The 448,611-nt window shown below is 67.6% G+C and carries 432 protein-coding genes, 2 tRNA genes and 1 riboswitch (1 of these 435 only partly in view); of the genes, 196 read left to right on the forward strand and 238 right to left on the reverse strand.

Going from position 1 to position 448,611, the window contains the following annotated elements:
- The 4 genes from ACKTT0_RS05320 to ACKTT0_RS05335 form a co-directional block, all read left to right on the forward strand.
- Window positions 1–519, forward strand: partial view of an ABC transporter permease gene (locus tag ACKTT0_RS05320; protein WP_407848740.1) — the 3' portion only. It extends 312 nt beyond the left edge of the window; the window shows 519 of its 831 coding nt (coding positions 313–831); the start codon falls outside the window, past its left edge; it ends in the stop codon at window positions 517–519.
- A complete protein-coding gene (locus ACKTT0_RS05325; RefSeq protein WP_407848741.1) occupies window positions 516–1,088 on the forward strand; it encodes a nitrous oxide reductase accessory protein NosL in 573 nt (190 codons plus the stop codon). The genes ACKTT0_RS05320 and ACKTT0_RS05325 overlap by 4 nt, the downstream gene beginning before the upstream one ends.
- Complete coding sequence (locus tag ACKTT0_RS05330) at window positions 1,085–2,131, forward strand: FAD:protein FMN transferase (protein ID WP_407848743.1); 1,047 nt, start codon at window positions 1,085–1,087, stop codon at window positions 2,129–2,131. The genes ACKTT0_RS05325 and ACKTT0_RS05330 overlap by 4 nt, the downstream gene beginning before the upstream one ends.
- 52 nt (window positions 2,132–2,183) lie before the next feature.
- Window positions 2,184–2,268, forward strand: a tRNA-Leu gene (locus ACKTT0_RS05335).
- A 221-nt stretch (window positions 2,269–2,489) separates the two neighbouring features.
- On the opposite strand, the gene ACKTT0_RS05340 is transcribed toward ACKTT0_RS05335, so the two are convergent.
- Window positions 2,490–3,089 (reverse strand): hypothetical protein, encoded by a 600-nt coding sequence (locus tag ACKTT0_RS05340; RefSeq protein WP_407848744.1) that lies wholly within the window; start codon window positions 3,087–3,089, stop codon window positions 2,490–2,492.
- A 395-nt stretch (window positions 3,090–3,484) separates the two neighbouring features.
- Here ACKTT0_RS05340 and ACKTT0_RS05345 point away from each other — a divergent pair, with 395 nt between their 5' ends.
- From ACKTT0_RS05345 to ACKTT0_RS05370, 6 genes are all read left to right on the forward strand, one after another.
- Window positions 3,485–4,198, forward strand: coding sequence for a hypothetical protein (locus ACKTT0_RS05345; protein ID WP_407848746.1), 714 nt, complete (start codon window positions 3,485–3,487; stop codon window positions 4,196–4,198).
- 25 nt (window positions 4,199–4,223) lie between these two features.
- Window positions 4,224–4,721 (forward strand): type IV secretion system protein, encoded by a 498-nt coding sequence (locus ACKTT0_RS05350; RefSeq protein WP_407848748.1) that lies wholly within the window; start codon window positions 4,224–4,226, stop codon window positions 4,719–4,721.
- 657 nt (window positions 4,722–5,378) lie between these two features.
- Window positions 5,379–5,612: an antitoxin VbhA family protein gene (locus ACKTT0_RS05355; RefSeq protein ID WP_407848750.1), complete on the forward strand. Its 234-nt coding sequence runs from the start codon at window positions 5,379–5,381 to the stop codon at window positions 5,610–5,612.
- 209 nt (window positions 5,613–5,821) lie between these two features.
- Window positions 5,822–7,084, forward strand: a complete 1,263-nt coding sequence (locus tag ACKTT0_RS05360) for an SIR2 family NAD-dependent protein deacylase (RefSeq protein WP_241059161.1) — start codon at window positions 5,822–5,824, stop codon at window positions 7,082–7,084.
- Window positions 7,081–8,910 (forward strand): ATP-binding protein, encoded by a 1,830-nt coding sequence (locus ACKTT0_RS05365; protein ID WP_407848752.1) that lies wholly within the window; start codon window positions 7,081–7,083, stop codon window positions 8,908–8,910. The genes ACKTT0_RS05360 and ACKTT0_RS05365 overlap by 4 nt, the downstream gene beginning before the upstream one ends.
- Window positions 8,910–9,122, forward strand: coding sequence for a KTSC domain-containing protein (locus ACKTT0_RS05370; RefSeq protein WP_238920136.1), 213 nt, complete (start codon window positions 8,910–8,912; stop codon window positions 9,120–9,122). Before ACKTT0_RS05365 ends, ACKTT0_RS05370 begins: the two co-directional genes overlap by 1 nt.
- A gap of 434 nt (window positions 9,123–9,556) precedes the next feature.
- Here ACKTT0_RS05370 and ACKTT0_RS05375 read toward each other — a convergent pair whose 3' ends face one another.
- Both ACKTT0_RS05375 and ACKTT0_RS05380 read right to left on the reverse strand, forming a co-directional pair.
- Window positions 9,557–9,949, reverse strand: a complete 393-nt coding sequence (locus ACKTT0_RS05375) for a Zn-ribbon domain-containing OB-fold protein (RefSeq protein ID WP_407848754.1) — start codon at window positions 9,947–9,949, stop codon at window positions 9,557–9,559.
- A 20-nt stretch (window positions 9,950–9,969) separates the two neighbouring features.
- Window positions 9,970–11,151: a thiolase family protein gene (locus ACKTT0_RS05380; protein WP_407848756.1), complete on the reverse strand. Its 1,182-nt coding sequence runs from the start codon at window positions 11,149–11,151 to the stop codon at window positions 9,970–9,972.
- A 98-nt stretch (window positions 11,152–11,249) separates the two neighbouring features.
- Between ACKTT0_RS05380 and ACKTT0_RS05385 the strand changes: the two genes are divergently transcribed.
- A complete protein-coding gene (locus ACKTT0_RS05385) occupies window positions 11,250–12,056 on the forward strand; it encodes an IclR family transcriptional regulator (protein WP_028352879.1) in 807 nt (268 codons plus the stop codon).
- A 38-nt stretch (window positions 12,057–12,094) separates the two neighbouring features.
- Here ACKTT0_RS05385 and ACKTT0_RS05390 read toward each other — a convergent pair whose 3' ends face one another.
- The 8 genes from ACKTT0_RS05390 to ACKTT0_RS05425 form a co-directional block, all read right to left on the reverse strand.
- Window positions 12,095–13,240: a 2-methylaconitate cis-trans isomerase PrpF family protein gene (locus ACKTT0_RS05390; RefSeq protein ID WP_407848758.1), complete on the reverse strand. Its 1,146-nt coding sequence runs from the start codon at window positions 13,238–13,240 to the stop codon at window positions 12,095–12,097.
- A 54-nt stretch (window positions 13,241–13,294) separates the two neighbouring features.
- Entirely contained in the window at window positions 13,295–14,686 is a 1,392-nt protein-coding gene (locus tag ACKTT0_RS05395; RefSeq protein ID WP_407848760.1) for an MmgE/PrpD family protein, read from the reverse strand.
- Window positions 14,687–14,716: 30 nt separating this feature from the next.
- Window positions 14,717–15,916 carry an iron-containing alcohol dehydrogenase family protein gene (locus ACKTT0_RS05400; protein ID WP_407848761.1) on the reverse strand — a complete coding sequence of 400 codons (1,200 nt, stop codon included), beginning with the start codon at window positions 15,914–15,916 and terminating at the stop codon, window positions 14,717–14,719.
- Window positions 15,917–15,933: 17 nt separating this feature from the next.
- Window positions 15,934–17,121, reverse strand: a complete 1,188-nt coding sequence (locus tag ACKTT0_RS05405) for an acyl-CoA dehydrogenase family protein (protein ID WP_289785520.1) — start codon at window positions 17,119–17,121, stop codon at window positions 15,934–15,936.
- 56 nt (window positions 17,122–17,177) lie between these two features.
- A complete protein-coding gene (locus tag ACKTT0_RS05410) occupies window positions 17,178–17,954 on the reverse strand; it encodes an enoyl-CoA hydratase/isomerase family protein (RefSeq protein WP_028352883.1) in 777 nt (258 codons plus the stop codon).
- Window positions 17,955–17,983: 29 nt separating this feature from the next.
- Window positions 17,984–20,434 (reverse strand): CaiB/BaiF CoA transferase family protein, encoded by a 2,451-nt coding sequence (locus ACKTT0_RS05415; protein WP_407848762.1) that lies wholly within the window; start codon window positions 20,432–20,434, stop codon window positions 17,984–17,986.
- 54 nt (window positions 20,435–20,488) lie between these two features.
- Window positions 20,489–21,466: a Bug family tripartite tricarboxylate transporter substrate binding protein gene (locus ACKTT0_RS05420; protein WP_407848763.1), complete on the reverse strand. Its 978-nt coding sequence runs from the start codon at window positions 21,464–21,466 to the stop codon at window positions 20,489–20,491.
- Between the two features lie 210 nt (window positions 21,467–21,676).
- Window positions 21,677–22,498 carry an AraC family transcriptional regulator gene (locus ACKTT0_RS05425; protein ID WP_407848764.1) on the reverse strand — a complete coding sequence of 274 codons (822 nt, stop codon included), beginning with the start codon at window positions 22,496–22,498 and terminating at the stop codon, window positions 21,677–21,679.
- 150 nt (window positions 22,499–22,648) lie between these two features.
- On the opposite strand from ACKTT0_RS05425, the gene ACKTT0_RS05430 reads away from it, so the two are divergent.
- Window positions 22,649–23,602, forward strand: a complete 954-nt coding sequence (locus ACKTT0_RS05430; RefSeq protein ID WP_028352886.1) for an alpha/beta fold hydrolase — start codon at window positions 22,649–22,651, stop codon at window positions 23,600–23,602.
- A gap of 108 nt (window positions 23,603–23,710) precedes the next feature.
- Here ACKTT0_RS05430 and ACKTT0_RS05435 read toward each other — a convergent pair whose 3' ends face one another.
- On the reverse strand, window positions 23,711–24,733 hold the full coding sequence (locus ACKTT0_RS05435; RefSeq protein WP_407848765.1) for a zinc-binding alcohol dehydrogenase family protein: 1,023 nt from the start codon (window positions 24,731–24,733) through the stop codon (window positions 23,711–23,713).
- 102 nt (window positions 24,734–24,835) lie between these two features.
- On the opposite strand from ACKTT0_RS05435, the gene ACKTT0_RS05440 reads away from it, so the two are divergent.
- Window positions 24,836–25,231: a winged helix-turn-helix transcriptional regulator gene (locus ACKTT0_RS05440; protein WP_407848766.1), complete on the forward strand. Its 396-nt coding sequence runs from the start codon at window positions 24,836–24,838 to the stop codon at window positions 25,229–25,231.
- Here the strand turns inward: ACKTT0_RS05440 and ACKTT0_RS05445 are convergent.
- Genes ACKTT0_RS05445 through ACKTT0_RS05465 form a run of 5 tightly spaced genes read right to left on the reverse strand, consistent with a single transcriptional unit; the run spans window position 25,209 to window position 29,920 of the window.
- Entirely contained in the window at window positions 25,209–26,300 is a 1,092-nt protein-coding gene (locus ACKTT0_RS05445; protein ID WP_407848768.1) for an SDR family oxidoreductase, read from the reverse strand. The genes ACKTT0_RS05440 and ACKTT0_RS05445 overlap by 23 nt on opposite strands.
- Before the next feature lie 7 nt (window positions 26,301–26,307).
- A complete protein-coding gene (locus ACKTT0_RS05450; RefSeq protein ID WP_407848769.1) occupies window positions 26,308–27,279 on the reverse strand; it encodes a tripartite tricarboxylate transporter substrate binding protein in 972 nt (323 codons plus the stop codon).
- Complete coding sequence (locus ACKTT0_RS05455) at window positions 27,276–28,223, reverse strand: SMP-30/gluconolactonase/LRE family protein (RefSeq protein WP_094807780.1); 948 nt, start codon at window positions 28,221–28,223, stop codon at window positions 27,276–27,278. Before ACKTT0_RS05455 ends, ACKTT0_RS05450 begins: the two co-directional genes overlap by 4 nt.
- Window positions 28,224–28,232: 9 nt before the next feature.
- Window positions 28,233–28,559, reverse strand: coding sequence for an AtuA-related protein (locus ACKTT0_RS05460; protein ID WP_028352890.1), 327 nt, complete (start codon window positions 28,557–28,559; stop codon window positions 28,233–28,235).
- A gap of 2 nt (window positions 28,560–28,561) precedes the next feature.
- The gene (locus tag ACKTT0_RS05465) at window positions 28,562–29,920 is read right to left on the reverse strand and encodes an acyclic terpene utilization AtuA family protein (protein WP_407848770.1); all 1,359 of its coding nucleotides are present in this window, start codon (window positions 29,918–29,920) and stop codon (window positions 28,562–28,564) included.
- A 123-nt stretch (window positions 29,921–30,043) separates the two neighbouring features.
- Here ACKTT0_RS05465 and ACKTT0_RS05470 point away from each other — a divergent pair, with 123 nt between their 5' ends.
- Window positions 30,044–30,967: a LysR substrate-binding domain-containing protein gene (locus ACKTT0_RS05470; protein WP_407848771.1), complete on the forward strand. Its 924-nt coding sequence runs from the start codon at window positions 30,044–30,046 to the stop codon at window positions 30,965–30,967.
- A 34-nt stretch (window positions 30,968–31,001) separates the two neighbouring features.
- Here the strand turns inward: ACKTT0_RS05470 and ACKTT0_RS05475 are convergent, their stop codons facing one another.
- The gene (locus ACKTT0_RS05475) at window positions 31,002–31,970 is read right to left on the reverse strand and encodes a Bug family tripartite tricarboxylate transporter substrate binding protein (RefSeq protein WP_407848772.1); all 969 of its coding nucleotides are present in this window, start codon (window positions 31,968–31,970) and stop codon (window positions 31,002–31,004) included.
- 43 nt (window positions 31,971–32,013) lie between these two features.
- Window positions 32,014–33,516, reverse strand: coding sequence for an argininosuccinate lyase (gene argH / locus ACKTT0_RS05480; protein WP_407848773.1), 1,503 nt, complete (start codon window positions 33,514–33,516; stop codon window positions 32,014–32,016).
- A 168-nt stretch (window positions 33,517–33,684) separates the two neighbouring features.
- Between argH and ACKTT0_RS05485 the strand changes: the two genes are divergently transcribed.
- From ACKTT0_RS05485 to ACKTT0_RS05535, 11 genes are all read left to right on the forward strand, one after another.
- Window positions 33,685–34,596, forward strand: a complete 912-nt coding sequence (locus ACKTT0_RS05485; RefSeq protein ID WP_407848775.1) for a LysR family transcriptional regulator — start codon at window positions 33,685–33,687, stop codon at window positions 34,594–34,596.
- A gap of 118 nt (window positions 34,597–34,714) precedes the next feature.
- The gene (locus ACKTT0_RS05490; RefSeq protein WP_407848776.1) at window positions 34,715–35,617 is read left to right on the forward strand and encodes an amidohydrolase family protein; all 903 of its coding nucleotides are present in this window, start codon (window positions 34,715–34,717) and stop codon (window positions 35,615–35,617) included.
- Between the two features lie 18 nt (window positions 35,618–35,635).
- On the forward strand, window positions 35,636–36,616 hold the full coding sequence (locus ACKTT0_RS05495) for an alpha/beta hydrolase family protein (RefSeq protein ID WP_407848777.1): 981 nt from the start codon (window positions 35,636–35,638) through the stop codon (window positions 36,614–36,616).
- Between the two features lie 120 nt (window positions 36,617–36,736).
- Window positions 36,737–37,744, forward strand: a complete 1,008-nt coding sequence (locus ACKTT0_RS05500) for a GlxA family transcriptional regulator (RefSeq protein ID WP_081760312.1) — start codon at window positions 36,737–36,739, stop codon at window positions 37,742–37,744.
- Window positions 37,745–37,907: 163 nt separating this feature from the next.
- Entirely contained in the window at window positions 37,908–38,591 is a 684-nt protein-coding gene (locus ACKTT0_RS05505) for an ABC transporter permease (protein ID WP_028352898.1), read from the forward strand.
- Window positions 38,588–39,592 carry an ABC transporter ATP-binding protein gene (locus tag ACKTT0_RS05510; protein ID WP_407848780.1) on the forward strand — a complete coding sequence of 335 codons (1,005 nt, stop codon included), beginning with the start codon at window positions 38,588–38,590 and terminating at the stop codon, window positions 39,590–39,592. The genes ACKTT0_RS05505 and ACKTT0_RS05510 overlap by 4 nt, the downstream gene beginning before the upstream one ends.
- Entirely contained in the window at window positions 39,589–40,302 is a 714-nt protein-coding gene (locus ACKTT0_RS05515; RefSeq protein WP_407848781.1) for an ABC transporter permease, read from the forward strand. Before ACKTT0_RS05510 ends, ACKTT0_RS05515 begins: the two co-directional genes overlap by 4 nt.
- A gap of 37 nt (window positions 40,303–40,339) precedes the next feature.
- Entirely contained in the window at window positions 40,340–41,221 is an 882-nt protein-coding gene (locus ACKTT0_RS05520; protein ID WP_407848783.1) for a glycine betaine ABC transporter substrate-binding protein, read from the forward strand.
- Between the two features lie 14 nt (window positions 41,222–41,235).
- The gene (locus tag ACKTT0_RS05525; protein WP_407848785.1) at window positions 41,236–42,090 is read left to right on the forward strand and encodes a nitrilase-related carbon-nitrogen hydrolase; all 855 of its coding nucleotides are present in this window, start codon (window positions 41,236–41,238) and stop codon (window positions 42,088–42,090) included.
- 116 nt (window positions 42,091–42,206) lie between these two features.
- The gene (locus ACKTT0_RS05530) at window positions 42,207–42,530 is read left to right on the forward strand and encodes an ArsR/SmtB family transcription factor (protein WP_407848786.1); all 324 of its coding nucleotides are present in this window, start codon (window positions 42,207–42,209) and stop codon (window positions 42,528–42,530) included.
- Window positions 42,527–42,958, forward strand: a complete 432-nt coding sequence (locus tag ACKTT0_RS05535) for an SRPBCC family protein (RefSeq protein WP_407848788.1) — start codon at window positions 42,527–42,529, stop codon at window positions 42,956–42,958. Before ACKTT0_RS05530 ends, ACKTT0_RS05535 begins: the two co-directional genes overlap by 4 nt.
- 54 nt (window positions 42,959–43,012) lie before the next feature.
- On the opposite strand, the gene ACKTT0_RS05540 is transcribed toward ACKTT0_RS05535, so the two are convergent.
- Window positions 43,013–43,795, reverse strand: a complete 783-nt coding sequence (locus ACKTT0_RS05540) for an NAD(P)H-dependent oxidoreductase (protein ID WP_407848790.1) — start codon at window positions 43,793–43,795, stop codon at window positions 43,013–43,015.
- 97 nt (window positions 43,796–43,892) lie between these two features.
- Here ACKTT0_RS05540 and ACKTT0_RS05545 point away from each other — a divergent pair, with 97 nt between their 5' ends.
- Complete coding sequence (locus tag ACKTT0_RS05545) at window positions 43,893–44,825, forward strand: LysR family transcriptional regulator (RefSeq protein WP_407848792.1); 933 nt, start codon at window positions 43,893–43,895, stop codon at window positions 44,823–44,825.
- Here the strand turns inward: ACKTT0_RS05545 and ACKTT0_RS05550 are convergent.
- The 5 genes from ACKTT0_RS05550 to ACKTT0_RS05570 all read right to left on the reverse strand — a co-directional run bounded on the left by ACKTT0_RS05550 (window position 44,822) and on the right by ACKTT0_RS05570 (window position 48,361).
- Window positions 44,822–45,142: a putative signal transducing protein gene (locus ACKTT0_RS05550; RefSeq protein WP_407848794.1), complete on the reverse strand. Its 321-nt coding sequence runs from the start codon at window positions 45,140–45,142 to the stop codon at window positions 44,822–44,824. The two genes, ACKTT0_RS05545 and ACKTT0_RS05550, sit on opposite strands and share 4 nt — an antisense overlap.
- A gap of 90 nt (window positions 45,143–45,232) precedes the next feature.
- The gene (locus ACKTT0_RS05555) at window positions 45,233–46,228 is read right to left on the reverse strand and encodes a Bug family tripartite tricarboxylate transporter substrate binding protein (RefSeq protein WP_407848795.1); all 996 of its coding nucleotides are present in this window, start codon (window positions 46,226–46,228) and stop codon (window positions 45,233–45,235) included.
- Between the two features lie 45 nt (window positions 46,229–46,273).
- On the reverse strand, window positions 46,274–47,185 hold the full coding sequence (locus ACKTT0_RS05560) for an allantoinase PuuE (RefSeq protein WP_407848797.1): 912 nt from the start codon (window positions 47,183–47,185) through the stop codon (window positions 46,274–46,276).
- A 1-nt stretch (window position 47,186) separates the two neighbouring features.
- The gene (locus tag ACKTT0_RS05565) at window positions 47,187–47,699 is read right to left on the reverse strand and encodes an ureidoglycolate lyase (RefSeq protein WP_407848799.1); all 513 of its coding nucleotides are present in this window, start codon (window positions 47,697–47,699) and stop codon (window positions 47,187–47,189) included.
- A 5-nt stretch (window positions 47,700–47,704) separates the two neighbouring features.
- Window positions 47,705–48,361 carry a GntR family transcriptional regulator gene (locus tag ACKTT0_RS05570; RefSeq protein ID WP_407848800.1) on the reverse strand — a complete coding sequence of 219 codons (657 nt, stop codon included), beginning with the start codon at window positions 48,359–48,361 and terminating at the stop codon, window positions 47,705–47,707.
- A 324-nt stretch (window positions 48,362–48,685) separates the two neighbouring features.
- Between ACKTT0_RS05570 and ACKTT0_RS05575 the strand changes: the two genes are divergently transcribed.
- The 3 genes from ACKTT0_RS05575 to ACKTT0_RS05585 all read left to right on the forward strand — a co-directional run bounded on the left by ACKTT0_RS05575 (window position 48,686) and on the right by ACKTT0_RS05585 (window position 51,315).
- The gene (locus ACKTT0_RS05575) at window positions 48,686–49,657 is read left to right on the forward strand and encodes a Bug family tripartite tricarboxylate transporter substrate binding protein (RefSeq protein WP_407848801.1); all 972 of its coding nucleotides are present in this window, start codon (window positions 48,686–48,688) and stop codon (window positions 49,655–49,657) included.
- Window positions 49,658–49,690: 33 nt separating this feature from the next.
- Complete coding sequence (locus tag ACKTT0_RS05580) at window positions 49,691–50,599, forward strand: LysR family transcriptional regulator (RefSeq protein WP_407848802.1); 909 nt, start codon at window positions 49,691–49,693, stop codon at window positions 50,597–50,599.
- 134 nt (window positions 50,600–50,733) lie between these two features.
- Window positions 50,734–51,315 (forward strand): hypothetical protein, encoded by a 582-nt coding sequence (locus ACKTT0_RS05585; RefSeq protein ID WP_407848804.1) that lies wholly within the window; start codon window positions 50,734–50,736, stop codon window positions 51,313–51,315.
- Window positions 51,316–51,350: 35 nt separating this feature from the next.
- Here the strand turns inward: ACKTT0_RS05585 and ACKTT0_RS05590 are convergent, their stop codons facing one another.
- From ACKTT0_RS05590 to ACKTT0_RS05615, 6 genes are read right to left on the reverse strand one after another with little or no spacing between them, the layout of a single operon-like run.
- Complete coding sequence (locus tag ACKTT0_RS05590; protein WP_407848806.1) at window positions 51,351–52,073, reverse strand: amino acid ABC transporter ATP-binding protein; 723 nt, start codon at window positions 52,071–52,073, stop codon at window positions 51,351–51,353.
- Window positions 52,074–52,096: 23 nt separating this feature from the next.
- Window positions 52,097–52,789 carry an amino acid ABC transporter permease gene (locus ACKTT0_RS05595; RefSeq protein ID WP_028352917.1) on the reverse strand — a complete coding sequence of 231 codons (693 nt, stop codon included), beginning with the start codon at window positions 52,787–52,789 and terminating at the stop codon, window positions 52,097–52,099.
- Between the two features lie 6 nt (window positions 52,790–52,795).
- Window positions 52,796–53,500: an amino acid ABC transporter permease gene (locus tag ACKTT0_RS05600; RefSeq protein ID WP_028352918.1), complete on the reverse strand. Its 705-nt coding sequence runs from the start codon at window positions 53,498–53,500 to the stop codon at window positions 52,796–52,798.
- 25 nt (window positions 53,501–53,525) lie between these two features.
- Window positions 53,526–54,356 carry an ABC transporter substrate-binding protein gene (locus ACKTT0_RS05605; protein ID WP_028352919.1) on the reverse strand — a complete coding sequence of 277 codons (831 nt, stop codon included), beginning with the start codon at window positions 54,354–54,356 and terminating at the stop codon, window positions 53,526–53,528.
- 19 nt (window positions 54,357–54,375) lie between these two features.
- On the reverse strand, window positions 54,376–55,608 hold the full coding sequence (locus tag ACKTT0_RS05610; RefSeq protein WP_407848809.1) for an aminotransferase class I/II-fold pyridoxal phosphate-dependent enzyme: 1,233 nt from the start codon (window positions 55,606–55,608) through the stop codon (window positions 54,376–54,378).
- Between the two features lie 8 nt (window positions 55,609–55,616).
- Window positions 55,617–56,285 (reverse strand): RraA family protein, encoded by a 669-nt coding sequence (locus ACKTT0_RS05615; RefSeq protein WP_407848811.1) that lies wholly within the window; start codon window positions 56,283–56,285, stop codon window positions 55,617–55,619.
- Window positions 56,286–56,638: 353 nt separating this feature from the next.
- Between ACKTT0_RS05615 and ACKTT0_RS05620 the strand changes: the two genes are divergently transcribed.
- The 4 genes from ACKTT0_RS05620 (at window position 56,639) to serB (ending at window position 61,840) form a co-directional block, all read left to right on the forward strand.
- Window positions 56,639–57,199, forward strand: a complete 561-nt coding sequence (locus ACKTT0_RS05620) for a sigma-70 family RNA polymerase sigma factor (protein WP_407848813.1) — start codon at window positions 56,639–56,641, stop codon at window positions 57,197–57,199.
- 14 nt (window positions 57,200–57,213) lie between these two features.
- On the forward strand, window positions 57,214–58,269 hold the full coding sequence (locus ACKTT0_RS05625) for a FecR family protein (protein WP_407848815.1): 1,056 nt from the start codon (window positions 57,214–57,216) through the stop codon (window positions 58,267–58,269).
- 174 nt (window positions 58,270–58,443) lie between these two features.
- Entirely contained in the window at window positions 58,444–60,837 is a 2,394-nt protein-coding gene (locus tag ACKTT0_RS05630; protein WP_407848817.1) for a TonB-dependent siderophore receptor, read from the forward strand.
- A 118-nt stretch (window positions 60,838–60,955) separates the two neighbouring features.
- The gene (gene serB, locus ACKTT0_RS05635; RefSeq protein ID WP_407848818.1) at window positions 60,956–61,840 is read left to right on the forward strand and encodes a phosphoserine phosphatase SerB; all 885 of its coding nucleotides are present in this window, start codon (window positions 60,956–60,958) and stop codon (window positions 61,838–61,840) included.
- Here the strand turns inward: serB and ACKTT0_RS05640 are convergent.
- The 8 genes from ACKTT0_RS05640 to ACKTT0_RS05675 are packed head-to-tail and all read right to left on the reverse strand — an operon-like array spanning window position 61,798 to window position 70,917.
- Window positions 61,798–62,805, reverse strand: a complete 1,008-nt coding sequence (locus ACKTT0_RS05640; RefSeq protein ID WP_407848820.1) for a LacI family DNA-binding transcriptional regulator — start codon at window positions 62,803–62,805, stop codon at window positions 61,798–61,800. The genes serB and ACKTT0_RS05640 overlap by 43 nt on opposite strands.
- Window positions 62,802–64,988: a N,N-dimethylformamidase beta subunit family domain-containing protein gene (locus tag ACKTT0_RS05645; protein WP_407848822.1), complete on the reverse strand. Its 2,187-nt coding sequence runs from the start codon at window positions 64,986–64,988 to the stop codon at window positions 62,802–62,804. The genes ACKTT0_RS05640 and ACKTT0_RS05645 overlap by 4 nt, the downstream gene beginning before the upstream one ends.
- A 31-nt stretch (window positions 64,989–65,019) precedes the next feature.
- On the reverse strand, window positions 65,020–65,715 hold the full coding sequence (locus ACKTT0_RS05650; RefSeq protein ID WP_407848824.1) for an ABC transporter ATP-binding protein: 696 nt from the start codon (window positions 65,713–65,715) through the stop codon (window positions 65,020–65,022).
- 2 nt (window positions 65,716–65,717) lie between these two features.
- Window positions 65,718–66,464 (reverse strand): ABC transporter ATP-binding protein, encoded by a 747-nt coding sequence (locus ACKTT0_RS05655; RefSeq protein WP_407848826.1) that lies wholly within the window; start codon window positions 66,462–66,464, stop codon window positions 65,718–65,720.
- Window positions 66,461–67,441 (reverse strand): branched-chain amino acid ABC transporter permease, encoded by a 981-nt coding sequence (locus ACKTT0_RS05660; protein ID WP_407848827.1) that lies wholly within the window; start codon window positions 67,439–67,441, stop codon window positions 66,461–66,463. The genes ACKTT0_RS05655 and ACKTT0_RS05660 overlap by 4 nt, the downstream gene beginning before the upstream one ends.
- Entirely contained in the window at window positions 67,441–68,301 is an 861-nt protein-coding gene (locus ACKTT0_RS05665; protein ID WP_407848829.1) for a branched-chain amino acid ABC transporter permease, read from the reverse strand. The genes ACKTT0_RS05660 and ACKTT0_RS05665 overlap by 1 nt, the downstream gene beginning before the upstream one ends.
- Before the next feature lie 24 nt (window positions 68,302–68,325).
- Complete coding sequence (locus tag ACKTT0_RS05670) at window positions 68,326–69,546, reverse strand: ABC transporter substrate-binding protein (protein WP_407848831.1); 1,221 nt, start codon at window positions 69,544–69,546, stop codon at window positions 68,326–68,328.
- 45 nt (window positions 69,547–69,591) lie between these two features.
- Window positions 69,592–70,917: an aminotransferase family protein gene (locus ACKTT0_RS05675; protein WP_407848833.1), complete on the reverse strand. Its 1,326-nt coding sequence runs from the start codon at window positions 70,915–70,917 to the stop codon at window positions 69,592–69,594.
- 361 nt (window positions 70,918–71,278) lie between these two features.
- On the opposite strand from ACKTT0_RS05675, the gene ACKTT0_RS05680 reads away from it, so the two are divergent.
- The 4 genes from ACKTT0_RS05680 (at window position 71,279) to ACKTT0_RS05695 (ending at window position 73,732) form a co-directional block, all read left to right on the forward strand.
- A complete protein-coding gene (locus ACKTT0_RS05680) occupies window positions 71,279–71,560 on the forward strand; it encodes a peptidylprolyl isomerase (RefSeq protein ID WP_407848835.1) in 282 nt (93 codons plus the stop codon).
- A gap of 242 nt (window positions 71,561–71,802) precedes the next feature.
- The gene (locus ACKTT0_RS05685) at window positions 71,803–72,171 is read left to right on the forward strand and encodes an EF-hand domain-containing protein (protein ID WP_407848836.1); all 369 of its coding nucleotides are present in this window, start codon (window positions 71,803–71,805) and stop codon (window positions 72,169–72,171) included.
- Between the two features lie 22 nt (window positions 72,172–72,193).
- The gene (locus tag ACKTT0_RS05690) at window positions 72,194–72,565 is read left to right on the forward strand and encodes a DUF4087 domain-containing protein (RefSeq protein ID WP_407848838.1); all 372 of its coding nucleotides are present in this window, start codon (window positions 72,194–72,196) and stop codon (window positions 72,563–72,565) included.
- Window positions 72,566–72,673: 108 nt separating this feature from the next.
- Window positions 72,674–73,732 (forward strand): LacI family DNA-binding transcriptional regulator, encoded by a 1,059-nt coding sequence (locus ACKTT0_RS05695; protein WP_407848840.1) that lies wholly within the window; start codon window positions 72,674–72,676, stop codon window positions 73,730–73,732.
- On the opposite strand, the gene ACKTT0_RS05700 is transcribed toward ACKTT0_RS05695, so the two are convergent.
- Both ACKTT0_RS05700 and ACKTT0_RS05705 read right to left on the reverse strand, forming a co-directional pair.
- Window positions 73,699–75,045: an Nramp family divalent metal transporter gene (locus ACKTT0_RS05700; RefSeq protein ID WP_407848841.1), complete on the reverse strand. Its 1,347-nt coding sequence runs from the start codon at window positions 75,043–75,045 to the stop codon at window positions 73,699–73,701. The two genes, ACKTT0_RS05695 and ACKTT0_RS05700, sit on opposite strands and share 34 nt — an antisense overlap.
- A 120-nt stretch (window positions 75,046–75,165) precedes the next feature.
- Entirely contained in the window at window positions 75,166–76,035 is an 870-nt protein-coding gene (locus ACKTT0_RS05705; protein ID WP_407848843.1) for a TauD/TfdA dioxygenase family protein, read from the reverse strand.
- Between the two features lie 172 nt (window positions 76,036–76,207).
- Between ACKTT0_RS05705 and ACKTT0_RS05710 the strand changes: the two genes are divergently transcribed.
- The 4 genes from ACKTT0_RS05710 to ACKTT0_RS05725 all read left to right on the forward strand — a co-directional run bounded on the left by ACKTT0_RS05710 (window position 76,208) and on the right by ACKTT0_RS05725 (window position 78,796).
- Window positions 76,208–76,807, forward strand: a complete 600-nt coding sequence (locus ACKTT0_RS05710) for a hypothetical protein (protein ID WP_407848845.1) — start codon at window positions 76,208–76,210, stop codon at window positions 76,805–76,807.
- A gap of 62 nt (window positions 76,808–76,869) precedes the next feature.
- Window positions 76,870–77,637, forward strand: coding sequence for a GntR family transcriptional regulator (locus tag ACKTT0_RS05715; protein WP_407848847.1), 768 nt, complete (start codon window positions 76,870–76,872; stop codon window positions 77,635–77,637).
- 5 nt (window positions 77,638–77,642) lie between these two features.
- Window positions 77,643–78,500, forward strand: a complete 858-nt coding sequence (locus ACKTT0_RS05720; protein ID WP_407848849.1) for a sulfite exporter TauE/SafE family protein — start codon at window positions 77,643–77,645, stop codon at window positions 78,498–78,500.
- A complete protein-coding gene (locus ACKTT0_RS05725) occupies window positions 78,497–78,796 on the forward strand; it encodes a DUF1634 domain-containing protein (protein ID WP_407848851.1) in 300 nt (99 codons plus the stop codon). Before ACKTT0_RS05720 ends, ACKTT0_RS05725 begins: the two co-directional genes overlap by 4 nt.
- An 18-nt stretch (window positions 78,797–78,814) precedes the next feature.
- On the opposite strand, the gene ACKTT0_RS05730 is transcribed toward ACKTT0_RS05725, so the two are convergent.
- On the reverse strand, window positions 78,815–79,288 hold the full coding sequence (locus ACKTT0_RS05730) for an Lrp/AsnC family transcriptional regulator (protein ID WP_407848852.1): 474 nt from the start codon (window positions 79,286–79,288) through the stop codon (window positions 78,815–78,817).
- Window positions 79,289–79,417: 129 nt separating this feature from the next.
- Here ACKTT0_RS05730 and kynU point away from each other — a divergent pair, with 129 nt between their 5' ends.
- Complete coding sequence (gene kynU / locus ACKTT0_RS05735; RefSeq protein WP_407848854.1) at window positions 79,418–80,668, forward strand: kynureninase; 1,251 nt, start codon at window positions 79,418–79,420, stop codon at window positions 80,666–80,668.
- 57 nt (window positions 80,669–80,725) lie between these two features.
- A complete protein-coding gene (locus ACKTT0_RS05740; RefSeq protein ID WP_407848856.1) occupies window positions 80,726–82,141 on the forward strand; it encodes an amino acid permease in 1,416 nt (471 codons plus the stop codon).
- A 617-nt stretch (window positions 82,142–82,758) separates the two neighbouring features.
- Here ACKTT0_RS05740 and ACKTT0_RS05745 read toward each other — a convergent pair.
- Genes ACKTT0_RS05745 through ACKTT0_RS05760 form a run of 4 tightly spaced genes read right to left on the reverse strand, consistent with a single transcriptional unit; the run spans window position 82,759 to window position 87,077 of the window.
- Window positions 82,759–84,372 (reverse strand): GMC family oxidoreductase, encoded by a 1,614-nt coding sequence (locus ACKTT0_RS05745; RefSeq protein WP_472977674.1) that lies wholly within the window; start codon window positions 84,370–84,372, stop codon window positions 82,759–82,761.
- 19 nt (window positions 84,373–84,391) lie between these two features.
- Window positions 84,392–85,207, reverse strand: coding sequence for a shikimate dehydrogenase family protein (locus ACKTT0_RS05750; RefSeq protein ID WP_407848859.1), 816 nt, complete (start codon window positions 85,205–85,207; stop codon window positions 84,392–84,394).
- 23 nt (window positions 85,208–85,230) lie between these two features.
- Window positions 85,231–86,211: a transketolase family protein gene (locus ACKTT0_RS05755; RefSeq protein WP_407848860.1), complete on the reverse strand. Its 981-nt coding sequence runs from the start codon at window positions 86,209–86,211 to the stop codon at window positions 85,231–85,233.
- 11 nt (window positions 86,212–86,222) lie between these two features.
- Window positions 86,223–87,077 carry a transketolase gene (locus ACKTT0_RS05760; RefSeq protein WP_407848862.1) on the reverse strand — a complete coding sequence of 285 codons (855 nt, stop codon included), beginning with the start codon at window positions 87,075–87,077 and terminating at the stop codon, window positions 86,223–86,225.
- A 114-nt stretch (window positions 87,078–87,191) separates the two neighbouring features.
- Here ACKTT0_RS05760 and ACKTT0_RS05765 point away from each other — a divergent pair, with 114 nt between their 5' ends.
- The 8 genes from ACKTT0_RS05765 to ACKTT0_RS05800 all read left to right on the forward strand — a co-directional run bounded on the left by ACKTT0_RS05765 (window position 87,192) and on the right by ACKTT0_RS05800 (window position 95,840).
- Window positions 87,192–87,923 carry a GntR family transcriptional regulator gene (locus tag ACKTT0_RS05765; protein WP_407848864.1) on the forward strand — a complete coding sequence of 244 codons (732 nt, stop codon included), beginning with the start codon at window positions 87,192–87,194 and terminating at the stop codon, window positions 87,921–87,923.
- Between the two features lie 11 nt (window positions 87,924–87,934).
- Window positions 87,935–89,002 (forward strand): glycerol dehydrogenase, encoded by a 1,068-nt coding sequence (locus ACKTT0_RS05770; RefSeq protein ID WP_407848865.1) that lies wholly within the window; start codon window positions 87,935–87,937, stop codon window positions 89,000–89,002.
- A 438-nt stretch (window positions 89,003–89,440) separates the two neighbouring features.
- Complete coding sequence (locus tag ACKTT0_RS05775) at window positions 89,441–90,640, forward strand: ABC transporter substrate-binding protein (RefSeq protein ID WP_407848867.1); 1,200 nt, start codon at window positions 89,441–89,443, stop codon at window positions 90,638–90,640.
- 70 nt (window positions 90,641–90,710) lie between these two features.
- On the forward strand, window positions 90,711–91,577 hold the full coding sequence (locus ACKTT0_RS05780) for a branched-chain amino acid ABC transporter permease (protein ID WP_028354948.1): 867 nt from the start codon (window positions 90,711–90,713) through the stop codon (window positions 91,575–91,577).
- A 10-nt stretch (window positions 91,578–91,587) separates the two neighbouring features.
- Window positions 91,588–93,369, forward strand: a complete 1,782-nt coding sequence (locus tag ACKTT0_RS05785; RefSeq protein WP_407848868.1) for a branched-chain amino acid ABC transporter ATP-binding protein/permease — start codon at window positions 91,588–91,590, stop codon at window positions 93,367–93,369.
- The gene (locus ACKTT0_RS05790; RefSeq protein ID WP_407848870.1) at window positions 93,362–94,066 is read left to right on the forward strand and encodes an ABC transporter ATP-binding protein; all 705 of its coding nucleotides are present in this window, start codon (window positions 93,362–93,364) and stop codon (window positions 94,064–94,066) included. The genes ACKTT0_RS05785 and ACKTT0_RS05790 overlap by 8 nt, the downstream gene beginning before the upstream one ends.
- A gap of 14 nt (window positions 94,067–94,080) precedes the next feature.
- Window positions 94,081–95,076: an NAD(P)H-quinone oxidoreductase gene (locus tag ACKTT0_RS05795; protein ID WP_407848872.1), complete on the forward strand. Its 996-nt coding sequence runs from the start codon at window positions 94,081–94,083 to the stop codon at window positions 95,074–95,076.
- The gene (locus ACKTT0_RS05800; protein ID WP_407848874.1) at window positions 95,073–95,840 is read left to right on the forward strand and encodes an SDR family oxidoreductase; all 768 of its coding nucleotides are present in this window, start codon (window positions 95,073–95,075) and stop codon (window positions 95,838–95,840) included. Before ACKTT0_RS05795 ends, ACKTT0_RS05800 begins: the two co-directional genes overlap by 4 nt.
- Window positions 95,841–95,870: 30 nt before the next feature.
- On the opposite strand, the gene ACKTT0_RS05805 is transcribed toward ACKTT0_RS05800, so the two are convergent.
- The 7 genes from ACKTT0_RS05805 to ACKTT0_RS05835 all read right to left on the reverse strand — a co-directional run bounded on the left by ACKTT0_RS05805 (window position 95,871) and on the right by ACKTT0_RS05835 (window position 103,015).
- Window positions 95,871–97,088: a beta-ketoacyl-[acyl-carrier-protein] synthase family protein gene (locus ACKTT0_RS05805; RefSeq protein WP_407848875.1), complete on the reverse strand. Its 1,218-nt coding sequence runs from the start codon at window positions 97,086–97,088 to the stop codon at window positions 95,871–95,873.
- Window positions 97,085–97,519 carry an acyl carrier protein gene (locus ACKTT0_RS05810; protein ID WP_407848876.1) on the reverse strand — a complete coding sequence of 145 codons (435 nt, stop codon included), beginning with the start codon at window positions 97,517–97,519 and terminating at the stop codon, window positions 97,085–97,087. The genes ACKTT0_RS05805 and ACKTT0_RS05810 overlap by 4 nt, the downstream gene beginning before the upstream one ends.
- 1 nt (window position 97,520) lies before the next feature.
- Window positions 97,521–98,675 carry a fimbrial protein gene (locus ACKTT0_RS05815; RefSeq protein WP_407848877.1) on the reverse strand — a complete coding sequence of 385 codons (1,155 nt, stop codon included), beginning with the start codon at window positions 98,673–98,675 and terminating at the stop codon, window positions 97,521–97,523.
- Window positions 98,660–101,071 carry a fimbria/pilus outer membrane usher protein gene (locus tag ACKTT0_RS05820; protein ID WP_407848879.1) on the reverse strand — a complete coding sequence of 804 codons (2,412 nt, stop codon included), beginning with the start codon at window positions 101,069–101,071 and terminating at the stop codon, window positions 98,660–98,662. The genes ACKTT0_RS05815 and ACKTT0_RS05820 overlap by 16 nt, the downstream gene beginning before the upstream one ends.
- A 101-nt stretch (window positions 101,072–101,172) precedes the next feature.
- Window positions 101,173–101,925: a fimbrial biogenesis chaperone gene (locus ACKTT0_RS05825; RefSeq protein ID WP_407848880.1), complete on the reverse strand. Its 753-nt coding sequence runs from the start codon at window positions 101,923–101,925 to the stop codon at window positions 101,173–101,175.
- Window positions 101,926–102,035: 110 nt separating this feature from the next.
- Window positions 102,036–102,563 (reverse strand): fimbrial protein, encoded by a 528-nt coding sequence (locus ACKTT0_RS05830; RefSeq protein ID WP_407848882.1) that lies wholly within the window; start codon window positions 102,561–102,563, stop codon window positions 102,036–102,038.
- Window positions 102,560–103,015: a hypothetical protein gene (locus ACKTT0_RS05835; protein WP_407848883.1), complete on the reverse strand. Its 456-nt coding sequence runs from the start codon at window positions 103,013–103,015 to the stop codon at window positions 102,560–102,562. The genes ACKTT0_RS05830 and ACKTT0_RS05835 overlap by 4 nt, the downstream gene beginning before the upstream one ends.
- 435 nt (window positions 103,016–103,450) lie before the next feature.
- On the opposite strand from ACKTT0_RS05835, the gene ACKTT0_RS05840 reads away from it, so the two are divergent.
- Window positions 103,451–105,289 carry an ATP-binding protein gene (locus ACKTT0_RS05840; RefSeq protein ID WP_407848885.1) on the forward strand — a complete coding sequence of 613 codons (1,839 nt, stop codon included), beginning with the start codon at window positions 103,451–103,453 and terminating at the stop codon, window positions 105,287–105,289.
- Between the two features lie 13 nt (window positions 105,290–105,302).
- On the opposite strand, the gene ACKTT0_RS05845 is transcribed toward ACKTT0_RS05840, so the two are convergent.
- The 4 genes from ACKTT0_RS05845 to ACKTT0_RS05860 form a co-directional block, all read right to left on the reverse strand.
- The gene (locus ACKTT0_RS05845) at window positions 105,303–105,983 is read right to left on the reverse strand and encodes an Hpt domain-containing protein (RefSeq protein WP_407848887.1); all 681 of its coding nucleotides are present in this window, start codon (window positions 105,981–105,983) and stop codon (window positions 105,303–105,305) included.
- A gap of 62 nt (window positions 105,984–106,045) precedes the next feature.
- Window positions 106,046–106,672 carry a response regulator gene (locus ACKTT0_RS05850; protein WP_407848888.1) on the reverse strand — a complete coding sequence of 209 codons (627 nt, stop codon included), beginning with the start codon at window positions 106,670–106,672 and terminating at the stop codon, window positions 106,046–106,048.
- A gap of 4 nt (window positions 106,673–106,676) precedes the next feature.
- Window positions 106,677–108,389 carry a PAS domain-containing hybrid sensor histidine kinase/response regulator gene (locus tag ACKTT0_RS05855; protein WP_407848890.1) on the reverse strand — a complete coding sequence of 571 codons (1,713 nt, stop codon included), beginning with the start codon at window positions 108,387–108,389 and terminating at the stop codon, window positions 106,677–106,679.
- Window positions 108,390–108,451: 62 nt separating this feature from the next.
- Window positions 108,452–109,354: a LysR family transcriptional regulator gene (locus ACKTT0_RS05860; protein WP_407848892.1), complete on the reverse strand. Its 903-nt coding sequence runs from the start codon at window positions 109,352–109,354 to the stop codon at window positions 108,452–108,454.
- Window positions 109,355–109,543: 189 nt separating this feature from the next.
- Here ACKTT0_RS05860 and ACKTT0_RS05865 point away from each other — a divergent pair, with 189 nt between their 5' ends.
- From ACKTT0_RS05865 to ACKTT0_RS05880, 4 genes are all read left to right on the forward strand, one after another.
- Window positions 109,544–110,161, forward strand: a complete 618-nt coding sequence (locus tag ACKTT0_RS05865) for a nitroreductase family protein (protein ID WP_407848894.1) — start codon at window positions 109,544–109,546, stop codon at window positions 110,159–110,161.
- 12 nt (window positions 110,162–110,173) lie between these two features.
- Window positions 110,174–111,067: an EamA family transporter gene (locus tag ACKTT0_RS05870; RefSeq protein ID WP_407848896.1), complete on the forward strand. Its 894-nt coding sequence runs from the start codon at window positions 110,174–110,176 to the stop codon at window positions 111,065–111,067.
- Window positions 111,068–111,150: 83 nt separating this feature from the next.
- Window positions 111,151–112,236, forward strand: coding sequence for a tartrate dehydrogenase (locus ACKTT0_RS05875; protein WP_407848898.1), 1,086 nt, complete (start codon window positions 111,151–111,153; stop codon window positions 112,234–112,236).
- Between the two features lie 167 nt (window positions 112,237–112,403).
- Window positions 112,404–113,393 (forward strand): tripartite tricarboxylate transporter substrate binding protein, encoded by a 990-nt coding sequence (locus ACKTT0_RS05880; RefSeq protein WP_407848900.1) that lies wholly within the window; start codon window positions 112,404–112,406, stop codon window positions 113,391–113,393.
- Window positions 113,394–113,411: 18 nt separating this feature from the next.
- Here ACKTT0_RS05880 and ACKTT0_RS05885 read toward each other — a convergent pair whose 3' ends face one another.
- Entirely contained in the window at window positions 113,412–114,329 is a 918-nt protein-coding gene (locus tag ACKTT0_RS05885; protein ID WP_407848901.1) for a LysR family transcriptional regulator, read from the reverse strand.
- Window positions 114,330–114,456: 127 nt separating this feature from the next.
- Here ACKTT0_RS05885 and ACKTT0_RS05890 point away from each other — a divergent pair, with 127 nt between their 5' ends.
- The 7 genes from ACKTT0_RS05890 (at window position 114,457) to ACKTT0_RS05920 (ending at window position 122,434) form a co-directional block, all read left to right on the forward strand.
- Window positions 114,457–114,966 (forward strand): sigma-70 family RNA polymerase sigma factor, encoded by a 510-nt coding sequence (locus ACKTT0_RS05890; RefSeq protein WP_407848903.1) that lies wholly within the window; start codon window positions 114,457–114,459, stop codon window positions 114,964–114,966.
- Window positions 114,945–115,922, forward strand: coding sequence for a FecR domain-containing protein (locus ACKTT0_RS05895; RefSeq protein ID WP_407848905.1), 978 nt, complete (start codon window positions 114,945–114,947; stop codon window positions 115,920–115,922). Before ACKTT0_RS05890 ends, ACKTT0_RS05895 begins: the two co-directional genes overlap by 22 nt.
- Before the next feature lie 134 nt (window positions 115,923–116,056).
- Window positions 116,057–118,648, forward strand: coding sequence for a TonB-dependent receptor (locus ACKTT0_RS05900; protein WP_407848907.1), 2,592 nt, complete (start codon window positions 116,057–116,059; stop codon window positions 118,646–118,648).
- Window positions 118,649–118,718: 70 nt separating this feature from the next.
- Entirely contained in the window at window positions 118,719–119,771 is a 1,053-nt protein-coding gene (locus ACKTT0_RS05905) for a hemin-degrading factor (RefSeq protein ID WP_407848908.1), read from the forward strand.
- Window positions 119,772–119,788: 17 nt separating this feature from the next.
- On the forward strand, window positions 119,789–120,658 hold the full coding sequence (locus ACKTT0_RS05910; RefSeq protein WP_407848910.1) for a heme/hemin ABC transporter substrate-binding protein: 870 nt from the start codon (window positions 119,789–119,791) through the stop codon (window positions 120,656–120,658).
- A 16-nt stretch (window positions 120,659–120,674) separates the two neighbouring features.
- Window positions 120,675–121,646, forward strand: a complete 972-nt coding sequence (locus ACKTT0_RS05915; RefSeq protein WP_407852382.1) for a FecCD family ABC transporter permease — start codon at window positions 120,675–120,677, stop codon at window positions 121,644–121,646.
- A complete protein-coding gene (locus ACKTT0_RS05920) occupies window positions 121,646–122,434 on the forward strand; it encodes a heme ABC transporter ATP-binding protein (RefSeq protein WP_407848912.1) in 789 nt (262 codons plus the stop codon). Before ACKTT0_RS05915 ends, ACKTT0_RS05920 begins: the two co-directional genes overlap by 1 nt.
- 10 nt (window positions 122,435–122,444) lie before the next feature.
- Here ACKTT0_RS05920 and ACKTT0_RS05925 read toward each other — a convergent pair whose 3' ends face one another.
- From ACKTT0_RS05925 to ACKTT0_RS05945, 5 genes are read right to left on the reverse strand one after another with little or no spacing between them, the layout of a single operon-like run.
- A complete protein-coding gene (locus tag ACKTT0_RS05925; protein WP_407848913.1) occupies window positions 122,445–123,434 on the reverse strand; it encodes a Bug family tripartite tricarboxylate transporter substrate binding protein in 990 nt (329 codons plus the stop codon).
- A gap of 53 nt (window positions 123,435–123,487) precedes the next feature.
- On the reverse strand, window positions 123,488–124,153 hold the full coding sequence (locus ACKTT0_RS05930) for an RraA family protein (protein WP_407848914.1): 666 nt from the start codon (window positions 124,151–124,153) through the stop codon (window positions 123,488–123,490).
- Window positions 124,154–124,969: a carbon-nitrogen hydrolase family protein gene (locus ACKTT0_RS05935; protein ID WP_407848916.1), complete on the reverse strand. Its 816-nt coding sequence runs from the start codon at window positions 124,967–124,969 to the stop codon at window positions 124,154–124,156.
- A complete protein-coding gene (locus ACKTT0_RS05940) occupies window positions 124,966–125,919 on the reverse strand; it encodes a LysR family transcriptional regulator (protein ID WP_407848918.1) in 954 nt (317 codons plus the stop codon). The genes ACKTT0_RS05935 and ACKTT0_RS05940 overlap by 4 nt, the downstream gene beginning before the upstream one ends.
- Entirely contained in the window at window positions 125,916–126,836 is a 921-nt protein-coding gene (locus ACKTT0_RS05945; protein WP_407848919.1) for a TauD/TfdA dioxygenase family protein, read from the reverse strand. The genes ACKTT0_RS05940 and ACKTT0_RS05945 overlap by 4 nt, the downstream gene beginning before the upstream one ends.
- Window positions 126,837–127,037: 201 nt before the next feature.
- Between ACKTT0_RS05945 and ACKTT0_RS05950 the strand changes: the two genes are divergently transcribed.
- A complete protein-coding gene (locus tag ACKTT0_RS05950) occupies window positions 127,038–127,898 on the forward strand; it encodes a GNAT family N-acetyltransferase (RefSeq protein WP_407848920.1) in 861 nt (286 codons plus the stop codon).
- A gap of 7 nt (window positions 127,899–127,905) precedes the next feature.
- Here ACKTT0_RS05950 and ACKTT0_RS05955 read toward each other — a convergent pair whose 3' ends face one another.
- Both ACKTT0_RS05955 and ACKTT0_RS05960 read right to left on the reverse strand, forming a co-directional pair.
- Window positions 127,906–131,865 carry a DUF3683 domain-containing protein gene (locus ACKTT0_RS05955; RefSeq protein ID WP_407848922.1) on the reverse strand — a complete coding sequence of 1,320 codons (3,960 nt, stop codon included), beginning with the start codon at window positions 131,863–131,865 and terminating at the stop codon, window positions 127,906–127,908.
- Window positions 131,866–131,944: 79 nt separating this feature from the next.
- A complete protein-coding gene (locus ACKTT0_RS05960) occupies window positions 131,945–132,502 on the reverse strand; it encodes a YqaA family protein (RefSeq protein ID WP_407848924.1) in 558 nt (185 codons plus the stop codon).
- A gap of 236 nt (window positions 132,503–132,738) precedes the next feature.
- Between ACKTT0_RS05960 and ilvA the strand changes: the two genes are divergently transcribed.
- Window positions 132,739–134,247, forward strand: coding sequence for a threonine ammonia-lyase, biosynthetic (gene ilvA, locus ACKTT0_RS05965; protein WP_407848925.1), 1,509 nt, complete (start codon window positions 132,739–132,741; stop codon window positions 134,245–134,247).
- 170 nt (window positions 134,248–134,417) lie between these two features.
- On the opposite strand, the gene ACKTT0_RS05970 is transcribed toward ilvA, so the two are convergent.
- Together ACKTT0_RS05970 and ACKTT0_RS05975 are read right to left on the reverse strand one after the other, a co-directional pair.
- A complete protein-coding gene (locus ACKTT0_RS05970; protein WP_407848926.1) occupies window positions 134,418–135,485 on the reverse strand; it encodes a porin in 1,068 nt (355 codons plus the stop codon).
- Between the two features lie 317 nt (window positions 135,486–135,802).
- On the reverse strand, window positions 135,803–136,129 hold the full coding sequence (locus ACKTT0_RS05975) for a DUF4148 domain-containing protein (protein ID WP_407848928.1): 327 nt from the start codon (window positions 136,127–136,129) through the stop codon (window positions 135,803–135,805).
- Window positions 136,130–136,365: 236 nt separating this feature from the next.
- Here ACKTT0_RS05975 and ACKTT0_RS05980 point away from each other — a divergent pair, with 236 nt between their 5' ends.
- Window positions 136,366–137,283, forward strand: a complete 918-nt coding sequence (locus tag ACKTT0_RS05980; protein WP_407848929.1) for a LysR family transcriptional regulator — start codon at window positions 136,366–136,368, stop codon at window positions 137,281–137,283.
- Between the two features lie 9 nt (window positions 137,284–137,292).
- Here the strand turns inward: ACKTT0_RS05980 and ACKTT0_RS05985 are convergent, their stop codons facing one another.
- The 8 genes from ACKTT0_RS05985 to purT form a co-directional block, all read right to left on the reverse strand.
- Window positions 137,293–137,841, reverse strand: coding sequence for an adenine phosphoribosyltransferase (locus tag ACKTT0_RS05985; protein ID WP_028354981.1), 549 nt, complete (start codon window positions 137,839–137,841; stop codon window positions 137,293–137,295).
- Between the two features lie 52 nt (window positions 137,842–137,893).
- Complete coding sequence (gene cydC, locus ACKTT0_RS05990) at window positions 137,894–139,576, reverse strand: thiol reductant ABC exporter subunit CydC (protein WP_407848930.1); 1,683 nt, start codon at window positions 139,574–139,576, stop codon at window positions 137,894–137,896.
- A complete protein-coding gene (gene cydD / locus ACKTT0_RS05995) occupies window positions 139,573–141,312 on the reverse strand; it encodes a thiol reductant ABC exporter subunit CydD (protein WP_407848932.1) in 1,740 nt (579 codons plus the stop codon). Before cydD ends, cydC begins: the two co-directional genes overlap by 4 nt.
- A complete protein-coding gene (gene cydX / locus ACKTT0_RS06000; RefSeq protein ID WP_407848934.1) occupies window positions 141,309–141,434 on the reverse strand; it encodes a cytochrome bd-I oxidase subunit CydX in 126 nt (41 codons plus the stop codon). The genes cydD and cydX overlap by 4 nt, the downstream gene beginning before the upstream one ends.
- A 10-nt stretch (window positions 141,435–141,444) precedes the next feature.
- Window positions 141,445–142,599: a cytochrome d ubiquinol oxidase subunit II gene (gene cydB, locus ACKTT0_RS06005; RefSeq protein ID WP_407848935.1), complete on the reverse strand. Its 1,155-nt coding sequence runs from the start codon at window positions 142,597–142,599 to the stop codon at window positions 141,445–141,447.
- A 15-nt stretch (window positions 142,600–142,614) separates the two neighbouring features.
- A complete protein-coding gene (locus ACKTT0_RS06010; RefSeq protein ID WP_407848937.1) occupies window positions 142,615–144,192 on the reverse strand; it encodes a cytochrome ubiquinol oxidase subunit I in 1,578 nt (525 codons plus the stop codon).
- A 126-nt stretch (window positions 144,193–144,318) separates the two neighbouring features.
- Complete coding sequence (locus ACKTT0_RS06015; RefSeq protein ID WP_407848939.1) at window positions 144,319–144,864, reverse strand: GbsR/MarR family transcriptional regulator; 546 nt, start codon at window positions 144,862–144,864, stop codon at window positions 144,319–144,321.
- Between the two features lie 133 nt (window positions 144,865–144,997).
- Complete coding sequence (gene purT, locus ACKTT0_RS06020; protein WP_407848941.1) at window positions 144,998–146,203, reverse strand: formate-dependent phosphoribosylglycinamide formyltransferase; 1,206 nt, start codon at window positions 146,201–146,203, stop codon at window positions 144,998–145,000.
- Between the two features lie 105 nt (window positions 146,204–146,308).
- On the opposite strand from purT, the gene ACKTT0_RS06025 reads away from it, so the two are divergent.
- The 8 genes from ACKTT0_RS06025 to hprK all read left to right on the forward strand — a co-directional run bounded on the left by ACKTT0_RS06025 (window position 146,309) and on the right by hprK (window position 152,193).
- Window positions 146,309–147,298 (forward strand): KpsF/GutQ family sugar-phosphate isomerase, encoded by a 990-nt coding sequence (locus ACKTT0_RS06025; protein WP_407848943.1) that lies wholly within the window; start codon window positions 146,309–146,311, stop codon window positions 147,296–147,298.
- A complete protein-coding gene (locus ACKTT0_RS06030; RefSeq protein WP_407848945.1) occupies window positions 147,295–147,903 on the forward strand; it encodes a KdsC family phosphatase in 609 nt (202 codons plus the stop codon). Before ACKTT0_RS06025 ends, ACKTT0_RS06030 begins: the two co-directional genes overlap by 4 nt.
- Before the next feature lie 13 nt (window positions 147,904–147,916).
- Window positions 147,917–148,534 (forward strand): LPS export ABC transporter periplasmic protein LptC, encoded by a 618-nt coding sequence (gene lptC, locus ACKTT0_RS06035; protein ID WP_407848947.1) that lies wholly within the window; start codon window positions 147,917–147,919, stop codon window positions 148,532–148,534.
- Entirely contained in the window at window positions 148,531–149,145 is a 615-nt protein-coding gene (gene lptA / locus ACKTT0_RS06040) for a lipopolysaccharide transport periplasmic protein LptA (protein WP_407848949.1), read from the forward strand. The genes lptC and lptA overlap by 4 nt, the downstream gene beginning before the upstream one ends.
- 32 nt (window positions 149,146–149,177) lie before the next feature.
- Window positions 149,178–149,963, forward strand: coding sequence for an LPS export ABC transporter ATP-binding protein (lptB, locus tag ACKTT0_RS06045; protein WP_407848951.1), 786 nt, complete (start codon window positions 149,178–149,180; stop codon window positions 149,961–149,963).
- A 253-nt stretch (window positions 149,964–150,216) separates the two neighbouring features.
- Window positions 150,217–150,555, forward strand: coding sequence for a ribosome hibernation-promoting factor, HPF/YfiA family (gene hpf, locus ACKTT0_RS06050; RefSeq protein ID WP_028354994.1), 339 nt, complete (start codon window positions 150,217–150,219; stop codon window positions 150,553–150,555).
- A gap of 236 nt (window positions 150,556–150,791) precedes the next feature.
- On the forward strand, window positions 150,792–151,247 hold the full coding sequence (locus ACKTT0_RS06055) for a PTS sugar transporter subunit IIA (protein ID WP_407848952.1): 456 nt from the start codon (window positions 150,792–150,794) through the stop codon (window positions 151,245–151,247).
- A 19-nt stretch (window positions 151,248–151,266) separates the two neighbouring features.
- Window positions 151,267–152,193, forward strand: a complete 927-nt coding sequence (hprK, locus tag ACKTT0_RS06060; protein WP_407848954.1) for an HPr(Ser) kinase/phosphatase — start codon at window positions 151,267–151,269, stop codon at window positions 152,191–152,193.
- A gap of 46 nt (window positions 152,194–152,239) precedes the next feature.
- Here hprK and ACKTT0_RS06065 read toward each other — a convergent pair whose 3' ends face one another.
- Together ACKTT0_RS06065 and ACKTT0_RS06070 are read right to left on the reverse strand one after the other, a co-directional pair.
- Window positions 152,240–153,520: a c-type cytochrome gene (locus tag ACKTT0_RS06065; protein WP_407848956.1), complete on the reverse strand. Its 1,281-nt coding sequence runs from the start codon at window positions 153,518–153,520 to the stop codon at window positions 152,240–152,242.
- 10 nt (window positions 153,521–153,530) lie between these two features.
- Window positions 153,531–154,271 (reverse strand): c-type cytochrome, encoded by a 741-nt coding sequence (locus ACKTT0_RS06070; protein WP_407848958.1) that lies wholly within the window; start codon window positions 154,269–154,271, stop codon window positions 153,531–153,533.
- Window positions 154,272–154,421: 150 nt separating this feature from the next.
- Here ACKTT0_RS06070 and rapZ point away from each other — a divergent pair, with 150 nt between their 5' ends.
- Window positions 154,422–155,294: an RNase adapter RapZ gene (gene rapZ / locus ACKTT0_RS06075; RefSeq protein ID WP_407848959.1), complete on the forward strand. Its 873-nt coding sequence runs from the start codon at window positions 154,422–154,424 to the stop codon at window positions 155,292–155,294.
- Complete coding sequence (locus ACKTT0_RS06080) at window positions 155,291–156,244, forward strand: septal ring lytic transglycosylase RlpA family protein (protein ID WP_407848961.1); 954 nt, start codon at window positions 155,291–155,293, stop codon at window positions 156,242–156,244. Before rapZ ends, ACKTT0_RS06080 begins: the two co-directional genes overlap by 4 nt.
- A 1-nt stretch (window position 156,245) precedes the next feature.
- On the opposite strand, the gene ACKTT0_RS06085 is transcribed toward ACKTT0_RS06080, so the two are convergent.
- Window positions 156,246–156,809, reverse strand: a complete 564-nt coding sequence (locus ACKTT0_RS06085) for a methylated-DNA--[protein]-cysteine S-methyltransferase (RefSeq protein WP_407848962.1) — start codon at window positions 156,807–156,809, stop codon at window positions 156,246–156,248.
- Entirely contained in the window at window positions 156,806–157,744 is a 939-nt protein-coding gene (rsmI, locus tag ACKTT0_RS06090; protein ID WP_407848964.1) for a 16S rRNA (cytidine(1402)-2'-O)-methyltransferase, read from the reverse strand. Before rsmI ends, ACKTT0_RS06085 begins: the two co-directional genes overlap by 4 nt.
- 66 nt (window positions 157,745–157,810) lie before the next feature.
- On the opposite strand from rsmI, the gene ACKTT0_RS06095 reads away from it, so the two are divergent.
- The 6 genes from ACKTT0_RS06095 (at window position 157,811) to ACKTT0_RS06120 (ending at window position 162,050) form a co-directional block, all read left to right on the forward strand.
- Window positions 157,811–158,299 carry a YraN family protein gene (locus ACKTT0_RS06095; RefSeq protein ID WP_407848965.1) on the forward strand — a complete coding sequence of 163 codons (489 nt, stop codon included), beginning with the start codon at window positions 157,811–157,813 and terminating at the stop codon, window positions 158,297–158,299.
- Between the two features lie 29 nt (window positions 158,300–158,328).
- Complete coding sequence (locus tag ACKTT0_RS06100) at window positions 158,329–158,922, forward strand: phosphoheptose isomerase (protein WP_407848966.1); 594 nt, start codon at window positions 158,329–158,331, stop codon at window positions 158,920–158,922.
- Complete coding sequence (locus ACKTT0_RS06105; RefSeq protein ID WP_407848968.1) at window positions 158,919–159,656, forward strand: BON domain-containing protein; 738 nt, start codon at window positions 158,919–158,921, stop codon at window positions 159,654–159,656. The genes ACKTT0_RS06100 and ACKTT0_RS06105 overlap by 4 nt, the downstream gene beginning before the upstream one ends.
- On the forward strand, window positions 159,657–160,151 hold the full coding sequence (locus tag ACKTT0_RS06110; protein ID WP_407848969.1) for a peroxiredoxin family protein: 495 nt from the start codon (window positions 159,657–159,659) through the stop codon (window positions 160,149–160,151).
- 59 nt (window positions 160,152–160,210) lie between these two features.
- Window positions 160,211–161,095: a LysR family transcriptional regulator gene (locus tag ACKTT0_RS06115; RefSeq protein ID WP_407848971.1), complete on the forward strand. Its 885-nt coding sequence runs from the start codon at window positions 160,211–160,213 to the stop codon at window positions 161,093–161,095.
- A 130-nt stretch (window positions 161,096–161,225) separates the two neighbouring features.
- Entirely contained in the window at window positions 161,226–162,050 is an 825-nt protein-coding gene (locus ACKTT0_RS06120; RefSeq protein WP_407848973.1) for a TauD/TfdA dioxygenase family protein, read from the forward strand.
- Between the two features lie 16 nt (window positions 162,051–162,066).
- Here ACKTT0_RS06120 and ACKTT0_RS06125 read toward each other — a convergent pair whose 3' ends face one another.
- Window positions 162,067–162,852 carry a MetQ/NlpA family ABC transporter substrate-binding protein gene (locus ACKTT0_RS06125; protein WP_407848975.1) on the reverse strand — a complete coding sequence of 262 codons (786 nt, stop codon included), beginning with the start codon at window positions 162,850–162,852 and terminating at the stop codon, window positions 162,067–162,069.
- A gap of 224 nt (window positions 162,853–163,076) precedes the next feature.
- Here ACKTT0_RS06125 and argB point away from each other — a divergent pair, with 224 nt between their 5' ends.
- Genes argB through slmA form a run of 3 tightly spaced genes read left to right on the forward strand, consistent with a single transcriptional unit; the run spans window position 163,077 to window position 165,335 of the window.
- Entirely contained in the window at window positions 163,077–163,979 is a 903-nt protein-coding gene (gene argB, locus ACKTT0_RS06130; protein WP_407848977.1) for an acetylglutamate kinase, read from the forward strand.
- Window positions 163,979–164,725, forward strand: coding sequence for a pyrimidine 5'-nucleotidase (locus ACKTT0_RS06135; RefSeq protein WP_407848978.1), 747 nt, complete (start codon window positions 163,979–163,981; stop codon window positions 164,723–164,725). Before argB ends, ACKTT0_RS06135 begins: the two co-directional genes overlap by 1 nt.
- Before the next feature lie 37 nt (window positions 164,726–164,762).
- Window positions 164,763–165,335, forward strand: coding sequence for a nucleoid occlusion factor SlmA (slmA, locus tag ACKTT0_RS06140; RefSeq protein ID WP_407848980.1), 573 nt, complete (start codon window positions 164,763–164,765; stop codon window positions 165,333–165,335).
- 5 nt (window positions 165,336–165,340) lie between these two features.
- On the opposite strand, the gene rodA is transcribed toward slmA, so the two are convergent.
- From rodA to ACKTT0_RS06165, 5 genes are all read right to left on the reverse strand, one after another.
- Entirely contained in the window at window positions 165,341–166,477 is a 1,137-nt protein-coding gene (gene rodA, locus ACKTT0_RS06145; RefSeq protein WP_407848982.1) for a rod shape-determining protein RodA, read from the reverse strand.
- Window positions 166,474–168,585, reverse strand: coding sequence for a penicillin-binding protein 2 (gene mrdA / locus ACKTT0_RS06150; RefSeq protein WP_407848983.1), 2,112 nt, complete (start codon window positions 168,583–168,585; stop codon window positions 166,474–166,476). The genes rodA and mrdA overlap by 4 nt, the downstream gene beginning before the upstream one ends.
- An 8-nt stretch (window positions 168,586–168,593) precedes the next feature.
- Window positions 168,594–169,112, reverse strand: a complete 519-nt coding sequence (gene mreD, locus ACKTT0_RS06155) for a rod shape-determining protein MreD (protein ID WP_407848984.1) — start codon at window positions 169,110–169,112, stop codon at window positions 168,594–168,596.
- A 31-nt stretch (window positions 169,113–169,143) separates the two neighbouring features.
- The gene (gene mreC, locus ACKTT0_RS06160; protein ID WP_407848986.1) at window positions 169,144–170,028 is read right to left on the reverse strand and encodes a rod shape-determining protein MreC; all 885 of its coding nucleotides are present in this window, start codon (window positions 170,026–170,028) and stop codon (window positions 169,144–169,146) included.
- Between the two features lie 79 nt (window positions 170,029–170,107).
- Window positions 170,108–171,151: a rod shape-determining protein gene (locus ACKTT0_RS06165; protein ID WP_012247450.1), complete on the reverse strand. Its 1,044-nt coding sequence runs from the start codon at window positions 171,149–171,151 to the stop codon at window positions 170,108–170,110.
- A gap of 223 nt (window positions 171,152–171,374) precedes the next feature.
- Between ACKTT0_RS06165 and gatC the strand changes: the two genes are divergently transcribed.
- The 5 genes from gatC (at window position 171,375) to ACKTT0_RS06190 (ending at window position 178,500) form a co-directional block, all read left to right on the forward strand.
- Complete coding sequence (gene gatC, locus ACKTT0_RS06170; RefSeq protein WP_407848988.1) at window positions 171,375–171,683, forward strand: Asp-tRNA(Asn)/Glu-tRNA(Gln) amidotransferase subunit GatC; 309 nt, start codon at window positions 171,375–171,377, stop codon at window positions 171,681–171,683.
- A gap of 3 nt (window positions 171,684–171,686) precedes the next feature.
- On the forward strand, window positions 171,687–173,243 hold the full coding sequence (gene gatA / locus ACKTT0_RS06175) for an Asp-tRNA(Asn)/Glu-tRNA(Gln) amidotransferase subunit GatA (RefSeq protein WP_407848989.1): 1,557 nt from the start codon (window positions 171,687–171,689) through the stop codon (window positions 173,241–173,243).
- Entirely contained in the window at window positions 173,240–174,697 is a 1,458-nt protein-coding gene (gene gatB, locus ACKTT0_RS06180; protein ID WP_407848991.1) for an Asp-tRNA(Asn)/Glu-tRNA(Gln) amidotransferase subunit GatB, read from the forward strand. Before gatA ends, gatB begins: the two co-directional genes overlap by 4 nt.
- Before the next feature lie 385 nt (window positions 174,698–175,082).
- On the forward strand, window positions 175,083–177,209 hold the full coding sequence (locus ACKTT0_RS06185) for a LamG-like jellyroll fold domain-containing protein (protein WP_407848993.1): 2,127 nt from the start codon (window positions 175,083–175,085) through the stop codon (window positions 177,207–177,209).
- A gap of 307 nt (window positions 177,210–177,516) precedes the next feature.
- Window positions 177,517–178,500, forward strand: a complete 984-nt coding sequence (locus ACKTT0_RS06190) for an IS110 family RNA-guided transposase (protein ID WP_407847750.1) — start codon at window positions 177,517–177,519, stop codon at window positions 178,498–178,500.
- A gap of 57 nt (window positions 178,501–178,557) precedes the next feature.
- On the opposite strand, the gene pyrE is transcribed toward ACKTT0_RS06190, so the two are convergent.
- Window positions 178,558–179,235, reverse strand: coding sequence for an orotate phosphoribosyltransferase (pyrE, locus tag ACKTT0_RS06195; protein ID WP_407848995.1), 678 nt, complete (start codon window positions 179,233–179,235; stop codon window positions 178,558–178,560).
- Window positions 179,236–179,384: 149 nt separating this feature from the next.
- On the opposite strand from pyrE, the gene ACKTT0_RS06200 reads away from it, so the two are divergent.
- Both ACKTT0_RS06200 and gdhA read left to right on the forward strand, forming a co-directional pair.
- The gene (locus ACKTT0_RS06200) at window positions 179,385–180,173 is read left to right on the forward strand and encodes an exodeoxyribonuclease III (RefSeq protein ID WP_407848996.1); all 789 of its coding nucleotides are present in this window, start codon (window positions 179,385–179,387) and stop codon (window positions 180,171–180,173) included.
- A 419-nt stretch (window positions 180,174–180,592) separates the two neighbouring features.
- Window positions 180,593–181,936, forward strand: a complete 1,344-nt coding sequence (gene gdhA / locus ACKTT0_RS06205) for an NADP-specific glutamate dehydrogenase (RefSeq protein ID WP_289786857.1) — start codon at window positions 180,593–180,595, stop codon at window positions 181,934–181,936.
- Window positions 181,937–182,106: 170 nt separating this feature from the next.
- Here the strand turns inward: gdhA and ACKTT0_RS06210 are convergent, their stop codons facing one another.
- The 5 genes from ACKTT0_RS06210 to ACKTT0_RS06230 all read right to left on the reverse strand — a co-directional run bounded on the left by ACKTT0_RS06210 (window position 182,107) and on the right by ACKTT0_RS06230 (window position 187,412).
- Window positions 182,107–182,679 (reverse strand): trimeric intracellular cation channel family protein, encoded by a 573-nt coding sequence (locus tag ACKTT0_RS06210; RefSeq protein ID WP_407852383.1) that lies wholly within the window; start codon window positions 182,677–182,679, stop codon window positions 182,107–182,109.
- A gap of 103 nt (window positions 182,680–182,782) precedes the next feature.
- Complete coding sequence (locus ACKTT0_RS06215) at window positions 182,783–184,024, reverse strand: muropeptide transporter (protein WP_407852384.1); 1,242 nt, start codon at window positions 184,022–184,024, stop codon at window positions 182,783–182,785.
- A gap of 597 nt (window positions 184,025–184,621) precedes the next feature.
- Complete coding sequence (gene metW, locus ACKTT0_RS06220; RefSeq protein WP_407848997.1) at window positions 184,622–185,239, reverse strand: methionine biosynthesis protein MetW; 618 nt, start codon at window positions 185,237–185,239, stop codon at window positions 184,622–184,624.
- Window positions 185,236–186,537, reverse strand: a complete 1,302-nt coding sequence (metX, locus tag ACKTT0_RS06225) for a homoserine O-succinyltransferase MetX (protein WP_407848998.1) — start codon at window positions 186,535–186,537, stop codon at window positions 185,236–185,238. Before metX ends, metW begins: the two co-directional genes overlap by 4 nt.
- A riboswitch (SAM riboswitch) is annotated at window positions 186,527–186,606 on the reverse strand. It overlaps the preceding gene by 11 nt.
- A gap of 47 nt (window positions 186,607–186,653) precedes the next feature.
- On the reverse strand, window positions 186,654–187,412 hold the full coding sequence (locus ACKTT0_RS06230; RefSeq protein ID WP_407849000.1) for a GntR family transcriptional regulator: 759 nt from the start codon (window positions 187,410–187,412) through the stop codon (window positions 186,654–186,656).
- Between the two features lie 170 nt (window positions 187,413–187,582).
- On the opposite strand from ACKTT0_RS06230, the gene ACKTT0_RS06235 reads away from it, so the two are divergent.
- The 8 genes from ACKTT0_RS06235 (at window position 187,583) to ACKTT0_RS06270 (ending at window position 195,079) form a co-directional block, all read left to right on the forward strand.
- The gene (locus tag ACKTT0_RS06235; RefSeq protein ID WP_407849001.1) at window positions 187,583–187,864 is read left to right on the forward strand and encodes a UxaA family hydrolase; all 282 of its coding nucleotides are present in this window, start codon (window positions 187,583–187,585) and stop codon (window positions 187,862–187,864) included.
- Between the two features lie 44 nt (window positions 187,865–187,908).
- Window positions 187,909–189,084: a UxaA family hydrolase gene (locus tag ACKTT0_RS06240; RefSeq protein ID WP_407849003.1), complete on the forward strand. Its 1,176-nt coding sequence runs from the start codon at window positions 187,909–187,911 to the stop codon at window positions 189,082–189,084.
- Between the two features lie 161 nt (window positions 189,085–189,245).
- The gene (locus tag ACKTT0_RS06245) at window positions 189,246–190,259 is read left to right on the forward strand and encodes an ABC transporter substrate-binding protein (protein ID WP_407849004.1); all 1,014 of its coding nucleotides are present in this window, start codon (window positions 189,246–189,248) and stop codon (window positions 190,257–190,259) included.
- 55 nt (window positions 190,260–190,314) lie between these two features.
- Window positions 190,315–191,112 carry an ABC transporter ATP-binding protein gene (locus tag ACKTT0_RS06250; protein WP_407849006.1) on the forward strand — a complete coding sequence of 266 codons (798 nt, stop codon included), beginning with the start codon at window positions 190,315–190,317 and terminating at the stop codon, window positions 191,110–191,112.
- Window positions 191,105–191,986 carry an ABC transporter permease gene (locus tag ACKTT0_RS06255; RefSeq protein WP_407849007.1) on the forward strand — a complete coding sequence of 294 codons (882 nt, stop codon included), beginning with the start codon at window positions 191,105–191,107 and terminating at the stop codon, window positions 191,984–191,986. Before ACKTT0_RS06250 ends, ACKTT0_RS06255 begins: the two co-directional genes overlap by 8 nt.
- A gap of 45 nt (window positions 191,987–192,031) precedes the next feature.
- Window positions 192,032–193,039: a Bug family tripartite tricarboxylate transporter substrate binding protein gene (locus ACKTT0_RS06260; RefSeq protein ID WP_407849009.1), complete on the forward strand. Its 1,008-nt coding sequence runs from the start codon at window positions 192,032–192,034 to the stop codon at window positions 193,037–193,039.
- A gap of 59 nt (window positions 193,040–193,098) precedes the next feature.
- Entirely contained in the window at window positions 193,099–194,028 is a 930-nt protein-coding gene (locus ACKTT0_RS06265; protein WP_407849010.1) for a hydroxyacid dehydrogenase, read from the forward strand.
- A 28-nt stretch (window positions 194,029–194,056) separates the two neighbouring features.
- The gene (locus ACKTT0_RS06270; protein ID WP_407849012.1) at window positions 194,057–195,079 is read left to right on the forward strand and encodes an Ldh family oxidoreductase; all 1,023 of its coding nucleotides are present in this window, start codon (window positions 194,057–194,059) and stop codon (window positions 195,077–195,079) included.
- A gap of 13 nt (window positions 195,080–195,092) precedes the next feature.
- Here the strand turns inward: ACKTT0_RS06270 and ACKTT0_RS06275 are convergent, their stop codons facing one another.
- The 9 genes from ACKTT0_RS06275 to ACKTT0_RS06315 form a co-directional block, all read right to left on the reverse strand.
- A complete protein-coding gene (locus ACKTT0_RS06275) occupies window positions 195,093–195,833 on the reverse strand; it encodes a sulfite exporter TauE/SafE family protein (protein ID WP_407849013.1) in 741 nt (246 codons plus the stop codon).
- Window positions 195,834–195,844: 11 nt separating this feature from the next.
- Entirely contained in the window at window positions 195,845–197,458 is a 1,614-nt protein-coding gene (locus ACKTT0_RS06280; protein ID WP_407849015.1) for a thiamine pyrophosphate-binding protein, read from the reverse strand.
- Between the two features lie 44 nt (window positions 197,459–197,502).
- Window positions 197,503–198,495 (reverse strand): Bug family tripartite tricarboxylate transporter substrate binding protein, encoded by a 993-nt coding sequence (locus ACKTT0_RS06285; protein ID WP_407849017.1) that lies wholly within the window; start codon window positions 198,493–198,495, stop codon window positions 197,503–197,505.
- A gap of 150 nt (window positions 198,496–198,645) precedes the next feature.
- Window positions 198,646–200,376 (reverse strand): L-aspartate oxidase, encoded by a 1,731-nt coding sequence (locus ACKTT0_RS06290; protein ID WP_407849019.1) that lies wholly within the window; start codon window positions 200,374–200,376, stop codon window positions 198,646–198,648.
- Window positions 200,373–200,984, reverse strand: a complete 612-nt coding sequence (locus ACKTT0_RS06295) for a fumarate hydratase C-terminal domain-containing protein (protein WP_407849021.1) — start codon at window positions 200,982–200,984, stop codon at window positions 200,373–200,375. The genes ACKTT0_RS06290 and ACKTT0_RS06295 overlap by 4 nt, the downstream gene beginning before the upstream one ends.
- A gap of 24 nt (window positions 200,985–201,008) precedes the next feature.
- Window positions 201,009–201,887 carry a fumarate hydratase gene (locus ACKTT0_RS06300; RefSeq protein ID WP_407849023.1) on the reverse strand — a complete coding sequence of 293 codons (879 nt, stop codon included), beginning with the start codon at window positions 201,885–201,887 and terminating at the stop codon, window positions 201,009–201,011.
- A gap of 3 nt (window positions 201,888–201,890) precedes the next feature.
- On the reverse strand, window positions 201,891–202,244 hold the full coding sequence (locus ACKTT0_RS06305) for a succinate dehydrogenase/fumarate reductase transmembrane subunit (RefSeq protein ID WP_407849025.1): 354 nt from the start codon (window positions 202,242–202,244) through the stop codon (window positions 201,891–201,893).
- 1 nt (window position 202,245) lies between these two features.
- Window positions 202,246–202,587, reverse strand: coding sequence for a succinate dehydrogenase (locus tag ACKTT0_RS06310; RefSeq protein WP_407849027.1), 342 nt, complete (start codon window positions 202,585–202,587; stop codon window positions 202,246–202,248).
- Window positions 202,584–203,384: a succinate dehydrogenase/fumarate reductase iron-sulfur subunit gene (locus ACKTT0_RS06315; RefSeq protein ID WP_407849029.1), complete on the reverse strand. Its 801-nt coding sequence runs from the start codon at window positions 203,382–203,384 to the stop codon at window positions 202,584–202,586. Before ACKTT0_RS06315 ends, ACKTT0_RS06310 begins: the two co-directional genes overlap by 4 nt.
- Before the next feature lie 113 nt (window positions 203,385–203,497).
- Between ACKTT0_RS06315 and ACKTT0_RS06320 the strand changes: the two genes are divergently transcribed.
- Together ACKTT0_RS06320 and ACKTT0_RS06325 are read left to right on the forward strand one after the other, a co-directional pair.
- Complete coding sequence (locus ACKTT0_RS06320; RefSeq protein ID WP_407849031.1) at window positions 203,498–204,370, forward strand: LysR family transcriptional regulator; 873 nt, start codon at window positions 203,498–203,500, stop codon at window positions 204,368–204,370.
- Between the two features lie 130 nt (window positions 204,371–204,500).
- The gene (locus tag ACKTT0_RS06325) at window positions 204,501–204,716 is read left to right on the forward strand and encodes a helix-turn-helix domain-containing protein (RefSeq protein WP_028355045.1); all 216 of its coding nucleotides are present in this window, start codon (window positions 204,501–204,503) and stop codon (window positions 204,714–204,716) included.
- On the opposite strand, the gene ACKTT0_RS06330 is transcribed toward ACKTT0_RS06325, so the two are convergent.
- Entirely contained in the window at window positions 204,706–205,242 is a 537-nt protein-coding gene (locus tag ACKTT0_RS06330; protein ID WP_407849034.1) for a hypothetical protein, read from the reverse strand. The two genes, ACKTT0_RS06325 and ACKTT0_RS06330, sit on opposite strands and share 11 nt — an antisense overlap.
- 161 nt (window positions 205,243–205,403) lie before the next feature.
- Between ACKTT0_RS06330 and gshA the strand changes: the two genes are divergently transcribed.
- Both gshA and ACKTT0_RS06340 read left to right on the forward strand, forming a co-directional pair.
- On the forward strand, window positions 205,404–206,978 hold the full coding sequence (gene gshA, locus ACKTT0_RS06335) for a glutamate--cysteine ligase (protein WP_407852385.1): 1,575 nt from the start codon (window positions 205,404–205,406) through the stop codon (window positions 206,976–206,978).
- Window positions 206,979–207,082: 104 nt separating this feature from the next.
- Entirely contained in the window at window positions 207,083–207,601 is a 519-nt protein-coding gene (locus ACKTT0_RS06340) for a lipocalin family protein (protein ID WP_407849036.1), read from the forward strand.
- Window positions 207,602–207,610: 9 nt separating this feature from the next.
- Here ACKTT0_RS06340 and ACKTT0_RS06345 read toward each other — a convergent pair whose 3' ends face one another.
- Window positions 207,611–208,558: a LysR family transcriptional regulator gene (locus ACKTT0_RS06345; RefSeq protein ID WP_407849038.1), complete on the reverse strand. Its 948-nt coding sequence runs from the start codon at window positions 208,556–208,558 to the stop codon at window positions 207,611–207,613.
- A gap of 98 nt (window positions 208,559–208,656) precedes the next feature.
- Here ACKTT0_RS06345 and ACKTT0_RS06350 point away from each other — a divergent pair, with 98 nt between their 5' ends.
- The 3 genes from ACKTT0_RS06350 to ACKTT0_RS06360 are packed head-to-tail and all read left to right on the forward strand — an operon-like array spanning window position 208,657 to window position 211,863.
- Entirely contained in the window at window positions 208,657–209,865 is a 1,209-nt protein-coding gene (locus ACKTT0_RS06350) for a CaiB/BaiF CoA transferase family protein (RefSeq protein WP_407849039.1), read from the forward strand.
- Window positions 209,865–210,866, forward strand: coding sequence for an NADPH:quinone oxidoreductase family protein (locus ACKTT0_RS06355; protein WP_407849041.1), 1,002 nt, complete (start codon window positions 209,865–209,867; stop codon window positions 210,864–210,866). The genes ACKTT0_RS06350 and ACKTT0_RS06355 overlap by 1 nt, the downstream gene beginning before the upstream one ends.
- A gap of 10 nt (window positions 210,867–210,876) precedes the next feature.
- Window positions 210,877–211,863 carry a Bug family tripartite tricarboxylate transporter substrate binding protein gene (locus ACKTT0_RS06360; protein ID WP_407849043.1) on the forward strand — a complete coding sequence of 329 codons (987 nt, stop codon included), beginning with the start codon at window positions 210,877–210,879 and terminating at the stop codon, window positions 211,861–211,863.
- Between the two features lie 18 nt (window positions 211,864–211,881).
- Here the strand turns inward: ACKTT0_RS06360 and ACKTT0_RS06365 are convergent, their stop codons facing one another.
- Window positions 211,882–213,702, reverse strand: a complete 1,821-nt coding sequence (locus ACKTT0_RS06365; RefSeq protein WP_407849045.1) for a glycoside hydrolase family 15 protein — start codon at window positions 213,700–213,702, stop codon at window positions 211,882–211,884.
- Window positions 213,703–213,707: 5 nt separating this feature from the next.
- Window positions 213,708–214,526, reverse strand: coding sequence for a glucose 1-dehydrogenase (locus ACKTT0_RS06370; protein ID WP_407849047.1), 819 nt, complete (start codon window positions 214,524–214,526; stop codon window positions 213,708–213,710).
- A 1,123-nt stretch (window positions 214,527–215,649) separates the two neighbouring features.
- Between ACKTT0_RS06370 and ACKTT0_RS06375 the strand changes: the two genes are divergently transcribed.
- The 5 genes from ACKTT0_RS06375 to ACKTT0_RS06395 all read left to right on the forward strand — a co-directional run bounded on the left by ACKTT0_RS06375 (window position 215,650) and on the right by ACKTT0_RS06395 (window position 220,541).
- Entirely contained in the window at window positions 215,650–216,399 is a 750-nt protein-coding gene (locus tag ACKTT0_RS06375; RefSeq protein ID WP_407849049.1) for a GntR family transcriptional regulator, read from the forward strand.
- Window positions 216,396–217,610 carry a CaiB/BaiF CoA transferase family protein gene (locus ACKTT0_RS06380; RefSeq protein ID WP_407849051.1) on the forward strand — a complete coding sequence of 405 codons (1,215 nt, stop codon included), beginning with the start codon at window positions 216,396–216,398 and terminating at the stop codon, window positions 217,608–217,610. Before ACKTT0_RS06375 ends, ACKTT0_RS06380 begins: the two co-directional genes overlap by 4 nt.
- A 40-nt stretch (window positions 217,611–217,650) precedes the next feature.
- Window positions 217,651–219,204: an acyl-CoA carboxylase subunit beta gene (locus ACKTT0_RS06385; protein WP_407849052.1), complete on the forward strand. Its 1,554-nt coding sequence runs from the start codon at window positions 217,651–217,653 to the stop codon at window positions 219,202–219,204.
- 88 nt (window positions 219,205–219,292) lie between these two features.
- On the forward strand, window positions 219,293–220,282 hold the full coding sequence (locus tag ACKTT0_RS06390; protein ID WP_407849054.1) for a Bug family tripartite tricarboxylate transporter substrate binding protein: 990 nt from the start codon (window positions 219,293–219,295) through the stop codon (window positions 220,280–220,282).
- A 37-nt stretch (window positions 220,283–220,319) separates the two neighbouring features.
- Window positions 220,320–220,541, forward strand: coding sequence for a biotin/lipoyl-binding carrier protein (locus tag ACKTT0_RS06395; protein WP_094805571.1), 222 nt, complete (start codon window positions 220,320–220,322; stop codon window positions 220,539–220,541).
- 18 nt (window positions 220,542–220,559) lie between these two features.
- On the opposite strand, the gene ACKTT0_RS06400 is transcribed toward ACKTT0_RS06395, so the two are convergent.
- Complete coding sequence (locus tag ACKTT0_RS06400) at window positions 220,560–220,859, reverse strand: hypothetical protein (protein WP_407849055.1); 300 nt, start codon at window positions 220,857–220,859, stop codon at window positions 220,560–220,562.
- Window positions 220,860–221,003: 144 nt separating this feature from the next.
- On the opposite strand from ACKTT0_RS06400, the gene ACKTT0_RS06405 reads away from it, so the two are divergent.
- The 7 genes from ACKTT0_RS06405 (at window position 221,004) to ACKTT0_RS06435 (ending at window position 228,527) form a co-directional block, all read left to right on the forward strand.
- Window positions 221,004–221,804: an alpha/beta fold hydrolase gene (locus ACKTT0_RS06405; protein WP_407849057.1), complete on the forward strand. Its 801-nt coding sequence runs from the start codon at window positions 221,004–221,006 to the stop codon at window positions 221,802–221,804.
- A 64-nt stretch (window positions 221,805–221,868) separates the two neighbouring features.
- Complete coding sequence (locus ACKTT0_RS06410) at window positions 221,869–223,311, forward strand: sensor histidine kinase (RefSeq protein WP_407849059.1); 1,443 nt, start codon at window positions 221,869–221,871, stop codon at window positions 223,309–223,311.
- Window positions 223,308–223,925, forward strand: coding sequence for a response regulator transcription factor (locus ACKTT0_RS06415; RefSeq protein ID WP_407849061.1), 618 nt, complete (start codon window positions 223,308–223,310; stop codon window positions 223,923–223,925). The genes ACKTT0_RS06410 and ACKTT0_RS06415 overlap by 4 nt, the downstream gene beginning before the upstream one ends.
- 109 nt (window positions 223,926–224,034) lie before the next feature.
- Window positions 224,035–224,517 carry a GlcG/HbpS family heme-binding protein gene (locus ACKTT0_RS06420; RefSeq protein WP_289784627.1) on the forward strand — a complete coding sequence of 161 codons (483 nt, stop codon included), beginning with the start codon at window positions 224,035–224,037 and terminating at the stop codon, window positions 224,515–224,517.
- 78 nt (window positions 224,518–224,595) lie between these two features.
- Window positions 224,596–225,102, forward strand: a complete 507-nt coding sequence (locus ACKTT0_RS06425) for a sigma-70 family RNA polymerase sigma factor (RefSeq protein ID WP_407849063.1) — start codon at window positions 224,596–224,598, stop codon at window positions 225,100–225,102.
- The gene (locus tag ACKTT0_RS06430; protein ID WP_407849065.1) at window positions 225,099–226,073 is read left to right on the forward strand and encodes a FecR family protein; all 975 of its coding nucleotides are present in this window, start codon (window positions 225,099–225,101) and stop codon (window positions 226,071–226,073) included. Before ACKTT0_RS06425 ends, ACKTT0_RS06430 begins: the two co-directional genes overlap by 4 nt.
- Before the next feature lie 96 nt (window positions 226,074–226,169).
- Complete coding sequence (locus ACKTT0_RS06435) at window positions 226,170–228,527, forward strand: TonB-dependent siderophore receptor (protein WP_407849067.1); 2,358 nt, start codon at window positions 226,170–226,172, stop codon at window positions 228,525–228,527.
- 2 nt (window positions 228,528–228,529) lie between these two features.
- On the opposite strand, the gene ACKTT0_RS06440 is transcribed toward ACKTT0_RS06435, so the two are convergent.
- From ACKTT0_RS06440 to ACKTT0_RS06450, 3 genes are read right to left on the reverse strand one after another with little or no spacing between them, the layout of a single operon-like run.
- Window positions 228,530–229,303 (reverse strand): enoyl-CoA hydratase/isomerase family protein, encoded by a 774-nt coding sequence (locus ACKTT0_RS06440; protein WP_407849069.1) that lies wholly within the window; start codon window positions 229,301–229,303, stop codon window positions 228,530–228,532.
- Window positions 229,300–230,523 (reverse strand): CaiB/BaiF CoA transferase family protein, encoded by a 1,224-nt coding sequence (locus ACKTT0_RS06445; protein ID WP_407849071.1) that lies wholly within the window; start codon window positions 230,521–230,523, stop codon window positions 229,300–229,302. The genes ACKTT0_RS06440 and ACKTT0_RS06445 overlap by 4 nt, the downstream gene beginning before the upstream one ends.
- A gap of 31 nt (window positions 230,524–230,554) precedes the next feature.
- Window positions 230,555–231,541, reverse strand: a complete 987-nt coding sequence (locus ACKTT0_RS06450; RefSeq protein ID WP_407849072.1) for a Bug family tripartite tricarboxylate transporter substrate binding protein — start codon at window positions 231,539–231,541, stop codon at window positions 230,555–230,557.
- Window positions 231,542–231,704: 163 nt separating this feature from the next.
- Here ACKTT0_RS06450 and ACKTT0_RS06455 point away from each other — a divergent pair, with 163 nt between their 5' ends.
- The 10 genes from ACKTT0_RS06455 to ACKTT0_RS06500 all read left to right on the forward strand — a co-directional run bounded on the left by ACKTT0_RS06455 (window position 231,705) and on the right by ACKTT0_RS06500 (window position 246,607).
- Window positions 231,705–232,658 carry a LysR family transcriptional regulator gene (locus tag ACKTT0_RS06455; RefSeq protein WP_407849074.1) on the forward strand — a complete coding sequence of 318 codons (954 nt, stop codon included), beginning with the start codon at window positions 231,705–231,707 and terminating at the stop codon, window positions 232,656–232,658.
- 546 nt (window positions 232,659–233,204) lie between these two features.
- Entirely contained in the window at window positions 233,205–234,482 is a 1,278-nt protein-coding gene (locus ACKTT0_RS06460; protein WP_407849076.1) for a nucleotide sugar dehydrogenase, read from the forward strand.
- A 39-nt stretch (window positions 234,483–234,521) separates the two neighbouring features.
- The gene (locus ACKTT0_RS06465; RefSeq protein WP_407849077.1) at window positions 234,522–237,002 is read left to right on the forward strand and encodes a tetratricopeptide repeat protein; all 2,481 of its coding nucleotides are present in this window, start codon (window positions 234,522–234,524) and stop codon (window positions 237,000–237,002) included.
- On the forward strand, window positions 236,999–239,059 hold the full coding sequence (locus ACKTT0_RS06470) for a glycosyltransferase (protein ID WP_407849079.1): 2,061 nt from the start codon (window positions 236,999–237,001) through the stop codon (window positions 239,057–239,059). Before ACKTT0_RS06465 ends, ACKTT0_RS06470 begins: the two co-directional genes overlap by 4 nt.
- 42 nt (window positions 239,060–239,101) lie before the next feature.
- Window positions 239,102–240,256, forward strand: a complete 1,155-nt coding sequence (locus tag ACKTT0_RS06475) for a polysaccharide biosynthesis/export family protein (RefSeq protein ID WP_407849081.1) — start codon at window positions 239,102–239,104, stop codon at window positions 240,254–240,256.
- Between the two features lie 7 nt (window positions 240,257–240,263).
- On the forward strand, window positions 240,264–241,604 hold the full coding sequence (locus ACKTT0_RS06480) for an ABC transporter permease (protein ID WP_407849083.1): 1,341 nt from the start codon (window positions 240,264–240,266) through the stop codon (window positions 241,602–241,604).
- Window positions 241,605–241,614: 10 nt separating this feature from the next.
- Window positions 241,615–242,334: a P-loop NTPase family protein gene (locus ACKTT0_RS06485; RefSeq protein WP_407849085.1), complete on the forward strand. Its 720-nt coding sequence runs from the start codon at window positions 241,615–241,617 to the stop codon at window positions 242,332–242,334.
- Window positions 242,291–243,487, forward strand: coding sequence for a KpsE/RkpR family capsule polysaccharide export protein (locus ACKTT0_RS06490; RefSeq protein WP_407849087.1), 1,197 nt, complete (start codon window positions 242,291–242,293; stop codon window positions 243,485–243,487). Before ACKTT0_RS06485 ends, ACKTT0_RS06490 begins: the two co-directional genes overlap by 44 nt.
- Entirely contained in the window at window positions 243,480–245,384 is a 1,905-nt protein-coding gene (locus tag ACKTT0_RS06495; RefSeq protein WP_407849089.1) for a tetratricopeptide repeat protein, read from the forward strand. Before ACKTT0_RS06490 ends, ACKTT0_RS06495 begins: the two co-directional genes overlap by 8 nt.
- 14 nt (window positions 245,385–245,398) lie before the next feature.
- A complete protein-coding gene (locus ACKTT0_RS06500) occupies window positions 245,399–246,607 on the forward strand; it encodes a pectate lyase family protein (protein WP_407849091.1) in 1,209 nt (402 codons plus the stop codon).
- Window positions 246,608–246,619: 12 nt separating this feature from the next.
- On the opposite strand, the gene ACKTT0_RS06505 is transcribed toward ACKTT0_RS06500, so the two are convergent.
- The 8 genes from ACKTT0_RS06505 to pcaH form a co-directional block, all read right to left on the reverse strand.
- Window positions 246,620–247,165, reverse strand: a complete 546-nt coding sequence (locus tag ACKTT0_RS06505) for a MarR family winged helix-turn-helix transcriptional regulator (protein WP_407849093.1) — start codon at window positions 247,163–247,165, stop codon at window positions 246,620–246,622.
- Between the two features lie 93 nt (window positions 247,166–247,258).
- Window positions 247,259–248,461, reverse strand: coding sequence for a Gfo/Idh/MocA family protein (locus tag ACKTT0_RS06510; protein WP_407849095.1), 1,203 nt, complete (start codon window positions 248,459–248,461; stop codon window positions 247,259–247,261).
- 3 nt (window positions 248,462–248,464) lie between these two features.
- Window positions 248,465–249,436: a PDR/VanB family oxidoreductase gene (locus tag ACKTT0_RS06515; RefSeq protein ID WP_407849097.1), complete on the reverse strand. Its 972-nt coding sequence runs from the start codon at window positions 249,434–249,436 to the stop codon at window positions 248,465–248,467.
- A gap of 58 nt (window positions 249,437–249,494) precedes the next feature.
- The gene (locus ACKTT0_RS06520) at window positions 249,495–250,484 is read right to left on the reverse strand and encodes an ABC transporter substrate-binding protein (protein WP_407849099.1); all 990 of its coding nucleotides are present in this window, start codon (window positions 250,482–250,484) and stop codon (window positions 249,495–249,497) included.
- Between the two features lie 11 nt (window positions 250,485–250,495).
- Window positions 250,496–251,815 (reverse strand): Rieske 2Fe-2S domain-containing protein, encoded by a 1,320-nt coding sequence (locus ACKTT0_RS06525; protein WP_407849100.1) that lies wholly within the window; start codon window positions 251,813–251,815, stop codon window positions 250,496–250,498.
- Between the two features lie 116 nt (window positions 251,816–251,931).
- Window positions 251,932–252,951, reverse strand: a complete 1,020-nt coding sequence (locus tag ACKTT0_RS06530) for a Bug family tripartite tricarboxylate transporter substrate binding protein (protein ID WP_407849101.1) — start codon at window positions 252,949–252,951, stop codon at window positions 251,932–251,934.
- A gap of 344 nt (window positions 252,952–253,295) precedes the next feature.
- The gene (gene pcaG, locus ACKTT0_RS06535; RefSeq protein WP_407849103.1) at window positions 253,296–253,886 is read right to left on the reverse strand and encodes a protocatechuate 3,4-dioxygenase subunit alpha; all 591 of its coding nucleotides are present in this window, start codon (window positions 253,884–253,886) and stop codon (window positions 253,296–253,298) included.
- Window positions 253,887–253,889: 3 nt separating this feature from the next.
- On the reverse strand, window positions 253,890–254,606 hold the full coding sequence (gene pcaH / locus ACKTT0_RS06540) for a protocatechuate 3,4-dioxygenase subunit beta (RefSeq protein WP_407849105.1): 717 nt from the start codon (window positions 254,604–254,606) through the stop codon (window positions 253,890–253,892).
- Between the two features lie 96 nt (window positions 254,607–254,702).
- Between pcaH and pcaQ the strand changes: the two genes are divergently transcribed.
- The gene (gene pcaQ, locus ACKTT0_RS06545; RefSeq protein ID WP_407849106.1) at window positions 254,703–255,653 is read left to right on the forward strand and encodes a pca operon transcription factor PcaQ; all 951 of its coding nucleotides are present in this window, start codon (window positions 254,703–254,705) and stop codon (window positions 255,651–255,653) included.
- 195 nt (window positions 255,654–255,848) lie between these two features.
- Here the strand turns inward: pcaQ and ACKTT0_RS06550 are convergent, their stop codons facing one another.
- A complete protein-coding gene (locus ACKTT0_RS06550; protein ID WP_407849107.1) occupies window positions 255,849–256,736 on the reverse strand; it encodes a LysR family transcriptional regulator in 888 nt (295 codons plus the stop codon).
- 102 nt (window positions 256,737–256,838) lie between these two features.
- Between ACKTT0_RS06550 and ACKTT0_RS06555 the strand changes: the two genes are divergently transcribed.
- The 3 genes from ACKTT0_RS06555 to ACKTT0_RS06565 are packed head-to-tail and all read left to right on the forward strand — an operon-like array spanning window position 256,839 to window position 259,706.
- The gene (locus ACKTT0_RS06555; protein ID WP_407849109.1) at window positions 256,839–257,834 is read left to right on the forward strand and encodes a Bug family tripartite tricarboxylate transporter substrate binding protein; all 996 of its coding nucleotides are present in this window, start codon (window positions 256,839–256,841) and stop codon (window positions 257,832–257,834) included.
- Complete coding sequence (locus ACKTT0_RS06560) at window positions 257,831–259,234, forward strand: lyase family protein (protein WP_407849110.1); 1,404 nt, start codon at window positions 257,831–257,833, stop codon at window positions 259,232–259,234. The genes ACKTT0_RS06555 and ACKTT0_RS06560 overlap by 4 nt, the downstream gene beginning before the upstream one ends.
- A complete protein-coding gene (locus ACKTT0_RS06565) occupies window positions 259,227–259,706 on the forward strand; it encodes a carboxymuconolactone decarboxylase family protein (RefSeq protein WP_407849112.1) in 480 nt (159 codons plus the stop codon). The genes ACKTT0_RS06560 and ACKTT0_RS06565 overlap by 8 nt, the downstream gene beginning before the upstream one ends.
- A 228-nt stretch (window positions 259,707–259,934) precedes the next feature.
- Here the strand turns inward: ACKTT0_RS06565 and ACKTT0_RS06570 are convergent.
- A tRNA-Arg gene (locus tag ACKTT0_RS06570) sits at window positions 259,935–260,009 on the reverse strand.
- Between the two features lie 212 nt (window positions 260,010–260,221).
- Here ACKTT0_RS06570 and ACKTT0_RS06575 point away from each other — a divergent pair.
- A complete protein-coding gene (locus ACKTT0_RS06575; RefSeq protein ID WP_407849114.1) occupies window positions 260,222–261,133 on the forward strand; it encodes a c-type cytochrome in 912 nt (303 codons plus the stop codon).
- Between the two features lie 89 nt (window positions 261,134–261,222).
- Here ACKTT0_RS06575 and ACKTT0_RS06580 read toward each other — a convergent pair whose 3' ends face one another.
- On the reverse strand, window positions 261,223–261,675 hold the full coding sequence (locus tag ACKTT0_RS06580) for an SEL1-like repeat protein (RefSeq protein ID WP_407849116.1): 453 nt from the start codon (window positions 261,673–261,675) through the stop codon (window positions 261,223–261,225).
- A gap of 54 nt (window positions 261,676–261,729) precedes the next feature.
- Complete coding sequence (locus ACKTT0_RS06585) at window positions 261,730–262,479, reverse strand: sulfite exporter TauE/SafE family protein (RefSeq protein ID WP_407849118.1); 750 nt, start codon at window positions 262,477–262,479, stop codon at window positions 261,730–261,732.
- 90 nt (window positions 262,480–262,569) lie between these two features.
- Here ACKTT0_RS06585 and ACKTT0_RS06590 point away from each other — a divergent pair, with 90 nt between their 5' ends.
- Window positions 262,570–263,493 (forward strand): LysR substrate-binding domain-containing protein, encoded by a 924-nt coding sequence (locus ACKTT0_RS06590; RefSeq protein ID WP_407849120.1) that lies wholly within the window; start codon window positions 262,570–262,572, stop codon window positions 263,491–263,493.
- Between the two features lie 25 nt (window positions 263,494–263,518).
- Here ACKTT0_RS06590 and ACKTT0_RS06595 read toward each other — a convergent pair whose 3' ends face one another.
- The 4 genes from ACKTT0_RS06595 to ACKTT0_RS06610 all read right to left on the reverse strand — a co-directional run bounded on the left by ACKTT0_RS06595 (window position 263,519) and on the right by ACKTT0_RS06610 (window position 268,372).
- Window positions 263,519–265,042, reverse strand: coding sequence for a 3-hydroxyacyl-CoA dehydrogenase (locus tag ACKTT0_RS06595; protein ID WP_407849122.1), 1,524 nt, complete (start codon window positions 265,040–265,042; stop codon window positions 263,519–263,521).
- A 175-nt stretch (window positions 265,043–265,217) separates the two neighbouring features.
- On the reverse strand, window positions 265,218–266,447 hold the full coding sequence (locus ACKTT0_RS06600) for a CaiB/BaiF CoA transferase family protein (RefSeq protein WP_407849124.1): 1,230 nt from the start codon (window positions 266,445–266,447) through the stop codon (window positions 265,218–265,220).
- A gap of 108 nt (window positions 266,448–266,555) precedes the next feature.
- Window positions 266,556–267,704 carry an acyl-CoA dehydrogenase family protein gene (locus ACKTT0_RS06605; protein ID WP_407849126.1) on the reverse strand — a complete coding sequence of 383 codons (1,149 nt, stop codon included), beginning with the start codon at window positions 267,702–267,704 and terminating at the stop codon, window positions 266,556–266,558.
- 41 nt (window positions 267,705–267,745) lie between these two features.
- Window positions 267,746–268,372, reverse strand: a complete 627-nt coding sequence (locus ACKTT0_RS06610) for a TetR/AcrR family transcriptional regulator (RefSeq protein ID WP_407849128.1) — start codon at window positions 268,370–268,372, stop codon at window positions 267,746–267,748.
- A gap of 148 nt (window positions 268,373–268,520) precedes the next feature.
- On the opposite strand from ACKTT0_RS06610, the gene ACKTT0_RS06615 reads away from it, so the two are divergent.
- Together ACKTT0_RS06615 and ACKTT0_RS06620 are read left to right on the forward strand one after the other, a co-directional pair.
- Window positions 268,521–269,513, forward strand: a complete 993-nt coding sequence (locus tag ACKTT0_RS06615) for an NAD(P)H-dependent flavin oxidoreductase (RefSeq protein ID WP_407849130.1) — start codon at window positions 268,521–268,523, stop codon at window positions 269,511–269,513.
- Entirely contained in the window at window positions 269,510–270,265 is a 756-nt protein-coding gene (locus ACKTT0_RS06620; protein WP_407849132.1) for an enoyl-CoA hydratase-related protein, read from the forward strand. Before ACKTT0_RS06615 ends, ACKTT0_RS06620 begins: the two co-directional genes overlap by 4 nt.
- Window positions 270,266–270,458: 193 nt before the next feature.
- Here the strand turns inward: ACKTT0_RS06620 and ACKTT0_RS06625 are convergent, their stop codons facing one another.
- Window positions 270,459–271,292: an enoyl-CoA hydratase/isomerase family protein gene (locus ACKTT0_RS06625; RefSeq protein ID WP_407849134.1), complete on the reverse strand. Its 834-nt coding sequence runs from the start codon at window positions 271,290–271,292 to the stop codon at window positions 270,459–270,461.
- 79 nt (window positions 271,293–271,371) lie between these two features.
- Between ACKTT0_RS06625 and ACKTT0_RS06630 the strand changes: the two genes are divergently transcribed.
- The 3 genes from ACKTT0_RS06630 (at window position 271,372) to ACKTT0_RS06640 (ending at window position 274,444) form a co-directional block, all read left to right on the forward strand.
- Window positions 271,372–272,226 (forward strand): NAD(P)H-hydrate dehydratase, encoded by an 855-nt coding sequence (locus ACKTT0_RS06630; protein WP_407849136.1) that lies wholly within the window; start codon window positions 271,372–271,374, stop codon window positions 272,224–272,226.
- A 96-nt stretch (window positions 272,227–272,322) separates the two neighbouring features.
- Window positions 272,323–272,556 carry a hypothetical protein gene (locus ACKTT0_RS06635; RefSeq protein WP_028354559.1) on the forward strand — a complete coding sequence of 78 codons (234 nt, stop codon included), beginning with the start codon at window positions 272,323–272,325 and terminating at the stop codon, window positions 272,554–272,556.
- A 271-nt stretch (window positions 272,557–272,827) separates the two neighbouring features.
- Complete coding sequence (locus ACKTT0_RS06640; RefSeq protein WP_407849137.1) at window positions 272,828–274,444, forward strand: ABC transporter substrate-binding protein; 1,617 nt, start codon at window positions 272,828–272,830, stop codon at window positions 274,442–274,444.
- A 179-nt stretch (window positions 274,445–274,623) separates the two neighbouring features.
- Here the strand turns inward: ACKTT0_RS06640 and ACKTT0_RS06645 are convergent, their stop codons facing one another.
- The gene (locus ACKTT0_RS06645; RefSeq protein WP_407849138.1) at window positions 274,624–275,532 is read right to left on the reverse strand and encodes a LysR family transcriptional regulator; all 909 of its coding nucleotides are present in this window, start codon (window positions 275,530–275,532) and stop codon (window positions 274,624–274,626) included.
- A gap of 296 nt (window positions 275,533–275,828) precedes the next feature.
- Between ACKTT0_RS06645 and ACKTT0_RS06650 the strand changes: the two genes are divergently transcribed.
- The 8 genes from ACKTT0_RS06650 to ACKTT0_RS06685 are packed head-to-tail and all read left to right on the forward strand — an operon-like array spanning window position 275,829 to window position 284,465.
- Window positions 275,829–276,800 carry a M14 family metallopeptidase gene (locus ACKTT0_RS06650; RefSeq protein ID WP_407849140.1) on the forward strand — a complete coding sequence of 324 codons (972 nt, stop codon included), beginning with the start codon at window positions 275,829–275,831 and terminating at the stop codon, window positions 276,798–276,800.
- A gap of 44 nt (window positions 276,801–276,844) precedes the next feature.
- Window positions 276,845–278,458: an ABC transporter substrate-binding protein gene (locus ACKTT0_RS06655; protein ID WP_407849142.1), complete on the forward strand. Its 1,614-nt coding sequence runs from the start codon at window positions 276,845–276,847 to the stop codon at window positions 278,456–278,458.
- Window positions 278,459–278,509: 51 nt separating this feature from the next.
- Window positions 278,510–279,487 (forward strand): ABC transporter permease, encoded by a 978-nt coding sequence (locus tag ACKTT0_RS06660; protein ID WP_407849144.1) that lies wholly within the window; start codon window positions 278,510–278,512, stop codon window positions 279,485–279,487.
- A 1-nt stretch (window position 279,488) separates the two neighbouring features.
- Window positions 279,489–280,409 (forward strand): ABC transporter permease, encoded by a 921-nt coding sequence (locus tag ACKTT0_RS06665; protein WP_407849145.1) that lies wholly within the window; start codon window positions 279,489–279,491, stop codon window positions 280,407–280,409.
- Window positions 280,406–281,389, forward strand: coding sequence for an ABC transporter ATP-binding protein (locus ACKTT0_RS06670; RefSeq protein WP_407849147.1), 984 nt, complete (start codon window positions 280,406–280,408; stop codon window positions 281,387–281,389). The genes ACKTT0_RS06665 and ACKTT0_RS06670 overlap by 4 nt, the downstream gene beginning before the upstream one ends.
- Window positions 281,386–282,387, forward strand: coding sequence for an ABC transporter ATP-binding protein (locus tag ACKTT0_RS06675; RefSeq protein WP_407849148.1), 1,002 nt, complete (start codon window positions 281,386–281,388; stop codon window positions 282,385–282,387). The genes ACKTT0_RS06670 and ACKTT0_RS06675 overlap by 4 nt, the downstream gene beginning before the upstream one ends.
- Before the next feature lie 9 nt (window positions 282,388–282,396).
- Window positions 282,397–283,299, forward strand: a complete 903-nt coding sequence (locus ACKTT0_RS06680; RefSeq protein ID WP_407849150.1) for an alpha/beta hydrolase family protein — start codon at window positions 282,397–282,399, stop codon at window positions 283,297–283,299.
- Between the two features lie 35 nt (window positions 283,300–283,334).
- A complete protein-coding gene (locus tag ACKTT0_RS06685) occupies window positions 283,335–284,465 on the forward strand; it encodes a M20 family metallopeptidase (RefSeq protein WP_407849151.1) in 1,131 nt (376 codons plus the stop codon).
- Window positions 284,466–284,663: 198 nt separating this feature from the next.
- On the opposite strand, the gene ACKTT0_RS06690 is transcribed toward ACKTT0_RS06685, so the two are convergent.
- The 15 genes from ACKTT0_RS06690 to ACKTT0_RS06760 all read right to left on the reverse strand — a co-directional run bounded on the left by ACKTT0_RS06690 (window position 284,664) and on the right by ACKTT0_RS06760 (window position 301,456).
- On the reverse strand, window positions 284,664–286,721 hold the full coding sequence (locus ACKTT0_RS06690; protein ID WP_407849153.1) for a UvrD-helicase domain-containing protein: 2,058 nt from the start codon (window positions 286,719–286,721) through the stop codon (window positions 284,664–284,666).
- A gap of 20 nt (window positions 286,722–286,741) precedes the next feature.
- Window positions 286,742–288,823 (reverse strand): primosomal protein N', encoded by a 2,082-nt coding sequence (locus tag ACKTT0_RS06695; protein ID WP_407849154.1) that lies wholly within the window; start codon window positions 288,821–288,823, stop codon window positions 286,742–286,744.
- Between the two features lie 349 nt (window positions 288,824–289,172).
- The gene (gene hemE, locus ACKTT0_RS06700) at window positions 289,173–290,246 is read right to left on the reverse strand and encodes a uroporphyrinogen decarboxylase (RefSeq protein WP_407849156.1); all 1,074 of its coding nucleotides are present in this window, start codon (window positions 290,244–290,246) and stop codon (window positions 289,173–289,175) included.
- Between the two features lie 115 nt (window positions 290,247–290,361).
- Complete coding sequence (locus tag ACKTT0_RS06705) at window positions 290,362–291,153, reverse strand: hypothetical protein (protein ID WP_407849158.1); 792 nt, start codon at window positions 291,151–291,153, stop codon at window positions 290,362–290,364.
- A gap of 209 nt (window positions 291,154–291,362) precedes the next feature.
- Window positions 291,363–291,788, reverse strand: coding sequence for a F0F1 ATP synthase subunit epsilon (locus ACKTT0_RS06710; protein WP_407849159.1), 426 nt, complete (start codon window positions 291,786–291,788; stop codon window positions 291,363–291,365).
- Between the two features lie 9 nt (window positions 291,789–291,797).
- Window positions 291,798–293,198, reverse strand: coding sequence for a F0F1 ATP synthase subunit beta (atpD, locus tag ACKTT0_RS06715; protein WP_407849161.1), 1,401 nt, complete (start codon window positions 293,196–293,198; stop codon window positions 291,798–291,800).
- A gap of 43 nt (window positions 293,199–293,241) precedes the next feature.
- Entirely contained in the window at window positions 293,242–294,147 is a 906-nt protein-coding gene (gene atpG / locus ACKTT0_RS06720) for a F0F1 ATP synthase subunit gamma (RefSeq protein ID WP_407849163.1), read from the reverse strand.
- Window positions 294,148–294,246: 99 nt separating this feature from the next.
- Window positions 294,247–295,788: a F0F1 ATP synthase subunit alpha gene (atpA, locus tag ACKTT0_RS06725; protein ID WP_407849165.1), complete on the reverse strand. Its 1,542-nt coding sequence runs from the start codon at window positions 295,786–295,788 to the stop codon at window positions 294,247–294,249.
- Window positions 295,789–295,831: 43 nt separating this feature from the next.
- Window positions 295,832–296,371 carry a F0F1 ATP synthase subunit delta gene (locus tag ACKTT0_RS06730; RefSeq protein WP_407849167.1) on the reverse strand — a complete coding sequence of 180 codons (540 nt, stop codon included), beginning with the start codon at window positions 296,369–296,371 and terminating at the stop codon, window positions 295,832–295,834.
- Window positions 296,372–296,383: 12 nt separating this feature from the next.
- A complete protein-coding gene (locus ACKTT0_RS06735) occupies window positions 296,384–296,854 on the reverse strand; it encodes a F0F1 ATP synthase subunit B (protein WP_407849169.1) in 471 nt (156 codons plus the stop codon).
- A 148-nt stretch (window positions 296,855–297,002) separates the two neighbouring features.
- The gene (gene atpE, locus ACKTT0_RS06740) at window positions 297,003–297,245 is read right to left on the reverse strand and encodes a F0F1 ATP synthase subunit C (protein ID WP_003815363.1); all 243 of its coding nucleotides are present in this window, start codon (window positions 297,243–297,245) and stop codon (window positions 297,003–297,005) included.
- 114 nt (window positions 297,246–297,359) lie between these two features.
- Window positions 297,360–298,241 (reverse strand): F0F1 ATP synthase subunit A, encoded by an 882-nt coding sequence (gene atpB / locus ACKTT0_RS06745; protein WP_407849171.1) that lies wholly within the window; start codon window positions 298,239–298,241, stop codon window positions 297,360–297,362.
- A 68-nt stretch (window positions 298,242–298,309) separates the two neighbouring features.
- A complete protein-coding gene (locus ACKTT0_RS06750; protein WP_231501725.1) occupies window positions 298,310–298,738 on the reverse strand; it encodes an ATP synthase subunit I in 429 nt (142 codons plus the stop codon).
- A gap of 175 nt (window positions 298,739–298,913) precedes the next feature.
- Window positions 298,914–300,482, reverse strand: coding sequence for a DUF1254 domain-containing protein (locus ACKTT0_RS06755; RefSeq protein ID WP_407849173.1), 1,569 nt, complete (start codon window positions 300,480–300,482; stop codon window positions 298,914–298,916).
- A gap of 197 nt (window positions 300,483–300,679) precedes the next feature.
- Window positions 300,680–301,456 (reverse strand): enoyl-CoA hydratase, encoded by a 777-nt coding sequence (locus tag ACKTT0_RS06760; protein WP_407849175.1) that lies wholly within the window; start codon window positions 301,454–301,456, stop codon window positions 300,680–300,682.
- Window positions 301,457–301,500: 44 nt separating this feature from the next.
- Here ACKTT0_RS06760 and ACKTT0_RS06765 point away from each other — a divergent pair, with 44 nt between their 5' ends.
- Complete coding sequence (locus ACKTT0_RS06765) at window positions 301,501–303,264, forward strand: M61 family metallopeptidase (RefSeq protein WP_407849177.1); 1,764 nt, start codon at window positions 301,501–301,503, stop codon at window positions 303,262–303,264.
- A gap of 178 nt (window positions 303,265–303,442) precedes the next feature.
- Here the strand turns inward: ACKTT0_RS06765 and ACKTT0_RS06770 are convergent, their stop codons facing one another.
- Window positions 303,443–304,345 (reverse strand): NAD(P)/FAD-dependent oxidoreductase, encoded by a 903-nt coding sequence (locus ACKTT0_RS06770; protein ID WP_407849179.1) that lies wholly within the window; start codon window positions 304,343–304,345, stop codon window positions 303,443–303,445.
- A 113-nt stretch (window positions 304,346–304,458) separates the two neighbouring features.
- On the opposite strand from ACKTT0_RS06770, the gene folB reads away from it, so the two are divergent.
- Window positions 304,459–304,818: a dihydroneopterin aldolase gene (folB, locus tag ACKTT0_RS06775; protein WP_028354533.1), complete on the forward strand. Its 360-nt coding sequence runs from the start codon at window positions 304,459–304,461 to the stop codon at window positions 304,816–304,818.
- 11 nt (window positions 304,819–304,829) lie between these two features.
- A complete protein-coding gene (gene ttcA, locus ACKTT0_RS06780; protein ID WP_407849181.1) occupies window positions 304,830–305,807 on the forward strand; it encodes a tRNA 2-thiocytidine(32) synthetase TtcA in 978 nt (325 codons plus the stop codon).
- A 124-nt stretch (window positions 305,808–305,931) separates the two neighbouring features.
- On the opposite strand, the gene ACKTT0_RS06785 is transcribed toward ttcA, so the two are convergent.
- The 5 genes from ACKTT0_RS06785 to apaG are packed head-to-tail and all read right to left on the reverse strand — an operon-like array spanning window position 305,932 to window position 310,606.
- The gene (locus tag ACKTT0_RS06785; protein WP_407852386.1) at window positions 305,932–306,888 is read right to left on the reverse strand and encodes a D-2-hydroxyacid dehydrogenase family protein; all 957 of its coding nucleotides are present in this window, start codon (window positions 306,886–306,888) and stop codon (window positions 305,932–305,934) included.
- A gap of 28 nt (window positions 306,889–306,916) precedes the next feature.
- Window positions 306,917–307,723, reverse strand: coding sequence for a DsbC family protein (locus ACKTT0_RS06790; protein WP_407849183.1), 807 nt, complete (start codon window positions 307,721–307,723; stop codon window positions 306,917–306,919).
- 19 nt (window positions 307,724–307,742) lie between these two features.
- Window positions 307,743–308,912, reverse strand: coding sequence for a UbiH/UbiF family hydroxylase (locus ACKTT0_RS06795; protein ID WP_407849185.1), 1,170 nt, complete (start codon window positions 308,910–308,912; stop codon window positions 307,743–307,745).
- Entirely contained in the window at window positions 308,909–310,195 is a 1,287-nt protein-coding gene (gene mltA, locus ACKTT0_RS06800; RefSeq protein ID WP_407849186.1) for a murein transglycosylase A, read from the reverse strand. Before mltA ends, ACKTT0_RS06795 begins: the two co-directional genes overlap by 4 nt.
- A gap of 36 nt (window positions 310,196–310,231) precedes the next feature.
- Complete coding sequence (apaG, locus tag ACKTT0_RS06805) at window positions 310,232–310,606, reverse strand: Co2+/Mg2+ efflux protein ApaG (RefSeq protein ID WP_028354527.1); 375 nt, start codon at window positions 310,604–310,606, stop codon at window positions 310,232–310,234.
- A 103-nt stretch (window positions 310,607–310,709) separates the two neighbouring features.
- On the opposite strand from apaG, the gene rpe reads away from it, so the two are divergent.
- The 7 genes from rpe to ACKTT0_RS06840 all read left to right on the forward strand — a co-directional run bounded on the left by rpe (window position 310,710) and on the right by ACKTT0_RS06840 (window position 316,566).
- On the forward strand, window positions 310,710–311,441 hold the full coding sequence (gene rpe / locus ACKTT0_RS06810) for a ribulose-phosphate 3-epimerase (RefSeq protein ID WP_407849188.1): 732 nt from the start codon (window positions 310,710–310,712) through the stop codon (window positions 311,439–311,441).
- Window positions 311,442–311,461: 20 nt separating this feature from the next.
- Window positions 311,462–312,175 carry a phosphoglycolate phosphatase gene (locus tag ACKTT0_RS06815; RefSeq protein ID WP_407849189.1) on the forward strand — a complete coding sequence of 238 codons (714 nt, stop codon included), beginning with the start codon at window positions 311,462–311,464 and terminating at the stop codon, window positions 312,173–312,175.
- Between the two features lie 215 nt (window positions 312,176–312,390).
- On the forward strand, window positions 312,391–313,911 hold the full coding sequence (gene trpE / locus ACKTT0_RS06820; protein ID WP_407849191.1) for an anthranilate synthase component I: 1,521 nt from the start codon (window positions 312,391–312,393) through the stop codon (window positions 313,909–313,911).
- Between the two features lie 70 nt (window positions 313,912–313,981).
- Window positions 313,982–314,548, forward strand: coding sequence for an aminodeoxychorismate/anthranilate synthase component II (locus ACKTT0_RS06825; protein WP_407849193.1), 567 nt, complete (start codon window positions 313,982–313,984; stop codon window positions 314,546–314,548).
- A gap of 15 nt (window positions 314,549–314,563) precedes the next feature.
- A complete protein-coding gene (gene trpD / locus ACKTT0_RS06830; protein ID WP_407849195.1) occupies window positions 314,564–315,595 on the forward strand; it encodes an anthranilate phosphoribosyltransferase in 1,032 nt (343 codons plus the stop codon).
- A complete protein-coding gene (gene trpC / locus ACKTT0_RS06835; protein WP_407849197.1) occupies window positions 315,592–316,380 on the forward strand; it encodes an indole-3-glycerol phosphate synthase TrpC in 789 nt (262 codons plus the stop codon). Before trpD ends, trpC begins: the two co-directional genes overlap by 4 nt.
- A 27-nt stretch (window positions 316,381–316,407) precedes the next feature.
- Window positions 316,408–316,566, forward strand: a complete 159-nt coding sequence (locus ACKTT0_RS06840; RefSeq protein ID WP_407849199.1) for a hypothetical protein — start codon at window positions 316,408–316,410, stop codon at window positions 316,564–316,566.
- A 2-nt stretch (window positions 316,567–316,568) separates the two neighbouring features.
- On the opposite strand, the gene ACKTT0_RS06845 is transcribed toward ACKTT0_RS06840, so the two are convergent.
- The 3 genes from ACKTT0_RS06845 to ACKTT0_RS06855 are packed head-to-tail and all read right to left on the reverse strand — an operon-like array spanning window position 316,569 to window position 318,227.
- Window positions 316,569–317,324, reverse strand: a complete 756-nt coding sequence (locus ACKTT0_RS06845; protein ID WP_407849201.1) for an SDR family oxidoreductase — start codon at window positions 317,322–317,324, stop codon at window positions 316,569–316,571.
- 22 nt (window positions 317,325–317,346) lie between these two features.
- Window positions 317,347–317,970 (reverse strand): 2-hydroxychromene-2-carboxylate isomerase, encoded by a 624-nt coding sequence (locus ACKTT0_RS06850; RefSeq protein ID WP_407849203.1) that lies wholly within the window; start codon window positions 317,968–317,970, stop codon window positions 317,347–317,349.
- A complete protein-coding gene (locus tag ACKTT0_RS06855) occupies window positions 317,967–318,227 on the reverse strand; it encodes a DUF2917 domain-containing protein (protein ID WP_407849205.1) in 261 nt (86 codons plus the stop codon). Before ACKTT0_RS06855 ends, ACKTT0_RS06850 begins: the two co-directional genes overlap by 4 nt.
- A gap of 127 nt (window positions 318,228–318,354) precedes the next feature.
- On the opposite strand from ACKTT0_RS06855, the gene ACKTT0_RS06860 reads away from it, so the two are divergent.
- On the forward strand, window positions 318,355–319,269 hold the full coding sequence (locus ACKTT0_RS06860; protein WP_407849207.1) for a LysR substrate-binding domain-containing protein: 915 nt from the start codon (window positions 318,355–318,357) through the stop codon (window positions 319,267–319,269).
- Window positions 319,270–319,314: 45 nt separating this feature from the next.
- Window positions 319,315–320,319 (forward strand): MBL fold metallo-hydrolase, encoded by a 1,005-nt coding sequence (locus ACKTT0_RS06865; protein ID WP_407849208.1) that lies wholly within the window; start codon window positions 319,315–319,317, stop codon window positions 320,317–320,319.
- 39 nt (window positions 320,320–320,358) lie between these two features.
- On the opposite strand, the gene ACKTT0_RS06870 is transcribed toward ACKTT0_RS06865, so the two are convergent.
- Window positions 320,359–321,234, reverse strand: a complete 876-nt coding sequence (locus ACKTT0_RS06870; protein ID WP_407849209.1) for a dienelactone hydrolase family protein — start codon at window positions 321,232–321,234, stop codon at window positions 320,359–320,361.
- 183 nt (window positions 321,235–321,417) lie between these two features.
- Between ACKTT0_RS06870 and ACKTT0_RS06875 the strand changes: the two genes are divergently transcribed.
- Window positions 321,418–321,831, forward strand: a complete 414-nt coding sequence (locus ACKTT0_RS06875; protein WP_407849210.1) for a DsrE family protein — start codon at window positions 321,418–321,420, stop codon at window positions 321,829–321,831.
- On the opposite strand, the gene soxB is transcribed toward ACKTT0_RS06875, so the two are convergent.
- From soxB to aqpZ, 11 genes are all read right to left on the reverse strand, one after another.
- Window positions 321,816–323,525, reverse strand: coding sequence for a thiosulfohydrolase SoxB (soxB, locus tag ACKTT0_RS06880; protein WP_407852387.1), 1,710 nt, complete (start codon window positions 323,523–323,525; stop codon window positions 321,816–321,818). The two genes, ACKTT0_RS06875 and soxB, sit on opposite strands and share 16 nt — an antisense overlap.
- A 32-nt stretch (window positions 323,526–323,557) precedes the next feature.
- Window positions 323,558–324,052, reverse strand: coding sequence for a TlpA family protein disulfide reductase (locus tag ACKTT0_RS06885; protein WP_407849211.1), 495 nt, complete (start codon window positions 324,050–324,052; stop codon window positions 323,558–323,560).
- Window positions 324,053–324,098: 46 nt separating this feature from the next.
- Window positions 324,099–324,758, reverse strand: a complete 660-nt coding sequence (gene soxX / locus ACKTT0_RS06890) for a sulfur oxidation c-type cytochrome SoxX (protein ID WP_407849212.1) — start codon at window positions 324,756–324,758, stop codon at window positions 324,099–324,101.
- A 14-nt stretch (window positions 324,759–324,772) separates the two neighbouring features.
- A complete protein-coding gene (soxA, locus tag ACKTT0_RS06895) occupies window positions 324,773–325,594 on the reverse strand; it encodes a sulfur oxidation c-type cytochrome SoxA (RefSeq protein ID WP_407849213.1) in 822 nt (273 codons plus the stop codon).
- A gap of 100 nt (window positions 325,595–325,694) precedes the next feature.
- Window positions 325,695–325,994, reverse strand: coding sequence for a thiosulfate oxidation carrier complex protein SoxZ (gene soxZ / locus ACKTT0_RS06900; RefSeq protein ID WP_407849214.1), 300 nt, complete (start codon window positions 325,992–325,994; stop codon window positions 325,695–325,697).
- Window positions 325,995–326,043: 49 nt separating this feature from the next.
- Entirely contained in the window at window positions 326,044–326,511 is a 468-nt protein-coding gene (soxY, locus tag ACKTT0_RS06905) for a thiosulfate oxidation carrier protein SoxY (protein ID WP_407849215.1), read from the reverse strand.
- A 26-nt stretch (window positions 326,512–326,537) separates the two neighbouring features.
- Entirely contained in the window at window positions 326,538–327,689 is a 1,152-nt protein-coding gene (locus tag ACKTT0_RS06910; protein ID WP_407849216.1) for a c-type cytochrome, read from the reverse strand.
- Window positions 327,673–329,034 (reverse strand): sulfite dehydrogenase, encoded by a 1,362-nt coding sequence (gene soxC, locus ACKTT0_RS06915; protein ID WP_407849217.1) that lies wholly within the window; start codon window positions 329,032–329,034, stop codon window positions 327,673–327,675. The genes ACKTT0_RS06910 and soxC overlap by 17 nt, the downstream gene beginning before the upstream one ends.
- A gap of 89 nt (window positions 329,035–329,123) precedes the next feature.
- The gene (locus ACKTT0_RS06920; protein ID WP_407849218.1) at window positions 329,124–330,398 is read right to left on the reverse strand and encodes an FCSD flavin-binding domain-containing protein; all 1,275 of its coding nucleotides are present in this window, start codon (window positions 330,396–330,398) and stop codon (window positions 329,124–329,126) included.
- Window positions 330,395–330,724 carry a c-type cytochrome gene (locus ACKTT0_RS06925; protein WP_407849219.1) on the reverse strand — a complete coding sequence of 110 codons (330 nt, stop codon included), beginning with the start codon at window positions 330,722–330,724 and terminating at the stop codon, window positions 330,395–330,397. The genes ACKTT0_RS06920 and ACKTT0_RS06925 overlap by 4 nt, the downstream gene beginning before the upstream one ends.
- A gap of 3 nt (window positions 330,725–330,727) precedes the next feature.
- Entirely contained in the window at window positions 330,728–331,432 is a 705-nt protein-coding gene (gene aqpZ, locus ACKTT0_RS06930; RefSeq protein ID WP_407849220.1) for an aquaporin Z, read from the reverse strand.
- Window positions 331,433–331,562: 130 nt separating this feature from the next.
- Here aqpZ and ACKTT0_RS06935 point away from each other — a divergent pair, with 130 nt between their 5' ends.
- Entirely contained in the window at window positions 331,563–332,069 is a 507-nt protein-coding gene (locus ACKTT0_RS06935; RefSeq protein ID WP_407849221.1) for an acyl-CoA thioesterase, read from the forward strand.
- Between the two features lie 209 nt (window positions 332,070–332,278).
- Here the strand turns inward: ACKTT0_RS06935 and ACKTT0_RS06940 are convergent, their stop codons facing one another.
- Window positions 332,279–332,710 carry a MarR family winged helix-turn-helix transcriptional regulator gene (locus ACKTT0_RS06940; RefSeq protein WP_407849222.1) on the reverse strand — a complete coding sequence of 144 codons (432 nt, stop codon included), beginning with the start codon at window positions 332,708–332,710 and terminating at the stop codon, window positions 332,279–332,281.
- 269 nt (window positions 332,711–332,979) lie between these two features.
- Here ACKTT0_RS06940 and ACKTT0_RS06945 point away from each other — a divergent pair, with 269 nt between their 5' ends.
- The 6 genes from ACKTT0_RS06945 (at window position 332,980) to ACKTT0_RS06970 (ending at window position 338,556) form a co-directional block, all read left to right on the forward strand.
- Entirely contained in the window at window positions 332,980–333,444 is a 465-nt protein-coding gene (locus ACKTT0_RS06945; protein ID WP_407849223.1) for a tripartite tricarboxylate transporter TctB family protein, read from the forward strand.
- A gap of 22 nt (window positions 333,445–333,466) precedes the next feature.
- Window positions 333,467–334,972, forward strand: coding sequence for a tripartite tricarboxylate transporter permease (locus ACKTT0_RS06950; RefSeq protein ID WP_407849224.1), 1,506 nt, complete (start codon window positions 333,467–333,469; stop codon window positions 334,970–334,972).
- Window positions 334,973–335,231: 259 nt separating this feature from the next.
- Window positions 335,232–336,857 carry an FAD-dependent oxidoreductase gene (locus ACKTT0_RS06955; protein ID WP_407849225.1) on the forward strand — a complete coding sequence of 542 codons (1,626 nt, stop codon included), beginning with the start codon at window positions 335,232–335,234 and terminating at the stop codon, window positions 336,855–336,857.
- Window positions 336,850–337,029, forward strand: coding sequence for a hypothetical protein (locus ACKTT0_RS06960; RefSeq protein ID WP_028353623.1), 180 nt, complete (start codon window positions 336,850–336,852; stop codon window positions 337,027–337,029). The genes ACKTT0_RS06955 and ACKTT0_RS06960 overlap by 8 nt, the downstream gene beginning before the upstream one ends.
- Before the next feature lie 66 nt (window positions 337,030–337,095).
- Window positions 337,096–338,067 (forward strand): Bug family tripartite tricarboxylate transporter substrate binding protein, encoded by a 972-nt coding sequence (locus ACKTT0_RS06965; protein WP_407849226.1) that lies wholly within the window; start codon window positions 337,096–337,098, stop codon window positions 338,065–338,067.
- A gap of 33 nt (window positions 338,068–338,100) precedes the next feature.
- Window positions 338,101–338,556 (forward strand): MarR family winged helix-turn-helix transcriptional regulator, encoded by a 456-nt coding sequence (locus ACKTT0_RS06970; protein WP_407849227.1) that lies wholly within the window; start codon window positions 338,101–338,103, stop codon window positions 338,554–338,556.
- 73 nt (window positions 338,557–338,629) lie between these two features.
- On the opposite strand, the gene ACKTT0_RS06975 is transcribed toward ACKTT0_RS06970, so the two are convergent.
- Window positions 338,630–339,889, reverse strand: coding sequence for an SGNH/GDSL hydrolase family protein (locus ACKTT0_RS06975; protein WP_407849228.1), 1,260 nt, complete (start codon window positions 339,887–339,889; stop codon window positions 338,630–338,632).
- Between the two features lie 114 nt (window positions 339,890–340,003).
- Between ACKTT0_RS06975 and ACKTT0_RS06980 the strand changes: the two genes are divergently transcribed.
- Window positions 340,004–340,915 carry a LysR family transcriptional regulator gene (locus ACKTT0_RS06980; RefSeq protein WP_407849229.1) on the forward strand — a complete coding sequence of 304 codons (912 nt, stop codon included), beginning with the start codon at window positions 340,004–340,006 and terminating at the stop codon, window positions 340,913–340,915.
- Window positions 340,916–340,921: 6 nt separating this feature from the next.
- On the opposite strand, the gene ACKTT0_RS06985 is transcribed toward ACKTT0_RS06980, so the two are convergent.
- From ACKTT0_RS06985 to urtA, 6 genes are all read right to left on the reverse strand, one after another.
- Window positions 340,922–341,557, reverse strand: coding sequence for a peptidoglycan DD-metalloendopeptidase family protein (locus ACKTT0_RS06985; RefSeq protein ID WP_407852388.1), 636 nt, complete (start codon window positions 341,555–341,557; stop codon window positions 340,922–340,924).
- A gap of 205 nt (window positions 341,558–341,762) precedes the next feature.
- Window positions 341,763–342,461, reverse strand: coding sequence for an urea ABC transporter ATP-binding subunit UrtE (urtE, locus tag ACKTT0_RS06990; RefSeq protein WP_407849230.1), 699 nt, complete (start codon window positions 342,459–342,461; stop codon window positions 341,763–341,765).
- 1 nt (window position 342,462) lies between these two features.
- Window positions 342,463–343,311 carry an urea ABC transporter ATP-binding protein UrtD gene (gene urtD / locus ACKTT0_RS06995; RefSeq protein WP_407849231.1) on the reverse strand — a complete coding sequence of 283 codons (849 nt, stop codon included), beginning with the start codon at window positions 343,309–343,311 and terminating at the stop codon, window positions 342,463–342,465.
- Window positions 343,308–344,429, reverse strand: a complete 1,122-nt coding sequence (urtC, locus tag ACKTT0_RS07000) for an urea ABC transporter permease subunit UrtC (RefSeq protein ID WP_407849232.1) — start codon at window positions 344,427–344,429, stop codon at window positions 343,308–343,310. The genes urtD and urtC overlap by 4 nt, the downstream gene beginning before the upstream one ends.
- Entirely contained in the window at window positions 344,426–346,051 is a 1,626-nt protein-coding gene (urtB, locus tag ACKTT0_RS07005) for an urea ABC transporter permease subunit UrtB (protein ID WP_407849233.1), read from the reverse strand. Before urtB ends, urtC begins: the two co-directional genes overlap by 4 nt.
- Window positions 346,052–346,067: 16 nt before the next feature.
- Window positions 346,068–347,318, reverse strand: a complete 1,251-nt coding sequence (gene urtA, locus ACKTT0_RS07010) for an urea ABC transporter substrate-binding protein (RefSeq protein ID WP_407849234.1) — start codon at window positions 347,316–347,318, stop codon at window positions 346,068–346,070.
- Window positions 347,319–347,769: 451 nt separating this feature from the next.
- Here urtA and atzF point away from each other — a divergent pair, with 451 nt between their 5' ends.
- The 7 genes from atzF (at window position 347,770) to ACKTT0_RS07045 (ending at window position 358,395) form a co-directional block, all read left to right on the forward strand.
- Window positions 347,770–349,614: an allophanate hydrolase gene (gene atzF, locus ACKTT0_RS07015; protein ID WP_407849235.1), complete on the forward strand. Its 1,845-nt coding sequence runs from the start codon at window positions 347,770–347,772 to the stop codon at window positions 349,612–349,614.
- A gap of 5 nt (window positions 349,615–349,619) precedes the next feature.
- Window positions 349,620–353,255 (forward strand): urea carboxylase, encoded by a 3,636-nt coding sequence (gene uca, locus ACKTT0_RS07020; RefSeq protein ID WP_407849236.1) that lies wholly within the window; start codon window positions 349,620–349,622, stop codon window positions 353,253–353,255.
- Window position 353,256: 1 nt separating this feature from the next.
- Window positions 353,257–353,979: a GntR family transcriptional regulator gene (locus ACKTT0_RS07025; RefSeq protein ID WP_407849237.1), complete on the forward strand. Its 723-nt coding sequence runs from the start codon at window positions 353,257–353,259 to the stop codon at window positions 353,977–353,979.
- A gap of 335 nt (window positions 353,980–354,314) precedes the next feature.
- Entirely contained in the window at window positions 354,315–355,439 is a 1,125-nt protein-coding gene (locus ACKTT0_RS07030) for a COG1470 family protein (protein ID WP_407849238.1), read from the forward strand.
- Complete coding sequence (locus ACKTT0_RS07035; protein WP_407849239.1) at window positions 355,436–356,392, forward strand: ABC transporter ATP-binding protein; 957 nt, start codon at window positions 355,436–355,438, stop codon at window positions 356,390–356,392. Before ACKTT0_RS07030 ends, ACKTT0_RS07035 begins: the two co-directional genes overlap by 4 nt.
- Window positions 356,379–357,344 (forward strand): ABC transporter permease, encoded by a 966-nt coding sequence (locus tag ACKTT0_RS07040; protein WP_407849240.1) that lies wholly within the window; start codon window positions 356,379–356,381, stop codon window positions 357,342–357,344. Before ACKTT0_RS07035 ends, ACKTT0_RS07040 begins: the two co-directional genes overlap by 14 nt.
- A gap of 127 nt (window positions 357,345–357,471) precedes the next feature.
- The gene (locus tag ACKTT0_RS07045) at window positions 357,472–358,395 is read left to right on the forward strand and encodes a phosphoribosyltransferase family protein (protein ID WP_407849241.1); all 924 of its coding nucleotides are present in this window, start codon (window positions 357,472–357,474) and stop codon (window positions 358,393–358,395) included.
- Window positions 358,396–359,045: 650 nt separating this feature from the next.
- Here ACKTT0_RS07045 and ACKTT0_RS07050 read toward each other — a convergent pair.
- Together ACKTT0_RS07050 and ACKTT0_RS07055 are read right to left on the reverse strand one after the other, a co-directional pair.
- Window positions 359,046–359,945, reverse strand: coding sequence for an NAD(P)-dependent oxidoreductase (locus tag ACKTT0_RS07050; RefSeq protein WP_407849242.1), 900 nt, complete (start codon window positions 359,943–359,945; stop codon window positions 359,046–359,048).
- 69 nt (window positions 359,946–360,014) lie between these two features.
- Window positions 360,015–360,983: a Bug family tripartite tricarboxylate transporter substrate binding protein gene (locus ACKTT0_RS07055; RefSeq protein ID WP_407849243.1), complete on the reverse strand. Its 969-nt coding sequence runs from the start codon at window positions 360,981–360,983 to the stop codon at window positions 360,015–360,017.
- Between the two features lie 156 nt (window positions 360,984–361,139).
- Between ACKTT0_RS07055 and ACKTT0_RS07060 the strand changes: the two genes are divergently transcribed.
- Window positions 361,140–362,039, forward strand: a complete 900-nt coding sequence (locus ACKTT0_RS07060; RefSeq protein ID WP_407849244.1) for a LysR family transcriptional regulator — start codon at window positions 361,140–361,142, stop codon at window positions 362,037–362,039.
- 7 nt (window positions 362,040–362,046) lie between these two features.
- Here the strand turns inward: ACKTT0_RS07060 and ACKTT0_RS07065 are convergent, their stop codons facing one another.
- Window positions 362,047–362,946, reverse strand: coding sequence for a LysR family transcriptional regulator (locus ACKTT0_RS07065; RefSeq protein WP_407849245.1), 900 nt, complete (start codon window positions 362,944–362,946; stop codon window positions 362,047–362,049).
- A gap of 112 nt (window positions 362,947–363,058) precedes the next feature.
- Between ACKTT0_RS07065 and ACKTT0_RS07070 the strand changes: the two genes are divergently transcribed.
- Window positions 363,059–364,273, forward strand: coding sequence for an alpha-hydroxy acid oxidase (locus ACKTT0_RS07070; protein WP_407849246.1), 1,215 nt, complete (start codon window positions 363,059–363,061; stop codon window positions 364,271–364,273).
- Window positions 364,274–364,286: 13 nt separating this feature from the next.
- Here ACKTT0_RS07070 and ACKTT0_RS07075 read toward each other — a convergent pair whose 3' ends face one another.
- From ACKTT0_RS07075 to ACKTT0_RS07085, 3 genes are all read right to left on the reverse strand, one after another.
- Complete coding sequence (locus tag ACKTT0_RS07075; RefSeq protein ID WP_407849247.1) at window positions 364,287–365,258, reverse strand: alpha/beta hydrolase; 972 nt, start codon at window positions 365,256–365,258, stop codon at window positions 364,287–364,289.
- On the reverse strand, window positions 365,237–366,457 hold the full coding sequence (locus tag ACKTT0_RS07080) for an ABC transporter substrate-binding protein (RefSeq protein ID WP_407849248.1): 1,221 nt from the start codon (window positions 366,455–366,457) through the stop codon (window positions 365,237–365,239). The genes ACKTT0_RS07075 and ACKTT0_RS07080 overlap by 22 nt, the downstream gene beginning before the upstream one ends.
- Before the next feature lie 124 nt (window positions 366,458–366,581).
- Window positions 366,582–367,136, reverse strand: a complete 555-nt coding sequence (locus ACKTT0_RS07085) for an Hsp20/alpha crystallin family protein (protein WP_407849249.1) — start codon at window positions 367,134–367,136, stop codon at window positions 366,582–366,584.
- A 230-nt stretch (window positions 367,137–367,366) separates the two neighbouring features.
- Between ACKTT0_RS07085 and ACKTT0_RS07090 the strand changes: the two genes are divergently transcribed.
- Genes ACKTT0_RS07090 through ACKTT0_RS07105 form a run of 4 tightly spaced genes read left to right on the forward strand, consistent with a single transcriptional unit; the run spans window position 367,367 to window position 371,946 of the window.
- The gene (locus ACKTT0_RS07090) at window positions 367,367–368,920 is read left to right on the forward strand and encodes an alpha-amylase family glycosyl hydrolase (RefSeq protein WP_407849250.1); all 1,554 of its coding nucleotides are present in this window, start codon (window positions 367,367–367,369) and stop codon (window positions 368,918–368,920) included.
- Window positions 368,921–368,922: 2 nt separating this feature from the next.
- Window positions 368,923–370,554 (forward strand): alpha-amylase family protein, encoded by a 1,632-nt coding sequence (locus tag ACKTT0_RS07095; RefSeq protein ID WP_407849251.1) that lies wholly within the window; start codon window positions 368,923–368,925, stop codon window positions 370,552–370,554.
- An 18-nt stretch (window positions 370,555–370,572) separates the two neighbouring features.
- Entirely contained in the window at window positions 370,573–370,947 is a 375-nt protein-coding gene (locus tag ACKTT0_RS07100) for a sensory rhodopsin transducer (protein WP_407849252.1), read from the forward strand.
- A gap of 24 nt (window positions 370,948–370,971) precedes the next feature.
- Complete coding sequence (locus ACKTT0_RS07105; protein ID WP_407849253.1) at window positions 370,972–371,946, forward strand: TIGR03885 family FMN-dependent LLM class oxidoreductase; 975 nt, start codon at window positions 370,972–370,974, stop codon at window positions 371,944–371,946.
- A gap of 6 nt (window positions 371,947–371,952) precedes the next feature.
- Here the strand turns inward: ACKTT0_RS07105 and otsA are convergent, their stop codons facing one another.
- Both otsA and otsB read right to left on the reverse strand, forming a co-directional pair.
- Window positions 371,953–373,365, reverse strand: a complete 1,413-nt coding sequence (otsA, locus tag ACKTT0_RS07110; protein WP_407849254.1) for an alpha,alpha-trehalose-phosphate synthase (UDP-forming) — start codon at window positions 373,363–373,365, stop codon at window positions 371,953–371,955.
- Window positions 373,362–374,186, reverse strand: a complete 825-nt coding sequence (gene otsB, locus ACKTT0_RS07115) for a trehalose-phosphatase (protein ID WP_407849255.1) — start codon at window positions 374,184–374,186, stop codon at window positions 373,362–373,364. Before otsB ends, otsA begins: the two co-directional genes overlap by 4 nt.
- Before the next feature lie 89 nt (window positions 374,187–374,275).
- Here otsB and ACKTT0_RS07120 point away from each other — a divergent pair, with 89 nt between their 5' ends.
- A complete protein-coding gene (locus ACKTT0_RS07120; RefSeq protein WP_407849256.1) occupies window positions 374,276–374,659 on the forward strand; it encodes a hypothetical protein in 384 nt (127 codons plus the stop codon).
- 39 nt (window positions 374,660–374,698) lie between these two features.
- Here the strand turns inward: ACKTT0_RS07120 and ACKTT0_RS07125 are convergent, their stop codons facing one another.
- Both ACKTT0_RS07125 and ACKTT0_RS07130 read right to left on the reverse strand, forming a co-directional pair.
- Entirely contained in the window at window positions 374,699–375,592 is an 894-nt protein-coding gene (locus ACKTT0_RS07125; RefSeq protein ID WP_407849257.1) for an arginase family protein, read from the reverse strand.
- A 132-nt stretch (window positions 375,593–375,724) separates the two neighbouring features.
- Window positions 375,725–376,585, reverse strand: coding sequence for a LysR substrate-binding domain-containing protein (locus ACKTT0_RS07130; RefSeq protein ID WP_407849258.1), 861 nt, complete (start codon window positions 376,583–376,585; stop codon window positions 375,725–375,727).
- Window positions 376,586–376,694: 109 nt separating this feature from the next.
- On the opposite strand from ACKTT0_RS07130, the gene ACKTT0_RS07135 reads away from it, so the two are divergent.
- Complete coding sequence (locus tag ACKTT0_RS07135; RefSeq protein WP_407849259.1) at window positions 376,695–377,741, forward strand: alpha/beta hydrolase; 1,047 nt, start codon at window positions 376,695–376,697, stop codon at window positions 377,739–377,741.
- A gap of 78 nt (window positions 377,742–377,819) precedes the next feature.
- Entirely contained in the window at window positions 377,820–378,731 is a 912-nt protein-coding gene (locus ACKTT0_RS07140; protein WP_407849260.1) for a LysR family transcriptional regulator, read from the forward strand.
- Between the two features lie 23 nt (window positions 378,732–378,754).
- Here the strand turns inward: ACKTT0_RS07140 and ACKTT0_RS07145 are convergent, their stop codons facing one another.
- The 9 genes from ACKTT0_RS07145 to ACKTT0_RS07185 form a co-directional block, all read right to left on the reverse strand.
- A complete protein-coding gene (locus tag ACKTT0_RS07145; protein WP_407849261.1) occupies window positions 378,755–379,546 on the reverse strand; it encodes an enoyl-CoA hydratase in 792 nt (263 codons plus the stop codon).
- 14 nt (window positions 379,547–379,560) lie between these two features.
- Window positions 379,561–380,529: a Bug family tripartite tricarboxylate transporter substrate binding protein gene (locus ACKTT0_RS07150; protein WP_407849262.1), complete on the reverse strand. Its 969-nt coding sequence runs from the start codon at window positions 380,527–380,529 to the stop codon at window positions 379,561–379,563.
- A gap of 21 nt (window positions 380,530–380,550) precedes the next feature.
- A complete protein-coding gene (locus ACKTT0_RS07155; RefSeq protein WP_407849263.1) occupies window positions 380,551–381,732 on the reverse strand; it encodes a CaiB/BaiF CoA transferase family protein in 1,182 nt (393 codons plus the stop codon).
- Window positions 381,733–381,830: 98 nt separating this feature from the next.
- Complete coding sequence (locus ACKTT0_RS07160) at window positions 381,831–382,976, reverse strand: DUF1615 domain-containing protein (protein WP_407849264.1); 1,146 nt, start codon at window positions 382,974–382,976, stop codon at window positions 381,831–381,833.
- A gap of 29 nt (window positions 382,977–383,005) precedes the next feature.
- Window positions 383,006–384,406, reverse strand: a complete 1,401-nt coding sequence (locus ACKTT0_RS07165) for an amidase (protein WP_407852389.1) — start codon at window positions 384,404–384,406, stop codon at window positions 383,006–383,008.
- 16 nt (window positions 384,407–384,422) lie between these two features.
- Window positions 384,423–385,421, reverse strand: coding sequence for a Bug family tripartite tricarboxylate transporter substrate binding protein (locus ACKTT0_RS07170; protein ID WP_407849265.1), 999 nt, complete (start codon window positions 385,419–385,421; stop codon window positions 384,423–384,425).
- A gap of 106 nt (window positions 385,422–385,527) precedes the next feature.
- Entirely contained in the window at window positions 385,528–386,181 is a 654-nt protein-coding gene (locus tag ACKTT0_RS07175) for a DUF799 domain-containing protein (protein WP_407849266.1), read from the reverse strand.
- A gap of 8 nt (window positions 386,182–386,189) precedes the next feature.
- Window positions 386,190–386,528 carry a DUF4810 domain-containing protein gene (locus ACKTT0_RS07180; RefSeq protein WP_407849267.1) on the reverse strand — a complete coding sequence of 113 codons (339 nt, stop codon included), beginning with the start codon at window positions 386,526–386,528 and terminating at the stop codon, window positions 386,190–386,192.
- 139 nt (window positions 386,529–386,667) lie between these two features.
- Complete coding sequence (locus ACKTT0_RS07185) at window positions 386,668–387,345, reverse strand: CsgG/HfaB family protein (protein ID WP_407849268.1); 678 nt, start codon at window positions 387,343–387,345, stop codon at window positions 386,668–386,670.
- 402 nt (window positions 387,346–387,747) lie between these two features.
- On the opposite strand from ACKTT0_RS07185, the gene ACKTT0_RS07190 reads away from it, so the two are divergent.
- The 5 genes from ACKTT0_RS07190 to ACKTT0_RS07210 all read left to right on the forward strand — a co-directional run bounded on the left by ACKTT0_RS07190 (window position 387,748) and on the right by ACKTT0_RS07210 (window position 394,247).
- Complete coding sequence (locus tag ACKTT0_RS07190; protein ID WP_407849269.1) at window positions 387,748–388,467, forward strand: gluconate 2-dehydrogenase subunit 3 family protein; 720 nt, start codon at window positions 387,748–387,750, stop codon at window positions 388,465–388,467.
- Window positions 388,468–388,470: 3 nt separating this feature from the next.
- Window positions 388,471–390,246, forward strand: a complete 1,776-nt coding sequence (locus ACKTT0_RS07195; protein WP_407849270.1) for a GMC family oxidoreductase — start codon at window positions 388,471–388,473, stop codon at window positions 390,244–390,246.
- 13 nt (window positions 390,247–390,259) lie between these two features.
- Window positions 390,260–391,573 (forward strand): c-type cytochrome, encoded by a 1,314-nt coding sequence (locus tag ACKTT0_RS07200; RefSeq protein ID WP_407849271.1) that lies wholly within the window; start codon window positions 390,260–390,262, stop codon window positions 391,571–391,573.
- 427 nt (window positions 391,574–392,000) lie between these two features.
- Window positions 392,001–392,984: an IS110 family RNA-guided transposase gene (locus ACKTT0_RS07205; protein WP_407849272.1), complete on the forward strand. Its 984-nt coding sequence runs from the start codon at window positions 392,001–392,003 to the stop codon at window positions 392,982–392,984.
- Window positions 392,985–393,116: 132 nt separating this feature from the next.
- Window positions 393,117–394,247 carry an FUSC family protein gene (locus ACKTT0_RS07210; protein ID WP_407849273.1) on the forward strand — a complete coding sequence of 377 codons (1,131 nt, stop codon included), beginning with the start codon at window positions 393,117–393,119 and terminating at the stop codon, window positions 394,245–394,247.
- Window positions 394,248–394,270: 23 nt separating this feature from the next.
- Here the strand turns inward: ACKTT0_RS07210 and ACKTT0_RS07215 are convergent, their stop codons facing one another.
- From ACKTT0_RS07215 to ACKTT0_RS07275, 13 genes are all read right to left on the reverse strand, one after another.
- The gene (locus tag ACKTT0_RS07215; protein WP_407849274.1) at window positions 394,271–395,620 is read right to left on the reverse strand and encodes an alanine/glycine:cation symporter family protein; all 1,350 of its coding nucleotides are present in this window, start codon (window positions 395,618–395,620) and stop codon (window positions 394,271–394,273) included.
- Window positions 395,621–395,672: 52 nt separating this feature from the next.
- A complete protein-coding gene (locus ACKTT0_RS07220) occupies window positions 395,673–396,092 on the reverse strand; it encodes a secondary thiamine-phosphate synthase enzyme YjbQ (protein WP_407849275.1) in 420 nt (139 codons plus the stop codon).
- A gap of 6 nt (window positions 396,093–396,098) precedes the next feature.
- Window positions 396,099–396,527 carry a PaaI family thioesterase gene (locus tag ACKTT0_RS07225; RefSeq protein WP_407849276.1) on the reverse strand — a complete coding sequence of 143 codons (429 nt, stop codon included), beginning with the start codon at window positions 396,525–396,527 and terminating at the stop codon, window positions 396,099–396,101.
- An 85-nt stretch (window positions 396,528–396,612) separates the two neighbouring features.
- Window positions 396,613–397,530: an SMP-30/gluconolactonase/LRE family protein gene (locus ACKTT0_RS07230; RefSeq protein ID WP_407849277.1), complete on the reverse strand. Its 918-nt coding sequence runs from the start codon at window positions 397,528–397,530 to the stop codon at window positions 396,613–396,615.
- A 12-nt stretch (window positions 397,531–397,542) separates the two neighbouring features.
- Entirely contained in the window at window positions 397,543–398,523 is a 981-nt protein-coding gene (locus ACKTT0_RS07235; protein WP_407849278.1) for a Bug family tripartite tricarboxylate transporter substrate binding protein, read from the reverse strand.
- 36 nt (window positions 398,524–398,559) lie between these two features.
- A complete protein-coding gene (locus tag ACKTT0_RS07240; RefSeq protein WP_407849279.1) occupies window positions 398,560–399,522 on the reverse strand; it encodes a Bug family tripartite tricarboxylate transporter substrate binding protein in 963 nt (320 codons plus the stop codon).
- A 52-nt stretch (window positions 399,523–399,574) separates the two neighbouring features.
- Window positions 399,575–400,534 (reverse strand): tripartite tricarboxylate transporter substrate binding protein, encoded by a 960-nt coding sequence (locus ACKTT0_RS07245; RefSeq protein ID WP_407849280.1) that lies wholly within the window; start codon window positions 400,532–400,534, stop codon window positions 399,575–399,577.
- A 35-nt stretch (window positions 400,535–400,569) separates the two neighbouring features.
- Entirely contained in the window at window positions 400,570–401,640 is a 1,071-nt protein-coding gene (locus ACKTT0_RS07250; RefSeq protein ID WP_407849281.1) for a cyclase family protein, read from the reverse strand.
- Window positions 401,641–401,658: 18 nt separating this feature from the next.
- Window positions 401,659–402,612 carry an NAD(P)-dependent oxidoreductase gene (locus ACKTT0_RS07255; RefSeq protein WP_407849282.1) on the reverse strand — a complete coding sequence of 318 codons (954 nt, stop codon included), beginning with the start codon at window positions 402,610–402,612 and terminating at the stop codon, window positions 401,659–401,661.
- Window positions 402,609–403,289, reverse strand: coding sequence for an RraA family protein (locus tag ACKTT0_RS07260; RefSeq protein ID WP_407849283.1), 681 nt, complete (start codon window positions 403,287–403,289; stop codon window positions 402,609–402,611). The genes ACKTT0_RS07255 and ACKTT0_RS07260 overlap by 4 nt, the downstream gene beginning before the upstream one ends.
- 75 nt (window positions 403,290–403,364) lie before the next feature.
- Complete coding sequence (locus ACKTT0_RS07265; protein WP_407849284.1) at window positions 403,365–404,357, reverse strand: Bug family tripartite tricarboxylate transporter substrate binding protein; 993 nt, start codon at window positions 404,355–404,357, stop codon at window positions 403,365–403,367.
- On the reverse strand, window positions 404,354–405,250 hold the full coding sequence (locus ACKTT0_RS07270; RefSeq protein WP_407849285.1) for an amidohydrolase family protein: 897 nt from the start codon (window positions 405,248–405,250) through the stop codon (window positions 404,354–404,356). Before ACKTT0_RS07270 ends, ACKTT0_RS07265 begins: the two co-directional genes overlap by 4 nt.
- A gap of 19 nt (window positions 405,251–405,269) precedes the next feature.
- Complete coding sequence (locus ACKTT0_RS07275; protein WP_407849286.1) at window positions 405,270–406,235, reverse strand: Bug family tripartite tricarboxylate transporter substrate binding protein; 966 nt, start codon at window positions 406,233–406,235, stop codon at window positions 405,270–405,272.
- A 94-nt stretch (window positions 406,236–406,329) separates the two neighbouring features.
- Between ACKTT0_RS07275 and ACKTT0_RS07280 the strand changes: the two genes are divergently transcribed.
- Complete coding sequence (locus ACKTT0_RS07280) at window positions 406,330–407,070, forward strand: IclR family transcriptional regulator (RefSeq protein ID WP_407849287.1); 741 nt, start codon at window positions 406,330–406,332, stop codon at window positions 407,068–407,070.
- Between the two features lie 40 nt (window positions 407,071–407,110).
- Here the strand turns inward: ACKTT0_RS07280 and ACKTT0_RS07285 are convergent, their stop codons facing one another.
- The 27 genes from ACKTT0_RS07285 to ACKTT0_RS07415 all read right to left on the reverse strand — a co-directional run bounded on the left by ACKTT0_RS07285 (window position 407,111) and on the right by ACKTT0_RS07415 (window position 434,346).
- A complete protein-coding gene (locus ACKTT0_RS07285) occupies window positions 407,111–407,533 on the reverse strand; it encodes a YgiW/YdeI family stress tolerance OB fold protein (RefSeq protein WP_407849288.1) in 423 nt (140 codons plus the stop codon).
- 95 nt (window positions 407,534–407,628) lie between these two features.
- Window positions 407,629–409,017 carry an ATP-binding protein gene (locus ACKTT0_RS07290; RefSeq protein WP_407849289.1) on the reverse strand — a complete coding sequence of 463 codons (1,389 nt, stop codon included), beginning with the start codon at window positions 409,015–409,017 and terminating at the stop codon, window positions 407,629–407,631.
- A gap of 1 nt (window position 409,018) precedes the next feature.
- On the reverse strand, window positions 409,019–409,675 hold the full coding sequence (locus ACKTT0_RS07295) for a response regulator (protein ID WP_407849290.1): 657 nt from the start codon (window positions 409,673–409,675) through the stop codon (window positions 409,019–409,021).
- A 105-nt stretch (window positions 409,676–409,780) separates the two neighbouring features.
- Window positions 409,781–410,101 (reverse strand): chaperone modulator CbpM, encoded by a 321-nt coding sequence (locus tag ACKTT0_RS07300; protein ID WP_407849291.1) that lies wholly within the window; start codon window positions 410,099–410,101, stop codon window positions 409,781–409,783.
- Window positions 410,102–410,103: 2 nt separating this feature from the next.
- The gene (locus tag ACKTT0_RS07305; RefSeq protein ID WP_407849292.1) at window positions 410,104–411,039 is read right to left on the reverse strand and encodes a DnaJ C-terminal domain-containing protein; all 936 of its coding nucleotides are present in this window, start codon (window positions 411,037–411,039) and stop codon (window positions 410,104–410,106) included.
- A 215-nt stretch (window positions 411,040–411,254) separates the two neighbouring features.
- Window positions 411,255–412,130, reverse strand: coding sequence for an isocitrate lyase/PEP mutase family protein (locus ACKTT0_RS07310; protein WP_407849293.1), 876 nt, complete (start codon window positions 412,128–412,130; stop codon window positions 411,255–411,257).
- 33 nt (window positions 412,131–412,163) lie between these two features.
- Window positions 412,164–413,135 carry a tripartite tricarboxylate transporter substrate-binding protein gene (locus ACKTT0_RS07315; RefSeq protein WP_407849294.1) on the reverse strand — a complete coding sequence of 324 codons (972 nt, stop codon included), beginning with the start codon at window positions 413,133–413,135 and terminating at the stop codon, window positions 412,164–412,166.
- A complete protein-coding gene (locus ACKTT0_RS07320; protein ID WP_407849295.1) occupies window positions 413,132–415,162 on the reverse strand; it encodes an oxidoreductase in 2,031 nt (676 codons plus the stop codon). The genes ACKTT0_RS07315 and ACKTT0_RS07320 overlap by 4 nt, the downstream gene beginning before the upstream one ends.
- 16 nt (window positions 415,163–415,178) lie before the next feature.
- Window positions 415,179–416,177: a Bug family tripartite tricarboxylate transporter substrate binding protein gene (locus tag ACKTT0_RS07325; protein ID WP_407849296.1), complete on the reverse strand. Its 999-nt coding sequence runs from the start codon at window positions 416,175–416,177 to the stop codon at window positions 415,179–415,181.
- A 173-nt stretch (window positions 416,178–416,350) separates the two neighbouring features.
- Window positions 416,351–417,157: an N-acyl homoserine lactonase family protein gene (locus tag ACKTT0_RS07330; protein WP_407849297.1), complete on the reverse strand. Its 807-nt coding sequence runs from the start codon at window positions 417,155–417,157 to the stop codon at window positions 416,351–416,353.
- Entirely contained in the window at window positions 417,154–418,050 is an 897-nt protein-coding gene (locus tag ACKTT0_RS07335; protein WP_407849298.1) for an NAD(P)-dependent oxidoreductase, read from the reverse strand. The genes ACKTT0_RS07330 and ACKTT0_RS07335 overlap by 4 nt, the downstream gene beginning before the upstream one ends.
- A 4-nt stretch (window positions 418,051–418,054) precedes the next feature.
- A complete protein-coding gene (locus ACKTT0_RS07340) occupies window positions 418,055–418,768 on the reverse strand; it encodes an ABC transporter ATP-binding protein (RefSeq protein WP_407849299.1) in 714 nt (237 codons plus the stop codon).
- Window positions 418,755–419,534, reverse strand: a complete 780-nt coding sequence (locus ACKTT0_RS07345) for an ABC transporter ATP-binding protein (RefSeq protein ID WP_407849300.1) — start codon at window positions 419,532–419,534, stop codon at window positions 418,755–418,757. Before ACKTT0_RS07345 ends, ACKTT0_RS07340 begins: the two co-directional genes overlap by 14 nt.
- Window positions 419,531–420,526, reverse strand: coding sequence for a branched-chain amino acid ABC transporter permease (locus ACKTT0_RS07350; RefSeq protein ID WP_407849301.1), 996 nt, complete (start codon window positions 420,524–420,526; stop codon window positions 419,531–419,533). The genes ACKTT0_RS07345 and ACKTT0_RS07350 overlap by 4 nt, the downstream gene beginning before the upstream one ends.
- Before the next feature lie 3 nt (window positions 420,527–420,529).
- Window positions 420,530–421,399: a branched-chain amino acid ABC transporter permease gene (locus ACKTT0_RS07355; protein ID WP_407849302.1), complete on the reverse strand. Its 870-nt coding sequence runs from the start codon at window positions 421,397–421,399 to the stop codon at window positions 420,530–420,532.
- A gap of 9 nt (window positions 421,400–421,408) precedes the next feature.
- Window positions 421,409–422,551 carry an ABC transporter substrate-binding protein gene (locus tag ACKTT0_RS07360; RefSeq protein WP_407849303.1) on the reverse strand — a complete coding sequence of 381 codons (1,143 nt, stop codon included), beginning with the start codon at window positions 422,549–422,551 and terminating at the stop codon, window positions 421,409–421,411.
- Window positions 422,552–422,593: 42 nt separating this feature from the next.
- On the reverse strand, window positions 422,594–423,751 hold the full coding sequence (locus tag ACKTT0_RS07365) for an ABC transporter substrate-binding protein (protein WP_407849304.1): 1,158 nt from the start codon (window positions 423,749–423,751) through the stop codon (window positions 422,594–422,596).
- Window positions 423,752–423,771: 20 nt separating this feature from the next.
- A complete protein-coding gene (locus tag ACKTT0_RS07370; RefSeq protein ID WP_407849305.1) occupies window positions 423,772–424,539 on the reverse strand; it encodes an SDR family NAD(P)-dependent oxidoreductase in 768 nt (255 codons plus the stop codon).
- Between the two features lie 25 nt (window positions 424,540–424,564).
- Complete coding sequence (locus ACKTT0_RS07375; protein ID WP_407849306.1) at window positions 424,565–425,458, reverse strand: NAD(P)-dependent oxidoreductase; 894 nt, start codon at window positions 425,456–425,458, stop codon at window positions 424,565–424,567.
- Window positions 425,458–426,456, reverse strand: a complete 999-nt coding sequence (locus ACKTT0_RS07380) for an NAD-dependent epimerase/dehydratase family protein (RefSeq protein WP_407849307.1) — start codon at window positions 426,454–426,456, stop codon at window positions 425,458–425,460. The genes ACKTT0_RS07375 and ACKTT0_RS07380 overlap by 1 nt, the downstream gene beginning before the upstream one ends.
- A gap of 37 nt (window positions 426,457–426,493) precedes the next feature.
- Window positions 426,494–427,456: a Bug family tripartite tricarboxylate transporter substrate binding protein gene (locus ACKTT0_RS07385; protein WP_407849308.1), complete on the reverse strand. Its 963-nt coding sequence runs from the start codon at window positions 427,454–427,456 to the stop codon at window positions 426,494–426,496.
- A 50-nt stretch (window positions 427,457–427,506) separates the two neighbouring features.
- Window positions 427,507–428,325, reverse strand: coding sequence for an N-acyl homoserine lactonase family protein (locus ACKTT0_RS07390; RefSeq protein ID WP_407849309.1), 819 nt, complete (start codon window positions 428,323–428,325; stop codon window positions 427,507–427,509).
- A 1-nt stretch (window position 428,326) separates the two neighbouring features.
- Window positions 428,327–429,679, reverse strand: a complete 1,353-nt coding sequence (locus ACKTT0_RS07395) for an MmgE/PrpD family protein (protein WP_407849310.1) — start codon at window positions 429,677–429,679, stop codon at window positions 428,327–428,329.
- Window positions 429,680–429,727: 48 nt separating this feature from the next.
- The gene (locus tag ACKTT0_RS07400; protein WP_407849311.1) at window positions 429,728–431,128 is read right to left on the reverse strand and encodes an MmgE/PrpD family protein; all 1,401 of its coding nucleotides are present in this window, start codon (window positions 431,126–431,128) and stop codon (window positions 429,728–429,730) included.
- A gap of 16 nt (window positions 431,129–431,144) precedes the next feature.
- Window positions 431,145–431,951 carry an N-acyl homoserine lactonase family protein gene (locus tag ACKTT0_RS07405; protein WP_407849312.1) on the reverse strand — a complete coding sequence of 269 codons (807 nt, stop codon included), beginning with the start codon at window positions 431,949–431,951 and terminating at the stop codon, window positions 431,145–431,147.
- Between the two features lie 11 nt (window positions 431,952–431,962).
- Window positions 431,963–433,342, reverse strand: a complete 1,380-nt coding sequence (locus tag ACKTT0_RS07410; protein ID WP_407849313.1) for an MmgE/PrpD family protein — start codon at window positions 433,340–433,342, stop codon at window positions 431,963–431,965.
- 2 nt (window positions 433,343–433,344) lie between these two features.
- Window positions 433,345–434,346 (reverse strand): tripartite tricarboxylate transporter substrate binding protein, encoded by a 1,002-nt coding sequence (locus ACKTT0_RS07415; protein ID WP_407849314.1) that lies wholly within the window; start codon window positions 434,344–434,346, stop codon window positions 433,345–433,347.
- Between the two features lie 179 nt (window positions 434,347–434,525).
- On the opposite strand from ACKTT0_RS07415, the gene ACKTT0_RS07420 reads away from it, so the two are divergent.
- Window positions 434,526–435,443 carry a LysR family transcriptional regulator gene (locus ACKTT0_RS07420; protein WP_407849315.1) on the forward strand — a complete coding sequence of 306 codons (918 nt, stop codon included), beginning with the start codon at window positions 434,526–434,528 and terminating at the stop codon, window positions 435,441–435,443.
- Here the strand turns inward: ACKTT0_RS07420 and ACKTT0_RS07425 are convergent.
- Window positions 435,433–436,875, reverse strand: coding sequence for an MmgE/PrpD family protein (locus ACKTT0_RS07425; protein ID WP_407849316.1), 1,443 nt, complete (start codon window positions 436,873–436,875; stop codon window positions 435,433–435,435). The genes ACKTT0_RS07420 and ACKTT0_RS07425 overlap by 11 nt on opposite strands.
- 178 nt (window positions 436,876–437,053) lie before the next feature.
- Between ACKTT0_RS07425 and ACKTT0_RS07430 the strand changes: the two genes are divergently transcribed.
- Entirely contained in the window at window positions 437,054–437,800 is a 747-nt protein-coding gene (locus ACKTT0_RS07430) for a sulfite exporter TauE/SafE family protein (protein WP_407849317.1), read from the forward strand.
- 116 nt (window positions 437,801–437,916) lie between these two features.
- Entirely contained in the window at window positions 437,917–439,158 is a 1,242-nt protein-coding gene (locus ACKTT0_RS07435) for an MFS transporter (RefSeq protein ID WP_407849318.1), read from the forward strand.
- Between the two features lie 24 nt (window positions 439,159–439,182).
- Here the strand turns inward: ACKTT0_RS07435 and ACKTT0_RS07440 are convergent, their stop codons facing one another.
- From ACKTT0_RS07440 to ACKTT0_RS07465, 6 genes are all read right to left on the reverse strand, one after another.
- Complete coding sequence (locus tag ACKTT0_RS07440) at window positions 439,183–440,811, reverse strand: MFS transporter (protein WP_407849319.1); 1,629 nt, start codon at window positions 440,809–440,811, stop codon at window positions 439,183–439,185.
- Complete coding sequence (locus ACKTT0_RS07445) at window positions 440,808–441,251, reverse strand: DoxX family protein (RefSeq protein ID WP_407849320.1); 444 nt, start codon at window positions 441,249–441,251, stop codon at window positions 440,808–440,810. Before ACKTT0_RS07445 ends, ACKTT0_RS07440 begins: the two co-directional genes overlap by 4 nt.
- A gap of 21 nt (window positions 441,252–441,272) precedes the next feature.
- A complete protein-coding gene (locus ACKTT0_RS07450) occupies window positions 441,273–443,165 on the reverse strand; it encodes an amidohydrolase (protein WP_407852390.1) in 1,893 nt (630 codons plus the stop codon).
- A gap of 113 nt (window positions 443,166–443,278) precedes the next feature.
- Window positions 443,279–443,566: a XapX domain-containing protein gene (locus ACKTT0_RS07455; protein WP_407849321.1), complete on the reverse strand. Its 288-nt coding sequence runs from the start codon at window positions 443,564–443,566 to the stop codon at window positions 443,279–443,281.
- 50 nt (window positions 443,567–443,616) lie between these two features.
- Complete coding sequence (locus ACKTT0_RS07460) at window positions 443,617–444,297, reverse strand: hydrolase (protein WP_407849322.1); 681 nt, start codon at window positions 444,295–444,297, stop codon at window positions 443,617–443,619.
- 153 nt (window positions 444,298–444,450) lie between these two features.
- Window positions 444,451–445,155, reverse strand: a complete 705-nt coding sequence (locus tag ACKTT0_RS07465; protein ID WP_407849323.1) for a pirin family protein — start codon at window positions 445,153–445,155, stop codon at window positions 444,451–444,453.
- Between the two features lie 243 nt (window positions 445,156–445,398).
- On the opposite strand from ACKTT0_RS07465, the gene ACKTT0_RS07470 reads away from it, so the two are divergent.
- A complete protein-coding gene (locus ACKTT0_RS07470; RefSeq protein WP_407849324.1) occupies window positions 445,399–446,319 on the forward strand; it encodes a LysR family transcriptional regulator in 921 nt (306 codons plus the stop codon).
- 21 nt (window positions 446,320–446,340) lie between these two features.
- Here the strand turns inward: ACKTT0_RS07470 and ACKTT0_RS07475 are convergent, their stop codons facing one another.
- Window positions 446,341–447,321 (reverse strand): GlxA family transcriptional regulator, encoded by a 981-nt coding sequence (locus tag ACKTT0_RS07475; RefSeq protein WP_407849325.1) that lies wholly within the window; start codon window positions 447,319–447,321, stop codon window positions 446,341–446,343.
- 103 nt (window positions 447,322–447,424) lie between these two features.
- Here ACKTT0_RS07475 and ACKTT0_RS07480 point away from each other — a divergent pair, with 103 nt between their 5' ends.
- On the forward strand, window positions 447,425–448,066 hold the full coding sequence (locus ACKTT0_RS07480; protein ID WP_407849326.1) for an HD domain-containing protein: 642 nt from the start codon (window positions 447,425–447,427) through the stop codon (window positions 448,064–448,066).
- A gap of 45 nt (window positions 448,067–448,111) precedes the next feature.
- Here ACKTT0_RS07480 and ACKTT0_RS07485 read toward each other — a convergent pair whose 3' ends face one another.
- Complete coding sequence (locus tag ACKTT0_RS07485; protein WP_407849327.1) at window positions 448,112–448,600, reverse strand: GNAT family N-acetyltransferase; 489 nt, start codon at window positions 448,598–448,600, stop codon at window positions 448,112–448,114.
- Between the last annotated feature and the right edge of the window lie 11 nt (window positions 448,601–448,611).

Consider the following 448,611-nt stretch of genomic DNA (forward strand, 5'->3'; position numbering starts at 1 on the left):
TTCGTCGGGCACCTGGCCATCCTGGCGCTGGCCACCACCGCCGGCTACGGCTTTGCCGGCCTGGCCCTGCAGCTTGCCCATGGCGGCGCCGATGCCGCCGCCTGGCGCCCCTTCGCCTTCCTGATCGCCGCCAGCGTGCTGCTGGGCGCCAGCTTCCTGGCCATGGGCTACCTGGTCAGCACCCTGGTGCGCGAGCGCGCCACCGCCGCCGGCATCGCCATCGGCGTATGGCTGTTCTTCGTGGTCATCTACGACATGGCCCTGCTCGGCCTGCTGGCCGCCGACCAGGGCCGCACCGTCACCGCCGACCTGCTCAACGTGCTGCTGCTGCTCAACCCCTCCGACGTCTACCGCCTGATGAACTTGACCGGCTTCGAGAACATCTCCATGTACGCCGGCATGGCCGGCGTCAGCGGCCAGGCCAGCCTGGGCACCGCCACCCTGGCCATCGCGCAACTGCTGTGGATCGCCATCCCGTTCCTGCTGGCCGCCATCGCCTTCCAGAGAAAATCCCTATGAGCGCGCCGCGCAACCTGCTCGCCCGCCTCCGGCCGGCCGCCTGCGCCGTCCTGCTGGCCCTGCTGGCCGCGTGCGGCGGCGACGACCGGCAAGCCGCCTCGGCCCCGCCGCCGGCGGCCATCACCGTGGACGCCGTCGGCCACTACTGCGGCATGGCCCTCAATGAACACGTCGGCCCCAAAGGCCAGATCTTCCTCGACGGCCGCGACACCCCGGTGTGGTTCTCGACCGTGAAACAGGTCTTCGCCTACACCGTGCTGCCCGAGGAACCCAAGACCATCCGCGCCATCTACGTCAACGACATGGCCGGCGCCGAACGCGGCGTCGCGCCCGACCCCGCCGCCTGGATCGACGCGCGCCGCGCCTACTACGTCATCGAAGGCGGCTACATCGGCGGCATGGGCGCCGAAGACGCCCTGCCCTTCGGCCGGCGCGACCAAGCCGAGGCCTTCGCCCAGGCCCATGGCGGGCGCGTCGTCGCTTTCCACGACATGCCCGAAAGCTACATCTTCTCTTACGACGCGCCGCCGCCCGCGCCGGCCCCTGACTCGTCCGGATCCACGCCATGAACCCACCCGTCCGCGCCCGCCGCCGCTTCCTCGGCATCACCGCCGCCGTCTCCGCCTGGGCCCTGGTCCCCGCCAGCCTGCGCCCGGCCCGCGCCGCCAGCGCCACGCCCACCGCGCAATGGCGCGGCGTCGCGCTCGGCGCCGACGCTGAACTGCGGCTCTACCACCCCGACCCGCGCGCCGCCCGGCGCCTGCTCGACCAGGCCCTGGCCGAAGTCCAGCGCCTGGAAAAGCTCTTCAGCCTGTATCGCCCAGACAGCGCGCTGGTCGCCCTGAACCGCCAGGGCCATCTGGACCAGCCGCCCGCCGACCTGCTGCGCCTCTTGAGCGAAAGCGCGCACTACAGCCACCTGACCGACGGCGCCTTCGACCCCAGCGTGCAAGCCCTATGGCAAGCCTATGCCGACCACTTCGCGCGCGCGGGCGCCGCCCCGGACGGCCCCGACGCCGCCACCCTGCAAGCCGCGCTGGCCCGCGTCGACCACCGCGCCATCCAGGCCGGCCCCGCGCGCATCGCCTTGCTGCGTCCCGGCATGGCCCTGACCCTGAACGGCATCGCCCAGGGCTACATCACCGACCGCGTCACCGAACTGCTGCGCGCCGGCGGCCTGGACCGCGCCCTGGTGGACCTGGGCGAAATCCGCGGCCTGGACCGGTCCGCCCCCGGCCAGGCCGCCCCATGGCGCGTCGGCCTGGCCCAGCCCCAGGACGCCGAGCGCATCCACACCACCGTGGAAATCCGCAACCAGGCCGTGGCCACCTCGGGCGGCTACGGCACCCCGCTGGACCCGGCCGGCCGCCACAGCCACCTGTTCGACCCCCGCACCGGCCGCGCCCAGCCGCGCTACCGCAGCGTCTCGGTGGCCGCCCCCAGCGCCACCACCGCCGACGCCCTGTCCACCGCGTTCTCGCACATGCCGCTGGACGCCACGGCGCCATTGGTGCGCCAGATGGGGCTGCGGGCCTGGTTCGTGCTGGCCGACGGCAGCGTCACCGCGCAAGGCGAGGACACCCCGAGCGCGAAGTCCAAAGACCGCATATAATCGCGAGTTCCTCTCCACGCCAACCTGTTTGTCAAGGTTGCGCGCCCCCCGTGCCCGGGTGGTGAAATTGGTAGACGCAGGGGACTCAAAATCCCCCGCCGCAAGGCGTGCCGGTTCGATTCCGGCCCCGGGCACCAGAATTTGAAAAGCCGCTACTGCAATGCAGAGCGGCTTTTTGTTTAGGGCCCTAGGCTCTACCCCATGGCTCTACCCCATAAACGGAGGATGGGCAGCATCAGACCCGGTTAATCACACCGTTCCTACCGCACTGAGCCAAGACTCTCATCCGGTAATTCTCAAAATTTCTGAACTCAAACGCATGGCGCGAGAGCAGTTTCGGTACAGTGGCGAGGATGGCCTAATCACGACGAGACGCCAAGGGATCCACTGAGCGGATTTTTTTTGTATTGCTGTCGTAAGCAACCAGAACAGTTGAGCCCACTCTATGCGGGGCTTCAATCGACGATAGATCGTCACCATCTAGACTGCTTACATGTAGACCCTCTGCAAAATCAAGGAATGCGTCAATGGCAGCTCTATACTCGACTTCATCGATAGGGCGGGGAATGAGAAGCTTAATTCGCTCCCCGTCGAGTCCTTCGACAACTACGGAAAAAAATAATGAGTAAGGCTGGTATTTGTTTACCTTCCCCCCAGTAGCTATGAGGGTAACCTCGGGAGATTCTGGGCCGGCCACGCGCTTGTAGAGTTTCTTGAGACCCGCTTTCACCAGCTCGTAATGATCCTTTCCCATCTCGGTCAGAAAGGACTCGAAGTACGGTTTGGCCAAGTACGCGAGGATTACAGTTGGCATGAGCCATTCAACCCCAGCCATGGGAGCAGACGGTCGCGCAACCACTTGAAGATCCAGATTGTCAGCACGTACTGTGTCAATAAAATCTTGGAAGTACTCCGCAGGGACTGAGTCGACATGGAGAAAGACGATATGGGGGGGCATGATGAGTATCCTCAGAGCTGCTGTTCAAAATTCGGCATAACATTTCCTGCGTTTAGCGACGCTTCGAACGTAGCTTGGCAACCTTGCTCGAACTACAACACATAATCCAAATCAACTTCGCGGTAACCGCTGCCCCACGATTAACACCAGGCCACTTAATCCCGCGCCCGACCCTGTACGGAACGAGCTGTCGCTTGAGGAGATAGTAAGCGTACGGTGAACATACAGGGAATCACATCCGCAGCGAGCATTCTGCCCGCCATTTCGAGAAGGCTCAGATAATGAACAGTAAGCCGCTACATCTATTTTCCCTCGGCACATGGTAATACCTTAAACACTTCGCGCGGCGTATCGAATCAAACCAGCGAGCGGAATAAGGAACTAGGAGCATAACAATGGCGTCTCAATTTGAACCTGGCTTAGGGAACGCACTGCTAAGCCAACTTGGCTCATGGTTTTACGCTATCGACTGGGCGGCTACAGGCGCCATGATAGGTGGACTATCTACGCTAGTAGTCGCATTCCTGACCTTTACATTGGTTAGGGAAAATAAACTGCTTCGCAAGGCTGGAAACTCACCGCGAGTTGTCGCTCATTTCGAGTTCCACCCTGATGGAAATGGTGGATTAAATTTAGCGCTCTCTAATGTTGGTACTGGTCCAGCATTCGATGTGTCATTTTCATTCGAAAAAGATGACAGAGATTTCAAAAACTACAGTATTGTCGTCAACTACGCTCAGGAACGCCCTCCCATGACTATGGTAGAACAAGGGGGAAAGGTTAGCTTTCTGTTCGCGGTCGGTTACCAACTTTTTAAACCTAACGATCCCAGTATCAGCAAGCGACTCAAGCCTTTCGTGGTCAAAGTTAATTGGCGCGCCGCGGACACTACGCCCTTCTCAGCGACGTACCAGCTAGATGTGGCTGCGTACTCGGGGCTACCGGGTTTGATGAACAAACCTCCTCTGCTGAAGATCGTAGATGAGTTGGCATCGATCAAGAAGCAACTTGCGTCACGCTCGAGCATCTGCACACCTCTTCTTGATGCCACAAAGCTCGAACAGGAAATGAGAAACGTTGTGAAAGGTGCGCGCAAGGAGGGTGAATAATGTCTTTTCTGTCGGGAACCTAACCATGCTGATGTTCCCCGTCACCGCGAAATGGTTTGATAGCTGGTTTGGCCAAGTGATGACCTACATCATGCAAATCGCCTTGGTGACAACGGTTCTCGGCATGGGCATGAAGTTTTTCAGTGCGCTTACGGCCAAAGTATTGGCCGTCACCACTGACCATCCTATTGCCACAATGCTTGAAATCCTGATCGTCACGGGCGTCACCCTGTTCTTGCTGCAACGCGCATATGAGGCAGCATCGCACCTGGCCGGAGGCGTGTCCTCGGCGGGTATCACGCTTAGGCAAGTCAGCCAGGCCGCCGCATCCCCCGTAACTCAGGTTCTCAACCGTCAAACAACTCGCCGCGACATGCAAAGCGGCATGATGGTCACGGGGGGCCGGCTCAATCATCTCGCAGCAGGCAACGCAATGTGGAACCCAGCGTACCGGCAACACGTCTTGCAGAACATGGGCGAAAACTGGGGTCCGGCTACAGGCGGCTCCGTCAAAGGCGAATAGCCTGCCATCTGCCCCTGCATTGGCCTCGCTTTTGGCGAGGCCTTTTCATTTCTAGCGGCAAATCTCCGCGCTTCGCTTGGGCAACCTCTTCGGTTGCATCCCGCGTCCGATCTTGCCGGACTGGCTGCGAGGGCAGGCCCGGCGGCTTCGCCTTGTTCCTACCCCTTGCCGCAGGCTGCATGGCCTCCAGATGGGTCAAGGGTAAAGGCTACGCCCGGTATCCTCACCCGTTCCCTACGCTCCGCTTCGGGCTGCGGCCTCCGGTCCCGCCCTTGACGCCTCTTCCGGCCAAACGGCGTCAGTAGCGGTGCTGTCAAGAGCGGATGACGGGTCAAGGGGTTGGTGCGGCCCGCAGCCCACAGGGCGAGGACACGGCCCCTTGACGCGGCAGGAGCGCCCCACGCTATGCCCGGGGGCAGGAGTTCCGGGCCAAAGGCCCGCAACCCCTGGTCCCGAGGCTCCCGCCGGCGAGGGTGGAGAGTCCAGAGAGGCAACGCCTCTTTGGAACTACGGTGCAGGCTAGTACGCGGCCAATACAGGCGATCCATAGCAAGTAAAACAAGACAATTTCAGCGCACCACTCTGGAGGTTGCGTGTACCTAAACCAAAATACTCGTACCTCTTGTAAAATCGAGTTACCTACAGCAAGGGGACACCATGGCTGGCGAAGATAAATGCGGGTTACAGCCCCACAAAACCATATCAGATGCCGAACGCGGTCGACGCCAATCGGCTGTTAACTACGCGCGGGCCTCCGTCGGTCTAGAAGGTTTCTCGCTCAGTGAAGCAGATGAGGCCCACGCCCAGCGTTTCATAGATGGTCAGATCAGCCTGCAAGAGTTTGTGCAGCCGCGCGCTGATGCGTTAACGCTCCCAAAGTCTTCGTCATGACGAAGGAATTTAGGATTTGGGGACTAGTGCAGGATAGGCTGTCGCCGGGTCTTGTATTACATCCGCAGCTGTTCCACGAAAATGGCTCACTAGTGGCGCCGGACAGTTTTCACCCTAACGGTAGGTCCTCAACGGTCGGTGGACTTAACGCGCTAGCCACCCACCTCACTCAAGAACCGAATTGCTAATAAACACAGAGGGAGATCCGCTTGAACACTCTTCACAATCCTGATCGGTTCATGTCGGACCTTCGACAGATTCTGTCTCAAGGGCGAAAGCGCATCGGTTTTCTAGTTGGCGCTGGAGCACCAATGTCGATTCGAGTGGACGGGGCTGGCAAGTTGGTCTCCGATGGGGGACGCTCACTAATGCCTGGTGTTGAAGCATTGACGGCCCAAGCAATCGAAGCACTGAGCGGACAGCAAAAAGTTGCTGCTGAAGCGATTCGTGCGGAACTGGGGCCGGTGGCGAACATTGAGTCGATCCTCACCCGTATCCGACTTCTGCAACAAGCACTTGGCCCTGCACAGGTTCATGGACTTAACTCCGAAGGCTACAAGGCGCTGGGAGCGGAAGTGTGCAAGAAGATAGGCGAAGTAGTCGGAGCCCCGTTGCCCCAGGAGCGAAACCCATACACTGAGCTCGTCTCTTGGGTCAGTGGGACGCTTCGGACGCATGCCGTCGAGATCTTCACAACTAACTACGACCTCTTGTTCGAAGAGGCTTTCGAACGATCCAGGGCTTCCTATTTCGATGGGTTCACCGGGGGGCACCTACCCTTCTTTGATCCCGTTAGTGTTGCCGGCGACGATCTCCCCCCACGGTGGTCGCGACTCTGGAAGTTGCATGGTTCTTTGGGCTGGGCTTTGGAAGGCGATTCAGTCGTACGCGGACGAGGGCGGGCAGCCTCCCAACTCGTTTATCCGGACCACTTGAAGTACGAGTTGACCCAGAAGCAACCTTATTCCGCCTTATTCGAACGCCTGCGCCAGTTTCTTCTCACGCCGGACAGTATCCTGCTCACCACTGGGTTCTCATTCCGTGACGCACATATTTGCGCCGTACTGGACGAAGCACTTGCTATGAACGCGAATGCTTCAGTGATGGCTTTCCAGTACATGCCACTAGCGTCAGAGGAGCCCGCGTGCAAGTTGGCCTACGAACGTCCCAACCTTTCGGTGTATGCGTCCGACGGCGCTGTAATTGGAGGCGTCAAGGGCATGTGGCGCCCTGGAGATCCCCCCAAGAACTGGGAAGACATCCGAGCGACCTTTTGGGGGCCAAGGTGGCCTGGAGAACAAAGCCGCTTTCTGCTTGGTGACTTTGCTTTTCTCACCCGTTTCTGCGCGCTGGCCCAGGCAACTGACATGAGCACCCAAGCAACACCTGAGATCGCTGCCACAGCGTTGAACGAAGGCGCTGCATCGGCCGTTGCGGTCGCCGTAGTGAATGCCGGGGAGACGACAGCGTGAGCGCTAAAGATCCAACCTTCCTAGGACTGGTCACATCCATTTCCGGCCCAACGGTCACCGTGTCGCTTGCTGAATCCCTAGCATCAGGCATTGCCATAATTGAAGGACACATGTACCGCGTTGCTCAGGTCGGAAGTTTCGTAAGAATTCCCCAGGGATACCAAGACCTGTTTGGGATCGTGAGTGAAGTAGGAGCGTCGGCTGATTTGACCACGGGCAGCGGGGGCCGTTGGATGAGAGTGGAACTTGCCGGAGAGGCTCTCGGGCGCAGTTTCGAGCGCGGGCTCAGTCAGTTGCCATCTATCAACGACGCCGTGCACATCGTTACTGAAACGGACCTCAAACGCATATACGGAAGTGAAGGCAGTAATCAGATAAAAATAGGAACTCTTTCCAGTTCCGACAGCATTGCCGTCAAGCTCTCGCTGGATGCGCTGGTCACTAGGCATTCTGCTGTTCTCGGCTCAACTGGCTCGGGCAAATCGACAACCATAGCGAGCTTATTGCGTTCCATCGTCAGGCCAGATCAAGAAAGCGGAGCACCAGCATCTCGAATCCTCCTCCTGGACCTGCACGGCGAATATACCCATGCGCTGGCGGACTTCTCCCGCGTGTACAGTGCCACACCTCAGCCGGGCGAACGACCGCTGTTCGTGCCCTACTGGGCACTTCAAGCAAAAGACCTTTTAGAGTTCATTGCTGGAAGTTTGACCGAGAATCAAGAAATCGCATTCTCGGACAAGATCCAGGACATGAAGGCTGCGGTACTGGCGGCTGCCGACTTTCCGGGATTGAGCCCTGAGTCACTTACGGTCGATAGTCCGATACCCTTCAGTCTTAAGCAATGCTGGTACGACCTCATCGACTTTGAGACGCGGACGTTCAACGGACCACAGCGGGATCAACCTGCCCTCGAACGGGCGGGTGACGCGGCGACTCTGATACCCCCACGATATACGCCTGCGGCAATGGGTGCGGCGGGGCCGTTTCTGAATCAGCAGGCAAAGGGCATTCGTCGGCAGTTGAATCTTATGCGATCACGATTGCTAGACCATAGATTTGACTTCATCTTGCATCCTGGCCCGTGGGAACCGGCACTGGACGGAACCGTTCAGTCAGACCTAGACAGGCTCTTGGAAGACTGGTTGGGACACGAACACCCTGTCACCATTCTGGACCTATCGGGCGTGCCGAGCTCAGTGTTGACAACTCTTGTCGGTTCCATATTGCGAATCGTTTACGAGGCGCTCTATTGGAGCCGCGAAAAAACCGAAGGGGGGATTCACCGTCCGCTCCTGGTCGTCATGGAAGAAGCTCATCGCTACCTATCCGGCACCAAGGCTGACAACCCGGCTGCCGACATAGTGAAAAGAATCGCCAAAGAAGGACGAAAGTACGGCATCGGCGCGATGGTAGTCTCCCAACGCCCTGCCGAAGTCGATGAAACAATCCTGTCGCAATGCGGCACGATCTTTGCCTTGCGACTGACTAATCCCGAGGACCGTGCCCGTGTGAAAGGGGCCCTTCCCGATAATTTGGGCGGCCTAGTGGATTTACTACCTGTCCTCAGAACAGGAGAAGCAATCGTGGCAGGAGAAGGGGCCAGCTTGCCAGTGAGATGCCGAGTTACGCTGCCCAATCCTGAACAGCGCCCCAAGAGTTCTGATCCAAAGGTGTCCGAGGCCTGGGGAGTTAAACGAATCGCAGAGGGATACGATCGGGTTGTGGTTTCTTGGCGAGCACAGAGAACGTTCGCCGTGACCCGCAACCTTGACATCGTCCGACGCCCAGTCGAAGACATACCACAACCACAGGGAGGGGAATAATGGATCGAGATCCTGTAGCATCATCCACCATCATTGCCATCGGCTACGACGAGCCATCGCAGACATTGGAAGTGGAATTTAAGACGGGCGCCGTTTACCAGTACTACAACGTAACGCAAGCGCTTTTTGAGCAACTGATGCAAGCGGGGTCAAAGGGGCAGTTTTTGGCCTATCAGATCAAAAATGCCTACCCATACTCCCGCGTCGGATAGGCGCGCCCTTCGACCATGACGGGCATGGTACTGTACCGAAGTTTCGGTACAGTACCGGTACGCTCCTTAGTTTCTGCCCACTCATGTTAACTGCGCTAAGCTACTGAACTGAAATTACTTTCTCTCATTTCAACCTGCGCCAACGTTCGCTCGGTTTCTCTATACAGATACTGTAAATCACCGACTCAAAATCCCCCACCGCAAGACGTACCAGTTCGAGGCTGGCGACCAAACGCCAATCGATTTTCGTTCCTGGCCACCCAGCGCAAAAATACGCCCGAATCACCGGCCCGCAGCAATAAAAAAAGTCGCCACAACGCGAACCAGACACGTGCCACTCGGAACGCCCCCTCGACGCCGTCTTACCCCTAACCAGAATCGGCACCCAAACACCGCATTACCCGCCAAGCCCCGCCCCCCCAGCAGCTACCACCTCACTCCAACACAAACTTCGGCACCCGATACCCATCAGGATGCTCCACATACCGCATCGCAACCCCCCTATCCAGCTTCAACCCAGGCAGGCTGTCATGATCCATATACCCGATCATGATGGGCCCTTCTTCTAGCGCGACGGCCACGACCAGGTGTGGGGCGGGATAGGCCGGCAAGTATTGGCGGTGGAAAACCGTCCAGGACAGGATTTTTCCCTTGCCCGATATCGGCGCCCATTCCACGTCGAAGCTGAGCGATTCGGGGCAGGCGGGCCCGGGCGGGTAGTAGAAGGTGCCGGTCTGGCGGCACCGCTGGAGTTTCATCTGGCCCTCTTCGATGCTTTGCCACATGGGCACGTCGTAGGGCGAATAATGGCGTGGTGTCTTGCTCATGATGAAGTCCGTTCCCCGGGTCATTGTCCGTAGATGATCGACATGGCTTTGCCCGCCACGTCGGATACGTACTGCACGTGGCGGCAGCCGGGTACCTGCCGCTCGCCCTGCCCGCCGCGCAATTGGCGCACGGCTTCGAGCTGGTGGTTCCAGCCTTGCATGTAGGACTCGGACAAATGCCCGCCGTGTGTATTGACGGGCAGGCGGCCGCCGACGCCGATGCCGTTTTCGGCGATGAAGCGTGCGCCTTCGCCCTGGCCGCAGAAGCCGAAGCCTTCCAGCGCGAAGAAAATGTGCGGGCTGAAGCTGTCGTAGACCAGCAGCGCGTCCACGTCCTTGGGGCCGATGCCGGCGGCGGCATATACCTGTTCCGCCGCGCGCAGTTGCGCCGGGCGGTAGAAGTCGATCAGGCGCGGGCCCAGGCTGGTGGCGTGGCGGTTGAGGTCGGACCTGCCCAGGCCTTTGATGTACACCGGGTTGCGGCAGGTTTTGCGGGCGCGCTCGGCTTCCATGATGATCAGCGCGACGCCGCCGTCATTGATCAGGCAGTAGTCGTTCAGGCGCAGCGGCTCGGCGATGTAGTTGGCCGCCAGGTAGTCGTCGATCGACAACGGTTTGCGCATGATCGCTTGCGGGTTCAGGCTGGCCCACTGGCGCTGGCCGACGGCGACCTGGCCGAGGTCGGCGTCGGTGACGCCCCATAGTTCCTTGTAGCGCTGGAACATCAGGGCGTAGAGCGCGCCCTGCGATGTCAGCCCCCAGGGGCTGTGATAGACGTACGACAGGAAGGCGCCGCCGCCCATGGCTTCGGGGCCGCCGTATTGCACGGCGGCGGAGCGCTGGTCGTTGCCGTAGACCAGCGCCACCACTTCGGCCATGCCGGAATGGATGGCCATCACAGCCTGGAATACGGCCTGCACCGCGTCGGCCTGGCCGCCCCAGCGCGGGTCGATGTTGAGGATTTCGCCCATGCGCTCGTAGGCTGTGGTGGGGCCGACGATCAGGCCGTCGACTTCGGAACGGTGGATGCCGGCGTCTTCGAGCGCGCGGCTGAAGGCCAGCGCCCCGTAGCCGTAGGAGTCGAACGGTTTTTCGCCGTTGCGCACGCGGCGGTAGTCTTCGGCCCAATCGGTGTGGCCGATTCCCGTTACGGCGGAGATCCCCGCCGTGCGCCGGTAGCGCTCTCCTGTAGATCCGCTCACTTCAAGCTCCCTCATAGTGGACTCATTTTCCTGGTATGCGGTATTTTAGTGGGCGGAAACCGCTAGAATAGCCATCAAACGACCACATTGTGATATTCATGGCTACACCCGATACCCGCAAGGACAGGACCGGAACCCAGGCGATCCAGCGCTGTGCCGCGTTGCTGCGGCTGATCACCACGTTCAATCGCAATGGCATGCGCCTGGTGGATCTCTATTCGAATGCCGGGCTGACCCGGCCGACGGCGCACCGGCTGTTGCAGGCCTTGGTCGCCGAGGGGTTTGTGCGGCAGGACGACCGCAGCAAGCGCTATTTCCTGGGGTCGCTCACGTACGAGATGGGCGTGGCCGCCGCGGCGCCGTATACGTACGATCTGCGCGATACCTGTGTCCCGTATCTTCGGCAGGTGGCGGATGCGACTGGCGATACGGTCTTCCTGACGGTGCGGTCCGGCCTGGATGGCGTGTGTATCGCCCGCGCCGAAGGCGCGTTCCCGATCAAGGTGTTCGTGCTGGATGTGGGCAGGCGGCGTCCGTTGAATATCGGCGGCGGGGCCACTGCGATCCTGTCGGCGCTGCCGGACGACGAGATCCGGCGCATCTGCCTGGCGAACAAGGAACGGACCGAGCGCGACTATCCGCGCTACGACTGGGACGAGCTGCAGCGCCGCATTACCCGCGCCCGTGAGCAGGGCTACCTGGAGAACGAGGTGCTGGAAGTGGAGTCGGTGCGCTCGATCGCCGTCCCGATTCTCGACCCGCATGGGCGCCCCTTGGGCGCGGTCAGTATTTCCGCGCTCAGCAGCCGCCTGCGGGGCCAGGCGCTGGCCGACAAGGTGGGCGAGCTGCAGCGGGCGGTGCGGGCGATCGAGGCCAAGCTGCGCGAGCATGTCGCCGAGGACTAGCGCAGCAACCTGGCCGCGTGCCGGCGCGTGCCGTGGCGCTAGCAAGCGGGGCGCATGAACACTTCCCCCCGCGCGATGATCCGGGCGGTGCGCTGTATGGCCGCTTGTTCGATTGTCGTCCCGGCGTCGGTGCGCACGCTGGCGCGCACCATGATGCGGCCGGCGGGGTGGCCGATGCGTATCGGGTCCGCCGCCGCGCCGCCGGGGCGCAGGAAGCGGGCCGCGACGGAACCGGGGATCCGGCAGGCCATGCCGATGGTCGCGGTGACGGTGGCGGCCAGCGCCTTGCTGGTGGCGCCGGTGGAGTATTGGCGGCAAAGCAGGTCGATGGAGTCCGTCTGGATGGTGTCGCGGCCGTTCAAGGCCAGGTAGGACCGCGGCGACTGCACGGCGACCAGCATGGGGTTGGAAGGCGCGGCGCGGCTTTGCCAGTATTCGCCCATGCCCAGGCGGTGCGCCACCTCGCCGCGGATGGCCTGTATTCTGGCCACCAGGGGCGCGTGGCCGTCGATCTCGCGGGGCGATTCGCTGCCCTGCATGCCCAGGTCTTCGGCCGCGACCAGTACCACGAGGTTGGCGCCGTCGATCACGCTCACGTGGGTCGGGCCCAGCCCGGCCACGTCCAGCCGGGTGCGGGCCTCGCCCAGCGGCAGCAGGGCCCCCGTCAGCGAGCCCGTGGCTTCCCTGAAATCGAGTTCGATCGGCGCACCGGCGCCGGGCACGCCGTCGATCGCCAGGTCCCCCGTGTAGACCACCCGGCCGTGGCTGACGGGCACGCGCGCGTGGATGATGCGGCCGGTGTTCAGGTTGTTGATGCGTACCGTCGTGTGGCCGTCCGTGATCGGCACGTAGCCCTGTTCGATCGCGTGGGTGGCCACGGCCGCCGACAGGTTGCCGCAGTTGAGTTTGAAATCGACTTCGGCATGGTTGATGCCGACCTGGGCGAACAGATAGTCGACGTCGGCGTCGGGGCTTGAGGATGGGCCCAGAATGGCGGCCTTGCTGGTCAGTTTGTCGCCGCCGCCCAGCCCGTCGATCTGGCGCGGGTCGGGGCTGCCGAACACGTTGAGCAGGAAGGCAGCCAGTTCGTCGCGATCCGCCGGCACGACGGCGCGGTCGAAGAATACGCCTTTGCTGGTGCCGCCGCGCCACAGATGAAAGGGAATGCCGGATTGTGCGTGCATGATGGTCGCCCCTGGAGGTTCAACGGTCGCGCGGCCTGGCGTCGGGCACGGTAGTTAATCGATCCCGCCGGCGGCCCGGCGCGGTAGCAGCGCCATCAATGCCGCCGTGGAACCGGACGCGACTTGCATGGCGCTGTCGAAGAACTGGTTCTGCGGGTCGCGATAGCCGCCGAAATCCAGGCAGTCGGCCCATTTGTCGGCCAGTTCGGTATCGGATAGCGGGCTCTGGTGCGAGCCGCGCAGCACGCGCACCTCCTTCTGCACCGTCGTGCCGTCGCGCAGCGCGACCCGGACGATGTTCCAGCGCGGCGCGGCCGGGCCCTGCGCTTCGTGCGTGGTGACGTGTTCCATCAGGGCGCGCACTGCCGGGCGCTGCACGGCCGCGTCGGTGAAGCTGGCGAGCCGCACCTGGCCGTCCAGGGCGGCGGCGGCCATGGCGTACGGCATGCTGAACTTGGCTTCCAGGCCGGTCTGCGGCCGGGGGTGGATCAGCGGCACCATGGCGCGATAGTTCGATTCGACGTGGATGGCTTCGATCTGGCCGGGCTGCAGCGCATGTTCGCGGCGCAGGTCGAGCATGCCGTCGATGGCCCGGTGTGCGGCGTAGCACATCGGGTATTTCTTGATCTCGAGGCCGCTGGCCAGCAGTTCCAGGGGTTCCTGGCCCAGCGTGGCGAGTTCGCCAGCCAGCGATTCGCCGTTGCCGTACAGCGTGGTGAAGCCCTGCGGGCCGTCGAGGGCGTCCGGCGCGGCGTCCATGCCGGCCTCGGCCAGCAGGGCGGCGCGCAGGGCCGAGGCGTTGCAATGGCCGGTCTGGAACGACTTGGCCATGGTGCCGAAGCTGGCGCGGCTGCCCGAGCTCTGCGCGAAGGCCAGGCCGATGGCATGCGCGGTCTGGGCGGCCGACAGCCCCAGCAGGTGGCTGCAGGCGGCGGCGGCGCCCAGCACGCCGATGGTGGTGGTGGCGTGCCAGCCTCGCGCGTAATGGTCGGACACCATGGCGCGGGCGATTTTCACCATGACTTCCAGGCCGACCGCATAGGCGGCCACCAGCCGCCGCCCGGGCAGGTCGCGGGCCTGGCCCAGGGCGAGCAGGGCCGGCAGCATGACGACGCTGGGATGGCCGCGCAGCGGCGAACTCACGTCGTCGAAGTCGAGCACGTGCGCCGCCACGCCGTTGTAGAAGGCCGCGCCGGCCAGCGACGCCGATTCCGGGTGGGTCCAGGCCCGGGCCGCGGGCGCGGCGGCCTCGGCCCGCACGTAGCGCCATGCCGTGGCGCTGGTGGGGTCGCCCGCCGCGGCCAACGCGATGCCGACGGTGTCGATGATGGCGCGCCCGACGCTGCGCTGGGCGGCCGTGGACAGTTGCGCGGAATCGAACGCGGCGCTGAAGCGCGCGATCTGCATCGAAGCCGTGTCGCAAGCAGGTGCCGATTGAGTGGTCATGATTTGCCCGGTAGGTGATGGCGCCCCGTGTCAGTAAGCGTCGTTCAGTACGGCGACAAGGCGCGGCCGGTGCCGCGACAGTTCGCGATGGCGGTCGGCGTTGAAGTTCTGCAGCGCATGGTCGACGACGGCGGGGAACAGGTCCGGCGATACGCCGAAGTCGCGCAGGCGCATGGGGATGCCGAGGCGGGTGAACCACTGCCCGACTGCCTCGCCGATGCGGTCCATGCCGTCCGGCGCGTCTTCGACGCCGATCGAGAGCGCCTGGGCGATGTCCGTGACGGCCTGCGGGCAGAGGCCGCCGAAGTGCCGCACGGCCGGTCCGGTCAGCAAGGCATGGGTGGTGCCCTGGTCGAGCTGGCCGGCCTGGTTGAACAAGGCGGCGCCCAGCGCGTACACGACGCGCGCGATCCAGTGCGCGTCCATCGGGCGTCCGCCGTCGTCCTCGTCGCGGTTCTGCAGCAGCGCCGCGGCGCACATGTCGATGCGCGCCCGGGCGTCCCGCGCGTCGGCCATCCTGGGCAGGGCCGCGCGCGCCAGCGACAGCGCGTGCAGGCGCGAGGCCTGCACCAGCGGGTTGGCCTCGCGCACCGCCCCGGCGTTCATCAAGGCGCGCCAGAAGACCCCCAGCCCGGTGGACCGGGCCAGCGCGGGCGGCGCCGTCAGCAGCGCATCGGCGTCCCAGAATATCGCCGCCGGCCGGGTCTTGGGGTCGAAGAACTCCAGGCGCGGCCCGCCCGCCGTGTCCTTCAGCGCCGCCCCGCCCCGGTGCTGCGCGGAGGTGGCGGCGGTCAGGATGTTGATGATCGGCACCTTGGGCGCGCGCAGCCTGGGGCTGACGGGCGGCTGGCCGGGCGGGTATTGGGTGGCCAGGCTGGCCGGGCTGCCGGACTCGGCCAGCAGGATGGCGACCACGCGCCCGGCCTTCAGCACGCTGCCGGCGCCGATGGCGACCAGGCAGTCGGCGCCGGCGGCGCGCGCCTGCTCGGTGGCCGCGACCACGTCGTCGAGCGGCGCGTCCTTGCCCAGGGCCGTGTAGGCGCCGGCATGGCGCGCCCCGGCCAGGGCCGCGACCCGGTCGAGCAGCGGCGTGCGGGTGGCCACGCTGCGGCCGCATAGCGCGAAGGCGCGGCGCACGCCCAGGCGTTCCAGTTCGCGGGGCAACCGTTCCAATGCGCCCGTCCCGGCATGGATGCGCACTGCCGGCGTGATGGAGCTGAAGGTGTCCATGCTGGCGGCGGCGCGCGTCAGGCGGCCGGCAGGCCGTTCTTGAGCAGGTCGCGCGCGATGACCCAGCGATGGATCTCGCTCGGGCCTTCGACGATGCGCATGACGCGGCACATGCGGGAGATGTATTCCAGCGGCATTTCTTTCGATACGCCCATGCCGCCGAACAACTGGATGGCGCGGTCGGCCACGCGGGCGATCATCTCGGTGCCCTGCAGCTTGACCATCGAGCCGTCCAGGCGCACGTCGCCGCGGCCGTTGTCCATTTTCCAGGCCATCTGGTAGACCACCCAGCGCAGCATCTCGATTTCCTGGTAGCTGTCGGCGATCCACCATTGCACGGCCTGGCGGTCGGCCAGCGGCGCCCCGAAGGTCTTGCGGGTGTTGGCCTGCTCGATCATCATGGTCAGGCAGCGGGTGGCCAGGCCCAGGCAGCGCGAGGCGATCTCCAGCCGGCGCACGCCCAGCCGCTTGGAAATGGGCGCGAATCCGCCGCCCACCTCGCCCAGGACTTGCTCGTCGTCCAGTTCGACGTTGTCGAGCACCACTTCATAGGGGTGGTATTCGCCGATCATGGGGAACGAGGTCGGGATGCTCAGGCCCGGCGTGCCCTTGTCCACCAGGAAGGCGGTATAGGCCGACCGCTTGTCGGCGGACGGGTCGGTGACCGCCATCACGATCATGAAATCCGAACGGCGCGCGTTGCTGATCCAGAGCTTGGTGCCGTTGAGCACCCACTTGCCGTTCTTGCGCTCGGCGCGCGTCTTGATCGCGGCGGCGTCTGAACCGGCGCCGGGCTCCGACAGCGCCAGGCAGCTTTTCTTCTCGCCGCGCGAATAAGGCAGCAAGTAGCGGTCGACCTGGCTGCCCTTGCAGAGCTCCTTCAACAGGAACAGGTTGGGGCTTTCCGGCGGCAGCACGAACGGCACGATGCTGTGCTTGAGCTGCTCGATGACCAGGCACTTGTTCAGCAGGCCGAGGTCCTGGCCGCCGAATTCTTCCGGCACATCGATGCCCCACAACCCGATGTCGCGGGCCTTCTGCTGCAGGCGGGCCTCGACGTCGGGCGGGATGAGCGGCGTATCTTCGTAGCCCCGCTCGGCCTCGCGCCGGATGATGAGCGGCTCGAGCGCGATGAGTTCTTCCTGGACAAAGCGCGCGACGGTGTCGCGCACCATCCGCGACGATTCGGGGAGTTCGAAATCCATTTGACTTCCTGTACGGCCCGCGCCGGCGCGCGGGAAGTTGCGATGAATGGGATGGCTCAGCGGCCGCGATAGACCGGGCTGCGTTTTTCCTGGAATGCCTTGCGGCCCTCGATGCGGTCTTCGGTGTCGCGCAGCAGGCCGAACACGTAGCGCTCGGTGTCGATGGCCGCGGGCAGCGGCATGTCCAGGCCGCTGTGCACCAGCCGCTTGATGGCGCGCACCGACAGCGGCGCGTTGCCGGCGATGCGCTCGGCGATCTGGCGGGCCGCCCCCGGCAAGGCATCGGCGCTGACCACCTGGCTGACCAGGCCCATGCGCAGGGCTTCGCGGGCATCGACCCGGTCGCCGGTCAGCAGCATCAGCAGCGCATTGGACGCGCCGATGGCGCGAGGCAGGCGCTGCGTGCCGCCCGCCCCCGGGATGCTGCCGATACGGACCTCGGACAAGGCGAAGACGGCGTTCTCGGCGGCGATGCGTATGTCGCAAGCCAGCGCGAGCTCCATGCCGCCGCCCATGGCATAGCCGTTCACCGCGCAGATCAAGGGCTTGTCGGTATCCAGGCCGGCCAGCAGGTGGTCGGATTCCGCACGCCCGAAGGTCAGTTCCGCGAAGCTCTCCTGCGGCGGCATGGTTTTTTTCAGGTCTGAACCCGTGCAGAAGGCCTTGTCGCCGGCGCCGGTCAGGATGGCCACGCGGATGGCGTCATCGTGCTTGATGCGCTTCCAGGCCTCGTGCAGTTCGCCGCGCGTTGCGGGATCGATGCTGTTCATCGCCTCGGGACGGTTCAGCGTGATGGTGGCGATGTGGTCTTGTACTTCGAACAGAATGGGCATGATGGGCTCCTGGCAGGGTGGAGGGCGCGTCACGACAGGACGCCGTCCTGCTCCAGCTGGTCGATCTGGTCGTCGCCCAGGCGCAGCAGCTCGCGGCAGATCTGCCGCGTGTGCTGGCCCAGCAAGGGCGCCGGCGACGACGGCGCGGATTGCGCGTGCGAATAGCGATAGGGCGCGCTGTTGTAGGTGCTGGCGCCCACCTCCGGATGGTCCAGGGTGACCCAATGGCGCCGCGCGGCCAGTTGGGGGTCGTGTTCCAGTACGTCGCGCGCGTCCTGGACCGGGCCGCATGGCACCTGGGCGGCCTGCAGCGCGCGGGCCAGTTCCAGGGCGTCGCGCTGCGCCGTGGCGCGGCCGATGGCCGCGTCGATCGACGCTTGGTCGGCCAGCCGCCCGGCCATGGTCGCCCACTGCGACCGGGCCGGCAGGCCCAGCAGGCCGGCCAGCGCCAGCCATTGGGCGTCCGTGCACACGGCGATGGCGATCCAGCGGTCCGCGCCGGCGCAGGGGTACACGCCGTGCGGCGCCCGTTCGGGGTGCGTGTTGCCGGCCCGCTGCTCGACCACGCCGTTGACGAAGTAGTTCATCAGGGACGGCCCCAGCATGGCCAGGGTGGGCTCCATCTGGGCCAGGTCTATCATCTGCCCCGCGCCGGCGCGCCGCTGGTGGCGCAGGGCCGCGAGAATCGCAAACGCGGCATGGCCGGGGTTGGGGATGTGGTCCGGGTAGTTGGTGCCGGTGCCGGCGGGCTCGCGGTCGGGCAAGCCGGTCAGGTGCATGAACCCGGTCAGCGCGGCGATGGTCAGGCCGTATCCCAGGTCCTTGGCCGCCGGCCCGCTGGCGCCCTGCATCGACATGGAAGCGAACACCAGGTCCGGGCGCACGGCGCGCAGGCTCTCATAGCCCAAGCCGAGCTTGTCCATGACGCCCGGCGTGAAGTTGTTGGACACCAGTTGCGCGTCGGCGATCAGTTGCTTCACCAGTTGCAGGCCGCGGTCTTCCTTGACGTTGACGGTGACGCTGCGCTTGCTGGAGTTCCGGTCGGCGAAGTAGCCGCTGCGGTTGACGCCCGCGATGCCGTCCTTGAACGGCTTGGTGATGCGCAGGGTGTCCAGGCGCTGGGAGCTCTCGATCTTGATGACGTCCGCGCCCAGGTCGGCCAGGATCTTGGTGGTGTACGAGCCGGCCCCGATCCAGGAAAAGTCGATGACCCGCAGGCCCGCCAGGAGGCGCCGCTGCGTTGCCGCGCCCGCGCCGTCCGCCCGCGCGGGCGCGCGCTCGCCGGCCGCGAGCCAGGCCCGGATTTCCGCGTTGTGCTGGCCCAGCCCGGGCGCCGCGCGCTCCAGGCGCCATGGGGTGGCGCCCAGTTGGTACGGCGCGCCGGGCATGCGCAGGCGCTTGCCCTGCCGGCCGACCGTCTCGACGAAGTAGTTGCGGTACTCGCGCTGCGGGTCGCGCGCGATATCGCTGGCGTCGCAGATCGGCGCGATCGGTATACGCTGGGCGCGGCCCTTGGCTTGCAGCTCGGCCTTGGTATGCGCCAGCGCGAACGGCGCGAACACCTCCTGGAACAGCTGCTTGGCGGCATCGGTCGCCAGGTAGGCCTGGTCGCTCCAGCATGCGTCGCGAAAGCGCGTGGCGCCTTGCAGGCCTTCGCTGATCAGCCATTCGGTGGTGATGCCCCAAAAGCGGTTGCTGCCGATGCCGCCGGCCATCAGGTACACATAGCCGTCCTTGCAGCGGAAGGCGCCGGTCCCCGCCAGCCGCTGGGTGCCCGCATTGCGCTTGCGTATGGTGCCTTCCAGGTCGTAGAACTGCACGGCGTTCTCGAGGCCCATCACGACGCATTCCTGCATCGATACGTCCACGTGCTGCCCCTGCCCGCTGGTTTCGGCGTCGTACACGGCCGCCAGGGACGCCACCGCCGCGAACAGGTTGGCCGCGCCGACGGCCTGCTCCCCGCAGGCGACCATGGGCGCACTGTCCACATAGCCGGCCAGGTACATCATGCCGCCCATCGCCATCGCCGTCAGGTCGGTGGCCAGCCATTCGGCATAGGGGCCTTCCTGGCCGAACGGAGTAATGCTGGTCAGGACGATCGCGGGATTGGCGGCGCGCAGTTCCGCGTAGCCGAGGCCGCGCCGGCGCATGACGCCCGGCATCTCGCTTTCGATGACGACGTCGGCCCGCTGCACGAGCTGCAGGAAGGTCGCGCGATCCCCGGACTGGTCCAGGTCCAGCACGACGCTGCGCTTGTTGGTGTTCTCGTACTGGTACTTCAGGCTGGCATCGGGCGTGCTGTCGCCGTGCACGTACGGGCCGACATGCCGCGTGGGCGCGCCGCCCGGCGGCTCCACCAGGATGACGTCGGCGCCCAGGTCGGCGTAGAGCTTGCCGCAGTAATTGCCGAGCGGCCCGGCGAGGTCGAGAACGGTGATCCCCTCCAGCGCGCGCGGAGGGGTGGCGGTTGATTTCTGCATCGGGGATACGGCTGTCTGGGGTGGCGTGAAGCGGGGCTGGCGGGGCGAGGCGGGTTATTGCATCTGGTAGATGCCGGCCTTCTTGGCCAGGTCGCGCCATTTGACGAGGTTCTTCTCGACGCTCTCCTGCATCTCTTGCGGAGTGCTGGCGATGACGGCGTAGCCTTGCCGCTCCAGTTCCTGGCGATGGCCCTGCAGGGCTTTCACGATGGCGGCGTTGAGGGTGCGGACGATGGCCGGATCGGCGTTGGCCGGCATGTTGAAGCCGTACCAGGTGTCCGAGTCGTAGCCCTTCAGGCCGATTTCGTCGAAGGTGCGCACGTCGGGCAGCGCCGGGCTGCGCGCCAGGCTGCCGATGCCCAGCAGGCGCAGCTTGCCCTGGTCGGCCAGGTCCTTGGCCGAGGCGCTTTGCACGAACATCAGGTCGATGTGCCCGCCCAGCAGGTCCGCCATCGCCGGGGCGCCGCCGCGATACGGCACATGGGTGATCTCGACGCCCGCCATGTCCTTCATCAGCTCGCCGGCCATGTGCTGCGAACTGCCCACGCCCGCGGAACCATAGGAAAGCTCATTGGGGTGCGACTTGGCGTACGCGATCAGGTCTTCCATCGACTTGAACGGCGAGTTCTGCGTAACGGCCAGCACCAGCGGCGCGGCCACCGCGATCGACAGCGGCGAAAAGTCCTTCAATGAGTCGTAGTTCAGGGTCTTGTAGATGGACGGATTGACGGACAGCATGCCGTCCGTGGTCAGCATCCAGGTGTAGCCGTCGGGCTTCTGGCGCTTCACGTGGTCGGACGCGATGGTGCCGCCCGCGCCGGCCCGGTTCTCGACAATGACGGGCTGCTTCAGGTCTTCGGCCACCGACTGGCCGACCATGCGCGCCAGCGTGTCGGTGCTGGCGCCCGCGGCATAGGGCACCACCAGCTTCATGGGCTCCGAGGGAAAGCCGGCGGCGACGCTGGCGCCGCCGCCGGCAAGCGCCAGCGTGGACGCGAGAAAGACTTGGCGTATGAATCTTGGGGTCTGCATGTTGTCTCCTGGGCTGTTCTGGGGGGCCGACGGCCAGGCCGCATCGTATGCAGTCCCCCCTTGGCAGGCAATGGCGAAACGTCCACTATGTGAAATCCTACTGGCGATTTCGCCAGCACCTGGCGGAACTCAGCGAACTTTGCTCACCATGTGGACCATTTATGTCGCCGGCCTGCCGCGGCGCGCCCGCAATTCCCCGCGCGGGCGCCGCTATGAATAACTGGCTCGCCACTCCCGCGGCGACTGTCCCGACTGCGCCTTGAACGCGCGGGACAGCGCGGCTTCGCTGCCGTATCCCACCTCGGCGGCGATGATCTTCAAGGGGCGGCCGCGGCGCAACGCCTTCTGCGCCAGCCGCACCCGCCAGCCTTGCAGATACTGTCCTGGCGTCAGGCCGACCTTGTCGCGGAAGGTAGTGGCGAACACGCTGCGCGACATGCCGGCGGCATTCGCCAGTTCGTCCAGGGTCCAGTCCCGCGCCGGCACTTCGTGCATCGCCACCAGCGCGTTGCGCAGGCGCGGATGCGACAGGCCGGACAGCAGGCCGCCATGCACCGCGCCGCTTTCCATCAACTGGCGCAGGACCTGGATCATCACCACTTCGAACAGCCGCTCGATCAGCGCGACGCGGCCGCAGCGCTGTTCGAAGGCTTCCTCGAACAGCAGCGCCAGCACCGGCTCGGCGCCTGCGATGTCTTCGAGCGGCAGGCAGACCACGTCCGGCAGCGCCGCGGCGATCGGATTGCCCGCGCCGCCCTCGAATGACAGGTTCGCGCACACCATGTCCGCGCCGCGCGCCGGGTCGGTGACGAAGTGATGCGTCAGGGGCCGCGGGAACAACAGCAGGCTGGGACGCTCGACCTGCAGCAAGCCCGTGCCGTAGCGCACCTCAACCGAGCCGCTGCGCACCAGGTGCAGCTGTCCGTGCGCGCCATCGCTGTGCACCGTGTTGAGGCCGCACAGCGCGCCCGTGTTGAACACCTGGGCGTTCACCGGGAAATGCGCCATCAATGCCGCGAGCCGGTCAGCCATGGCAGTACTCCTGATCAAGTTTTCCGTATTTTACGTCACCCGGAGTTTCGCCTGGGCGCGCAGAATGCGTCTTACCGGGTCCACCCGCCCGGCCAGCCCACTGATTCGGAAACCCTTCCCCGTCCTCTACGCAACTCAGGAGTTACTGCCATGAAAACCACCACCCGCACCATCGCCGCCGGCCTGCTGGCGGCTTCCCTGCAAGCCGGCGCCGCCGAGCACGCCTCGCAACCCGCCTCGCCCGCGCAAATCGCCGCGCGCGCCACGGTAGACGGCAACTACATCGTCACGGCCGACGGCGTGCGCCTGTACTACAAGGACTGGGGCCCGAAGGATGGCCCGGTCGTCACCCTCAGCCACGGATGGCCGCTCAGTTCGGATAGCTGGGAATCGCAGATGATCTTCCTGGCCGACCATGGCTACCGGGTGATCGCCCACGACCGGCGCGGTCATGGACGGTCCAGCCAGCCCTGGGACGGCAACGACATGGACCACTACGCCGACGATCTCGCCGCCGTGATCACCGCCCTCGACGTGAAGGATGTCACCGCGGTGGGGTTTTCCACCGGCGGCGGCGAAGTGGCGCGCTATATCGGCCGCCACGGCACCAGCCGGATCAAGAAGGCCGTGCTGGTCAGCGCCGTGCCGCCGTTGATGCTGCGCACGGCGGACAATCCGAACGGGCTGCCGCTGGAAGTCTTCGACGGCATCCGCAAGGCCTCGCTGGAGAACCGCTCGCAGCTGTACCTGGACCTCGCGTCCGGCCCGTTCTACGGCTTCAACCGTCCCGGCGCCAAGGTCTCGCAAGGCCTGGTCAACAGCTGGTGGGCGCAGGGCATGCAGGCCGGCCACAAGAACACCTACGACTCCATCGCCGCCTTCTCGGCCACGGATTTCCGCGCGGACCTGAAGAAGTTCGACGTGCCCACCTTGGTGATCCACGGCGATGACGACCAGATCGTGCCGCTCGACATTTCCGGCAAGGCGTCGGCCGCGCAGATCAAGGGGGCGAAGCTGATCGTCTACCCCGGCGCGCCGCATGGCCTGACCGACACCCACAAGGCGCGCTTCAATCAGGACCTGCTGGATTTCCTCGAGGACTGAGCCGGCCGCCAGGCGCTACCGGCCGCGGGAGGATGTCCCGTGGTCGTTCGCGGCCCGCGCCCTGTTGCGAACCCGGCAACAGGGCGCGGGCTTCGGCCTTGTGCCCGGCTATTGCGGCGCGAACCCGGCCAGCGTGATCTTGCCGATAGCCTGGCCGCTCTCCAGCAGCGCATGGGCCTGGCGCAGGTTGTGCGCGTTGATCGTCCCCAGCGACTGGGCATGGGTCGAGGCGATCTTGCCCTGGTCGGCCAGCCCGGCCACCTCGCGCAGGATCTCCTGCTGGCGGGCGATGTCGGCGGTTCCCAGCAGCGGCCGGGTGAACATGAATTCCCAATGGATCGACAGGCTCTTGCGCTTGAGCGGCAAGATGTCGAGCGACTTCGGGTCGTCGATGAGCGCGATGCGCCCCTGCGGGGCGATCAGCGCCGCGATGTCGCCGAGGTAGCGGTCGGTATGCGTAGTGGAAAAGACGAAGGCCGGCGCGCCCAGGCCCAGGGCTTCGACCTGCGGGGCCAGCGGCTGGCGGTGGTCGATGACGTGATGGGCGCCCAGCCTGGTGACCCATGCGACGCTCTCCGGCCGCGAGGCGGTCGCGATGACGGTCAGGCCGGTCAGGGCGCGCGCCAGCTGGATGGTGATGGAGCCGACGCCGCCGGCCCCGCCGATCACCACGATGGCATCGGCCGCGCCCGCCACGGGCTGCCCGACCCGCAAGCGGTCGAACAAGGTCTCCCAGGCGGTCAGCGCGGTGAGCGGCAGCGCCGCGGCCTGTTCGTCGCCGAGCGTGGCCGGCGCATGGGCGGCGATGCGCGCGTCCACCGCCTGCAGCTCGGCGCAAGAGCCCTGCCGGTCGATCGCGCCCGCATAGAACACCCGGTCGCCGGGCTTGAATCCCGTCACGCGGGCACCGACCGCGCGTACGCGGCCCACGGCATCCCAGCCCGGAACGCGCCAGGCGCCGGCGGCGGGCTGCGCGGACGCGCGCACCTTGGTATCGACGGGATTGACGGCGATAGCCTGCACTTCGACCAGCAGGTCGTGTTCGCCGTAGTCAGGGTCGGGCAGGTCGAGGTCGACCAGGGCGCGGGGATCGGCAATCGGTAGCGGTTGGTTGAAACCGACGGCTTTCATGGCGTGCTCCATTCAGTGAATAATGGATGCCATTTTTGCCGTTATTGCCGGTTTTGGTAAGAACGCACATATTTTGCATATAGTGTCGAAAAAGGTACTGTCATGGCCCGCACCCCGCATCAATCCTTCACCTGCGCCGCCGGTTGCACGGTCGAGGCCACGCTCAACCTGATCGGCGGCAAGTGGAAAGGCGTCATCCTGTACCGCCTGCTCACCGAACAGGTACTGCGCTTCAACGAACTGCGCCGCCTGCTGCCCAGCATCACCCAGCGCATGCTCACCAACCAGCTGCGCGAGCTGGAAGGCGACGGCCTGATCACCCGCAAGGTCTATCCCGAGGTGCCGCCCAAGGTGGAGTACCGCCTGAGCAAGTACGGCCAGACGCTGGCCCCGGTCATCCATGCGCTGAAGGCGTGGGGCGACGCCCATATCCAGGGCGGCGCGCGCCAGGCCCAGGGCCGGCAGGAGGCCATGCTCAGGCGCCCGGCGCCGGGATGATCTTGCGGTCGGCCAGCACCCGCAGCCAATGGTGTACGCATTCTTCGGTGTCGTAGACCTGCGTGAAGCCCGCCTGCTTGATCTTCACGGTGCTGACGAAGGCGGGCGCGGGCGCGGCGCGCAGGCCATAGCCGAATCGCGCGTCGGCCGAGTAATGCGACTGGCCCAGCAGTTCCTCCATGCCGAGCGGCCGCAGCCCGTGCTTCTTGACGATCTGCGCCCACAGCGCCGCGCGGCTGGGCAGGTACTCGGCCAGGCACAGGGGCTGGTCCGGGCCCGGCTCGACTTGCAGCAAGGCGGCCAGGCCAGGCCACAGATCGCGCCAGCTGAAGACTTCGCCGTTGGTCAGGTTGTAGTGCTCACCCCAGGCGCGCGGGTTGCCGGCCGCCCAGACGGCGGCGTCGCCGATCAGGCGCGCGTCCACCGCTTCGCGCGGGTACGGGATGTGGCCGGGATAGCTGAACGCCCTGCCCTCTTCCCGGCACAGCGCGGCATACACGCCGATGACCGGGATGGTGTTCATGGCCACGCCCACGTTGGGCCCCAGCACGATGGCGGGACGGAAAATGGTCCAGCCGAAGCCGTGTTGGCCGGCCTGCTCGCGGATGTAGTCTTCCTGGAACCAGTATGAATTCGGATGGTCGTCGCGCGGCTCGCGCTCGCGCGCGGGGATGCGGATGGGATGCAGGTGGACGCCGTACGCCTTGGTGCCCTGCAGCAGCGTGACATGCCGCAGGTGCGCCGCGCGGGCCAGCGGCTCGATCACGTTCTTGATCATGGCCAGGTTGGTGGCCATTTGTTCCGGGTCCCGCCAGCCGGCGATCAGGGTCGGCTTTTCGTAGACCGCGGCGTAGACCACGTGGCTCACTTGCGGCAAGCGCCCGAAGGCGGCCTGGCAGGCGGCGGCGTCCTGCAGGTCGACGGGCAAGTGCGTGAACGGCCGCTCGCTGAAGACTTCGGGACGGCGCCGCGAAACCGCGACCACATCCCAGCCCGCGTTCAGGAACGAATCGACCGCCGCGGTGCCCACCAGGCCGCTGGCGCCGGTAATCAGTACGGTGCGAGACATGGCCGCGTCAATCCATGACCAGGTTGATCTGCTTGAACAGCGCCTTGAAGCGCTCGAACTCGTCGCGTATGCGCTGGCCGAACGCGGCGCGGCTGTCCGAGGCCGCCACGATGCCCAGGCTGGCGAACTTCGCCTGCACGTCGGGGCTGGCCACCGCCTTGGCGATTTCGTGGTGCAGGCGGTCCAGGATCTCGGTGGGCGTGCCGGCCGGCGCCACGATGCCATACCAGGCCACGCTCTCGGCGCCCGGCAGACCGGCCTCGGCCACCGTGGGCACGTCGGGCAGCAGCGGCGAGCGCTTCGCGTCGGCGACCGCGATGGCGCGCAGCTGGCCGGATTTCACGAACGACAGGATCGGCGGCACGCCGCTGATGACGATCTGGGTGCGGCCGCCCAGCGTGTCGGTGATGGCCTCGCTGTTGCCCTTGTAGGGCACGTGCAGGATGCGGGTCTTCGACAGGTGCTGGAACAGCTCGCCGGCGATGTGGCCGCTGGTGCCGACGCCGGCCGACGCGAAGCTGACCTTGTCGGGGTTGGCCTTGATGTAGGCGATCAGTTCCTGCAGGTTCTGTACCGGCAGCGACGGATTGACCAGGATGACGTTGGGGCCGGTGGCGATCAGGGCGACCGGCGCCAGGTCCTTCATGGAGTCGTAGGGCATCCGGGACCGCGCGTTCGGGTTGACGGTAATGGGTCCGGCGGAGGCGAAGCCGATGGTGTAGCCGTCCTTGTCGGCCTTGGCGACGATGTCGGTGCCCAGGTCGCCGCCGGCGCCCGGCTTGTTCTCGACGATCACGGGCTGGCCCAGTTGCTCGGACAGCGGCTTGGCCACCAGGCGGGCGATGATGTCGATGGAGCTGCCGGGGCCATAGGTGGCGATCAGGCGGATGGGGCGCGCGGGCCAGGTGGTGGCCGCCTGGACGGCGGCCGCCGTGGCCAGGCCGAGGGCCAGGCCGGCGATCAAGCGGTGCAGCTTCATGATGTTGTCTCCTGAGGATGTGCTGTGCTTGGCATGTGGGAATACATCGGCTTGCCGGGATGCGGCAGGCGCGCGCGCAGGATGACGCCCTGCTCCGCTTCGGTGATGTACAGGCTGCGCCCGTCGTCGCCGCCGAACGCGACGTTGGTGGTCCGCAGGCCGGCGCAGGAACGGATGCGGTACAGCGGCTCGCCCAGTGGGCTGAACAGCCACACCGTGCCGGCCTGGGCATGCACGATGGCGAGGTTGCCGGCCTCGTCCAGCGCCAGGCCGTCGGGGCCGGCGGTGCTGCCCGACAACTGGATGAAGCGGCTGGCCTTCTTCATGGCGCCGCCGGGCTCCAGGCGCAGGGCGTAGATGGCGTTGTCGTGCGTGATGGCGACGTACAGCACGTTCTCCGCCCGGTTCAGCACCAGCCCGTTGGGGCCGGCCAGGCCGTCCATCAGCAGGTCCACGGTCTTGCCGTCGGCGCGCAGGCGGAACACGCGGCCGGTGGGGTTTTCCAGCGCGCTCTCGCCCTGGTCGGTGAAGTACAGGTCGCCGTTGGCGGCGAAGAACAAGTCGTTCAGGCCGCGCAGCCCTTCGCGCTGCACGTGCTGCAGGTAGGGCCGGATGGTGCGGGCCGCGGGGTCGACCAGCATCAGGCCGTGCAGATGATCGGCCACGAAGATGCGCCCGTCCTGGTGGATCTTCAGGCCGTTGGGTTCGCCCTCGTAGCGCACCACCACCTCGAAGTTGCCGGCCGGGTCCACCCGCAGGATGCGGCCGTGCGCCAGGTCCACGCACCAGAGGTTGCCGGCGCGGTCGAAGGCCGGCCCCTCCAGGAACGAGTGCATCTTCACATGGCGCGCGGCCAGCCAGGTGGACGGCTGGTCCGTCAGGTACAGCGATTCCGGCAGGCGGGCGAATATCTCGGTGGGCAAGGGTTCTGCGGGAGGATACATATCGGCCTCTCAGGATTGCGCGGCGCCGCCGGGCAGTTCGATGCCCAGCATCAGCGCGCTCAGCGACTTGCCATGCGGGTCGAGCCGCAAGGAACGCGTCACGCCGCCGGCCAGCACATTGGGAATGACGAAATTCAGCGCCTTCAGGCTGGCCACCTCGTAGCGCCTGACCGCCCCCGCCCCCAGGTGGGCGAAGGCCTGCTCGACGCGCGCGGCGGTCAGTTGCTGGCGCAGCACCTGCCAGCCGGCATCGTCGTAGGCAATGACGGCGATGCTGGAAGTATTGCCCTTGTCGCCGGCGCGCGCATGCGCCAGTTCGTAGACCAGGATGCCCATCGCTATGCCCCCGCCATGATCACTTGCGGGACGACCCAGTTGCGCGGGATCAGCACCGCGTCCACGGCGATGATTTCCTTGGCGCCCAGGTTGACCGGGCCGCCCGCGCCGTAAGGCCCCTGCATGTTCAGTTGCCGCACATGATCGCCCAGCAGGTGGGCGCTCTTCTTGTCGGGGCAGCGCGCCGCCACGCGCAGCCGCACTTCATAGGGTTGGCCGGCCAGCGCCGCCGGATGGCTGCCGTGCAGGCTGGTGACGCCGATCAGGTCGACCTGGATTTCGCTGGCGACGCCGCCATCGAGCCGGAAGCGCTCTTTCACCGTCTCGGCCGCCAGCTGCGCGCGCGCCACCGCGTTGACACCGGCGTAGGCCACTTCGCCGGTGCCGATCCAGCCGTCGAAGTAGCCCACCACCACTTTGTAGCTGTCGGTGCGCGGCCGGGCATGGATGCCCCGCACGGCCACGCGGTCCGGCGACAGCGCCTCGAAATGCAGGCCGTCCAGGCTCAGCACGCAATCCGGCGTGATGTAGGCGTCGGGATCGTGGATCTCGTACAGCGCCTGCTCGGTGCAGGTCATGCGGTCCAGCCGGCCGCCGGAGCCGTCCGGCTTGCCGATGAACAGTTCGCCGTCGGGGTACAGGTCGGCATAGGGGTAAGGCAGCTCGGCCAGGCGCGGCACGTCTTTCTTGCCCGGGTCGGCGAAATAGCCGCCGGTGACCTGGGCCGAGCATTCCAGCAAGTGACCCATGATCGTGCCGGCCGCCACGCGCGGCAGGTCGTCATAGGCCCATTGGTGGTGGTGCAGCGCCACGCCCAGGAACAGCGAGGGGTCGGCCACGCGGCCGGTCATCACCACGTGGGCGCCGGTGGCCAGGGCGTCGCGCACGACGTCGGCGCCCAGGTAGGCATTGGCCGAGGCCAGCCGGGGCAGGATGTGCTCCAGCGGCAGGCCACGGTCCATCAACTGCAGTTCCGGATGCGTGCGCACGCGGTCGATCACGTCGTCGCCCACCACCGCCGCGCATTGCAGGTCGCGCCAGCCCTGTTCGCGGCCGATCTCCAGGGCCGCCTGCGCGGCGCCGGCCGGATTGGCCGCGCCCATGTTGGACACCAGCCGCACCCCCTTGCGCCGGCACAGCGGCAGGAAGGCGCGCATGCGTTCTTCCAGCATCGGGTTGTAGCCGCGCGCGCCATCGTGGCGGCGCGACAGGGTTTCCCTGGCGATGGTGCGCTCGGCCAGGCATTCGCACACCAGATAGTCCAGGTCGCACTGTTCCAGCAACTGCAGCGCCGGGCCGATGCGGTCGTCGGCCATGCCGGCCCCGACTCCGACGCGCAGGCGCCTGTGCGGCTCGTTCATGCTTGTCTCCGTACGGCCGCGCCCGCCCCACTGGCGACGCAGCGCTTGCAGGCAGTATGCGCAAGGATGCCTAATGTTCAAAATGATATATTCATATCTCGGTGATAACTTTTGTGCATTACCATGGCAAGCCCGCGGCTAACCCTCACCATCTCCGAACTGGAAGCCGTGCTGCTGGTGGCGGAGACGCGCAATTTCCGCATGGCGGCCGAGCAGGCGCACGTCTCGCAGCCGGCCCTCAGCCGGCGCATCCAGGCGGCCGAGCAGAAGCTCAATGCCCGGCTGTTCGACCGCGACAAGCACGGTGTGGCGCTTACCGATGCCGGCGCGGAACTGGTGCCGATCGCCCAGCGCATGCTGTCCGAGTTCCGCGATTCGCTCAGCGACCTGTCCGAATTCATCGCCGGCCGGCGCGGCAGCGTCAACATCTGGGCCCTGCCGTCGGTGGCGGCCGCCGTGCTGCCCCCGGTCGCCCAGGCGCTGCAACGATCGCATCCGCACATCCGTCTGGTGATCCAGGCGGCCTCGGCACGCCAGGTGACCCAGGCCGTGGCCGAAGGCAAGGCGGACCTGGGCATTTCCGTCGAGATCGCCGGCCAGCCCGCGGATGTCGAGTTCGCCCTGCTGCTGAAGGAGAAGTTCGTCCTGATCTGCCCCATCGACGACCCGCTGGCGCGCAAGAAGAAAGTGGACTGGAGCGTGTTCGCGAGCCGGCCGTTCGTGGCCAGCGGGCCGGCCAGCAGCATCCGGGTGGTGACGGACCGGATACTGGCTGCCTCGGGCCGCGTCGCGGAAGCGAACTACGTGGCCGACAATATTTCGGTCGTGGGAGCGATGGTGGCCGCCGGGGTAGGCGTGGCGGCGGTGCCGCAACTGGCGCTGCGCCTGATGGACACGGCGCGCCTGCGCAGCGTGGCCCTGCATGCGCCGGTCGCCACCCGCGAGATCGGCATCTTGATGAAGAAGCGGCGCTCTTTGTCGGCGGCGGCGCTACGGTTCGTAAGCGTATTGCAACAAGTCAGCGGCGAGATTGCCAAGGCACAATAGCCCACCAATAAAAACACTGCCTGTCGCGCGCGGCTCAATCGACCGTGGCCCCGGAGGCGCGCACCAGCACCGCCCACTTTTCGGCATCCGCGCGGATGCGGCCGGCGAACTCCTCGGGCGTGCCCGATAGCGACGCGGCGCCCAACTGCACCAGCCTGGCCTGCAGTGTCGCATCCTTGCCCATGCGCATCATCTCGGCCGACAGGCGGTCGACGATGTCCTGCGGCATGCCGCGCGGGCCCACCACGCCGAACCAGACGTCGGCCACATAGCCCTTGACGCCGGCTTCGTCCATGGTGGGCACGTCGGGCAGTTGCGGGGCGCGGGTCTGGCTGGTGACGGCCAGGGCGCGCAATTTACCGGCCTTCACGTACGGCAGAGACCCGGGGAAGTTGTCGAACATCAGCTGCAGCTGGTTGGACAGCAGGTCGGCCATGGCCGGGCCGCTGCCCTTGTAGGGCACGTGCATGATGTCGACCTGGGCCATCGACTTGAACAGCTCGCCCGACAGGTGGTTGGTGGTGCCGTTGCCGGCCGACCCCATGTTCAGCTTGCCCGGATTCTGTCGGGCATAGGCGATCAGTTCCTGCACGTTGTTGGCCGGCACGGCCGGGTTCACCACCAGGATGTTGGGCACGCCGGCGAACAGGCCCAGGGGCGTGAAGTCCTTGTCGATATCGAAAGGCAGCTGCTTGTACAGCGAGCCGTTGATGGATTGGGTACCGACCGTGCCGAACAGCAAGGTATAACCGTCGGCCGGCGCCTTGGCCACCACGTCCGAGCCGATGACGCCGCCCGCGCCCGGCCGGTTCTCGACCACCACCTGCCGTCCCAGGCTATCGGCCAGGCGCTCCGCGAATACGCGGCCGAGCAGGTCGGTGGTGCCGCCCGGCGGGAACGGCACGACCAGGCGGATGGGGCGGTCCGGGTACGCGCCTGCCTGCGCGCCGGCGGCGGCGACGGACAGTACGGCAATCGACAACATGCGGATGATGGCTTTCATGATGATTCCCCTTGTTTGATGTTGCGTGGTTGAACGGCCGCCTTCAGCCGGCGGCCAGGGCCTCCAATGCCTGCTCGCGGGATTGGGCGGCCTGCGCCAGGGCCGCGCGGCGCGCCGCCAGCCGTTGGCGCGCCGCCCGCAGCGCTTCGTCCTGCTCGCGCGCCCGCGCCGCGACCCGCTCCGGCGCCGGCCCGCCGGCGACCGCCCGGGCCGCCACGCCGGCCACCGGATCGAGGCAGCGCGCGACGGTTTGCGGGTCCAGGCCCATGGGCCGGCCAAGCTGCTCGCGACCGGCGGCATCGATCATCTGCGCCGTGATCGCGTCGGCCGGCAGGCCCTGGTCCAGCGCCTGGCGCACCACCGCGCCGACGATATGGTGGGCCTGCCGGAACGACACATCGGCCTGGCGGACCAACGCGTCGGCCAGGTCGGTGGCCATGGAGAAATCCTGCCGCGCCCGCGCCTCCATGCGCGCGCGCAGCGGCCGCGCGGCGCCCAGCACCAGGCCGAACAGCCGGGCGCCGCGCTCGCATTCCTGCGCCGCCTCCCAGAAGCTGCGCATGCTCTCGCGATTGCCATGGCCGGTATGCGTGAAGTTGGACTCTTTCACGCTGCTGAGCGCCGCGGCCTGCAGGCCGATCATGTGCCCGGCCTTGCCCTTCAGGTATTCCAGCACGACGGGGTTTTTCTTCTGCGGCATGATGCTCGAAGTGCCGGCCACGCTGTCGGGAAACTCGACCAGGCCGAACTCGGGCGTCGACCAGACATAGAAGTCCTGCGCCACCCGGCTCCAGGTCACGGCCGCGACCGTCATCGCCGCCAGCAGCTCCCAGGCGAAGTCGCGCGAGGCGACCGAATCCAGCGCATTGCCCGTGCAGGCGGCGAAGCCGAGCAGGCGCGCCGTTTCTTCGCGCTGGATCGGGAAGGCCGTGCCGGCCAGGGCGCCGGCGCCCAGCGGGCAGGCCTCCAGCCCCGCCAAGGCGGTTTCCAGCCGGGCCAGGTCGCGCCCCAGGGTCTCCGCGACCGCCGCCAGGTAGTAGCCATAGGTAATGGGCTGGGCGGCTTGCAAGTGCGTATAGCCCGGCATGACCACCCCGGCGTGCTCGCGGGCGCCGTCGAGCGCGCATTGCCAGGCGTCGCAGACGGCGTCCATCAATGCCAGGCTGGCATCGCGCGCCCGCAGGCGGTCGTGGGTGGCCAGGATATCGTTGCGGCTGCGCGCAATGTGCAGACGGCCGCCCGCCTCCACGCCGGCCAGCTCGATCAGGCGCGCCTCGTAGTTGAAGTAGGCGTCTTCGCGCTGCGGATCCAGCGGCACCGCGGCGGGCCCTTCGCGCTCCATTTGCCGCAGCACGCGCGCCAGTTGCGTGGCGGCTTGCGGCGCCAGCAAGCCGGCCTGGCGCAGCATCAGCAAGTGGGCCTGGTTGATCTGGGTGAGATACGCGAAACCGCTGGCGAACTCGCGCGCCAGGCGCGGCTCGTAGATGTACTCGCAGATTTCCGGCGCGGTGGCCTGTCGCAGCCGCCGGCTGACTTTCGATTCCATGATGCAGGTGTCCTTCATCCTCATGCGCGCCGTTTGCCGGCGTCGACTGCAGGCAGTATGGAAAGCCCCCTATATACGGTCAAATCATTTGTTTTGTAGAATCAATACGGTTTTGATATGGCCTTTTTCGCCGCGCCGCCACGCCCGCCACCAAGCGCCTCCGCCGCCATGAACTTCAAGCAGATCGAGACTTTCCGCGCCGTCATGCTGACGCGTTCCATGACGGTGGCCGCGGCACAGCTGCATACGTCGCAGCCCAATGTCAGCCGCGTGATCGCGCAGCTCGAGGCCGCTACCGGCCTGCGCCTGTTCACGCGGCAATCCGGCCGCATCGAACCGACCGCCGAGGCGGAATTCCTGTTGCGCGAGGTGGAGCGCTCGTTCGTCGGCCTGGACAGCCTGCGCGACGCGGTGCGCGCCATCCGCCAGCAAGGCGCGGGCACGCTGCGCATCGGCGTGGTGCCCTCGCTGGCGATGAGCGTCATCCCGCTGGGCATCCGGCTGTTCCGCCAGCGGCATCCACAAGTTCCCATCGCCGTGCATACCAGCGATTCGCCCACCGTCGCCAAGTGGACGGCCACGCGCTTCTGCGATGTGGGCCTGGTGTCTTACCTTTCCGACGTGCCGGGCGTGCAAGCCCGCCTGTGGCATCGCGAGCAAGGCGTGTGCATCGTATCCGCCGGCCACCGGCTGGCGCGCAAGCGCCGCATCACCAGCCGCGACCTGGACGGCGAAGAGTTCATTTCGCTCAACCATGGCGACGGCACCCGCGCCATCGTCGACGCCGCCTTCGTGCCGGACCGCCGCCGCCTGACGCTGGAAACTCCCTACGCGGTCACCATCTGCACGATGGTCGGCATGGGCCTGGGCGTCAGTGTCGTCAACCCACTGGTCGTTTCCAGCCTGCAGTTGCCCACCGTCAAGAGCCTGCCCTTCGAACCGGCCACGTTCTTCGAGAGCCATGTGCTGCACGCGCAGTCGCAGGCGGAACCGGCGCTGGCCGGCGTGTTCATGGAATGCCTGCAGGAAGCGATCGACGCCGGCGCGCGGCCCGGCGAGGCGCGGCGACCCCGCCGCTAGGGGGCGGCCAGCCCCCCATCATCGGCATGGCGACTGCTTGATATGAGTTGTCGCTTTGGTCGGAGGGAGCAAGAAAGGGAAACGTATATCTTCGTGTCGTTCTGATGAGCTGTCGGCCATGACGACCTCCACGCCACGAATCGATGCCCACGTGCATTTCTTTACCCTGCGGGACTTGCAACGCGCCGGAACCCGGCTTCCCTATGCGCTGCCCGCGCCGCACTCGCTGGGCGGCTATCTCGACCGGCTGATCGGCGCCGGAGTGCGCATGGCGCTGCTCAACAATGTGCACCTGAGCATCTTGCCGGATTCCAGCCACGTATTCGCGTCGTTCGCCGAACTGGCGCAATTGCAGCGGCGCGATCCGGGCCGCTACGGCGGTATCCGGCTGGTAGGCACCATTCTGGCCGACCCGGCCTACGCCACGGCGCAGCGCCTCGCCCACCCGCAAGTACAGGGCGTGCGCATCGTCCTGCACGATACCCCTGCCGATGCCATTCGCGACGATGCATACACAGGGCCGGACTGGCAAACCCTGTTCCACCGATTGCGTGGCGACCAGCACGTGCATATCTATGCGCAGCATGCGCAAACCAACCTGAAAGTCCTGCGCCAGTTGCCGCCGCTCGCGCGCGTGCTGATAGACCACCTGGGCACCTGCCACGCCGAGCGCGGCGCCGACGAACCGGCCTATGCCGAATTGCTCGACGAAGCTCGCCGGCGCGGCAATGTCTATTTCAAGGGCCCAGGCTACCGCACCGCGACCGATCCGGCAGTAGTCGCGCCGTTCGCGACACGCATCATCGAACGGGTCGGCCCTGGCAGATTGCTCCTGGAGGCCAGCGATGCCCCCCACGTGGGCCGCGCGGCACGGGGCAGCGCCTATGCGGACCGCTTCACTGCCCTGGCCGCGCTCGATTTCTCGGCGCGGCTCGCCGCGGCCGCCGCCACGCGGACAGGCCTCGCCGCGGAGACCCTGCTGCGCGGGGCGTGCCCCGACCTCTTTCCCTCCTCTCGTTGAAACACTGCGAGCAAAACCATGATGAACATCATCGAAGAAGACATTGCCTTTCCCGTTCCGTACCGCGATGGCGTCCTGCAACTGCGCGGACGCGTGCTGCGTCCCGCCGATTCCGGCGGCGCGCAACCCGAACTGCCACCGGTCGTGTTCAACTCCGGCTTTACCGGCGGCGCCAGCATGTACGGGCAATTGGTCGGCAAGGCGCTGGCCGAGCATGGCTACCGCGTCATGACGTACGACGTGGCGGGCTTCTTCAAGAACAAGGATGTGCGCAATACCTTCCGGCGCGACGGCCGCACGATTACCGATGTCGACCTCGAGGACCAGAAGATCGAAGTCCTGGCCGCGGTATCCTGGACACAACAGCGCTTTGGACGCATGCCGGTCGTCGCTTCCTGGGCGATGGGATCGGTGGCCAGCCTGGCGGCGGTCGCCGAACTGGCCCGCTCGGGCGCCGAACAAGTGCCCTTCTATGTGCCGATGAACTACACGCGCATCGCGGCGCTGCAGGACCTGCGCGCCGACAAGGCCGCCGCCCACGCGGCGCTCATGCGGTTGGCCGATGACGACGGCATTCCGCCGTTCGATACCGGCACGGAGGCGACGCGGCTCGGCTACTACCCGCTCGATCCCGCCACGCAGGCTTATGTCGACCGCCAACTGGGGGGGTACACGGATGCCGAAGGCGTCGAACGCTGGCCCGGTTGCGCCTACGTGAGCGCGAGATCCTACAAGGAAGGCATCGGCTTCGACCCGGAAGCCGGGCTGGGCGCCGCCGCCGGCCGCTTCCCGCCCGCGCTGATCATTCACGGCGCGCGCAATACCCTGCACATGCCGGGCGAGTCGATCCGGCTGCACCATGCCTATCCCGGCCAGAAGCAGGACCGGCCGCTGCTGATCGAGGATATGGAGCACGGCCAGCAGATGGCATCCGGGCATCCCGTGTTCCGCTACATGATCGGTCAGATCGACCAGGGAATCCGCGCGCACTGCGCCTGAGGCGCGCAAGCGCGGCGGCGCCCGCCGGCGCCGCCGCGGCAGTGGCCGGACGCGCCGCCTTTCTGCTATACACCAACTTCGACACGGGCCACCGGCACTGGCAATGCAGAAAGGAGCACTATGGGAAATTCGTCAGCGACGACGACCGGAATCGCGGACAGCGCAGCCCCGGCCTCTGCCACGCCACGGCGCATCGGCCTGCTGATCTTTCCCGAGTTCTCCCTGATGGCGCTCGCATCCGCCATCGAGCCCCTGCGCGCGGCCAACCGGCTCGCCGACCGCCAGCTCTACACCTGGCATCTGCTGTCGCCCGAGCAAGGCGGCGTATCTTCCAGCAGCGGATTCGAACTGCAGACCACGTCAATCGACGATGCGCCGCCAATAGATCGCCTGTTCATCGTGGCCAGCCTGAGAATCGAGAAGCTGCACGATGCGCGCGTCAATCGCTTCCTGCAAAGGCTTGCCGCAACCGGGACCACGCTCGGGGCCCTGAGCACCGGCACCTTCGTGCTGGCGCGTGCCGGCCTGCTTTCCGGCCACCAATGCACGCTGCATTGGGAATCGCTGCGGCAGTTCGCCGAAGAGTTCCCTACCATACAAGTCTGCCGTGAACTGTACGTGCGCGACCGCACCCGCTGGACCTGCGCCGGCGGCACCGCGGCGATAGACCTGATGCTCGACCAGATATCCAGCGACTACGGGGGCCAGCTGGCGGCCGACGTGGCCGAGCAGTTCCTGCACAGCCGCATCCGCGGCCCGCACGAGCACCAGCGCATGGCGATCCAATGGCGCTATGGCGTGAACGATTCCCGCATCACCGCGGCAATCGCCTGCATGGAGGAAAACCTTGAGCATCTAGTCGCCATCGAGGATATCGCCAAGCGCTGCAACCTGTCCCTGCGACAGCTCGAACGCCTGTGGCACCATCACTTCGGCATGACGCCCCAGCGCTTTTACCTGGCCGTGCGGTTGAACGAGGCGCGCCGGCTGCTCAAGGAAAGCACGGAATCGATCTCGTCGATCGCGCTGCGCTGCGGGTTCGTCTCGGCTTCGCACCTGGGCAGCGCCTACCGCAACGCCCACGGCCATACGCCCGGCGACGAACGTCGGAAATCCGACAATCGCTGAACAACCGCCCGGCGCTCCAGACTACGCGGCAAGGGGCTGGGCAGGCCGGCGCCCGGCGCATGATGTCGGATTCTTGATATAGTCTGTCGGGCCATCGGTTCACCCCGGGGCGCCTCTTATAGCATCATCCCCCCCAAACCCCACCCGAGGGGAGGAGACGCAAATGGAGACGCTTCGCTTCATCGGCGAGAACTTGCCGTTGATCGGCTCGCTGACGCTGCAGCACCTGGGCATCGTATCGGTGGCCGTCGGGCTCGCCGTGCTTACCGGCGTGCCGATCGGAATCGCAATATCCCAGCACGAACGCGGCGCGCGCGTAGTGCTGGCCGTCGCCGCGATCGTGATGACCATACCGTCGGTCGCGCTGTTCGGCCTGATGATTCCCCCGCTTTCGCTCATCGGGCAGGGTATCGGCATGGTCCCGGCGATCATCGCGCTGTTCCTGTATTCGCAGTTGCCGATCATCCGCAACACCACCACGGCGATTTCCAACGTCGATCCGGCCCTGCGCGAAGCCGCGTACGGCATGGGCATGTCGTCATGGCAACGCCTCTGGAAGGTTGAACTGCCCATCGCCGTTCCGCTCATCATGGCCGGTGTACGCGTGGCCGTGGTCATCAATATCGGCATCGCGGCCATCGCCACCTACATCGGCGCCGGCGGATTGGGCGCCCTGATCAGCCGCGGCATTTCGCAATCCGATTCGCGCCAGCTGCTGGCCGGCGCCCTGCTCATCAGCATCATCGCGGTGGCCGCGGACTACCTGCTGCACTGGCTTCAAGGCGCGCTGACGCCCGAGGGCCTGCGTCAGCCGGCGCGCGCCAGCCGCAAGGAAGCCATTGCATGATCCAGATCCAGAACCTCTGCAAGCGATACGGCGCCATCACGGCGGTCGAGGACGTCTCGTTCGAAGTCGAAGAAGGCCAAGTCTGCGTGCTGCTCGGCCCTTCAGGCTGCGGCAAGACGACGACGCTGAAAATGATCAACCGTCTGATCGAGCCCACGTCGGGCCGGGTGCGGATCGCCGGCCGCGACACGGCCGAGCTGGACTCGGTCACGCTGCGACGCTCCATCGGCTATGTCATCCAGCAAGTCGGCCTGTTCCCGAACATGACGGTCGAAGACAACATCTGCGTCGTCCCCAACCTGCTGGGATGGGACAAGCAGAAAAGCCGCCGGCGCGCCGCCGAACTGCTGGAGATCGTCGCGCTCGACCCGGCCATGTTCCTGAAGCGCTATCCGCGCGAACTGTCGGGCGGCCAGCAGCAGCGCGTCGGCGTGGCCCGGGCGCTGGCCGCCGACCCGCCTGTCATGCTGATGGACGAACCCTTCGGCGCGATCGACCCGATCAACCGCGATGCCATCCAGGACGAGTTCATGCGCATCCAGCGGCAGGTCCGCAAGACGGTGCTGTTCGTCAGCCACGATATCGACGAGGCAGTCAAGATGGCCGACTGCGTCGCCCTGTTCCGGGCTGGCCGGATCGAACAATTCGGATCGCCAGACGACCTGCTGGCCCGTCCCGCCACGGACTTCGTCGCGGATTTCATGGGCAGCGACCGCATCCTGAAGCGGCTGCGGCTGATGCAGGCGCACAGTATCGTGCGCCGCGATGCCGGGGCGGCCGGCGTGCCGCTGGAGACGGATCGCGATGGCCGGATCATCGGCGCGGTGCCTCTGCGGGTGCGCCCCGCGGATGACCTGCGGCACGTGCTGTCGGCCCAGTTGGCGAGCCGCACCACCTGGGCGGCGTGCGTCGATGACGACCGGCGCTGCCTCGGCGTCGTGCTGCAGTCTGACATCCTGGCCAGGCTGACGGAACACCAGGCGACCGCGAGGCAGGCATGACACGCAAGGGCCTGATCCTCGCTTGCGCCGCGCTGCTGATATCCGTGGCGTATTCGGCCCATGCAGGCGTGTGGACCGCCATGGGAGCCTATCGCGAAGACGTCGTCTACCTGTCTATCCAGCATATGCAGCTCGTCGCGATCTCGAGCAGCCTGGCGTTGGTCGTGGCGATTCCGCTGGGCATCTGGATGAGCCGCCCCGCCATGTACCGGTTCACGCAGCCGATACTGCAGCTGCTGAATATCGGGCAGGCGATTCCCAAGCTTGCGCTGCTGGCGCTGGCGATGAGTTTCGTCGGGCTGGGCGCGCCCTCGGCGATCTTCGGGCTGTGGGTGGCCACCCTGCTGCCGGTCGCCGTCAACACCTTCGAAGGCCTGCGGGCCGTGCCCGCCCATCTCGTCGAGGCAGCCGAGGCCATGGGCATGACCCGCGCGCAGATCCTCTGGCGCGTCGAGTTGCCGAATGCCCTGTATGTGATGTTCGCCGGCATCCGTACCGCGCTGGCGATCAATGTGGGAACGGCGCCGCTGGCGTTCCTGATCGGCGGCGGCGGCCTGGGCGAGCTGATTTTCACGGGGATCGACCTCATGGAACCCGGCATGCTCCTGGCGGGCGCCATTCCGACCGCCCTGCTGGCCGTTGCCGTCGATTTTCTCATCGGCCAGGTCCAGTTCTGGCTCATCCCGAAAGGGGTCAATCCGCTGCGCTGACCGCGCGGCCTGCATCAACAACAGGGGGATCAAGACCATGCTCAAACGTGCCCTTCGCATCGCGGCCACGCTTGCCGGCGCGGCGCTGTCGCTGTCCGCGCAAGCCCAGGCGGTCGTCGTTGGCGGCAAGAATTTCACAGAACAACAGATCTTGGCGGAGATGACCACGCAGTACCTGGCCGGCAATGGCTTTACCGTGGACAAGCGAGTCGGCCTGGGGTCGGCGGCACTGCGCCAGGCGCAGGAAGCCGGCCAGATCGACGTCTACTGGGAATACACCGGCACTTCCCTCGTCACCTTCAACAAGATCAAGGAGCGGCTTGATGCCAGGGCGACCTACGAAAAGGTCAAGCAGCTCGATGCCACGAAAGGACTGGTGTGGCTCAGCCCGTCCAAGGCCAACAATACCTATGCGTTTGCCATGCGCCGCGCCGATGCGCAGGCAAAGGGCATCAAGTCGCTGTCCGACTTGGCCGCCAAGGTCAGCAGCGGTGAGCCTCTCAAGTTCGGCAGCAATGCCGAGTTCTACGCTCGCTCCGACGGGCTGCGGCCGCTGCAGGCCACGTATGGATTCGAATTCGGCCGGGCGAACATCGTGCGCATGGACAGCGGCCTGGTGTACCAGGCGCTGCGCGATGGACAGATCGACGTCGGGCTGGTCTTCGCAACGGACGGTCGCGTGCAGGCCTTCGATTTCGTCACGCTGGCGGACGACAAAGGCCATTTCCCGAACTATGCGCTGACGCCAGTCGTGCGGCAGGCGGCTATCGACCAGCACCCGGGGCTGGCGGAATCGCTGAACAAGCTGTCGGCGAAACTCGACGACACGGTCATGGCCCGTCTCAACGCCGCGGTCGATGTGGACAAGAAGAGCGTCGAAGACGTCGCGGCCGGGTTCATCAAGGCGCAATCTTGGTAGCTCGGGAGCAACCCATGGCCGCCCGCCTGAAAGTCGCCGTCGGACAGATCGCCTGCATCCCGGGCGACTTGCAAGCCAACCTGCTCATTCACCTGCGCATGGCCGAACAGGCCCGCCACGCGGGAGCCGACCTGCTGGTGTTCCCGGAACTGTCGCTGACCGATTATCTGCCAGCGCCTGATTGCGCCGCGCTGGCGCTGGGGCGCGACGCCCCGGTTCTCGACCAGTTGGCCCGGACAGGCGGCGGCATGGCAATTTCGGCCGGTTTCATCGAACGGGGCAACGACGGACGCTACTACAACGCGCAGGCTTTCCTCGCGCACGGCCGCCTGCAGGCCGTGCATCGCAAGCTCTACCTGCCCGGCTACGGCACGCTGCGCGAAGACCGCGTCTATGCCAAGGGAGAGCAGCTGCGCATCCAGGCGCTTGGCGACGATTGGCAGGCGGCGACGCTGATCTGCGCCGATCACTGGAATCCGGCCTTGCCGTGGCTGGCGGCGCTGGGCGGCGCCAACCTCATGCTGGTACCAGCGGCGTCGGCGCGCGGCGCGGTCGGCGACGGCTTCGACAACCCGCGCGGCTGGGAGATCAACCTGCTGCATACCGCGCTGACCTACGGATTGCCGACCGTTTTCGCCAACCACTGCGGCCAGCGCGGCGACGCCGATTTCTGGGGCGGCTCCCGCATCCTGGATGCCTGCGGCCGCGAGCTGGCGCGCGCCGGCAGCGGGCCGGACCTCATCATGGCCGACATCCTCGCCGCCGACGGCGTGGCCGCCCGACGGCGACTGCCCACCGCGCGCGACAGCGACCCCGCGCTGGTCGGACAATTGCTGGCCCGCTACCCGGGCGCGCGCGACACGCCCTGAAGAGTCCTCGCTGCGTGACTTCGCGCCGGGCCCGCCGGTGCGCCGGGCCCCCTTCTCTTGACCAATTGATAACTCATGAGTTATGGTTAACCCATAACTTTCTGGTTATTAATTACATGCCCCAACCGCCCGACCTCCTGTTCCGCACCCTGGCCGACCCGACCCGGCGGGCGATTTTCGAACGCCTCTGCCGCGAAGGCGAGCAGACGGTGGTCGCCCTCACCGCGCCGTCCGGGATATCCCAGCCGGCGGTCTCCAAGCACCTGGCCGTGCTGAAGCGGGCCGGCCTGGTGCGGGATCGCCGCGCCGGCCGGTCGACGCACTACAGCGCCCGGCCGGGCGCACTGGCCCCGCTGGTGGACTGGGCCAGCCAGATGACCGCGTTCTGGGAGAACCGGTTCGATGCTCTCGAAGACCTGTTGAAAAGGATGGACCAATGAGCAATGCCAATACCGAAGCGCGTTCCGTGGTGGTCGAGCGCGAGATTCCGCATCCGCCGGAAAAAATCTGGCGCGCCTTGACGCAGCCGCACCTGATCGCGGAATGGCTGATGAAGAACGATTTCCAGCCGGTGGTGGGCCACCGCTTCAATCTGAACGGCGATTGGGGCGGCACCCTGGACTGCGAAGTGCTCGCCGTCGAGCCGCCCACGACGCTGTCCTATACCTGGAATTTCCCGAACGAGGACCCGGCCTACAACCTGCGCAGCGTGGTGACCTTCACCCTGGCGCCGACGACCGCCGGCACGCGGCTGCGCGTCGAGCAGTCCGGCTTCGGGCCAGACCAGAAACAGGCCTACGGCGGCGCCCGGGCGGGCTGGCCGCAGTTCCTGGACAAGCTCGAGCAGGTGCTGGCGCGGGCCGGCTGAAACGGCGCGCCCGGGCGGGGCGCGGCGCCATTGCTCGCTGGACCATCGCCGGTGTCACTCGCGCACGTGCAGCGCGAAGCCGCCCGCGCTGCGCCCGCCGAATTCCGGGCGCAGCTCCATGCTGGGAATGAAATAGTCGCCGCCATTCTGTTTCCGGTAGGGAATCGGCGGCGTGGTTGCCAGGGCGCGCATCCGTTCGCGCAGCGCCTGCGCCGTCGCGGCGAACGCGGCCTCGTCCATGCGATCGACCTTGTAGGCCACGAACGGCGGCAGCACGTCATAGCCAGGGTAGTGCAGGATGCCGTGATTGATGGGGAACAGCAGGTCCTCGATCGGGCCGTTGATGCCGCGCGGCGAATAATGTTCCTGCCAGCCGCCGGTGGTCACGATCAGCATGGCGCGCTTGCCGGCGAAGACGCCTTCGCCGTACCGGTCGCCCCAGCGAGTGTCGTTGTGCTCGCCCACGCCATAGGCAAAGCCGTACGAGTAGACGCGGTCCACCCAGCCTTTCAGGATCGCCGGCATGGTGAACCACCAGAGCGGGAATTGCAGCAGCAGGGTATCGGCCCAGCGCAGTTTGTCGTGTTCTGCCTTGACGTCGGCGGTCAGGGTGTCGGCGGCGTAGGCCTGCTTGGATGCGCGGCTGGGCTGCAGGCGCTCGGCCGCGCCCAGTTGCGGGAAGTCGAGACGGTCGACCTGGGCTTTCCAGCCGTCCGCGTACAGGTCGGACACGCGCACTTCGTGGCCGTGCGACACGAGTTCATCGACGGCGGCGTCGCGCAGGGCGCCGTTCAGCGACCGGCGCTCGGGGTGGGCAAAGACCAGCAATACTTTCATGATCGGCAATCCTCCGGGGTAAACATTCAGGCCTCAAGCGTAGACAGCCCGCCATCAATCCGGTAGATATCCGCAATGGATATGATTTTGCTGAATTATGGATAAATCCGACATCACGCTGGACCGCATGCGCGCCTTTGTCCGTGTGGCTGAACGCGGCAGCCTGTCCGCCGTGGCGCGCGAGCTGGCCGTGGGGCAATCGACCGTCTCCCGCCAGTTGAAAGAACTGGAACAAGCGCTCGGCGTCGCGCTGTTGAGCCGCACCACGCGCCGCGTCACGGTGACCGACGAAGGCGCGCGCTACTACGCCCATTGCGTGCAGATCCTGCGCCTGGTCGAACAGGCGGGCGAGGAAGCGCTGGGCGAACGCGGCGCGCCCGCCGGGACGGTACGCGTGTCATGCACCGCGGCCTTCGGGGTGCGGCACGTCAGCGGCCTAGTCTTCGCGTTCCAGGACCGCTTCCCCGACATACGCGTCGACCTCGGCCTGACCGACGAACGCATCGACCTGCTGCGCGAAGGCGTCGACATCGCCCTGCGTCTCGGCCCGCTCGGCGACAGCTCGCTGAAGCTGCGGCCGCTGGGACTATCGCGGCGCCTGCTGGTGGCGGCGCCCGCCTATCTGGCGGCGCGCGGCACGCCGACGCGCCTGGCCGACCTGGCCGGCCACGAATGGATACGCATGTCGAACGTGTCCGGCAGCGACAGCCTGGTGCTGCAGGGGCGGGACGGCAAGGAACACCGGGTGCCCATCGGCGGCCGGCTGCGGGTCGACCACGGGCTGGCCGCGCGCGCAGCCATCGCAGCCGGGCGCGGCATCGCGGCCGCCCACCAGTGGCTGGTGAGCGACCTGCTGGCCAGCGGCGCGGTCAAGCCGGTGCTGCCGGGCTACGGCCTGCCGCCAGTGCCCCTGAACATGCTGATCGTTCCCGAACGGGCCGGCATCGCCCGCGTGCGGCTGCTGATCGATTTCCTGGTGGAACACATCGGCGGCGTCCCCGGCATCGACGCGCCGCGCCACGGCGGCTAGGGCCTGTTCCCCCTAAAAGGAGCGCCGCATTGCCAGCAGGTCGAGAATTGCGGCTCCAGCCATTCGCCGCAGGCATCGCAATGCCAGTGCGGCAGGTTGCGCGCCGCGTCGGCATATCCCTCGATGAGGCGCATGGCGGCGGCGCGCTCGTCCTCGTTCTCGATCCACAGGTCGGGGCCGCACTGGTCGACCGGGATCTCCCCCGCCGCTCCCTGCAGGTAGCGGCCGCTCACGTGGCAGGCGATGCCCGCCTGCTGCAGCAGGTTGGCCCAATGCTGGCCGAGCAACAAGTCGGGCGCGCGGATCAATCGGATCATCAGTGCCACCAATGGAAGAAAGACCTCTGGCATCATAAAAGCAGATGCATGCCGGTGTCCCGTGCTGGCGCCGCGCCCCCCGGCCGCGGTTCAGTCGAGCTTCACGCCGGCCCGGCCGACCACCTCGGCCCACAAGGGCACTTCGCGCTCGATCAGGGCCTGCAGGTCGGCGGGACTGGAGGACTCCAGCAGCAGGCCTTCTTCGGCATAGCGCTGGCGGAACTGCGGATCGTCGAGCGCCTTGGCCAGCATGGGCTGCAGCACGTCGACCACCTCCTGCGGGATGCCCTTCGGCCCCACGACCGCATACCAGGTCGTGGCGTCGAGCCCCTTGACGCCCAGCTCACTGGCGGTGGGGACGTCGGGAATCACGGATAACCGCTGGCTGCCGGTGATGGCCAGCGCCTTGACTTGGCCGCCGCGATATTGCTGCAGCATTTCCGACACCTGGGTCACGCCCAGGTCCAGCTCGCCGGACATGATGGCCATCAGCACCGGCGCGCTGCCCTTGTAGGGCACATGCACCATCGCGTTGCCCATCTGGGCATTGAGCAGTTCGCCGGTCAGGTGGGTGATGCTGCCGGCGCCGGACGAGCCATAGTTCAGCGCCCCTCGGTTCGCGCTGGCGGTGGCGATCAGGTCGGTCAGCCGCGCGGCTTGCAGCTTGGTGCTGGCGGCGAACACCAGCGGGCTGCGCCCCACCAGGGTCAAGGGCGTGAAATCGCGGCGCGGGTCGTACGGCAGTTTGGAGTACAGGCTGGACGCGGTCGCCAGCGTGGACACGTTGCCCAGCAGCAGCGTATAGCCATCGGCTTCGGCGCGCGCCACGCTCGCGGTGCCGATGGTGCCGCCCGCGCCGGCTCGGTTTTCCACGACCACGGGCTGTGCAATCTGTGTGCCGAGGTTCTTGGCCAGCGCGCGCGCCAGGGTATCGGCCGCGCCGCCGGGCGCGAAGGGAACGACCAGCCGTATCGGTTTTTCCGGATACGCGGCGCCATGCGCGGCGACCGGCCCCAGGGCCAGCAACGCCGGCAGGACGGCAGTGGCCAACAAGCGCCTCCGGGTGGCGCGAAATGACGTGATCATGGTGTTCTCCTCAGGTGCTCTTGTGTGTTGTGGAAATGCCCCGCGTCAAGCAGTGGGCGGGTGCGTGGCGAGCCAGTGGCGCGCCAGGTCGGCGCGCCGGCAGACCCAGACGTCCCGGTGAGCGGCCACGTGATCCAGGAAACGTTCCAGCCCGGCCGCCCGGCCCGGATGCCCGGCCAGCCGCAGGTGCAGCCCGACCGACATCATCTTCGGCTGCGCGGCGCCTTCGCGATACAGCATGTCGAAGGCGTCCCGCAGGGATTCGTAGAAATCGTTGGCGGTGGCCAGCGCGCCACGGATGAACTTGGCGTCGTTGTGGACCAGCCCATATGGCACAACCAGGTGCGCGCGCTGCTCGACCCGCACGTAATAGGGCAGCTCGTCGTTGTAGGCGTCGGAGTCATACAGGAACCCGCCCTCCTCCACCACCAGCCGGCGCGTATTGAGGCTGGGCCCGTAGCGGCAGTACCAGCCTTGCGGGCGCTGGCCGACGCTGGCCTGGATCGAGCGGACGGTGCGGGCGATGCGCTCGCGCTCCTCGTCCAGGCCCAGGTTCTGGTGGCGTTCCCAGCGCCAGCCATGCGCGCAGATGTCCCAGTCACTTGCCCGGATGGCGCGACAGACCTCGGGGTTGCGTTCCAGGGCCAGCCCGCAGGCGAACAGGGTGGCGGGAAACTGCCGCTCGCGCAGCAGCCGCGCGATGCGCCAGAAGCCCACGCGGCTGCCATACTCGAACATCGATTCGGCCGCCAGGTCGCGGCCAGCGAAACCGCCCGCGCCGCCTTCCGTCAGGCCGGTTTCCGACACCGGATCGCCATCGGGCACGGACGGCTCGCCGCCCTCCTCGTAGTTGATGCAGAAATTCAATGCCAGGCGCGCCCGCCCCGGCCACTTGGGATCGGGCGGCTTGGCGCCGTATCCGACGAAATCGCGCGCGAGCGCATCGGCCAGGCTCATGTCAGGCTCCTTCGGGCAGGGTTGCGGGAATCGTCACATGCACCGGCGCGGGCAACGACCAGAACTCGTCGTCGCCGCCGTCGCCGGCCACCGCCATGGCCACCACGAATTCGGCCCCGCCCCGCATGGCCGACAGGCCGTGGTGCCAGACGCCCGGGGCATAGCTCACCCCTTGCCGGCCAGACGCCACGAAGGCCTGCAGCCGGGCCAGGTCCGGCAAGCCGTCGGGCAGCGAAGGCGCCACGATGACCAGGTACGGGCTGTGCGTCAGCGGAATGAAGGTCTGGGCAGAACGGAGGTGGCGCTCGAGGGCGGTCACGCCGACCGGGCTGGCGAGGGCCTGCTCGACGCGCGAGATCCACATCTTGTGCTGCAGGCCGTCGGCCGCCACCGAATAGGGCGTGGAGACATAGCGGCGCCGCGCCGGCCCGGCGTGTTCGAGCACATCGCCATAGGGCGCGAACGCTTCCTGCGTCAGCGGGGTCGCGCGCACGGCGCCGGGCGGGGAAGACATCTGCATCATTGCCCCAGGTAGCCGAGCGTCTTGAGATAGGCCTGGCGCACGTTGGCCAGGTGCGCCACCATGGCGGCGCGCGCCGCTTCCGCATCGGCGCGCCCGAGTGCGTCGAGGATCGCGAGGTGCTCCTGGCGCGCCAGCAGCCAGCGGTCGGCGATCCGCTCTACGTTGCACAGCCGGGCGCGCAGCCGCACGTCGGCGATCATGGCCGCCATGGTGCGGTTGCCGCAATGCTCGGCCACGAGGTTATGCACTTCGTTGTCGTATGACCAGTCCTGCTGCTCCGTCAGCATGGTCTGTTCCAGTATGGCCTGCAGCCGCTCGCGCACTTCTTCCAGCCGCGCGGGCGGGATCCTGCCGGCGGCCAGCGCGGCCGCCTCGCCTTCGAGCAGCGTGCGCACCTGCAGGAATTCCAGCAGCTCGGTGGCGCCGAACGCCTTCACGATGACCGAGCCGTTCGACAGGCGGGCCAGGATGCCTTCGCCCAGCAGGCGGTTCAGGGCGGCCCGCATGGGCGTGCGGGATACGTCCAGCTCATCGGCCAGCCGTCTTTCTTCCAGGACTTCGCCCGGACCGATGCGCCGCGAAACGATGCTGTCGAGGACCGCCTGGTAGGTGCGTTCGGACACGCTTTCCAGGGGCTTGGATGAATACGCCATTTGTATACATGTGGGATCCCAACGGAATCCAATTGTATTCGAAGCGCCGCCCCGGGCAAGCCCGTTCGTGTCCGCTGCCCGGACTGGTCGCGCCGGGAACCTCCACACAGTCATTACAATCCTGCCCATGCAGGCGGGCGGCCATGCCCCCGCCCGGCACGCATATCCGGGCCCGCCCTCCAATCCGGCGGCGAGCCCGTAGGGATGCCGGCCCGCCTACGCGCGGACGGCATCCCCTGATCGACCCGGCCCTACCCCGCGCTGCGATGTCGTTCTGATGATTTCCCGACCGATTCATTGAGAACCACGAAGAAAGGTATTTTCATGTCGCAGCGACTCAAGCGCCTTGCCGGCCTTGCCGCCAGTATCCTCGTCAGCGCCGCGGGCGTCGCCCATGCCGCGTATCCCGAACGGCCGATCAACCTGGTGGTGCCCTTCCCGCCCGGCCAGGCCACCGATATCTTTGCCCGCATGGTGGCCGAGCAATTGGCCAAGGAAGTGGGGCAGCCCGTCGTGGTGGAAAACAAGGCCGGCGCCGGCAGCAACATCGGCATGCAGCATGTGGCCCGCTCCGCGCCCGACGGCTACACCCTGGTGGTGGGCGGCAGCGCGGCCGCCGTCAACCAGACGCTGTACAGCAACCCGGGCTATTCGTTGCAGGACGATTTCAGGCCGGTGGGCGGTATCTTCACCGTGCCGCTGATCTTCCTGGCCACGCCGCAAAGCGGCATCACTTCACTGGCGCAACTGATCGAACAGGCCAAGGCCAGGCCGGGCGAACTGGCATACGCCAGCGCCGGCATCGGCGGCACGCAGCACCTGTCGGCCGAGATGTTCAAGGCCGACGCCGACATCGACCTGCGCCACATTCCCTACAAGGGCAGCGGCCCCGCCCAGGCCGATTTCCTGGGCAACCATGTGCCGCTGATGGTCGATTCGGTGACCGCCGCGCTGCCCCACGTGCAGTCGAAGGCGGCCGTGCCGCTGGCAGTGACTACCAGCCAGCGCGTGCCGCAATTGCCGGATGTGCCGACCGTGGCCGAATCGGGCCTGGCGGGCTTCGAGGCGGTCGGCTGGGCCATGATCTTCGCGCCCGCGCAAACGCCTGACGACGTGGTCGCCTTCCTGAACCAGAAGGTCAACGCCATTCTCGAATCGCCCGAGATGGCCCGGGCCCTGGCGGATCGTGGCGGCCAGCCGCTGGTCTACGCCCCCGAGGAAGGCCGGCGCTTCGTGGTCAACGAAGTGGAAAAATGGGGCAAGGCCGTGAAACGGTCGGGCGCCTCGGTGGACTGATCGTCCGCGCACGCCGCCGAGCCGCCGCCCGCCATGCTGACTTTCAAGCAGATCGAAGCACTTTACTGGGTGGTGCAGCTCGGCGGCTTCGCCAATGCCGCCGAACGGCTCAACACGACTCAGTCAGCCATTACCAAGCGCATCCAGGAACTGGAAACCAGCTTCGACATCCAGATCTTCAACCGCAGCGGGCAGAAGGCCACCTTGACGCGCACCGGCGAGGAACTGCTGGAAATGGCGGCCGACCTGCTCGGCCGGCGCGACCAGATGCTGCTGAAGATGAAGGGCTTCAAGCCGTTTTCGGGTTCGCTGCGGTTGGGCATCACCGAGATCACGGCCATGACCTGGCTGCCCCAGCTGATGCAGGCCTTGCGCACCACCTTTCCCGAGCTGATCGTGCAGCCCAAGATCGGCATGGCATGGCAGCTGCAGCAAAGCCTGCTGAACGGCCAGCTCGACATGGCGATCCTGCATTGGGAAATCCGCCATCCGCACCTGGAAATCGAGCCGATTGCCCAGGTGGATTTCGGCTGGGCGGGCAGCCCGTCGGTGATTTCGCCGGCCAAGGTCTACACGCCCGAAGACATCTCGCGCATGAACATCATCCGGCAGGATCCGGATTCGGCCCTGAACGCCATTTACGATGAATGGCTGGCGCCCTATACCTCGCAGTCGAACCTGTTCACCATCAACAGCCTGCAGGCCATGGTGGGCCTGACCGTGGCGGGGTTTGGCGTGGCCTGCATCGCCACCGGGTATTTCTCGGACCTGTTCAAGAGCCGCAAGCTGGTGCTGGCGCGCACCACCAAGCCGATGCCCACCTCGATGTACTGCGCCATGTACGCCAAGCAATCGAACACCATGTTCTACCAGGAAATCGCGCGCATCGCGCGCGATGTGTGCGATTTTTCCCGGCCTTATGGCGGCGGCCTGGGTGTTTGAACCCGCCGGGGGCATGCCGTTTGTCCACCATTGACCGGTCGATTGCCAAGAAGTTATAAAGCCGCTGGCGCCGCCGGCCCTCCAACTCTCTTCAGCATCGAATCTGCATGTCAGCTGGGAAGAATTTCGCTGGAATGGCGCATGGCATCGCCTCGCTGGCGCTTCTACTCGCCTTTCTTGCGCCGCACCTGTTCAATCACATGCTGGGCGTCTTTGGCAACGACGTGCATATGGCCGTCATGGACGTGCTGCGGATCGTCTACCGCCACGGCGCCGTCGAGCCCGTCCTGATCACGCTGTTCTTCCTGCAGATTCTCAGCGGGCTGGTACTGCTCAAGCCCGGGACCGCGCGGCGCGCCGACATGCTGGATGCCCTGCAGACCGCGTCGGGCATTTACCTGGCGTTCTTCATTGCGTCACACATCAACTCGGTATTCATCCTGGCACGCTACTTCGGCACCGAGACCAACTATGCATGGGCGATCGGCGAGCCCGTCGGGCTGGTCGGCGACGCATGGAACATCCGGTTGCTGCCGCACTATTCGATCGCCGTCTGGCTGCTCATTGTCCATCTCGCCTGCGGCCTACGGGTTGTCATGCGAGGCCATGGCGCATCCGAATCACGGTCGGCCGCGGCGGCGTGGGGTGTTATCGGCGTAGGCAGCCTGGTCACTATCGTCATCACCGCCGGCATGACCGGCCTGCGCCTGGCATAGCGGGCCAGCGCCGCGCGCCAGCGGCGCCCCGCGCCTCAGTGCCGGATATCGGCCAGGAACTTGCGGGCCCGCTCGGTGCGGGCCTGCGCGAAGAACTGCTCGGGCGGCGCCTGCTCGACGATGCGGCCGGCGTCCATGAACCAGACGGTGTCGGCCACGTCGCGCGCGAAGTTCATTTCGTGGGTGACGCACACCATCGTCATGCCTTCGGCGGCCAGCGATTTCATCACCAGCAGCACCTCGTTGACCATTTCCGGATCGAGCGCGCTGGTGGGTTCGTCGAACAGCATGATGCGCGGCTTCATGGCCAGCGCGCGGGCGATCGCCACGCGCTGCTGCTGGCCACCCGATAGCTCGCCCGGATAGGCGTCGGCCTTGTGCGCCAGCCCGACCCGCTCCAGCAACGCGTGCGCGTTCGCGCGCGCCTCGCCCTTGCTCATGCGCTTGAGCATCACCGGCGCCATCATCAGGTTGTCCCGCACGCTCATGTGCGGAAACAGATTGAACTGCTGGAACACGAAGCCGATGTGGCTGCGCATCTCGTCCAGCGACTGGCACTGGTAGACGTCCACGCCGTCGACCAGGATGCTGCCCTTCTGGATGGGCTCCAGGCGGTTGATGGTGCGGATCAGCGTCGATTTGCCCGAGCCGGACGGCCCGCACACCACCAGCACCTCGCCCTGCCGCACGCTGGCGTTGATATCGTCGAGGGCGAGATACTCGCCATACCATTTACTGACGTTCTTGAATTCGATCATGAGAGTACCCAGGGGCGCCGCCGCTAGACCGTCACGATGCGCGTGCCGCGCATGCGGGTCTCGACGAGCTTGACGACGCCGGTAAGAATCAGGTTCAGGGCGAAGTAGGTCAGCGCCAGCAGCGTGAACACCTCGAACGGCTTGGTCAGCAGGATGTTATTGACCTGGGCGGCGGCGAAGGTCAGCTCGTGCACGCTGATGACGAAGCCCAGCGAGGTCTCCTTCACCGTGGAGATGAACTGGCTGAGCATGCTCGGGATGGTGTTGTACAGGGCCTGCGGCAGCACGATCTTGCGCATGGTCTGCATATGGCTCAGGCCCAGCGAGCGTCCGGCTTCCATCTGCCCCTTGGGCAAGGCCTGGATGCCGCTGCGGATGATCTCGGACAGGTACGCGCCTTCATAGATGATCAGCGCGGCGGCCATGGTGACCACGCCGCTGACCGAGGCGCCGATCACCAGCGGCAGGAAGAAGTAGGCCCAGAAGATGAACATGATGAGCGGCAGCCCGCGCACCACATACACCACGGCCGTCGCCGGCCAGTAGAACACCCGGTGCGAGCTGATGCGGCCCAGCGCCAGCAGCACGCCAATGGGAAACGCCAGCGCCAGGCTGACCAGCGCCAGCCCCACGGTGGCCACCAGCCCGCCCATGGGGCCATTGGGCCACTGGCCCACCAGCAGCAGCAACCAGTTGTCGGAGAGGATTTCCAGCATGACGATTTACCGGGCCTTGGCCACGTAGGCGGCCCGTTTGGACAAATAGGCGCCGGCCAGCATCAGCAGCAGCGAGATAGCGAGGTACAGCACCGTGACCACGAAATAGATCTCGAAGGTCTTGAAGGTGGCGGACTCGATCTCGCGGCCCGCGCCGGTCAGCTCGATCAGGCCGATGGCCATGGCCAGGCTGGTGTTCTTGAACAGCAGCAGGGTCTGGTTGGTGAGCGGCGGGATCGAGATCTTGAAAGCCTGCGGCAGGATCACCTTGCGCATCGCCTGCAGATAGCCCAGGCCCAGGCTGCGCGCGGCTTCCATCTGGCCGCGCGGAATGGCGCGGATGGCGCTGCGCAGGTCTTCGCCCACATAAGCGGCCGTGACCAGCCCGATGGCGATGGTGGCGTAGAAGAACTCGCCGCCGATGATGTTGATGGCGTCGTTCAGGGCCGGCGGCACGATGGACGCCACCCCGAAGTACCACAGCAGAATGTGCACCAGCATCGGCACATTGCGGTGGAAGGCCACGTACACGGCGATCAGCCAGTTGAGCGGCCGCAAGTTGAGCATGCGCAGCACGGCCAGCAGGCTGCCCAGCGTGAACGCCATCAGCCAGGCCAGCAGGGTCATCTTCAGGGTGGTGGCCAGGCCACCCAGTATCAGGGTCGGGTAGCCGTTACTCAGTAACGCACCAAAATCCAATGTGTATTTCATAACCAGCTACCCGCCACGCAGGCCATCAGCCCTTGATTTCCTCGACCTTGAACACGCGCTTGGTCGGGAACTTGGTGTCCGGGCCGAACCAGCGGTCGAAGATGGTCTGCAGCTTGCCCGAGGCTTCCAGGTCGGCCAACGTCTTGTTGACCTCGTTGCGCAGGCCGTCCTCACCCTTGCGCAGGCCGATGCCCCAGGGCTCGACGAACAGCGGCTCTTCGATGATGTCGAGCTTGACCGGCGACTTCTCGGCGTCCTGCTTGAACTTCAGCAGCATCAGCTCGGAGCCGACGAAGCCGGACACTTTCCTCTGCTGCAGGGCCATGAAGGCGGTCGGGGGATCCTTGAAGGTCACCGTGGTCACGTCGGGGATCAGGCGCTTGGCGCCGGCTTCCGACGACGACCCCGAGACCGCGCTGACGCGCTTGCCGGCCAGGTCGGCGGGCGTCTTCAGGGTGCCGGCGTCGTCGCGGCGGATCAGGATCTTCTGCGGGCTGACGTAGTGCTGGTAGCTGTAGTCGATCTGCTTGGCGCGATCGGCCGACCAGCCCAGGTTGGCCGCCACCAGGTCGACCCGCCCGCCGGCCAGCTCGGGAATACGGGCCGCCACCGAGATCATCTTGATCTCCAGCTTCACGCCCAGGCGGTCGGCGATCTCCTGGCACAGGTCGACCTCGTAGCCCACCACCTGGCGGGTCTTCGGGTCCTGGAAGCTGAACGGCTCGGACGTGCCCAGCGTGCCGCACACCAGCGTGCCGCGCGCCTTGACGTCGGCCAGCGCGTCGGCCTGCGCCACGCCCGCCACACCCAGGGCCGCCAGCAGCGGCACGCACTTCAACAGGTTCTTCAGTCGCATGGTTTTCTCCCGTGAATAGTTATTTAAGTTGGCCACATGCCCACGCCAGCTTTTCGCAACCCGTGCGGATCGTATCCAGGTCGGTGGCGAAACTCATGCGCATGTGGCCGGGGTTGCCGTAGGCGGTGCCGTCCAGGACGGCGACACCCGCGGCGTCGAGCAGGTAATGCACGAAATCCAGGTCGTTCTCGATGAGCTTGCCCGCGGGCGTGCGCTTGCCGATGAAGCCCTGGATATTGGGGAATACATAGAACGCGCCCGCCGGCCGCGGGCACGACATGCCCTCGATGCCGTCAAGCAATTCGACGATCAGGTCGCGGCGTTCCTTGTACAAGGCGATGATGTCGGCCACGCACTGCTGGTCGGCCGACAGCGCGGTGGCCGCTGCCACCTGGCAGATCTGGCTGGCGCACGAGGTGGACTGCGAAATCAGCGTCGAAATCGCCTTGACCAGCCAGGCCGGCCCCGCGGCATAGCCGACACGCCAGCCCGTCATGGCATAGGCCTTGGACACGCCATTGACCAGCAAGGTGCGCGGCGCCAGCGCCGGCGCCACGGCCAGCGGCGAAACGTAGCGGCCATCGTAGCAAAAATGCTCGTAGATCTCGTCCACCATCAGCAGCACCTGGGGATGCTTTTCCAGCACGGCCAGGAGCGCGGCCAGCTCCGCATCGGTGTAGATGGCGCCGGACGGATTATTCGGCGCGTTGAGCAGCAGCCATTTGGTGCGCGGCGTGATCGCCGCTTCCAGCGCCGCCGGCGTCACCTTGAAGTCCTGCGCCTCGGTGGTCGGCAGGATCACCGGCTTGCCGTCGTTGAGCAGCACCATGTCGGGATACGACACCCAGTAGGGCGTCGGGACGATGACCTCGTCGCCGGCGTCGAGGGTGGCCTGCAGGGCCGAGAAGATCAGCTGCTTGGCGCCGGTGCCCGCCACCAGTTGGTCCAGCCCGAACGACAGCCCGTTCTCGCGCTTGAACTTCTGCTGCACGGCGACCAGCAGCTCGCGGATGCCGGACGACGAGGTGTACTTCACCGCGCCGCTCTCGATGGCGGCGATGCCGGCCTGGGCAATGTGGCGGGGCGTGCCGACATCCGGCTCGCCGATCGTGAAATCGACGATCGTCTTGCCCTCGGCGCGCAGCATGTCGACCTTGCGCTTGGCCGCCATGCTGGGCGACGGCTTGATGGCGCCCATGCGCCGGGCCAGGAATGCGGCGGCCTGGTCTTGTTGATTCGGTGTTGCGGTCATGTCGCGGCCTACAGCAGGTTCTTGGCTTCGAGGACGGGATGCAGCCAGCTCTGGCGCTCGGCGCCGCTGGCGATCTCCGCCATGATTCGTTCTTCCTTGGCGGCATGCTCGCGCGCCTTCTGCACCAGGGCCTCGGCCTGGCCCGGCGGAAACGACACGATGCCGTCCTCGTCGGCCACGATCACGTCGCCGGGCTGGATCACCTGGCCGCCGATGTTGACCGGCACGTTGACCTCGCCCGGGCCGTCCTTGTAGGGGCCGCGATGCACATGGCCGCGCGCGTAGCAGGGAAACTCGTCATTCTCGAACGCCGCCACATCGCGAATCGCGCCATCGACGATCAGCCCGGCGCAGCCGCGCTGCTGCAGGTAGCGTTTCATGATTTCGCCGACGCAGGCATTGGTGAGGTCGCCGCCCGCATCGACCACCAGCACGTGGCCCGGCTGGACCAGGGTCATGGCGCGGTAGATGAACAGGTTGTCGCCCGGGCGCGTCTTGACGGTAAGCGCGCTGCCCACCAGCTTGCCCTTGCGGTTGTAGCGGGTCAGGCCGACGACGCCGCGCTGGCGGTGCAAGTTGTCGCTCAGGTGCGGGGTGACGATCGGCCGCAGCGCGGCGGCCAGGTCGGCGCCCAGCACTGGCGGGGCGGGATTGAGGGTGAATGAAGGATTCTGCATGGGTCCGTACTCCAGGAGTAGCGATCATGCAAAAAACCTCTTGAATCCTAAAGGGAATTTAAAGCTTAAGCTTTTATTCCTTGAGGGAATGAAAACTGTCCGGCAGGCTGGCGCCCACGGCGCGCGGCGGGGCCGATTATTTATGTAAAACAAGAGCTTGCCGGCGCACGACTGGGCCGCGCCCATGCCTGCGCCACAGGGCTGCCCCGCACATTCCTGGCGCACAGGACGGCCGCGGATTGGGGTAAATCCCCATATGGCGCGCGTCCGCCCACCGCAACAGAGGCCAACGAATAAGAACCATTTCCATTACTATTCATTTCCCTCTTCCGAAAAAACCCAGAGGGTTGATCGTGAGCGCCGCGCCCTTTCCCTACCCCACCCCGCCTTCGCTGGACGTGCTTTATACGGATCATCATGCCTGGCTGCGGGCCTGGCTGCAGCGCCGCCTGGGCAACGCCGCCGACGCCGCGGACCTGGCGCACGAGGCGTTCCTGCGGCTGATCCTCAAGCCGGCGCCGCGCGGCTTCGGCAGCCAGGGGGAAGCGCGCGCCTATTTGCGCGCCATGGCCCAGGGCATGTGCGTCAATCTGTGGCGCCGCCGCGAAATCGAGCAAGCCTGGCTCGACACGCTGGCGGCCCAGCCGCAGGCCTATGCGCCGTCGGCGGAACGGCAGGCCATGGTCCTGGAGGCTCTGCAGGAGATCGCCGCGCTCTTGCTCGACCTGCCGCCCAAGGCGGCGCGGGCTTTCCTGATGTCCGCGGTGTGCGGCATGAGCGCGGCCGAAGTCGGCGCGGAACTCGGCGTATCGTCGCGCATGGTGCGCAAATACGTCGCCCAGGCCATGCTGCGCTGCATGCAGGCGGATGCAGCGCAGACGGCCGCCGCCCTGCGCCAGGCGGCCGCGCCTTGAGCAGGTCGCGCGCCATGCCGGACATCCCCGCGACCGGCGCCGCGCGCGGGCAGGCCGGCGGCAACGAGGCCGCGCCGCCGCACCACATCATGGAGCAGGCGGCGCACTGGTACGCGTTGTTGGTCTCGGGCGAAGCCAACGCGGCCGACCAGGCGCAATGGCGCGCCTGGCTCGCGGCGCACGGCCAGCATCGTCAGGCCTGGCAGTATGTGGAATCCGTCAGCCAGCGCGTGCTGGCGCCGCTGCAAGGCGCGCCCGATCCGCGCCTGATGGCGAACCAGGTGTACACCGCCCATGCGCGGGTGCGGGCCCGCCGGCGCACCCTGGCCGCGCTCGGCGCCCTGGCCGCGGCCGGCATCCTGGGCTGGGTGGGCCGCCCCTGGCCGGCACTGGAGGACGCGTACGCGGCCTGGACCGCCGGCTACCGCACGGGCACAGGCGAGATCCGCGCCTTCACCCTGGACGACGGCTCGCGTATCTGGCTCAACGCGGCCAGCGCGGTCGACGCCGATATGGGCGCCGGCATGCGCCGGCTGTACCTGGCGGCTGGCGAGATGCTGGTGTCCACCCAGTCCGGCGACCCGCGCCCTTTCATCGTCGATACGCCGCAAGGCCGGATGCGCGCGCTGGGCACGCGCTTCACGGTGCGGCGCGAACCCGGCCACACCTTCCTGGCGGTCTACGCCGGCTCGGTAGAAATCCGTACCGTCGCCGATGCCGCATCGCACGTCATCCCGGCCGGGCGGCAAGCCCGCTTCAGCCACGACGCGATCCTGGCCGACGCGCCGGCCGACCCCGCGCGCGAAGCCTGGAGCCGCGGCGAACTGATAGCCTGGGACCTGTCCCTGGCGCAGATCGTCGCAGAGCTGGACCGCCATCAGGCCGGATACATCAGCCTGGCGCCGGAGGTCGCGCAACGGCGCGTGTTCGGCACCTTCCCCTTGCATGACGTGGACGGCGCGCTGGCCATGCTGGCCGAGGCGGCCACGGTGCGGATCCGCCGGCCGCTGCCGTGGTGGATCTCGATCGAGGACCGCCCGCCGCAGGCGCCTTCCGATCGGCGCTCATGAGGCCGCACGCCGGGCGCGCATGGGCGGGCGGCCCATTTCCTGCCAGGCCAGGTTCCGCTTTTTGCCTTCTCGATTGATTTACAGATAAAGAGGCCGGTACCGGCGGCCCGCGCGAGCGGACCGTGGCGACGCGGGCCGGCCACATCATCAGCCATCGTTCGAGAGGAAACCTTCATGTCCCGCTGTCCAGAGCATGCCCCGCATCCAGCCCGCTACGGGATGCGCCTGGCGGTCTGCACGCTCATCCTGGCCGGCGCCTGCCTGCCGGCGCGCCCGGCCGGCGCGGCCGAGACAACCGCGCCGGATACCGCCGCGGCCGCCGCCGGGCAGCGCCGCTACGACATCCCCGCCGGCCCGCTCAGGACGGTGTTGACGCGCTTTGCCAGCGAAGCGGGCATCTACCTGGCCGGCTCGATCGAACTCGCTGACGGCAAGACCAGCCCGGGCCTGCGCGGCGCCTACACCGTCGCGCAGGGCCTGGCCAGCGTGCTGGCGGGCACCGGCCTGCAGGCGGTGCCCGACGCGGACCGGCGCTATGTGCTGCGGCCCCTGCCCGTAGCGGGCGTGAGCGAACTGCCGATCGTCACGGTCACCGGCCAGGGGGAAAGCGCCACCGGCCCGGTCATCGGTTACATGGCGCAGCGCAGCGCCACGGCGACCAAGACCGATACGTCGATCGTGGAAACACCGCAGTCCATTTCCGTCGTGACCGCCGAGCAGATCCGCGACACGGGCGCGAGTTCGCTGGACCAGGCGCTGAGCTACGCCGCCGGCGTGCGCACCTCGATCTACGGCGCCAGCACGCGCATGGACGCCGCCGAGGCGCGCGGCGTGGAAATCGAAGACATCTTCCTGGACGGCCTGAAGGACCGCGTGAATTTCTGGACCAGCACGCCGCGCGTGGAACCCTACCTGATGGAGCGCATGGAAGTGCTGCGCGGGCCGGCGTCCATGCTGTACGGCCAGGGCGGCACGGGCGGGCTGATCAACAACGTCAGCAAGCAGCCCCAGGCGGAGGCGCAGCGCGAGATCGGCGTGCAGGTGGGCAACCACGACAGGCGCCAGCTGCAGGCCGACCTGACCGGCCCGCTGACCGAAGACGGCACCTGGCTGTACCGCCTGGTGGCGCTCGGCCGCGAAAGCGGCACCCAGATGGACTACGGCCAGGACGACCGCCAGGTGGTGGCTCCCTCATTGACTTGGGCGCCCAGCGCCGCCACCGAACTGACCCTGCGGCTGAAATGGCAGAAAGACCGGGCCAGCGGCGATTCCGGCAGCACCCTGCCCTGGGAAGGCACCATCCTGCCGAATCCGAACGGCCGGATCTCGCGCCACACGTTCGTGGGCGAACCCGGCCTGGACCATTTCGATGCCGACAGCCTGCAGGCCGGCTGGTCGTTCCGGCACGACCTGAACGACCAGTGGACCTTCCGGCAAAGCACTCGCTGGACCGACAACCGGACCGACTACGCCGCCTTCGACGTATACGCGCCGTACCTGGACGCCGAGCAGCGCGTCCTGAGCCGGGCCGGCTATTTCTGGAAACACCGCACGCAAGTCCTGGCGGCCGACCAGAACCTGCAGGGCAAGTTCTCGACCGGAGCCGTCGCGCACCAGCTGCTGGTGGGCGTGGACTTCCTGCGCTACCGGGATTCCGGCTCGGGCGTGGACGACTACACCGGGCTGGCGCCGATCGACGTCTACAACCCGGTCTACCAAGGCAACTACGAGCCGCCGCCGCGCGAGCCGATCGCGACCAACGGGATCAAGCAGCTGGGCGTCTACATACAAGACGAGATGCGCTGGCGCGACTGGATCCTGCTGGCCGGCTGGCGCCACGACGAAGTCAAGACCTGGGAAGACGGCGCCGCGGACCGCAATGACCGCGCCGATTCGCTGCGGTTCGGCCTTATGTACGAGATCGTGCCCGGCCTGCTGCCGTACATCAGCTACGCCGAGTCGTTCTTGCCCCAGGCCAATACCAGCAATGGCCAGCGGCTGCGGCCGCTGCGCGGCAAGCAATGGGAGGCCGGCATCAAGTACGAACCGCCGGCGCAGAACTGGCGCGCGTCCGCCGCCGTATTCGACCTGCGGGAAGTGAACCGCACGGTGGAGATCTCCGAGACGGAAGTCTCGCAGCGCGGCAAGACCAAGAACACCGGCCTGGAGCTGGAATGGATCGGCTCCATCACGCCGCAGCTGGATATCAACGCCAGCTTCACTTATGTGGATGTCGACAGCCAGCTGGCTGGCGTGCCCGAGCGCCAGGCTGCCCTGTGGAGCACTTACCGGTTCGCGCTGGGCAGCCTGGACGGCTTCACGGTCGGGGCGGGGGTGCGCTATGCCAGCGGGTTCGTCGACGATTCCAGCGAAGGCCTGGACGTGCCCCGGACGCCGTCGGCCACCCTGTTCGACGCCATGGTGGCCTGGGAGAACCGCCATTGGCGCGTCGCGCTCAACGCCAGCAACATCGCCGACAAGGAATACTACAGCCGCTGCTCGGAATGGGGTACGTGCGCATACGGCACGGGGCGGCTGGTGACGCTCACCACGTCTTATCGCTGGTAGGCCGCCTGCATCTCGTACGCCCGGCCCCGCGGCATCATGGCGCCAAGCCGGTGCCGCGCGAAGAAGCGCTATGCTTGGGCTCTTTGCAGCATCCGGCAGCGCCGGTAGCGAGAAACCCATGGAAGTCATACTGCAGGCCGACGCCCCGCTGTCGGACAGCTTCGCCCAACGCGCCGCGGCATGCGTCGGCGCGCCGTCCTACACGCGGGTGGACGAGGGCCAGGTGCACCTGCGGTCCGCCTCGGCCGGATGGCGCGACGCCCTGCTGGCGCTGTGCCAGGCGCAACGCGCCGACGTGGCCATGCTGCCGCGGCGGCGCAGCCTGGCCGACTATCGGCTGATCGTGTTCGACATGGACTCCACCCTCATCAATGTCGAATGCATCGACGAACTGGCGGCCTGCGTGGGCCGCGCGGCCGAAGTGGCCGCCCTGACCGACGCGGCCATGCGCGACCCGTCCATTCCGTACGACGACAGCCTGCGCGCGCGCGTGCGCTGCCTGCGCGGGCTGGCGCTGGCGGACGTGCATCGCGCTTATGAACGGCGCGTGGCATTCAACCCCGGCGCACGCGAGCTGGTCGCGCATGCGCGCGGCCTGGGCCTGCGCACCGCGCTGGTGAGCGGCGGGTTCGCCGAATTCGCCGAGCCCGTCCGCCAGGCCCTCGGTATCGACTATATGGTCTGCAACCGCTTGCAGGCAGCCGACGGCCTGCTCACCGGCGAACTGGTGGGCACATTGATCAACGCGCGCGAGAAAGCCAACGCGCTGCGGGCGCTGTGCAACGAACTGAACTGCCCCACCACCGACGCCATTGCGGTGGGCGACGGTTCGAACGATCTCGGGATGATGGCACTGGCGGGCGTGGCGGTGGGTTATCGCGCCAAGCCGGTGGTGCGCCAGCGCGCCCACGTGCTGATCGACCATGGCGGCCTGCAGCGCCTGGCAAGCATGCTGGATGGTCAGGCAGTGGCGGCCCCGGGCCCCGGCACCGAATCCCGGTAGACGAATTCGCCGGGAAACACGCGCATCTCCGGCTCGCTGGCCGAACCCAGCAGCAGCTCCAGCGCGTTCTCGATCATGATCTCCACCGGCTGGCGGATCGTGGTCAGCCGGTACGCCTCGCGCGACGCCACGGGGTGGTCGTCGAACCCCAGCACCAGCACGTCGTCGGGAACGCGCCGTCCCAGCCCGAAACGCAGCGCGTCCATCGCGCCAGCGGCAATCTCGTCATCGGCGCAGAACAGCGCGTCGACGCCGGGGTGCCGCTTCAGCATGGCGAGCGCCGCCTCGCGCCCCCAGTCGTAGGTGTACTCGCGCTCCACCAGGGCGATCGGCGCGGTGCCGCGCTCGGCCAGCGCCTCGACGAAGCCACGCTTGCGGTCGCGGTTGGTCGAGACTTCCGGGATGCCGCCAATGAAGCCGATCTCGCTGGCGCCGTTGGCCAGCAGGACGTCGGCGGCCATGCGCCCGCCCCGCACGTTGTCGCATGACACGGAATGCGCGCCGCCGACGCTGGAATAGCGATTGAACTGCACCACCGGCACGCCACGGCGCGCGCAGAGCTCGGCGCCATGGGAGGACAGCGTGGCTGTGGTAATGATGACGCCGCGCACCCGGTACTGCAGCACCAGCGCCATCATGTCGTCCACGGTATGAGGCGGCGTGGCATTGAACAGCAGCGCCTGCAGGCCGCGCGTATGCAATTCGCGGGTGATCTGCTCGAGCACGACCGGGTACCAGGGGTTGGTGATGTTGGCCATGACGATGGCCACGATGTCGAACCGCCCGCTGCTCAGGCCGCGCGCGAGCGGGTCGGGCCGGTAGTTCACCATCTCCACGGCTTTGATGATGCGCTCCCGGACCTCTTGCGACAAACTGCCATGGCCGGAGATGAAGCGTGATACTGCGGCCTGCGAAACACCCGCGAACCGGGCGACGTCTTTCTGGGTAGGAGGTTTTTTCTTCACGACGAGACAGCGCAACGGGTGTAGCGCCGCACGCAGTTCTGCAAGATGCGGGATACCCCGTTCTCGTATTGGTTATGGAACAGGCTACCCAGGAATGTAATCGATCCCGAGGCAAACAGCCCGCCGCCGCCGGCCGTCGTGCCGCACACCATGTGCGCGCAAATGCCCTCATGGGGGCGGGGCAGCCCGGCAGCCATGGTCCAGGTCAGGATCTCCTCGGGCACGGTCTTGAAGGACGGGCCGTGCCCCTGCGACACGGCGATCACCCGCAGGTTCTCGTCGCTGCCCAGGTCGAAGGCCCGCTGGTCCAGCTCGAAACCCGCCGCGCCGCCGCCCGACAGGCCGTAGTCGCCGATGTGCGCCTCGTCTACCCCGTCCAGCACCCAGGCCACGTCGGGGTGCGCCGCCTCCTCGGTGCGCACATAGTAGCTGCCCTCGAAGTTGCCTTGCACCGCGAAGCCGACGCCGCCCACCACCTGGGGCGCCCGGCCGTTGCGGCGCCACATGCCGCCGTACTCGCCGTCGAGCTGGTTGTAGTATTCGCCGGGCTCGCTGGCCCAGGCGCGGATCCCGCCCTCGGCGCGCCGTATTTCCATGACGTGCGGCAACGCCGCGTGGCGGGCGATTTTCCAGTAGAAGCCATTGGCTCCCATGTACATGAAATTGCCGCCGCCCTCGCGGTAGGCCAGTATGGCGTCCAGCATGCGCCGGGTATGGTACTCGGGATGCGAGCCCGTGATGACCAGGTCATAGCCGCGCAGCGCCTCGACGCCCTGCTCGTCCAGGTCCTCGTCGGTAATGACGTCGAAGGCATGCCCATGGACGCGCAGCCAGTCCGTCAGGTGCGAGTCCGCCACGAAATGACGCAGGCCCGAGCCGCGCGGATCGGCGAACGTCAGATAGCCCGGGCGCATCGTCAGGATGGGCCGCAGGCGCGACGACAGGCTGATGCCCGAGCCGTCCGAATGCCGGTTGTAGGTCGACTTGCCGTACAGCGTGACGCGGTCGGGATTATGGGGATACGCTCCCCAGGCCGCCACGCGCTCGGCCAATGCTCCCTCGAAGTTGCCGCGCGCATGGTTGGCATATGCCAGGTATGTCAGCGTGGAAGCCAGGTACAGGATCTTCCGGCGCGGCGCGGCCCGGCCGGGCTGCACGAAGAACGGGATAGTGTCGGCGCCTTCGGCGCTGCGCACCTCCAGCCCATAGACGGCCGACTCGGCGTCAGCGGGAATGCGCAGCGACACGCTGGTCTGCCACCCGCAGTCAGACAGGTCGTCATCGTGGAAATGGATCGCGGCATATTGTTCGGGCGCGGCCTTCCAGTCCATGACCAGGCCGGTCCAGGCCGAAGAACGCACGGCCCGCACGGGCACGTTGACCAGCGCCAGGCTATGCCCGGGATTGAACCGGTCGGGCACGTGTTGTTCGGTCATGGCGTCGCCGAAATGCCAGTGCGCGGCGACTTCCAAAGGCCCGTCGCCGCGCGCCAGCGCCAGCTCCGGACCTTCGAACAGGCCGTTGCAGCAATGCGCCGGATGGCCGTGCCAGGTCGCCGCCACGCACAAGGTGTCCAGCGCCGCCGCGAGCGGAGCCTCGGGCACCTCGAAGGTGGTGTCCCGGTCCGCCGCGCGCGCGCCGCGGCGGGTATCGGCGAGGTGGACGCGTACCCGGCCGGCGGCCACGTCCCAGGTGGCCGTCACCACGGTATAGCGGCGGCCGGGCAAGCGCGGCCCATCCGGGGCCTCGCCGCCCACGGCCCGGCCATCGGCCAGCACGCCGCACGCCAGCCGGCCGTGCCGCAGGCCCAGCCATATCCCTTGCCGGCCGGCGGCATCCTGCAGGCACCACAGCACTTGCGTCGCGTCGCTGTCCAGGGTGGGCTGCACCGCCAGGCGCACCCGTAGCGCCGTCGCGCCGCGCAAAGATGGCACGCTGCCCCATGCGCAGGAACCGGGGTACACGGGCTGCTCCTTGCCCGGGTACCGGCCTTCCACGCCCATGGCGACCGGCGCCAGCTTCATGCCCGGCCCCGCGGGGTTCGGGTCGCAGCAGTCGATGCGCACCACGCGCGCCTCAAAGGACAAGCCGGCCCGCGAGCTGATCTTGAATTCCAGCGTATCCCCCGGCCGGCCGCTCAGCGGCGTGACATAACCCACGATCGAAGGCACATACTCCATCATGATTCCTCAAATTGGCGACAGGCGGCGGCGCTCAGTGCACGGCCAGGTATTGTTCCAGCCGGGCGGGATCGGCGCGCGCGACGCCGGCGTCGAAACGATCCGCCACGCTGCCGTTCTCGAGGACCACGATGCGGTCCGCCAGCTCGACCGCCATCTGCAGGTTCTGCTCGACCAGGACGATGGTCAGGTCGTCGCCCTTGAGCGCGCCGAGCGCCTCGCTGACGGCCTTGACCATGATCGGCGCAAGACCCTGCGATGGCTCGTCGAGCAGGATCAGGCGCGGCCCCATGGCCAGCCCGCGCGCCATCACCATCATCTGCTGCTGGCCGCCGGAGAGCTCGCTGCCTTTCTTGTCCAGCAATTCCTCGAGCAAGGGGAAAAGCGCCACCAGCCTGTCCAACGGATAAGCGGAGCCTTTGCGCCACCCCAGCATGATGTTCTCGCGCACGGTCAGCAGCGCGAACGGGTCGCGGGTCTCGGGCACCAGGGTCAGGCCCAGGCGCGCAATATGGTGCGGCGGCAGCGCGGCGATGTCCTGCCCGGCGAACAGCACGCGCCCGCGCGCCGGCGGGGTCAGGCCCATGATGGAGCGCAGCGTGGTGGATTTGCCGGCGCCGTTGCGGCCCAGCAGCGCCACCACCTCGCGCTCGCCCACCTCGAAAGAAACGCCATGGACGGCCTGGCTCTGGCCATAGTAGGTGTCGATGTCCTGTACGCTCAATAGCATGCTCATCGCCCGAAGTAAGCCCGGTGCACATCTTCATTGGCGGCGATCTCGGCGGCCGTGCCGCTGGCGATCAGCGCCCCCCTGTTCATCACATGGATGCGATCGGAAATCTCCATCACCACGTTCATCTTGTGCTCGATCATGATGATGGTGTACTGCGCCTTGATGCCCTGGATGAAGCGCTTGACGCGCTCGGTCTCGCGCTGCGACAGGCCGGCGGTGGGCTCGTCCAGCAGCAGGATCTCCGGCCGGGTGGCCAGCGTCACGGCGATCTCCAGCAGGCGCTGGTCGCCATATGAGGTCTGCTTGGCCGGCAGGTCGCGATAACCTGACAGCCCCAGGTCATCGAGGATGCGCGCGGCCTGCTCGCGCAGGTCGCCATAGGCGTGCACGGGTTTCCAGAAGCCGGTCCGGCCCATGCGGGCGGCCCGGTAGACCGCCAGCCAGACGTTCTCGAGAAAGCTCAGGTCCAGGTAGACACTGGAAATCTGGTACGAGCGCCCGACGCCGCGCCGCGCGATCTGGTGCGGCTTGAGATGGCTGATATCCTCGCCCTTGAGCAGGATGCGGCCGCCGGAGATCGGCAGGTCGCGCGTCAGCAGGTTGAACAGCGTGGTCTTGCCCGCGCCGTTGGGGCCCAGGATGCTATGCAGGCGGCCGGCCTCGAAGCCGAGCGACAGGCGGTCGATGACGGTGTTGGCGCCGAACCGCTTGCTGACGCTGTCGGCATGCAGCACGTAGTCGCTCATTTGCCAGCCTCCCCGGCCCGCGCGGCCTTGCCGCCCAGCCGTGCGCAAAGGCGTTCGAACAGTTCCACCACGCCGCCCTTCAGGAACAGCACGACCAGGATCACGAACACCCCGAACAGCAAGGGCCAGCGCGCCCAGATCAGGCTGAAGAAACCTTGCAGCCAGATGAAAATGGCGGCGCCAAAAACCGGCCCCAGCATCGACGAAATGCCGCCGATGACCACCATGAACACGGCATTGCCCGAATTGGCCCAGGACACCGCGTCGATGGGCATGATGCGGTAGAGCATGGCGAACAGCGCTCCCGCCAGGCCGGACAGCCCGCCCGCGACCACGAACGCCAGCAGCTGGGCGCGATAGACCGAGTACCCCAGCGAGGCAGTGCGCCGGGCATTCTGGCGGGCCGCTTCCAGCACCAGCCCGAGCGGACTGTGCGTGAGCCGGTAAAGCAGCAGGAACACCAGCAGGAAACACACGGCGGTCAACACATAGAACGCGTGATGGTCGCCCAGATCGAGGCGGCCCAGGCCTGGCAGCCACAGTGCCGGACGACCGATGCCGCCCAGGCCGTCCTCGCCGCCGGTCACCGCCCGCCAACTGTAGGCCAGGTAGTAGATCATCTGGTTGAAGGCGAACGTGAGCATCATGAAATAGATACCGGTGCGGCGAATGCTCATGGATCCGATTGCCGCTGCCAGCGCCGCGCCGGTCGCCATTGCCAGCGCCAGCCCCGCCAGCAGCGGCGCGTCGGTATGCACGAACAGGAATCCCGCCGCATACCCGCCCGCCCCGAAGAACGCCGCCTGGCCGAACGAATAGAGCCCCGCCCGGCCCACCAGCAGGTTGGTCGCGAGGGCGAAAATACTGAAGATGAGGATCTCGGTGGCGATGTTCACCGGCAGCAGCAGCGGCGCGGCCACCGCGATGGCCACCACGCTCGTCCCCTGCGCGAGCGCCCGTTTTTGCGTGTCGCGCATCAGCGTTCTCCAAACAGGCCTTGCGGCCGGATCATGATGGTGGCGACCATCGCCACGTAGATCAACACCGTGCTGGCTTCCGGCACGAAGACCGATGAAACGCTCTGGATCACGCCGACGATGAGACCGGCGGCGATGGCACCGTAGATGGACCCCAACCCGCCGATCACCAGCACCACGAAGGCGATCGCTAGCATGTCCTGCCCCATCGTGGCGTTGGCGCCCAGCAGCGGCAGCACCAGCCCGCCCGCCAGGCCGGCCAGGGCGGACCCGAGCGCGAACCCGGCCGTCAACAGCCGGCCCACGTCGACACCCAGGCACTGGGCCATCTCGCGCTTGTCGATGCCCGCGCGGATCTGCGAGCCGATGCGCGTGCGCTCGATCAGCAGGTAGACTGCCGCGATCACCAGCCCCGCCATCACCGCGTTGAACACCAGATACCGCGGCAGGTAGGTGAATCCCAGGTCGAACGCGCCCTGCAGGATCGCGGGCGGACTCATGCTCAGGCCCACCGTGCCCCAGGCGATGATGATGAGCTGTTCGAGAATCAGCGCGATGCCGAACAGGAACAACAACTGGTACAGGTACGACGAGGCCATCAGCCGCGCGACCCCCAGCTTCTCGACCAGGGCGCCCAGCAGGCCGGGCGCCACGAAGGCGCAGGCCAGCGCCAGCGCGAACGGCGCGCCGGCCTGGTGCGCCGCATAGCAGACATAGGCCCCCAGTGCGTAGAAGGCGCCGTGCGCGAAGTTCGGGACGTTGAGCAGCCCCTTGATGATGGACAGCCCGAAAGCCGTCAATGCGTATAGCAGCCCGATGGCCAGGCCGTTGATCAACTGCGCCGCGAGTAGAGTCGTCATGAGGCGGTCCGGGATGGGCAGCGCTCAGGCGGCACGCTTGCACTCGTTGAGTTCGGCCGGCTGGGGCTTCTCGCCGGTAGCCACGATGGTGGCCAGGTCGAACTCATCCGCCATGTCCTGCTCGGCCTTGCACTGGATCACGTAGTACGGCCGGACGGTCTGGTGCGTGCGCGCATCGATCGAAGTCGCGCCGAAGATGCTGTCGAAAGCCATCCCCTCCAGCGTCTTGGCCACGGCGTCCACCTCCACGCTATTGGCCCGCTCCATGGCCAGCAGCAGGGTACGGAACGAATCGTAGCCGTAGGCCGACGCATACGACGGCGCCGAGCGGTGGGCCTTCATGTAGCGCGCCACGAACGCCTTGTTCACCGGCGTGTCGATCGTGTGGTAGTAGTTCAGGCCCAGGATCATGCCGGCGCGCATGCTGGCCGACAGTTCCTTCATCTGCTCGACCTCCAGCGTCCACGGCCCCACCAACTGCACCTGCTTGACCCCGAAGCTGTGGAACTGGCGCACCGCCGAGACGGCATCGGCGCCGGAGGTAAGCAGCAGGATGATGTCGGGGCGGGTCGAGAATGCCTTGGTGAAGTATTGCGTGAACTGTCGCTCGCCGGACGGATGGTTGGCGTTGCCGACCAGTTCCAGGCCCAGCTCCTTGGCGGCGACCTCGGTGTAGTGCAGCAACGACTGGCCGAAAACATAGTCGGCGGTAATGGTGTAGATCTTCTTCTTGTCGGGCATGTGCTGCTTGACGTATTCCAGCGTGGCCCGCAGGGCCGTATACGCGTGGCACGACCACTGGAAGGTATACGGGCTGCAACGGGCCCCGGTGAAGTCCTCGGAACCGCCCGCCGCGTACTGCAGCACCTTTTCCTGGCGGGCGACCTCGAGTTCGGCCAGGCCCACCGCGCTGGAAAAATTGCCCCCGAAGTAGCGCAGCTTGTCGGAGGCGACCGCCTCGGTCAGGCGTCGCACGCCCACCGCCGGCTTGCCCTCGTCGTCGCGCGATATCAGGTTGATCTTGTGGCCCAGTATCGTGCCGCCGCGCTCTTCGACCGCCATCTGCGCCCCCTTGAGCACCAGCGGCCCGGTGTACGCGAACGTGCCGGTGTTCTGCGAAATGACGCCCATCGTCAATGTGCCGGCGCCGTCCTGCGCCCACGACAGGCCGGCCAGCGACGAGCCGGCCGCCGCCAATCCCGCCTTGAGCAAGGCGCGACGCGAGAAATCGGGTTGGAAGTCCATATGCGTTCCCCTGGGTTTTCTTCGGTGATGGAGGCAAAGTGCCAGTTACAACGGCAGTTGCATTTCCTGCGCGAACGACCGCAGTCCGGATTCCAGCCGGTCGAGCAGGTCCTGCAATTCGGTTTCGGTGATCGTCAACGGCGGCGCCACCAGCGCCGCATTGTTGTAGGGCGCGATGCCGGCCCCATAGACGATCAACCCGGCATCAAAACAATGGGATACGAACCGGCTGTTGGCTTGCCGGGCGGCGGGCAGCGGCTCGCGCGTGGCCGGGTCCTGGACGAACTCGAAGCCCCACAGCAGGCCGCGGCCGCGCACGTCGGCCATCCAGGGATAGCGCGCCGACAGGGCGCGCAGCCCCGCTTCGAGGCGGCGCCCCTGTGCCGCCACGTTGTCCAGCACCCGGCGCGCCTTCATGTAGCGCACCACCGCCAGGCAGGCCGCCGCGCTGAGCGGGTTGTTGCTGAACGTGTGGCCGAACGGAGCCGCCTTGCTGCCGGCGCGCGAGGCGTCCACCAGCTTGTCGCGGAACAGCACCGCGCCCATCGGGGTGTAGCCGGATGTCATGCCCTTGCCGGTGGCGATCATGTCCGGCACGATGCCATCGTGCTGGCAGCCGAACCACTCGCCCGTGCGCCCCATGCCGGTGATGACCTCATCGGCGATCAGCAGCACGTCGTGGCGGTCGCATATTTCGCGCAATGCGCGCAGGTAGCCCACCTCGGGCGTCAGCGCGCCGCCGGCCGCGCCCACCACCGGCTCGACAATAATGGCGGCCACCCGTTCCGGGCCGTGCTCGCGCAGCACGCGCTCCCATGCGGCGGCGCCGTGCTGCCCGGCATCCTTGCCCTCGAGGGGGAAGCGGTAGGGATACGGCGGCGGCGCTACCGCGAAGGTGTGCAACAGCGTGCCGTAATCGGCGCGGCGCGCCGAGTGCCCGGACATCGACAGCGCGCCCATCGTCATGCCGTGATAGCTGATCTGCCGGCCGAGGATGTCCGTCTTGCCGGGCTGGCCCTGCTCGCGCCAGTACTGCAGGGCGGCCCGCATGGCGAGCTCGGTCGCCTCGGAGCCGCTGTTGACGAAGAAGGCGTGATTGAGGTCGCCCGGCGCCAGTTCGACCAGCTCGGCGGCCAGCGCCTCGGCGGCCTCGCTGGTGAAATGCGACCGGTAGGTATAGCAGATCCGGCTTGCCTGGCTGGCCATGGCCTGCAGGACTTCCGGCACGCCGTGCCCGATCGAAACCGTCATGGCGCCGCCCGAGCCGTCGAGATACTGCCGGCCCGCGTCATCGTAGATGTACACGCCCTGGGCGCGCACCGCCCGGGGCGGTTGCTGGTCCAGGGTCTGCTTCAGTAGGGCGCTAGTCATGAATACGTATTCACATCAAGTTCAAAAAAAGGCGGATGAAATCCACCATGCGATAAGCATGTGCTAGGAACGCTTTACAACAAAATCTGGAACGAGCTGGACAGCATGAATCACCTATGCGTGAATACGTATTCTGTTTGGTTTCCGCCCCCCGCTGGAATTGGGGTTTTCCCCGTCACGCGCTGCTTGGCCCGGCGCGGGGCGTTTTACTGCGCCGCCAGACTCGGGCAATATGGATGCTTCCTCCGCGGCGCTCCTTGGCTTTCCGGCTCGAAAGCACGAATGCACAGAGCGCCCACCTATCCAGCCCGCGGCAAGCTGCTTCGGTACTGCCCGGCATTTCATCTGAAGGAGTACATCCATGGCCCAAGCGAGCGCCCGCCACATCCTGGTTTCCACCGAAGCCGAGTGCAACAAACTCAAGGCCGACATCGAAAACGGCGCCGATTTCGCGCAAGTGGCGCGCGAACACTCCACCTGCCCCTCCAGCCGCGACGGCGGCAACCTGGGCACCTTCGGCCCCGGCCAGATGGTCAAGGAATTCGACACCGTGGTCTTCAGCGCGCCGGTCAACGTCGTGCAAGGCCCGGTCAAGACCCAGTTCGGCTATCACCTGGTCGAAGTGACCGACCGCCAGGACTGAGCCCGGCAAGGCCGGCGGCGGGTCCGCCGGCCTTGTGCATTCCCCCTGGAAGCACGCGATACCGACGTGGGCGGTTGCCGGCACGCAAATCACAACAACAAGCAAAAGTTACCGTTCGTTGAGAAACACTTCTTGCCCGATGTTTATTGGGGTACGAGTGATATCCTCGATTCAGTTCTCCATACGCCGGGCGGCGATGCGAGCCATCGTCCGGCCGGCACTCGATCGATAGGAATGTCGCCATGAAGAAAGCCCTCGCCACCACCCTGTGCCTGGCCTTCGCCGGCATCGGCGCCGCGCACGCGCAGCAATCGTCCGTGCCCCGCATCCATCACGCCCAGCTGGAGCCGCTGGACGTCGACAAGAGCGGCGCCGTCAGCAAGGGCGAGTACCAGACCTTCATGGGGCAGGCCTTCGCCAAGCTGGATGTCAATAGCGACAAGCGCCTGAGCCAGGACGAGCTGTCCAGCGTGGTGGCCCACGAACAGATCGTGGCGATGGACACCAGCCGCGATGGCAGCGTGGACCAGGCCGAATTCATGAATCAGGTCATGACCGATTTCACTACCTCGGACACCGACGGCGACGGCCAGTTGCCCGTCACCCCCTGACACCTATCCCCTCGGGCACAGCATGCCGCGCCTGCTGGTCGCTTGCACCCTCGCCGCCATGGCCTGCGGCCTGCCCGCCACGGCGGCGGAACGGATCTGCGGCTGGTACGCCAACCCCACGCCGGGCAACCTGCTGATCACCGACCGGCGCGGCGACTGGTGGATTACCCAGAGCGGCGCCGGGCCCGACGCGCGCGGCCTGGATCACGCGCCCCCCTTCGACGCCAAGCAATTCGTCGAGACCAATGTGCCCGGCTCGGGCCACGGCTACGGCTGCGCATGCCTGACCGCGGAGACCGACCCGAAGGCGCGGCGGATCACCCGTATCCTGGCCGGCGAGATCCTGCCGCTGGCGCGCTGCAAGGCCGACAAGGCGCTGCCGGCGCCGCAATAGGGCGGCGCGCGGCCGGGGCCGGGGCCGGCAGGCCGGAGCTGCATTAATATCAGCAGGTCCCTGCGCCACAGGCGTTGTTCTTGTCGGCCTCATCCCTGGTGTCCCGCCATGACCCGAAAACTCACCAGCCTGGATATCGCGCGGCTGGCTGGCGTATCGCAGAGCACGGTATCGCGCGTCGTCCGCCAGTTGCCCAACGTGGACGAGCGGACGCGCGAGCACGTGCTGCAGGTCATCCGCAAGCACCGCTATGCGCCGAGCGCGGCGGCGCGCTCCATGAAGACCAACCGCAGCGGCAACGTGGCGGTAGTGGTGGCCAACCTGGACAACCCGCTGTACCCGGCGCTGCTGCACCACCTGGTAGAGCAGCTGGCCCGGCGCGGCCTGCGCACGACCGTATGGGAGCCCGCCAACGACCTGGACGCCGCCACGGCGCGCGCCATCGCCGAAAGCGCGGCGGACGGCGTGATCTTCACCACGGCGGTGGACGCGGCGCGACTGCAGCACGAAGCCATTGCCCAATCCAAGCCGGTCATTCTCATGAACCGCAGCCTCTCGGCCAAGCTCTTCGATGCCGTCATCAGCGACAACCTGGCGGGCGGCATGCTGGTGGCGCGGTATTTCATCGAGGCGGGCCGGCGCAATATCGGCCTGATATCGGGGCAGTCGCCGGCCAGCACCATCCAGGAACGCGAGCGCGGCTTCATGCGCGAGCTATCCAGGCACGGCAAGGTCCGGCAGTGCCACGCCTCGACCCTGCGCTTCGATGCGTTCAACTACGAAAACGGCTACCGCGCCGCGCGCGACCTGCTGGCGCGCCATCCGGACATCGACGCGCTGTTCTGCAGCAATGACATCCTGGCGATCGGCGCGCTGGACGGGGCCCGCGCCGCGGGCCGCGCCATCCCGGACGACTTGTGGGTGGTCGGCTATGACGATATTCCCATGGCCGGCTGGGACGCCATCGGCCTGACCACGGTGCGCCAGCCGCTACAGTCCATGACCGCGCGGGCGGTCGAGCGGCTGTGCCAGCGCATGGCCCAGCCCGACCTGCCGCCGCGCACGGTCAAGCTGCCCAACGAGCTGGTAGTGCGCCACTCGACCCGCCAGGCGGCCGGTCCGGCGTCCGCGCCTCAGCCACCCAGCATGGCCTTGAACGTGACGTAGGACCCCCAGACCGCCAGCAGCGTCAACAGCACCAGCACGATGGTGTGCAGCTTGTTGCCCGCCAGGTCGCCCATCAGGTCCTTGCGGTTGATCAGCACGATCAGGCCGATCGATACCAGCGGCATCAGCACGATCTGCGCGGCGTTGACGAATACCGTCAGCCAGATGAAGCCCGGCATGCCCGGAATGGCCCACACCAGCGGCAGGATGGCGACCAGGAAATAGGCAATGCGGAAAGCCGGATCCTTGCTGGGCGCGTCGCGGTATTTCTCCTTGCGGGCCGGCGCGACGCAGTACAGGCACTCCATCGCCATCCTCGGGAACCCGTGAGCGTAGCCAATGACGGAACTGAAGCAGGCGCACAGCACTCCCAGGTAGATGATGATTTCCCCGGCCCGGCCCGCCACCTGGCCCAGCAGCTGCGCCAGGTCGTTGAAGTCCTCGATGGTGATGCCGCGCGGATGCAGCACCTCGGCGCCCATGACCCAGACGGCCAGGTCCAGCACGATGATCACGAAGATGCCGAACAGCAGGTCATAGCGCTGCACGCGCCGGTGCTCCGGCCGGATGTAGCCCTTTTCCTTCATGAAGGTGGGATACAGCAGGTTGGCCAGCGAGCCGCCCACCGCGCCGATCAGCGACACCACGATGACGATGGCCCCGAACGCGCCGACCTGCTTGGGGGTCTCGAAGGCGAAGGTGCCCGTCACGATGGCGCCCACATCGGGCCGTGCCATGATGGCCCCGCCGACCAGGCTGGCGGCCAGCACCACCAGGATCACTTTCTCGACCGTCTCCAGGTAGCGGTAGACCGCCTTGCCGGTGATGGCGACCGCCGCGATCACGGCGAACACGCTCCACAGCAGGACCGAGCCGCTCTCCCCCGTCAGGTGGTACAGCGCTTCGCCCGAGCCCCGGATCGTGTAGGACTCGTAGAAGTGGCCCAGCACGATGCCCCCCACGCCCAGCAGGATGGGATAGTACTTCCAGACCAGCGCGTAGCCCTCGAAGATGGTGTGCCCCCGCGCGTTCATCAACTGGTAGTGGGCAATGATGCTGACCAGGAAATAGCGCACCAGCAGCGCCAGGGCCAGGCCCCACATGAGCGCGTAGCCATAGTGCGCGCCGGCCATGGCGTTGTCGACCAGGTCCCCCGCCCCCAGCCAGGTCAGCACCAGCACGATGCCGGGGCCGAACGATTTCACATAGCCCCAGAACGAGGTCGGAATCGGCGCGCCCATGGCGGGCGCGGCAACGCCGGCGCCCCGGACGGGCAAGGCGGGCTGATGCACCGCCGACGGATCTGCACTCATGATTGTCTCTCCCCATGTCGTTATGATGCGGTGCAGCGCCAGGGCCCGCGCACCGGCGGGGCCGCATGCGGGCATGCCATGGCGGCGCGGGACGGCCCCGCGCGGTCCCGGCGCGGCGTGTCAGGCCGTGGCCAGTTCCAGGTCCAGCGTGGTGGTGCGACGCAGTTCGCGCCGGTACTTCTTGTCGTCGAAGCGGCGGCCGCGGTGCATGGTGGCCCGGTTGTCCCAGATGACGAAGTCGCCCGGGCGCCATTCATGGCTGTAGACCAGTTCCGGCCGGGTAGCGTGCTCGGTCAGGTCGCGCAGCAGCGCGCGGCCTTCCGGCACCGGCCAGTCGACGATATGCGAGGCGTGCGAGGCCAGGTACAGCGATCGGCGGCCGGTGTTCGGGTTGGTGCGCACCAGGGGATGCACGGCGCCCGGCAGCTTGCCCTGCTCTTCTGCCGAAAATTCGAAGCCGAGCACGTGGCGCGAGTACACGATGGAATGAAAGGCGCGCAGCGGCTCGATGAGCGCCTTGGTCTCGTCGTCCAGCGTGTCGTACGCGGTGTACATGTCGGCGTATTCGGTATCGGCCCGCACCGGCGGGACAACCTTGCACGACAGCATCGAATAGCGCCCGGCCGGATCCTGGAACGAGGCATCGGTATGCCAGAGCCGGTTGCTCAGCGAACTGACGCGGCGCCGGTCGTTGTCCTGCAGCAGCTCGCCCTTGTCGTTCACATTGGAAATATCCGTCAGCGCGTCGCTGCCGAAGCGGTTCTTCTCCAGCACCGAGAGGGAGGTCTTGGTGTGCAGCACGCCGTCGAAGCGCTGGGAAAATTCGAGCTGTTCCTCGTTGCTCAAGGGCTGGTCGTGAAATACCAGCACGCCGTAGCGATCCATGCCCGCGCGCAATTGCGCCAGCTCGCCGTCATCGGCGCGGCGCAGGTCCACGCCCGCTACCTCGCCGACGAAACAGGGGTGAATCTGCTTGATCGAGAGTGCCATGATGTCTCCTCGTGTTATGGCTCTATGGCTTTCAATCAGTGCATGACTACGTAATCATGTTTAAACCGGCGCGGCGAAAAGTCAATGAGGAAGAGTGCTACCGATTGATTCCGGCGCGCCCGCCAGGCCCCTACAATCCCTGTCGGGATCCATCCACTTATCGCGAGGCTCCATGGACGTAGAGGTAGCGTCACCCATCAATCGCGACGTATTCGTGCATATACGCACCATCCTGGGCATGGTGCTGGGCTTGAGCATGGCCCGCCTGGTCAACGGCCTGGCGCGGTTCGTGCAGCACCCCAGGCGCGGCCAGATCTATCTGGTCCATATCGGCTGGGTCGCGTTCCTGCTGCTGTCCCTGGTGCACTTCTGGTGGTTCGAGTTCGGGCTGTCGTCCCTGCGCCACTGGACCTTCGAAATCTACCTGTTCCTGATCCTGTACACGATCGTGTTCGCCATGCTGTCGATCCTGCTGTTTCCCGACCAGATCGACGAATACAAGGGCTACGAAGATTATTTCCAGTCGCGCCGGCGCTGGTTTTATTCCTTTCTGGCATTGATCTTCGTGCTGGACGTGATCGATACCTGGATCAAGGGCCCGGAGCATTTCCGCGCGCTGGGCCTGGAATACCCCATCCGCCAGGCGGTATTCGCGCTGTTTTCCCTGGTTGCCGTGTTCACGCCCAGCCAACGCTTCCAGGCCGCGTTCGTGACCGTGGGCGTGGTGTACCAGGCGACCTGGATCTTCCGGCAATTCGATGTACTGAACTGAGGAGGGTGGCGGGCCTTTGTACGGCCCTGGTCATTATGACATCATGATGTCATAATGACGCTATGTCGCTCGATCCCACCCTTCCCCAGCCGCTCTATTCCCAGGTCGAACAGGCGCTCGCCCGCGAGATCGCCGCAGGCGGGCGCGCCCCGGGCGACCGCCTGCCCGCCGAGGACGAACTCGCCGGCCGCTTCGGCGTCAGCCGCATTACCATCCGCAAGGCCATCGAAGGGCTGGTGGCCCGCGGGCTGCTGGAAATCCGCCGCGGCAAGGGCACTTATGTCGCCGAACCCAGGATCCGCCAGGAATTGACCGAGCTGAGCGGTTTCGTGGAAGACATGCAGGCGCTGGGGCGCGAACCCTCGGCGCGCCTGGTGGGCCAGCAGGTGGTCGCGGCCGACAAGGTCGTGGCCGGCAAGCTGGGGCTGGCCGCCGGCGCGCAGGTGTATCGCATCGAGCGGGTGCGGCTGGCCGACGGCGTGCCCGTGTCGTTCGACGAAACCTACCTGCCGTTCGAAATCGGCCGCGAGGTGGTCCAGCACGACCTCGAGGCCGAGCCGATTTTCTCCCTGCTCGAGGAAAAACACGGCGTGCCGCTGGTCGAGGCCGAATACCAGCTCGAAGCAGCCGCCTGCGATGGCCACATCGCCGAAGCGCTGGCCGTAGCACCCGGCAGCCCGGTATTCCTGATCGAACGCACGTCGTTTTCGCTGCACGGCAGGCCGGTCGATTACGAGCGCCTGTACTACCGCGGCGACCTGATCCGCTTCGTGACGCGCCTGGCCCGCCGGCCCAAGGACGCGCGCCGCGACCCGGGCGCGGGCGCGTGATGGCCATGGATCCCTGGTATTCCCTGGGCCTGCTGGCGGCCGCCTTCGGCGCCAGCGCGCTGGGCGGCGTGCTGGGCATGGCCAGCGGCATCTTCATCGTGCCGGCGCTGACCCTCTGGGCGGGGGTCGACATCCGCGTCGCCATCGGCGCCAGCATCGTGTCGGTGATCGCCTGTTCCTGCGGCAGCGCCGCGCCCTTCCTGAGCAACCGGCTGACCAATATCCGCCTGGCGCTGGTGCTGGAAGTGGCCACCACCCTGGGCGCGCTGACCGGCGTCTTCCTCATCGGCCTGGTGCCGGTCGCCTATCTGTACGGCCTGTTCGCCGTGGTGCTGGCGGTCTCCGCGCGCCAGATGCTGGCGCGCCGCGCCGATCCGGCCGTGCCGGGCATGCCGGCCGGCGGCCTGGCGACCACGCTGCGCCTGCACGCCAGCTACCCCGACCGGGCAGCCGGCCGCGAAGTGCACTACCAGGTCAGCCGCGTGCCCATGGGACTGTCGCTGATGTACGGCGCGGGGCTGATCTCGGCGTTGCTGGGCATTGGCAGCGGCGTGCTGAAAATTCCCGCCATGGACACGGCGCTGCGGCTGCCGATCAAGGTCTCGTCGGCCACGTCCAATTTCATGATCGGCGTGACGGCGGCCGCCAGCGCCGGCGCATATTTCGTGCGCGGCGACATCGACGCGGCGATCGCCGGGCCGGTGGCGCTTGGCTCGGTGGCCGGCGCGCTGCTGGGCGCCCGGCTGCTGATGGGCCTGCCGGCAGACAAGCTGCGCCTGTTCTTCGTGGTGGTGCTGGCGGCGCTGGCGGTCCAGATGCTGGCCAGCGCGTTCGGCCTGCACCTGGCGGGGGCGCCGGCATGAGCCAGCCCGACACCACGCAATGGCGCGAACGCCGCATCGCCGGCTTGCTGCATCATGGCACCTGGCTGGCATCCGCGCTGGTCGCCATCGGCATGCTGGCCACTTGGCTGGCCGGCGCTCCATGGAGCGCCCTCGTCGTGCAGGCGGGCATCGGCCTGTTCATCGCCCTGCCCGTCCTGCGCGTGGCGCTGATGCTGGGCATCTTCCTGTACGAACGCGACTACCTCTACAGCGTGCTGGCGTTGACGGTGCTGGCCATCATCGCGGCCGGGCTGGCGGTGGGCATCTACGGCTGACCCGTCGGGCAGCCGGGCCTACCGCCATTCCTCCAGCGGCAACATCCCTTCGCGGCTCTTGATCTTGCGCATGACAATGTGCGAACAGAGGTCGCGCACGCCGGGCATCTTGCTGAGCTTGTCTTCCACGAAAGCCGAGAAGGCAGCCAGGTTGCGGGTGCGCACCGCCAGGATGTAGTTCGATGCTCCCGTGACGATACTGGCTTCGGTGATCTCGTCGTGCAGCGCGATGCTGGCCAGGAAAGCCTCGTGCCAGCCGGCGCGCGACTGGTCCAGCGTGACGTGCACGATGGCCTCCAGCTCGAACCCCAGTTTCTCGGCGTCGAGCACGGCGCGGTAGCCCTTGATGAGCCCGTGCTCCTGCAGGGCGCGCACCCGCCGCAGGCAGGCCGACGGCGACAGCGCGACCTGCTCGGCCAGGTCCTGGTTGCTGAGGTGGGCGTCGTCCTGCAGGCGGCAGAGAATGCGGCGATCAATCGTATCGAGCTGCATGGCGCAATCCAATTGTGAAATTTCCGAATTCCTGCAATTTACTGCGATTACGGGCCACCGGCACGGCCGCAATCGCAATCTTGCGCCGCCACCGCCCTGCTAGTATTTCCCGGTAACCAAGGAGCCCCCATGCGCACCCGCGAAGACTGCCTGCAGGCCGACCTGCACGACCCCCTGGCCCCGCTGAAACAGCAGTTCGAACTGCCCGCCGGCATCATCTACATGGACGGCAATTCGCTGGGGGTGCTGCCGCGCGCGGCGGCGGCGCGCAGCGCCGCAGTCATCGGCCAGGAATGGGGCACGGGCCTGATCCGCAGCTGGAACACGGCCGGCTGGTTCGAGCTGCCCGCGCGCCTGGGCGACAAGCTGGCGCGGCTGATCGGCGCCGGCCCGGGCGAGGTGGTGGTCACCGACACCACCTCGCTGAACCTCTTCAAGGCGCTGGCGGCTGCGCTGCGCATCCAGCAGCACGCCGCGCCGCAACGCCGGGTCATCGTGTCCGAGCGCGACAACTTTCCTACCGACCTCTACATGATCCAGGGCATGATCGACCTGCTGCAGCAGGGCTACGAAATGCGCCTGGTCGACGAGACGCTGCCGCTCGAGCAGGCGCTGGACGATTCGGTGGCGGTGCTGCTGCTGTCGCACGTGAATTACCGCACCGGTCACATGCACGACATGGCGGCCGTCACCGCCCGCGCGCACGCGCGCGGCGCGCTGGCCATCTGGGACCTGGCGCACGCCGCCGGGGCGGTGCCGGTGGACGTGACCGGCGCCGACGCCGATTTCGCGGTGGGCTGCACCTATAAGTACCTGAACGGCGGGCCAGGCTCCCCTGCCTATATCTGGGTGGCCCCGCGCCACAGCCAGGACTTCTGGCAGCCGCTGTCGGGCTGGTGGGGGCACCAGCGTCCCTTCGACATGGCGGTGGCCTACGAGCCGGCCGGCGGCATCCGCCGCTACCTGTGCGGCACGCAGCCCATTGTGTCGCTGGCGCTGGTGGAGTGCGGCCTGGACATCAGCCTGGCGGCGGACATGGCGGAGGTCCGCAAGAAGTCGCTCGCCCTGGGCGATCTGTTCATCCGCCTGGTCGAAGAACGCTGCGCCGGCCATCCGCTGACGCTGGTGACGCCGCGCGAACACGCGCTGCGCGGCAGCCACGTCAGCATCCGCCATCCGGACGGCTACGCCGTCATGCAGGCGCTGATCGCGCGCGGCGTCATCGGCGACTACCGCGAGCCCGAAGTGCTGCGTTTCGGGCTTACGCCGCTGTACCTGGGGTATGCCGATGTCTGGGATGCGGTCGAGGTCCTGAAGGACGTGCTCGATAGCGAGGCGTGGAAGCAACCGGAATATTCGCGCCGCACCGCCGTGACCTGACCTGCGGCGCGGCGCCCCCTGCGCATAAAAGCATAAAAGACCAACGAGGAGACACCCATGCCAGACACTCCTGGCTTTGAGCATATCGCCGCGCGTGAACAAGGGCTCAGGCGCCGCCTGACCTCCGGCCAGATGGGCATGATCGCCATCGGCGGGGCCATCGGCACCGGCCTGTTCCTGGGCAGCAGTTTCGCCATCGGCTTCGCCGGCCCCAGCGTGCTGGTCAGCTATGCCATCGGCGGCCTGATCACGCTGCTGCTGATGGGCTGCTTGGCCGAGATGACGGTGGCCCATTCCACTTCCGGCTCGTTCGGCGCGTACGCCGAACACTACATCGGGCCGCTGGCCGGGTTCCTGGTGCGCTATGCCTATTGGTCGTGCATCGTGCTGGCGGTCGGCACCGAGGTGACCGCGGTCGCGGTCTATATGAAGTTCTGGTTCCCGGCCGTCCCGGCCTGGGTATGGGTGTGCCTGTTCTCGGCGGTGCTGATCCTGATCAACGCGCTCAGCGTGAAGGCCTTCGGCACCATCGAGTATGGGTTCTCGGCCATCAAGGTGGGCGCGATCGTGGCGTTCATCCTGCTGGGCGCCTATGTGGTGTGGGGCAGTCCCGACTATGGCGCCGCGCTGTATACGGCCCATGGCGGGTTTTTCCCGAATGGCTGGCAAGGTACGTGGATTGCCGTAGTGATCTCGATCTTCAGCTATTTGAGCGTGGAGATGATCGCGGTGGCGGCCGGCGAGGCCGAGCACCCCGAGCGCGCGGTGAAGCAGGCGTTCCGGGCCACGATTGTGCGCTTGCTGGTGTTCTATCTGCTGTCGCTGGCGCTGATCCTGGCCATTGTGCCGTGGGACCAGGCCGGCCAGGCGGGCAGCCCGTTCGTCAAGGTGATGCAGGCGCTGGCCATTCCCGGCGCGGCGGGCGTGATCAATTTCATCGTGCTGGTGGCGGCGCTGTCGGCCATGAACAGCCAGCTGTACATCACCACGCGCATGATGTTCAGCCTGTCGCGCGCGGGCCATGCGCCAGCGGCCATGGGCCGGCTGACGCGCCATGGCATTCCGCTGAATGCGCTGTTGTTGTCCACGGTGGGCATTGCGCTGGCCACGGTGCTGAATGTTCTATACCCGGACCAGTCGTTCACGCTGATGATGGCGATTTCGATGTTCGGCGCCCTGTTCACCTGGATGATGATTTTCCTGACGCACTATTTCTTCCGGCGCCGCTGGCGCCGCGAAGGCGGGCATGCCCTGTCGTTCCGCATGCCGGGGTTCCCGGTGCTGACGCTGGCGGGCTTCGTGCTGATGCTGGCGATCCTGGTCACCACGTATTTCACGGACGTGTTCAAGATGACGCTGGTATTCGGCCTGCCGTTCCTGGCGTTGCTGTGCCTGCTGTACCGGGTGTTGTTCCGCGGGGCGCCGGCCACGCCGGTGGCGGCGGCGCGGGTTGCGGGGGATGAAGGGCTGTGATGCCGATGATGGGTTCACAGCTGGAACCGGGCGGATCTTGAGTTCTTGAGACGCCCGCACGTGCCGGCGGAGCCTGGGCGGCCACGTCGCTCGGCTCGGGCGCGCCACCAGGCGCCCTCGGCCCCCTGCGGGGGCTGCCCTCCCTCCAACTGGCCGCCCAGGCTCCGCCGGCACGCGCGGGCTCGCAGTTTCTCTGGTCGACACTCCGGCGTCGCATGTTGTGTATATGTCAGCATGCAGGTGTCAGACACCCCTGCCCGGGTGGGGGTGGGTAGGCGGGACTGTCGCAAGGGGTGTCTGACACCTACCGACGAATCGCGAATCTCCCAGTCCCCAAAGGTTCAGCGGACCAACGCATGCCGCTGCTGTGAGTCCTGGGCGGGGCTGGGGAGTGCGGGACGGCCAGTTGGAGCGAGGGCAGCCCCCGCAGGGGGCCGAGGGCGCCTGGTGGCGCGCCCGAGCCGAGCGACGTGGCCGGCCCGCACTCCCCAGCCCCGCCCAGGACGCCTCAAGAACGCATTCCTCGGCCGCCGACGCCCCGAGCACACGCCCACGCCGCCGACACCCCCCAGCACACCACTGTGGCCACCCACGCCCCGCATGCATGCCCCCACCACCTAAACTCCATCGCCCGCAGCATCCTCCAGAATCAAATCCGCCCCCTTCTCCGCCACCATCATCACCGCCCCCTGCGTATTCCCCGACACCATCCGCGGCATGACCGAAGCATCCACCACCCGCAAGCCCGGCACCCCGCGCACCCGCAACCGCGAGTCAGTCACGGCGGCCTCGTCGCTGCCCATCCGGCACGTGCCGATCGGGTGGTAGATCGTCTGCCCATTGCGGCGCGCGAAATCCAGCCATTCCTCATCGCTATCCACCTCGGGCCCCGGGCTGAGCTCCTTCTCCACATAGCGCCGCATGGCCGGCTGCCCGACAATGCGCCGGGCGATCTGCATTCCCCGCACCAGGCTGTCGCGGTCGACCTGCGCGCTCAGGAAATTGGGGCGGATCGCCGGCGGGGCCAGCGGATCGGCGGACTTGATATGAATGGACCCCACCGACTCGGGCCGCAACTGCGCCACGCCGATGGTCATGCCGGGATGGCGGTCCAGTATCCGGTCCGCCGCATTGGCATAGCTGGCGTGCACAAAGAAATATTGCACATCCGGCGTCGCCAGGTCGGGCCGCGTCTTGACGAAACCATGCACCAGGCCCGTGCCCAGCGTCAAGATGCCCCGCCGCGCCGCGTAATACCGCGCCACCTGTGCCGCCAGCCGCCACCCGCGCGACATCTCGTTGAGCGTGACCGCATTGCGCACCCGCCAATTCATGCGCGTGGCATAGTGGTCGATGTAATGTTCACCCACCTGGCTGGCCGGCGCCCGCACCGGGATCCCCAGCCCCTGCAGCCGCGCCGGGTCGCCCACGCCCGACAACTCCAGCAACTGCGGCGACTGCACCGCCCCCAGGCACACCAGCGTCTCGCGCGCCGCCCGCACCTCCACCTCGCGGCCATCGCGCCGATAGACCACGCCCGCGCAGCGGCGGCCCTCGAACAACAGGCGCAGCACATGGGCGCCGTCCAACACCGTCAGGTTGGGGCGCCGCAGCGCCGGCTTCAGGTAGCCGTCCACGACACTCCAGCGCCGGCCGCGCCGCTGCAGCACCTGGTAATGGCCGAAACCCTCCTGGTCCGGGCCGTTATAGTCGGGATTGAGCGGCTGGCCATCCTCCGCCGCCGCCCGCAGGAAAGCATCGGAAACCGGGTAACGCTCGCGCACCTGCTCCAGCGCCATGGGCCCCTCTTTGCCGCGCCGCGTGTCGCCCTGCGCGTAATTTTCGATCTTGCGGAAATACGGCTCGACCTCCGCCCATCCCCAGCCCTGCGCGCCATCGGCCGACCAGGCATCGTAGTCCTGCGGCTGGCCGCGCACGTAGATCATGCCGTTGATCAGCGTGGAGCCGCCCAGGCCCTTGCCGCGCGGCACGGCGATCACGCGGCCCTGCACGTTGTCCTCGGGCTCGGTCTGGAAACGCCAGTTGAAATGCGGGTCCACCAGCAGCTTGCTGAAGCCCGCCGGAATCGGAATCCACATGCTGTTGCCCGCGCCCCCGGCCTCCAGCAGCAACACCCGGTAGCGGCCGCTGGCGCTCAGGCGGTTGGCCAGGATGCAGCCGGCCGTGCCGCCGCCGGCAATGACGAAATCGTATTCGCCCCTATGGTCCATCGACATCATGCCCTTCCGTTCAGGCGCCCGGCACGCCCAGGGCGCGCGCCATCAGCGGAATCTGGCAGGCCAGCATGGGCGCGCCGTAATGCACCGGGCAGCCGCGCGCCTGCGCCGCCAGCAGCAAGGGCGTGTCCTTGGGCTGCATGATGACTTCGCACACCAACTGCGCCGGCTGCAGGCGCTCGGCATCGAGCGGCAGCGGATGCTCGGGCGCCATGCCCAGCGAGGTCGCGTTGACCACCAGGTCGTGCCCGGACGGGTCCGGCGTGCCGATATCGATACGGGCCTGCGGATACACCGACAGGATGCGCTGGCGAAGGTCCTCGGCCTTGGCGCGGGTGCGGTTGGCCAGTGTCAGGCGCGCCGCGCCGGCCGCCACCAGGGCAAAAGCGATGGCATTGGCCGCGCCGCCGGCCCCGGCCATGTAGGCGGACTTGCCGCGCACCTCGCGGCCGGCCTCCAGCAGCCCGCGCACGAACCCTTCGCCGTCCAGCATGTGCGCGGTCAGGCGTCCATCGGGGCCGCGCGACAGCACATTGGCCGCGCCGATCTGCCGCGTGACTTCCGAAGCCTCGTCGCACAGCGCCAGCACCTCGGCCTTGTGCGGCATGGTGACGATCACCCCGCCCAGGTTTTCCATCTGGCGCAAGCCCGCCACGGTGGCCGCCAGGCCGGCGGGCTTGACGTGGATGGGCACGCAGACGCCGTCGTGGCCGATCTGCGCGAAATAGACATTCAGGCGCTGCGGCGTCTTCACGTGATAGATGGGATCGGCCAGGATGCCGTACAGCCGGGTATTGCCGGTAATGGTCTTCGGTTCGGTATCGTTCATCGGTTGGACTCCATGGTTTCGGTTCATGCGGTCAGCAGCTCCAGCGCCACCTGCTCGACGCCGGCGCCGTCCAGCTTGTAGTGTGCGTACAGCGTGGTGGGCGGGGCGATCAGGCTGTATTCATCGTAGATGCCGTGGCGGCGCAGGCGCGCACCGGCGCCGGATTCGGCCAGCACCTCGGCCACGGCCGAGCCCAGCCCGCCCAGCACATTGTGCTCTTCCACGGTCATCAGCAGCGGCGCCCGGCGGGCCGCTTCGAGCACCGCCTCGCGGTCGAGCGGCTTGATGGTGGGCATGTCGATCACCCCCACCGAATAGCCGCGCGCACGCAGCCGCTCGGCGGCCTCCAGCGCGGCGCTGACCGTGATGCCGCAGGCGACCAGGTTCAAGTCGCTGCCCTGCGAATGCTGCACCGCGCGGCCGAACGTGAACGGGCAGCCGTCGGCATAGACCTGCGGGTCGCGCCCGCGGCCGATGCGGAAGTAGATGGGCTCGGGCCAGTCCACCGACGCCTTGACCGCCGCCGCGAGCTGCGCGCCGTCGGCCGGCGACACGACGGTCAGCCCGGCGATGGCGCGCATGGCGGAGATGTCCTCGGTGGCATGGTGGGAAGTGCCGTAGAACCCCAGGCTGATGCCGGTATGGTGGCCGACCAGGCGCACCGGCAGGCGCGCGTAGGCCACGTCCATGCGGATCTGCTCGCAGCACAGCAGGCCCAGGAACGACGCGAAGGTGGCGACGAACGGCATCATGCCCGTGGTGGCCAGGCCCGCTGCGGCGGACACCATGTTCTGCTCGGCGATGCCGAACTGCACATAGCGGTCCGGGTAGGCCTCGGCATAGCGGTTCAGGCCATTGGAATACTGCAGGTCGGCCGCGCCGGCCACCACCGGATGGCCGGCGCGGGTCAGGTCGATCAGGGCGTCGGCCAGGTAGGACAGGCCCGGCGTCACCGCGTTCAGCGCGCGGTACTGCCAGGAATCGGGGGAAAGGGTCTGTGCCATGTCGTGCAGCCTCAGATGTCGCGTGACTGGATTTCGGCGATCGCGGCCTGCGCATCGGCCGTCGCCAGGTAGCCCAGGTGCCAGCCGGGCTCGGTTTCCATGAACGACACGCCCTTGCCCTTGACGGTGCGGGCGATGACGCAGGCCGGGCGGGCGCGCGCGGTATCGGCTTTCAGGCGCGCCAGCAGCCCGGTCAGCGCGCGCAGGTCGTGGCCGTCGACTTCGTGCGTCTCCCAGCCGAACGCCGTCCATTTATCCTTGAGCGGCTCCACGCCGATGACCTCGTCGACCTTGCCGTCGAGCTGGTAGCCGTTGCGGTCCACGATGGCGACCAGCCGGCCCAGCCGGTGGTGGGCGGCGAACTGGGCGGCCTCCCAGACCTGGCCTTCCTGCATTTCGCCGTCGCCCAGCATGACGAACACGCTGAACGGCAGGTCCTGCATGCGCCCGCCCAGCGCCATGCCGGCGCCATTCGACAAGGCATGGCCGATGGAGCCGGAGCTGAAATCGACGCCAGGCACCTTGCTCATGTCGGGGTGATCGCCCAGCGGGCTGCCCAGGCGGGTGTAGCCATCCAGCAGCTCCGGCGGGAAAAAGCCGAGATCGGCCAGTACGGGGAACAGGCCGACGGCCGCATGGCCCTTGCCCATCAGGAAACGGTCGCGCGCTTCCCAGCGCGGCTCGCCGCGCCGCAGGCTCATGACGTGGTAGTACAGCGCGGCAAAGATTTCCGCGCAGGAAAACACCGAGCTGTAATGGCCGACCTTGGCGATTTCGATCAGCCGGATAGTTTCGAGCCGGATAAAACGGGCTTTCTCGCGCAGCAGGCTCAACTGCGCATCGGTGGGGGCGTGCGGCGCTTGCATCGCGTCTCCTCGCTGCCGTGTTATTGAATATATGATATATAATATAGCCCATGCACTCAGAAATGGCTATGGCAAGCTAGAATTCATGCGTCCCCTCTCCCGCCGTTCACTGTCATGTCCAGCCTGAAACCGGTAAAAAAAGAAAACCTCTCCGTCCGGGTCTACAACGAGATTCGCAACGCCCTGATCAACGGCCAATACGAGCCGGGCGAACGCTTGATCATCGGCGAACTGGCGCGCCAGATGGGCGTGTCCATTACGCCGGTGCGCGAGGCCATCTTCCGGCTCATCAGCGAACAAGGGCTCGAAATGCAGGCCGCCACCGCGGTGTACGTGCCCTATGTCAATTCCGAGAAACTGCGCGAAATCCAGCAGATCCGCTTCCACCTGGAAGGCATGGGCGCGGCCGAGGCCGCGCGCAACATCACGCCGAAGCAGCTCGACAACCTGGTGGCGCTGCAAAGGGAATTCCTGTCCTACACGGCCACCGACCCCAAGCGGGCCAGCTACCTGAACCGCAAGTTCCACTTCTCTATCCTCGAAGCCAGCAACAAGCCCATCCTGCGCAACACGGTGGAATCGTTCTGGGTCATCACCGGCCCGATCCTGAAGGTATTCCACATCAAGACCGCCGGGCTGGACTACTCCACCGACGAGCACCGCCACGAGGCGGTGCTGGCCGCGCTCAAGGCGCGCGACCCGGAAGCAGCCGCCAAGGCCATCCAGGCCGACCTGGTCTGGGGCGGCGAAATCATGATCGACTGGCTGGTCCAGCGCGAAAAAGAGCAGGCCGAACAGGAACGCGAGCAGGGGCGGCGCCAGGCCGCGAGCCGGGCGCGTCGATAAGGGACCTTTCCATGCTGAAGATCTTCGGCGGCCCCAGCCGCTATATGCAGGGCGCCGGCGCGCTGGAGCGCCTGGGCGAAGTGGCCGCCTGGTTCGGCAAGCGCGCGGTGCTGGTGGCCGACAGCTACGTGCACGACGTGCTGGGCGGACGGCTGGCCGGCCTGTGCGCCGGCCACGGCGTCGCGCTGCGGCCGCTCACCGTCGACAGCGACCTTACGCCCGACCTGGTCGAGCGCCTGCGCGCGCAGGCGGCCGCCCGGCCGTTCGAGCTGGTCATCGCGGCCGGCGGCGGCAAGTCGCTGGACGCCGGCAAGGCGGTGGCGCACGCGGCCCATTGCCACCTGGTCACCGTGCCCACCGTCGCCTCGAACGACGCGCCCACCAGCAAGAACTACGTGCTGTACGACGCGCACCATCAGTTGCTGGCGGTCGAGCACATGGCCTTCAACCCCACGGCCGTCATCGTCGACACCGCGGTCATCGCCGCCGCCCCGCCGCTCTTCTTCCGCGCCGGCCTGGGCGACGCGATTTCCAAGAAGTTCGAGGCCGCGCAATGCCTGGGCGCCGACGGACGCAACTTGTACGATGGCGCGTCGACCTTGACCGCGCAATACATCGCCGAGGGCTGCCTGCACACGCTGCTGGCCGACGGCGAGGCCGCCCTGGCGGCGGCGGGCACCGGCAAGCCCACGCCCGCCTTCGAGCGCGCGGTCGAGGCCATGATCCTGATGAGCGGCCTGGGCTTCGAAAGCGGCGGGCTGTCGATCGCCCATGCGCTGACCCGCGGCCTGCCTCGCATCGCGGGCGTGGCCACCGCGCTGCACGGCCTGCAAGTGGCGGTCGGCCTGCTGGTGCAGCTGGACCTCGAACAGCGCGGCGACGATATGCCGGCCCGCTTGCGACAGTGGTACGGCAAGGTCGGCCTGCCCACTACCCTGCGGGAGCTCGGCGCCACCACGCCGGACCGCCAGGCCATCGACGAAGCCGCCGCCCTGACCCTGAAGGCCCGCCATGCCGCCCATTTCGCGCGCCCGCTGACGCAGCGGGAATTGGCCGAGGCCCTGCTGCGCCACTTCTGACGCCCCCTCAGCCAGCCGGCGCAGCCCAGTGAAGGTCGGTGCAGGGCAGTGCATGCAGGTGTCTGACACCCCAGGCGAAACCGCCGGCATGCCAGGACCGCCTCACGGGGTGTCAGACACCTACGGCACCTAGGGCACTACGACACCTCCGGACGATTCGAGAGCCGCGCTCAGGCCCACAATTTCCACCCTTCCCGGCATGCGACAGAGATATAAGATATATGACAAAAATTGGCTCGCCGACCTCAACAACGCCGCACCACCGCAAAAAAACACTTATCTGACGCGGACTTAGGGAAATCCCTGATTTCCCGCTCTGCCATGCCAACTAGAATCAGGTCGAGGTTTTTCGAACTGGGATCACATATATCATATATTCTTTTATAGGCCGGCTGCGGGCTTGATCGCCCCATCCATACCAACAACAGGAGACAGGCAATGTTCAAAATCCGGAAGTTCGCCCTGGCGCTGGGCATCTGCGGCGCCATCGCCAGCGGCAGCGCCGTGGCCGACATGAAAATCGGCGCGCTGTTCCCCTTCAGCGGCGCGCTGGCGCTGCTGGGCCAGGAAAGCTACCGCGGGCTGGAACTGGCAGTCAACGAAATCAACGCCGCCGGCGGCATCAACGGCGAGAAGATCGAAATCCTCAAGGCCGACGCGGTCGATCCCACCCAGGCGGTGTCGGAAACCAAGCGCCTGATCTCCTCCGAAGTCGTGGCGGTGTTCGGCAGCTACGCGTCCGGCATCTCGTACGCGGCATCGCCGGTAGCCGAGCTGGCCGGCGTGCCCTACTTTGAGCTGGGCGCCACCGCCCACAAGATCACCACGCGCGGCTACAAGTACCTGTTCCGCAGCAATCCCAACACCGCGCTGTACGGGGTGGCGGTGGTCGACGCGCTGCACGAGATCATCGGCCCCGGCATGGGCCTGGACCCGAAGCAGATCAAGATCGGCATCATCCATGAAGACGGCCCCTACGGCACCGACGTGGCCGCCACCGAGAAACAGCGCGCGCAGGAACTCGGCTACACCGTGGCCGAAGTGCTGCCCTATTCCGCCAAGACGGTCGACCTGTCCTCGCTGATCCTGCGCCTGAAGGGCGCCGACGTCGACGTGGTGCTGCAGACGGCCTACCAGAACGACGCCATCCTGTATTTCCGCCAGGCGCGCGCCGCCAACTTCAAGCCCAAGGTGGTGATCGGCGCCGGTGGCGGCTACTCGCTGGCCGATACCGCCAAGGCGGTGGGCGCCGACATGAACGGCGTGTTCGACCTGGACTTCCCCCAGGCGTCCATCAACCCGGCCGGCGCGCCCGGGCTGGACAAGTTCCTCGAGGCCTACAAGAGCACTTACAAGAGCGACCCGCAGTCGGGCCACAGCCTGACCAACTACGTGGGCGCCAAGGCCTTCTTCGAAGCGATCGCCAACGCCAAGTCCACCGAGGCCGACAAGATCCGCGAAGCCGTGCTGGCCTACAAAAAGCCGGCTGGCCAGAGCGCCAACGGCTGGGGCTTCGCCTTCAACGAGGAAGGCCAGAACACGGCCTCGACGTTCTATGTGATGCAGTGGCAGGACGGCAAGCTGGTCACCATCGCGCCGTCCAACCTCGCGCTCGGCAAACCGGTCTTCAACAAGTAGGGCGTATTGCCAGCCGGGAAATCCGGGCCCGCGCGGGAGCCCGGATTTCCACATCTGACGAGGTTGCACAATGGATATATTCGTTCAACTGGTCATCAATGGCCTGTTGCTGGGGGGTGCCTACACCATCATCAGCCTGGGCCTGACGCTGATCTTCGGCGTGGTGCGCGTAGTGAACTTCGCGCATGGCGAGTTCCTGATGGTGGGCATGTACCTGGTCTACCTGATCGCGGTGCAGTTCGGCCTGCACCCCTATGCCGGGCTGATCCCGGTGGCGGTGATCCTGTTCGCGCTAGGCGTGCTGACGCAGCGGGCCATCATCCAGCCGCTGCTCAACGCCGACGAGCATATCCAGATCTTCGCGACAGTCGGCGTATCGACCATCCTGTTGAACCTGGCGCTGGTCATCTTCGGCGCCAACGTGCTGCGGCCGCCGGTCGAGCTGGGCACGCATTCGTTCAGCGTGGGGCCCTATTCCATGGTGACGGGACAGCTCATCACCTTCGTGGTCGGCATCACCCTGGCCGTGCTGCTGCACCAGTTCATGCATCGCACCTACCTGGGCCGGGCGCTGCGCGCCGTGGCCCAGCACCGCTACGCGGCCATGCTGATGGGCGTCAACGTGCATAGTGTGTACGCCATCGCGTTCGGCCTGGGCACCGCGTTCGTGGGCATCGCCGCCGGCCTGCTGGCGCCCCAGTATCCCGTGTTCCCCACCGTGGGCACGTACTTCGTGCTGACCGCCTTCGTGATCGTGGTGCTGGGCGGCCTGGGCAGCCTGTACGGCGCGGTGGCCGGGTCGATGATCCTCGGCATCGTCGATACGCTGGCCGGCTACTACATCGCGCCCGACCTGAAGGAAGTGGTGTATTTCGGGATCTTCCTGCTGATCCTTGTCCTGCGTCCCACCGGCCTGTTCGGCATCGGCACAGAATAAGGAGCGCGCCGTGTTTCCCGACTTCCGCAGTCCCAAAGCCTACGTCAGCCTGCTGCTGCTGGTCGCCATGTTCCTGGTGCCCGCCATCATGGGCACGCCCTTCTGGACCAACCTGTTCGTCCTGCTGTTCGTGTTCGCCGCCTTGTCGGTGGCGTGGAACATCGTCGGCGGCTACGCCGGCCAGCTCTCGCTAGGCCATGCCGTGTTCTACGGCATCGGCGGCTATACGGCCACCCTGCTGACCCAGAACTTCGGCATCACGCCCTGGCTGGGCATGCTCGTCGGCGCGCTGATCTCCGGCGCGGTGGCGATAGTGATCAGCTACCCGACCCTGCGCCTGCGCGGCCCGTTCTTCGCGCTGGCCACCATCGCCATCCTGGAAGTAGTGCGCCTGCTGGTCATCCATGAAGAAAGCTGGACCGGCGGTTCCAGCGGCATCAGCCTGCCGCTGAACATTGGCTGGACCTGGATCGTCTTCCGCGAGAAGATGAACTACGTCATCATCGCCTTCGCGCTATTGCTGCTGGTGCTGTGGGTGTCGTGGTTCATGCGCAAGTCGCGCGTCGGCCATTACCTGATCGCCATCCGCGAACGCGAAGACGCGGCGCTGGCGGTGGGCATCCACACCGTGCGGGTGAAGATCCTGGCCGCGGTGGTGTCGGCCATGCTCACCAGCGTCATCGGCACCTTCCACATCACCTACCTGACCTTCGTCGATCCCAGCTCGGCCTTCTCGCTGGAACTGTCCATCCAGATCGCCATGTTCGCCCTGATCGGCGGCCTGGGCACGGTGGCTGGCCCGGTCGCCGGCACTTTCCTGGTGCTGCCCATTGCCGAAATGGCGCGCGGCTGGCTCAGCGCGGTCGGCAACGGCATGCATGGCCTGGTCTATGGCCTGATCCTGGTGGTGGTGGTGCTGACCATCCCGCGCGGTCTGGCCGGCGCCTTCGGCCCGGCCATCGAGCGCCTGCTGGGGCGCCTGCCCTACCTGGGCACGCCGCGCGCCCGGCGCGAATACGCCGACCATGGCATCGCGCACGACCCGTCGCGCGACGGCCAGCCTGTGCTCAAGGCCGAGAACCTGCACAAGCGCTTCGGCGGCCTGCGCGCCACCAACGACGTGTCGCTGATCCTGCACCAGGGCGAGATCCTCGGCATCATCGGGCCCAACGGCGCGGGCAAGACCACGGTCTTCAACCTGCTGTCGGGCTTCCTGGCGGCCGACCAGGGCAGCGTGACCCTGCTGGACCACCACGGCCGCTGGGTCTCGTGCAAGTCGCCCGACACCTTCGCGCACCATGGCCTGGGCCGCACCTTCCAGATCGCCAAGCCGTTCACCGGCCTGAGCGTGCTGGAGAACATCATGCTGGGCGCGTTCATCCGCACCGCCAACCGCGACGAGGCGGAACAGATCGCCCGACGCGTGGCCGAGCAGACCGACCTGACCGCCGCGCTCGGCATCGAGGCGCGCAGCCTGACCGTGGGCGGCATGAAGCGGCTCGAAGTGGCACGCGCGCTGGCCATCCAGCCGAAGATACTGCTGCTGGACGAAGTGATGGCGGGCCTGAACCCGACCGACATCGAAAAGGCCATCGCCATGATCCGGCGCATCCGCGACAGCGGCGTGTCGGTGCTGCTGATCGAGCACATGATGCGGGCCACCATGGCGCTGTCCGACCGCATCATCGTCATCAACGAAGGCGCGGTGCTGGTCAGCGGCAAGCCGCAGGAAGTGGTGGAAAACCCGGCCGTCATCGAGGCGTACTTGGGCAAGGAGTACCAGGATGCTTAAGGTATCGAATCTGAGTTCCGGATACGGCAAGAGCCAGGTGCTCAACGGGCTGGACTTCGAAGTCCACCCGGGCGAGATCGTCACCCTGATCGGCGCCAACGGTGCCGGCAAGACCACCACCCTGAAGACCCTGTGCGGCGTCATCCCCGCGATGGGCGGCACGGTGGAATTCGAAGGCCGCGACCTCACCAACCATACGCCGTACGACATCGTCGACGCCGGCATCACCATGATCCCGGAAGGCCGCCAGCTGTTTCCGCACTTCACCGTGCACGACAACCTGCTGATGGGCTCCTACAAGCGCGCCGCGCGGCCCATCGTGCAGCGCAAGCTGGACGAGGTGCTGGACCTGTTCCCGCGCGTGCGCGAACGGCTGCGCCAGTACGCGGGCTCGCTGTCCGGCGGCGAGCAGCAGATGGTGGCGATCGCCCGCGGCCTGATGGCCGACCCGAAGCTGCTGGTGTTCGACGAGCCTTCGCTAGGCCTGTCGCCGCTGCTGGTGCAGCAGATGTTCGACACGATCCGCAACGTCACCCGGCACGGCGTCACCGTGCTGCTGGTGGAACAGAACGTATTCCGCACGCTGCGCCTGGCCGACCGCGGCTACGTGCTGGAGAACGGCGCCATCGTGCGGCGCGGCACCGGCCAGGAACTGCTCAACGACCCCCACGTGAAAAAAGCCTACCTGGGCCACTGACCGAGGATTTCCGCATGACCGACACCTGCACTTATATCGACCATGGCCAGGGCGGCGCGCCCGGGTGCCTGGTGCCGGCGACCCGCCCGGTCGACCGGCCCACCGGGCGGCAGGTCCTGATCGAAGTGGCCTACGCCGGCGTGAACCGGCCCGACGTGCTGCAGCGCGCGGGCGCGTATCCGCCGCCGCCGGGCGCCTCGCCATACCTGGGCCTGGAAGTATCCGGCCGCATCGTGGCCGTCGGCCCCGACGCCCGCGACCGCAGGGTGGGCGACGAGGTCTGCGCCCTGACGCCCGGCGGCGGCTACGCCGAATACTGCCTGACCGACGAACGCCACTGCCTGCCCGTGCCGCGCGGGCTGAGCCTGCTGGAAGCGGCCGCGCTGCCCGAGAACTATTTCACGGTCTGGACCAATGTCTTCGACCGGGCCCGTCTGCGGGCCGGCGAGACGTTCCTGGTGCACGGCGGCTCCAGCGGCATCGGCCTGACGGCCATCCAGCTCGCCCAGGCCTTCGGCGCGGAAGTCTGGACCACCGTCGGCACGGCTGAAAAAGCCGAGGCCTGCCGACAGGCCGGCGCCATCCACACCGTGCTGTACCGCGAGCAGGATTTCGAGGAACAGGTCCGCGCCGGCACCGGCGGCAAGGGCGTGGACGTCATCCTCGACATGGTGGGCGGCCGCTACATGAACAAGAACCTGCGCGCCCTGGCGCTCAACGGCCGGCTGGTGCAGATCGCCTTCCTGGAGGGCAGCAAGGCCGACATCGACGCCATGCCCATCATGCTCAAGCGCCTGTCCTTCACCGGCTCCACCCTGCGCCCGCGCAGCGACGAAGACAAGGGCGCCATCGCGCAGGCCCTGATCGACAAGGTGGTGCCGCTGCTGGAGGCCGGCCGCTGCCGGCCGCGCATCCATGAAGTGTTCCCCCTGGCGCAGGCGGCGCAGGCGCACGAGCTGATGGAAAGCAGCCGCCACATCGGCAAGATCATGCTGAAGGTAAAGGAATGACCATGCGCCTGGCAGGAAAAACCGCCATCGTCACCGGCGCGGCCGGCGGCATCGGCTCGGCCATCGTCGCCGGACTGCTGGCCGAAGGCGCGCGCGTCGGCCTGGTCGACGCCGACGCCGCCGCCGGCCAGGCACGGGCCGACGCGCTGGCGGCCGACGGCCACCCCGTCTGCTTCGCCGCGGCGGACGTCGCGCGCTACGAGGCGTGCCAGTCGGCCCATGAAGCCATCATCCAGGTCCTGGGGCCGGCCGACATCCTGGTCAACAACGTCGGCATCTCGCCCAAGACGGCTGGCCGCGCGCTGAAGGTATGGGAAATGCCGCCTGGTGAATGGGACAGCGTAGTGGCCGTCAACCTGAACAGCGCCTTCTACATGACGCACCTGGTCGCGCCGCACATGGTCAGCCAGCGCGCCGGCCGCGTCATCAACATGTCGTCGGTGGCCGGCAAGGCCTACTGTGACATTGTCGGCGCCCACTACGCCGCCACCAAGGCCGCGCTGGTCGGCCTGACCCGCCACTGGGCGGCCGAACTGGGGGAATACGACGTCACTGTCAACGCCCTGGCGCCCGGGCGCATCGGCACGCCGCTGCTGCGCTCCGTGCCGCAGGCCGTCAACGACGCCGTGCTGCGCGTCACCCCGCTGGGCCGCCTCGGCACGCCCGAGGAAGTGGCCGATGCCTGCCTGTTCTTCGCGTCGGACCAGGCCCGGTTTGTCACGGGCCAGGTGCTGGACGTGGCGGGGGGATGGTTGATGACGTAAGACGAGCAAGCGCCACGCTGTGCGGCACGGTCATGGCGCCCGCCCGAACGCAAGGACGGCGTTATTGCCGCCCATGCCGAAGGAGTTGCTGATCGCCAGGCGCAGCTCAGGCAATCGGCGGGCCGTGCCGGGCACGTAGTCGAGATCGCATTCCGGATCGCCGCCTTCCCAGAACAAGGTGGGCGGGACGACGCCGCGCTGCACCGACAGCGCCGTGACAGCGGCTTCGATGGCGCCGGCCGCCCCGATGGCGTGCCCGATGGCGCCCTTGATGCTGCTGATGGGCAGATGGCAGGCATGTTCGCCGAATACCTGCTTGATGGCGGCGGTTTCGATACGGTCACCCACCAGCGTGCCGGTGGCATGGGCGTTGACATAGCCGACGTCGCTCGGCGCCAGGCCTCCATCGACCAGGCAGCGCAACATCGCCAGCGCCTGGCCACGGGCGTCGGGGTGCACCGGGTGGGTTCCGTCGTTACTGACCCCATAACCGCAGAGTTCGGCGATCGCGGTGGCATTGCGCGCCCGTGCGTGTTCGGCGGATTCCAGCACCAGCATCGCGGCACCCTCGCTCAAGGCAAACCCGGTGCGCTTGTGACTGAACGGCCGGCAATAGCCACCGCGCGCGTCCGCGGGCTCGGCGCACAGGACGTACAACTGCTTCCACGCCGCCATGAGCGCGGGGGTGAACATTGATTCCGCCCCTCCCGCGATGGCGATATCCAGATAGCCATCGCGCACGCGGCGAAAGGCTTCTCCAATGGCGACGGCGCCGGCCGAACACGCAGTGGCGTAGGTTTGCGCCTCGGCGACCGACTCCAGCTTCTGCGCGATCAGCGCCGCCGGGGCATGGGGCATGACGGCGGGCACCACCAGCACCGGGCGACGGGGCCGGATGCCATGGTAGGCCTCGACCGCTTCGCACAGTGTCGACACGCCGCCGATGCCCGTCCCCACGAAGACGCCGCACTCGGACAGGCGGGAAGCGTCCAGGGCCGCTTCCGCAACGGCCTGGCCGGTGGCGTACTGGGCCAGCAGCGTCACGCGGTCCATCATGCGGGCCTGGCTGGGCGGCGCGGCCCCGGACACGTCCTCGCGCACATAGCCGACACTCTTGTCGATGCCAGGATCGGGATGCCTGCCAATGCCGCACCTGCCGGCGATGAGTGCCTCGAAAGTCTCCCGGGTCGAGCCGCCCAAGGGCGAGGCCATGCCGATGGCGGTGATCAATACACGTCGACGCATCATTTGTCAGGCTCTGTACATCCGGATGGCTGCTCGTCCGTGGAGGCACGCCGGGCGGCCCAGGCGGCGCGTGGATCCGTGGCGTCGGCCTGCAGCGTGGCGCGACGCGCCGCCACTTCCTGCATATAGGCCATCAAGCCGCTCAAGTTCTTGGGAAACACGCTGGTGATTTCCTGCGCGCCGAGATTGTGGTCGGTAGGCAGCATCTCGTCGGTGGTCAGCCCGAACTCGGTTTCGATCTCCAGCAGGATCTCGAGCACGGCCATGGAGTCGAACTGCGCCACGACGGCCCCGAACTCCTGGTCCTCCAGCAAGGGAGCTGGCTCGCAGCGGCACGTCGCCGCGATGATGGCGGCCAGCTTTTCTCGTAGTAGCCCGGACTCCGGAAGGGATATGGGAGGAAGCGGCGGGAGCTTGGTTGATATGCTTGACATGTCAGTTATAGGTGAAGGTCAGGACGGCGCCGGCACGCACTTTGCCGGCGGTCACGGTCGGCTCGACCTGGAGATAGCTGGCGCCGACGCGGAACAACCAGCGGCTGGAAGGCAGCCCTTCGAGCGAAGCGCCCATGCCGTTTTCCACTTCCCCGAAACGCGCGTGGCGATACTGGGCGGTAACCGGGTCTGCCAGCCAAACCTGGATGCCGACGCCGCGCGCGCCCTCGGAGCCCGTTTCCTGGTTGCCCAGCGTGGCTGGATAGCCGGCCACGGGGTTGGCCGGCGTGATCTTGATACTCGGCGACACATCGCTGGGCGAGCTGCAGGCGAGCTCCAGGTTGGCGGTCGTAATACCCGCTCCTTCACCGCGTTGCAGCATGTGTACCGGAAGGCCTGGAAGCTGGACAGTCAAGGCGGCGGTATTGCTGACGCTGCAGGTGGGCGGCGTAATCCGGATGCTTTCCGCCAGGAATACGCGGTACAGCGGTGGGGTGGAAATGGCCCCGCCGCCGGCCAGCGAAGCTCGGCCGAAGATGGAGCCAGCACTGATTGTTCCGGGAACGATCGTATCGCCAGTCGCGATGAAATCGATGCGCGTACGCAAGTTGGTGCCCAGTTGATGAGCACCGTTGAACGGAAACACCATCGCGCCAGCCTGGTACGGGTTGGCGTACTCCACCGGCGCGGGCCGGCTGTCCGTATCGCTGATGTAGTAATAGACGCGGTAGCCGATGCCGGGTACGCCGGTCGCGTACAGATTATTGCCTATCAGCGCGCCGTTGCCGTCGAATCGTTCGATCGTTCCAGCCGGGCAACCATACACCGGCGCCGCTTGTCCCTGAGACCGGGTGTCACCAAGAAACGGAAGCGGCGTCTCCTGCGTCGAAAACAACAGCTCGCCGGCCGTCACGCGCGGCGGCAGGGCAATGGTCGTTTGCTGCGGCCGGGCGGCCACCTGGAAGAGCGTGCTGTTGTATCGGTCGTAAGCCTGCCCGCTGGGCGCCGTGCCGCCAGGATTCTGCTGGCACGCCGCCTGGCCTGACGAACTCCAGGCAAAACCTGCGAGCAGCGCGCATATGCGCCAGGCATACCGCCAGCCCTGGCGAAACCGGTCCGGCAGACCGTAGCCGTGCCTCGTCATGATCCGATGCATTTCACCTCCTTGCCGGTCCGGCCGGCCGCGTCGCCGAGCGTCGACGCATCGATCTCGAAACTGCATTGCCCGGCGCCGGATGCCCCCCATCTCACGGAAAAGCGGCGGGTCCCTTCCAGGCCGGTCAGCCAGACCCTGCCCACCGGGCCGACGATGCCGCGCTGCTCGCCGTCGTCCGCATAGACGATGGCACCGAACGGCAATTCGACACCGGCCGCATCGCGCAGCACGACCAGCACCGTGCGGCCGATTTCGGTGTCGAACTTGGCCACGACGATGGCGCCGCGGGTCGGCACGACGGTCTGCACGGTCTGCTTCAGGTACGCATCGTCGGCCTGGTAGTCGGATGCCAGCGAAATGCGGTTTTCCCGGTACGGATTGGCGTAGGGGATGAGCGCACGCCCCGCGGCATTGGTGCGTACGCCGGGCCGCGCGTCGACCCCCACCCCGGCAGCACCGGGCGCCTCGACGATGATGGCGGTTTCGCCAAGCGACTGGCCGAGCAGCACGCCTTTACCATCCAGCAGTATGGCGCCGCTGAAATCGGCATACGTGTTGGAAGTGTCGCGCGAATAGGCATGGCTGAGGTTGGCCGTCCCCACCGACGACGCGTATCCGATCGCCCCGTATCCCGTGGCGCCGCTATGGCCGTTGTCCCCGCGGCTCGAACCGGCCTGCAAGGCGTAGGTAAGGGAGTAGTCGTCGAGCATGGCGCCGTTGAGGCTGACGCCATGGCTGATCCCGTCGCTGCGGGTCCGGTTCATCGTATAGCTGGCGTTGTGGCTGCCGCCGAGCGGGATGTTGAGGCTCAGCATCACGGTAGACTCGCGCGACTGCCAGGGACTGCGGCTGATTGCATAGTTCAGCGAATAGCCGACCCGGCCGATTGAACTCGAATAGCCGAGCTGCGCATAGGTTGCGTTCCCCGATGGGTTCCGATAGGCAATGCCGTAATAGCTGAGGGATATTGATCCGTAGCGGTCCAGCCGCTGCGACAGTGACAGCTGGTATTCGTGCTGCCGGTCGAAGCCGTGGTGTTCCCGCTTGCCGGCGCGTTCGCGGATCGCGTCGTCCAGGCTGCGATAGCCGCCCGAGTGGTAGCGATAGCTGGCCAGGGTGAAGTCCGTGCCGGTGCCGGGAAAGAACTTGGAATACTGCACCCGCGCTGCGCTGCCAGTCAGGGTATTGCCGTCCGGGCCCCGGGAGCGGGAGCTCGTGACATCGACCGACAACGCGCCCAGCGCCCGCAGGTTCGCGGCCACCCCCAAGGCGCCCGCATGATAGCCGCCTTGGGCGCTGGTCCAGCCGCCATAGCCGGTCAAGCCATAGGGCAACCCATAGGCCAAGTTCACCTGGCCCATCAGCGGACGGCGGGTATCGTAGTTGTGGCGGTGCTCGCCCACCATGGCGCTGTAGTTCCAGATGCCTTCCCGCAACATGGCGGGCAGCGCCGAAAACGGCTGGAAATAGCGGGTGGTCCGGCCGCCCAGCTCCTCGATTTCGACCTCGAGGTCGCCGCCACCTGGCGTGGAATACAGGTCGTCTATCTCGAACGGTCCGGCAGGCACGAAGGTCGTGTAAATGGCATGCCCTTGCTGGCGTACCGTGACCTTGGCATTGCCCGCCGCCACGCCGCGGACCACCGGCGCGTAGCCGCGCTGGCTGTCGGGGAGCATACCGTCGTCGGACTGGATCTGCGCCCCCCGGAAGCGGACCGACGTGAAGACATTCCCCGGCGTGGTGCTGTCCCCCATGCGCAACCGCCCGCGCCATGCGGCAATGTCGCGCTCCATGTAGAGGTCGGTCCAGTCCCAACCGGAATCATAGCCGTTGTCGTAATAGGTTCCGTTGCCGCGCAGTCGCCAGGCGCCCAGGTTCAGCCCGTTCCGGAAGCTGGCGTAGTACGTGTCGTTGGTATGCCGCCCCAGCGTGCTGGAAAAGCTGGACCTGTTATATGACAGCCGATAGGACGACCACAACGCCGTCGTTCCCGGGTCCCACAAGTGGGCTGGCACCACCCCTCGCGCCTTGCGATCCAGGGCCGCTTGGGGAATGGACAGGTTCAGCAAGTTCTTGTCGTGGTCGTACGTCGCCCTGGCGGCGGGAATATGCCCTAGAGTGCGCGCGCAGTCGGCGTCCTGCAGTTGTTCCAGACCTGGAAAAGCCTGGACCTTGACGCCCAGTTCGCGCAACGCCGGTACGGACAGGCACGGCTGTGCGTCTTCGTGCGCGGATCCCTCGACGAATTCGATCTCGCGCATGCCGAGCGTCTGGCCGTTGAGCTGCAGGACGACCGACCGCAGGCCAGGCAGCACCCGGTTGGAAAAGGCAAAGACGGATAAATCCGCTCCCTGCTGATCACGGTTGCGATGCAGGAAGGTTTCATCGAAGATCATGGCGTCTGCCTGCGATTGCCCATGGCTCATGACGGGCAGCGCCAGGCAGAGCGCGGTGGCGATGCCTGCCCCCGCAGGCCCGCCCAGGACACGAACCGGGGTCATCGCGCATGCGCCCCCGCGGTGGTGTCGGAGCCACCCTGCGGTGGCACGGCCACCTGTGGCCAGACCTCGAGCACGCCGTAATCATTGACGACACTCGGCGTCAGGCTGAAGGTCTGTGCCGCCGGACACTTGCCCAGCGGAATGCGGGTGATATCCAGCGGCTTGGCGATGAGCGTGCTGCCGAATCCCGGCGCCTCCCCCGGGATGTCGATGCGAGCGAAATTGACCGTGTAGGCAGATGTATTGTCGATCGACAACGCGCACGCCTGGCCGTTGCGACTCCAGGCCCATTTGAGTTGCGCTTCTCCGCGCGGCATTTTTTGAATGGCGGCGGGACGGTAGAACAGCTTGATCCGGGTGCGAGTGGTCAAGACCAGGTTGTTCGGCCCGGCCTCCTTTTTCTGGGGGATTTCCAGGACATTGACCCAGTAATAGGATTCGCGGTCCCCCGGCAAGCCTTTTTCGGCCACGCGGGTGATGTCCAGCCTGCGTTCCACGCCGCCATCGAAACGGCTCAGCGGCGGGGTGATGAAGAATGGCGTATCCATTTCCTCGGCCTCGCCGTCGATCCAGGCCTGGACGACATAGGAATCGCCCGACAGGTTCTTGGCGAAGACGGAGGCATGCCGCTCACCCTCATTCATGATTACGCGGGTGCTCGAAAGCTGGATGGCGGCTTGCGCAGTACCGCCTGCCATCCCGGTGATCGCGGAGGTGGCCAGCAGCAGATGTCCGATGAGATGTTTCATGGTGGCAATCACACGGTCGGCACGATGGCCTGCCGATATGCCGTTGTGAGTAGACAGAAGGGGACGGGCCGGACGGACTCGTCCGGCCCCTTGGGGCAACGCCAGTGGAACTACGAGTACGTCACCTCGAACACCGCCCGGGCGTTGGCCGGACCGGCGGTGACGGTGCTGTTGATCGCTTCGTAGTACGCCTTGAAGCGCAGGACGTTCGTGCCGTCGACGAGGTTGTACGGGCTCGTCGCCGTGCCGATGGTGATCGGCCCGGCGCTGTCGGCCAGGCCCACGGCCACGCCCTGGGCGCCCGCGCCGTTTTCCAGGCTCAGCAGCCGGCCGTCAACGATGCTGCCGGCGCCGGGCCGGAAGGTGAATGCGGCGGCGCTGGACACCGTCGTGTCGCAGCCGAGCAGGCTGATCTCGAATTCGGTCTCGGGCCCCTTGGAGCCCACGCCGGTAAAGACATTGTTCGAGATGCTGCCCATCGGCACGACCATGTTGGCGCCGAGCTGGCCGCCTCCGATGGAGCAAGCCGACGTGGTGATCTCGCCGACGAACGAGATATTGCCGCTATCGGCGACAGCTGCTCCCGCCATCGTGCCGAGACATCCGGCGACCAGGATACTGAGGACCTTCTTTTTCATGGTTTCGAACCCAAGTAGAACGTTGTAGAAGAAATGCGCGGCCGCTGGCGACTGAAGACCGGGCTACCCGACTTGCCGGACCATCGGCGAGCCACGGATAGCGACAGGAAGACTCCGGAGCCGAGCAGCCAGTTGCCTGGCCAGAAAACGCAGCACCGTATCAACCAGCCTCGCCAGTGGCGATGGTGGCTGACGCCCTTCCGGTATTTGAGGTCTGCCGCCATCCAGCGAACCACGCGGGCCAAACTTCGTGCCAGCGATGGATACCTGAGCATCAGCCGGGAACATGGGTTAGCCCACAGGCGGTAGCCCAGGTAGGTGATCGGTGAAAAGGTTTGCGCGCAATGACTCGCGTCGATGATCCAGTCTTCGAATGAAATCAGGTTCTGACGGCGCAACTCGCTGCACACGATCTTCTGGTCGTAATCGACCCACACCCCCAGTTTTCCCATCAATTAGCCCAGTAAGGTTTATCCGCACAAGACACGGCTTGCATGCCATCGGCCGACGCCGGCAAATGAGAGCAAGTGGCGGTAGTAAACAGCAGGCCCCTCGGCCCAACAAGTTCAAACTACTCGCCTTTTGGACTTGCTCAATGGCGTGGATCAATAGGAAATTTCCTACATCCCCATGGGACCCTTCTGGCTTCCTCGACACAATGGTCATGCGTAGTTTCCCTGGATGCCTTGCGCCCCGGGAACAGGACGTCGGTGCATGTATTGAATGCAACCAAAGCGCGGTTGCCAGCCGGGAGGGCAGACTAGGGATGCTTCCGTCCTATTCTTTGACCCTTTTCTTTTCCATGGCATCTGCAATGCGTAATGTCCCAGGCACTGCGGCGCCGCCAGGAAACCAGAGCCGCCGTGCCATGAAGCGAGCCATAGGTAGTGACCATTCCGTATCCCGCATCGATCTCGGCCCAACGATCCCTGCACGCGCATATCGGGCAGAACCGCTGCTTCGCGGCCGCCGCCGTTATTTTTCCGCCCATGCCGACGGCGGAGGCGCCACCAGTGTTACCGGCAATGGAGAGCCAACCCTGGTGGCTGTCCCCGCCCGTCCCGGTGCTCCTCCTGGCGTTGCTGGCAGTCCTGATATGCGTCCTGATCCTGATGTCCGGCGCCCTGCGCCGGGAACGGCGTTCGGTGCGGTCGTTGAAAGTGCTGATGAAGATGCAACTCGCCGTGCTGGACGCCATACCCATGCCGGTCTATCTGCGCGATCGGCGCCTGAATCTCACCGTATGCAACAGCAAATACATGTCGGCGTGCGGAAGGCCGCGCACCGCGCTGCGGAATACGTCGCTCGACATCAGCGCCAGAGCCCTTGGGGCCAGCCCCTCGGATATCGCAGCCCTCCACCGCGACTATCTTCGGGTCATGGAATCCGACGAACCGCTCATCCAGGATCGCACTCTCACTACCCAGGAGGAGAAAACAGTCTTGCGGCACTGGATCGCTCCATTGCATGACGCGTCGGCCGGCGTGGCGGGCATCGTCGGAGGATGGATCGACGTCACCGATCGCCACCGCGCGCTGGCCGACCTGGCCGAGGCGCGCGACCGGGCGGAAGCCGCCAACCGTGCCAAATCCACCTTCCTTGCATCGGTCAGCCACGATATCCGCACGCCCATGAATGCCATCATGGGCATGCTGGAGCTGACCCTGCTGCAAACCGGCCTGCCCGCGCATGCGCGCCAGCAGCTCGAAATGGCGCTGCAGTCGGCCCGCTCCCTGCTGTCGTTGATCGGCGACCTGCTCGACCTGTCCAAGATGGAGGCAGGCAAGTTCCAGCTGCAGCCGTGCCCTACATCGCTGCACGAGGTCGTGCATGAAGTCGCGGGCGTGTTTGCCCCGGTGGCGCACAGCAATGGGGTCGTACTGGAGGCCATGGTCGCGCCATCCGTGGCACCGTCGCATCTGGTTGACCCCCTGCGCCTCAAGCAGGTGCTCAACAACGTCGTTTCGAATGCCGTGCGCTTCACCAGGCAGGGCCATATCCGGCTCGAGGTGAAAGCCACGCCGGAGAAAAAGGGGCACCAGTGGGTCGAGTTCACGGTCAGCGATACAGGCATCGGCATCTCGCGCAAGACCATGCCAGCCTTGTTCGAACCCTTCGTCCAGGAACACCCCGAGATCGGCGATCACGGCGTGGGGCTGGGACTGTCGATCTGCAAGCGCCTGGTCGACAAGATGGAAGGCGTCATACGCATCGAAAGCAAGTTTGGACACGGCACGCGGGTCGTGACGCGGCTTCCCTTGCGGGTGGTTCCGGATACCGTCCCTCACGCAGCCGGGCCATCGGCGCACGACGGACCGGACCGGGATACCGGCCAGGATGACCTGCCCATCTTGGTGGTGGACGACCAGCCGTCCAATCGCCTGCTGATCCAGTTCCAGTTACGCAAGCTCGGATACAAGGTCGTGTGCGCCGAGGATGGCCTGCAGGCGCTGGCCGTCGTCGCGAAACAGCCCTTTCAGTTGGTGATCTGCGATTGCGCCATGCCGGAAATGGATGGCTTTGCGTTCACCCGGGCCCTGCGCGCCCAGCCTGGCGCCAATGCCGCCATTCCGGTGCTGGCATACACGGCTGGCGCACAGGAAGCGGACGTACAGCGAGCGTTGGCGGCCGGCATGAATGCCGTGCTGATCAAGCCAGTCAGCATGGCCGACCTGCAGGCGGCGCTGCATGCCCATTTGCCGCGCCCCGGGCCCGACCGGCGCTAGGCACACGCCCAGGTCATTTCAACGCCGCCAGCGCTGCCAGCACGCGCTCGACCGCTGGCACGTAAATGGCATGCAGGGCTCGCAGGGTTTCCCCCTGCCCCTGTGCCGCCAGGGCCTCGATGCGTTGGCTAAGCCGCGCCAGCGAGGCCGTTCCCGCCATATGCGCGGTGCCCTTGATGCGATGGGCACGCGCGCGAGCTTCTTCCCAATGCTGGTCGGCACAAGCTTGCTGGAAACCAAGCAGGTCGGCCGAGGTGGTGTCCATGAGGCTAGCGACGAGCTGGGAGATGATCGCGGTGTCGCCCTCTACCAACCCGCTGATGTGCCGGCCGATGGCCGGGCATTCGCCGGGCAACGGCAGCAAGTAACCCGAATTGGCCAGCGCGGCGGCAATGGCACGCTCAGTGATGGGTTCGCGCAGGGTCCCTCCGATGTACGCAAGATTGTCCGGGGCACTGCCGACAACAAATTGAATTGCATCGGACAACCCGGCGTTTCCCCATTGAGCCGCCGTGGGAGGCGGATCCCCCGGCGCCAGGCGGACAATAGCGACGGCATATGCCAGCGGGTCTTTCGGCACATCGTCGAGGCTGGCGGCTTGGCGCACGGCAAGGCTCAGCCAGGAAAGCGCATCAGCCAGGCCGCTGTCAGCGGCCCAGCCGGTGATTCGCGAAATAACCAGGGCATTATGCATAAGTAGTTGAATATCGGGCGGGGGATTCGACTCCAGCGATCGGCGAATAGCGCCACGGGGATTCAGCGGGCGGCATCCCGCTTTCGGGCAAAGTCAACCAGTTCCACGAGCGACCTGACGCCGAGCTTGTCCATGAGTCGGGTCTTGTAGGTGCTGACAGTCTTGTTGCTGATGTAGAGCGCGTCTGCTATCTCTTTGTTGGACATTCCGCGCACGAGCATCTGCATGACGATCAGTTCCTTGTTGGACAACCCGTCAAGCGTACCAGCCCCGGCGGCCTTTCCCGCGCCGCGCTGCGATCTGCCGATATCGGGAAAAATGGTGTAGCCCGCCATGACCGCCTCTACGGCGCGGACGATTTCGGGCATCTCCTGGGCCTTGCTGATGTAACCCTGCCCGCCTGCCGCCTTGACACGCGGCGCGAAGACGCTGGGATCCTGCCCTGAAATGACCAGGATGCGAACATCGGGCTGCAGCGATTTCATGCGCGGGATGGCGTCCAGGCCGTTCATCCTCGGCAGGTCGATGTCGAGAATGACCAAGCCAGGGGCATGCTGACGCACCGCCTGAATGGCATCCTGGCCATTGCCGGCCTCGAGGATGCCAGTCACGCCGAGTATCTGCGACAGGTGCTGCCTCAGCACCAGCCGCAGGGAAGGATGGTCGTCGACGATGAGTATGGTGGTCACGAAATCAGTTTATCCATTTTTCGATGCACCGCCGCAAGGCCGCGGCGGTGACGGGCTTGGTCAGGTAGTCGTCGATATCTGCATCGCGGCAACGCTGCATCTCGTCGGCGCCAAGGTGGGCGGTCAACATGATGATGGGCAAGCGACGCCCGCTGTTGGCCTCCCGGGCACGCACACGATGGGCGAGCTCGCAGCCATCCATGCCGGCCATGTGCAGGTCGGTGAACAACATGGCGTAGGACTGGTCGGCCAACGCGGCCAGTGCCTGGGCGCCGCCGGCAGCGGCATCGCATTCGAACCCCGCCTTGGCCGCCAGTTGGCGCAGGATGATGCGATAGGGCTCGTGATCGTCAACCATCAGGATACGCCTGCGGGCGGCGGCAGCCTGGCCCGGAGGTTCCGGCAGCATCGTGGCGGTAATGGGCCCCGGTGGTCGAGCCGCCTTGCCGGCCGGCATCGCGGCCACCGTGAACGGCAGGCGCACTTCGAATGTACTGCCTCTACCAAGCGTGCTGTTGAACCGTATGGTGCCCCCCAGCAATTCAGCCAGTTGCCGGCAGACTGCCAAGCCCAGCCCGCTACCCCCGTATTGCCGGGCAATCGACACGTCGGCCTGCGTAAAGGGCTGGAACAACTGGCTCTGGGCCGATTCGGCGATACCGACACCGGTATCGCTCACTGACAGGACGATCCATTGCTGGCCGCCATTGGCGGGCGAACCCGGCCTGACGGAAACCTCGATACTGCCCCGGGCCGTGAACTTGACCGCATTGCCGACCAGATTGAGGGCAATCTGTTTGATCCGGACGGGATCGCCAAGCAGCCAGGGCGCGACCCGACTATCGATATCAAGGGAAAGTTCGAGCTGTTTGCGGCGCACCTGGGCGTCGAATACCCGCAGCACCTCTTCAAGCAGGACAGACAGTTGAAACGGCACGGATTCCGGCTTGGCGTTGCCCGCTTCCAGCCGGGAAAAATCGAGGATATCGCCGATGATTTCCATCAGCAGGCGGGCAGCGTTGTCCGCCTGCTCAAATTGGCTGCGCTGGAATGGCGCCAGCGCGGTATCACGCAAGAGATCCAGCGCGCCGATCAGCGTGGCCAGCGGGGTACGGATTTCGTGGCTCATGGCCGCGAGGAAACGTGCCTTGGCCGCGGCGCTGGCTTCGGCCTCGGATTTGGCCTGGGCCAGCGCCCGCGCCTGTTCGTGCTCGGCAGTGACATCGACCCAATAACCTTTCCAGCCGACCGAGCCATCGGCATTTTGCTCGGGTCGCCCCGTACCCAGGCGGACCCAGCCGGCCCCTTCGTCGCGGCGGATGCGTACATCGATCAGGATAGGACTGGAATTGGCGGTGGATCGTTCGATAGCCTGGTCGATCGCGGGCCGGTCGTCGCCGAAGACGCGCTCGTGCCAGCGCGCGCCATTGGCCATGATCTCCTCGGCGCGGGGGCCTATGAACGCTTCTGTGCGACCGGTGACATAGGGAAAAAACTGGCGGCCCTGGGCATCCCGCCGCAAATGGAATAGCGCCACTGGCATGGCCTGGGTAATGCTGTCGATAGCATGCTGGATTTCGAAAGCGTGGGTCTGCAGCGCGGCATGTTCACGGCGCCGTTTCGAGCGATCGAGCAGCAGCGCCAGCACGGTGGCCAGCGCGATGGGAACGAACAACGCGAGTATGACCGTCCAGGCGGCCTGGGCTGGGCTGGCCATCGTCAAGCCTCCCAAAGCGTCGTATGGGCGCGGATGAGAGTAGCGTACAACGATGGGCCGGCTCAGCATATAGCGGGATGTTGCGCGAGTTCCTCGACGATGAAATCGACGAAGGCGCGCACCTTGGCAGCCACATGCCGGCGCGAGGGATATACCGCGTAAATGTAGGTGCCGACCATGGACCAATCGTCGAGCACGGTCCGCAGCCGGCCCTCGGCCAGGTCTTGCCGCACATAAGTGAGAGGGATCAGGCTGACGCCAAAGCCGGCCCGCAGCGCATCGCGCACGGCAAGGCTGGAATTGACGCGATAACGGCCCCTGATGGCGATCCGTACGCTTTGCCCGGCACGCTCGAACACCCATTCGTCCGCATGGCCGGAGAGGCTGAAGCGGATGCAGTTGTGTGTCTGCAGCTCTTCTGGAGCAGCAGGCACGCCATGCTGTTCGAAATACGATGGAGCGCCGCACAGCACGTGGGACAACAACGTGAGCCGGCGCGCAACCAGGCTGGAGTCCTCCAGGCGGTCGCTGCCGCGAATTGCCAGGTCAAAGCCTTCCCGGACAATATCGACGCGACGATCGTCCAGATGCAGATCCAGTGATAAATCAGGATAGGCCTGCAAGAAGCGCGGAATGGCCTCGGACAGCCCGATGAGGGTCAACGACATGGGCGCGCTGACACGCAGCACGCCACTGGGCCGGGTCTGCATGGGCCCCAGCGAGCGGCCGGCTTCATCGAGGTCGTCGAGGATACGGACGATCTGGTCGTAATACAGGGCGCCGGCCTCGGTGAGGCTCATGCGGCGGGTAGTTCGATTGAGCAGCCGCACCTGCAGATGGGCCTCGAGTTCGCCGACATTCTTGCTGACGGCCGCCGGTGACAGCCCTAATTGCCGCGCAGCCTGGGCAAAGCTGGCCAGTTCGACTACCCGGCGAAAGACTCGCAGTGCAGTGAGATGATCCATATATTATTCACCATTAGTGAATGGTGTATGAACGAAATAGCCAATTATCAATTATAGGTAGGTCAATTAGCCTTGTATGAGGGCGTCCAGAAAAAGGACTCAATCCTTTTTGTTGCATTGCCGGAAGCACTCTGCACATTGTTGCGGGCCGGCCGGGACGTTCTTGCCACTTGAAGGAGTACAAGGCTGATGGACAATCCCCTTATCACCGCCATCGAACAAAGGATGTCGGCCAATTTCTTCGATTCCGCATACCAAATTCCGGTGTCACTGATCGAACAGCTTGTCGGGCTGGCCACCCGCGCTCCCTCGGCCTTCAACCTGCAAAATTGGCGCTTCATCGCCGTACATTCAGCCGCGGCTAAAGCGCGCCTCTGCGCGCTGGCCTGGGGTCAGCAAAAAGTGCGCGATGCCGCCGCCACCTTCATTGTCGTAGGCGCCTTGGCACGACACGACGTACTCGCGGAACGACTGCAGCCTTCCATCGATGCCGGGCTGATGCCAACCCGAATGGCCCGCGCCTGGATGCAGGCGGCCCGCGAACTCTATGAAGGCTCGCCCCAACAGCAGCGCGACGAAGCCGTGCGCAGCGCTACGTTGGGCGCGGCGACGCTGATGCTGGCGGTCCAGGCGCTGGACCTGGCATCGTGCCCGATGAGCGGCTTCGACTCCGCCGGCGTGGCCAAGGAGTTCGACCTTGCCCCCAACGAACTGCCGATAATGCTGGTGGCCGTGGGCCGCCCCTCTGCCGGCAACTGGCCACAGAAACCCCGCCGGCCGCTCGCCCAAGTTCTGCAAATTGCCTGATAAGGGAAGATAATGAGCCGCAGCGCCGATATCCTGGCCACCGCCCTCGCGCCCGCCATCTGGGGCAGCACCTACGTCATCACCACGGGGCTCCTGCCGGCGGGCTATCCATTGACTGTCGCCATGCTGCGCGCCCTGCCCGCCGGCCTGCTGCTGTTGCTGTGGGCGCGCCGGCTGCCGCGGGGAGCATGGTGGCTGCGGGCGACCCTGCTGGGAACGCTCAACTTCTCGATCTTCTGGGCCATGCTGTTCGTCACCGCGTACCGCCTGCCGGGCGGCGTGGCCGCCACGCTGGGATCGATCCAGACGCTCATCGTCATCGTGCTGGCCAGGGCGCTGCTGGGCACGCCGATACGCGCGCTGTCGGTCGCCGCGGCCCTGGCCGGCATGGGCGGCGTGGCGCTGCTGGTGCTGACGCCCGAGGCGGCGCTGGACCCCATCGGCATTGCCGCCGGCCTGGTGGGCGCGGTGGCGATGGCGCTGGGCACGGTGCTGAGCCGCCGCTGGCAGCCGCCAGTGCCGCCGCTGGCGTTCGCGGCCTGGCAATTGGTGGCGGGCGGGCTGGTGCTGGCGCCGTTTGCCTGGTGGCTGGAGCCCGCGCTGCCGGCGTTGACGATGGCGCACCTGAGCGGCTTTGCGTACCTGGCGGTGATCGGCGGCGCATTCACGTACGCGCTGTGGTTCCGCGGACTGGCCCGGCTCGGGCCCACGGTGGTGGCGTCGCTGGGTTTCCTGAGCCCGCTGACCGCGGTGATGCTGGGCTGGGGCGTGCTGGGCGAACGCCTGAATGGATGGCAGATCGCCGGCATGGCCATCGTGATCGGCAGCGTGTGGCTGGTGCAGCGAGTCCAGCAAGGCGGCGCGGAGCGGCCCGCCACCGTTAACCTGAAGTTGAAAAAGCTTTGAATCGCGCGGCGCCCGGCGCGGCGCCGCGCTGGGTACAGTGCCCGACAATGAGCCGGCGGCTGGCGCCGGCGGGAGTCAGGCACATGAAGACATACCGCATCGCGACCATCCCGGGCGACGGCATCGGCAAGGAAGTCATCCCGGCGGGCCGCCAGGCCATGCAGGCGCTGGCCGAGGCCGACGGCTCCTTCGCGTTCGAGTTCCGCGATTTCGACTGGGGCGGCGACTACTACCGCCGCCATGGCGTAATGATGCCCGCCGACGGGCTGGACCTGCTGCGCGGCCAGGATGCGATCCTGTTCGGCTCGGCGGGCGATCCGGAAATTCCCGACCACGTCACGCTGTGGGGGCTGCGGCTGAAAATCTGCCAGGGCCTGGACCAGTACGCCAATGTGCGGCCGACGCGCATCCTGCCCGGCATCGACGCGCCGCTCAAGCGCTGCGGACCTGGCGACCTGGACTGGGTGATCGTGCGCGAGAACTCTGAGGGCGAGTATTCCGGCGTGGGCGGCCGCGTGCACCAGGGGCTGCCGATCGAGGCCGCCACCGATGTGTCGATGATGACCCGCGCCGGGGTCGAGCGCATACTGCGTTTCGCCTTCCGGCTGGCGCAGTCGCGGCCGCGCAGGCGCCTCACGGTGGTGACGAAGTCGAACGCGCAGCGTCACGCCATGGTGATGTGGGACGAGATCGCGCTGGAAATCAGCCGCGAGTTCCCCGATGTGGTGTGGGACAAGGAATTGGTCGACGCGGCCACGGCGCGCATGGTCAACCGGCCGGCCTCGCTGGACACCATCGTGGCCACCAACCTGCACGCCGACATCCTGAGCGACCTGGCGGCCGCGCTGGCCGGCAGCCTCGGCATCGCGCCCACCGGCAACATCGACCCGGAGCGCCGCTTCCCGTCGATGTTCGAGCCCATCCACGGTTCCGCGTTCGACATCATGGGCAAGGGGCTGGCCAACCCGATCGGCACCTTCTGGTCGGTGGTGATGCTGCTGGAGCACCTGGGCGAAGCGGCGGCCGCCGCCCGCATGATGCAGGCCGTGGAACGCGCCACCGCCGACCCCGCGCTGCATACCGGCGACCTGGGCGGCCGGGCGACGACGGCGCAGGTGACGGACGCGGTCTGCCGCTACCTGCGCGAGAGCGCGCCCGTGGCGGCGTAGTGCAGATACTCCCTCCCGTGCCTGACACCGGAGGAGTTGACGGCGGTATCCGACACCGGAGGAGTTAATCAAGGTGTCTGACACCCCGTGGGTGTCAGACACCTGCCGCGGGGAGTCGGAAACCGTCCAACCGCAGCAAGACTACCCGACAAGAAAGAGGAGACATCATGCAGAAGAAACAACCGAGCGGCATGCGCCGCCTGCTGGCCGGCGCGCTGTGCGCGGCGGGGCTGGCCCTGGCGGCCGGCGCGGGCGCGCAGACATATCCGAGCCGGCCCATCAACCTGGTGGTGCCGTTCCCGGCCGGCGGAACGACCGACGTGCTGGCGCGCGCACTGGGACAGGAACTGGCCAGGAGCCTGGGGCAACCCGTGGTGGTCGAGAACAAGCCCGGGGCCGGCGCCACGCTGGGTGCGGACTACGTGGCCAAGGCGCCCGCGGATGGCTACGTACTGCTGATGGGCGCGGTGCACCACACCATTGCCACCAGCGTGTACCGCGGCCTGCAGTATGACTTCCAGAAGGATTTCACGCCCGTCACCACCGTGGCGCTGGTGCCCAATATCCTGGTGGTGAACCCACGCGTGCCGGCGCAGAATGTACAGGAACTGCTGGCGCTGGCGCGCCAGGAACCGGGCAAGCTGACCTTCGGCTCGAATGGCATGGGCACCGGCCAGCACCTGATCGGCGCGCAATTCCAGGACATGGGCGGCGTGAAACTGCTGCATGTGCCGTACAAGGGCAGCGGGCCGCTGACCACCGACCTGCTGGGCGGGCAGATCGACATGTCGTTCGACACCATCACGCCGGTGCTGGCGCACGTGAAATCCGGCAAGCTGCGCGCCTTGGCGGTGACCACCGACCAGCGTTCGGCGGCGCTGCCCGACGTGCCCACGCTGCAGGAGGCCGGCCTGCAGGGCTTCAACATGGGCACCTGGTTCGGCGTGCTGGCGCCCGCCGCCACGCCGCCGGACGTGGTGGCGCACCTGAACGCGGAGATGGTGAAGATCATCAAGTCGCCCGGGTTCGGCCAGCGCATGGCCGAGATCGGCGCCGTGCCGATCGGCGACAGCAGCGCGCACATGGCGCAGCAGATCCAGGAGGACACCGAGCGCTATGCCCGGCTGGTCAAACAGGCCAACGTGGCGGTCAACTGAACGGCCGCGCGCCGGCGGCTACCAGGCGGCGGTCTCGCCGCCCTGCCGCCGGTCGCGGAAATAGTCGACCAGGAAATCGATGAACACGCGCACCTTGGCCGAGAGATGATTGCGCTCGGGAAACACGGCGTGGATATCGGCGGGCGGCAAGGCGTAGTCCTCCAGCAGCAGTTCCAGGCGGCCGGAGCGCAGGTAGCGCGCCAGGTCCCACTCGGCGCGCTGCAGGATGCCCAGCCCGGCCAGCCCCCAGGTCAGCGTGACCTCGCCGTCGTTGCTGCTGAGATGGCCGCGCACCTTGATGGTCTCGCTGTGGCCGTCCTTCATGAAGCGCCATAGCCCGTAGGTGTCCTCGTTCTGCCGCAGCACGATGCACTGGTGGCGCGCCAGGTCCTGCGGCGTCCGCGGACGGCCATGGACCTTCAGGTAGTCGGGCGACGCGCACACCAGGCGGCGGTTCGGCGCGATCTGCCGGGCGATCAGGCGCGAGCCGGGAATGTCGCCGAAGCGGATCGCCACGTCGAACGCGTCCTGCACGACGTCGACCGGCGCGTCGGTGAGTTCCAGTTGCACCCCGACATCCGGATAGCGGCGCGCGAACAAGGCCACCGCCGGGGCAATATAGCTGCGGCCGAACCCGAGCGGCGCGTTGACCTTGAGCAGCCCGCGCGGCTGCCCCTGGCGGCTGGCGATGAGCTGGTCCAGGTGCTCGATGTCGCTGAGTATGCGGCGGGCGTTGTCCAGGTACAGCTCGCCCTCGGCGGTCAGGCTGATGCGGCGCGTATTGCGATTGAGCAGGCGCACGCCCAGGCGGTCCTCGATCTGCGCCAGGCGCTTGCTGACCGCCGCGGTGGTCACGCCCATTTCGCGCGCGGCCGCCGAAAAGCTGCCGGCGCGCACGAGTTCGACCAGCAACTGCAGTTCTTGGGACTGGCCCATGGCATTCGGCGTTGTGCGGGGATGGCGGCCATAGTAGCGCAGGGGCACGCGCGTAACCGGAGTTTGCATCTGCGCGCGGATTATTTAGAATGAGAGTGGTTTTCATTTTCATTGCGTGACCTGTGCCATGTCGACCTCCCTGCCCGCGCCGCATGACGCCGTCCACGGCCTCTATCGTGATCACCATGGCTGGCTGGACGGCTGGCTGAGGCACAAGCTGGGCAATGCCTGCGATGCCGCCGACCTGATGCACGATACCTTCGTGCGGGTACTGCGTCATCGGGCGGAACTGGCCACGGTGCGCGAACCCCGCGCCTACCTGACCACCATCGCCAAGCGCCTGCTGTCGAACCACTATCGGCGCCGCTCGCTGGAACGCGCCTACCTGGAAGCGCTGGCGGCCCTGCCCGAGCCGCAGGTGCCGTCGCCGGAGCAGCGGCTGCTGATCCTGGAAGCCCTGCACCAGATCGACGCGCTGTTGCACGCCTTGTCGCCGCGCGTGCGCCAGGCCTTCCTGCTGGCGCAACTGGAGCGGCTGGCGTACGACGAGATCGCGCGGCGGCTGGGCGTATCGGTGCGCACCGTGCAGCGCTACATCGTGCAAGGCTACGAGCAGTGCATACTGGCGGCGCCATAGAATCCGGCGGCGAGCCGCCGCTGGACCGCGAGGTCGCGCGCGAAGCGGCGCGCTGGCTGATGCGGCTGGAGTCGGGCCAGGCCAGCGCGGCCGATGTGCGCGCCTGCGATTGCTGGCGCGCCCGCAGCGCCGAGAACGAGCGGGCCTGGCAGCGCGCGCAGGCGGTCAGCCGCGCGCTGAGGCTCATTCCGCCGGCCTTGGGCATGGCGACGCTGGGCCGGCCCCCCGCCAAGGGGCGGCGCGCCACGCTGAAGACACTGGTGGCCTTGATGATGGCGCCGGCGGCCTGGAGCGCCTGGCAAGCGGCGCCGGCGTCCTGGCGCGCCGATCATCGCAGCGCGGCCGGACAAAGGCGCGACTTGCCGCTGGCCGACGGCTCGCGGCTGGTGTTGAACACCGCCACCGCGGTGGACGTGGATTTCAGCGCGACCGCGCATGCCGTGTGGCTGCGCGAAGGCGAGATCTACGTCGAAGCCGCCGGGCCGGACCTGCCGCTGCAGGTGCTCACCCGCCTCGGCTCGGTATCCGCGCATGCTGCCCGCTTCGCATTGCGGCTGCAGGCGCACCGCTGCCAGGTGGAAGTGACGACGGGCCAGGTGGAGCTGCGGCCGGCGCGGGCCGACACGCGCCCCGTATCGCTGCGCGCCGCCCAACAGGCGGAATTCGACGCCAGCACGGTCTATCCATGGCGCAGCGCCGATCCGCGCGGCCCCGCCTGGCTGCGCGGCCTGCTGCACGCCGACGCCATGCGGCTGGACGCCTTCGCCGCCGAGCTGGACCGCTATCGTCCCGGCGTGGTGCGCTGCGACCCGGCAGTGGCGGCGCTGCGCATTTCAGGCACGTTCCAGCTGGACAACACCGATGGCGTGTTGCAGGCGCTGCCCGCCCTGCTGCCGGTGCGGGTGCGCTACGTGACTCCATACTGGGTCGCGCTGGGGCCCGCGGACGAGGCATGAACCGATGCAGACGGCCGTCAAGAAAATAAACAAAAAATGCACGCCGGCGTGTCCGGTCCGGCCGCGATGCGGGTCATGGAGGGTAGAGGCAACCCATTGCCGGTTGCCGTTGAACCTGCTCTCCAAGGTATCTCATGGCCCCTTTGCATGCTTCCTCGTTCTTCCACATGCCGCCGCGCCCGCGCCGCACCGCGCTGGCTGGCGCCCTGCTCGCCCTGGGCCTGGCCGGCGGCCTGGCAACGGCAGCCGGCCAGGCCCGGGCGCAGGCGGCGGCGGAGACGCCGCAGCGCGGCTACCAGGTGCCGGCGGGCGACCTGGGCGAAGCCCTGGCGCGCTTTGCCGACCAGGCGGGAGTGACGGTGCTGTTCCAGCCTGAAGCGGTGCGCGGACGCCGCAGCGCCGGCCTGCAAGGCGCTTATGCGGTGGATGAGGCGTTGCGGCGCCTGCTGGACGGCACCGGCCTGGTGGCCCGCGAGCGCGGCGCCAATGCATTCGTGCTGCTGCCGCAGGAAGCTGCCGTGACCCAGCTAGCGCCGGTCACCGTCCAGGCCGATGCGCCGCGCCTTGAACCCGCCTGGGCGCGCGCCACGACGCGGCAGGACCTGGATGCGATGCAGGTGCGCGACTGGAGCGACCTGGGCAAGCGCCTGGATGCGGGCGTGGGCTTCAACCGGCGGAACAACAGCATCAATATCCGCGGGCTGGACGGCGACCGGGTGGCCACGCGCATCGACGGCATCCGGCTGCCGTGGCTGGACGACGGCGCGCGCGGCGTGAAGGGCGGCTTGAATGCGGTGGACTTCAATGCCCTGTCGCGCCTGGACATCGTCCGGGGCGCCGACTCCGCTTCGGCCGGGTCCGGCGCGCTGGGCGGGGCGGCCGAGCTGCACACCCTCGATCCGGACGACCTGCTGCGCGACGGGCGCGACTTCGGCGCGCTGGTCAAGGGCGATTACGATTCCGCCGATACCAGCCGCGCCGCCAACGCCGCACTGGCCGGACGGCTGCCGTCCGATACCGCCTGGCTGCTGCAGGCCGGCGTGCGCAAGGGCCACGCGCTGGACAACCGGGGCGATCATGGCGGCTATGGTCCGCAACGCGACCGCCCCGACCCGGAGCACTATACCCAGCGCAACGTGCTGCTGAAGCTGCAGCAGCGCCTGGACGGCGGGCACCGCGTCGGCCTGACGGGCGAGTACTTCGATTTCGATTCCGACAGCGACAGCAAATACGAGCAAGGCCCGGGCACCAGCTACCTGGAGGGAGAGAACACGGCCAGCGAGAAAATCCGCCGCGAGCGAGTGTCGCTCGACTACGAGTACCGCGCGCCGCATGCCGGCGCGCCGGTCGACAGCGCCCGCGCGGTGCTGTACTGGCAGCGCCTGCGGCTGGACAAGGGGCTCGATGGCGTGCGCCGGGTGGACTCGCGCGCCTTCATCATTCCGGGCGATCCGATGCGCTACGGCTACCCCAACGGTCCCTATGGCCGCGACAACTCCATCCAGGAGACACTGTTCGGTGTGAACGGCGAGGCCACCCGGCGCATCGACGGAGCGGTGTCGCAACTGTGGACGCTGGGCGCGGAATGGGTGGGCAACCGCACGGAGCAATATTCGGACGGCTATGACAACTGCCCCGCACTGCCGCCCGGCCTGCCCGCGCGGTTCGGCCCGCGCGCTTGCGACATGCTGCACAGCAACCAGGCCGACATGCCGCGCGTCAAGGGCAGCCAGTGGGCCGCGTGGGTGCAGAACGAGATCGGCTTTGCCGACGGACGCTACACGCTGACACCCGCGCTGCGCTACGACCACTACGAGCAGAAGCCGCAGTCCACCGCCGGCTATGCCAGCAATCCCAATGCCGACGGGCTGCCGCCGTCATCGAGCGGCGGGCGTTTTTCGCCGCGCCTGCTGGGCGCCTGGAAGGCGCGCGACCAAGTGACCCTGTACGCGCAGTATGCCTACGGCTACAAGGCGCCCACCGCCACCGAGCTATACACCAACTACGGCGGCCCGGGCACTTACCTGCGCGTGGGCAACCCGGACCTGAAGCCGGAGACGAGCCGCGGCTGGGAACTGGGCGCGCGCCTGGGCGACGAGCAGTTGGGCGGTGCGCTGTCGCTGTTCGATACCCGCTACCAGGACTTCATCGACAAGCAGGTGCCGCTGGCGCCCGGCTCGCCGCAGTGGCAGGACAGCTGGACCGGCCAGTATCCGCTGGGCGTCACCGGCGCGGTCAACCGCGCGCGCGTGCGCATCTACGGCGCGGAGGCCTCGGCCCACTGGCGCTTCGCGCCGGGCTGGCGCGCCTGGGGTTCGCTGGCGTGGACGGTGGGCCGGGACCAGGACACGGACCAATACCTGAACTCGGTGCCGCCGTTCAAGGCCATCCTGGGCCTGGGCTACGAACGCGAGCAGTGGGGCGTGGACGCCGTGTTGACCGCAGCGGCGCGCCGCAACAAGGTCGAGTATCCGGATGCCGCAGCGGAAGCGCCCAACCCGGATTTCCGCGCTCCCGGCTACGGCGTGATGGACCTGATGGCGTACTGGAAGCCCGCCGCGGTGCGGGGGCTGCAAGTGCGCGCCGGCGTCTTCAACCTGTTCGACAAGAAGTACTGGGAAGCCATCAACGTGCCCACCGCCGGCGCGGTGGCGCTGCCACGTCCGGTAGACTGGTACACCGAGCCTGGCCGCAGCGTGCGCATTTCATTAATCTATCAATACTGACCCACGGGCCGGCACGCCGCGGCCCGGTGCCAGCACCGTCCGCCGCGCCCGGACACAGGAGAGCAACCTCATGAGCAATGCAAGCTACGACGAACTGGCCGCGCAACTGCGGGCGCGCAACGATGCCCTGGCCGCCGCCCAGCCCGGCCAGCGGGCCCGCAACCTGGCCCAGGCGCTGGGCGTATCCGAGGCGCAATGGGTGGCCGCGCAATGCGGCGGGCTGCGCGCCACGGCGCTCACGCGCGCGGACTCGCCGCAGCAGGTCTTCCGCGAACTGGGCACGCTCGGCGAAGTCATGGCGCTGACCCGCAACGACTGGTGTGTGCACGAGCGCCACGGCCGTTATGAATCGATCCAGGCCGAAGGCCCGGTGGGCCTGGTGCTGGGCCCGGACATCGACTTGCGCGTGTTCTTCGGCGGCTGGGACACGGCCTGGGCGGTCGAGCAGGACGGCCGCCACAGCCTGCAGTTCTTCGACCGCGCCGGCGTGGCGGTGCACAAGGTGTACCGCACCGATGCGACCGACGCGGCCGCCTACGAAGCGCTGGTGGCGCGCTACGCGGGCGAGCCCGCCTGGCCCGAGACGCGTCCCTACCCACCCGGCGACGAAGCCGGCACGGTGGCCGACCCCCAAGCCCTGCGCGACGCCTGGCTGGCAATGCAGGACACGCACGAGTTCTTTCCCATGCTGCGCAAGTTCAAGGTGTCGCGGCTGGCGGCGCTGGAAGCCGCCGGCATCGACCTGGCGCAGCGCGTCGAGGCCGACGCGGCCGAGCGCATGCTGCTGGCGGCCGCGGACTCGGAACTGTCCATCATGTGCTTCGTGGGCAACCGCGGCATGATCCAGATCCACACCGGGCCGGTCATGAACCTGCGCCGCACCGGGCCATGGTTCAATGTGCTGGATCCGAAATTCAACCTGCACCTGAATACCCAGGCCATCGTGTCGGCATGGGTCGTCAGCAAGCCGACCAGCGATGGCTGGATCACCTCGCTGGAACTGTACGCCGCCAGCGGCGACCTGATCGCGCAATTCTTCGGCGAGCGCAAGCCCGGCAAGCCCGAGCTGGCCGGCTGGCGCCGCCTGCTGGCCAGCCTGTGCGCGCAGCCGCTGGCCGCATGACGATGCAAAGGAGCACCATGGCGGCACGATTGCTGCAAGGACTGCTGGCCCTGCTGGCGGCCGCCTGCGCGGCCTGGCCGGCGCGGGCGGAGCCCGCCGCGCGCGTGGTGGCGCTGGGCGGCACGGTCACCGAGATCGTCTATGCGCTCGGCCAGGGGGACCGCCTGGCGGGCAGCGACCTGTCCAGCCTGTACCCGGAAGCGGCCACCCGGCTGCCGCGCGTGGGCTATTACCGGGCGGTGCCGGTCGAGGGCGTGCTGGCCCTGCGCCCCGACCTGGTGCTGGCCTCGGACCAGGCCGGCCCGCCCGCCGCGCTGGCGCGCCTGCGCGAAGTGGGCGTGCGCGTGGCCGTGGTGTCCGACCAGCCTTCGGTGCAATCGCTCGACGAGCGCATCCGCCAGATCGCGCACGCGCTGGACGTGCCGGAACGCGGCGAGCAACTGGCCGCGTCGGTGGCCGCCGCCCTGGCCGAGGCGCGCGTCCTGCCGGCCTCGCAGGCGCGCGCGGTGCTGATCATGAACCGCACCGGCACGCCGCTGGGCGCCGGCAGCGATACGGCCGCGTCGCTGGTGCTGGAATTGTCGGGGCTGGTCAACGTGCTGGCCGGCCAGCAAGGCTACAAGCCCTTGTCGGCCGAAGCCCTGAGCGCCCTGGCGCCGCAGGTGATCGTGGTGCCGCGCATGTCGCTCGAAGCGGCCGGCGGCATGGACAAGCTGCGCGCCATGCCGGGCGTGGCCAACACGCCCGCGGCGGCCAACGGCTGCATCGTCGTCATGGACGACCTGCTGGCGCTGGGCACCGGGCCGCGCCTGCCGCAAGCCATCCGCACCTTGAAGGAGACCGATTGTGTCGCTCGCCAGGGCCGCCAGCGCCATACGGCCCGCTAGGCGATCCAGGCCCGCCGTGCTGGCCGGCCTGGGTGCGGCGGCGCTGCTGGTGGCGCTGCTGGCGGCCCTCAGTGGCGCCGTGCAGATCCCCCTGGCCGACGCATTGCGCGTGCTGGCCGGCGCCGGCACCCAGCCGGACGATACGCTATGGCGCAACGTCCTGCTCGACATCCGCCTGCCGCGCGTGGCGTTCGCCATGCTGGCCGGCGCGGCGCTGGCCATCGCCGGCGCGGCCATGCAGGCGCTGTTTCGCAACCCGCTCGCGGAGCCCGGCCTGGTGGGCATCTCGGCCGGCGGCGCGCTGGGCGCGGTGAGCGCCATCGTGATGACCGCCGGCGGTTTCGCCGTGACCGCGCCGGCCGCCTTCGCCGGCAGCCTGCTGGCCACCGCCGCCGCGTATTCGGTGGGCCGCCGCGTGCCCGGCGTGGCGGGCCTGCTGCTGGCGGGCATCGCCATCAATACCGTGGCCGGCAGCCTGATCGGCCTGTTGACCTACATGGCCACCGACGCGCAACTGCGCGACCTGACCTTCTGGAGCATGGGCAGCCTGGCGGGCGCGAGCTGGCCGCTGCTGGCCTTCCTGGCTCCCTGGATCTTGCTGTGGTCGGCCTGGCTGATGCGCCAATGGCGCGCCATGAACGCGCTGCTGCTGGGCGAGCGCGAAGCGCAGCACCTGGGCTTCGCGCTGGTCACGGTGCGCTACAAGCTGGTGCTGGCCACGGCCCTGATCGTCGGCCCGCTGGTGGCGGCCACCGGCGGCATCGGCTTCGTCGGGCTGGTGGTACCGCACCTGGTGCGCATGACGCTCGGCGCGGACCATCGCTGGCTGTTGCCGGCGTCGATGCTGGCGGGCGCGCTGGCGCTGACGCTGGCCGACTGGCTGGCCCGCATCGTGGTGATACCGGCCGAGCTGCCGATCGGGCTGGTCACCAGCCTGGTGGGCGGGCCGTTCTTCTTGTGGCTATTGGCGCGGGGGCGCAGATTCTGATGAGCTTGCGAGCCCATGACCTGATCCTGTCGCGCGGCGGCAGCCGCATTCTTTCGAACGTATCGCTCGAGATCGAACCGGGCCGCGTGCTGGGGCTGCTGGGCGCCAACGGCGCGGGCAAGTCCACCCTGCTGGCCGCGCTGGCCGGCGAACTGCGCGCGGACAGCGGCGGCATCTGGTTGAACGGCACGCCGCTGGCCGGCCTGCCGCTGCGCCGCCAGGCGCGCCACCGTGCCGTGCTGCCGCAGAAGCCATCGCTGAGCTTCGACCTGGGCGTACATGAAGTAGTCGCCATGGGCGCCTACCCTTTCCCCGAGCTGGACCCGGTGGAAGTCGACAAGCTGGTGGGCTCCGCCCTGACGCTGGCCGGCGTGCCGCACCTGGCGGCGCGCCGCTACCCTGAGCTGTCCGGCGGCGAGCAGCAACGCGTGCAGTTCGCGCGCATATTGGCCCAGTGCCAGGCGCTGCGCGAACCCGGCACGCCCCGCTACCTGCTGCTGGACGAACCGATTTCCAGCCTGGACCCCAAGCACCAGATGGCGCTGTTGCGCACCACCGCGCAACTGGCGCACACCCAGGGCGTCGGCGTGCTGGTCATCGTGCACGACGTCAACCTGGCGGCGCGCTGGTGCGACCGCCTGGTGCTGCTGGGCGCGGGCGCCGTCGTGGCCGACGGCACGCCGCAGGCCGTGCTGACGCCGGCCCACCTGCGCGCGGTATACGACATCGAAGCCGACGTGCTGCCGCATCCCACCCTGCCGGGCCGGCTGCTGGTGCTGCCGCATTAGGCCATGGTCATCAGTTTTGCGCCGCGCCGGAGATGCGGACGATGTCCTTCCATTTTGCGGCCTCGGACTGCAGGAAACCGGCCAGCTGCTGCGTGGACATCTCCATCGGAACCAGGCCCATCGTATTGAGTTTGTCCCTGACTTCGGGCATTGCCATCAGCTTCGCCATTTCCGCGCGCAGCCTGGCGACGACCGCCTCGGGCGTTCCCGCCGGGGCCAGGAGCAGGATCCATCCCTGCAGGTCAAAGCCCTTCAGCCCCTGCTCCTGCAGCGTGGGGATATCCGGCAATGACGGAATCCGGGAAGCGGAAGTCACCCCCAGCGCCTTGACCTTGCCTGCTTGCAGCAGCGAATTGACGACGGGCACGTTGTCGGAAATGAAATCAATCTGCCCGCCGACCAGGTCGGCGGCGGTCTGCACCCCGCCGCGGTAGGGAACATGCGTGGCCTGCAGGCCGGACTGCTCCAGCATGGAGGAAATGACCAGATGCGGCGTCGTCCCGTTGCCCGACGAGCCATACGTCAGGCGGACGCCGGGCCGTTTTGCGTAGGCAAGCAGCTCCTGGTAGGTGGACGCCGGATAATCCTTGCGTACAACCAGCACCTGCGGCGCCCAGGCCACCGCCCCGACGGGTACGAAGTCGCGCGCGGCATCGTAGCCCAGGGTGCCTGGCCGCAGCCATTGGGCAATGGTCATGGGCCCGGTCGACCCCATCGCCAGGGTGTAGCCATCCGCCGGCTGGCTGGCCGCGTAATCCGTGCCGATCACACCGCCCGCTCCGGTGCGGTTCTCGACGATGACCGACTGGTGCAACGCCGCACTGAGCTTCTCCGCGATCAGCCGCATGGAAACATCCGATGAGTTGCCCGGCGGGAACGGGACGATGATCCGGACAGGACGCTCCGGCCAGGCGGCCATGGCACTCCCGGCCAGGCACCATGACAGCATGACGCAGGACATCAACCGATGCAGGCTTGCCTGCAAGAAAAAGGCGTTCATGGTTTTCCCCTTGAAGTTCTTTATGGATTGCGTGTCGGCCGGGCGTAGACGCGTCAGCCGGCACGCGCCACGTGGCCGCTGGCGCCGGACAGGTCCCCCAGCCGTTCACCCTTGGCAATGCGCTGCGTGTTGCTGGCCTGCCGGGCCTGCTTGGCCGCCGCCATTGCGGCGACTTCCCGGACCTCGTCCGGCGGCAGCACGAGCACCCCGTTCTCGTCCGCCAGGATGACGTCGCCGGGCGCCACCACCACCCCGCCGCATGACACCGGCACATTCATTCTTCCGGCCAAGTCATAGATGCGCGTGGTAATGGGAGAAATGCCGCGGCACCAGACCGGCAGGCCGTAGTGGGCGATTTCCGAAGGATCGGTACACATGCCGTCGACGATTGCTCCCGCGGCCTGCGCCGCCACCGCACCCTGCGTCACGCCTCCGCCCCAGCATGCGTGCTTGAGGTCGCCCAGGCGATCTATCACGACGATATCGCCTGGCTGCAAGGAGCTCAGCGCATGATGCAGCATGGTCGAGTCCTGCGCGGGCAACGCCAGGGTGATCGCCCGCCCGACGATTTTCTTGCCATGGCCCAATGGCTTTATCCGAGGGTCCATGAAACCCCAGTGGCGGAAATGGCCGATCGTCGCGGTCTCGATGTCGGCCAGCAGCGTGTACACCTCCGCGCCCAGGGGCGGCGGCGGCGGGCCGATTTCATATTTCTGCATCTACAGCACCTTGTGGGAAGCCAACGGAATCTGCGCGCGAACCTGGGAGACGTAGGCGGGGTCCAGCCTGGTGGACACGGCGCCCACGCCATCGGAGGCCTTGGCGACGATATGGCCCCACGGGTCGCAGACCAGCGAATGCCCGTAGGTATGGCGCGTCTCGGTTCCCTGCTGGAACGCGCCGTGCTGCGCCGGCGCGAGCAGATAACATTGCGTTTCGATAGCCCGGGCGCGGCACAAGACGTCCCAGTGGTCCTTTCCTGTCTGCAGGGTGAACGACGCGGGCAGCATGAGCACCTGCGCGCCCTGCTTCACGAGCTGCTGGAAGAGCTCCGGAAAGCGAATGTCATAGCAGATCGCCAGGCCGAATTTGATGCCATCCACATCCGCGACGACCACCTCGGACCCGGCCCGCACCGCGTCCGATTCGCCATAGCGCAGGCCGTCAGGCGTGACGATATCGAACAGGTGGATCTTGCGATAGCGGGCGATTTCCCGGCCGGCGGGGTCGAACACGACCGAGGTGTTGAATACTTTCTTGCCATCCGGGGTGCGCTCGTAGAAGCTGCCCGTATGCACGTGGATCTGGTGGTCCGCCGCGAGCTGGCGGCACATGGACCAGGCCGGGCCGTCCCGTTCGCCTTCGCCAGCCGCCACCTTGTCGGCCGCGCTGCCTCCCGCCCAGTCGAAATGCTCCGGAAAAGATATGAATTGCGGCTGCTCCGCCGCGATGGCGGCCCGCGCGAGGCGGTCCGCGTCGTCGACATTCTTGCGCTTGTCCGGCACGGAATTCATTTGAATCAGACTGATTTTCACGATTTCTCCTGAGGAATTTCGGGCATCGCGGTCTCCCACGCCAGGGCGGAATCGCAGGCCTCGCAATACCTGGAGGCCGCCTGCCGGGCCAGCGTCGCCACGGCGCGCGGCAGCTCGCTGCGGCCTTCGCGGATGAACGCCGCTACGTAATGCACCTGGGCAAATGGCTTGGTCGTGGGCAGCGCGACCAGCAAGCCCTGTTCGATCTCCTTGCTCACCGCGGCCAGGGGGACCGCTGTGATGCCGATCCCGGAGGTCGCCATTTGCACATTGGTGGGCAGGGCGGCGGACGCATGGATGATCACGGTCTGCTGCACCTCGCCCGCGAAATACTCTTCGATCCGCGCCTGGGAAGGAGTGCCAGGGGGGTAGCCGATGATGGGATAGCCGGCCAGTTCGCGTGGAGACAGCGGCGCGCCGCGGTCGATGTTGAATGCCGGACTGGCGACGAAGTGCATGGCGAACGAGCACAGCGGCGTCACTTCGATGTCCAGCCTGTCCGGCGGGGCGCTCGAGATGATGGCGACGTCGAGCCGGCCGGCCTCGAGCTCCTTGATCAACCGCTCGGACAACTCGGTCGTGACGCTCAGCGACACCTGGGGATATTCCTCCCGGATCGTGCGCACCAGCGTTGGGAAAACGGTCGGGATCATGGTGCTGACCGTACCCAGCCGCACGTGGCCCTTCAAGCGGGCCGGATCCAGCATGCTGCGCCTCAGTTTGTGGTACGCATCGATGATCTGCTGGGCCTGGTCGATGAACCGGAGGCCGTCCGGCGTGGGTTCGACCCCCTGTTCCGAACGTGTGAACAGGCACACTCCCAGGTCCTGCTCGATGGACGCGATCCGGTTGGAAATGGCCGTGTGGGTAATGCACAGCTTTTCCGCCGTGGCCTTGATGCTGCGCAGGCGCGCCAGCCACAGGACTGTCTCAAGGAACCGGATATTCATGCCGACCAGTCCCGTGTCTCGATCCCGGCGCGCACAGTAGCCATGATGGGGACATCGCCCTCCAGCGTCGTCCGATACATTGTCCTCACATAGGCGGCATCGTCGAAGCCGGTTGCGCAATGCTGCGTGCAGCGGTTGTCCCACAGGACGGCGTCGCCCGGCCGCCACTTCTGCGTGAAGATGAAGCGGGGCTGCTGGGCGAACTCCTGCAGATAACGAATCAGCGCGCGCCCTTCTTGCGGGTCCACGCCTTCTACATCGCAAGCCCAGCGGCCAATGTAGAGAGAGGTCCGGCCGCTGTCCGGATGCCGGCGCGCCAGGGGGTGGAAGACATCGGGACGATCCCGCTTCTCCTCTTCGGTCAGCGGGTCCATCAGGGGGTAATGGGTCGCGTGCAAGTCGATGCGGCTATACCGCGCGCGTCGGCCGGCGATGGCGTGGCGGACCGGTTGCGGCAGCGCTTCATAGACCGAATACATGTCCACGAACAAGGTATCGCCCCTTTCGGGCGGCACGCGCCGCGCATACAGCAGGGAGCCGGCATTGGGAATACGCTTGTCCTCGCCGTCGGTGTGAAACCCCTCTCCCGCCCGCTTCAGGCCAGCCTCGCCCGCCCCGCCCTCCCTGGATACGGGCTTGGAGGGGTCCTCCTTGCTGGCGTTCGACACGACGAACACCTCGGGATAGTCCGGCAAATTGAATTTGAGCGGCTTCATGATGTGCAGCTCGCCAAACCGCCGGGTGAACGCAATGTGCTGCTCGGGCGACAAATCCAGGTCGCGGAACAACAGTATGGAATGATCGATCCAGGCCTGCCTGATCTTCTGGAAATCGGCCTCGCCGACCTCCAGGCTGGCCGGCACCCCGGCGACCTGGGCGCCGAAACCTCGTTCGAAAGGAATGATGTTTACAGGCATCGCTATGGCCTCGTGATGGGATGGCAGCAGTATGCGAGCCCGGTTGCCGCCTGTCGAACGGGTTTTTATTGACCGGCCTGCAAGTTTTTTATGCCCCCCTCGGCCACGCGGCGGCAGCCCTGGATTTGGTTCTGCGCCCAGCGGCCGTCCGGCCGGCGTTACCATGGCGCGGCAACGTTGACGCTATATGAGGACTACGAAGTGCCACCCTCCCCAACCTCCGCCATCCAATACCGCCCCCTGCAGGAAGCCGACCTGCCCCAGGCCCATGCCCTGTCGGCCGCGCTGCAATGGCCGCACCGGCTGGAAGACTGGCGCTTCGGCTGGCGCCTGGGCGCCGGCGAAGCGGCGTGGCGCGGCACCGAACTGGCGGGGGTGGCGTTGCACTGGGATTACGGCACTTGCCTGACGCTCGGCCATATCATCGTCGCGCCCGCCCACCAGGGCCAGGGCATCGGCGGCACGCTGGTGGCGCGCGCCCTGCAGCGCGCGACGGCGCCGGCCGCGCTGCTGCACGCCACGCCGGCGGGCGCCGGCGTCTATGCCGGGCAGGGTTTCGGCGTCGTGGGCCAGGTGAGCCAGCACCAGGGCGTCGTGCCGGCGCACTTGCCGCCGGCCGGCCCGTCGCCCGCCGACGCCGCGCTGCGCCCGCTAGGTCCGGACGACCGCGCCTGGGCCATGGCATTGGACATGGCGGCCACCGGCATGCGGCGCGAGGCGCTGATCGGCACGCTGTGCGACACGGCGCAGGGGGTGGTCTTGATGCGCGCCGGCCAGCCGGCCGGCTTCTCGCTATTGCGCCGCGCCGGGCACGGCTGGGTCGTCGGCCCGCTGGTCGCGCCGGACCTGGACGGCGCGCAGGCCATGGTCCGGCACTGGCTGGCCGGACATCCGGGCGAGTTCGTGCGGCTGGATACCGCCGCCGATTCGGGACTGGGGCCGTGGCTGGCGCGCCACGGCCTGCCGCGCGTCGACTTCGGCGCCATCATGTCGCGCGGGCCGATGCCGGCGCGCGATTCCCGCCGGCGCGCCTATGCGCTGGTGTCGCAGGCGCTGGGCTAGCAGGGGCCTAGACCAGCACCCGCTCGATGCCGCCCCCGTTGGCGCGCCGCACGTAGTCTTCCATCCACTGCTCGCCCAGGATGTGGCGCGCCATCTCGACCACGATGTAGTCGGCGTCCATGGCGGTATCGCCCTGGTAGCGCGACAGGCCTTGCAGGCACGACGGGCAGGACGTCAGCACCTTGACCTCGCCGGCGTAGCCGTCCTGGCGCAGCGCGGCCTGGCCCTTCTGCAGTTCCTCCTGTTTGCGGAAGCGCACCTGGGTGGAGACGTCCGGCCGGCTCACCGCCAAGGTACCCGATTCGCCGCAGCAGCGGTCGGTCTTGACGGCGCCGTCGCCCACCAGGGAGCGCACCGTCTTCATCGGGTCCTGCAGCTTCATGGGCGTGTGGCAGGGATCGTGGTACATGTAGCGCACGCCCTTGGCCCCTTCCAGCTTGATGCCTTTTTCGAGCAGGTACTCGTGGATGTCGATCAGGCGGCAACCGGGGAAGATCTTGTCGAACTCGTAGCCCGCCAACTGGTCGTAGCAGGTGCCGCAGCTGACCACCACGGTCTTGATATCCAGGTAGTTGAGCGTATTGGCCACCCGGTGGAACAGCACGCGGTTGTCGGTGATGATCTGCTCGGCCTTGTCGTTCATGCCGTTGCCGCGCTGCGGATAGCCGCAGCACAGGTAGCCCGGCGGCAGCACCGTCTGCACGCCGGCATGCCACAGCATGGCCTGGGTCGCCAGCCCCACCTGCGAGAACAGGCGCTCCGAGCCGCACCCGGGGAAATAGAACACCGCTTCCGTGTCGGCCGTGGTGGCCTTGGGGTCGCGGATGATCGGCACGTAGTTGGCGTCTTCGATGTCCAGCAGCTTGCGCGCGCTCTGCTTGGGCAGGCCGCCCGGCATCTTCTTGTTGACGAAGTGCACCACCTGCTCGCGCAGCGGCGGCTTGCCCACCGTGGCCGGCGGGTGCGCCGTCTGCTTGCGCGCGAAGCGGGACAGCAGGTCGTTGGCCAGGCGCTGGGCCTTGTAGCCCACGCCCACCATGGCCTTGCGGGTGGCGTTGATGGTGGCCGGATCCTTGGCGTTCAGGAAGAACATGGCCGCGGTGGTGCCGGGATTGAACGACTTGCGGCCCATGCGGCGCAGCAGCGCGCGCATGTTCATGGAGACGTCGCCGAAATCGATATCCACCGGGCACGGGTTGTAGCACTTGTGGCAGACCGTGCAGTGGTCGGCCACATCCTCGAATTCTTCCCAGTGCTTCAGGCTGACGCCGCGGCGGGTCTGCTCTTCGTACAGGAAGGCCTCGACCAGCAGCGAGGTGGCCAGGATCTTGTTGCGCGGCGAATACAGCAGGTTGGCGCGCGGCACGTGGGTGGCGCACACCGGCTTGCACTTGCCGCAGCGCAGGCAGTCCTTGATGGATTCGGAAATCGCGCCAATGTCGCTCTGCTGCATGATGAGCGATTCGTGGCCCATCAGGTTGAAACTGGGCGTCCAGGCATGGCGCAGGTCGGCCCCCGGCATCAGCTTGCCGGCGTTGAAATGCCCGCGCGGATCGACGCGGCGCTTGTATTCCTGGAACGGCGCCAGCTCGGCCTCGGTCAGGAACTCGTATTTGGTCAGGCCGATGCCGTGCTCGCCCGAAATGACGCCGTCCAGGTCGCGCGCGATCTGCATGATGCGCGCCACCGCCTGGTGGGCCTCGGCCAGCATCTCGTAGTCGTCGGAATTGACCGGGATGTTGGTGTGCACGTTGCCGTCGCCGGCGTGCATGTGCAGCGCCACGAACACGCGGCTCTTGAGCACGCGCGCGTGGATGGCCTGGAACTCGTCGAGGATGTGCTTGCCGGTGCCGCCCGAGAAAATGCCGCGCATGGGCGCCAGCACCTCGGTCTTCCACGAGACGCGCACCGTGCGGTCTTGCAGCACGTCGAACATGCGCGCCTGCGGCTGCGCGGCCACGCGATCGGCCAGCGCCCCCTGCAACGGCGTCATGCCCAGCCCGGACAGGTCGGGCAGCGCCTGCTGCACCGGCAGGTCGAGGTTGTCGAGCAGCCACTGCCAGCGCCGCCGCACGGCGGCCAGCACGTCGATGGCCTGGCGGGTGCTCTCGGCCAGCGCTTCGGCGCGCGTCGCCTCGTCTTCGGCGTCCTCGGCCTTGCCCACCGGCAGCGGCGCCGCCAGGAACGCATCCAGGGCGTCCAGCAGCTTGAGCTTGTTGCGAGTGGACAGCTCGATGTTGATGCGCTCGATGTGGTCGGTGTATTCGCCCATGCGCGACAGCGGGATCACCACGTCTTCGTTGATCTTGAAGGCGTTGGTGTGGCGCGCGATGGCGGCGGTGCGCGAGCGGTCGAGCCAGAATTTCTTGCGGGCCTCGGCGCTCACGGCCACGAACCCCTCGCCGTGCCGCGTGTTGGCCAGCCGCACCACTTCGCTGGCGGCGGTGGCCACGGCGTCTTCGTCATCGCCGACGATATCGCCGATCAGGACCATCTTGGGCAGCGTGTCGCGCTTGCTCTTGGTGGCATAGCCGACGGCGCGCAGGTAGCGCTCGTCCAGGTGTTCCAGGCCGGCCAGGATGGCGCCGCGCGCGCGGCCCTCGCCGTCCAGGTAGCCCTTGACCTCGACGATCGACGGGATGGCGTCGCGCGCCTGCCCGAAGAACTCCATGCAGACCGTGCGGGTGTGGCGCGGCATGCGGTGCAGCACCCAGCGGGCCGAGGTGATCAGGCCGTCGCAGCCTTCCTTCTGCACGCCGGGCAGGCCGGCCAGGAATTTGTCGGTGACGTCCTTGCCCAGCCCTTCCTTGCGGAACACGCGGCCGGCGATTTCCAGTTGTTCGGTCTTGAGCAGGCGCTCGCCGGGCTTGCCGGCGCCGTCGAACCACTTGAGTTCGAAGCGCGCCACCTCGACGTCGTGGATCTTGCCGAGGTTGTGCTCCAGGCGGGTGACTTCCAGCCAGTTGCCGTCCGGGTCGACCATGCGCCACCAGGCCAGGTTGTCCAGCGCGGTGCCCCACAGCACGGCCTTCTTGCCGCCGGCGTTCATGGCGATGTTGCCGCCCACGCACGAGGCCTCGGCCGAGGTGGGGTCGACCGCGAAGACGAAGCCGGCCTGCTCGGCGGCCTCAGCCACCCGCTTGGTGACCACGCCGGCGCCGGCATGGATGACCGCCGCGGGCTCGGTCAGGCCGGGCAGGATACAGGACTCCACCGGCCCCAGGGCGTCGAATTTCTCGGTATTGATGACCGCCGACTTCCAGGTCAGCGGAATGGCCCCCCCGGTGTAGCCGGTGCCGCCGCCGCGCGGCACGATGGTCAGGCCCAGCTCGATGCAGGCGCGCACCAGCGCGGCGGTCTCGCCCTCGTTGTCGGGCGTCAGCACCACGAACGGGTATTCCACCCGCCAGTCGGTGGCGTCGGTCACGTGCGACACGCGAGACAGGCCGTCGAACTTGATGTTGTCGCGCGCCGTGATGCGGCCCAGCACCTTCTGGGCCTGCTTGCGCAGGTGCGCGGTCTGGTCGAATTCGCTTTCGAAGGCGGCCACGGCGGAACGTGCGCGCGCCAGCAGCTCGACCACCTTGGCGTCGCGCTGCGGGTCATGCCCCTCGGGGGCGGGCAGGCCGGGCTCGCGACGACTGTCGATCTCGCCCAGGCGGTGGTGCAGGGCCTCGACCAGCAGCTTGCGGCGCTTCGGGTTGTCGAGCAGGTCATCCTGCAGGTAGGGGTTGCGGCGCACCACCCAGATGTCGCCCAGCACTTCGTACAACATGCGCGCCGAACGGCCGGTGCGGCGCTCGCCGCGCAGGTCGCTGAGCCACTGCCAGGCATCCGCGCCCAACAGGCGGCCGACGATTTCCCGGTCGGAAAACGAGGTGTAGTTGTACGGGATTTCGCGCAGACGCGCGGTGGCTGCGGGCGGGATCGCCGCGGACAGGATTTGGCTGGCGAGGGGGGCGTTCATGGACAAGCGGAAGTGGGCCCTTAAAGAATCATTTTAAGACATTGTGCGACCGGGCCTGTCCGCCCCGCCGAACGCGGCCTCAGACCGGCTGCGGGAAGAACCAAAGCAGCCCGGCCGTCATGACGGTGTAGCGGGCGAATTTGCCAATGGCCATGTACAGGACGCAGGGCCAGAAAGCCAGCCGCAGCCAGCCGGCCACCGCGCACAGCGGGTCGCCCACGGCGGGCAGCCACGACAGCAGCAGCGCCGGCGGGCCCAGGCGATGCAGCCAGTCGTGCGCCCGCAGGTGCCAGCGGCCGCGCATGCGGTCGCCGAAGCCGCCGGGGTGGCCGTGCGGCGCGCCCGCCGGGGCCGGATGGGGGTGTTTCTCGCGCCAGCGCTCGAACGCCCGATGGGCGCCCAGGCCCATCGCATAGCTGATCGCCCCGCCCACCGTATTGCCCACGGTGGCCACCAGCACCGCCGGCCAGAACATTTCCGGCGCCAGCTTGACGAAGCCGAACACCGCCGGCTCGGAGCCAAGCGGCAACAAGGTGGCCGACACCAGGCTGACGACGAAAATGGCCGGCAGCCCCACCTCGGGCAGGGCCACCAGCGCCAGCACCCAGTGGACGGCGTTCAGCAGGCTTTGTTCCATGATGGGCGGCAGTGTAGCGCCTGCGGCAGGGCAAGTGGCAGAGCAGGTGTCCGGCACCCTGGGGGGCCCCGAAGGTGTCTGGCACCCAAAGGGTGTCAGACACCTCACTGGCAAGGAAGTCGGACGCCTTGCCGCTCGCCTGCCCGGAAACCCGGAAATGCCCAAGCGGCCCGGCAGACCCGTGTGATATTCTGCCCCACGCCTTTTTTCCCTCATCCCGGCTGTTTTCCGCCATCATGTCCGCCGACTATCTGAAACGCATCCTGACCTCCAAGGTCTACGACGTCGCCGTCGAATCCCCGCTCGAAGCCGCTCCCCTGCTGTCGCAGCGAATTTCGAACACGGTGCTGCTCAAGCGTGAAGATACCCAGGCGGTGTTCAGCTTCAAGCTGCGCGGCGCATACAACAAAATGGCCAACCTGGCGCCGGCGGCCCGAGCGCGCGGGGTCATTGCCGCTTCGGCGGGCAACCACGCCCAGGGCGTGGCCCTGGCGGCCAGCCGGCTGGGCTGCCGCGCCGTCATCGTCATGCCCACCACCAGCCCACAGGTCAAGATCGACGCCGTGCGCCGCCTGGGCGGCGAGGTGGTGCTGGCCGGCGAAAGCTTCTCGGACGCCTATGCGCATGCCCAGAAGCTTGAAAAGAAAGAGAAACTGACCTTCGTCCACCCGTTCGACGACCCCGATGTGATCGCCGGCCAGGGCACCGTGGGCATGGAAATCCTGCGCCAGCATCCCGGCCCCATCGATGCCATTTTCGTGGCCATCGGCGGCGGCGGCCTGATCGCCGGGGTGGCCGCCTATGTCAAGCAACTGCGGCCCGAAATCAAGATCATCGGCGTGCAGACCGAAGATTCCGACGCCATGCTGCGCAGCGTGCGGGCCGGACGCCGGGTCCAGCTCAGCGACGTGGGCCTGTTCTCCGACGGCACCGCGGTCAAGATGGTGGGCGCCGAGACCTTCCGGCTGACGCGGCAATACGTGGACGATTTCGTGGTGGTCGACACCGACGCCATCTGCGCCGCCATCAAGGACGTCTTCACCGATACGCGCAGCGTGCTGGAACCGGCCGGCGCCATGGCGGTGGCGGCCGCCAAGCAATACGCGGCCGAACACAAGCTCAAGGGCAAAACCCTGGTGGCCATCGCATGCGGCGCCAACATGAATTTCGACCGCCTGCGCTTCGTGGCCGAACGCGCCGAGGTCGGCGAAATGCGGGAAGCCGTGTTCGCCGTCACCATGCCAGAGCAGCGCGGCAGCTTCCGCCGCTTCTGCGAACTGGTCGGCCACCGCAGCGTCACGGAGTTCAATTACCGCATATCCGACGCCGAACGGGCCCATGTGTTCGTCGGCGTGCAGGTCAACTCGCCGGCCGAATCCGACAAGATCGCGGCAAATTTCCGTCGCCACGGCTTCGATACGCTCGACCTGACCCACGACGAAATGGCCAAGACCCACCTGCGCCACATGGTGGGCGGGCGGTCGGCGCTGGCCAGCCACGAGCTGCTGTACCGCTTCGAGTTCCCCGAGCGCCCCGGCGCGCTGATGCGCTTCTTGAACGCCATGAACCCGGACTGGAACATCAGCCTGTTCCACTACCGCAACCAGGGCGCCGACTATGGCCGCATCCTGGTCGGCATCCAGGTGCCGCCCTCGGACAAGAAGCTGTTCAAGACCTTCCTGGCCGAGCTGGGCTACCCGCACTGGAACGAAACCGACAACCCCGCATACCGGCTGTTCCTGTAGCCGCCAAGCGGCTGCCATGGCGGCCGCCCAAAAAAGCGGAAGGGCCTCGAAGAGGCCCTTCCTTTCTAGGCACAGACACGTCCGGCGCAAACCTTCGCGGGGTCAGTTGTCACTCGACGGGCAGCGGAAAACCCGTGCATTCGGCAACCCGCGCCGGACGCGGCATGCGCTTAGAACCGGTGACGCAGACCGAACGCAACGGCAGTGCTGCGCAGGTCTTCCGTAAACAGGTAGTCGTCCGCGTACGAGACATACGCGTACAGGTTGGTGCGCTTGCTCAGGTCATACGTGTAGCCCAGGCTGTAGACGTCCGTGGAGACGTCGTCGCCCAGGCGGTCGTCCTTGGGATCGGCGCGCTGCCAGGAAGCGAATACCTTGTGCGCGCCCAGGGGCACGGTGGCGCCCAGCATGTACGAATTGACCCGCGAGCCGTCCGCCAGGACGAAGTCGGGCACCGGCAAGCCGCGCGCGTCGGTGCTGACGAACCAGCCGTCGCGCGTCTGGCCGAAGGCGGCCGAGACCTTGACGACCTCGAAGTCGTAGGCCGCGCCGATGTTGTACTGCTGGATCTTGGCATCGGTATCGATGCTGCTTTGCGGGTTCATGCGGTCGTAGGACAGGGCCACGGTCAGCGGGCCGTTGGCGTACTGCGCGCCGACGGTGATGACGCGGTTGTTGTCGCTGGTGCGGGAATTGCCCTCGCCGCTGGCGTTGAACGAATAGCCGACGCCCAGCTGCAGGCCCGAGAACGACGGGGTCTGGTACATGACCATGTTGTCCAGGCGCATGGTGTTGGCCGAACCGAAGGTCGTGCCCAGGTTGGCCGTTTCATAGCTCAGGCCGAACGGATCGATGGGGGTGAAGTACTTCGAGGCCAGGTTGGTCTGGCGGCCGAAGTCGAGGCGGCCCCAGGAATCGCTTTCCAGGCCGATGGTGGCCTGGCGTCCGAACATGCGGTTGTTCTGGGCGTGGTTGCCGGTATTCGGTGAGAAGCCGCCTTCCAGTTGGAAGACCGCCTTCAGGCCGTCACCCAGGTCTTCGGTGCCGCGCAGGCCGAAGCGCGAGCCGCTGTTCACGCCGTCGACGGCGCCAAAGCGGCTTTGCTTGGCATCGTGCAGCTTGATGCGGTTGTAGCCCAGACCCGCGTCGATCAGGCCGTACAGGGTAACGGAGGTCTCCGCCTGGGCCGCGCCCGCGAAGCCCGCGGCCAGGGCGACGGCCAGTAGCGTTTTCTTCATGATGATTCCCTAAAGCAAGGTGACAGGAAGGCCATGCGGGGCCGGCTCGCGAGAGCCACGCGCCGCATGTTGCGTAAAAGTATCTTTCCAACTGCAAGAAGGATTAACGGCGAATTTGGCGAGCTGATCACCAAAAGCGCCGTTAATGCGTCCTACATCTGGCGGATACCGCCTTCCGCCCCAGGGGAACCCCGTGCCGGGCGTGTCAGTTGAAGGGCCGGATTCATGTCAAACAGGCAGGCTCGCGCCCCCGCCACGCGTTGCATTTTGACAACACATGCCGCCGCCCGGCGCGAGCCGCGACGGGGCGAAGGAAGTCAGCGCGCTTGGGGCGGGTAGTCCAGGTCGCCGAAGCTCACTTCGCCGGCGGCCTTGGCGGCCTCCAGTTCAGCTCGGACCTGGGCGCGGGTCTTGCGGGTGGCGGGCGGCCGCTCGGGCGGGTAGTCCAGGTCGCCCGAGCTCATCTCGCCGGCGGCGCGGGCCTGGGCGAGTTCCGCGCGCACCTGGGCGCGGGTCTTGTGTGCGGCGATGGGCGCGGGCGGCGGGTAATCCAGGTCGCCGGACGAGACCTGGCCGGCCGCGCGGGCGGCGGCCAGTTCGGCGCGCACCTGCGCGCGGGTCTTGCCGGGGGCTTTGGCGGACATGCGGGTCACCGTGATGGTCGCGCCGACGAAGCGGCGACGGCTTCATGATACCCCTGCGTCACGGACCGGCCCCGCAGTGTTGGTTCGTTACGGTGCCGCGGCCTGGCTCGCCCCTTGCGCGAGGTCATGCCGGGCGGTTTGCCTGCCGTGACGGACCCGATTGTTCCATTTTCGGCAAACGCATTATCCATCGTGATGGGATATGTTTACGCCAGGCATCGAACCTGAAGAACACCATGGATATCCAGCTCAACGACATCGCGCTGTTCGTCGAAGTCGCCAAGCGCAAGAATTTCAGCCACGCCGCTGAAGCCCTGAACATTCCCGCGTCGACGCTGTCGCGCCGGGTCAGCGAACTGGAACAGGGCATCGGCATGAAACTGCTGAACCGCAGCACGCGGCGCATCGAGCTGACCGAGGCCGGGCTGGTGTACTTCGAGCGCTGCCGCCCCATCGTCGAAGAAGCCCGCGTAGCGCACGACCAGTTGCTGGACATGGCGGCGCAGCCCAAGGGCCGGCTGCGCATCTCCATGCCGTCGAGCCTGGCCCAGCTGTTCCTGCCGGCGGTCATCCGCGAATTCCGCACGCTGCACCCCGACATCGAATGCGATTTCGACCTGAACATGCAGCACATCGACCCTATCAGCAACCCGTACGACCTGGTGCTGCGGTTCGGCAAGCAGCCGGACTCCAGCCTGGTGGCCCGCCAGATCGTGCTGATGCAGCACCGGTTATACGCCTCGCCGCAGTACCTGGCCTTGCACGGCGAACCGCGCGCGCCCGCCGACCTGGGCCATCACGAATGCCTGCGGCCCGCCATGAGCGAAGCGTTTTCGTACTGGGTGCTGCATTCGGGCGAAAAGGTCGAGCGGGTCGCGGTGTCGGGCCGGCTGGCGGCCAACAATATCGGCATGCTGTCGCGCCTGGCCAGCCAGGGGCTGGGCATCGCGCCGCTGCTGGTATTCGACACCATCGGCCAGCCCATCCGCAACAAGGGCCTGGTGCCGGTGCTGCCCGACTGGACGCTTACGCCGGTGCCCCTGTTCGCCCTGCTGCCGTCGCGCACCATTCCCGCCAAGACGCGCGCTTTCCTGGACTTCATCCAGCCGCGGCTCAGCAAGCCCGCGTCCTGGGCAATGGCCGAAGCCGCCTGAACGGCCGGCCTATTCCGCGTTGTCGTAGCTGCACACCGTGAAGAGCGGCGTGCCAGTGGCGGCCACCTTGCCGGAGCCACCCAGCTCGGGCAGGTCGATGATGGCGGCGGCCTCCACCACATTGGCGCCCAGGCGCTGCAGCAACTTGATGGCGGCCAGCATGGTGCCGCCGGTGGCGATCAGGTCGTCGACCAGCAGCACGCGCTGGCCGGTGCGCACCGAGTCGGTGTGCATTTCGACGGAAGAGTTGCCGTACTCGAGGGTGTATTCCTCGGCCACGGTGCGGAACGGCAACTTGCCCTGCTTGCGCACCGGCACGAAACCGAGGTTCAGTTCGTAGGCCAGCACGCTGCCGATGATGAAGCCGCGCGCGTCCACGCCCGCGACCAGGTCGAGGCGCTGGCGCATGTAGCGGTAGACGAACAGGTCGATCAGTACGCGGAAGGTGCGCGGATCCTGCAGCAGCGGGGTGATGTCGCGGAAGATCACGCCGGGCCGGGGCCAATCGGGGACGCTGCGGATGGTGCGCCGGATGAGTTCGGCGGTGTCGGTCTGCATGGGAACGCCCCGGAAAAATAAAGCAAGGCGAACTATAACCGTGTGGCCGATGTTAGGCCAGATCGGCGGCCGCCAGGCGGCCGCCCCGCAATTGCAGGCAGCGGTCCACCGTACCGGGTGGCAGTCCGGCGTGCGTGACCAGGATCACGGTGCGGCCGCGCGCCGCTCCGGCCAGGTCGCGGAAGAAGGCATCCTGGGTGGCCATGTCCAGGCCCGTGGTCGGCTCGTCCAGGGCGAGAACCGGGGCCGGCGATAACAGGGCACGCGCCAGGCACAGCCGGCGCGCCTGGCCGGCCGACAGGCTGGCGCCCGTCTCGCCGACCCAGGTATCCAGTCCGTCCGGCAGGCCGCGGACGAACTCGCCCAGCCGCGCCGCGTCCAGCGCCGACCACAGGGCGGCATCGGCGGCCCCGGGCGCGCCGATCAGCAGATTGGTGCGCAGGGTGCCGAGGAATACCGGCGCATCCTGGCTCAGCCACGCCACGCGCCGATGCAGTTCGGCCTGGGCCGCGTCGCGCACGTCCACGCCGCCGAAGCTCACGCAACCGGATTGGGGATCTTCGAGCCGCAACAGGAGTTGCAACAACGTGGACTTGCCGGCCCCGCTGGGGCCCATGATCGCGACGCGTTCCCCCGGAGCGATGCGCAGATCGATCCCGTCGAGCACCGCCGGCCCGGCCTGCCCGTCGGCGGCCGGATAAGCAAAATGGACCTCCTGGAACTCGACCGCCCCGTTGGCCGGCAAGGCTTGCGGCGTGGCGGGATCGCGCTGGTCGGCCGGCTGCTCCACGACGGCCCCGATGCGCCGAGCCGCGGCCACCGCGCCGCCTAGCCGTGAGGCGCCGCGCATCAGCGGGCCGGCCACCTCGAACAGGCCAAGCACCGCCAGCAGCAGGCCCGCCAGGAGCGGCCCGCCAAGCTGGCCCCGCGCCAGCGCGCCAAGCCCGAACCACAGCACCGCGACCACGCAGACGCCGGCGACAAGCTGCAACAGCCACAGGCCGGCGGCGGCCGTGCGGGCCTGCGCGTCGCGCGCCCGGGCCACCGCGGCGCAATAGCCGGCGAAACGCGCGCGGGCCGGGCCGGCGGCGTGCAGGGCGACCAGGTCGGCATGGCCTTCCACCGCTTCCAGGGTAGCGGCCCGCAGCGCGGCCAGGCTTTGCTGGACGGCGCGGCCCGGCTGGCGCGCGGCCCGGGCCAGCCACGCCGGGATCGCCAGGGTGACGATGCCCATGGCCAGCGCGAGGATCGCGCCGGCCATGGGCAGCCAGTATCCGAGCACGCCGGCCAACAGGGCGCCAGCGGCGGCGGCGGTCGCGACAGGCGCCAGCACATGCAGGAAGACCGTGTCCAGCGCATCGACATCGCCAGTCAGCCGGGCGACCAGGTCGCCGGCGCGATAGCGCGCCAATTGTCGCGGCGCCAGGCGCACCAGCGCGTCGAACACGCGCGCGCGCAGGTCGGTCAGCAGTCGCAGCGTGGCGGCATGCCCGACCAGGCGCTCGGCATAGCGCGAGGCAATGCGCACGAATGACAGCAGGCGCACCAGGGCCGATGGCACGAACAGGTTGAATGCCGTGCCGGCGCCGGCCAGCGCGGCCGCGCTGAGGAACCATCCCGACACGCCCAGCAGGCCGACCCCGGCCGCAATGGTAAGCAAGGCCAGCGCGAGGGCCGCCAGCAGGCCGCGCCAGCGGCGGCGATACAGCGGCAGCAGCAAGCGCAGCGGCCTCATGCGGGCTCCAGGGCGCCGCGCGCCAGGCGCACGACGCGCGGCAGGCGCGCCGCCACGGCCGGCGCATGGGTGGCCAGCAGCAGGGTGCGGCCGCGGGCGAAGGACAGGATTTCGTCCAGCACCTCGGCCTGGGTGGCATCGTCCAGGTGCGCCGTGGGCTCGTCCAGCAGGATCAACCCCGGGTCGCGCAGGAACAGCCGCGCCAGCGCCACCCGCTGCATCTGCCCGCCGGACAGGCCGTGCCCGCCCTCGCCCAGGCGCGTCTGCAGGCCGGCCGGCATGGCGTGCGTGAAGGCCAGTACGCGGGCGCGGCGGGCAGCCTCGCGCACTTGCTCGTCGGTGGCGTCCGGCCGGCCCAGGCGGATGTTGGCGGCGATGCTGCCGGCAAACAGGTACGGCCGCTGCCCGATCAGGGCCACGCGCGCGCGCAACGCGGACTCGTCCCAGTCCGCCAGCAGCCGGCCGTCGATACGGATCTCGCCCGCGCACGGACGCAGCCGGCACAAGGCTTCGAGCAGCGTGGTCTTGCCCGCGCCGCTGGCTCCCATCAGCGCCAAGTGGGCGCCGGCCGGCAGGTCGAGATGCGCCGCGTCGAGCACCGGCGCTGGCCGTCCGGCGGCCAGCGCCGTCAGGCCACGCGCCTGCAGGGCGGCCGCCCCGGAACCGGCCGGCACGGCCGCCCGGGGCGGGTGGCCTGGCGCGACCGGCCCGGGCAGTCCGTCGAAGACCTGGGCGATCTGCGCCACCGCCGCGCGGGCGGCGGCCCGGTCGTGGTAGTGGGCCGCGAACTGGCGCAGCGGCGCATAGACTTCCGGCGCCATCAGCAGGCAGAAAAAACCGGTTTGCAAGGTCAACGGCGTGGCGCGCAGGTCGAGAAAACCCAGGTACGTGAGGCCGAAATACACGGCAATGCCCGCCACGCCCAGCGCCGCGAAGAACTCCAGTACGGCCGATGACAAGAAGGCGATGCGCAGCACGGCCATCGTGCGGCGACGCAGGGCTTCGCTGGCCGCCGCCACGGCCTGCCCCTCGGCCGCGGCGCGGCCGTACAGCTTCAAGGTGACCAGGCCGCGCAGCCGGTCGGCGAAAAAGCCCGACAACCTGGCGAAAGCGCGCAAGTGACGGCGGCTGGCCGCCTCGGCGCCCCACCCCACCAGCGCCATGAACAACGGGATCAGCGGCGCGGTAACGAACAGCAGCAGCCCCGCCACCAGGTCGAACGGCAGCAACGCCACGGCAAATGCCGGCGGCAACACCGCCGCCGCGATCACCGCCGGCAGGTAGCGGGAAAAAAAGCCGTCGAGCGCATCGACCTGGTCCACTACGGCGCTGGCCAGTTCACCCGAAACACGGGTGCGGGACCAGGCGGGGCCTTGGGCGAGGAGACGTTCGAACAGGGCCAGGCGCACCGACTGCTTGACGCGCTCGGCGGTGCGCGCGCTGGCGCGCTCGGCCAGCCAGGCCAACCCGGCACGGGCCAGCATCAGCCCGGCGATCACGCCGATGCCGCCGGCCAGTTCGGCGCGCGGCGCCTGCCCCGCGATGGCGGCGTCGAGCAGGCGCGCCAGCCACCAGGCCTGCAACAGCAGCAGGATGCCGCCGACCAGGGGCGCAGCCGCGGCCAGGCCAAGCGGCCCGCGCACGGCGCGCGCCTGCGCCGCGAGCCAGCGCGCGTGCTCGGGCGGCGACGCGCGCGACGCGGCGGAGTCGCGCTCCAGGCCGGCAATACCGCTCACGCGTCGCCGGAGGTCTTGGCCGGATCGTGCTCAGCGCCTTCGCGCAGTTCGAACCACATGGCGTTGAGAATGGCAAACGCGCAAGCCAGGCTCAAGCCGAGAATCCACGAGAAATACCACATGAGCGGGCTCCTAGTAGGAATTGGGCGTGCCGCCCACCGATTCGTGCGTGACCTTGCCGCGCATCACGCGATAGACCCAGGCGGTGTACACGGTGATGATGGGCAGGAAGAACAGCACGGCCAGCAGCATGATCCACAGCGTCAGCCGGCTGGACGAGGCGTCCCATACGGTCAGCCCGAAGCGCGGGTCGGTCGACGACGGCATGAGGAATGGGAACAGGGCGAGCCCGACCGTGAGGATCACGCCGGCGATGGCCAGCGACGACACGATGAAAGCCAGCCAGTTGGCGCGCAGCGTCAGCAACAGCGCGACCAGCAGCGCGCCGCCCACGCCGAGCGCGGGCGCGACCCAGGCCAGCGGCCATTTTTCGAAGTTGGCCATCCAGCCGCCCGGCTGCACCGTCACGGCCTTGAGCAGCGGGTCGGAGGCGGCCATGGCGTTGGCCGGGCCGCTCAGGACATGGCCGTCGATGCCGCCCGCCACCCAGACTCCGCCGGTCACGAACAGCGCCGCGGTCAGGATGGCGGCGATACGGCCGGCCTGCCGCGCGCGCTCGGCCACGGCGCCGTCGGTGCGCCAGGCCAGCACGATGGCGCCGTGCATGACCAGCATGGCCACGCTGAGCAGGCCGGCCAGTAGCGCGAAGGGGCTGAACAGTTGGTAGAAATGGCCGTGGTAGACCGGCCGCAGCATGTCGCTGTCGAAGCCGAACGGCACGCCGACGATCAGGTTGCCCATCGCCACGCCGAACACCAGCGAAGTCACCACGCCCGATGCGCACAGGACGTTGTCCCAGGTCTGGCGCCAGCGGGTGCCTTCCATCTTGCTGCGGTACTTGAAGCCCACCGGCCGCACGATCAGCGCCACCAGGGCGAGCATCATGGCCAGGTAGAAACCGGAGAACGAGGCCGCGTACAGCAGCGGCCAGGCCGCGAAAATGGCGCCCCCCGCGGTGATGAGCCAGACCTGGTTGCCCTCCCAGACGGGACCCACGACGTTGATCACCACGCGCCGCTCGATGTCGGTGCGCGCCACCACGGGCAGCAGCGCCGCGACGCCCAGGTCGAAGCCATCCATGATGGCGAAGCCGATCAGCAGCAGGCCCAGCAATACCCACCAGATCACCCGCAAGGTCGCGTAGTCGAAAGGAATGAGACTGTCCATTTGCGATCTCCGTGGTCAGGCGGCGTCGACGGCCGCGATGGCGGGGTCGGCCGGCGCTCCCGAAGGCGCCGGCTTGTCCGGCTTCGGGCCGGCCTTGATGGCATGCAGCATGACCTTCACGCCGATGACCAGCAGCACCGTATAGAGCACCAGGAAGATCGTCAGGCTGATCAACAGGTCGCTCATGGTGAGCCCCGAGGCAGCGTAGTAGGTGGGCAGCACGCCCTCGATCACCCACGGCTGGCGGCCGTATTCCGCCACGAACCAGCCGGATTCGATGGCGACCCATGGCAGCGGCAGGCTCCAGAGGGCCACCTTGAGCAGGGCCGGCCGGCTGTCGAGCCTGCCGCGCGAGGCCAGCCAGAACGCCACGCCGAAGAACAGGATCAGGTACAGCCCCACCGCGACCATGATGCGGAAGGCCCAGAACAGCGGCGCCACATTTGGAATGGTGTCGAGCGCCGCCTGCTGGATGTCGGCGTCGGTGACCTTGGAAAGATCCGGCTGGTGGCGCTTGACCAGCAGCGCGTAGCCCAGGTCGGGCCACAGCTTGTCGAGCGTCATGCGGGCTTCGGTGTCGTTGGGATTGGCGCGGATGCGCTGCATCGCCTCGTAGGCCTGCAGGCCCTCGCGGATGCGGAACTCGGCGCGCTTGACCAGGTCGTCGATGCCCAGCAGCGGCGTGGTGAGCGAGCGCGTGCCGATGATGCCCATGACGTAGGGAATCTCGATCGCGAAGTCGTTCTTGCGCTCGGCCTGGTTGGGAATGGCGAACAGGTTGAAGCTGGCCGGCGCGGGTTCGGTATGCCACATGGCCTCCATGGCCGCGATTTTCATCTTCTGGTGCTCGGTGGTCAGGTAGCCGCTTTCGTCGCCCAGCACCACCACGGACAGCGCCGAGGCCAGGCCGAAACTGGCGGCCACCGCCATGGAGCGCTTGGCCAGGTCGACGTGGCGCCGCCTGAGCAGATACCAGGCGCTGATCGACATGACGAACATGGCGCCGGCCACATAGCCCGCGCTGACCGTATGCACGAACTTGGCCTGCGCCACTGGGTTGAAGATGACCGCGGCGAAATCGGTCATTTCCATGCGCATGGTGTCCGGGTTGAACACCGCCCCGACGGGGTTCTGCATCCAGCCGTTGGCGATCAGGATCCACAGGGCCGAGAAGTTGGTGCCGAACGCCACCAGCCAGGTCACGATGAGGTGGCCGACCTTGGACAGGCGGTTCCAGCCGAAGAAGAACAGGCCGACGAAGGTGGCTTCCAGGAAGAAGGCCATCAGGCCTTCCAGCGCCAGGGGCGCGCCGAATACGTCGCCGACGTAGTGGCTGTAGTAAGACCAGTTCATGCCGAACTGGAATTCCATCACCACCCCGGTGGCCACGCCGAGCGCGAAGTTGATGCCGAACAGCGTGCCCCAGAACATGGTCATGCGCCGCCAGATGTCGCGGCCGGTCATGACGTACACGCTTTCCATGATGGCCAGTATGAAGGACAGGCCCAGCGTGAGCGGCACGAAGATGAAGTGGTACATGGCCGTCGCGGCGAACTGGAAGCGCGACAGATTGACAACGTCGAGATCGATCATGGACAGCTCCCTAGCAGACAGCAAACCACGAAAGCACGCACATGCCGAGATCGATACGACAGCTGGCCCATGATAGGGGTCGCCACGGCAAGTTCATAGGAATACTCCTCGATTTGTGCCGCGGTGTCATTCCCGGCCCCGCAGCTTGCCGGCAAAATCCAACACTTTCTGTACCTTGGTGCCCAGTTTCATCAAGCTTTGCAGCGTCTCGGGCGGCAGGCGATGCACTTCGTCGAACCAGCCCGTGGACAATTCGATGAGTTCGAGCATTTCGCGCATGCGCTGCTGGGCATAGGCCTCGGAGGCGCCGGTGGGCGGCGCGAGCAGCGTGTCGCGCAACAGGGTGAGTGTGGGATCGATCTCGCGCTTGCGCTTTTCTTCCATGAGGATGCGGAAGATTTCCCAGACATCCTTGGGCGACTCGAAATAGTCGCGCCGGTCGCCCACCTGGTGCACCAGCTTGACCAGGCGCCACGACTGCAGCTCCTTGAGCCCCATGCTGACATTGGAACGGGAGAAACCCAGAGCTTCGGCGATGTCGTCCGCGTGCAGCGGCTGCGGCGACAGGAACAGCAGGGCGTAGATCTGCCCCACGGTGCGGTTGACCCCCCACCGGCTGCCCATTTCGCCAAAATGCAGGACGAAGCGTTCGGTCTGGGGGCTGAGCGTCATGAAAATTCTGTTACGTAGATTTCAGAAATTCCTGAAATTATCGAACTAACAGAAAAAGAACGCAAGCTCGTTGCGAATTGGCAAAGTCGCGCCTAGGCAGGAAAACAGGCGAACACGGCGTGCCCGCCGAAGTCTATGCGCGCACGGCCACCGTCGCTGCGACCCGCCCGGCTTTTTCGCGGGCTGCGTCCACGTCGGCCGCCACCGCCAGGGCTACGCCCATGCGGCGCTTCACGTAGGATTCCGGTTTGCCGAACAGCCGGATGTCCGTGCCGGGTTCGGCCAGGGCCTCGGCCACGTGGTGGAAGGACACCCCGCGCGCGTCCACGCCGCCATAGATGACACTGCTGGCGCCCGGCTGGCGCAGCGAGGTGTCGACCGGCAGGCCCAGCAGGGCTCGCGCGTGCAGCTCGAATTCGCTCTGGACCTGGCTGATCATGGTGACCATGCCGGTATCGTGCGGACGCGGGCTGACCTCCGAGAACCAGACCTGGTCGCCCGCCACGAACAGTTCCACCCCGAATACGCCCAGCCCGCCGAGTTCGGTGGTGATGGCGCGGGCAATTTCCTGGGCGCGCTCGAGCGCCGCGGGGCGCATCGGGTGCGGTTGCCAGCTCTCGACGTAGTCGCCGTCGACCTGGCGGTGGCCGATCGGGTCGCAGAAATGCGTATGCACGGCGCCGCGTGCGCGCACCGTGAGCAGGGTGATTTCATAGTCGAAGCGGATGAAGCCTTCGACGATGATGCGGCCCGCGCCCACCCGGCCGCCTTCCTGGGAATAGCGCCACGCGCCGGCGATGTCGTCGGGCCCCTGGATGACCGACTGCCCCTTGCCGGAGGACGACATGACCGGCTTGACCACGCACGGGTAGCCAATGCCGCCGTCGATGGCCTGGCGCAGCTCGGCCTCGCTGTCGACGAAGCGGTACGGCGAGACCGGCAGGTGCAGGGTCTCGGCGGCCAAGCGGCGGATGCCTTCGCGATTCATGGTCAGCTGGGCGGCGCGCGCGGTCGGAGTGACGCGCACAGCGCCGGCCGCCTCGAGCTCGACCAGGACGTCCGTGGCGATGGCCTCGATCTCGGGCACGACCACGGCGGGGCGCTCCTGCTCGATGATGCGGCGCAGCGCCTGCGCGTCGGTCATGGGAATGACGTGCGCGCGATGCGCCACCTGGTGGCCCGGCGCATCGGCGTAGCGGTCGACCGCCACGACTTCGGCCCCCAGCCGCTGCAAGGCGATGATGACCTCCTTGCCGAGTTCGCCGGCGCCCAGCAGCATGACGCGGGTGGCCGAGGCGGACAGGGGCGTGCCCAGCACGGGCGCGGGAAACGAAGACATGATGTGACGGGCCTGGAAAAAGAGTTGAAACCGGAAATTGCGGCGCCAGCATGCCATAGCACCCCCGGCGCCAGCAACCTGCCATACTACGATTAAAATCCCGCCATGACTGAGCATCCCCATTCTTCGTCCGAAGCCGCCCTCGACTCGGCGCGCCGCACCCTGCAGGTCGAGGCGCAAGCCATCCACGACCTGTCGGCCCGGCTGGACGACGGCTTCTCGCGCGTGGTCGACATGCTGCTGGCCTGCCGTGGCCGCGTGGTGGTCAGCGGCATCGGCAAGACCGGCCACATCGCCCGCAAGGTCGCCGCCACCTTCGCCTCGACCGGCACGCCGGCCTTCTTCGTGCACGCCGCCGAAGCCATCCATGGCGACCTGGGCATGATCACCCGCGATGACGTATTGATCGCGATCTCGCATTCCGGCTCGGGCCAGGAATTGCTGACGATCCTGCCGGTGGCCCGCCGCATGGGGGCCGGCCTCATCGCCATGACCGGCAACCCGTCTTCCGAGCTGGCGCGCCTGGCCGACCTGCACCTGGACACCAGCGTGGCGCAGGAGGCCTGCCCGCTCAACCTGGCGCCGACGGCCAGCACCACCGCCGCGCTGGCGCTGGGCGACGCGCTGGCCGTGGCTTGCCTGGAGGCGCGCGGCTTCGGCCCCGAGGACTTCGCCCGCTCGCACCCGGGCGGCACGCTGGGGCGCCGGCTGCTGACCCATGTGCGCGACGTCATGCGCAAGGGCGCGGCGCTGCCCACAGTAGGCCAGGATTCCCCGCTGTTCCCGGCGCTGGAAGAAATGTCGGCCAAGGGCATGGGCATGACCATCGTGCTCGACGCCGCCGGCAAGCCGGCGGGCATCTTCACCGATGGCGACCTGCGCCGCCTCATCGAGCGCCATGGCGACATCCGCAACCTGACGGTGGCCCAGGGCATGACGCGCATGCCGCGCAGCATCGGCCCGGACGCCCTGGCCGTCGAGGCCGCCCGCCAGATGGACGAACAACGGCTCAACCAGATGCTGGTGCTGGATGCCGACGGTTCGCTGCTGGGCGCCCTGCACATGCACGACCTGATGGCCGCCAAGGTGGTATGACCATGACGACTTCCCCCTCCTCCACCCATCCCGCCGAGGCCCTGGTGCTGGCCCGCATCGCGCCGGCCGTGCGCGAGCGCGCCGCCGCCGTGCGGCTGATGGTCTTCGACGTCGACGGCGTGCTCACCGACGGCAGCCTGTACTACGGCGAGAACGGCGAACTGTTCAAGCGCTTCCATGCGCTGGACGGCCACGGCCTGCGCCTGCTGATCGAGGGCGGCCTGAAAGTGGCCCTCGTCACCGGCCGCTCGGGGCCCATCGTCGACCGCCGCGCCGCCGAGCTGGGCATCGCCGAGGTCCACCAGGGCGTACGCGACAAGGCCGCCGCGCTGGCGGAACTCGCCCAGCGCAATGGCGTCGAACTGACACAGACCGGCTACATGGGCGACGACATCATCGACCTGCCCGCCATGCAGCGCGCCGGCTTCGCCGCCAGCGTCGCCAATGCGCCGGGCTACATCGCCCAGGCCGCGCACTGGGTCGCGTCGCAGCCGGGCGGCAGCGGCGCGGTACGCGAGTGCTGCGACCTGCTCCTGGCCGCGCAAGGCCGGCTGGGCGCCTTCATGATGGCGCCCGGCCTGCTGGGCCCCGGTGCCATCCAGTAACCGCCGCCACGGCATGAAAGAACGTCTCCCCGCCCTGATCGCGCTATTCCTGCTGATCGCGCTCGTCGCCGGCACCTGGTGGGCCGCCGACTACGCGCAGCGCGCCATACCGGTCGACCCGCCGCGCCGGCTGACCCACGAAATGGATTCCTGGGGGCGCGATTTCGTCATGCTGCGCACCGACCCGGCGGGCAAGCCGATCAATCGGCTCGAAGGCGACTATGTGCAGCATTTTCCCGACGACGACTCCTACCACGTGACGGCGCCGCGCGCGATCGGCCAGCAAGCCGAGAACCCCATCACGGTCGGCACTTCGAAGACCGCCATCATGGAGCGCGACGGCAAGCGCATCGTCATGAACGGCGAGGCGCATGTGCACCGCCAGCCCGACGCCAACAACGACGCGCTCGACGTGCGCAGCGAGCAGCTCATCATCCTGCCCGACGAGGACGTGGTCTACACCGACCTGCCGGCCGTGGTCGTGAAGGGCCGTTCGCGCATGAGCGGCACCGGCATGCACTACAACAACAAGACCCGGCAACTCCAGGTGTCGGCCTCCACCGACGTCAAGATCGACGGCGCCGAAACACGCCAGCGCCAGTCGCGCAAATCAACCCAGAACCGACCATGACCCATTCCCGTCCTCTTCTTGCTTCGACGCGGCTGCTCGGCGCCCTGCTGCTGGGCGCGGCCATGTGCGCGCAGGCGCAGCAACAGAATGCACCCGCCGAGGAGCCGAGCACGCTGATCCTGTCCGACACGCTGCACTACGACGACGTGAAGCGGCAAAGCATCTTCACCGGCAATGTCGTGCTGACGCGCGGCCTCATGAAACTGACCGCCGACCGGCTGGAAGTCCATGAAGACGCCGGCGGCAACCAGTACGGCACCGCCACCGCCGACAAGGGCAAGATCGTCACCATTCGCCAGGAACGCCCCGAGACGTACGAAGTCATCGAAGGCAAGGGCCTGCGCGCCGAATACGACGGCACCAAGAGCCAGTTCGACCTGATCGGACAGGCGGTCGTCACCCGCTACATCTGCGGCAAGCCGTTCGACACCATCCGGGGCGAACGCGTGCGCTACAACGAAAAAACCGGAATCTACCAGGCCCAGGGCGGCCCCAATTCGTCGGCGCCGGGCGGACGCGTGCGCTCGCTGGCCGAGCCGCGCGCCAAGGCCGACGCGGCCATCGCCGAGTGCCGCGCCAAGGGCGGCAAGGGCGCCAAGCAAGGCAGCTGACGCCCCCTTCGCCTCATCCGACCGCATCCACGATGACCCAGACCTCCAACCCTTCCTCCCCCGCCCCGGGCGTCAAGCAGGGCAGCCTGCGCGCCACCGGCCTGCGCAAGATCTACAACGGCCGCACCGTCGTGCAGGATGTCTCGCTGTCGGTCGTCAGCGGCGAGGTCGTGGGGCTGCTGGGCCCCAACGGGGCCGGCAAGACCACCAGCTTCTACATGATCGTCGGCCTCGTGCCCGCCGATGCGGGACGCATCGAGATCGACGACGCCCCGATCACCTCCATGCCCATCCACAAGCGGGCGCGCATGGGCCTGTCGTACCTGCCACAGGACGCCTCGGTGTTCCGGCGCCTGACGGTCGAGCAGAACATCCGCGCCGTGCTCGAACTGCAGATCGACGCACACGGCAAGACCTTGTCGGAATCCCAGATCAAGGAACAGCTCGAAGCGCTGCTGGACGAACTGCAGATCGGCCATATCCGCGGCAATGCCGCCATCTCGCTGTCCGGCGGCGAGCGCCGCCGCGTGGAAATCGCCCGCGCGCTGGCCACGCGGCCGCGCTTCATCCTGCTGGACGAGCCGTTCGCCGGGGTGGACCCGATCGCCGTGATCGAAATCCAGCGCATCGTGCGCTTCCTCAAGGGACGCGGCATCGGCGTGCTGATCACCGACCACAACGTGCGTGAAACCCTCGGCATCTGCGACCGCGCCTACATCATCAGCGAAGGCAAGGTGCTGACGGACGGCCAGCCCGACGAAATCGTCGGCGACCCCGCCGTCCGGCGCGTCTACCTGGGCGAACACTTCCGCATGTAACCCAGCCGCGCCCGCGCGGCAAGCCCCCTCCCGCCCCGGGAAAACCCCTGCCCACGGCCACCCTGGGGAGGGCGCCTGCGCTTGTCCCGGCGCAACTTGTTTTACCCGCCAGAGTCTATACACTAGTACTGAACGCCGCCGCTTTCCGCGGCAGCGCGAAACCTCTTTTCACCCTTCTACAGGAGGCCCTTTTACAAAATCCCTCGCGCGATTCGCGCACCCATTTCTCTTTTTCAAGGAAGGAGAGCGCACTATGAACCTGAGCATCTGCGGTCGTCACCTCGACGTCACCCCGGCCATCCGGGAATATGTCATGAATAAACTGGCGCGAGTGCTGCGGCATTTCGATCACGTGATCGATACCCAGGTCATGCTCTCAGTAGAGCCCCTGCGGCACAAAGCCGAAATCACCATGAGACTGCGCGGCAAGGACATCCACTGCGAAGCGGTGGACGAAAACCTCTACGCAGCCATCGACCTGCTGGCCGACAAGATCGATCGCCAGGTCCTCAAGCACAAAGACAAGGTGCAAAGCCATTCAGCCGAGTCGGTGAAGCGACAAGCCGCTGCCATCGCGCAGCAGAACCCGTAGTCCCGCGCCTCACCTCACGCTCGCGCCGAGCATGCGCCCGAGCTTGAACCCATGATCCCCCCGGTGGATCATCCGACCCCGGTGTCCCGCAGGATGCAGTACCCATCCCGCCGGGGCATCGGCTAGTCACCCTCCCCCTCCCATTAGCGTCCGGAACCGACTATGCTGTCGCGTTCACAAGGCACGCCGCCGCCGTGCGTTTTTGCACTGCGGCATATAACCATATAATGACCCGCATGAATCATTTGTCGCGCATCCTCCCCGCCGGCAACATCGTGCTCGACATGAACGCCACCAGCAAGAAGCGGGCGTTCGAGCAGGCCGGGCTACTTTTCGAAAATCATCATGGCCTGGCCCGGACCGTCGTGTTCGACAGCCTGTTCGCCCGTGAGCGCCTCGGCTCGACCGCGCTCGGGCAGGGCGTGGCGGTGCCGCACGGCCGCGTCAAGGGGCTGGAACAGCCCCTGGCCGCGTTCATCCGGCTGGCGCAGCCCGTGGCATTCGACGCCCCCGACGGCCAGCCGGTCACGATGCTGATGTGCCTGCTGGTGCCCGAGACCGCCACCCAGCAGCACCTGGACATCCTGGCCGAACTGGCGCAGCTCATGTCCAACAAGGCGTTGCGCGAAGGCCTGGCCACCGAAGCGGATCCGGCCGAAGTCCACCGGATGCTCACCACGGGTCAACGCTGACCGCCGCGGAGTCGCTGCCATGCTTACCGTGCAGGAACTGGTCGACGACAACGCCGACAAAATCCCCTTCAACTGGATCGCCGGCCACGGCGCCGCCGACCGGGCGATCCGCGACGACGGCATGGCGGCCGCCGACCTGGTCGGCCACCTGAACCTCATCCACCCGTCGCGCATCCAGGTGTTCGGCCAGGAAGAACTGGCGTATTACAGCCGCTTCGACCTGCGCCGCCGCACGCACCACATGGACGAGTTGCTGATCGGCGGCGTGCCGGCCATTTTGCTGGCCGACGGCCTCTCCCCGCCGCAGGACCTGATCGACCAATGCGAACAGCACCAGGTGCCGCTGCTGTCCACCCCGGTGGCGGCGGCCCAGCTCATCGACCTGCTGCGCATCTACCTGGGCAAGAAGCTGGCTCCCACCACCACGGTGCACGGCGTGTTCATGGACGTGCTCGGCCTGGGGGTGCTGATCACCGGTGAATCGGGGCTGGGCAAGAGCGAACTGGCGCTGGAGCTGATCTCGCGCGGCCACGGCCTGGTGGCCGACGATGCGGTGGAGTTCTCGCGCACCGCGCCCAGCATGATCGAAGGGCACTGCCCGCCACTGTTGCAGAACATGCTCGAAGTGCGCGGACTGGGGTTGCTGGACATACGCACCATCTTCGGCGAGACCTCGGTGCGCCGCAAGATGCGCCTGAAACTGATCGTCCACCTGGTGCGCGCCACCGCGCAGGACAAGTTCGAGCGCCTGCCCCTGCAGGACATCACCCAGGACATGCTCGGCCTGCCGGTGCGCAAGGTGATGCTGCAGGTCGCGGCCGGCCGCAATCTCGCCGTGCTGGTCGAGGCGGCGGTGCGCAATACCATCCTGAAGCTGCGCGGCATCGACACCCTGGGCGAATTCATGGAACGCCAGGCCATGGCGATCCTGCAGAGCAGCAAGTAGCCTGCCCCGCCCAGCGGGCGGGGCCTTCTGTCGGCGTAAGCAAGCCCTAATCGAGCGTCGCGGCGCTGCGCACGCGCTTGATGTCGAATGCGGTGACCGAGCCGGCGCCATTGCCCCAGCTGGACCGCACGTACGACACCAGCGCCGCCACGTCGGCATCGCCCAGCAGCGGGCCGAACGGCGGCATGCCATGCGGACGCGGGTTGGCCGCCGTGGCGGGGGCATAGCCGCCGTCCAGCACCACGCGGATCGTGTTGACGGGCGACGGCGCGGTGACGGTCGGGTTGCCCGCCAGCGCGGGCCACGCCCGGCCGCTGCCCGAGCCGTCGGCCTGGTGGCATTGCACGCAATGCTGCTCGTACAACTGGCCGCCGCGCTGCATCAGGGCGGCGCCGGCCGGGCGCCCCGGCGCCGGCCTGGTCTCGGCGGCGGGCAAGGACTTCAGGTAGGCGCCGATCGCCAGGGCGTCGGCGTCGGTCAGGTATTGCGAGCTGCCCAGCACCACCTCGGCCATCGGCCCGGCGGCGCTCGAATGACGCGCCATGCCGGTCTGCAGCAGGGTCGCGATGTCCTGTGCGCTCCAGCGCCCCAGCCCGGTCAGGGGATCGCCGTCCAGCGGCGGGGCGTACCAGTCCAGCCCGGCGATCAGAGCGCCGCCCAGGCGCTCGGCCCCGACGCTGGCGCCCAGGCGGTTGCGCGGCGCGTGGCAGGCCGCGCAGTGGCCCAGGCCCTGCACCAGATAGCGGCCGCGGTTCCACTGCGCCGGCTGGTCGGGCTGGTCCTGCTGGACGCCGGGGCGGAAATAGAGCGCCCGCCAGACTGCCAGCAACCAGCGCTGGTCGTAGGGAAACGCCAGGTCATGCGGACGATTGGCCCGCTCGACCGGCTCGACGGTGCGCAGGAAGGCATAGAGGGCATCGGCATCCGCACGGGTAATGCGCGTGTACTCGGTATATGGAAACGCGGGATACAGCAGGCTGCCGTCGCGCGATTTGCCGTTGTGCAGCGCGCGCCAGAAATCGTCGGCGCTCCAGGCGCCGATGCCGGTCTGCCGGTCTGGCGTGATGTTCGGGCCGTACAAGGTGCCGAACGGGGTCGGGATGGGCGTGCCGCCGGCATAGGCCTGGCCGCCGCGGGCCGTATGGCAGGCCGCGCAATTGCCCAGCCGGGCCAGGTAGCGGCCGCGTTCGACGAGCTGGCCGGCATCGGCCTGGACCGCGGCGGCGGCCTCGGCGTCGTCTTCGCGGGTGCCTACCCAGTACAGGATGGAAACGCCCGCCGCCACGGCGAGCACCAGGATCAGGAGGATTTGCTTGATGAGTTTCATGTCGTCCCCCTTAGTGCCGGGCCTGGCTGCCGCACTCGACCGGCAGGTCCGTCGACCCGGCGGGATCGGGCACGTAGGGCTCGACGATGGGGCGCGACGCCAGCCACGCCGAGAGGGCGCCGATGTCCTGGGGGGTCAGCTTGTCGGCGATGGCGGCCATGCAATCCGGCTCGGCCGCCCGGCGCAGGCCGTTCTTCCAGCCGCCGATCTGCGCGGCGATGTAGTCGCGCGGCAGGCCCAGCAGGCCGGGTATGGCGGGGGCCAGGCCGCTGAACGCAGCCCCGTGACAGGCGGCACAGGCCGGCAGCCCGCGCTGCGGGTCCCCCTGGGTGGCCAGCAGCCGGCCCTGCTCCAGGACGGCGGCCGAGACGGCGGGCGCGGTCGGCGGCGGATACGGGACATGCTGGTCGGCGAAGTAGGCTGCGATCTCGCGCAGGTAATCGTCGGGCAGGCCGTCCAGCAAATGGGCCATGGGACGGTACTGGCGCCGCCCGTCCCGGAAATTCAGCAACTGGTGATACAGGTAATCGCGCGGCTTGCCGGCCAGGCGCGGATAGTACCCATCCGTCCCTGCTTTACCCTGGTCGCCGTGGCAGGCGGTACAGGCCGCCACGCGCGCCTGCATGGTGTCCGGGCGCAGGGACGCGCCCTCTTGCGCCCCGGCGGGCCCGGCGGCCAGCGCCGCCATTCCCGCTGCGGCGGCCAGCGCGGCCGGGCCCGCAATACGGGAGAAAAGTGAAAATGCTGACATTCCTGGACAACATCGATGCAAAAGAAGGCCGCGCCCGGTCGGGAGCGGGAAGAGGAGCCCGCCCATGTTACAGGCCAATGGCGCTGTAATGCTATATCGGGCCGTATCAGGCGGGTATCACGACGGCAAAATCGTGCAACAATCAAGGCCATGTTGAAAGTCGTCCTCATCACCGGGATATCCGGCTCGGGCAAGTCGGTGGCGCTGCGCATGCTGGAAGACGCCAGCTACACTTGCATCGACAACCTGCCGGTCCGTTTTCTCAGCGAAGTCATCGCCGGCGCGCGTGACGACGGGCTGGAACGGATAGCCATCGCCATCGACGTGCGTTCGCCGGGCGAACTGGCCGAGCTGCCGGGCGTGATCACGGCGCTGCGCGCCATGGGCACCTCGCTGCGCGTCGTGTTCCTGGACGCCAACACGAATACGCTGGTCCAGCGCTATTCCGAATCGCGCCGCCGCCACCCCCTCACCGACCGCCTGGCGCGCGGCAGCACGTCGCCGTCGCTGCTGGACTGCATTGCGCTGGAGCGCGACCTGCTGGCCCCCCTGCGCGAGCAGGAACACGTCATCGACACCTCCGACCTGACGCCGGGCCAGTTGCGCGCCTGGATCCGCGGCCTGATCCAGGCCGACCGGCCGCCCCTGGTGCTGACTTTCGAGTCGTTCGCCTACAAGCGCGGCGTTCCCAGCGACGCCGACCTGGTGTTCGACGTGCGCTGCCTGCCCAATCCCTACTATGATCGCAATCTGCGGCCCTTGACCGGCCGTGACGAACCGGTGGCGAACTGGCTGGCCAGCTTCGATATCGTCGGCCAGATGATCGACGATATTGCCGGCTACCTGAGCCGCTGGCTCCCGCAATACACGCAAGATACGCGCAATTACCTGACCGTTGCCATTGGCTGTACCGGCGGCCAGCACCGCTCGGTGTACGTGGTGGAGCAGCTGGCGCGCCGCTTCTCCGACCACACCCCGCTGCTGGTGCGGCATCGCACGCAATTGCCCGACGAACCCGCATGACGAGATCACGACAACTATTCACATTCCTGCTGATCGGCCTGGCCATGGCGATCGCCGGCTGCTCCTCTTCCCCCAAGACTCACCAGGCCGCCACTGGCGGCGGCTACTACCAGGACGACGGCCCCGAAGCCAATCCACCGTCCGGCCTGGAGAGCGTTCCGGACGCCATCCCGCGCCTCGAGCCCCTGGCCAGCGGCGCCAACCGGCCATACACGGTGTTCGGCAAGCGCTATGTGCCGGATGACGGCGAACAACCCTACAAGGAACGCGGCATCGCCTCCTGGTACGGCAAGAAGTTTCATGGCAAGCGCACCGCCATCGGCGAGGTCTACGACATGTACGAAATGACGGCGGCGCACCCGACCATGCCGCTGCCGAGCTATGCGCGAGTCACCAGCACGATCAACGGCAAGACCGTGATCGTGCGGGTGAACGACCGCGGCCCGTTCCACAGCAACCGCATCATGGACCTGTCGTATGCGGCGGCGCGCAAGCTGGGCATCATCAAGCCCGGCAAGGGCGAGGTGGTGGTCGAACGCATCCTGCCGGAGGAGATCCGCCTGGCGCAAGCCGACCGCCAGACCATGACGGACGCGGCGCCGTCCCCCACGATGCTCGCCTCGGCGAGCCCGTCCGGCCAGCCCGAGCCGGCGGGGCTGGCTATGACCGAACTGGGACGCGCGACCCCGGCCCCCGCCGCGGCGTCCGCGCCGGGCCAGGTGTACTTGCAGGTCGGCGCCTTCAGCGAGCCGGCCAATGCCCAATCGCTCATGAGCCGGGTCAACCAGCAACTCGGCCCGGCCGCCGGCGACCCGCCTGCCACCGTGCAGCAGACCGGCAGCCTGTACCGCGTCAAGATCGGGCCCTATGCCGACCGCGCCAGCGCGCTGGACGCTGTCGGCCAGGTGGTCGACCGCATTGGCATCCTGCCCAACGTCGTCGGACCCTGACCTACCAGGGCAGTTCGGCCTGGCCGCTATCCACCCGCCGCGTGCGCGCGTGACGGCCCAGGTAGCGGTGCCCCTCATGCGCCAGCAAGGCCTGCTTGCGCGGCAGCCCCCCGCCGAAGCCGGTCAGCGACGTGTCGCGGCCGATCACCCGGTGACAAGGAATGATGATGGAAATGGGATTGCGGCCGATCGCCTGCGCCGCCGCCCGCACGGCCTTGGGCCTGCCGATGGCCCGGGCCAGTTCGCCATAGCTGCAGGTGGCGCCGAACGGCAGGGCCAGCAGCGCCTGCCACACCGCCTGCTGGAACGGCGTGCCCAGCGGCTCCAGCGCCACCTCGAACTCGCGTCGCCGGCCGGCGAACCATTCGGCCAGTTCGGCGCGCGCCTGGCACAGCACCGCATGCGAAGGTGCCAGGCCCCACGCCGGCGACGGCGCGGGCAAGTCGTCCTGGTCCAGGAACCATGCGCCGCGCAGGCCGGTTTCGCTGGCGGCCAGCCGCAGCGGCCCCAGCGGCGTATCGGTATCGAGATAGGCCACGGCCTCGGTGGCGGACGGCGGCTTCATGGCGCTGGGCGCCGCGCCAGCGCCAGGGCATAGAGGACATCGCGGGGCTGCCCGGTGACTTTCGCGGCCACTCGCGCCGCATCGCGCACCGACAGGGACTCGAGCAGCGCGTCCAGCAACGCGCCGGTGGCCGGATCCTCGGCTTGCGCCGCATCGGCGGCCGCGGCCTCGGCGGCATGGACGATCAATACGAATTCCCCTTGCTCGCGGTGCGGGTCGTCGGCCAGCCATTGCGCGGCCTGCGCCAGCGGCATGGTGGCGATCTGCTCGAAGCGCTTGGTAAGCTCGCGCGCCACGGTCAGGCGGCGCCGCGGGCCGCAGACCTCGAGCAAATCGGCCAGGGTCGCGGCCAGGCGGTGCGGCGACTCGAACATCACCACCGGCGCCGCCAGCGCGCACCAGGAACGCAGCCAGCGCTGGCGCGCCGCCGCCTTGGAGGGCGCGAAGCCGGCGAAGGCATAGGCGGGGTTCTCGTCGGACGTGACGCCGCTGCCCATCAAGGCCGTGATCACGGCGCTGGGCCCCGGCACCGGCACCACCGCATAGCCCGCCTCGCGCACGGCGCGCACCACCCGGGCGCCGGGGTCGCTGACCGCCGGCGCGCCGGCGTCGGACACCAGCGCCACCCGCTGGCCCTGCGCCAGCCGCTGGCAGATCTGCTGGGCGGCAGCGGCCTCGTTATGGCGATGCGCCGCCATCAGGGGCGTGGCGATGCCCCAGGCATCGAGCAGGCTGCGGCTGGAGCGGGTGTCCTCGGCCGCGATCACGTCGGCGCGGGCCAGGGCCTGCCAGGCGCGCAGGCCCAGGTCGCCCAGGTTGCCGATGGGCGTGGCCACGACATACAGCGCGGCCTCGGGCCAATGCTGGCCGGCCACGCGCTCGGCCATGCGGGCCCAGGCGTCGCCGGCGGGTGCAAGCGGGACATTCTGATTCATCGACGATTGGCGGCTACAGGTGAAACTGTGCCAGTGTAGCCTTCCATTCTCCTGAACGGCATTCGCATGGACGACCCCGCCCTGGATATCGCCTTTGAACGCGCCCGCCAGGCGCAAGAGCGCCTGCTCAAGCGCCGCCGGGCCGCCGCCGGGCGCGCGGCGGCGCGCCGCAGGCCCGACGACGCGCCGCGCCTGTCGCCCACCCAGCGCGCCGGCGCCGCGCGCGAGACCCAGGCCGCGCGGCTCCTGGCGGCGGCCGGCCTGGTCCCGCTGGCGCGCAACCTGCCCGGCGGGGCGGGCGAGATCGACCTGGTCATGCGCGATGGCGATGTGCTGGTGTTCGTCGAGGTGCGCGCCCGCGCCAGCGGCCGCTATGGCGGCGCCGCCGCGAGCGTCGGCCGCGCCAAGCAGGCGCGCCTGTTGCGCAGCGCCGCCCTGCTGCTGCCCGCGCTGGCCGACCGGCACTGGGGCGGCCGCATCCCCGCGACGCGCTTCGATGTGGTCGCCTTCGAGCCCGACGGGCCGCACTGGCTCAAGGCCGCGTTCAGCCTGTAGCGCGGCGGCGCCGTGAGATAATGGCGGCCATGGATATGACTTCTCGGATGACGTCGCACTTCCGCGACGCCATGGCCACCTGTGAACAGAGCATGCAAGCCTTGTCCGGCCCGCTGGCGGGCGCCGTGGACCTGCTGTTCGCGGCCCTGGCCAACAACGGCAAGATTCTGGCCTGCGGCAACGGCGGCTCGGCCGCCGACGCGCAGCATTTCATCGCCGAGCTGGTAGGCCGCTTCGAACGCGAACGCCTGCCGCTGGCCGGGGTGGCTCTGAACACCGACACGGCCATCCTCACCGCGGTCGGCAACGACTACGGTTTCGAGGAAATCTACGAGCGCCAGGTCAACGCGCTGGGCCAGCCGGGCGACGTCCTGGTGGCCATTTCCACCAGCGGCAATTCGGCCAATGTGGCCCGCGCCGTGCAGGCCGCCCACGACCGCGAAATGACGGTCATCGCGCTCACCGGCAAGGGCGGCGGGGTAATAAATGAACTCCTGGGCGCGCACGACGTCCATCTCTGTGTGCCCAGCGACCGCACCATGCGCATCCAGGAAATCCACGGCCTGCTGCTGCACGCGCTCTGCGACGGTATAGACGCCCTTCTTCTAGGAGACACCGAATGATGCCCGACGCCAAAACCGCCGCCCGTCCCCTGCTGCTCGCCGCCCTGCTCAGCACCGCCGCGCTGTCCCTGTCGGCATGCGCGCCGCTGGTCGTGGGGGGCGCCGCCGCCACCACCGCCGTGGTCGTCTCGGACCGCCGCACTTCGGGCGCCCAGCTCGAAGACAAGAACATCGCCTACAAGGTCGAACGCGATACCGCCACCAAGCTGGGCACGAGCGCCCGGGTCAATGCCATGGCATACAACGGCGTCGTGCTGCTGACCGGCGACGTGCCGTCGGAAGCCGCCAAGACCCAGGCCGCGGCCCTGGCGCAGAACGTCCAGCACGTGAAAAAGGTGGTCAACCAGTTGAACGTCGGACCGGCCGCCTCGTTCAGCACGCGCTCCAACGACACCTGGCTGAGCTCCAAGGTCCGGACCACCCTGATCAACACCAAGTACGTCCCTTCGGGCACCATCGACCTCACCACCGACCGCGGCGTGGTCTATCTGATGGGCCTGGTCACCGAGGCCGAGGGCAACTATGCCGCCACCGCCGCCTCGGAAGTGGGTGGCGTGTCCAAAGTGGTTAAACTGTTCGAAGTCATCAGCCGCGAAGAGGCCCTGCGCCTGTCGGGCTCGTCGGCCCAGCAGCAGGGGGCGCAGTCCGGCAGCGCGCCGCAGCAAAGCCCGGCGCCCATCGAGTCGGGCGGCGGCGGCACGGTCGACGGTGTCCAGGCGATACCCATCAAGTAAATGAAAAAGCTCATCCTTTCCCTGGCCGTCCTGGTGGCGGCCGGCATCGGCGCCTGGTTCGTCTGGCGCCCGGCGCCGATGGCGCCCAATGTGGCCTTCACCACCATCGAGGGCAAGACGTTCAGCATGCAGGACCTGCGCGGCAAGGTCGTGCTGGTCAAGTTCTGGGCCACCAGTTGCGTGACCTGTGTCAAGCAGATGCCCGACACCATCCAGGCCTACCAGCAGTACGCCCCCGAGGGCTACGAGGCCATCGCGGTCGCCATGAGCTACGACCCGCCCAACTATGTGCTGAATTTCGCCGAGACGCGCAAGCTGCCGTTCCCGGTAGCGCTCGACACCAAGGGCGACATCGCGCGCGCTTTCGGCGACGTGCGGCTCACGCCCACCGCCTTCCTCATCGACAAGCACGGCCGGATCATCAAGCGCTACCTGGGCGAGTACGACCGGGCCGAGTTCCACGCCGCCGTCGAGAAGGCGCTGGCCGCCGGCTAGGGCCTGTTCCCTGTAAAAGAAGCGCGGGGCCGCCCTCGCCCGCCACGGTCCGGCCGTCCATGCCCCAGAAGATCAACTTCAAGCTGTTGTCGGCCTTCATCTCGGTGGCCGAGCACGCCAGTTTCCGCAAGGCCGCCGAGCAGAACTTCGTCTCGCTGCCCGCCATCAGCATGCAGATCAAGCAGCTGGAGGCACAGGTCGGCGTGGCCCTGTTCCAGCGCACCACCCGCCGCGTCGAGCTCACGCCCGAAGGCGAGCAGTTGCTCATCAGCACGCGCAAGGCCATGGCCGAGCTCGACAGCGGCCTGAGCCTGATCCAGCAGGCCGCCAATGCCCAGCACGGCAACCTGGCATTCGCCTGCGTGCCTACCGTGGCCGGCGCGCGCCTGCCCGCCCTGCTGACCGAATACGCCCGCCAGTACCCGGGGATAGCCGTACGCGTGCGCGAACTCTCGCACCATGACCTGCTCGAGGCCGTGCGGCGGCGCGAGGTCGACTTCGGCATCAGTCCAATGGAGGAAAAGCGCCCGGAACTGGAATTCCGGCCGATCTTCGACGACGAGTATTGCGCGCTGCTGCCACGCGGCTACCGGGACAACGGCCGCAAGACCATTTCGCTGCGCGAGCTGACGCGCCTGCGGCTGCTTACCCTGGCGCCCAATTCATTGTTCCGCGGGCACCTGGAAGCCGCCTTGCACGCCAATGGCATCGAGGCGGACCTGAGCTACGAGTTCACTCACGTAAGCACCTTGATCGCCATGGTCGAGGCCGGGCTGGGCGCCGGCATCCTGCCTCGCATCGCCATTCCGCGCGGCACGGCCCTGAAGACCGTGCGCATCGCCCGCCCGGCCCTGCAGCGCACCATCGCCGTCGTGACGATCCGCGGCCACCGCCTGTCGCCCCCGGCGTCGCGGCTGGTCGACATGCTGCAGCAAGGGTTGTAAGGCTGGCCCGGGTCCGGTATTAAAATTTACTGAACAATCGCTCATATTATTTGATTTGTCTGCACACGGCGGGCGGCATACGATGCCTTCCAGTACACAACCGGGTCCGCCCGCCACTGGAAGAGCGTTCATGAAGATCAGGAAAATCGCCGGCGCACTGGGCGCCGAACTGTCTGGCATCGACCTGGCCGGCGGGCTGTCGGCCGGCCAGGCCGCCGAAGTGCGGCAGGCGCTGCTGGACCACCAGGTCATTTTCATCAAGGGCCAGAAACTGGACTCGGCCCAATACCTGGCGTTCGCGCGGGCCATGGGCGAGCCGATCGAATACCCCTTCGTGCGCGGCCTGGAAGGCTATCCGACCATTATCGAGGTCAAGAAGCTGGAGCACGAAACTTCGAACTTCGGCGGCATCTGGCACTCGGACACCGCCTACCTGCAAGAGCCGCCGATGGGCTCCATGCTGCTGTCGCGAGAAATCCCGCCCTATGGCGGCGATACCCTGTTCGCCAACCAGTACCTGGCCTACGAGAGCCTGTCGGAGACGATGCGCGGGCTGCTGGAAGGACTGGTGGGCATCAACAGCTCGGCCCAGGCGGATGTATCGAAGACGCGCGAGGACCGCATCCGCAGCGACGGGCGCGAGGCGGCGCCGGTGGAATACGTGGCCGAGCACCCGGTGGTGCGCACCCACCCCGAGACCGGGCGCCGCGCCTTGTACGTGAATGTGGCCCACACCGTGGGCATCAAGGGCATGAGCAAGGAGGAAGCGGCGCCGCTGCTGCAATTCCTGTTCCAGCACCAGGTCAGGCCGGAGTTCACCTGCCGGTTCGCCTGGGAGCCCGACACCATCGCCTTCTGGGACAACCGCTGCGCCCAGCACAACCCGGTCAACGACTACCACGGCTTTCGCCGCGTGATGCACCGGATCACCCTCAAGGGCGACCGCCCGGCCTGAGCCGGGCGGCGCCGGCTCAGAATGCCGGCACGACGGCGCCCTTGTATTTGTCCTGGATGAACTGCTTCACTGCGGGAGAATGCAGCGCGTCAACCAGCTTCTTGATGGCCGGCGCGTCCTTGTTGTCTTCGCGGGCGGCCACCAGGTTGGCGTAGGGCGAATCGGCGCCCTCGATAAACAGGGCGTCCTTGGTGGGCACCAGGCCGGCTTCCAGCGCGTAGTTGGTATTGATGAGCGCCAGAGCCACGTCGCCCAGGGCGCGCGGCAGCATGGCGGCCTCGAGCTCGCGGAACTGCAGCTTCTTGGGATTCTCGACCACGTCCAGCGGCGTGGCCACGATGTTGTCCGGGTCCTTCAGCTTGATGAGACCCTGCTTCTGCAGCAGCAGCAAGGCGCGGCCGCTGTTGGAAGGATCGTTGGGAATGGCCACGGTGGCGCCCTCGGGCAGCGCATCCAGCGACTTGACCTTGCGGGAATAGCCGCCGAACGGCTCGACGTGCACCAGCCCCACCGACACCAGCTTGGTGCCGCGGTCCTTGTTGAAGGTGTCGAGGTACGGTTTGTGCTGGAAGAAGTTGGCGTCCAGCTCCTTGTCGGCCAGTTGCAGGTTGGGCTGCACGTAGTCGCTGAAGACCTTGATGTCGAGCTCGACGCCTTCCTTGGCCAGGGCCGGCTTGACCACTTCGAGGATCTCGGCGTGGGGCACCTGAGTGGCCCCGACGGTCAGTTTTTCGGCGTGGGCGGCGCCAGCCAGGATGAAGGCGGACGCCAGCAGGGCGGTCCGGACGAAAGCAAAGCGCATGGGCGACCTCGTAGAGTGGGATGACGGCGGCCAGCCGCGCCCCACGGGGCGGCAGCCGTTGCAAAAACGCCCCCAAATTTACCTGAATGACGGTCATTTGTCGGGCATAACATCATGGGAACCGGGTATAAGCCGGCTATGGGTACTACAATTCCCAGTTGCGCCGAACCCGCGCCGGCGCAGGCGTTTTTCCTTTTTCAATCACTACCAGAGCGCATTCCGACATGACTGACACCCCCGACCCTGCCGCCGTTTCGTCTCCCGCTGTCAAGGCGGCCGTTCTTTCCGAAGCGCTGCCTTACATCCGACGATTCCACGGCAAGACCATCGTGGTGAAGTACGGCGGCAACGCCATGACGGAAGAGCGCCTGCAGCGCAGCTTCGCCCATGACGTGGTGCTGCTCAAGCTGGTCGGCCTGAACCCGGTGGTGGTGCACGGCGGCGGCCCGCAGATCGACGACGCGCTGCGCCGCATCGGCAAGCAGGGCACCTTCGTGCAAGGCATGCGCGTCACCGACGCCGAGACCATGGAAGTGGTCGAATGGGTGTTGGGCGGCCAGGTCCAGCAGGACATCGTCATGATGATCAACGAGGTCGGCGGCAAGGCCGTGGGCCTGACCGGCAAGGACGGCATGCTGATCCAGGCCCGCAAGAAGCTGATGGCCAACAAGGACAACCCCGGCGAACCGATCGACATCGGTTTCGTGGGCGACATCACCCAGGTCGAGCCCGCCGTGGTCAAGGCCCTGCAGGACGACCAGTTCATCCCGGTGATCTCGCCCATCGGCTACGGCGAGGACGGCCAAGCCTACAACATCAATGCCGACGTGGTCGCCGGCAAGATGGCCGAGGTGCTGGGCGCCGAGAAGCTGCTGATGATGACCAACACCCCGGGCGTGCTCGACAAGGGCGGCAAGCTGCTGCGCAGCCTGTCGGCCCAGACCATCGACGAACTGTTCGCCGACGGCACCATCTCGGGCGGCATGCTGCCCAAGATCGCGTCGTCGCTGGATGCCGCCAAGAACGGCGTGAACTCGGTGCACATCGTCGACGGCCGGGTGCCGCACTGCCTGCTGCTGGAGATCCTGACCGACCAGGGCGTCGGCACCATGATCAGCTCGCACTGATGCAGGTGCGCCGCCACCTGCTGCGGCCGGCGGCGCGCCAGCGCCGCTCGCGCCGCATCGCCACGGGCGTGCCCGACCGCCTGTGGCTGTTCGACCTCGACAACACCCTGCACGACACGTCGCACGCCATCTTCCCGCGCATCGACCAGGGCATGACGCGGGCGGTGGCCGAATCGCTGGGCGTGGACATCGACACCGCCAACCAGCTGCGCGCCAAATACTGGCGGCGCTACGGCGCCACCGTGATCGGCATGGTGCGCCACCATGGCATCGACGCCGACTCCTTCCTGCGCCTGAGCCACGATTTCGACGTGGCGCCGCTGGTGCGCGCCGAAACCGGCCTGGCGGCCAAGCTGCGCCAGTTGCCGGGGCGCAAGGTGCTGCTGACCAATGCGCCCTTCCACTACGCGCGCGCGGTGCTGCGGCGGCTGGGCATCCTGCGCCACTTCGACAGCCTGTGGGCCATCGAACACATGCGCCTGCACGGCGAGTACCGGCCCAAGCCGTCGGCGGCGCTGCTGCGCTACGTGCTGGCGCGCGAAGGGGTGCCGGCCGCGCGCGCCGTGCTGGTCGAGGACACCCTCTCGAACCTGCGCGGGGCGCGCCGCGCCGGCCTGCGCACCGTGCATGTCTACCATCCGGGCACCCCGTTCGCGCGCGGCGGCAACCATCGGCCGGCATACGTCGACTTGCGGGTAAACTCGGTCAGTGACCTGCTGCTGCGCCGGCGTCCGCTGCGCGGATAGCGGCGCGCCCTCCACCACCCTTCCCCGTTGTCAGCCCATGGCCAGCAAACCCGGCGAGCGCAAAACCCAGATTCTGCAGACCCTGGCGGAAATGCTGGAACAGCCGCACGCCGCCCGCATCACCACCGCGGCCCTGGCCGCCCGGATGCAGGTGTCCGAGGCCGCGCTGTACCGCCATTTCGCCAGCAAGGCGCAGATGTTCGAAGGGCTGATCGAGTTCATCGAGGTCAGCCTGTTCACCCTGGTCAACCAGATCATCGCGGCCGAGCCCCGCGGGCTGGGCCAGGCACGCAAGACCGTGTCCATGCTGCTGGCCTTCTCTGAACGCAACAAGGGCATGACCCGCGTGCTGACCGGCGACGCGCTGGTCACGGAAGACAACCGCCTGCAGGAACGTATCAACCACATCAACGACCGCATCGAGGCGTCGCTGAAGCAGTCGTTGCGCGTGGCGGTCGGCGACGGCGACCTGGCGGCCGACGCCAACATCGCCGCGCACGCCAGCCTGCTCACGCACCTGGTGCTGGGGCGCTGGCTGCGCTATGCGCAAAGCGGCTGGCGCGTGGCCCCCACCCTGTACCTGGACGAGCACCTCAAGGCCGTGCTGTAGCGCCGCTACGACTGCGGGCTGCGGTGCCGCGAAATGCTCATCAGGATGCCGCAGGCGATGCCCATGGTGAACAGCGCGGTGCCGCCGTAGCTCATGAACGGCAGCGGCACCCCCACCACCGGCAGGACGCCCGTCACCATGCCGACATTGACGAACACATAGATGAACACCATCATCGTCAGCGCGCCGGCCAGCAGCCGGCCGAATTGCGACGAGGCGCGCACCGATATGGCCAGCCCGCGCGCAATCAGCAGCCCGTACAGCACCAGCATGGCCACCCCGCCGTACAGGCCGAACTCCTCGGCGTACACCGCGAAAATGAAGTCGGTGGTGCGCTCCGGGATGAAGTCCAGGTGCGTCTGCGTGCCCTGCATGTAGCCCTTGCCGTAGAGCCCGCCGGAACCGACCGCGATCATCGACTGGATGGTGTGGAACCCCTTGCCGAGCGGGTCGGAACTGGGATTGAGCAGCGTGCAGACGCGCTGCTTCTGGTAGTCGTGCAGCACCACCCAGTCGACCTCGGGCTGGCACAGCGTATCTTCGTAGTAGATCAGCGTGCCGATGCTCAGCACCCCCACGACGACCAGCGGTACCAGCAGCTTGAACGACAGGCCGGCAAAGTAGATCACGCAGAAACCGGCGCCAAACACCAGCAGCGCCGTGCCCAGGTCGGGCTGCAGCACGATCAGGCCGAACGGCGCGGCCAGCATGACGGCCGCCGCGAGGAAGTCGCGGATGCGCACGTCGCCCTCGTGGCGTTGGAAATACCAGGCCAGCATCAGCGGCACGGCGATCTTCATCATCTCGGACGGCTGGATGCGGGTAATGCCGAGATCCAGCCAGCGCGTCGCGCCTTTGCTGGTCTCGCCGAAGAACTCCACCCCCAGCAGCAAGGCCACCCCCACTACATAGAACGGCAGGGCCATTTGCATCAGGGTGCGGGGCGGCACCAGGGCTACCAGCCACATGGCGCCGAAGGCGATCAGGAAATTGCGCGACTGCTCGGCGAAGCGCCAGTCAGTGCTGCCCACCGCCGAATGCATGACGGTCAGGCCGAGGCACGCGAACAGCACCAGGATAAGCAGCAGCGGCCAGTCGAAGGCGAGGAACACGCGAGCCAGCAGGGCGCCCAGGCGTTTCATGGTCGGTCTCCCTGCGCCGGCGGCGGCGATTCGAACAGGTCGTTGAAATCGGACAGCGCGGGCGCGGCCGGCACCGGCGACGAGGCGCGCGGCGGCGGGCGCCGCTCGCCTTCCTCGGGCAGCTTGGGCAGGGCGCGCGGCCGCGGCGCGGGGCGCGGTGCCGGCGCCGGCTCGGGCGTCCGGGCCGGCGGCGACGGCGGTGCGGCGGCCGGCGCCGAGGCATCGGGCGCCGATCCCGCGGCGGGCGGCAGCGGCGCGGCCGGGGCCGTCTTGGCCAGCCAGAAATCGAACACCTTGCGGGCGATCGGCGCCGCCACGCTGGCGCCCCAGCCCGCGTTCTCGACCAGCAGGGCCACGGCGATGCGCGGCCGGTCGAACGGCGCGAAGCCCATGAACAGGGCGTGGTCGCGCAGCCGTTCGTCGAGCTCGCTGGCGCGGTACTGCGCGCCGCGCAGGCTGAACACCTGGGCGGTGCCGGTCTTGCCGGCCGCCTGGTATGGCGTGTCGGCGAACGCGCGCCGCGCCGTGCCCACGCGCACCACATCGGCCATGGCCGCCTTGATGATGTCGACGTTCTGCTGCTTGAGCGGAATGCGGTATTCCGGCGTGGATGGCGTCCTGGTGATCTGGCCCGTGCGCGTGTCGCGCGTCGCATGGACCAGGTGCGGCGTGCGGTACGCGCCGTTGCTGGCGAGCGTGGAGGTGGCCTGCGCCAGTTGCAGCAGCGTAAACGAGTTATAGCCCTGCCCCACCGCCACGGAAATGGTCTCGCCGGCGTACCAGCGCTGCCGCTCGCGCTGCTTGTAGGCTTTGCGCTTCCATTCGGTGGACGGCAGCACGCCGGTCCGCTCGCCGTCCAGGTCGATGCCGGTGATCTGCCCGAAGCCGAACTGCTTGGAGAAATCGTGCAAGGCATTGACGCCGATTTCCGGCCCCAGGGAATAGAAGTAGGTATCCGACGAGACCACGATGGCGCGGTGCATGTCGGTCATGCCATAGGCGGCGCCGCCGGCGTTGCGGAAGCGCTGGCCGCCGAATTCGTAGTAGCCGGGGTCGGCGATGCGGGCCGTGGCGCTGCGCACCCCCAGCTCCAGCGCGGCCAGGGCCACGAACGGCTTGTAGGTCGAGCCGATCGGGTAGGTGCCGTAGAGCGGCCGGTTGATCAGCGGATGGTCCGGCGACTCGTTGAGCAGGCGCCAGTTCTCGACGTCGATGCCGTCGATGAACAGGTTGGGGTCGAACGAAGGCTGCGATACGAAGGCCAGCACTTCGCCGGTGGCGGGATCGATCGCGACCAGGGCGCCGCGCTGGTCGCCAAAGGCTTCCTCGGCGACACGCTGCAGGTCCAGGTCGATGGACAGCATGATGTCGGCGCCCGGCACCGGGTCGGTGCGCCGCAGAGTGCGCACCGGCCGCCCGCTGGCGGTCACCTCGACTTCCTCGACGCCGGTCAGGCCGTGCAACTGCTGCTCCCAGCTTTTCTCGATGCCCTTCTTGCCGATGACGTCCGTGCCGCGGTAGTTGCCGAGCTGTCCCGCCTCTTCCAGGCTCTCGATATCGGCGTCGGAAATGCGACCGATATAGCCCACCACATGGCCGGCGGTGGCGCCATGGGGATACTCGCGCACCCAGCGCGCGCGCAGCTCGACGCCGGGGAACTCGTAGGAGTGGGCGGCGAACCAGGCCGCCTCGGTTTCGTTCAGGTTGTTGCGCAGCACCAGGCTGGCATAGCGGCTCGACTCGCCCACGCGCCGCTTGAAGCGGCGCAGGTCGCCGGGGCTGATGTAGACGATCGGCGTCAGGCGGGCCAGCATCGCGTCGATGTCGCCGGCCTGCGCCGGCACGACTTCGAGCGTATAGGTGCGGTAGTTGCGCGCCATGACCGTGCCGTTGCGGTCGAGGATCTCGCCGCGGCGCGGCGCGATCGGCACCACTGCGATGCGATTGCGGTCGGCGCGCTCGGACAGGCCTTCATAGCGGTCGACCTGCAAATACCAGAAGCGGCCGGCCAGCACCCCGAAGCAGACCAGCGCGAACAGGCCGCCCACCCAGGCGCGCAACTTGAAGCGCTGCCGCTGCTGTTGGCCGGTCTGCTTGAACTCGAACATGGCGAGGCTCAGACGGATGACGATTCGACGTCGTCCGTGCCCCGTTGCGGCAAGTAGAGCACCCAGCCGACCAGCGGCCAGATAGCCGCGGTAAGCAGGACGGAGATGGTCCAGTCCCAGCCCGGCCATTTGCCGGCCAGCCAGGCAAAGACCATCTGCTGCACCAGCCGGGCCAGGAAGAACACCGGCAGCATGTGCATCGCCTGGCTCCAGAGGTCGAAGCGCTGCAGGCGCCGGTGCAGCGCCACCGCGCCGTAGGCCACCAGCGTGTAGGCAAGCGCATGGCCGCCCAGCACGCTGGCGTCGTGCACGTCCATCAGCACGCCGAACACGAACGCCGCCACCATGCCGACGCGGCGCGGCTCGTGCACGCACCAGAACGCCAGCACCAGCGCCAGGATGTCGGGCGCGCCAGACCAGACGCGCCACGGCAGCAGCGACAACAGCCACACCAGCAGCAGGGAGCCCCACACGAAGGCCCCGTGCGCCGGCCGCGCCAGGTGCTCGGGGTGCACGTTGCTGGGCATGCCCAGGCGGCGTGGCGGCGGGGCCGGCTGATTATTGCGATCCACCGGTATCGGCCTCTTGAAGATCGGACTGGGCGCGCTCCACGTCCACTTGCAATACCAGGAAATGGCGGTAGCGCTCGGGGTGCGCCAGGGGTTCGCACACGGCGCGCGCGAAGCCGGACGCGGTGTCGCGCTCGACTTCCAGCACCTTGGCTACCGGCAGGCCGGCGGGAAACAGCCCGCCGACGCCGCTGGTGACGATGATATCGCCTTCCTTGATGTCGGCATTGGCGGCCAGGTAGCGCACTTCGATGCGCCCCGGCGAATTGGAGCCGAAGGCGATCAGGCGCAGGCCGTTGCGCAACACCTGCACCGGCACCGAGACGCGCTCGTCGGTGACCAGCGCCGCCTCGGCGGCCATGGGCGTGACGCGCACGATCTGGCCGACCACGCCGCCTTCGTCGATGACCGGCATGCCCGGCGCCAGGCCGTCGCGGCTGCCCTTGTTGAAGACCAGCCGCTGCTGGAAGCCGTTGGCCGGCTCGTACAGGACCTCGACCACCACCGCGGCCTGCTCGACGGTGTCGGTGACGCCGAGCAGGCGCCGCAGCTGGGCGTTTTCGGCGGCCAGCTGGGCGGCGTGCGTGGCGACCTGCGAAAGCTCGATGCGCTGGCGTTGCAGGGCCTCGTTCTCGCTACGGATGAGATTGGCGGCGTTGACCCATTCGTTGACCTGCTGGGCCACGTCGCGCGGCGCCATGACGGCGCGCTGGAACGGGTACAGGGCGACCGCCACGGCGCGCCGCATGGGTTCGAGCACGTGCAGCTGGGAATCGAGGACGAGCAGGACCACGCACAGGGCGACCATGACGGCCAACCGGATTTCTGCCGGCGGGCCGCGCCTGAACAGCGGTGGAGTCCCTTGTCGTTGCATGAATACCCAGCCCGGACCTCAGCCCGCTGCCACTGCGCCGGGCGGCGCCGGCGAGGCGGCGCCCGCCGGCCGGACGGACTTAGTCGTTGATGAAAATGGCGCCCAGTTTCTCAAGGTGCTCGAGCGCCTCGCCGCAGCCGCGCACCACGCAAGTCAGGGGGTCCTCGGCCACCACCACGGGCAGGCCGGTTTCTTCCTGGAGCAGGCGGTCGAGGTCGCGCAGCAGCGCGCCGCCGCCGGTCAGGGCAATGCCCTTGTCGGTGATGTCCGCGCCCAGCTCGGGCGGGGTCTGCTCGAGGGCGATCTTGACCGCGGAAACGATCTGGTTGAGCGGGTCGGTGAGCGATTCGAGGATCTCGTTGGAGGATACCGTGAAGCTGCGCGGCACGCCCTCGGCCAGGTTGCGGCCCTTGACCTCGATCTCGCGCACCTCGGAGCCGGGGAAGGCCGAGCCGATTTCCTTCTTGATCAGTTCGGCGGTGGGCTCGCCGATCAGCATGCCGTAGTTGCGGCGGATGTAGTTGACGATGGCCTCGTCGAACTTGTCGCCGCCGACCCGCACCGACCCCTTGTAGACCATGCCGCCCAGCGAGATGACGGCGACCTCGGTGGTGCCGCCGCCGATGTCCACCACCATGGAGCCGCTGGCGTCGGACACGGCCAGGCCGGCGCCGATGGCCGCGGCCATGGGTTCCTCGATGAGGTACACGTGCGAGGCGCCCGCGCCCAGGGCCGATTCGCGGATGGCGCGGCGCTCGACCTGGGTGGAGCCGCAGGGCACGCACACGATGATGCGCGGGCTGGGCGCCAGCATGTTGCGGGGATGGACCATGCGGATGAACTGCTTGAGCATCTGCTCGGTGACCGTGAAATCGGCGATGACGCCGTCTTTCATGGGCCGGATGGCCTCGATGTTGCCGGGTACGCGGCCGAGCATCTGCTTGGCCTCGTGGCCGACGGCCTGGATGATTTTCTTGCCGTTGGGGCCGCCTTCATGCCGGATCGCGACCACCGAGGGCTCGTCGAGCACGATGCCCTTGCCCCGGACATAGATCAGCGTATTGGCGGTACCAAGGTCGATCGCCATATCGCTGGAGAAATAACTGCGCAGGAATCCGAACATGGGAGCTCAGCGAGAAGGAATTAGGGTCAAACTGCCTGCGGCGGGCCACGAACGGGCCCTGCCAATCCAGAGCAGCGATTAAACCGTGAATGATAACTTATAATTTCCCAGGAAATAGCGCATAAATGCGGGCTATTCATGCTTTGTCACAGCGCCGGGCGGTGTACGCTGCGGTGCTGCGCCGGCCGGCCCCGTCCCCTTCGATTTTTCTCAGTTTTCCCTCATGGCGCTCAACGAACAAGACGTGGCCCGCATTGCCCGGCTGGCCAGAATTGAATTGACCCCCGACCAGCGCACCCGCGCCCAGGACGAGCTCAACGGCATTCTCCACCTGATCGAACGGCTGCAGGCGGCCGACACCCAGGGCGTCGAGCCCCTGGCGCACCCCCTGTCGGCCCACCAGGATATCGCCCTGCGCCTGCGCCCCGACGCCGTTACCGAGACGGCCACGGAAGCCCGCCGGGCCGAGCTGCTGGCCAATGCGCCGGCGGCCCGCGACGGCCTGTTCCTGGTTCCCAAGGTCATCGAGTAAGCCATGACGACTTCCGCCCTGCATACCCAATTCGGCGGCATCGCCGAGCTGCGCGCCGCCCTGGCGCAGCGCCAGGTCAGCGCCCGCGAGCTGGCGCAAAGCGCCCTGGCGGCGGCCCAGGCAGCCGCCCCCCTGAACGTCTTCCTGCACATCGACGAGGCGCGGACCCTGGCCCAGGCCGACGCGGCCGACGCCGCCCTGGCGGCCGGCACGGCCGGCCCGCTGGCCGGCGTCCCCATCGCCCACAAGGATGCCTTCGTGACCCGCGGCTGGCGTACCACCGCCGGCAGCAAGATGCTCGAGGGCTATGCCAGCCCGTTCGATGCCACCGTGGTGCAGCGCCTGCAGGAGGCCGGCGCCGTCTCCATCGGCAAACTCAATTGCGACGAGTTCGCCATGGGGTCGGCCAACGAGAACTCGGCCTACGGCCCGGTGCGCAACCCCTGGGACGCCGACGCGGTGCCCGGCGGCTCGTCGGGCGGCTCGGCCGCGGCGGTCGCGGCCCGCCTGGTGGCCGCGGCCACCGGCACCGATACGGGCGGCTCGGTGCGCCAGCCCGCCGCCCTGTGCGGCGTCAGCGGCATCAAGCCCACCTACGGCACCGTGTCGCGCTTCGGCATCGTGGCGTTCGGCTCCAGCCTGGACCAGGCCGGCCCGCTGGCTCCCAGCAGCCGCGACCTGCTCGAACTGCTCGACCCCATGAGCGGCTTCGACCCGCAGGACGCCACCAGCCTGGAAGCCTGCGACGGCGTTCCCAACGCCCCGGGCCGCGTGCGCGCCGCCCACGACCGGGTCCAGGCGGCCTGCGATGCGGCCGGCAGCCAGCCGCTCAAGGGGCTGCGCATCGGCGTGCCGCAGGAGTATTTCGGCGCCGGCCTGGCCAAGGACGTGGCCGATGCGGTCGAGGCCGCCCTGGCGCAATTCGAGGCGCTGGGCGCGCGGCGCGTGGCCGTGTCGCTGCCGCGCACCGAACTGGCCATCCCCGCCTACTACGTCATCGCCCCGGCCGAGGCCTCCAGCAACCTGGCCCGCTACGACGGCGTGCGCTACGGCCACCGCGCCGCGGAATACGCCGACCTGAACCAGATGATCGCGCGCTCGCGCGCCGAGGGCTTCGGCGACGAGGTCAAGCGCCGCATCCTGATCGGCACCTACGTGCTGTCGCACGGCTACTACGACGCCTATTACCTGCAGGCCCAGCGCGTGCGCCGCCTGATCGCGCAGGACTTCCAGCGCGCCTTCGCCGGCCAGTGCGACGTGATCATGGGTCCGGTGGCCCCCACCGTGGCCAAGAATATCGGCGACAACCGCGACGACCCCACCGCCGACTGGCTGGCCGACGTCTACACCCTGGGCGTCAGCCTGGCCGGCCTGCCGGCCATGTCGATTCCCTGCGGCTTCAGCCCCGAGGGAGCTGGCGGCGCCAAGGCGCGCCCCGTCGGCCTGCAGATCATCGGCAATTATTTCGACGAAGGCCGCCTGCTGGCCATCGCCGACCGTTATCAACAAGTCACCGACTGGCACCGCCGCGTGCCGGGGCAGCAAGGCACCGCGCAATGAACTGGGAAATCGTCATCGGCCTGGAAACGCACACCCAGCTTTCCACCGACGCCAAGATCTTTTCGGGCAGCAGCACCCGCTTCGGCGCCGCGCCCAACACGCAGGCCAACCTGGTCGACCTGGCGCTGCCCGGCAGCCTGCCCGTGATGAACCGCGGCGCGGCCGAGCGCGCCATCCGGTTCGGCCTGGCGGTGGGCGGCACCGTGGCGCCGCGTTCGGTGTTCGCGCGCAAGAACTACTTCTACCCCGATTTGCCCAAGGGCTACCAGATCAGCCAGTACGAGCTGCCGGTGGTGCAAGGCGGGTCGATTTCGTTCTTCGTGGGCCAGGAAGAAAAAACCGTCAACCTGACGCGCGCCCACCTGGAAGAAGACGCGGGCAAGTCGCTGCACGATGAATTCACCCTGCCCAACGGCGCCCCCGCCAGCGGCATCGACCTGAACCGCGCCGGCACGCCGCTGCTGGAAATCGTCACCGAGCCGGAAATGCGCTCGGCCGCCGAGGCGGTCGCCTACGCGCGCGCGCTGCACAGCCTGGTGGTATGGCTGGGCATCTGCGACGGCAACATGCAGGAAGGATCGTTCCGCTGCGACGCCAACGTATCGGTGCGCCCGGTCGGGCAGGAGGAATTCGGCACCCGCACGGAAATCAAGAACGTCAACTCGTTCCGCTTCCTGGAACGCGCCATCCTGTTCGAGGCGCGCCGCCAGATCGAGCTGATCGAGGACGGCGGCACCGTCGTGCAGGAAACCCGCCTGTACGATGCCGACCGCGACGAAACGCGCAGCATGCGCAGCAAGGAAGACGCGCACGACTACCGCTACTTCCCGGACCCGGACCTGCCGCCGCTGGTGATTTCGCCCGAATGGATCGAGCAGGTGCGGGCCGGCATGCCCGAGCTGCCGGCCGCCCTGCGCGCCCGCTTCGAGCGCGACTACGGCCTGTCCGCCTACGACGCCGCGCAGTTGTCGGCCAGCCGCGGCCTGGCCGCCTATTTCGAGGACGTGGCGCGCGCCCTGCCGGCGGGCCAGGCCAAGCAGGCCGCCAACTGGATCATGGGCGAAGTCGCGGCCACGCTGAACCGCGAGGAAAAGGACATCGCCGACTCGCCGGTGCAGGCGCCGGCCCTGGCCGCCCTGATCGGCCGCATCATCGACGGCACCATCTCCAACAAGATCGCGCGCGACGTGTTCGCGGCCATGTGGGCCGGCGAGCACGGCGGCCAGCCCGACGCCATCATCGAGGCGCGCGGCCTGAAGCAGATCAGCGACACCGGCGCCATCGGCGCCATGATCGACGAAGTCCTGGCCGCCAACCCCGCCATCGTGGCCGAATACCGGGCAGGCAAGCAGAAAGCCTTCAATTCCCTGGTGGGCCAGATCATGAAGGCCGCGAAAGGGAAGGCGAACCCGCAACAGGTCAACGAGCTGTTGAAGCAGAAGCTGGATAGCTAGCAGGAGCGGGCGGGCGCCTTTTGGGGCCGCCGTTCCGCGTTCCGCCGGCATCGAGGGGAAGCCGGCCCGCTCATGCGGGTGCCAGGTGTCAGACACCCCTATGCACTGCGGTGCTTGACGCGACGACGTACACGGGGTGTCTGACACCTTACATATGCAGACGCCCGCGTCAACAGTCGAACGCTCATGCAGGTGCCTGACGCCTGCGCACGCGGCCGGCTCCGTGAAGCCCGGCCACCGCCCGCCACCCCGCGACGGCAATAGAACCACCTCCGCCGTCAATCACCCCCATGTACCGTCACACGCCGGTAACCGCCCCTTAACGCCCCTGTTGCACTCCCCCTCTACTGTTGCGCCTTTGCCTGACCAACAGTAGGAGCACACCTTGTCTTCTGAAGACCCCACACCCGTCGACCGCGATGAACCGCCGGCCCTGCCCAGGATCGACACCCGCCGCCGCGTGCTCGTGCAGGCCGGCCTGGGCGGCTGGCTGCTGCCCGCGCTGGGCGCGACCTCGCTGCTGACCGCCTGCGGCAGCGGCAGCGACGACGACGATGACGACAGCGGCGGCGGCGATGACGGCGGCACGACGCCCCCGCCCGCGCCGGCCAAGGTGTCCAGCTTCGGCCTGGTCGTGTTGCCCGACACGCAGTTCTATTCCCGCTACGCCACCGAGGAAACCGGCAACCAGTTCCGCAAGCTCTACGGCAGCGAGCCATATCTGGCGCAGACGCAATGGATCGTGCGCAGCGCGGCGACGCTCAAGGTGCCGTTCGTGATCCACCTGGGCGACGTGGTCGACCAGGTCGGCAAGCCGCAGCAATGGGAAGTGGCCGACACCGCCATGAAGGTGCTGGAAGACGGCGGCATCCCGTACTCGATCCTGGCCGGCAACCACGACGTACTACGCGACATCGGCTACGAAAGCGACCCGGTCGGCGGCACGGACGCCGATCGCGACCTGTCCCAGGAACCCTACCTGCAATGGTTCGGCACCGAGCGGGCCAGCAAGCAGCCGACCTTCGGCGGACGCCATGCCAGCGGTTTTCACGAATATCACATCTTCGAGGCCGAGGGGCAGCAGTTCCTGGTGCTGTCGCTGTCCTGGCGCGCCTCCGACGACGCCCTGAACTGGGCCTCGCAGGTGCTGCAGACGCACTCCAGCCTGCCGGCCATCCTGGTCAACCACCAGTTGCTGGCGATCGACAACGACGGCACCAGCCCGCTCGAAGTGGACTACGGCCTGATGCTGTGGGACAAGCTGATCCGCGGCCACGACCAGATCTTCCTGACGCTCAACGGCCACTACCATGGCGCGGCGCGCATCACCAAGACCAACGATTTCGGCAATCCGGTCGAAGAGATCGTGGTCGACTACCAGATGGCCTACCAGGGCGGCAACGGCCTGCTGCGCTTCTTCGAGTTCGACCTGACCAACAACCGCATCCACGCCCTGTCCTTCTCGCCCTGGGTGCCCGAAAAGCCCGCCGACACGCTCAACGAATTCGACCAGGCGATGCTGGCCGACCCCAACAACCAGTTCAGCATCGAGATCGACTTTGCCAAGCGGTTCGCCGGCTTCAACCCTGGCTTCAAGGCCGCCGCGCCGGCCAATGAATCGCTGGCCGCGGCGGCCACCGCCCTGATCATGGAAGGCTTCGAGGACCGGCCCGCGCCGCCCAAGACGCCGGCCGCCAACGACGAGGACTACCCGCACGTGGCCGAGACCGTGGCCCACTGGCGCTTCGTGGGCGGCGCAGCCGGCACGGCGGTGGCCGAAGGCGCGGTCATCGCCGACAAGTCCGGCAACAACAACGGCATGACGCGCGCGCCGCTCGACCAGCCAGCCGGCAACCCGGCGCAGCTGGACGACCTGCAATGGAGCGCGGACCGCCACCACCTGTCGGCCGCGCCCGGCAGCATCCAGTTCCGCAATGCCGGCGGCAACCGGCTGAGCTATTTCATGACCGACGCCGCCGCCGCGATCAACAACGAGACGTTCGCCAATGGCTACACGGTCGAGGCGTTCATCAAGCTGGACAAGAACTGGAGCGCCCAGACCAATGCCTGGATGAACATCATGGCGCGCGCCGGGCGGCGCGGCAACCTGCCCGGCTTTGCCGGCGGCCTGCCGGAATCGCCGCCGCTGCAATTCGCCATCTCCAACCTGCGCGAAGTGCAGTGGGAAGTCATCCCGGAAACCACCGCCTCCGGGCAGCGCTCGTCGCGCACCAACTGGTCGGGCGAGATCATGGTGGATACCTGGCTGCACATCGCGGTAGTGAACGACCCCGCCACGCGCGAAACGACCATGTATGTGGAAGGCGCGCCGGTGCTGCGCAACGCCATCGACACGGTGGGGCTGGCCACGCTGGGCCTGCCGTGGGCGGTGGGAGCCGGCTTCTGGGATGGCGGGCCCCCGGGCAGCGGCTTCCTGGGCGCGCTGGGCGAGATCCGCATCGTCGCCAAGCCGCTGCCGCCCGGCCAGTGGCTGACGGCGCGGGCGGGCTGATCGGGCGGGTGGACCTCGATGGGTGTCTGACACCCCGCGCGAAACCGCCGGCCGGCGGTGGGCGTTTCATGGGGTGTCAGACACCTTGTATCTTGGGCGCAGTGGTGATTAGCTATCCCCACTAGCGGATCTGGTGAGCTTGTTCAGACACCGAAGGCTTGAGACTTTCTCCTACAGATTAAGCGCCGGATCCTCCCTCTGAGAGCCGACTGGACACTGGACGGTAGCGAAGGGCTTGGAGACCCTGGATGTACAAGGCAAGTGGGCGCAGTGGGCTTGGAGGCAGCGTCAATAGGAGTCCAAGTCTATGTTTTTTCTGGGAATTGATGTTTCAAAGGCGAAGCTGGATTGCGCGCTGTTGAGCGCCGAAGGGACCAAGCGCAAGACCAAGGTGGTGCCCAATACGGCGGCCGGGGTGCGGCTGTTGCTGGGTTGGTGCGCCAAGCAGGGCGCGCAGCCCGAGCAGTTGCATGCCGTGCTTGAGCCGACCGGGCCGTATCACGAGCAGGCCGGCACCGCGCTGCACGATGCGGGGGTGACGGTGTCGATGATCAACCCGGCGCAGGCTCGCGATTTTGCGGGTGCGCTGGCGGTGCGCTCGAAGACCGATGGAATCGATAGCTACGTGCTGGCACGCTATGGCCAGGTGCTGCGTCCGTCGGCCTGGCAGCCTGCGCCGCTGCACGCGCGGCAGTTGCGCGCGCTGCTGGCTCGGCGCGAGGCGCTGGTTCAGGATTTGCAGCGAGAACTCAACCGCCAGGAGAAGGCCCAGTTCGGCCGCTCGCCGCAACTGGTGACGGGCTCGATCAGCGAGAGCGTGGCGTTCTTGCGCGAGCAGCTCAAGCGCCTGGAGCGTGCGATCGACGACCATATCGATCGTCATCCGGACCTGAAAGAAGATCGCGAGCTGTTGACCAGCATCCCGGCCATCGGCCCGCAAACAGGCAATGCCATCCTGTCGATCATGCACAACCGGCGTATCGACTCGCCAGGGGCGTTGGCCGCTTACCTGGGTGTGGTGCCGGTGCAGCGCCAGTCCGGGACCAGCCTGTGCGGCCGAGCGCGGCTGTCCAAGGCCGGCCCGGCTCAGGTGCGGGCCATTCTCTACATGGCTGCCATCGTGGCCGTGCGGCGTAATCCGCACGTGCAGCAGCTCTATGCCCGCTTGCTCAAGGCCGGCAAAAGCAAGATGGCCGCGCTGGGCGCGGCCATGCGAAAGCTCACTCACTTGTGCTTCGGCGTGCTCAAAAACCGCACCCCCTACCGCAGTGACTACGCTTTAAATGCTTGACTGCCGAGACGGTATCTGGGGGAGCCGGGTCCGGACGGGTGTCAGACACCCGATGCCTCAGAGAATGCCGTACTTGGCCCGGTACGCCAGCACCGCCTCGCGGTTGCTGGCGAACTGGGCGTCGTGCTGCAGCAGGGTCAGGATGTCGGCCAGCGAGGCGATGCTGACCACGGGCATGCCGTAGGTGCGGGCGACGTCCTGGACGGCCGAGTGCGGCGACAGGGCGTCATCGGGACCGGCGCGTTCCTGGCGGTCCAGGGCGATCAGCACGGCGGCGGGCTCGGCGCCGGCGGCGCGGATGATCTCCACCGATTCGCGCACCGAGGTGCCGGCGGTGATCACATCGTCGATGATGACGACCTTGCCCTGCAGCGGCGCGCCCACCAGGGTGCCGCCCTCGCCGTGGTCCTTGGCTTCCTTGCGGTTGAAGGCGAACGGTACATCGCGCCCGCCCATGGCGGGGTGGCCGGCCAGCGCCACGGCGGTGGCGGTGGCCAGGGGAATGCCCTTGTAGGCCGGGCCGAACAGCATGTCGAAGGCAAGGCCGGAATCCAGCAGTGCCTGGGCATAGAACTGCGCCAGCCGCCCCACCGAGGCGCCGCTGTTGAACAGGCCGGCATTGAAAAAGTACGGGCTGATGCGGCCCGACTTGACCTTGAAGCTGCCGAAGCGCAACACACCCTCATCCAGGGCGAAACGGACAAAATCGGTAGAAGTGGCGGAGGCGGCGGCCATGCGGGAGGTTCCGGGAAACAAGACAGACCGGCATTTTAGCCGCCCGGGCCAGCACCCATGGTCGGGGCCGTCCGCCGCCGGCGGCCGCGAGTCGGTTAAATTCAGCCCTTGGACCGGCGCCGGCCGGCCGTTTTTTCAGGAGTCCCGTCGTGCTGCGCATTACCTCGATCAACCTCAACGGCATTCGTTCGGCATTCCGCAAAGGCCTGCAACCCTGGATGCAGGCCCACGCGGCCGATGTGCTCTGCCTGCAGGAAATCAAGATCTCCGACAGCGACCTGACCGATGACATGCGCCATCCGCCCGGCTACACCGGTCATTTCTGCCACGCCATCAAGAAAGGCTACAGCGGCGTGGGCATGTATCTGCGCAATGCGGCCGAACGCGTCACCACCGGCATGAATTGCGAAGAATTCGACGCCGAAGGCCGCATCATCCGCGCCGACTGGAAGGACCTGTCGGTAATCAGCGCCTACCTGCCCTCCGGTTCCAGCGGCGACGAACGGCAGCAGGCCAAGTACCGCTTCCTGGACCTGTTCGGCCCGTGGCTGGACGACTTGATGCGCGAACACAAGAAAACCGGCCGCGAGTTCGTGATCTGCGGCGACTGGAATATCGCGCACAAGGAAATCGACTTGAAGAACTGGAAGAGCAACCAGAAGAACTCCGGCTTCCTGCCCGAGGAGCGCGCCTGGCTGACCGAGGTATTCGACAAGCGCGGCTTCATCGACGTCTTCCGCACGCTGGACGAGCGGCCCGAGCAATACACCTGGTGGAGCAACCGGGGCCAGGCCTGGGCCAAGAACGTCGGGTGGCGCATCGACTACCAGATCGCCACGCCCGGGCTCGCGGCGCGCGCCCGGGCCGTGTCCATCTACAAGGACGAACGCTTCAGCGATCACGCACCGCTGACCATTGACTACGAAGCCACGCTCTGAAACCGCCCGCCGGCCCCACTTAATTGGGGCCACATTAACCCCCGGACACTGTCGCAAAATCGTTGAGTCCGATTTTCAGTGTGTACCGGCACGTACGGCAATACCGCGCATGGCCAGGCTCATGGCGAGGAATAAAACAGGGACACTTTCCATCCACCAGCAAACACGGGCATCAGCGGGCTGCGCCGCATCGCGCGCGCGCCCGGCCCGACACTGCCAGAAACAAAGCGTCCCTAATAACGATCGGCCGCAACGCCAGCATCCATGCGGGTTTCCAGCCGATGGCGTTTTGCCGGGGGAGCCGGAATCGCCTTACAATCCCGCACCGAACCAGTGCGATGACGCACTGGGTTGGACCGAATGCGCACCACATCGACGCAAGTTTGCACCGATCTGTTGCGTTCCCCCAGGAGACCGGTGTGAAACTGCAGAGTCTTGACGACTTCCTGCGCCAGGTCGCCGCGCGCGACCCGCAGCAACCCGAATTCATGCAAGCCGTGCACGAAGTCATGGCAAGCTTGTGGCCTTTCCTCGAGCAACATCCCCACTACGCCGACCACGCGCTGCTCGAGCGGCTGGTCGAACCTGAACGCGTGATCCAGTTCCGCGTCTGCTGGACCGACGACCGGGGCCAGGCGCGCGTGAACCGCGCCTTCCGCATCCAGCACAACTCGGCCATCGGGCCGTTCAAGGGCGGCATGCGCTTCCACCCGTCGGTCAACCTGTCGGTGCTGAAGTTCCTGGCCTTCGAGCAGACCCTGAAAAACGCCTTGACCACCCTGCCCATGGGCGGCGGCAAGGGCGGCTCGGACTTCGACCCCAAGGGCAAGTCCGACGGTGAAGTGATGCGCTTCTGCCAGGCGCTGATGGTCGAGCTGTACCGCCACCTGGGGCCGGACACCGACGTGCCGGCCGGCGACATCGGCGTGGGCGCGCGTGAAGTCGGCTTCATGGCCGGCATGATGAAAAAGCTGTCGAACTCGGCGGCCAGCGTCTTCACTGGCAAGGGCCTGACCTTCGGCGGCAGCCTGATCCGCCCCGAGGCCACCGGCTACGGCACCGTCTACTTCGCCGAGGAAATGCTCAAGCGCGCCGGCATGTCGTTCGACGGCCTGCGCGTATCGGTGTCGGGCTCGGGCAACGTGGCCCAGTACGCCATCGAAAAAGCCATGTCGCTGGGCGCGCGCGTGGTCACCGTGTCGGACTCCGACGGCACGGTCATCGACGAGGCCGGCTTCACGCACGAGAAACTGGCCGCCCTGATGCACCTGAAGAACGACCTGCGCGGCCGGCTGGCCGAGTACGCCGGGCAATTCAAGCTGGGCTACGCGCCCGGCAAGCGGCCATGGCACGTGCCGGTCGACGTGGCGCTGCCCTGCGCGACCCAGAACGAGCTGGAACTGGACGACGCCCGCACCCTGATCGCCAACGGCGTGAAATGCGTGGCCGAGGGCGCCAACATGCCCGCCACCCTGGAAGCCGCCAAGCACTTCATCGAGGCCGGCGTGCTGTACGCGCCGGGCAAGGCCAGCAATGCCGGCGGCGTGGCCGTGTCGGGCCTGGAAATGAGCCAGAACGCCATCCGCCTGGCCTGGAACCGCGACGAAGTCGACCAGCGCCTGCACGCCATCATGCGCGACATCCACGAGAACTGCGTGCGCCACGGCCAGGGGCGCGGCACGGCGGTCAACTACCTCGACGGCGCCAACATCGCCGGCTTCGTCAAGGTGGCCGACGCCATGCGCCAGCAAGGGCTGTATTGAACCCTGCCCGGAGCGCGCCCAAGGTGTCAGGCACTGGAGGTGCCTGACATCTGCTTCAGGCGCCGTCCCGGTCGTGGCCTCCAGGTGCTAAAGGTGTCAGACACCTCTGGTGTCTGACACCTGTCTTGCACACCTGCCCTCCCCGGCCTGCCGCTGGCCGCGCGCGCCCCTCAATGCCAGTCGTCGCGATACACGAAACGCGGCATCTGCCAGTTGTAGCGCAGCGCCAGCAGGCGCAGGGCCAGCCCCACCGCCAGCGCGACCGGCACGGCCACATTGGCCACCAGCCCCATGGCCGACAGGCCCAGGTACAAGCCGCCGGTGACGATCGATACGCTGGCGTACAGCTCCTTGCGGAACAGCAGGGGTACATCGTTGCACAGGACGTCGCGCAGCACGCCGCCGGCGCAGCCGGTGATCATGCCGCTGATCAACGCGATGCCGGGCGACAAGCCCATGTGCTGCGCCACCTGGCAACCGATGACAGTGAACGCCACCAGGCCCAGCGCATCGAGCAGCAGGAACAGGCTGCGCAGGCGCCGCATGAGCGGCGCCGCCAGCGCGGTCAGCATGGCGGCGCCCGCGGTCATGCCGAGGTATTCCGGGTGCACCACCCAGGTCAGCGGATAATGCCCCAGCAGCACATCGCGCAACGAGCCGCCGCCCAGGGCGGTGACGCAGGCGATGATGCACACGCCCATCCAGTCCATGTCGCGCCGGCCGGCCGCCAGGGCCGCCGTCATGGCTTCGGCCACGATGGCCACCAGGTAAAGGACGTGCAGCAGCACGGTGGACGTTTCAATCGACATGGGCACCCCAGGGTCGGCCGCGGCGCGGCCCGGACGATCAGGCCGGCGGCTCCAGTGCGTCGATGGTACGGCGCTGTCGCCACAGCAACAACAGCCCCGGCAGCGCGATCGCGACCGTGAGCAGGAAGAATCCGGGCCAGCCCAGCCAATGCACCAGCGGCGGCGTCAGCGGCCCGGCCAGGTAGATGCGGCCGACCGCCGACAGCGCCGACAGCAGCGCGAACTGGGTGGCCGAAAAACGATGCTGGCACAAGGCCATCAGCAGGGCCACGAAGGACGCCGTGCCCAGCCCGCCGCACAGGTTCTCGATGCCGACCGCGGCGCCCATCAGCCAGATGCTCTTGGGCGCGACGGCGATGACCCAGTAGCCCAGGTTGGAAATGGCCTGCAAGATGCCGAACGCCATCAGCGAGCGGAACAGCCCCCAGCGCGCCATCAGCGAGCCGCCGGCGAGCGCCCCGACGATGGTGGCGGCCAGGCCCAGCACTTTGTTGACGGTGCCGACTTCGGTGGGATCGAAGCCGGCGCCGCGGATCAGGAAGGTGGTGGAGAGGGCCCCGGCGAACGCGTCGCCGAGCTTGTACAGGACGATCAGCGCCAGCACCGTATAGGCACCGCGCCGGCTGAAGAACTCGCGGAACGGCTCGACCACCGCCTGGCCCAGGTTGCGGGGGGCGGTGGCGGGCCGCTCGGGCTCGGGGGCCCAGAGCGTGGCGAGCGAGCACGCGAGCATCAGGGCGCCCATCAGGACGTAGGTGGGGCCCCATCCCAGCCATTGGTCGGCCAGGATCAGGGCCAGCCCGCCGGAGACGACCATGGCCAGCCGGTATCCCAGCACCTTGATGGCCGCGCCGGCGCCGCGCTCTTCGCGGCGCAGCACGTCGGTGCAGTAGGCGTCGAAGGCGATGTCCTGGGTGGCCGAGAAGAACGCCACGGCGACCGCCAGCAGGGCCAGCGGCAGCAAGGCGGTGGCCGGCGAGAGCGCTCCCATGGCCATGATGGCGGCCGCCAGCAGCCACTGGGTCACCAGCATCCAGCCGCGCCGGCGCCCCAGCAGCGGCGGCACATAGCGGTCCACCAGCGGGGCCCACAGGAATTTCAGCGTATAGGCGGACCCCACCAGGGTGAGGAAGCCAATTTCTTCCAGCGACACGCCATCGACCGTGGCCCATGCCTGCAAGGTGCCGCCGGTCAGGGCCAGCGGCAGTCCGCTGGCGAAGCCCAGCACCAACAGGGGCATTACGCGGCGGCTGAAATAGACATGGGATGCGGCGGTAATGGAGCTCTCCTGGCAATGGCGGCGGCGCGTCGCGCGACACCCGGCATATTAACCAATGCGCTTGGGGCGGCTGATCGGCTTGAACGGGACGGTGGCGGTCGTTGGGCGTCCTGGGCGGGGCTGAGGGAGGCGGGCCGGCCACGTCGCTCGGCTCGGGCGCGCCACCAGGCGCCCTCGGTCCCCTGCGGGGACTGCCCTCGCTCCAACTGGCCGGCCCGCCTCCCTCAGCCCCGCCCAGGACTCACAGCGGCGGCATGCGTGGGGGTGGCGGAACCGTTGGTCATTGGGGGGCGTGGTGTGGCGCTGTCGGTGTCAGACACCCCCGTGCACATCGTCTCTTCAAACACAACCGTGGCAAGGGGTGTCTGACACCTGTTAGATCGGCACAGAGGTATCCGACGCCGACCTACCCGAGATCCTGCGAGCCCGGGCGTGCCGGTGGGGCCTGGGCGGCCAGTTGGAGCGAGGGAAGCCCCCGCAGGGGGCCGAGGGCGCCTGGTGGCGCGCCCGAGCCGAGCGACGTGGCCGACCGGGCGCCTCAAGAACTCAACAACAGGCACCCCACGAGCAACCCGTCACGCGCCGAACCTCAAATCGCTATTCAGCCGCATACCGATACACCGCCAACGTACTCCGCCACCCGGGCAGCACCGTGACTTCGCGGTCTTCGTGGAAGGTGGCCCGCTCGAGAATCCGCAGGCCGAGGTCCGCCGCCAACTGCTCGAAATCGCGCAGCGTGCACAAGTGGATGTTGGGCGTGTTGTACCACTGGTAAGGCATCTGCCCCGTCACCGGCATGCGGCCGCGCAGGATCGACCAGCCGTGCGGCCAGTAGCCGAAGTTGGGAAACGACACGACCCCGTAGCGCGCCACCCGGGCCATCTCGCGCAGGATGTGCTCGGTGCGGTGCATGGACTGCAGCGTCTGCGACAGCACCACCGTATCGAACTGCTTGTCGTCGAACAGCGCCAGCCCGTCTTCCAGGTTCTGCTGGATCACCTCCACGCCACGGCGCACGCAGGCAATGACATGGTTGTCGTCGATCTCGACGCCCGCGCCGCGCACCTGGCGCTGGTCGCGCAGATAGGCCAGCAGCGCGCCGTCGCCGCAGCCCAGGTCGAGCACGCGGCTGCCGGGCTCGATCCAGCTGGCGATCCGTACCAGATCGGGGCGCATGCCGGCCGTGCTTGCCGGGCGGGCCGAAACGGGATTCATGCGGGATATCCTTCCGAAGGCACCGGCACAGCCGCCTCGGATTGCGGCGGCGCGGCGGGAACGGACGCCGCCCGCGCGCCGGCGGGCGCCGCCTGCAGCCCCAGCTCGCGCGCGATGCGGTCATAGTAGCCGCGCACCACCGCATGGTAGCGGGCATCGTCGAGCAGAAACGCATCGTGCCCGTGCGGCGCGTCGATCTCCGCATAGGTGACCGGGCTGCCATTCTTGAGCAGGGCGCGCACGATCTCGCGCGAGCGTTCCGGCGGAAAGCGCCAATCAGTGGAAAACGACACCAGCAGGAAATCCGCCTGGGCGGGCGCCAAGGCGCGTGCCAGGTCGCCGCCGGTGTCGCGGGCCGGATCGAAATAATCGAGCGCGCGGGTGATCAGCAGATAAGTGTTGGCGTCGAAATAGCGGCTGAACTTCTCGCCCTGGTAGCGCAGGTACGACTCCACCTCGAACTCCACGTCGTAACCGTAGCGATAGGCGCCGCCCTCGGCCGGCTCGCGCTGGGTGCGGCCGAACTTCTCGGCCATGTCGTCATCGGACAAGTAAGTGATATGGCCGATCATGCGCGCCACCGACAGGCCGCGGCGCGGCACGGTGTTGTGCGCGTAGTAGTCGCCGCCGTGGAAATCCGGGTCGGTGATGATGGCGCGCCGCGCCACCTCGTTGAAGCCGATATTCTGCGCCGACAGGCGCGGCGTGCTGGCGATGACGATGCAATGCGCCACCCGCTCCGGACACGTGATGGCCCAGCCCAGCGCCTGCATGCCGCCCAGCGAGCCGCCCATCACGGCGGCGAAGCGCTCGATGCCGAAATGGTCGGCCAGCCGCGCCTGGGCTCGCACCCAGTCTTCCACCGTCAGGACCGGGAAGGCCGCGCCCCAGGGATGGCCGGTGGCCGGGTTGATGCTGGCCGGGCCGGTAGAGCCGAAGCACGAACCCAGGTTATTGACGCCGATCACGAAAAACCGGTCGGTGTCGAGCGGCTTGCCCGGTCCGACCATGTTGTCCCACCAGCCGATGTCCTTCGGGTCGTCGGCGGCCACGCCGGCCACGTGGTGCGACGCGTTGAGCGCGTGGCACACCAGCACGGCGTTGGTGCGTTCGGCATTGAGCGTGCCATAGGTTTCGACGGCCAGTTCGTAGGACTGCAGCGATTGCCCGCTGGCCAGGGGCAGAGGTTGGTCGAAGCGGATGAGCCGGGGGGTGACGATGCCTACCGAACCGGGGTCGGCAGGAGCGGCGGCGCTGGGAGCAAGCCCGCCGGCCGGATGCTGGGCGTGGGGGGTCATACGGACCTCTTTAGCTGGATTTATAGAGGCGCCCGCAAGCGGATCAGGCAAATCGGCGCCGATGTGAAGCCAGCATTCTAACACCCGGGCGGGGTGGCGGGCCAGGCGCGCGGCGCTCAGGTCGTGAGCGCCGCCCCCGGCTCCTGCCCCAGGTACTCATAGGCGGCCGTATTGACCCGCGACACCCGCCATTCCACCGCCTGGCGGTTGTACGAATAGGCCACGCGGCGGATCTCCAGCAGCGGCGTGTGCTCCGCCACCCCCAGCCACTCGGCATGGGTGGCATCGGCCAGGCAGACGCGCAGCCGTTCGTCAGTGGCGATGACATTCACCCCGAAGACATCCTGGTACAGCGCATACAGGGTGCTGGGCCGCTCGCGCAGGTGGCTTTCCGCCATGCCGGGAAAGCGCGACTCGGGCAGGCAGATGTCGTCGACCATCACCACGTCCCCATTGAGCGACAGCACGTTCGAGAACTCGAACACATGCGCCCCCGTCGGCAAGCCCAGCCGCTCGCGCACCAGGGCCGTGGCCCGCACGCGCCGGAAGCGCAGCAGCTGCGTGGCCGGATACGACTTATGGCCGTCCTGGCGCACGATGCGGAAGAACTTGAAGAAATGGTGGTTGCGCGTGTGCACCGCGACATACGTGCCGCGTCCCTGGTGGCGTACCAGGATGTTTTCCGCCGCCAGCTCGTCGATGGCCTTGCGCAGCGTGCCGATCGAGACGCCGAAGCGCTCGGCCAGGGTCTTCTCTGGCGGCACCGCGTCGCCCTGCTTCCATTCGCCGCTCGCCAGGGCCGCGAGCATCGCCTGCTTGACCTGCGCATACAGGGGACTGCCGAGCGGAACGGTCGAAGTGGCGGTGTTTCTCATGGCGTGGCGGACGGTTGGAGTCGCGGAATTGTACCGGCGCACGCGGCGCCAATTCGAATCATACAACTCATATATATGATTTAGTTGACTTGGATGCAAGTGGGGCCTAAGATTCCATGGACCGTCGCGGCCGCGCAGCCAGGCGGGCCATCACACCAGAGAGGAACAGAATGATTCACGCCGTATTGCACGATGCGAAAGACACGGTGGCCGTAGCCGTCGTGGAAGGCCTCAAGGCAGGCACCGACCTGAATGCCTGGATCATGGACGAAGACAAGATCATCCAGCTCAAGGCCGTGCAGGACATCCCCATCGGCCACAAGGTGGCGCTCAAGGACATGGCTGTCGGCGACACCGTCTTCAAGTACGGCACCGACATCGGCAAGGTGGTCGAGCCCATCAGGGCGGGCGAGCACGCCCACGTCCACAACATCAAGACCAAGCGCTGGTAAGCGGCCGCGGTCCCCTCAACGATCTACACACATAGGAAACCGCCATGGCCATTGTCAATGCCTCGACCACTTTCCGCGGATACCGCCGCGACAACGGGCGCGTCGGCGTGCGCAACCACGTCATCGTGCTGCCGGTGGACGATATCTCCAACGCCGCGGCCGAAGCCGTCGCCAACAACATCAAGGGCACCATGGCCCTGCCCCACCCCTACGGGCGGCTGCAGTTCGGCGAAGACCTGGAACTGCATTTCCGCACCCTGATCGGCACCGGCTGCAACCCCAACGTGGCCGCGGTGATCGTCATCGGCATCGAGGAAGGCTGGACCAAGCGCGTGGTGGACGGCATCGCCGCCACCGGCAAGCCGGTGGCCGGCTTCAGCATCGAGCTGCACGGCGACCACGACACCATCATGCGCGCGTCGCGGCAGGCCAAGGAATTCGTGCACTACGCAACCGCGCTGCAGCGCACCGAATGCCCTATCTCCGACCTGTGGGTCTCCACCAAGTGCGGCGAATCCGACACCACTTCGGGCTGTGGCGCCAACCCCACGGTAGGCAATGCTTTCGACAAACTGTATGCTCTGGGCAACACCCTGGTGTTCGGCGAAACCTCCGAGCTGACCGGCGGCGAGCACATCGTGGCGGAACGTTGTGCCAATGACGCGGTGCGTGAACGCTTCATGTTCATGTTCAACCGCTACCAGGACATGATCGACCGCTGGAAGACCAGCGACCTTTCCGAATCGCAGCCCACCAAGGGCAACATCGCCGGGGGCTTGACCACAATCGAGGAAAAGGCCATGGGCAATATCCAGAAGATCGGCAAGAAGTGCCGCGTCGATGGCGTGCTGGACAAGGCCGAAATTCCCACCGGCAAGGGCCTGTGGTTCATGGATTCGTCCTCGGCGGCGGCCGAGATGGTGACGCTGTGCGCGGCCTCCGGCTACGCGGTGCATTTCTTCCCCACCGGCCAGGGCAACGTCATCGGCAACCCCATCCTGCCTGTCATCAAGATCTGCGCCAACCCGCGCACGGTGCGCACCATGCGCGAACACGTCGACGTCGACACTTCCGGCCTGCTGCAGCGCGAGATCGACCTGGACCAGGCCGGCGACAAGCTGCTGGAGTGCATGCTGGCCACCGCCAACGGGCGCTGGACCGCGGCCGAGGCGCTGGGTCACCGCGAGTTCGTCCTGACGCGCCTGTACGAGAGCGCCTGAGCGCCGGGGCGGCCGTCACGATGCAGGCAGGCAAGAGGCATCCGGCCCGGCTGACCGCCGGGCCATGAAGCAGGACGCGACGCGCGGTGCACCGGCGCACAGATTGCCGGGCCCGCGCGCCGCAATACGCCTACCCAGGCGCCATCCCCAAGGAGGAAGACATGAAGCGAATCACGCGTATTGCAACGGCCGCCTGTCTGTCGGCCGGCATGCTGCTGGGCGCGGCCGCCCGGGCCGAAGTGTCGGAACTGACGGTCGCGGTGCAGCCGGGCATCAGCTATCTGTCGCTGATGGTCATGCAGGACGAGAAACTGATCGAGAAGCATGCCCGCCAGGCCGGCATCGAGGACCTGTCGGTGAAATGGTCGCGTTTTGCCGGCGGCAACGTCATGAACGAGGCCGTACTGTCGGGCAGCCTGCATTTCGCCTCCGGCGGGGTCGGCCCGCTGGTGACCATGTGGGCCCGCACGCGCGGCAACCTGAATGTGAAGGCGGTGTCGGCCATCAACGCCATGCCGCTGTACCTGAATTCGCGCAACCCGCAGGTCAAGTCCATCAAGGACCTGACGGAGAAGGACAAGATTGCCCTGCCCGCCGTGCGCGTGTCGATCCAGGCGGTGACGCTGCAGATGGCCGCCGAACAAGCCTTCGGCGAAGGCCAGCAGAACCGACTGGACAAGCTGACGGTGTCGCTGGCCCACCCGGACGGCATGACCGCGCTGCTGTCGGGCTCCAGCGAGATCACGGCGCACTTCACCTCGCCGCCGTTCCAGGACTTCGAGCTCAAGCAGCCGGGCATCCACCGCATTCTCAGTTCGTACGAGGTGCTGGGCGGGCCGGCCACCTTCAACCTGGTATGGACCACCGAGAAGTTCTACAAGGAGAACCCCAAGGTCTACGCGGCCTTCGTGGCGGCGCTGCAGGAAGCCACCGACAAGATCAACAAGGACAAGACCTGGGCCGCCGACGCCTACCTGCGGCTGGCCAACGACAAGCGCACCAAGCGCGAGGACGTGATCGAGATCCTCAACAACCCGGACATCACCTACACCCTGACGCCCAACAACATCATGAAGTACGTGAATTTCATGCACAAGGTGGGTTCGATCAAGGTCTTGCCCGGCTCCTGGAAGGACCTGTTCTTTCCCAACGCCCAGCAACTGCAGGGCAGCTGAACGCGACGCAACCGGCGCCCCGGCCCCGGCCGGGGCGCCCCACCGGAGGGTAGGCATGACTGATGCAACAGCCGGCGCGCCGCTGCTCGATGTGCGCGGCGTGACCCTGCAGTACAAGACGCCCGAATACCTGATCACCGCCACCTACCGGGTGGATTTCCAGGTCTGGCAGGGCGACCGCTTCATCCTGCTGGGCCCGTCGGGTTGCGGCAAGTCGACCCTGCTCAAGGCGGTGGGCGGCTACCTGCCGCCGGTCGAAGGCGAGATCCGCCTCAAATCGGAAGTGGTCACGCGGCCGGGCCCGGACCGCATGATGGTGTTCCAGGAATTCGACCAGTTGCTGCCCTGGAAGACCGTGCGCCAGAACGTCGCCTTCGCGCTGCTGGCCAGCGGCCGGCTGGGCGCGCGCGAGGCGGACGAGCGCGCCATGCATTACATCCAGAAAGTGAACCTGGCCAAGTTCGCCGACAGCTATCCGCACATGCTGTCCGGCGGCATGAAGCAGCGCGTGGCGATCGCGCGCGGCATGGCCATGGAACCCGACATCCTGCTGATGGACGAGCCGTTCGCGGCGCTGGACGCTCTGACCCGCCGCAAGATGCAGGACGAGCTGCTGCAGCTGTGGGACGACACGCATTTCACGGTGCTGTTCGTCACCCACTCGATTCCCGAGGCCATCAAGATCGGCAACCGCATCCTGCTGCTGTCGCCGCATCCCGGCCAGGTCAAGGCCGAGCTCAACAGCGTGCCGCGCGGCGACCATGACGCGGAGCGCCACCAGGAGCTGGAAGAGCGCATCAACGCGATGCTGTTCTCGGACCGCGTCGAAGAGGAGGAACAGCATCATGGCTGAACTGCAGACGCCCCGCGGGGCCGGCCGCGCCGAGCGCTACCTGGAGCCGGTCGCCGACGAATCCTTCGGCGTGGTCCAGAAACCGCTGTCGGCCTGGGAACGGCTGTACAACATCGGCGCCCTGCGCAAGCTGTTCCTGCTGGCAGTGCTGGCGCTGGTCTGGGAAATCTACGCGCGCAGCATCAACAACCCGCTGCTGTTCCCCACCTTTGGCGCCACCGTGGCCGCGCTGTACGACGGGCTGGTGCACGGCGCGCTGCTGCTCAAGGCCTGGACCTCCATCCGCGTGCTGCTGGTGGGCTACGCCGCCGGCATCGGGCTGGCCGCCCTGCTGACGGTACTGGCCATCACCACCCGGCTGGGCACCGACCTGCTGGAAACGCTGACCTCGATGTTCAATCCGCTGCCGGCCATCGCGCTGCTGCCGCTGGCGCTGATCTGGTTCGGCCTGGGCGAAGGCAGCCTGGTGTTCGTGCTGATCCATTCCGTGCTGTGGGCCGTGGCGCTCAATACGCATTCGGGCTTCCTGTCGGTGTCGATGACGTTGCGCATGGTGGGGCGCAACTACGGCCTGTTGGGGTTCGGCTATGTGCGCCGCATCCTGATCCCGGCCGCTTTTCCCAGCATCCTGACCGGCCTGAAGATCGGCTGGGCCTTCGCCTGGCGCACCCTGATCGCCGCCGAGCTGGTGTTCGGCGTCAGCAGCGGCTCCGGCGGCCTGGGCTGGTTCATCTACGAGAACAAGAACCTGCTGGAGATCCCGAACGTGTTCGCCGGCCTGTTCACCGTGATCCTGATCGGCCTGCTGGTCGAGAACGTGATCTTCCGGACCGTGGAAATCCACACTATCCGCAAGTGGGGAATGCAGCACTGACCTGCCGCACCGCCGGCGCCAACCCGAACCAAAGGAGAACCCGTAATGCGCAATGATCGCCACGCCTGTCCCGATGCCGGGCGCCGCAAAACGCTCGGCCTGCTGGGCGCGGGCGCCCTGGCCCTGGCGCCATGGTCGCGCGGCCTGGCTGCCCCGCAGGACTGGCCGCAGCGGCCCATCAGCTATGTGGTGCCCTTCCCGCCGGGCGGCCTGACCGACGTGGCGGCGCGCCAGGTCGGCCAGGCGCTGGCCACCGGCGAAGGATGGAACGTAGTGGTCGAGAACAAGCCGGGCGGCAGCGCCAACATCGGCGCCTCGCTGGTGGCGCGCGCCGAAGCGGACGGCTACAGCTGGCTGGCCATCACCATGACGCATGCCGCCAACGCGACCCTGTTCGCCGGCCGGGCCGGCTACGACCTGAAGAAGGACCTGGTCCCGCTGGCCGGCCTGGCGTCGTCGGCGATGATGGTGGTGGTCAACGCCAAGAGCCCCATCCGCAGCCTGGCGGACCTGACCCGCGCCGCCAAGTCCGGGTCGCTCTCGGCCGGCTCCAGCGGCAACGGCACGCCGCCCCATTTGACATTGGCGCTGTACCAGAAGCTGACCGGCACCTCGCTGCTGCACGTGCCGTACAAGGGCGGCGCCCCCTCGCTGACCGACCTGATCGGCGGCCAGCTGGATGTGATCTTCTCCAACTACCCGGAGTCGCTGCCGCACGTCAAGAGCGGCGCCTTGCGCGCGCTGGCGGTGAGCACGGCGGAGCGCAGCCCTGACTTGCCCGACGTGCCGACCGTGGCCGAGGCCGGCATGCCCGACCTGGTGGTCGAGAACTTCACCGGCGTCCTGGCGCCGGCCGGCATGCCCGACGCGCTGGTACAGCGCATCGGCGGTGCCATCGAGAAACAGGTCGCGCAGCCGGCCATGCAGCAAGCCCTGCAACGGCTGGGGTTCGTGCCGCGCCCGCGCGGGCCGGTGGCGTTCAAGCAATACCTGGACAGCGAAATCGACCGTTGGAGCAAGGTCATCCGCGAAGCCGACATCCAAGTCGGCTAGCCAGCCTATCCCGTCCGGGCGGCTGTGGCCGGCCGGGCCCACCCTACTGAAGAGACCCGATGCACATCGTTATTTCCGAATTCATGGATGAAGCGGCGGTCGCCGCGCTACGCGCCGATTTCGAGGTGCGCTACGAGCCGGACCTGGTCGACCGCCGCGACGCCCTGCTGGCCGCCCTGCCCGAGGCCGACGCCCTGATCGTGCGCAACCGCACGCGCGTGGATGGCCCGCTGCTGGCGGCGGGCGCCCGGCTCAAGGCGGTGGGCCGCCTGGGCGTGGGATTGGACAACATCGACGTGCCGGCCTGCCAGGCCCGCGGCATCGCCGTGCTGCCGGCCACCGGCGCCAATGCGCGCGCCGTGGCGGAATATGTCATCGCGGCGGCGCTGATGCTGCTGCGCGGCGCCTATCACGACAGCGACCGGGTGGCGGCCGGCGCCTGGCCGCGCACCGAGTTGTCCAACGGCCTGGAAGCCGAGGCGCGCACGCTCGGCATCGTCGGCTTCGGCGGCATCGGCCGGCTGGTGGCGCGCCTGGCGCAGGGCCTGGGCATGCGGGTGGCGGCGCACGACCCGCTGCTGCGCGACGACGACCCGGCCTGGCGCGAAACCGGCGTCGAGCCGGCGGGGCTGGACGCCCTGCTGGCGCGCGCCGACGTGCTGACGCTGCACATCCCGCTGACCGACGCCACGCGCAAGCTCATCGACGCGCGCCGCCTGGCCGCCATGAAGCGCGGCGCGGTGCTGGTCAACACCGCGCGCGGCGGCATCGTCGACGAGGCGGCGCTGGCGCAGGCGTTGCGCAGCGGCCACCTGCGCGGCGCCGCCATCGACGTGTTCGAGGACGAGCCCCTGCCCGCCGGCGGCCCGCTGGCCGGCGCGCCCAACCTGGTGCTGACGCCCCATATCGCCGGCCTGACCCAAGAAGCCAATGCCCGCGTCTCCAGCATGGTGGCGCAACGCGTGGCGCAGGCCTTGCAAGGCGCCTGAAAAACCTCCATTCCACTACGAACTTTCCATGACAACCCTGGACTTGAAGTCCCTGCATGAACTGGCCGGCGCCGCGCTGCGCGGCGCCGGCGCCAGCCCCGACATGGCCGACAGCACGGCGCGCGCGCTGGTCTATGCCGATGCCCGGGGCCTGGCCTCGCACGGCGTATCGCGCATTCCGCCCTACGCCGCGCAGGTGCGCAATGGCCGCGTCGTTGGCAGTGCGGTACCGCGCATCGTCCGGCAGCGCGATGGCGCGATCCTGGTCGACGCCGGCGCCGGCCTGGCCTTTCCCGCCTGCGCGCTGGCCGTGCAGGAAGCGGGCGCACGGGCGCGCGCGCACGGCGTGGCTTTTGCCGGCGTGACCAACAGCCATCATTTCGGCGCGGCCGCCTATCATCTGGACACCCTGGCGCGGCAGGGCCTGGTGGGCCTGGCGCTGGGCAATTCGCCCGCCGCCATGCCCGCGTGGGGCGGCAAGCGCGCGCTGTTCGGCACCAACCCGATTGCCGCCGCGTTCCCGCGCCGCGACGGCGATGCGCTGGTGATCGACCTGTCGCTGTCGGAAGTGGCGCGCGGCAAGCTGATGGTGGCGGCCCGCGAAGGGCGCGCGATCCCGCTGGGCTGGGCGCTCGACGCCGACGGCAACCCGACCACCGACCCCAAGGCCGGCCTGGCCGGCAGCATGCTGCCCATGGGCGGGGCGAAGGGCGCCATGCTGGCGCTCATCGTGGAGTTACTGGCCTGCGCGCTGACCGGCGCCCGTTTCGGCTTCGAGGCCGACTCGTTCTTCACCGACGAAGGCAACCAGGCGCGCATTGGACAGGCCTTCCTGGCCATCGACCCCGGTGCGCTGGCCGGCCGCGAGGTCTACCTGGAACGGGTGGAAACGCTGGTCGCCGCGATGCTGGCCGACAGCGGCGTGCGCCTGCCGGGCGGGCGCCGCGCCGCCCTGCGGCGGCAGGCCGAGGAACGCGGCGTCGAGATCCCCGACGCCCTGCTGGCGCAACTGCGCGAACTGGCCGCGCCGGCTAGGGCCTGTTCCCGCTAAAGGGAACGCCGGCCTACCACAGGCTGCGCACGCCCGAGACCACCAGCGCCACGCCGGAAAGCGTCAGCAGGCCCAGCACCAGGCGGCGGAAGGTCGCGTCGCTGAAGCGCCGGTACAGCCGCACGCCGGCCAGCGCCGGCACCAGGACGGCGCCGCCCACCACGGCGAACACCGGCACCATGCGGGCGTCCAGCAGGCCGGCCACGGCGTAGCTCGACAAAGTCACGCCATGCATGACCAGGTTGAATGTCTGGAACACGACGCGCTGCTGGTCGCGCGGCCAGCCACGCAGCACGCACCAGAGGGTCAGCACCGGCCCCGGCAGCCCGCCGAAGCCGCTCATGATGCCGGACAGCCAGCCCACCCCGGCATCGGCCGGACGGCCGCCGCGCGCCACCCGGGGCAGCTCGGAAGCCAGCAGCATGGCCGGGCAATACACCAGCAGCACCAGGCCCACGCCCAGCCGGAAAGCCGCCGGGTCGACATAGTGCAGCAAGCCGACTCCCAGCGGCACGCCCAGCAAGCCGCCCAGCAGGAACGGCGCCAGCCGGCGCCAGTCCAGGCCGTGGCGCAGCGAGCGGGCCGCCAGCAACTGTCCCACCAGCGAGCCGAACACGACGGCCGGCGCGGCCAGCGACGGCGCCAGCGTCCACGACCAGAAGGTCATGGCCACCAGGCCGAAGCCGAAACCCGCCAGGCCTTGCACAAACGCCGCGGCGCAAGCACCCGCCGCCAGCAGCAGCCAGGTTTCCATGCGCGGCGCCGTCAGCCTTGCCGGATCACGGGCGCGGGCAGGCCGGCCAGGGCGACATTCACGCAAGTCGGCAGATCGGCGCGCAGTGCGGCGTCGAGCGCGGGCGCCAGCGCGGCGGCCTCGGCCACCCATGCGCCGCGCGCGCCGAAGCCCTCGGCCACGCGATCGTAGCGGGTCGGCAGCAATTCGCAGCCGACCAGCCGGTCGGGGCCGTAGCTGTTGAGCTGGATCTGGTATTCGGCGTTCCAGCGCGCATCATTGCCGACCACGCAGATGAACGGCAGCCCGTAGCGCACGGCGGTATCCAGCTCGGCGCAATGGAATCCGAAGGTGCCGTCGCCCATCATGGCCACGACCGGCGCGTCGCGGTGCGCGAGGCGGCCGGCCAGCGCCATGGGCAGCGCGCTGCCGATCGCGCCCGCCGCGCCGTTGATGACGCGATGCGGCGCGCGCAGGCACGCCTGGGCCCATTGGCCGAACTCCCCGCCGTCGCACACCAGCACCGAATCGGCGTGCGAGTCCAGGATGCGCTGGACCGCGCGGCACAGCTCGGCCGGATGCAGGCCGGCGCCGCCGACGGCTTCGCGCCATTCGGCCGGCCGATACGCCACGGCGGCCGCCGCTTGCGCCAGCCAGTCGGCGCGCGCGCCCGGCATGGGCAGCCGCGCCAGCCCGCCCAGCGCGGCGACCGTATCGGCGATCGCGGTTTCATGCAGGCGCTCGCCGACGGCCCGCCGGGTGCGCGCCAGCTCGCTCTCCTCCGCGTCGATCTGCAGGAAGGCGCAGCCGGCATGAAAAGCCTTGCCGAACTGCAGGGTGAAGTCCAGGCGCTTGCCCAGCAAGAGCACGCAATCGGCCTGGGCCAGCAACGGCGCGAACGCGCCCAGCGCCGGATCGTTGGCGCCGCGCGGGCTTTCGGTGGCGATCACCGGCAGGCCCCAGGCCCGCTGCAATGCGGCCACGCCCGCGCGCCCGGCGTCGGTCAGGCCGGTCGGGCCCACCAGCACCAGCGGCCGCTGCGCGCGCGCGAGGCGGGCGGCCAGGCCGGCCGCCTGCCGCTCGTCCAGCGGCATGGCCGGCGCCGCGTAGTCCTGCGCCGCCGGCGGCGCGGTATCGGTCCGGGCTTCCAGTACATCGGTGGGCAGGCTCAGGTGGACCGGCCCCGGCCGGCCGCTGCGCGCGATGCGGCAGGCACGCGCGAAGTCCGCGCCCAGGCCGTCGGCCATTGCCGCGGCCCAGGCCGCCTTGGTCACCGGCGCGGCCATGGCCGCCTGGTCCATTTCCTGGAACGCGCCCCAGCCCGCCTGGCGATTGGGCGCGTGCCCCGACAACAGGATCACCGGCGATTCGGACATCTGCGCGGTGTACAGGGCCGACACCGCATTGGCGTGCCCCGGCCCGCCCGTCACCAGCGCCACGCCCGGCTGGCCGGTCAGGCGCGCCCAGGCGTCGGCCATGTGCACCGCGGCAGCCTCGTGGCGCACGTGGACCAGCTCGATGCCGGCCGACAGGGCTGCGTCGAACACGGGCATGATGTGATTGCCCGACAGGGTGAACAGCCGTGTGATGCCTGCGGCCTGGATAGAGCGGGCCAACGCATCGGCACCGCGCGATGAGACTGTCATCGATCGGACTCCTCAGTGAACGGCGCGGCGGCGCCGCCGTCTTGTCATTTGAGCGAAATGCCCGCGGAGCTTCCCAGCTTGCGGTACGTCTCCACCTGGGCCTTGACGAATTCGCGCGTCGGCCCGGCGGCGCGCACATCCGGCACGCTGCCCAGCCGGCGCGTGCCGTCGCGCCAAGCCTGGCTCGACGATACACCGTCCAGTACCGCGGCCCACTTGCGGACCGCGGCCGCGTCCATGCCGGGCGGACCGTACAACGCGCTCCAGCCGGTGATCACCTCCAGTTGCGGGAAGCCGGCCTCGCGCGCGGTCGGCACGCCTGGCAGCGACTCCAGCCGTTGCGGCGTGGTGGTCACCAGCGCGCGCAGGCGGCCGTCGCCGAGCGGGCCGGAGATCGGCGCGTAGTTGGTGCAGACGAAGTCGACCTGCCCCGACAGCGCGGCCAGGGTGGCCTCGCCCGATCCCTTGTAGGTAATGGGCATGGCCGCCGTGGATGGCAGGCCCAGCACATCGAACAGCAGCTGAGGCCCCAGGTTCAATACCGTGGCGGGACCGGTAGTGGCATAGTTGAGCTCGCCGGGCCGGGCGCGGATGGCGTCGATCAGGTCCGGCAGGCCACGATAGGGCGAACCTTTTGGAACCGCGCAGACGTAGGGATTGAGTTCCAGCAGCCCGAGCACCGTAAAGTCGTCCCAGCGATACGACAGGTCCGGCTGCAAGGCGGGGAGGATGGCCTGCGAACCTACTCTCGCCAGCAACAGCGTGTAGCCGTCGGGCGCCGCGTCCTTCACGTACTGCGACCCGATGGCGCCATTGGCACCGCCCCGGTTCATTACCACCAGCGGCTGGCCCAGGTACGGCTGGATCACGGCGGCCAGGTTGCGCGCCGCCAGGTCGGCATCGCCGCCCACGCTGAATGGCGTCACCAGCGTCACCGGCCGCTGCGGATACGGCTGCGCCGCGCCCGCGCCGGCCAGCGCCAGGCTTGCCGCCAGCCATGCTGCGGCGGCCGCCAGCCGCCACATCGTCGCTCGCATCGCCATATCCGTCTCCCCTGTTTTTCGTGGTCGCCATTCGTGGTGCTGCAAGGTGTCTGACACCCCATGAAACGCCCTGCGCCTGCCTGCGGCCTGCCACGGGGTGTCAGACACCTCTCGCGGCGCCGCGGACCCGGCGTGCCCGGCCGTTCACGCCGCGGCTTGCGCCAGCAGCGTCTGCCCAGGCCGCACGCGTGTGAAGCGCACCGGCCGCCGGCTTACGGTCATGCTGTCGCCGCGCTGCGCGACCACCGAGAACCACGAGTGCTCCAGGTCGCGGGTCTCGGGGAAGTCCGCGCGGAAATGCGCGCCGCGCGAATCTTCGCGCGCCAGCGCCGCGCGCACGATGGCTTCGCTGACGTGGACCAGGCTATCCAGGTTGAGCCAATCGTGCCAGGTCATATTGAAGGCCCGCCCCGTATCGGCCACGCCCACGCTGTCCAGCTCCTCGCGCAGCCCGGCCAGCCCGGCCAGCGCGCGGTTCAGCCCGGCCGCGTCGCGCACGATCCCGGCGTCGTCCCACATGATGCTGGACAAGCGCTCGCGCAAGCCGTGCAAATCGCCTCCGCGGCGGCCCAGCGGCGCCTGTGCACGCGCCAGCGCATCCTGCAGTGCCGCCGGGTCGGGCTCGGCCCACGACTGCCCCGGCGTCCAGCGCGCCATCGCGTCGCCGGCGATACCGCCGAACACCGTGGAGTTGGCCACGCCGTTGCCGCCCAGGCGATTGGCACCGTGCACGCCGCCGGTATCTTCGCCAGCGGCATACAACCCGGCCAGCGCGGTGCGGCAATCCGGCTCGAACAGGACGCCGCCCATCATGTAATGCGCGGTCGGCACCACCTCGACCCGCCCCCCCGCCAAGTCGAAACCACAGTCCGCGCAGCGCTCGACCATGCCCTTGAACTGCCGGCGCACCCGTTCCGGCCCCAGGTGGGCCATTTCGATATACACCCCGCCATTGGGTGTCGTGCGTCCCGCCCGCATCTCGGCATAGATGCCGCGCGAGACGATGTCGCGGGTCGCGCGCTCGGCGCGCGGATCGACCGCTTGCATGAAGCGCTCGCCCTGGCCGTTTAGCAGGTAGCCGCCCGCCCCGCGCAGGCCTTCCTCCAGCACCGTGCCGGTCATGCGGGTATCGGCGCCGGCCAGCAGCCCGGTAGGATGGAACTGGACCATCTCCATGTCGCGCAGCTCCAGTCCCGCGCGCAGCGCCATCGACAAGCCGTCGCAGCTCTTGTCGCCGGAAGGCGTATGGAAGCGGTACATGGTCGGGCCGCCGCCGGTAGCCAGCAGCACCGCCTTGGCGCGCACCAGCACGAAGGCGCCGGTGCGGATGTCGATCATCAGCACGCCGGCGATGCGCCCGCCGTCGCGCGCGGGAATCAGCGCCACGGCGCGATGCTCTTCGAGCCGGTGGATGTGCCGCGCCCACACTTGCTCGGCCAGCCGGTTGATGATTTCGATGCCGGTCAGGTCGCCCTTGTGCACCGTGCGGTCGAAGGTCTGCCCCGCGAAAGCCTTCTGGTGCAGCGTGCCGTCGGGATTGCGGTCGAAGAAGCAGCCCAGCTCGTTTTCCAGTTCGTGGATACGCTCCACCGCCGCGTTCACCAGCGTCCAGGCCAGTTCCTGGTCGGGCAGCCACTTGCCGCCCTCGATGGTGTCCATGAAATGCCGCTCGATCGAGTCGCCCTCGGCCAGCGCCACGTTGTAGCCGCCCTGCACCATGCGCGTGCAGCCACACTTGCCCAGCAGCCCCTTGACCGCCACGGTGATGTCCAGGCCCGGCGCGGCCGCGTGGGCATGCAGGGCGGCGAACAGCCCCGCGCCGCCCGAGCCGAGGATCAGCACATCGGTCTGGCGCACTTGCACGGCGGCGCTCATCGCCCCACTCCCAGGCCGGCCAGCACGGCCTCGCGGCGCCCCGCCACGTCCTGGGCGACCTGGTCATACAGCGAGCCGCCATGGCTGTCCATGGCCACCAGCAGCGGCCCGAAGTCGCGAATGCGGAACTTCCACAGGGATTCCGGGTTCAGGTCGTCCAGGTCGACGTCCTCGATGCATTCGATCCAGGTGGTCTCCAGCGCGGCCGTGCCGCCCACGATGGCCAGATAAGCGCCGCCCTGCTCCTTGAAGGCTTGGCTGGACCCCTGGTGCATGCCGCCCTTGCCCACGATGAAGCGCACGCCGCATTGCCGCATCAGTTGCGCCGTGAAGCGCTCCATGCGCGACGAGGTGGTGGTGCCGATGCACACCGGCGCGTAGCCGGCGGGATACCGGGGCCCGGGCTCCACTTTGCGCACATTGGGCGCGGTGTGGATGACCGCGTGGCCGCGCATGTCGAAGCGGGTGGCGCGGCCGCGGTCGAACAGGGCGATATAGCTGGCGTCGCGGATGCCGAACAGGGTGTGCTGCAGGGTGACGGTGTCGCCCACGCGCAGCGCGCGCGCCTGGTCTTCGGTCACCGGCATGGCGAGATCGTGATGTGTCATGGCTGCAATTCCCGGGTCGAGGGCTCAGAAGCCGTAGTGCACGCCGCCGGGCGTGAACGTGGCACGCGCGCGGCGCGCCGAATGGCACTGCATATTGACGGCCACCGGGTTCATGGTGATGTGCGTGGCGGCCAGCTCGATATGCACGGCAAACGCCGTGGCATCGCCGCCCAGCCCTTGCGGCCCGACCCCCAGCTGGTTGACCGCGGCCGACAGTTCCTGTTCCAGCTGCGCGCCCAGCGGATCGGCGCAGCGCGAGCCGAGCGGCCGGGTCGCTGCCTGCTTGGCCAGATGCACGCACAGGTCCGACGTGCCGCCCACGCCCACGCCCACGATGGTGGGCGGACAGGTCTTGCCGCCGGCCTGCATCACGCAATCGACCACGAAAGTCTTGACCGCGTCCAGACCTTCGGCCGGGATTGCCATGCGCAGGAATGAATTGTTCTCGGAGCCGCTGCCCTTGGGGATCATCTCGATTTCCAGCCGCTCGTCCTCGGCGCAGAAATCCACATGGATGACCGGCACCCCCGGCCCGCACGAGGTGTGGTCGTTCTTGCGGCTGATGGGATGCACCACGCTGGAGCGCAACGGGTGTTCACGCGTGGCGCGCTCGCAGCCGGCGCGGATCGCCTGTTTCAGCCGCCAGCCGTCCAGCGCCACACGCCGCCCTACCAGGACGTTGTAGATGGGAATGCCGGTATCCTGGCACAGCAGGTTGTCGCGCTCCTCGGCGACCGCGATGTTGGTGGTCATGGTGTCCAGGATGGCCTGGGCGCGGGTCGACGACTCGGCCGCCCGCAAGCGCCCGAATCCCTCCTTGATGTCGTCCGGCAGGCGCTTGAGCGCCCGGATATACAGTTCGCGCGCGGCCTCCTCGACCTGCGCGTAATCGATGTCTGGCATGATTCAACTCAGCATGTTGGCCACGAACAGCAACGAGGCCGCCAGCGACGCGGCCGTGCCGGCGGCGATCCAGCGCAGCCGCAGGCCGCGCCAGGGGGCGAACTCGATCCACAGCAGGCGCAGGCCGCCGGCCAGGTGCACCGCCAGGCACAGCACCAGCGCCCATTCGCCGAACTTGAACACGGGAGCCTCGTACCAGCGCAGCGCGCCGTCGAGCGCGGCCTCGCCTTGCAGCGCCAGGCCAAGCGTCCAGAAATGCACCGGCAGGAACGCCAGCAGCAGCAGGCCGGAAATGCGATGCACGGCGAAGGCCAGCCAGCTGGGGTGCGCACGGGCGCGCGTGTCGTTGCGGCGCATGTCAGCCTCCCCAGGTCACCGCGGCTACCGCCCGCCAGCCCAGCGCCAGCAGCAGCACGGCGGCCACGCCGCCGAGCGCGCCGGCCAGGCGGCGCGTGGGCGCCCATTCATCCAGCACGTTGCGCAGTCCAATCGCGGCATGCAACGCCACCAGCGCGACGAACACCGCGTAGAAGGCCATCCAGGCCAGGCTGCCGCGCGTGCGGCCAAGTATCTCGGCGGCGCTCAGGCCGCCGCGCACCGCCAGCATGACGACGGCCAGGTGGACCAACACGAACAGCGCCAGCGCCATCGCGCTGAGCCGCTGCCAGTACCAGCGCCGGACGGCGCGCGCCGTGCTCATGGCAGGACCTCCGACACGCCGGCCGCGCGGCCGGCGCGGTCCTGAATCGCGTCCACGGCATCGTCCAGTTCGCCGCGCAGCGCCGCGCGCGCGGTGACCCGCTTGAGCCCGGCGATGGCGGCGGTGGGCGCGATGCCCTTGGGGCACCGCACCGTACAGGAACCCTGCGTATGGCAGGCATGGCAGCCAGCGTCGCCGGCCACCGCCGCCAGGCGCCGCGCGCCGGCGGTGTCGCGCTCGTCGTTGACCAGCGTCCAGGCGCGGTTGAGGGCGGCCGGCCCCAGGAATTGCGGCTTCCAGCTCACCACGTCGCAGGAGGCATAACACACGCCGCAACCGATGCACTCTATGCCGGCGTCGGCGGCGCGGCGCGCGGGCGATGCCGGGTCGACCCGCGCCACCGGGTCGTGACGCCCGGTGGCGCCGGCGTAGCGGCCCTGCGCGCGCTGCCATTTGTCGAAGAACGGCGCCATGTCGGTCACCAGGTCCTTGACCACTGGCAGGTTCGCCAGCGGCGCCAATTCGATGCGGCCGCCGCGCGCCACGCGCGCCACGTGAGTACGGCAGGTCCAGCGGGCCACGCCGTTGACGGTCATGGCGCACGAGCCGCACATGCCGACCCGGCACGCATAGCGGTACGACAGCGTGGAATCCAGGTGACGCTGGATATGCGTGGCGACGTCGAGCACCGTCTGGCTGTCGCGGCGCGGCACTTCGAATTGCTGGAACTGACCGTCGGCGCCGCCGCGCCAGACGCTGACCTGCAATACGCCCAAGCTTGGAGAGTGGTCTGGCATGCCCATGAAAACACAGAGGAAGCGATGCTTTTCATAGTGCCGCGGGCTTTGACAGAAGTAAAACTATTAATTATTTTTGATAGACCAAGTTTTACTTATATAGGCGCGCCGCCATGCCCTCGATCCGCCAGTTCCGCACCGCCCTGGCTGCCGCCCGGCTGGGCAGCTTCGTGGCCGCCGGCCGCCAGGTGGGCCTGACGCAGGCCGCCGTCAGCCTGCAGATCAAGAATCTCGAAAGCGAACTCGACACGCAGCTGTTCGAACGGCGCGCGCAGGCCGCCGTGCCTACCGCGCATGGCCGCCAGATCCTGGCCGAACTCGAGGACCTGGTGGCCCGCTACGAGCAATTGCTGGCCCAGAGCGGCGACGCATTGCGGGGCAGCCTGCGCATCGGCACGCTGGTTTCTTCGTTGATGGGAACTTTCGGCACGGTGCTGGCCCGCATCAAGCGCGACTATCCCGCCCTGAGCATCACGCTGCTGGCCGGCCAGTCGGCCGATTTCGCGGCGCGCGTGGCGAGCGGCGAGCTCGATGCCGCCGTGGTCACCGAGCCGCCCCACGGGGTCGAGCCCGCGCTGGTCTGGACGCCGCTGTACCAGGAGCCGCTGGTGCTGATCGCCGCCGCGCGCCTGCGCCGCAAATCGGTCGCCAGCCTGCTGGCCAGCGAGCCATTCCTGCAGTTCGACCGCTCGCTCTGGACCGGCCGCCTGATCACCGAAGCCCTGGCCCGGCAAGGCGCGTCGCCCCAGATCATCCTCGAGCTGAACTCCATCGAGGCGATCGCCGAGCTGGTGCGGCAGGACTACGGCGTGGCCGTGGTGCCGCTGCTGGCCAACGCCGACTGGCGCGCACGCAAGCAACTGGCGGTCAAGCCCCTGCCCGGGCCGCCCATCATGCGGCGCGTGGGCATGCTGGAACGCCGCCGCCATGGCAAGCTCGCCATCACCAGCACCCTGCGCGGCCTGTTCGCGCAAAGCGCCGGTTGAGACCTGGCGCTCTATTACCCCGCAAATTGCCGATTCAATGCGATTGCGCATGAAAGCTTGCACACGTTTTGACGGCGTGGAGAATCGCCACGAGTCATTTCAGCCCGCCTCTTTTACACAAGACGCCGCCATGCCATCCAAGCCTCTTTCCAAGCGCGAAGTCGAGTGCCTGCACTGGGCCGCGATGGGAAAAACCAGTTGGGAAATCGGCATCATCCTGGGCGTCAGCGAACGCACCGTCAACTTCCACGTCGGCAACGCCTGCGGCAAGCTGGGGGTCTACAACCGCCGCGCCGCCGTCGCTCAGGCGCTCAAGCACGGCCTGCTGCCCTCGTTCATTTCCTGAGCTTCACCGACCGCACGAATTCTTCCGCGCGCTCGCGCGGCAGGCTTTGTTCAGTGCCGGCGGCCACGGCATCGATCAGCATGGTGTCGGTCAGCCATACCCGCGCCATCAGCCATCCCGGCTGCTGCCCGGCCTGGCCATGCACGACGATCTCGTCGCCGTAGTCCGGCAGCGGCTCGGGCGGCCGGGCCTTCAGGTTGGCGTAGAGCGACTGGCGCAGCGCGCGGCCCAGCGTCTCGCGCGCCTGCGGATCGGCCGCCACGCCGGGCGGCAGGGGCGCGTGGCCGACCGCGAACATGGCGCCGTCGACCTCCGCCATCGTCAAGGTGAAACGCAGTGTCTGGCCGCCCAGTCCGATGTCGCGCGTCTCGCTTTGCACCCGCGCCGGGAAGGCCGCGCGCGCGTGGCCATCGGCCACCTCGATCTCGCGCCAGTTGTAACTGGGGGTGCAGGCCGCCAGCAGCAGCAGAGCGGCTGCCAGGCATGGCAGTTGCGCGCGCAACCGGCGCAGCAGGCTGGAAATCATGGCGGGAACCCTCCGCTTGGTAATCAGACAGGGCGCATTGTCGCTCATCGGAATATTCTCTTCGTTTGACCAATTGCCCCTGGCGCCGGTGCAGGCTCCCTCGGCAGGAATGCCCGGCAACCCGTAAAATCCGGCGTCAATCCCAGAATATCCATATGACCGTGACCGATACCGCCGCCGACCGCCTGGCTCGTCTACAAGCCCATCCCGCCCTGCTCGCCCAGACCCTGCGCGGTATCGAAAAAGAGGGCCTACGGGTCGACGCGCAAGGCGCCCTGGCCCGCACCGGGCACCCGGCCGGGCTGGGGTCCGCGCTCACCAACGAACACGTCACGACCGACTACTCCGAAGCGCTGCTGGAACTCATCACGGGCACGCACGACCGGGTCGAGCCGCTGCTGGCCGAGCTCGAGCATACCCACCGGTTCGTCTACAGCGTGCTGGACGGCGAATACATCTGGAACCAGTCCATGCCGGCGGCGCTGCCGCCCGAGCGCGACATTCCCATCGCCTGGTACGGCACCTCCAATACCGGCATGCTCAAGCATGTGTACCGCCGCGGCCTGGCGGAACGCTACGGCAAGGCCATGCAATGCATCGCCGGCGTGCACTACAACTTCTCGCTGCCCGACGCGCTCTGGCAACTGCTGGACCCCGCCGCCGACACCGGGCAAGACCGCCGCTCGCGCGGCTACATCGGCCTGATCCGCAACTTCACGCGCTACTCGTGGCTGCTGATGTACCTGTTCGGCGCCGCGCCGGCGCTGTCGCGCAGCTTCATGGGCGGGCGCGAGCACCTGCTGCAGGAGCTCGACGCCGACACCCTGTACCTGCCATACGCCACCAGCCTGCGCATGAGCGACCTGGGCTACCAGAACAAGGCCCAGTCGCAACTCAAGCTCTGCTACAACGACCTGGCCACCTTCCTGGCCCGGCTGTACGGCGCCGTCACCCAGCCGTGGCCCGACTACCAGGCCATCGGCACGCACCGCGACGGCCAATGGATCCAGCTCAACACCAATGTGCTGCAGATCGAGAACGAGTACTACTCCAGCATCCGGCCCAAGCGCACCACCGGGCGCGGCGAGCGCCCCGTCACCGCGCTGGCTGAGCGCGGGGTGCAGTACGTCGAGGTCCGCTGCCTCGATATCGATCCCCAGCAGCCGGCCGGCATCGCGCCCGCGACCGCGCGCTTCATGGATGCCTTCCTGCTCTTCTGTGCCGCCTCGGACAGCCCGTATTTCCCCGAGAACGGCTTTTGCCAGCGCAGCGTCGACAATTTCTCCGTGGTCGTCAAGGAAGGCCGCAAGCCAGGCCTGCTGCTCGACCGCGACGGCGCCGCGATCGGCGTGGCGCCCTGGGGCCACGAGCTGCTCGACCAGATCGAACCCTACGCGGCGCTCTATGACCAGGCGCTGGGCGGCGACGCCTATGCGCGCGCCGTGCAAGCCCAGCGCGAGAAGCTCGACCACCCCGACACGACCCCGTCGGCCCGCCTGCTGGCCGAGCTGCGCGACCACGGGGAATCGTTCCACGCCTATTCCCTGCGCCGCAGCCGCGAACACGCCGCGACGCTGCGCGCGCAGGCCCTGCCGCCCGACGTGGCGCAGGCCTACGCCGACGCGGCGCGCCGGTCGCTCGCCGAACAGGCGCGGCTGGAGCAGAACGACGATGTCGATTTCGACACCTACGTGGCCCGCTACCACGCCGCCCTGAAGGCGCCCCGGCCAGCCTGATCCGGCGGCCCGCCGGGCCACGCAAAGGCGTATCGTTGAGGTTTACGCGCGTGGCGCCGCTCCCCGGGGCGGCGCCACGCGCCGTCCTCTGCCAGGAGGCACCCATGCTACGCACCCTCGCCCTGTCCCTGGTCGCCGCCTGCTGCGCGGCCGGCGCCCTGCATGCCGCCACGCCCGCACCGCGGGCCGTCGACCAACTGGATATCCAGCGCTACGCCGGCAAATGGTACGAAATCGCCCGCCTGCCTTCGGCGCTGCAGCGCGCCTGCGTGGGCGACGCCACGGTCGAATACACGCCCGCGCCCAACGGCGGCCTGCACATCAACAACCGCTGCCGCGCCAAGGACGGCAGCGTCGCCGCCGTGTCCGGCACGGCCGCCCGGGCCGAAGACGCGGCCGGCGCACAGTACCAGGCCCCCTTCCTGCAGCCGGCCGGCGACTACTGGATCATCGGCCTGGACAACGACTACCGCTGGGCGGTCGTGGGTAGCCCCGACCGCAAGGCGCTGTGGATCCTGGCGCGCACGCCCCAACTGCCGCCCGACCTGCTCGAACAGGCCCTGGACGTGGCCCGCGACCAAGGGTATGCGGTGGACGAACTGCAATATACGCCACAGCGCTGAGCGCGCCGATCACGGCGCGACGGGCCGCGCGGGCCGCTGCCAGTCCGCCTGGTGCCGCTCGATCTGGTCCCGCACGAATCCCGCCAGGGCCTGCGTTGCCATTGACGGAAAGCGGTTGGGCGCGGTCAGCAGGTACACCGCATTGCCGACGCCTTCAGGCTCGAACTCGGGCAGGATTTCGTTCAACAGCCCGTCGCGCAATTGAGTCCATACGGCATAGCGCGGCAGCAGCGCCACGCCCAGCCCCGCCAGCACGGCGTCGCGCAGGAAGGGGTAGTCGCCCGACTGCAGGCGCGGCGCCACGCGCAGGATGAGCGGATCGCCATGGGCGGGCTTGAGCCGCAGGTCGAAGCGGCGCCCCAGCGACTGCGGCGCGATCATCGAGCAACGCCCCAGTTGCGCCAGCGTGCGCACCGGCCGGCCGTCGAGCAGGAACGCCGGCGCCGCGCACAGGCACCAGTGGATCGCGCAGAGGCGGCGCGCGACATGGTCTTCCGGCGGCGCCGAGGTGATCTTCAGCGCCAGGTCGACTTCGGCCGATACCAGGTCGCCGATGTTGTCGTTGATGTGCACGCGCAAGGCAATATCGGGATAACGCCGGGTGAACTCCAGCAGCACCGGCGCCAGGTACAGGTGCCCCAGGCCGGTGGGCAGGCGGATGCGCACATCGCCGCGCACCGTGCCGCCCAGGCTGTCGATCGACGAGCGCGCGGCGCGCATCTCGTCGAGCAGCCGCACCCCGTGCTGGTACAGCAGCCGGCCGGCCTGGGTCAGTTCGACGTGGCGCGTGGTCCGGCGCAGCAGCTGGGCGCCCAGCGCCAGCTCCAGCCGCTTCAGCCGGTGCGACATGTTCGAGCGCGTCATGCCGCAGCGCTGCGCGGCCTCGCTCAGGTTGCGCGACTCGACCATCGCCACGAACAGCCGTACCAGGTTCAAGTCGGGTTCATTGTCAAACATGGTTCACCATTCCAGGCACAGACTGGTGGATTGTCGAACCCGGAGGGGCTGCCTACCATCGGTGGATACACCCACTCCACAGCCGCCGGTACCGTCTCATGCCCGTTGTCGCCCCGCCCGCTTCCCATGCCCTGCCGTACGCCGGCCTGCGCGTCCTGGACATCAGCCAGGGCATCGCCGGGCCCTATTGCGCGCAGATCCTGTGGCAGCAGGGCGCCGATGTGGTCAAGGTGGAGCCGCCGGACGGCGACTGGGGGCGGCACGTGGGCGTCGTGCGCGACGGGCACAGCGCGCTCTCGATCGCCTACAACGCCGGCAAGCGCGGGCTCTGCCTGGATGCCCGCACGCCCCTGGGCCGGACGGCGCTGGGCCGGCTGGCGCGCCAGGCCGATGTGGTGATCCAGAACTTCCGCCCCGGGGTGGCGGCGCGCATCGGCGTGGACTACGCCGAGCTGGCGGCGGCGCGGCCCGGGCTGGTGTATGTGTCCATCAGCGGCTACGGCCAGGATGGCCCGTGCGCCGACGCGCCCGCATCCGACTCCGTCATGCAGGCCGACAGCGGCCTGATGTTCGCCAACCGGTCGCCGGACGGCGAGCCGCGCCGCCTCGGCCTGCTGATGGCCGACATCGCCACCGCCCTGTACGCCGTGCAGGCCACCAGCGCGGCGCTGTACCGCCAGGCGCGCGGCGGCGGCGGCGCCCATGTCGAACTGAGCCTGTTCCAGGCCTGCGCCGCGCTGCAGGCCAACGACATCCTGGCTCACCACATGGCCGGCACGCGCGTGGCCGGGCCGGTCAGCGCCCCCAACGGCGTCTTCGAGACAGCCGACGGCCGCCTGTCGCTGCTGGCCTTGAACAACGACCAGTTCGCCCGCCTGTGCCGCGCGCTGGATCGACCCGAATGGTTGGCCGACCCGGCCTACGCGGACAATGCCGCGCGCATGGCCCGCCGCGAGGTCCTGCACCGCGAGATCGCCGCCCAGCTGCGCCGCCGGCCGACCGGCCACTGGGTCGAGCGCCTGGCGCGCGAGCAAGCCTTGCACGCGCGGGTACGCGATTACGACGAGCTGGCCGCCCATCCGCAGGCCCTGCACCTGGGCCTGCTGGAGCCGCTCGCGCAGCCGGGCGGCACGCCGCTGCCCTATGCGCGCGTGCCCGGGCTGCCGGAGGCGCGCGCGCTGGCGCCCGCGCCGGCCATCGGCCAGCATTCGGAACAAATATTGGCCGACTGGGGCATGGACAACGCCGAGATACAGGCGCTGGTGCAGGCCGGCGTGGTGCGGCAGGCCGCGCGGGAGGCCGCCTGATGCGCGCCCTGGTATGCGAACGGCACGGCCCGGTCGGGGACGTCGCGCTGCGCGAGATCGCCGACGCGCCCGCGCCCGGCCCGCACGAAGTCACCGTCGAGATCGACTACGCGAGCGTCAGCCATGCCACCCGGCTGCTGATCGAAGGCAGCTACCAGAGCCGTCCGCCCCTGCCGTTCGTGCCCGGCACGGAGGCCGTGGGCCGGATCATCGCGCGCGGCGCCGGCGTGACCCGGCTGGCCCCCGGCGACACGGTGGTCGCCGTGGCCCGCTGGGGCTGCTACGCGCAACGCCTGACCCTGCCGGAATACACGGTCTACCCGGTGCCCGATGGGCTGCCCGCGCTGGCGGCGCTGCCCGTGCCGATCTCATACGGCACGGCCTACACCGCGCTGCTGTGGCGCGCCGGGATGCAGCCGGGCGACACCGTGCTGGTCCTGGGCGCCGGATCGGGAGTCGGACTGGCGGCGGTCGAGATCGCCCGCCAGGCCGGCGCCGCCGTCATCGCCTGCGCCAGCACCGCGGAGAAGCGCCAGGCGGCGCTGGCGGCCGGCGCCGCGCTTGCATTGGCCGCCGATGCCGGCCTGGCCGCCCAGGTGAAGGCCGCGACCGGCGGGCGCGGCGCCGACATCGTGTTCGACCCGGTCGGCGGCGCGGCGTTCGAGCACAGCGTGCGCGCGGCCGCCGCCAATGCCCGCATGCTGTCGATCGGCTTCGCCAGCGGCCAGGTGCCGGCGGCGCCGCTGAACCTGCTGCTGGTCAAGAACATCGCGCTGCACGGTTTTTTTTTCGGACGCTACCTGGGCTGGACCCCGGCCGACGAGCGCATCGTACATGCCCCGGCACTGCAACGCGCCATGGGCACCCTGCTCGGCTGGGCCCGCGACGAGCGGATCCGGCCGGCTGTCACGGCGGTGTATCCGGCCGCCGAACTCGCCGCCGCGCTGGACGCGCTGGAATCCCGACGCGTCATCGGCAAGGTGGCTCTCAAAATAAACTAGGAGACACCCCATGCTTGCCCTGCAACACTTGCTGCGCGCCGGCCGGCGCGCGGCGGCCTGCGCGGCCGTCGCCTGCGTGGCGGCCGCCGCGCCGGCGCACGCCGGCGCCTTCCCCGACCGCCCCATCACCATGGTGGTGCCCTACCCGCCCGGCGGGCCTACCGACACCGTATCGCGGCTGGTCGCGGCCGAGATGTCCAGGACCATCGGCCAGAATGTCGTGGTCGAGAACAAGCCGGGCGCCAGCGGCATGATCGGCGCCGACCTGGTCGCGCGCGCCAAGCCGGACGGCTATACCTTCCTGGCCAACGCCTCGCTGCACGTCATCAACCCCTATCTGTACAAGTCGATGCGCTACGACTCGTTCAAGGACTTCGCGCCCATCACGCAACTGGCCGACGTGCCGCTGGTGCTGGTGGTGCCCGCGGCGTCCGGCGTGCGCACGGTGCAGGACTTGGAAAAGCTGGGCAAGACGCGGCCGCTGAACTTCGGCTCGGCGGGCACGGCATCGGCCCAGCAACTGGCCGGCGAGTCGTTCAAGGTGCGCAGCGGCCTGTCGATGCAGCACGTGCCCTACAAGGGCAGCGCCCCCGCCCTGACCGACCTGGTGGGCGGGCAGATCCAACTGATGTTCGACTCGATGCCCTCGGCCATGCCGTTCATCAAGGCCGGCAAGTTGCGCGCCGTCGCGGTCACGACCGCACAGCGGGTCGATGAACTGGCCGACGTGCCCACCATGGCCGAGTCCGGCTATCCCGGCTTCGACATCAGCACCTGGTACGGCCTGTGGGCTCCTGCCGGCACGCCGCCCGGCATCGTCGCCAAGCTGTCCGAACACGCGGCGCGCGCGCTGCGGCAGCCCAACCTGATGCGCCAGTACGCCAGCCTGGGCGCCAAGCCGGTGGGCTCCGACCCGCAGGCCTTCGCCCGTTTCACCGAATCGGAAGGCCGCAAGTGGCGCGAGATCGTCACCGCCGCCGGCATCCAGCCGCAATAGGCGCGCGCAGCGCCGCCGTCAATCGTGCGGCGCTTCGCGCGACGAGCGCTGGCGCGCCGGCCCGCCGGCGGCGCTGAGGTTGTAGGCCGTATTGACCAGGCCGATGTGCGAAAACCCCTGCGGGAAATTGCCGACCAGGCGCCGCCGCACCACGTCGTACTCCTCGGCCAGCAAGCCGAGGTCGTTGCGCAGCGACAGCAAGTGATCGAACAGGCGGTTCGCATCGTCGAGCCGCCCCTGCATGATGTAGGCATCAGCCAGCCAGAAGCTGCACGCCAGGAACACGCCCTCGTCGCCCGGCAAGCCGTCGTCGCTCTGCTCGGTCGAATAGCGCAGCAGCAGGCCGTCGCGCAGCAATTCGCGCTCGATGGCCTGCACCGTGCCCGCCACGCGCGGGTCGTCCGCGGGCAGGAAGCCCACCTGCGGAATCAGCAACAGGCTGGCGTCCAGCGCGGCGCCGCCGTAATACTGCACGAACGTGTTGCGCGCGCTGTCGTAGCCGTTGGCGCAGATGTCCGCGCGGATCTCGGCGGCGAGGCCGCGCCAGCGCTCGACCGGGCCTTCCAGCTTGAAGCGCTCGCACGACTTGACCATGCGGTCCATCGCCACCCAGCACATCAGGCGCGAATGCGTGAACGCCCGGCGCGGCCCGCGCATTTCCCAGATGCCATGGTCGGGTTCGCGCCACAGGTCCTCCAGCGGCTTGAGCAGCACTTTCTGCATGCGCCAGGCCTCGGCCAGCGGCGCCAGGTCGGCCTCGCGCGCCGTGTGCAGGGTCTCGATCAATTCGCCGTAGACGTCGAGCTGCATCTGCCCGGCCGCGGCATTGCCGAGCCGCACCGGCAGGCTGCCCTCATAGCCCGGCAGCCAGGGCACCTCGTGCTCCGGCAGCCAGCGCTCGCCGGCGATGCCGTACATGATCTGCAACTGGTTGGGATGCCCGGCCGCCGCGCGCAGCAGCCATTGCCGCCAGGCCTCGGCCTCTTCGCGATAGCCGGCGTTGAGCAGCGCGTACAGGGTCAGCGCCGAATCGCGCAGCCAGCAATGGCGGTAGTCCCAATTGCGGCTGCCGCCCAGTTGCTCCGGCAGCGAGGTGGTGGGCGCCGCGACGATGCCGCCGGTCGGCTGGAACGTCAACAGCTTCAGCGTGATCAGCGACCGCACCACCGCGTCGCGATGCGGGCCGGGGCCGTTTTCCCACCGACAGCGCTTGGCCCACTCGTGCCACCAGGCGATGGTGCGGTCCATGCTCTCGAGCCGGTCCGGCACGAAATGCGGCGTGCGGTGCGAGCGGTGATACGACAGCGTGAACGGCACGGTCTGGCCTTCCTGTACCGTGAAGTCGGCCACGCTGGTCATGTCGCGCCCTTCCAGCGCGACGGCAGTGTGCAGCTCCACGGCATCGGGGCCGGCGATCGCGCTCAGGCCGTAATCGCGCCGCCGCACCCATGGCACCGCCTGCCCGTTGTTGAAGCGCAGGGTGAGTTCCATGTGCATGTCGACCCGGCCCGATTCGCCGCGCACGATGCGCACCACGTCGACGCGTTCTTCCTCGTCGCTCAAGGGCATGAAGTCGTACACGCGCACCACGCCCGTGGCGGTCTCGTGGCGCGTCTCCAGCACGGCGGTGTCGGGCAGGTAGCGCCGCGCCGCCCTGCCGCCTTCCTGCCCGGGCGCAATGCGCCAGCGCCCGTGGCGCTCGTCGCCCAGCAACGCCGCGAAGCAGGCGGGCGAATCGAAATGCGGCAGGCACAGCCAGTCGATCGAGCCGTCGCGCGCGACCAGGGCGGCCGACAGCATGTTGCCGATGAGTCCGTAGTCTTCCAGCGGCTTGGACATCGCGCTCAGCCCGCGCCGCGAAACGCGGGATAAAGCGTCATGCCGCCGTCGACGAACAAGGTCGAACCAGTCACGTAGTCCGAATCGTCGCTGGCCAGCCAGGCCACGGCCCGCGCCACGTCCGCCGGCTCGCCGATCCGCCCGTAGGGGATCAGCTTGAGCAGCGCCGCCAGGCTGTCCGGCGTATTCCAGGCCGGCGCGTTGATCGGCGTGCGGATCGCGCCGGGCGCCACCGAATTGACGCGGATCTTCATCGGCGCCAGTTCCTGCGCGAGCGACTGCATCAGCAGCGACACGCCGCCCTTGGAGGCCGCATAGTTGGCCTGGAATGCCCACGGAATGACTTCGTGGACGGAACTGATGAAAATGATCTTGCCGGCCGCGGCGTCGGGCGGCGGCTTGGGCCGGCGGTCGAGGAACGCGCGCGCCGCGGCGCGCGCGCACAGGAACTGCCCGGTCAGGTTGACGTCGATGACCTTCTGCCACTGCGCCAGCGTCATGTCCTGGATGGCCGCCGGCTGCTCGATGCCGGCGTTGTTGACCAGGATATCGACACCCTGGAAGTGGTCGTGCGCCGCGCGGAACAACTGGGCGACGTCATCCTCGCGGCTGATGTCGGCCGCCGCCGCCACCGCGGCGCCGCCCGCGCGCGTGATCTCGTCCACTACTTCCAGGCCGCGCCGCGTCGAGTCGTCGTTGGGGCGGTGATTCACCACCACCTTCGCCCCCGCCGCCGCCAGTTCCAGCGCAATGCCACGCCCGATACCCGAGTTGGCTCCGGTGACAATGGCCACGCGTCCGGACAGGTCTGTTGCATGCCGCATGCTGCTCTCCTTGCGGCGCGCGGTTCCAGGTGCCGCCATGCGGACCGGGGCGCGCCGCCGTCGATAGCCAGGCTTCAGCTTAGACCCGGATACGGCCCCGGTTCAACCCGGAGGCAGCCACGCCGTGGACGCGACAACGGCCGTGCGGCGGCGGAAAAAAGAAGCCTCGGCCAGGACCGGGGCGAATCACTTCAAGACTCTGCCCAGGCCGCTCTGATCCTGGAGCAAGTGGATTCTCACATGATAGTAAATAATAATCAATATCAGTTGTGGGTTTCTCTTGGCCGGGGTTTGGGTGGTTTTCTTGGTGTTGTCTTCTTTTATATGGACGGGGCTTGCTCGTAGGGCGTCCTGGGCGGGGCATGCGTCCGGTCCGCTGCAAGGCATTGCACGTTGGTGGTGGACGGCGATGCTGCGCGGTAGGTGTCAGACACCCCTTGCGGCACTCCCGCCTACCCGCACCGCTGACCCAGGGGGTGTCTGACACCTGAGGCCGACGCACGGCATAAACCTACGGACGCGACCCTGCGCGTGGGTGTCAGACACCCCTTGCGGCACCCCCGCCTACCTGCACCGCTGACCCAGGGGGTATCTGACACCTGAAAGCCGACGCACGGCATAAACCTACGGACGCGACCCTGCGCGTGGGTGTCAGACACCCCTTGCGGCACCCCCGCCTACCTGCACCGCTGACCCAGGGGGTATCTGACACCTGAAAGCCGACGCACGGCATAAACCTACGGACACGACCCTGCGCATAGGTGTCAGACACCCCTTGCGGCACCCCCGCCTACCTGCACCACTGACCCAGGGGGTGTCTGACACCTGGGAGCGACTCAAGATATGAGACCCGAACCCGAGATATTGCGAGCCCGCGCCTGCCGGCGGGGCCCGGGCGGCCAGTTGGAGCGAGGGTAGCCCCCGCAGGGGGCCGAGGGCGCCTGGTGGCGCGCCCGAGCCGAGCGACGTGGCCGCCCGGGCCCCGCCGGCAGGCGCGGGCGTCTCAAGAACTCAAAACCGCCCATACTCCAGCAGCCTCAACCATCCCAGAAGGATTGTAGGATTGTTAACAATCAAATTGTGTTCTAACATCCCCCCAGTGACCTGACCCGCATCCCCCGCCGTGCCCAGACCCAGCCAGCTGCTCACCGACCTGGAAAACGCCGTGGCCTTCCGCCTGTTCGAAGGCCGCCAGCACACGCCCACGCTCACCGTGCCGGAGCAGATCGCCGCGCAAGTGGGCGACGCCATCATCAAGGGCAAGCTGCGGCCCGGCGAAGCCCTGAACGAACAGCGGCTGGCGGACTCATTCCACGTCAGCCGCGGCCCGGTCCGCGACGCCATCCGCATCCTCGAACGCGAAGGCCTGGCCACCATCTATCCGCGCCGCGGCGCGGTGGTCACCGACCTGACACTGGACGAAGTGCGCGAGATCTTCGAGATCCGCGTCGGCCTGCTCGAAATCGTCGCCCGCAAGATCGCCGCCAACCACAGCCCCGAATACCTGGCCACCCTGCGCGCCGGGGTCGAAAAACTCGAAACCCTGGCCCGCGTCGCCGACGATCGCGGCCAGTACGCCGAGACCTCCTACCGGCTGTCGATCCTGTCGGTGCGCAACTGCGACAACCAGCGGCTGACCCAGATGCTGACCGCCCTGTCGCTGCAGACGCTGCGCTACTCATACATCAGCCTGGCGCCCATCGAACGCCGCCAGGCGTCGGCCGCGCTATGGCGCAAGGGCCTCGACGCGCTGGAGCGCGGCGATACCAGGACCTATATCGCCATCTCGCGCCAGCGGGTCGAGGAATCCGGCCGCGCGGTCGTGCGGCGCCTTTCCGAAAGCTCTCAGGAACCCGCACGGAGACGCGCATGACCGCCGCCCCGCCCGGCCCGTTGGCGGGCCTCAAGGTCGTGGAGATCTGCTCCACCATTGCCGGGCCGGCCTGCGCCCGCCTGATGGCCGACTTCGGCGCCGAAGTCACCAAGGTCGAACCCCTGGAAGGCGACGGCGTGCGCCAGATGGGCAAGCATGTCGAGGACGTCTCGCTATACGCGGCCACCATCCTGCGCGGCAAGCGCTCGGTGGCGCTGGACCTCAAATCCGAGCAGGGCCGCGCCATCACGCGCGCCCTGGTTAACCGCGCCGACATCCTGGTCGAGAACAACCGCCCCGGCGTCATGGAGCGCCTGGGCCTGGACTACGAAACCCTGTCGGCCGGCAACCCGGGGCTGGTCATGGTGCGCATCAGCGGCTACGGGCAGGACGGCCCCTACGCCAGCCGGCCGGGCTACGGCGCCATCTGCGAGGCCTTCGGCGGCGTGCGCCACATGACCGGCGACCCGGACCGGCCGCCGGCGCGCGTGGCGCTGGCCACCACCGACTACCTGACCGCCGTGTACGCGGCCTTCGGCGCGCTGATGGCCATCCACGAACGCAGCCGCACCGGGCTGGGCCAGGTAGTGGACGCGGCCCTGTACGAAACCGCGTTCAGCCAGATGGAACCGTATGTCCCGGCCTTCGAGAAACTGGGCTTCGTGCCGAAACGGGTCGGCCCCAACCTGCCCACCATGGCGCCCAACAGCCTGTACCCCAGCGCCGACGGCGCCTGGGTGCTGATCGCCGCCAACAGCAACCTCGTCTTCAGCCGGCTTGCGCATGCCATGGGCCAGCCCGGACTGCTCGCCGACCCGCGCTTCGCCACCATCCGCGCGCGCGGCGAACGGCAGAACATGGCGGCGCTGGACGCCATCATCGGCGAGTGGACACGCCAGCACGACGCGGCGTCGCTCGAACAACTGCTGATCGCCGAGTCCATCCCGGCCTCGCGCATCTACACCATCGCCGACATCTACGACGACCCGCATTATGCCGAGCGCGACATGCTGGTGCAGGTGCCACATGCCACGCTGGGCCACACCACGCAGGCCGGCGTGGTGCCCAAGCTGTCGCGCACGCCGGGCCACATCCGCCACAGCGGCCCCGACCTGGGCGCGGACACCGAGGCCGTGCTGCGCGAACTGGGCATGAGCCCCGCCGAGATCCAGGCGCTGCAGGCGCAGCACATCATCAAGACCCGCCCATGAACACCACAACGCCAGGGCGGGCACTGTTGGAGAGCAGGCAATGGAACAGAGGCACGACGCAACCGCCGGACAGGACTGGGAAGCGGAACTGCGGGAACTGGCCGCGCGGCGCGAGCAGGCGGCCGCCATGGGCGGCCCGGAAGCGCTGGCCAAGCACAAGGCGCGCGGCCGCCTGAATGCCCGCGAGCGCATCGCGCTATTGTGCGACGCCGGCACGTTCCGCGAGCTGGGCCGCATCGCCGGCAAGGGCCGCTATGACGCGGACGGTTTCTTCCAGTCGCTGTCGCCGGTCAACGCCATCATCGGCTCCGGGCGCATCGACGGCCGCAAGGCCATGCTCTCGGCCGACGACTACACGCTGCGCGCCGGCTCCTCCGAAGCCACCATCTCCGACAAGTGGATCTACGCCGAACGCATGGCGCTGGACTTGAAGATGCCCCTGGTGCGCCTGGTGGACACCGCCGGCGGCAGCGTCAAGCTGCTGGAGCAGCAGGGCAGCAGCAAGATCCCCGGCTACCCCACCTGGCCGGTGGTGCCACTGTTGGACGCCGTGCCGGTGGTAGGCGTGGCGCTGGGCGCCTGCGCCGGGCTGGGCGCGATCAAGGTGCTGATGTCGCATTTCTCGGTCATGGTGCGCGACCAGGCGCAGGTCTTCGCCGCCGGGCCGCCGGTGGTCAAGCAGGCCTACGGCATCGACATCGACAAGAACGAGCTGGGCGGCTACCAGGTGCACCGCCGCAGCGCGCTGGTGCACAACGAAGCCGCCAGCGAGGCCGATGCCTTCGAGCAGGTGCGGCGCTTCCTGTCGTACCTGCCGCGCCATGCCGGGCTGATGGCCGAGCGCGTCGCCACCGACGACCCGCCCGGCCGCGCCGACGACTGGCTGAAGAATGCCATTCCCAAGGACCGCCGCAAGGTCTACGACCCGCGCAAGATCCTCGCCTCCGTATTCGACCGCGACAGCCTGTTCGAGATCGGCCGCCACCAGGGCGGCTCGACCATCACCGCGCTGGCGCGTCTGCACGGCTACCCGGTGGGCGTGCTGTGCAGCGACCCGCGCGTCTCGGGCGGCGCCATGACCACCACCTCGGCCTGGAAGATCGAGCGGCACGTCAAGCTGTGCCAGACCTTCAACCTGCCGGTGGTGCACTTGGTGGACCAGCCGGGCAACGCGACCGGTCCGGAAGCCGAGCTCAGCGGCACGCTGTTGGGCGCGGTGCGGGTGCTGACCACGATCGAGAAGGCCACCATTCCGTGGGTGTCGATCATCATGCGGCGCGCCTTCGGCATGGCCGGCGGCCTGCACGCCCCCAAGCACTTCCCCCGGATCAACCACCGCTTCGCCTGGCCCTCGGCGCGCTGGGGCTCGATTCCCATCGAGGGCGGGGTGGCAGCGGCGCACCGCAACGAGATCGCGTCCGCCGACGACCCGGCGGCCGAGCAGGCGCGGCTGGAAGCCTACTACCACCGCATCGCGTCGCCGTTCCGCACCGCCGAGAAATTCGGCATGCTGGATGTGATCGACCCGCGCGAAACGCGCGACGTGCTGTGCGACTGGGTGGAGGACGCCTGGGAAGTGCTGAAGGCCCGCTGATCCGCGGCGGGTTGCGGTTTTCGACAACGACGGACGGCCGTCGCCCGGGGCCACCCTGCCGGCGAGCCGATCGCAAGGAGACACGATGATGAATGCGTTACTTCGCAGCATGATGGTGTGGACGGCCTGCGTAGCGGCGACCTTCGGCTGGCCCGCGCAGGCCCAGTCATGGAAGCCGCGGCACAGTGTGGAGTTCGTGGTGCCGGCCGGGCCGGGCGCCGCCCTGGACACCGCCGCGCGCGAACTGCAACGGCTGCTCGAACAGCAAAAGGTGCTGGACCAGACGCTGGTCATCTCCAACAAACCCGGCGGCAGCGGCGCGGTGGGCCTGCAGACCCTGCGCGCCCATCCCGGCGACGCGCACTGGCTGGGCACTTTCAGCACCGGCATGATCAGCGCCCGCGTGCTGCATCCCGACGCATTGTCGTACGCCGAGATGACGCCCATCGCCCTGCTGCTGGAAGAATCCATGCTGGTGGCGGTGCGCGCCGACTCGCCATTCAAGAACGTGCACGACCTGGTCGCGCAGCTGAAGCAGAAGCCCGACTCGCTGTCGATCGCCGTGGCCACCTCGGTGGGCAACCATATCCACCTGGCCATCGCCAAGCCGCTGAAGCAGGCCGGCGTGGACATCACCAAGCTGGTCATCGTGCCGTACAAATCGTCCGGCGAATCCATCACGGCGCTGCTGGGCGGCCACGTCGACGTGGTGTCGGCCTCGTCGCCCAATGTGCTGTCGCAGTACAAGGCCGGCACCATCCGCCTGCTGGCGGCGACCACGGCCGAGCGGCTGCCCGGGCAACTGGCCGCGGTGCCGACCTGGAAGGAACAGGGCATCGACGCGGTCTCGACCTCGGTACAGGGCGTGCTCGGCCCCAAGGACATGACGCCCGCGCAACTGGCGTACTGGGAATCGGCGCTGGCAAAGGTGGCCGCCAGCAAGGAATGGAACGACTTCCTGCAAACCCAGCTGTGGCGGCCGCGCTTCGCGCGGCACGAAGAAATGCGGCAAGTGCTGGACGCCGAATACGCCTCCACGCGCGACCTGCTGCTGGACCTGAAGCTGGCCAAGCCGTGACGGCCGGCCGGCACCCCGTCAAACAAGGAGAACCGAAGTGGGACGCGCAAACGTAGTGGCCGAAGTGACCGGCACCGTGTGGAAAATCCAGGCTGAACCGGGCGCCGCCGTCCAGCCCGACGACGTGGTCATGCTGGTCGAGTCGATGAAGATGGAGATCCCCGTGGTGGCCAACGATGCCGGCCGCATCGCGGAGATCCTGGTGCGCGAAGGCGAAATGGTCCAGGAAGGGCAGACCGTGGCGGTGGTCGCCACCTGAGGCCTGCCCGCGCCCGGCCTATCGATAGGACAGCGTCACCACGTAGGCTTGCGGATGCCCCGGCGGCGCGGCGGTGACGCGCGGCAGCGGCTGGATGCTGACATGCGGCGCTTGCGGCGCGGCCGCGGGCGCCGCAGGGCGGTGGCAGGCCGCGTTCGCCCTGGGGCCAGCCTGCCGCAGGCTGACCTGCGCCTCGCAACTGGCCGGCACCACGATGCTGCCCACGAAGTGGATCTTGCCGCCCGCGCCCGCCGCGATTCCCGGCACGGCCAATGCCGCCATCGCCACGCCTGCCCATAGTGCCCGTGCTTCTTTCATACCAGCCTCCTGGTTCGGACCGAATCACGCTCGCGCCATCGCGGCGCCTTCACTCAGGCTTACGTCATCGCGCAGTCCACACTTAAACGCCGGCGACCGGCGGGCATGTAATATTGACGCATTAATTGTTGCAATGCCAGCTTCATGACGGCCCTCATCACGCACGACACCTATATCGACACTGCGCAAGGCAGGCTCTACGCCCGGCGCTGGACGCCGGCCCCGGACCGGCCTGACGGCCCGGCGCCGATCGTGCTGCTGCACGACTCGCTGGGATGCGTGGCACTGTGGCGCGACTTCCCCGAGCGCCTGGCGCTGGCGACCGGGCGCAGCGTCATCGCGTACGACCGCCTCGGCTTCGGGCAATCCGACCCGCACCCGGGCACGCTCGACAGCCGCTTCGTGCACCAAGAGGCCCATGACGGCTTCCGCCGGCTGCGCGAGCAGCTCGGCCTGGAACGATTCGTCCTGTTCGGCCACAGCGTCGGCGGCGGCATGGCGATCGTCTGCGCCGCCGAATACGGCGCGGCGTGCCGGGGCCTGATCACCGAGTCGGCGCAGGTGTTTGCCGAAGAACACACGCTGGCCGGCATCCGGCAGGCCCGCCAGGACTTCGCCCAGCCGGGCCAGCTCGAGCGCCTGCAGAAGTACCACGGCGGCAAGGCGGCATGGGTGCTGAGCGCCTGGATCGACACCTGGCTGTCGCCGGAATTCGCGGCCTGGAACCTGGACGGCGACCTGCGCCGCGTGCGCTGTCCGGTATTGGCGCTGCATGGCGACCATGACGAGTACGGATCGCTGCTGCACCCGCAACGCATCGCCGGCCTGACGCAAGGCCGCCAGGCGATCCTGGAAAATTGCGGCCATGTCCCGCACCGGGAGCAAACCGACAGCGTCCTGGACGCCATCCGGCAATGGCTCGCCGAAGCGCCAGGCCAGCGCTGACCTGGCGGCGGCTCCGTAGCGCTACGGAGGCGCCGGCCGGCCGGGCGGTGCAATAATTGCCGCCATGTTCCGGTCCCATCTGCCGGCGGCCCTGGCCTGGCTGCTGCTCCTGATTCCCGGCGTCGTCGCCATCGGGCTGCAAGACTACGCCGCCCAGCGCGATCGCTTCGTGCAGGACACCAGCATCGTGCACCGCATGCTCAGCCAGAAGGCCGTGCAGCACGAGGCCGTGCTCGCCACCCTGGCGGCGCTTTCCCACCCGCCGGCCCCCGAGCGCCTGTTCCCCAGCCTGCAGCCGGCGCTGCCGCAGCTGCAGGCGGTGGGGCATTCCGATGGCGCCCATTGGCGCGGCAGCGCCGCGCCGCCCGCCGGGCTGGCCGGGGCAATCGCCCAGGCGCGCGCCCTGGGCCGCCCTACGGCGCTGGCCGCCGGGGCAGAAGCCTACTGGCTGGTCGGTCCGTCCGGCTGGAGCATGCGGGTCGACGGCCGGCAACTGCTGGCGCCCGCCGACATACCCGGCACGCTTGGCGCGCTGAGCCTGGACCTGCCCGGCGGGCGGCTCGACCTGCTGGCGTCCGGCGCCGCCGGCCCCGGCCTGCAACTGCAGCGCGACAAGCCGCTGGGCGCGGCCAGCCAGCCCTTCGCGTTGCACAGCGCCCGACGGCTGACGCCCGGCGCCTGGCCATGGGCCGCCTGGCTGGCCTGGGCAATCGCCAGCGCGGCCATAGTGGCCGGCTGGACGCTGTGGCGCCGTTCGCGGGCCTATGCCCGGCGCGAGCGCGAACAGGCGCGCCTGGCGGCCATCGGCCGCCTCAACACCCTGGGAGAAATGGCCGCCGGCATCGCGCATGAATTGAACCAGCCGCTCACGGCCATCCTGGCGCACGCCGGCGCGGCCCAGCGCATGCTGGACGACCCGCACGAACAAGCCGAAGTACGCCGCGCCCTGCAGTCGACCGCGGCACAGGCGCGGCGCGCCGCCGATATACTGGGGCGGCTGCGGACGCTGGTGGCGCACGGCAATCCGGTGCGGCGCGCGCCGCTGGACCCGGACGAACTGGTCGCGTCGCTGCGCTTCCTGCGCGAAGAAGAATTGGCGCGCCAGGGCATCCGCCTGGACTGGCACAACGCCGACAGCACGGCGCGCCCGCTCGGCGACCGGGTCGCGCTGGAACAGGTCCTGCACAACCTGGTGCAGAATGCCGCCGACGCCCTGGCCGGGCAGCCCGCGCCGCGCCGCCTCGAGCTGGGCGGGCGCGTACGCGGCGCGCACTACGAGTTCACGGTGCGCGACAATGGCCCGGGCATCCCGGCCGACGTACTGCCGCGCATCTTCGAACCCTTCTACACCACGCGCGGCCAGGGCATGGGCCTGGGGCTGGCGCTGTGCGAAACCCTGGCCGGCGCCATGGACGCGCGCCTGGACATCCGCAACCATGAGGCGGGCGGCGTATGCGCGACACTGGCGCTGCCCCTGCTTCGCCCTCCCGACAGCCAAGCCGCATGACCGACCCGACCAACCAATCCCCCCTGGTCTACCTGGTGGACGACGACGACGCCGTGCGCGACGGCCTGGCATTATTGCTGGCCAGCGTCGGCCTGCGCAGCGTCGGCTTCGGCGACCCGCGGGACTTCCTGGCGCAGCGGCACGCCTACGCGATCGGCTGCCTGGTGCTGGACATCCGCATGCCGGGCACCAGCGGCCTGCAAGTGCTGGAAGAGGTCGCCGCGCATTCCGACCTGCCAGTGATCATGCTGACCGGACACGCCAACGTCGACCTGTGCCGGCGCGCCTTCAAGACCGGCGCCGTGGAATTCCTGCAGAAGCCGGTGGACGACGACCTGTTCCTCGACGCCGTGCAGGCCGCCGTGCGCCAGCATATCGCCAGCCGCGAGAAGCAGGCCGCCACCCGCGAAGCCGCCCAGCGCCTGGCCCGGCTGTCGGGCCGGGAAGAAGAGGTGCTGCGCCGGGTCGTCGAAGGCGTCAGCAACAAACAGATCGCGCGCGACCTGGGGCTGTCGCCGCGCACGGTGGAGACCTATCGCGCCAACGTGTTCGCCAAACTCGAGGCCGATTCCCTGGCCCAATTGATCCGGCAGTATGCCGCCCTGCTCTCCTGAGCCTCCGTAGCGCTACGGAGGCCCTGCCGTGCCCATGCGCATACCGGCCGGCCGGCGGCGCCGCTAAGCTGTCCTTTCCGTTTTCGATATACGCAAAGGACTCGACATGATGCGCAAATCCCTCGCCCTGCTTTCGCTCCTGGCCCTCTCGCAGGCCGCTGGCGCGGCGGTCGTCACGACCCACAAGCTGGCCCTGGCGGATGCCCAGAAACTGGCCATGGAAACAGTGGCCGCCTGCCAGGCGCAAGGCTACGCGGTCAGCGCCGCGGTGGTGGACCGCGCCGGGCAACTGCAGGCCCTGGCGCGCGCCGACAACGCCGGCCCGCACACCATCGAGGCCAGCCGCGCCAAGGCATTCACCTCGGCCTCGGCCAAGCTGCCCACGCTGGCCATGATGGAGAACGCCCAGAAAAACCCGGGCGCCGCCAACCTGACCGACATTCCGGGCTTCCTGCTGCTGGGCGGCGGCGTGCCGCTCAAGCACGGCGACGAAGTGATCGGCGCCATCGGCGTGGCCGGCGCGCCGGGCGGGCACCTGGACGCCCAGTGCGCCGAGGCGGTGCTGGCGAAGCATGCGGCGCTGTTGAAATAAGGCCGGAGTCTGATAAGGCGGGACTTGCCAGGCATCCCATAAATAACAATAATTCTTATTTTTAAATGCGCCTGTTCCATGCCATCCCCCCTGCCGCCGCACGCCGTGGCACAACTGTACGAGGCGCACCATGCCTGGCTGCAGGAGTGGCTGCGGCGCCGGCTCGGCTGCCGCCATGACGCCGCCGACCTGGCCCACGATACGTTCGCCCGGGTCCTGGCGGCGCGGCCGGCCGCGTCGATCCGCGAGCCCAGGGCCTTCCTGGCCACGCTGGCCCGGCGGGTGCTCTATAGCTTCTGGCGGCGCCGCGAACTGGAGCGGGCCTATCTGGACAGCCTGGCCGCCCTGCCCGCGCCGGCGGCCCCATCCGAGGAAGCCCGCGCCCTGGTAGTCGAAGCGCTGGCCGCCATAGACCGCATTCTGCAAGGCCTGCCCCTGAAGGCCCGCCAGGCGTTTCTATACAGCCAGCTCGACGGCCTGACCTACCCTGAAATCGCCCGGCTCATGGGCATCTCGGCGATCACCGTGCGCCGCTACGTGAAGCAGGCCATCACGCTGTGCGTGTTGGCGGATCTGCAGGCATGAGCCGCGCTGCCACCGATCCCTGCCTGCGGCAGGCCATCGAATGGATGAGCCTGCTGAATTCCGGCGTCGCCTCCGGCGCCGACCGGCAGCGCTTCGAGGCCTGGCACGCTGCCGACGCGCGCCATGCCGCCGCCTGGCGCACGGTCGAGCAAGCCGTGCGCCAGCCGTTTTCGGCCATCCGCGAAACCGGCCAGGCATCCACGGCCAGCGCCATCCTGCGCCAGCCCCCGCCGCGCCGCCGCATGCTGCGCAAGACCCTGGCCCTGGCGCTGGGCGGCGCCGGCGCAGCCTGGCTGGCCAACCGCCAGTTCCCGGTAACCGAATTGGCGGCGGACCTCAGCACCGGCACGGCGCAGCGACGCAGCTTCGTGCTGGCCGACGGCAGCGAAATCATGCTCAATGCGCGCTCGGCCGCCGACCTGGCCTTCGACGGCCAGGTCCGCCGCGTGCGATTGCGCAGCGGCGCGGTCTATGCGCGCGTCGCCGCCGACCCGGACCGGCCGTTTATCGTCAGTTCCCCCGACGGCGATGTGCGAGGCGATGCCGCCGAATTCATGGTGGCCCGCCATCCGGACGGCAGCGTGCTGAGTGTGCTCGCGGGCACGGCCGAGGTCGACGCCGCGGGCGCCCGCCAGGCCGTGCGCCAGGGCGAAGGCGCGCGCTTCGGGCGCCACGGCATCGGCACGCCGGATCGCCAGCTGGCCAGCCAGGCAGCCTGGCGGCGCGGCATGCTGGTGGTGCAGGACGAATCGCTGGGCGCGGTGATCGAGGCGCTGCGCCCGTACCGGCGCGGCTACCTGCGCATTTCCGCCCCCGCCGCCCGGCTCCGGGTACTGGGCACGCTGCCCCTGGACGACACCGACACGGCCCTGGCCGCGCTGGCGCAGACCCTGCCCATCTCGATCAGCGACTACGGCGGCTGGCTGGTCAATATAGATCTGGCCGGCCCGCGCGCCGCGGCGCCGGCCTGATGATCGCTTTTCCCGTCTCGTTGGACATACCTGCACAAGCCAACCAACATCACGGGAGAATCCGCAATGCCTTGCCGTCTTCGGGCGTGGCCGCTTTTGGCGAGCCTGCTCATCGTCCCGGCCAGTCCGCTGCATGCCCAGCCCGCGCCGAGCCGGGCAGTTGCTGCCGGCGCGCAGCAGTACGACCTGGCGCCCGGCCCGCTGGGCGACACCCTGACCCGCATCGCCCAGCAGAGCGGCAGCGTCGTATCGCTGGACCCGGTCCTGGTCCGGGGCATGCAGTCCGCGCCGCTGCGCGGCCGCTACACCGCCGAGCAGGCCATGCGGCGGGCCCTGGCCGGCACTCCCCTGGAACTGGTGGTCACGGCCAATGGCACATTCAGCGTGCGCCGCGCGCCAGCCGCGCCTGCCGCCACCCTGGAGCCCATACAGGTGCTCGGCAACGCCGAGACCGCGCTGGGGCATGTGGCCGGCTACGTGGCGCGCCGCAACCTGTCGGCGACCAAGACCGACACGGCGCTGCTGGAGACGCCGCAATCGGTGTCGGTAGTGACCAGCGACCAGATCCAGGCGGTCAAGGCCAATTCGATGGCCGACGCGCTAGACTACACGCCAGGGTTTGCCGCGCAGTCGCCCGCCTTCAGCCGCATGGTCGATGATTTCATGCTGCGCGGCTTCAATGTCGCGACCGGCAACTCAGGCCTGCTGCGCGACGGCCTGAAGCTGCAATCCAACGTCTACGACGGCGGCCAGGAACCATATGGGCTGGAGCGCGTGGAAGTGCTGCGCGGCGCCTCGTCAGTGCTATATGGGCAGTTGAGCCCGGGCGGCGTGGTCAACGCCATCAGCAAGCGTCCCGCCCTGGAACCCCTGCGCGAACTCAACCTGGACGTGGGCAGCTACGACCGCCGGCAGGTATCCGGGGATTTCTCGGGCAAGCTCACCGAGGACGGGCAATGGTCGTACCGCCTCACGGGCCTGGCGCGCGAAGGCAACAACTGGGTCGACCACGTGCCGGACGACCGGATCTATCTGGCGCCAGCACTGACCTGGCGCCCGTCGGCGGCCACGTCCGTCACCTTGCTGGCAAGCTACCAGCATATCCGCACGCGTTTCTCGGCCCCCTTGCCGGCCGACTACACGCTGAACGACCAGATTCCCCGCGACCTGTTCATCGGCGAGCCCGATTTCGACCGCTACGACACCGACACGTACACCGTAGGCTACGCCATCGAGCACGCTTTCAACGAGCGCGTGAAACTACGCCACAGCGCCCGGTATTTCAACGCGCAAGGCCACTGGGACTATCTGACGTTCGGTTCCCTGGTCAACGGACAGACCATCAACCGCGGAGTGAGCAGTCGCAAGGAAGACTCGTACGGCATCGCGACCGACACCTCGCTGGAAGTGAAGCTCGACACCGGCGCGCTGCGGCACACGCTGCTGGGCGGCTTCGACTACTACCGCGGCAGCTACGAATCGCACCGCTACCGCGGCACCGTCGCGCCCTTGCTGGACATGTACGATCCCGTATACGGCGCCACCCCCGACGTCAATCGCGCGCTGGACGCCGGCCTGGAAACCCGCTCGGACTCGATGGGCCTGTACTTGCAGGACCAGATGCAGGTCGGCGGCAACTGGACGCTGCTGCTGGGCGGACGCCAGGACTGGGTCCGCACGCGACAGGCAAGCTACACGCCGGCCGCCGCGACCCGGTTGCACGACGCCGCGACCACCGGGCGCGTCGGCCTGGTCTACGTCGCCGACAATGGCCTGGCGCCCTACGTCAGCGCCAGCCAGTCCTTCGCGCCGACCATCGGCGCCGATCGCGCTGGCAACGCCTTCAAGCCGACCAAGGGCACGCAGTATGAACTGGGCCTGCGCTATGAACCGCCGGGCAGCAATATGTTGTTCAGCGCGGCGGTCTACGACCTGACCCAGACCAACGCCTTGACCCCCGACCCGGCCGACCCGACCTATTCCGTGCAGAACGGCAAGGCGCGCTCGCGCGGGCTGGAACTGGAGGCCCGCGTGGACCTGGGTGCATTGCGGGTGCTGGCCACCTATGCGTACACCGATGCCCGCACGGTGCGCAGCAACGACCCCACTTTGGTCGACCAGCGCGTGACCCTGGTGCCGCTGCACAGCGCCTCGCTGTGGACCGAATACCACCTGACGGCCGCGGGCGTGCCCGGTCTGACCCTGGGAGCCGGACTGCGCTATGCCAGCTCCACCAATCTTCCAGGCTATGGCGCCGACGTGCCTGGCCGCCTGCTGGTGGACGCCATGGCCGCCTACGAATTCGGCGAGCTCGACCCCGCCCTGGCCGGGCTGAGCCTGACGGTGAACGCCCGCAACCTGTTCAACCGCGGCTACCTCTCCTGCGCCGGCTCCACCGGCTGCCGCTACGGCGAACCGCGCACGCTGTACGCGACCATGAGCTACCGCTGGTGAAATCAATCGTCGGCCGGCCAGATGGGCTTGCGCTTTTCGACAAACGCCGCAATGCCTTCCTTGGCGCTCGGCCGCGCGGCCGCGGCGCAGAAGCTGTCCGCGGCGGCCCGCACAGCGGCCCGGTAGCCATTGTCGTTGGCCTGCATGAACGCCTCGCGGCCGTGGCGCACGACCTCGGGGGACTTGGCGCACAGCGTGCCGGCCAGCGCGCGGGCCGCCTCCATGGCCTGCCCCGCCGGCGCCACGCGCACCACCAGCCCCATCCCGGCCGCCTCCCGGGCATCGAACACGCGCCCCGTGAACAGCAGCTCGAAGGCCCGATGACGGCCGACGATGCGCGGCAGGTGCGAAAAGTGGATCGACGGCGGCACGCCCGCGTCGATCTCGGGATAGCCGAAATCCGCGCTCTCCGAGGCCACGATCATGTCGCATGAGACCGCCAGCGTCATGCCGCCGCCGCGGGCCGTGCCGTCCACCGCCGCGATGGTGGGCTTGCCCATGTGGAACTGCGTGTCCACGTTGCGCACGTACAGGCGCTCCAGCAGATTCCTGACCCGGGCATGGTCGCCCTCGTGGATCGCCATCAGGTTCAGTCCGGCGCAGAACCGCCCCGGCACGGCGCTGCCGACGATGACGGCGCGCACGGCGGGATCCGCCGCCGCGCGCTGCAGGGCGGCCAGGTAATCGTCCAGCATCTGCTCGGACAAGGCATTGACGGGTGGATTGTCGAACAGGATCTCCGCGGTCTGGCCGCGGACTTCATAGCGAATCATCATGCACCTCCTGGTTGTCCGGTTTCATCGCCTTGCCATTGCCGGACCACCGCGGCCCCGAGCAGCGCGGCGACGTCGGCATCCTCGTACCCCAGCTCCCGCAGGATCTCGCGGGTGTGCTGCCCGTGCAGCGGCGGCGGGCACGCGGCCTGGCGCGGGCGGCCCTGGAACTTCACCGGCAGGCCGACCTGCTTGAGCGGGCCCACCACCGGATGCTCCGTCTGCTCGATCAAGCCCCGCGCCTGGACCTGCGGATGACCCAGCGCCTGCCCCAGCGTATGGATGGGCGAGCAGGCGACCTTGATCCGGCTGAGCAATGCCACCCATTCGGCCACGGTGCGCGTGGCGATCCGTTCCTGCACGATCTGCACCGTGCGCGCCAGGTTGGCGAGCCGCTGCGCATTGGTGGCAAAGTCGGGATGGTCGGCATATTCCGCCAGGCCCGCCGCCTCGCAAAAGCGCCGCCATTGCGCGTCGTTGCCGGCGCCCAGCATGAGCGGGCCGTCCTTGGCCTGGAAGGCCTGGTACGGGCACATGCTGGGATGCGCCGTGCCCATGCGCTGCGGATCCCGGCCGGTATGCCAATACGTTTGCGCCATGTAGCTCATGAACCCGAGGGCCGTATCGAGCAGCGCCAGCTCCACGTACACGCCCTTGCCGGTGCGCTGCCGCTCGATCACCGCTGCCAGCACCCCGCTCAACCCGAACATCGCCGTGCCGATATCCACCGGCGAAAAACTGGCGCGCGCATAATCGCCGCCCGGATGCCCCAGGGTGCTGATCATGCCGCTGAAGGCCTGCAACATGACGTCGTAGCCCGGCTCGTTGCCCATCGGGCCGTCGCGGCCGTAGCCGCTGATCTCGCAATAGATGAGCATGGGATTGAGGGCCATCAGCGTGTCCCGGTCGATGCCGAGCCGCTGCGCCGTACCGCTGCCGAATCCTTGCAGCACGATGTCGGCATCGCGCACCAGGCGGCGGGCAATCTCGCGGCCCCGCTCCGACTTGAGGTCCAGCGCGATGCTGCGCTTGTTGTGATTGACGGCCAGGAAGATGGTCGACTCGCCCTGCACGGTGGGCGTCCAGCCCCGCGTGTCGTCGCCGAGCTCGACGGGTTCCACCTTGATGACCTCGGCGCCCAGTTCGCCCAGGTACTGGCCGCACAACGGCCCCGCCAGCACCTTGGAAAAATCGACGACCTTCAATCCAGCTAAGGGTTGCATCATTCCATTCCTGCCTGAACGCGTCTGCCTGTCATTCCGCCTTGATGCCCATCTCGACCACGGCGTCGCGCCAGACCGCGGTGTCCTCGCGCACGAAGCGCTCCACCTGGTCGGCCGGCACGGTGAAGGTATCCACGCCGCGCTCGGCCACGCCCTTGCGATAAGCGGGGTCCTGCGCCGCCTTCGCCACGGCCACGCGCAGGCGCTGCACCACTTCCGGGCGCGTCTTGGACGACACCTGCAGCACGAACCAGAAATTCAGGTTCAGCCTGCCATAGCCCTTTTCCTTGAGCGTCGGCACGTCCGGCAACAGCGCCGAGCGTTCCTGCGAGGTAATGGCCAGGCCGAGCAACTGGCCGGCCTCGACCGTCGTCACGGCGGTGGTCATGCTGTCGAACATGAAGTCGATGCGGCCCGCCAGCATGTCCGCCTTGGCGTTGCCGCTGCCCTTGTAGGCGATGGGAATGGCCTTGATGCCGGTCAGGCCGCGCAGCAGCTCGCCGTAGATGTGCGGCGACGTGCCCGGGCCGAAGGTCGCATAGGTCAGTTCGGCTTGCTTGCCCTTGGCGACCAGCCCCTCGATGGTTTTCACGCCCGACTCCGGATGCACGACCAGCACATTGGCCAATGATCCGGTGATCCCGACGGGGATCAGGTCCTTGTTGGGATCGAAGCGCTGGCCGGGATAAAGGATGGGGTTGACGGCCTGCATGGCGGCCGTGGTGTGGACCAGCATCGTCCCGTCCGCCGGGGCGTCCACCACGAACTGTGTGCCGATGTTCCCTGAGGCGCCGGGCTTGTTCTCGACAATGACCGTCGCCTTCAATTCCTCGGCAAGCGCCTGGGCGAACAGGCGGGCGATGAAATCGGTCGGGCCGGCCGCCGAGAACGGCACCACGATGCGCATCGTCGACCCATCCCCCGTCAACTGCGCCATCACGGCCTTGCCAGGGAGGACGGTGGCGGCCAATGCGGCGGCGGAACCCAGTACGAATTTGCGGCGGTCACGAACATGCATAGCGGTCTCCTGTCGGTATCGCATGGCCTTGTGTGGCGGCCATGGCGGTTCGGCCGCCACTATCGGCGCACGTCACCCATACGTCAAATGCTATGTTTTTATGGATGCTATATAAAATTCCGCATAGCACGCCGCCTTTTCTTCCGCTTCCGGAACGCCTGACATGCCGATCGACCTGCGCGACCTCAGAAATTTCCTGTCGGTAGCCGCCGCCGGCTCCATCTCGCGCGCGGCGGAAATGCAGCACATGACACAGCCGGCGCTGAGCGTGCTGATCCGCCAGCTCGAGGAACAATTGGGCACGCCCCTGTTCGAACGGCTGCCCAAGGGCGTGGCGCTGACCGATGCGGGAGAACGCCTGCGCGCGCACGCCAAGGACATCCTGCGCCGCACCGAACTGGCCTACGAGGAAATCAGCCAGCAGGCCAGCGTGCCCAACGGCCAGGTCGCCATCGGCCTGCCGCAATCCATGGCCCGTTTTCTTACCGTGCCGCTCGTCTCCGAGGTCTTGGCGCGCTGGCCACAGATACGCCTGCAGGTCATCGAACTGAGCTCGGGCTATATTCCGGAACACCTGCAGAAAGGCGAGATCGACATCGGCATGACCTTCGGCCAGGATGAGCGGCGGGACCTGCAATACACCCACCTGATCGACGAAGAACTGGTTTTCATCACGTCGCCATCGCAGATCCGCCAGCACCTGGGGCCTGCCGGCCTGCGCCGCAGGACGATACGCCTGGCGGAAATGGGCGGTTTCCCCATGATTCTCCCCACGCGCACGCACAGCCTGCGGGTCCGGCTGGACGACTACCTGCAACGCGCCGGCCAACGGCTCGCCATTGCCGCCGAGGTCAATACCACGCCGCAACTGATCGGACTGGCCGCCTCGGGCGTCGGCGCGACAATTCTTTCTTATTCATCCGTGGTCGGCGACAGCTCCTCCGCCGATGTGCGCGTCCTTCACATAGAAAACCCCAGGCTCACACGCCCGGTTTATCTTTGCACCAACCCCAGCACGCCAAAGACCATGGCCGTGATGAGCGTCATGCGCCTGCTGGTGGATACGGTGAAATCGCTTACCACGCAGGGCACTTGGCCCACCTGCATGCGCGATTAGTCCACCTTGCGCGGATGGCGCCGCCATCGTCCGGATTTGAATTATTTAAAGATCCTCTCGATATATATCGCTCGCTTTTAAACCCGTTCCCTCCACGGACCGGCAAGCAATCCGGCCAATGGCGCCCGCGCGGCCAACAGCCAGGGGTATTCCCCTGGGCGCCCCGGCGCTTCCCATAACCAGCATATGCCTTGGCCTTCTGTTTTTTCAGTTTGATTAAACAAAAAAACGGACACAACTTTCTATATCCATTAATAGCATTTCCACCACGCCGGAATTGCGGCTTATGTAATGGATGTAATTATTTTCGGGATTTCGCGGGGTTTATTACGACCGGACTGACGTACTTCCAAAGCAATAAAAATTTTTAGAAAAAAATTTGCCATCTGCCCCCTCTACGATTCGCCGGGTCGCCGTTCAACAGGCTTGATTAAGTATCGCTTTGTAATCCTGGCCGGCGCACCGGGAGCGTATTCCGACTCCGTACGGACTGCTTCCCGGGGCGTCGGCCTCCGCCCGCGACATGATGAAAACAGTGAGGTCCCCGTGGTAAAGAGAATCGCAGTATGTGGTCTTGGATATGTCGGCCTGCCCGTAGCCGTCGCATTTTCCAGGCGCTTCGATGTCATCGGCTTTGATGTAGACAAGCGGCGCATCGCGCGGCTGAAGGAAGGAGATGACTGGACCGGCGAGATCGAGCGCGAGGCACTGCTGGCTTCGCCCATGGCATTCACCGACCAGGTGGCGGAACTGGAAGGCTGCGACTTCTTCGTCGTTGCCGTTCCTACTCCCGTTGACGAAAGGAACAATCCCGATTTTTCCCTGCTGGTGAAGGCTTGCCGCTCGATAGGGCCGGTGCTGCGCCCGGGGTGCATTGTCGTATTCGAGTCCACCGTCCACCCCGGCGCCACCGAGGAAATCTGTGGACCGGAGCTGGAAAAAGCGTCGGGCCTGCGCTGCGGGGTCGACTTCAAGCTTGGCTACAGCCCGGAACGGATCAATCCGGGCGATCGCGAGCATCCGCTGGAGAAGATCGTCAAGATCGTGTCCGGCCAGGATGAAGCATCGCTGGAAGTCATCGCCGGCGTCTACGAAAAGGTCATCGACGCGGGCGTGCACCGCGCCTCCTCCATCAAGGTGGCCGAGGCCGCGAAGGTGCTGGAGAACACGCAGCGCGACATCAACATCGCGCTGATGAACGAGATGTCGAAGATCTGCGACCTGGTCGGCATCCGCACTTCGGAAGTCCTGAACGCCGCGGGGACCAAGTGGAACTTCCTCAAGTTCACCCCCGGCCTGGTGGGTGGCCACTGCATCGGCGTCGACCCGTATTACCTGACGTCCAAGGCGCAAGAACTGGGCTATCACCCGGAAGTGATCCTCTCGGGCCGCCGGATCAATGACGGCATGGCCAACCACGTCGCCTCGCGCGTGGTCCAGACGCTGGCCCGCAATGGCCGCCTCCATGCGTCGATCCGCGTCGGCATCCTGGGGATGACCTTCAAGGAAAACGTGCCCGACATCCGCAATTCGAAGGTGGTCGATCTCTACAACGCTCTCGGCAATTACGGCATTACGCCGCTGGCGTGCGACCCGATGGTCGATGCAGGCCAGATGGAGCACGAGTACGGCATCAAGCTCGTGGAGCGCGACGATTTCCGGGATATGGACGTGCTGATCCTCGCGGTTCCGCACCGCGAAACCATGGATTCCATCTGGGACGACATGCCGAACCTGGTCAAGAGCGGCGGCATGGTGTGCGATCTGAAGTCGGTGCTCGACAGCAAGCGGCTTCAGCCCGACCTCTTGTACTGGACTCTCTAAGTTCAGGCTTCTTATCCACTGCTACAGGAGAGACCCTGAATGCCAGCATTTACCATCGCCCCCATTGGAACCTGCCGCATCCACACGCCGCTGCGCGATGCGGTGGGACGCTACCCGATCAAGCTGCAGCTCGGGCGCAACTACGGGTTTGTGCACACCAGCACCGAAGCCCTGCAGCAGGCCCGCTTCATGTTCGGCGAAAGCGACATTCCCGCCAACATCCAGCGCGTGATCTTCCGCCCGTCGAATGGCGACCAGGCGCGCCTCGCGACGCACAAGCCGGCCGACCTGTACATGGTCGAACTGTCTTCGCGCAAACTGCTGGCCATCGACGGCTACCCGGTCCAGCTGAACTACTTCGCGCGCTATTTCAGCGAGTTCTTCGCCGACCGCGCGCGCACCCGGACATTCTGGTCAATGGCCCACGCCGACCGGCTGGACGAGCGGCGCGCCCTGCTCGACCAGGACCCGGTCTTCAAGAGCCTGTCCCCGGATGACCGCGACCTGCTGGCCCGCGTCATCAAGCGCGACCTGACGGACGACGAGATCGAGCAGGAAATGCGCCAGATCGTCGATCTGCTGGGCCAGGACAAGGTGGTGTTCGTCACGCACGTCAACGCCCTGACGCCGGACAACGTGCCGATCGAACAGCGCGAGCAGTTGATCGCCGCCATCACTGCCAGCGCAGAGCGCATCGGCGTGCCCTGCTACGACCCGACGCCGCAAATGAACAAGATCGGGCAAGCCGAGGCGATGGAGGACGGCGGGCTGGACCTGACCCACTACACGCAGGTCTTTGGCGAGCGCCTGTCGGCCGACTGGTACAAGAACTTCATGCGCCCGAGGATGAGCGCTTCCATGCCGCAGCCTTCCGTGCCCAAGCTGGCCGCCGAAGAAGGCGCCGACAGCATTGAAAAGGCGTGGGATGCGGGCGACCTGCGCGCGGCGGCGCGCCGCGTGCGCGAGGTGCTGCGCCGCCACCCCGGCCTGCCCGATCACGTGCTGCTGCTCGCCCGGATCCAGGAAGAACTGGGCGACTACGAGGGCTCGATCGCGCTGCTGAGCAGCGCGGATGGCACGCTGGCATCCGGCAGCAAGGCCGAGCAGATCCTGATGCGCAACCATTTCAAGCTCGGGCGCCACGATATTGCCTATTCGCTCGCGTCCGGTCTGCTGGGCGACGAGATCGAAACCCCGGAAATCGTCCGGATCGCGGCGGTTTCGGGCGGACAGCTGGGCTTCGCGGACGAGGCCCTGGGTAACTGGAAGCGCCTGTTCCGCATTTCCTCCGCGCAGGACGCGGCGGCCCTGGAGGCGGCCGACACGGTGCTCTCGCAGTTGCAGTCCGGCGGCGACATGGATGCCGCCATTCGCTGGGTCCAGGAAGTCCGCGCGGCCATTCCGTCATATGGCCGCGGCTTTGCCGTGCTGTGGCGCGACCGGCTGGTGGCCGGCGATCGCGCGGGACTGCGCGCGCTGGCATCGGAGTCTCCCGCGCTTGAAGAAGCCGTTGCGTTCGAGCTCGTCAAGGAGGCCTCCTGGCGGGGCTTCATCATGGCGGCGGCCGCGCTGGCGGTGTCTTGCAACCTGGCGAACAGCGAACAGGACGACATCCGCACCTGGCTGCTGGCGCAGTCGGCGGCATGGGCCGAAGAAGGCAACCGCGCGCTCGAGGAAGGACGCCTGCGCGACGCGGCCGAGCGGATCTGCGCCCACCGCCTCCTGAATCCCGACGCCCTGGCCGGCGCTCGCGCGCAGCGCGCCTTCGCGCGTTCGATGCGCCTCGGCGTGCGGGCCGCGCTGCTGGCGGGCAACTACCAGGAAGTCATCGACCTCACGGACATCGCGATCGATACCCAGGTCGATTTCCCCGAGCTCGATACCATGCGGGGCCGCGCGGCCGACGCGCTGGGCGACAAGCAGACGGCCATGCGGCACCTGGAGCAGGCGGCCGCCGCCGAAGCCGCGCCGTTGAGCACGCGCCTGCACTTTGCGCGGGTGGCGTTCAACGGCGGCTGGTTTGGCGAAGCAATCGATGCCTACGAGGCCGTGCGCGACCATGCCGCGGCCGACCAGAGCGCCAAGGACGAAGCCGAGCGCCAGCTCGGCAGGCTCGGCCCGCGCGCGATCCGCGGCGCCCGCGAGATCCTGTCCGCCGGCGATGCGCACGCGGCCTGGACCCTGCTGGATCGCGTCGCCCAGTCGTGGCCGCAGATGACGGAAGTCGGCCACGAAAAGCGGCGCATCCTGGCCGTGCTGTACGCGGAAGCGCGCGCGCTGGATTCGTCGAGCACGACCGAGCGCCTGGCGCTCGGCGAGAAGATCCTGCAGCTGGTGGCCGACGATCCGGTCGGCCTGCGCCTGGCAGCCGTCGGCGCCATGCGCCTGCATCGCTTCGAGCAAGCGCTGCCGTACTGGCGCAAGCTCAAGGAACGTTCGGACAACCCGGCGCAGTTCGATCACTATATCGAGCGCTGCCTGGTGTGGATCGAGAAGCTCAACCGCAGGAAGGCGGCATGAACGACGCACTGATCACGGAACAAGAGCGCGTCACGTCCGATCTGCAACGGGTTCACAATCAACTGGAAGAGATCGTCACGGCCTCGAGCCGGGTCCAGGTCGCGCAGGCCAACCTGGCGCGCGCGCAGGCCTTGGCGCGTGATCATCTGTCGGACCCGACGGTCCGCTTTCTGCTGCTCCGGCTGAAAGAAGCGGCCGGCTTGAATGAAGGCATGTCGGAGCAGTGGGCGGCCCTGCTGCAAGAGTGCCCGGATGATCTGCAGATCGTCCGCTATCGCGCCACCCGCCTGGTGAAAGAGCGGCACGTCGACGACGCCCTGGCCCTGGTCGACCGCCACCTGCCCGAATCGACGAAGAACCCCGACAGGCTGGTCGCACGGGCCAAGCTGCTGAGCGATATTCGTGCCCATGAACAATCGGACGCGCTGTTTCGCCGGCTGATCTCGCAGTACTCGGATCGCAATACGCGGGTCGAGTTCGCCAAGCGCCTGCGCAAGCGCGGCCTGCTGGCCGAGGCGTTCGAGGCGATCGCGCCGGTGGCCCAGCAGCTGGTTCCCGGCAGCAAGGCAGCGGAGCTGGCCGATGAGCTGGCCAGCGACTTCGCCTTCTACCAGGCGCTTGAACCGCAGGGCAACCTGGCCGGCAAGGACATCAGGATCGTGTCGATGAAGCATGCGATCCTGCATTTCCGCAACCGGCGAATCCCCGAGCAGGCGCCGGACAAGCCGATCTCGGTCGCGCTGGTGACGGGCAGCCTCGGGCCGGGCGGCGCGGAACGACAGCTCACGCGGCTTGCCAGCGAGCTGACTCGCATGGTGAATGCGCCCGAGCAGTGGACGCTTCCCGTGGTCGCGCGGCCGAAGAAAGTCGAGGTGCTGGTGAAGCAGCACACTGAACCCGCCGGCTCCAGCAAGAAACAGGGCCTCGATTTCTTCCTGCCCGTCCTGACCAAGGCACAGATTCCGGTCACCGAAATCAATCATCTGCCCGCCGTGTCGGTGGCGCACCAGTCCGTGCCCGACGACACCCTGAGCCGCCTGCTGGAACAATTGCCGCCACCCGTGCACTATGGCGTGACCCGTCTCGCGCCGGTCTTGCGAGACAATGCGTTCGACGTGGTGAGCCTGTGGCAGGATGGCACGTGCCTCTTTGGCGCGCTGGCGGCGCTGCTGGCCGGCGCCCCCACCATCCACCTGGTGTTTCGCGGGCTGCCGCCGAATATCCGCAAGGACCGCTTCCGCGAAGAGTATCCCGAGCTCTACCAGGCGCTGGCGCAAGTGCCCGGCGTGCATTTCGTCAGCAACAGCTGCAAGGCCGCCGAGGCCTACGCGGAATGGCTCGGCATTCCGATCGTGCGCTTTCACGTCCTATACAACGGCGTGCCGGACCTGGCGACCGACGCTTCGGCCGACGATGAACAGAAGTGGCGCGACTTCCAGGAAAGCACGCCCGACGCCACCGAGACGATCGGCGGCGTGTTCCGCCTGGAACCGGACAAGCGGCCACAGCTCTGGATCAAGCTGGCGGCGCTCTACCTGAAGCAGCGGCCGCGGGCGCGTTTCGTCATCGTGGGCGACGGGCGCCTGCACGACAACATCGTTGCGCTGGCGGAAGAGCTGCACGTGACAAACCGGTTATTGCTCGTTGGCCTGTCGAACCATGTGGGTTTCTGGTATTCGCGAATGGACGTCAGCGTGCTGCTGTCGCGCTATGAAGGCTTGCCGAATGTACTCATCGAAGCCCAGCTCCTGGGTGTACCGGTGGTCTCGACACCCGCCGGCGGCGCGGGCGAATGCTTCGAGGAGGGCGTGACGGGCCATCTGCTGAGCGACGTAGAGCATCCGGACCTGCACGAGGCATGCGAGAAAGTCCTCTCGATGGCGGACCAGGTACGCGATAACGAGATCCTGAAGGAACACAGCCGCCACCGCGCGCAGAAGCTGTTCTCTCTGGATGCGATGCTGGCCAAGTTCCTTGCCCTGTGCGCGCCCGTCATGCCCATGTCGCAGAACGATGAGCGCGTCGATTTCCAGCCGATGCGCCGGATGCTGGCCTGACGGCCGGCTGAGGTTTCCCGAACCCCTGGAGAGATAAGATTGATGCAGATGAACGCCCCGGCCCTTGGCCCTCGGCGCAAGACGGCCATTGCCATGGCGCTGTTTACGGCAATGTCACTCACCGGCTGCCAATTGCCGCGGTCCGGTCCGATGTTGAGCGAGATGACGGGCGCGCACGATGCCAAGGACATCCTGGTGAAGCCCGTCTCGCGCGAACTGGCGTTGGCAAGCCGGGTGCCCGAAGTCGCCGATTTTCCCGCGCCCTACCGTGACCTCACGCAAGCCGGCTTCGACCGCCTGGTTCCCGGCGACGGCATCAGCGTGAAAGTCTGGGAACGCGACGGACTGGGCGTTTTCGCGGCGGATCCCTCCGGGGTGAGCGACCTGGGCGTCCAGGAAATCGACCGGACGGGGAATGTGCATTTCCCTATCCTGGGCAAGTTCCACGCCGCGGGCTTGACGCTGGCGCAGTTGCATGATGCCGTCGTCGCACGCCTGAGCAAGCTCGTCATTGGCGCCGACGTCAGCGTGACCCGCGCCCCGGATGCGCGCGGGCAGATGGTGACCGTACAGGGCAACCTGACCAAGCCCGGCATGTATCCCATCACCCAGACGTCGCAGCGCCTGAGCAGCGCGCTGGCGCAGGCCGCGCCGGTGCAGACCAATCCCGAGCAGCTCATCATCAGCCTGCGCCGCAATAACCAGGTGGCGTCGGTGCGGTTGTCGGATATCTACCGCAACCAGGACAATGACATCCTGTTGCGGCCGGGCGACGTGATTACCGCCTATGACGCGCGCGAGTTCCTGACCGTATTGGGCGCGGCCGGCAACCAGGGCCGCGTGGCCATCAGCAAGCGCAACTACAGCGTGCTGGACGCGCTGGCCGACGCCAGGGGGCTGGACGACAAGCTGGCGGACCCGCGCTCCGTGTTCCTGTTCACGCCGGCCAAGGCCGGCGTCGACGGCAAGCCTGACATGCTGCCGGTGGTCTACCAGTTCGATCTCACGCGTCCCGAACAAGTGGCCCTGGCTCGCGAGTTCACCGTCCACGAAGGCCAGGCCATCTATATATCGGATGCTCCGTTCACCCAGGTGCAGAAGGTCCTGTCCGCGTTCCGCGTCACCATGAGCGCCGGCTTCAGCGCCACGCGCGGCATCGACACCGACTCTGGCGGCTCGTCCGCGGTGACTGACTAGCGTGTCGATGAGCAACGAGGATAGGATCAGGAACTGGCGCACGCGCCGGAAAGACAGCAACTACACGGTGGGATCCGGCGTCGCCGCCTGGCGCCTGGACCCGGCGGCGCTGTTCGAGGCCAAGGCCACGCCTGCCGTCTTGCTCAAGCCCCTGGTCGCGCGCTTGCAGGGCGAGCCGCATGACTCCGTGGCCGCCCGACGGGCGGTATATGAAGCCGTGCAGGCCGAACTGGATGCGGAGATCGCGCGCAGCGCGGTCGACGAGACGCTCGCCGATTTTTCCCGTCGACGGCTGCGGTTGATCGTGCGGCTGCTGGAGCAGGATATCCGCGCGGGCGTCGACGTCTTCGCGCCCGGATACATGCCGGCCAGGCTGGTGGCGGAGGACGAACGCCTGGCCGCGGCACATGCGCGGCGCGCGCAGCGACGCAAGCAGGACGAGGCGCGCGAGGCGCGCCGGCATGCCTCGCGCAACGACATTGCCCTGGAAATCGAACTGTCCAAGGGCGAAGCCGGCGACCTGGCAATACTGCGCGAACGCTTGAAGTACCTCCATGGCGGGCATCATCCGAGCCACGCCGACAAAAGCCGGCCGGTCGGGCGCACGCTGATGGCGATGTTCGTTCATCAGCTCCATGTCATGCACGGCGAAAGCCGGATTGCCCTGGTATGGGCGCTGGTCGGCCCGGTGGTGCTGCTGACGCTGATCTCATCGCTGTACATCCTGATGGGCACGCATTACATCCTCGGCATGGATGTGCAGACGTTCTCCCTGCTGGGGGCCACGACATGGATCATGTTCCGGCAGATCATCTTCCGCAGCAGCGCCGCGTACATCTCGTCCCGCGGACTGCTGAACTTCCAGGGCGTGACGCCGCTGATGTGTGCATTGGTGCAGGCGGTCATCTACGTGTCGATATATATCGCCGTGTTCGCAGTGCTGATCAGCGCCGGCCATGCGCTGGACCTGATCACGCTGCCGCAAAGCTGGGCCGGGCTCGCGCTCTATGTCGTGCTGATGGGGTGCTGCGCCGCCGCGGTGGGCGTGCTTTTCGGCGCGATAGCGACTTTCTGGCGGTTCTTTCTGCGGCTCGCGCCCATCATCGAACGCTTTCTGCAGATTTTCTCCGGCGTCTTCTTTGTCTCGGAGCAACTGCCGGAACAGCTGCGTCCCTGGATGCTGTGGTCACCCTTCGCCCATGGCATGCAGCTGATGCGATCCGTTTATTTCGAGTCCTACGCATCCACCGACGCGAGCCTGAACTATTTCCTGACTTCCCTGGTTTTCCTGATGGTGGTCGCCCTGGCAGCCGAGCGCCTAGCCCGGCCCAATGTCCAGCCGATGTGAGGGGCCGAGCATGATCCATCTGAATGGCGTAAGCGACGAACCCTATGCCTTCGGCGACCGGCAGTCGCTGCTCGCGAATGTCAATCTCGATATACCCGTCGGGCGCTATGCCTTGCTGTCGCACACGCCGGAAATGCACCGCCAGCTCGTCGACGTGCTGTGCAACCTGCGTCCGCCGCGCCAGGGCTTCGTCAAGCATGACGGCAACGTGTCGTGGGCGATAGGCCGGCAAGGCTTCATCCGCGGGAAGGCCACCGGCCGGAGCATGATCGAGTTCGTGAGCGAGATGTACGAAATCGACGCCGATGCCACGTACGAACTGGTCGCGGACCTGGTAAGCGACCCCCACAGCCTGGCCAAGCCCATGGAGCATTGGCCGCTCTATGTACGGCAGGAGTTCTCGTTCGCGCTGGCGCTGGCGCCGGCCTTCGATGTCTACGTGATCGAAGGTTCCATCCCGTTCGAACCCTGCCGTTTCACGCGTCTCTGGCTGGCGCTGTTCGAAGAGCGGCTGATCGGCCGGACACTCATTTTTTCCAGTTACCGCCAGAACCAGATGGCGGACTATTGCTTCAAAGGCTTAATCTATGAACGAAGCACGCTCAGCATCGAGGACGACCTCGACCAGTGCATCCGCAGGTTCCCCCCGAGACGACCAAGGAGTGAATCCGGCAGCCCGGGCGACGATGTCTTCGGAAGCGGCTTCGACGAAGGGCAGCTCGGCCTCTGAAGGAGGCTCCGAGATCGAGCGCCGCCGCCGCGAGCGGCGGTCGGCCCTGCGCGAGCGCCGCCGTCACCGCTGGATCAACGCTTTCATCGTCGTGGCGCCCGTCGCGATCGCCCTGGCCTATGCGCTCTTCATCGCCACGCCACGCTATGAAGCGGAGTCGCGCTTCTTCGTGCAGTCGGGATCCGGCCAGCAGTCCGCCATGGGCGGGGCCGCCAGCCTGCTCACCACCGGCAGCTCGGGCGGCATGCTCGGCGGTTTCGTGGATGGCTGGGCGGTCAACGACTTCCTCAAGTCGCGCGACTGCATGCGGCAACTCGATGAAAAAGTCGGCCTGCGCCGTTTCCTGGTCCAGCCGGGCCCTGATCCGCTGAACCGTCTTTCCGAGGACTCGAGCGAGGATGAGCTCTATCGCGCCTATCGCGCGTCGGTGCACGTGTCCTTCAACCCGCTGGAGCAGATCGACGTCTTGCGCGTCAGCGCGTTCTCGCCGGAAGACGCCGAGACCCTTTCCAAGGCGCTTATCAGCCTGGCCGAGGAATTCGTCAGCTCCATGAACAAGAAGGGAGTGGCCGACAAGCTGAAGGTGAGCGAGGCGTCCGTCAAGCTGGCCGAGCAGAAGGCGCTCGCTGCCCGGGAGGCCCTGACAGCCTGGCGCACCACGCACGGCAATATCGATCCGACCGCCACGGTGGCCATGCTGCTGAACTTGTCCAGCCAGCTTGAGGCCGAACTGAGCAGCGCGCAGATCAACCTCGACAAGATCCGGGCGCTCGGCAACAAGGACCACTTCATGCTGAGGCCCGCGGAACTGCAGGTCGCGGCCCTGAAAAAGCGGCTGGCGGCGCTACGGCACCGCCTGAGCGGCGAAGGCAACACGGAAGCGAAGCAGCTGAAATCGTACGAGGCTCTTCGCAATGCCCAGGCCTTCGCGGACTCGAACCTTACGCTGGCGCAGCAGTCGCACCAGCAGGCCGTGACCGACGCCCTGCGCTTGCAGCGCTATCTGTCCATCATCGCGCAGCCGGTTCCGACGGACCAGCCCAGCAGCCCGCGCACGGGGATCCTGCTGCTGCAGGCATTGGCGCTGGGTTTCGTGCTCATGTTCATCATGCGCGCGGCCATGGCATTGTTCAGGGGGCTGCGCCATGGTTGATACGGCTGCTCCGGATCGTGCTGCCGCGGCCGACGCCACCGCCCGGCTGCGGGACACCATCCAGGCGATCCTTGCCGCGGACGATCCCGTGCGCGGGATGACCGCGCTCGAACCGGTATTGGCGCAGGCACGCGACGGCTGGCGCGACGTCCGCCGCTTGCTGGTCGCACCCCTGGTGCGGGCTGGCCAGCTCGCCCCGGCAATCGCCGCGCTCGAGATACTCGTCAAGACCTATCCCTCGCGCGCCGACGAGCGGCGCCTGCTGGCGAGCCTGTTCGGCCGCACCGAGCAATGGGAACGCGCCATCGCCGAGGCGGACGCCGCCGCCCGCATCGCTCCCGATGCAGCGGATCTGCATGCGGCGCGCATCCAATTGCGCGTGCAGGCAGGCCGCTTGGCGGACGCCGCCGGGATAGCCCGCGCGACTGTCGACATGGCGAAGCGCCATCCCGACCAGGCATACTCGTGGATGCTGGCCTTCGCGCGCAATGGCGACGCGGCCGAGGCAGCGGACATTGCGGCGGACCTGGCGGCGGACCAACTGCCCAACGAACGCGCGGCCACGACGGCGGTGCGCGCCTTGCTCGAGGACGGCCGGTTGACGGCCGCGATCCAGCTCGGCAATGCCGCGCTGGGCGCGGGGCGCGATTGCCCGGCCTTGCGGGCATCCCTGGGCATGGCTCATCTCCGGCGCGGCCTCGAGGAAGACCGCAAGGTGCACGCCCTCGCGCATTTCGAAGCCGGACTGAAGGCGTCGCCGGAGGATGTGCGGCTGCTGTCGCTCTACGGTGAAACCCTGCTGCGCGCCGGGCGCTACAAGGAATCCGTGGCGCCCCTGAAGCAGGCCGTCGACCTGGCGCCCGAGCTGGAGCAGACGCGCGGCCTCTATGCCCGCGCGCTGCGCTATACGCAGCAATATGACGAAGCTGCCGATCAGTTGATGAAACTGGTCGAGCAATCTCCCGGCAAACCGATCTGGCAGCGCGCCGCCATTGGCGCGCTGTCGCAGGCGGGCCGCCACCAGGCGGCCGCTACACTGTTCGAGCAGCACGTCGCGCAGCGCGGCGCGCAGCTCCCGGGCACTTTCCAGGAGGCCATGGCCCAGCTCGAAGCGCGGCTGGATACGGCGCCCATACCGCGGCCACGGCTCGACTGGGCCTGGTCCATGCGCGGCGACCCCGCCGCCGACCGCGCGCAATGGGAGCGCCGGGCGCGCTGGGGCCACCTGGTGGATCACCTGCTGCTCGATTGGCTCGAATGTCGCGAGGACAGCGCCGAAGAGGCCATGCATCTGCTGGGCGAGCTTGATACGGCCGAGCGCTTCTTCGCGCCGCTGCTGGCGGCCGGCCGCGGCGTGGTCGTCGCCACCGCGCACGTCGGCCCCATGTACGCGGGACTCATGGCCCTGGAACTGCTGGGCATTCCCTCGCGCTGGCTGGCGACCGCGCCCAGCATTGCGCAGAGCAGTTATTCCGCCGCCCTGATTTCCACCGCCGACCAGACCGAGGCGCAAGTCGCCAAGGCCTGCATGCGCGCGCTCGGGTCAGGCTATGTGCTGTGCCTGGCGATAGATGGCGCGGCGAACCCGGCCGCGCCGCGCACCGACTTCGAAGGGCAGCGCGTGACATACTCCAGTTTCGCGTCTCACCTTGCCCACCGGCATGGCGTGCCTTCGGTGTTCTATACCCCCCGCTGGGAGAACGGCCAGGTGGCTTACACCCTGGAGATGCTGCCCGCCGTCGAGCCCGGCGAGGATGCCGAGGCCTACTCGCGGCGATGGCAGCAAGCCTACTTCGAGCGGCTCAGGGAGCATCTGGCGGGACCGCCGGAGAACCTGCGCCTGAGCGGTGGCATCTGGCGCCACGTGGCATCCGCGGACCGGTCCGCGCGGCAATGAGGAGGCCAGCCTCGATGAAGCCAGGAATGACCCTGCTGCGCTGGCTGCTCGCCGCGGCCATGCTGTACGGCTGCGCAGCGGCTGCGAATGAATCGTGCCAGAGCCCGGTTGAAAGCTGCCCGTTCGTTTCCTCCCTGCTGCAGCAGCGCGAAGGCTATAGCGCCGGGGCCACCGGCGGGCTCGGCGGCAAGTTCATCGAGGTGACCTCCGACCGGAATGCCGGCCCCGGAACGCTGCGCGCCGCCCTGCAGCAAGCCAGGAAAGGGCCGGCCTGGATCCGCTTCGCGTCCGACATGACCATTGTCCTGGACTCGCAGTTGCGCGTGCCGTCGAACACGACGATCGACGGACGCGGCAGGCAAGTCACCTTGATCGACGACGGGCTGGGCGTGTACGGCAGCAGGAATGTCATCCTCACCCATCTCACCATCGACGGACGTCTGAACAGGCTTACACAAGCCGTGAATGTGGCCAACGGCAGCCGCGATGTCTGGGTGAACCACCTCGACCTCTCGCGCATGTCCGACCGCCTGCTCAACGTAAAGAACGGCTCCACCGACGTCACCATCTCGTGGACGAAGTTCCACGACTCGAACAAGGTCATGCTGCTCAACAACATTACCTCGAAAGACCTGTTCAAGAACTACGACCGCGATTCCATCGCGCGGGTGACGCTGCACCACAACTACTTCTTCAATACCGTGCAACGCAACCCGCGCGCCCAGTTCGGCAACTTCCACCTGTTCAACAACCTGCTGGAAAACTGGGATTTCTACGGCATGAGCTTCAGCCTGGAAGCCCGGGCCCGGGTCGAGGGCAACATATTCAGCAACGACGCGCAGCGCAAATGCGTGGAGCCGGAGTTCTTCCCCACGGTGGAAGGCATCAACGTGAACTACTGCCGCTATATACCTGTTGCGCCCGGGCGGACCGCGCTGGAGAACGGCGAGTCCGATCGCGGCGCCTACGAAAAACGCAAGGCCCGGCATGGCTACACGCGCGACTACAAGGCCTTCTTGCGCTTGAAAGACAACCTGTACCTGGGCGATGCCGTGCCGGTGCTGGAGGACTACCGTCCCGAACGCGTGCCGGAGCCGCCGTATTGCTACAGTTATGAAAAGCCGACGCCGGAGCTGGCGGAGCGGATCCGCAAGTTCGCGGGGAATGTGGCTGGCGAGGCTCCGCTACCGGAGCCCCGGACCGGATCCGGCTGCCCGGGGTAAACAAACGCCCCTCTACACGGCGTCGTTGATGCGCCGCGACAGCTCGCGGGTGGATGGGATGCGCCGTTCGGCGTTGTCGGCCGAGGCTTCGTCATCCGCGAGGTTGGTGATGATGGTCAGCAGCACCTTGCGTGCGACCTTGATTTCCGACGCGCTCAGGCCGCGCGTGCCGATCGCGTTCACTTCTTCAGCCAGCGGCACCAGCTTTTTCTTCAGCGCCCGCCCATTGCGGGTCAGGAACACGTGGATGTTCTTGTTGTTGCCGGGCAGGTGCCGGCGTTCGATGTAGCCCAGGGATTCCATCGCCTTCATGGCGGCAAACGTGGTGGGCTGCATGACGCCGGCGTGCTCGCTGAGCTCGGTCTGCGTCAGGCCGTCCTGTTCCCACAGGATGCGCAGGAAAGCCCAGTGGCCGAACGAGACATTGTGCTCCGACAAGCGCATCTGCAAACCCCGCACCAGCGCACGGGTGGCGTCCTTGATCAGGTGGGCCAGGCGGTCATCGGGAACGGCCTCGCGCCAGTGATCCAGCACGTTGCGGGTTTCTTTCGAAGTCATCAGCGATTGAAGTCAGTCTGAGTGAATCGCCGAAAATGATACTCCAAGTCGGTCGGCGACAGGCTTGCGCCGCTATCGAACGCCTTGCGCTTGTCAGACCTGGTGCCGCAAGATCACATCGTGCCCCGCGCGGTGCGATTCCAGGAACGCCAGGCAGATCTCCAGGGTGGCCTTGGCCCAGCGGCCGTCGTGCAGGCAGGGCTTGCCCAGGTAGATGGCGTCGTGCAGCTCATCGATCACTTCCAGCCGCGGCGCGCGGGGCGGCGGCAGCATGCGCGCCTGCTTGCGCTCATTGCCATAGATGAGAATCCGGTCGGCCATAGGCCGCAGGTCGGCATGTTCGCACGACACGACAACGGTGCCGAAATGCTGGTGCAGCAGACCTGCCGACGCCGATGCCCCGCGCGCCGGCGGCGCATAGGCCGCGCCGCCGTAGGTGGCATCGGCCTTCAGCCTGGCCTCCGCTTGCGGCGTGGCGGCGGCGGCCAGTTTGCGGCGCGCCGATCCGTGGCTGTGCGGGTCCTTGGCGTTGCCCATTTCTCCTACCCAGTCCATCCATTCATCGGAATCGAAGTGCCCGTAGCCGTTGTAGTTCAGCGAGGCATAGGCACCCGACTCGAACCACAGCAGCGCACTGTAGGCACCCTCGGTGGGCCGGGCCGGGTCCCAGTTGCCCAGCGCACTGCGCAAGCGCGCCGGGCGATCGCCGGCCAGCAGGCGCACGATATCGACCTGGTGCGCTGCCTGGCTGTAGATGGCGCCACCGCCCGCGCGGGTATCCAGTTCCTCGGGCCGGCGGGGCCGGTACAGGTAGTCGGTGCAGTTCAGCGCATGGATCATCTTGACTGCACCGAACTCGCCGGACTGCACCAGCTCTCGCGTGGCCAAGTACGGTGTATCAAAACTGTGGCAATGGCCAATCAACAAGTGCACCGCCGCGGCGCCGCACGCCTCGATCATCGCGTCGCATTCCCGCAGGCTGAGCGCCATGGGTTTCTCGACCAGCACATGCTTGCCCTGCGCCGCGGCGGCCTGTGTATGGCGAGCATGGAGCTGGTGCGGGCTGGCCACATACACGACCTGCACATCGGGATCGCGGGCCAGCGATTCGATATCGGGATGCGCGCGGCCCTGGAAATCGCGCTGGAACTGCGCCAGCGCCTCGGGCCGTGGGTCGCTAGCCGCCACCAGCCTGACGCGCGGATCGTTGAGGAAAGTGGGCAGCATCAAGGAGAACGCACGGCCCAACCCCGCGACGCCAATGCGTATGACAGGGGGATTCGGGGATAGGGTCATGGCTTAGAGGTCCAGCACGATCCTGTCGCCTTCGGCCCGCGACACGCACACCATGATCTGGCCGGCCTGCTCTTCAGGCATCAGTACCATGTCGCGATGGTCCGCCGAGCCTTCCAGCAACCGGGTCCGACACGAACCACAGGTGCCGCTTTCGCAGGAAAACCCCACTTTCACCCCGTTATCGCGCAGCACGTTCAGGATCGACTTGCCGACCGGCACCTGGAACTCGCGTCCCGATTGCGCCAACGCCACGGTGAACGGGCGATCATCGGGCTGTACGCCACCGCCTTCCAGGAAGCTTTCGAAGTGGATCCGCGCCGGCGACCAATGACCGCTCATGTCGCGCACCGCTTCCATCAGGCCGCGCGGACCGCAACAGTACACGTGCCCCTTGTTGGGTTTCTCCAGTACCGGCCAGAGATCGAACGCATCCAGCGGGTTGCCGTGGTCGTGGTGTATGCGCACCCGTGACTTCAGTTCCGGCGCACTCAGTTCTTCCAAGTACGCGGTGGTCTCGGCCGCCTGGCTCAGGTAGTAAAGCTTCCAAGGCGTTTCCTGGGTTTCTTCCAACGACCGGATCATCGACAGGATCGGGGTAATGCCGATGCCCCCCGCGATGAAAACCAGGTTGCCGGGGTTCTCGACCAGCGGAAAGGCGTTGTCGGGCGCGGACGTGGGCAAGGTATCGCCCGGACGGGCCTGGTCGACCAGGCTGACCGAGCCGCCGCGGCCCTGTGCATCGCGCTTGACCGTGATGACATACCGGTCCCGTTGCGACGGGGCATTACACAGCGAATACTTGCGCAGTTCGCCATTGGGCACCTGCACCTTGACATGCGACCCGGGTGTGAACGGCGGCAGTTCCTTGCCGTCCGGGTGAACCAGTTCAAAGGCGCGAATGTCCTGCGCGGCCTGGACGATCGTCGCGATGCGCAGCGGCATCATCGCGCCGGAATCGGTGTCTGCATCCATCATGGCAGTCTCGGTCGGTTCATGGGGGCCGTGGCATTGGCCTACCCGCGTGCCACCCGGCCTAGATCTTGTAGGTTTCATAGGTGCTGGGATGAAACAGCTCTTGCACCGGCACGTGCCGGCTGGACAGCCCCTGCTGGTGGTGGTGGCGCGTAAAGGCTTCCAGCGTCCTCAGGCTATCGGGCACGCCGTATGCCCAGTAGTTGTCGCCCAGCGTATCGCGCGCGCTTTTCAGTTGTTCTTCGACGAACGGCAGGGTGACCTTGGTGGCCGAGGTGTCCGAAAGCTTCTCCAGCGCGGCCGCCTTCGACTGCTCGAAAGCCTTGAACAGGGCGCCCGGCAGCCAGGGATGCTGTTCGGCCAGCGTCTTGCGCACGCCCAGCACATGCATGATGGGGAAGATGCCGGTGCGCCGGTAATAGTCTTTGGCCACGGCCACGGGATCGTCGAACAGCCAGCCGATATCCGGATTCGAGCGCGCCGCGCCAAATGGCGCGCGCGGCGCCATGAAGCCGTCGATCTCGCCACGGTCCAACATGTCGGAAATCGTGGTGTCCGCCGGCGCGTCGACCATCCGTACCTCGTCCGGCAGTCGCAGCTTGATTTTCTCGGGGCGCCCCGGCTGGTCGATGCCGCCGCGCACCCAGGTCACGTCCGCCGGGCTGATGCCGTAGTCGTCTTGCAGGATGGCGCGGGCCCACACGTTGGCCGTCAGTTGGTATTCTGGGATGCCGATCCTCTTACCCTTCAGGTCTGCAGGCGCCTTGATCCTGTCCTTGCGCACATAGATGGACGTATGGCGAAACGCCCGCGACAGGAACACCGGAATCGCAATATAGGGGCAATTGCCCGCCGCATGCTTCACCAGGTAGCTGGAGAACGACAATTCGCTGACGTCGAAGTCCTGGAAGCGGAACGCCCGGAAGAACATTTCCTCCGGATTCAACAGCATATAGGCGGGATCCACGCCGTCTATCTGCACGGCGCCATCGTAGAGCGCCCGGTTGCGGTCGTAATCGCCCATGGCGATAGAAAGCTGCAGTTTGGCCATGCGTGTCTCCGTCAGGCGGTGGTCTGGTAGTTGCTTTCAAGCTGGGGCCCCGATGCCGTATCGGCGCCCACCGGCTGGGCGGCGAACTCGCGCCAGTCCACCGTCTTGGGGACGATCGCCTGGAACGCGCATACCTGGGGCGGGATACGCCTGTCACCCGTGCCGATGGCGGCATCGCCTTGCTGGAACGCCTGCACGGCATCCAGCATCTGCCGGCGGAACTCCACAATGGCCAGGTCGCTGGCGCCCAGCCGGTCCGCCGAGCGGTCGGCGATGGGGCCCATGGTGACCCACATGGCAATATCCTGATTCGGGAAGCCCTTGATACCCGTGAAGTTGCCCGCCTTCATCGCCTGGCGGTCTTGCCAGAACCGGTTCTCGGTATTGCGCAGTGGCCGATAGCGTTCGTCCAGGTCCTTGCCCACCGTGGCACCCAGGAACTTGCGCCAGGTCTCGGTATCCGGCGTCATGGCTTTGTCGCCCCAGGCAATGAAATAGAACGCCGTATGGGTATCGTCCATCGGCACGTTCACATTGGCGACGTTGTACAGGTTGTTGGGGGGGATCAGCACGCTGAAGGGCGCCACGAAGATGGTAGAGCGCACATAGTCAGTCTGCGCGGCGTTCACAATAGGGCGCCGGATGGCCGCATAGCGGAACCCATAGGAAGTGCGGTGCACCTGCATGCGCGGCGCCTTGTCGGTGGAAGGACGCAGCCAGTTCTTGTCGGTGGCTTCCGCGCCGGTCACGCGCGCCGGCACGAAGTCCGACGAATGCAGGCTGGAGCTATGGGCCGAGTCGATCGCCCCTTCCAGGATCTGCGCCCAGTTACAGGGCACCAGAATCTTGGCGATACTGACCTTGACGTCGGCGCGCGGCGCCCAGGCGGGCGGCATGAAGTCGGGAATGCCGTCCTGCGGGCCCATATAGGCCCACACCATGCCGCCCCATTCCTGCACCTTGTAGGCCTTGTGCTTCACTTTTTCGGCCATGGCGCTGGCCGCGGGTTCCGACACCATCTCGATCACATTGCCTTCCACGTCCATTTTCCAGCCGTGGTACAGGCAGCGCAGGCCGCATTCTTCGTTGCGGCCGTAGACCAACGAGACGCGGCGATGCGGACAGTATTCATCCATGACACCTACGCGACCATCGGTGTCGCGAAACACCACCAGGTCTTCGCCCAGCACGCGCGCCTGCACCGGATCGCCATCCGGTTCGCTGACTTCTTCACTCAAGCAAACAGGCAGCCAGTGCCGGCGCATCAACTGCCCCATCGCGGCTTCGCCGGTGATGCGGCAAAGCAGGTCGTTTTCTTCGGCCGTCAACATAGGCCCTCCTGGAACAAAAGCGCGGGCTAACCCGCTTGGTACGTTTAAATTATTAGATATCTAATAATAAAGAAAAGCAAGGCGCCCGGCGCCGCATCGCGACGCGGCGCGTGAATTCAATTGGTCTTGATGCCCGCGCTCTTGATGGCGGTTTCGTAGCGGCTCGTTTCGCTGTCGATCGAGGCGCTGTATTGCGCGGGCGATCCGCCCACCGATTCGATCCCCAGGGTGTTGAACTGCTTCACCACGGCGGGGGCCTTGACCGCCTTGGCGATCTCGGCGCTGATGCGCTGCACGGCAAAATCCGGCACGCCGCTGGCTGCCCAGGCTCCCACCGTGACCGCGAAATTGAAGTCCGGCACCACTTCTGAAATGGCCGGGATGTTCGGCGCCAGCGCGGAACGCTTGCCCGCGTTGGTGGCCAGGATCTTGACCTGCCCCTTTTCCGCGAAGCCGGACAGCGACGGCAGCGCGGCGAACACCACGTCGACCTGTGCGCCCACCAGGGCCGGTACCGACTGCCCCGAACCGCGGAACGGCACGTGCACCACCTGAATACCTGTCGCCAGCGCCATGGCTTCCATAGTCAGGTGATGGGTGCTGCCAATGCCCGACGATCCATACGTCAGCTTGCCCGGCTGCGCCTTGGCCTTGTCGATGAAATCCTGCAGCGAGGCGATCTTGGTCTGCGTGGCGGTCGCCAGGAACAGCGGCGACGTCGCGATCAGCGACACCGGGGCAAAGTCGCGCTTGGGACTGTACGAAAGGTCTTTGTACAGGGCCGGATTGATGGACATCATCGATCCGTCGGTCACCAGGTAGGTATAGCCGTCGCGCGGACTGCTCATCAGTGCCTGCGCCGCGATCACACCATTGGCACCCGGCTTGTTCTCTACCACCACCGACTGCCCCAGGCTGCCCGACACGTGCTGGGCCACCACCCGGGCCACGGTGTCGGGCAAGCCGCCGGCCGCATAGGGCACGATGAAGCGTATCGCGTGGCTGGGAAACTTGTCGGCGCTTTCCGCCGCCCCCGCGTTCGCCATGACGGCGCTACCCGCTCCGATGCAGGCCAGCAGCGCCAGCCGCTTGGCCATGCTCCATCTACAGCCCGATACCGTTCCGATGTTGAACATGTTGTCTCTCCAGGTTTTATTCCACGCGTTGTTGGCAAGAGGCAGCTTGAACCGGTTCGTATTTTTTTCCCGATCCAAGCGAGCGTTGATGAACCATATTATTAGAGGTCTAATAAAATCTCAATGGATAGTCTGGACAAATAAACCGGGGACTTTCCCTGAGGCCACGCGGCATCGACGCGAGATGCACGGGCGCGCGCAAGCCCCGGCATGCAAACGCTTGGATGCCGGGGGGCAATGACGCGTATGACGGTACGCGCGGGCGGGATCGGCGCGTCGTGCGGATCTGCCGCGTCAGACAGAAGGTGCTCTGGCCTGCCCGCGCAGGCCATATGCGCGGTCCGTCACAGATCGAAGAAAACCGTTTCCTGCGGCCCTTGCAAATGAATATCGAAGCGATAGACCAGGCGCGATCCACCCGCCTGGCGCTTGGCGATCAAGGTGGCACGTCGTTCGAATGGCACGGCCGCCAGCACGTCGTCCTGCGCGTTGGCCAGTTCTTCGTCGTCGAAGTAAATGCGCGTATAGGCATGCAGCAGCATGCCCCGCATCAGCACAATCACATCCAGATGCGGCGCCGATGCAGGGCCGGTCGCGCCCGGCTTGATGGTCTCGATCACATAACGCGACTGGGCGTCCGTGCCGGTACCCACCCGCGCAAAGCCGGTGAAGCCACTGTGCCGGGCCTGCTCGACCGAGGTCACGTACTGGCCGTCGGCATCAGCCTGGATGGCTTCGATCAGAGCATCGCTGACGATTTGCCCCTGTCCGTCGTAGACCTGGCCTATCAGGGTGATGTGCACGCCTGGCACGTGCGGCTGCGCAATCACCGGCGTGAACAGGCTGCGGAAATCGAAGTGATATTGCTCGGGGCACAACCCGTAGGCAAAGAACGGGCCCACGGTCTGCGAAGGTGTCTGTTTCAGCAAGGCCATCTATCACTCCATCGGGGTTTCGCGGGGGCCACGCAGCACGATGTCGAATCGGTACCCCAGTGCATGGCCCTCTTGCGTCGCGTCCAACGTGAACTGCGACACGAGGCGGTCGCGCGCATGGACGGGCGTGCCCTGGAATATCGGGTCCAGCGCCAGCAACGGATCACCGGGGAAATACATCTGCGTTACCAGCCGCGAACCAAACTGTTCGCCAAACAACGAGAAATGAATATGGCCCGGACGCCAGGCGTTACTGTGGTTGCCCCAGGGATACGCGCCCGGCTTGATAGTCACGAAGCGATAACAGCCCTGCGCGTCCGTCATGCAGCGCCCCGCCCCCAGGAAATTGGGATCCAGCGGCGCGTCGTGCTGGTCGCCCTTGTGCACGTAGCGCCCCGCGGCATTGGCCTGCCAGACTTCGACCAAGGTATTGCGCACCGGCCGGCCGCGCTCGTCCAGCACGCGTCCGGTCACTACGATGCGCTCGCCCAGCGGAGTGCCGTTGCGCGCCGCGTTGGCCGTCAGGTCATGGTCCAGCGCGCCCAGGTCGCTGGCGCCGTATACCGGCGCGTAGCGGTTCTTCATGGCGTCCGGCAACGGAATCGGCAGCAGCGTGGGGCTGCGCGACATGGACGACTTATAGGCGGGGTATTGATAAGGCGGATGTTCGTTCCAGTCGCGAGGACTGAGCACGGTCTGGGGCAAAGGAAGTCGGTCCATCGCGGTGTCCGGTCAAGATGAGGCGAGCCATCACGATAGGGAAGATGGAAAGTTATGGAAACTGATATTTTTTGCGCTTTGATGGTATAAAAAGTTATGGAAAATGCGTTTATCGGCTTGCCGCTCAAGCTGCGCCACATACAGTGCTTCATTGCGGTTGCCCAGCTGAACAGCTTGCAACGCGCCGCCGAACGTCTGTCGCTGACCCAGCCGGCCATTTCCAAGACCCTGGCCGAACTGGAAGCGCTGGTGGGCGCCAAGCTGTTCGAACGCGGGCGGCGTGGCGCGGCACTGACGCCAGATGGCCGCGCCTTTGCTCCGTATGCCAACGCCTGTCTGGGCAGCCTGCGCGACGGCATCGGCAAGCTGTCGGCCAGCCGCCAGCCGGCCCCCGCCACAGTGGCCCTGGGCGCGCTGCCCACGGTGGCCAGCGTGCTGCTGCCCGAAGCATTACGCAGGCATCGCGCTGCCTGGCCCGGCGCCAATATCCAGGTCGTGATCGGCCGCAACATCGAACTGATCGAACGACTGCGGTCCGCCGAAATCGAACTCGCCCTGGCCCGCCTGGGTGATCCGGAAGCGATGGCGGGCATGAACTTCGAGCACTTGTTTCGCGAACCCATGGTGGCCGTGGTGCAGGCTGGCCATCCCCTGCTGGGCCTGGGCGTCCTGACGGCGGAATCGCTGGGCGGCTATCCGCTGATCATGCCGCCCGCGGGCACGCTGATCAGGCAGTCGGCCGAAAGCATGATCGCCGAACTGGGCATCGTCACGCCGGCCGGCACGCTGGAAAGCCTGTCGGTGTCATTGAACCTGGCCGTCACGCTGCACAACGACGCCATCTGGTTCGTGCCGTCCAGCCTGGTCGAGCACGAAGTGGCAAGCGGGCTGCTGGCACGCCTGCCCATGCCGGCCGGCGGCACCGATGAACCCATCGGCTTGATCCGGCGCACGGACATCGCCCTGTCCCCGGCCGGCGCCAGCCTGCTGGACGCGCTGCGGCAAGTGGGCCTGGGCCGCGAACGCCGCCGGGTCGGCGCGGCGTAGTCGCATGGCAAGCCGCCAGGCCGCCATGCGCCTGCACGATCGCGGCGTCGGGCCGCGGCCTGCGCCCGCAAGCTGATCAGCGCGCCAGCGCTGCGATGTCCAGCGCCGCTTGCCCACGCCAGCCTCCAGGAGCCGCGCCGGCGCAAGCTGGCGCAGCGGGCCAACGTGCGCACCGACTGATAATCCTGGGCAGCGCTACGTAACCTTCGCGATCTCTTGCGCGCACTGTAATAGCGTGCGCACCCAGCGTGCCCGCGGCGACCGGTGGCGCCACAGCAGTCCAAGTTCCCGGGGCGGCGGCGCGCTCGCGCCGGCCACCTCGGGCACCGCAAGCTTGCACAGATTCGGACCGGCCAGGCCCTGCCCGATGTCGGGTACCAGCCCCACGCCCAGGCCGCGTTCCACCAGCAAGGCAATGGCCATGATGGAATTCAGCTCGATGCGATCGATGGGATGGATATCCTGGGCGCGCAGATAGCGCTCGGCCAGGCTGCCTCCCGCTAGCTGCCGGTCGTAACGCACCAGCGGCGCATTGCGCAACAGCTCCAGCGGATCGCGCTGGGCGTCGCGCGCATGCGCCAGCACCACCAGCGGCTCCTGGCGCAGCGGCGTCCAGCACACCGTCTTGGGCAGGTCGAACGACAGTTTCAGGCACAGCGCCGCGTCCAGTTCGGATTGCACCAGCGCGCCATACAGCGCCGGCGTGATGCCAATGCGCAGCGCGATCCGCACGCTGGGGTAGTGGTCGTTGAAGGCTTGCAGGATGTCGGGCAGAAAGCCATGCAGGGCCGTATTGACCGTACCCAGGCGCAGTTCGCCCGCGTCGTCGTCCGTACTGACCCAGTGGCGCAGCGCTTCGGTGTCCTGCACCAGCAGGCGGCCCCGTTCGACCAGGCGTTGGCCGGCAGCCGTGGGGCGCACGCTGCGCCCCTGGCGCTCCAGCAGGGATACGTTCAGTTCTCGCTCCAGCGCCCGCATCTGCTGCGCCACGGCGGCGGGGCTGAGGCTAAGTTGGCGCGCGGCCTCGGACATCGAGCCGACGGCCACGACCTTCAGGAAGTTATTCAGGTAACGAATGTCCATTGCCTGTATTTTCTTTCATTTGATGAAAGCGATACGTACTGTATTGCAACAGCCGCCAGAGATGACAATGCCTGGGTCGTTTATCTATAACCAGGAGACCCGATGCATCGCCCCGCCCCGCTTTCACTGCCCCGCCGCCACGCCCTGGCCGCCGCGCTAGGGCTGACGGCCCTGTCCCTGGCGCCAGCCTGGGCACAAGGCCAGGCCGTGATGCGCATCATCGTGCCGTTCGCACCGGGCGGCGGCAATGACGTGCTGGCCCGCCAGCTGGCGCACAGCATGGGCGAGATGTTCAAGCAGGACGTGATCGTGGAGAACAAGCCCGGCGCGGGCGGCAACCTGGGCACCGAGCAAGTGGTGCGCGCCGCGGCCCAGAGCAATACCTATCTGCTGGGCCACACCGGCACGGTGTCGATCAACCCGGCGCTGTACAAGAACCTGAAATTCAATGCGCCGACCGACCTGCAGCCGGTGGCCATGTTCGCGTCGTCGGCCCTGGTGCTGGTGGTGCCGGCACAATCGCCCATCCGCAACGTCGCGCAACTGGCCGAGGCGCTGCGCGGCAAGGGTTCCGACCTGGACTACGCGTCCAGCGGCAACGGCACGGGCGGCCACCTGACCGGCGAGATGTTCCTGCAAATGCTGGGCGCCCAGGCCGTCCATGTGCCCTACAAGGGCACGGCGCCGTCGCTGGCGGATGTGGCCGGCGGGCTGGTCGACTTCAGCTTCAGCGTGATCCCGGCCGCGATGACCCTGATCAAGTCCGGCAAGCTGCGCGCCCTGGCAGTCACCAGCCCGAAGCGCACCCGCCTGCTGCCCGACGTCCCCACCATGATCGAATCGGGCGTGCCGGAGCTGGCCAGCTTCGAAAGCACGCTGACCTACGGCATACTCGCGCCCAAGTCCATCGCGCAGGACACGATCCAGCAATTGGAATCGAAGATCCTGAAAGTCGCCGCGACGCCCGAATTCCAGGCCAAACTGGCAGTCGAAGGCGCCGAGCCGCTGCTGGGCAACGCCGCTGAATACCGCCGCCGTATCGACGAAGAGGGCCATAAATGGGGCGACGTGGTCAAGCGATCTGGCGCCTCGGTATGAGCGACGGCGCTGCTGCCATGCAGGCCTCCCTGATCGACGACAGCCTGAACCCGGCCGGCGATGTCGCGCTATTCACGGACGCGCAGTGGCTGGACGCCCTGCTGCGCTTCGAGGCCGGCCTGGCCCGGGCGCAGGCAGCCAGCGGCCTGATACCGGCCGCGGCGGCCGCCGCGATTGCGCGCGCTTGCGCCGCCGTGCAATTGGACCGCACGTCGTTCGTCGAGCGCGCCCGGCACACCGGCGCGCTGGGCATCGGGCTGGTCGACCCCATCAAGGACAGGCTGTCGCACCAGGCCCCCGAGGCCTTGCCCTATCTACATTGGGGCACCACCACGCAGGACGCCGTCGACACCGCGCACGCGTTGTTGACGCAAACGGCGCTGGCGGCGCTGCTGCGCGAGCTGGATGGCTTGGATGCCGCGCTGCGCACCATGGCGCGGGCCCATGCAGCCACTCCCATCATGGCGCGCAGTTTGCTGCAGCCGGCGCAGATCACCAGCTTTGGACTCAAGTGTGCCCAATCCGCCGCCGCCCTGCGGCGCAGCACCGATCAGTTGCGCCATCTGGCGCCACGCGCGCTCTGCGTGCAGTTGGGCGGCGCGGTGGGCAATCGCGCCGCCATGGGCCGGCAGGCCAACGAGGTCGAGCAGGCCCTGGCCGCCGAACTGGGCTTGTCCGCCTGCGGGCACAGCTGGCATACGCAGCGCGACGCCTGGATGCGCCTGGCGATGGAAGTGGCCGTCTGTACCGGTAGCCTGGCCAAGCTGGCGCGCGACTGGTCGCTCATGTCCCAGTTCGAAGTGGCAGAGCTGACCGAAGCTCCGCGCGGCCGGACTTCAAGCGCCATGCCGCACAAACGCAACCCGGTGCACTGCATGCAGGCCATTGCGCAGACCCATCCCATCCCTGGCCTGGCCGCGACCCTGTTGGCCTCGATGGCACAGGCGCATGAACGGGCGCTGGGGGAATGGCAGGCCGAGCTGTCGGCCTGGGCGCCTTTCTGGCGCCATGCCCACGCTGCCGCCGCGGCTCTGCGCCTGGCCGCCGAGGGCCTGCAGGTCGATACGGCGCGGATGCAGGCCAACATCGACGCCCTGCAAGAGGTGGTCTACTCGGAAGCCTGCGCCCATGCCCTGGCCCCGCTGGCCGGTCGCGAGGCCGCGCAGCAAGCGGTCGAGCGGCTGGCGGCGCAGGCACTGGCACAAGGCCTCCCCCTGTCGCATTTGCTGCAGCGGTGGATGGACGACACCCACGGCGCCGAATACACACCAATAGCCCAACAGGCCCTGGCGGTGGCGACCGATCCACGACGCGCCGTGCAGGCCTCCGCCGACAACTGCGCCGTACTATTGGACGGCCTGGATTCCGCCACGCCTGAACAGGAGCCCGAAGATGTCTGACTCGCTTCCCCGTGACGCGCTGGAGCGCGGCCTGGCCAACCGCCGCCAGGTACTGGGTACGGCCTGGGTCGAGCGCTCGGTCGGCAATGCCAATGCCTTGAATGTCGAATTCCAGCGCATGATCACCTGCTATGCCTGGGACAGCATCTGGAGCCGCCCGGGCCTGGATCCCCGCACGCGCCGCATCATGGTGCTGGCCATCACGGCCTCCATGAGCCGCTGGGAAGAATTCGAGCTGCATGTGCGCACTGGCTTGCAAGCGCCCGCTGACGATCCGGCCGCCGCCGCGCTGGACCTGGACACCCTGCGCGAAGTGCTGCTGCAAACCGCCGTGTATGCGGGAGTTCCGGCCGGCAATACGGGCATGGCCATCGTATTGAAAGTGCTGGCTGATCTGGATATGAGCCCGCCGAAAGCGGACTTCTGGAGCGGCCAGCCCGCGCCCGACGCGGCATCAGGCGCCGAGGACTGAGCGGCGCGCCTGCGCACCACCCAATCAAACCTGGATTCCGCCACTCTTTCCCGTACCTTGTCGGCCGTGGCGCATCTTCCGGATCACCGCCGCTTCCTTCGCGGGTGCGGGACGCGCCGAGCAGCTCACGTTGAAAGGGAGCCGCGTGTACTTATCTCGGCAGATGGGATCTAAAACCGTGCTTGGGACGCAACGTGGGCATACACCCCACGTAACCCATTGATATTCTGGCGCGCCCGACAGGAATCGAACCTGTATCAAGAGCTTCGGAAACTCTCATTCTATCCATTGAACTACGGGCGCGAAGAGGCGCTATTGTACCGAAGTTTTGAGTCTCTGCCGGGGCGCCCCGCGCCCGCGCCCGTAGCGCCCCGCGTGCCGGCCGGGCGGGCCGTTATATAATCCATCGTTTGCATGCGGGGATGGGTCTGATTTCTTGGCCGATGCCTTGCGCTGTAGTTATTCTTCTGTTGCCGCCATCAGGCGCCCCGGTACCCGATTTGCAGGATTTGGTTATGAGCAACGAGCAGGAACACAACGAAGAACACGCCTCGCCCATCAAGTCGCCCAAGCAACTGATCGTCACGATCGTGCTGGCCTTCCTGATCCCCATCATCATCATTCTTCTGCTGGTAAACATGGTGGCTTCGAGCACCAAGACCGGCGCCGGCTCCGACAGCCTGACCGAAGAAGCCGTGGCCCAGCGTATCGCCCCGGTGGCCGGCTTCGATCTGGTCGACGCCAATGCGCCCAAGGTCTTCAAGACCGGCGAACAAGTTTTCCAGGCCGTCTGTACGGCCTGCCACACCGCCGGCGTGGCGGGCGCCCCCAAGCTCGGCGACAAGGCCGCCTGGGCGCCTTTCATCAAGAGCGGGTTCGAATCCATGCTGAATGTGGCGCTGCACGGCAAGGGCGCCATGCCCGCCAAGGGCGGCAACCCGGCGCTGAGCGACTACGAAGTAGCCCGCGCGGTGGTCTACATGGCCAACGAGTCCGGCGGTTCGTTCGAAGAGCCGGCCGCGCCCGCCCAGGAAGGCGCCAAGCCTGAAGAAGCCAAGCAGGCGGCCGCCCCCGCCGCGACGCCGGCGCCTGCCGCGGCGGCCCCCGCCGCTGCCGCCGCGCCCAAGGCCGAGGCCGCCCCGCAAGCCAAGCCTGAAGCAGCGCCCCAGGAACAGGCCGCCGTCAACCCGGCCGGCGAAAAACTGTACAAGAGCACCTGCTTCGCCTGTCACGGCACCGGCGTGGCCAACGCGCCCAAGTTCGGCGACAAGGCCGCCTGGGAACCGTACATCAAGACCGGCATCGACGCCATGGTGAAGGTCGCCATGACCGGCAAGGGCGCCATGCCGCCCAAGGGTGGCGCCGCCAATGCGTCCGAGGCCGATATCCGCGCCGCGGTCGAGTACATGGTGAACGCGGCCAAGTAAGCCCGCGCCGTATCCCGCACGTGAAAAACCCGGCCAGCGCAAGCTGTGCCGGGTTTTTTCATTGCGACGCGGCCAGCCGGCGGCGCCACTCACGCCGGCGGCGGCGCGGCACAGGCAGCACGGCCCCCGGGCAGGTCCCGCATCCCGTTCAGGATGTCGCGCTGATGCCGGCCCACCGCGCTGCCCTGGGCCGCGGCGCGGCGCACCCACAACGCTGCTTCGCAGGGATCCGCCGGGACCGCATCGCCATACAAGGCCGGGCCGGCCAGCAACACACTGCCGAGCATCTCCTGCGCGGCCAACTCGCCGGCTTCGCCGGCCTGCCGCAGGAATGCCAGCATCGCGGCGTAGTCGCGCGCGGTGCGGGCTTCCAGCGCCAATTGATATGCCTGTTCCGGCGTGACATCGGGCGCCTTGGCGGCCTGTGACGACAACGCAACCGCCAGGCACAGGACACATGCCGCGAGCCATGGCCCGAGTCGGGCCGCGATGGGCGGGCCATGGCGGGATACGGGGGCAGGCTTGCGCGGGTCATTGGTCATGGCGGTCTCCTCTTTCATGAATGAACAGCGCGCGCGGCCGCCTGCCAGGGGCTGTCAGAAGAAAGGCCGCGCGGCCAGCTCTACGCCCAGCACCAGCAGGAACAGCAAGAAGCAGCGCCGGAACGCGCGCGCACTGATGCGCGCCCGGATCACCTGCCCCAGCCACATGCCGGCCAAGGCAGGCACGATGGCCAGCGCCGATAGCGCCAGTTGCTCCAGCCGGAAAGCGCCGTGGGCCATCAGGCCGGCGGCCAGCGCCACGGTGGATATGGTGAACGACAGGCCGAGCGCCTGGACCAATTCGTCCCGCTCCAGGCGCAGCGACTGCAGGTAGGGCACGGCCGGCATCACGAACACGCCAGTGGCGCCGGTAATAACGCCGGTGACCAGCCCGACGACGGGCGACAGCCAGGACTCGATGCGGGGCGGGACGGCGAACGCCGGCGCCGCGAGGGCATAGGCGGCGTATACGATCAGCGCCACGCCCAGGGCCAGGCCCGACCACAACGGGTCGACCCGCACCAGCAACGCGGCGCCGCCGACGGTGCCAGCGACCACGCCCAGCATCATGGGCCATAGGCGGACGATGAGCCGGGCGGTGGCGGGCCCGGCCAGCAATTGCCAGAGGTTGGTCACAAATGAGGGAATCACCAGCATGGCGGCCGCGGCGGCCGGCGACATGGCGGCGCCCAGCAGGCCCATGGCGACGGTGGGCAGGCCCATGCCGGTGATGCCCTTGACCAGGCCGGCGGCCAGGAAGGTCGCGGCGAACACCAGGAACAGGAAAGGCGAGAGTTCGTTCATGCCGGTATTGGAGCCGGGCCGGCGCCTTGGCACAATGTGGTTTTTCCGTTCCTGCCTTCGGTTAGGCCGAAGGCACCAGGAGGCAACGCCATGCGGCTCGATCTCGCGGACCTGCGCCTGTTCCTGTGCGTGGTGAATGCCGGCAGCATCACGCAGGGCGCGGCGCGCGCCAACCTGGCGCTGGCGTCGGCCAGCGAACGGCTGCGCAGCATCGAAGCCGATGCCGGCGTGCCGCTGCTGGAACGCCGCCACCGCGGCGTGGCCACCACGGAAGCCGGCGAGGCCCTGGCGCACCATGCCCGCATCATCCTGCGGCAACAGGCACTGCTGCGGGGTGAACTGCAGGACTTCGCGGCGGGCGAACGCGGCACCTTGCACCTATATGCCAACACCGCGGCCCTGACCGAATTCCTGCCCCGCAAGCTGGCGCCGTGGCTGGCCACGCGGCCGCGCCTGCGTGTCGAACTGAAGGAGCGCACCAGCACGGAAATCGTGCGGACGATCGTGGCGGGGCTGGCGCAGGCCGGGATCGTATCCGATGCGGTCGAGCCACAGGGGTTGCGGCTGCAACCAGTGGCGAAGGACCATCTGGCGTTGGTCGTGCCCGCCGGCCACCGGCTCGCAGCGGTCCGCACGGTGGATTTCGCTGCGGTCCTGGACGAGCCGTTCGTCGGGCTGGCGCCGGGCAATGCGCTGCAGGACCATATCGACGAGCATGCCCGCGCGGCCGGCCGCGTGCTGGTGCCGCGCATCCGCATGAAGACTTTCGAAGGCTTGTGCGAGATGGTCGCGCACGGCGTCGGCGTGGGCATCATCCCGCGCGGCATCGCCAGCCGCCACCGGCGCCGCTACCCGTACCAGGTGGTGGCGCTGGCCGACGACTGGGCGCGCCGGCAGCTATGCCTGTGCTTCCGTGCATGGGAGGAATTGCCCGCGCCCATGCAGAGCCTGCTGGCGCACCTGGGCGCGGACCCGCGCACGCGGCGGCCGGCCCGGCGCCGCGCGGCAGCGTAGCGCCGGGCCGCCAAGCCGCTGGAAATTATGCCGCCGGCTCGGCCAGCAGCGACAGCCCCAGCTGCACGCGCCGCTGCAGCCACAGGCTGGGGCGATAGCGCATGTCGCCCGTGACGCGCTGCAGGTTGCGCAGGATTTCCAGGATGCGCGCGCCGCCCAGCGCGTCGCCCATGGCCAGGGGCCCGGCGGGGTAGCCCAACCCGAGCGTGACGGCGCGGTCGATGTCCGATGGCGTGGCGATGCCCTGCTGGGCGATCTCGGCGGCGACGTTGACGATGCAGGCCACGATGCGCTGCGCGACGAAACCGGGGGAATCCTGGATGACGCTGACCGGCGTGCCGTCGCCCGCCAGCAGCGCATGGGCGGCGTCGCGCCAGCGCGCCTGCGTAGCCGGCGACAGCATCAGCGTGCGCCGCTTGCCGGCCTCCAGGCGATGCAGGGTGTCCAGCCCCACCGTGCGGGCCGCATCCAGGCCCTGCTGGTAGGCGCAGGTGGAAACGTCCTCGCCATACGGCGTGACCAGGATCAGGGCGTCTTCGGGCGGCTCGGCCGCGTCGACGATGCTGGCCTCCAGCGTTTCCAGCAAGGCCTGCGCGCGCGCCTGGCCTTCTTCATGGGCCGGGCTGATCCAGACCCGCAGGCCGGCTTGCGCGGCCGGCACGGGCGGTTCGGCGGGCGCCTGCTTCTGGCCGTCCGGATAGGCATAGAAGCCCTCGCCCGCCTTGCGGCCGATCAGCCCGCCGGCCAGCCGCACCGTGGTGATGGGCGACGGGCGGAAGCGCGGCTCGTCGAAGAACTGCCGGTAGATGGATTCCATGACCGGATGCGAGACGTCCAGCGCGGTGAGATCCATGAGCTCGAACGGCCCCATGCGGAAGCCGGCCTGCTCGCGCATGATCGCGTCGATCTGCGCGAACGGCGCGACGGCTTCTTGCGCCACGCGCAGGCCTTCGATATTCATGCCGCGGCCCGCGTGGTTGACGATGAAGCCGGGCATGTCCTTGGCGCGCACGGGGGTATGTCCCATGCGGCGCGCCAGCGCGGCCAGGGCGTCGCCGGCGGCGGGGTCGCTGCGCAGCCCGTCGATGACCTCCACCACCTTCATCAGCGCCACGGGGTTGAAGAAATGGAAACCGGCCACGCGCTGCGGACGCGTGCAGGCGGCGGCGATGGCGGTAATGGACAGCGAGGAGGTGTTGGAGGCCAGGATGCAGTCCGGGCCGACGATGTCTTCCAGCTTGGCGAACAGCTCGCGCTTGACGTCCAGGCGCTCGACGATGGCCTCGACGACCACCTGGCAGTCGGCCAGCGCGTCCAGCGACGCGGCCGGCTGCACGCGGGCCAGCGCCGCGTCCGCGTCGGCGGCGCTGAGCTTGCCCTTCTGCGCCAGCTTGTCCCACAGCTGGCACAGCGACTCGCGCGCCGCGCCCACGGCATCGGCGTTGGTGTCGTACAGGCGCACCTGCACGCCCGCCTGCGCGGCGATCTGTGCAATGCCGCGCCCCATGGCGCCGGCGCCTACGACGGCGATGGTCTGGATGTCTGTCATCGAATGTGCTCCTTCCTGTTCATGTCTGTTGGGCAATGCGCGCCGCCGCTGCGTGGTCCGCCAGCGCCCCGGGTGTCCGACACCCCCATGGGCGAGCTCCAGGGCCCAGGTGCCTGGCACCCCATGGGCGCCAGGCACCTTTCCGGAGCGCCTGCGAGACGGCCTGGCACCCGGGCTACCCGCGCGGCTGCGCCAGCGCCAGGATTTCCTCCTCCGACATTCCCAGCCGCTCGGCCAGGATCTGCCGGGTATGCTCGCCCAGCAGGGGCGGCGGACGGCGGTATTGCACCGGGCTGCCGGAAAATTTCAGCGGGCTGGCGGCCATCGGCACGGTGCCGCCGGTGGGATGCGGCAGTTCGCGCCGCATCTCGCGCGCCTGCACCTGCGGGTCCTGGTAGACCTGGTCCAGCGTGTTGATCGGGCCGGCCGGCACGCCGGCTGCTTCCAGCTCGGCCAGCCAGTGGTCGCGCTCGCCGGTGGCCATGCGCTCGGCCAGCAGCGGCACCAGCGTGTCGCGGTTCTGCACGCGTTGCGGGTTGGTGGCGAAGCGCGGGTCGTCGGCCAGCTCGGGCAGGCCGATGACGCGGCAATAGTTGCGGAACTGGCTGTCGTTGCCCACCGCGACGATCAGGTGGCCGTCGCTGGCGGCGAACACCTGGTACGGCACCAGGTTCTGGTGCGCGTTGCCGGCGCGCCGCGGCGCCTGGCCCGAGGTCATGTAGTTGAGGTTCTGGTTGGCCATCATGGCGACCTGGCAGTCGAGCAGCGCCATGTCGATGTGCTGGCCCAGGCCGCTGCGGCCGCGCTCGTGCAGGGCGGCCAGGATGCCGACGGTGGAATACATGCCGGTCATCAGGTCGGCCACCGCCACCCCGGCCTTCTGCGGGCCGCCGCCGGGCAGGTCGTCGCGCTCGCCAGTGATGCTCATGAGCCCGCCCATGCCCTGGATCATGAAGTCATAGCCCGGCCGGCTGGCGTACGGGCCGGTCTGGCCGAAGCCGGTGATCGAGCAGTAGATCAGCCCGGGGTTGTCGGCCTTCAGGCTGTCGTAGTCCAGGCCGTACTTGCGCAGCCCCCCGACCTTGAAGTTCTCCACCAGGATGTCGCTCTGGCGCGCCAGCTCGCGCACCAGCTCGGCGCCGCGCGGCGAGGCGATGTCCAGCGCCACCGAATACTTGTTGCGGTTGGCGCTCAGGTAGTAGGCCGCTTCGGTGGTGTCGTTGCCGGCGGCATCCTTCAGGTACGGCGGGCCCCAGGCGCGCGTGTCGTCGCCGGCGCCCGGGCGTTCGATCTTGATGACTTCGGCGCCCAGATCGGCCAGGTTCTGGGTGCACCAGGGGCCGGCCAGCACGCGGGTCAGGTCCAGCACGCGAATGCCGGTCAGGGGAGCGGGTCGTTGCGACATAGTGGGAATGCGATAGCGAAAGGGAACTCTGCATATTAGCCCTTGCCATGGCAAAGGCGTATTCCGTTTTCCGCACGTTCTTGTGCGCGACGCGCACAAGAACGCAGGCTACGAGAGCGCCTTGATCGTCTCGCGCGCGATCACCAGTTGCTGGATCTGCGACGTGCCCTCGTAGATGCGGAACAGCCGCACGTCGCGATAGAACCGCTCGACCGCGTATTCGGATATGTAGCCCGCGCCGCCGTGGATCTGCACCGCGCGGTCGGCCACGCGGCCGACCATTTCGGTGGCGTAGAGCTTGCAGCAGGCGGCCTCGAGCGTGGTGTTCTCGCCGCGGTCGCGCTTGCGAGCGGCGTCCAGCACCATCGAGCGGGCTGCATACAGTTCGGCCTGGCTGTCGGCGATCATGGCCTGCACCAGCTGGAACTCGGCGATGGGCTGGCCGAACTGCTTGCGCTCGGTCGCATAGCGCACGGCATCGCGCACCAGGCGCTCGGCCAGGCCCACGCACAAAGCGGAAATGTGCAGGCGCCCCTTGTCTAGCACGCGCATGGCGGTGCGAAAGCCATTGCCTTCCTCGCCGCCCAACAGCGCCGTGGCCGGTACGCGGCAGTTGTCGAACACCACGTCGCAGGTCAGCGCGCCGGCCTGGCCCATCTTCTTGTCGGGCTTGCCCAGCGTCAGCCCGGGCGTGCCGGCGTCGACCAGGAAGCACGAAATGGCAGAGGCCTTGCGTTCGGGCGCGGTGCGCGCCATCACCGAGAACAGGCCGGCGATGGGGGCGTTGGTAATGAAGCGCTTGGTGCCATTGAGCACGTAATGGTCGCCGTCGCGCGTGGCGGTGGTGCGCAACGACATCGCGTCGGAACCGGCGTCAGGCTCGGTCAGGGCGAACGAGCCGATCAGCTCGCCGCTGGCCAGCTTGGGCAGATAGTGCTGGCGCTGCGGGTCGGTGCCGGCCAGCACGATGGACTGCGAGCCGATGCCGATGTTGGTGCCGGCCAGCGAACGGAACGCGGGCGAAGTCTGGCCCAGCTCGAACACCACCCGCACCTCTTCTTCCATGTTGAGCCCCAGGCCGCCATAGTCGGGCGAAATGGACAGGCCGAACAGGCCCAGCTCGCGCATTTCGGCAACGATGTCGGGCGGGATCTCGCCGGTATGGGCCAGGGCCTCTTCGGCCGGCACCAGCCGGTCGGCGACGAAGCGGCGCACCGCCTCCAGCAGCAGGTTCAGGGTTTCAGTATCGAGAGCCATGATGAAAAGCCTGTAGAAGAAATCGGAGATGGCGGGCCGCGCTAGGTGCGGGCAGCCAGCCCGCCGGACAACAAATCGAAGTAGCCGGCCGCGATGGCCTCGGCGGTCTGCGGCCCGCCCGGCTGGTACCAGCGGGCCATCCAGTTCAGCATCGACAGCACGGCACGCCCGGTGGCGGCGACGTCCAGCGCGCGGAACTCGCCGCTGGCAATGCCGCCGGCGATGATGTCGCGCAGCAGGCGCTCGTAGCCGTCGCGCAGCCGCGCCGCGTCTTCGCGTTCGGTGATGGCCATGCCGGAATAGCCCACCAGCATGGTGACGAACTGCGCGTGGTGGTCCTCGAAGTAGCGGGCATGGGCCAGCATGAAGCTGCGCAGCCGCTCGACCGCGCTGGGCGCCTGCGCCACCGCCTGTGACACCGACGCGGTCATGCCGCTCAGCACATCGAGGATGATGGCGTCGTAGATGTCCTGCTTGGTGGTGTAGTAATGGTAGATGGCGGCCTTGGACACGCCGATGGCGGCGGCCAGGTCGGCCACCGAACTGCTTTCATAGCCGCAGCGGGCGAACAGCCGGGCGGCCTCTTCCAGGATGCGCTCGCGCGGGGCCGCCAGCGTGGGGGGACGGCCGGCGCGCGGACGCTTGGCGGGAATCGGGCGGTCGGGCATGGAAGCTGGTCCCGGCACGCGGCCGGCCTGCATTGACAGGCCCCGGGCGCGTGCCGTTAAATGGTAGATAATTAATTACCGGACATCCGGTAGGTAATTATAAGCACGCTTGACGACGACATTCAACCTTGCCTGTCTGCCCAATCCCATGAACGCACGCGACGCTACCCAGTCCCCCGCCCTGGCTTCCCAGCTCTACGCGCAAATGACGCTGCCGGTCATCTGCTCGCCCATGTTCATCGTGTCCAACCCCCAATTGGTGCTGGCGCAATGCGCCAGCGGGGTGATGGGCTCGTTCCCCGCCCTCAACGCGCGCCCCCAGGCGCTGCTGGACGAATGGCTGGCCGAAATCCAGGAAGGCCTGGCGGCCCGTCGCCAGGCCGACCCGGCGGCGGTGGTGGCGCCGTTCGCGGTGAACCAGATCATCCATAAGTCGAACGACCGCCTCGAGCAGGACCTGCAGCTGTGCGGCAAGCACCGCGTGCCCTTCATCATCACCAGCCTGCGCGCGCCGGGCGACCTGGTGGCCGGCATCCACGCCTGGGGCGGCAAGGTCTTCCACGACGTGACCACCGTGCGCCACGCCGAAAAAGCCCTGGAAGCCGGCGTCGACGGCCTGATCCTGGTGTGCGCGGGCGCCGGCGGCCATGCGGGCACGCTCAGCCCGTTCGCGCTGTTGTCCGAGGTGCGGCGCTTCTACGACGGCCCGGTGATCTTGTCGGGCGCCATCACGTCGGGCGCGGGCATCCTGGCCGCGCTGGCCATGGGCGCGGACTTCGCCTACATGGGCACGCGCTTCATCGCCAGCACCGAAGCCAATGCCTCGGACGGCTACAAGCAGGCCATCGTCGAGGCCAGCGCGTCAGACATCCTCTATACGCCGTTCTTCACCGGCATCCCGGGCAACTACCTGAAGGCCAGCATCGCCGCGGCCGGGCTGGACCCGGCCAACCTGCCGCAGCCGGACGCCGGGGCGTCGAATTTCGGCTCCACCCGGGTCAAGCCCTGGAAGGACATCTGGGGCGCCGGCCAGGGCGTGGGCGGCATCGACAGCGTGCGGCCGGCCGCCGAAATCGTCGCCACGCTGCGCCAGGAATACGCGCAAGCTCAGGCCCGGCTGGCGGGCAAGGAGTTCGCATGAGCGCCGCGCCGGACAGCCTGGTGGTCGAGCGCGACGGCGCGATCCTGTCGCTGACCATCAATCGCCCGGAACGGCGCAATGCGCTGGACGTCGCCACCTATACGGCCCTGGCAGCCCAATTGCGCCAGGCGACCGAAGACCGCGGCCTGTCGGCGGTGATCCTGCGCGGCGCCGGCGAGCACTTCACCGCCGGCAACGACCTGCGCGATTTCCAGGCCGACCGGCCCGAGGGCGACAGCGCCGGCATGACGTTCCTGCGCGCCCTGATCGCCACCGACGTGCCGGTGATCGCCGCCGTGGAGGGCTACGCGGTAGGCATCGGCGTGACGCTGCTGCAGCACTGCGATTTCGTCTACGCGGCGCGCGACGCCACCCTGCGCATCCCGTTCGTGGCGCTGGGCCTGTGCCCGGAGGGCGCGTCCAGCCTGCTGCTGCCGCGCCTGGCCGGCGCGCGCCGGGCGGCCGAATGGCTGCTGCAGGGGCTGCCGTTCGATGCCGAGCAGGCGTGCCAGGCCGGGCTGGTCACGGCGGTCACCGAGCCGGGCCAGGCGCTAGCCGCGGCCCGCGCCACGGCCGCCGACCTGGCCGCACAGCCGCGCGAGGCGCTGCGCCTGACCAAGACCATGCTCAAGCGCGCCGACCGCGCCGCCATCGACGCGACGCTGGATTTCGAAGCGACCCAGTTCCGCGCCCGCCTGCGAACCCAGGAAGCCCAGGACGCATTCGCGAAATTCCTGGCGCGCAAGCGCTGACCGGCGCCGGTGGGAGGTGTCAGACACCTGCAACCTGGACACCTGCAACCCCTGCTACCTGGACGCCTGCAACGCCATCTTGGGAGGTGTCTGACACCCCATGGCGCAACCGCCGCAGGCAGATGACGTCCCGAGGGGTGTCAGACACCTGCCACAGAGACGCCTGCCATGCCAGGCCGGATCCCCGCACCGTTCAGAACGGCGCGTCCGGCGCGAAATTGGGCGGGCGGCGTTCGCGCAGCGACTGGACGCCCTCGCGCACATCGGGGCCGGCGAAGCCCATGAACTCCAGCGCCAGCGAGGTATCGAAGCTGGGGCCGGCCAAGCGCAGCCAGTTGTTCAGCGCGTATTTGGTCCAGCGGATGGCCGTCTGCGAGCCGTTGGCCAGCTTGCCCGCCACTTCGAAGGCCTTGGCGGTCAGCTCGGCCTCGTCTACGCACAGCGATACCAGGCCGATGCGCTCGGCCTCGGCCCCGCTGACCGCTTCGCACAGCAGCAGGTAGTACTTGGCCTTGGCCATGCCGCACAGCAGCGGCCAGACGATCGCGGCATGGTCGCCCGCCGCCACGCCCAGCCGCGTGTGGCCGTCGATGATGCGCGCATCGCGCGCGGCAATGGAAATATCGGCCAGCAGGCCAGCCACCAACCCGGCGCCGACGGCCGCGCCATGCATGGCCGAGACAATGGGCTTGTTGCAGTTGATCACGTTGTAGACCAGGTCGCGCGCCTCGCGCCATACGCGGGCGCGCACCTGGAAGTCGTCGGCCATCTGCTGCACGAGTTCCAGGTCGCCGCCGCCCGAGAAGCCCTTGCCCTCGCCGCGGATCACCACCACGCGCGTGTCGGGGTCGGTGTCCACATCGCGCCAGATGTCGGCCAGTTCGCGGTGCATGCGGTCGTCCGCGGTCGACAGCTTGCCCGGCGCGCCGCCCTTGGCGCCCATGATGATTTCCAGAATGCCCTGGGGATGGCGGCGCAGCTTCAGGGCTTGATAGCGCGCATAGTGATCAAGGGAAGGATCGGACATTGTCTACTCCGGCAACGGGCTTGGGGTTTTTCCGGGCACTATAGTGGATACTTCTTTCCCGCACAGCCCACGGTCCGCCATGCCTGCCCCAGACCGCCCCAGCCCCATCCTCCGCCAGGACCTGCCCACCCTGTTCGCCGCCCGCCCGGCGGACTCCCATAAAGGTACTTTCGGCACCGTGGCAATCGTCGGCGGCGGTCCCGGCATGGCGGGCGCCGTGCTGCTGGCGGCGCGCGCGGCGCTCAAGACCGGCGCCGGCAAGGTCCTGGTCGGGTTCGCGCAAGAAGCCGCGCCCCTGCCCTGCGACCCGCTGCAACCCGAGCTGATGCTGCGCGACGCCGCCAGCCTGCATTCCGCCGGCCTGCCAGTCGATGCCTGGGTGGCGGGCTGCGGCCTGGGCACCGGAACCGCGGGCCTGGCCGCCCTGTCGGCCGTGTTCGACCAGCGCGGCGGTGCGCCGCTGGTGCTGGACGCCGATGGCCTGAACCTGCTGGCCGCCGGCCGCTTGCCGTCCTGGGGCCCAGGCCCGGTCATCTTGACGCCGCATCCCGCGGAAGCCGCCCGCCTGCTCGGCGGCAGCGTCGCCCAAGTGCAATCCGACCGCCCCGCCGCCGCGCGTGCGCTGGCGGCGCGCCACCAAGCCTGGGTCGTCCTGAAAGGCGCCGGCACACTGGTGTGCCGCCCGGACGGCCACTGTCGCCGCAATCTCACTGGCAACCCCGGCCTGGCGACCGCCGGCACAGGCGATGTGCTGGCCGGCATGCTGGGCAGCCTCGTGGCCCAGGGCATCCCGCTGGACCAGGCGGTGCCGGGCGCGGTATGGCTGCACGGCGCCGCCGCCGACACGCTGGTGAACGCCGGAGTGGGGCCTATCGGGCTGACCGCGGGCGAGCTCGCCGACGCCGCCCGGCAGTTGCGAAATGGCCACGGATAGGGGTGGTTACAACTTATCCACAGATTCATGTTGCATTGCACTTAGGGTTATCCCTATAATGGTTTACCCCATGACGAAACGGACTGGAGAGAAACCATGAGCGAACTGACCCTGAACCAAAATGCCCGCCTGACCGACGCGCTGGAACGCGACCTGCTGCGCGGCGCGATGGAAAACCAACCGAATGCCCAGCCGCTGGCCCTGCTCAAGCAGGCCGGTGCCGCGATCGCCCGTGCCGTGGTCGCCTTCGCCGACTATGTCGCCGAAGTGCACGACGCCATGAACCGCGCCCGCGCCGCCAGCGCCCGTTACGCCGGTTCGCAGTGGTAATTGCCCTCCGGCCGGAAGCCTGACCCTGTCACCAGGGCCGGGCTTTGGGCTGTCCGCCCACAGGCCTGCCAAGGCGCCGCACCCCGAAGCGGGGCGCGGCGCCTTGTTGTTTCCGGGCTAGCGTGGCCCAGGAATGCTGCGCCGCAATAGGCAAAGCCTCGCATTGACAATGCGTAAAGCGGGTTCCGATAATCGGCCCCTTGTCACGATTGATTGCAACTCCCGGCGCCCTGCCGGCAGCGCTCAGCCGTGCTAGCCATTCGGAGTCCCCATGAAATTGCGTACCACCCTGGCCCTGCTGGCGGCCAGCGCCGGCCTGGCCGCCGCGCCCGCCGCAAGCGCCCAGTCCCTGACGATCGCGCTGTCGTCCGAGCCCACTTCCGCCGACCCGCACTATCACAAGCAGACCCAGAACGACGCGTTCGCGGCGCACGTGTACGACTCGCTGATCAACCGCAGCGCCGACATGACGCTGGTGCCGGGCCTGGCGACTTCGTGGAAGAACCTGGACGACCTGACCTGGGAACTGAAACTGCGCGAAGGGGTGAAGTTCTCCAACGGCGAGCCGTTCACCTCGCAGGACGTGCTGTTCTCGGTGTGCCGCACCCTCAACAACGAGACCAATGTCTCGCAGTCCTACATGACGGTCACCAAGCTGCTGACCGACGTGCAGACGCCGGACGCCCACACCGTCATCCTGAAGACCGCCGAACCCTTCCCCCTGATGCCGGCCGAGCTGGCGCGGCAGTTGCCCATCATCTGGAACGGCATCGTCGAGCACGGACCGCTCAAGTTCGCGCCCAAGGAAGGCTGCGGCGTGACCGGCCCCTGGCCGACGGTGGCCGATTTCAACAGCGGCAAGGACGCCATCGGCACCGGGCCGTACACCCTGAAGTCGTACGTCAAGGGCACCGGCATCGAGCTGGAGCGCAACGAGAACTACTGGGGCAACAAGCCCCACTGGAAAACCGTCAAGTTCGTGCCGGTACCGAATGCCGGCCCGCGCCTGACCGGCCTGTTGTCGGGCGATTTCGACGTCATCGAGAACCCGGCGGCGCGCGACCTGCCGCGCCTGAAGGACAACGGCAATTTCGGCTACGTGGCCACGCCGTCGACCCGCCTGGTGTTCTTCCAGCCGGACGTGGGCCGCAACCCCAGCCCGTTCGTCAAGAGCGCGGACGGCAAGAACCCGCTGCAGGACCTGCGCGTGCGGCAGGCGATCAGCATGGCCATCGACCGCAAGACCATCAATGCGCGCATCATGGACGGCCTGGCCACGCCCGCCTACCAGTACATGCCCGACGGCATGTTCGGCGCGCTGCCCAACGCCCCGGAAATCAAGTATGACCCCGAGGGCGCCAAGAAGCTGCTGGCCGAGGCCGGCTACCCGGACGGTTTCGAACTGACCCTGTCGTCCACCAACAACCGCTACGTCAACGACGCCCAGGTGACGCAGGCGGTGGCGCAGTACCTGTCGCGCATCGGCATCAAGACCCATGTCGACGCCATGGCCGCTTCGATCTACTTCCCCAAGCGCGCCAAGCGCGAGTTCAGTTTCGCCATGGGCGGCTGGCCGCACGAGACGGGCGAGGCCTCGGCGCTGTTCCAGTTGTGGGTGGCGTCGCTCGATTCGGCCCGCAGCCTGGGCACCAGCAACTACGGCGGCTTCTCGAATGCCGAGTTCGACAAGGTGTACGAACAGGCCATCGTCACGGTCGACCCGGCCAAGCGCAAGGAGCTGCTGCAGCAGTCCACGCAGATCGCACTGGACAACCTGCCGTTGATCCCGCTGCATTTCGAGAGCAGCATCTGGGCCTTCCGCAAGGGCATCACCTACGAGGGCCGGCGCGACCAGTACACCCTGGCCATGTCGGTGCATCCGAAGTAAACCGCCAACCCCAGGTGTCAGGCACCTGGAGCGAAGCAGGCCCGCCGCGCTCCCGAGCATGCCCAGGTGTCTGACGCCTCCGTGTCGCTGCAAACTCCCTGGCAGGCTGCCCAGGTGTCAGACACCCTGCGGGTGTCTGACACCTCCATGTCGCTACAAGGTGCCTGGCACGCTGCCCCCTAGTCCAGCGTCGCCTCCACTGCATCGATGCGCGCCTTCAGCAGCTCGATGAACCGCGCCACCCCCGGCGGCAGCAGCCTTCCTTCCATGGTCTGGATCTGCAGGTTGCGCGACTGCAGCTCGGCGCTGACCACCGGCCGGGCCACCAGCCCGTCCTGGGCCAGGCGCCAGGCCACCGAGATATAGCCCGCGAACATCACCGCGTCCGAATGGCGCACGAAGCCGTGCAGCGCCGGTGAATAGTTGGCCACCAGCGCGGCCTGCAAGCCCACGTCCTCCAGCGCGCAGCCGCGATTGAGCAGGCGCCGCGCCGTGCTTTTGTCGTCGGTGAGTGCCAGCGGGTACGCCAGGACGTCGTCCAGGTGCACGTGGCTGCGGCTGGCCAGCGGGTGGGTGGCCGCCATGACCGCGTAGACCGGCGCGCGCCAGGAATGGCGCACCGCCACGCCCTGGGCCGGCTCGACGTTGAAGGTCACCGCCACGTCGATATCGCCGCCGGCGATGCCGCGCATGGCCTCGGGCGGCGTCAGCACGTGCAGGGTGAAGCGGGTGCGCGGATACTGCTTGCGGAAATCCACCATGGCCACTGGCAGGAAACCCTGCGCCGGCCCTTCCGACGCGCCGACCCGGATCTCGTCGTGCGGCGCGCTTTGCAGCCCGGCGATCTGCCGCAGCACCTCGTCCGACTCCATCTGGGTGCGGCGGGCGTGCGCCAGCAGCAGCCGGCCGGCCGCGCTCAGGGCCATGCCGCGCGGCGCCCGCTCGAACAGGGGCGCGCCGACCTCTTCCTCGAGCCGGGCGATCTGGCGGCTGATGGCCGACACGGCCACGTGCAGCCGCCGGGAAGCGCCGCTCAGGCTGCCGGCCTGGGCTACCTCCACGAAGTATTTCAGGGCAATTCCGTGCATGCGTATCCTGCGCCCGTCCGCGGACAAGGCTCCGTTCCTTTGCTGAAAAGGCAAATAGTTTCGCAAATATTCTAATTGTCGAGAAAGGTCGGCGACTCCTAGAATCTGCCTCAAGATCAAGAATCGGTGCAGCGCCGGCTCGCGAGCGGGCGGCTTCCCCGGGGGAAACGTGTTCCTGGCAGCGTCTGGCCCGCGGCCCATGGCGGGCATGTCTCGCATCCGGACACGCGGCCCGGGGCGGCCGCCCGCCTTCCGATCCCGGCCGCGCCGGTTCGTCCTTTCTTCGCGGAGCATCCATGTCCACGCCTGACGCCGCAGCCCCGCTGCGCCCGTTCGAACTCGCCTGTCCCGACCTGTCGGCGGAACGCCAGGGCAATACCGACACGCCGGGCGTGTGGCACTTCGATTCCGGCGCGCCGGGCAGGCGCGTCATGCTGACGGCGCTGATCCACGGCAACGAGCTGTGCGGCGCCTGGGCGCTCAAGACCCTGCTGGCCAGCGGCCTGCGGCCGCGCCGCGGCACGCTGACGCTGGCGTTCTGCAACCTGGCGGCCTTCGATCGCTTCGACGCGGCCAACTACCTGCCGTCGCGCTTCGTCGACGAGGACATGAACCGGGTCTGGAGCGACGACAAGCTGGCCGATGCGTCCAGCCAGGAACGGCGCCGCGCCGCCGCGCTGCGGCCGTGGGTGGCGCAGGCCGACTGGCTGATGGACTTCCATTCCATGAGCAATTCCGAGGTGCCGCTGCAATTGAGCGGCCTGCAGCCGCGCAACGTCGAACTGGCGCTGCAACTGGGCGCCCCGGCCAATATCATCGCCGACGCCGGCCACGCGGCCGGCGTGCGCATGCGCGACTATGGACGCTTCGGCGCCAGCGGCGACAACGGCACGCGCTCGCTATTGATCGAGTGCGGCTTCCATGGCGCGCCGCAGGCGCGCGACGTGGCCGTCGACCAGATGGCGCGCTTCCTCGCCGCGGCCGGCACGCTGGACCGCGCCGACCTGCCGCGCGACTGGTTCGCCGCCGATGCGCCGCGCCAACAGGCGTTGCGCGTCACCCACGCCATCGCCGCCAAGAGCGCCGATGTGCGCTTTGCGCAGCCGTGGCGCGGCCTGGAAAAGCTGCCGCGCGCGGGCACGCTGCTCGGCTGGAACGCCGGCGAGGCGTTCGCCACGCCCTACGACGACTGCGTACTGATCATGCCTTCCCTGGCCAATGTGCGCGCCGGCGTCACCGTGCTGCGCCTGGCCCAACCCATTGCCTGATTCCGATACTCATACCAACCAGGCCTTGCGCCCAGGAGACTCCCATGCACGCTTCTTGTATCCGCGCAGCCGCGCTGGCCGCCCTGTTCGGACTGGCGGCCGGCGCGCACGCCCAGTCGCTGACCATCGCGCTGGCGTCCGAGCCGACCGCAATGGACCCGCACTATCACCAGGCCACCCCCAACAACGCCATGGCCTCGCAGATCTTCGAGACCCTGGTGGCGCAGGACGCCAAGATGAGCCTCATCCCGGGCCTGGCCGCCTCATGGAAGGCGCTGGATGACACGACCTGGGAATTCAAGCTGCGCGAGGGCGTGAAGTTCTCCAACGGCGAGCCGCTCACGCCGCAGGATGTGATCTTCACGTTCTGCCGCGCGATGAACAACGAGGAAGCCATCGCCGGCTCGTACGCCGCCGTCGTGCAGAAATTCGCCGCCATCGAGACGCCCGACGCGCATACCCTGCGCATCAAGACGCTCAAGCCCTACCCGCTGCTGCCCAACGACCTGACGCGCACCGGCATCCTGTGGAGCGGCATCGTCGAACACGGCCCCATCACCTTCGACCTGGACCGCAAGTGCGGCGTCACCGGGTCGTGGCCGACCGTGGCCGATTTCAACAACGGCAAGAACACCATCGGCACCGGCCCGTACAAGCTGAAATCCTACGTCAAGGGCACCGCCATCGAGCTCACGCGCAACGAGAACTACTGGGGCGACAAGCCGGAATGGCGCGACGTGCGCTTCGTGCCGGTGCCCAACGCCGGCCCGCGCCTGACAGGCTTGCTGGCCGGCGACTTCGACGTCATCGAGAGCCCCGCCGCGCGCGACGTGCAGCGCATCAAGAGCACGCCGGGTTTCGGCTATGTCGTCACCCCTTCGGTGCGGGTGGTCTACTTCCAGTTTGACGTGGGTCGCGACCAGAGCCCGATGGTCAAGGCGGCCAATGGCAAGAACCCGCTGCAAGACGTCCGGGTGCGGCGCGCCATGAGCATGGCGATCGACCGCAAGACCATTGTCGACCGCATCATGGACGGCATGGCCACGCCCGCCAACCAGTTCCTGCCCGATGGCATGTTCGGTACGCTGCCGAACCCGCCCGTCCTCGAGTACAACCCGGAAGGCGCCAAGAAGCTGCTGGCCGAGGCCGGCTATCCGGATGGCTTCGAGATCACCGTGTCCGCCACCAATGACCGCTACATCAATGACGGACAGATCGCCCAGGCGGTGGCGCAATACCTGTCGCGCGTGGGCATCAAGGCGCGCGTCGACGCGATGACCCGCTCGGTATACTTCCCCAAGCGCGCCAAGCGCGAGTTCAGCTTCGCCATGGGCGGCTGGTCGTCGGAAACGGGCGAGGCGTCGTCTTTCCTGCAGTATTGGGTGACTTCCTACGCCCCCGAACTGGGCATGGGCACCAGCAACTACGGCCGCTACTCCAACCCGGAGCTGGACCAGCTGTTCCGCCAGGCCGTCGCCACCGTGGACGAAGGCAAACGCGAGAAAATGCTGCAGCAGGCGCTGACCATCACCCTGGCCGACCTGCCCAGCATTCCCCTGCATTTCGAGAGCAGCATCTGGGCGTTCCGCAAGGGGCTGACGTACGAAGGGCGCGCGGACCAGTACACTCTCGCCTCGTCGGTCAAGCCGGCCCGGTAAGGCCGGGCCCGGCCGGCCGGTTTCTGTTGCAAGACCCAAGGAACGCATAACGTGGTTCTGTTCACCCTGCGCAGGCTCATCCAGAGCTTGTTTGTGCTGTTGGCGGTCTCGGTGGTGGTGTTTTTCGCGGTGTACGCCGTGGGCGACCCCATCGAACTGCTGGTCAGCCCGGAAGCGACGATGGAGGCGCGCGCCGCCACCATCGCGCGGCTCGGGCTGGACCAGCCGATCTGGCAGCAATACTTCACCTTCCTGTGGCGGGCGCTGCATGGCGATCTCGGCACCTCGTTCGTGCACGGCATCCCGGCCATCGAGCTGATCGTGCAGCGCATTCCCGCCACCTTCGAATTGGTGGTGGTGGCCATCGGGCTGACCTGTATCATCGGCATCCCGCTCGGCCTGGTGGCCGGCCTGTACCGCGACCGCCCGCTGGGCCGCGGCATCATGGCGACCTCGGTGCTGGGCTTTTCGCTGCCCAATTTCTGGCAGGGCATGATGCTGATCCTGCTGTTCGCCGTGTGGCTGGGCTGGCTGCCCGCCTCGGGCCGCGGCGACACGGTCAGCGTGCTGGGCGTACCGCTGTCCATCCTCACCGCCGACGGCTGGTCGCACGTGATCATGCCGGCCATCAACCTGGCGCTGGCCAACATCGCGCTGGTGCTGCGGCTGACCGCCACCGGCGTGGCCGAGGCCCAGACGCAGGAATACGTGAAGTTCGCCCGCGCCAAGGGCGTACGGCCCGGGCGCATCGTGCGCCGGCACATCCTGCGCAACATCCTGATCCCGGTGGTCACCGTGGTGGGCATGGAATTCGGCAGCCTGATCGCCTATTCCACCATCACCGAGACCGTGTTCGCCTGGCCCGGCATGGGCAAGCTGCTGATCGACAGCGTCTACCAGCTCGACCGGCCGGTGGTGGTGGCCTACGTGATGCTTGTCACGCTGATCTTCGTCATCATCAACTTCATCGTCGATATTCTCTACGCCGCGCTCGACCCGCGCGTGCAGCTCGTCGCTCCCGCACACTGACATGGCAGAATCCGCACCCAACGGCCGCACCCGCACCATCCAGCCGCTGGCTGAGACTCCGCGCCGCGCCGCCATCCTCAAGAAGCTGCACAGCCGCCCCACCGTGATCGGCTCGGCCATCGCCCTGGCCGTGCTCATGGTGGTGGTGCTGGCCGCCCCCTATTTCGCGCCGCAGAACCCTTACGACCTGGCCAGCCTGAACCTGCTCGACGGCCGCCTGCCGCCAGGCGCCACCTCGATGGACGGCCAGGTGTACCTGCTGGGCACCGACGACCAGGGCCGCGACATGCTCAGCGCCATCCTGTACGGCTTGCGCATCAGCCTGATGGTGGGCCTGTCCGCGGTGGCGCTGGCGACCGCCATCGGCAGCATGGCCGGCCTGCTGGCCGCCTACGCCGGCGGCTTGGTCGATACGGTAGTGATGCGCGTGGTGGACTTCATCCTGGGCTTTCCCACCATCCTGGTGGCGCTGGTGCTGCTGGCCATGATGGGACGCGGCGTCGACAAGGTGATCCTCGCGCTGGTGGTGGTGCAATGGGCCCATTACGCGCGCATCATGCGCGGCCGCGCGCTGCAGGAACGCCGCAAGGAATATGTCGAGGCGGCCGCCAACCTGGGTTTTCCCGCCTGGCGCATCATGGTCTTCCACCTGCTGCCCAACTGCCTCGGGCCGGTGATGGTGTTCGCCACCATCCAGATCGCCACCGCCATCGCGCTGGAAGCCACCCTGTCCTTCCTGGGCGTGGGCGTGCCCATCACCGAGCCTTCGCTGGGCCTGCTGATCGCCAACGGCTTCCAGTACCTGCTGTCGGGCGATTACTGGATCAGCATGTTCCCGGGCGTGGCCCTGCTGGTGCTGATCCTGACCATCAACATCGTGGGCGACCGCCTGCGCGAAGCCCTGGATCCGCGACGAGCATGAACGAAGTCCTTCTCCAGGTGCGCGGCCTGCGCACCGCCTTCCATACCGAAGCCGGCGCCTGGCCGGCGGTCGACGGCGTCGACCTGACCGTGCGGCGCGGCGAGATCCTGGGCCTGGTCGGCGAATCGGGCTCGGGCAAGTCGGTCACCGGCTTCTCGCTGCTGGGCCTGATCGACCCGCCCGGCGAAGTGGTCGCCGGCGAGATCCTGTTCAAGGGCCAGGACCTGCGCGCGCTCGACGAGGAAGGCATGCGCCGGCTGCGCGGCAACCGCATCGCCATGATCTTCCAGGATCCGCTGATGACCCTGAACCCGGTGCTGCGCATCGGCGAGCAGATGATGGAAGCCATCCTCACGCACGACAACGTGCCGGCCGCGCAGGCGCGCGAACGCTGCCGCGAGGCCCTGGCCATGGTCGGCATCCCCGCGCCGGAAAAGCGGCTGGACAGCTATCCGCATGAATTCTCGGGCGGCATGCGCCAGCGCGTGGCGATCGCCATCGCCATGCTCAACCAGCCCGACCTGATCATCTGCGACGAGCCCACCACCGCGCTGGACGTGACCATCCAGGGCCAGATCCTGTACCGCATGCAGGAAATCTGCCGCAAGCACAACACGGCGCTGATCTGGATCACCCATGACCTGGGCGTGGTGGCCGAACTGGCCGACCAGGTCGCGGTGATGTACGCCGGGCGCATCGTCGAGGCCGGCCCGGTCGACCAGGTGCTGGACGCGCCGCGCCATCCGTACACCCGCGGCCTGCTGGACTCCATGCCGGCCAACAGCGCGCCCGGCACCCGCCTGCACCAGATCGACGGCATGGCGCCCAGCCTGGCCGGACGCCCCGCCGGCTGTGCATTCCGGCCGCGCTGCCCGAACGCCATCACGCGCTGCACAGAGCAATCCCCTTCCGCGACGTCGGAAGGCTCGCGCAGTTTCCGCTGCTACGCCCCGATCGCCCGCGAGACCACTTCCGCATGACCCCGCAAGACACTCCCGTCATCGAACTACGCAACGTCCATAAGCGTTTCGAGCACCGACCCGACCTGGCCCAGCGCATCCTGGCGCTGGCCGGCAAGCCGATCGACCGCCGCACGGTGCATGCCGTCAATGGCGTGGACCTGTCCATCCGGCGCGGCGAAGTGCTGGGGCTGGTCGGCGAATCCGGCTGCGGCAAATCCACGCTGGGGCGCGTCGTGGCCGGGCTGCACCGCCCCACCGAGGGCGAACTGCTGTACCAGGGCCGGGCCGCCGACGCGCTGCGCGGCGCCGACCGGCTGGCCTACACGCTGGGCGTGCAGATGATCTTCCAGGACCCGCAGGCCTCGCTCAACCCGCGCCAGCGCCTGCGCCAGATCCTGGGCGAGGCGCTCAAGGTGCACAAGCTGGCCCCGCCGGCGGAGATTCCCGCGCGCATCGACCGCGCCCTGTCCGAAGTCGGCCTGGACCGCGAGTATCGCGACCGCTATCCGCACCAGATCTCCGGCGGCCAGCGCCAGCGCATCGGCATTGCCCGCGCGCTGATGGTGTCGCCCAAGTTCCTGGTGTGCGACGAGCCGGTGGCCGCGCTGGACGTATCGATCCAGGCGCAGGTCATCAACCTGTTCATGGACCTGCGCGAACAGCATGGCTTCACCTATTTGTTCATCAGCCACGACCTGGGCGTGGTCAAGCACATCTCGGACCGCGTGGCCATCATGTACCTGGGCAAGATCGTCGAGCGCGCGCCGGCCGCCGAGATCTTCGCGCGGGCCAACCACCCGTATACCCAGGCCCTGCTGGCCGAGGTGCCGGACGTGGGCCGGCGCCGCCGCCAATTCACTCCCATCCAGGGCGAAATCCCCTCGCCGCTTAACCCGCCGCCGGGCTGCACATTCCATCCGCGCTGCCCGCATGCCACCGCGCGCTGCCGCGAGCAGGCGCCCGAGCTGAAAGAAATCGCCCCCGGCCACTGGTCGGCCTGCCACCTCAACCCCTGACGCCGCCCCATGAAAGCAGATCTGTCCAACGTCGACCGCATCGCCCGCGAGCTGGGCCATGCCGGCCGCAATGCCATCACCTACGTCGACGAAGACCGCAACGCCGACCGTCCCTTCACGCTGCAGACCTACCGCCCATACGGCTACACGCCCGACCGGCCGGTGGTCATGGTGCAGCACGGCGTGCTGCGCAACGGCGACGATTACCGCGACTTCTGGATCCCGGCCGCCGACAAGCACAAGGTACTGATCGTCGCGCCGACGTTCTCCAACGACATCTGGCCCGGCGTCGAGAGCTACAACAACGGCCGCGTCTTCAGCCCGGGCGGCAATCCGCGCCACGTCGACGGCTGGACCTACGCGCTGGTAGGACGGGTGTTCGCCGACCTGCGCGCCGCCGGCATCACCGAAGCGGAACAGGCCTACCTGTTCGGCCATTCGGCCGGCGGCCAGTTCGTGCACCGGCTGATGAGCAGCCAGTCGCATGCGCCGTTCTGCGCGGTGACGGCCGGCAACCCCGGCTGGTACACCCTGCCCACGTTCGACCACAAGTTCCCCGAGGGCCTGGACGGCGTGGGCCTGGCCGAAGACCATCTGGTGCGCCTGCTGGCTTATCCGATGACCATCCTGGCCGGCGACCAGGACATCGCCACCAACGACCCCAACCTGCCGTCCGAGCCGGCGGCCATGCGCCAAGGCCCCCACCGGTTCGCCCGCGCGCACCACTATTTCGAAGCCGGCCGGCGCGAAGCGGAGCGGCGCGGCGTGCCGTTCGGCTGGAAGCTGCAGGTCGTGCCCGGCATCGGCCACGACGGGCGCGCCATGTCGGCCGTCTGCGCGAGCCTCTGGTTCGAGGGCAAGATGCCCGGCGACGCAGAGCTGGCCCAATTGGCGGGCCAACAGGTAGCCTGATTTCCCTTTTCCGCACCGACACCAGGAACGCAACCATGTCCTCCCTGCCCACTACCGAAGAACTCGTCGCCGGCATTCAAGCCTGGGTGCAATGCGAATCGCCATCCAACTCGCCGGCGGGCGTGGCGGCCATGGCGGCGCTGGTCGAAGCGCAGGCGCGCGCGGCCGGGTTGACGGTCGAGGTCTCCTCGCTGGGGCCGGACACGGGGCCGCTGCTGTACGCCACCAACCGCGCCGCCGGCGACACGCGGCCGGGCATCCTGGTGCTGGCGCACCTGGACACGGTGCATCCCATCGGCACGCTGCAGGACAACCCCTGCCGCATCGAGGGCGACCGCCTGTACGGCCCGGGCAGTTACGACATGAAGGGCGGCATCTACCTGGCGCTGGCGGCGCTGGCCACGCTGGCTCGGTCGGACGCCACCCGGCTGCCGGTTGATTTCCTGATGGTGCCCGATGAAGAGATCGGCAGCCACGCCTCGCGCGCGTCGATCGAACGCTACGCCGCCAACGCCAAGTATGGCCTGGTGTGCGAACCTGCCCGTCCCAACGGCGGCAAGTGCGTCACGGCGCGCAAGGGCACCGGCATGCTGCGCCTGGGCGTCAAGGGCCGGCCGGCGCATGCCGGCATGCAGCACGAAAAAGGCCGCAGCGCGATTCGCGAAATGGCGCACCAGGTGCTGGCGCTCGAGGCCATGACCGACTACGAGCGCGGCGTCACGGTCAGCGTCGGCACCATCGCCGGCGGCACGGTCACCAACACCGTGCCGGCCCAGTGCCGCTGCGTGGTCGACTTCCGGGTGCCCGACATGGGCGCCGCCGAAGACGTGCTGCGCCGCATGCGCAACCTGTGCGCGGTGGGGCCGGACGTGGAGCTGGATATCGACGTCGAGCTGAACCGGCCGCCGATGGTGCGCACCGAGGCGGCCGCCGCCTTGCTCGAACTGGCCCAGGGCTATGCGCGCGAGGCCGGCTTCGCGCTCGAAGAGGCGCCCATGACCGGCGGCGGCAGCGACGCCAACTTCACCTCGGCCATGGGCGTGCCCACCCTCGACGGGCTGGGCGCCGACGGCGACGGCGCCCATACGCTGCACGAGTACATCCTGGTGTCGACCCTGCAGGCCCGCGCCAAGTTCTGGCAATTGCTGCTGCGCGAACTGGCGTAGCCGGACGCGGTGTCAGACACCCGCAGGGTGTCTGACACCTGAAGCATGCGCAGGCGCCAGCCCGGTGTCCGACCAAGGTGTCTGACACCTGCTCCCCCCCGGAACCCACCGCCGGGCTCTACTTCTTCGCGCCGACCAAGGTGTCTGACACCCCGCGGGTGTCAGACACCGGGACCGCCTGGAACCCGCCGCCGGGCGTTACTTCTTCAGCAGCGCCTTCAACATGCCCAGGCGCTCCTTGGGGCTCATCGCCTTGGTGGCGTCGTCTTCCTGTATCTGCACATCGCCCAGGCCCATCTCCTCGATGAAGCGCGAGGGCTCGCGCACCACGTCCTCGCGGCCGCGGCGGCGTTTCTTGCACCAGCTCAGGTTCAGGCTGCGCTGCGCGCGCGTGATGCCGACGTACATCAGGCGGCGCTCTTCCTGGATGCGCGTGGCCAGGTTCTCGGCCGCGCGCGCCGGGTCGCCTTCTTCGTCGTCCTTGCCCAGGTGCGGCAGCAGGCCTTCCTCGACGCCCACCAGGTACACGTGCGGATATTCCAGCCCCTTGGACGCATGCAGCGTCGACAGTTTCACGGCATCGGGCTCTTCTTCCTCGCCGCGCTCGAGCATGGTGATGAGCGCCACGTGCTGGACTAGGTCGAACAGCGACATGCCGTCTTCCTCGGCCTTGCGCTTGAGCCAGCCGGTAAGTTCCAGCACGTTCTCCCAGCGCGTCTGCGCCGGCTTGTCTTCCAGCGTGTCGTACAGGTAGCGTTCGTACTGGATCGCGCCCAGCATGTCGTCCAGGATGGCGCCGGCCGGCTCGGCCGACCCTTGGCCGTCGGTGCGGCCGCGCCCGGCGCGCCACTGGATGCGGCGGATGAATTCGGCGAAGGTGCGCAGGGAATCGAGCTGGCGCGGCTGCAGCAGGCTGTCCAGGCCGGACTCGGCCACCGCCGCCAGCAGCGAGACCTCGCGCTGCGCCGCATACTGGCCCAGCACCTGCAGCGTGGCCTGGCCAATGCCGCGCCGGGGCGTGGTGGCGGCCCGGATGAACGCCGGGTCGTCGTCGTCATTGGCGATCAGCCGCAGGTAGGCCAGGATGTCGCGCACCTCGGCCTTGTCAAAAAAACTCTGGCCGCCCGCGATGGTGTACGGGATCTTCAGGTTGCGCAGCGCCTGTTCCAGAATGCGCGACTGGTGGTTGCCGCGATACAGGATGGCGAAGTCCTTCCACTGCGCCTGCCGCTCGAAACGCGCCGCCGAGATCTTCATGGCGGTCGACTGGGCCTCGTGCTCGTCGCTGTCCATCGGCGTCACGATGATCGGCTCGCCCATGCCCAGGTCGGACCAGAGCTTCTTCTCGAACAGTTTGGGGTTCTTCTCGATGACCGTGTTGGCCGCGGCCAGGATGCGCTGCACCGAGCGGTAATTCTGTTCCAGCTTGATCAGCTTGAGCTGCGGATAGTCGGTGGTCAGCTTGGCCAGGTTCTCGATGGTGGCGCCGCGCCAGGCGTAGATCGCCTGGTCGTCGTCGCCCACGGCCGTGAACATGGCGCGGTCGCCGCACAGCAACTGCACCAGGCGGTACTGGCACACGTTGGTGTCCTGGTATTCGTCCACCAGCAGGTAGCGCACGCGGTTCTGCCAGCGGGTGCGCACTTCTTCGTTGCTTTCCAGCATCTGGGCGGGAATGCGGATCAGGTCATCGAAATCGACCGCCTGGTAGGCCGCCAGCGTGGCGCTGTAGTTGCGGTAGACATTCGCGGCCTCGACCTCGCCCGGCGTGGCCGCGACGCGCGCGGCATCGTCGGGGCCAAGCAGCGCGTTCTTCCACAGCGAAATGATCGACTGCACGGCGCGCAGCCGCCCGCGGTCCGTGGTGGCCAGCAGTTCCTGGATGATCGCCATGGCATCGTCGGCGTCCAGGATGGAGAACTGCGGCTTGAGCCCGGCGTGGCGCGCCTCTTCGCGCAGCAGGCGCACGCCCAGCGAATGGAAGGTGCTGATGGTCAGGCCCTTGGCCAGCTTGCGGTCCACCAGCGTCTTGACGCGCTCGCCCATTTCGCGCGCCGCCTTGTTGGTGAAGGTCAGCGCCACCACGTTGCGACCCATGTAGCCGCATTCGCGCAGCAGATAGGCGATTTTCTGCGTGATCACGCGGGTCTTGCCGCTGCCCGCGCCGGCCAGCACCAGGCAAGGGCCGTCCAGGTACAGCACCGCGTCTTTCTGGGCAGGGTTCAGGCCGTGGCCGATCGGTGCGCTGTCGGACATGTGTGTAGACAAGACGAGGGTCAGATTTCGAGGGGGTCCACTTCGAGCTGCCAGCGCACGCGCGCCTCGGCGGCCAAGCCCGGCAAGTGCGCCGCCCAGGCCGCCAGGAAGCCCTGCAGGGCCGGGCGGCTGGTGCTTTCGAGCAGCAGTTGCGCGCGTTCGATGTTGGCGACGCGCACCACCCGCAAAGGCACCGGATCGTACAACGTGAGCGCCGCCGCGCCCGGGAAGCCGCCCTCGTCGGCCAGCGCGCGCGCCTGCTGCAGGAACGCCAGCGCCTGGGCCAGTTCGCGGGCCTCGGCGGTCAGGAGCGCCTGGTACGCGAACGGCGGCAGGCCGGTGGTCTCGCGTTCTTCGAGCGCATGGCGTGCGAAGCCGGCGTAGTCGTGGCGCAGCAAGGCCTGGTAGACCGGCTGCTCGGGGTAGCCCGTCTGGATCAGCACCTCGCCGCCGCCGCCGTGGCGGCCGGCGCGGCCCGCCACCTGCATGAGTTGCGCGAACAGGCGTTCCGGCGCGCGGAAGTCATGCGCAAACAGCATGGAATCGGCATTGAGCACGCCGACCAGGCCAAGCCGCGCGAAATCGTGGCCCTTGGCCACCATCTGCGTGCCCACCAGGATATCCACTTCGCCCGCGTGCACCGCGGCGAACAGGGCCTGCGCGCTGCCCTTGCGCCGGGTGCTGTCGGCATCGATGCGCGAAATGCGCGCCTCGGGAAACAGTTCGGCCAGGTGTTCTTCCACCCGCTGCGTGCCGCGCCCCATCGGCTGCAGGTCCTGGTCGCCGCACTCCGGGCAGGCGCGCGGCACGGGCGCCTGGTAGCCGCAATGATGGCAGTGCAGGCGATGACCGTGCCCGGTGGTCCGGTGCAGCACCGTGAACGCCGTGCAGCGCGGGCAATGGCTGACCCACGCGCACGACGCGCAATGCAGCACCGGCGCATAGCCGCGGCGGTTCAAGAACACCAGCGACTGCTCGCCGCGCTCGAGCCGCTGGCCGATGGCCTCGGTCAGTTGCGGCGACAGCCCCTGGCGCATGGCCAGGCGACGCGTATCGACCAGGCGCACGGCCGGCAGGTGGCTGGCGCGCGCCCGCCCGGGCAACGACAGGCGCAGATAATGCCCGCGCCCGGCGTGATGCCAGCTTTCCAGCGAAGGCGTGGCCGAGCCGAGCAGCACGGGGATGCCAAGGTCGCGCGCCCGCCAGACCGCCAGGTCGCGCGCGGAATAGCGCAGGCCTTCCTGCTGCTTGTACGACGCGTCGTGTTCCTCGTCCACCACGATCAGGCCCAGTTCGGACATGGGCGCAAAGATCGCCATGCGGGTGCCCAGCAGCATGCGGGCCTGGCCGCGCTGCGCGCGGGCCCAGGCCTGCAGGCGTTCGCCGTCGGACAATCCGCTGTGCAGCACCGCCAGCCCGCCGGGCCCCAGCACCGATTCGAGACGCGCCCGCAAAGCGCCCTCCAGTTGCGGCGTCAGGTTGATTTCGGGCACCAGCAGCAACACCTGGCGGCCCGCCGCCAGCACCTGCTGCGCCACATGCAGGTAGACCTCGGTCTTGCCGCTGCCGGTTACGCCGTGCAGCAGCACCGGCTTGAAACCGTCGAGCGCCATCACCGCATCCACGGCGGCGCGCTGGTCCGGGTTCAATTCGGGCGCCTGGTCCGGCGCCACCGGCGCCGCCGGCGCCTTCGGCTTGCGCGCATCCAGCCGGGCCACCGGCCCCTGCCCCGACCGCTTGCCTTGGTAGGCGGACGGCTTGCGCAACGGCGGCGGCATGGCCGGCAACATGACTTCGCCCAGCGGCCGCTGGTAGTACTCGGCGGCAAACCGGGCCAGCCGCAGCCAGTCCGCCGGCAGTGGCGGCAAGTCCTCCAGCACTTGTTCGATGTCGCGCACCTGCGCCGCCTCGATCGACGGCTCGGCGGGGTTGTCCAACACCACGCCCACCAGCTTGCGGCGGCCGAACGGCACGATCACGCGCGCGCCCACCGGCAGCGGCGCCGGGCTGCGGTAGTCGAACGGCCCCGGCAGCGGCACATCGAGCGCCACGCGCACCCAGGCCGAGGCGCCCGAACCGGCAGCGGCGGGCGCGTCAGACATGGGAGCGGGTGCAGACAAACATGGGGCGGGGCAGTCGATAGTTAAAGTGAATTCTGGAATTTGCGGCTAAGAGATTGTCACGCCTGATCGAAATATCCCGGCCCTCACAGCCTGTGGATAACTTTGGGGAAAAACATCCAACAACCTTGCCGGCTGTCAAGGAAAATCCCCATCGAGCTCAACGCCAAATACCTTTTCTGCCTATTTTTCTTTTTATATTCATATACTTATAAACCTTTTCCAGAAACACTGCGAACTATTGGGGGTAATCCCGAGTTGCTTCGCTGCTGTGCACAAGTGCTGCCCGACAATGTGCATCCGCCGCATGTCGCGGCGAAGCGTTCACTTACTATGCGTGCAGCGGGCGGCTATAGGCATGCACTTCGTCGACCAGCTCGGAGACGGCTTCAGGGGGGGTGTACTGGGAAATGCCGTGCCCCAGGTTGAACACATGCCCGCCCCTGCCGACCGGACCGAAGGCGTCCAGCGTGCGGCGCGCCTCGGCGCGGATGGCCGCGGCGCCGCCGAACAGGGTCATGGGGTCGAGGCTGCCCTGCAGTGCCACGGCATCGCCGGTGCGTGCCCGGGCCTGGCCCAGGTTGACCGTCCAGTCCAGGCCCACCGCGTCGCAACCGCATCCCGCGATGTCCTCCAGCCAGTGGCCGCCGCCCTTGGTGAAAACAATGACGGGCACGCGACGGCCCTGGTGCTCGCGCGTCAGCCCGGCCACCACCTTGCGGGTATAGGCCAGCGAGAACTGCTGGAACAGGCCGTCGGCCAGCACACCCCCCCAGCTGTCGAACAGCATGACGGCCTGGGCGCCCGCCGCGATCTGCGCGTTCAGGTATTGGAGGGTGGCCTGGGCGTTGATCTCGAGGATGCGATGCAGCAGGTCGGGCCGCGCATAGAGCATGGTCTTGATCAGGCGGTAGTCGTCGCTGCCGCGGCCTTCCACCATGTAGCACGCGATGGTCCAGGGGCTGCCGGCAAATCCGATGAGCGGCACCTTGCCATCGAGTTCACGGCGGATGGTGGCGACCGCGTCGAACACGTAGCGCAACGATTCCATGTCGGGCACGGCCAGCCGCGCCACGTCGTCCTCGGTGCGCAGCGGATGCGCGAAACGCGGCCCTTCGCCGGGCGCGAAGTCGAGCCCCAGGCCCATGGCATGCGGCACGGTGAGGATGTCGGAAAACAGGATCGCCGCGTCCAGGTCGTAGCGCGCCAGCGGCTGCAGCGTGACCTCGGCCGCGTAATCGGGATTCTGGGCCAGCCCCATGAAGGACCCGGCCCGCGCGCGCGTGGCGTTGTACTCGGGCAAATAGCGCCCGGCCTGGCGCATCAGCCAGATGGGGGTGTACGGCACGGGTTCGCGCAACAGGGCGCGCAGGAATACATCGTTTTTCAAGGGGGCAGCGGACACGACTATCCTTCGCAATCGGAAGCCGTGATTTTACCCTTCGGCGCTGCCCGCGACGCCGATGCCGCGCAAGCGCGCGCGGTATCGCCGGACCGGGTCCCGGCCGGGCGCGTCGGCGCTATGAGCCGAGGTCGGATTCAGCGCTGTTTCGATAGGGCGCCGCGTCGATGCGGTGCTTGCGCATCAAGGCCCAGAATGCCCGCCGGTGCTTGCTGGCGGCGCGCGCCGCCTGCGCCACGTTGCCGGCATGGCGTGCCAGGGAGCGCCGCAGGTACTCGCGTTCGAAGCCTTCGACCACGCGCGCCTTGGCCTGGCGGAAGGGCTCGTCGACGTGCGCGGCTTCGCGGCCGTGCAAGGCGGCCAGGGCGTGTTCGAGGCGGGCGCGCGACAGCGGCCGCCGGCGGCCTGCCCGGGCGCCATAGGCGGCCGCGGGTTCCTGCATGGCGCAGGGCATGGCGGGCGAGGCATCCGGCGGCGCGACCGGCACGGCGCTATGGCCGGACGCCCGGCACAGGCGCACCAGGCGCGCGCGCAGTTCGTCCGGACAGGCCGGCGCGCGGATGAAATCGGCGGCGCCCAGCGCCAGGAGGTCGAGGATGGCGGGCGCGGTGATGTCGAACACCAGCGCGATGAGCGGCGTGCGCGGGCCGGAGCCGGCATTGGCCAGCGCGGTGCGGATCCAGGACAGCGACGTGGGCGCCACCGGCAGCAGGCAGCCGTCGAAGCGCCGCAAGGCCAGCCTGGCGCGCCCCAGCAGCTGGGCGTCGGGCGCGCCGGGCGCCAGTGTGGCAAGTTCCTGGGCGTGCAGCCGCAACCGCCCCGCCTGCCCGCCAGGCTGCGCGACCCATTCCCTGACCCAGCGTTCGTGGCCCGGTGTCATCAGCACCGCGCAGTCGAGAGTTTCCCGCAAGATAGCCTCCTTGGTTACATATGCAAAAAAGGCAAGCGTACGCTGCAGGGGTGAAAAGCGATATTCGCAATCCCCACACTGCGGGTTATACGTATAAGGGAGAGGGGCGCGCCGCGCGGGCAGGCCTGCAAAAGCACAAGGCGGCCTCTCGGCCGCCTTGCGTAACGATGCGTCGCCAGAGCCCCGGAGGGGCCGGCGCCGGTGCTGCTTCAGTGCGTGTTGCGGGTCTGGCGCAGCTTGCGGGCCGCGACGGCCTGGGCCGCCAGCATGGCGAGCTCGGCTTCGACGACCGCGATGTCGGCCTTGTCCTTGGCGTTGCGCAGGGCCTCTTCGGCCTTCTCGCGCGCCGCCACGGCACGGGCTTCGTCAAGGTCGGCGGCGCGGATGGCCGTGTCGGCCAGCACCGTCACCATGCCCGGCTGCACTTCCAGGATGCCCCCGGCGACGAAGATGTTTTCCTCGCCTCCATCGGTACGGACGATCTTGACCGTCCCGGGGCGTATGCGCGAAATCAGCGGGGTGTGGCCGGGCAGGATGCCCAGCTCACCCGCTTCGCCAGGCAGCGCCACGAACTTCGCCTCGCCGGCGAAAATCGCTTCCTCTGCGCTGACGACATCCACATGCAGGGTAGCCATATGTGATCCTTATTGCAGTTTCTTGGCCTTCTCGAAGGCCTCGTCGATGGTGCCGACCATGTAGAAGGCCTGCTCGGGCAGCGCATCGCACTCGCCGTTGACGATCATCTTGAAACCGCGGATGGTCTCGGCCAGCGGCACGTACTTGCCGGGCGAACCCGTGAACACTTCGGCCACGTGGAACGGCTGCGACAGGAAGCGCTGGATCTTGCGCGCGCGGGCCACGGCCTGCTTGTCCTCGGGCGACAGTTCGTCCATGCCCAGAATGGCGATGATGTCGCGCAGTTCCTTGTAGCGCTGCAGCGTCTGCTGCACGCCACGGGCCACGGCGTAGTGCTCCTCGCCCACGACCTGCGGGTCGAGCTGGCGGCTGGAGGAATCGAGCGGGTCCACGGCCGGGTAGATACCCAGGGCGGCGATGTCGCGCGACAGCACCACGGTGGAGTCCAGGTGCTGGAAGGTGGTGGCGGGCGACGGGTCGGTCAAGTCGTCGGCAGGCACGTACACGGCCTGGATCGACGTGATGGAACCGGTCTTGGTCGAGGTGATGCGTTCTTGCAGCACGCCCATTTCCTCGGCCAGCGTCGGCTGGTAGCCCACCGCCGACGGCATGCGGCCCAGCAGCGCGGACACTTCGGTGCCGGCCAGGGTGTAGCGGTAGATGTTGTCGACGAAGAACAGGATGTCGCGGCCTTCGTCGCGGAACTTCTCGGCCATGGTCAGGCCGGTCAGGGCCACGCGCAGGCGGTTGCCCGGGGGCTCGTTCATCTGCCCGAACACCATCGCGACCTTGTCCAGCACCTTCGACTCTTCCATTTCGTGGTAGAAGTCGTTGCCTTCACGGGTGCGCTCGCCCACGCCGGCGAACACCGACAGGCCGCTGTGCTGCTTGGCGATGTTGTTGATCAGTTCCATCATGTTGACGGTCTTGCCCACGCCGGCACCGCCGAACAGGCCCACCTTGCCGCCCTTGGCGAACGGGCAGACCAGGTCGATAACCTTGATGCCGGTTTCCAGCAGTTCCACCGAGGGCGACAGTTCGTCGAAACGGGGAGCGGTCTGGTGGATGGCGCGCTTCTCGTCGGCTTCGATGGGGCCGGCTTCGTCGATGGGACGGCCCAGCACGTCCATGATGCGGCCCAGCGTGCCGTGGCCCACGGGCACCGAGATCGGCGCGCCAGTGCCCACGACTTTCATGCCGCGGCGCAGGCCGTCGCTGGAGCCCAGCGCGATGGTGCGCACCACGCCGTCGCCCAGCTGCTGCTGCACTTCCAGCGTCAGGCCCTTCTCGGCGAACTGCGACGTGTCGTCGGCCAGGGTGAGCGCTTCGTAGATCTTGGGCATTTGATCGCGGGGGAACTGAATATCCACCACGGCGCCGATGCACTGAACGATGGTTCCGTTGCTCATGTCGATTCCTTGCTTGATAGCTTTTTGACGGGATGCAGGCCGATCAGACGGCGGCCGCGCCCCCTACGATTTCCGAAATTTCCTTGGTGATCGCCGCCTGGCGGGTCTTGTTGTAGACCAGCTGCAGGTCGCCGATGACCTTCTTGGCGTTGTCCGACGCCGCCTTCATGGCGACCATCCGGGCCGACTGCTCCGAGGCCATGTTCTCGGCCACGGCCTGGTACAGCAGGCCTTCGACGTAACGCTGCAGCAAGTCGTCGATCACGCTCTTGGCATCGGGCTCGTAGATGTAGTCCCAGCTGTAGTTCGACTGCACCTCGGCCGTCTTGGACAGGGTTTCCGCGCCCGACTGGAAGGGATCGTCCAGGCCGCTGGCCAGCGGCAGCAGGCGCAGGAACACCGGTTCTTGCTTCATGGTGTTGACGAAGCGGGTGGCCGCCACGTACAGCGCGTCGATCTCGCCGTTCAGGTAGGCGTCGAGCTGGACCTTGATGGCGCCCAGCAGGCGGTCGAGGTCGGGCTTGTCGCCCAGCTGCACTTCGTGCGACACCAGGTTCGCGCCGACGCGGGTCAGGAGGCCCAGGCCCTTGTTGCCGAACGCCGTTGCCTGGACCCGGATACCGCGCTGGTCGAACTCTTTCAGCTTGGCCAGCGTCACACGGCTGATGTTGGTGTTCAGGCCGCCGCACAGACCCTTGTCGGTGGTGACCAGCACCACGCCCACCGCCTTGATCTCGCGTTCGACCAGGTACGGATGGCTGTACTCGGGGTTGGCCTGCATCAGGTGCGCGGCGATCTCGCGCACCTTGGTGGCGTACGGACGACCCGCGCGCATCCGGTCCTGCGCCTTGCGCATTTTGGATGCAGCGACCATTTCCATCGCCTTGGTGATCTTGCGCGTGTTCTGCACGCTCTTGATCTTGGTTCGGATTTCCTTGATTCCGGGCATTGCGCTTTCCTGTTGTAACGGCTTGGCGGGATGCGGCCGGGGCTCGCCCCGCCCTACCGTAGGGCGGGCGCCAGGCCCGCCGCTACGCCAGACATTGCCTTAAAAAGCACCGTGCTTCTTGAAATCCTGGATGGCGGCAGCCAGTTCGGCCTCGTCGTCCTTGGACAGTTCCTTGGTGTCTTCGATGCGCTGGATCAGGCCGGCATGCTTGGCCTTGAGTTGATCCTTCAGCGATTTTTCGAAGGCCAGGACCTGCGCCACGTCCACGTCGTCCAGGTAGCCGTTGTTCACCGCGTACAGCGTGACGGCCAGTTCCCACACCTGCAGCGGCTGGTATTGCGGCTGCTTGAGCAGTTCCACCACGCGCTTGCCGCGTTCCAGCTGGCGACGGGTCGCGTCGTCGAGGTCGGAAGCGAACTGCGCGAAGGCGGCCAGTTCACGGTACTGCGCCAGGTCGGTACGGATACCGCCGGACAGCTTCTTGATGACCTTGGTCTGGGCGGCGCCACCCACGCGCGACACCGAGATACCGGCGTTGATGGCGGGACGCACGCCGGCGTTGAACAGGTCGGTTTCCAGGAAGATCTGGCCGTCGGTAATGGAAATGACGTTGGTGGGCACGAAGGCCGACACGTCGCCCGCCTGGGTTTCGATGATCGGCAGCGCAGTCAGCGAGCCGGTCTTGCCCTTGATGGCACCGTTGGTGAACTTCTCGACGTATTCCTCGTTGACGCGCGCGGCGCGCTCCAGCAGGCGCGAGTGCAGGTAGAACACGTCGCCCGGGTAGGCTTCGCGGCCCGGCGGGCGGCGCAGCAGCAGCGACACCTGGCGGTAGGCCCAGGCTTGCTTGGTGAGGTCGTCGTAGATGATCAGGGCGTCTTCGCCGCGATCGCGGAAGTATTCGCCCATGGTGCAGCCGGCGTAGGCGGCCAGGTACTGCATGGCGGCCGAATCCGAGGCCGAGGCGGCCACGACGATGGTGTATTCCATGGCGCCGTGCTCTTCGAGCTTGCGCACCACGTTGTTGATGGTGGACGCCTTCTGGCCAATGGCGACGTACACGCACGTGACGCCCTTGCCTTTCTGGCTGATGATGGTGTCGACCGCGACGGCGGTCTTGCCGGTCTGGCGGTCGCCGATGATCAGCTCGCGCTGGCCACGGCCGATCGGCACCATCGAGTCGATGGCCTTGATGCCGGTCTGCAGCGGCTGCGACACCGAGCGGCGGGCGATCACGCCGGGGGCCACTTTCTCGATGATGTCGGTTTCTTTGGTGTCGATGGGGCCCTTGCCGTCGATGGGCACGCCCAGCGTGTTGACCACGCGGCCCTTCAGCTCGGGGCCGACCGGCACTTCGAGGATGCGGCCGGTGGTCTTGACCTGGTCGCCCTCGGACACGCCGGTGTAGTCGCCCAGAATCACGGCGCCGACGGAATCGCGCTCGAGGTTGAGCGCCACGCCGAAGACGTTGTTGGGAAACTCGAGCATTTCGCCCTGCATCACGTCGGACAGGCCATGGATGCGGGTAATACCGTCGGTCACGGACACCACGGTGCCCTGGGTACGAATGTCAGCCGAAGCGCCCAGGCCCTCGATGCGGCTCTTGAGCAGTTCGCTGATCTCGGAGGGATTGAGTTGCATATTGACTCCTGGAATCCTGTTTGTCTGGCCTGCCGTCTGCGCGTCAGGCGGCCAGGGTATCCCGCAAGCGGGCCAATTGGGCTTGTACGGAAGTATCGAGCACCTGGTCGCCGACCGCCACGCGCACGCCGCCGATCAGCGATTCGTCGACGGTGACACTGGGGTTGAGCTTGAGGCCGAATTTGGTTTCGAGCGCGTCGACCAGTTCCTTGACCTGGGCTTCGCTGAGCTCGAACGCGCTGGTGATTTCCGCCTGCGCCGTGCCTTCGTGACGATTCTTCAGCGCGACGAACTGCTTGGCGATGACCGGCAGCAGCAACAGGCGGTCGTTGGCCACCAGCAGCTCGACGAAATTGCGCACCGCCTGGGGCAGCTCGGACTTGGTCAGGCCGATGAACAGCTGGGCGCGCTGCGCGTCGTCCAGGCGCGGGTCGGACATCGCTTCGCGCACGTCGGGGTGGGCGGCTACTTGGGCCAGTTCGCCGATCAGGGCGGCCCAGGCCGGCAAGCCGGCCTTGTCGTCGCGCGCCGCGCTGAAAAGCGCCTCGGCGTAGGGCCTGGCGACAGTGGAAAGTTCAGCCATGGCGTTCCCGGATTAAAGCTGCGCCTTGAGCTGGTTGAGCAGCTCGGCATGGGCGCGGGCGTCGACCTCGCGCTTGAGGATCTGTTCGGCGCCCTTGACCGCCAGCGCGGCGACGTCGTCGCGCAGCGCATCGCGGGCACGCTGGGCTTCCTGCGCGGCATCCTGGGCCGCCTGGGCGACGATGCGGGCGCGCTCGGCTTCGGCTTCGCGGCGAGCCTGCTCGATCAGCGAGGCGGCCTGCTTTTCGGCCTCGATGATGCGGGCATGGGTTTCGGATTTGGCAGAAGCCTCGATCAGACTGACGCGCGCTTGGGCTTGGGCCAGGTCGGCCTTGCCCTTCTCGGCGGCGGCCAGGCCGTCGGCGATTTTTTGGCGGCGCTCGTCCATCGCCTTCGTCAGGGGGGGCCACACGAATTTCATCGTGAACCAGCCCAGAACGAAGAACACGAGCATCTGGAAAAAGATCGTCGCGTTCAGATTCACGGTCGTTCCTTTAACACCTTGCGGCTCCGGCCGCACCAATGGCGTCGCGGAGCTCTCGATACTTTGCCGACCGGCAGCGGAGCGATACCGCTGCCGCCGGCGTCAGGCCCGCCTTCATGCCGGCGGGCGTTGCCATGAACCGCCGGGCTCAGCCCACGAACGGGTTGGCGAAGGCGAACAGCATGGCGATACCCACGCCGATCAGGAACGCCGCGTCGATCAGGCCAGCCAGCAGGAACATCTTGGTTTGCAGCGCATTCATCAGTTCGGGCTGACGAGCCGAGGCTTCCAGGTACTTGCCGCCCATCAGTGCGATACCGATGCAAGCGCCGATGGCGCCCAGACCGATGATAAGACCGCAAGCGAGAGCAACGAAAGCGACGTTGGTCATGACAACTCCTTGGTTAGAAATCTGAAGTCAAATTGTAAGAAGACAGGTACTGCTTGGTATGCAAGAAAATCTTGCGCCCCGGCGTGGGCAACCGCCCGCGCCAGGAAAACGGGGTCAATGCCCTTCGTGAGCCTGGCCGATGTACACCAGCGTCAGCATCATGAAGATGAAAGCCTGCAACAGCACGATCAGGATGTGGAAGATGGCCCACACCGATCCCGCCAGCACATGGCCGATACCCAGGCCGACGCTGGCAGCGTTCAGGCCCGTCCAGGCGCCGCCCAGCAGGGCGATGAGCATGAACACGAGTTCGCCGGCGAACATGTTGCCGAACAACCGCATGCCGAGCGACACCGACTTGGCGGCGTATTCGATCAGGTTGAGCAGCAGGTTGGCGGGCGCCAGCAGCAGCGCGCCGATGCCGTGGGCATGGAAAGGCGCGGTGAAGAGTTCCTTGACGAAGCCGCCCGGGTGCTTGATCTTGATGCCGTAGTAGAACATCAGCAGCAGCACGCCCAGCGACATGCCCATGGGCACGTTCAGGTCGGCGGTGGGCAGGATGCGGTGGTAGTACAGCGGGTCGCCGTGGTGCTCGCCCAGGCCGGTCCAGCGCCACACCGAGGGCATCAGGTCGACGGGGATCAGGTCGAGCGCGTTCATCAGGACGATCCAGAGGAACACGGTGAGGGCCAGCGGGGCCACGAACAGGCGGCTCTTGGCGTTGGTGACGATGCCCTTGGCCTGCTCGTCGACCATGTCGACGATCATTTCGACGAAAGCCTGGAAGCGGCCCGGCACGCCGGCCGTGGCGCGGCGCGCGGCCAGCCAGAGAAAGACGACGACGGCCAGGCCGGTAAGGGCGGACCAGAAGATCGAGTCGTAGTTGATGACATCGAACTGGGCGATGACGGACTGCTTTTCGCCGATGTTGTTCAGATGCACCAGGTGGTGCTGGATATACGCGGACTGAGGCGATACGTCGCTGGCAGCAGCCATTTGGAACCCTACCCTCTTTGCTGTGGGGCCGGACCTTGCGGACCGGCCGTTGCATGATTTCTAAGCAGCTATGACAACTTGCGGAACATCAACAGCAGGAGATAGCCCTTGAGCGTGAAGATCAGGCCCAGCAGCACCGCCGGCCATACCAGCCAGCCCTGCGCCACACGCGACAGCAGCCACAACAGCAGCGCCGTCATGAGCAGCTTGACCATCTCGCCGAGGAAAAAAGTAACGGGACTGGCTCGACCCGATTTGAGTACGTTGATGAGCAGACGCAATGCAAACAGCGCATTGGGTATGAAATACGCTCCCGCCCCCGCCAACGCCGACAAACCCGCCGCCGCCCCCGCAATGATCCCTGCAATTGCCGCCGCCGCGAGGCCCATGGCACCCTGCGCCGCCAATGCCCACAAGAGCCCCCGGCAAGCCTGGGCATCGAGTGCCGCGCGATCGGCATCGGTAAGCACCGGATTTTGTTCCACCAGGCTTTGCATCAGGCTTCCCCGCTCTTGCGGACACGACATGCGTGGTAGGCCACCACGTGTTTTTATCCCGCAAGCGTCAAACCCGTAGAGTATAGCGTGATTCGTTTTGCGCCGGCAAATGAAGAAAGCGGCGCCGGATGACTCCGGCGCCGCTTTCCAGGCGCAGGGCAGGCCAGCCCCGCGGTCAGTCTTCGCGGACCGGCGGCGGTGCCCAGTTGCCGTCCAGGGCGATGTCGCGCGGCCAGTACAGCCGCATGTTCAGCATGAAGTTGCCCCGGTCGGGCGCGGGCAGCCAGTTCGCCGCCTTGCGCGGGCCCGGATCGTCGCGCTGGATGTAGATGTCCAGCGAGCCGTCGGCGTTGTATTGCAGCGGGTCCGTGCTGCGCAGCGCATAGCGGCCGATACGGTTGGGCGCCAGGTTGCGGTCGGCGTTGTAGAGGATCAGCGACCACGCGGCATTGGCCGGCGGCAACTGGCCCTTGTCGAAGTGCAGTACGTATTCTTCATCGCTGCGCAGGGCGTCGCCATCGTCGTCGACCGTGGTGACGGGGTACAGCGCGTCGTGCGGCGTGGTGGCGCCCAACCCGGCGTAGGCAATGGCGGCGCGCCGCGTGTAGTCGGTGCCGTAGGTGCCGATGCCTGTCAATACGGTATTCCAGCCGTTCATGGGCGTGCCCAGGCGCGGCACCGCGTCGGCGATGCGGCGGCCCGCCACCGGCAGCGCGTCGGCCAGGGCCTGCTGCACCGCCGGGTCGAGCCGGTTGTACGAGAATGGCTGCGGACCGGCCAGGCCGATGCGGCGCAGCCGCGACAACATGGCGTTGTCATTGGCGTGCGGCGGGTTGGCGCGCAGCAATTCGGCGAACACCGTGAAGAAGGTCGCGGGGTCCATGGCCGCAACCTGCTGCCCCGGCGAACCCTGGGCGCTCCAGGTGACCGTCGCGGCGGGTCCCGCCAGCGTCGACGGCGCGCCTATGGGCGTATAGCCGGGGCTGGACGGGCTTTGCGGCCAGGCGGCCGGCTTGGCCGCGCCGCGCCGCGGCGGCGTGACGAGCGTCGGCGCGGACGGTGCCACCGCCATCGGCGAGGCCGTCATGCCGGCCTGGAACTGGTTCACGGCGGCGTACTCGGCCTGTCCGCCGGTCTGGATGCGGGCGATCAGCCACCCCATCGCGGTGGGGCTGCGCACCACTTCCACGCCGAGCGGCGCCGTGCCCTGCCAATGGGGCCCGACGATGGCGAAGGCCTGCTCGCCGTTGCCGGTGGTGCGGGTCCCGCGCGAGGCGTATTCATCGGTCCACATATCCAGCAGCGACATCGCGTAGTAGCGCCCGCCCGAATCGGGCACGCGGATGATCAACGGCTGGCGCGAAACGTCGTACCAGAGGCTGGAGTACAGCATGTCGGTGCTGGGCCAGGTCACATCGGTGGCGCCCGGGTCGGGGAAGACGGTGCGGTGGCCGAACTGGTTCATGGGCGCTTTGCCCGCCAGCGAGGTCTGGACCTGGGTGGAGGCGCGGCGGGTGGCCTCCATGAGCACCATGGGATAGGCGTACAGATAAGCGTCCACCGCGGTGTCCTGCAGTTCTTCCGCGGACAGGGCGGATTGCGACGCTGCCACCGGGGTTTCCGATACCAGCCGCATAGAGGGCTGTGGGTACTGTGCCAGGGCCGCGCAGGCAAAGCCGGCGCCGAGCGCAGCGGCCAGGGCCGCGCGGGGCCAGCGGCGCGAAGAGTGGGAATGGTCAGGCATGGGGGCTCCTTGTTCGTTGTTGGCAAACGAGCCGACCCTCCCGCCAGGGTGGCGGGAGGACCTTTTCAGGTATCACGCCATTTCAGGATAGGCGCGGAAGCTGCAACAAGGTGCAATTCAAGCGTTACAACCGGCAACCGGTTACCTGGCCGCCGGGCCATGCCGCCGCCCTGCCCCCCGGACGGCTGGAGGAAGCGTTACTTGTGCCGGAAATTGGGCGGGCGCTTTTCCACGAAGGCGGCCATGCCTTCTTTCTGGTCCTCGGTGGCAAACAGCGAATGGAATACCCGGCGCTCGAACAGCAGGCCTTCGTTGAGGGAAGACTCGAAAGCCCGGTTGACGCATTCCTTGGCCATCATGACCGAGGGCAGCGACATCGAAGCAATGACGGTGGCGGCCTCGAGCGCCTCGTCGAGCAGCTTGTCGGCCGGCACCACGCGCGACACCAGGCCGGCGCGCTCGGCCTCTTCGGCCCCCATCATGCGGGCGGTCAGGGCCAGGTCCATGGCCTTGGCCTTGCCCACCGCGCGTGGCAGGCGCTGCGTGCCGCCCGCGCCGGGAATGACGCCCAGCTTGATCTCGGGCTGGCCGAACTTGGCGGTGTCGGCGGCGATGATGATGTCGCACATCATGGCCAGCTCGCAGCCGCCGCCCAGCGCGTAGCCGCCGACCGCCGCGATGACCGGCTTGCGGATGCGCTTGAGGGTTTCCCAGTTGCGGGTGATGTACTCGCTGCCGTAGACGTCCATGTACGACCAGTCTTTCATGGCGCCGATGTCCGCGCCCGCCGCAAAGGCTTTTTCACTGCCGGTGATGACCACCGCGCCGATGCCTTCGTCGGCCTCGAACGCCAGCAGCGCGGCGCCCAGCTCATTCATGAGCTGGTCGTTGAGCGCGTTGAGCGCCTTGGGACGGTTCAGGGTCAGCAGCCCGACCCGGCCACGGGTTTCGACCAGCACAAACGACTCGCTCATGGATGTCTCCTGGAGAAAAATGCGTAGGAAAGTAAGATAGCGCAATGAACACACCCGTAATTTACCGCCTGGAACCGCGCGACCCCGCCGGCCACCGCTATCACGTCACGCTGACCGTGCAGGAACCCGATCCAGCCGGGCAGCGGCTGGCCTTGCCGGCCTGGATCCCGGGCAGCTACCTGATCCGCGATTTTTCCCGCCAGATCGAGACCCTGGGCGCCCGCGCCGGCGGCCGGCCGGTCGCCGTGGCCAAGCTGGACAACCACACGTGGCAGGCCGCGCCCTGCGACGGGCCGCTGCAGGTGGATTACACCGTCTATGCCTGGGACTTGTCGGTGCGCGGCGCGCACCTGGACGAAACGCACGGTTTTTTCAATGGCACCAGCGTGTTCCTGCGCGTACTGGGCCAGGAACAGGCGCCCTGCCTGCTGGACCTGGCGCCGCCGCGCGGCATCGCCGGCTGGAAGGTGTACACCAGCCTGCCCGAGGCCCGCGGCCACGCGGGCGCGGCGCGCCGCCACGGCTTCGGCCTGTACCGGGCGCCCGACTACGACGCGCTGATCGACCATCCGGTCGAGATGGGCACGCCGCAGGTGGTCCGGTTCACGGCGCACGGCGCCGAACACGAGATGGTGTTCACCGGCGTTGCCCCCAACCTGGACCTGGCGCGCATTGCGGCGGATGCGCGCCGCATCTGCGAGGCGCAGATCGCGTTCTTCGAGCCGCGCGCCCGGCGTGCGCCCTTCCTCGACAGCAGCGACCGCTACGTCTTCATGACCATGGTGGTGGGCGACGGCCATGGCGGCCTGGAACACCGCGCCAGCACCGCGCTGATGGCGTCGCGCAAGGACCTGCCGGTGCTCGGCCAGCAAGGCCAGGGCGAGGGTTATCGCGGGTTCCTGGGGCTGGTCAGCCACGAGTACTTCCACACGTGGAACGTCAAGCGCATCAAACCCGCCGCCTTCGTGCCGTACGACCTGCAGCAGCCGGACCTGACCCGGCTGCTGTGGGTGTTCGAGGGCTTCACCTCGTACTACGACGACCTGATGCTGCTGCGCTCGGGCGTCATCGGCCAGGTCGATTACCTGCGGCTGCTGGGCAAGACCATCACCGGCGTGGCGCGCGCGCCCGGACGGCGCAAGCAGTCGGTGGCCGAGAGCTCATTCGACGCCTGGACCCGCTACTACAAGCAGGACGAGAACTCCCCCAACGCGCTGGTGAGCTACTACACCAAGGGCGCGCTGGTGGCGCTGGGGCTGGACTTGACCATCCGCCGCGACAGCGGCGGCGCGCGCTCGCTGGACGACGTCATGCGACTGTTGTGGCAGCGCTATGGCCGGGATTTCTATCGGGGCAAGCCGCAGGGGCTGCCCGAAGACGCGCTGCCGGAATTGGTGCGCGAGGCCACCGGCGTCGACGTGAGGCGGTTCGTGGCGCGCCACGCCTACGGCACGGCCGACGTACCGCTGGCGGAGCTGCTGGCGCCGCACGGCATCGCGCTGCAATGGAAAGCGCCGGTCAATATTCCGTCGCTGGACGTGCGCACGCGCAAGCAGGGCGACGGGCTGGCGCTGGCCACCGTGTTCGAGGGCGGCGCGGCCCATCGCGGCGGGCTGTCGGCCGGCGATGTCCTGGTGGCGGTGGATGGCCTGCGCGTGGACGCGCCGGCCGGGCTGGACTTGCTGCTGGCCCAGTACCGTCCGGGCGACCGCGTCACTGTGCACGTGTTCCGCCGCGACGAGCTGCGCGCCTTTACGGTGCGCCTGGCGGCGCCGGCGGCGCTGGACTGCGTGCTGGCGACGGCCTAGCCCGCCGAATGCCGCGGCGGGCGGGCGCGGCAATAGGTGTCTGACACCCCGCGGAGGCGTCCCGTGCAGTGGCGGCCGTCTCATGGGGTGTCAGACACCTGGATACGATGGGGTGCCAGACGCCGGGATATACCCCGGGATATGCCTGGATGGCCTGGATGCCGGCTGGCTGGCCCGGCTAGCCGGCGCCGCGCTCGCCGCGGCGCTGGATGGCCTTGGCGGCCACCACGCCATCGGCCAGCGAGGTCACCACGCAGGGATGCATGCGGTGCGCCACTTCGCCGATGGCGTAGACATCGGCCGCACTGGCTTCGGCCGTGGCGGCATCGGTGCGGATGTAGCCGCGCGCGTCGCGCTGCAGGCCCAGGGCATCGGCAAAGGCGGCCTGCGGTTCCCAGCCGTAGAACACCAGGATCAAGTCGTAGGCGCGGCCGTCCACCGTGCGGGCCGCCGGATCCACCTGGTAAGGGCCGACCCGCACCCCGTCCCGCCCGGCGCGCGCCACCCATTGCTGCTGGGCCCGCACGCTGCGGGCATACAAGTGCACGGCACGGGCGCCGCGGTTGCGCACATAGACGAAGTTCTCGAAAGCATTGTCGCCCCCGCCCAGCACGGCCACCGACAGGCCGGCGTAGTCTTGCGCCATGATGGACGAACCCGGGCCAATGAACACCCCGGGCCAGGCCGCCTCTGGCGGATGGCCCGGCAGCCCGCGCGCGCGCACGCCCGAAGCGATGACCAGGGCGCGGCCGCGCACGGTTTCCATGGCGCCGTCCGCGCGGCCCAGGTCGACCTCGAAGCCGCCGTCGGCCCGCCGGGCCTGCAGCGCGGGCGTCCCCAGGCGGGTCGGCACGCCGGCCGCCTGCACGCTGGCGGCGATATTGGCGGCAACCTGCTGGCCGGTGACACCGGGCAGGACGGCGATCCAGTCATCGGCGAAGGGGTTGTCGGCCGCCAGCCCGCCCAGGCGGCCGCCGGCCTCGACCAGCAACGGCGCCAAGCCCAGGCGGGCCAGCCAGATGGCGCACGAGGCCCCGGCGGGGCCGCCGCCCACGATTACCGCGTCGTATTGCTGCCGCATATCTGTTCTGTTCCGTGTGTCGCACTGTGACGCGCCGCAAGGCGCATCGGCGGAATTGTAGCCAGCCCCCCCGCCCGCCTTACAATTCCGGTTCCCTCCTCCAGGTCTCCATCATGCCCACACGCCGCATCATCCTTTCCGGACTGGCGCTGGATGCCCGCATCGGCATTCTCGAACACGAACGCCGGGCCACGCAGCCCCTGCACATCGACGCGGAGTTCGACGTGGACATCACCCGCAGCGTGGACGACCACGACATCCACAGCGTGCTGGACTACCGCCGGCTGCGCGAGGCCATCGTCGAGGAATGCACCCAGGCGCACGTGAACCTCATCGAGACGCTGACCGAGCAGGTCGCGGCCCGCCTGCTGCGCGACTTCGCCGAGATACGCTCGCTGCGGCTGCGCATCAGCAAGCCGATGGCCTTCTCCGACTGCGCCGCGGTCGGCGTGGAGATCCAGATCAACCGCTAGCACCACTCATCATGCAAGACCTCATCGATACCCCGGCCGCCGCCCCCCGCACGCCGGCCCAGGAAAAGATCCGCCACGAGGGCAACAAACTGGCCAAGCGCCTGGCGCGCGAAACCACGCGCGCCATCGCCGACTTCAACATGATCGAGGCCGGCGACCGCGTCATGGTGTGCCTGTCCGGCGGCAAGGACTCCTACGCGCTGCTCGACATCCTGCTGGCGCTGCGCAAGCGCGCCCCCTTTTCGTTCGACATCGTGGCGGTCAACCTCGACCAGAAGCAGCCGGGCTTCCCGCCCGAAGTGCTGCCGAACTACCTGACGTCGCTGGGCGTGCCGTTCCACATCGAGACCCAGGACACCTATTCGATCGTGACGCGGGTGATCCCCGAGGGCAAGACCATGTGCTCGCTGTGTTCGCGGCTGCGGCGCGGCATCCTGTATCGCGTGGCGGGCGAACTGGGCGCCACCAAGATCGCGCTCGGCCATCACCGCGACGACATTCTCGCCACCTTCTTCCTGAACCTGTTCTATGGCGGCAAGGCCAAGGCCATGCCGCCCAAGCTGGTCTCCGACGACGGCCGCCACACGGTGATCCGGCCACTGGCCTATGTCCCGGAAAGCGACCTGGTGGCCTATGCGAAGTTCAAGCAGTTCCCGATCATCCCGTGCAACCTGTGCGGCTCGCAGGAAAACCTGAAGCGCCAGGAAGTGGCGCGCATGATCCAGGAATGGGATCGCCGGCATCCCGGGCGGTCGTGGAATGTGTTCAATGCGCTGTCGCGCATCGTGCCGTCGCACCTGATGGACCGCGACCTGTTCGATTTCGTGGGGCTGACGCCCACGGGCGTGGCGGACGCCAACGGCGACACCGCGTTCGACCCGGTGGACCCGGCGGATCCGCAAGGCGAAATGGATGGCGGATGCGGGGACGGGCCGGCGGACGGCGCGGCGGGGATGGCGGAACAGAAGGTGGTGTTCGCGCGGTTGTAAGGCGGGGCGTCTTGGATGGTGTCAGACACGCGAGGTGTCTGACACCTGGCCGTGAAGGCGCGGGTGTTGCATGGTGTCAGACAGCCGCAGGGTGTCTGACACCTGCTGCACGGCCGGGATGCGGCTACGGGTTCAGCACGCGCACCGGCTGGCCGGCCATCCAGCCGCTCACGGCTTCCAGGGCGTTGCGGTAGAAGGCGGTGAAATTCTCGGGGCTGACATAGCCCAGGTGCGGCGTCAGCACGACGTTGTCCAGCGCCCGCACCGTGTCGGTGGGCGGCAGCGGCTCTTCGGAAAACACATCCAGGCCGGCGCCCGCCAGGCGTCCCTTGCGCAGGGCGTCGAGCAGGGCGTCCTGGTCGACCAGCCCGGCGCGCGAAGTGTTCACCAGGAAAGCCGTGGGCTTCATGGCGGCCAGCGCTGCCGCATCCACCACTTGGCGGGTGCGCTCGCTGAGGATCAAATGCACGCTGACAACATCGGCATTGGCGAACAGCTCGTGCTTGGCGGCATAGGCCACGCCGGCTTGCGCGGCGCGTTCGGGCGTCAGGTTGGGGCTCCAGGCCAGGACGTCCATGCCGAACGCCTTGCCCACCTGCGCCACCGCCGTGCCCAGCTTTCCCAGGCCCACGACGCCCAGGCATTTGCCGGCCAGCGGCCGCGGCATGCCGGTTTGCCACAGGCCGCGGCGCATGTTGGCGTCTTCGGCCGTCAGGTTCTTGAATAACGCCAGGATGTGCGCCCAGGCTAGTTCGGCGGTGGCGGTGTTGGCATCGGCGCTGCCCGGCGCGCCGCACACCACGATCCCGCGGCGCGAGCAGGCATCCATGTCGATGGCCAGGTTGCGCATGCCGGTGGTGACCAGCAGCCGCAGGTTGGGCAGCGACTCGATCAGTTGCGCCGGGAACGGCGTGCGCTCGCGCATGGCCACGATGACCTCGAAAGGCTGCAGCGCGCGCACCCGCTCGGCTTCGGGCAGGTAATCACGGAACGACTGCACCCGCGCCCGCGGGCCCAGGGTGGTCCAGTCGGCGTAGCGCTCGGCCACGCCGTGGTAATCGTCCAGCAGCGCAACCTTGATCGTGTCGGTGTTCACGGGCGGTCTCCGGTCATTGGCCCAGGCGGGCCTGGATCATCTCGAGCGGCGCGGCGCCGTTCAGGCGGGTGCCGTCCTGGAAGAAAATGGCGGGCGTGCCGCGCACCATCAGCTTCTGGCCCAGCGCCAGCACTTGCTGGATGGGGGTCTCGCATTCGGCGCTGGCCGGCGTCTTGCCGTCCAGCATCCAGTCCTGCCAGGCCTGGGCCGGGTTCGCCGCGCACCAGACGTCGCGCGACTTGGTGTGCGAATCGGGCGCCAGGATCGGATACAGGAAGGTATAGATGGTGATGTTGTCGACCCCGCGCAGGGTCTTGTGCAGTTGCTTGCAATAGCCGCAGTTGGGGTCTTCGAAGATCGCGATCTTGCGCGAGCCGTCGCCGCGCACTTGCTTGACGGCCAGCTCCAGCGGCAATTCATCGAACGACACCGAGCCGAGCTTTTCCTGCCGTTCACGGGTCACGTCGCGACGCGTCATGGCATCGATGAGCGGGCCTTCCATGACCCAGGTGACCTTTTCGTCGGTATAGATCAGGTCGCCGCCGATCTGGACCTCGAACAAGCCGTAGGGCGTACGCCGCACCGCGGTCACGCTGAGTTCGGTGAAGCGCTGCTCGAAGCGCTCCTTGACGGCCTGCGCGGCGGGGTCGGCCGCCGTGTCGCTGGAGACGGATTTGGCCGCCGGCGCCTGGCTGCCCGGCGAGGTGGAATAGACCTGGCCCTGGCCGCCCGCCGGCGCCTGCGCCCATGCACTGCAGGCCCAGGCCAGGCTGGCGGCGCAAAGCGGGCCAGTCAGCAGGGCGGAAATACGGAAACTCATTGATGCTCCTTGGGGCGACTCAGTTGCGCGAAGCCCCGTCTATCAGTTGGCGCTTCAGGAAAGGCGAAGCGTCGACCCATTGCATGCCTGCATTGCGCAGCCATGCCAGCGGCGCCGCGCGCGCGCCGAACAGGCGGTGCAGGCCGTCGGTGGCCAGGCGCATGGCGAACACCGACTCGGCGCGCGCCCGCTGGTAGCGGCGCAGCACGCGTGCGTCGCCCGCCGGGCGATACGGCTCGCGGCCGGCCACCACGCGGGCCAGGGCCTCGACGTCGCCCAGGCCCAGGTTGAGGCCCTGGCCCGCCAGCGGATGCACGCGATGCGCCGCGTCGCCGGCCAGCGCGATGCCGGGGCCGGTCATGCGGGCCTGTTCCAGCGCCAGCGGGAAACCGTGCAGCTTGCCGCGCATGCGCAGCCTGCCCAGGCGGCCATGCGCGGCGTGGGCCAGCAATTGTTCCAGTCGCGCCGCCTGCTCGTCGGGCGGAAGCGCCTGCAGGGCCTTGGCATGGGCATTGTGCATCGACCAGACCATCGACACCTGCGGCCCGGCGGACGTATCCGGCAGCGGCAGCAAGGCCAGCACGCCATCGTCGCGGAACCACTGGAACGCGGTGCCCTGGTGAGGGCGCTCGGCGTCCAGGTGCGCCACCAGCCCGGTGTCGTCGTACGGCGTCGAGGCATGCGGAATGCCCGCCGCCGTGCGCAGCGGCGAAGCGGCGCCGTCTGCGCCGACGAACAGCTCGGCCTGCAGCCATTCGCCGGAGCTGGTCTCGACCGCGCCATCGCGCCAGCCGACGCAGCGTTCGGCCAGCCAGGGAATGCCGAACATGCGCACCGCCTGCACCAACACGCGTTCGATCTCGCCCGACTCGACGATCCAGGCGAGCTGGGCCTGGGCCGCCTGCCAGGCGTTGAGGTCGACCCGGCCGTCGGCGTCGCCGTGGATTTCCATTGCCTGCACCGGCATGATGCGCGCCGCGGGCATGGCGTCCCAGACGCCCAGCTCGGACAGGAAGCGCTGACTGGCCGGAGAAATGGCGTAGACGCGCGGATGAAAGGCGTCCGGGTCGGCCGCCGGAACCGTGACCGCCGGCGCCAGCAATGCCACCCGCTGGCCGCGGCGCGCCAGCGCCAGGGCGCTGGCCAGCCCGACGATACCCGCGCCGCAGACGACGATCTGGTGTTTCATCGCGCGCTGGGCTCCCCGGCCTGCTTGGGCCACAACAGCCACATCTGGCCGCGCTGCTTCATGCGCCCGGCCTGCGCGCCGGCCTCTTCGCCGAAACCCCAGTAGAAGTCGGCGCGCGCCGCGCCTTTGATGGCCGTGCCGGTATCCTGGGCGAATACCAGGCGCTGCAGCGGCCGCTCGGACGCCGGCCAGGTAGTGGACAAGTAGACCGGCGCCCCCAGCGGCACGAAACCGGCGTCCACGGCAATGGAGCGCTGCGGAGCCAGCGGAATACCATAGGCGCCCTTGGGGCCGAGCTCGGGATCGACCACGGCCTCTTCGCGGAAGAACACCACCGCGGGATTGGCGTTGAGCATTTCCTGCACGCGCCCGGGATTGCGCTGCGCCCAGGCACGGATGTTCTGCATCGAGGCCTGGTCGGCGCGCAGCTCGCCCTGCGCGATCAGCCAGCGCCCGATCGACGCGTAAGGCTGGCCGTTGTGGTCGGCGTAGGCGACGCGGATGGTGGTGCCGGCGTCGGGGCCGTCGACCAGCTGGACCCGGCCCGAGCCCTGCACCTGCAGGAAGAAATTGTCGACCGGATCGTCCACCCAGGCGATGACCGGCGGCCGCTTGCTGGAGGAATCGATGGCGGCGCGCGTGTCGTATGGCACGACGCGCTTGCCCACCAGCTTGCCGCGCACCCGCTTGCCGGCAAGTTCCGGGTACACCGCGCCCAGGTCGATGGTGAGCAGGTCGTCGGGCACCGCGTACAGCGGCCACTGGTACGGGCCGCCCTGGCGCCGCGAGCCGCGCACCAGCGGCTCGTAATAGCCGGTGACGGTATTGGTGGCGGGCCGGTTGTCCGCCCCGTTGACGCGCCACGGCTGCAGGTGGGCCTGCAGGAAGCGCCGCACGCCGGCGGCATCGGATGGCGCCTGGGCCGGATCGGCGGCCGCCGCGCAGACCGGCTGCCAGGCGCGCGGCGTGGCGCGGGCCGGCGCGGCCAGATTGCCCGTGGTCGGACGCATCAGGCCCTTGCAGTTGCGCAGGAACAGCGGCCAGAACCGGGACAGGTCATCGCTGCTCCAGCCCGGCAGCTCGGCCCAGGCGGCGCGCTGGTAGCGGCCGGCCAGGTTGCGCGGCGGCGTATCGGGCAGGGCCGACAGCGGCGGCACCACCAGGGGGCCGCTCACCGAGGGCGTGGCCGGCGCGCCGGCCGGGCCGGGTTCGTGGGGGATTTCCGACAAGGCACAGGCCGCCAGCAGCGGCGGCAGGCACAACAAACTGAGAAGACGCTTCATGGGCAACGGAAAGGAATCGGTGGTTCGCCAAGGCCGTCAATGCAGGGTGCGGGGCATCGCCAGCAGGAATTCGGCGATCGGCACCTCGAAGGGAATGCCGTTCTCGCCTACGCAATGGTAAGTGCCGCGCATGGTGCCGACCGGCGTCTTGAGCGGACAGCCGCTGGTGTATTCGAAGGTTTCGCCCGGCGCCAGCAGCGGCTGCTGGCCCACCACCCCCAGGCCGCGCACTTCCTGCACGCGCTGGTTGCCATCGGTGATGATCCAGTGGCGGCTGATGACCTGGGCGGGGTGCTCGCCGGTATTGGTGATGCGCACGGTATAGGCGAACACGTACTGCTGTTCGGCGGGATCGGACTGCTCCGGCACGAAGCGCGGAGCCACGGAGACGGTCAGGTCGTACGGTTTCACGGGCCTTTCCCGGTGGGCACGAGGGCGGTTGAGCGGCGCCGCGCGGGGATCCGGGCGCCACAGGGCGGCATCCAGGCGCGGCAAACTACAATAATGGCACATTATGCCCGCGGAAACCCCGATCATCATGCCCTCCCCGTCCCCGGCCGCCACGCGCATCGCCCCCAGCATCCTGTCCGCCGACTTCGCCCGCCTGGGCGAGGAAGTCCGCGACGTCGTCGCCGCCGGCGCCGACTGGATCCACTTCGACGTCATGGACAACCACTATGTGCCCAACCTGACCATCGGGCCCATGGTGTGCGCCGCCATCCGGCCCCATGTGCAGGTGCCCATCGACGTGCACCTGATGGTCGAGCCCGTGGACGAGCTGGTTCCCCAGTTCGCCAAGGCGGGCGCCAATATCATCACGTTCCACCCCGAGGCCTCGCGCCACGTGCACCGCACGCTGTCGCTGATCCGCGACCATGGCTGCCAGGCCGGGCTGGTGTTCAACCCGGCCAGCCCGCTGGACGCCATGGACCACGTCATGGACCTGCTGGACGTGGTGCTGCTGATGTCGGTCAACCCGGGCTTCGGGGGCCAGAGCTTCATTCCCGCCACCCTGCACAAATTGCGCGACGCCCGCGCGCGCATCGACCGCTGGATGCAGGCAGGCGGCCAGCCCATCCTTCTGGAGGTCGATGGCGGGGTCAAGGTCGACAACATCGCCCGGATCCGCGCGGCCGGCGCCGATACCTTCGTGGCCGGTTCGGCCATTTTCGGGCAGCCCGACTACGCGGCGGTCATCCAGGCCCTGCGCGGCGAGATCGCCAAGGCTGGCGCCCAGGCCTGCTGACCCTTCGCCCGAGACCCGCCATGACGACTTTCCAAGCCGTACTGCTGGACCTGGACGGCACCCTGCTGGACTCCGTCCCCGACCTGGCGCACGCCGCCAATGCCATGCGCATCGAACTGGGCATGCCGACGCTGCGCGAAGACGTGATCGCCACGTTCGTGGGCAAGGGCGTCGACAATCTCGTGCGCAGGGCGCTGGCCGGCTCGCTGCAGGCTGCCGACCCCGCACCGGCGGAATTCGCGCGCGCGCGCGACTCTTTCTATCGCCACTACCACCTGGTCAACGGCGACAAGGCCGCCGTGTTCGACGGCGTGATCGAGGGCCTGAAGGCCATGCGCGACCAGGGCCTGAAGCTGGCCGTCGTAACCAACAAACCCACCGAATTCACCCTGCCGTTGCTGCAGCGCACCGGACTGGCGGGCTTTTTCCAGGAAGTGGTTTGCGGCGACACCTGCGCGCGCCGCAAGCCCGATCCCGACCAGATGCTGCATGCCTGCGAGCGCCTGGGTGTCGTCCCGGCCCAGGCGGTGGCGATCGGCGACTCCATCAACGACGCCCAGGCCGGCCGGGCCGCCGGCATGCACGTGCTGGCCGTCCCCTACGGTTACAACGAAGGCCAGGACGTGCACGGGCTCGATGTCGATGGTATAGTTGCCAGCATTGCCGAAGCCGCCCAGTGGATCGCCCTCTGGAACGCCGACCGCAAGCAACCATTTACCGCACCCGTCAAATGAACGCTCGCCCCTCGAACCAAATGCGCAACGCCTCGTGGCGTTGGTGGCGTTTGTCTTCCGGGTGGCGATGATTCCCTTCCCGGCCCTGGACGCACCTGCCGCCTAGCGCCGAAGCTGTACCAAACACAGCGCCAAAGCCCGGACCAACGACTGGACCGGGCTTTTTCGTTATGGCGTGCCCGGTCCGTAGACCCGAAAACCCTACGAGACCCCACATGACCGAGATCGAATTCAACGCGCTGGCCGCTCAGGGATACAACCGCATTCCCCTGGTGGCCGAAACCTATGCCGACCTGGACACGCCGCTGGCCATCTACCTGAAACTGGCCCACAGCGGCCCGCAGAGCGGCCGCATGAGCTGCCTGATGGAATCGGTGGTGGGCGGCGAGCGCTTCGGCCGCTATTCCTTCATCGGCCTGCCGGCGCGCACGGTGATCCGCGCCAGCGGCACCACCACCGAAGTACTGCATGACGGCCAGGTCGCCGAGACGCACGAAGGCGACCCGCTGGCCTTCATCGAGCAGTACCAGAACCGCTTCAAGGTCGCTCTGCGGCCCGGCATGCCGCGCTTCTGCGGCGGCCTGGCAGGCTATTTCGGCTACGACACGGTGCGCCACATCGAGCCGCGCCTGGGACCGGCGTGCAAGCCCTTCCCGGCCGGCATGGATGGCGGCACGCCCGACATCATGCTGATGCACGTGGACGAGCTGGTCATCGTCGACAACCTGGCCGGCCGCACCTACCTCATGGTTTACGCCGACCCGACCAAGCCCGAGGCCTATAGCCGCGCGCAGCGCCGCCTGCTGGAGCTGCGCAGCCGCCTGCGCCGGCCGGTGGAAATCCCGTACAGCCACGCCAGCATGCAGACCGAAGAGCGGCGCGACTTCGCCAAGGCCGACTACCTGGCCGCCGTGCGCCGCGCCAAGGAGTACATCGCCGCCGGCGACCTGATGCAAGTGCAGGTGGGCCAGGTCATCGCCAAGCCGTTCCGCGACGCGCCGCTGTCGCTGTACCGCGCGCTGCGCTCGCTGAACCCGTCGCCCTATATGTACTTCTGGAATTTCGGCGACTTCCAGGTGGTGGGCTCGTCGCCCGAGATCCTGGTGCGCCAGGAACAGATCAACGACAACGGCGCCGCCAAGTCACAAGTCACCATCCGTCCCCTGGCCGGCACGCGCAAGCGCGGCGCCACGCCCGAGCAGGACCTGGCGCTGGCCGAGGAACTGCGCGCGGATCCCAAGGAAATCGCCGAGCACGTGATGCTGATCGACCTGGCCCGCAACGATGTGGGCCGCGTGGCCGAAGTCGGCTCGGTCAAAGTGACCGACACCATGACTATCGAACGCTATTCGCACGTCATGCACCTGGTGTCGAACGTGGCCGGCAACCTCGATCCCGGCATGAGCAGCATGGACGTGCTGCGCGCCGCGTTCCCGGCCGGCACGCTGACCGGCGCGCCCAAGGTGCGCGCCATGGAAATCATCGACGAGCTCGAGCCGGTGCGCCGCGGCATCTACGGCGGTGCGGCGGGCTACCTGAGCTACGGCGGCGAAATGGACGTGGCCATCGCCATACGCACCGGGGTGATCAAGAACGGCATGCTGTACGTGCAGGCGGCCGCCGGCATTGTGGCCGACTCCGACCCGGAACTGGAATGGGCCGAAACCGAGGCCAAGGCGCGGGCGGTGCTGCGCGCCGCCGAACAAGTGCAACATGGTCTGGACGATCCGATCTGAGCCACGTGCCGCTTGATCCTACCCCGTGCGCTGAACCGCGCGACCGCGTAACCGACTCCGCAGGTGCCTCATGCTATTGATGCTCGACAACTACGATTCCTTTACCTACAACCTGGTGCAATACTTCGGCGAGCTGGGCCAAGACGTGCGGGTAGCCCGCAACGACCAGATCAGCGTCGATGAAATCGCCCGCATGGCGCCCGACCGCATCTGCGTGTCCCCCGGCCCCTGCTCGCCGGCCGAGGCGGGCATTTCGGTGGAACTGATCCGGCGCTTCGCCGGGCAGGTGCCCATCCTGGGCGTGTGCCTGGGCCACCAGGCCATCGGCGCGGCCTATGGCGGCGACATCGTGCGCGCCCGGCAGATCATGCACGGCAAGACCGTGCAGATCGCTCACCGCGGCACGGACATCTTCGCCGGCCTGCCCTCGCCTTACACCGCGATCCGCTACAACTCGCTGACGATCGCGCCGGACACCCTGCCCGACTGCCTGGAAGTGACCGCCACGGCGCCCGATGGCGACATCATGGGCATCCGTCACAAGACCTTGCCGCTGTACGGAGTACAGTTCCATCCCGAGTCCGTACTGAGCGAGCACGGCCACGATCTGTTGCGCAATTTCCTGAATATCCGATAAGAGGGGACATCCATCATGACCATCACCGCCACCGAAGCGCTGACCCGCTGCATCGAGCACCGCGAGATCTTCCACGACGAAATGCTGCACCTGATGCGCATGCTGATGCGCGGCGAGCTGTCGCCGCAGATCGCCAGCGCGCTGATCATGGGCCTGCGCGTCAAGAAGGAAACGGTCGGCGAGATCACCGCCGCCGCGCAGGTCATGCGCGAATTCGCCACCCCCGTCGTCACGCCCGACCCGCAGGACCTGCTCGACATGTGCGGCACCGGCGGCGACGGCAGCCATACGTTCAACATCTCGACCACCGCCATGTTTGTGGCCGCCGCCGCCGGCGTGCCGATCGCCAAGCATGGCGGGCGCAGCGCCTCGTCGTCGTCGGGCAGCGCCGACGTGCTGGAGGCGCTGGGCGCCAACCTGGCCCTCGACCCCGACCAGGTGGCCGAATGCATCCAGGCCACCGGCATTGGCTTCATGTTCGCCCCCGCCCACCACAGCGCCATGAAGAACGTGGCGGCGATCCGCAAGGAGCTGGGCGTGCGCACCATTTTCAACATCCTGGGGCCGCTCACCAACCCGGCCGGCGCGGCCAACCAGCTGATGGGCGTGTTCCACCCCGACCTGGTGGGCATCCAGGTACGCGTCTTGCAGCGCCTGGGGTCGCGCCACGTGCTGATCGTGCACGGCCGGGACGGCATGGACGAGGCCTCCCTGGGCGGCGCCACCATGGTGGGGGAGCTGAAAGACGGCGAAATCCGCGAATACGAGATCCATCCTGAAGACTACGGGCTCTCGATGGTGTCTAATCGAGGCATCAAGGTGGCCAACCGCGAAGAATCGCGTGAACTCGTCATGCAGGCGCTGGACAATGTCGAGGGCGTGGCCCGCGACATCGTCGCCCTGAATGCGGGCCTGGCCATCTACGCTGGCAACAGGGCCGACAGCATCGAGCAGGCCCTGGCGCTGGCCTTTGAAACGATTGCTAACGGCTCGGCCCGCGCCAAGCTGGAAGAGTTCTGCGCATACACCCGGAAATTCCTGAAATGAACGACATCCTCGCGAAGATCCTCGCCGTCAAGGCCGAGGAGGTCGCCACCGCGCGCCAGATGCGCAGCGAAGCGGAGCTGCTGCGCGAAGCGCAGGCCCGGCAAGACGTCCGCGGCTTCGCCCAGGCCATCGAAGACAAGATTTCCCAGGGCAAGCCCGGCGTCATCGCCGAAATCAAGAAGGCCTCGCCCTCCAAGGGCGTGCTGCGCGAAGACTTCGACCCCGCCGCCATCGCCGCCACCTATGCGGTGCATGGGGCCGCCTGCCTGTCAGTCCTGACGGACGTGCAGTTCTTCCAGGGGTCGCACGACAACCTGCGCCGCGCTCGCGCGGCCTGCCCGCTGCCCGTGCTGCGCAAGGACTTCGTCATCGACCCCTACCAGGTCATCTCGGCGCGCGCCATGGGCGCCGATTGCGTGCTGCTGATCGCGGCCGCGCTGGCGCCCGCGCAATTGCGCGACCTGGAGACCCTGGCCATGGAGCTAGGCATGGACGTGCTGATCGAAGTGCACGACACCAAGGAACTGGACGTGGCGCTGAGCCTGAAGACCCCGCTGCTCGGCATCAACAATCGCAATCTGCGCACATTCGAGACGAGCCTGCAGAACACGCTGGCCCTGCTGCCCCACATTCCCGCAGGCAAGCGCGTGGTCACCGAAAGCGGCATCCTGGCGCCCGAAGACGTCAAGCTGATGCGCGCCCACGAGGTCCACGCGTTCCTGGTGGGCGAGGCCTTCATGCGCGCCCCGGACCCGGGAGTCGAGCTGGCGCGGCTGATGAGCTGAGGGCGCCGGCCTTTCCGGAGAAATGCCATGAAACCTGTACTGGCCCTGTTCACCCTGGCGATGGCGCTGGCCGGCTGCGCCGGCGGCCATCATCAGCCCGGCCCGCCGCACCCTGGCGCCGTCAACCCCTACAGCACCGGCGGCTTCCATGACGCCGGGCCCAACTACCCCGACACCGGGCGCTAGGGTTACTTGCCGCCCGACACCTCGATGAACGAACCGGTGGTATAGCCGGCCTCGTCCGAGAAGAACCACATGACGGCGCCCGCCACTTCCTGGACAGTGCCGCCCCGCTGCAGCGGGATCGAGTTCGCCAGGCGGTCGACCCGGCCGGGCTCGCCGCCGCTGGCGTGCATATCCGTATAGATGGTGCCCGGGCGCACCGCGTTGACGCGGATGCCATCGCCAGCCACTTCCTTCGACAAACCGATGGTCAGCGTATCGAGCGCGCCCTTCGAGGCCGCGTAGTCGACATATTCGCCGGGCGAGCCCAGTCGCGCGGCCACCGACGACACATTGACGATGGCGCCGCCGCGTCCGCCATGGCGCGGCGCCATGCGGCGCACGGCCTCGCGGCAGCACACCAGCGCGCCGACCACGTTGGTCTGCAGGATGCGCGCTACGCGCGCGGCATCCATGTCTTCCACCCGCATCTGGGTTTCCAGCACCCCGGCGTTGTTGACCAGCGCATCCACTTGCCCGAGTTCGCGGTCGACCGTGCGGAACAGCTGCACGATCTGCGCCTCGTCGGCCACGTCGGCGCCGACCGCGATGGCGCGGCCGCCGTCGGACTGGATGGCGCGCACCACCTCGTCGGCCGCGTCGCGGCGATTGCGGTAGTTCACGCAGACGGCGTAGCCGCGGCGCGCGGCCAGCACGGCAACCGCCGCGCCGATACCGCGGCTGGCGCCGGTGACGATCATGACTTTGTCCGCTTGAGACATGCGCAGCTCCTTGGGGGGTTGGTCAGGCCTGCGCCGCGGGGCCGCGCGCGGCCCACTCCAGCGCATCTTCGAGGCGATCGTTGCCCCAGAACATCTCGTTGCCCACCATCAGGCTGGGCGCGCCGAAGATGCCCAGCTCGCGGGCGCGGTCGACTTGCCTGCGCAGGGCTTCCTTGGTCGATTCCTGGCGCGCCTGCGCGATCAGCGCGGGGCCATCCAGGCCCAGGCCGGCCAGCAGGCTGGCGACCACGTCTTCGTCCTGGATATCCCGGTCGTCGACGAAATTGGCGCGGAACGCCGCCAGGCAGAAGTCGCGCCCCCAGGGCTGGTCCTGGCCCAGCAGCGCCATTCGGGCCGACAGCACGCTCATGCGCGGGAACTGGCTGGGACGCCGGTAGGCGATGCCGTATTTGTCCGCCAGGCGCACGATGTCGCGCATCATGTAGGCGCCCTTGCCCGGGAACAGGCGAAAAGGCGTGTCGTTCCAGCCCTGGGCCTGGAAAATCGGCCCCAGGAGGAAAGGGCGCAGCACGACCGGCACGCCAGCCTGGCGCGCCAGTGGCTCGACCCGTTCGATAGCCAGGTAGCTATAGGGACTGGCGAAATCGAACCACATTTCGCAGGACGAGACGGACGGCGCATTCATTCGGCAGGCTCCAGGATGAGGGCGACCCGCGCGTCGGGCAGGCCGCTCAAGACAATATCGCGATTGCCGCGCACCCGCACGGCCTGGCCGGCGCCCAGGACGTGGTCGTCGCGGCAGCGGTACTGGGAGACCCATAGGGTGCCGGACTCGCACAGGATACGCATGCCCGGCGCCGGCCTCAAGCGCACGACGGCACGCCCGGGCAGCCCCAATGACATTCTCGGAATGCAATACAGGCTGATCGCGGCATCGGTCATGACGACTCCCGGACAAACGTGGCAGGCAGGCTGCGGCGCATAAAACCAATCAATCGGCACCAATTGGACGCCTTGGCGGTACTATTGCTCAAGCGATTTCCACGCCACATTCACATGCGCCAGAGGAATGCCATATCCCTTATCCAAACTGCCGCCCCTGGATCTCGTGCGCGGCTTCGTGGCGGTGGGCCGGCGCATGAGCATCACCGCGGCGGCGGCTGACCTGCACCTGACGCAATCGGCGGTCAGCCGGCAGGTACGCGCCCTGGAGGCGCACCTCGGCGTGACCTTGCTGGAACGCGGCTTCCGTTCGGTCGCCTTCACCTCGGAAGGCGCACGGCTGTTTCGCCTGGCCGACCCCTGGCTGACCCAACTGGGCGAGCTGGCCGGCCAATGGCGCGCGCCAGACCGCCGCACCCCGGTCACCATCACCACCACCATCGGCGTGGCCTCGCTGTGGCTGTTGCCGCGCCTGGGCGACTTCCAGGCCACGCATCCCGCCATCGACGTGCGGGTGGCGGCCGACAACCGGGTGCTGGACATCGAGCGCGACGAAGTGGATATTGCCATCCGCTACAGCCCGCGCGAGGCCGCCCCCGAAGGCGCGCTGTGGCTGTTCGGCGAGGCGGTGGCGCCGGTCGCCCATCCGTCGCTGGGCATTGCCCGGCTCGATGCCGCCAGCCTGGCCGGACAGGTCCTGCTGGAATTCGACGACCCGACGCGCCCGTGGCTGCAGTGGTCCGACTGGCTGGCGGCGCATCGCCTGGACCGGGCCCAGCCGCGCGGCATGCTGCGCTTCAACCAGTATGACCAGATCGTGCACGCCGCCCTGGCGGGCCACGGCGTGGCCCTGGGCCGGCTCGCGCTGATCCAGCCGCTACTGGCGCAGGGGCGCCTGATCGCGGTGGGCGATGCCTGGCCCGAGGCAGCGCGCCACGCTTACTGGATGATCCGCTCCGCCCGGCCCCGTTCGCCGGAGGTGGACACCGTGGCGCGCTGGCTGGCCAGCCAGGCGCGGGCCACGGCGCACGCGCCCGCCTGAATCGCGCTATTCTCGACGCACTCCCGCTCACATGGAAACCGCATCATGTCTTTTCCGGCCCGTCTTTCGCCGCGCCGCGCGCTGGGCGCGCTGAGCCTGTCCGCCGCGCTGCTGGCCGCCGGCGCCGCGCCCGCGCTGGCCACCGCCCCGAAGCAGACGGCGCAGGCCCCCGGGTTCTATCGCATGGCGGTGGGCGACCTGGTCGTCACGGCCTTGTACGACGGCTATGTCGACCTGGACCCCGCCATTTTCAGCGGCGCGACCGCCCAGGACATCCAGGGCCTGCTGGCCGCCATGTTCGTGGCGACCGAACCGGGCATGCAGACCGCGGTGAATGCCTACGTCGTCCAGAACGGCAAGCAGGTCGTGCTGGTGGACACCGGCGCCGGGCCGTGCATGGGCCCCACGGCCGGCGGGCTGGCCGGCAACCTGCGCGCCGCCGGCTTCGAGCCGGCGCAGGTGGACGCGGTCCTGCTGACCCACTTGCATCCGGACCACGCCTGCGGGCTGCTGACCGCCGAAGGCACGCCGCTGTTTCCCAATGCCGATGTGTACGCCTCGCGCGCCGAGGCCGACTTCTGGCTCAGCACGACCGTGGCCGCGCAGGCGCCAGCCGATGTCCAGCCGTTCTTCAAGATGTCGCGCGAGGCCGCGGCGCCCTACCAGGCCGCCGGCAAGTTCCTGACCTACCAGCCGGAAGACACCCTGCTGCCCGGCCTGCGCGCAGTATCGAGCCCGGGCCATACGCCGGGCCATGTCTCGTACCTGTTCAGCTCCGGCAAGCAGAGCCTGCTGGTATGGGGCGATATCGTGCACAACCACGCGGTGCAGTTCGCGCGCCCGGAGATCGCCATCGAGTTCGACGTGGACAGCGTCCAGGCGGTGGCGACGCGCAAGAAGATCTTCGCCGAGGCGGCGCGCGACCGGCTCTGGGTGGCCGGCGCGCACCTGCCGTTCCCCGGGCTGGGCCACGTGCGGGCCGAGGGCAAGGGCTATGCCTGGGTGCCCGCGGAATACGCGCCGCTGCGCACGGCGCCGGCCAAGCCATAAGCGCCGCCGATGTGCCCGGACCCGCCCCGGGCGATGTCCTCAGCCGCCGTGCTGCTTGAACCAGTCCAGCATGCGGCGCCAGCCATCTTCCGCCGCGTCTTGCCGATAGCTGGGGCGGTAGTCGGCGTGAAAGCCATGCGGCGCCTCTTTATACAGTTGAATCACCGACGCCTGGGCGGCCGGTGAGCCATCGGCCAGCGCGTCGCGCATGAATTCGACGTCCGCAACGGGAATGCCGGAATCAGCCTCGCCGTACAAGCCGATGACGGGTGCCGCCAATTTGTCGAGCACGTCGATCGGGTCGACCGGCTTGATGGCGCTGGTAGTGCCGCGGAAATGACCGTACCAGGCCGCGCCGGCGCGCAGGTCGCGATTATGCGCCGCGTACAGCCACACGATGCGGCCGCCCCAGCAGAAGCCGGTGATCATCAGGCGCTTGGGATCGGCGCCATGCTGGGCCGCCCATGCCGCCGCCGCGTCGAGATCCGCCATGACCTGGGCATCGGGGACTTTCTCGATCACTTCGCTGCGCAGGCGGCCGATCTCGGTATAGCCGGAGGGGTCGCCCTGGCGCGCGAACAGCTCGGGCGCGATCGCCAGGTAGCCGGCGTGCGCCAGTCGGCGGCACACGTCCTGGATGTATTCGTGCACGCCGAAGATCTCGCTGGCGACCAGCACCACGGGCAAACCGGATGCGCCGGCCGGCGCCGCGCGATAGGCCGGCATATCGCCGCCCTGCGCAGGAATGCGCACCGGTCCGGCCGTCAGCCCTTCGGAAGACGTGGCGATGGCCGTGGCGGCCGCGACATGGCCCGTGGCCAGCGTGAAGCCGCTGGCCAGGGCCGTGACCACGAAACCGCGGCGATCGAGCCGCAACGGCGGCAGCAGGCTGTCGAATTGCGTGTCGCGAGACATGTTGGATCTCCTTGGAAGCGGCCGCCCGCGCGGCCTGGGCCATTGTGAGCGCGCCCTGGCGATACGTCCATGGCCGGCGGCGCGCCGCCACGCGCGGAATATCGATTCATGTGGGTGACTGGGACTGCCCGCATCGGTATCATGGCTGCAGGCTGTCCATGCCGGCAAAAAGAGGAGACCCACATGACAACAAGACTGCTCAAGGGCATGTGCGCCCTGTTGCTGCTCACCGCAACCGCCATCGCCGCCGCCGGCGACAAGGTGGTCTACCACATCAACGACGCCAAGGGCCAGGCGCTTTCGGCGCTGCGCAATATCCGCAACCACCTGGACACCGCGCCCGACACCACTATCGCAGTGGTGTCGCACGCCGAAGGGGTCGACTTCCTGATGAACGACTACCCCCAGGCCGACCAGGTGGCGCCGCTGGTGTCGGCGCTGGCGTCGCGCGGCGTCAAGTTCGATGTCTGCGAGATCACGCTGAAGAACCGGAAACTGTCGAAAGACCAATTCATGCTGGAAGCCGAGTTCGTGCCATCAGGCGTCGTGGAGCTCGCCAAGCTGCAGCAGCAGGGCTACGCCTATATCAAGCCCTGATTGCCCGCCATGCCCTTCAAGCCGGGTTCGTTCAGGCGGACCTGGCCAATGGTCTTGCGGTCGCGCAGATATCCCGCCACCACATCCCACACCGGCTCGCCAGTCGCCCCTTCGGCTACCGGCGCCCATCCGGCGACGGTGTAGGTCTTGCCCGCTTCGAGCGCCGCATCGCCCAGCCGCAGGTCGCTGATGCGCCGGCCGGCCGGCGCCGCCGGATCGATGCTATAGCGCAATCCGCCCACGCGCACCATGTCGCCGCCCTGCTGGTAGTAGGGATCCGGGTTGAACAAGTTGTCCGCCACATCCTCGAGAATGGTCTTGATGGTTTCGCCGCTCATCTGCGACACCGTCGTATACGGATAAGTAATGGCGGTCTGGTCGAGCAAGTGCTCCATGGTGATGGCCTGCCCCGGCAGAAGGCTGGTGCCCCAGCGGAACCCCGGCGAAAACGCGATCTCGGCGTTCTTCACGTGCATCAGCGCATCCAGGATCACCTGGTCGAACGTGCCGTTGAAGTTGCCGCGCCGATACAGGGTGTCTTCGGTCACCGCCAGCGTCTCGGCCAGCCGCGATGCGTAAGGCTGGCGGATGCGGTCGATGAGCGCGGCCATGTCGGGATCGGCGGGCAGGTATTCGGCGAAGACGGGCAGCAGCTTGTAGCGGTAGCCTGCCACGCGGCCGCCACGCACATCGAAATCCAGCACGCCCAGGAACTTGCTGTTGCTGCCCGCGTTGGTCACCAGCGTCTTGCCGCCGGCGTTCGACACTTCGATCGGCTGCGGCACGCCGTCGTGCGTATGTCCGCCCAGAATCGCATCGAGGCCGCGCACGCGCGAAGCCAGCTTCAGGTCGACATCCATACCGTTGTGCGACAACAGCACCACGGCCTGGGCGCCCTTGGCACGGGCCTCGTCAATGGTTTCCTGCAGGCGCGCTTCCTGGATGCCGAAGCTCCAATCGGGCACCATGTAGCGTGGATTGGCGATCGGCGTATACGGAAATGCCTGGCCGATGATCGCCACCGGCACGCCATTCATTTCGCGCAGGGTATAAGGCGCGAATACCGGATCGCCGAAATCGTTGGTCTCGACATTCTGCGCAATGAAATCCAGCTTGCCCTTGAAGTCCTTTTCCAGCACTTCCTGGACGCGTTCGGCGCCCAGCGTGAATTCCCAGTGGGCGGTCATGATGTCCACGCCGAGCGCCAGGCATGCATCCACCATGTCCTGACCCTTGGTCCACAGGGCCGTGCCCGACCCTTGCCAAGTATCGCCGCCGTCGAGCAATAGCGCGCCCGGACGCGAGGCCTTCAGCCGCTTGACCAGCGTGGCCAGGTGCGCGAACCCGCCCACCTTGCCGTACTGCCGGGCGGCATTGGCGAAGTCCAGGCAGGTGAAGGCGTAGGCATCCGCGCTGCCCGGGGCGATGCCGAATGCCTTGAGCAGATGTTCGCCTACCACGTGGGGCGGCTGGCCGCTGGCGCCCGCCACGCCCAGGTTGACGCTGGGCTCGCGGAAATAGATCGGCAGAAGCTGCGCGTGGCAATCGGTGAAGTGCAGCAGGTGCACATTGCCGAAGGCGGGCAGGTCGTAGAACTTTTCGGCCGCCTGGGCGGCTGCCCGCGGCGAATGCGACAGCGACAGGCCGCCCGCGGCGGCGACGGCCAGGACCTGGAGGAATTCACGTCGGTTGATCATGGGCTCAGCGAAAGAAGGAGCGCGGCGCGCTACCGGACAGCGGGCCTGGCATACGCGGCCAGGTCGAGGACATCTTCTTCGAACATTTCGCCGGTAATGACTTCGGCCACGGTGCCGTCGTCCCGGATGACGTAGACCTTGGGGATGACGCCGGCCTTGCCGAACACGCCGCGCAGCGCGTCGGTCTCCATGGCGGCGTCGAAGGTATAGCCATGGCGGGCCAGATAATCCGCCGCGTCCGAGGGGCGCTTGTCGATGCTGACAGTCAGCACTTCCAGGCCCTTGCCACGCACGGCGTCGGCCAGCTTCTGGATATGCGGGTTCTGCCGGGCACAGTAGGGACACCAGGACGCCCAGTACTCCACCACTACGGGTTTGCCCTCGAAATGGCCGGCGGGCAGCACGCGCCCATCGAGCAGCGCGATGGCCGGCAGCGACACCCGGTCGCCCTTTTTCGGCTGCGCCTGCGCGCCGGACGATACTGCCAGGCAGGCGGCCAGCAAGGCCGCCCCCGACGCGCGCATCAGGGGCCGCGTTCCCGGCCGGCCATGGCCGCGCGGCACGGGAGGTTCAGCGGGGAGCATTGTCATCATTGACCGGAGAAGCAGGATCCAGCAACAGCGCCATGACGTCCTTGAGCTGCTGCTCTGTCAGGATGCCCGCCGCCCCGAAGCGGGGCATGTTCGAACATGGCATGTACGCGTGCGAGTTGTAGATCTTGTTCCAGGTGTATTCGACCATCTCTTTCGAAGCGCCCCGCAACTTGCCGTACTGATACAGCGACGGGCCGATATTGCCGAACGAGATCTCCGCCTTGGTCATTTGATGGCAGGCGTAGCAATTGCCCCCGTTGACGGTCTTGGCCGTGTCCGAGAACTGCAGACCGCGGCCATTCTGGGCGACCTTCTCGCCGGCTTTCCAATCGCCCAGGTAGACGCCATCGGCCGGTCGCTTGACGCTGGCCAGCGATTCCTGGCTGATCCGGGCGGCCACCTCGCCGGGCAATGGCGTGCCGTCCGCGGCGGCCCGGGAGCACGCGCGCTGCATCTCAGTCTGGTCGATCCGGTCCAGCTTGGCGATGCCTTTTTCCTTGAACGATGCTTTCAGCTCGGCCACGATTTGCGCGGGGTCGGGCCTGGCGGCCGTGGACGGCTGGGCCGCCGCCGCGGCGGCCTGCAATGCCAGCGCGGCGCCGACGACTTGAACGAGACGGATATACATGGAATACATGATGGGCCTCCGGGCTAGCGCTTGATCGCGGGCGCGTTCATGGCGCCGCCTGCCGCATTGACCCCGAGAAAGACCGTAAGGTCGATCGAGGCCTGCGACCCGTAGATGAGCTCGGGCATGCGCTGTTGCCGGAAGCAGTCGTTCAGGCGCCATTGCATGGTGCGCAGCGCGCCTTGCGAAACGCGGTACGCCGGCCAGGTCGAGAATGCCGCGCGCGCCGGTTCCTGCCGGGTCAGGTTGGGCAGGTCCTGCAACCGGATGCGCTGGTTGTCGGCGCTATGGCATGACGCGCACGAGAAGTCGTATGGCCCGCCGCGGTAATAGAAGATCTCGCGCCCCCGCTGGTAGGCCTCGCGCTCCTTGGCATGCAGTTGCGGCACGGCGATTTCCGCGCCGCGCGATTGCGCCACGACATAGGCCACCAGCGACTCGATATCGGTGGAATACTGCCCGCTGCCTGAAAACGGCTTCTTGGCCGCCTCGGCCGCGTCCAGCCCTTGCAGGGTCACCATGCAATGCACCAGCCGCGTCTCCAGATCCATGACCTTGTCCGCGTCCGCGAAGTAGCGCGGCATCTGGGCATAGGCCCCCTTGAGCACGCCCGGCCCCAGGCCCAGGTCGCACTGCTCGAGCGAGGCATTCTTGGGGCCGCGCGCTTCCTTCCAGATATCTTCGCCGGTCATCTCGATCAGCTCGGCGGGGTTGCCGTCGGCCAGCATCTCGCGATACTGGGCCAGGCCTTCGGCCGTGGTCGATTCCTCCGCCACGGCCTGCGCGCCGGCCAGCGCCAGCCCCGCCAGCGCACAGGCCGCGGCGGCGATTCGCTTCTTGTTCATGACTGTCTCCTCCTGCTCTTGCGGCATGCCGGCCTGGCCCGCAAGGCCGGCGGCGTTATGGCTGCATCCTGGCGCGCGGCGGCGAGAGTCCGCCGCCCGCCTATGACACCTTGGTTTCGTCGGTGCGCGATTCGCCTTTGTTGTCGACCCACGTGACGGCCACCTTTTCGCCCTTTTCGCCGCCCTTGACCTTGAAGGCCAGGTACGGGTCGCGCGACACCGCGGGCCCCCATTCCGCCTGCAGCACGGTCCTGTCGCCAAGCTTGACGGTCACGGACTGGATGAAGTGGGCCGGCACCACCTGCCCATTACTGTCTTTGCGCTGGCCCGTTTCCATGATGTGGCTCATGAGCACCTTGATCTCGGTGACGCCTTCCTTGGCCGTTGCACGGATTCGCATCGGTCGCGTTGCCATAATTGCTCCTTGGATTGAATTGACCGGGAACCGCCTAGCCGCCGCAGCCGCCCAGCGTGACCTTGATCTCTTTCTTGGCCAGGTAGAACTTGCCGTCGGCCTTGACCAGCGCATAGACGTCCGAGGTTTCGCTCATCTTCACGCGCGTGGCGACCTCGGGCTCGGTCCCTTCGGGCAGGTCGAAACTGGCCGCCAACGTATTGGGATTCTTCGCCACCAGGATCGAAATCTGCTCGGTCTTGGGCAGCTTGCTGGCAGCCCCGACCGGCACTACCGCGCCGTTCTCGGCAATGTCCGGCGCCATCAGGGCGACCTGGTCGCTGTCGGCGGCCTGCGCGCCGCCCAGCGCCTTCACCACTCCATCCACACTCGTCTCGCCGAACGCCTTGGCGTTCCACTCTGCTTGCGTGGCCCAGGCCTGGTCCGGACGGATCAGGCCGGCAGCCAGGGCCAGGCCCAGGGCGGAGCCCAGGCGCAGTACATGACGTCTCTGCTGGTTCATGCTTGTCTCCAAGAAAAAAGCGCGATTCACTGCGTGGGCGCACCGGACAGGATCCAGTCGACCATGACTTTCAGGTCCGCATCGCTGACGGCAGGATTGGGAGGCATGGGCACTGGTCCCCAGGCGCCGCTGCCTCCTTTGCGGATCTTCTCGGCCAGGAGCGCGCGCGCCTCGGCCTGCCCCTGGTATTTCGCCGCGATATCCCGGTACGCGGGACCAACCAGCTTGCGGTCCACCGCGTGGCATGCGACGCAGGACGAGCGCGACACCAGCCCGGCGCCGGCCAGGTCGACGCTGGCGCCGCCCTCGGGCGCCTGGCCCTGGTTCGCCTTGCCGTCGGCGGCGGGCTGTGCCGCCGCCGGCACGACGGTCGCCCAGGCATGCGCGCGCACGGCCTGCGCATTGCCGGCCGGCGTGCCTGTGAGCTTCGGGCCGAGCGTGTTGACACCGCGCACGGGGCCGATGACGCGGTTCTGCGCGGCGATATCGCCGTGCGCATCCCGCGCATGGTCGGGCAGCTCCGAGGACACCTCGACCTTGGCGACGCAATCTTTCATGCAAGCCTGGTTGGCGGTATCCGCTTTGCCGTCCACGCGCCACATGCCATGATCGGTGGTCATGCCCTTGCGGTTCGGCATCCGTGCCTGCACTTCGGCGATGTTCTGGTCCGACAGCGTGAAATCGGCCGGCACGATATCGCCCAGGTTCAGGATGTAGGCCACGACTGCATAGACTTCGTCGGGCGACAGGCTCTTGGGCGCATCCCACGGCATGGCGCGATGCACGTAGTCCCACAGCGTCGACACGGTACTGACCTTCATCAGAGTGGTGCGCTGCGGCTGGCTGTTGCCGCGCAGCGCGGCCACGTGGCCCGATTCGATATCGTCTGCCGTAGTGCCGCCGGCAATCGGCGTGAAGACCTGGTTGCTCTCCCCGAATGCGCCGTGGCAGGATGCGCACGAGCGATCCCAGATCTCGGCCCCCTGGTCCACGGTGCCTTGGCCACGCGGCAGCCCCTTGAAATCGGGCCGCACGTCAATGTCCCACGCCGTCACTTCCGCGAGCGTCGCCGCGCGTCCGACGCCCGGATGCTTGTCCTGGGCGTGCGCGGCGCCCGCGACACAGGCTGCCAGGGCCAGGCATATGGCGATGCGGCGCCGGCTATTCGACGTGTACATTGAATACCTCCCCGCTCTCGGCCACTTTCCACGACTGGATCGCGTTGTTGTGATAGATGGAGCGGGAACCCCGCACCGCGCGCAGTTGCCCGTAGCGCGGCTGCACGTAGCCGGTCTCGTCCATTGCCCGGCTTTGCAGGATGACGGGAGAGCCGTCCCAGACCCAGTCGATGTTGAAGCGCGTCAGGCACTTCGGCAGCACCGGCGTCTCCAGGCGCGCCGTGCGCCAGTTGCGGCCGCCGTCGGTCGACACATCGACCTGCTTGATCTTGCCGCGGCCCGACCAGGCCAGCCCCGTGATGTTGTAGTAACCCTTGTCCAGCAAGGCCTGGCCGCCCGAGGGTGTAGTGATGACCGACTTGCACTCCTGGATGGATGTGTATTGGCGATGCTGGCCATCGGGCATGAGATCCACGTAGTGGATGGTCTCGTCCTTGGTATTCCACGGCTGGTCGCCGACTTCGATACGCCGCAGCCACTTCACCCACGACACGCCCTGCACGCCGGGCACGACCAGGCGCAACGGATAACCGTTCTCCGGCCGCAGCATTTCGCCGTTCATGGCCCATGCGACCATCACGTCATCCAGCGCCATATCCATCGGGATGGTCCGGGTCATGCTCGACCCGTCGGCGCCTTCGGCCAGGACATACTTGCCCTTTTGCAGGTCGGCGCCGCAATCGTCGAGCAGCACCGACAACGGCACGCCCGTGTACTCGCAACAGGACAGCATGCCGTGGGTGTATTGCACGGTCGGCACGGCGGCGTTGCCCCATTCGGGACCGGTATTGGCGCCGCATTCGATGAAATGGATGCGCGACACGCTGGGCAGCCGCATCAGGTCGTCCATCGTGTAGACGCGCGGCTGCTTGACCAGCCCGTTGACCATGAACCGATGCTGCGAGGGGTCGATATCGAACCAACCCTGGTGGTGCCGCTCGAAGTGCAGGCCGTTCGGCGTGATGATGCCGAACAGCCCTTGCAACGGCGCGAACGCGACCGATGCCGCCGACACGCGCGTCAGGCCCGGCGACTCGCGGCGTTGCAGGTTGGCCTCGTAGCGGGACGGCATGCCGTAGGGCATGGCGGCCACCGGCTTGCCCAGCGAGGTCGTCCAGGGCCGCGGCTGCAGGATCATCGGATCCCCCTCGGCTTGCGCGGCGCGCGCCAGCGGCGCCCCCACGGCCCCGGCCGCGAGCGCGGCGCCCGCGGCCCGGAAGCTGTCGCGCAGGAAACCGCGCCGCCGCTCGTCCAGCCCGTGGCGGGCAATGTCCTGCGTTAATTCGGCCGAAACAAAGCCTTCGGGCGCGCGCCGGACGCGGCCCGTGCGAGGCACGTGGCTCAACTTCTCCTCCGTATTCTTTATCGAAATTAGTTATATGCTTATGATTCTGGCATATAAAGAATACGGCAACAACTCCGGGTTCTCCCGTATCAGCCGAGCATGTCCGCCCAGATGTTGGCAGCCCAACCCAGCGCATGCGGCAGTTCCTCCGCGCTGGCGGCGGCCGACAAGCCGCCGGCGCCGGGGACCGGCAACATGGTCTTCTGCGCCGCGTCGTAGCGGTGCACGCTGGCCACGTGCATGACTTCGCGGTCGGTCGTGAAGCTGTAGCAGGTGTTGGCGTACAACGGCAACGGGTTGACTGGCTGGCCCGACAACAGCGCCCATACGGCGGCGGCGCAGACCTTGCCGTGCTGGTTGGCCATGTGGCCCGACTTGGGCATCTGCGGCGCGATCTGGATGGCATCGCCCAATATGTGTATGCCCGCCGCAACCCGCGATTCGAAAGTCAGGAAATCGACCTCGCACCAGCGCCCGTTGGCAGTAGCCAGGCCGGCATCGACCGCCACCGCGCCTGCGCGCATGGGCGGCAACATATTCAGCACGTCGGCGCGGATGGTCTCGCCCAGCTCGAAGAATGCGGTGCGCTGCGCCGCATCGACGTCCACGGCATTGAACTGCGACTGGTATTCGATGATGCCGGCATAGTGCTCGTCCCAGGCCTGGCGGAACAGGTCCGCCTCGGATGTGAGATCAGGATTGGCGTCGAAAACCAGCACTTTGGCGCGCGGCTTGTGCCGCCGCAGGTACCACGCCACCTGGCAGGCGCGCTCATAGGGCGCCGGCGGACACCGGTAGGGGGCCAGCGGAATGGTCAGCGCGTACACGCCGCCGTCGGGCATGGCTTCGATCTGGCGGCGCAACGCGGACGTCTGCGGGCCTGCCTGCCAGGCATGCAGGACCTGGTCCCGGGCGCCCGGCCGGGACATCCCGGGCAACTGGTCCCACATGAAGCCGATGCCGGGCGACAGGATGAGGCGGTCATAGGGTAGCGCGCTGCCGTTGGCAAGACGGACGCGGCGGCGCTCGGCGTCGATCCCGACCGCCGCATCGCGCACGTGCCGCACGCCATGGCGGCGCACCAGCCCGTCGTAGGGCACGGTGATGTCGGCCATGCCGCGGCTGCCGCCCAGCACCAGGTTGGACAAGGGGCTCGATACGAAAGCCTGGGCAGGTTCCACCAGGGTGACGTCCAGCGCATGCGCGCTGAATACGCGCAAATACTTGGCGGCGGTAGCGCCGCCGTAGCCGCCACCCACCACTACGACCTTGCCGCGCGGCGCGCCGGCAGACCGCGCCAGGCACGGCGCCGCCGCCATGCCTGCGCCGCCGAACAGCCCCGCCAGGAAGCGGCGGCGCTTCATGGCGCCTCCGGCGCCTGCGCGGCGAACCAGTCAGCGATCTTGGCGATCTGGGCAGCGTCGTAGCCCTTGGCGATCTGGCCCATGATGGCCGAAGCCCGCGCGCCCGCGGCATAGTCGCGCAGGCTGGCGGCAATCCATTGCGGATCGCGGCCGGCCAGCGCCGCAATGCCGCTGCCCGGCACGGCCCGGCCGGCCGTGCCATGACAGGAAGCGCACGAGGCCGCCCAGGTCGCGACCTGCAATGTGGAAGGGTCTTCAGCCAGGGCCGCGCCGCCGGGCAAGCAGGCGGCGGCCAGGAGCAGCGACGAAATGCATGAACGCGCCACGGATCAAGTGTCGTCGCGTCCCACGCAGCGGTATGCCAGCGCGGCCAGGATCGCGCCGACGATGGGGGCCACCCAGAACAGCCAGAGCTGCTCGATGGCCCAGCCGCCCACGAACAGCGCCGGGCCGGTCGAGCGGGCAGGGTTCACCGAGGTGTTGGTGACAGGGATGCTGATCAAGTGGATCAGGGTCAGGGCCAGGCCGATCGGGATGGGCGCGAAGCCTGCCGGCGCGCGCTTGTCAGTGGCGCCCAGGATGACGAACAGGAAGCCGAAAGTCAGGACCACTTCGCACACCAGGGCGGCGGCCAGCGAATACTGGCCGGGCGAATGCTCGCCGTAGCCGTTGGCCGCAAAACCGCTGGCCACCAGGTCGAAGCCGGGCTTGCCGCCGGCGATCCAGGCCAGCACCGCGGCCGCGAGCACGGCGCCGATCACTTGCGCCACGATATAAGGCACGATCTCGCGCCCCGGAAAACGTCCTCCCACCGCCAGCCCCACCGTGACGGCCGGATTGAAGTGGCCGCCAGAGATATGCCCGACCGCATACGCCATGGTCAGCACCGTCAAGCCAAACGCCAGCGCGACGCCGGCGAAACCGATGCCCAGCTCGGGGAACCCGGCAGCCAGCACCGCGCTGCCGCAACCGCCAAGAACGAGCCAGAAAGTGCCGATGAGTTCGGCCGTGCACCGCTTGGGTAAAGAAGACATGATGCAATTCTCCAGGTTGGAAACGCAGATGAGGGTAGCGCAATCACATCAACCGCAAAGTGAAGCTTTGCAAAGAGCGAACCGCTGCGGGCAGCGATTACCATGACGTTTTCCACTCGCCTTCCGTGCCATGCAAGATACTGCCAGCCACCAACTGTCGATGACCATCCTGATGACGCCGGACATGGCGAACTTCGCAGGCAACGTTCACGGCGGAACTATTCTGAAGTACTTGGACCAAGTTGCCTATGCCTGTGCGAGCCGCTATGCCGGCCAGTACGTCGTCACGCTGTCGGTGGACCAGGTGGTTTTCCGGCAACCCATCCACGTCGGCGAGCTGGTCACCTTCCTGGCATCGGTGAATTACACCGGCCGCACATCGATGGAAATCGGCATCAAGGTCATTACCGAGGACATCCGCCGGCAGGTCGTGCGGCACGCCAACAGCTGCTATTTCACTATGGTGGCGGTGGACGACCAGGGCCAGCCCACGCCCGTGCCGCCGCTGGCGCTGGGCACGCTGGAGGAGCGACAGCGCCACGAAGCCGCGCGCCAGCGGCGCGAGCTGCGCCAGGCCATGGAAAAGCGCCACGAGGAAATCAAGCAGCGCGTCCAGGATGCCAACGCGGCCGGCTGACACGGCGTTTTGTTGTCCAGGTGCAACGGATCGGCCCCAAAATGCCCTGGGATTTTCCCTAGTTTGTGTATTCAGATCTGTGTGCGGGCTTGGCCGCCCACCTGCCGCTCCGCCATCCGCCGACGGTTCTTCATCTATCTATATAGAGCGGCGAATCGGCGGTGGCGCGCAGGCGTCCGCCAGGCAGGAAATCGCTGTGCAAAATCTGATCAACGTCCATCTGATGGTCGTTTTTTCACGGTATTGCGCGGTCCGAATTTGTCGATCAGCTTGATCAAAAGCGGACCGATCAGGCGCAATTGTTCGAGATGGACGGCAGAAAGCGCCCGCAGCTTGGCCTCGCCGGCGGCGGTCAAGGACACTCGTACCCGGCGCGCGTCGTCGGGGTCGACGGCGCGCTCGACCATGCCCATGCGCACCAGCCGGCTGATGAGCTCGACGGCGCTGTGATGCTTGATGCAGAGTCTTTCGGCCAGCTCGCCCACGGTGAGAGCCGGGTTTCCGCTGCCTTTGATGGTGAGCAAAGCCTGGTGCTGTTGCGGCGACAAGCCTTGCGCGTGGGCCTCGGCTTCGCTGAATACGGTGAAACGCCGCAGGGCGTAGCGGAATTCGGCCAGGGTGGCGAAATCGGCCGGTTGCAATTCCTGCTTGTCGATATCGGCCCCCCGGATAGTTAGAGGATTCACCAACAGAATTCTAAACTACATCGTGATACGATCAATTCGACTTGGACTACGCGTGCTGGCGGTGCGCTTAGTGTCCGGACGCTTGCAGAACCCTGATATGGCTCGCGCCGCCGTGCCATATTTTTTTTTATACGTTTCATGTCCAAGCCTCTTGCGTCCCCCGGCACTGCGTCTCCGCCTTTCAGGCCCCAGCGGCCCGGCACGGCACAATACGGAGACCTTCTATGCAGCTACGGAACAAACAGGATTTCTGGTCGGGGGTGATGTTCACGCTCCTCGGCCTGGGATTTGCGTTTGGGGCCACCCAATACAACATGGGCACTTCAGCCCGCATGGGCCCCGGCTATTTCCCCTTCTGGCTCGGCATCGTCCTGGCCATACTGGGCGCCACAGTCGCGCTGGGTGCGCTTTCCCCCAAAGCCACCGAAACCAAAATAGACAAGTTCGACTTCAAGATCCTGTTCATCATCATCGGTTCCGTGGTCATGTTCGGCCTGCTGCTGCGGCCGATGGGTCTTTATGTTTCGTTGTTCCTGCTGGTCGTGGTCAGCAGTATCGCCAGCCATGAGTTCAGCTGGCGCGTCGCGCTGGCCAATGCGATCTTCCTCGTGTTGTTCTGCTGGCTGGCGTTCATCAAGGGCCTGGGATTGATCTTCCCGCTGTGGCCGTCGTTTCTGGGCCTGAACTAAAACACTGGGGGAAGACACCATCATGGAATTGCTGGAACACCTGTCGCTAGGCTTCTCGGTGGCGTTCACGCCGGAGAACCTGCTCTACGCCCTGCTGGGCTGCATCCTGGGCACGCTGGTAGGCGTGCTGCCGGGCCTCGGGCCCGTGCCGACCATCGCCATGCTGCTGCCGATCACCTACGTGCTGCCGCCGGTGGCCGGCCTGATCATGCTGGCGGGCATCTACTACGGCACGCAGTACGGCGGCTCGACCACCGCCATCCTGGTCAACCTGCCGGGCGAGACATCCGCGGTGGTGACCGTGCTCGACGGCCACCAGATGGCCCGTAACGGGCGTGCCGGCGCCGCGCTGTCGCTGGCGGCGGTCGGCTCGTTCTTCGCCGGCAGCGTCACCACCATGCTGATCGCCGCCTTCGCGCCCCCGCTGGCCGAAGTGGCGTTCAAGTTCGGCCCGGCCGAGTACTTCTCGCTGATGACCCTGGGCCTGATCGGCGCCGTGGTGCTGGCCTCGGGCTCGCTGCCCAAGGCCATCTGCATGATCCTGCTGGGCCTGCTGCTGGGCATGGTGGGCACCGACGTGAACTCGGGCGTGGCCCGCTATGACTTCGGCATCCCCGAACTGCAGGACGGCATCGACTTCGCCATCGTGGCCATGGGCGTGTTCGGCTTCGCCGAGATCCTGTCCAACCTCGAACAGAAGGAAAACCGCGTCGAACTGCAGGACAAGATCGGCTCGCTGTACCCCAACCGCCAGGAAATCCGCGAAGCGGCCCCCGCCATCGTGCGCGGCACCGCGCTGGGTTCGATGCTGGGCATCCTGCCGGGCGGCGGCTCGGTGCTGTCGGCCTTTGCGTCGTACACGCTGGAAAAGAAGCTGTCGAAAGAACCGGAGCGCTTCGGCAAGGGCCACCCGGCCGGCCTGGCGGGCCCGGAATCGGCCAACAACTCCGGCGCGCAGGCGTCGTTCATCCCGCTGCTGACCCTGGGCATCCCGGGTAACGCCGTGATGGCGCTGATGGTCGGCGCGATGACCATCCACAACATCCAGCCCGGCCCGCAGGTCATGACCAGCCACCCGGACCTGTTCTGGGGCCTGATCGCCTCGATGTGGATCGGCAACCTGATGCTGGTGGTGCTGAACCTGCCGCTGATCGGCCTGTGGGTCAAGCTGCTGAAGGTGCCCTACCGCATCCTGTTCCCGGCCATCCTGGTGTTCTGCACCATCGGGGTCTATTCGCTGAACTACAACACCTTCGACATCTACACCACCGCCATCTTCGGCGTGGTGGGCTACTTCTGGGCCAAGTTGAAGTGCGAAGGCGCCCCGCTGCTGCTGGGCCTGGTGCTCGGCCCCATGATGGAGGAGAACTTCCGGCGCGCCCTGCTGCTGTCGCGCGGCGACTTCTTCACCTTCGTCGAGCGGCCCCTGTCGGCCTCGCTGCTGGCCGCCGCGGCCATCCTGGTGGTGCTGGTGGCCCTGCCGTCGATCCGCAAGAAGCGCCAGGAAACCTTCGTCGAAGAAGACTGACCTTCCCCATGCAGGTGCCGGACCCGCCCGGCATCTGCGGCGGCATGGCCAGGCGCCAGGCACCCAGTGCCTGGCGTTTTTTTGCCTGCTCTCCCGCCCCGGCACCGCAGGTGTCAGACACCCGGGGGGTGTCTGACACCTTTTTGCCTGGAACCCGACCACATCTATTCTCACTTTGCTTTGACCAGCATCAATATAGTTGCGTGCACAACCAATTAGACCTATAGTTGCGCCCACAACCATTTCAAGGAGACCCGGCATGGCAGCAACCGCTCCCTTGCCCCGCCACGTTCCGGTGCTGATCGCGGGAGGCGGCCCGGTGGGGCTGACGCTGGCGGCCCTGCTGGCCGAATATGGCATTGAATCGCTCACCGTCGAGGCGGACGACGGCTATTGCGCCGGCAGCCGCGCCATCTGCATGTCGCGCCGGTCGCTGGAGATCCTGTCATGGATCGGCGCCGACCGCCCCCTGCTGGACAAAGGCCTGGCCTGGAGCGGCGGACGCAGCTACTACCGCAACGAAGAAGTGCTGCATTTCGAAATGCCGGGCGACGCCACGCAGCGCTACGCGCCGATGGTCAATATCCAGCAGTTCTACGTCGAGGAATATGCCCACCGCGCGCTGCAGCGCGGCGGCGCGCCCGCCCGCGTGGCGTGGTCGAGCCGGGTGGCCCAGGTGCGGCCCGACGATGCCGGCGTCTCGGTGCGTATCGACGACGCGGCAGGCTCGCACGACGTGCGTGCCGACTGGGTGGTGGCATGCGATGGCGGCCGCAGCACGGTGCGCGAACAGCTGGGCCTGGCCCTGCGGGGCATGCAATACGAAGGCCGGTACGTGATCGTCGATATCGAGCAGGCCTCGGCCCGCCCCACCGAGCGGCTGGCCTGGTTCGACCCGCCTTCCAACCCCGGATCCACGCTGCTGATGCATCGCCAACCCGACAATGTCTGGCGCATCGACTACCAGATCCGCGATGACGAAGACGCCGAGGCGGCCGTGCGCCCGGAGAATGTCCTGCCGCGGGTACAAAGCCACCTGGACATGATCGGCGAGACGGAACCGTGGAAGCCGCTGTGGATCTCCATGTACAACGCCAAGTGCCTGACGCTGGACAGCTACCGGCACGGCCGCGTGCTGTTCGCCGGCGACGCGGGCCACCTGGTGCCCATCTTCGGCGTGCGCGGGTTGAACTCCGGCCTGGACGACGCCGCCAACCTCGCCTGGAAGCTGGCCTGGGTGCTGCGCGGCCACGCCGCCGACGCGCTGCTCGACAGCTACAGCCACGAGCGTGTGCACGCCACGCGCCAGAACCTGGCCTACGGCGCCAAGAGCACGGAATTCATGGCGCCGCCCGATTTCGGCTTCCGCCTGCTGCGGGAAGCCACACTGCGCCTGTCGCTGGCCGACGCCACGGTGCGCCCGCTGATCAATCCCCGCCAGTCCGCGCCCATCTCGTACGAGGGTTCGCCCCTGAACAGCACCGATGGCGCGCCGCAGGCCGGGCCCCGGGCCGCGCCCGGCGAACCGGCGCCGGAAGCGCGGCTGCGGCGCGACGGCAACCCCTGCCACCTGACCGAATGGTTCGGCCAGGCTTTCACCGTGCTGGCATTCGACTGCGAGCCGGGCGCCCTGGCGCCGCTGCTCGAACTGACCCGGCGGCCGGTGGCGCCCCTGCGCATCGTCCACATCGGCCGCGCGCCACAAGCCGCGCTGCACGACGCGGACGGCCAGGCATACCAGCGCTACGGCGCGCAGCCCGGCATGCTGTACGCCATACGTCCGGACGGCTATGTACTCGGCCGCTGGGCGCAATGCGACGCGGCCGCCGTGCGGCGCGCGCTTTCGCCTTATCATCCCGTTTCGCAGGAGGCCCGCCGTGACTGATCCCGACCTCGACCAAGCCTATACGCAACTGGCGCAGGCGCTGACCCGGGTCGGCGAAGCCCAGGCGCCGCTGTTCCTGTCCGCCCTTTGCCTGTCGCTGATCAGCCGGCAGGCGGAGGCGGCGCCCGTGCTGGCCCTGATCGAGCAGGCCGAGCGCGCGGTGCGCGCCTGAACGCCGCGCCGTTTGTTCATTTGCACGACCATTACCAAGACCCATCACCACAACAGGAGACACTCCATGAAGCGCTACCTCAAGGCCGCGGCCGCCGTGCTGCTGGCCGCCTGCGGACTGCCGGCCGTCGGCGCCGACGCCTACCCCGCCCGCCCGATCGAATGGGTCGTCCCCTACCCGGCAGGCGGCGGCACCGACATCGTGGCCCGCACCCTGGCCGAGAAAATGACGCCGGCCCTCGGCCAGACCCTGATCATCGCCAACAAGCCCGGCGCGGCCACCGCGATCGGGGCGGATTACGTGGCGCGGGCCAAGCCGGACGGCTACACCATGCTGTCGGGCGATACCGCCACCCTGGCCGCCAACCCGTTCCTGTATCCCTCCCTGTCGTACGACCCCGCCACCGATTTCGAGCCGGTCGGGCTGATGGCGCGCTTCGCCATGATCCTGGTCGTGAATCCCGCGGTGCCGGCCAAGACATTGGATGAACTGCAGGCCTGGATCAAATCGCAATCCGGCGGCGTCGACTACGCCACGCCGGGCTCGGGCAGCCCGCACCACCTGGCCACCGAGCTGTTCCGCCTGCGCACCGGCCTGGACCTGGTGCACGTGCCCTATCGCGGCGCGGCGCCGGCCGTGCAGGACGTGATCGGCGGGCAGGTGCCGATGATGTTCGTGGATTCCGCCACCGGCCAGCAATACATCGCGGCGGGACGCCTGCGCGCCATCGCGGTGGCCAGCGCCAAGCGGCTGGAGTCGCTGCCCGGCACGCCCACCCTGATCGAGCTGGGCCTGCAGGATTTCGAGGCCTATGCCTGGCAGGGGCTGCTGGTTCCGAAGGGCACTTCCAGCGCCATCGTCGAACGCCTGAACACAGCGCTGCGCGGCGCGCTGGACGCTCCCGAAGTGCGCGAGAAATTCAAGGCCATGGGTCTCGAGGCGATTCCCAGCACCCCGCGGGAAATGGCCGACTATGCCCAGGCCGAACGCGAAAAGTGGGGCAAGGTCATCCGCGACAGCAAGATCACCGTCAACTGATTCGAAGGCGGGCCCGGCCCGCCGCGCCCGCGCATGCCCACCGACACCCGACCCGACGCCATCCCCGCGCTCGAGCGCTTCCTGACCTACCGCCTGCACGTGGTCAACAAAGTATCGGACCGCGACACCAACCGCGCCTACCTGGAAGCGTGCGGGCTGCCGCTGGGCGAGGCCCGCTGCCTGGCCGCCATCGGCCGCTTCGCACCGCTGTCGGTCAATGACCTGGCGCGTGCCGCCAACCTCAACAAGGGCCAGGCAAGCCGCTCGGCCCAGGCCCTGGTGGAACGCGGCCTGGTCCACAAGGAAACCCGCGAGAGCGACGCGCGTGGCGTGCTGCTGACGCCGACGGCCGATGGGCGGGCGCGCTACGAAAAAATCGTGGCCCTGATCGCGCGCCGCAACGACGAGATCTTCGGCTGCCTGGATGCGGCGGAGCGCGCCCAATTGGGCGCCATGCTCGATCGCATCATCGCGCACATCCGGCCGTGAAGCGTAAAGCGGCCGCGGCCAGGCCGGCAGCCTGCGGGCGGCCGCGGGACGTCCGGCCCGCGCTGGCGTGCCGTCATGGCAGCAAGGTCCGCACATCGATCGCCCCGGCCAGCGCCCGGTAGCCGGCGTCCCCGGGATGCAGGTGATCGCCCGAATCGAAGCGCGGCAACAGCTGCGCCGGCAGCGCCGGGTCGCGCAACGCGGCATCGGCGTCCAGCACGGCGTCGAACTCGCCGCTCTCGCGTATCCACTGGTTGAGCGCCTGGCGCAGGGCTTCCTTGTCGGCACTGTAGTAGCCGGTGATGGATGAGCCGCGCAGCGCGCCCTGGAACGGCGTCAGCGTGGCGCCGATGACCCGCACGCCGCGCGCGCGCAACTGGCCGATCAACTGCCGGTAGCCGGCCACCAGCTCGTCCACGGACGGCGGCACGCCGGCCGGGACGAAGGCGCTGCCGGGCCAGCTGATGTCGTTGATGCCCAGCAGCACGATGACCGACTGGACATTGCGATGCGCCAGCACGTCGCGGTCGAGCCGCGCCAGCGCGTTGACGCCCATGCCGTCGCGCAGCAGGCGCGCGCCGGAGATTCCGGCATTCAGCACCGCCACGCCGCGCGGCGCCACGCGCGCGGCCAGGAAATCCGGCCAGCGCCGGTCGGCGTTCAAGGTCGACCCCGCGCCGTCGGTGATCGAATCGCCCAGCGCCACCACCACTGGCGCCGGCTGTGGCGTCTGTACGCGGACTTCGGCCAGCAGCAGGTGCGCCGTGAGCGTGGCCGCAGGGTCGAGCGCCGTCTGGCGAGTTGCGTCGCCTGCCGCCAGCCAGGCGTGCCGGCGGCCTTCCCAGTGGAACGAGCGCAGCGGCGTATCGCCGGGCAGGTACACGCTGACGGCGACATGCCCGAGCGGCTCCACGGCCAGGTCGGCGGGATCGCTCAGCACCTGCCCGCCGGGCGGAATCACGACCGAGCTCTGGCCGCCGAACGTCAGCGCTTGCAGCGTACCGGGCCGCACCGCCGGCCCGTCGCCGCGCGGCAAGGCCACGCTGGCCGCGCCTACCCGCAGCGGCTCGCGGCCATAGGCATTGGACAACACAACGCGCACGCGTGGGCCGCCGATGCTGACGCGCGCGACTTCGCGCACCGTCACGCGCGCCAGGCGGTCGGGCACCTGGGTGGGCAGCACGAAACCGGCGGCCCAGGTCGGCTGCGGGCTGGCCATCCAGGAGGGGCTCCAGGCCGGGGCCGGCGCGGCGGCCCGGACAGCGGCGCCGGCGGCCAGCGCCAGGACGGCCAGCCAGCGGCGCGCACAGATGAGACGGGATGAGACAGACATGGTCGGTTCCTTGATCAGGTCGGCGGGAATCGCCGCGATGCCCCAAGGTAGGCCATTCTGTTTCCAGCCGGTAGAGCATAGAATTGACTAATATTGATTCCAATTCGGAATGACATGGACACGCTACAAGCCATGCGCGCCTTCGTGCGCGCCACCGAACTGGGCACCTTGTCGGCCGCGGCACGCGAAGCCGGCATCGGCCAGCCCACGCTCAGCAAATGGGTGGCGGCGCTGGAACGCCAGCTCGGCGTGCGCCTGTTCGAACGCTCGACCACGACCCTGGCGCTCACCGAACAGGGGCGGCGCTTCTATGGTCATGCCACGCGCGTGCTGGAGGAATACGGCGAAGCCGTCGCCGATGCGCGCGGCCTGACCGAGCAGCCGCGCGGCCTGCTGCGCGTCAATTCGGCGCTGGCGCTGGGCGAGCTGCGGCTCAATGCGCTGGTGCACGAGTTCATGGCGCAGTACCCCGACATCGAGGTCGAACTGATCCTGAACGACCGTTATGCGGACCTGGTCGAGGAAGGGGTCGACGTGGCGGTGCGCCTGGGCGCGGTCCTGCCGCCACAGGCCGTCGCGCGGCGCATCGCCAGCGCGCCGCGCTACCTGGTGGCCGCGCCCGGCTACCTGCGCGATCGGCCGGCCATCGCCGCGCCCGCCGACCTGGCCACCTGCCGCCAGGTGCGGTTCGCCTGGCTGGGTACGGGCGATACGATCGAACTGCACGGCCCGGACGGCGCCGGCCCGCGCAGCATCGTGGTGCCCAGCCACTATCGCGTCAACAGCGCACTGGCCGTGCGCGAGAGCATCGCGCTGGGCGCCGGCCTGGGCCTGGTGCCGGCCTGGCTGGTCGAGGACATGGTCGCCGACGGCCGGCTGCGACGGGTGCTGCCGGGCTGGCATGCGTCGCCGCAGGTCGTCCACCTGCTGTATCCATCGCGCCGCTACCAGCCCGTGCGGGCGCGGCTGTTCATCGATTTCCTGGCCAGCCGCATACCCGCCCTGCCGGGCTTCGAGGCGGCGTAGGCGCGCTCAGCGCGGCGGCAGCGCGCCAGAGGGGTCGACCGGCTGGCCGCGATGGCGCAACTCGAAATACAGCGCAGTGCCGCTGCGATCGGTGCCGCCCATTTCGGCGATCTGCTGGCCTTGCGAGACTTTCTGACCTTCTTTCACCAGCATCTTGCTGTTGTGGGCATAGATGCTGAGGAAATCGCCCGAGTGCTGCACGATCACCAGGTTGCCGTAGCCGCGCAGGCGATTGCCGGCATACACGACGCTGCCCGGCGCGGCCGCGACCACCGGCGTGCCGGCCTTGTTGACGATGGTGATGCCCTTGGACGAACTGCCGTTATAGCGCTGCGTGACGGTGCCCGCGGCCGGCCACACCAGCTTGAGGTTGCGCAGCGCCGCCGCGGAGGCGGCCGGCGTGGGCGCGGGACGCGGGCTGGAGCTGGGCGTGGCGGCGGGAGCAGGCGCGGCGCCGCCTTTGGTGCTGACGCGCAGCAACTGGCCCTTGCTGATGCGGTTGGGGTTGGACAGGTTGTTCAGCCGCATCAGCTCCGACACGCTGGTGTTGTGCTGGCGCGCAATCTTCGTGAGCGTATCGCCGGACTGCACCCGGTAATAGCCGGGGCCGACCTTGGTGGAACTGCATGCGGCCAGCAGCATGAGCAGGCTGGCGCACAGCACGGCGCCGGCGCGGCGCGAGACAGATGCGGCCCAGGCGCGGCGCGGCGCCGCGGGCGGAACGGATAAGGTCGGAATGGCGGACACTGACAGCGTATCGATAGGGGCTTGCGGAAAAAAGGAGTACTTCTCCGCCCAGAAGGGTAACAAGAAACGCTGTAACAGGCTTGTGCATTTGAATCAGGCTCTACACGGACAGGTGCTTGCGCACGTCCTCTGCGCCCATGTCCGCGTGGCTCCCCCGGGCTACCACTTCGCCGCGCGACAGCACCACGAAATGATCGGCCAGTTCGTGGGCGAAGTCGAAATATTGTTCGCACAGCAGGATGCCGATATCCCCGCGCGCGCGCAGCAGCCGGATCACCCGGCCGATATCCTTGATGATGGACGGCTGGATGCCTTCGGTGGGTTCGTCGAGGATGATCAGGCGCGGCTCGGCCACCAGCGCGCGGGCAATGGCCAGCTGCTGCTGCTGGCCGCCGGACAGGTCGCCGCCGCGGCGCCCCAGCATGGCCTTGAGGACCGGAAACAGCTCGAACACTTCTTCCTTGACGCGACGCGCCCGCGCGGCGGGAAAACGCGCCATGCCCATGATGATGTTCTCTTCCACCGTGAGCCGCGCGAAGATGTCGCGGCCTTGCGGGACGTAGGCCATGCCCAGCGCCGCGCGGCGGTGCGGCGGCAGGCGGGAAATGTCGTGCCCGTCGAACATCACCCTGCCGCCCGCCACGGGCAGCACGCCCATCAGGCATTTCAGCAGCGTGGTCTTGCCCACGCCATTGCGTCCCAGCAGCCCGAGGCATTCGCCCTGCCGCAGCGACAGCGACACGCCGCGCAGCGTATGGCTGCCGCCATAGTATTGGTCGATGGCTTGCACTTCCAGCATCTCAGCGCCCCAGATAGACTTCGATGACCCGCGGATCCGCCTGCACCTGGGCCATCGTGCCCTCGGCCAGCACCGCGCCCTCGTGCAGCACCGTCACTTTGCCGCCATCGGCGATGCGCGCCACGAAATCCATGTCGTGCTCGACCACCATCAGCGAATGGCGGCCGCGCAATTCGTTCAGCAGTTCGCCGGTGCGTTCGGTCTCGGCGTCGGTCATGCCGGCCACCGGCTCGTCCAACAGCAGCAGCCGGGGCTCCTGCATGAGCAGCATGCCGATCTCCAGCCACTGCTTCTGGCCGTGTGAAAGCAGCCCCGCCGCGCGCCATGCCGCATCGGTCAACCGGATCAGCGCCAGGGTCTCGGCGATGCGGTCGGCCTGTTCGCCCGTCAGGCGGGCGAACAGCGTCGGCCGCACGCGCTTGTCGGCCTTCATGGCCATTTCCAGGTTCTCGAATACCGTGTGCTGCTCGAACACCGTGGGCCGCTGGAATTTGCGGCCGATGCCGGCGCGGGCGATCTGCGCCTCGTTCAACGTGGCGAGGTCGATGTTCTGGCCGAAGAACGCGGTGCCGGCGCTGGGCCGGGTCTTGCCCGTGATGACGTCCATCATGGTGGTCTTGCCCGCCCCATTGGGGCCGATGATGCAGCGCAGCTCGCCCACGCCGATATCTAGCGTCAGGTCGTTCAGCGCCTTGAAGCCGTCGAAGCTGACCGTGATGCCGTCCAGGTACAGGATGGCGCCATGGGTGGTGTCCACGCCTTGCGGCTTGACCCGGCCGTAAGAAGCCTGCCCGCCGGGCCCGCCGGCGTCGATGCCGGCGGCCGCCGGCTGGTGCGAATCGATGGTCATGCCGTGCGCTCCTGCCGGCGCGTCGCCCAGCGCCGCACCAATCCGACAATGCCCTGCGGCAGCAACAGCGTCACCAGCACGAAGATCAGGCCCAGGGCGTACAGCCAGAACTCCGGGAACACGCTAGTGAACCAGGTTTTCAGCCCATTGACGGCTCCGGCGCCAATAATGGGACCGATCAGGGTGCCGCGCCCGCCCGTGGCGACCCAGATCACCATCTCGATGGAGTTTTCGGTGGACATTTCGCCAGGGTTGATGATGCCGACCTGCGGCACGTACAGCGCGCCGGCCACGCCGCACATCACGGCCGAGAGGGTCCAGACGAACAACTTGAAGCCGAGCGGCTCGTAGCCAATGAAGCGCACGCGGCTCTCGGCGTCGCGCACCGCGGTAAGCACCCGGCCCAGCTTGGACTGCGTGACCGCGCGCGCCAGCACCAGGGCCCCGAACAGCGCGGCCAGCGTGATCCAGTACAGCGCCGCGCGCGTGCCCGGGGCCGTGATGTCGAACCCCAGGATGCGCTTGAAATCGGTGAAGCCATTGTTGCCGCCGAAGCCGGTGTCGTTGCGGAAGAACAGCAGCATGGCCGCGAAGGTCAGGGCCTGCGTGATGATCGAAAAATACACCCCCTTGATGCGCGAGCGGAACGCGAAGTACCCGAACACGAACGCCAGCCCGCCCGGCACCAGCACCACCAGCAGCATGGCGTACCAGAAGTGGTCGGTGAACGCCCAGTACCACGGGTATTCCTGCCAATTCAAGAACACCATGAAATCAGGCACGTCGCTCTGGTGGACGCCATCGCGCCCGATGGCTCGCATCAAATACATGCCATGCGCGTAGCCGCCCAAAGCGAAGAACAGGCCATGGCCCAGCGAGAGAATGCCCGCGTAGCCCCACACCAGGTCCAGCGCCAGCGCGGCCAGGGCATAACACATGAACTTGCCCAGCAGCGCCACCGCATAGGCGGACACATGCAGCGCATGCCCAGGCGGAAATGCCAGGTTCAAGGCGGGCAGCAGCGCCAGCAGCGCGGCGGCCGCGGCCAGCGCGCACCACGCCCGCGGGCCGAACAGCGGGCGGCGCGCGAGCGCGGGGTTCAGGGTGGCGACGGTCATTCGGCGCTCCTGCCGCGCGGCGCGAACAAGCCTTGCGGCCGCTTCTGCACGAACAACACGATCAGCACCAGGATGGCGATCTTGGCCATGACGGCTCCGGAATGAGGCTCGAGAAACTTGGTGATGGCGCCCAGGCCCAGTGCCGCGACCACGGTGCCGGCCAACTGCCCCACCCCGCCCAGCACGACCACCATGAACGAATCGACGATGTACGCGCGCCCCAGGTCGGGGCCGACATTGCCCAGCTGCGACAGGGCCACGCCGGCCAGCCCGGCGATGCCCGAGCCCAGCCCGAAAGCCAGCATGTCGACGCGGCCGGTGGGCACGCCCACGCAATCGGCCATGCGGCGGTTCTGCGTGATGGCGCGCACGAACAGGCCCAACCGCGTGTGGTTCAGCAACAGCCATACGAACACCACCACCAGCACGGCGAATACGATGATGGCAAGGCGGTTATAGGAAAGCGCCAGGCTGCCCAGCACCGTGATGCCGCCGCTCATCCACGATGGGTTGCCGACTTCCACGTTCTGCGCGCCGAACACCGTGCGCACGGCCTGTATGAGCATCAGGCTGATGCCCCAGGTCGCCAGCAGCGTTTCAAGCGGCCGCCCGTACAACCAGCGGATCACGGTGCGCTCCAGCGCCATGCCCACCAGCCCGGTGACCGCGAAAGCCACCGGCAGGGCGGCGATGACGTAGGCGTCCAGCCATTGCGGGAACCAGAGCCGGAACAGGCCCTGCACCGCATAGGCGACATAGGCGCCGATCATCAGCAGTTCGCCGTGGGCCATGTTGATCACGCCCATCAGGCCGAAGGTGATTGCCAGGCCCAGCGCGGCCAGCAGCAGCACGCTGCCCAGGCTGATACCGTAGAACAAGTTGCCCGCCCATTCCACCAGGGACAGGTGCCGCTCGATGCGATGCAAGGCGGTGCCCGCGGCGGCACGCACCCCGGCATCGGGCTCGGCGTGACGGCCCTCGGCATCCTGCTGCAGCAAGGCCGCCAGCACCGGCCGGAACGCCGCATTGCCGCTGCGACCCAGGACCTCAACGGCGTGGCGCCGCACCGTCGGGGCCGCGCTTTGCAGTTGCAGCGTCGCGGCGGCGATCTCCAGCGCTGCCCTGACCCTGGCATCCGGTTCGGACGCCAGGGCTTTCTCCAGCATGGGCAGCGCGCCCGGATCGGCGCCGCGCTGCAAGCGCTGCGCCGCCGCGAGCCGCTGGGCCGGATCGGGCGCGTGCAACCGTGCCGTGGCCAGCGCGGCCGCGATGGCGCGACGCAGGCGATTGTTGACCGATATCGTATCCGCCGACGCCGGCATGTCGGCAGGCTGGCCGGTTGCGGCATCGACCGTGCCCGCACCGGTATCCACCACCAGCCTGCCGTCCGGCGCGACATACAGCCGGTCGCTACCCAGCGCCTCGAGCACTGTCACCGCTTGTGGCGCGGGCTGTGCGCCCAGGCGTGCGATGGCGGCGAGCCGCGCGTCGGTATCGTCGCCCGCCAAGGGCGCCAGCAGCGCCGGATCCAGGCCGTCCGCCGCGGCGGACGGCACCCAGGCGCCCGCCAGCCAGGCCAGGGCCAGGCGTAGCAGGAACCGCATCACGAACGCGCTGCGCATCGTCGCTTCTCCGCGCCTACAGGCCCTGCTTGCCTTCATTGCCAGGAATGTACGGGCTCCACGGCTGGGCGCGGATCGGCCCCTTGCTCTTCCACACCACGTTGAACTGGCCGTCCGCCTTGATCTCGCCGATGTAGACCGGCTTATGCAAGTGATGGTTGGTCTGGTCCATCTGCACGGTAAAGCCGTCCGGCGCCTCGAAAGTTTGGCCGCTCATGGCGGAGATCACGGGATCGACCTCCGTGGTGCCGGCCTTCTCAACCGCCTGCTTCCACATGTGGATGCCGATATAGGTGGCCTCCATCGGGTCGTTGGTAACCGCCGTGGTGGCATTGGGCAGGTTGCGCGCCTTGGCATACGCGCGCCACTTCTCGATAAAGGCTGCGTTGACGGGGTTCTTGATCGACTGGAAGTAATTCCAGGCGGCCAGGTGGCCGACCAGCGGCCGGGTATCGACCCCGCGCAGCTCTTCCTCGCCGACCGAAAACGCGACGACCGGCACATCGGTGGCCTTCAAGCCGGCATTGCCGAGCTCCTTGTAGAAGGGCACGTTCGAATCGCCGTTGATGGTCGAGACCACGGCGGTACGGCCGCCGGTGGCGAAACGCTTGATGCCGGCGACGATGGTCTGGTAGTCCGAATGACCGAAGGGCGTGTAGATCTCCTGGATGTCCTCGTCCTTCACCCCCTTCGAATGGAGGAAGGCGCGCAGGATCTTGTTGGTCGTGCGCGGGTAGACATAGTCGGTGCCCAGCAGCACGAAGCGCTTGGCGCCGCCACCGTCCTCGCTCATGAGGTATTCCACCGCGGGAATGGCCTGCTGGTTGGGCGCGGCGCCGGTATAGAACACATTCTTTTCCAGTTCCTCGCCTTCGTACTGCACGGGATAGAACAGCAGGCCGTTGAGCTCCTTGAATACCGGCAGCACCGACTTGCGCGACACCGAGGTCCAGCAGCCGAACACCACCGACACTTTGTCCTGCGCGAGCAACTGGCGGGCCTTTTCGGCGAACAGCGGCCAGTTCGAGGCCGGATCCACCACCACGGGCTCGAGCTGCTTGCCCAGGACGCCACCTTGCGCGTTGATCTCCTCGATCGCCATCAGCGCCACGTCCTTGAGCGAGGTCTCGGAAATGGCCATGGTGCCCGACAGCGAATGCAGGATGCCGACCTTGATGGTGTCGGCGGCCATCACGGCCGGCGCCCATCCCGCCAGCGCCAGCAGGCTGGCTGCGGTCAATTGCTTCAGTACGAGTCTGCGCTTCATCGCTTGGATCCTTTTCTTGAATGGGCCGGCAGCGCCGGCGTGATCTGCCTGTGCATCGAACCATGTCGCCCGCATCGCAAATGCCGCGGCCACGCGTGCATCAGGGCAAAAGCAATTCGTATGCCAACTCGCTTGCGGAGCTTGGCCGGGCACATGGCCGGCGCGATGGCGCGGGCGTGCGCGGGGCGTGCCGGCCGGCCAGCACCTCTCGATACAACGGCCGGGCACGGACCCGATGTTGGTGCAGAGGCACGGCATCAGTGCATGCATGCCCGACTTCGGTGCGCGAACGCGCGGCCCGGGCACCTGCCCGCGATGCGGCACGCCTCCTGCGCGGCCCGGAGCGCCTCGCGCAAACCCGCATGGATATTGGCTCTGCCGGTAATCGGCAGAAGTTGGCATATCGATTGCTTTGGTTGGAACGACTTGTATACAAGCGAGGATCCCAGGCATGAATGCCAACAACGTCATCGAAGCAACGCGCGGATGGACCCTGGCCGACTGGCACGCGGCCTATCGCGAGCATGGCGCGCAGCCGGCCGACTTGCTGGGCCGGCTGCGCGCCGGCCTGCAAGCGGACGACCCCGCCTGGATCTGCCGCGCCGACGCAGCCTGCCTGCAGGAGCAACTCGACGCGCTGGCGCGCCGGTTGGCGCAGGCGGACGGCGACCTGGCCCGCCTGCCGTTGTATGGCGTGCCGTTCGCCATCAAGGACAACATCGACGCCGCCGGCTGGCCCACCACCGCTGCCTGCCCTGCCTTCGCATACACGGCGGCGCAAGATGCCGACGTCGTGCGGCGCCTGCGCGCGGCGGGCGCCATCCTGATCGGCAAGACCAACCTGGACCAGTTCGCCACCGGCCTGGTGGGCACGCGCTCGCCGCACGGCGCCGTGCCCAACACCTTCGATCCCGCGTATGTCAGCGGCGGCTCGAGCTCGGGCTCGGCCAGCGTCGTCGCGCGCGGCCTGGCCGCCTTCGCGCTGGGCACCGATACCGCCGGCTCCGGCCGCGTCCCGGCCGGCTTCAACAATATCGTCGGACTCAAGCCGACCCGCGGCTGGCTCAGTACGCGCGGTGTCGTGCCAGCTTGCCGCACGCTGGATTGCGTGTCGATCTTCGCACTGACAGTCGACGATGCCGACACCGTCGCCATGCTGGCGGGCGGCTATGACGCGCACGACCCATACTCGCGCCACGCGCCGGCCATGCCCACCCAGCTGGCCCGCCAGCCGCGCCTGGCCATTCCCGCCGAGCCCGAGTTCCACGGCGACGCGCAGGCGCAGGCGGCCTATGAGCGCTCCCTGGACGCGTTGCGCACGCTGGGGGCAACGCTGGAGCCCATCGACTTCGCGCCGTTCCGCCAGTTGGCCGACCTGCTGTACCAGGGGCCATGGGTCGCCGAGCGCTACGCGGCGGTGCGCGCCCTGCACGAGCGGGCGCCCGATGCAATCGAACCGGTCGTGCGCGGCATCGTCGAGCAGGCGGCCCGCTACAGTGCCGTCGACGCCTTCGAGGCCGAGTACCGCCGCGCCGCGCTGGCGCGCGTCATCCAGCAGACGCTGGCCGGCTACGACGCCATGGTCGTGCCCACCTCGCCGTCCATCTACACCATCGCGCAACTGCGCGAAGAACCGGTCGCGCTGAACACGCGGCTGGGCGCCTACACCAACTTCGCCAACCTGGCCGACTTGTCCGCGCTGGCGTTGCCCGCTGGCGTGCGCGCCGACGGGCTGCCCTGCGGCATCACCTTGATCGGCCCGGCCTGGCATGATCGCGCGCTGGCCGAATTCGGACGCCGCTGGGAAGCCGCGCAGGGCGGCACCCTGGGCGCCACCGGCCGGGCCCGGCCGACCGCGCTTGCGCCACGGCCGGCCGCGCCGGCCCAGACGGTGCAGGTCGCCGTCGTGGGAGCCCACCTGCGCGGCATGCCGCTGAACCATCAACTGACCTCCCGCGGCGCGCGCTTCCTCGAAGCCACCCACAGCGCGCCGGCGTACCGCTTGTATGCATTGGCCGGCAGCACGCCGCCCAAGCCCGGCCTGGCGCGCGATGTGGGCGGCGCGTCGATCGCCGTGGAGGTCTGGGAGCTCTCGCATGCCGCGTTCGGCGAATTCGTGGCCGAGATCCCGCCGCCACTGGGAATCGGCACGCTCGAACTCGCCGACGGGCGCCAGGTGAAGGGTTTCATTTGCGAGCCGTGCGGCATCGCGGGCGCGCGCGACATCACCGAGTTCGGCGGCTGGCGCGCCTACCTGCGCCATCAGCAAGATTCCGTGGCCCACCAAGGGGAATAACCATAATGTTCCATACCGTACTCATCGCCAACCGCGGCGAAATCGCCGTGCGCGCCATTCGCACGCTCAAGCGCCTGGGCATCAGGAGCGTGGCCGTGCATTCCGACGCCGACCGCAACGCGGCGCACGTGCGCCAGGCCGACGTCGCTGTCGCGCTGGGCGGCGACAAGGCCGCGGACAGCTACCTGCGCATCGATCGCATCCTGGAGGCGGCCCGCTCTACCGGCGCGCAGGCCATCTTCCCCGGCTATGGCTTTCTGTCCGAGAGCGCCGAGTTCGCCGAGGCGTGCATGGCGGCCGGCATCGTGTTTATCGGGCCCACGCCGCGGCAATTGCGCGAATTCGGCCTGAAGCACCGGGCACGCGAGCTGGCCGCGGCGGCCGGCGTACCCATGACGCCTGGCAGCGGTCTGCTGGCCGATGCCGAGGACGCCCTGGCGCAGGCTGAACGCATTGGCTACCCCGTCATGCTCAAGAGCACCGCGGGCGGCGGCGGCATCGGCCTGTCGCGCTGCGCCGACCCCGCGGAGCTGATCGCCGCCTACGCGGCCGTGCAGCACCAGGGCCGGACGTTTTTCAGCGACGGCGGCGCATTCCTGGAACGCTATGTCGACCAGGCGCGCCACGTGGAAGTGCAGATCTTCGGCGACGGCCAGGGCCGGGTGGTCGCCCTGGGAGAGCGCGACTGCTCCATCCAGCGCCGCAACCAGAAGATCATCGAGGAAACGCCGGCGCCGGGGCTGCCCCAGGCCACGCGGGCGGCCTTGCTGCGCGCCGCGGTCATGCTGGGCGAATCCGTGCAGTACCGTTCGGCGGGCACGGTGGAATTCATCTACGACCAGGCGCGCGACGCCTTCTACTTCCTGGAAGTCAACACGCGCCTGCAGGTCGAGCATCCCGTCACCGAGGCCGTCACCGGCCTCGACCTGATCGAGTGCATGCTGCGCGTGGCGGCCGGCGATGCGCTGGACTGGGCAGCGTTGCACCGTCCGCCGCGCGGCGCGGCCATCGAGGTGCGCCTGTACGCGGAAGACCCGGCGCGCGGCTTCCAGCCCTCGCCCGGGGTCTTGACCGGTGTGCAGTTCCCCGAGGACGCGCGCGTGGATGGCTGGGTCGAGACCGGTACCGAGGTACCGCCCTATTACGACCCCATGCTGGCCAAGCTTATCGTGCACGGCACCGACCGCGGCGACGCCATGCGCAAGCTGCGCGATGCGTTGGCCCGCACGCAACTGCATGGCATCGCCACCAACCTGGAGTTCCTGCGCCAGGTCGCGGCCGAGCCGCGCTTCCAGGCCGGCGAGCTGTCCACGCGCTTCCTGGAGCGCTTCGACTTCCGCCCCGCGGCGCTCGAAGTGCTGGAGGCGGGCACCTACACCAGCGTCCAGGACTACCCCGGACGCATCGGCTATTGGAATATCGGCGTGCCGCCATCCGGCCCCATGGACGACTATGCATTCCGGCTGGCCAACCGCATTGTCGGCAATGCGCCCGAAGCCGCGGGCCTGGAATGCACGCTGGCGGGGCCGAGCCTGAAGTTCCATCACGACGCGGTGGTGGCCCTGACGGGCGCGCGCATGGAGGCCCTGCTGGATGGCCAGCCGATGCCCATGTGGGAGCCGGTCGCGGTGCGCCGCGGCCAGGTGCTGGCCATGGGGCGCGCGATCACCGGCTGCCGCAGCTACCTGGCGGTGCGCAACGGCCTGGACGTGCCGTGCTACCTGGGTAGCCGGTCGACCTTCGCGCTGGGCCAGTTCGGCGGCCATGCGGGACGCTGCCTGCGCGCCGGCGACATGCTGCCGGTGGCGCAGCCCGGCCTGCCGGCCAGCCTGACCCCGCCGCCCGCCACCGTGCCTGCCCCGGCCGACCCGGCCCTGGTCCCCGAGTATCCCGGCCACTGGCAGATCGGCGTGCTGATCGGCCCGCACGGCGCGCCCGACTTCTTCACCGCCGAGTCCATCGAACAGTTCTTCGCCGCCGACTGGGAAGTGCACTACAACTCGAACCGCCTCGGCGTGCGCCTGCTGGGCCCCAAGCCTGCCTGGACGCGGCAGGATGGCGGCGAAGCCGGCCTGCATCCGTCCAATATCCACGACTGCGAATATGCCATCGGCAGCATCAACTTCACCGGCGACAGCCCGGTCATCCTGACGCGCGACGGACCCAGCCTGGGCGGGTTCGTCTGCCCGGTAACCATCGCCAAGGCAGAGCTCTGGAAGGTCGGCCAGGTGCGGCCCGGCGACCGCATCCGCTTCACGCCGCTGACCGCGGACCAGGCGCTGGACCTGCAGGCGCGGCAGGAAGCCGCCATCGCAACGCTGCGCGCCGACCACTTGCCCGTGCTCACGCCCCCCCACCCGGCGCCGGGCGGGCTATCGCCCATCGTGGCCCGACTGCCCGCAACCGACGCCCGGCCCATCGTGACGTACCGGCAGGCGGGCGACAGCTACCTGTTGCTGGAGTACGGCGAAAATGTCCTGGACCTGGCCTTGCGCATGCGGGTGCATCTGCTGATGCAGGCCCTGGCGGCGACGCCCATCGCCGGGGTACTGGAGTGCTCGCCGGGCGTGCGCTCGTTGCAGATCCAGTACGACAGCCGCGCCATCAGCCAGGATGCGCTGGTATCCCGCCTGCTGGGCATCGAGGAAACCCTGCCCGACGTGGCCACCCTGACAGTACCCACCCGGGTGGTGTACCTGCCCATGGCCTTCGAAGACAGCGCCACGCTGGGCGCCGTGCAGCGCTACCAGGAAACGGTGCGGGCGAGCGCGCCCTGGCTGCCGAACAACGTGGATTTCATCCAGCGCATCAACGGGTTGGCATCGCGCGACGACGTGCGCCGCATCGTGTTCGATGCGAGCTACCTGGTCCTGGGGCTGGGCGACGTATACCTGGGCGCACCTTGCGCCGTACCCATCGACCCGCGCCACCGCCTGCTGACATCGAAGTACAACCCGGCGCGCACCTATACTGCCGAAGGCACGGTGGGCATCGGCGGCGTGTACATGTGCATCTACGGCATGGATTCGCCCGGCGGCTACCAACTGGTCGGGCGCACGCTGCCGATCTGGAACAAGTTCCTGAAGAACCCGGTGTTCCGGGACGGCCAGCCATGGCTGCTGCGCTTCTTCGACCAGGTCCGCTTCTATCCGGTGTCCGAGGCCGAGTTGTCGGTCCTGCGGGAAGACTTCCGCGAAGGACGCGCCACGCTGCGCATCGAAGAGGAAGATTTCGATTTCGCCGCGCACCGTCGGTTCCTGGCGGAACATGGGGCCGACATCGACGCGTTCAAGGCGACGCAGCAAGCCGCCTTCGAAGCCGAAGTCGCGCTGTGGCAGGCGGAAGCCTCGACCGTCGCCGAATCGTCCGCGCCGGAAGAGGCCGCGCTGGAACTGTCGGCGACCGAGCGCGCAGTGTGCGCCGACCTGTGCGGCAATGTCTGGAAGATCCCGGTTGGCGTCGGACAACGCGTCGAAGCCGGCGACACGCTGGTCATTGTCGAGGCAATGAAGATGGAGCTTTCCATCAAGGCGGCTTTTGGCGGCACGGTCACCGCCATACGCTGTATTCCAGGCAAGCCGGTCAATAGCGGCGACACGCTGCTGGTCATCGACGCCGAGACCGATTGCGCGGTTGCCTGACATGCGCCTGAACCTGGCCGCCCTGCCCGACCAGCCGCCCGCCGCCGCCCCGGGCGCCACGCTGGCCGGGCAGGCCTACGCGCTGATCAAGCGCGACCTGTTCGAGTTCCGCATGCTGCCCGGCGACGATTTCACCGAAAGCGAACTGGTGGCGCGTCTGGGCGTGAGCCGCACGCCGGTGCGGCAGGCCTTGTACCGGCTGGAGCGCGAGGGCTTCGTGCTGCTGCGCCAGCGCAGCGGCTGGCGCGTGCGCCCGTTCGATTTCGAGCGGTTCGAAGCGCTCTACGATGTGCGCATCGTGCTGGAACAGGCCGCGGTCGCGCGTCTGTGCACCCTGCACGACATGGACGCCGCCGGGGCCCTGCCGGCGCTCAAGCGCGCCTGGCTCGTGACGCCTGCCGAGCGCCTGCGCAGCGGCCGCGAAGTGGCGGAGCTGGACGAAGATTTCCATTGCGCATTGGTCGCGGCGGCCGGCAATCCGGAGATGGCGCAGATTCATCGCGACGTGACCGAGAAGATCCGCATCATCCGCCAGCTCGATTTCACCAAGGGCTATCGCGTCGATGCCACTTACGTGGAGCACGGCGCCATCCTGCGCGCCGTCCTGGCGCGCCGCGCCGACGAGGCCGCGCGGATGTTGAAGGCGCACATCGAGATCAGCAAAGCCGAAGTGCGCAAGATCACCCTGCACCGCCTGCAGGCGGCCCGTCAGGCGCACGGCTAGACCGGCGCGCCGCGCTCCGGGCAGTTATTTTTTGCGGCGCAACGCGCCGGCATTCAGCTGCACGCAAGGTTGCGCGGGCGCCGACATTCAGCCCGGCTTCAGCAAATACCGGAAAACCCTCACTCGCGGGAACAAAATCGGCGCGCCTTGTTCATATCTCGCAGCAGGGCGCTGGCATGCGCGTGGCCTTGCGCCAGCGCAGCCGCCTTGCCACCTGTTCTGTCGCCGCCCGCATGCGCCGCGCCGTACGGCGTGCAGCCGCATGCGCCCGGCATTTCGAGGAGACCAACAACACCATGCGAAAAGCGCTCTCTTTCCTGGCCTTCGCAGCGGCCATGCTTCTTTCGACGCCCCTGCTCGCGCAGGACGGCAGCAACATCAAGGGCTTGTACCTGCTGACCGATTATCCGGCAGTCACCGCGCAGCCGGGCACCACCTCCACTTTGCGATTACAGTTGCGCAACTACGGCCTGCCGCCCGAACGGCTGGACCTGAAAGTCGAGGGCGTGCCCGAGGGCTGGAGCGCCACGCTGCTGGGCGGCGGGCAGCCGGTGGCGGCGGCCATGCCCGCCACCGACGACAGCACCTCGCTGCAACTGCAGCTGAAAGTGCCGGCCGACGCGGGCACGCAGCCGCGCACGCTGAACGTGGTGGCCGAAGGCGGCGGCCAGCGCATCGCCCTGCCGGTGCACATCATGCTGGCCAAGCAACTGCCCACCAAGCTCAGCCTGGATACGAAACTGCCGGCCATCCGCGGCGGCGCACAGTCTTCGTTCGACTACTCGCTGACGGTCAAGAACGACAGCGGCAAGGACCTGACCGTCAGCTTCGCCGTCAAGGCCCCGCAGTACTTCGACACCAGCTTCACCGAAGGCTATGGCAGCCAGCAGATCAGCTCGCTGCCCATCAAGGCTGGCGAATCCAAGGACATCAAGCTGACCGTCCGCCCGCCCGGCAATACGGAGCCCGGCAGCTATCCGGTGCAGGTCGTCGCCAGCGCCGACGGCATCGAGGCATCCAGCCAACTGCAGCTGGAAATCGTCGGCCAGCCGCGCCTGCGCCTGGCCGGCCGCGACGGCCTGATGAGCGGCAAGGCCGAAGCCGGCAAGCTGTCGTCGATCCCGGTGGTAGTGCGCAACGACGGCGGCGCCGCGGCCGACAACGTCGCGCTGTCGGGCAGCGGCCCATCGGGCTGGACAGTCGAATTCGAGCCCAAGAGCATCGAGCACCTGGCCCCGGGCCAGCAGGCCGAAGTACAGGCCCGCATCACGCCTTCCGAACGCTCGCTGGCGGGCGACTACATGACGCACCTCACCGCCACGGCCGCCGGCGAGTCGGCCAGCGGCGACTTCCGCATCACTGTTTCCACGTCCAGCCTGTGGGGTATCGCGGGCGCCATTATCCTGGCGATCGCGGTGCTGATCCTGGTGGGCGCCGTCGCGAGGTTCGGACGCCGATGAACGACACTCTCATAGAAGCGCAAGGCCTGACCAAGCGCTACGGCGGCACGCTGGCCGTCGACGACATCTCGTTCCAGGTCGGGCGCGGCGAGATCTTCGGCCTGCTGGGCCCGAACGGCGCCGGCAAGACGACCACCATCCTGATGCTGCTCGGGCTTACCGACACCAGCGCGGGCACCGTGCGCGTCCTGGGCCGCGACCCGCAGCGCGACCCCCTCGGCGTCAAGCGCCAGCTCGGCTACCTGCCGGACGCCGTCGGCTTCTACGACTACCTGTCGGCGCGCGCCAACCTAGCCTACACGGCGCGCCTGCTGGGGCTGGACGCCGGCGAGCGGGCCAGCCGGATCGACCGCGCGCTGGCGCGCATGCGCCTGTCGGAGGTGGGCGGGCGGCGCGTGGCGACGTATTCGCGCGGCATGCGGCAACGGCTCGGCCTGGCCGAGATCATCATGAAAGACGCGCGGGTGGCCATCCTGGACGAGCCGACATCGGGCCTGGACCCGCAATCCACCGAGGAATTCCTCGACCTGATCCGCAGCCTGAAAGAGGACGGCGTCACGGTGCTGCTTTCCTCTCATCTGCTGGACCACATGCAGCGGATCTGCGACCGCGTGGCGCTGTTCCGGCGCGGCCGCATCGCGCTGATGGGCAGTGTGCCGGAACTGGCGCGCCAGGTGCTGGGGACGGGCTTCGCGGTGGACGTGCAGGCGCAGGGCCCCGACTTGTCCGCGCAGCTCGGACAGGTCCGGGGCGTGCACTCGGTGCGGACGCTCGGGCCCGGCCACTACCGCCTGCTGGCCGAGGACGACGTGCGGGCCGACGCGGCGCGCGCCGTGGTGCAGGCCGGCGGCGACCTGCACCGCCTGTCGGTGGACCTGCCCAGCCTGGACGCCATCTACAACCGCTTCTTCCAGGATGCCGACACCAAGGAGGCCGATCATGCGCAAACGTGAAGGTTCGCCCTGGCAGGGCCTGGGCGCGGTCACGCTCAAGGAGTTTGCCGATCACCTGTCCAGCGCACGCATGCGGGTGCTGGAATGGCTGATCGTGCTGACCGCCGCGGCGGCGCTGTACGGCGCCCTGCAGCAGATCCGCGACACCACGGCGGAAGACCCGTTCGTGTTCTTGCGGGTCTTCACCACGGCACAGGCGCCGATGCCGTCGTTCGCCTCGCTGCTGGGCTTCCTGATCCCGCTGATCGCCATCGGCCTGGGCTTCGATGCCATCAACGGCGAGTACTCGCGCCGCACCATGAGCCGGCTTCTGTCCCAGCCGATCTACCGCGACGCCCTGCTGCTGGGCAAGTTCCTGGCCGGCATGGCGACACTGGCTATCAGCCTGCTGTGCCTGTGGCTGATCGTCATCGGCGTCGGGCTGCTGGCCCTGGGGGTGCCTCCCAGCGGCCAGGAAGTGGCGCGCTCGCTGCTGTTCCTGGCGATGGCCCTGGCGTACGCGGGGGTCTGGCTGGCGCTGTCGATGCTGTTCTCGGTGCTGTTCCGCTCGGCCGCCACCTCGGCGCTGGTGTCGCTGGGCCTGTGGCTGTTCCTGGCGCTGCTGTGGCCGTTGCTGGCCTCGGCTCTGGCCAATGCCATCGCGTCGCCGGACCTGGCGTCGCAACTGCTGGGCCAGCCCAGCCTGGCCACGCTGGAATGGCAGCAGGCGCTGCAACGGCTGTCGCCCGCGCAGCTGTTCAACGAGTCCATCATCGCCGTCCTCAGCCCCATGACCCGGGCCATCGGCCCGGTCTTCCTGGACCAGCTCGAGGGCGCGGTCATGGGCATGCCGCTGGCGCTGGCGCAGAGCCTGCAGATCGTCTGGGCGCAGGCGGTCGGCCTGGTTGCCGGCGTGATCCTGCTGTTCGCGCTGACGTACGTGGTGTTCCAGCGGCAGGAGGTGCGGGCCTAGCGGGTGCGCGCCCGGCGGGCATCCGGCTCGCGGGCCGGATGCCTGCGCGCGCGCAAGGGGTATACGGCTTTCTGTGTACGCCTGTGTGGCAGAATTCCTGCGCTATCCGCCACCCGCCAGGTGCTCCATGGCTACATCGCCCAGCGCTTTCCCTTATGACTATGCCCGGGTCGAGCAGGTCGTCGCCGGGCACGTGCCCACCTGGCGCCCGATGGGTTTCGCCGGCGTGGTCGCCATTGCGCGGGGCGGCCTGGCGCCAGCCCTGATCGCCAGCGCGGCGCTCGACCTGCCGCTGTATGCGCTCTCGTACGACCGGCGGGCGCGGCGCGTCTCCTGGTTCACCGCCCAGACGCCGCCACACGGCGCGCGCGTGCTGGTGGTCGAGGACATCGCCGGGCGCGGCACCACGCTGTCGGACAGCCTCGAGTTCCTGGCCGCGCGCGGCCACGCCTTCAGCGTCTTCACCCTGGCCTACGACGCCGAGTCGCGCGTGCGGCCGGATTTCGGGGTCGAGATCCCGCCCGGCTTCCGCGCCTGGTTCCCCTGGGAACGCGAGTCCATCACCGCCGCGTACGACGCCACCGGCAATCTGCCCGACCAGCCGGCCCGCGCCTATGCCTCGTGGGCGATCGACCTGGACGGCATCCTGCTGCCCGACCTGCCCGCCGATGCATATGCGGCCGACCTGGCCGACACGCTGGCGCGGCGCGACCTGCTGACGCCCAGCGCGATCCTGCCGGGCCGCGACTTGAGCCGGCTGCCCATCATCACCGGGCGGCCGGAACAGGACCGCGCCCGCACCCAGGACTGGCTGCATCGCCACGGCTTCCACGGCCCGCTGGTAATGCGCGACGCCGACCGCCACAGCGCCGCGCAGACGGCCGAGCACAAGGCGCAGGCCATCATCGCCGGGCGCCACACGCACTTCATCGAAAGCGACATGGCCCAGGCCCTGGAAATCGCGCGGCGCGTCCAGGTGGCGCGCGTCTATTGGTGGAACGGCGTCACCGCCCTGGCGGTCTACGCCAGCCAGGCCGCGGACCTGATCTGAAGCGCCGCGCAGTGCGCGCGGCCGCCCGGTATCCCGTGCGAGTGCCGGCCCAGGGGCTCCCGCCTCGGCTGTCTCCCTGCGTCAGGTGTCTGACACCCCACGCAATGCCCGCTGCATGGGAAGGCCGTCTCATGGGGTGTCAGACACCTTGCGGCATGGTGTGTCTGCCCCGCTCGCCGGGCTCATCGTCTACCGGGGCGGCGCGGCCATCTCCGCGATCAGCTGTCCCACCGCGCTCCAGTCATCTTCGCGTCAGGTGTCTGACACCCCACGCAATGCCCGCTGCATGGAAGGGCCATCTCATGGGGTGTCAGACACCTTGCACGGGTGTCGTGCGTCTATCGGTGAAACGGAGCCACCGCCCTGGCGGCCTATCCGCGTCACGTATCTCCCTGCGTCAGGTGTCTGACACCCCACGCAATGCCCGCTGCATGGAAAGGCCATCTCATAGGGTGTCAGACACCTTGCACAGGCGCCGTGCGCCTATCGGCGAAACGGAGCCAGCGCCCTGGCGGCCTATCGGCGTCACGTATCTCCCTGCGTCAGGTGTCTGACACCCCGCGCAATGCCCGCTGCATGGGAAGGCCGTCTCATGGGGTGTCAGACACCTTGCGGCATGGTGTGTCTGCCCCCCTCGCCGGGCTCATCGTCTACCGGGGCGGCGCGGCCATCTCCGCGATCAGCTGTCCCACCGCGCTCCAGTCATCTTCGGCGTGGCCGGTATTGCACAAGGCTTCCAGCCACTGCAGCGTGGTCGATGCGACCGGCAGGCAGGCGCCGGCGTCGCGCGCGGCATCCAGGGCCAGGCGCAGGTCTTTGCGCATCAGGCCGGCGCGAAAGCCCGGCTTGAAGTCGCGCTGCAGGATGCGCACGGCGTTCTTCTCCAGCACGGCGCTGCGCGCCGCGCCGCCCAGCAGCGCCTCGCGCACGACCGCCGGATCGACGCCGCTGCTGTGCGCCAGCGCGAACGCTTCCGCCACGCCCAGCATGACGGCGCTGACGGCGACCTGGTTGCAGGCCTTGGCGACTTGTCCCGCGCCGTTGTCGCCGACGCGCAGCACGCGCGACGCAATCACTTGCAGATAGGGCAGGCACGCCGCGAACGCGGCTTCCGAAGCGCCCACCATGCAGCTCAGCGTGCCCTGCTCGGCCGCCTGCTGGCCGCCGCTGACGGGCGCATCCAGCAGCGCCACCTGGCGTTCGGCCAGGCGCCGGGCGTGCTCGCGCGTGGCGGATGCCGAGATGGTGCTGGTGTCGATCACGAACGCGCCGGCCGGCAGACTGGCTGCCAGGCCCTGCGGGCCGAACAGCACGGACTCGACGGCCGCCGTATCCGACAGGCACAGCATCACCACGCGCGCCATGCCGCCCAGCTCGGCCGGCGTGGCCGCCCGGCGCGCGCCCGCCTCCGCCAACGGCGTTTCGGCTGCGCGGCTGCGGTTGTGCACGACCACGTCATGCCCGGCGCGCAGCAGCGAGGCGGCCATGCCCCGTCCCATCACGCCCAGTCCGATGAATCCGATGGTGTCGCGCGTCGCGCTCGATGTCATGCCGAGTTCCTCTGAATACGTCGTGAATGCAGCAGCGCGCGGGGCGGGCCCCGCTCCGCGCGGGCCTGCCTACTTGTGCGCGGTGCGGGTGGCGGCCAGCGAATCGCCGATCAGCGCATAGCTCTCGTCGATTTCCTTCTGGAAAGCGGGGCCGTCGGCGTAATCGGTAGTGAGTCCGCTGCGCGCGGTGTACGCCTTCCATGACGGGCTTTGCAGCGCGTCGTGGAATACGCGGTTCAGGTAGCGGTACACCGGCTCGGGCAGCCCGGCCGGCGCCAGCAGCCCCTTCATGTTGTCCAGCGCGATGGGATAGCCCAGCTCGGTCATGGTGGGCGTGTCGGGCAGCGACGCCACGCGCGACCGCGAGAAGACGGCAATCGGCCGGATCTTGCCGGCATCGATCAGCCCTCGCACTTCTTCGGGCGCCCCGAACGCCATGTCGACCTCGCCCGCCGCCAGGGCGGTCAGCGACGCGGCCGCGCCCTTGTACGGCACATGCAGGAAGCGCAGGCCGCTGTTGGCCTCGAACGCCAGCATGGTCGAATGGAACAGGCTGCCGTTGCCGGTCGAGCCATAACTCAGCGCCTCCGGCTTGCCCTGCGCGGCGGCAATCAAGGCCTTCATGTCGGGGTAAGGCGACTTGACGTTCACGGCCAGCACGGACGGCAGGCGGGCCGCCTTCAGCACCGGCGTGAAATCGCGGCGCGGATCGTATGGAATCTTCTGGTGATTGCCGACCGAAGTCGTTTCACTGCCGCCGCCCACGAAAAGCTTGTAGCCGTCGGGCTTGGCCTCGGCGATTTCCTGCGCGGCCAATGCGCCGGCCGCGCCCGGCTTGTTGATCACCACCACCGGCACCGGCACGGTGTCCTTGACCGCTTCCGACAGCTGGCGGGCGATCTGGTCGGCCGAGCCGCCCGGCGCGAAGCCGACCAGGATCTCGATGGGCCGGGTGGGCGTCCAATCCTGCGCGACCGTGGGGCCGGCCGATGCGGCGGCCAGCAGCGCGCCGGCCAGCCATTTGCTGGCTGTGCTCATGGGGTCTCCTCCGCTTCCGGGGAAGCGCTCTTGTCGTTATCGATCCAGGCACTCTAGCAACAACGAACATGAGAAGAAAGTGATAAATTTCCCTCGACTTTCATCGCTTTTCTTCATGAAAAATGCATACGGGTGCCAGACCCACGAGATAGGGACATGACTTTCAAGCAACTCGAGGCGTTCTACGCGGCGGCCCTGTCATCGAGCTTCGCGGCCGCCGCCGCGCACATCCACCTGTCCCAGTCGTCGCTGTCCAAGCGCATCACCGAGCTCGAGGCCGACCTGGGCAAGACATTGTTCGACCGCAGTGGCCACCGTTCGGTGCTGACCCGCGAAGGCGAAGCCCTGCTGCCGCTGGCGCGCGAGATCCTCAGCGCCGCCAACCGGGCGCGCGCCGCGGTGGGCACCGATGACGGCCTGCAGGGCGTATGCCGCTTCGGCATGGGCGAACTCGCGGCGATGAGCTGGCTGCCCAAGTTCGTGGCCCGCTGCCGGGCCGACTATCCCCAGCTGCGGCTGGAGCCGCACGTGGATGTCGGCCAGAACCTCGAACGCCGGGTCGAGGCCGGCGAACTCGATTTCGCGGTCGTGGCGGGATGGTCGTCGCGCCCCTCCATCGCCTCGCACACCATTGCCGAAGTCCGCTACACCTGGGCCGGCGCCTCGGCGCAGCTCGACGGGCTGCGGGTGCTCACGCCCGCCAGCCTGCAGGACATGACGGTCATCACCATGCCGCCCGGCGCGGGCTCCACCCGCATCTTCGAAGCCTGGCTGCAAGAGAACAATCTCAGCGTGTCGCGCCAGCTGACCTGCAACAACATGGGCGCCATCGCCGGCATGGTGGCGGCCGGAGTGGGGGTGGGGTTCTTCCCCGAGGGATGGCTGCGCACGCTGTACGACAAGCACGCGATCCGGGCCATCGAGAGCGACCCGCCGCTACGGCGGCTGCATTACTCGTTCCAGTGCCGCCGCGACGACATCCGTCCGCTGGTGGCCGCAATGCGCGAGCGCGTCATGGCGGAAGTGGACTTCGCCGCTCCGCATCCCTTGTGGTGAAGCCGCGCTACAGCAGGCAGGGCGGGCGGTCGAAATCGGCAGCCTGCGCGGCCAGCTCGCGCAGTTGGCGCACCATGGGGCGCGTATCGTCGCGCCGCCATTGAAAGGTGTATGCGAGCGGCCGCAACGGCGGCAGCTCCGGCAGCGCCGCCAGGTGGCCTCGCTGGATCAGCGCGGCGGCCCAGGCCCGCGGCAGGAAACCGACGCCCAGCCCTTCCTTCAGCATGCCGGCCACCGCGCCCAGGTTCTCGCAAGTCATGCGCCGCCCCACCGACACCTGGTGCTCGGTCAGCCATTCGTCCAGTATGCGCACCGTGCCGGCGCTGTTGGGCAAGGTGATGAGCGTGCGTTCCGCCACCTGCTGCGCGTGGCGCGGCGCGGCATCGCCGTACAGCGCCGGCGCCGCCACCCAGACGAACTGCACCTGCCCCAGGCCGTGCGAAGCGATCGCGGTGCGCGTCGACGGCCCGGCAATGATGGCGAAATCCAGTTCGCCGTTTTCCAGCCGGGTCTCCAGGACTTGCCCCATGCTGGCATGGGGCTCCACTACCAGGTTGGGGTGCGCGCCCTGGATCAGCGCGATCAAGCGCGGCATCCAGGTCAGCGAGGTGAGCTCGCCCACGCCAAAACGGCAGCGCCCCGACAGGGCGCGCGCATCGTTGGCGCGGCGCATGAAATGTTCGGCGCTGTGCAGGACATCGCGGGCATGGGTCAGCAGCCGGTCTCCCAGTGGCGTCAGGACGGCGCTGCGGCTGTCGCGGTTGAACAGCGCGGCGCCGATCGCCGCCTCCAGCTCGCCAATGCGCTTGGACAGCGACGATACCGAGATATTGAGCCGGCTGGCCGCCACCGCGAAGTTCCGGCAGGTGGCCGCCCAGTAGAAGGCTTCGAGCTGCTTGAGCGTCATTGTTGAAAAAAAGCGAACAAATTCCGACAAATAAAGTCGCTTTATTCTAATCGTCCCGGCCGATATAGTCCCGCCATCCGCCCGGCGCCCGGGCCTGCCTACGGAAAACCTCATGTCCACGCCTGCCACGCTCAACCCGCTGGACGCGCCGCCCGCCTCGGCCTATGTGCCGCCGCGGCACCTGCGGCGCTTCCTGTCGCTGCACGATTTCGAGACGGCGGCGCGCCGCCGCCTACCGCGGCCGATCTTCGGCTATGTGGCCGGCTCGGTGGAAGACCGCCACTCCGAGCAGGACAACCGCGACGCCTTCGGCCGCTATGGCTTCCGCACCCGCGTGCTGGTCGACGTGTCGGCGCGCCGGCAGGACATCGAATTGTTCGGCCGGCGCTACGCCTCGCCGGTGGGCATCGCGCCCATGGGCATCGCCGCGCTGACCGCCTATCGCGGCGATATCGTGCTGGCGCGCGCCGCGCGGGCCGCCAACGTGCCCTGCATCATGAGCGGCTCGTCGCTCATCCGGCTCGAAGAAGTCATGGACGCCGCGCCCGGCACCTGGTTCCAGGCCTACCTGCCGGGCAACGACTCGCAAATCGGCGCGCTGATCGACCGGGTCGCGGCGGCCGGCGTGGAGACGCTGGTGCTGACCGTGGACACCCCGGTGCAGGCCAACCGCGAGAACAATGTGCGCACCGGCTTCAGCACCCCGCTCAAGCCAAGCCTGGCGCTGGCCTACCAGGGCGTCACGCATCCGCGCTGGCTGCTCGGCACGTTCATGCGCACGCTGGCGCGCCACGGCATGCCTCACTTCGAGAACAATTACGCCACGCGCGGGGCGCCCATCCTGTCCAAGCGCGTGCTGCGCGACTTCTCCGACCGCGGACACCTGAACTGGACCCACGTGGCGCAGATCCGCCGCCGCTGGCAAGGGCCCATGGTGGTCAAGGGCATCCTCGGTTCAGGCGACGCGCGGCGCGCGCGCGAGCTGGGCATGGACGGCATCATCGTGTCCAACCACGGCGGCCGCCAGCTCGACGGCGCGGTCGCGCCGCTGCGCGTCCTGCCCGAGATCCTGGAACAGGCCGGCAACATGACGGTAATGCTCGACAGCGGCGTGCGGCGCGGCACTGACGCCATGAAGGCCATGGCGCTGGGCGCCCGCGCCGTCTTCGTCGGACGGCCGTTCAACTATGCCGCGTCGGTGGCCGGCCAGGCCGGCGTGCATCATGCCCTGCAACTCATGCGCGACGAAATCGCGCGCAACATGGGCATGCTGGGAATCACGCGGCTGGACGAGCTGGACAGCTCGTTCCTGGTGCCGCTGGACTGAACGGGGCGCGGCGCTAGCCGACGGCTCCCTGTTCCAGCACCCAATCCGAGATCCGCCGGGCAATGGCGTCGTTGTTGTCGTCCATCATCAGCATGTGGGAATTGCCCGCCACGCCCATTTCGGCCAGCCGCCACGACTCTACCGCGGCGCCGTGGCGCGCCAGGAGGCCGGCGTAGTCGCGGCCGGCCGCCGCCAGGCGCGTCCACAAGGGCGTGGCGTCCAGATAATCGCCATAGACGAACAGGACCGGCTTGCCGGCCACGGCAGGCGTCTCGACCGATTCAGTGAAGCCGGACGGCTCGATGGCGATCAGGCCGCGCACCAGGGCATGCCGCTGCTGCAGGGCGCGAAACGCCACCTCGCCGCCATGGCTGTGCGCCACCAGCAGGCATGGCCCGACCCGGTCCAGCACCGCGCACAAGCCGCGCAGGGCGGCGTCATTGTTGCCCAGCCAACGGGGCACGGCATGCTGGATGAAAGTGTCGAAGGCCTGGATCGGAAAGCGCTGGCCGTCGAAGCCGCGCCGTGCGGCGAAGGCATCGGCCGCGCCGAAGCGGAACAAGGTCCAGCTCTCTTCCGCGTTGCGAATGATGGGCTGCTCGGACCAGACGCTCGCGAACGGCGCCCAGCCGGCCCGCCCGCGCTCCACGTTGTCGACCACGTATACGGCATGGCCCAGCGCCAGGAAATGCTGCAGCCAGCCCGGCCGCCCGTCCGGCGTGGTTTCCCACATCGCCCCGCTCATGCCGCCGCCATGCAGCAGCACCAGCGGTAGGGGCTGGCGGCGCCGCGCCGGGATGAAGTACTGCACATACGCCTGCTCGAAATGGTAGTGGCCGTTGGGGTCGTAGGGCAGCGATGCCGTGCGGGTGAACGCGACGGTGCGGGCCGGCTCGCCCGCGATGCGCACCGGCCGGCCGCCAGCGAAGAAACTGCCGAAATCGGCCAGCTCCACGGGCAGCGTCATGGCCGGGCCTGCGGGCATTGGCTTTCCGCCAGCGGCCAGGCCAGCGCCTGGCCGGGTATGGTGCGCACCACCGTGTAGTAGTCCCACGGCCGCAGGGACTGGTCCGGCGCCTTGACCTGCGCCAGCAGCATGTCGCGCACCACCAGGCCATCGGCGCGAATGCGCGCATTCAGGCTGAAGGGGTCGTCGATGGGCAGTTCCTTCATCTTGTCCATGACCGCCTTGCTGTCGGTCGTGCCGGCCGCCTGCACGGCTTTCAGATAATGCCGCACCGAGCCATAGACGCCCGCCTGCAGGAAGGTGGGCGGATGCCCCACTCGTTCGGCGAACGCCTTGCTGAACGCGCGCGTGCCCTCGTTCATGTCCCAGTAGGACGGCACGGTCAGGTAGGTGGATTGCGCGGCGGCCAGGCCCAGGCTGTGTACGTCCGTCAAGAGCAGCAGCATGGCCGCCAGCTTCTGTCCGCCCTGGCCCAGGCCGAACTCCGCCGCCTGCTTGATCGCCATGATCGTGTCGCCGCCGGCGTTGGCCACCGCCACGATCTGCGCCCCCGAGGCCTGCGCCTGCAGAAGGAACGAAGCAAAATCCGAGGCATTCAACGGATGGAACACGGTGCCCGCCACCTCGCCGCCGTTGGCCTTGACGACCGTCGCCGTGTCGGCGGCCAGCTGCTTGCCGAATGCGTAATCGGAAGCCAGGATGAACCAGCGCCGGTTCCCTTCGCGCACCACCGCGTCGGCCGTGCCGCGCGACAGCGCATAAGTGGTGTAGGTCCATTGCACGCCGTAGGGCGAGCACTGGGCCTGGGTCAGCGCCGTGGTGCCGGGGCTGGAAAATATCACCAGCTTCTTTTTCTCGCGCGCGATCGCCTGCACGGCCAGCGCCACCGAGGAATTGGGTACGTCGACGATCACGTCGACACCGTCGGCGTCGTACCACTGGCGCGCCATGCTGGCGCCGATATCGGGCTTGTGCTGGTGGTCGCCCGACACCAGCGTGACGGGCTTGCCCAGCACCTGGCCGCCCATCTCCTCGATGGCCATGCGCGCGGCCTCGATCGAGCCTTTGCCAGTGGCGTCGGAGGTCACGCCGGCCATGTCGGTGAGCACGCCGATCTTCACGCCCTCGGCGTCGTTGGCATGGCTGGCCGCGCTCGCGGCGAACGCCAGGCATGCCAGCCAGGCCGCCACGCGGCGGCCTTCTGTTCTTGTATTCATGATGGTCTCCCCGCCGCGGCGCGGACGGCGAGGCCCCGGTACCCGGCGCCCTCAACGGTAGCCAGAATCGTCGGACGACGCAACGGGATCGGGCGGCGTGGCGGACGGGATATCCGCGCCGGCGCTACGGGCCGGGTACGCGCCCCTGCGCCGCCGGCTCTTCCAGCGGCGCCGGCGCAGCGCCCTGGCCGATCGCGGTCCCGGCTTGGGCGCCGCCCGCGCTGACCTGTATCTGGTGGCTGGCCGGCGTGCCGGTCTGGCGGGCCAGCCGCACCGTCAGTACGCCATCCTGCAGGTTTGCCCTGGTACGTTGCGGATCGGGCGTGAAGGGCAGGCCAATGCGCCGCTGGAACCGGCCGTAGGTGCGTTCCGATACATGCACGTCGCTATCCTTGCGGGGCCCATTGCCGGTGCGCTTCTCGCCGCTGATCGTGAGTATGTCGCCCGCCAGGCGCACGTCCACGTCGGCGGCCTGGACGCCCGGCAGTTCGGCCGACACGCACAGCTCGTCGCCTTCTTCGCACATTTCCAGCCGCGGCATGGCGTCCGCGCCGGCCCCGGCCGGCCAGTCGCCCGCGCCGAACACATTGTCGAACAGGCGGTCCATTTCGTAGTGCAGTTCCATCAACGGATTGCCGGGCCGGTTCCAGCCCAGCGGTGCCAGGTATCGCATAGCCATCGTTGTACTCCCGGATGTGTGGCCACGGAGCAGGCCGCGCCCGCAACCGCCATACCCGGCTAAGGCGGCCCGGCCGCATCCGCGCCGGGCGTGCCGCCGGGAGCCCGCGAGGAAAAAATGCGCCGCCAGGTAGAACTTGCACTGCGTCGCGGCGGTGCGGCGCCGCATGACGCGGGCACGGCGCTTGCAGCGGCGGGGCGTTCCCCTGCCGGCCGCCCTGCCCTGCCCACATGACTGTCCTCGCGTCCCCCGTCACCGCCCCGTCAGCCTCCTGGTGGAAGAACGCCACGGTGTACCAGGTCTATCCCCGTTCATTCGCCGACACCAACGGCGATGGCGTGGGCGACCTGCGCGGCATCTGCGAGCGCCTGGACTACATCCGCGACCTCGGCGCGGATGCCATATGGGTCTCGCCCATCTTCAGCTCGCCGATGGCCGATGCGGGCTACGACATCAGCGACTACTGCGGCATCGCCCCCCTGTTCGGCACGCTGGAGGACGCCGACCGGCTGATTCGCGAAGCGCACGAGCGGGACCTGCGCATTCTGTTCGATTTCGTGCCGAATCACACCTCCGACCAGCATCCCTGGTTCATCGAGTCGCGCGCCTCGCGCGAGAATCCCCGGCGCGACTGGTATATCTGGCGCGACGAACCGAACGACTGGCGCGCGGCACTGGGCGCGGGCAGCGCCTGGACCTGGGACGAGGCTACCCGGCAGTACTATCTGCACCTGTTCCTGCCCCAGCAGCCCGATCTGAACTGGCGTAACCCCGACGTCGTTCGAGCCATGCACGGGGTGCTGCGCTTCTGGCTGGAACGCGGCGTCGACGGCTTCCGCATCGACGTGGCCCACTGCACCGGCAAGGATCCCAGCTTCGCCGACCACCCGCGCTGCCTGGCCGGCGAACCCCTGGCGAGCTTCAACGACAACCCTTACAGCCATGAAGTGCTGCGCGGCGTCCGCCGCGTGGTGGACAGCTATCCGGGCGACCGCGTGCTGGTCGGGGAAGTGAACATCCGCTCGACCGCCAGCGTGGTGCAGTACTACGGCGCCGGCGACGAACTGCACATGTCGTTCAACTTCCCGCCGCTCGACGCGCCCTGGGACCCGGTCGTGTTCCGCACTTGCATCCGCGAGGTGAACAGCTTGATGCAGCCGGCCGACGCCTGGCCCACCTGGGTACTGTCCAACCACGACAACCCGCGCCATCGCACCCGCTACGGCGGCTCGATGCGGCGCGCCCGCGCCGCCGCCCTGCTGCTGCTGACGCTGCGCGGCACGCCGTTCATATTCCAGGGCGAGGAACTGGGCCTGGAAGACGCGCCCATCGCGCCCGGCCGGCAGGTCGACCCGGGCGGGCGCGACGGCTGCCGCGCGCCGCTGCCCTGGCTGCGCGACGCGCCTCACGGCTGGAATGGCGCGCCCCCGTGGCTGCCGTTCCCGCCTGACCCGGCGGCGCTGTCGGTGCAGGCCCAGCAAGCCGATCCCGAATCGATGCTGCAGTGGTATCGGCAACTGCTACGGGCCCGCCGGGCCAGCGAGGCGCTGCGCCTGGGCAGCTGGGAAGAGCTGCCCTCGCCCGCCGAAGTGCTGGCGTACCGGCGGCGCGAAGGCCGGGACGAGCGCGTCGTGTGCATCAATTTCGCCGACCGGCCGCAGGCGATCCAGCTGACCGGCGCCTGGCGCATCGAACTGGCCACTCAGCCAGGCCGCCTGGGACAGGACTTCGACGGCGTGATCCATGAAGAACAGGGGCTGCTGCTGGCCCCGGCAGGGAGCTGATCATGCAAGACTGGTTCCGCAACGCGCTCATCTACCAGGCCGACGTCACGCATTTCCAGGACAGCGACGGCGACGGCATGGGCGACCTGGCGGGCGTCGCCCGGCGCTTGCCGTACCTGCGCGGCATGGGCTTCACCTGCCTGTGGCTGACGCCCTTCTATGCCTCGCCGTTTCGCGACGGCGGCTACGATGTCGCCGACCATATGACGGTCGATCCGCGCCTGGGGACGCTGGCCGACATGGTCGCCCTGCTGGAAGCCGCCGACGACCTGGGCATCCGCATCATGGTGGACCTGGTCGCGCAGCACACCTCGGACCAGCACCCCTGGTTCCAGGCGGCGCGGCGCGACCGGTACTCGCGCTATCGCGACTACTATGTATGGGCGGACGAACCCGAGCCCACCGAAGTCAAGCCGATCTTCCCCACCGTGGAGGACAGCGTCTGGACCTGGGACGAGACCGCCGGCCAGTACTACCGGCACGTCTTCTACCGGCACGAGCCCGACCTGAACCTGGCCAACCCGGAAGTGCGCGAGGAGATCTACCGCATCATGTCGTTCTGGCTGCGGCTGGGCGTGGCCGGCTTCAGGGTGGACGCGGCCGCGCACATGATCGAGCGCGCCAAGGCCGCCGACCCGCGCGACGAAGGCTATTGGCTGTTGAGCGACATGCGTGCGTACGTGCAGGCGCGCCGCCCCGATGCCGTGCTGTTCGGCGAGGTGGACGTGCCGCCCGACCAGTACCCGCCTTACTTCGGCCAGGGCCATCGCCTGACCCTGGTGTCCAGCTTCTGGCTCAACAACTATCTCTACCTGGCATTGGCGCGCGGCGCGGCGGAGCCGCTGCAGCGCGCCCTGCGCGCCCAGCCACGCGCGCCGGGCAACGGCCAGTACACCGTATGGGTGCGCAACCATGACGAACTGGACCTGGAACGCCTGACGGACCAGGAGCGCGAAGAAGTGCTGCGGCGCTTCGCGCCCGACGAAAACATGCGCATTTACAACCGCGGCATCCGGCGCCGGCTGCCCCCCATGCTGGACGGCGATACGAGCTGGATCGCATTGACGCATGCCCTCGTCATGTCCCTGCCGGGGGTGCCGATCGTGCGCTACGGCGACGAGATCGGCATGGGCGACGACCTTTCCCTGTCGGAACGGCACGCCGTGCGCACGGTGATGCAGTGGTCGGACGAGATCAACGCGGGCTTCTCCAGCGCCGCCCCCGCGGCCCTGCAAGTGCCCCTGATCGACGCCGGCCCATACCGCTACCAGGAGGTCAATGTGTACCGCCAGTCCCTGGACGAGAACTCGCTGCTGGCGCGCATCGGCAAGATGGCCAGGGCCCGCCTGGGCCTGCGCGCCATGGGCAGCGGGCGGTTCCGCGTGCTGGACACCGGCTGCCCGTCGGTGCTGGCGATCGAGCACCTGGGCCCGGCGCGCGACGAGACGATCATCACGCTGGCCAACCTGGCGCCCGAAGCGGTACACATTACCTTGCCGGACGTGCCGATCGAGTGCATGGTCGACATCCTGTGCGACGGCCCGTACGAGCGCCAGGACCAGCGCCCCCATCGCCTGTCCCTGCACGGCCACGGCTACCGCTGGCTGCGGCGGCGGCAGCGCGATGGCGGCTGATCGAAACGAGGAACCATCATGAAAGACATCGGAAGACGCCTGTGGGTCATCGCGGAAGGCTACATCCCGCCCGCCAGCACGGGCAGCTCGCGGCAACTGTCTAGCCACGAGACGGCCTGCATGCTCAATGCCGGCGACCGCGACGCGCAGGTCGAGATCACGCTCTACTTCGCCGACCGCGAACCCGTGGGGCCATACCGCGTGACAGTGCCGGCGCGCCGCACGCTGCACCTGCGCTTCAACGACCTGAGCACGCCGCAGCCCGTGCCCGCGGACACGGACTTCGCCAGCGTCATCCAGTCCGACCAGCCGATCGTCGTGCAGCACACGCGGCTTGATTCGCGGCAGGCCGAACTGGCCTTGATGACCACCACCGCCTACCCGGCCGACTGACGCACGGCGCGCAGGAGTCCTACCATGGGACGCATCGGCTTCCATGCCTCGCACGAGCAGTTCCACCCCGCCGCGCTGCTGGAATATGCCTGCGCCGCGGAGGCGGCCGGCTATGCCGCGCTGAGCTGCTCGGACCACTTCCATCCATGGAGCGCGCGCCAGGGCCAGGCCGGCCATGCATGGTGCTGGCTGGGTGCGGCGCTGGCCGCCACTGCCCTGCCGGCTGGCGTAGTGACCTGCCCATACGGCCGCTACCATCCGGCCGTGGTCGCCCAGGCCTGCGCCACGCTGGCCGCCATGTTTCCCGGTCGCTTCTGGCTGGCGGCCGGCAGCGGCGAAGCCCTCAACGAGCACATTACCGGCCGGCCCTGGCCGCCCAAGCCGGCGCGCCACCGCATGCTGCATGAATCGGTGGCCGTGATGCGCGCCTTGTGGCGCGGCGAAGAGGTCAGCCACGATGGCGCCATATGCGTCGACCGCGCGCGCCTGTACACGCTGCCGCCGCAGCCGCCGCCGGTATTCGCGGCCGCCCTTACGCCGGAGACCGCGCGCTGGGCCGGCGCCTGGGCCGACGGGCTCATCATGGTATCCGGCCCGGCCGGGCGGATGCGCGCCATCATCGAGTCATTCCGCGAGGCGGCCGGCGCCGCCAGGCCGGTGTATGTGCAGGCGAAGATCGCCTATGCGGACCCGCGCCAGGGCGACGAGGCCGCACGCGCCATGGCCTTCCAGCAGTGGCGCACCAACCTGTTCGACAGCGCCACCGCCGCCGACCTGCCCACGCCGGCCGACTTCGACGCCCGCGCCGCCGCGGTCCGCCCGGAGGACCTGGACCAGGCGGTGCGCATCTCCACGGACCTGGATCGTCATGCGGCCTGGCTGGCGCAGGATTTCGAACTGGGCGCCGACTACGTGTTCATCCACAACGTGGGCACCAACCAGCGCCAGGCGCTGGAGGCCTTTGCAACGCGCGTGTTGCCGCAACTCGCCCGGGCCTGAGCAAGGCTATGCCGGCAGCGTGGGCAACTTGGTGGTGACGGCAGGTTTCGCGCTGCCGCGCAGGTCAGCCAGGAAGCGGTCCTTCCACGCGGCCAGGTCGTGCAGGCGCAGGCCCTGCATCAGGCGTTCGTAGCGGGCGATGCGCTCGGCCAGCGGCATGTGCAGCGCGCGGTCGAGGGAATCCGCCATGCCTTCCGTATCGTAGGGGTTGACGATCAGCGCGCCCTCTTCCATTTCGCAGGCCGCGCCGGCGAACTGCGACAGCACCAGCACGCCTGGATCGTCGGGCGGCTGCGCCGCGATGTATTCCTTCGCCACCAGGTTCATGCCGTCGCGCAGGGGCGTGACCAGGCCCACCTGCGCGGCGCGCAGCAAGGGCATCAGGGTGGCGCGCTCGTAGGCGCGGTTGATGTAGCGCAGCGGCGCCCAGCCCAGCTCACCCCATTTGCCGTTGATGCGGCCGGCGGCGCGGTCCAGCTCGCGGCGGATCTCGCGGTAGCCCTGCACGTCGGAACGCGACGGCGGCGCGAGCTGCACGAACGACACCCGACCGCGATGGGCGGGCGCGCTTTCCAGCAACTGCTCGAAAGCGGCGAAGCGCTCCAGCAGCCCCTTGCTGTAGTCCAGCCGGTCCACGCTGATGACCAGCTTGCGGTGCTCCAACCCGGACTTCAGCGCGGCGACCTGGCGCGAGCGCTTCGCGCGGGCCATGGCGGCCACGCCGTCCACGTCGATGCCGATCGGGTAAGTGCCGATCCGCACCCGGCGGTCCGCGACGTGCACGCCGGATGCCTCGCGCTCCGCGCCCAGGTATTGGACGCAGTAATCGCCGAACGCCCGCGCGTCGGAGGCGGTCTGGAAACCGACCACATCGTATGCGCACATGGCCTGCGCCAATGCATGGTGGGGCGGGATGGCCTTGAACACCTCGGCGGTCGGGAAGGGAATGTGCAGGAAGAAGCCGATGCGATTGCGTATGCCCTGCTCGCGGCAGAACCCGCCCAATGCCAGCAGGTGGTAATCGTGCACCCAGATGACATCATCGGGGCGCAGCAGCGGGGCAAGGCGGCGCACGAAGGCGCGGTTGACCTGCAGGTAGCCGTCGTAGTCGGCGCGCCGGTAACGGCTCAGGTCGGCCCGGTAGTGGAACACCGGCCACAGCACCGCGTTGGAGAACCCGCGGTAATAGCGATCGTAGTCGCGCGCCGCCAGCGGGAAAGTGGCGTAGGTAATGTGGTCATGCGTGACGGTGGACAATGCCTGGCCTGCGTCGGCGTCCGCCGTGGTCTCGCCGTTCCAGCCCAGCCAGATGCCGCCCGAATCGCGCAGCGCGTCGTGCACGCCCACTGCCAGCCCGCCCGGGGACTTGGCCCCGCCGGGCAGGGCCACGCGGTTCGATACTACGATCAATCGGCTCATGGCAGCTCCTTGGTAGTCCCTGGCGCATCTGCCCCGGCTGGCGATCCCAGGCGTTCGAGCCAGCGCGCGAGCGCGCGCGGATCATCCAGGCGCCAGGGGGCCGCGCTGGGACCCGCGCCGATCTTGATGCCGAAGCCGCCCGCCTGGCGCGCCGCGATGAAGGCCGCTTCGTCGGTCAGGTCGTCACCCACCGCCACCGGCGTGCGTCCCGCGTAGGGCGCGTCCTGCATGAACCGGCGCAAGGCCTGGCCCTTGTCGACGCCGCGCGGCCGCAACTCGAACACCATCTTGCCGGGCTGCACGTCGAGATCGAGCGGATGCCGGCCGGCGGCCTCGCGCACGGCCGCTTCGACGCGCCCGCCGTACTCCGGCGCGGCGCGGAAATGCACTGCCATGCCGTGACCCTTGGGTTCGATCCAGACGCCGGGCCACTGCTCCACCTGCGCCTGCAGCGCCGCCTGCACGGCCGGCAAGCCCGCAGGCGACGGCGTCCGCATGACGCGCCCGTCGCGTCCGCGCCATTCCGCTCCATGGCCGGCCGCATAGGGCAGCGCCAGGGGTTGCAGCAGACGGTCCAGGTCGACGCCGGGACGGCCGGACAAGATGGCCAGCGCGCCATCCAGCGCCTGGTCCAGCCGTGCCAGGATATCCAGCGTGGCACGCGGGATCGCCACCAGGCCTGGATCGGGCCGGATCTCGGCCAGGGTGCCGTCCAGGTCCAGGAACAGGGCAACGCGCCCGGGCTGCGGCACCGGCGGCGCCTGCGAACCTTCGACTGGTACGGCGCCCGATGCGGGGGGAGAACCCGTGACTCTCTGCATGGACGTATCGATTGCATGCGCCGGGGCGCTGCCCGCCGGGCGCATAATGTTCGGTATTTCAAAATACGTCAGATTCTCCGCATCGTGCAATGGCATATCGACTACTCGACTGGTTGCGCCGCCGCATGACCGCCATCCACAACCGGTGGCGCTGGCAGGTGTGGCTCGAAGACGGCCGCATCGTCGCCGCGCGGCCCGAGGGCGACCGTGCCCAGGCAGCGCTGGCCGAACTCCATGCCGTGGTGATCGAAACCAACGACAGCGGGCCGTTCGGCGACGATTGCTGGTGGCAGCTGCACCAGGACGCAAGCGGCGTGCCCGACTGCGTCTTCCCCCAAAGCGCCGTCGGCGCGGAGAATGCGGTCCGCGCCCTCGTCGAACTGCCGGGTTTTGATCACATGACGATGTTGGCGGCCATGGGTTCGACCGGCAACGCGCGCTTCCCGGTATGGGAACGGCCGCATCCGGGCTGACCGGCAGGTAGCCCCTGCTGGCCGCCGTCCGCGCCCTGTTCAGGGCGTTGCTGTCCCAAGCGCCACGGCCAGCACGCCCGTCAGGCCGCGCCCGGCGCGGCTGCCCTCGTCAAGGCGCGGATTGTAGATCGTGATCTCGATGCCCACCGCCTTGCCGCTCGCCAGCGCAACCCGGAGCGCGGCCCCTAGTTCGTCCCACGAAAGGCCGCCGGGCACACGGAAATCGACCGCCGGCATGATGGCGTCGTCGAGACAATCGGCGTCGAGATGGATGAAGAAGCCATCCAGTTCCTGTCGCGTCAGGTGGTCGACCGCTGCCCGCGCGGCGGCCTCGACGCCCATTGCCCGCACGGCGGGCAGGTCGATGGCCTTGAGCGCTTTGGGGAGCGGCTGGCTTCCGTACTCCTTCTGGTCTTCATGATCGCGATACGCAAACGCGACAGCGTCTTCGGGACGAACCAGCGGACCGCGACCTTCAATGTCGGTCAGTTGCGCCGGGCCGTAGCCGGTGACCAGGGCGAGGTCCATCGAGGCGCCCTCGCCATTGGGCTCTGCCTCGGGCTGGAAGAAATCGGCGTTGCCGTCGATGAAGAACAGACCGTAGCGGCCGCGCCGTCGGAATGCGAGCATCGAACCCAGGACGATCGTGCAATCGCCGCCGAGCACTACCGGGAATTCGCCCGCGTCAAGTACCGCTTCCACCGCGTCGGCAAGCCTGGGCGACCATGCCGCGATCGCCCCGGCATTCAGGATGCCGGTCGCGGGATCGCGCGCGGGGTCCTTTGGAGGCGCCACCAGCCGCCCGGCTCGACGCGCATGCAGGCGCTCCGCAAGACCGAGTCCCAAGAGCTGACCGGGCAAGCGCTCCACCCCATCGGTCGCCAAGCCGAGCGTTGAAGGGGCTTCGAGAATCGCATAGGGAAGAGTCGGCATGCGCGCCTCCATTAGGAGTTGCTCCGCGGAACAGGGCACCGCCTCGAGCTTGCTACGGTCCGGATCGCGGAACCAACGCCCCAGGATAGTTGATATCGTAATTCGTCCCTGCCCCGGCAGGATAGCCCCGCTTCAATCCATGGTGGCGAACAACTCCCATGCGCGTCGCACCACCGCCGGCTGGGTCTTGCGCCGCGCCACCATGGCCAGCGGCAGCGCGGGCAGGTCCGCGCCAGCCAGCTCCGCATAACGCACGCCCTGGTATGCGACACGCCGGATCGAAGCCGGCAGCAGCGCGGCGCCGAGGCCCGCCGACACCAGCGCCAGCATGGTCAGTGCGCGCGCGGCTTCCTGGACGACGCGGGCCTCGACACCGGCCCGCGCAAACGCATCCATGATGCGGGCATGCAGCACCGGCCCCTGCGCCGCCGGAAACAGCACCAGCCCCAGCGCGGCGATGTCGGCCAGCGTCACGGCGCCCTGGCCGCCATCATCCGGCAATACCGCCAACAGCGGCTCCGCCGGGAATTCCGCCACCGCGAACGCGCCGTCGGCGCCCAGGGGCGGGTGGGCGAAGCCAATGTCGATGGCGCCGCGCGCCAGGGCCTCGAGTTGTTCGTTGGTGGACAACTCGACGAGCCGCGGCTGGATTTCCGGATACGACCGCCGCAGCCGCGCCACCAGGCGCGGCAGTCTTTCGTACAGCGCGGCCGACACGAAGCCGATGCGGATCACGCCGGCCGTGCCGGCATCGGCCGACCTGGCCAGTAGCCGCGCCGAATCGGCGTGCGCCACGGCCGCGCGCGCCTCGTCGAGGAATGCCGCGCCGGCCCGGGTGAGCGTCAGGCGCCGATGGCCGCGCTCGAACAGGCGCACGCCCAGGTCCTTTTCCAGCCGCGCGATGGACTGGCTGAGCGGCGGCTGGGCCATGCCCAGCCGCTCGGCGGCGCGGCCCATGTGCAGCTCGTCGGCAACTGCGAGGAAATGACGCAAGTGGCGAAGTTCCATATCACCACGATATCAATAAACCACAGCTTGCGCATCGTTCCGGCGCTGCCGCGCTGCTACCTTCTCGCCGTCACACAAACTCCCGGAGAGCCCCATGCGCCTTGCCCGCTTCCTGTTGTCCATCCTGTTCGGCTATGCCGGCGCGATCTGCCCGCCAGCGGCGGCCGAGCCGCTACGCAGCGACTTTACCGTCGAGACAGAGGATGGCATGCGCCTGTTCGTGCGCGCCCTGCACGACTCCGCGGCCCGCGCCGACCATGGCCCGCTGCTGCTGGTCAACGGCGGCCGCTCGGGCGTCCTGGCAAGCTGGGACGTCGACGCGCCCGGCGCCTCCACCGCCGAGGCCTTCGCCCGGGCCGGGCACCGGGTGTACCTGATGGATGTGCGCGGCTTCGGCCGCTCCGGCTTCCCCCGGGAAATGACCGGCGGCCGCCACGATGCGCCGGTCGCCGTGCGCTCCAACGAGGCCGTGCGCGACATCGCCGCCGTGGTGGAAGAGATCCGCCGGCGCCATCCCGGCGAGACGCGGCTGGCGGCCATGGGCTGGGCTACCGGCTCGCAATGGCTGGGACACTATGCATCGCTGTACCCGGACCGCATCAGCCATCTGGTGTACTACAACGGCGCGTACGGCGGCCCTGCCGGCGGCTGGCCGTTGCAGCAAGAGTTCGGCAATCCCCTCCAGCCCGCCGAGCTCGACTATGCGCGCCACGGCGCCTATCGCCTGGCCACGGCCGACAATCTGGTCGGGCGCTGGCGCGACGAAGGCATCGACGCGCGTTTCCTCGCGCGCTACATCGCCCTGTCCATGGAAGGCGACGAAAGCGCGGCAACCCGTGATCCTGCCAGTTTCCGCTTCCCCTCCGGACCGACCGCCGACACACTGAAAATGGTCAATGGCCGGCAGATCTTCGACGCATCGTTCATCCGCTCGCGCGTGCTGGTCCTGCGCTCCGGCGAGGACTTCTGGTCCCGCCCCGTCGATGCGCAGACCCTGCTGTCGCACCTGACCAATGCCGCCTCGGCCGAACTGGTGGTGATTCCCGGCGTATCGCACTATGTCCATCTGCAGCCCACGCCAGACCGGCAGAAGTTCGTGGACGCCGTGCTGGCGTTCACGGCCGGCGACCCGGCACCATGACCGGCCGGCACGCCGCCCGGCCAAGCTCTAAGATAGCAACATGCCGCGCCTGCCCTTACGTCCGGCGCGGCGGCCGCCATGCGCTATGAACTGACCGACCTACGCCTCTTCCTTGCCATCGCCGAAGCCCGCAATCTATCGGGCGGCGCCGAAGCCATGCACCTGACGGCCTCGTCGGCCAGCTACCGTCTCAAGAACCTGGAGCTGGCGATGGGCGTGCCGCTCTTCAAGCGCGAGGCGCGCGGCATGGAATTGACCGCCGAAGGCGAGTTCGTCCTCAAGCATGTCCGCAACCTGCTGGCCGGCGTCGAGCGCATGCACGGCGAGGTCAGCGGCTTTGCCAGCGGCCTGAAGGGCAGCGTCAAGCTGTTCGCCAACAGCAGTTCGCTCAACGGCTTCATCGTGCCCAGCCTCAGCCGCTTCCTGTCGGCCAGGCCGAACGTCAACATCCTGCTCGAAGAGCGCCCCAGCAATACCATCGAGGCGGCGATCGCGGGGCATGAGGCCGATATCGGCATCTTTGCCGGACAAGCAGAATCCGAGGGGGTCAATGCGACCCGCTTCGCGGTCGACGAACTGATCATCGCCGCCCCGCCGGGCCATCCCATCGCCGAAAGCCCGACGGTGCGTTTTCCCGCCGTGCTGGATCTCGACTTCGTCTGCATGAGCCGCGCCAGCAGCAACTACGTGTTCTTGCGCGACATGGCCAAGCTGGCCGGCAAGGCGCCGACGATCCGCATCCACGTGCATACCTTCGACGCGGTGCTGTCCATGGTGCATGCCGGCGTCGGCGTGGCGCTGGTGCCGCGCAGTGTCGCGGCGCCAGCGCTGCAGGAGCAGCGCATCGCGGCGGTGGCGCTGCGCGAACCCTGGGCCCGGCGCGAGCTGACGCTGGTCACGCAGGCCGGCACGCCGCCGCCCTTCGTCGAGCAGGTCGCCGGATACTTGCTCGACGATCCCGTGGTCGCGGCCACCCGCGACACGCCATAGGGCGCGGGCCCGCCGGGCGGCATTCAGCTTTTCTGCTGCCGCTTGCGCTCCAGGAATTCGTTCATGAACTTCTGGGGTTCGCCGGTATTGAAGGCGGCGCCGAACTCGCCGACACTATCCTCGATCGCCGCATCGACCGGCAAGGTTTCCCAGCGCTGCAGCAAAGCCTTCTGTTGCCGCACCACGGCCGGCCCCAGGGCCGCGAACGACTCGGCCAGGCCGCGCACCGCCTCGTCCAGGCGATCCATGGGCACGGCCTGGTTCACCAGGCCCCATTCGCGCGCCCGCGCGGCGTCGACCAGCTCGCCGGTAAGCAGCAGCCAGGCGCTGTTGGCGGCGCCGATCAGGCGCGGCATCAGCGCCGCGTGGATCACCGACGGAATGCCGACCTTGACCTCCGGCATGCCGAACTGCGCGGAGTCGGCGCAGATGCGCAGGTCGCACGCCAGCGCGAACTCCAGCCCGCCCCCCAGGCACCAGCCGGGAATGCGCGCGATGACCGGCGCCGGGAAATGGCGCACGGCGTTGCAAAGATCGCGCAAGTTGGAAATGAAGCGCCGCGCCTTCTGCTCGTCCAGACCGGCCATCTCGGCAATATCCGCGCCCGCCACGAAGGCCCGGTCGCTCGCGCCGCGCAGCACCAGCACGCGCACCGATGCATCGTCGGCCAGGCGCGCCAGGGCCGCCTGCAAGCCATCGATCACGGGAGTGCTCAGGATGTTCAGCACGCCGGCATCCTCGATGGTCAGCGTGGCAATGCCCGACGGCTCGACGCATACCCTGGCATGGTCGACGGTAAAGGTCTGCGCTTGCATGAGAGCTCCTGTCATTACATTTTCTTGAACTGGATGGTATCTACCACGGTCTTCCAGTGCGCGTAGGACTGTTCGACCAAGGCGCCGAACGCTTGCCTCGACATCGGGCTGGGCGTGGCGCCCTGCCGTTCGATCGCCTCGATAGTAGCGGGGTCGGCCAGCGCCCGCCGCACTGCCTCGTTGAGCTTGTCCAGCACCGGCGCGGGCGTGCCGGCCGGGGCCGCCAGGCCGAACCACGACGGATTGTTCATGGCCGGCAGCCCCGCCTCGGCGTAGGTCGGCACATCGGGCAGCACCTTCAACCGCTGCTTGGCCGCCACCGCCAGCGGACGGATGCGCTGGGCCTGGATGAGCGGGTACGACGACGGGATATTGTCGAACACCACCTGCACCTGCCCGGCCACCAGGTCGTTCAGCGCGGGCCCCAGGCCGCGGTACGGTACATGCAGCATGCTGGCCCCGGTGGTCTGCATGAACAGTTCGCCGTTCATGTGGCTGAGGCCGCCGTTGCCGGACGAGCCGAACGCGTATTTGCCGGGCTCGGCTTTCAGCAGTTCCAGAAACGCGGCAATGTCCCGCGGCGGCAAGGCCGGGTTGACCACCAGCACATTGGGCACGTCAGCCAGGTTGCTGATCGGCGCGAAGTCCTTGACCGGATCGTATGGCGGCCTGGCATACACGTTGGGGTTGACCGCATGGGAACTATCGACGGCCATGACCAGGGTGTAGCCGTCGGCGGGCTGCTTGGCGGCATAGGCCGAGCCGATGTTGCCGCCGGCGCCCGGCCGGTTCTCGATGATGACGGACTGGCCCAGCACGATGCCAAGCTGATTGCCCACCACCCGCGCGATGATGTCGGTGGTGCCGCCTACTGCGTACGGCACCACCAGGCGGATCGGCCGGTCGGGATAATCAGCACTGGCCGCCGCCGGCAGGGCGAAGCAGGCCAGCAACGCGGCCAGCCGGAAAATCGTGGATTTCATGTTGGTCTCCTCCTGAATCGATCAATTCGTATCTCGGCCCGCCAGTACGGCCTGCGTGTGCTCGCCCAGCAGCGGCGGGGCGTCGCCCAGCGCCTCGTGCGGCGTGCCGGCCAGTAGCGGGTTGCGCACCAGGCGCAGCTCGCCCAGCACCGGATGCCGCGCCGTCTGTACCAGGCCACGGTGATGCACCTGCGGATGCGCGAAAACCTCTTCGAGTGTGTGGATCGGCCCCCACGGGACGCCGGCGGCGTCGAAGGCATCCGTCCAGCGGCGCTGCGCCGCGCTGCCCAGTGCCCCCGCTATCATCGGCCGCAGGCTATCCATGTTGACCAGCCGCGCGCTGTTGGTGGCATAGCGGGCATCGCGCGACCATTCGGGATGGTCCACAACCTCGCAGAAGCGGGCAAACTGGCCGTCGTTGCCGATCGCCAGGATCAGGTGGCCGTCCGCGCAGGCGAAGACTTCGTACGGCGCGCAGTTGGGATGCGCGTTGCCGGTGCGGCGCGGCGATACGCCCGAGACAAGGTAGTTCGCGCCCTGGTTGGCATTGAGCGCCACCGCCACATCCAGCAGGCAGATGTCGAGCGGCATGCCGCGTCCGGTACGATCGCGCTGGCGCAGCGCCGCCAGCACGGCCGAGGTGGCATACATGCCGGTCATCAGGTCGACCACGGCCACGCCCGTGCGCAGCGGCCCGGCCCCCGGCATGCCGTCGGGTTGTCCGGTATAGCTCATCAGGCCGCCCATGCCCTGGAAGACATAGTCATAGCCCGGCTTTTCCGCCAGCGGGCCGGTTTGCCCGTAGCCGGTGATGGACAGATAGATCAGGCGCGGATTGACCTCCGCGAGCGCCGCATAATCCAGCCCGTACTTGCGCAGCCCGCCCGCCTTGTAGTTCTCGACCAGGATATCGACGTCGGCCGCCAGCTCGCGCACGCGCGCCGCGCCGGCCTCGGACGAAAAATCCAGCGCCACCGACTGCTTGCCCCGGTTGCAGGCCATGAAATAGGCCGACATGGACGCCGCGCCGCCGGCCGCGCGCAGGTCGGGCGGCCCCCACCCGCGCGTATCGTCGCCGCGCTCGGGATGTTCGATCTTGATGACTTGCGCGCCCAGGTCCGCGAGATTCTGCGTACACCATGGGCCGGCAAGAATGCGCGACAGGTCAAGCACCTTGATGCCGCGCAGCGCCTCGTGAAGCATGAGATTTCCAGCGTTTCTGCAATCGCCGGAATTATGTCAACGCCCCTCGGCGGCGAGAAGTCGAATGTTTCGAACGCTGCGTTCGGCAGAATTCAAGCTCAGCGCGCCATGCAGCGCTTCCATCGGTCGTGCACCCGGTTGGCGAACCACGCGGTGGTCAGGTTGCGGGTGATCTTGGGGCTTTCCAGCTTGATGCCCGGCAGCACGGCACGCGGCACCGGCTTGCCGGCGTCCCGGTCGGCCAGCTCGAACACGCGCCGGTACAGCTCGGTGTCCGCGAAGTCCGGGCCGTCGCCCTTTTGCAGCGCCGGACGGATCCGCGCTTCGTTGACATCCAGCTGCCGGCGGATGGCGCGCACTGCCTTCTCGGTGCGGCTGGGATCGATCGAGCCGCGGATCAGCAGGTCGCCATCCAGCGCCAGCGGAACACCGGACAACCGGCTGACCGCGGCCTGGAACGCGGCATTGCGGCTGGCATACCAGCCGGCGTTGAAGTCCGCGAACCGGTAGATCACCGAGTCGTAGTCCGCCGGATAGCCGAGCAGATGGGCGATGCCAAAATACATGCCGCCGCGGCGCGTGAACACTTCGCGGCGGATCGAGCCGTCGACCACATAGGGGTAGTCGGCGGCATGCGATTCGGCGAAGGCGATGCTCACCTGCATCGGCCCGCCGGTGCGCACCGGATTCAGGCCGCTGAACAACTGGCGGCCCATGGGCACCATGCCGATGAAGTCCTCGAAGATCTCGCTCAGCTGCCGCTCGGTGCGCGCCGCGTCCAGTCGCTGGTTGTACGTCTTGCCGGTGGGCGATTCCAGGTTCAGCGCGGCATTGACCAGGAAATCGGGCAAATGCAGCGCCCGCGTGCGGCTGGCGATCTCGCGCCGCGCGATCTCCGACAGGCCCGGCACGACCGGATCGGCGCGGAATGACGACTCTTGTTCGGTCACCGCCACGGCCGCGCACAGGTTGGCGCGGCTGGCATCCAGCCCCTGGGCCGTGAAAGCCACGGCGATGTCGCGGGCCCAGCCGTCGCGATCCGCGACCTGCGCCGGCAACAGGCGGACCAGGTCGGCGCGGATTGCAGTGGCGCTGCGTGGCGGCGCTTCTTCTGGCGCCCGGGTGGCGCACCCGGCCAGCAGCGCCAGCAAGGCGGCTGCCGCCAGCCTGGCGTAGCCGGGCGAACGCCGCGGCGACGCAGGGCGATTCCGCCGAATGGCAATGGAATCCGGCGTGCCTTGCATGCGACGCACGCCACCCGCGCCCGCCGCGCTCATTGCCCCGCCGCCTCGAAGGCCGCCGCCATCTGCAGCAGCTCCGCATCGCGGCGGAAGCCGCCCACCAGCTGCATGCCGATGGGCAGGCCGTCACTGCCCTTCCCGCACGGCATGCTGACCGCCGGGTGGCCGGTCATGTTGAATACCATGGTCCAGGGGTACCAGTGCTCGCGCAGGCCTTCCAGGCGGCGGCCGTCGATCTCGATGGGCTGGAACAGATCCTGGTCGATCGGCAGCGCCGTGCGGGTCAGCGTCGGCATCGCCAGCAGATCGGCGCGCTCGAACATACCCTGTACCTTGTGGAACAGCGCGGAGCGTTCGAACATGGCGCGCTGGTAGTCGACGCTGCTGAATGCGGCCGCCGATTCCATCTGGCGCCGGAAGGTGTCGCTGAACAGCTCCGGCCGCTCGGCCACCATCTCGGCGAAGCGGGTGCGCCATACCGTATGGTTGACGGCGCGCCAGATCGGCTCGACGTTGAAGCCTTCCCCATCGAACGGCTCGAGCTCCGCGCCCAGCGCGCGCAGGCGCTGCAGGCCGGCCTCGAAGGCGCGTTGCACATCGGCCGCGACCGGCCGACCCGGCGGCGCCGCGCAGTACAGCACGCGCTTGCCCTTCAGGTCGGCGGGCGGGCGCGCCGCGGCGACGAAGTCCGGCTTGATCACGCCGATCGACCAGGGGTCGACCGGGTCTTCGCCGGCCATCGCCTGCAGCATCAGCCCGGTGTCTTCCACAGTGCGCGTCGTCGGCGTCACGTAGGTCTGGTTGCCGTACACGTCCAGGGCCTGGCTGTGCGGGATGACGCCATTGCTTTGCTTGAAGCCGACCACGCCGTTGCACGCGGCCGGAATGCGGGTCGAGCCGCCGCCATCGCTGGCGACCGCCAGCGGCGCGATCAGGGCGGCCGTCGCCACGGCTGCCCCGCCGCTGGACCCGCCGCTGGTGCGCTCGGCGCTCCAGGCGTTGCGCGTCTGGCCGAACAGCGGGCTGCGCGTCAGCGACTGGCAGCCGAATTCGGGCGTGGTGGTCTTGCCGACCAGGATGGCGCCGGCCGCGCGCAGCCGCGCCACGCAGACCGCGTCGCGCGCCGGCACGTTGTCCTGGTAGGCCAGCGTGCCGAAGGTCGTGCGCACGCCGGCCGTATTGACCAGGTCTTTCACCGTGAAGGGCACGCCGTGCAACGGCCCCAGCGGGCCGCCCGCCGCCACGGCCTGCTCGGCCTGGCGCGCCTCGTCAAGGGCCCGCTCGCCGCAAAGGGTGATGAAGCAATTGAGTTCCGGCTGCAGGCGCTCGGCCCGTTCCAGCGCGGTGCGCACCACTTCGACCGGCGACAACTGCTTCCGCCGGATCAGGCCGGCCAGCTGCGCGGCCGTCAACGAACTGATCGAATCATCCATCATGCGTACTCCTGCGTCATTCCATCTCGATGCCCGAAGCCGCGACCGTGGGCTCCCATTGCTTGCGCTCCTGCACAATGCGCCGCGCCGTCTCGGCCGCCGGCGCGGGCGCCACCACCAGCCCCGCGTCCAGCAGGCGCTGGCGCAGCTCCGGGCGCTCGGACGCCTTCAGGAAGGCTGCCTCCAGTGTCGCTACGACATCGTCGGGAGTCTTGGCCGGCACGAAAATACCGTACCAGCTGGTGGCCGCGCGGTATTCCGGAAAGCCCTGCTCGTCGATGGTCGGCACGTCCGGCAGCGCCTCGAGCCGCTTGGCGCCGCTGACGCCCAGGAACTTGATCTTCTTGCTCTGGTACAGCGGCATCATGCTGGCCACCGCGTCCCAGCCCGCCGACACCTGCCCGCTGGCCACGTCCACCAGCATGGGCGCCGCGCCGCGGTACGCCACCGGCTCTATCCGCAGCCCCTGGCTCTTGTTCAGCGCCAATGCCCCCAGGTGGCCGGAACTGCCCAGCGACGCCACGCCCAGCGTGGTCGGCTTGCCCTGCTGCCGGGCCCACTTCACGTAGTCCGCCATGCTGTCGTATGGCGCGGCGGCGCCCACCACCACGGCCGTGGGGATCTCCACCAGCAAGGCCACCGGCCGCAGGTCCTTGTCGGCGTCGTAGTTGAGGTTCTTGTACGTGAGCGGAAAAATGGTGAACAGCGGCGAGCCGCCCAGGTACATCGTCAGCCCGTCGGGCGCGGCGGCCTTGACCGCGTTCAGCGCAATCCGGCCCGACGCGCCGGGCCGGTTGTCCACCAGCACTTTCTCGAAACCCTGGCTGCGCAGCGCTTCGGCATAGATGCGCGCCGTCGTGTCGGCAGCGCCGCCCGGCGCGAAGCCAACCGTGATGGTGAGCACGCCGGGCAGGGGCGCGCGGGATTGGGATTGGGCGTGCGCGGGCGTGGTCGCGGCGACGCAGGCCAGGCCTGCGCAGGCGAGCGTGATGCGCAGGAAGGAATTGTGAAACATCGGCGGTTCCCCCAGTATGTCTTGAGCGCGGCATGCGCGCCGACTAGGATATTACGCCGGGCGTTCGATGGACGGGCGCACGCGCCCGCCGCCATCGTGCAAACGCCTATTTCGCCTCGTAATGCGGCGATCGCGGCCCGTACAGCATGCCGCCGGGCTGGCCGGCGCTGAGCAGCATCCGGTTGGCCATGCCGGCCACGCTGTAGCTGCGGTCCGAAAGTGTATTGACGATCTGGTCGACGACCGCCTGGACCAGCATCCCGATCAGGCCGCCGCCGCTGCCGCCGCCGGCATGCGCGACTTTCTTGTTGCCGCTCCACAGCTTGGCGCCGGTGCGCAGGTCGACAAGGGTCGCATCGAGCTCGACGGTCACGGCGCTGGAAATGACCTGGTATTGCGCGCCGTACTGCTTCACTTCCATATACAGGGCGGCATCGGCGCCGAATATCTCGCGCAACTTGGCGGGGGCAACGGCATGGATATCATCTGCCGAATACATGCCGTTCTGCCTGAACGTTTCGTCCATCACCGCCACCGGCACCACGTAGTAGCCGGATTCCGCCAGCGGCAGCGTCGCCTGCGACAATACGGCGGCCGCGGCTCCGGCGTCCACCGAGGTATTCAGCGGAGGCAAGACCAATATGGATGCCGGCTTGCTGGCGCGGAACGCGCTGTAGTCCACATTCTGCGTGGGAGCGGCACAGCCGGCGAGCGCGGCAGCCAGGGCCAGGATCCCGGCCCGCCAAAACAGGTTCATCATCACGATTCCTAGTTGGATTGCCGCGCGGCGGCCGATACGGCTGTCGCGGACGCCTGCGTTCCGGCGGCGTCGGCAGGCTTCGCGTTGCGCAACAGAAAATCCATGAAGGGCGAGGCCTCGGGGAAGGCGAGTTTTTCGCCCTGCAGTTGCTCCACGGCCTTGGCGTCTTCACCCAGCTTCAGATAGAGCATGCCAAGATGCGCCCGAAAGCCCGGCGGCAACGCCGCATTGGCCGACCGGGCGATCTCGGCATTCTTCTCCAGTTCCTGGGCTTGCACCGCGTAATCGTCGCCGTCGTGCTTCAGGTAGGCATATACCGAAGGCTCGTAGCCCTGCCAGCTGTACATGGCCTTGGGCTGCTGTACACACGCCGCCAGGTTGCCAGCCACGGCGCAGGCCGCCAGCAGGCGCAGGCCCCGGTTGAGTCGCGCGGCCCGCAACGCGCCACGGAGGCGCGCAGTCATGGTGTTCGACATGCCGCTCCCCTCAGTTGCGGGAGGGCTGCCAGGCGCCCTGCTCGACACCCTGGACCAGGTGATCGACTGCCTCGCGGATGGCCAGGTCCAGCACTTTGCCGTTGAGCGTGGAATCGTAGCCAGCGGTGCCGCCGAAACCGATCACTTCACGGTTGGAGAGGCTGTACTCCCCGGCGCCGGACACCGAATACACCACTTCGGACGTGGCCACATCGACCACGTTCAGGTCCACCTTGGCGTAAGCCACCTGCTCCTTGCCGCGCCCGAGAATTCCGAACAGCTGGTGGTCGCCGGTCACTTTGCGGCCGAACGCCGTCACATCGCCGGTCACCACGTAGCGGGCGCCCTTGATGCGGTTGGCCTGCTTGCTGAATGCCGCTTCTTGCGCGATTTCGGTGAGATTCTCGCGGTCCATCACTTGGAAGCGCCCGGTGCGCTGCAAGTGGCTGACCAGAATGGTCTTGGCCTGGCCGCCCAGGCGGTCCGCGCCGTCGGAAAAAACGCCGCGCAAGTAATCACTGCGGTTATCGAACTTGCCGACCGAAATCGGGCTGCGTTCGCCCTGGTACGCCGTACCCGCAGAGGCCACCGTCGGGACCGCCACCGCTTGCGAGCGCTCGGTCGCGCATCCCGCGGCCAGCACCGACGCCAGCACAACCAAACCCGCTTTCGCTACCGTACTGAACATGCTTCGTCTCCTTTTCGGCACGCTGGGACGGCCGCGCGGAAGCGCCGGCTCAGCAAAAAGTATCGGCGGCGATTATATACATCTATGCTTATTTAGAAATAAATTGATTCAAAAAGAGCCCAGGCGCACTGCCATCTTCTGGCAGCGAACGCGCCCCCGCCAGCGCGATGGCTACGACGCGCGCGCGAGTTTATTGCCCCTCAATTGACCACGACCTGAAACCCTACTGATATGGTCAGGCATCCGTACCCATTTTCGTGACAAGCGCATAATCATCGGGTCTTCCCCAATGGAAGAGGCCAATTTTTCATAGTTGGACGCTGTCTCGAGTTCGTCGTTCGTGTTTTTTTGATGCATGTTCACAGTTGCCGGGACAGCATGAAGCAAACCACGGAGAGTCACATGACAGAAGACACGCGGCCGCGCAGGCGATTCCTGCAGCAGGCATTGGCGCTGGTACCCGCCACGACGCTGGCGGGCGGTGTGGCGGCGACACAGACGGCCTGTAGCAACGACGCGGGCCGCGCCGCCGGCGCGGCCCAGGCCTACACCCCCACCTACTTCACCCAGGAAGAGTGGGCGTTCATCAACGCCGCCGTCGACCACCTGATCCCTGCCGACGAATACGGGCCCGGCGCCATCGAGGCCGGCGTGCCCGAATTCATCGACCGGCAGATGGAAACCCCGTACGGCCACGGCAAGCTCTGGTACATGCAGGGCCCGTTCCATCCCGACATGGCGCCCGAGCTGGGATACCAGCTCAACCAGACCCCGCGCGATGCCTACCGGCACGGCATCGCCGCCTGCGACGCCTGGTGCCAGAAGACCCACGGCAAGACCTACGCGGAGCTGGACAAGCCCGTGCAGGAACAAGTCCTCAAGGACATGCAGGCCGGCAAGATCGAGTTCGACACGGTGCCGTCCGCGATGTTCTTCAGCTTCCTGCTCGCCAATACCAAGGAAGGCTTCCTGGCCGACCCGATGTATGGCGGCAACAAGAACATGGTCGGCTGGAAAATGGTGGGCTTTCCGGGTGCGCGCGGCGACTTCATGGACTGGACCGACCAGCCCAACGTCAAGTACCCCTACGGGCCGGTGTCGATCTCGGGCGAGAAGGGGTAAGCGATGGCTATCAAGAAAGACAAAGTCGACGCCGTGCTGGTCGGGTTCGGCTGGACCGGGGCCATCATGGGCCAGGAACTGACCGAGGCGGGCCTGCACGTGCTGGCGCTGGAGCGCGGCGCCATGCAGGACACGCCGAAGGATGCCGAGTACCCCAAGGTGCTGGACGAACTGGCGTATTCGGTGCGCGGCAAGCTGTTCCAGGACCTGTCCAAGGAAACCGTCACCATCCGCCACGGCCTGAACGACGTGGCCGTGCCCTACCGCCAGAATGGCTCGTTCCTGCTGGGCAACGGCGTGGGCGGCGCGGGCTTTCACTGGAACGGCATGCACTACCGCATCCTGCCCGAAGAGCTCGAATTGCGCACGCGCTATGAAACGCGCTACGGCAAGGACTTCATCCCGGAAGGCATGACCATCCAGGACTTCGGCGTCACCTATGACGAGCTCGAGCCTCATTTCACGCAGTTCGAATATGTATGCGGCACGTCCGGCAAGGCCGGCAACCTGAACGGCCAGATCGTCGAGGGCGGCAACCCGCACGAGGGCCATCGCAGCAAGGAATACCCGCTGCCGCCGCTGGCCACCACCTATAGCGCGCAGCTGTTCGAGAAGGCCGCCAAGGAGGTGGGCTTCAACCCGTTCCCGGCGCCCGCCTCGAACGCGTCCGGCCCCTACACCAACCCCTATGGCGTGCGCCTGGGCCCTTGCAACTTCTGCGGTTTCTGCGAGAACTACGGCTGCTACATGTATTCGAAGGCGTCGCCGCAGACCACCATCCTGCCGGTGCTGCTGAAGAAGCCGAACTTCGAGCTGCGCACGCATTCGCATGTCATCAAGGTGAACCTGGACGCCTCCGGCAAGCGGGCCGTGGGCGTGACCTACATCGACGCACAGGGCCGCGAGGTCGAGCAGCCCGCCGACCTGGTCATCCTGTCGGCCTACCAGATGCACAACGTGCGGCTGCTGCTACTGTCGGGCATCGGCAAGCCCTACGACCCGGTCACCAATGAAGGGACCGTCGGCAAGAACTACGCCTACCAGATGAACGGCGGCATCAACGTGCTGCTGCCCAAGGGCACGCAGCTCAACCCGTTCATGGGCACCGGCGCCGGCGGCGTCAGCATGGACGACCTCAACGGCGACCAGTTCGACCACGGCCCGCTCGGCTTCATCGGCGGGGCCAGCATCCGCCACGTGCGCACCGGCGGCCGCCCGATCAAGCAGGCCGCCACGCCCCCCGGCACGCCCACCTGGGGCACCGCCTGGAAGGCCGCGGTGCAGGATGCCTACCAGCGCTACATGACCATCGGCATCTCGGGGTCGGTGATGTCGTACCGCGACGCCTACCTGTCGCTGGACCCGACCTACAAGGACACGTACGGCCAGCCGCTGCTGCGCATGACGTTCGACTGGCACGACAACGAATTCGACATGCTGGGCTACATGGGCAAGCGTATGGAAGAAGTCGCCAAGGCGATGAACCCCGAGAAGTATTTCGTGGGCGTGCGCAAGAAAGGCGCGCACTACGACACCCGCATCTACCAGAGCACCCACAATACGGGCGGCGCCATCATGGGCACCAACCCGCGCGAAAGCGTGGTGAACAAGTACCTGCAAAGCTGGGACGTCCCCAACGTGTTCGTCATGGGCGCCTGCGCCTTCCCGCAGAACATGGGCTACAACCCCACCGGCCTGGTGGGCGCGCTGGCCTACTGGTCTGCGCAGGCGATCCGCGAGCAGTACCTGAAGAACCCCGGCCCGCTGGTCCAGGCTTGAGGAGGCGCGCGACATGAACAAGCACACCATTGTTGCCGCCGCCCTGGCCCTGCTGGCCGGCTCCGCTTCGGCCGCCGACGGCGGCGCGGGCCAGCCGGACGCGCAGCTCATCAAGCAGGGGGAATACCTGTCGCGCGCCGGCGACTGTATCGCCTGCCACACCGCCCCGGGCGGCAAGCCGTTCGCCGGCGGCCTGGGACTGGACTCGCCGCTGGGCATGATCTATTCCACCAACATCACGCCGGACCAGGAAACCGGCATCGGCGAGTACACGCTCGAGGACTTCGACCGGGCGGTGCGCCACGGCGTGGCCAAGGACGGCCATTCGCTGTACCCGGCCATGCCCTACACCGCCTACGCCAAGGTCACGCCGGATGACATCAAGGCCTTGTACGCCTATTTCATGCACGGCGTCGAACCGGTGCAGCAGGCCAACAAGGACACCGACATCATCTGGCCGCTGTCGATGCGCTGGCCCCTGGGCGTGTGGCGCTGGATGTTCGCCCCCGATGTCGTCGAAGCGGCCGCGACCGACGCAGCCGGACAGGCCGGGGATGCCGAGGTGCTGCGCGGCAAATACCTGGTCGAGGGCCTGGGCCACTGCAGCACCTGCCATACGCCGCGCGGCTTCGCCTTGCAGGAGAAAGCGCTGACCGACGCCGACGGCACCGCCTTCCTGTCGGGTGGCGTGGTCGAAGGCTGGCTGGCCAAGAACCTGCGCGGCGACACGGTCGACGGCCTGGGCAGCTGGAGCAAGGAAGACATCGTGGCCTTCCTGAAGACCGGCGTGAACGGCCATTCGGCCACCTTCGGCGGCATGTCGCAAGTCGTGGCGGACAGCACCCAGCACCTGACCGATGCCGACCTGAACGCGATTGCCGCGTATCTGAAGACGCTCTCGCCGGTCAACCCGGATGCCACCCAGCCCATGGCCTACGACGAGTCCGCCGCACAGGCGCTGCGCACAGGCAAGGACCAGAGCGAAGGCGCCATCGCCTTCCTCAACAACTGCGCCGCCTGCCATCGCAGCACCGGCAAGGGCTATGCGCAGACCTTCCCGCAGCTGGCGCTTAGCTCGACGGTGAATTCGGCGGACCCGACCTCGCTGATCCACATCGTGCTCAAGGGCGCGCAGCTGCCGGGCACGGCGCACGCACCCACGCAGTACGCGATGCCGGGCTTCGACTGGCGCCTGACCGACCGGGAGGTGGCCTCCGTGGTCAGCTTCGTGCGATCCAGCTGGGGCAACCAGGCGCCGGCGGTCAGCGCCGCCGACGTGGCGAAAGTGCGCGAGGAGGTAGGGGCCGCGCCCCAGCCCGTGCGCTGACGCCGCCCGGCGCAGGCAGTCAGGCATCCTCTTTCGCCTGCCTGCCTGCCTGCCTCAGGTCTCAGACACCCCTTGGGGTGTCTGACACCTTTCTTCCGGATGCGCCTCCCAGGTGTCGGACTCCCATGGGGTGTCTGGCACTTCCAGCGGCCGCAGGCGCCGTCCCTCCGGGCATGCGCTCATAACAGGCAGGTGTCAGACACCCTTGTATCTTGGGCGCAGTGGTGATTAGCTATCCCCACTAGCGGATCTGGTGAGCTTGTTCAGACACCGAAGGCTTGAGACTTTGTCCTACAGATTAAGCGCCGGATCCTCCCTCTGAGAGCCGACTGGACACTGGACGGTAGCGAAGGGCTTGGAGACCCTGGATGTACAAGGCAAGTGGGCGCAGTGGGCTTGGAGGCAGCGTCAATAGGAGTCCAAGTCTATGTTTTTTCTGGGAATTGATGTTTCAAAGGCGAAGCTGGATTGCGCGCTGTTGAGCGCCGAAGGGACCAAGCGCAAGACCAAGGTGGTGCCCAATACGGCGGCCGGGGTGCGGCTGTTGCTGGGTTGGTGCGCCAAGCAGGGCGCGCAGCCCGAGCAGTTGCATGCCGTGCTTGAGCCGACCGGGCCGTATCACGAGCAGGCCGGCACCGCGCTGCACGATGCGGGGGTGACGGTGTCGATGATCAACCCGGCGCAGGCTCGCGATTTTGCGGGTGCGCTGGCGGTGCGCTCGAAGACCGATGGAATCGATAGCTACGTGCTGGCACGCTATGGCCAGGTGCTGCGTCCGTCGGCCTGGCAGCCTGCGCCGCTGCACGCGCGGCAGTTGCGCGCGCTGCTGGCTCGGCGCGAGGCGCTGGTTCAGGATTTGCAGCGAGAACTCAACCGCCAGGAGAAGGCCCAGTTCGGCCGCTCGCCGCAACTGGTGACGGGCTCGATCAGCGAGAGCGTGGCGTTCTTGCGCGAGCAGCTCAAGCGCCTGGAGCGTGCGATCGACGACCATATCGATCGTCATCCGGACCTGAAAGAAGATCGCGAGCTGTTGACCAGCATCCCGGCCATCGGCCCGCAAACAGGCAATGCCATCCAGTCGATCATGCACAACCGGCGTATCGACTCGCCAGGGGCGTTGGCCGCTTACCTGGGTGTGGTGCCGGTGCAGCGCCAGTCCGGGACCAGCCTGTGCGGCCGAGCGCGGCTGTCCAAGGCCGGCCCGGCTCAGGTGCGGGCCATTCTCTACATGGCTGCCATCGTGGCCGTGCGGCGTAATCCGCACGTGCAGCAGCTCTATGCCCGCTTGCTCAAGGCCGGCAAAAGCAAGATGGCCGCGCTGGGCGCGGCCATGCGAAAGCTCACTCACTTGTGCTTCGGCGTGCTCAAAAACCGCACCCCCTACCGCAGTGACTACGCTTTAAATGCTTGACTGCCGAGACGGTATCTGAGGGTGTCTGACACCTCTCCTTCCCACGGGGTATCTGACGCCTCCAGCGGCCGCTGCCCGCCCGGGCATGTCGCTTGCTCATCGAGTATCGGTTCCCGCCCGCTCGCCGATATCTTGAAAAATCCCGCTTCATCGCGGCGCCGCCGCGCTCCCTTTGCTTTCTTCGCCCGCCTGCTGGAACGCCGACCCGCCGACGGCGCGCTGGGGCGGGACATCATCCGCCTGCCGGTGCAGACGGTCGCGGCCGTGCTGCTGGCCTATGCCTGCATGAAATGGCTGGACCTGCCCGCCATCGCGTGGGGCACCTTCTCCGCCCTGTTCGTTGTGCGGGCCAGCGTCGAAGGAACCGTCGGAGAAGGCACGGCCCGCATCCTCGGCGCCTTCATCGGCGTGGCGATCGGCGTCTCGCTGGTGGTGTTGTCCCAGGCCGCCGGGGTGGCGGCCTGGTGGAGCATCGTGATCGGAGTCGGCCTTGCCGCCTACGTTTCCATGCGCTGGCCGACCCTGAGCTATAGCCTGGTCACCGTCACCATCCTGACAGTCACCCCGGATGGCGACATCCTGGCCGGGGCCATGCAGAAGACTGTCGCCATCGTGATCGGCTCCGCCTCCGGCATCCTGGCCGCCGCGGCGGTCCTGCCGCTGTCGGCGCGGCGCAGCGTGCGCACCAGCCTGGCCGCGTCCATCGAGGCCTTCGGCGACCTGCTGGTCCAGTGGGCCACGGCGCTCAACGACGGCAGCCGGCGCCCCCGCCTGCATGGCAGGACGGCCATGGAAGAAGCGCGCCAGCGCGCGCGCGACATGTCATCCCAGGCCCGCACCTTCCCCATGGACCTGCTGTACCGGCACGGCGCCGCCTACCGGCTGCATGACGGCATAGACCGCCTGTGGCGCACCGTGTCGCTGATGGAACGCGCCAGCGACGTGCCGCTGACCGACAATATCTGCCAACGCCTGGGGCCGGCGCTGGACAAGGTCGCCGCGGCGGCCAGGAAGCAGGTCGACGGCCTGGCGCAAGCCGTGCGCCAGGACAGCCCGACGGCGGCGCCGCGCCGCGCCGGCTCGCCGCTGCAGCGTCTGGACGAGATCATCGAAGACGCCATGCGCGACGGCGGCTTCGACCCGGCGGAAAGGGAATCCGTCGAGGTCATCCGCTGGGCCTGGCATGAAGTGGCGCGCGAACTGGACGCGCTGGCCGACCATCTGGACAACGGCGCCGCGCGTCCGGCCCGCACGCGCCGGTAAGACGACCGGCGCGCGGCTGGGCGTTACTCGCGGTTGGCCGCGAAATGCTCGCGCGTCAGCTTCACCACGACCGGCGACAAGAGCACCAGCGCGATCAGGTTGGGCACTGCCATCAACCCATTCAGCGTGTCGGCCAGCAGCCAAGCGAAGTCCAGGTGCGCGATGGCCCCGAACGGCACGGCAAGCACCCAGACGATCCGGAACGGCAGGATCGCGCGCACCCCCACCAGGAATTCCCAGCAGCGTTCGCTGAGATAGCTCCAGCCCAGGATGGTGGTGAAGGCGAAGATTGCCAGCGCCACCGCGATGACGTACTGGCCGATGCCGGGCAGCGCCGCGTCGAACGCGGCGGCCGACAGCACCGCGCCGCTGTCGCCGCTGGTCCACAGACCCGAGCAGACGATGACCAGGCCCGTCATCGTGCAGATGACGATGGTGTCGATGAAAGTGCCGATCATGCCGATCATGCCCGAACGCACCGGGCTGTTGCTGGTGCCGGCGGCCTGCACGATGCCCGCGGTGCCCAGCCCGGCTTCGTTCGAGAAAATGCCGCGCGCCACGCCGTAGCGCATGGCCGCCATCACCGCCGCCCCGGCGAAGCCGCCCGTGGCGGCGACCGGCGTGAAGGCGTGCGTGAAGATGAGCTCCAGCGCGGTCGGGATGGCCTCGGCCATGAAGATCAGCGCGATCACCGACGCCACGATATAGGCCACGCACATGAACGGCACCAGCGCCTCGGCCACCGCGCCGATGCGACGGATGCCGCCCAGCACCACCAGCCCGATCAGCACCATGGTGACCACGCCGGTGGCCCAGTCGGGCACGCCGAACGAGGCCCCCAGGGCGTCGGCCATGCTGTTGACCTGGACCATGTTGCCGATGCCGAACCCGGCCAGGCCGCCGAACAGCGCGAACAATGCGCCCAGCCAGGCCCATTTCGGGCCCAGGCCGTTGCGGATGGCGTACATCGGCCCGCCAGTGAACTCGCCGCGCGGGTCTTTCTCGCGGAAATGCACCGCCAGCAGCACTTCGCTGTACTTGGTGGCCATGCCCACCAGGGCCGTCGCCCACATCCAGAACAGCGCCCCGGGGCCGCCCAGGAAGATGGCGGTGGCCACCCCGGCGATATTGCCGGTACCCACGGTGGCGGCCAGGCTGGTCATCAGCGCCTGGAACGGGCTGATCTCGCCGGTGGACTCGTCGCCCTTGGCGCGGCTGCGCCATGCCAGGCGGAAGCCGGCCGCGATCTTGGTCAGCGGCATGAAGCCCAGGCGCAGCATGAGGAACAGGCCGGTGCCGAGGATCAGCACCAGCATCAGCGGCCCCCACACCAGGCCGTTGACGCTGTTCACGATCGAATCGAGAGTTTCCATGCGTGTCTCCGCTTAGAATAAGCCTCGATTGTGCACGAACTCGGGCGCCGGCTCACTCCCCTTGTACCGTTACTACCACGGTACGGGCGCCGCCATGGTTGCGGTGCTCGCACAGGTAGATGCCCTGCCACGTGCCCAGGCACGGGCGGCCGTCGCTGACGGGAATGCTCAGGCTGGCCCCCAGGATGCTCGACTTCAGGTGGGCGGGCAGGTCGTCGCTGCCTTCGTAGGTATGCTGGTAATAGGGCTCGTCCTCGCGCACCGCGTGGTTGAAATAGCGTTCGAAATCGGCGCGCACGGTGGGGTCGGCATTCTCGTTGAGCGTCAGCGAGGCCGAAGTGTGCTGGATGAACAAGTGCATCAGGCCCACCTTGACCCGGCCGATCTCGGGCAGCTGGCCGAGGATTTCATCCGTGACCAGGTGGAAGCCGCGCCTGCGGGCGGCCAGTGTCAGCGATTTCTGGATCCACATGGCGCCTCAGCCGTCCGAAGCAGCGGTGCGCGCGGCGCGCACCGCGAACACCGCATTGGCCTTGAGCATGGTCTGCCCTTCCACCTGCAACAGGCAGGTGGCGTAGATCAGGCGCCGGCCCTGCTTGTCGATCTGCACGTGTGCCTCGAGCCAGTCGCCCGGCTTGACCGGATTCAGGTATTCCACCGACATCTGCACTGTAACCACCGACACATTGGCCCGCCGCGCGATGTTGAACCCCAGCGCGCTGTCCGCCAGCGTGGCCAGCAGCCCGCCATGGGCGATGTCGTGCATATTGGTGTGCGGTTTGCCGAGCCGCAGGGCGAGCACGCCGTCGGCGTCGCGCCGGTAGAACGCGCCGAGCTCGGCCAGGTGGGTCATGAAGGGGCTGCTGGGGTGCCAGGGCACGAAGCCGGCGGGGACGGGATCTGTCATGGTGGGGAAATCGGGACGAGATGTCCAAGCATACCGCGCCCCGCGCCCCAGGGAAGCACACCGCCAAACTGCTGCATCGACAGACCTAGGCCCGTCGATGCAGGGGCACTCCGGCATGCGGAAGCGTCGTGCGGAGGATCGAGCCCGATACAGACTCGGTGCAATACAACACCCGCCGGTCTTCACCCGCGAAAGCGACATTGGTGGTAGAGGTGCCTAGCGGGCTGCGCCACACCATCACCGGCTCCGCGCGTGGATTCAGCAGCCATACGTACCCCAGGCCCGGATTCGCCACCACCAGGTTGCCCATCTCATCGACGGCCAGCCCATCGGGACCGCTGGGACCGTATGAGGTGAAGAACTGGCCCACCTTCGACACGCTGCCATCCGGCAGCAGCGGCACGCGCCATACGCAGTTGCCACGCGTGACCGCCAGATAAAGGACATGACCGTCCGGCGACAACGCTACGCCGTTCGGGCTGGGAATATTCGACAGAAGCAAGTCGAGCTCGCCACCGGGTTTCAGGCGATACAAGCGGCCGCTCGGATCATGCAGGCCGCTTTGCCCCTGGTCGGTGAAATACAGGTTGCCCTTTGCATCGAAGACCAGGTCGTTCACGCCCTTGAACCGCTCGCTGTTGCGCCGTTGCAGGTAGGGAGTGACGCAACCGTCGTCGATGTCGAGAAGCATCAGCCCATTCTTGTAATCGGCGACCAGCAGCTTTCCCGGCGCGACGAACTTCATCCCATTGGGTTCGCCGTCGTACTCGACGATCAATGTCCATTCCCCGTTTGGATTGATCTTGAATACGCGGCCCCAGGGTATGTCGCATACGTAGAGGTTGCCCGCCGCGTCAAAGACAGGCCCTTCCAGAAAGGAATCGGCAACGGCGCCGCCACGGTTGGCATCAGCCCAGGCGCTTGGCTCGCGCCGCCTGAATGATTCAGGCATGGAAGAGAAGGTTTCGAGTTCGCCAACCAGTGGCGGTGCGATCAGGTACATTGCGGCGCCCCGTCAGCGTTGCTGGAAGTTGATATTGGCGGCTACGTTACCCCACATGGCATTCGTGTCGGCCAGGATTCTGCTGAATTCCCGAGCGTCGGCCGCCCTGGCCTCAATGCCAAGCTCCCGCGCAAAGGACTGCACATCCGCGGCGGTCATCGCCGTGGAAATTTCCTTTTGCAGGCGCGCCAATACGTCCTCGGGCGTGCCTTTTGGCACCCAGATCCCGGTCCAGTTGACGACCCCGAAATCCTTGACGCCAGCCTGCGCGAACGTTGGCGTCTCCGGCAAGACAGAAAGCCGTTTTTCTCCACTGACGGCGAGTAACCGCAGCTTGCCGCCCTTGACGCTGCCCATCACACCGGATGTCGACGCAAACTGAAAGTCGATGACATTGCTCAGCACGGCCTGCGTGGCTTCAGCGGCCCCCTTGAACGGTACATGCATGAACTTTGCACCGGCCGCCAAGCCCAGGCCCTCTGCCGCGAAGTGTGGCGTGGTGCCGGGCCCTCCGGAACCATAGGTCACCGTATCGGGAGCGGCTTTCGCCTTGCCGATCAGGTCCTGCAAGGATTGATAGGTCCCGCTCGCATTGACCGCCAGTGCCATGGGAGCAAACAGGAAAGCGGATACTGGCTGCAGGTCGGCCTTGTAGTCGAACGGCAGGCTCTTGAAAATGAAAGGCAACAGCGAATAGGTGGAGTCGTTGGCGACCAGGGTGTAGCCATCAGGCGCTGCCCGTGCCGCCTCGCCCACGCCTATCGTCCCGGTCGCTCCCGGCTTGTTTTCCACGATAAAGCTCTGACCGGTCTGCTCACCGAGTTTCTGGGCAATCTTGCGGGTGGCGACATCAACCGCGCCGCCCGGCGCGTAGGGAACGATGATGCGGACGGGGCGTGATGGCCAGGCATCGGCGCCGTGAGCGGCAAGCGCGGACAATGAAAGCAGCCCGGCCACCGTGGCGCGGCTCAGCTTAAGTACATTTCGGCTCATGAAGTGTCTCCTGTATGGAATGTGGTCTTGCGGTTGTCAGTTGGCTTGAAGATTCAGCTCGCGCGCCAGCTCGCCGTTTGCATTGATCTCACGCGCCAATTGCCCGGCAAACTCCGCCTTGCACATGTTCTGTGGCTCCATGCCCAATGCGCGCAGCGCTGCGTTCGCGGAATCCGACCGGGAAAAACTCGTCGCGGCACGCATCAACGCCTGCACAACATCGTCTGGCGTGCCGGCTGGCGCCAGCAACCCGTACCAGGCGTCGGCCCTGTAATCCTTGACGCCCGCCTCGGCAAACGTAGGCACATCGGGCAGCAGCGCGGAACGTGCCGGGGCGGCAATAGCCAGCGCGGTGAGCTTGCCTGCCTGTATCTGCGGCAGCACGGAGCCCAGCGTGGCCAGGGAGCTGTCCACTTGCCCGCCCATCAAGTCGGTGACGGCCTGTGCCGCGCCCTTGTACGGTATGTGGTTCATGGACGCGCCAGTCCGCCGCAAGAATTGCTCGCTGGCAAAATGCCCGGAACTGCCAGTACCCGGCGTGGCATAAGTGCGCGCACCGGGCTCCTTCTTTACCGTGTCCAGGAATGCTCCCAGGCTGTCCACCGGCATCGAAGGGCCCACTACCAGCAAAGTCGGACTGATGGCCAATGTGCAAATCGGCTTGAAAGAATTCAACGCATCGAACTTGATGCGGTCCTTGTACAGCGCGGGAATCATGGTGTGGTTGGTCGCGCCCAGCAGCAAGGTGTAGCCATCCGGCTTTGCGCTGGCCACCGCCTCGGCCGCCAGGATCGTATTGGCCCCTGGCCTGTTTTCCACGATGAAGGGGTGGCCCAGGGATGCCGCGGCATGCTCGGCGAAGGCGCGCGCCACCACATCCGTCGGCCCGCCCGCGGAAAAGCCCACGATGAGGCGCACGGGGTGATCTGGATAGGCGGCCGTCGCGACAGCGGTGTAGACGGAAAGCGTCAATGCGCAGAGCGCGGCTGCTGATTTCATGCAAGTCTCCTGTTTCGCGGCCTGCACGGGCGGCCACATGTTCTCTAATGGACTATCTGGCCTCGATGCCTGCGTTCGCGAGCACCTCGGCCGCGCGCTGCATTTCGCGGCCCAGGAATACCCGGAATTCCTCGCTGGATGAACCGACCGGCTGCGCTCCTAGTTCTTTGAATCTCTGCTGCACCGGCGCCAGTGCCAGCACCGCCCGGATCTCCTCCTCGAGCCGTGCCAGGGTCGCGGGCGCCACGCCAGCGGGAGCAAACATGCCGTTCCATTCATACACCTGATAGCCTGGTATGCCGCTTTCGGCCACGGCGGGCGTATCCGGCAAGGCCGCCACCCGATCTTGCGAGCTGACCGCCAGCACCCGCAGCCTGCGGCTCTGCACGAGGGGATATGAGGCGGTCATGTTGCTGAACATCATGTCCGTCTGCTGCCCCATCAGATCCGCCAAGGCGGGGGCTCCCCCCTTGTACGGAATATGGGTGAGCTTGATTCCGGCGCCGCGCGCGTACAATTCCGCGGCGATATGCTGCGCGGTGCCATTGCCGGCAGAGGCATATGTCAGCTTGCCGGGCTCGCGGCGTGCCGCTGCCGTCAGGTCTGCCAGCGTTTCGTATGGCGACTGCACGGGCACAACCAACAGATTCGGTGTCCGGCTGACCAACGACAGCGGGTAAAAGTCCTTCCTCGTGTCGTAGCTCAGGGACGGATACAGCGCGGGATTCACCGCATGCGCCGTCGCATCGTAGAGCAGGGTATAGCCGTCCGCCGGCGCTCGGGCGACTGCCGCGGCGCCTATCGTCCCGCTGGCTCCCGGACGGTTCTCCACAATGATTTGCTGGCCCAGCCGTTCGGCCAGGTGCTTAGCTATCAGCCGTGCCTGCGTGTCGGCCGCGCCGCCCGCCGAATACGGAACGATCAGCCGGACGGGGCGGTCCGGATAGTCCGCCAGCGCCGTGGCGCCGGCACTCGCCATGACCATTGCAATGACCATGCGCAGATACTTCATCGTGTCCCCTCCTTGGAGCCAGTCACTGAGCCGGCTTATACGGTTGCGACCGGGGTAACGGGCGAGCCCGCCGCCCCGGGGAGCCTGAGCGGCGGAGCCGTCAGGAGAAAGCGGCTGCGCCCATGCAGGCGCAGCCAGCTCGCCAGAGGTGTCAGCCACCACAGCTCGCCCAGGTGTATGCCGTTCTTGAATAAACAGTGTTCGTGCAGCGGCAGCCTGGGACCACGCAACCCCGCTTGCGTCCCATCCAGCCTGACTGACTGCACCAGCTCGACGGCGGGGTTATCGGCGATCAGGCAGGCCAGACGGACATCGACAATCCACTGGAGCAGGCGGGCATCATGACCGTCCAGCCCGCTCCCGGTAGCATGCAGGTGCTGTACATCCGGCTGGCGGTTCATCGCCAATAGGGTATCGGCGAAACCCGTATGCAGGCAGACCATGTCGCCGGGTTCGATGACGACCTTGTCAAGTTCGAGGATGCGCATTAATTGGTCGTAACCCACAGCGGTGCGCGTGCGTCCTGCGTGATGCTCCAGGTCGATCAGTACAGCCCGTCCCTGCACCCCATGCTCGGCCAGGTTTTCGATGCCGAGCGCCCCGGCGCGGGGGTCCGGAAAGCGTGCCCACCCAGCGGGCGCGGCGGGATCTTCCTGGGCGGCAACAATTTGTTCGCCAGCCCGGAAGCCGTTGTAGAACACGGCCTCCGCCACGCCGTCACCGTCGGCATCGAAACGACTGCCCATGTGTGCCAGGCTGTCCCATTGCGTCGAATACTGCGTGTTCATCAACAGGACGTCATCGCAGACCACGTCCGTCAAGGCGGGATCCTCGGCCTGGTAGGACCAGCAAAACCCCTGCGCGCCTGCGCTCGGGCCGTCGCGCAACGTGGCGTAGCGGCGAGTGGGTAATCGGCGCGGATTCAACGCGGCGCCGCCGGGGCAGTCCAGGGGCAGCGACAGGCAGAAAGTCAGCCCCTCGCGGACTTCCGCCATGCCCTGCAGCACCTTGGATTGGTTCACCAAGTTCATGCGGCCGCGCTGGTCGTCCGGCCCGAACTCACCCCAATGACTCCCTTCCGGCGCGCGCTTCCAGCGTTGTGGCATGACTCTTCCCCCTGCGGCCTATGATGTCCTGGAGTTCGCCAGAACGGCCAAGAGATTGTTCACGGCGGCCACGCCCATATTCACGTACGCCGCGCTGGTGACTCCGCCAACATGTGGACTGAGGATGATGTTCCGCTGGCCCTGAAACGGGTGTCCGGGCGTCATCGGCTCCACAGCGAAACTGTCCAGGCCGGCCGCCATGACCTGGCCTGATTGCACGGCCGCCAATAGAGCGCTTTCATCCACCAGCCCCCCGCGCGCCGTATTGACCAGGATGACGCCGCGCCTGCACTGCGCCAATGCGCTCGCGTTGACCAGTCCGCGATTCTGCTCGGTGAGCGGGCAATGCAACGAAATGGCATCGGCCTCGCGCCACAGGGTATCCAGGTCGACCGGCTCGACATAGGCCGGCAATTGTTTCGCATAGGGATCATGACCGATGATCCGCATCCGCAAGGCCGCCGCCATTTCGGCCATGCGCAGCCCGATGGCTCCCAGGCCGATCAGTCCCAAGGTCTTGCCGCCCAGTTCCATGCTTTTGTGCGTGGCCTTGTCCCAGTGCCCGGCGTGCATGCGAGCATCCAGCTGTATGACAGACTTGGCGCATGCCAACAGCAGCATGAGCGCTTGCTCGGCCACGGCAGCGGCGTTGGCGCCCACGGCAGCCACCACTTCGACGTTGCGTTGCCGGGCAGCGTCCTTGTCGATGGTATCCGTGCCGCTGCCATGTTTGGAGATGACGCGCAGGGAAGGCGCGGCATCCATGGCTGCCGCCCCGACCTTGCCATACCGCACGATGATCGCCACCGGGTCGTGGGCGCGGCACATATTCACGATGTCCTGCTCACTGGGGCTCTTGCCTGCGTACACCACCCGATAGTCCGGCAACAGCGCGAGCGCTTCCGCGGCAAGGTCTGCGCCGGTCACCAGGACGGTCCCCCGCGAGGGGACGGGCTTGGGTGAAATCGTCACAGCGTTTCCCCTTCTCGGAGGACGCCGGCGGCGCGTAGCGCGGCGGCAAGCCATTTCGCCTCAGTGTCGCCCGCCTTGATGGCGGCGATACGCTTGGCTTCGTCGTCGACCTTCTTCTCTGCGGCCGGCAGGAGGCTCTCGAGCTTCTCCCGCTCGATGGCGACGACACCGTCGCTGTCCCCGATGACAAAATCTCCGGGGCAAACCGTGACGCCGCCCACCGTGACCGGGTGTCCGATGCGTCCGCCGATGTTCTTTGTGGGGCCATTGGGATTCGTCCCCGCGGCGAAAACGGGATAGCCCATCTCGATAATGTCCAGGCTGTCGCGTGCCGCGCCGTCAATGATGACACCGGCGATGCCAAGCTGACGGCAGGCATTCATCATGATGGTGCCCATCAGGGCCGAGCTTAGATCGCCCTTGCCATCGATCACCAGCACATCCCCGGGCCTGGCCAGGGAGATGGCGGCATGGATCATGAGGTTGTCGCCCGGGCGGACTTCGACGGTCAGCGCCGATCCGGCCAGTTTCATGCCGGCATGCAGCGGTCGTATGCGCCCATGCAGGGCTCCGCGACGGCTGTTGACGTCAGCCAGAATCGCGGGCTGGAATGCCGCGGCGCGCCTGGCCAACTCCGCAGGCACACGGGGAAAGTCTTTGACGATATCGGAACTCATACTTGAATCCTTTGGATGCTTGTACAGAAGAAAGGAGAGCTTGTTTCGGATGGCCGGATGCGGTGTCCAGCGGGATCAAGCTTTGATCCCGGCGGCGCGAATGACCTTGCCCCAGCGGACAAAGTCCGCGCGACGCATCTCATCAAGTTGCCGAGGCGAACCGCCCACCAGGGTGATCCCCAGCTTGGAGGACAGTTCCTGCAACGACGGTGTCTGGAGCGCTTTGGAGATTGCAGTGTTCAAATGCGCGACCACCGGAGCTGGTGTGCCGGCCGGAACAAACGCTGCCTGCCACTGCTCCACGACGAAACTGTCGAAGCCCGCTTCGCGCATCGTCGGGACGTCTGGCAGGGCTTGCAGGCGCTGCCCGGATGTCACGGCCAGGGCGCGGAGCGAACCGTTCCGGATATGCGGCAGCGAAGCCGCCGCGGGCGCAAACATGAACTGCACTTGCTCGCCCAGTGTGTCTTGGAGAGCAGGCGTGTCGCCCTTGTAGGGAATGTGCAGAAAGCGGGCGCCGGTCTCTTGTTGCAGCAATTCGCCTTGCATGTGCAGCACTGTTCCCGTGCCGCCGGAGGCATAGGCGAGCCGGCCAGGGTCTGCTTTGGCGGCCTCGACCAAGTCTTGCACCGATCTGAACGGCTGTTTGCCGCCGACAACCAGAATGTGCGGAATGGTCCCGATCGTAATGACCGGCGCAAAGTCCTCGACCGGGTCATACGGCAGCTCCGCCATGATGTGCGGCGCAATCGCCTGCGGACCGATGGACGTGCCAAGCACCGTCAACCCGTCCGGCGCCGCGCGCGCCACCCGTGCCGCTCCAATGGTGCCCGTCGCGCCCGGGCGATTTTCGACCACGACATTCGTCTGCAACAGTGCGTCCAGCTGCCGTGCAATGGCGCGCCCCAATACATCGGTGCTCCCGCCAGCGGGGTAGGGAACGACCCAGCTTATCGTCTTGCCCCCGGGCCATGCGGTGTCGGCATGCGCCGGCGTGCACGCCAGCAGGGCGCTGGCGGCCAGGAAGCGGCGGCGGGAGAACCGCCAATAGTCCGTTGTCTCTTTCATACTGTCTCCGGTAGGTCTTCGGGCGGGAAACCGTCAAAGCCGTACAGGTCTTCCGGATTGCCGACCAGGATTTGTTTGAAAAGCGAGTCATCGGCGGCCCAATGCGCCAGCCGGTCGAGTTGCTCGGCGTCGTCCGGCATAGGCTGGCGGCCGGCGGATGCCGTGGCGTGCGGCCAGTCGCTACCCCAGATCACTCGCCTCGGTGCGGCCGAGATATAGCTGCGCGCCAGCTCATCCAGTGCGGGGTCGCTCACGCTGCCGCTGCGACTCAGCAAGTACCCGCCGGACAACTTGATCCAGGCCCGCCCTTCACGCAGCAAGTGCAACACCAGGGCGTGGGCGGGATGCCGATTGGCTGCTCCAGGCCCCAACCGGCCCATATGGTCGAGAACCAGTTGCGCCGGCAACCGCAACAGCCGCTCGCGCAAGGCGGCCAGTTGATCGGCGGACATCAGCAATTGCAGATGCCAGCCCAGTTCGGCAATTCGCGCGGCCAGCGGCTCCAACATGTCTATGGAACCCACGACACCCAACGATAGATTCAGCCGCACGCCGCGCACGCCGGTATCGTGCAGCGTTTGCAGTGCGCTGTCGCATTCTTGTCCATCGATAACGGCCACGCCCCGGCCGGCCGTTCCCAGTTGCCTCAGGCCGGCCAGCATGCTGCGGTTATCGCTGCCATACGTGGATGGGGTGACCAACACGGCGCGGGTCAGGCCCAGCCGCCGCTGCAACGCCCGATACTGAGCAATGCTGGCATCCGGCGGCAACAGCCGGGCTCCGGGCGCGGCCGGATATACACCGTCATATACGTGGATATGGCAGTCGCAGGCGTGCCGCGGAATACGTGCGCGAGGCCCTGCGCATCCCGACGAGAAGGCGTAGTTGGACATGTCCATAGAAACCGGCAGATCAGTCCACGCGCGCGCCGGATTCCTTGACAATTTCGCCCCAACGGACCCGGTCGTCGTGAATCAGCTTGCCGAATTCTTCCGGCGTGCTGGTCAGCACTTCAGCGCCCTGGGCTTGATACTTCTGCTGGACTTCGGCCGTCCGAAGCGCGTTGTTGAATGCTTTGTTCAGGGCTCCCACGGCGCCTCCGGGCATGCCGGCGGGACCTGCCAAGCCAAACCAGGTGATCGCCTCGAAATCCTTGTACCCGGATTCCGCAATGGTGGGCACGTCTGGCAAATCCTTGGAGCGACTCAGCGAAGTCACTGCGATGGCTCGCATCTTGCCGTTGCGGATATGCCCGATGAGGGTGGGCACGGAAGAGATATACATCTCGATCTGCCCGCCGATCAGGTCATTCGCGCCTTGAGCGGCGCCTTTGTAAGGAATATGCGTGAATTTGATGCCAGCGGCTTTCTGCAGTTTTTCGCTGGTCAGGTGGGCGACCGTACCGTTGCCCGAAGTAGCGCAGTTCAAACCGCCCGGATCGGCTTTTGCCGCAGCAACGATGTCCGCCAGCGTCTTGTACGGAGAATTCGCGGAGACAACCAGCACGAGCGGCGCGGCCGCGACCAGGCCGATCGGGGCCAGGTCTTTTTCCGGGTCGTACGGCAGCTTGGGATACAGCGTCGGGTTAATCGCCAAGTTGCTGGTTTGCCCCATGACGAGCGTATAGCCGTCCGGTGCGGCCTTGGCAGCGGCGTCCACGCCAATGTTGCCGCCTGATCCGGGGCGGTTCTCGGTCACGATGGTCCACCCTGTGTCCGAAGCCACTTTGGCCGCCACTTCGCGGGTCAGTACATCCGTGCCGCCGCCCGGCGGAAACGGGACGATCAGGCGAATGGGCTTGGCAGGGTAATCCTGTGCCGCGGCAGGCAGGACGGCGCACACCAGAAACGCGGCGAATACCCGGATAAAGGCTTTCATGCGATGTCTCCGAAATGTTTTTTGGTATGCGCATTGTCCGGCCGTGTTTCACCCATTACAATGGCATTTCGTACTACAAGACATGTTCTGTTATATGAAACATAATCCAGAGGCCGAAACAGCCAAGGATGCTGATGAAGGGGTGGTTGCCGTGCGGCGCGCCATGCACATCCTCGGCGCCTTCGGCATCGACGACGCCAGCCTGTCGCTGGCCGAGCTCAGCCGGCGCACGGGGTACCACCGTTCCACGGTGCTACGCCTGGCGCGTACATTGGCGATGGAGGACTACCTGGCGCAGCGCGCCGACGGCTCTTGGCGCCTGGCGCGCGCAGCCGGATGGCTGGGAGCGTGCTATCAGGCCACCTTCAACGTGCAAGACGTGGTGGAACCGGTATTGCGAGAGTTGTCTGCGGTGACCGGCGAAAGCGCGACGTTCTACGTCAGGGAGGGAAACCAGCGTATTTGCGTGGCGCGCGTGGAAGGAGCAAAGTCCATTCGCCACCATGTGCGCGCCGGCGCAGGCCTGCCGCTGAATCTTGGCAGCCCCGGCCGGGTCATTCTGGCGTTTTCAGGCGAACCGGGAGAACCTTACGATTCCATTCGCCGCGCCGGGTACATGATGTCTCTCGGCGAGCGCGATCCGGAAGTGTCGAGCATCTCTGCGCCGGTCTATACAGTCAACTGGACATTGCTAGGTGCTATCTGTATTTCCGGCCCCTTGTCGCGCTTGACTGAAGAAACCTTGCAGCAACACAAGGAAACACTGCTCTCGGCGGCGACGCGATTGTCACGTGCAATGATGGGCGTACGGCAAGGGGTACGCAGCCGACCTTGACCACGGCGCAGGCAAGCCCGTCCGCCAGGCACGCCGCTAATCAGGGGATGCGCACCTGGTCGACGTCGAACTCGACCGAATTACGATCGCGGTCCAGTTCGCCGATCAGCTCCACGGTGACCTTGTCGTCGATCTGCCGGCCCGCCGGAAAGTCGTCGTTGTCGATCTCGACGCGAATCCGGCCCGTGCCATCGTCGAAGGTGTAGTGGTCGCCGCCGTCGTGCGAGACGATCCGGCCGCGCAAGACAGCATTCTGGTCGTCCTTGCCGTTGGCGGCCAGGTCCTTCACGCTCATGGGGGCAATCGAGCTCGGGCCGGCATATCCCTGCTGCTGCGCCGCCGCGTCAGAGCGCGGGCCGGTGTAGCCTTGGGCCTGGACGCCGGCGACAGCCAGCATGCCTGCCAGCGCCGCGCTGGCCAGGAGGATGCGGGGGGTATTCGAGCGGGAGAAAACGTTCTTCATGGTAGTGGCTCCTTGCGCCGATGGCGCCGTTGGTGTTGAACACATAGCCATTGGACCAGCCGAAGATGAAGCGAATCTGAGCGCGGGACGGGGTCTCAGCGCGCCCGCGTGCGCGGCAGCGCGAGCGTCACGCCAAGGCCGGCGCCTTCGATGCCGGGCCCGAATCGCAGGGCCGCGCCATGCAATTCTGCCACGCGCGCCACGATGGACAAGCCCAGCCCGCTGCCCTGTTCGCCCGTGCCCAGCACCCGGAAGAAGCGCTGGGTCAGCCGCTCCTGATCTGCGCCAGCCACTCCGGGGCCGTCGTCGCGCACCGTCAACTCGACCGTCTCGCCATGCGCCACGGCCGACAGCCGCACCCGCCCCGCTTCACGGCCGTAGCGGATGGCGTTATCCACCAGGTTGCGCAAGGCGCTGGACAACCAGTCCCGGTGGCCGCAGACCGCCGCGACACGGCAGTCCACTGATAGCGTGACGCGCCGCCTCGCCGCCGCGCTCGCGCATACCTTCACCACGTCGTCGAACAGGGCCCGCACATCGACGTTGTCCATCGCCACGGCGTCGGCCGACTGCGGATCCAGCCGCGCCAGTTGCAGCAGGTTCTCGACCATGGTGGTGCTGCGCGCCACATCGTCGCGCAGGCGCTGCAGGCTGGCGGTCAGCGCCGGCGACCCGTCGGCCGCGTGGCTGCGCTGCATGACCTGGATGCGCGAGGCCAGCGCCGCCAGCGGCGTGCGCAGTTCGTGCGCGGCGTCGGCGGTGAAGCGTCGTTCACCTTCCAGCGCGCGCGACAGCCGCTCCAGCAAGCGGTTCAACGCCCCCACCACCGAGCGGACTTCGAGCGCCCGCCCATCGTCCGGCACCGGCGACAAGTCGGCCGGAGACTTTGCCTCGATGCCGCGCGCCATGCGCTCCAGCGGCGCGAGCAGCCGCCGGATGACCCACCAATTGATCAACCCGAGCAGTCCCCACAGCGCCACCAGCGGCCAGGCCAGCGATTCCAGCACATCGCGGATCAGCTCGATGCGCTCGTCCCACTCCTGCCCGACCTGGACCGAGAAACCCAGGGTTTCGTGGCGGCGCACATAGACACGCCAGCGCTCGCCGTCCACCCGCACGTCGTAAAAGCGCTCGTCAGGACGGCGCGGATCGACGAAGGGCCGTTCGGGCGCATCTTCGCCGCGCCGGACCACGCCGCCCTGCGGCGAAACGATCTGGTAATCGAGGCGCAGCGCGGGGTCGGCGTCGTCACGGTCGCGCGACGCAAGAACCCCGCTGGATGCCCCTTCGCCAAAGGCGAGCACGATGCGCGCGCCCTCTTCCAGGGTGTCGTCGAACGCCTCGCTGACCTCTTTCCAGGCGATTGCCAGCACGATGACCGTGCTGACCAACCCCACCAGGACGCTGGAGCCCACCGTCGTCGCGATGAGCCGCCGACGCAGCGAGTAGCCACGCGGCTTGTCGGCGTTTCGACGCAGCCTCATGTCAGTCGGCCAGCCGGTAGCCCTGGCGCCGGATGGTCTTGATCGAGCCGGGGCCGAGCTTGCGCCGCAGGTTGTAGATATGCACTTCGATGGCGTTGCTGTCCACTTCGTCGCCCCAGCCGTAGAGGGCCTCCTCGAGCTGGGCGCGCGACACCACATGGCCCGGCCGCCGGATCAGCGCATGCAGCACGGCGAACTCGCGTGCCGTCAGGGCGATGGCCGCGCCGTTCAGGCTCACCTGCTTGCCGGCTTCGTCCAGCACCAGGCCGCCATGGCTCAACGCCACGCTGGGACGGCCATCGTGGCGCCGGATCGCGGCGCGGATCCGCGCCGAAAGCTCTTCGAGATCGAATGGCTTGACCAGATAATCGTCGGCGCCGAGGTCCAGCCCTTCAATCCGGTCGCGCACCGCATCGCGCGCCGTGATGAAGATCGCCGGCACCGTCGCCCGGCGGGCGCGCAGGCGGCGCAACAAGGCGTCGCCGGTCAGGCCGGGCAGGCCGCGGTCGATCAGCAGGCATTGATAGTCGTGGGTGGCCAGCGCCGTCTCGGCCAGGTCGCCGCGCGTCACGCGGTCGACAACATAGCCGTCGAGTTCCAGCCAGGACTCGATCGACTCCCCCAGGGATACGTCGTCTTCGGCCAATAGAATGCGCATCCGGTGACTATACGCCACAGGATGAAGAGAATCTTAAGCCGAAGCCCCGCGCGGCAATGGGCATGCCCGCTCCCGCCGCCACCGGCGGACGGGAAAAGCGCCGCCCTATTGCCCGGAAGCGCTCAAGGCCCGCAACTGCGCGCGCAATTGCCGCACCTCCCGGCTCAGGTCCAGGATCAGCGCCGCCGCGTCCAGGCCGGCGCCGAAATCGCGCTCGAGCCGGCGCGCTTCCAGCGCGCGCTGCAGGTCGGCGCTGTAGAAGCACCAATCGGCCGGCTGCGGACCCGAAGCCTCGACGATGCCCACTTCGACCAGCCTGGCCACCCATTCCACTTCCGCGCCGCAGGCGCGCGCCAGGTCGTCGGCGCTCAAGGGTTGCGCCGTGCCCACGACGGTGCCGCTGGCGGCGATCACTACTGTTTTCATGTTCAGGCCTCCATGTGACGCCGCGGATTGAAGGGCAGGTCCTGCTGCATCTTGCGGTAGGCGGCGCGGGCAGCCTCGGTATCGGCCGGCGGCAGCGCCAGTTCCAGCACCAGATAGAGGTCTCCGGGCGGGTCGCCGGGAATGCCCCGGCCGCGCAGGCGCAACTTGCGGCCGTTGGCTGAACCCGCGGGCACGGAGACCTCCACCATGCCGCCCGGGGTGGGTGCGTTGACCCCGGCGCCTAGGGCCGCCTCCCAGGGCGCCACCGGCAGCGTCATGTACAGGTCGCGTCCCTCCGCGCGGTAGCGCGGATGGGGCTTGAAACGCACCTCCAGATACAGGTCGCCATTGTCGCCGCCGCCATGACCCGGCATGCCCTGCCCGACCAGCCGGATGTACTGGCCTTCGCGCACCCCCGCCGGAATGCGCACGCTGAGCGTGCGCGACTGCATTTGCGGGCGCCCCTGGTCGTCCATGTGCATGGACCGCAGGGTGACGTCGCGCGTGGCGCCCTTGAGGGCATCCTCGAGGTCGATCTCGATGGCGGCGTGATGGTCTTCGCCGCGGGCCCGGAAATCCTGCCCGGCGGCGCGCCGCGCGCGGCCGCCGAACAATGAAGAAAAGAACTCGCTGAACTGCGCTTCCTCGCCGGGCGTGGCGGCCCGGCGGAACTCGAAGCCCTCGTCCCAGCCAGGCGGCGGCTGGAACCCTCCGCCGGGCGATACGCCGGCGGCGAGATTGTCGTAGGCCTGGCGTTTTTCCTTGTCGCGCAGGACATCGTAGGCTTCGTTGATGTCGCGCATGCGCGACTCGGCATCGCTTTCCTTGCTGACATCTGGATGGTATTTGCGAGCCAGCTTGCGGTAGGCGCGGCGGATGTCGTCCTCCGAGGCGTCGCGCTCGACGCCCAGCGCGCTGTAGTAGTCCTTGAACTCCATAATCGCCCGCTCATCGTAGGGTTGCGGCAACCATCGGCGCACCGAAGCCGCCCGGGATGAATATAGGATAGGTTTCTATCCCCGATTTATCAATGCGCCGCAGCATCCGGCGTGCCTGGGACAGGATTGCCTATCCGCCCCCCTTCCCCCGCAGGGCCGGCGCCGTGCCCAAGGCCAGCCCGCGCAGCAGCAGCGGATCCGGCTGGCTCTGGCAGTCAGCGCTCGGCATAACGCTGTTCCAGTTCGTCGTACAACGGCTTGTTGACCAGGCGCTGGCGCTCGTTGAAAGGCGCAAGCAAGGCGGGATCTTCATCCAGCTTGCCGTCGCGCTTGAGCGCGGACAACGCCTGCTGCATGCCCAGCACCGCGCCCTGCAACGCCGCATTGGCATACAGCACCAGGCTGTAGCCCATGTTGCCCAGTTCCTGGGCCGTCAGCGTGGGCGTCTTGCCGCCGACCACGATGTTGATCAACAGGGGCTCTTTCAACAGCTCTGGAATCTTGCGGATTTCTTCCAGGCTGGTCATGGCTTCGACAAACAGGATGTCGGCGCCAGCCTCGGCGAACTTCCGCGCCCGCTCGATCGCCCCCTCGAAACCCTCGACCGCCCGGGCGTCCGTGCGCGCGATGATCTGAAAATCCGGATCTTTGCGCGCGTCGGTGGCCGCGCGGATCTTGTCGAGCATTTCCGACAGCGGCGCCACTGCCTTGCCGGCGAAATGGCCGCAGCGTTTCGGAAAGACTTGATCCTCGATCTGGACCGCGTCGGCGCCGGCGCGCTCCAGCGCGCGCACGGTATGCCAGGCGTTGACCGCGTTGCCGAACCCCGTATCGATATCGACGATCAGGGGCAGGTCTTCCACCGCCTCGCGGATGCGCATGGCGGCGTCGGCCACGTCGCGCAGGCCGATGATGCCCAGATCCGGCGCGCCGTAGTGCATATTGGTCAGCCCGGCGCCCGTCAGGTAGACGGCCTCGAATCCCTGGTCCGCGACCACCCTGGCGCTCATCGCATTGAAAGCCCCGGCGACGATCAGGCCGTTGCGACGGGCTACTTTTTCACGCAGGACTTGCTTCGTTGACTGCCCCATCAAGGTCTCCTTTGAAGATGCGAATACCCGGCTTCATTCGAGCCGGATATTGGCGGCCCTGATCAGCTTTTCCCAGCGAGCGGCTTCGCTTGCCAGGAACTCGCCGGCCTGTTCGGGACCGCCGTTGATCGTGGTGACGCCGATACTTTCAAGTTTTTTCTGCAGGTCGGGCTGGCGCAAGGCTTCGGAGAATTTGCCGGCCAGCGTATCGACCACATCCTGGGGCACCTTGGCCGGCGCCGCCAGCATGTACCAGGTCGTGGAAGCATAGCCCTTTACGCCGCCTTGCTCGATGGTGGGGATATCCGGGGCTATGGGCGAGCGCACGCGACCGGTCTGGCCCATGGCCTGCAGCCGATTGTCGCGGATGAGCGGCAGGCTTTCCGCAATCGGTTGCACGGTGATGTCAGTCTGGCCGCCCACCACGTCCGTCATGGCGGGGCCGCCGCCCTTATAAGGCACGTGCAGATACTGCAGGCCCGTCATGGTGCGCAGCACCTCGGCGGCCAAGTGCGACGAGCTGCCATTGCCCGAGCTGCCGAACCGGATGGCGTCCGGCGCCTTCTTGCTCATCCGCACCAGATCGTCGATCGATTCCACGCCCAGCGAAGGCCGCGCCAGCAGCATCAAAGGAGCCTCGCCGACCAGCGAGATCGCCTTGAAATCCGACAGCTTGTACGGAACCTTGGCGTACAGGCTGGGATTGATGGCAATGCCCGGCGTGGCGAAAACCACCGTATAGCCGTCGGCTGGCGCGGTGGCGGTGGCTTCCAGGGCCAGGTTGCCGCCCGCCCCGGGGCGGTTTTCCACGACGAAGTTGTAGCCCGACATTTCGCCGACCTTCTGCGTGACGAGGCGGCCGACGATATCGGCGCTGCCGCCGGCCGGGAACATGACCACCACCCGTATCGGCCGGCTGGGATACTGGTCGGCCGCCTGGGCGGCCGGCGCCAGCAACGCCGCTGCCAGCATGCCGGCGCACAGCGACTTGAATAAGCATTTCATGGCGTTGTCTCCTTTTGTATGGACGGGTCGCGGCGGATGCCTCGCCCATCGTTCTGGGTAATGTGGTCCATCAGTAGCGCCGTCATCCAGCCGTCGCGGATGGCGGCCAGGAAGTCGCCCGGCGCGTTGCAGTCGCCGATGCGGGTGCAGGGAATGCCGCTGGCCTCGACCGCGTCCAGCACGCCGAGCTCGGGGCGCGGGCCAGTGGCGAAGACCAGCCAGTCGCCGACTGGCACAGTCTCGGCAGTTCGGTCGGCCCGCTGGATCTCGATCTGGCCGCCCCGCACGCCCAGGATGTGGCAACTGGTGGTCATGACCACGCCGTCGGCCGCCAGGCGCTCGACCAGTTCATGCCGGTTATTGCGCGCCATGCCCGTGGCGATGAGAGGCAGGCGGTCGAGTATCGTGACCCCCGCGCCGCGCACCCGCAGCGCGTCGGCCGTTTCGGCGCCCACCATGCCGCCGCCCACGATGGTGACCCGCAATCCGGGCCGGACGGCGTCCAGGTCGGCCAGTACGTCCCAGGCGTGCAGCACGCGCACGCCCGCGTCCAGCGCCGACAGGTCCAGCGGCGGCTTGGCCGGGCGCGAACCGGTGGCGACGATGACATGGTCCGGCGCGAACGCGCGGATGCGGGCGGCGTCGGCCTGCACGCCCAGGCGCACCGGCACGCCCAGCGCCCGCACCGTCTGCCAGCGGCCGGTCCAGACAGGCTCGACCTCGGCCTTGTCGGGCGAGGCCACCGCCAGCGGCATCTGGCCGCCAGGTTGCGCGCGCTTCTCCCAGATTTCCACCTCATGGCCGCGCCCCTTGAGCACGCGCGCGGCCTCCACGCCCGCCACGCCTGCTCCCAGCACCAGCACGCGCAAGCGTTCTTCCCTGGGCGCGGCAAACAACTGCGGTTCGGCGTACTCCAGGGCCTCGAACTCCGTGCCGATCATCGGGTTCTGCACGCAGGAAACGTCCTTCTCCAGCGTCAGGCGCTCGAAACAGACATTGCACGCGATGCACTGGCGGATGGGGGCCGGAATCTTGCCGAACGCCTTGTCGCACCAGTACGGGTCGGCGTACAGCGCCCGGCCGATCGACACGAAATCGGCGCTGCCCGAAGCCAGCATGTCCTCGGCATCCCGGGGCTCGACCATGCGGCCGGCCACGAATACGGGGATGGTTACTGCCTGCTTGATCGGCTTGGCGTGCGGCGCCAGGCAGCCACGCGGGAACGACGGCGGCTGGATGCAGAACTTCGACAGTTGCGGACTTTCGTTGCTGCCGCCGGAGAGATCGATGGCGTCCACTCCTGCGCGCTCCACGGCCTGCGCCAGTGCAATGATGTCCTCGCGGCTGTAGCCGCCCTCGGCGAACTCGCTGGCCGACAGCCGCACCACCAGGCACAGGTCCGGCAGCGCGTCGCGCATGCGGGCGATCGTCTCCAGCAGCAGCCGCATGCGGTTTTCCAGCGAACCGCCGTAGGCGTCGGTGCGCTGGTTCACGCGCGGGCTGAAGAACTGCTGGAACAGGTAGCCGTTGGCCGCGTGGATCTCGACGCCGTCATAGCCGGCCAGCCACAGGCGGCGCGCGCTGGCCACGAACAGCTTCTGGATCTCGACGATCTCATCCACCGCCAGGGGTCGCACCTTGTCGCCCGTGTTCGGATTGACCCACGGCGACGGCCCCACCGGCTCCATGTTGAGCACGGCGCGGCGCAGCAGCCCGCCACGGTGGTTGAGTTGGCCAAACACGTGGCAATCATGCCGCTTGATCGCCTCGACGATGCTGGCCAGGCCCGGGATGAACCGATCGTGATAACAGCAAAGCGAGTTGTGGTGCGGCCGGGCATGCTCGGTCACGACCATGGCTTCGGTCATGATCATGCCCACGCCGCCCTTGGCGCGCGCTTCGTAGTAGCGCTTGTCGCGGTCCGTCGACAGGCCGTCGGTCGTGCTGTAGTTGGTGCCCATGGGCGCCATCGCGACGCGGTTCTTCAGGCGCAGGTTGCCCACCTGCCCCGGCTGTGCCAGCAACATGTTCATTGCTCCCGAATCAACTGCCCGCCTTGACACCCGCGTCCTTGATCAGCTTGCCCCAGCGTTCACCCTCTTGCTTCATGAAGGCGTCGAACGCGGCGGGCGATTCCTGCGTAAACGGCCCGATCCCCAGCTTCTCCAGCTTGCCTTGCGTGTCAGGATCGTTCATCGTCTCGACCAGGGCCGCGTGCAGCTTTTGGCGGATGTCCATCGGCATGCCGCTCGGGCCCATGATGGCGAACCAGTTGAACGCGATCACCGACGGCAGTCCGCCCTCGACCGTGGTCGGCACGTCCGGCATGATCGGCGAGCGCTTGGTGTCGGTCACGGCGATCGGGCGCAGCCGCCCGTCGATCACCAGCTTGTGCAGCGCCGGCAGGTCGACGATGATGCCGTTGACGTGGCCGCCCACGGCGTCCGCCATGCCGGGGCTGGCACCCTTGTACGGTACGTGCACGACGCGGCCCTTCGATTCCGCCTTGAGCAGCTCGATCGCCAGGTGCGGCAGGCCGCCGCTACCGGCCGAGGCCAGCGTAATGTCCTGTGTCTTCGATAGCGCGATCAGTTCCGCCAGGTTCTTGGCCGGTACGGCGGGGTTGACCGCCAGGAGTTCCGGCGTGGACGCCACCGTGGTGATGCCGGACAGATCCTTGTACGGGTCGTAGGGCAGGTTGGGATAAGCGTAGTAGCTGAGCAGCAGCGGGCTGACGCTGCCCAAGGTGACCGTGTAGCCATCGGGCTTGGCGCGCGCCACGTACTCGGTACCGATGGTGGCGTTGGCGCCGGGCTTGTTCTCGACCACCACCGGCACGCCCAGGACATCCCCCAGCTTGGGCGCAATGATGCGGGCCACGATGTCGTTCGAGCCGCCCGGCGGGAAGCCCACCACCATGGTGATGGGCCGGGATGGATAACTGCCGGCCGCGACGGCCGGCAGCGCGGCGACCGCCAGTGTGCCGGCGGCCAGGGCCGTCAGCAGGCCGCGACGCGAGATAAGGGTATGCGTTGTGAACATGGTTTGTCTATCGGCCGTCTGTCGGTCTGCCCGGGTTCGCCCATGCAGACCGTCGATGGCCAGCCTCCGTTGATGATGTTGTTGGGCTGTAATCACATCGGCGCCCCGGCTCTGCACGGACTGGGGCGGATGCGTCCTGGCCGGCGCGCTGGGGGCGCCCGGCGCGCCGGCGCTCATGGTACTGATGGCGGCTGATGCAGGCAGGCCACGTCGACCCTCACGCCATCGACCCTGGGATACCGTTTCAGGACCAGCGGATCGTGTCCCGGAACCACGTGATCCGGCGTATCCGCGTGCCGCAGGCATATTCGATGGCCGTCCAGCATCGCCGCCACGTCGTACACGGCGGGAAAGGGGTTGGCGTCCTGCATGTTCGCGTAGTAGTGGCTCGCATCGGAGGCCAGCACGACCCAACCGCGCTCGGTATGTACCCTGACGGCCTGCAACCCCTTGGTGTGCCCACCGATGAAGAGCAGTTCGACGCCCGGCGCCACCGTATCGTTGCCGCGATGGAACTTCACGCGGTCGGCATAGACATGACGAATCAGTTGGGCCACATCATCGACGCGGAACGGGTGGCGCAGCATCTGGTGGCACATGCAGCGACCCGTGGCGTATTCCACTTCGTCGTCCTGGATATGGAACACCGCATTGGGTGTCTTGTCGAGGTTACCGGCATGGTCGTAATGCAGGTGCGTCAGAATAACGTCGCCGATATCCGCAGGGTTTACCCCCAGCACTCTCAGCGTTTCGACCGGACAACACTCCAGGTCGCGCGGGCGTTCACGCGCCGATTCGGCACCGAATCCCGTATCGACCAGGATATTCCGGTCTGGCCCCTTGAGCAGCCAGACAAAGAAATCCAATGGCATGGGGCCGTCATGGCTGTCGCGGCGAATGAAGTTGTCCGAACGCTGCCGGTGCACCGACGCGTATCGCAGCGCATAGATTTCGTACTTAGGCAGGATCTCCAGGTTCACCGCTTGGCTCCTTTTGCTGCTGCACGCTCGAACACCAGACTGACAGCCGGCGCGTACATGTCTCCATAGCCGGCCTTGATCGCCGCGTCGAAGCTGGCGACCAGGTTCTTGGCGCCGGTGGCGTCCACGCCCACCTGCTCAGCCAACCTGACGGCATACGCCAGGTCTTTGCGGGCGTACGTAACGGGAAAGGCCTTTTCCGGGAACTGCTGCGGCAAAATCGCCTTGAAGCCCTGGTTTCGCAGCGCGAAACTGTCGGCCGAGCCGGTGGCGAAGGCATTGAAAAGCCGTTCAGGGTCCATGCCGACCCGCACCGCCACCGCCCGCGCTTCCGCCAATGCCAGCACGGTTTCGTAGACCACCATGTTGTTCAAGATCTTCACGACCTGGCCGCATCCGGCGGGACCGGCATGCATGACGTCGGTGGCAAAGCATTTGATCAGGGGTTCTATCAACGCGTAGGTCTGCTCGTCGGCGCCCACGGGTACCGCGAGCGTGCCCGCCTGAGCTGCCACGCGGGTTCTCATGACGGGCGCATCGGCAAACCGCACGCCGGCCTTCTGCAGCGCTCCGGCAAGCCTGACGGCGGTTTCGTGGGGCGACGTGCTCAGGTCGACCAGCGTTTGTCCGGCCCGCAACTTTGGCAGCAGGCCCTGCGCCCCGAATACGACTTGCTCGACCACCTCGCCGGAAGGCAGGGACAGAAAGATGATTTCCGCATCGCGGGCGATATCCGCGATGCCGGCCGATGTCACACCGGCTTGCGCAAGCCGGCTCAATGGCTCGGCATCGCGGTCGCAGGCCAGGACCCGTGCACCGCTTTTCTCGACCAGATGGCGGCACATGGGCTCGCCCATGACGCCGACGCCGATGAACCCTAATGTTTGACTCATGACGCTACACCCCAAGATAGGCTTTTCGTACAAACGGATCATTCAATAATTCTTGCCCGGCACCCGAGCGGATGATCTCGCCTTGCTCGAATACATAGGCGCGCCGGGCAAGGCGCAAGGCCAGGCCCGCGTTCTGCTCGACCAACAAGACGGAAATCCCGGCCTCGCGATTGAGGCGTTCGATGGATGCGCCGATTTCCGACACGATCTTCGGCGCGATACCCAGCGACGGCTCGTCCAGCATCAGGATGGCCGGGCAGGCCATCAGCGCGCGGCCGATCGCGACCATCTGCTGTTCTCCGCCGGACAGCGATCCCGCCAGCTGGCGCCGGCGCTGCGCCACGATGGGAAACAGCGAACAAACCAGCTCCTCCGCGGCGCGCCGGCGGGCGGCGTCGATGACCGTGTGGGCGCCGATCAGCAGGTTTTCCCATACCGTCATGCGCGGGAAGAGCCGCCGCCCCTCGGGCGACAATGCGATGCCCATGCGCACGCGCTGCGCCGCGCTGCTGCGGGAGATCGGCCGGCCGTCCAGCGTCAGCTCGCCAGACGCCAGGCGCACGAGGCCCATCAGCGACTTCAGGGTGGTGCTCTTGCCCGCGCCGTTCGAGCCGATCAGCGCGACGATCTCTCCGCTGCCCACCGTAAACGACACCTTGCGCACGGCCTCCAACGGTCCGTAGCGGGCCACGATATCTTTTGCCTCAAGCGCCGACATGTCCCGTTTCTCCCAGGTAGGCTTCGATGACCGCCGGATTGGCGCGTATTTCATCCGGCGTGCCTTCGGCGATCTTCTGCCCCTGCACCAGAACGACGATGCGTTCGCAGGTTCCCATGACGAGCGCCATATGATGTTCGACGAACAGCAGCGTCAGCCGGTAGTGGGAACGCACGCGCTGCAGGAACCTGCCGAACTCCGCGCATTCCTCGGGGTTCAGGCCGGCGGCGGGCTCATCCAGCAGCAGCAGGCGGGGCCGGGTGGCCAGGCCGATAGCAACGCCGAGCCGCTTCTGGTAGCCGTACGCCAGGCCGCCCGCCAGCAGATCGCGCACGGCGCTCAAGCCCGCGATATCCAGGATCTCGTCGATCTCGGCATCGATTTCGCCCAGCCGCCGGCGGCTGGCCTGCGTGCCGGACAGCTGGCCCAGCAGCGACGTGCCGAGCTTGGAGATCGCGCCGCGGAAGACGTTCTCGCGCACGGTCGCGTTGCCATAAACCGAGGCCGATTGAAAGGTGCGCGCCAGTCCGTGCTGGACCACCTGGCTGGGTGTCAGGCCGAGCAGTTCCCGGCCTTCGAAGCGCACGCTTCCCGATGTGGCCGGGTGGGTGCAGGTGATGAGGTTGAAGGCTGTGCTCTTGCCGGCCCCGTTCGGGCCTATCAGGCCGACGATCTCGCCCTCGTGGACGTCGAAACTCAGGTCGTGCACGGCCTTCAGGCCTCCGAACGTCTTGGACAGGTCTTTTACCTGTAGCAGCGCCGTCATGGCCGTTCTCCGGTCAGGCGCCGCACCAGACCCAGGCTGGCGATTCCCTTGGGCAGGAACCGCAGGATGAGAATGAGAGTCACCCCATAGAAAATGTTCTGGGATTGCACCGCGCCCCGGAACAACTCGGGCAGGGGCGTCATGATCAGCGCGCCGATCAGCGGGCCGGCGACCGATGTCCGGCCGCCGACCACCAGCATGATGATGGCGGCGATAGATACTTGCGCGGAAAACGACTCGGGCGAGATGTATCCCACGTAGCGCGACAGCAGGACACCGCCCAGGCCGGCCATGCCGCTGCCCACCGTGAACGCGAACAGCTGGGACTTGCGCACGCTGATGCCGGAGGATTCCGCCAGGCCGGGGTTTTCACCCACTGCATCCAGGGCATGCCCCTTGGGCGTACGGAAGAAGGCGACCAAGAAGCCTATCGCGGCGATGGCCAGCGGCGCCGCCAGGCAATAGAACAACTTGCGGGTATCGAGCGCGTAGCCCAGCAGGTTGGCCGCAGGAATCTTCGCGATTCCGTTCGCGCCGCCCGTCACCGTTGCGGCGTCCAGCATGAGCAGACGGAACAGCTCACCGAACGCGAACGTGATCAGCACGAAATACACGCCACGCAGTCGCAATATCGCCGAGCCCAGCAGGTACGCCGTCAGTGCCGCGGCGGCAGTTCCCAGGACCGCCGCAGCCAGAAAGGGCAGGCCCAGGCGCATTTCGGAAAGGACCGAAACATAGGCACCTATGCCGATGAAGGCCGCGTGGCACAGCGATAGTTGCCCGGTGCGGGTCAGCAACGCCAGGCCGCTGACAATGAAGATATTGAGGCAGATCAGGATCGCCAGGTGCACATAGAAGGCGCTGCTGAACCCCAGCGGCATGATCATCACCGCGGCTAGCAGCAGCCATGCCAGGATAGGAGCGCCGCGGTGATGGGTCGCCTTGCTGCCAGGCGACGGCTCGGCGAGCGTGAAGATGGAATGGCGCATCATTTCTCAATGCTCCGCACGCCCGAGCAGGCCAGTCGGCCTGACGACCAGGACCAGGATCACCAGGGCGAATATCAACATGTCGGCCGTGCTGCCGTCGAAGAAGGTGCTGCCCAGGCTTTCGGAGATCCCGAGCAGCAGGCTGGCCAGAACCGCCCCGCCGATGCTGCCCAGGCCGCCCAGCACAACCACGATGAAAGCCTTGAACAGCGGCGCGCCGCCGATGAAGGGCGAAACGGAGAACACTGGCGCCATCAACGCGCCCGCGATCGCCGCCAGGGCGACGCCCAGCGCGAATCCCAGCGGGTAGGCCGCGCTGGAACGGATGCCATACGATGACGCGATCTCCATGTCCTGCACGACGGCTCGCAGCGCCCGCCCAGCCTTGCTGTGCATCAGGAAGACATAAAGCGCCACCAGAACCCCCGCCGAGAAAACCACGACATACAGACGGGACAACGGCATGACGATCCTGCCCAGCATGAAGACGCCTTCGGCGGCGGGCGGCATGGACTGCGGATCGGGTCCGAAGGCCATGAGGGCCACGTTCTGTATGACCATTCCCAGCCCGAGCGTGGCAATGAGCCCGTTCAGCTCGTCGCCCCGGAAAGGCTTCAGAATGGCGAGTTCCAGGACCCATCCGAGCGCCAGTGTCAAGACGAACGCGACCAGCACCGACAACATATAGGGAAGCCCCCACTGCGTCACGCAGATGAACGCAATGAAGGCGCCCAACATGTAGAACTCACCGTGCGCGAAATTGGCGATGCGCATCACGCCGAACACCAACGTGAAGCCGATGGCCATCAGCAGGTACAGCAATCCGACGATCAGCCCGTTCGTCAGCGCCTGGCCCAGCAGAAACGAGATATCCACGCCGCTCCCCTATTCGCACCCGGCCATCGTGCAGCGCGCCCGGATGACTTCCTTGCCCGCGACGACCTCGGAAAGATAAAACGGCGTGTCGGCCTGGTGATTGATTCCGTACATTTGCTGGCCGGTCCAGTTGGTGTTGCCCAGTATTCCCGGGTAATCCCTGAACGATTCCAGCGCCGCGCGCACCTTGTCGGTATCGCTCACCGTGCCGGCCTTCGTCATGGCCTGGAACAGCATATGAGTGCCGTCATAGAACGACGGGCTGAAGCCGTTCATCGGCTTGTGGTACTTGTCGCTGTAACGCTTGGAATAGGCCTTTATCTTGGGATCGTCCGGATCGAACTGGGTATAGACGATCGTGCCCTCGACCGCCTTGGCTCCCGCCACATTGACGATTTCCGCCGTGGCCGGCCCGCCGCTGCGAATAAACCTGCCCTTGAAGCCCAGCTCTCGCGCCTGCTTGGCGATCAGGCCGGCCGTGGTGGGCGAAATGCCGTTCAATTCGATCGCCTCGACGCCCTTGGCCATCAGGCGGGTGATCAGCGGCATCATGTCGACACGGTCGCGGTCGAAGAATTCGCTGGCGGCCAGCGGAATTCCCGCGCCGCTGTAGGCCCTTGACAGCCACTCATGCTGCTGCTGCCCCGATTCGTCGCTGACAAACAGGCCGCCAACCTTCTTGATGCCGAGCACCTTGGAAATCCAGGCGACCTGGGGGCCAGCCGTCTCCACCGTGGTGAGCACGGGGCGGAAGGTGTAAGGCTTGTCGGCTCCCATGGCTTTCGCGGTGAAGGCCAAGGTCATGATGATGACCTTGTTCTTTTCCGTGACCGGCTGTATGGCCAGTGCCGGGGCGGAGCCGGTCGGCCCAATCACGTACCGTACTTTGTCTTCGAAAATCAAACGGTTCACCGCCGTGACGGCTTCGTTTGCCTGGTACTTGTCGTCATAGGTGATGATCTCCACCTTGTACTTCTTGCCGCCGACCTCCAGTCCGCCCTTGGCGTTGACGTCATCTGCCGCGAATTGCGCGGCGTACTGCATGCCCTGCCCCCAGGCAGCGCCGGGGCCGGACAAGGCCAGCACGGCGCCGATCTTCAGCGTTTCCTGGGCGTTGGCCGCCCAGGCCGCGGCGAGCAGGCCCGCCAGCATCAAAGATTTCCTCACCATGGTTGTCTCCCTTTTTGTTTTTGGTTATTTGCAGGCCGTCAACGTGCATTGCGCGACGATTGTTTCCTTGCCCGCGTGGACTTCCGCCACATAGAAGGGCATGTTCACCTGCCTGTCTATGCCGTAGACCTGCTTGCCCGTCCAGTTGAGCCTGCCGAGAATGCCCTGATAGTCATGCATGGCGGCCAGGGCGGCGGCGATCTTTTTCGTGTCGGTGATGGTTCGCGCCTTGGCAATGGCCTGGAACAGCATGTTGGCGCTGTCGTAGTACGACGGACTGAAGCCGTTCATCGGCTTGTTGTGCGCCTTGCGGTAGCGTTCCGCGTACTCGGCTACCGCCTTGTTGGCCGGATCGATCGGCGCGTAGACCACCATGCCCTCGGTGGCCTGCATCCCCGCGACCTTCACGATCTCGGGCGTGGCGGGACCGCCGCTGCGGATGATCAAGCCCTTGAACCCGAGCTCGCGGGCCTGCTTGACGATCAGGCCGGCGGTAGCCGGCGCGTTGCCATCGAGATCGATCGCGTCCACGCCCTGCGCCATCAGCCGGGTCAGCAGCGGGACCATGTCCAGTCGGTCGCGCTCGAACATTTCCTTGGCGGCCAGCGGCACGCCGGCCTTGGCATAGGCGTGCTCCAGGTCGACGACGATCTTCTGACCGGTCTCGTCGTTGGGGAATAGCCCCCCCACTTTCTTCAAACCGTACTTCTTCACCGCCCAGGCGACCTGCACGCCGGCGGTTTCCGTGGTGGTGAGCACCGGCCGGAAAGTCAGGGGCTTGTCCGGACCCAGCGCCAGTGGCGTGAAGGCCATGGTGGTCGTGAGCACGCCGTGCTTCTCGACCGTGGGCCCGATCGCCAGGGCGGTTGCGCCGCCCATCGGGCCCATGATGAACTTGACCTTGTCTTCGAAGATCAGCCGGTTGGCCGCGGTCACCGCTTCGCTGGCCTGGTACTTGTCGTCGTAGGCGACGATCTCGATCTTGTAAGTCTTGTCGCCTACCTTCAGGCCGCCCTTGGCGTTGACATCGTCGGCCGCGAACTGCGTGCCATACAGAATGGCCTGGCCCCACGGCGCGCCCGGACCGGAAAGGCTGGCCAGCACGCCGATTTTCAGGGGGGCTTGCGCATGCGCGGAAGCCGCTGCCGCACCGACAAGCATCATGAATAGCAGCTTCTTCATTGTCTCCATCTCCTTTTTTCTTATCTGGATAGAACCGCCGCGACCGAACCTCCGTCTATGGGAATGACCGTGCCCGTTACGTAGCGCGATTCGTCTCCCAGCAAGAAGCGGATCACCGACGTGACGTCGGATGGCTGCGCCACTCGGCCCAGCGGTGAAACACCCGACACCCGATAGCCGCTGGTGGCGGCATCGGCCATCAGCTTGTGCACCAGCGGGGTGTCCACCGTGGCGGGAGCCACCGCATTGACCAGGATCGACTGGCTAGCCAGCTCCACGGCGAGCACCCGGGTGAGATAGGTCAACGCGACTTTCGACGCTGCGTAGGCGCCGCCGCCCGTCTTGGGACGCAGCGCAGCTGCTGAAGCCACGAACACTACCCGGGTTGGCGAATCCTGCGTAGCCGCCTGCTTGAGCAGGGGATACGCGGCCTTGGCCGTCAGCCAGCATCCCTTGGTATTGACGTCGAACAGCGCGTCGTAGTCCGACTCTGCAAGCTCCATCAGCGCGCCGGTGCGAAATACGCCGGCCGAGCACACCAGCGCGTCCAGCGTGCCGGTCGTGCCACGGATGCTCTCGAAGGCCTGGGCAACCGAAGTGCTGTCCGAGGCATCGCAGGTGATCGGAATGAACTTGCCCGGCTGGCCGCTGGCGCTTTCCGCGACTTGCTGCAACCTCTGCTCGTCCCTGTCCAGCCCGAAGACCGTAAATCCGCGCCCGAACAGGTCGCGGCAGCAATCCGCCCCGATGCCTGAGGCGGCGCCGGTAACCACCGCATGCTTGCCCATTGCCTTTATCTCCTGATTCCCATGTTCATTTCCCGGCCTGCTCGCGCACCCTGCTGCGGTACATGGCTAACAGCGCTACCGCGTCCTTGCTTCCATATCCTTCCGCCAGGGCCTGGCCAAACAGGTCGCACACCAGCGTGGCTGCCGGCGCCTGCACTCCCAATTGCCGCGCCATCGACAAGCCCAGCGCCAGGTCCTTTTCCGCCAGTTCCAGCTTGAAGCGCGGCTCGAAATCGCCTTTCAGCGCGGGCGGGAACCGCTTGGTGAAAGTCATGGATCGTCCGCCACTTTCCGATAGCACGTCGAACAGGGTCGTCGCGTCGACGCCGAGGGCCTCGCCCAGCGAAAAGGCTTCGCAGGCGATCAGCAGGTTGCCCATCGCCATGGTGTTGTTCACGATCTTGACCACCTTGGCCGTGCCCACGCCGCCCGTGTGCCGGATGGTCGGCCCCAGCGCCTGCAGTAAAGGGCGCGCCTGTTCCATTACCGTCGCCTCGCCCCCCACCATGACGATGAGCTTTCCGGCGCGCGCCTCGACGGGGCCGCCGCTGACCGGGCAGTCCAGCACCCGCAGCCCGCGCGCCGCGGCGCAGTCCGAGACTTCGCGCATCGCCGACGGCTCTATCGTGCTCAGGTCGATGAGGGTCGCGCCCGCGTCGGCCTGCTCGACTACGCCGTCCTGGCCCAGCCAGCTTTGCCTGACGATGGCGCCGTTGGGCAGACTGCTGAGCACATAGGCGCGGCCTCTCAGCGCATCGGCTAGGCTTTCCCCGGCCGGGACGCCTTGCGCGGCAACTTGCCCGCGCGCGGCCGGCGCGATGTCCCAGCCCATGACATCGAAGCCCTGGTCGCGCAGGTTGAGCGCCACAGCCGAGCCCATCTGGCCCAGGCCGACCACCGCCACGGCAGGCTTGCCCATCAGCCGTTCCCCCTGGCGGCGTCCCGTTGTTGGCACCAGGCAACCAGCCGGCGTATGCCTTCTTCCAGCGATACTTCGGGCTGCCAGCCCAATAGGCGGCCGATCTTTTCCCGACTGAACGCCAGGTGCGTGCCCACCGAGGCGCGCACCCCTCCCGTGGGGGTGCGGTATTCAGGCTGCAGCCCGGACTGCATGACCTTCAGCAATGTGGCCACCACGTCGTTCAAGGTGGTGGCCACCCCAGTACACACGTTCATGCTTTCGCCGGACACCTCGGATTCCATGGCGAGGACATTGGCGCGGGCCACATCCGCGACGTGGATGTAGTCGTGCACTTCCTTGCCGTCGTCCGGAATGACGGGGCGTTCACCGCGCTTGATCCGGTCGTAGTTCTCGACGATGTACAGCGCATTGACGCCGCGGTAGTGCTGGCGTTCGCCGTACACCGTGGCGTAGCGCAGCGAAACGGTTTGCAGCCCGTGGTTCTGGTGGTAGTGGCGGTTGAGGTGCTCGCCAATGAGCTTGGACGCCGAATACAGCGCCGCCGCGGGTTGGAAAGGCGCCAGATTGGATGCCGTGGCTTCATCCATGACGCCCGGAGCAGGTTCGCCATATACGGCGGTGGACGATGAAAAGACCAGCTTCTTCACGCCCCGGTAGCGGCATGCTTCCAGTACGTTGTTCTGCCCCTGCACGTTCACGGTAAGGCCCAGCGCGGGGTTTTGCGACAGCGGCAGGGTAAGAAAGGCGGCGACGGAAAACACACCCTGCGCGCCTTCGAATGCATCGTAGAGCTCGCCGATTCGCAAGATGTCGCCTCGCACCACCCTGATCCGGGGGTGCTTCAGCAGGTCGCCCACCGTGTCCGGGGTGCTAAGCGAATAGTTGTCGAACAGCGTGACCTGTTCTGCCCCGCGCGACAACAATACTTCGGTAATGTGGGAGCCTATCAGGCTGACCCCGCCGGTGATGACGAACCGGCCTCCAGAGATTTCCATGACCTTTATCCTGTCTGCGTGATGTGCGAAAACGATCTCAACCCTGCGGCGTGATCCCGGCCTTGCGGATCAGCGCGCCCCAGTTGGTGATCTCGCTCTTGAGGAATGCCCCGAACTCGCCCGGGGTGGACACCTTGACCTGCAAGCCGTGGCTGGCGTACTTGCCTTGCAGTTTCTTGCTCGCCAAGGCATGCTTGAGCGATGTCGAAAGACGGTCGACCACCGGTTGCGGCATGCCCGCCGGGCCGCCCATGGCGAACCAGACCACCAGTTGGTAACCCGGCGCGCCGGACTCATTGAGGGCCGGAATGTCGGGCACGATGGAGAAGCGCGACGGCGTCGTGACGCCCAGGGCTTTCAGCTTGCCGCCCTGGATCTGGGGTATTGCCAAGGACAGGTCGACGAACATGAAATCCACCTGCCTGGACATCACGTCTGTCAGCGCCTGCGGCGAGCCCTTGTACGCGACGCCCACGGTCTCGATGCCGCCCATGTCCACCAGCTTCGCGGCGGCGACTTGCGCGCTGCCCGAACCGTAGGCGTAGGTCAGTTTGCCGGGCTCTTTGCGGCCTAGCTCGAACAGCTCTTTCGCGTTGTTTGGCCCGAATTGCGGAGCGGCCACCAGCACGATGGGCGACTCGGCGATCATGCCGATGGGCGTCAGGTCGCGCAGCGGCTCATAGGGCAGCTTCTTGAACAGTGTGACGTTGCTGGCGCCGGTGGTCACGCCCAGCATGACCAGGGTATAGCCGTCCGGCGGCGCGTCCACGGCCGCCTTGACGCCGATGATGCCCTGCGCGCCCGGTTTGTTGTCGACCACAATGGGCTGGCGCAGGTCTTTCGCCATTTCCTCGGCTAGTTCCCTTGCCACGGTATCCGTGCCGCTGCCGGCGGGAAACGGAACGATGAGCTTGATGGGGCGGTCGGGATACTCCGCCTGGGCTGCCCAAGGCGCAGCCAGTATCAATGTCCAGCACAACGCCAAAGCCAAGTTTCTCATTGCATGTCTCCTGGTTGTTATGGTTGATCGTCCACCCGCTGCGGCGGCTGCTACCTGATGGGCGGAGCGTCCAGCCGCGCCACGATTCCCGCGAGCCGCCGGCTGGCAGGCGGGTACTTTTCCACCACCAGCGGGTCATGGCCGGGGATGATGTGGTCGGGCGACTGAGCCAGCGCCTCGATGCGCGCGTACCCCTGGAACAAGTCGCCCACGTGGAACACCAGCGTGAAGCAGCGGCGCTGCTCGATATGCTCGTAGAAGTGGGTGGCGTCGGACGCCAGGACCACCCAGCCGCGCGTCGTGTGGATCCGCACCACCTGCATTCCGGCCGTGTGGCCGCCCACGCGGTGCACACTGATGCCGGGCGCGATGTCGCCGTCGCCGTCGTGAAAGGTCACGCGGCCGCCGTAGGCCAGGCGGATCAGGCCCGCGACGTGGTCGGGCTCATAGGGCCGGCTGTGCGCCTCGCAGGCCATGTGCCGGCCGGTCGCGTAATCCATCTCGGCATCCTGCAAGTGGAAGCGCGCGTTGGGCCAGGCGTCGAACGTGCCTACATGATCGTTATGCATGTGGGTGATGACTATGTCGCGCACGTCGGCAGCCTCGATGCCCATCAGCGCCAGGGCCTGCACCGGCGTGCGCAACAAGGTGCGATGGCGCTTGTCGGCCATGTCCTGGAAGAAGCCCGTATCCACCAGGACCAGGCGGTCCTGGTGGCGGACGACCCACACGTAGTAATCCAGCGGCATGGGCGCGTCATGGGGGTCCCCGCCCACGAAGTTGGCGGAACGCCGGGCTGCCCGCGTCGCGTACTTCAGCGCGTACACCTCGTAAGCGGGCACCTCGCCGGCCGTCTGGGTCACCGCCATGTCAGTTTCCCGCCGGCGACAGCAGGCGCATCAACACGCCGATATCCTTGCACCGCTCGATATCCGCCACCATGTCGGCGGCCTCGGCCGAGCGCGACGCGCCGATCACGGGAACCGTCAGGCTGTCGAACTTGGCGCGCAGCTCGTCGTCGGACATCGAGTTCTGGATCGAGCCCTTGGGATAGTCGACTTGCGCCACATACTTGGCGCCATCGTCCATTTCCACGGTCAGCTTGCACGACACGCCGCGCGGCAAGGTGTCGTCCACCGTGATCTTCAGCATTTCCGCGAGCCTGGCCAGCATGGGCTCTTTCAGGCGCGCGTTGTTGTACTGCGGAAACAGCGCCTGGCCGTCGGTAAAAGCCACCGCCACCGAGTATGGCAGGCTGACCTGGGCCTCGTGGTAGGTCTGCGGCCGGGCGTTCTGGTGGTACAACGCCCAGTCCGGATGGCGCGCCATCGTCATGCTCCTGATGCGGTTCAGTTCGGGCGCATGCTTCTGGCGGACTTCCAGCGCGCAATCGATGGCATTGTGAATCGGGCGGGCGCACGAGTAAGGCTTGAACTCGATGTCCAGCTGGTAGGGCTTGTCCAGGTCCAGGGTCATCTGGGCGGGGTCGTTCCGGTCGGTGAAGGCTTTCAGCCAGCCGTGCTTGCCTTCGAAGATCGTAGCCGCGCCGGTAAAGCCCAGACTCGCCATGGCGGCGGCGGTCACGCCGCCGCGCGCAGCGGGGCCGGGATTGAATCGCTTCTGCATCGACGGGCCGTACATTTCCATCAGGCCGCCCGATTGCGCGCCGGCCAGGCCCAGCGACGACACGACCTGCTCTTCCGTGTTGCCCAGCAACAGCCCCGCAGCGATGGCGGCGCCGAAGATCCCGCAGGTCGGCGTGGTGTGGTAGGCGCGGTCGCGCAGCGAGTTATTGCCCGCCTTGCTCAGGCGCTCCATCATTTCGCAGCCGGCCGCCAGCGCCGCCACCAGGGCCCGGCCGTCCCTGCCCTGCTGTTCGGCCGTGGCCAGCGCCGCCGAATACACGGGCGGGCTGAAATGGAACAGCGCCAGCACATCGATATCGTCCAGTTCGACGCTGTGGGAAGAAATCGCGTTGGCCAGCGCGGCCTGCATCGCCGGCACGCGCCGGCCGTCGCCGATCAGGGTAGCTTGCTCAAAGCCGCCGGTCGAGGTGGCGAACTCGCGCGCGACTTTGCCGCTGCCTGTCTGGCTGCCGGCGACGCCCACGCCCAGATAGTCCAGCAACAGGCGCTTGACGGCCTTGCGGGTCTCCGGTGTCAGGGCGTCGTAGGTGAAGTTGACGAAGTGGGAAGCGAGTTGTTCGGCGATGGTTTTTGCCATGTTGGTTCCGTGAATCCGTTGAAAAGGCAGTGCCGGGAAGCAAGAAAGTCAGGCGCGCGGCGCGCTGACGATTGAAATCAGTTCGTCCAGGCTCGGCAGGGTGTCCAGCTGCCGGCACAGCTCGACCAGGCGATCGAGCTTGTCCGCCGGCAGGCAGGAGCGGGCCACGTTGCGGAACTTGTATTCCACATCCTCGGCCGAGATCGGGTTTTCGGGGCTGCCGCGCCGGTTCAGGATGCGGTGCGTCAGCTCGCGGCCGTCGCGGGTCCTCACTGTGACCGTGGCGGCATGGCGAAACGGCGGGCCCATGGCCTCGATCTCCGCGTCTTCGTAAGCCTTGGTGCGCTTGATCAGGTCGAGCAGCGCCGGATCGGCCAGGCGCGCTTCGTCGTACTGGTCGACGAAGGCCACGCCGTCGTGCGCGATCACAGCCAGGCCGTAGTACAGGTTCATTTGCGCGGCGGTCACGCCCTGCGCCTTGTATTCCCAGGCGCAATGCACATGAGTCATGTGGCTCACCCCGGCCCGGATGGCGGCAATGTCGGCCGCTTTCAAGTCGTTGGACCGCATGATGTGCGTAAGCGCGTCGAGCGCGGCATGGATGCTGGTCACGCTGGCGTGCGGCTTGTAGCCCACCTTGGCGGTTTCCCAGTCCTTGCCCAGGCCGTCGGTCAGGCGCGCCGCGTTGGGCTTGTCGGAATACGAACTCAGATAGCCGCCATAGCCTGCCTCCAGCACATCGACGATGCCGGTGAATCCGCGCCTGGCCAGTTCCGCCGAGTACACGCCGCTTTGCGCGGCGCGGCCGGCGTGGAAACGCTTGACCATGGCGCCTTCTTGCGCCGCCATCAGGCCGCCGGCCTGCGAGCCGACGATGCCCAAAGCGTGTTGCATGCCAGCCGCATCGAGCCGCAGCGCCTTGCCCGCCGTTGCCGCGGCCGCGAATGCGCCGGACGTCCCTTGCGGGTGGAAGCCGCGGTAAAACAGGCTCATCGTGGCCGCATTGCCCACGCGCGCGCCGATTTCGTAGCCAGCCACCAGCACGGCGACCAGGTCGCGCCCGCTCCAGCCGCCGTCACGCTCGGCATAGGCCAGCGCCACGGGCACGGCGATCGAGCCCGCGTGCACGATGGATTCTTTATGGATGTCATCCAGCTCGAACGCGTGCCCCGCCGTGCCATTGACCATCACGGCGTTGGCGATCGAGGTCTTGCGGCCGCTGCCCCACAGGCTGGCCACGGGCGCGGCCTGTTCGGCCTCGGCCAGGTCCTGTACGCGCTGGGTCCAGGGCAGCGTTGCGCCGTACAGGCAGCATCCGATGCTGTCGAGCAGGCTGGTCTTCATGCGGTCCACGACCTCGGCGGGAATGTCCTCGTAGCGGAATTGCGCGGCGAAGCGGGCGAGGTCGCGGGTAGCGTGTTCCAGAAGCGGCGGTTGTGAACTGCTCATCGGGATGTCTCTGCTGTCAGTAGTGGGGTTCTTCGTCCAGGCGAACGGCAATGCCTTCAAGCGGGCCGGATGCCGCCGGATAGCGCTGCATCACCAACGGATCATGGCCGGGCACGATGTGCTTCGGGCTGTCGGCCAGCATGTCTAGCTTGTTGTATCCGTCGATCAGCTCGCCCACGTGGAACACGGTGGTGAAGGCGCGCTTCTTCTCGAAATGCTCGTAGTAATGGCTGCAGTCGGATGCCAGCACGACCCAGCCGCGCTTGGTGTGCACGCGCACGCACTGCAGGCCATGGGTGTGGCCGCCGATGCGGTGGATGCTCAGGCCTGGGGCCAGGTCGGCGCTGCCTTTGTGGAAACGCACCCGGTCCTTGTAGACCAGGCGCACCATGCCGATGACCTCGTCGACCTCGTAGCCGTGATTGAACTGCCGATAGCACATGTGCCGCCCGGTGGCGTACGACATCTCGTCGTCCTGCAAGTGAAAGCACGCGGCCGGAAAGCAGTCGAACGTGCCAACGTGGTCGTAATGCAGGTGGGTGATGATCACGTCTTCGACCTTGTTCACGTCCACGCCCAGCAAGGCCAGGCCCTCGGAGGGCTGGCGCAGCAGCGTGCGGCCGCGCTTTTTCGCGACTTCTGCACCGAAGCCCGTGTCGACCACGAATTCCCGGCCGTCGCCGCGCACCAGCCACACGTAGTAGTCCATCGGCATCGGCGCATCGTGCGGATCGCCGCCGATGAAGTGATTGGCCCGCCTGGCGTCGCGCGTGCCGTAGCGGATGGCGTAAACCTCGTAGTTGGGAAGTGTCGTATCGCTCATCTGTCTCTTCGTCAGGAAGGGGTGGCTTGCAGCAAGTCGTTCAGCACGTTCACGTCCGGCAGCGACGGCAGCGACATCGCCAGCGCTTTTATCCGGCCCGCTTGCGCGCCATACAACACGCCCGCGGTCAGGTCGAACTTGCGCTCGATGTCGGCCTGCGTGAAAGGCTGCTCGGGTTCGCCCAGGGCGCGGTCCAGGGCATAGGCCAATTCCTGTCCGCTGTGGGTGCGCACATTGACGACGGCGCCCCGCCGGTCGGGATAGCCTTCGTCGAGCGCGGTGTCGCCACGCACCCGGATGCGCGACATCAGCTCGCGCACCTCGGGCTCGGCCAGCACGGCGTCTGTGTAGCGCACCGGCATGGCGTCGCCCTTGAGCAGCTTCACCGCGATGGAAAACGCGATGGAGAACCGGGCCTGGTCGGCATTGGTTGGTTGGGCCACCTCGGCGGCCAGCGTTACGGTGTCCACGCGCACATCCATGGATGCGATGTCCCGGGGCGTCAACCCGTGCTCGCGCGCAAGGGCCGCCGCGGTATCCACCGGCGCATGGTTGCCGCGGCAGCCGCCGTGCATCTTCAGATAAGTGCGCGCCATGCCCCACTGCCGGCCCAGTCCGTGGGTAACGACGTCGGCCCGTGCGTCTGCGGCAAACGCCTTGAAGAAGCCCCGCTCGATCACGTCAGGCACGCCGTCCGCGCCCTGGGCGGCGTACAGCGCCGACAACAGGCCGCCTTCGCTGCTGCGACCCACTTGCAGGGGCTGGCTGCCGGCATTCTTCAATGCCTCTTTCAGCCCCGCGCCGTGGCTGCAGGCGATGGCGATAGCGTGCGCGGCACGCTCGGCCGGCAGGCGCAGCAGCACTGCGGCTGCCGCCGCCGTAGCGGGCGCGGCCAGGATCGCCGTGCTCTGGAATCCGCGCCGCACCGTGGACGGATAGATAGCCCGCCCCAGGCGCAGGAAGACCTCGTATCCCGCGGCAATGGCGGCGACCAGATCGGCGCCGCCAGCCCGGCGCTCGCAGGCCAGGGCGAAGGCGGCTGGGATCAGCGCCGACGAAGGATGCCCGCCGGTGTAGCGGCAGCCGTCTTCGAAGTATGTGGAATGCGATACCGCGCTGTTGATGATGGCCGCGTCACGCAGGCCGCGCCGCGCCGGGGTGCCCCAGATGGAGACAGGGCCATCGCCGGGCAGCAGCGCCAGCAGGCCCTGGTGCAGGCCCTGCTGCACGCCGCTGGCGGCGGCGGCCAGGGTATCCAGCACGCGCAGGGTCGCGGCTTGTATCACGTCCGCGGGCAGGCGCGCGGCCCGCGCGCCGGCGACGAACCGGCCCAGGCTGGCCGCCAGCGGCGGCGCGGCGACCTTGGAAGAGATCACGGGGGACGCGTCCACGGTCAATCCATTTTGAGGCCGATGTCATTGATGACATCGCGCCACTTGATCACATCGGCACGCACCCGCGCGGCCGCCGACTCGGGGCTGTCCCCCACGACTTCGGCGCCCTGCCCGGCGTAGAGTTTCTTGATGTCGGGCGAGTTCAACGCCCGTGCCACGTCGGCGTTGAGCTTGGCGACCACGGCCTGGGGCGTGCCGGCTGGCACGAACAGGCCATACCAGGTGTCGGCCTCGTAGCCCTTCAGGCCGCTTTCGTCCAGGGTGGGCAGATCGCGCACCGACGAAGGCCGCTTCGCGCTGGTGGTGGCCAGGCCGCGCAACTGGCCGGACTCCAGATATGGCAGCGCCACCGGCGCGTTGAGCATCATTGCCTGTACCCGGCCCGCGATCAGATCCGTGACCGCGGGGCCGGTGCCCTTGTAGGGCACGTGGGTGATCTTCACATCGGTCATGCGCTTGAGGATTTCCATGGCCAGGTGCGGCGGCGTGCCGTTGCCCGATGATGAGAAGTTCAACTGCCCAGGCTTGGCGCGGGCGTAGTCCAGGAACTCCTGCACCGTCTTCACCGGCATGGCCGACGGCACCGCCAGGATGTTGGGGGTACTGACCAGCATCGTGACCGCGGCGAAGTCGCGCACCGCGTCGTAGCCGGCCGACTTGTACAAGCTCTGGTTGGCTGCGAGCGTGATGACCGGGGTGAACAGCAAGGTGTAGCCGTCGGGCGCGGATTTCGCCGTGGCCGCGGCACCGACGTTGCCGCCCGCGCCGCCGCGGTTCTCGATCACCACCGGCTGGCTCCAGTACTCGCTCAACCGCTGCGCCAGGGGCCGCGCCAGGATGTCGGTGCCGCCGCCCGGCGGAAACGGCACGATCAGCTTGACGGGACGGCCGGGAAAGGACCCGTCGGGCTGTCCCGCCGCCTGGGCGGCGGCGCCGGCCAGGAACAGCGAGGCCAGGGCGGCAAGGGTTCGCCTCGTCCAGGCCGGGCGGGCAGCAGCCATGGGTCCGGATGCGCGCATTGTTGTCTCCCGATTTGCACCGTGCCTGCGGTACATGTTGGTTATGTAGTTGATGCAGGCAGTCTAATTACGCTATAAAAATAGATAAATGACTCGAAATTCAAAATACTAGTGAATCAGTTTCACTAAACTGGTTCGCGACCATAATCCGGAGACTTGGCGTGGAAAATCTCAACGCCCTGCGCGTGTTCGTCCGCGTAGCGGAAACGCGCAGCTTCACCCAGGCCGCCAAGCGGCTGGGGCTGACATCCTCGGCCGTCAGCAAGGCCATCACCCGGCTCGAACAGGAACTCAACGTACGGCTGCTGCACCGCACGACCCGTTCGGTGGGCTTGACCAACGACGGCGCCAGCTTTTTCGAGCACTGCCTGCAAATCCTCGGACAGATCGAGGACGCCGAGAATCTGCTGGGCCAGGCCACCTCCAGCCCGCACGGCAGGCTGCGCGTGCACCTGCCGGTGGGTTTCGGGCGGCGCGTCATCATGCCGATGCTGCCCCGCTTCCTGAAGCAGCACCCCGACCTCGTGCTGGATGCCGAACTGAGCGACCGCAACGTGGACCTGGCCTACGAAGGCATCGACGTCGCCGTGCAAATCGGCGAACTGGCCGATGCCCGGCTGATTGCCCGCAAGCTTTGCCACCTGCGATTCATGGCCTGCGCCTCGCCGGAGTATCTGGCACAGCACGGCGAGCCTCGCACGCCCGAGGAGCTGGACCAGCACCATTGCATGGCATACGTGCTGATGCACACCGGCCGTTACCGGGACTGGCCGTTCAGCAAGGACGGCATGCCGTGTCCCAAGACCGTGTCGGGCCAGCTCAATGTCAACAATGCCGAGTCGTTGCTCGAGGCAGCGTCGTCCGGCCTGGGCATCGCCATGATCAGCAATTTCATCGCGGCCGACGCCATCCGCGCCGGGCGGCTGCGCCCGATCTTGACCGATTACGTCGGCGAAGGCCCGCCGGTGTCAGTGGTGTACCTGCCCAGCCGGAACCTTTCACCCAAGGTCCGCACTTTCGTGAATTTCCTGCTGGAAGAAATCTCCGGCAATCCCGACTGGGACAAGATCATGCCGTGACGGGCGCGCCGGCGGTGTCATGCACGCGCGCCCCCGCCAGCAAGCCGGCCAGGCGGCTGGCCGAATCGGCGCGGAACAAATCGCGCGCGGCTTCCAGCACGCTGGCGGCCGCTTCGGCGCCCACGGCGGCCGACGCCAGCGACATGAACTTGCCGTCGATCTCGCCACGCGACATGGGGTTTTCCGGCATGCCGCGCGAATAATCGACCCGGCGGGTCAGCGTCTGGCCCTGCCTGGTGACCAGCGTGACCCTGCCGCCGTAGATCTCTGGATAGGCGCGGTCGATTTCCGGATCGATCTCGATCTCCACGCGCCGGGACAAGGCCACCACCCGCGGCTCGACGATGCGCCGGGGGGTGAATTGCTCCAGGTAGGCCTGGCCGTCGAACATGGCGACGGCGATGTTGTAGCGCAGGCTCATCTGGGCGTTCAGCACGGAATCGGCCCGGTATTCGAAGCCCGTCTGCGTGTCGACCACGCTGGCCACGCCGGCCACCACGCGCTCGACATCGGCTGGCTCGAGCCTGTTGTCGCGCATCAGGTCCAGCACCGCGTCGACACAGGCATGGTTGCTGCCGCAGCAGGCGTGCGGCTTGAAGCAGGTTTCGTCGGAATGCCAGCGGCGACCCAGGCCTTCGACCAGCATGGCCGGACGCGGCGTGTCGGACATGCCGAACAACAGTCCGCCGTCCTCGGCTTCCAGGATATAGCGCGGGCCGACGAAACCGCGCTGCGCCAGTAGCGCGGCCATCAAGCCCGCCTGCGCCGATCGGCCGGGGTGCATGCGCTTGCTCATTCCGCCGTCGGCGGTGAAGGCCCACGTGCCGGCAGACTGCGTGCCGGCAAGGCCCAGCGCGCTGGCGGTGGTGCTGGCGTCGAGCCCGAGCATCACGCATGCGGCGGCCGCCGCCGCGAAGGTGCCCGCGGTGCCGGTCAGGTGCCAACCGCGCATGCGCGTCCGGCTCGGATTGCATGCCTGGCTGACACGGTTCATCGCCTCGTAGCCGGCCGCCATGCCCGCCAGCACCAGGTCGCCGCCAGCATTCTGGCGTTCGGCCAGCGCCAGCACGACGGGTACGACCAGCGCGCCCGGATGGATCTTGGCACGGCTATGGTCGTCGAAGTCGAAGCTGTGGATGGCGGTGCCGCCGGCCAGCACGGCGTTGACCGCGCTGACGCGCGCGTCGCCACCCCAGAGGGCGGCCTCGGCCGGGCCTTGCTGCTCGCGGGCGAATTCCGCCATGATGCGGCCCCATGGAGTGGTCAGCCCGTAGAGGCCGCAACCCAGTGCGTCCACCAGGGCATGACCCAGAATTTCCCGGGTTTTGCCGGGAATGTCGCCGGGCTTGATCCCCGCGATGAAAGCCGCCAGTTCCTGAGTCACGCCGCGATGCTCGCGCGCCAGCCTCTTCCAGGTCTCCAGGTCGTCCACCTTCGCTGCTCCTTGCTGAAACCTGCAGGCGTGCCCGCCCGCCTCCGGTCCTAACGGATCGATGATAGAAGTGATGCGCGTGGTTATCTATCGGCGCCGAGTCAGATCAGTTATGAACGACATTCACCAGTGCTCCGGTCGAAGCACGCTACACTGCCGTCCGTTTGCCGAGAGCATCATGCCCTTCGTTCCCGCCGAGATCACGCCCGTCTTCGCCGCCGTTCTGGTGGCCGCCAGTTTTCTCACCTCCGGGCTGACCGCCGCCATGGGCCTGGGCGGGGGCGTGGCCATGCTGGCGGTGCTGAGCCTGGGTTTGCCGGTGACCAGCGTGCTGCCGGTGCATGGCGTAGTGCAGATGGGTTCGAACAGCGGGCGCGTCATCATCCAGCGCCGCCACCTGGTGGCCCCGGTGCTGCTGTGGTTCGCGCTGGGCAGCCTGGCCGGCATCGCGCTGGGCGCCTCCGTGGTCATCAGCATCCCCGACATGCTGGCCAAGGTGGCGCTGGCGCTGTTCATCCTGTGGTCGGTGTACCGCAAGAAGCCCAGCGCGACGGCCCGCCGCCACGGCAAGGCCTATTTCGTGCTGGGCGGAGCGCTATCCAGTTTTTGCACCATGCTGGTGGGTGCCACCGGGCCGTTGGTGGCCGCGCTGCTGGCCCGCACCGGCCTGATCAAGCAGCCGCTGGTGGCAACGCACGCGGCCTGCATGGTGATCCAGCACGGCATGAAGATCCTGGTCTTCGGCACGCTGGGTTTCGCGTACGCGCAGTGGGCCCCGCTGATCGCGGCAATGATCGCCAGCGGCGTGGCCGGCACCTGGATGGGTACCCGCACGCTGGACAACCTGCCCGAGGCGACCTTCCGCCTGGGCTTCAAAATCGTGATGACCCTGACCAGCATGTACATGATCTGGCAAGCCTTCTGACGTACGGCGCCGCGGCCCCGCGCGCCGCGGGGGTATCATGAATAGAAAGACCAGGCTTGGCAGGGCGAGCGGCCTGGCGCTTCCCCCATCCCCACAAGAACGACGCAAGAGACGCAATGACCCGCGCTGCACCCGCTTGGCTGATGCCTGTCGTGGCTATCTTCACCCTGCAGACCACTTCGTCGTTCCTGAGTCGGCTCATTCCCATCGTCGCCCCGGCCATGTCCGCCGAATTCGGCTGGAGCGGCAGTTCCATCGGCTACCTGACGGCCAGCAACTCCCTGGGCGGGCTCGCCATCCTGGTGGCGGGCTCGGCCCTGCTCAAGCAGATAGGCGGCATGCGCACGCTGCAGCTCACGCTGTTCCTGGGCGCCCTCTGCATGGCGCTGCTGTTGTACCCGAGCGTCGGCATCGCCCTGACGGCATGCTTCATCATGGGCCTGAGCAACGGCGCCGCCAACCCGGCCGGCAGCGAAGTGCTGCAACGCTTCTCGCCGCCGGGCAAGCGCAACCTGATGTTCTCGATCAAGCAGGCCGGGGTTCCCGTGGGCGGCGTCGTGGCGGGGCTGCTGGTGCCCGTGGTGGTGGCGCTGGCCGGCTGGCGCATGGCGCTGCTGGTCTGTGCGCTGGTAGTGCTGCTGCCCACCCTGCTTACCTGGCGGCTGAGCGCGGGCCTCGATGAAACGCCCGCGAAAAAGCGCCGCGCCCTGCATATGCCGACGCTGCAATCGCTGCGCACGCTCAGCGTGCCGCTGGCGGCCCTGGGGCACAACCGCGGCCTGCTGAAGATGTCGGTCGTGGGCAGCCTGTTCGCGGTCTCGCAAAGCTGCTGGTTCACGTTCACCGTCATCTACCTGATAGACGGGCTGGGCTTCTCCCTGGGACTGGCCGGCGCGGTGTTCGCCGTGATGCAGGCGGGCGGCGTGATCGGCCGCATCGCGCTGGGCTGGCTATCCGACTATCTGCGCTCGGCCACCGCCACCTTGTCGATCGCGGCGGTCTTCTCCGCAGCGACGACCGCGCTACTGGGGCTGACCAGCCCGCAATGGCCGCTCTGGGCCGTCGTCGCGCTGGCGTTTGTGGCGGGCTGCTCGGCGGCAAGCTGGAATGGCGTGCAAATCGCCGAAGTGGCGCGGCGCTCGCCCTCGCACCTCATCGCCGAAACGGCGGCCGGCTCCAGCATACTGGTCAACCTGACCAACATGGTCGCGCCCACGGCCTTCGCGGCATTTGTGGCGGCCGGCGGCGGATACACCTATGCCTTCATCTGCGCGGGGGCCTGCTCGCTGCTGGTGCTGGCGTGCCTGCCGCGGGACCGGCAGGACGGCGGAACCGCGCAAGGCGGCCCCGACCGCTGAGCCGGCGCGGATCCGGCAGCGGTGCTAGCGGGTCCCCGCCTTGTTGGCGGGCGCCACGGCCAGCAAGTGCCTGACCACCGGCCGCGCCTCGCCGCGATGGAAGCGCAGCACTTCGGCCTGGATATCCGCATCGGCCCGGGATACCCGATGGTGCTGGCGCAGGTGCTCGGCCCAGGATTCGACCTGGAACCATTCGAGCATGACCTGGGGATCGCCCGCGTCTTCCGTGATGCCCCAGTTGTAGGCGCCGTCACGCCGCCGCTCGGCCGATAGCCTGGTCAATGCCTGCAGGAAGCCGGTGCGGTCTTCGGGCGCGATGCGGTATTCAATCAGGATCATCACCGGCCCGCGATCATGCTCGATCGGCGCGACGGTCAGGGGCTCGGGCCAGTGATTGGACGGCACCAGGTCGGCATCCCCGCGCGGCAGCTTGACCCGGTGCGCGGCAAGCCCGACGACAACCAACCCGGCCGCGCCGGCCACCAGGGTCATCGGCACGCCCAGGCCTTCCGCGATGGCGCCCCAGCCCAGGCTGCCCGCCGTCATGGCGCCGTTGAACACCGTCAGGTAGACAGCCAGCGAGCGCCCCCGCACCCAGTTGGGCAGGATGGCCTGCGCCACGCCGTTGAGCGTGGTCAGCGCGGTAATCCAGGCCGCGCCCAGCACCAGCAGGGCAACGACGGCCGCCCACTGCGGCGGGGCGATGGACAGGAAAGCCATCACGGCGGCCGTCACCAGCGCGGCTCCCAGCAACAGGCCGTCGGCGCTGCAGCGGTCGCGCAACTTGGGCATGACGATGGCGCCGACGATCGCGCCGGCTCCCACCGCGCCCAGCAGAATGCCGTAGAAACCGGCGCCGCCACCCAGCAGAGCGCGCGCAACCAGCGGCAGCAGGGCCCAGACCGAACTGGCCAGCGCAAAGAACAGGAAAGCCCGCAACAGCACCACATGCAGTTCGCGGCTGGCGCGCGCGTAGCGCAAGCCGGCGCGAAAGGCGCCCGCGAAACGCTCGGATAGCTCATCCTGCGCGACCGCCGGCCGACGCCACCACAACAGCGCGGCCACCACGAACACGTAGCTGATGACATCGACGCCGTACGTGAACGCCGCGCCCAGCCCGGCCAGTATCACCCCGCCCAGCGCGGGGCCGACGGCGCGCGCGATATTGATGCCCAGCGAATTGAGCGCCACCGCGCTCTTGAGGTCCTGCTTGCCGACCAGCTCGGGCACGATCGCCTGCCAGGTCGGCCCCATCAGCGCCGCGCCGATGCCGCCCAGGAACGTCAGCGCGACCAGCGAAGTGACTGATTGCAGGCCGAGCGCCGACAACAGCATCAAGGCAATGCTGGTGCCGGCCAGCAATAACTGGATGCCGATCAGGAACTTGCGTCGGTCGAGAATATCGGAAAGCACGCCAGCGGGGATGGCCAGCAGGAAAACCGGCAGCGTCGCGGCCGCCTGCACCAGGGCGACAGCGGCCGGCGAAGGCGACAGGTCGGTCATGAGCCAGGCGCTGGCCACATCGCGCACGAAGCTACCCGTGTTGCCGATGATGGTGGCCACCCACAGGACGGCGAAGACCGTCTGGCGCAGCGGCGCGAAGCCGCCCGCAGCGGCAGGCGGGGACGAGGGCGGAGGCGTGTCGGGCGTCATGCTGCGTGTTCCTTATTCAAGTCGAGCCAGGCAACCAGCAGGAAGCCGCCCGCCAGCCCGATGTGCTCGAAGAACGAATTGGCCGCCCCGAAACGCGCCGGGCCGGCAGGCAGCTCCCAGAAGCGCAGCGCCAGGCCCGTGGCCAGCAGGGTGAAGCCCGCCAGCCCCAGTGCGCCGAGCCAGCGCCACCAGCCCGTGAGGATCATGGCGGATGCCGCCAGCTCGAGCCCGATGACCAGCACCGCGAACAGCGGCGCCGGCGCCAGGCCGAAGTGCGCCATTTCCCCCACGGCGCCAGAGAAATCCACGAGCTTGACCAGGCCGCCCTGCAGGTAGGCGGCGCACAGGCCGAGATATGCGACGAAGCGCGCCGCGCCGCCGCCCAGGATGGGCCGGGCGTAACCGGCCAGCCGGCGCTCGAACGGGATGAATCCGGACATGGCGACCTCCGCCGTCCGCCGTCACACGGCCCAGCAGGAACATCCCAGGGCCCCGAAGAACCCCTGGAGATCCGACACCGGAGCCTTCGCGCCCCAGGCACGCGCATGGTCGTGGCCATGCAGCCCGCAGGCGCTGGCGCAGCCGCACGACGCCATGGCCTGGTAGCGTGGATACAGTGAATTCCTGCCGGCACCATCCGGTTCGCCCCACGCCCCATAGCCCTTGAACAAGCGCGTGGGCGACCAGTCCGGCATGGCCGGCGGCAAGGGGTTGTCGTCCAGCGCGGCGAAGTCGCCTTCGCCATAAACCACGCGCCCGCCCACCACGGTCAGGTGCGAGGTCAGGAACGAGATCTCGTCCTCGGGCACGCTGAAATAGTCTTTGCTGGGCACGATCAGGTCGGCGAAGTGGCCAACCGAGATGCGGCCGCGCTTGCCTTCCTCGTTGGAGAACCAGGCCACGTTCTCGGTCCACATGCGCAGCGCTGTCTCGCGATCGAGCAGGTTGCGCTGGGGATAGAGCTGCAGCCCACCCAGCGTCTTGCCGGTAACCATCCACGACAGCGACACCCATGGGTTGTACGACGCGACCCGCGTGGCATCGGTGCCGGCCGAGACCTTGACACCCTTATCCAGGATGCGCCTGATGGGAGGCGTGGCCTCGGCAGCCCGCGCGCCATAGCGTTCGACGAAGTATTCGCCCTGGTACGCCATGCGATGCTGCACGGCGATGCCGCCACCCAGCGCGGCGATGCGGTCGATGGACTCGTCCGAGATCGTCTCGGCGTGGTCGAAGAACCAGTTGATGCCGGCCAGCGGCGTGTCCTGGTGGACCTTCTCGAACACGTCGAGCGCGCGCGAGATGGTTTCATCGTAAGTGGCGTGCAGGCGCCAGGGCCATTTGTTCTGCACCAGCACGCGCACCACTTCCTCGAGCTCGCGTTCCATCTGCGGTGGCATCTCCGGGCGTTCGACGCGGAAGTCCTCGAAGTCGGCCGCCGAATACACCAGCATCTCGCCGGCACCATTGTGGCGGAAGTAATCGTCGCCCTGCTTGTACTTGACTGAAGACGTCCACTTGAGAAAGTCCTCTTTTTCCTGCTTGGGCTTCTGGGTGAACAGGTTGTAGGCCAGCCGCACGGTGATCTGGCCATCGTCGGCCAGCTTCTGGATCACCTCGTAATCTTCGGGATAGTTCTGGAAACCGCCGCCGGCATCGATCACGCCCGTCACGCCCAGGCGGTTCAGTTCGCGCATGAAATGACGCGTGGAGTTGACCTGGTAGTCCAGCGGCAGCTTCGGCCCCTTGGCCAGCGTCGCGTAGAGAATGGTCGCGTTGGGCCTGGCCAGCAGCAGGCCGGTGGGGTTGCCATTGGCATCGCGCACGATCTGGCCTCCCGGCGGCTCGGGCGTGTCCCTGGTGTATCCCACCGCGCGCAGGGCCGCGCCATTGAGCAGCGCCCGGTCGTACAGATGCAGCAAGAACACCGGCGTGTCGGGCGCGATGGCGTTGATCTCGTCGAGGCTGGGCAAGCGCTTCTCGGCGAACTGGTGTTCGGTGAAGCCGCCCACCACGCGCACCCACTGCGGCGCCGGCGTGATCTCGACCTGGCGTTTGAGCATGTCCAGCGCGTCGGCCAGCAAGCGCACGCCATCCCAGCGCAGCTCCATGTTGTAGTTAAGGCCGCCGCGCACCACGTGGGTATGGTTGTCGAACAAGCCCGGCAGCACGTGCCGCCGCCTGAGGTCGACGATCCGGGTCTGCGGGCCCGCCAGGGGCATGACGTCCGCATCGCCGCCAACGGCGACAAAGCGGCCGGACTTGACCGCCACCGCGCTGGCCACCGGCCGGGCGCGATCCAGCGTGGTGATCTGGCCGTTGTGGAAGATGATGTCGGGACTCGAATCGGACACGGTAGATGCTCCTTTTCTGATGGCCTCGGCGGCCGCGGCGCGGCCTAGCGCGCCGCTGACAGCCAGCGCGGATGCCAGCGTGGTGGCGGCGCCCAGGATACTGCGGCGGGATGTCATGCGCCGGTCTCCCGGGACGAATCGCGAGCGGCCGTCCGGGCCACCATGTGCCGGCCAGGCAGCTGGCCCAGCACGTGGCTGGTGGCCTGCGCCTTGTCGCATGCGGCGCTGAAGGCGGCGCCGCTCAACAGCTGTTTGCCCACCGGCAGCACCTGCTCGCCCACCAGGATGCCGAGCAGCCCGACCAGCGCCACCAGCGGCGGCGCCGGCGAGCGTACATTCAGCACGCTATAGACGATTCCGACCAGCAGGCCGGCGCCGAGAGACAGAATATAGAGTTTCATGCTTCACCTCGCTTTCCGACGGCACCGTGCCCGGGCCGGAGTGTCCGGGGCTATTGGGCCGGATTGGGGCCGATGCGCTCGCCGTGCCGCACGCGCTCGGGAGCCTTATGAACCATGGTGTAGGCATAATCCACGCCCATGCCATAGGCGCCGGAATGCTCCTTGACGATCTCCATTACAGCATCGTAAGTCTCGCGGCGCGCCCAGTCGCGCTGCCATTCCAACAACACCTGCTGCCAGGTCACCGGCACCGCGCCGGCCTGGACCATGCGATCGATCGCATACTTGTGCGCGTCCATCGACGTTCCGCCCGAGGCATCGGTGACCATATAAATTTCATAGTCGCCTTCCAGCATCGCGGACAGCGCGAATGTGGTGTTGCAGACTTCCGTCCACAGGCCCGAGACGACGACCTTCTTGCGGCCGTTGGCAGCCAGCGCGTCACGCACGTTCTGGTCATCCCAGGAGTTCATCGACGTGCGCTCCAGGATCTTGTGTCCGGGGAACACTGCCAGCAACTCGGGATACGTAGGGCCCGAGAAGCTGTCGGTCTCTACGGTAGTGATGGTGGTCGGGATATTGAACACCTTGGCCGCCTTGGCCAGGCCGGCGACATTGTTCTTCAGCGCCTGGCGGTCGATCGACTGCACCCCGAAGGCCATCTGCGGCTGCTGGTCGATGAAAATGATCTGGCTGTTCTGCGGGGTCAGTACTTCAAGATAGTTGGACATGGCAAGACTCCTTACATTGATCCTTGGATGGCATGTGCTGCGGCGTGCCGTGCGGCTGCCCGGTACGCGATCCCGCCCCGGCGGCGCGGCGCCGGGGCGACGGGCAACGCGGGGATGTCGCAGCCGGACTCCCCGCGCGATCGGCCGCCCTGCTCAGGCTGCGGCATCGACCAGAATCAACTCGGCGTCCTGGCTCGCGGTGACGCGGATGACGTCCTCGTCGTGGATCGCCGCGCCGTCGCGCGCCTCTAGCGTCACGCCGCCCACTTCGACCTTGCCGCTGGCCGGCACCAGGTAGCCGTACCGCCCGCCGCCGGCGAAGCGGTATTCGGCGGTTTCCCCGGCCTTGAGCGTCGCGCCCAGCACGCGCGCATCCGTGCGGATGGGCAGGGCCTCGTCATCGCCGTCCAGCCCGCTGGCCAGCGCCACGAACTGGCCCGCGCGCCCGCTCTTGGGAAAGGGCTTGGTGCCCCAGGACGGCGGCTGGCCCTTGCGATTGGGAAAGATCCAGATCTGGAAGATCCGGGTGACCCCCGGTTCCAGGTTGTATTCAGAATGGCGGATACCGGTGCCGGCGCTCATCACCTGCACGTCGCCGGCCGCGGTGCGCCCCGTGTTGCCCAGGCTGTCCTGGTGGGTGATGGCGCCCTCGCGCACATAGGTGATGATTTCCATGTCCGCGTGCGGATGCGGCGGAAAGCCGGCGCCGGGCTGGACAGTGTCGTCATTCCAGACCCGCAGCGCGCCCCAGTGCATGCGCGCGGGATCGTGGTATTCCGCAAAGGAAAAGTGATGCTTCGCATCCAGCCAGCCGTGGTGCGCGCCACCCAGGCGGTCGAAGGGGCGACGTTCGATCATGACAGGCCTCCTCCACAACGGTTTTCCGATGCACGCAGTGTAGGAGCCCTGCCACCCGAAAAGAATCGCGATAAAAGAATTTCATCCTTTCCATAATTGCGATGGACAAGACTGCGCCGCCGTGGCTCCAGATAGAAACCAGGACTGTTTCAGGCTGCTGTTACGAACTCATGAGATAGCTGTCATGGTTTTCCAATATGCAAAAATCGGAATCTATTCAGCAAAACCAATTCCAAGACAGCCATGAAGAAACTACCCGACCTGGAAGCTTGGGCCATCTTTGCCAAGGTGGCCGAAACCGGCTCCTTTGCCCGCGCCGCCGCGGAGTTCTCGCTATCGCAGGCCACCGTCTCCAAGGCCATCTCCCGCCTGGAAGCACGCATGAAAACCATGCTGTTCCACCGCACGTCGCGCCGCATGACGCTGACCGAAAGCGGGCTGAGCGCCCTGGAGCATGCCACCCGCATCCTGGAGGAAGGCGAAGCGGTCGAGGCGGGCCTGGCGGAGCAGTCGGCCAGCCTGCGCGGCCCTGTCCGGGTCGCCGCGCCCATGTCGTTCGGGCTGTCGCACCTGGCGCCGGCGCTGCCGCCTTTCATGGATGCTCATCCAGACATCAGCCTGGATATCGAATTCAGCGACGAGCTGGTCGACCTGGTCGCCAACCGCTTCGATCTGGCGCTGCGCATTTCCACCCTGGCCGACTCCAGCCTGCTGGCCCGGCGCCTGTGCACCGTGCGCATCCTGCTGGTCGGCGCGCCCGCCTACTTCGAGCGCCACGGGCGGCCCCGACATCCGCGCGAGCTGGCCGAGCATCGCGCCCTGCAATATGCCTATTCCCGCCACGGCCCGAGCTGGCGGTTCCGCCACTTGCGGCATGGCGAATTCACGCAGTCGATGGAAGCCGCGCTGCGCGTCAACAACGCCGAGGCGCTCGGCCACGCCCTGCTGGCCGGGCTGGGGCTGGCGCTGCAGCCGGAATTCCTGGCCTGGCCGGACATCCAGGCGGGCCGGCTGGAAACCGTGATGGAGGACTGGCAGGTCGAACCCATCGCCCTGCATATCCTGACGCCGCCGGGACGCAGGCGGCCGGCCCGGGTGCAGGCCTTCATCGACTACTTGGCCGGACGCTTCAGTAACCAGCCCTGGGCGGCAAACGCGGAATAGCGCGGCGTCCGCCCTACCTCGTTAGCGGCGCTCCGCATCATCGGTGTTTCCGGCATGATGCCGCCGATACACGGCCGGCGACACACTCACATGCCGCACGAACGCGCGGCGCAGCGTATCGACATTGGCAAAGCCGCAGCGCGCCGCCACCTGCTTGGGCGTCATGGCCCCCGACTCGAGCCATTCGCGCGCGGCGCCGACGCGCATGGCCTCCACCCATGCCGCTGGCGTCACGCCAACCTCGGCATGAAACAGGCGCGCAAAATGGCGCGCGCTCAACCCCGCGTGTCCGGCCAGCGCCTCCACTGACAAGTCGTGTTCCGGGTGCGCCGCCGCCCAGCGCTGCACATCCTGCAGCGCCGACCGTCCGACCGGCCCCGCCTGCCCCTTGCGGCTGAACTGCAGTTGGCCGCCGGGGCGCTTGAAATACATCACCAATTGCGACGCCACGTCGGCCGCCAGTTCGCGCCCCAGGTCTTCTTCCACCAGCGACAGGGCCAGGTCCAGCCCGGCCGTCACGCCGGCCGCGGTCCGCACCTTGCCGTCGCGCACCAGCAGCGCGTCGTCCTCGACCGTGATGCGCGGATAAGCCCGGCACAACTCGTGGGCGGCGTTCCAGTGGGTGGTCGCCCGGCGGCCGTCCAGCAGGCCGGCAGCGGCCAGCGCGAAGGCCCCGGTGCAGACGGAGCCGTAGCGCCGGGCCCCACGGGCGGTGGCGCGGATCCATTGCAGCACTGCGCTGCCGAACACGGTGCGGGCGGCGTTCGGCGTACCCGCGACCAACAAAGTGTTCACCCGGGGCGGCGGTTGCGCGACCGTTGAATCCGGCAACAGGCACAGCCCGGATGAGCTGCGGACCGGCCCGGGCTCGCAGGCCACGACATGCAGCGAATAGAACGCCCGCCCCAGTTCAGCATTGGCCTGCGCGAAGACATCCAGCGGACCCGATACGTCGAGCATCTGCACACCCGGCAAGGCCAACACGGCAATGGTTTTGGTCATGGCTGAGAATCGCGTGATTTGGCAGAAAATAACGTAATACGCTTATTGAAGACATTCTAGCGCGAGCAGACAATGAAGACACGTTTCCCACAGGACTCACGCCATGAATTTCTCCATCGACGGCATCCAGATCCCCGACAGCCAACTGGCGCGCGAAATCACCGAGCTGGTGCGCGATACCGAATCGCCGTTGCTGTTCCATCATTCCAGCCGCGTCTACTATTTCGGCGCGCTGGCCGGCAAGCGGCGCGGCCTGAAGTTCGACCCCGAACTGCTGTACTGCGGCTGCATGTTTCACGACATGGGCCTCACGCACCAGCACTGCAGCGGCTGCTGCCGCTTTGAAGTGGACGGCGCCAACGCGGCGCGCGATTTTCTGCAAAGCCGGGGAATTTCCCAGCAGGACATCGACCTGGTCTGGACGGCGATCGCGTTGCACACCACCCCGGGCATCCCGGAATTCATGCACCCGGTCGTGGCGCTGGTCACCGCGGGCGTGGAAATGGACGTGCTGGGCCTGAGCTATGCCGAATACAGCGATGCCCAGCGCCAGGCCGTGGTGGCCGCGCATCCGCGCGGGCCGCAATTCAAGGAGGACATCATCCAGGCCTTCTACGACGGCATCAAGCACAAGCCGCACACCACCTTTGGCAATGTGAAGGCCGACGTCATCGCCGACAAGGAGCCAGGTTTCGTTGCCGCCAACTTCTGCAGCGTGATCCGCAACTCGGGCTGGGCGGGCTGAACCGCCCACGGCGATGGCGGCGCGATACGGCGACGAGTACTGGGCCTACGGGCCCAGGGCCCAGAACTCTTGTTCGAATGTCTGCCCGAACGCCTCTTGCCCCGGCACGACCTTCATCGCGCGAAACCCCAGGCGCCGGTACAGCGCCCTGGCATCCACCAGGCAGCTGTAGGTTTCAAGCTGCACTTGCCTCGACCCATGCGCGCGCGCATGATCGAGGGCGGCCTGCATCATGGCACGCCCGATACCCCGGCCCCGGAACTGCGGCAAGACCAGGACAAAATTGAGGAACGCCACGCCGCCGGGCCGTTCGGAAACGGCAATCGACGCCGCGCGCTGGCCTGCCACCCACCCGACCCAGACACCATTGAATGGCCCGGACCGCTGGAGAAACGCCTGCATTTTGTCGGCGATGCTGTCGCGAAAGCGCCCGTCGAAACCGAACTCCGCCGCGTAGACATCTCCATGCGCGGCGATGATCCATTCGTGATCGCCTGGCTGGGCCAGGCGTATCGTCAGTTCGCCGGTTGTCATGCGTATCCGTT

Source organism: Bordetella saccharivorans, from assembly GCF_045862855.1.
Taxonomy (GTDB): domain Bacteria; phylum Pseudomonadota; class Gammaproteobacteria; order Burkholderiales; family Burkholderiaceae_B; genus Bordetella_A; species Bordetella_A petrii_F.

Coding starts and splice junctions, on each gene's coding strand:
- ACKTT0_RS06550 (WP_407849107.1), bottom strand. CDS start 256,736: ATGGACATTCGTTACCTGAATAACTTCCTGAAGGTCGTGGCCGTCGGC.
- ACKTT0_RS07205 (WP_407849272.1), top strand. CDS start 392,001: ATGTTTTTTCTGGGAATTGATGTTTCAAAGGCGAAGCTGGATTGCGCG.
- ACKTT0_RS06600 (WP_407849124.1), bottom strand. CDS start 266,447: ATGTCGCAACGACCCGCTCCCCTGACCGGCATTCGCGTGCTGGACCTG.
- ACKTT0_RS05440 (WP_407848766.1), top strand. CDS start 24,836: ATGGCCCGCACCCCGCATCAATCCTTCACCTGCGCCGCCGGTTGCACG.
- ACKTT0_RS06985 (WP_407852388.1), bottom strand. CDS start 341,557: ATGCTGCTGGCCGCATGCAGTTCCACCAAGGTCGGCCCCGGCTATTAC.
- ACKTT0_RS06860 (WP_407849207.1), top strand. CDS start 318,355: ATGCCATATCCCTTATCCAAACTGCCGCCCCTGGATCTCGTGCGCGGC.
- ACKTT0_RS07225 (WP_407849276.1), bottom strand. CDS start 396,527: ATGACAGATCCCGTCCCCGCCGGCTTCGTGCCCTGGCACCCCAGCAGC.
- ACKTT0_RS07465 (WP_407849323.1), bottom strand. CDS start 445,155: ATGATCGAACGTCGCCCCTTCGACCGCCTGGGTGGCGCGCACCACGGC.
- ACKTT0_RS06070 (WP_407848958.1), bottom strand. CDS start 154,271: ATGTCAGCATTTTCACTTTTCTCCCGTATTGCGGGCCCGGCCGCGCTG.
- ACKTT0_RS07455 (WP_407849321.1), bottom strand. CDS start 443,566: ATGAAACTCTATATTCTGTCTCTCGGCGCCGGCCTGCTGGTCGGAATC.
- ACKTT0_RS07260 (WP_407849283.1), bottom strand. CDS start 403,289: ATGAGTTCCGATATCGTCAAAGACTTTCCCCGTGTGCCTGCGGAGTTG.
- ACKTT0_RS06165 (WP_012247450.1), bottom strand. CDS start 171,151: ATGTTCGGATTCCTGCGCAGTTATTTCTCCAGCGATATGGCGATCGAC.
- atpB (WP_407849171.1), bottom strand. CDS start 298,241: ATGGCTGCTGCCAGCGACGTATCGCCTCAGTCCGCGTATATCCAGCAC.
- ACKTT0_RS05980 (WP_407848929.1), top strand. CDS start 136,366: ATGGATATCCAGCTCAACGACATCGCGCTGTTCGTCGAAGTCGCCAAG.
- kynU (WP_407848854.1), top strand. CDS start 79,418: ATGCGCACCCGCGAAGACTGCCTGCAGGCCGACCTGCACGACCCCCTG.
- ACKTT0_RS07065 (WP_407849245.1), bottom strand. CDS start 362,946: ATGACGCTCAAGCAGCTCGAAGCCTTCTACTGGGCGGCCACCTGCCGG.
- ACKTT0_RS05390 (WP_407848758.1), bottom strand. CDS start 13,240: ATGCACGCACAATCCGGCATTCCCTTTCATCTGTGGCGCGGCGGCACC.
- ACKTT0_RS06970 (WP_407849227.1), top strand. CDS start 338,101: ATGCCCACCGACACCCGACCCGACGCCATCCCCGCGCTCGAGCGCTTC.
- ACKTT0_RS06340 (WP_407849036.1), top strand. CDS start 207,083: ATGCTACGCACCCTCGCCCTGTCCCTGGTCGCCGCCTGCTGCGCGGCC.
- ACKTT0_RS07365 (WP_407849304.1), bottom strand. CDS start 423,751: ATGAAGAAGCTGCTATTCATGATGCTTGTCGGTGCGGCAGCGGCTTCC.
- ACKTT0_RS05855 (WP_407848890.1), bottom strand. CDS start 108,389: ATGGCCAGCCCAGCCCAGGCCGCCTGGACGGTCATACTCGCGTTGTTC.
- ACKTT0_RS07175 (WP_407849266.1), bottom strand. CDS start 386,181: ATGATGAACCTGTTTTGGCGGGCCGGGATCCTGGCCCTGGCTGCCGCG.
- ACKTT0_RS06865 (WP_407849208.1), top strand. CDS start 319,315: ATGTCTTTTCCGGCCCGTCTTTCGCCGCGCCGCGCGCTGGGCGCGCTG.
- ACKTT0_RS05445 (WP_407848768.1), bottom strand. CDS start 26,300: ATGTCTCGCACCGTACTGATTACCGGCGCCAGCGGCCTGGTGGGCACC.
- ACKTT0_RS07265 (WP_407849284.1), bottom strand. CDS start 404,357: ATGAAAGAGACAACGGACTATTGGCGGTTCTCCCGCCGCCGCTTCCTG.
- ACKTT0_RS05885 (WP_407848901.1), bottom strand. CDS start 114,329: ATGGGCCAGTCCCAAGAACTGCAGTTGCTGGTCGAACTCGTGCGCGCC.
- ACKTT0_RS05975 (WP_407848928.1), bottom strand. CDS start 136,129: ATGTCCGCCAAAGCCCCCGGCAAGACCCGCGCGCAGGTGCGCGCCGAA.
- ACKTT0_RS06345 (WP_407849038.1), bottom strand. CDS start 208,558: ATGTTTGACAATGAACCCGACTTGAACCTGGTACGGCTGTTCGTGGCG.
- ACKTT0_RS07345 (WP_407849300.1), bottom strand. CDS start 419,534: ATGACGGCGCTGCTACAGGTAAAAGACCTGTCCAAGACGTTCGGAGGC.
- ACKTT0_RS07040 (WP_407849240.1), top strand. CDS start 356,379: ATGCGCAAACGTGAAGGTTCGCCCTGGCAGGGCCTGGGCGCGGTCACG.
- ACKTT0_RS07045 (WP_407849241.1), top strand. CDS start 357,472: ATGGCTACATCGCCCAGCGCTTTCCCTTATGACTATGCCCGGGTCGAG.
- ACKTT0_RS06975 (WP_407849228.1), bottom strand. CDS start 339,889: ATGTCTGTCTCATCCCGTCTCATCTGTGCGCGCCGCTGGCTGGCCGTC.
- ACKTT0_RS05525 (WP_407848785.1), top strand. CDS start 41,236: ATGGCCGCCCGCCTGAAAGTCGCCGTCGGACAGATCGCCTGCATCCCG.
- ACKTT0_RS05645 (WP_407848822.1), bottom strand. CDS start 64,988: ATGATGGAGTATGTGCCTTCGATCGTGGGTTATGTCACGCCGCTGAGC.
- soxY (WP_407849215.1), bottom strand. CDS start 326,511: ATGAACCAGCAGAGACGTCATGTACTGCGCCTGGGCTCCGCCCTGGGC.
- ACKTT0_RS05945 (WP_407848919.1), bottom strand. CDS start 126,836: ATGCCTGTAAACATCATTCCTTTCGAACGAGGTTTCGGCGCCCAGGTC.
- ACKTT0_RS07150 (WP_407849262.1), bottom strand. CDS start 380,529: ATGAAATCCACGATTTTCCGGCTGGCCGCGTTGCTGGCCTGCTTCGCC.
- ACKTT0_RS06450 (WP_407849072.1), bottom strand. CDS start 231,541: ATGCATGTTCGTGACCGCCGCAAATTCGTACTGGGTTCCGCCGCCGCA.
- ACKTT0_RS05765 (WP_407848864.1), top strand. CDS start 87,192: ATGTCCAGCCTGAAACCGGTAAAAAAAGAAAACCTCTCCGTCCGGGTC.
- cydC (WP_407848930.1), bottom strand. CDS start 139,576: ATGAGGCCGCTGCGCTTGCTGCTGCCGCTGTATCGCCGCCGCTGGCGC.
- urtC (WP_407849232.1), bottom strand. CDS start 344,429: ATGACCGTCGCCACCCTGAACCCCGCGCTCGCGCGCCGCCCGCTGTTC.
- ACKTT0_RS05505 (WP_028352898.1), top strand. CDS start 37,908: ATGGAGACGCTTCGCTTCATCGGCGAGAACTTGCCGTTGATCGGCTCG.
- ACKTT0_RS05865 (WP_407848894.1), top strand. CDS start 109,544: ATGGACAATCCCCTTATCACCGCCATCGAACAAAGGATGTCGGCCAAT.
- urtA (WP_407849234.1), bottom strand. CDS start 347,318: ATGAAGCGCAGACTCGTACTGAAGCAATTGACCGCAGCCAGCCTGCTG.
- ACKTT0_RS07075 (WP_407849247.1), bottom strand. CDS start 365,258: ATGCCCGCAGGCCCGGCCATGACGCTGCCCGTGGAGCTGGCCGATTTC.
- ACKTT0_RS06330 (WP_407849034.1), bottom strand. CDS start 205,242: ATGATTTCCAGCCTGCTGCGCCGGTTGCGCGCGCAACTGCCATGCCTG.
- ACKTT0_RS05700 (WP_407848841.1), bottom strand. CDS start 75,045: ATGAGTGCAGATCCGTCGGCGGTGCATCAGCCCGCCTTGCCCGTCCGG.
- ACKTT0_RS06515 (WP_407849097.1), bottom strand. CDS start 249,436: ATGATGGATGCAGACACCGATTCCGGCGCGATGATGCCGCTGCGCATC.
- ACKTT0_RS05730 (WP_407848852.1), bottom strand. CDS start 79,288: ATGCAGCTCGATACGATTGATCGCCGCATTCTCTGCCGCCTGCAGGAC.
- ACKTT0_RS05660 (WP_407848827.1), bottom strand. CDS start 67,441: ATGCGCGACACGCAAAAACGGGCGCTCGCGCAGGGGACGAGCGTGGTG.
- ACKTT0_RS05400 (WP_407848761.1), bottom strand. CDS start 15,916: ATGGACACCTTCAGCTCCATCACGCCGGCAGTGCGCATCCATGCCGGG.
- ACKTT0_RS05790 (WP_407848870.1), top strand. CDS start 93,362: ATGCTTAAGGTATCGAATCTGAGTTCCGGATACGGCAAGAGCCAGGTG.
- slmA (WP_407848980.1), top strand. CDS start 164,763: ATGGCCAGCAAACCCGGCGAGCGCAAAACCCAGATTCTGCAGACCCTG.
- ACKTT0_RS06255 (WP_407849007.1), top strand. CDS start 191,105: ATGGCTGAACTGCAGACGCCCCGCGGGGCCGGCCGCGCCGAGCGCTAC.
- ACKTT0_RS07335 (WP_407849298.1), bottom strand. CDS start 418,050: ATGAGTCAAACATTAGGGTTCATCGGCGTCGGCGTCATGGGCGAGCCC.
- ACKTT0_RS05470 (WP_407848771.1), top strand. CDS start 30,044: ATGGCAAGCCCGCGGCTAACCCTCACCATCTCCGAACTGGAAGCCGTG.
- ACKTT0_RS07125 (WP_407849257.1), bottom strand. CDS start 375,592: ATGCCGACTCTTCCCTATGCGATTCTCGAAGCCCCTTCAACGCTCGGC.
- ACKTT0_RS06230 (WP_407849000.1), bottom strand. CDS start 187,412: ATGAGAAACACCGCCACTTCGACCGTTCCGCTCGGCAGTCCCCTGTAT.
- soxZ (WP_407849214.1), bottom strand. CDS start 325,994: ATGCGAATCCGTGCAACGGCCAAGGAAGGCGTCACCGAGATCAAGGTG.
- ACKTT0_RS06640 (WP_407849137.1), top strand. CDS start 272,828: ATGAAATTGCGTACCACCCTGGCCCTGCTGGCGGCCAGCGCCGGCCTG.
- ACKTT0_RS06105 (WP_407848968.1), top strand. CDS start 158,919: ATGATGCCCGACGCCAAAACCGCCGCCCGTCCCCTGCTGCTCGCCGCC.
- ACKTT0_RS05845 (WP_407848887.1), bottom strand. CDS start 105,983: ATGCATAATGCCCTGGTTATTTCGCGAATCACCGGCTGGGCCGCTGAC.
- lptA (WP_407848949.1), top strand. CDS start 148,531: ATGACCCATTCCCGTCCTCTTCTTGCTTCGACGCGGCTGCTCGGCGCC.
- ACKTT0_RS07240 (WP_407849279.1), bottom strand. CDS start 399,522: ATGAAATCAGCAGCCGCGCTCTGCGCATTGACGCTTTCCGTCTACACC.
- ACKTT0_RS07030 (WP_407849238.1), top strand. CDS start 354,315: ATGCTTCTTTCGACGCCCCTGCTCGCGCAGGACGGCAGCAACATCAAG.
- ACKTT0_RS05450 (WP_407848769.1), bottom strand. CDS start 27,279: ATGAAGCTGCACCGCTTGATCGCCGGCCTGGCCCTCGGCCTGGCCACG.
- ACKTT0_RS06625 (WP_407849134.1), bottom strand. CDS start 271,292: ATGTCCGATCCTTCCCTTGATCACTATGCGCGCTATCAAGCCCTGAAG.
- ACKTT0_RS06920 (WP_407849218.1), bottom strand. CDS start 330,398: ATGAAGCGCCGCCGCTTCCTGGCGGGGCTGTTCGGCGGCGCAGGCATG.
- ACKTT0_RS07445 (WP_407849320.1), bottom strand. CDS start 441,251: ATGTCCGGATTCATCCCGTTCGAGCGCCGGCTGGCCGGTTACGCCCGG.
- ACKTT0_RS05665 (WP_407848829.1), bottom strand. CDS start 68,301: ATGACGACTCTACTCGCGGCGCAGTTGATCAACGGCCTGGCCATCGGG.
- ACKTT0_RS07305 (WP_407849292.1), bottom strand. CDS start 411,039: ATGGAGTTCAAGGACTACTACAGCGCGCTGGGCGTCGAGCGCGACGCC.
- ACKTT0_RS06290 (WP_407849019.1), bottom strand. CDS start 200,376: ATGAGCGCCGCCGTGCAAGTGCGCCAGACCGATGTGCTGATCCTCGGC.
- ACKTT0_RS06280 (WP_407849015.1), bottom strand. CDS start 197,458: ATGACAGTCTCATCGCGCGGTGCCGATGCGTTGGCCCGCTCTATCCAG.
- gatC (WP_407848988.1), top strand. CDS start 171,375: ATGGCGCTCAACGAACAAGACGTGGCCCGCATTGCCCGGCTGGCCAGA.
- ACKTT0_RS06120 (WP_407848973.1), top strand. CDS start 161,226: ATGAAGATCAGGAAAATCGCCGGCGCACTGGGCGCCGAACTGTCTGGC.
- mrdA (WP_407848983.1), bottom strand. CDS start 168,585: ATGTTCGAGTTCAAGCAGACCGGCCAACAGCAGCGGCAGCGCTTCAAG.
- ACKTT0_RS06480 (WP_407849083.1), top strand. CDS start 240,264: ATGAGCAACGAGGATAGGATCAGGAACTGGCGCACGCGCCGGAAAGAC.
- ACKTT0_RS07285 (WP_407849288.1), bottom strand. CDS start 407,533: ATGAAGAACGTTTTCTCCCGCTCGAATACCCCCCGCATCCTCCTGGCC.
- ACKTT0_RS06575 (WP_407849114.1), top strand. CDS start 260,222: ATGAGCAACGAGCAGGAACACAACGAAGAACACGCCTCGCCCATCAAG.
- ACKTT0_RS06525 (WP_407849100.1), bottom strand. CDS start 251,815: ATGTTGACGGCCGAAGAAAACGACCTGCTTTGCCGCATCACCGGCGAA.
- ACKTT0_RS07195 (WP_407849270.1), top strand. CDS start 388,471: ATGGCTATCAAGAAAGACAAAGTCGACGCCGTGCTGGTCGGGTTCGGC.
- ACKTT0_RS05535 (WP_407848788.1), top strand. CDS start 42,527: ATGAGCAATGCCAATACCGAAGCGCGTTCCGTGGTGGTCGAGCGCGAG.
- ACKTT0_RS05705 (WP_407848843.1), bottom strand. CDS start 76,035: ATGGCACTCTCGATCAAGCAGATTCACCCCTGTTTCGTCGGCGAGGTA.
- ACKTT0_RS05595 (WP_028352917.1), bottom strand. CDS start 52,789: ATGCTGGAAATCCTCTCCGACAACTGGTTGCTGCTGCTGGTGGGCCAG.
- ACKTT0_RS06135 (WP_407848978.1), top strand. CDS start 163,979: ATGCAGGTGCGCCGCCACCTGCTGCGGCCGGCGGCGCGCCAGCGCCGC.
- ACKTT0_RS06825 (WP_407849193.1), top strand. CDS start 313,982: ATGCTATTGATGCTCGACAACTACGATTCCTTTACCTACAACCTGGTG.
- ACKTT0_RS06360 (WP_407849043.1), top strand. CDS start 210,877: ATGCTTGCCCTGCAACACTTGCTGCGCGCCGGCCGGCGCGCGGCGGCC.
- ACKTT0_RS05570 (WP_407848800.1), bottom strand. CDS start 48,361: ATGGCGTATTCATCCAAGCCCCTGGAAAGCGTGTCCGAACGCACCTAC.
- ACKTT0_RS06245 (WP_407849004.1), top strand. CDS start 189,246: ATGAAGCGAATCACGCGTATTGCAACGGCCGCCTGTCTGTCGGCCGGC.
- urtB (WP_407849233.1), bottom strand. CDS start 346,051: ATGCGCAGCGCGTTCGTGATGCGGTTCCTGCTACGCCTGGCCCTGGCC.
- ACKTT0_RS06430 (WP_407849065.1), top strand. CDS start 225,099: ATGAGCCGCGCTGCCACCGATCCCTGCCTGCGGCAGGCCATCGAATGG.
- ACKTT0_RS05880 (WP_407848900.1), top strand. CDS start 112,404: ATGCAGAAGAAACAACCGAGCGGCATGCGCCGCCTGCTGGCCGGCGCG.
- ACKTT0_RS07190 (WP_407849269.1), top strand. CDS start 387,748: ATGACAGAAGACACGCGGCCGCGCAGGCGATTCCTGCAGCAGGCATTG.
- ACKTT0_RS07160 (WP_407849264.1), bottom strand. CDS start 382,976: ATGCAAGGCACGCCGGATTCCATTGCCATTCGGCGGAATCGCCCTGCG.
- ACKTT0_RS06585 (WP_407849118.1), bottom strand. CDS start 262,479: ATGAACGAACTCTCGCCTTTCCTGTTCCTGGTGTTCGCCGCGACCTTC.
- ACKTT0_RS07315 (WP_407849294.1), bottom strand. CDS start 413,135: ATGAAATGCTTATTCAAGTCGCTGTGCGCCGGCATGCTGGCAGCGGCG.
- ACKTT0_RS05760 (WP_407848862.1), bottom strand. CDS start 87,077: ATGCAAGCGCCGCACGCCCCCACCGATGCGCAGTTGAGCCTGCTGCGC.
- ACKTT0_RS05835 (WP_407848883.1), bottom strand. CDS start 103,015: ATGGGAAAACTGGGGGTGTGGGTCGATTACGACCAGAAGATCGTGTGC.
- ACKTT0_RS06695 (WP_407849154.1), bottom strand. CDS start 288,823: ATGTCTGACGCGCCCGCCGCTGCCGGTTCGGGCGCCTCGGCCTGGGTG.
- ACKTT0_RS06305 (WP_407849025.1), bottom strand. CDS start 202,244: ATGCGCCGCAACGACACGCGCGCCCGTGCGCACCCCAGCTGGCTGGCC.
- ACKTT0_RS06565 (WP_407849112.1), top strand. CDS start 259,227: ATGTCTGACTCGCTTCCCCGTGACGCGCTGGAGCGCGGCCTGGCCAAC.
- ACKTT0_RS06760 (WP_407849175.1), bottom strand. CDS start 301,456: ATGAGCGAGTCGTTTGTGCTGGTCGAAACCCGTGGCCGGGTCGGGCTG.
- ACKTT0_RS05420 (WP_407848763.1), bottom strand. CDS start 21,466: ATGCAGACCCCAAGATTCATACGCCAAGTCTTTCTCGCGTCCACGCTG.
- ACKTT0_RS05340 (WP_407848744.1), bottom strand. CDS start 3,089: ATGCCCCCCCATATCGTCTTTCTCCATGTCGACTCAGTCCCTGCGGAG.
- urtE (WP_407849230.1), bottom strand. CDS start 342,461: ATGCTGGAAGTGCAAGCCATCGACCAATACTATGGCGGCAGCCATACG.
- ACKTT0_RS06605 (WP_407849126.1), bottom strand. CDS start 267,704: ATGGCTCTCGATACTGAAACCCTGAACCTGCTGCTGGAGGCGGTGCGC.
- ACKTT0_RS05545 (WP_407848792.1), top strand. CDS start 43,893: ATGGATAAATCCGACATCACGCTGGACCGCATGCGCGCCTTTGTCCGT.
- otsB (WP_407849255.1), bottom strand. CDS start 374,186: ATGCAGAGAGTCACGGGTTCTCCCCCCGCATCGGGCGCCGTACCAGTC.
- ACKTT0_RS06870 (WP_407849209.1), bottom strand. CDS start 321,234: ATGTCTCGCGACACGCAATTCGACAGCCTGCTGCCGCCGTTGCGGCTC.
- ACKTT0_RS06620 (WP_407849132.1), top strand. CDS start 269,510: ATGAGCGCCGCGCCGGACAGCCTGGTGGTCGAGCGCGACGGCGCGATC.
- ACKTT0_RS05925 (WP_407848913.1), bottom strand. CDS start 123,434: ATGAACGCCTTTTTCTTGCAGGCAAGCCTGCATCGGTTGATGTCCTGC.
- purT (WP_407848941.1), bottom strand. CDS start 146,203: ATGTCTTCGTTTCCCGCGCCCGTGCTGGGCACGCCCCTGTCCGCCTCG.
- ACKTT0_RS06365 (WP_407849045.1), bottom strand. CDS start 213,702: ATGTCCAAGCCGCTGGAAGACTACGGACTCATCGGCAACATGCTGTCG.
- ACKTT0_RS06520 (WP_407849099.1), bottom strand. CDS start 250,484: ATGGCCAAACTGCAGCTTTCTATCGCCATGGGCGATTACGACCGCAAC.
- ACKTT0_RS06110 (WP_407848969.1), top strand. CDS start 159,657: ATGAAAAAGCTCATCCTTTCCCTGGCCGTCCTGGTGGCGGCCGGCATC.
- ACKTT0_RS06665 (WP_407849145.1), top strand. CDS start 279,489: ATGGCAGAATCCGCACCCAACGGCCGCACCCGCACCATCCAGCCGCTG.
- ACKTT0_RS07375 (WP_407849306.1), bottom strand. CDS start 425,458: ATGGGCAAGCCTGCCGTGGCGGTGGTCGGCCTGGGCCAGATGGGCTCG.
- ACKTT0_RS05805 (WP_407848875.1), bottom strand. CDS start 97,088: ATGATGCGTCGACGTGTATTGATCACCGCCATCGGCATGGCCTCGCCC.
- ACKTT0_RS05910 (WP_407848910.1), top strand. CDS start 119,789: ATGGCGGCACGATTGCTGCAAGGACTGCTGGCCCTGCTGGCGGCCGCC.
- ACKTT0_RS07085 (WP_407849249.1), bottom strand. CDS start 367,136: ATGGCTATGCGATACCTGGCACCGCTGGGCTGGAACCGGCCCGGCAAT.
- ACKTT0_RS07275 (WP_407849286.1), bottom strand. CDS start 406,235: ATGAAAGCCTTTATCCGGGTATTCGCCGCGTTTCTGGTGTGCGCCGTC.
- ACKTT0_RS06080 (WP_407848961.1), top strand. CDS start 155,291: ATGACGAGATCACGACAACTATTCACATTCCTGCTGATCGGCCTGGCC.
- ACKTT0_RS06530 (WP_407849101.1), bottom strand. CDS start 252,951: ATGTTCAACATCGGAACGGTATCGGGCTGTAGATGGAGCATGGCCAAG.
- ACKTT0_RS06300 (WP_407849023.1), bottom strand. CDS start 201,887: ATGCCAGACATCGATTACGCGCAGGTCGAGGAGGCCGCGCGCGAACTG.
- ACKTT0_RS07095 (WP_407849251.1), top strand. CDS start 368,923: ATGCAAGACTGGTTCCGCAACGCGCTCATCTACCAGGCCGACGTCACG.
- ACKTT0_RS06030 (WP_407848945.1), top strand. CDS start 147,295: ATGACCATGACGACTTCCCCCTCCTCCACCCATCCCGCCGAGGCCCTG.
- ACKTT0_RS05615 (WP_407848811.1), bottom strand. CDS start 56,285: ATGCAGAATCCTTCATTCACCCTCAATCCCGCCCCGCCAGTGCTGGGC.
- ACKTT0_RS06325 (WP_028355045.1), top strand. CDS start 204,501: ATGCCATCCAAGCCTCTTTCCAAGCGCGAAGTCGAGTGCCTGCACTGG.
- ACKTT0_RS06815 (WP_407849189.1), top strand. CDS start 311,462: ATGACGACTTTCCAAGCCGTACTGCTGGACCTGGACGGCACCCTGCTG.
- ACKTT0_RS05655 (WP_407848826.1), bottom strand. CDS start 66,464: ATGAGCGACTACGTGCTGCATGCCGACAGCGTCAGCAAGCGGTTCGGC.
- ACKTT0_RS06610 (WP_407849128.1), bottom strand. CDS start 268,372: ATGCCCGACCGCCCGATTCCCGCCAAGCGTCCGCGCGCCGGCCGTCCC.
- ACKTT0_RS07230 (WP_407849277.1), bottom strand. CDS start 397,530: ATGTACCTGATCGCACCGCCACTGGTTGGCGAACTCGAAACCTTCTCT.
- ACKTT0_RS05540 (WP_407848790.1), bottom strand. CDS start 43,795: ATGAAAGTATTGCTGGTCTTTGCCCACCCCGAGCGCCGGTCGCTGAAC.
- ACKTT0_RS06500 (WP_407849091.1), top strand. CDS start 245,399: ATGAAGCCAGGAATGACCCTGCTGCGCTGGCTGCTCGCCGCGGCCATG.
- ACKTT0_RS06125 (WP_407848975.1), bottom strand. CDS start 162,852: ATGCGCTTTGCTTTCGTCCGGACCGCCCTGCTGGCGTCCGCCTTCATC.
- ACKTT0_RS05395 (WP_407848760.1), bottom strand. CDS start 14,686: ATGACCACTCAATCGGCACCTGCTTGCGACACGGCTTCGATGCAGATC.
- ACKTT0_RS07145 (WP_407849261.1), bottom strand. CDS start 379,546: ATGCAAGCGCAGACCTTTACCGTCGACCATGCCAGGGTATGCGTCGAG.
- ACKTT0_RS05475 (WP_407848772.1), bottom strand. CDS start 31,970: ATGAAAGCCATCATCCGCATGTTGTCGATTGCCGTACTGTCCGTCGCC.
- ACKTT0_RS06415 (WP_407849061.1), top strand. CDS start 223,308: ATGACCGACCCGACCAACCAATCCCCCCTGGTCTACCTGGTGGACGAC.
- ACKTT0_RS05775 (WP_407848867.1), top strand. CDS start 89,441: ATGTTCAAAATCCGGAAGTTCGCCCTGGCGCTGGGCATCTGCGGCGCC.
- ACKTT0_RS05630 (WP_407848817.1), top strand. CDS start 58,444: ATGTCCCGCTGTCCAGAGCATGCCCCGCATCCAGCCCGCTACGGGATG.
- ACKTT0_RS05575 (WP_407848801.1), top strand. CDS start 48,686: ATGTCGCAGCGACTCAAGCGCCTTGCCGGCCTTGCCGCCAGTATCCTC.
- ACKTT0_RS05385 (WP_028352879.1), top strand. CDS start 11,250: ATGGCTACACCCGATACCCGCAAGGACAGGACCGGAACCCAGGCGATC.
- ACKTT0_RS06950 (WP_407849224.1), top strand. CDS start 333,467: ATGGAATTGCTGGAACACCTGTCGCTAGGCTTCTCGGTGGCGTTCACG.
- argH (WP_407848773.1), bottom strand. CDS start 33,516: ATGGAATCGAAAGTCAGCCGGCGGCTGCGACAGGCCACCGCGCCGGAA.
- ACKTT0_RS06845 (WP_407849201.1), bottom strand. CDS start 317,324: ATGTCTCAAGCGGACAAAGTCATGATCGTCACCGGCGCCAGCCGCGGT.
- ACKTT0_RS05330 (WP_407848743.1), top strand. CDS start 1,085: ATGAACCCACCCGTCCGCGCCCGCCGCCGCTTCCTCGGCATCACCGCC.
- ACKTT0_RS05755 (WP_407848860.1), bottom strand. CDS start 86,211: ATGGCACAGACCCTTTCCCCCGATTCCTGGCAGTACCGCGCGCTGAAC.
- ACKTT0_RS06295 (WP_407849021.1), bottom strand. CDS start 200,984: ATGACACATCACGATCTCGCCATGCCGGTGACCGAAGACCAGGCGCGC.
- ACKTT0_RS06790 (WP_407849183.1), bottom strand. CDS start 307,723: ATGAGTTTCCGTATTTCCGCCCTGCTGACTGGCCCGCTTTGCGCCGCC.
- ACKTT0_RS06710 (WP_407849159.1), bottom strand. CDS start 291,788: ATGGCTACCCTGCATGTGGATGTCGTCAGCGCAGAGGAAGCGATTTTC.
- ACKTT0_RS07400 (WP_407849311.1), bottom strand. CDS start 431,128: ATGAGCAGTTCACAACCGCCGCTTCTGGAACACGCTACCCGCGACCTC.
- ACKTT0_RS05405 (WP_289785520.1), bottom strand. CDS start 17,121: ATGGATTTCGAACTCCCCGAATCGTCGCGGATGGTGCGCGACACCGTC.
- otsA (WP_407849254.1), bottom strand. CDS start 373,365: ATGAGCCGATTGATCGTAGTATCGAACCGCGTGGCCCTGCCCGGCGGG.
- ACKTT0_RS05740 (WP_407848856.1), top strand. CDS start 80,726: ATGCCAGACACTCCTGGCTTTGAGCATATCGCCGCGCGTGAACAAGGG.
- ACKTT0_RS05750 (WP_407848859.1), bottom strand. CDS start 85,207: ATGAACGATACCGAACCGAAGACCATTACCGGCAATACCCGGCTGTAC.
- ACKTT0_RS05905 (WP_407848908.1), top strand. CDS start 118,719: ATGAGCAATGCAAGCTACGACGAACTGGCCGCGCAACTGCGGGCGCGC.
- folB (WP_028354533.1), top strand. CDS start 304,459: ATGCCCACACGCCGCATCATCCTTTCCGGACTGGCGCTGGATGCCCGC.
- ACKTT0_RS05430 (WP_028352886.1), top strand. CDS start 22,649: ATGAAAACCACCACCCGCACCATCGCCGCCGGCCTGCTGGCGGCTTCC.
- ACKTT0_RS06635 (WP_028354559.1), top strand. CDS start 272,323: ATGAGCGAACTGACCCTGAACCAAAATGCCCGCCTGACCGACGCGCTG.
- ACKTT0_RS06875 (WP_407849210.1), top strand. CDS start 321,418: ATGACAACAAGACTGCTCAAGGGCATGTGCGCCCTGTTGCTGCTCACC.
- ttcA (WP_407849181.1), top strand. CDS start 304,830: ATGCAAGACCTCATCGATACCCCGGCCGCCGCCCCCCGCACGCCGGCC.
- ACKTT0_RS07405 (WP_407849312.1), bottom strand. CDS start 431,951: ATGAGCGATACGACACTTCCCAACTACGAGGTTTACGCCATCCGCTAC.
- ACKTT0_RS07200 (WP_407849271.1), top strand. CDS start 390,260: ATGAACAAGCACACCATTGTTGCCGCCGCCCTGGCCCTGCTGGCCGGC.
- ACKTT0_RS07170 (WP_407849265.1), bottom strand. CDS start 385,421: ATGTTTCACAATTCCTTCCTGCGCATCACGCTCGCCTGCGCAGGCCTG.
- ACKTT0_RS06350 (WP_407849039.1), top strand. CDS start 208,657: ATGCCCGTTGTCGCCCCGCCCGCTTCCCATGCCCTGCCGTACGCCGGC.
- ACKTT0_RS05410 (WP_028352883.1), bottom strand. CDS start 17,954: ATGCCCATTCTGTTCGAAGTACAAGACCACATCGCCACCATCACGCTG.
- ACKTT0_RS07360 (WP_407849303.1), bottom strand. CDS start 422,551: ATGCTGGCGGGCCTGCTCGCCGCGGCCTGGGCGGCCAACGCCCAGGAA.
- ACKTT0_RS06065 (WP_407848956.1), bottom strand. CDS start 153,520: ATGAAACTCATCAAGCAAATCCTCCTGATCCTGGTGCTCGCCGTGGCG.
- hprK (WP_407848954.1), top strand. CDS start 151,267: ATGCTTACCGTGCAGGAACTGGTCGACGACAACGCCGACAAAATCCCC.
- ACKTT0_RS07060 (WP_407849244.1), top strand. CDS start 361,140: ATGACTTTCAAGCAACTCGAGGCGTTCTACGCGGCGGCCCTGTCATCG.
- gatA (WP_407848989.1), top strand. CDS start 171,687: ATGACGACTTCCGCCCTGCATACCCAATTCGGCGGCATCGCCGAGCTG.
- ACKTT0_RS06025 (WP_407848943.1), top strand. CDS start 146,309: ATGACTGAGCATCCCCATTCTTCGTCCGAAGCCGCCCTCGACTCGGCG.
- ACKTT0_RS05795 (WP_407848872.1), top strand. CDS start 94,081: ATGACCGACACCTGCACTTATATCGACCATGGCCAGGGCGGCGCGCCC.
- ACKTT0_RS05500 (WP_081760312.1), top strand. CDS start 36,737: ATGGGAAATTCGTCAGCGACGACGACCGGAATCGCGGACAGCGCAGCC.
- ACKTT0_RS07235 (WP_407849278.1), bottom strand. CDS start 398,523: ATGAGCCGAAATGTACTTAAGCTGAGCCGCGCCACGGTGGCCGGGCTG.
- ACKTT0_RS05940 (WP_407848918.1), bottom strand. CDS start 125,919: ATGAATATCCGGTTCCTTGAGACAGTCCTGTGGCTGGCGCGCCTGCGC.
- ACKTT0_RS06315 (WP_407849029.1), bottom strand. CDS start 203,384: ATGCCAGACCACTCTCCAAGCTTGGGCGTATTGCAGGTCAGCGTCTGG.
- ACKTT0_RS07440 (WP_407849319.1), bottom strand. CDS start 440,811: ATGACGCCCGACACGCCTCCGCCCTCGTCCCCGCCTGCCGCTGCGGGC.
- ACKTT0_RS05625 (WP_407848815.1), top strand. CDS start 57,214: ATGCCGGACATCCCCGCGACCGGCGCCGCGCGCGGGCAGGCCGGCGGC.
- ACKTT0_RS05870 (WP_407848896.1), top strand. CDS start 110,174: ATGAGCCGCAGCGCCGATATCCTGGCCACCGCCCTCGCGCCCGCCATC.
- ACKTT0_RS06465 (WP_407849077.1), top strand. CDS start 234,522: ATGCCAGCATTTACCATCGCCCCCATTGGAACCTGCCGCATCCACACG.
- ACKTT0_RS07165 (WP_407852389.1), bottom strand. CDS start 384,406: ATGGATGATTCGATCAGTTCGTTGACGGCCGCGCAGCTGGCCGGCCTG.
- ACKTT0_RS05860 (WP_407848892.1), bottom strand. CDS start 109,354: ATGGATCATCTCACTGCACTGCGAGTCTTTCGCCGGGTAGTCGAACTG.
- ACKTT0_RS07370 (WP_407849305.1), bottom strand. CDS start 424,539: ATGGGCAAGCATGCGGTGGTTACCGGCGCCGCCTCAGGCATCGGGGCG.
- ACKTT0_RS07070 (WP_407849246.1), top strand. CDS start 363,059: ATGTCCACGCCTGCCACGCTCAACCCGCTGGACGCGCCGCCCGCCTCG.
- ACKTT0_RS06425 (WP_407849063.1), top strand. CDS start 224,596: ATGCCATCCCCCCTGCCGCCGCACGCCGTGGCACAACTGTACGAGGCG.
- ACKTT0_RS07435 (WP_407849318.1), top strand. CDS start 437,917: ATGACCCGCGCTGCACCCGCTTGGCTGATGCCTGTCGTGGCTATCTTC.
- ACKTT0_RS05720 (WP_407848849.1), top strand. CDS start 77,643: ATGGATCCCTGGTATTCCCTGGGCCTGCTGGCGGCCGCCTTCGGCGCC.
- ilvA (WP_407848925.1), top strand. CDS start 132,739: ATGTCCGCCGACTATCTGAAACGCATCCTGACCTCCAAGGTCTACGAC.
- ACKTT0_RS07480 (WP_407849326.1), top strand. CDS start 447,425: ATGAATTTCTCCATCGACGGCATCCAGATCCCCGACAGCCAACTGGCG.
- ACKTT0_RS06085 (WP_407848962.1), bottom strand. CDS start 156,809: ATGAAGCCGCCGTCCGCCACCGAGGCCGTGGCCTATCTCGATACCGAT.
- ACKTT0_RS05550 (WP_407848794.1), bottom strand. CDS start 45,142: ATGATCCGATTGATCCGCGCGCCCGACTTGTTGCTCGGCCAGCATTGG.
- ACKTT0_RS06795 (WP_407849185.1), bottom strand. CDS start 308,912: ATGAAACACCAGATCGTCGTCTGCGGCGCGGGTATCGTCGGGCTGGCC.
- mreC (WP_407848986.1), bottom strand. CDS start 170,028: ATGCAACGACAAGGGACTCCACCGCTGTTCAGGCGCGGCCCGCCGGCA.
- ACKTT0_RS06285 (WP_407849017.1), bottom strand. CDS start 198,495: ATGCGAGCGACGATGTGGCGGCTGGCGGCCGCCGCAGCATGGCTGGCG.
- ACKTT0_RS06910 (WP_407849216.1), bottom strand. CDS start 327,689: ATGTACACGTCGAATAGCCGGCGCCGCATCGCCATATGCCTGGCCCTG.
- ACKTT0_RS05780 (WP_028354948.1), top strand. CDS start 90,711: ATGGATATATTCGTTCAACTGGTCATCAATGGCCTGTTGCTGGGGGGT.
- ACKTT0_RS07340 (WP_407849299.1), bottom strand. CDS start 418,768: ATGTCGGCGCTTGAGGCAAAAGATATCGTGGCCCGCTACGGACCGTTG.
- ACKTT0_RS05565 (WP_407848799.1), bottom strand. CDS start 47,699: ATGTCTTCCCCGCCCGGCGCCGTGCGCGCGACCCCGCTGACGCAGGAA.
- serB (WP_407848818.1), top strand. CDS start 60,956: ATGGAAGTCATACTGCAGGCCGACGCCCCGCTGTCGGACAGCTTCGCC.
- ACKTT0_RS05685 (WP_407848836.1), top strand. CDS start 71,803: ATGAAGAAAGCCCTCGCCACCACCCTGTGCCTGGCCTTCGCCGGCATC.
- ACKTT0_RS07385 (WP_407849308.1), bottom strand. CDS start 427,456: ATGAGAAACTTGGCTTTGGCGTTGTGCTGGACATTGATACTGGCTGCG.
- ACKTT0_RS06240 (WP_407849003.1), top strand. CDS start 187,909: ATGGCCATTGTCAATGCCTCGACCACTTTCCGCGGATACCGCCGCGAC.
- ACKTT0_RS06420 (WP_289784627.1), top strand. CDS start 224,035: ATGCGCAAATCCCTCGCCCTGCTTTCGCTCCTGGCCCTCTCGCAGGCC.
- ACKTT0_RS06670 (WP_407849147.1), top strand. CDS start 280,406: ATGAACGAAGTCCTTCTCCAGGTGCGCGGCCTGCGCACCGCCTTCCAT.
- ACKTT0_RS05415 (WP_407848762.1), bottom strand. CDS start 20,434: ATGCAGAAATCAACCGCCACCCCTCCGCGCGCGCTGGAGGGGATCACC.
- hpf (WP_028354994.1), top strand. CDS start 150,217: ATGAACCTGAGCATCTGCGGTCGTCACCTCGACGTCACCCCGGCCATC.
- ACKTT0_RS07135 (WP_407849259.1), top strand. CDS start 376,695: ATGCGCCTTGCCCGCTTCCTGTTGTCCATCCTGTTCGGCTATGCCGGC.
- ACKTT0_RS05710 (WP_407848845.1), top strand. CDS start 76,208: ATGGACGTAGAGGTAGCGTCACCCATCAATCGCGACGTATTCGTGCAT.
- ACKTT0_RS06010 (WP_407848937.1), bottom strand. CDS start 144,192: ATGATCGATCTCGACGTTGTCAATCTGTCGCGCTTCCAGTTCGCCGCG.
- uca (WP_407849236.1), top strand. CDS start 349,620: ATGTTCCATACCGTACTCATCGCCAACCGCGGCGAAATCGCCGTGCGC.
- ACKTT0_RS06015 (WP_407848939.1), bottom strand. CDS start 144,864: ATGACGCTCAGCCCCCAGACCGAACGCTTCGTCCTGCATTTTGGCGAA.
- ACKTT0_RS06750 (WP_231501725.1), bottom strand. CDS start 298,738: ATGCAAAGCCTGGTGGAACAAAATCCGGTGCTTACCGATGCCGATCGC.
- ACKTT0_RS07390 (WP_407849309.1), bottom strand. CDS start 428,325: ATGGCGGTGACCCAGACGGCCGGCGAGGTGCCCGCTTACGAGGTGTAC.
- ACKTT0_RS05485 (WP_407848775.1), top strand. CDS start 33,685: ATGAACTTCAAGCAGATCGAGACTTTCCGCGCCGTCATGCTGACGCGT.
- ACKTT0_RS06965 (WP_407849226.1), top strand. CDS start 337,096: ATGAAGCGCTACCTCAAGGCCGCGGCCGCCGTGCTGCTGGCCGCCTGC.
- lptB (WP_407848951.1), top strand. CDS start 149,178: ATGACCCAGACCTCCAACCCTTCCTCCCCCGCCCCGGGCGTCAAGCAG.
- ACKTT0_RS07430 (WP_407849317.1), top strand. CDS start 437,054: ATGCCCTTCGTTCCCGCCGAGATCACGCCCGTCTTCGCCGCCGTTCTG.
- mltA (WP_407849186.1), bottom strand. CDS start 310,195: ATGAAGCGTCTTCTCAGTTTGTTGTGCCTGCCGCCGCTGCTGGCGGCC.
- ACKTT0_RS06980 (WP_407849229.1), top strand. CDS start 340,004: ATGGACACGCTACAAGCCATGCGCGCCTTCGTGCGCGCCACCGAACTG.
- ACKTT0_RS05435 (WP_407848765.1), bottom strand. CDS start 24,733: ATGAAAGCCGTCGGTTTCAACCAACCGCTACCGATTGCCGATCCCCGC.
- ACKTT0_RS05555 (WP_407848795.1), bottom strand. CDS start 46,228: ATGATCACGTCATTTCGCGCCACCCGGAGGCGCTTGTTGGCCACTGCC.
- ACKTT0_RS07475 (WP_407849325.1), bottom strand. CDS start 447,321: ATGACCAAAACCATTGCCGTGTTGGCCTTGCCGGGTGTGCAGATGCTC.
- ACKTT0_RS07470 (WP_407849324.1), top strand. CDS start 445,399: ATGAAGAAACTACCCGACCTGGAAGCTTGGGCCATCTTTGCCAAGGTG.
- ACKTT0_RS05770 (WP_407848865.1), top strand. CDS start 87,935: ATGCTGAAGATCTTCGGCGGCCCCAGCCGCTATATGCAGGGCGCCGGC.
- ACKTT0_RS05370 (WP_238920136.1), top strand. CDS start 8,910: ATGGATCGAGATCCTGTAGCATCATCCACCATCATTGCCATCGGCTAC.
- ACKTT0_RS06385 (WP_407849052.1), top strand. CDS start 217,651: ATGGAACAGAGGCACGACGCAACCGCCGGACAGGACTGGGAAGCGGAA.
- ACKTT0_RS05985 (WP_028354981.1), bottom strand. CDS start 137,841: ATGCAGACCGACACCGCCGAACTCATCCGGCGCACCATCCGCAGCGTC.
- ACKTT0_RS07350 (WP_407849301.1), bottom strand. CDS start 420,526: ATGATGCGCCATTCCATCTTCACGCTCGCCGAGCCGTCGCCTGGCAGC.
- ACKTT0_RS06470 (WP_407849079.1), top strand. CDS start 236,999: ATGAACGACGCACTGATCACGGAACAAGAGCGCGTCACGTCCGATCTG.
- ACKTT0_RS07485 (WP_407849327.1), bottom strand. CDS start 448,600: ATGACAACCGGCGAACTGACGATACGCCTGGCCCAGCCAGGCGATCAC.
- ACKTT0_RS06370 (WP_407849047.1), bottom strand. CDS start 214,526: ATGCGGCATGCAACAGACCTGTCCGGACGCGTGGCCATTGTCACCGGA.
- ACKTT0_RS06210 (WP_407852383.1), bottom strand. CDS start 182,679: ATGACGGCGGCCCTGGCGGCCGGCCGGCGCGACATGGACTGGATGGGC.
- ACKTT0_RS06400 (WP_407849055.1), bottom strand. CDS start 220,859: ATGAAAGAAGCACGGGCACTATGGGCAGGCGTGGCGATGGCGGCATTG.
- ACKTT0_RS05955 (WP_407848922.1), bottom strand. CDS start 131,865: ATGAACGCCCCCCTCGCCAGCCAAATCCTGTCCGCGGCGATCCCGCCC.
- ACKTT0_RS06310 (WP_407849027.1), bottom strand. CDS start 202,587: ATGAGCACGGCGCGCGCCGTCCGGCGCTGGTACTGGCAGCGGCTCAGC.
- ACKTT0_RS05530 (WP_407848786.1), top strand. CDS start 42,207: ATGCCCCAACCGCCCGACCTCCTGTTCCGCACCCTGGCCGACCCGACC.
- ACKTT0_RS07295 (WP_407849290.1), bottom strand. CDS start 409,675: ATGCGCATTCTATTGGCCGAAGACGACGTATCCCTGGGGGAGTCGATC.
- ACKTT0_RS05960 (WP_407848924.1), bottom strand. CDS start 132,502: ATGGAACAAAGCCTGCTGAACGCCGTCCACTGGGTGCTGGCGCTGGTG.
- ACKTT0_RS06250 (WP_407849006.1), top strand. CDS start 190,315: ATGACTGATGCAACAGCCGGCGCGCCGCTGCTCGATGTGCGCGGCGTG.
- ACKTT0_RS07185 (WP_407849268.1), bottom strand. CDS start 387,345: ATGTTCAGTACGGTAGCGAAAGCGGGTTTGGTTGTGCTGGCGTCGGTG.
- ACKTT0_RS05670 (WP_407848831.1), bottom strand. CDS start 69,546: ATGGACTTCCAACCCGATTTCTCGCGTCGCGCCTTGCTCAAGGCGGGA.
- ACKTT0_RS06495 (WP_407849089.1), top strand. CDS start 243,480: ATGGTTGATACGGCTGCTCCGGATCGTGCTGCCGCGGCCGACGCCACC.
- atpA (WP_407849165.1), bottom strand. CDS start 295,788: ATGCAACTCAATCCCTCCGAGATCAGCGAACTGCTCAAGAGCCGCATC.
- pcaH (WP_407849105.1), bottom strand. CDS start 254,606: ATGGACCGACTTCCTTTGCCCCAGACCGTGCTCAGTCCTCGCGACTGG.
- ACKTT0_RS07055 (WP_407849243.1), bottom strand. CDS start 360,983: ATGAGCACAGCCAGCAAATGGCTGGCCGGCGCGCTGCTGGCCGCCGCA.
- ACKTT0_RS06945 (WP_407849223.1), top strand. CDS start 332,980: ATGCAGCTACGGAACAAACAGGATTTCTGGTCGGGGGTGATGTTCACG.
- ACKTT0_RS07320 (WP_407849295.1), bottom strand. CDS start 415,162: ATGTTGCTGGCACAGCCGGGGCAGGTGGGCAACCTGCGCCTGAAGAAC.
- ACKTT0_RS06275 (WP_407849013.1), bottom strand. CDS start 195,833: ATGGAAACCTGGCTGCTGCTGGCGGCGGGTGCTTGCGCCGCGGCGTTT.
- ACKTT0_RS05690 (WP_407848838.1), top strand. CDS start 72,194: ATGCCGCGCCTGCTGGTCGCTTGCACCCTCGCCGCCATGGCCTGCGGC.
- soxA (WP_407849213.1), bottom strand. CDS start 325,594: ATGAACAAGAAGCGAATCGCCGCCGCGGCCTGTGCGCTGGCGGGGCTG.
- rapZ (WP_407848959.1), top strand. CDS start 154,422: ATGTTGAAAGTCGTCCTCATCACCGGGATATCCGGCTCGGGCAAGTCG.
- ACKTT0_RS06685 (WP_407849151.1), top strand. CDS start 283,335: ATGTCCTCCCTGCCCACTACCGAAGAACTCGTCGCCGGCATTCAAGCC.
- urtD (WP_407849231.1), bottom strand. CDS start 343,311: ATGACCATCGATTCGCACCAGCCGGCGGCCGCCGGCATCGACGCCGGC.
- soxX (WP_407849212.1), bottom strand. CDS start 324,758: ATGTATTCCATGTATATCCGTCTCGTTCAAGTCGTCGGCGCCGCGCTG.
- ACKTT0_RS06270 (WP_407849012.1), top strand. CDS start 194,057: ATGACAACCCTGGACTTGAAGTCCCTGCATGAACTGGCCGGCGCCGCG.
- ACKTT0_RS05375 (WP_407848754.1), bottom strand. CDS start 9,949: ATGAGCAAGACACCACGCCATTATTCGCCCTACGACGTGCCCATGTGG.
- ACKTT0_RS06235 (WP_407849001.1), top strand. CDS start 187,583: ATGATTCACGCCGTATTGCACGATGCGAAAGACACGGTGGCCGTAGCC.
- ACKTT0_RS06490 (WP_407849087.1), top strand. CDS start 242,291: ATGTCTTCGGAAGCGGCTTCGACGAAGGGCAGCTCGGCCTCTGAAGGA.
- ACKTT0_RS07025 (WP_407849237.1), top strand. CDS start 353,257: ATGCGCCTGAACCTGGCCGCCCTGCCCGACCAGCCGCCCGCCGCCGCC.
- ACKTT0_RS06580 (WP_407849116.1), bottom strand. CDS start 261,675: ATGACCAATGACCCGCGCAAGCCTGCCCCCGTATCCCGCCATGGCCCG.
- ACKTT0_RS07270 (WP_407849285.1), bottom strand. CDS start 405,250: ATGTCCAACTACGCCTTCTCGTCGGGATGCGCAGGGCCTCGCGCACGT.
- ACKTT0_RS05425 (WP_407848764.1), bottom strand. CDS start 22,498: ATGGCTGACCGGCTCGCGGCATTGATGGCGCATTTCCCGGTGAACGCC.
- ACKTT0_RS05590 (WP_407848806.1), bottom strand. CDS start 52,073: ATGATCGAATTCAAGAACGTCAGTAAATGGTATGGCGAGTATCTCGCC.
- ACKTT0_RS06265 (WP_407849010.1), top strand. CDS start 193,099: ATGCACATCGTTATTTCCGAATTCATGGATGAAGCGGCGGTCGCCGCG.
- atzF (WP_407849235.1), top strand. CDS start 347,770: ATGAATGCCAACAACGTCATCGAAGCAACGCGCGGATGGACCCTGGCC.
- ACKTT0_RS07035 (WP_407849239.1), top strand. CDS start 355,436: ATGAACGACACTCTCATAGAAGCGCAAGGCCTGACCAAGCGCTACGGC.
- ACKTT0_RS06840 (WP_407849199.1), top strand. CDS start 316,408: ATGAAACCTGTACTGGCCCTGTTCACCCTGGCGATGGCGCTGGCCGGC.
- ACKTT0_RS07290 (WP_407849289.1), bottom strand. CDS start 409,017: ATGAGGCTGCGTCGAAACGCCGACAAGCCGCGTGGCTACTCGCTGCGT.
- ACKTT0_RS07100 (WP_407849252.1), top strand. CDS start 370,573: ATGAAAGACATCGGAAGACGCCTGTGGGTCATCGCGGAAGGCTACATC.
- ACKTT0_RS05830 (WP_407848882.1), bottom strand. CDS start 102,563: ATGAAAAAGAAGGTCCTCAGTATCCTGGTCGCCGGATGTCTCGGCACG.
- ACKTT0_RS07220 (WP_407849275.1), bottom strand. CDS start 396,092: ATGTGGATCCAGAAATCGCTGACACTGGCCGCCCGCAGGCGCGGCTTC.
- ACKTT0_RS05810 (WP_407848876.1), bottom strand. CDS start 97,519: ATGTCAAGCATATCAACCAAGCTCCCGCCGCTTCCTCCCATATCCCTT.
- ACKTT0_RS07325 (WP_407849296.1), bottom strand. CDS start 416,177: ATGTTCACAACGCATACCCTTATCTCGCGTCGCGGCCTGCTGACGGCC.
- atpE (WP_003815363.1), bottom strand. CDS start 297,245: ATGACCAACGTCGCTTTCGTTGCTCTCGCTTGCGGTCTTATCATCGGT.
- ACKTT0_RS06955 (WP_407849225.1), top strand. CDS start 335,232: ATGGCAGCAACCGCTCCCTTGCCCCGCCACGTTCCGGTGCTGATCGCG.
- pcaQ (WP_407849106.1), top strand. CDS start 254,703: ATGGAAAATGCGTTTATCGGCTTGCCGCTCAAGCTGCGCCACATACAG.
- ACKTT0_RS06885 (WP_407849211.1), bottom strand. CDS start 324,052: ATGCGCGCGTCGGGGGCGGCCTTGCTGGCCGCCTGCCTGGCAGTATCG.
- ACKTT0_RS06260 (WP_407849009.1), top strand. CDS start 192,032: ATGCGCAATGATCGCCACGCCTGTCCCGATGCCGGGCGCCGCAAAACG.
- ACKTT0_RS06595 (WP_407849122.1), bottom strand. CDS start 265,042: ATGACAGACATCCAGACCATCGCCGTCGTAGGCGCCGGCGCCATGGGG.
- ACKTT0_RS05345 (WP_407848746.1), top strand. CDS start 3,485: ATGGCGTCTCAATTTGAACCTGGCTTAGGGAACGCACTGCTAAGCCAA.
- aqpZ (WP_407849220.1), bottom strand. CDS start 331,432: ATGTCTTCTTTACCCAAGCGGTGCACGGCCGAACTCATCGGCACTTTC.
- ACKTT0_RS06355 (WP_407849041.1), top strand. CDS start 209,865: ATGCGCGCCCTGGTATGCGAACGGCACGGCCCGGTCGGGGACGTCGCG.
- ACKTT0_RS06675 (WP_407849148.1), top strand. CDS start 281,386: ATGACCCCGCAAGACACTCCCGTCATCGAACTACGCAACGTCCATAAG.
- ACKTT0_RS05580 (WP_407848802.1), top strand. CDS start 49,691: ATGCTGACTTTCAAGCAGATCGAAGCACTTTACTGGGTGGTGCAGCTC.
- cydB (WP_407848935.1), bottom strand. CDS start 142,599: ATGGACAGTCTCATTCCTTTCGACTACGCGACCTTGCGGGTGATCTGG.
- ACKTT0_RS06410 (WP_407849059.1), top strand. CDS start 221,869: ATGTTCCGGTCCCATCTGCCGGCGGCCCTGGCCTGGCTGCTGCTCCTG.
- ACKTT0_RS07380 (WP_407849307.1), bottom strand. CDS start 426,456: ATGGAAATCTCTGGAGGCCGGTTCGTCATCACCGGCGGGGTCAGCCTG.
- ACKTT0_RS06655 (WP_407849142.1), top strand. CDS start 276,845: ATGCACGCTTCTTGTATCCGCGCAGCCGCGCTGGCCGCCCTGTTCGGA.
- ACKTT0_RS05350 (WP_407848748.1), top strand. CDS start 4,224: ATGCTGATGTTCCCCGTCACCGCGAAATGGTTTGATAGCTGGTTTGGC.
- ACKTT0_RS06505 (WP_407849093.1), bottom strand. CDS start 247,165: ATGACTTCGAAAGAAACCCGCAACGTGCTGGATCACTGGCGCGAGGCC.
- ACKTT0_RS06765 (WP_407849177.1), top strand. CDS start 301,501: ATGAACACACCCGTAATTTACCGCCTGGAACCGCGCGACCCCGCCGGC.
- ACKTT0_RS06855 (WP_407849205.1), bottom strand. CDS start 318,227: ATGACCGATGCCGCGATCAGCCTGTATTGCATTCCGAGAATGTCATTG.
- ACKTT0_RS07120 (WP_407849256.1), top strand. CDS start 374,276: ATGGCATATCGACTACTCGACTGGTTGCGCCGCCGCATGACCGCCATC.
- rodA (WP_407848982.1), bottom strand. CDS start 166,477: ATGAAACGCCTGGGCGCCCTGCTGGCTCGCGTGTTCCTCGCCTTCGAC.
- ACKTT0_RS05520 (WP_407848783.1), top strand. CDS start 40,340: ATGCTCAAACGTGCCCTTCGCATCGCGGCCACGCTTGCCGGCGCGGCG.
- ACKTT0_RS05715 (WP_407848847.1), top strand. CDS start 76,870: ATGTCGCTCGATCCCACCCTTCCCCAGCCGCTCTATTCCCAGGTCGAA.
- ACKTT0_RS05455 (WP_094807780.1), bottom strand. CDS start 28,223: ATGTATCCTCCCGCAGAACCCTTGCCCACCGAGATATTCGCCCGCCTG.
- metW (WP_407848997.1), bottom strand. CDS start 185,239: ATGAATCCCGTTTCGGCCCGCCCGGCAAGCACGGCCGGCATGCGCCCC.
- ACKTT0_RS05970 (WP_407848926.1), bottom strand. CDS start 135,485: ATGAAGAAAACGCTACTGGCCGTCGCCCTGGCCGCGGGCTTCGCGGGC.
- rsmI (WP_407848964.1), bottom strand. CDS start 157,744: ATGAATCAGAATGTCCCGCTTGCACCCGCCGGCGACGCCTGGGCCCGC.
- trpD (WP_407849195.1), top strand. CDS start 314,564: ATGACCATCACCGCCACCGAAGCGCTGACCCGCTGCATCGAGCACCGC.
- ACKTT0_RS06680 (WP_407849150.1), top strand. CDS start 282,397: ATGAAAGCAGATCTGTCCAACGTCGACCGCATCGCCCGCGAGCTGGGC.
- ACKTT0_RS07250 (WP_407849281.1), bottom strand. CDS start 401,640: ATGCCACAACGCTGGAAGCGCGCGCCGGAAGGGAGTCATTGGGGTGAG.
- ACKTT0_RS06100 (WP_407848966.1), top strand. CDS start 158,329: ATGGATATGACTTCTCGGATGACGTCGCACTTCCGCGACGCCATGGCC.
- ACKTT0_RS05355 (WP_407848750.1), top strand. CDS start 5,379: ATGGCTGGCGAAGATAAATGCGGGTTACAGCCCCACAAAACCATATCA.
- ACKTT0_RS05815 (WP_407848877.1), bottom strand. CDS start 98,675: ATGCATCGGATCATGACGAGGCACGGCTACGGTCTGCCGGACCGGTTT.
- cydX (WP_407848934.1), bottom strand. CDS start 141,434: ATGTGGTATTTCTCGTGGATTCTCGGCTTGAGCCTGGCTTGCGCGTTT.
- ACKTT0_RS06190 (WP_407847750.1), top strand. CDS start 177,517: ATGTTTTTTCTGGGAATTGATGTTTCAAAGGCGAAGCTGGATTGCGCG.
- ACKTT0_RS06455 (WP_407849074.1), top strand. CDS start 231,705: ATGCCGATCGACCTGCGCGACCTCAGAAATTTCCTGTCGGTAGCCGCC.
- ACKTT0_RS06650 (WP_407849140.1), top strand. CDS start 275,829: ATGTCCACGCCTGACGCCGCAGCCCCGCTGCGCCCGTTCGAACTCGCC.
- trpE (WP_407849191.1), top strand. CDS start 312,391: ATGACCGAGATCGAATTCAACGCGCTGGCCGCTCAGGGATACAACCGC.
- ACKTT0_RS07460 (WP_407849322.1), bottom strand. CDS start 444,297: ATGTCCAACTATCTTGAAGTACTGACCCCGCAGAACAGCCAGATCATT.
- ACKTT0_RS06555 (WP_407849109.1), top strand. CDS start 256,839: ATGCATCGCCCCGCCCCGCTTTCACTGCCCCGCCGCCACGCCCTGGCC.
- ACKTT0_RS06935 (WP_407849221.1), top strand. CDS start 331,563: ATGCAAGATACTGCCAGCCACCAACTGTCGATGACCATCCTGATGACG.
- ACKTT0_RS05820 (WP_407848879.1), bottom strand. CDS start 101,071: ATGATCTTCGATGAAACCTTCCTGCATCGCAACCGTGATCAGCAGGGA.
- ACKTT0_RS06095 (WP_407848965.1), top strand. CDS start 157,811: ATGGACGACCCCGCCCTGGATATCGCCTTTGAACGCGCCCGCCAGGCG.
- ACKTT0_RS05515 (WP_407848781.1), top strand. CDS start 39,589: ATGACACGCAAGGGCCTGATCCTCGCTTGCGCCGCGCTGCTGATATCC.
- ACKTT0_RS05890 (WP_407848903.1), top strand. CDS start 114,457: ATGTCGACCTCCCTGCCCGCGCCGCATGACGCCGTCCACGGCCTCTAT.
- ACKTT0_RS06445 (WP_407849071.1), bottom strand. CDS start 230,523: ATGCAACCCTTAGCTGGATTGAAGGTCGTCGATTTTTCCAAGGTGCTG.
- ACKTT0_RS06405 (WP_407849057.1), top strand. CDS start 221,004: ATGACGGCCCTCATCACGCACGACACCTATATCGACACTGCGCAAGGC.
- ACKTT0_RS06560 (WP_407849110.1), top strand. CDS start 257,831: ATGAGCGACGGCGCTGCTGCCATGCAGGCCTCCCTGATCGACGACAGC.
- ACKTT0_RS07180 (WP_407849267.1), bottom strand. CDS start 386,528: ATGTACAGCTGGCAGGGCTACGAGCCTTCGGTATATGCCTACCTGAAG.
- ACKTT0_RS06755 (WP_407849173.1), bottom strand. CDS start 300,482: ATGCCTGACCATTCCCACTCTTCGCGCCGCTGGCCCCGCGCGGCCCTG.
- ACKTT0_RS05800 (WP_407848874.1), top strand. CDS start 95,073: ATGACCATGCGCCTGGCAGGAAAAACCGCCATCGTCACCGGCGCGGCC.
- ACKTT0_RS05325 (WP_407848741.1), top strand. CDS start 516: ATGAGCGCGCCGCGCAACCTGCTCGCCCGCCTCCGGCCGGCCGCCTGC.
- ACKTT0_RS06440 (WP_407849069.1), bottom strand. CDS start 229,303: ATGATGATTCGCTATGAAGTCCGCGGCCAGACCGCGGAGATCCTGTTC.
- ACKTT0_RS05680 (WP_407848835.1), top strand. CDS start 71,279: ATGGCCCAAGCGAGCGCCCGCCACATCCTGGTTTCCACCGAAGCCGAG.
- ACKTT0_RS05875 (WP_407848898.1), top strand. CDS start 111,151: ATGAAGACATACCGCATCGCGACCATCCCGGGCGACGGCATCGGCAAG.
- ACKTT0_RS05600 (WP_028352918.1), bottom strand. CDS start 53,500: ATGAAATACACATTGGATTTTGGTGCGTTACTGAGTAACGGCTACCCG.
- ACKTT0_RS05725 (WP_407848851.1), top strand. CDS start 78,497: ATGAGCCAGCCCGACACCACGCAATGGCGCGAACGCCGCATCGCCGGC.
- ACKTT0_RS06630 (WP_407849136.1), top strand. CDS start 271,372: ATGCCTGCCCCAGACCGCCCCAGCCCCATCCTCCGCCAGGACCTGCCC.
- rpe (WP_407849188.1), top strand. CDS start 310,710: ATGCCCGCGGAAACCCCGATCATCATGCCCTCCCCGTCCCCGGCCGCC.
- ACKTT0_RS07310 (WP_407849293.1), bottom strand. CDS start 412,130: ATGGGGCAGTCAACGAAGCAAGTCCTGCGTGAAAAAGTAGCCCGTCGC.
- ACKTT0_RS06510 (WP_407849095.1), bottom strand. CDS start 248,461: ATGACCCTATCCCCGAATCCCCCTGTCATACGCATTGGCGTCGCGGGG.
- ACKTT0_RS07140 (WP_407849260.1), top strand. CDS start 377,820: ATGCGCTATGAACTGACCGACCTACGCCTCTTCCTTGCCATCGCCGAA.
- ACKTT0_RS06475 (WP_407849081.1), top strand. CDS start 239,102: ATGCAGATGAACGCCCCGGCCCTTGGCCCTCGGCGCAAGACGGCCATT.
- ACKTT0_RS06055 (WP_407848952.1), top strand. CDS start 150,792: ATGAATCATTTGTCGCGCATCCTCCCCGCCGGCAACATCGTGCTCGAC.
- gatB (WP_407848991.1), top strand. CDS start 173,240: ATGAACTGGGAAATCGTCATCGGCCTGGAAACGCACACCCAGCTTTCC.
- ACKTT0_RS05605 (WP_028352919.1), bottom strand. CDS start 54,356: ATGCGACTGAAGAACCTGTTGAAGTGCGTGCCGCTGCTGGCGGCCCTG.
- atpD (WP_407849161.1), bottom strand. CDS start 293,198: ATGAGCAACGGAACCATCGTTCAGTGCATCGGCGCCGTGGTGGATATT.
- ACKTT0_RS07215 (WP_407849274.1), bottom strand. CDS start 395,620: ATGGAAACTCTCGATTCGATCGTGAACAGCGTCAACGGCCTGGTGTGG.
- argB (WP_407848977.1), top strand. CDS start 163,077: ATGACTGACACCCCCGACCCTGCCGCCGTTTCGTCTCCCGCTGTCAAG.
- pyrE (WP_407848995.1), bottom strand. CDS start 179,235: ATGGCCGCCGCCTCCGCCACTTCTACCGATTTTGTCCGTTTCGCCCTG.
- ACKTT0_RS05745 (WP_472977674.1), bottom strand. CDS start 84,372: ATGGACCATAGGGGCGAATACGATTTCGTCATTGCCGGCGGCGGCACG.
- ACKTT0_RS05825 (WP_407848880.1), bottom strand. CDS start 101,925: ATGAAACATCTCATCGGACATCTGCTGCTGGCCACCTCCGCGATCACC.
- ACKTT0_RS06590 (WP_407849120.1), top strand. CDS start 262,570: ATGCGGCTCGATCTCGCGGACCTGCGCCTGTTCCTGTGCGTGGTGAAT.
- ACKTT0_RS05930 (WP_407848914.1), bottom strand. CDS start 124,153: ATGCAGAAATATGAAATCGGCCCGCCGCCGCCGCCCCTGGGCGCGGAG.
- ACKTT0_RS07080 (WP_407849248.1), bottom strand. CDS start 366,457: ATGAATACAAGAACAGAAGGCCGCCGCGTGGCGGCCTGGCTGGCATGC.
- ACKTT0_RS06390 (WP_407849054.1), top strand. CDS start 219,293: ATGAATGCGTTACTTCGCAGCATGATGGTGTGGACGGCCTGCGTAGCG.
- ACKTT0_RS06615 (WP_407849130.1), top strand. CDS start 268,521: ATGAACGCACGCGACGCTACCCAGTCCCCCGCCCTGGCTTCCCAGCTC.
- ACKTT0_RS06690 (WP_407849153.1), bottom strand. CDS start 286,721: ATGTCCGACAGCGCACCGATCGGCCACGGCCTGAACCCTGCCCAGAAA.
- ACKTT0_RS05650 (WP_407848824.1), bottom strand. CDS start 65,715: ATGCTATTGAGCGTACAGGACATCGACACCTACTATGGCCAGAGCCAG.
- ACKTT0_RS07050 (WP_407849242.1), bottom strand. CDS start 359,945: ATGACATCGAGCGCGACGCGCGACACCATCGGATTCATCGGACTGGGC.
- ACKTT0_RS05900 (WP_407848907.1), top strand. CDS start 116,057: ATGGCCCCTTTGCATGCTTCCTCGTTCTTCCACATGCCGCCGCGCCCG.
- ACKTT0_RS07105 (WP_407849253.1), top strand. CDS start 370,972: ATGGGACGCATCGGCTTCCATGCCTCGCACGAGCAGTTCCACCCCGCC.
- ACKTT0_RS06320 (WP_407849031.1), top strand. CDS start 203,498: ATGCCCTCGATCCGCCAGTTCCGCACCGCCCTGGCTGCCGCCCGGCTG.
- ACKTT0_RS05695 (WP_407848840.1), top strand. CDS start 72,674: ATGACCCGAAAACTCACCAGCCTGGATATCGCGCGGCTGGCTGGCGTA.
- ACKTT0_RS06770 (WP_407849179.1), bottom strand. CDS start 304,345: ATGCGGCAGCAATACGACGCGGTAATCGTGGGCGGCGGCCCCGCCGGG.
- ACKTT0_RS05675 (WP_407848833.1), bottom strand. CDS start 70,917: ATGACTAGCGCCCTACTGAAGCAGACCCTGGACCAGCAACCGCCCCGG.
- ACKTT0_RS07415 (WP_407849314.1), bottom strand. CDS start 434,346: ATGGCTGCTGCCCGCCCGGCCTGGACGAGGCGAACCCTTGCCGCCCTG.
- ACKTT0_RS05610 (WP_407848809.1), bottom strand. CDS start 55,608: ATGACCGCAACACCGAATCAACAAGACCAGGCCGCCGCATTCCTGGCC.
- mreD (WP_407848984.1), bottom strand. CDS start 169,112: ATGCCCAGCAACGTGCACCCCGAGCACCTGGCGCGGCCGGCGCACGGG.
- trpC (WP_407849197.1), top strand. CDS start 315,592: ATGAACGACATCCTCGCGAAGATCCTCGCCGTCAAGGCCGAGGAGGTC.
- ACKTT0_RS05585 (WP_407848804.1), top strand. CDS start 50,734: ATGGCGCATGGCATCGCCTCGCTGGCGCTTCTACTCGCCTTTCTTGCG.
- ACKTT0_RS06380 (WP_407849051.1), top strand. CDS start 216,396: ATGACCGCCGCCCCGCCCGGCCCGTTGGCGGGCCTCAAGGTCGTGGAG.
- ACKTT0_RS05510 (WP_407848780.1), top strand. CDS start 38,588: ATGATCCAGATCCAGAACCTCTGCAAGCGATACGGCGCCATCACGGCG.
- ACKTT0_RS06485 (WP_407849085.1), top strand. CDS start 241,615: ATGATCCATCTGAATGGCGTAAGCGACGAACCCTATGCCTTCGGCGAC.
- ACKTT0_RS07395 (WP_407849310.1), bottom strand. CDS start 429,679: ATGGCAAAAACCATCGCCGAACAACTCGCTTCCCACTTCGTCAACTTC.
- ACKTT0_RS06115 (WP_407848971.1), top strand. CDS start 160,211: ATGCCCCAGAAGATCAACTTCAAGCTGTTGTCGGCCTTCATCTCGGTG.
- ACKTT0_RS06730 (WP_407849167.1), bottom strand. CDS start 296,371: ATGGCTGAACTTTCCACTGTCGCCAGGCCCTACGCCGAGGCGCTTTTC.
- ACKTT0_RS07155 (WP_407849263.1), bottom strand. CDS start 381,732: ATGCTTCACGAGGCGCTGCGCGGCATCAAGGTGCTTGACCTGTCGCGC.
- ACKTT0_RS07280 (WP_407849287.1), top strand. CDS start 406,330: ATGAAACATAATCCAGAGGCCGAAACAGCCAAGGATGCTGATGAAGGG.
- ACKTT0_RS05460 (WP_028352890.1), bottom strand. CDS start 28,559: ATGGGCATCCTGGTCTACGAACTGGCGCATGCGCGCGCCGGCGACAAG.
- ACKTT0_RS07090 (WP_407849250.1), top strand. CDS start 367,367: ATGACTGTCCTCGCGTCCCCCGTCACCGCCCCGTCAGCCTCCTGGTGG.
- ACKTT0_RS05560 (WP_407848797.1), bottom strand. CDS start 47,185: ATGAGCCTGGCCGATGCGCTCGCGCGCGATTTCGTCGGATACGGCGCC.
- ACKTT0_RS07300 (WP_407849291.1), bottom strand. CDS start 410,101: ATGAAAACAGTAGTGATCGCCGCCAGCGGCACCGTCGTGGGCACGGCG.
- lptC (WP_407848947.1), top strand. CDS start 147,917: ATGAAAGAACGTCTCCCCGCCCTGATCGCGCTATTCCTGCTGATCGCG.
- ACKTT0_RS06850 (WP_407849203.1), bottom strand. CDS start 317,970: ATGAATGCGCCGTCCGTCTCGTCCTGCGAAATGTGGTTCGATTTCGCC.
- ACKTT0_RS05920 (WP_407848912.1), top strand. CDS start 121,646: ATGAGCTTGCGAGCCCATGACCTGATCCTGTCGCGCGGCGGCAGCCGC.
- atpG (WP_407849163.1), bottom strand. CDS start 294,147: ATGCCCGGAATCAAGGAAATCCGAACCAAGATCAAGAGCGTGCAGAAC.
- pcaG (WP_407849103.1), bottom strand. CDS start 253,886: ATGGCCTTGCTGAAACAGACACCTTCGCAGACCGTGGGCCCGTTCTTT.
- ACKTT0_RS05465 (WP_407848770.1), bottom strand. CDS start 29,920: ATGAACGAGCCGCACAGGCGCCTGCGCGTCGGAGTCGGGGCCGGCATG.
- ACKTT0_RS06645 (WP_407849138.1), bottom strand. CDS start 275,532: ATGCACGGAATTGCCCTGAAATACTTCGTGGAGGTAGCCCAGGCCGGC.
- ACKTT0_RS05490 (WP_407848776.1), top strand. CDS start 34,715: ATGACGACCTCCACGCCACGAATCGATGCCCACGTGCATTTCTTTACC.
- metX (WP_407848998.1), bottom strand. CDS start 186,537: ATGACCCCCCACGCCCAGCATCCGGCCGGCGGGCTTGCTCCCAGCGCC.
- ACKTT0_RS07245 (WP_407849280.1), bottom strand. CDS start 400,534: ATGAAGTATCTGCGCATGGTCATTGCAATGGTCATGGCGAGTGCCGGC.
- ACKTT0_RS05495 (WP_407848777.1), top strand. CDS start 35,636: ATGATGAACATCATCGAAGAAGACATTGCCTTTCCCGTTCCGTACCGC.